This is a genomic window from Labrenzia sp. ATLA3 (genome assembly GCF_057180185.1).
The window spans coordinates 114,000-575,372 of the sequence record NZ_JBXUKV010000001.1; the positions used below are offsets into that span (position 1 = coordinate 114,000).

Below are 461,373 nucleotides of genomic sequence, written 5' to 3' on the forward strand. Positions count from 1 at the left end.
GTCGGCGGCCTGATCTGTTGCATTGATCGCTTGTTCGACCCCGTTGATGTTCTCATCAAGAGACTGCGTACCGGAAGCCACTGTCTGGATACTGTGCGAGATTTCCTGCGTCGCAGCTCCCTGCTCTTCAATGGCGGCTGCAATGGAGGAGGTCATTTCATCGAGCTGTTTCACCACTTCGGAAATTGACTGGATGGACGCAACCGCATTGTCGGTCGAGCTCTGAATCTCGTTAACTTGCAGGCTGATTTCTTCCGTTGCCTTCGCGGTCTGCTCCGCCAGGGTTTTCACCTCGCTGGCGACCACCGCGAAGCCCTTACCGGCATCACCGGCACGCGCAGCCTCAATCGTGGCGTTGAGAGCCAGAAGGTTGGTCTGCTCGGCAATTGCCTGGATAAGCCCGATCACATCGCCAATCTTCTGCGCAGCGCCAGCCAGGCTTGCCACCTGAAGGCTCGACTGCTCGGTTCCTCCAGCTGCCTGGCTTGCAATACGAGATGCCCCTGCAATCTGTTTGGAAATTTCCTGGATAGAACTGGAGAGCTCTTCCGTCGCCGACGCAACGGTCTGCACGCTCACGCTGGAGTCTTTCGAGACATGGCCGGCATTTTCAACCTGGCTTCTCGCGGTCTGCGATACGCTCGTCAGGTTTTCCGCTTCCCCTGCGACACTTCGCGCGCCGTCTTCAACATCTGCAAGCGGCTTCTGGACATTGAGCTGAAATTTCTCAATGGCTTTGTTCAACCGTTCCGTTTGTGCGGCGCGTTCAAGAAGGAGCTGTTCTTCATAAGTCGAAATCGCGAGGTCCATGTCCAGGAAAACAGCGGCCGTGACATCGTTCAACAGAACAGCGAGGTTTTGAAATGTCCGCCTGTACTTGCGTGTCAAATGCGCTTGTAGGTGACGCAGGACATACAGGTAACCGGCGATGTACCAGCGCGGCTCCAGACCAATGCGACAATGAACATGTCCGATCTGATTGATGCTTTGCTGATAGCCCTCATCGAAGCCGGATGTGAACAGCTTCTTCCAATGCCCCTTTTGCGCTGAAACCAACCGAGGCTGATGTGTCCCGACAAGAGCTGCAAGGTTCGGCTGGGTCTTGATGTGCTCATAGAACCCTGCCAACACATCGTCCAACACCGGATCGATCACCGGCCAGAGCTTTTTGAGGCTCTCGATCGTCGCTTCATCGATCTGGGCGAATTTTAAACGGGTCTGAAAATCGTATTCCTGGTCGCTCATTGCAATTTACCTTGATAAGAACTGACCCAACGTCTCCTACAATTATAAAAAAACCATAAATTGTATTTTTACGTACGACATAGTGACAATGCCTCACCGAACCACGAACATTGATGCCTCAGAAATACTGACAATACCGCAGGATTTTGCGGTTTATTCCCGAAACGATAGCCGTCGGTGAATCTTCCAAAGGCGAATAACAAATACAACCCCAAAAAGAGAATTACCCGGTATTGACCGAATCGCGGTTCCAAAAATGGCAGTTCGGTTACCTGGTCCAGGTCAAACTTTCATCCCGTCAGCCCTTTTTCGCGATGTCTCAAGATTAGTCAGGAAGTCCGCTCGCGTTCCGGGAAGGTGATGACCGGGCCAAATTTCCAGGGCATCGGCAAGATTGCCTTTTGGATGTCGTGAGGAGATGTCTTCGCGAACCTCCCGAGTAAACCTGCGCTGCCCCAATCCAAATACGTCGCACATTGCCCCACGAGAAAGAAGGTGCGCTTCTGCACCGTAGGTTCTTTCAGAAACGTAGCCGTTGAGATGTAGGCCGATGGCATCGGCAATCCGACGGACCCTGGCTCGGTCGTGTCCCTTGCCAGTCAGGTGATGATGGCAGCGTTCGACCCCATGAACGACGAAACAACAATCCCCGGGCTCGCTGGTGCGGCGGAAGGCCAAGCCAACGTCATGCAGTATTGCGGCACAAAAGAGAATTTCCTTGTCCACGGTGAGCTTCCGATAGCCACCCAGCAAAAGGCCGAAATAATACGTCCGCCAGCTATGTCTCATGAGGACCAGGTTTTGCACCTCGTCAGCTAAGTCAAACGCGTCTCTGGTTAGGGCCGTGTCAGGTGGCTGCAGCCCTTCCAGGTCTGCGCCGTAGGTGTTGATAAGCCCAAGCTTTGCTTTCAAGGCGTCCAAGGCTTCCAGCATGCCCATCCGGCCCAGGTTCGTGAGGACTTTCAGTTTTTCAGCTCTGGTCAACCGCCCCTTGCTGAATTCACCCTGTCGTCTTCCCCAGGCGATCGTACCCATGTCTGCAACGTTTTCAGTCATTTCTCGAAGCTTCTCCTTCTTATTTTTGTACCATATCGCACAAAAATAGACATGTCGATGATTATATGCGAACTGGTATAAAATGAAGACGGAAACCAAACGCGGGCGTCCGCGCAAATTTGACGAAGACGTAACGCTCGACCGCATCATGCTGGTTTTCTGGCGCCAAGGTTACGCAGCCACCAGTCTCGATCAGATTGCGGAAGCCACCGGCCTTAACCGACCAAGCCTTTACGCCGCATTTGGAAGCAAAAAGGAAATGTATCTCAAGGTGATTGGGCGCTTCGCCGACCAGATGCAGGCCCACTTGCATGACGCAGGGCTGACGGCAAGCGGACTACACCCAAGGCTGAAGGCTATAATGACAGCTGCAATCGATCTTTATTGCGGCACGTCTTCACTCTGCAACGCGGCCTACGGGTGTCTGGCTATTTCCACCCTGACCACAGAAGTGGCTGACGATCCGGACTTCAAGTCCATGATGGCCCACGTCGTTGAGCGAATGGATCAGGGTTTCGCCGATCTGATACGCGAAGAGACGAAAGGCCTCGTTCCCGAGGCGAACCTGCGCTTTACCGCCCAGCATCTGTCCCTGATCCTGCATGGTCTTTCAGTTCGGGCCCGCACCGGTGAATCGAGAACCGCACTTCAGGAGTTGGCGGAAGCTGCCATCGACCGGCTTGTACCGAAAACGGCATCACGAACGGTTGTGTAAATCCAGCGACCAGTCAAGCGTTACAGGAAGCGGTGTCCAAACGCCTGTCTTAACCCCTGCCCGCCTCAATATGTCGGCTGTCCAGGTGTTGCATCCCATCAGCGCATTGAAACCACCTACCGCTGGAAAGAAGATATCGTGCGCGTCATAAGCACCGCCAGGAATAGCTTGCGGCGTTTCTGTGTCGTTTGCTTGGAAACTGGCCTTGATATCGGCGACCAGCTCATCAAATTGCTGCTGACTGAGGTAAAGTTCCCTGACGCTGTCGAGATCACTCGGAATATCCCCGGTACGGCGAACATGCATGACTGACGTGTCCCAGGTCAAGGCGTCAATCACCGGTCCCGGCTTCAAGTCTGCCCAGGTTGGCGTTTCGATATAAAAGGACCGGCCTCCCCAGCCGAATGCGACCCAAAAGACCCCAGGATAATCGAGGTCCAGGCCGGCATCGGAAATGAAATCGAATGCCTCCAGAACATCTGGATCAGCAGGAAGAGCAATATCTGTATGAATGGGGTTGCTCAGGACAAGAATGCGCCGGCCATCTGACGGCTGCAAAGCGGCACCTGTGTCTGGCGCACTATCAAACAAGGGCCTCGGAACGAGTGTTCCGAGGCCCAGAGCCAGGATGATGGTGCAAACGACAAGAAATAATCCAGTGAGTGTCCTGCGCACCAGTTTCATCATCTTTTGGAGATTGCAGATCAGTGGTGCAGGATCTGACTCAGGAACAGCTTCGTGCGTTCATGCTGCGGGTTGGTAAAGAACTCTTCCGGCTCGTTCTGTTCCACGATCTGGCCCGCATCCATGAAGATGACGCGATTGGCAACCTTGCGCGCAAAACCCATTTCGTGGGTCACGCACAACATGGTCATGCCTTCTTCGGCAAGGCCGACCATCACGTCCAGAACTTCCTTGATCATTTCCGGATCGAGTGCCGACGTCGGCTCATCAAACAACATGATCTTCGGGCTCATGCAGAGCGACCGTGCAATGGCAACGCGCTGCTGCTGACCACCGGACAACTGACCCGGATATTTATTTGCCTGCTCGGGGATCTTGACGCGCTCCAGATAGTGCATCGCGATTTCTTCGGCTTCTCTCTTGGGCATCTTTCGAACCCAGATTGGTGCCAGCGTGCAATTTTCCAGGATCGTCAGATGCGGAAACAGGTTGAAGTGCTGGAAGCACATGCCGACTTCCCGGCGAATTTCGTCGATCTTTTTGAGATCGTTCGTCAGTTCGATGCCATCGACAAGGATCTGCCCGGCCTGATGTTCTTCCAGACGGTTGATGCAACGGATCATGGTGGACTTGCCGGAACCGGACGGTCCGCAGATAACGATGCGTTCGCCGCGCATGACTTTCAGGTTGATGTCGCGCAATACGTGGAAATCCCCGTACCACTTGTTCATTTTCTTGATTTCGACAGCCACATCCGTGTCGGAAATGACCATTCTGGTACGGTCGGCTGCGAGTTCCTCATCGCGTACAGCGTGTTCAGACATAGTTCTTAGCTCCAAAAGTGTCCTCTGGCCGGGGCGCCGCGGTCCATCGCGCGCCCCGGATGTGATTTGCTAACGTTTGTGCCCTGTATGCAGCTTCCTCTCCATGAAGATGGAGTAGCGCGACATGCCGAAGCAGAAGGTCCAAAACACCAATGCGGCGAACAGGTAACCCGTGTGACCGGTGCTGGGGGTCGACCAGGTCGGGTCCGTAAAGGACGACTGGATCATGCCCAGAAGGTCGTACATGCCGACGATCAGAACCAGGGTCGTATCCTTGAACAGCCCAATGAAGGTGTTGACGATGCCGGGGATCACGAGCTTCAAAGCCTGAGGCAGAATGATGAGATACATCATCGGCCAGAACCGGAGCCCGAGCGCCATGGCGCCTTCGTATTGACCCTTCGGAATTGCCTGCAGGCCACCCCGAACCACCTCGGCCATATAGGCCGCCGAGAAAAGGGTCACCCCGATCAGCACGCGCAACAACTTGTCGAACGTCACGCCTTCCGGCAGGAACAACGGCAGCATCACCGAAGACATGAACAGAACGGTGATCAGCGGAACACCGCGCCAGAACTCGATAAAGATGATCGAGACCAGCTTGATGATCGGCATTTTCGACCGCCGTCCAAGCGCCAGAGCGATGCCGAGCGGTAGCGAGGCAACGATGCCGGTTACCGCAATGACAAGCGTAACGAGCAAGCCTCCCCAGACTGCTGTTTCCACAATCGGGAGAATAACCCAATCCCCGAAGACCAGACCGGTCAGAAGGTAGTAGGAAACTATCGGGAAGACGACCAGGAACAGGATCGCGTTCAATTTCTTGAATGGCGCGCTAGGCATCGCCAACGGCACAAGCAACGCCGCGAACAGGAAGTAGACGATGTTCACACGCCAGATTTCCTCGCTCGGATACCGGCCATAGATAAACTGCGGAAAGAAGGCTTCCACATAGGCCCAGCAAGCACCGCCATGGCCGCCATCCTGAGGCAGGCAGGCCTCGCGGTTACTACCGCTCCAGACAGCATCGATCAAAGCAAACTTGATCAAGGGTTCGATGAGCGAATAGGCAATCAAGATGCCGATTACCGTCAGAACCGTGTTTCCAACTGACGAAAACAGGTTCTGGCGCATCCAGCCGATGACACCGGTGGTCGAGATCGGCGCCGGCAGACGCGGCGCTTCCTCGGTTCTGATATGAAACAGATCAGTATTAGCCATTGTATGTGCCCCTTACCGTTCCACGAGTGCCATGCGCTGGTTGTACCAGTTCATGAAGGCCGATGTGATAAGGCTGAGCGACAGATAGACAGCCATCCATATACCGATGATTTCAATCGCCTGACCAGTCTGGTTGAGCACCGTACCGCCCATCGAAACAAGGTCCGGATAGGCAATGGCCACAGCCAGCGACGAGTTCTTGGTCAGGTTCAGATACTGGCTTGTCAGCGGTGGAATGATCACGCGCATCGCCTGCGGAATGACGACAAGTCTCAGGGTCGGTCCATTCCGCAGTCCAAGAGCATGTGCCGCTTCGGTCTGACCGTGACTGACTGCCTGAATCCCTGCGCGTACAATTTCTGCAATGAACGACGCCGTGTAGATCGACAAGGCAGCGGTAAGAGCCAGGAACTCAGGAATGATGTTCAATCCGACATTCAACTCGAAGCCCTGACGCAGGATCGGTCCGGTTTCAACGAAGTTCGGAAATTCCAGACCGATCGGCATGCCCATAACGAAATAGGTCAGGATGGGCAGCCCGATGATCAGTCCGACACCAGTCAGGAAAGCCGGAAACGGCTGACCGGTGGCTTCCTGGCGTTTGCGCGCCCAACGAGCCACGAAGATTGCAATCGCGATCCCGATGAGGAATGCGTAACCGACCCATTCAGACCCGGTTCCCATGATAGGTTTGGGTAGCCGGAGCCCGCCGATGTTCAGGTGAAACGTATCGAACAATGACCACTTTTCACGCTTTCCCGGGATCGACCGAAGCACCGCGAAGTACCAGAAGAAGATCTGCAGCAGAAGCGGAATGTTGCGGACCAGCTCGACGTAGCAATACGCCAGGCGATTAATGACCCAGTTGTTCGACAAGCGGGCGATACCGATGATAAAGCCGATCACCGTGGCGAAGAAGATGCCAACAGCCGCTACAAGCAGAGTGTTCAGGAAGCCGACAAAGATCGCTCTTCCGTAAGTCGATGTCTCCGAGTAGGAAACCAGAGACTGGTTGGTTCCAAACCCGGCTGTATTTTCAAGAAAGCTCCAACCGGAGGCGATATTCTGCCTCTCCAGGTTGGCTATCGTGTTCGTAACGATGACGTATCCCAAAGCCGTAATCGCGACGACCAGAACAATCTGGTAAAAGATGCCGCGGACTTTAGGATCGTTCAACAGCGAAGCACGCGCCGGCGCCCCCGCCGAGTCCTGCTCCATTACTGACATAAAACCTCGCCCAAGTTTTCACGAGAGAGCCCGGCACGAAGCCTCTCCTCAATCGTGTCTGATCCGCTTCCTGGCTGCGCATTGGCAGCACTCCCCTATCGACGGAAGCGGTCTGTTCCCCCACGCGGTTGCCGGCTTTGACGTCCGGTTTTTGTTGCGTGGAATTTATTGAGGGTTCCGGCAGAAATCCGCCGGAACCCCTTCAATCCTCAAACAAGGAGAGGATTAGCGGACCGGCGGAGCGTACATGAAGCCGCCGTCGTTCCACAGAGCGTTCACGCCACGGGAGATGCCGAGCGGAGTGTCCGGGCCAACGTTTGCGTTGAAGGACTCTTCGTAGTTGCCGACGTTCTTGATGATGGCGTAGGCCCAATCGTTAGGCAGGCCGATAGCTTCACCAAATGCGCCCTCGACGCCCAGAAGGCGTTTGACGGCCGGGTTGTCGGAAGACTTCATCTCGTCAACGTTTTCAGAGGACACGCCCAGCTCTTCTGCGTTGAGCATCGCGTTCAGCGTCCACTTTGCAATGTTGAACCACTCATCGTCGCCCTGACGGACAACCGGGCCAAGCGGCTCCTTGGAGATGATTTCCGGAAGAACCATGTGGTCGCCCGGGTTGGTCAACTTCAGGCGCTGTGCGTAGAGGCCGGAGGCGTCAGTGGTGTAAACGTCGCAACGGCCAGCGTCATATGCACCCACAACTTCGTCAGCCTTTTCGAAGGCAACGATTTCGTACGGCATGTTGTTGGCGCGGAAGTAGTCGGCAACGTTCAGCTCAGTGGTGGTACCGGTGTTGGTGCAGACCGAAGCCCCGGAAAGTTCCAGTGCGGAGGTCACGCCCAGGTCCTTGCGAACCATGAAGCCCTGACCATCGTAGTAGTTCACACCAGCAAAATTCAGGCCCAGCTGGGTGTCACGTGACATGGTCCAGGTGGTGTTGCGGGACAGAACGTCAACTTCGCCGGACTGAAGTGCGGTGAAGCGCTCTTTTGCAGACAGCGGAGTGAATTTCACGGCGGAAGCATCGCCAAACACTGCTGCAGCCATAGCGCGGCAGTAGTCAACGTCGATACCGGTCCAGTTCCCCTGAGCATCCAGATTCGAGAAGCCCGGCAGGCCCTGGCTCACACCACACTGGATGAAGCCTTTTGCCTTGACGTCTTCCAGCGTCGTTGCACCAGCAGCCGTCGTTACGGCGACTCCCATAGCAGCGCCGATTACGAGCGGAAGGAATTTGTTGGACATGGATATGCAGCCTTTATTTGTTACCCATAGTTTTATTATGTCGGGTTTGTTCGAAAGACATCTTCTCCGTCTCTTAATTGCGGACGGATGCCAGCCTTAACGGCTGCTTCCTCCAGACATCTTCCGTTCCACCCAACACTTCCATACGATGGCATTTAGCTGTTCGGGTCAAGTACTTGCTTCGGATATCTCGTCAAATTTCTCTAGGTATCCGCCATTTGCCATCGGCACGGATGCACAAACAGCGAACATGTCTAATTCGAAATCATTGAATGCCTAAAAAGGGTTCAATCCATTTGGGTGAGTTCTTAAGCGAGGTGCTGTTGACTGGAATTTCTTTGCTGAAAAATGCCTGCACCTGCGTCTGAAATGCCGGTTGCAGCCATGAGGCGAATGACTAAAGTGTGCCCGGGCGCACGGCTGCTCATGGCCGCGCCTTCCCACCACGCACTCACACTCAAGAGCTTTCATGTCTTCCACCAGCTCCAAGCAGCCATTGAAGCAAGATACCAAGCTTGCACATGCCGGGCGCGACCCGCTTGCATTTCACGGTTTCGTCAATCCGCCTGTCGTGCACGCTTCGACTGTCCTCTTCCCCGATACCAAAACCATGGTCACGGGCGCCCAGACCTACTCCTATGCCCGCAGAGGCACACCGACCTCCGATTCCCTTGAAGGCGCCCTGAAGGAGATCGAGGGAGCGGCTGGGGTCAAAATCGCAAATTCCGGGTTAAACGCTATCGCGCTGGCCATTTTGTCCTGCGTGAAGACCGGCGACCACATCCTGATCGCCGATACCGCTTACGGACCTACCCGCCATTTCGCCGACACGGTTCTCCCGGGTCTCGGCGTTGCCGTGACCTATTACGACCCGCGGATCGGTGCGGAAATCAAGACGCTGTTTCAGGACAATACGACCGCTGTTTTCACCGAAGCACCGGGCTCGCTCACCTTTGAGATGCAAGATGTTCCGGCGATTGCAACGCAGGCGCGCGCCATTGGGGCGACCGTTCTGATGGACAACACCTGGGCCAGCCCGCTCTACTGCCAGCCCCTGTCCTTTGGGGTAGACCTGTCGATCCAGGCTGGCACCAAGTATCTTGTTGGTCATTCCGACGCCATGCTCGGCACGATTGCTGCCAGCGAACGCGCCTGGGAGAAGCTGGACACGCTCTGTGGCGCCATGGGCTGTCATGTAGCACCGGACGATATCTACCTCGGCCTGCGCGGCCTCCGGACGCTTTCGGTGCGCCTTGAAAGGCACCAGCGCAACACACTGGCCGTGCTTGGCTGGTTGAAGGATCAGCCACAGATCGGCCGTATCCGGTATCCGGGCCTGGAGAGTGACCCCGGACACGAGCTTTGGAAACGGGATTTCTACGGCGCCTCGGGACTGTGCGCCTTTGATTTCAGCGAAGGGACGACACAGGAACAGGCTTATGCCTTCCTGGATGCGCTGACACTCTTCGGTCTCGGTTACTCGTGGGGAGGCTTTGAAAGCCTTGCAATTCCCGTTCGCCTGAAAGGCTCGCGCACGGTCACTCCGGTGAACCCGGATCTGCAATCCGTCCGCCTGCATATCGGCCTTGAAGACCCGCAAGACCTGATTGGCGATCTCAAGCAGGCTCTGACGAAAGCACTCGGTTAAACGAATGCGACCCAAAAAGCGGAGCGGCTCAGATCGTCGGGTCGTTCCGCTTTTCCTTGAAGATCAACCACAGATTTCGGAAATAGATCAAAAGCCCCAGTCCCTGCCCGGCAATGAACACAGGGTCCTTACGCTGAATGGCGTAGATCAACAGCAATGCCCCGCCTGCAATGGAAAAGAACCAGAATGCGACGGGCACAATTGAGCGACCGACCCGCTCGGACGCGATCCATTGAATCACGAAGCGCATCATGAACATCCCCTGGGCAAAGAAACCGAGGATGATCCAGAAATCGAATTGCGCGATGAAAACCGTGTGGATCCATTCGTAAAGAGCACTCATGTCTCACGTCCAGTCAGTGTTTTGGAAGGTCGGCGGGCTTCTCCACCCGGATTGGGGCAGTAATCAGGTCAGCGGCCGGACATCGGGAATTTTTTTCCGGCGTCGGCGCAGCCACCAAACACCGAAGAGATCGAGCACGCCAACAAGCGCCCTGTCGAAAATCCCGTATTTTGACGTCCCATGACGTCGTTGCCGGTCCTGCACGTCGATGTGTGTTACGCCGTAGCCTTCGCGGATCACCAGCGCGGGCAGGAAGCGATGCCAGCTATCGAAGTACGGCAGTTGCAGGAACACGTCCCGCCGCAGGGCCTTAAGGCCGCAGCCGCTGTCTCGGGTGTTGTCCCGCAGGATGGCGCCGCGCAGCTTGTTGGCGAATTTGGACGCGTACCGCTTGGCAACGCTGGCCTTGCGGCCAAGTCTCTGTCCGGCAGCAAGTGCGACAGCAGGCCCCGCTGCCTCGAGCGCGTCCAGCAGTGCCGGGATATAGGCAGGATCATTTTCACCATCGCCATCGATGGTCGCGACGACATCGCCCCTTGCATTCAAAAGACCGGTGCGCACAGCGCAGCTCTGGCCACAGGATTTCTCGTGCCTGACCGGTCGAAGCCAGTCATGGGTGGCCGCGTAGTCCTGCAACACGATATCCGTGCCGTCGGATGACCCGTCATCGACGACGATAACTTCGAAACGCCTGTTCTTGAGCGCTGCTTCGATTTCATCCAGCAGGATTGGCAGGTTCTCCGCCTCGTCCTTCGCGGGAACCACGACCGTGACAGCGAGCGTGCCTTTGCTGGCAGCCAGTGCCTCCAGATAGCTTTGTGTCATGCGCTTGTCCGTTCTGTCGTGTCTGCAACGGGGAGGTTGGCCTCCACACGGGCGGCGCCGCGCTGACCGCGCAGCACCTGCCACACCGCCCGCACACAAGCTTTGGCAGACAGGGCATTCATGTTGGGTTCAATCTTTCCGGAGGAAGACAGGTGAAAACCGATCCGGCGCCGGGCCATGGCGCGAACCGTGAAAAAGGTGAAGGTCATGCCCAGAAGCGTGCCTGCGATGACGTCACTTGGATAATGCGCACCGACCATGACACGACTGAATGCAAGCCAGAAGCCCGCCACAATGATGAGCCAGCGATAGGCAGGGAAAATAAACGCCAGCGCGGTTGCGAGTGCTGCAACTGTGGTTGAGTGGCCGGATGGGAAGCTGGTGAACGTGCCGTCGAAGGCCAGAAAGTCAAACCGGATGGGGCCAACCTCTTCGTAAAGCTTCGGACGGGCCCGACCTAGCGACCATTTGAAAGCGATTGCCAAAAGGCCTGTTGCGGCGACCGAATAGAAAATGAACGCTGCATAGGTGAACACGGCGCCAATCGCCATGCGCAGGCGAAATGCGTAACGCCCTGCATCCAGCGCCAGCAGATAGAGGCAGGCAATTCCGGTGGATGCCAGGATCCAGTCTGCCTTGCCGATGTCGGTAAAAGTCCGAAATGCTGCCCTGTATTCTCCCGGCAGGGAGCGCAGCCATGGATAGGTTGGCACGTCGAACGCGACGACCGCTATACCGACCGTCAGCAACAGGATTGCAAGGATATCCTGCGGCCTTTGCCCGGGAGGCAACGGATCCCTGTTGTGGCGCACACGTTCCTTGCGCCCGGAAAACAGTATGGCAGCGCGCCGGGAATTCCCGCGCATGCGCGCCAGAATATGCCAGACAAATTTACTGCTGTTGCTCATTGTCGTCTTCTGAAACCGCCGTCGGCACGGACTTGCGATACAGCCCGATGTCGACATCGTCCCCACCATTGATATTGAGGCCGTCTACCCTTTTTACCGCCTTCGGTACAAGACCAATCTCTTTTGCAGCAGCCAAAAACGCCGGTTCTTCCCGGCTTTCGATAGCGGCAATGCGGCAGGTGTCGGAATTATCGGCTTGAGTGGCCGCCAGGAAGGCTGCCGCGTCCTGCGCTGAAACAATCTTCGTCGTCGTCCCCTCCAGGAAAATGAAACTGGGTTCGTGAAAGCCTGTGGTCACGACCAGCCGCTTCGACTTGTCCGCGCAGCCGGGGATCTCGTCCATGGCAGCGACAAGCCGCGGGCTGACCCAGATAGGCGTGAGAGCCGGGCCGACGAAGCCCCAGAAACCGATGCTGACGCACACAGCAGTCAAACAGATGGCTGGATATGCATAGAGAGCCGGGCCGCGCAAAAGGCGTGATGCTGCAGCAACTGCGAAAACAGCCCCAAGAGAAAGCAGTACGGCGCCGGGAGGCGATGGCCAGGCTCCCAGCGCCACGGGACCGGCAAACGCGGCAACAGCCAAACCCACCGCGGGGACCACCAGCAGTACTGCAGCCACCCAACGCAGCCAGGTTTTTGCGGTGGCTCCGGCGCCTTCCATCAGGGCAGCGGCAACAGGCAACGCCAGGGCGGGCAGGAGTGGCATCGTGTAATGCGGCAACTTCGTTGCGACCAGTTCAAAGACAACCCAACTGGGAATGAACCAGGCCACGGCAAACGTTACCAGCGGGCTTTTCCGTTCTTGCCAGATGCGTGGCAGGGCGAGCAGAAAGAACGCCGGCAACGGCCAGAAAATGCCGAACATCGCTCCAAGATGGGTCAGAGGCGGCGCTCCATGGCCTTCCTGCCCCTGCCCGACCTTGCCAAGAAGATCCTTGCCAATCGCTTCGGTGAAGAACGTGCCGTCGGTCGCAAGCCAGATGGCAACGAACCAGGGGGAAACGAGCAGGACAAACCACAACACCCCGAGAAGAGGAGCGGTTCCCTTGAACCAGGCAACCTTCCGCTTCAACACCATGAGCCCCACCACCGTGAGGCCAATTACCATGGGTCCGACGGGGCCTTTGATGAGCACACTGGCCGCAAGAGCGGTCCAGAACAAAAACCCGAGCCCCCATAACCGTCTACCCGGGTCCTTCAGCCAGATTCTTGCAAGCGCACCCTGTGCGATGATGATCGTTGCAAATAGCGCCGCATCGGTTTTCGCCAGCCGAGCCTCAACCCCGACGATAATGGCCATCGCCACGAAACCGGCGGCCAGGAGCGCGCCGGCAGGCCCCATGAACGCCCGGGCAAGCCAGAAGGTCGCCAGAACACTTATCGTGGCGGCTATGATCGAGGGCAATCGATAGGTCCAAAGCGGTGCGTCCGCCCCCTGCCCGGTCAGTTTCACGGCAGCCGCCTGAAGCCAATAAATGCCGACAGGCTTTTTGTAGCGGGCCTGATCCTGAAAACGGATATCGATGTAATCGTTCGTTTCCAGCATCTGCTTGGTTGCCTGGGTGAAACGAGGCTCATCCCTGTCAAGCGGGGGCACGGTCCATTGGCCGGGAGCGAACAAAACAAGCGACAGCAACAACAACAGGAAGGGAGCCGTTATGTCATGCCCGAAAATGTGCAGCCAGACCGGCTTTCGAACCGGCACAGCCGGAGGACCGTCTGCCTTGTCTTTGCGTTCGGTATTCGCGGCAGAACCGTTTGCTGCCTCAGGCTTGTGATCGTCGCGCGTGTCCGGCATCAACTTTCTTGTCCAGTTCCTGCGTCCGGTTTCCTGCATTGGGCGGTCCGCACCAGTCCGCCCGTTTCTTAACGCTTCTCCTACATGAGCTTTTCAAAAAGGGAAACTAGTGCTTGCCCTCTTCAACCGCCCGGTTATCGTCCGAGCAGAACATCCACCTGACGAGTCACAAGGTTTTCCATGACATTGATCGCTCATATGACGGACCTGCATCTGCGTCCACGGGGACTGGCCTGCTATCGCGTCTCCGACACCAACATGCTTGCAGAGCGTGCAATCCGGTCGTTGAAGAGCCTCACCCCGAAACCCGACGCTCTCGTCATTACTGGCGACATTACCGATGGAAACGACCCGCGGGAATATGCGCTGGCGCGCTCCATTCTATCTCGCGTCGACATGCCGGTTTTTCTTGTTCCGGGGAATCATGACGGAACACAAGTCATGCGCCGAGAACTGGCAGGCTTTCCCGGTCTTGCTGACGGCCTGGAAGACAAGATCTGCTACACCGCTGATATTGGCGACATTCGTCTGATCGCTCTGGACACACATATTCCTAGAGATCCGAGAGGGCGGCTCGGGCAAGCTCAGCTTGACTGGCTCGACGGACAACTGAAAGAAAGCAACAAACCGACACTGATCGCCCTCCACCATCCCCCTGCGCTTTCCGGAATTCGTCACATGGACGATATCGGACTGGTGGATGCCGATGCACTTGCGGAAGTCATCTCACCACACAGACATGTTGCCCGCCTGCTGTGCGGTCACCTCCACCGCCCCATCATCGCAAGCTTCGCCGGAAAGATCATGACGCTTGCACCGAGCACGGGACATCAGGTCGTTCTCGACCTGACAGAGGACGGCCCGGCCATGTTCAACTTCGAACCGGCAGCTTACTTTCTGCATTATCACGCGCCTAAGACCGGTGTTGTATCTCACATGGCCTATGTGGAAGCCTTTCCAGGACCTCATCATTTTTACGCCGATGAAGGCGTCGTCTGGCCGGGAGATGAAGCCTGATGTCAGCAAGTGCCCTGCAAAAACACATTTTTTCAGCGTTCCTGTTGATCGTCTTTTCAGCGGCGCTCAGCGCCTGTGGCGCGCTGCCCGGGTCAAGCGAGCTGGAAGACAAGACCGTGCTGACAGACCAACCGGTCGACAAGGCTCAAATGCTGTCGATGATCAACACCTATCGCCAGCAAAAGGGGCTGCCCGCTTTGCGCCACGACCCGGAACTGGATGCGGTTTCCCAGAAAATGGCACGGCATATTGCCGAACGTGACAGCATGGACACCTGGGCACACAGTGCGTTCGGTCTGTCTCAGAGGCTCGATAAGGCGGGATACGCCAATTATGCGGGTGCTGAGAACCTCGGTGCAGGTTATGCGGATCTTTCAGCAGCGTTTCGCGGGTGGCAGGGATCCGAAGGACACAACAAGAACCTTCTCAACCCCTACGTGACGCGCGTAGGCATTGCCAGAACCAACCGAAACAATGGTAAGTGGCGCAATTTCTGGGTGATGACGCTGGCCCGTCCCTATGCGGATGGCCGGCCAACGGTCCGGTAAAGATTTTTCACGAAACGGGCGGACCGACACCCTTTAAGATAGGTTTCATCCAGATCACGGAGACCTCAGCCGTCCTCCGGATATCCTCGTTCCATACAAGGATGTGCGCTACTCGTGATTCATTAGAAACGCCTATGCGCCCTGCCAATCGCTCAAAACGGAAACGGCCGTGCAGCAAACTCTGTTTCCGTGGCGGGCGCGTTACGCAAACCACGTTCGATGACCCCATGGAATAGTCTTTTCTTTCCGAACCGTGGCTCCCAGGAGCAAAGTTCGTCAGACAACAGTTTTATGCAGGGTATCCCAAGGTCTTGGCGGGTTGCATCAAATTCCCAAAGACCGATCCCGCGTTCAAAGCAGCTTTGCAGCAAGGCTTCGAAAGAGAATGTCCTCTTCGCGGTCTCTTTGCCCAAGGACATCAGTTTCTTGAGCGGGAGGTCATCAAAAATCACGCGCTCTCTGGCATATGCCAGTTGCTTCGGCAGGGGGTCGGCAGATCCTGACGGACTGCCGGTGGCGGGATAAGCCTTAGTCATCAAAGACAGAGCGTTTTCTGATTGCAGCATCTCCTGAAGAGCGCTGACACATGCTTGCCCGATATCCCAGCCGGCGGAGGATCCAAACGCACAGCCTCGGCCATATCCGTCATGAGAAACGGCCATCACCACCTGAACCGGAAGGTCTGTCTCGACGTGATAGAGCCCCCAAGCCCGCGGTTGATCGTTCAGATATTGCGTAAGTTCAGGCGGAAGAACTTCCACCAAGAGACCTTCCGGCAGAAAGGTTATCCCCAGCCGGTTGTACCAAGCCTGCGCCACCGCATCGCGTTCAACGAGCTCAAGAAGTGCACGCTTTCGCGCGCCCTCAAGATCATGCCAGACAGCACATCCGACACTTGACGCAAAGGGCAAACGCCTGCCCGTCGCTTCATCGACCTCATGGAACAAAACACCCAAGCTCAAGCATTGCGCCTCCTCACCTGTTTGCAGGTTGCGAAGCTGAATTCTCCTGTCAGACAGACCACCCCAACCAGAGGGCAATTCACCCACATGCATCATGTTTTCGAAGGCTGTGCTCGCCTGACTTTCACTCAAGCCCATCAATGAAGCAAAATCTACCTGTGGTTGATTATGATCAAGCGCAACTACCCGATTGTCGCAAGCACCAAAACTACAAAGACTCAATCTTTCCGATAGCTCGCCAAGACAACTCAAAGCTGCAACTTGCTCTGTAGCCCCTTGTCCGCCGGCCGGAATTGCAGGAAACGGAGGCCCGCCCCTCGTCTCCCCAACACCCTGTGATTTGAGTAAACCGGTACAAAAACGCACCGGGCACCCTGAGCGTGAAAGGGGAACGAGCCTCGGGGCATATGTCGATAGGAGCTTGGAAAACAGATTCAGGTCAGGTTCAAGCACCCGGGTCCTGCCCGTCCCGCTCACGGCTTGTGTCGAAACGAGACCGAGCCGTGACAAATCTGAGAGAACGGTGCTGGAAAATTCAGTTTCAATACTCATTTTAACGACACTTCGAGCACTGGCGGGCCCAGACGCCAACGACCAATGTCTTCATAGCTTCTTTTACTACTACTCACCCTGAAATTGCACCCACCATATAATAACAATACCACCATTGAGTGAGTTCACTTCCACGTTCTACATTCTTCTGGAAAGCAGTCAATCAGTAGTAAATATACCCAATACATAACCATTTACTAAAGTTTGACCGAATTTCAAAAACGCCGGGCGGCCATCCCACCACCAGGCAGGATTCATTGCAACCTAAACTACCGGAGGCTCATTATGCACGCTGATACAACTTCCCGGAATGAACTGGAAATTGGCGCAAAACTTGGTGCAATTATCCAGAATGCAACGGCCCGTGAGCGTCTGGTTGCCAATCCGACTGAAGTGCTGGCCGAAGTCGGCATCGAGTCCGATGCCGAAATCTTTGCGGATACTGCCGACCTGGTTCACCTGGTCATTCCGGCACAAATCGATGCTGTTCGCCTCTCCGACGGCGATGAAAGCTATTATGAGGAACTCGGCAAGGCAGCTCTTGGCAACTGCTTCTACGAAGACATGCCGGAGTAACCGGCACGATCGTCACGACATTTCTCCGGCCTCCTTGCCTGGTGCAGGGAGGCCGCCGTTCTTCCGAGTGGATGCCACGATGGCCAGATTTCCCTACTATCAGAGCAACGTAAAAGAACTAGGCAGACTTATTGCCAAAGCGGCGACCGACGAGCTTTTTCGACGCGAACTCGAAAGAGACCCGGAGGGAGCACTGTCCCAAATCGGCTTACCCAAAGAAACTGTTGCACTGATGCGATTCAAGATCGTCGATCAGAAAAGCAATCCAAATGCAGTGGCATTGCCGTTTCGTCTGAACGACAAAAAACTGGAAAGCTCCAATGAGGAATACTTGAAGGGCCTGAGCGGAACATTCTCTCTAAATTGAGCCCGTCCCGTTAAAAAGGAACCGTTGCACCAAGGCAGCGCCTTTGTCGAAATCGTTCCGGACCTTTTCGTTTTGAAAGAAGTTGATCTTCTTTCTCCAGCTCTGCGGGTCTTGAGCAAGCACAGGCGAATTTTTCAACAAGGCGGTCCGGTTTTCTCCAAAGCGCTGCAGTGTTTGTATCGCCTCTTCTTCCCGACCCGAGCAAACAAGCGCTGCCACGCGTGTCGTCAATCCACTGATACCAACACCTGATCCACGCTCAATCTGCTTGATAGCGCTGTCGTAGTCTTCTGCTGCGAAAAAGATGTTGGCCAGGTACTCGTAAAACACGCGCGGGACGAAAGCGAAGAGCGAGAACGCTCTGTCTGCGGTTGCGCGCGCTTCGTTGATATCACCGGAAAAAGCCAACCCCTCAGCCACGGACATCAGGTTGGCCGGATCTGCGGAACTCAACCGGCCTGCGTTGTGGAACGCCCGCCGGGCTTCTTCAGGCATATTGGACAGGATAAGCGCCCAACCATAGACACGCTGATTGACGGCCTGCCAAGGATCAAGCCTGATCGATTTCTCGGCCAGATTCAGGAGATTGTTTTCTTCGCCGGCAAATGGCTTGTTCAGGAGCGGGAAATGAAGTTCCTGCTTCATGATGATCGAAGCCTTGCCCGCATAGGTCATCGAAAATGAGCGGTTTGTGCGTTCCAGCTCGTCCAGCAACCGCATTGCCTTTTCATCAGACTGTGGTGTGAAATCCCAAAGCAGGGCCTCTGCCTGACACCAGCGGGCAAAAACGGAAGTCTTGGCAGGATTTCGCAGCCTGTTGGTCGCGTGGTTGTGGATCCGGCTTACAATCTGGCTCGCTGCAGGGACCAGCCCATCCCAGAACTGCATATCGATGATTTCATTAAAGACAATTTGACCGTTGCCCCTGTCTTCAAACTGAACGACGACTTTGCCAGATCGCTGATCATGACGGAAACGCAGCATGTAGCTGCCGAGTTCATGACCTTCCATCAATGTCGGCTTAGGAATGTTTTCCTCGCCGAAATATTCAGATTCAAACAGCTCAAAGGAACGGAACGAAGACAGACCGGAGACGATTTCCTCTCTCAGGTGAATAGCGTCATTCAAGCCCTTTTTCATCAACGACGATGAGACAATGGATATCTCGGGCAACGGCACCTGGTCGTCATAGTTGGGCAGGAAACCTCTGTTGGTGGTGTTGCTCCCATCATTTGGCACGGAAGTAGATGCCGAAGCGCCGACGTCGTGCTCACTCAGCAAGTTCCGCGTCTCTTCATCGGGCTCTGCATCCAGTTGCAGCCGCATCTCCCGTTCGCACGACACCAACTGCTGTTCCGCACGTTCAATCTGACCCAGCATCACATAAAGACGGATGAGCACACGGTGGGCTGCTTCAAACGCGGGATCGAGTTTCAGAACGAAACGCGCCCCTGCCTCAGCCAGAACGCCGCCGTCATCAGTGGATATCCTGTTCAGATGCTTGAACGCGGCACTTATGAGTTCTGAGCGCACCCGCTCACGCTCAACCGTCAGCCACTCAGAAAACTCAGGATCAATGTCGTCGTAACCGGTCAGGAATTCACCGCGCCACAGTGCCTCCGCTTCTCGAAAATGAGCGGCCTTCCCATGCTCAAGAAGCGAATGGATGCGCATGAGATCGGAAGTGAAAGCGGAGGGGTCGAGCTGAATATGGCCAGCTGCAGACCTGACAACATCAATGCCCGCAGCCTCCTCGGCGGTCTTCAACTGGCGCAATGCCTGACGCAATGATTGCATTGCCTTGTGGCGGTCCGCAGCGCTCCACAGCAGGTCCGCCAAGGTTTCCCTTGGTGACGCCATGCCGCTCATGCGGCTCAGATACCCCATAATCGCCAGGGCCTTCCGCGTCTTTACCGCAACAGGTTCCTGGTCACTATTAAGGAGCAGAGGCCGCCCAAGGCACGCAAAGCAGAACGCGTTTGCCATTAATTCCCCGTAATTGAAATGCAGACTTTTATATGTTGCCGTTACGCAACCGCGAATATAATGCAACCTGAAACACAACAGCACCTTATCACGCTCATTTCACGCTGCAACAGCATGCTTTTATCGGATGGTCACAGCAGCGTTGCTGCAATCGGCAAATCTAATACTGGTGGGTAGTAAAAATGTCTAAGACCGTTAGCAAACCGGACCGTGCAGGGCTCGAGCAGGAACCTGCAATCGAAGCTATCAAGCGCATGATCCGGTACACGAAAAAAGAATCGGACAAGGACGGACGGACGTTCTGTTCCTATTTCCTGGATATGGCGCTTCAGTCCCTTGAGGATGGGTCTGAAGACGTGGACATGATCCTTAAAACCAAGATCACGCCGCTGATGGTTGGACAGAAGGTGGAAACGGCCAAGTCCGAGACACTCTGAACCTTCAATATGCTTGTGTTCTGACATGCCGCCATGCCCCTATATTGCAGGGGCTGGCGGTTTTTTTTGTTTTTCAGTGGATTTTCCGGCGCCTCCCACGACGAGCCTATCCGGCGAACTCGCGCACCCTTAAACAACCAGAACGGCAGCATTTCTGGCAAGTCGGCGGTAGTTTTCAAAGTATTTTCAGGGAGATGGCGACTCCGGCAGGATTCGAACCTGCGACCATTCGCTTAGAAGGCGAGTGCTCTATCCAGCTGAGCTACGGAGCCATTTTCAGCAATGGCAATCGTTCCACATCGGACCGCTTGCAATTGCAACCAGGGCCGGAAAGAAATCCGGCAAATTTGGATCGACCTGCTTGTCCGGAGGCAAAATCGATCCCGCAATTGCCTCGGTTGCCCTAATGCGACAAAACTCCGGTCTCTGTCGATCCGAAATTGCCGCTTTCAACAGACAATCAGGCCTCTACGGAGTTATCTCGCGACCGGATAGACAGGTTCAGTGTGTCCAGGGCGCTGAGCGGTTGAACTTGAAATTATCCGCATAGGCGGAACCACGCACCTTGCGTTCCTGCGGCTTTTCAATCCTGTGCGGAATGCCGTGGCGCTTCGCATAAGCGACAGCGTCTTCCGAAGTTTCGAAGTAAAGCCGGATTTGCTGCTTCATATCGGACGAAGACGTGTAGCCCATCAGCGGTTCGACGGATTTGGCGACCTCCGGTTCGTAATCCAGAACCCATCTCTGGGTCTTCGCCTTGCCTGACTGCATGGCGGTTTTAGCCGGACGGTAGATGCGCGCAACCATGTGACAGTGCCCTCAAGTCTGAAAGTGTGAGATGCAATTCCTTGCATCAGCTTTTTCCTGCCTTTGCCGCCGGTGTCAACACCGATATTGGCCATACCCCGCAATCTTTCTCCGGGAAGCATGTCAACCTCTCGAACAATCAAGCGTTAACGGTGTTGGCGGAGAGGCAGTTTATAACAATCTCGTAACATGACAGGGAAGCGCATTTCGTGCTATTAGCTACCCTTGCGTGAACTTGTCTTTACGTCGCCGACGTTCCGGAAACAGAACATGTTCCGTAATAAAAGTATCTAAGGGCCGGACAAAGCACTACGTCCTTTTCCCGGAAGAATACGATAAGGCTTTGACATGCATTACGAATTTCTAAAAAGACTGGAAAACTATGTTCCAGAACACGTGCAGCCGGTCCCGGCAGCGCCAGCCAATCTGAAAGATGCAATCGACGCAGCCAATCTCACCGAAATGTGGGATATGATCCTAGCGCTGGATTATTCTGTTTCAGACGCAGATGAACTCTCGCCGGAGAAACGCGATGAATTTATCAACGTCATGTCGCTGTTGCTAAAGGCCTTCGACCGGTAGGCTGACCCAAACAACCGTTGGCGAGCCGACAAATCAATGTGCTGAGCGATGTGAACTCATCCCGGTTCCAGCATACCAGAATCCGAGAGAGGAACGTGCTGACACGCCCCGACACTTATTTTTCGGAACTCGGTATCAAGTCCATTGAAAAGGGACTTGCCGATCCTGCTGTGTCTGCGTTCTACGACAGCATCATGTCGACAGACGCGAATCAGATCCAGCAATGTCTCAAACCGTTTCTACCGCAGTTGAGCCTCTGCTCGGACAAGATGCCCGACAACGCTCCGCCTCCAATTTTCTATGTGGGCAAGGAAAGCGGTCAACGGCATCTGTTTGGTGAAGATTGGGCAAGCCCTGCAAAATCCGCCTCGGGGCTGCGTACCCCCGACCCGGATCTGGAAGAGGCTTCGGCGGACGGATATCGCAAGGCTCTGGAGGGCACTCCCTACTACGGCTATGCCCGTACGAAGATTCAGGTCAACGGCGAACTGTACGAGATCGCATTCGAACGGCTGATCGTGGCAGTGCGGCCATCGGCGCACTCTGATCTTCGCTTTTGTGCCTATCTTGGCGTTATTCAGGATCTTCAGCGCACGTTCTGAGGATGAGTTTGACCAGGCCGTGAAGATCGCTTCGGGTCGCGTAGACCAGCCAGTCATCCGGCCTGATATGCCCGGGTGCAATTTCCCAATGAGTGCCGCGCGGCACGAACCGCCGGTAGCCGACTCGAATGCCGAAGCCCTTCTCGGCGCTTTTCGCAGCCATCAGTCCATACAGATAGTCCGGTGACCATTTCAGAAGGGACAGCAAGAAGCCCAGCTGGGTCAAGGGCTCTGCAAGGCCCTGCCCCCGTATGTCGCGCCGCAGCCAGAGATTGCCGTGATAGACGATCCGCCCGCGCATGAAATAAGCGTCATGCGCGTGGTCAGTTCCGAACCGGACCTGAGGATCGGGATCGACAAAGATCCGGCGCTGCTGCTGCTGCCAGTGTTCGGCCAGGCTCCGGTCTTTCAGGTCTTCGACCTTGGCAGCCTGGACTGACACCACGTTGCCGTGACTGTTAACGGCAGCCACCCAGAATGCAGTCGCCCCGTGCAGATCGAAAAACCGCGGAGAGAAATCTTCCATCAGGTACTTGTCTTCTGTCCCCCTGATGGTTTTTTCGAAAAGCGAAAAATCCGCGCTTTCCTTAAGGGAAAGCCCGGCCTTTTCAATTCTGGACTGCAGCGCGGCGATCGCCGCCGATACATCCAGCGTCGCCTGGTCGTCAGGATCCGGTATCATACACCCCATCCGGCGCAGCCTGCATGCCCTCGCAGACTGTGTCAGCTCCCAAGGCGTGAAAACGCCCATAGGAACAGTCTGTTGTTCTGCGAGAAGTTGCACAAGACGCGAGCGCAGCTTGGCCGTAGTTATCCCGGCCTTTAGACACAGCGCAGCCGGAGTCGCAGGGCTGTTCGTTTCCGAATGCCTGTTCACATGCGCGTGGAAGAATAGATTTTGGGAAGAGTGAGTGGTCGGGGCAGCAAGATTCGAACTTGCGACCCTCTGGTCCCAAACCAGATGCGCTACCAGGCTGCGCTATACCCCGATCCGTTGATTTGCTTGGGTTTATAGCTCTGACAGATGCCAGTCAAGCTAGAACAAACCATGAAAATTACGCCTTTGTGGACAAGAAGTGACAAGGGAGTACCGAAATATGTTCACTGCGTGTTCTGGAGAAGTGGAGCGTATCGCAACGCTGTGTTCCATTAAGACGTGCCAACCAAGTCTCAACACCGAACCTGGACGGTATCACGAGTCAAAAATGTGTTCGTCGGACACCAGTCCGATATACAAACTAGAAAACCTTGGTGAAAAACGCTACGGCTCCACAAAGTAAAACCTTTCAACTAAGCCTCTGAATCCAACAAAAAGGGCTCCACCTACTTTCTAAGTTACGAATATTAATACCTAACATATCTATTCCAAGATAACGAATCCAAGTCTCCCGATAGAGCCGACGAATTCTCTAGCGACAGAAAAAATATCTGTTGGGACCTTATGCAAATCAAAAATAAAGTAATTATTCAATTCCGTAAAAAATTCTTGATAGTCTGAAATGCCATCAAGCTGAATAACTAACGATTGACTCCAGTCAAAGTTGCTTAAATAAAATTTATTTTGATCAAATTGAGCTGATTCCGGAACTAATACAAGTGAATATTTTGGGATCTTGATATTTTTTTGCTTCCTTATTTCTTTTAGAGCGTAAGATGCGTAATTATAATTGTATCTCCTCACCAAATCTTGCGGAATATTTTCTATTCCTTCGTCAACTCCATCACCAAACCCAAAATGCAAAGCACTATCTAGATATACGTCTTCCACGTCTGTGGGGTATATGAACACGCCAACATTGGAAATATCTAGGCCGAACGTTTCCGGACTAAATATATTGGTCAGATCATCAGGAAAGGTGCTGATAAATGCATCGGTGATTAAAACTTTCGACTCAAAGTCTATGTTCCCCCGGTCCCTGAATAGTAAAAATGCATACATACCATAACCAACGTAAAACCTCTTAAATATTTCATGATTTGACGGGAGAAAAGCCCTAGTTACAATGTTTATTTCTATTGATTTTGTTGAAAAGCAATCTTCTAAGGCAGCACTTGGAAGAATTGGTGTATGCCCATAACCGCCGCCTCCACCTACTTCAAAATCTACTACATTCAGGCCTGAAACAATATGCCCATTAAAAGATAGAATAACATCTCTTCCGCCTCGACTGAAATCTGCATACCCACAAAAATTCACCTCCAATAACCCTGCAGCACCAACTCTTTCATACTTAATACAATCCAGTTCGCTCAGATTGGTCGGAATATCGGTTTTTAGTCTCATCTCACTTATATCAAAATTGAAAATGTACATTCCACCATCAGGAAGATTAATCGTAACATCTCCTAACTCGGGAACTTCCGTGGCCCAAAAATCCGACGCGATCGATTTATCCTGCAATAGTACTGCAGAGAAGATTATCGAGAAAACAATAGAAATAAGAAATCGGCCAATTCGTTCTACGATTATTCCCAAAAATAGTATAATAACAAAAAGTCCTATTACTTCATACTTATTCAATGGTGAGTTTAGAACTATATCAGCATAGAGCCAAGCAAGAACTGTTAGTGATATTGCCAAGCCAAGTGAAAACTTCTCTCTTTTCGCAATTTCCACAAGACTAGATATAATTGGCTTTGCTAGATCACTCACTTTATTACTCTCCCATTATTTAGAATATAAAAACTATTTCAAAATATTCGAGAGGTTTGATTTTTTTCTATAAGCAGACTGTAACCGCAGTCAAAAAAAGAAATGTAATTAGGTACTTTCCAGCTGAGTTCGGGCTCTTGTCAAGAAATTTGATCCTAGGCTTCAGACCCATAAACCAGCTATGCAAATCAGTTGAAGCTTGATTCAAGCTCCTGAACAGGAGTTAGATGATGTCTGATGGGTTCTTCTGGCTCAGCAATGAGCAGTTTTCGAAGTTGGAGCCGCTTTTGCCGACCGATACGCGAGGCAAGGCCCGTGTCGATGACCGCCGGGTGATCAGCGGCATCATTCATGTTCTGAAGTCGGGTGGCCGTTGGATCAATGCGCCGGAGGTCTACGGGCCGAGGAAAACCCTCTACAATCGCTTTGTCCGCTGGTCGGAGAAAGGTGTCTGGACAGGGATCTTCGATACACTGTCCCAAACCTGCGGTCCTGTTCTGGAAGTGATGATCGACAGCACGGCCGTTCGGGCGCATCGGGTCGCCCATGGCGGCAAAGGGGAGCTCAAGCCCATGCCCTGGGCCGAGCTCGTGGTGGTCCGGGAACCAAAATCCACGCCCTGAGCGACAACAAGGGACGCCCAATCGCCTTCCATCTGACGGGAGCCAACGTCTCCGACTTCACAGGAGCAGAAGCACTCATACCACTTGTTCCGGCAAACGGCGTTCTGCATGGCGATAAAGGCTAAGACAGTAACCGGATCCGCCGAACTGTCGAGGCGCGTGGTTCATTGCCGAACATCCCGCCCCGCAAAACACGCAAATGGAAAAACTGTTTCTCGCCATACCTTTACAAGGGCAGAAACGTCATCGAGAGGATGTTCGGCAGGCTTAAGGAGTTCCGCAGGATCTCAACACGCTATGACCGCAACGCCAGAAACTTTCTGTCGTCCCTCTGCCTCGCGGCAACCGTATGCTACTGGTTATGAGTCCGAAGCCTAGTTTAGGCAAATGCAGAACCGTTAGGCTTAAAAGATGCCGTACTCACGCAAGACCAATGATGAGGATGCTCGTGAAGAACCAGTCTACCTAAAGGATCGCGTACAGAAGAGCTGGATCACTCGCTTCATGGAGATCTTGGAATGGTTCGCGTTTTGGATGCGGTAGTCCGATAAAAAGGCGTTCACGGACGCCTCATACATAGCTTAGGTCAAGAAACATCAGACCAATCGCTCTCAAACGTTTCGAAAGCCCATCGCATGAAAAAACGGCACAAACACTATCTAATGGGGTTTTTGCTCGGCTTTCTTGCTGCAACCTGCCTAATGGTTCACGCCATTTACACCCGCGATCTCGAACCGAATTTCACCCGGCTTTTCGTCTTCCCGGTTTTGATGGGGGTGCTAATTGCCCTCGCCGCCTGGCATTCGAAAGCATGGGATCTCAGAAGCCGGCGCCTGCGCGAGGAATTCAGAAGGCGCGGCTGGAACTTGACCGCTTATCGGATCACAGCTCTTGCTCTTGCTGTGCTCCTCGCATGCGCCCTGACAATCGGTGATTTTTGAAATCGCTAACGGTCACCAAGTCCCGAAATAGTCCCGAACTTGATCTATTGAATGTCTCTGTGAGGAAATTTTCATGAAGTTTGTCAGGGATTTATGGATTTGGGCAGAAAAACTCCCAAACCAGATGCGCTACCAGGCTGCGCTATACCCCGATCCGTTGATTTTTGCGGGTGTATCTCCAAGGGCCGCATTCGTCAAGGGAGAAGCATCAGCTTATACGGATGATTGTGGACAGGCTAAACTTGCAGGCAAGGGCTAGCCCGACATTTTGGCCTGAATTCCGCTTGGTTCAATCCAGCCCCAGTGACGGGCTAATGACGGCGTCTCCGGCAGAAATCTCAAGTTTTTCTGCCAGACCAGCGTTGATCTCGAACACGAATTTCGCCGGGCCAAGCGAGGGGATGACATCTTCGGAGAACGGTGTCGTATTGTCCGCAATGCTGACAATAGCCCCTGAAGCGTCGATGAAAATGATGTCGAGCGGAAGCGGTGTGTTTTTCATCCAGAAATAGCGGTCCCCCTCCCCTTCGAACAGAAACAGCATGCCTCGTTGTTCCGGCATTTCTTTCCGGAACATCAAGCCTTTTGAGCGCTGTTTGTCCGTCGACGCGACTTCGGCCTCGAATCTGTGTTCCTTGTCACCGGACTGGATGACAAGATCTTCTACCGGCAAGTCCAGTTGCGGTTCCTGTGCCATCGCGGGGCCTGCCGAGCCCGGCAGGGCAATCCAAAGCGTTGCAGCAAAAATCGAGAGGAACAGAAAGAGAGGACGCATTCTGGAAACTTCCTGAAAGACCCGGCCGGACCGGATTGAATGTCTGGCAGTCAATGGTCGGCATTCAATACCATTTCCCGCCGGTCGAAACTGATCGTCTCAAGGTCGACAAACAAAAAGGCCGGATCATGTCCGGCCGAGTCGATGTGCAGAATGACGGAAACAAGCAATCAGTGGGAGGCGGGAATATGCGTGCCAGTACCCATCGGCCGGATTTCGGCGGCCATACGCCCTTTAGGGCCTTCACCGAAGCGCACCAGAACATCCTGACCGGGGCGCAATTCGGTGATGCCGAACCGGCGCAGGGTTTCCATGTGAATGAAAATGTCTTCCGATCCCTCACCCTGCGTCAGAAACCCGAATCCTTTTACACGGTTGAACCACTTCACGGTCGCCTTCTCGAAGCCGCCTTCCGGAACAACCTGAACATGGGTGCGCGATGGGGGGAGCTGCGAGGGGTGAGTCGCCGTGCTTTCGTCCATCGACAGAATGCGAAAGGCCTGAAGCCCACGAGGCCGGTCGAGCACTTCACACACAACGCGCGCGCCTTCATAAGCAGTTTGGTACCCGTCCCGTCGGAGGCAGGTGACGTGCAGAAGGATATCGCCATCGCCGCCGTCCGGCACGATGAAGCCATAACCTTTTCCGACGTCGAACCACTTAATCGTTCCGGCAATCTCAAGTACATCGACGGCAACATCGTCCGTCAATGTTTCGAGTGCGCGGGCTTCCCGTGCGGTTTTGACCCCCATAGCCTTTTGTCCCGTCTCTGGTCCGCATTATAAAGCTGAAGGCAAATTCGACTCACCAGCCAGCTGATTCCTAACAAAAGGATAACATTGCGCTTTCTTGCGAGAAGGAAAATTGTCGGACTAACCACAGACCATTTACGGAAATCAGTCCCTTTATTCGCCGAAATCAGCAAATGTTTGCGCCAAGGGCGTTCGAACGACTGTTGATGCATAGGAATCCAGGGGCGTCTCCTGACCATTGAGAATCACCAGTTCGGCGCCAGCACGCACCGCGATGGCTGGCAATTGCGCGGCCGGGTGTACCACCAGTGAAGACCCAAGGACCAGAAACAGGTCGCAGTCTGCCGCGGCTTCAGCAGCACGCTGAAGCTCAAGTTCCGGCATCTGCTGGCCGAAACTGATAACCGCTGCCTTCAACAATCCGTCACATCGAGAACATCTCGGACTTCTCCCGGTCTCGACAGCCGGCTTCTGCGCTTCCAGGTCGGCCCGGGCGCCGCAGGACAGACAGGTCGCATAGGTGGAGTTGCCATGTATCTCGACAAGTAAATCTTCCGGAAACCCGGCACGCTGGTGCAGTCCATCGACATTCTGCGTAATGAGGCAGGTGAGCTTTCCTGCGCGCGCCAGATTTGTGAGCGCCAGGTGTGCCGCATTCGGCTCTGCCCTCTCAAAATAATCCATCATTTCGAAGCGTCTGTCCCAGTCTTCCAGACGGCTGTTCTCGTCATCGACGAAGTCCTGGTATTGAACAGGCTGGCGTTGGGACCATATCCCGCCGGGTGAACGGAAATCCGGAATTCCGGATTCCGTCGATATTCCCGCCCCGGTCAGGGCAACGATCCGCCGGTAGGAACCGACTTTGAACTGTGCCACAAAGCGTTGAGCTTCGGGCAAGGTGTCAATGCAATTCATCGGCTGGTCCGGTGCCCGTTGGGAAAAAACCTCGGATGAGGAAAAGGATAGGACATGCGTTATTTGCACACGATGGTCCGCGTGACCAACATTGAAGACTCTCTCGATTTTTATTGCAACAAGATGGGCATGACGGAGATCCGCCGTCATGAAAGCGAAAAAGGAAGATTCACCCTGATCTTTCTCGCTGGGGCCGACGACGTCGAAGCCGGCAAGGCCAATTCAGCGCCGCTGCTTGAGCTGACTTACAACTGGGATCCTGAAACCTATTCGGGCGGACGCAACTTCGGCCACCTCGCTTATGAAGTCGATAACATCTACGATTTCTGCGAGAACCTTCAGAAACAGGGCGTCACCATCAACCGGCCTCCGCGCGATGGCCGCATGGCCTTCGTCCGTTCGCCGGACAACATTTCCTTCGAGCTGCTCCAAAAGGGTGAAGCGCTTGAAATCAAAGAACCCTGGGCCTCCATGCCCAACACCGGCGAATGGTAAATTCGATCAGTTTTCAACAGGTGCAGGCCCGGGTTTCCGGGCTTGCAAAAAATTGTCGTAAAGGCTCTTGCGGGCTGATCCAATCCCGCCTATAAGCCTCCCCACGACGCAGCCGCGTCGACCGCGCGCCCATCGTCTAGCGGTCTAGGACGCCGCCCTTTCACGGCGGAAACACGGGTTCGAGTCCCGTTGGGCGTGCCAATTTCTTCCCTTTCGGCTTAGAAGCAGGCACATGACATTCAGCACATGCTGGATGTCAAACGGCACCTGGCGAAATGTAGCTGCCCTCGATTTCCTGCGCAGGCTCGTTCTTTCGAAACAAGGTCCGGCCTGGAAATTCCTTCTTGTAGAATGCTTCAATGTCCATCGCCGACGGGCCGGCATATTCAACGCGCCCGCTCGGGAAGAAAATATCCAGATCGTCGTCCTTGTGCTCCGTTGCGTAGGTTTCCTGCGATCCATGCAGGACCATCGCGGTTCCCAGACGACTGTTGACGAAATTCTGCACGTCAAAAAACTTCGGCGAGCGCGTATGTTTGGCGCCCAGGCGGTCTTCCCTCACACGCACGATCAGGTGCGGGGCATCCATATCGACGATACCGTAGAGATCAAAGTCTCCATGCACACATTTCGCCGCGGTGATCAGTGAACTGGATGTGAATTTCACACAGGCGAAATACGGGTCTTCCGGGTTCCGCTCGACGAAATAAAGTCCGCCACGGGGAACGTATGTCATCGCTTTTTGTTGTTCAAACGTGGCCATTTCCGGTCGCAACTGTTTTTTGAAGTCGTTGCAGGCCTCGATCACATTCGCGTATTTGCCTGGTTTGAAGGCCTTTTCGCCGGCAAGTTTTGGGTCGACCACCAGTCCGGCAAAACTTTTGCGCCGAGCCTCCGCACACGTGCTTTCTCTCGGCCGGATGTCATAGTCCGCTGTTTTGGCCTTGCAATCCAGACGCTTTGGCGTGGCGTGGGATTCCCCGATATGCTGCAGGGATGCAGTGTTGGTCCGCCGCACGAGGATGGCAACGTTGTAGAGCCGGGCCGCAGACTGGAAGACGCCTATATGTTTGGTTTCAAGATGTTTGAGGATATCTGCTCTTCCGGCCATCAGTCGTTCCTCCGCCGCTTGCAAACTCCATGAGTATGCCGAACTGCAATTTGCAGGGAATGCAGATTACCAGTTCGGCGTGCCACCGGAGTGACTGACGTCACAAACCTGATTTTGATGATCGAAAGGAGTTGCTTTTCACATCACGCGGAGTCTAAAGACCGGCGTTGACCACTTTCCCTAAGGTATTTTTGATGCGATGCAAGTATGGTGACAACCCACCGTTGAAAAGTGGCTTTTTTAGGAATTATATGGCTATTATACGAGCCTGATTTTAATGAAGCCATGACCGGGGCATTCCGGACTTGCTTCAACTGTTGCAGGACAGCTTTCTCGTTTTGACGTTCCTGTGACGCTTATTACAGAACTATGGGGCCATCCGGGGTACCTGTTCCTCTCAAGAGGACAAAAAACCTCGTGTAAAGATCGGTGCAACCGACAGGCAACCTTGATCTACGAGAGGACAGGACATGTTCAAACGATTGATCGCCGTGCTGACGATAATTCTCGCAGGGACGGCTCCGGCATTGGCCAAGCGCGTTGCCCTCGTACTCGGCAACGGCGCTTACGAGCACACAGTACAACTTCCAAATCCGGCGAACGATGCCGAACAGATGGCCGCAAAACTCAGGTCTCTCGGCTTCGATGTCGTTGCCGGTCAGGACCAGACTTACGGTGAAATGCGCAGATCCGTCATGGATTTTGCGAAAAAGGCCTATGGCGCTGATATCGCCATTCTGTTCTACGCCGGGCACGGCCTGCAAGTCGCCGGTCAGAACCATCTGGTACCAATCGACGCAACGATTGAGGATGAAACCTCACTCGACTTTGAAACGATCACAGTCGATTTCATCATGCGTCAGATGTCCAAGGACGTGAAGGTTCAGATGGTGTTCCTGGATGCCTGCCGGGACAACCCGCTGGCACGCACACTCGCACGCCGCATGGGCCCGAGCCGCTCCGGCAGCGTGGGGGCAGGACTTGCTGAAATCAAAATTCAGGAAACCGGTGGCGAAGGTTCCGTGATCGCATTCGCGACGAGCCCGGGCGATGTCGCTCTGGACGGCGATGGTGCGAATTCGCCCTTCACTTCCGCCCTGATCAGGCACATCGACACACCAAACGCGTCTATCCAGACCGTCATGACCCGCGTCACCGGCGAAGTCTATGAAGAGACGGAAAAAAAGCAGCGCCCGTGGGTGAATGCCTCGTTGATCGGAGAAGTGTTCCTGAACAAGCAGGAAGCTCCTGCTGCGACGACGACCGTCGCATCGCTCGGCAACACTGCAACTGCCACTCCCCAGCAGCCGGCCGTCAACAATGCCGTCAGCACCTCCCCCAGCCAGTCCGCGATAGCCTGGGAACGTGAAAAGCTGATCTGGGAAACAGCCAAATCGAGCAACACTGTTGCCGATTACAAGGCTTACCTGGACGCCTATCCTTCTGGTCTGTTCGCGGATTTCGCGCGCAATTCCATCAAACGGCTTGAAGCCGGCAATCAGGTCGCTTCGGTCAACCCGACCGTCGTCCCGGGTGCAACAACTGCTCCTGCAGCAAGCACTGCCGGCGTCACAGCAACCCTGCCTGATCCGCAAAAGGCTGTTGCGGGCACTCAGGCAACTGAAGCGTCTCTCGGCTGGAACCGGACAGCGCGCCGCGAAGTTCAGACCCGCCTGAACCTGGCTGGTCAGAATGTTGGCCGCCCGGATGGTGCCTTCGGTCCAAAGACCCGCGCCGGTGTAATTGCCTGGCAGACTGCAAACGGTATCGTTGCCACCGGTTACTTCACAGCCGCTCAATATGCCTTGCTGACCACCCAGACAGCAACGCAATATTCGGCGTACCTGGCTGAAGTGAACCGGAAGAAGCAGGCTGCCGCAAGCGCTTCACGCAGTGCGACCTCCACCCGCCGCACGAACAACACCACGACCCGCCGTGCGAACACCAACAATAACAACGGTGGTAGCTTCAACCCGGCTGGTGCTGCCTTCATTGGTGGTGTTGTGGGTGGCATCATCGGCGGCGCTATTGGCCGCTGATCGTACACCACATCACCATCTGCAAAATCAGAACGGCCCGGTCTCAAAGACCGGGCCGTTTTGTTTGTTGGTGCGAGACATCGCATATTCTGCGTTTTTCGGATGTGAGCGGAAACACGCACCTTTTCAGTTCAGATGCAGACGAACACTTGTCAGTTTTGAGCTTCGGGCCTCGTCCAGGATCCGAACAACCTGCTGGAAATCCATCCCCCTGTCCGGCAAGAGCACCGCATCCCTTGCACCAGCGTCTGCCAGCCGGTTCAATTCCTTCGCCAGATCCGTTAGAGCCAGATCACGGCCGTTGACCGTGAGTGCAATTGCCTCGGCGCCGGGTCTTGTCTTCATCACGATCAAAACGGCAGCCACGCTTGCGGGCCTTTGTTCCTCAGTCCCTCCGGCCGGAGCGCCGCCCCCAAGAACCACATCCAGTGGACGCCAGACGCCGAAGGTGGATGACAGCAGAAAGAACATGATCAGGATAAAAATGACATCAATCAGAGGGGTCAGTGGAATGCGTTTCCGTCTCACGAGCGGTGTTTCAATGGAAATCATGGATCACGCAATTCCGGAGCTGCTGGTCTTTCAACACATCGAGTTTCACCCGAATACTTCGTCAACTCAATCGTCTTTCCTAAATTGACCAGGGACGTGCAATTCCTTAGCGTATTTTGCAGGTTGGCAAACTGGAAACACGCCCATGACAATTGACCGCGACAGCGGCAAACTCCTCGCAAGACGCCTGACAGGCACCCGCAGATTGTTTTTGTGGGGCGCGGCGGCACTGGCTGGCATTTTGTCGACCTCTAGCGCGCACGCGGGTCTGCGCGTGTGTAACGGCTCTGTCGATCTTGTGAATGTTGCACTCGGCTATGAGACCGATGAAGGCATGCGCACGGAAGGCTGGTGGACCATTACCGCCAATGCCTGCAGCCAGGTGCTGCAGGAGCCGCTCAAGAAAGCTCGCTACTATCTGCATGTGGCGGATGGTTTCGGTGAAAGCCGGCTTGGGGGCGATATTACGCTGTGCATTCGCGAGGAAAAATTCGTTCTTTATGATGGCGACCAGTGCTGGCAACGCGGCCTGATCGAGGCAGACTTCTTTCAGGTTGAAACCGAAGGAAAACAGGATTGGACGGTTCTTTTGTCCTATGACTAAGGTCGGCGACCACGATCCCATTCCATCATTCATTGACGCATAATCGGGGGAACAAGATGCGGACATTTGTTCAGCGAGCCATTTTAGGGATTGCGATTGCGGTCTTCGCCGCGCCAGTGCAGGCGCAGCAAGTCACGGGCAAGATCAGCCTGGAGCTCAATCAGTTGCAGCCAACAGCAGACGGCGGCTGCCGCCTGTCAATCATCGCAACCAATGGACTTGAACGCCCCATGGACAAGCTCGGTCTGGAAATGGTCGCGTTCAACAAAGAAGGTCTCGTTGATCAGTTTCTGCGGCTTCAGTTCTCCCGCATTTCCGCTGGAAAAACCAAGGTCCTCCAATTCGACCTGGCCGGAAAGGCATGTGACAGTCTTTCCAGGCTTCATATCAACGATGTCAAGAATTGTGTGCCGCCCAGCATCACCGATGTCTATTGCCCGGATCTGCTTGACCTGAGCAATCGCACCCCCATCGAATTCGGCGACTGACCCTTCCCTTCAACACCTGATGGAGCGTCTTGCGCATGGTCGAGACATCTTCCTCCCTTCTGGAACTTGGCGGGCCGGTCGTGCTCATCCTGCTTGCAATCTCCATTGCCGCAGTCGCTGTCATCCTTGCGAAAGCCGTCCAGTTTTCGACAGCCCGTGTGGGCCGACACGGACTTGTCCGGCAAGCGGTTTCGCAATGGCGAAGCGGCGAACGCGCCAAAGCCTCGCAGAACCTTCTGAAGGACCGGTCTCTGTCTGGTGCCCTGGTACGCAGTGCAATGGACGCCATCCAGATGCTGGATCAGCAAGCTCTGGCTTCCCAGGTGCGGGACATCAGGGAGGAACGTCTGCGCGAGGAAATCTCGGCACGGGCAGCGGATCGGTTGTTCGGGCTCGCCAGTTGGCTGAAAGCGCTTGATCTGGTGACGCAAATTTCGCCCTTGCTCGGCCTGTTCGGTACCGTCCTCGGGATGATCGAGACGTTTCAGACCCTTCAGGAATCGGGAGCCTCCGCCAACCCTGCAACACTTGCCGGCGGTATCTGGGTAGCGCTTCTGACAACAGCCTGCGGCCTTGCGGTTGCCATGCCCGTTTCCATTGCAGTCACCTGGTTTGAAACAAGACTGGAAAAGGAACGCGCTGCTCTGGAGGTTCTCCTGACCGGTGTTTTCACAGCCGGGGCGTCAACTTCCCAAACTTCAGCGTGACACCTTGAACGCGGTCAGCGAGTAGACGCCCGGCTCTGCCAGTATCTTAGCGACCCGTTCTGCCGGAAGCCGTCCGAAACGGGCTGGTTGACGGTTAGCGGGTCTGTTCCAAATGGCCAGTACAAGCGCAGTCTCATCAGTTTCGTCACTGGCTGTCATAGTGACCGGCACTCTGAAACGCCAGCCGCCTGCCGTTTGGCTGTTCGATGCGGGAAGCAGAAACTCCCGGCCATCGTGTATCTGTCCGGTATTGTCGATCAGATAAAGCTCGGGTGGTCCCTTCCCGCTGAGATCCAGTCCGGACTGCTCCGCACTTGCGATCCGCTCCAGCGGAAGATCACGCTGGATCACGCCCGATACCTGCGTTCCGCTGCGAACCACTGTGCGATCGAGATCGACAAGCCCTGCAGTCTCGATCCCTTCGGACATGCCGAGGGCATTCAGCAAGGCACATTGCTTACGCGTCACCAGCCTGACCTCGATCTTCGCTTCAAAGCCCTGTTCGTCCTTGAACCGCTGATCGAAGATCGCGAAAGGTGCGATGCCCGCACCAAAGGCCGTGACTTCCGCGCTGTCTGGCCCCGCCGAAAGAACGGACATGTGCGTACAGTCGCCGAATGCGTAGCTGGTGACATAGTCCGTCACCTTTGCCAGCGGATCGATGGAGGCAACGGCGACAGGCGCGACGTTTTCCGTTGGCTCACCTTGAGGCTGAGTTGCCGGAACTGTTGAGGAAACAGGTGCGCTGGGGGCTATCTCCGGCGTTTCCGTTTCGGTCGGCTGGAGAGCAGCAATCTGCTGTTCGGCCGGCAACACCGCCTCGACCTCTGCCGTAACCACCGGATCCACAGGAACGACGGTGTGCGGTGTGACATTGATGCCACCGCCTTCCGGCGCTTGAGTTTGCGGTACAAAAACCTCTGGCAAGGCTGCGCTGCTTGCTGTTTCGCCAGGTAGCTGATCGAGTGCGAGGGGGGCCAGAATCGGGCTGTCCTTATCGGCCGAAGTGACGGTAGCTGGCGTTCCTGCTGGAACAACCTCACCAATTTCCGTAACGACGGACGCTGATGGAACCACTTGGACAGAAGAAGGAACTCGAACACTGGTTACTGGAACGTCCGGTTGCACCATGAAGTTTGATTCGTTTGGCGTTACCGAAACCACAGCTTCAGGAACAGGTGGGACCGCGACGACAGCAGGAGCTACTTCCGGAACGGTTGATGGCTGCAGGATTTCACCTTGCTCCAGCAATGCTGCCGAGACCGTTTCAGGGTTGGCCGGTGCAACGTCTTCAGCTTCAATAATGGGTGAATTGCTGGTAACCGCTTGTTCTACAACGTTGACTGGAGATGGTTCAATCAGGGAAGTCTCCTGACTTTCCATCAAGACCGGCTCTGCCGTCACCGGCCCCACGACAGCTGTGTTGCCGGAACCAGGAACTGTTTCCACCAGGGTGTCCGTCGGAACCATCAGGGGAGTTTCCGGCTCAAGCGGGCGCGCTATTTCCCCTTCAATACTTGAAAGTTCTTCAAACGGCAGACCGCCACTTTCCAGAATCACTTCGGTCTCGACCGGCGGCAAAGGGTCTTCCTCTACCCAAGGCACAGCCGGCAAACCATAGACCAGAGCTGAAAGGTGCAAAGCTGCTGAAACACCCAGAACAGCCGGCCAGACATATCCCGGAATATCCCATTGCCGGTCCTCCTGGTTGTAGGCCGCCACCGTCAAGGTGCACCTGCCTCAACGGTCATCAGTGTCAGTCGCTTTACGCCGCCAGCCTTCAACCGGTCGGCAAGATCCGAAACAGCCTCCATGCGGGTCCGCCTGTCGACCTGAACCACCATGCGGCTTTTGTCAGATTGCCGGTCTTCCAGATATGAGCCGAGGCCGTCTTCGGAGAGAATGTCACCATCGAGCCAGACAGTCCCTTCCCTGTCCAGAACAAGACTTCCCTCCAACTTGCCGCTGCCGTCGTCTTGCTGCGTTTCAGCCCAGTCGAACCCCTCCGGCAATGGTGGCCGAAGCGTTCCGGAGACCAGCAGAAAAAGCAGCAGCAAGAACACCACGTTGATCAGCGCGAGCGAGCTGTCCGCCCTGCGATGCGGTTTCAACTCCTGCAAGTGGATCGGTTTGGTGTAGCGTTTCATGCTTGGCCAGAAGGTCCGCTGCGCCAGGGTCTTTCCCGGTCAGGGTACCACTTTGACCGTGGTTGCTGTCGCCCGCAAGACCGGAACATCCTGCATCAGCTTTTCGAAATAGTCCTGTGGGTCTTTTTCTCGTCGTTCGGCAAGCATTTTGGAAATGTCCGTCCCGACCATCGCAATGATCAAACCGGTTTCTTCCGTAGACGTTTTCAACGTCAGAGGTACAACGAAGCCCGCTCCACGGTCTTCCATCTGGAGATATGGCGACAGGTTGACCGCTTCACCCTTGCTGTTGACGAAAATCAACCCCAGCCCGCCTGTCGATGGGTCATAGCCGGAAATACGTCCTGCCATGTTGCTGCCATTTGGGACAACCGTCCGCTGCATATCGAGATGCAATTCGGTGTTCACGCTCCCCTGAGGTGTTCCCCTCAGAAACGCAATCGCCGGACATTGGGCATCGCTGACCAGATTGACCTGGATCTTCGCTTCAAACCCTTGGGACTGCGTAAAGTCGCTATCGAAACTGATGAAAGGCGGCGTTCTCGAGGCGAACCCCTCGATCCTTGCAGTTCGGTTGGCGATCTCAATCGGCTGCAAGTACATGCAGTCGCCAGCCTGATAGCTGCCAATGAAGTTCCGGATGCGCGTTTCGGGACTTACGTCTTCGGTAGCCTGCTGCGTGTTGGTAGCCACCGGTGGCCTAACGGTTTCAGTCGGTTTGGGTTTGGTCTCGACTGGCGCCTGTGCAGGCTTGGTCGGAATTTCCGGCACGGTTGTGCTTGGCGACGTCGATGGCTTTTGAGTTTCCGGCGTTTGCCCTGAAGATGGCTGCACCGAAGGTGTTTGCGTTTTAGGCGGTTGCTGTGTCGTCTGTTGTTGAGACGCCTGTTGCTGGGGTGCTGGCGTCTGAGCTGGAGGTTTCAGATTTGTCTGCTGCGTGGGCGCGTCAGGCGCATTCGGTCGCGGCGAGGCAACGAGGACGGGTTTCTGGTCCTGCTCAGGCACCGATTGCCCGACAAGGAAATAGACGCCGCCAGCACCGACACCCGCGAACCCAAGAAGGGACAAAGCGACCAGAATGCGTTTGCCCCAGTTTGCCTGAGGCGGTGGCTGATCAAGTGACGATTGCTCCGGTGGCGGAGCGGAGGACGGCCGAATTATCGTGCGGTCCTGATCCTGCCGCCCCATGGGGGCACCCAGGGTCCAGTCCGCAATTTCCTTCATGCTGGCCGGGCGGTTCGCGGGATCGGGCTGCAGCATCGCTTCCAGCAAAGGGCGAAAACGATTGTCGATTCCCTCCAACGGCGGTGTCTGGCGTCGCTTGTCGACGATCTGCACCTGCGTGCCACCCATGTCGATCTGCTTGCCGGTGAGCGCTTCCGCTATGACGAGCCCCAGCGAATAGATATCGCTGCGCGGGGTGACCTTGGCGTCAAAGATACCGACCTGTTCAGGCGAGACGTAGTTCACCTTTCCAGCAAATCCGTCACCGATGATCGTTGGGCCGCCCGTATTGGCTCGGGAGATACCAAAATCGATGATCTTGGCCTGGGCGACATCTCCGTTTTGCAGGATCACGTTGTCCGGCGAAAGGTCCCGATGGATCACCTCCCGATCGTGAACAGCCTGCAAGGCTTCGGCAAGCCGCTTGATCAGCCGGAAGACGGCTTCCGGCTCCAGCGGGCCGGCTTCAAGACGAGTGCTCAGTGACGGGCCGCTGACAAATTCCATTGCAAGGTAGTAGATGCCGAGCGTCGGCTCCTTTGCAAAGACGTAGTATTGCGTCAGTGCATCATGCTTGAGTTTGCGAAGGATCTTGGCTTCCCGTTTGAACAGATCAAGGATCATCGGGTCGCGTGAGAAACTTGCCAGAAGGACCTTGATGGCGACCGGGTCGCCGCTTTCCACGTCCTTCGCCTTATAAACCGTCCCGATACCGCCATCGGCAAGATGTTCTTCAATCTCATAGAGATTGTTGAGCCGGGTTCCGGCGGGCAACAGGTGGTCACCAACGGTCATCAGTTGCGAACTCCTTCGCGCGCAGACATTGCATCGATATCGACAATCACAACGGTCACGTTGTCCGACCCACCCTCTTCAAGAGCACCGTTGATAAGGCTTTGTGCCGTAGCCTTGGGTGCACCGTTCATCAAAAAAGTACCGATTACATTATCGTCCAGGTGACCCGTCAGGCCATCGGAACACAAAAGAAATCGATCGCCTTGGCGCAAATTTCCCGACACGAGTTCAAGCTCAAGCTCTATCCCGGATCCGATTGCACGCGTAATGACATGCCTGCGTGCGAAGGTCCTGGCCTCTTCAGGTGTCAGAACGTTCTGATCCACAAGTTCCTGAGCCTCTGTATGGTCTGTCGTCAACTGTTCAAGACGACCGTTGCGCAATCGGTAGACGCGGCTATCACCTGCCCACAGGCAGGCAAAGTTCGACCCGGAAATCAAAAGCGCCGCGATCGTCGTGCCCATGGCAGCCCCGTTCGCTTTGGCGGCCGCGTGTTCAATCCGCTCCTTCGCAGTAATCAACCTGCTTTCGAATTGTTCCAATAGCTCTTCCGCGCTGCGGGGTTGCGCTATGCTGGTAAGGGCCTCCCTGACGAGACCGGACGCCATTGCACCGTTGTGCATACCGCCTGCCCCATCCATCACCGCGAAAATACCTTTGCCTTCGTCCACGTAAAACGTGTCCTCATTTTGCTGCCGAACCCGCCCAACGTGAGTCAGTCCAATCGCAAAACCACGCATGGAAGCGTCCATTTGCTCGATCATGTTCGATGATCCTCCGGAAGAAGTCGCCCATGACTATTCCCCACCACTTTTTCTGCAGTTTCCGTGTCGGCAAAAGCCTCCGGCAGCAGCAGCCATCTAAAGGCGCCTGCATCCGGCAGGCCGGCACACGAAAACTCAAATCCCGCGTCGCCTGCCTGGCACCAGAATTCGGACCGTACAGCCTCCGATCCAGGCATCGGTCGCAGTTCGGCCTCGCGGCCTTTCACGCTGCGGACCTCTCCTACGTGCGGCAATTCCAGGTGAGCGACTGCCTGCTGAAAATCTTCCAGACTCGCCTCTTCCCGCAGCGTGGCACGCAAGATCTCTTCGGCACGGTCGTACCAGTCCTCCGCGGGCCGACTGTTTTGCTTGGTCGGTTCAATGCTGCTGACCAGTGTCAACGGAAATGTCCGGCCAACCTTGTCGACACTCGGCATCAGAGCACCTGCGACAGGCTGAGCAAACGCTTCACCTTCTTCGCGGGGCTTCAGCCAGAAGCGCCACACCGGCATGGTCATGAAAGCCTCCTCCCACCCCTCACCCAGATCCTGACGAGACCGTGCAAGTCCTGCCATCAGAAAAGCCTCCCAGCTTTTCAGAAACCCGGCGGGGCACTGCCCCGTTACGAAATCCGCACGTGCCGGCAACTTGCCGAAATAGCCGGCCCCCATTCTAGAAACTCGTGGGGCAGCTAAAGTCCCCCACTGCCGACAGGAAGAACGGGTTCGGTTTCGTTCTCAACGTCACCGTGAAGGCAACCTGTCTGCCGCCAAGCGTCTCACGAACAACAAACTTATTCTGACCGGAACTGACCCTGTTATCGCGGACGAAGCGGTAAAAGGCCCAGTCGCCATGGATTTCTCGGCGTGACCGGTAGCCCGGAACTTCCGGCTGGATCACCAGGACCACACGTGGTGTTGCGGTGTTGCTGGGCCAGTCGAAGTTGGCCGGCAGCGGTTCGATTTCCGCATTGAAACCGGGGCCACGCGTCACCAGCACAAGATTGCCATTTACCTCCAGGCTGGCAGCGTCAGCCTGCTGCGACAGAGCCCGGGGAACCACCTGAAGTCCAACGGAGGGGAACGCATTGCCTGTCGGGAAGAAGGCCTGTTTGATCAGGTCCGCCCGTTCGAACTGCCTGAGCGTTGCATTCGACAGGCGGTCCGCCTGCGAGACTTCCGGTTTCCAGTTCCACGGTCGCGTCGAGGTATCGACAAGGGGCTTCAGGTTCTCGTCGAAAAACCGCTGCATGATGCCGGTGGGAGCAAACAGCTTCGCGAACTCCGTCATCGGCACTTCGGAACGACCGTTTTCAAACGGATAGTTCCGGGCGACGATCCTGCGGCATTCACCAACAACCTGGGTACTCAGCTTTTCGTTCAACTGCGTGATCGAGGTTTCCTTGTATTCCTCGTCAAATTCCTTCGCGGCCTGAATGATCAGCTTGTCAAAAGGCGGCGGGAAACGCGTGGCGTTGCTTCTCAGAAGAGACGCCTGGATCTGTACGTTGGAATTTGCGGTTTCACTTTGCAGCGGGTTGTTGGCCACGATCAGAAGGTTGTCGAGGATGTTCTTGAAGTTCAGCAGCAAGGCATCGATCTTGCGGCTGTTCTCCCCCTCCACCAGCACATGATAGGGCCGGAAATGATCTTCGATTGCCTTGCCTGGAATGATGGCCGGACCACCGCTGCCTGTGGCCGCACCAAGCGCACCGGACAAACCTCCCGGAGCGATTGCCTGAAGTCCGGCTTCAAGGCCGATACGCTTCAACCCGCCCGACGAATCCAACACGTAGCGCTGGAATATTTTTTGCGCAGCGTCAGTGCCAGCATTCTGCGCACTGCTACCTGACAGGTTTGCGGCAAGGCCTTCGCTGGAGATGTCTTGTGTCAGAAGGGTCTCGCGCCGAATGCTTTCCAGAAGCTGCACGACGGGTGACGTGGGCGCCGACACGGCCTGAAGCGTCGTATAAAGCGGCTTGTCGTTGCGCATCGACTTGAACTTCAGGTTACTGAGCGCCTCTTCCCAGGCTTCGATGAAATCCTGGGTGTAGAGAGCCAGAATCTCACCGGGGAGCGACTGGTATTGATCGGAAAAGGCATCGGCTTCACCCACGTCGCCAAACACCCATTTGTCACGCTCCAGTTCCTCACGGATACCGGCAAGGTTGGGCAGCACCGAAAGATGGAAACCCGGGTAGGTGAAGAACTTGTCGACCGAGACCGTATCCAGCGTGTCGCCATTTACGGTTTCGAAAACGGTCTCCATGTCGGACCCGCCACGCTGTTCCGAGATCCAGTCCTCACTGGCCAACCCCTTGGCGCGTGACTTGAGTAGCGCGTAGCCCCGTTCTGCAAGGCTGACGCGACCAAGTTCCCGCTGCACTTCGGCAACAAGAATGCCGTCAAGCTGATCGGTGAGGACGTTGCCGCCAAAGTCGAGATCCAACATCGCCGCGACATGGGTGTTAAGTTCATTCCGCAGGAGCTCGCCCTGCGGGCCTGGAAAGCTCTGCAGGAAGTCGGCGCGGAACGAATTCTTGATCTGTTCCTTGTCGATCTCCGGCGCGTCGCCCGCGACCATGCGATAGAGCTTCGCAAGACTGTAGAGCGTGTCGACATCCTGCCCACCCGGCCCAGTGCGGTTGTCGAGCACCTCGGTCATCTGCTTTTCGATTCTCAAAAGCAATCGTGGCCGCAAAAGCCGTTCCAGACCACTGCGGTAGGAGGTCACTCCGGCCGCTTCCAGACGATCACGCTGGCTCAGACCAAACTGCTCCATGATGGGCGTGGGTGTGTCACGGGTGTCGTAGCCGGCAGGCAAGTCACGCAACATGGACAGGATGTAGGCTGTATCCGCCAGATTGTCGTCACGCACCACTCGCTCCGCGAGAACGGTTTCACCGTTCACGCGCACCGTGTCCACGGCCTTGGCGGTTTCGTCGATCAACGCCTTGTTGTTGAGATAACTGATACCCCACAAGCTGCCGAGGCCCAGGGTTACAAGGGCAATGGCCGCATAAGCCGCAATGCGGGATGCTGTCGCCATTCGCACGGCCTGACGGTTGTGCGTCACCCAGCCCGCTTCCCCGATAATCACTTTCGAAAGCAGATCACGCAGGAAGTAGCTCTTGCCCTGACCGGACAGGGCGGCTGCCTGATAGGCTGTGCCAAAGGCCTGGCTCATGGAGCCAATCACGCGGTCGATGGCGGTGCCCTTCTGGGTGCCGGAGGTAAAATAGAAACCACGCAGGACGGCATTCGGATAATACCGGCTCGGTTCGAAAATGGCATTGAGGAACCCGGTCAAACGGTCCTTGAGCGCCGCGACCTGTGTCGGGAAACCGTAAAGCATCAAGCGGGCGCGCGGATCCGGTTCTTCCTGAAGACGGTCCGCCATTTCCTCGTTGAGGCGTTCCACCAGAAGGTCGAACTCCGCTGGGGCTTCCGATACCATGTTCTTGGTTTTTTCGCGCGTCTGGAAGGTCGCACCCCAGACCAGATTGCGGCGGGTTTCCGGATAGGAACCGAAAAACTCCATGAAGCCTGCAACCGTGTCGGCCTTGGTGAAGATCACGTAGACCGGAAAATCGACTTTCAAGGTCTTGTAGAGTTCGATCAACCGGGTCCGGATGGCATCGGAATGCTGCTTCAGTTCATCGTCCGACAGCGTCATCAGGTCTTCAAGGCTGATCGACACCATGACGCCATTGATCGGCTGCCGCGGCCGGGCCTTACGCAGGATATTGAGGAAGCCGAGCCAGGCCTCGCGGTCATGTTCTTCGTCGGAATCCTGTGTCGTGTAACGCCCTGCCGTGTCGATCAGTACAGCGGTTTCAGCGAACCACCAATCGCAATACCGGGTGCCTCCAAGGCCCTCCAGTTTCTGGGCCTCCCCCTTGGCGCGCGAGCCTGCGAATTTCAAACCTGAATGCATGAGGGCCGTGGTCTTGCCGGCGCCCGGAGGGCCGATCATCAGGTACCAGGGCAGGTCATAGAGATAGGTGCGGCCGTTTCCACTCGAACTCTTGAGTGTCTTCAGAGCATCCTTCATCCGCTCCGACATGATCTGCAGGTCGGCGTCGCTTGCCTTGGGCTGCAGGATCTCGCGTTCAAGCTCCCGATTTGCCTTGATGCGTTTGTAGATCCGGTAGCCAGTCCAACCGCCGATTGTCAGCAGAACAAGAGCGATCAGCGACAACCTTACCCAGAGAGGTTCAAAGGGCCTCACACCGGCAATCGACAGGAACGGCCCGCCAAACCAGATCAGACCGATCAGAGCGAGTATGCCGATAACGATTGCCGTTATTCCGAGCCAGAATTTCATAAATACAGCCTTGTTCTGCGGTTGCCCCGGATATCAGTTGTCAATCACCAGCCCTTTGGCCGGTGGTTTCAGGAAGACTTCCACGCGTCTGTTAAGTGCCTTGCCTTCCCTGCTCGTGTTGGGAGCAATCGGCTCGTCGGCGCCGCGCCCTTCCACTTCGACCCGCCCCGGTTCCTGCAAGACGGCTTCCATGACGGCTGCGACGGCTTTCGCTCTTTCGACAGACAGGTGCCAATTGGTCGGGAACCTTGGATTGTTGCGGATCGGGTCGCTATCGGTGTGACCGACGACCAGAATTTCCCCATCCACCTTATCGAGTGTCTGGCTGACCTGCTCGACCAGTAGCTGAAATTCCGGACGCAATGTGGCCGCTGCGACATCGAATTGCGCGCGCATGCGCAGCATGATCGCCGGACCGGCCTGGGAAATTTCGAGCCCCTCGAGACCAGCCAATTGTGCGGAAACCTCATCGATGGTTGCGTCTTCGGGCGGCGGTGGCGCTGGCGGCGGTTTGGGTTGATAGCCCTCGCGCGCCAACTCTATCGGACCTGACGGATAAAGCGCGGTCGCCCGTCCGGCGACAACTTCGCTACCACTGGACAGAAGAAGCATCAGGGTCACATAGCCGCCGAGGAGCAAGGCGCCCGCGACTGCCGCAACAGACCAGATCGGCACAGTAAACCCTGTCCGCTTCTGTAATAGGTCGAGGCCGCGCCAATGAGGAGAAAGATCGTCGCCAGGCCGCGGCCGGACGCGCCGCAGAATTTCGTGAAGGTCGCGACGCTCGCGTTCAAGGCCCTGCTGCCCTCCCTGGATCGCGCGGTATTTTCCGTAAAAACCGAGAGACAGACAGGAATGCATGACCTCCAGCACACCATAATTGCGGCCTGGGTCCTGCTTCGCCTTTTCCAGCAACTGAAAAAACTCGACGCCGCCGGTTGCCTGACCGAAGAACTGCGTCAGCATGGAATATTGTGTCCACTGATGCCGTCCCGCCGAGGGGAGATTCTGCACGATATCATCGGAAGTCGCGCACAGCGCATAGGCAGCAGAACGGATCTGATCGTCCGTAATTCCGGCGCTGCGCAGTTCTTTTTCGAACGTCTTGATGGAGCTGTAAACATCCCGCATCAACTGGTCGAACTGGGCGTCCGTCATTGTCAGGTGAAGCCGGCCCAGAAGAAGAAGAAGCGGTGCTGCCGCGCGGGAAATCGGGTTTCTGTTGGCAACGCGGATCTGGTTGATGTCCGGCATATGGGCCAGTTTCCCGGCCCCTTGCGCTGGAGCTGCACCCGGCTGCGGAGGCGCGGCCTGCGGTGCCTGATATCCTCCCGGCGGCGTTCTGAGATCCGGTGCTTGTTGCTCGCCATATTCGTAACCGGCCGGCGTCGGCGCATAAGGGTCCCGGCCACCTCCTCCACCACTTTGCCAGGGGTCACGCCCCCCGGCTGGCGGATTGGGCGGCGGAGGCGCCGCGTGTCCGGGCGGCGCATGAGGTGGTGCCGGCTGCGGCGGAGCTGGTTGCTGCGGTGGCTGTTGCCCCTGCTGCCCTTCGCTCCATCGCCCGCCCGGATTGGGCATAACAATTGTCTTTCCCTTGCGTTTGGAGACGCCAAAGGGATCGTCATTGTCCGACATCAGCGGCCCTCCCGGACGGCGTAGAACTCAAGCTGCAGGTCCGGCCAGTTGCCGGAAAATTGCAGCCCGATTGCCGAATCCTGGCTGAATTCGCGCCAAAGAGGCGTTGTCTTGTCCAACCGGAAATACACCCGGTCGGTCAGCGCCCTGATCTGCGCCGGCGGCACCGGCATGTGGATCAGGGGAATGCCCGGCAGGTTGGAATAGACGATCTGGCGCATCTGGCCGAAAGGGCCAACCTTGAAGAGCCGGGGAAACTCGTTCTGAATTTCCGTCAATGGCCTGCGGGCAGCCACTTCGATGACAAAGCCCGCCTGCGAGAACAGATTGCGATCGACAATGGTCGACTTGAACGCATTCGGTGCGAGCTGTTCCAGAGGCAGACGGATGGCCCGCCTGTCGTAGCCAGCAGACAGAAACGCTTGAATATCGGCAAGGACTGGCTTGAAAACATCATGCAGCTTGTCGTGATCGTAAACCGGGTAATTACGGGCACGGCGTTCTTCCGTCGCGAAGGTCGCAAGTTCTCCTGCAAGCTGCAAGAACTGGGAATAGAGCCTTTCGGGATGCACATACGCCGACTTGCGCAGATGCATCAGCAAAGGGTACGTGCGGTTGAGCAACTGAAGGGTCAGATAATCGAAATTCTGCAGCCCGCCACCAGCCGACGTGTCGGCCGCGTAACGCGCCAGTTCACTCAGTTTTCGCTCCACCCAGCCGATAACGGAATCAATCCAGCCGGTAATGACCGGATGAACGTGGCAGGCCAGGACCGGCGGAGCAAAGGTACCGTCAGTAATGACGATACGGTCCTTGATTTCCGTAATACGGGCAACCGGCAAGCAGACCTGCCCGGGGTGCGGTGTCGAGCGGATTGAATACTGCAGGCGCGGGTGCGCGACGTCGATCTCTTCCTCCTGCCGAATGGTGGAGGTCGAGTCTATTATGGTCTCTCTGCCCTGAATGTAGCGCGTGGCGGCATCGTCGCCGCCGTTGGCGACTTCGACCGCATTGACGGTCGTCTCTGGAATGCCCAACCAGACAATCTGTCCAGCAGCATCCTCTGGAACGTCGATGGCAGGCGGCGGCGTACCATCTGCCGGGAAATTGAACACTGTCCCATCGGAGAAGATGCCGCGCCCGTAGCGCAGCGCAAATCGGCATTGCTGGCCGACGTCCTGGTCTATTTCCAGTTCCGAGAAACCCCAGGGATAGGGAGAGGCAAAACGGACCCGTTCGTCCACCAGATGCTCCGCGTAGCGGTCGCTCTGCTGGAGATGATGAGGCCGCAGAAACAAGCCTTCGGTCCATGCAACCTTGCTATACCACGACATAAAGGTACTGCTCCCTTAACGCTTTCGCGCCTTCGCGTTCTTGAAAACTCACGAAGGTCTTAATTCATCAATCCGGAGTTCTGTTCCGGATCGTCACTGCTCAATTCTTCATAGCTTTCGGTAAAGTATTGCGTGAAAAGCCCGACCACGCCATCGTCATACGAACCGGACAGGGAACTCCAGCGTTCCTCAATACGCTCCCAAAGCTTGGCCTTCTGGTTGCCGAATGTGCTTTTGGCAATCTGGCCTTCCGCTTCGATTGCCTTTGGGGACAGCTTTTCCTCAAACCTTCCGGCAGCTTTTTGCATGGCTGCATACGTCCAGACATGATGTTTCTGGATGTCCTTGAACGCCGCCTGCATCGCCTTTGAAATTGGCAAATAGCCGTTTTCCTCTGCGCCCGGTGCCAGCATCGTCTGCAACGCCATCTGCGGGGTTGGCGAAAACTTCAGGGCGTTGTTGCCGCTGCGCATGATCAGCGTGCGGTTCGTATTGCGCGTCATCGCCTTGACCTGGCTGCGGGCTTGCAACAGCCCCATGAGATCACCGGTGATGCCTTGCAGAATGGCCCCGATTTCCCGAGCGAATGCCTCCGGGTCGCGCCCTTCAAGCGCGGCTACCGGAATACCGGCTCCTTCCGCAAAGGCCTTTATGAAGTCGATATTGGCCGCCAGGTTCCCGGCCTCGGGAGTGACCGCCATTTCTCGCGGTGCAACGGATGCCTGTCCAGTTTCTTGTGTGGCACCAATGACAGGTGCCTCCTCAACAGCCTGCTTTACGGGCGCTGGTTGTTCAGGCAGTTGCGCAGGCACAGGCTCGCTTTGCGTTGCTTCTGAAACCGGAGCAGTCCAGACCGGGGCCTCTGGAAAAGGTGATGCGCTTGGTTCGCTTGCTTGTGCCGGTACCGTTTCCGAAGCTTTCTCCTGCGGAGGCGTGTCCTGCTGAAGTTCCGGCATCTGGAAGAGCGGTTCGCCAGATTCCCCGCCTGGATTGTCGGAAAGAGCCGGGAAAGGAGACTGGGCGTCCGGCGAAGGGGCGCTGAAAACCGGATCAACCGGAGACGACCCGGCAGGCTGCAGGTGGGGTTGCTGGGCCAGATGATCGAGCGGATCTGCCTGAGCAGGCCGCGCGGCTTCCCGTTCACCCACATGCGCATTTGGATCGTAGAGCGACGGGTCAGCCGTTCCCCAGCCATGGCCCTGCTGGCTCCAGACATCATCGACAGGCGTGCCGACGCCCGGGTTAGAAGACGGCGGTGCGTGCCGCCCTTCCATGCCGGTTACCGGAGATGCCCAGGGGCCACCCTGGTTGTCCATCGGATAGTGAGCCGGCGCAGCACCGGCCGGACCGGGACCAGTAGGCCACGCCGAGCCTGCGGGCGGGGACGAATGTTGCGGGGCGTCCCACGGATGAGATTGTGCAGTGGCAACTGGTGTCGCCGACCCCGCCTGATAGGCGGAAGGGGCTTCCAGCGAAACCGCAATTATGTAATCGCCAATCATCAGACGGTCACCTGAACGCAGCACATGTGCCTTGTCCATACGCGTCTGGCTGCCATTCAGGAAGGTGCCGTTCGTGGAGCAGTCGTACAAAATGAACTGCCCGTCTTCAAAACGCACTTCGCAATGCTTGCCGGAAATCACACGTTGCGGATCCGGCAGGCTCCAGTCCAGATGTTCGTGCCGGCCAATATCAAAGCCACGGTCGGCACAGCTGTAAGACAGCTGACCGCCGGTCTCCAACCGGTCAACATTTTCAATCTGGAGCGTTATGCGCATTCCCGCGTCTTTCCCTTGTTTTTTTAAACGGCAGACGCCGAAGATTTCACTCTCACCACCGGCATGGTATCACCACCAGCGAAGGACAGACCCGCCGAAAGACAAGATCTCAGAGCTTGTTCGCGTTCGTCCGGCAGGAGTTTTCCAAGAGCAATCAGGACGGCTGCATTCACGGCTTTTGCCGTCAGATGGTCTGGCATCTCGACGCGGTATTCCGGGTTCGGAGACAATGACCCACCGGACCAGCCAGCGGCAAATCCAACCCAAACGGAAGCGCTGTCGCTCTTTGCAGCTTCCGCCGCCGCGTGCACGGCAGCCCGGGCCTCTTCATCGCCTTCGCGGACCCAGTTTTCGCTCAGCTTCAGGATTTCACGGTCATGTTCGCTTGTGACGTTCTCAAGTCCCTTGACGCAATTCATGGCCCACCAGACCGCCTCGCGCTTCGGCAAAATATGGGCGAAGTATTCAATTGCCGTGTTCGGCTCCTCGCTGTCCTGAAGTTCTATCGTATAGTCTTCAGGAGCTACATCACCACCTGGTTCGCTGACCGTCTCCGACAACTCCGGATATGTTTCGAAAACCTGCTTTGCCTTTGTAAAGCGGATTCGTGATCCCATCAGCTCCACTCCGTTTCTTGTCTTGTCGTTTCCGCGGCTAAGGACCAATGCATCAGTTGATCTTCACAAGAGCGCCATTGACCGTGACCAAGGCGTCGGCTTTCACGTTGTTGAAAAGGCCCTTCGTCGTCACCGCCGTCGTTGCCACCACATCGATCTTCAATGCCTCGATCTTGATCGACGCCGGGGTCATGGTGATCTTGCTTGTGCCGCAGATGAACTGAATCTGGGTACCAGCGGTCACCTTCCAATTCATGCCGATCTTTTCTGTCGTGTTCTTGCCGACCTTTTCTGTCCGGTCGACATCGATCTTCGTTTCCCGGCAATTCTTGACATGCAGCAATTCGTTATTCTCGATAACGGTCTCCATGTCTTTCTGGGCATGCATCCCAATGAGTTCCTGACCCTTGGTGTCGTCAAGCACAAACTCGTTGTATCCACCACCGCCAACGGTGGAATCAGACTTGATACCGGCCTTGTTTTTCTCTCCAGGCAAATCGTATGGCGGCATGTTTTCGGCATTATAGACCGTCCCGACGATGATCGGCTGATCCGGGTCACCTTCCAGGAACTGCACAATGACTTCCTGACCCACACGCGGGATGTAGATGCCACCCCAGTTCTTGCCTGACCACACCTGAGCCACACGCACGCGCCGAGACTGAGTCTTCTCGCGATCCCAGTGAAATTCGACCATGATCTGGCCGTACTCGTCCACGTCGATCTCGCCTTGTCCCACGACTTTCGCCGTTTGAGGACCGGGGATCCGCGGTTTGCGAGTCACTGCCGGCGAGCGGAACGGTATGTCTGAAGACAGAACATCATATGTCCCGGTGTAGGCCTCTCCCTGGGCCCCGCCACCACCGGTACGATATTGCTCGGTGATGATCTGATGGCTCGCCCGCACGATCAGGTATTCCTTGTTCTGCGGAGAGTGGGGATGGTCTTTCAGCGTGAACAGACCGCCTGCGAAGAAACGCGGTACTTCACCCGCAGTTTCAATTCGCTTGTCGGCAGCCTGTTCGGCTTCCAGGCGAATTTTGCTGAATTTGGTACCTTGGTTCGTTTCGGTGTAGCGGCCCGGATAGTCGTAATTTTCAAGTGACCCAGCCCGATAGCGAGCCCCGGCGTCGCGTTCAGCTTCCAGCAACGCGCTCGGCTTTTCGAAATCATAGTCATTGACCGCAAACTTTCCAGTCCGGAACTTGCGGGTCGGAATCCAGTGGTAAAGGTGCTCCTCCTTCCTCTGGCTGTCACCGCCAAGAGCAATATAGGGGATGGAGCTGCTTCCCACGATTGAGCTGAAGGACGATTTCGCGTCCGCCAGGATCATGGTGTGCTTGCCGTCGCGCTGTTCGAAGAAATAGGAAATGCCGAATTCTTCCATCAACCGGCAGCAGAAATCGTAGTCCGATTCCCTGTACTGGACGCAATAGTGGATCTGGTCATAGGCTTCCGTGAGTTTGTTCTGGAAATCGGCAAAATCGTGTTCCCCAAGAACAGAAGAAATGATCTCAGGCGCGGACATGTCCTTGAAGATTCGGCAATTGGAATTCTTGGTGAGCAGCCAAAACCAGGGACGCAGTGTCAATTTGTAAATGTAATAGGAATCTCGATAGCCCATCCATTTCGCGTCGGTCAACAGACCATCGAAATGTCGCGTGTCACCGTTGTTGGTGACGACCTTCACCGTCATGTGAGTCGCGATGGCATTGTCGAAATTCAGGTCTTCTTTCTGACTCAGAACCTCAAGCCTGATCTCAAAATCTTCGCTGAGTCCTTCGTCGCACTCGATGGTGACAACGGAAAGCTCGTCTTGGCCAAAGACTGATGTCAGCTCGGCCATTCGCTTGGCTTGTTTGAGTTGTCCTACGGCCACGAAAAGTCTCCTCGGAAATAACGCGCTTTGAGCATCTGGCAGCCTGGCGGCTACCACGTTTCAGACACTAGGGCGTTTCCGGCAAAAATAGTGTGCTCAACAACACAGTTGATGCAATTATTTTGAACTTTAAACCCTTTTGTGACGAAGAGGGTAAACCCCTCCCCGACTGCGGTCGGAAGGGCTCCTGCCGCCTTAATATATTAAGATCAGCTCACCCACGTCTCCCCCAAAGCTCTCCTCTTGCTTCTTGCCTGCAAAACGACATACTGACATCAAATCGCACTTTAGTGACTTACGCCACACTATTATTCTTATTCATATGGCACGATCCATTTCAAAGCCCAATGCGCTATCGCATCTGAACACTCCACAAGGGAGGATTGAAATCGTGACCCTTTTTGAAACTTCGCTCGCTCAAGCCCCTGCCGTTCGCTCCGGCCTTCGCCGCTCTTTGCTTGCCGCCTCGATTTCGCTTGCCACAGCGTTGCCGATCGTGGGCTCGGCGCCTGCGTTCGCCCAGGATGCCACCTACTCGGCCGATGAAGTCAGCAAGCATTTCAAGCAACTCAAAACGCGTTCGCTGAAGCCGGCCGGCGGAACCCGGGCACTGTGCATCGGGACGCGAGATGAATGTAATCCGAATGCCAAACCGAACGAAGGCGGCCAGGTTGCAGTCTCCAAGGATGGCGGTGAAACCGAGCAGACACTTGTTGTCGACCCGGACACCAACGCCATCGACGCGGCTTTCAATCTGCTGGTTTCATTCGAATATGCATCGGCGCGGCTAAGTCCATCCGCGCAGGCGAATCTGCGCGAGTTTGCCAAGGGCATCAACGACCCGGATCTCGCCAAAGCCACCTTCGTCATCGAAGGCCACACGGATGGAATTGGCTCTGCCTCTTACAACCAGCGACTCTCCGAAGACCGGGCACAAGCTGTTACGCAGTTTCTGGTGAACCTCGGGGTTAGCCGGGCACGTCTGAAGACCGTTGCCTATGGCGAAACACGGCCGAAGGTTGCCGACGTCAACGACCCGGCCAACCGCCGCGTCGAGAGCAAGCTCGTGCTTGAACAGTAACTTTCCACACATCGAAAACGCCGGACCGGTGAGCTTTCCGGTCCGGCTTGCCTGAACAATAAGCGGGACCGGTCCCGAAAATAGATCCGGCATGCACACCGGGCTGGGGAGCACGAATGAATTTCGATCCGGAAACCTACGGCACTGAGATTGCGCCGGGTGCAGGCTGCGGGCCGGACCTATACGATACGGAGCCTGCCTTCGCGGCTTTGCTGGATTCGTGCGAGGAGCTGCTGCCTGAACGGTTCAGCGAATTCGACCGGACAGAGATCGACTTCACCGATCTCTTCAAGCAGATGGACGGTTTTCTGAAGCAGTCCAGAGACCTGAGATTGCTGGTGATTCTCGCTCAGTTCGGCCTGTTGGGCGGGCAGGTCCATACCTTTGCAAACGCCATTCGAATCATTCGTAAGCTGCTGGAAAACCATTGGGACGACGTTCATCCGAGCGACGCCGATTTCGGCCATATGGAGCGAATCGGAGCTCTAGAGTCACTCAATGATCGGCCCTCAGTCATACTTCCGCTGGAAGCTGCGCCGCTCCTCAAGACCCGCCGAACAGGGCCTATCAGCTATCGCGCCATTCAGATTGCCAACGGCGACACGACCCCGCGACCGGATGAGCATACGATTTCGCTCGGCGCCATCGAGGCCGCACTGACCTCTGGCGAGCTTGAACAAGATGCCATCGAAGAAGTTCTCAAGGATCTCAGCGAGCTTCCTGATGAACTACAGCAGATTGCCGAGCTGTGTACCGAGAAGCTGAAGGCGAGCGGCGCAAAGGCCGCGCCTCCAAATTACGAGGCCTTGTCGACTCTCCTGAAGGAGATGAATGTCGAGCTGAACACTCGCCTCGGACGTCTCTCTCCCGAGGAGACGGAAGCGTCTTCAGCCGAAGACGACGATTCGAACACGGCAGAAGCAACCACCCCGCAGGCGGCTCAGTCTGAAATAAAGAACGCTGCCCAGGCGAAACTCATTCTTGATGCGGTCGAGGAATACTTTGCCACACGGGAACCTTCCCACCCTGCTCTTTTTCTCGTTCGCGAAGCGCGCGGCCTGGTCGGCAAGTCCTATCTGGATGCCCTGAAAATCCTGATGCCTCGCCGGTTCGACGATGTTTCCTTGATACTGGGCGCAAGTGGCCTTCAGCTTTCCAACGACCGTCTTGTCGATCTGAACGACGGCGGTGATCGGGACCTGGGTGAAATTGACGATTTTACCGTGATGGTGATCGAAAGCAGGAACGACGCAATGAAGGGAATTGCAGCGGTCAAGGGTTACTATACGTCCAACGAACCCACCAGCCCTATTCCCCTGTTGCTGGATGAGGCTCAAAACATGAGTTCCGGGTCATTTGCCGGTCTTCTCAACCTGTTTCTGCGGCCCGAAGAGGACTGAGCCGACAGGAGATACAACCCGCCCATTACCTTGGGTTTCCAGCTTCTTACTTGACTCAAAACGCCAACGGGTCCTCAATATTTTCAGAAAAATACAAACCATAGATAGTGTGACAGTCATCACTTCCAAACCCTCAAAAACGAAGTACATAGATATCAACGAAACACAGCGCCAACCCAATAAGAAAATTAGACAAAAAGAGTTGCGCGATAGTTTTTGATTAAAATTGACCTTTTTTCTTCTGGGTCAAAAAACTGAAAGGCAAGTAAAATGGCATCGAACAGTGGGCAAGGTTTTATCAAACGAAACAGACCTCCGCGGGTCCACATTTTCTACGAAGATCCTTTTGACGCGGAACAAAAGGTAGAGCTGCCTTTCGTGATGGGCGTTATGGCCGACCTTTCCGGCGACAACCCAGGCGCTGAAAAAGCCGACATCGATGATCGCAAATTTCTCGACATCGACATGGATAATTTTTCCAAGCGCATGGAAGCGATCGAACCCGGCACCTCCTTCACCGTCAAGGACAAACTGTCCGGCGACGAAGGCTCCAAGATGAGCGTTCAGCTGCGCTTCAAAAGCATGGACGACTTCACCCCGGGCCATGTTGCCGAACAGGTTCCTGCCCTGAAAAAACTGCTCGATGCACGTCGCAGCCTTGCCGCGTTGCGCACAATGATGGACGGGCGTGTTCAGGCGATCTCCCAGCTGGAAGAGCTGACGCGAGACCCGGCCCTGATGCAGGCACTTGCTCAGAAAATGGAAGCTGACAAGGGAACGTCCGCCGACAAGCCGGCAGACGGCGAAGGCACGGAGGAGGCATAAATGAGCAACACCGATACCAGCGCCCAAGCAGGTGGCGCAGCAGCCGGCGAAGTCGCGGTTGAAAAAAGCCCCGAGGAATTCGCCTCGATCCTGAAGCAGAATTTCCGGATCAAGAACGAAAACGATACGGCCAATCAGCTGGTTGACAACGCCATGTCGACCTTCCTTGCCGAAGCCCTTTCCGATCAGGCGCTCATCAAGGAAGACGTCTACGACACGATCGACGAGATGATTGCCAAGCTGGACGAAAAGCTCACGGCACAGGTGAACGAGATCATTCATGCGCCCGAATTCCAGACCCTGGAAAGCGCCTGGCGCGGTATTGATTACCTCGTGCATCAGTCCGAGACCGACGCGTCGCTCAAGCTTCAGTTCCTGAACATCTCCAAGAAAGAACTTGCAGGCGTGTTCAAGAGCTACCGTGGCGCAAAGTGGGACCAGAGCCCGCTGTTCAAGCAGATCTATGAAGCCGAATTCGGACAGCTCGGTGGTCAGCCCTATGGCTGCCTCGTGGGGGACTACGAATTCTCCTACGATCCGCAGGACATCACCGTCCTTCGCGGCATGGCCAAGATTGCCTCGGCTGCACACGCACCGTTCCTGGCTGCGGCCGATCCGCAGCTAATGCAGATGGAAAGCTGGACGGAACTGCCCGCCAAGCGCGACCTGTCCAAGATCTTCGATACAGAGATCCATGCTCAGTGGCGGACATTGCGGGAATCCGAAGACGCCCGTTACCTGGGCCTGACAATGCCGCGCGTTCTGGCCCGCCAGCCATATGGAGCAAAGTCCGACCCGGTGGAAGAATTCGCCTTCGAAGAAGAGTTTGGCGAAGACAGCCACGAAAATTACGCCTGGATGAGTTCGGCTTACGCCATGGCGACCAACGTCAACCGCGCCTACAAGGAATTCGGTTGGACCGTGCGTATCCGCGGTGTCGAAAGTGGCGGTCTGGTGGAAAATCTGCCGACCCACGTTTTTGAAACCGACGATGGCGGTGTGGATCAGAAGTGCCCTGCGGAGATTGCGATTTCCGACCGGCGCGAACACGAGATCTCCCGTCTGGGTCTGATCCCGCTGATCCACCGGAAGAACACGGACCAGGCAGCATTTCTTGGCGCACAGTCTGTCTTCAAGCCTCGCCAGTTCTCCGGACCGGACGGCAAGGACGCAACGGCATCGGACAACCTGTCCGCCCGTCTGCCTTACATGTTCGCAACCACTCGTTTCGCCCACTACCTGAAAGTGATGGTGCGCAACAAGATCGGTTCGACCAAGGAAACGGCGCAGCTTCAACGTTGGCTGAACGACTGGATCATGGACTACGTCGATGGTGATCCGGACAATTCGACCGAGGAAACCAAGGCGCGCAAGCCGCTGCGGGAAGCCAAGGTCACGATCGTGCCCGACGAGGAAAACCCCGGATATTACCGGGCTCAGTTCTTCCTTCGTCCGCACTATCAGCTGGAAGGCATGGACATCGGCATGAGCCTGGCGTCCCGCATTCCGCAAGACGGCAACTGATTTCACGAATTGCCGGCGGGGCGGAAGCCCGCCCCACGGCAAGCATCCTCACCGGATGCAACCCGGTTTTCCCGGGCGGAGGTTAGAACATGGCGCGCATGCGCTTAGGGGTTTGGACCATGAGGTCCGAGGTAGTTGTTAGAAATAGCAGAGTTTGAGCCAGGACTATTTACCTGGCCCTCAACAACCAAAAGGATTTATTAAAATGGCTGTAGATTTTTTTCTGAAACTTGACGGCATCAACGGCGAATCTCAGGATAAGAGCCACAAGGATGAGATTGACGTTTTGTCCTGGTCGTGGGGCGCCTCCCAGTCCGGTACCACCCACATGGGTTCGGGTTCAGGCTCCGGCAAGGCACATTTCCAGGACCTGAGCGTCACCAAGTTCGTCGACAAATCAACCCCGGTACTGCTGCAGCATGTGTCGACCGGCAAGCATATCGCCAAAGGCACCCTGTTCGTTCGCAAGGCTGCCGGTGAAACCCCGCTGGAATACATCAAACTCGAAATGAAGGACATTATCGTGACCAACGTTTCGAGCGGCGGCAGCGGCTCTGATGACCGCATCACGGAAAGCGTTACGCTGAACTTCGGTGAGTACAAATATATGTACACCGAGCAGAAGCCGGACGGTTCCAAGGGTGCAACTCCCGAGTTTGCCTGGGACATTGCAGCAAACGAAAAGAAATAAGGCTTCGGCCGGTCAGGCTGCCGCGCTTCGGTGCGGCAGCCTTTTTTGGTTTGGACCTGCGATGTGGAATTTCGCCCCTCTAAGCAGTTCCGCGAAGGTCATACTTTAGAATTTCTGAGGCAGCAGTCAGCGTGGGCTTGGCCGATGGCTAAATCAAATGTGAAAATGCACTCCCCGCTGATGTGGGCCTTCCGTGCAATGGACGACCCGGACTACAAGGCCGCTCAAGCCAAACAAAAAGAGACACAGGGCCACGAAAAACTCAGGTCCGGCCGTCGACTTTCCAGATCCTACGGTGTTTCGGAGCACGCTTTACTTGCCGAAGTCCGCCGCGACCTTCAAGCGCTGCTCAACACGGTCAACCTCAATTCCGCGCAGGACCTATCAGACTTTCCGGAGGTCGAGAGTTCAATCATCAATTACGGCCTGCCAGACTTGTCTGTCCATATCGTCGATACCATCCGTATCAATCGGCTCGCCGAAGACATCCGCCAGGCACTTGTTCATTTCGAACCTCGTATGGATCCTCGCACATTGAAGGTTGAGCGCGACGACAGTCTCGAAAGCGATACGTTCAAGGTCAGATTTATCATCAAGGCTGAGATTCGATGCGATCCGATCCGGGTCGCAAGTGAATTCGTTGCAGACGTCGATCCTGCCTTTGGCCGCATCAAGATCATCGGGGCGACTGCATGAACCGCGAATTTCTCGACCTTTACAATCAGGAACTGACGTATCTGCGGGAACAAGGGGCCTCGTTTGCGGAGGCTTATCCGGCTGTCGCTGAACGTCTGGGCGGTCTGTTGGAAGACCGGTCCGACCCCATGCTGTCCGGTTTGCTTGAAGGCACAGCTTTCCTTTCGGCGCGCGTTCAACTGAAAATGAAGCACGAATTTGCCGAATTCACCTCAAACCTGTTCGAGCAACTCTATCCGACCGCGCTTGCACCGATTCCCTCTCTCGTTCTTGCGCGGATCACTCCGAAGTATGGCGATGCAAATCTACGAAATGGCATAAAGATCGAACGTCACGCTCCCATGGAAGCTGTGTTCCGTGAACGGCAGGGAGAGGTTCGCTGCCGGTTCACCCTCACCTCACCGATCACACTCACTCCGCTTGAACTCACCGGGGCGAAGTATCTGAGTTCGGCGGCTCAGGTGTCTGGTCTCGGTGCCGAGATGGCCGAGGACCGGCGGACCCGTGCGGGCCTTTCGATCTCGATGACCCACAGGATGTCCGATGATGCGGAAAACGAAGTATCCGCCGAGGAAGCTCTGAAAAAACCTGAGTACCAGTTATCGGGTTGCAGGATCGACACGCTTCCTGTCCGCTTGATCGGGCCACTGGATCTGGCGGCAAAGGTCTACGAGCAGATCTTTGGACACACGATTGCGCTCTACATCCGCACCGAGGACGCCTTCGGTCAGTCCAGTTTGCAGCGTCTGCCTGTCGATGCCATCGAACAACTTGGTTTCGACGAAGAAGATGCCCTGCTGCACAATGATCTGCGCCTGTTCACCGGCTTCGACCATCTTCGCGATTATTTCAATTTTCCACGCAGTTTCCTGGGCTTCCGCCTGACAGGCTTGCGCCGGTACCTGGACAGGGTCAAAGCCAAGTCCTTCGACTTGATCTTCGTCTTTGACGAAGTAGAAAACCGCTTGCCGGCGCACGTTGAGCGTAAGATTTTCGCGCTCCATTCAGCACCCGCCGTCAATCTTTTCGAGCGGCAGACTGACAGGGTACCGATCAAGAAAGGACAGCACGAATTTGCGGTCATAACGGACCGGACGAGGCCGCTGGATTACGAGGTACATGCGGTTACAGAGGTGTCAGCTCATTTCTCGGGCGGCGAAAAGCGCCCGGTCGAACCGCTCTACAGTGTTGCTCCAGATACTGAAAAAGCCGGCCACGAATGGTTTTATACCATCCGCCGTCTGCCGAGGCGTCAGTCATCTTCCGAAGTCCGGCGTATGCAGCCGAGCTCCTACATTGGTACGGAAACCTTCATCTCCATTTCCAGCGGCGCCCAGGCCGCCGCTCTCATGCAAACAGGCAAGAAACGCCTTTCGGAGTTGTCGCTGAAGGTGCTGGCGTCCAACCGGTCACTCGCAGCAGATCTTCCCGTGGGAACAAATCCGGATAAGTCCACTATGGGGGATTTCCGGATCCTGGAAGATACGGGTCTCAAGGTGGACTGCGTGGCCGGACCGACATCCCCAAGACCGCCGCTGCTATCCTACAACGAAAGGCTCGGGGAACAGGGCCATGCCGGTGCGATTGCCTGGAGACTGATCAATATTCTGGCTTTAAACCATACTGGTCTCGTTCACGATGCTGCCGGCCGCGACGGCCAGTCCTTTCGCGATGTGCTGAGCGTGTTCGCGCCGCTTTCAGACAGTGCTGCTGACCGTCAGGCCCAATCCGTCCAGTCGGTATCGACCAGGCCGGTGGTGCGTCGTTTGCAACAAAAGTCCGGAACAGGCGTTGCAAGAGGTCTGGAAGTCACGATCACGCTCGATGACAAGGCCTTCGAAGGTGCGAGTGCTTTCCTGTTGGGGGCTGTTCTTGACCGGTTCCTGGCGGAATACGCTTCAATCAACCATTTCACCCAATGCGTAATCGCAACGACTGAGCGCGGGATAATCATGAAGTGGCCGCCGCGTATAGGGGCGAAAGGAATTCTATGACTGGGCCGGCGGACAAGGATCTGACCAAAACCGGCGTTGCACGAGACAAGACCGTCGTACCATCGTCTGCACGGAAGGCTCCGCTGTGGCCTGAAAAAGAAGACGAGACGACGACGGCAGACGGCTCTGAAACCGCCAGTTCGGACACCCTCTGGACCGAAGTCGCTCAAGAAGACGACCCGCCCGAACACTCGATTGAATCGCATGAAGGAAAATCGCACGCGACTGAACAGGCAAAGCCTGCTTCGACAGTAGTCGACGCCGCCCCTCTCTTGTCCGAACCACATCAGCCAGAAACGAGAGATAGAGAAGTTTCTTCTGAGAACGATGCAGCCCCGGAGAAAGCTGGCGAGGACCTGCACACGCAAGCCTTGCCTCCCACGACAGAACCAGCAGATGAAGAAACTCTGCCGGAAGCGCCTCGTATCGAAGTCCCTGTCCAACAGCAATACGCTTCACTGCTCGCAGCGCTGGCTGAGCGCATCCAGAAACACCCCGGCGGACACGACCTTCTGGCCGTGCTGAGAATGCTTGAAGGGCAGACAGCACCCGGACATTCCGAGCCTGGCGTGAAACCCAAGAACGCCGAAGAACCTGCCCCTCCCAGGATCGGCAAGAGTCGGCGCATGATGGAAGACATCGTTCGCTTCGGCCAGGATCCGTCGAGCGAGTTCGCGACGTCCACAATAGAACGCGCTACGCGTGACGGTGACGGCGGGCTCGTATTGCTGGAGCGTTTCCTCGGCATGCTCGGCCCGCAAGGCGCCCTTCCCTCCGCCTATACCGACGAAGCGATTATGAGCGGGCTGAAGGGCGAAGACAGCTTTCCGCGGTTCCTGGACATGTTCAACAATCGCTTCGTGCAATTGTTTTACCGCGCATGGGCGGATGCGCGACCAATCGTACAGCATGACCGGCCAGACGATGACCGGTTCCTTGCCTACCTCGGCTCGACAATTGGTATCGGCTCTCCCATCTACCGCGATCTCGACAGGATAGATGACCGGCTCAAGCTGCTCTATGGCGGGCTTATGTCGCCAAAGACAAAAAGCGCTGCCCGTTTAAAAGCCCTCATCACGGGTGTTTTCGACGTGAAGGTGGAAATCGATCAGTGCGTGGGAACGTGGCTTCATCTGGATAAGGATGATCAGCTCAAGCTGGGTGGTTTCGGCCCGGGAGGTGCCGGGCAACTTGGCGCCGACACCATTGTGGGATCAAAAGTCTACAGTGTTAGCGACAAGATCCGGATCAGAATTTTTACCAGCACATTGGAGGAATACCGGAAGTTTCTTCCGCCAACACGGGTTAAACCCAATCCATGGACAGAAAAACTATTTGACCTCATCGATTTTTATCTTGGCCTCGAGATCGAATACGAAATCGAGTTGGCCCTGCCCAAGAGATGCGCGTCTTCCGTTCGGATGGATGCGACCAATTCTGCAACACTGGGACATATCGGTTGGCTGAAGCCTGCTGTTTCCGGATCCGGCGATGATGCCACCCCGGAGGCAGAGGAAGAAGACATGCTTACCGACACCCGTTTCCGGCCAGTGCGCCGCCACACTACCGTCTATCAATAGGTCTCAAGTCCGAAGGACCGGAAATTATGAGTGACATTACGGTTGAAAAAGTTACCAGCAAAATTAACTCGGTTGCCTACGAAAGCCTGGACAAGGCCATGCGGCTTACCAAGGATGCCGGCCACAGGCATCTCGAATTGCTCCACTGGCTTTATTATCTGATCCGGAACGAAAATTCCGACCTGTTTCATATTCTTCGCCATTTCGATGTCGATTTGAGTGCCGTTGACAAGGATCTGCAGGCTGCCCTCGCGGAACTGAAGATCAATCAAACCGAACTCCCCACAATGTCGAAGCCCTTTCGCGAAGCCTTGCAGGGAGCCTGGTTCGTTGGAACGCTTACCCACGGCGACTACAAGATACGGACAGCCTACGTGCTTCTTGCAATCCTTGGGGACGAGAGCACGCGGACGCAGCTTTTCCGGCTGTCTAAAGCTCTCAACAAGCTCAAGCACGATGAAATAGAGAGCCAACTGGATGCCATTGCCGGATCTTCCGGCGAAGTACGGGCCCGGCCAATCGATGGCTCCGGCCCTGTTCCCGGTTCAGCCTCCGGCGAGCCGGGATCGGAGCCCCTGTCCGCGGGCGGTCCTGGAGAAGATGCGCTCAGCCAGTTCACAGTGGATTTCACTGCCCGCGCACGCGCCGAGGAATTCGACCCAATCGTGGGACGGGACGAGGAAATTCGTCAGGTCATCGACGTCTTGATGCGTCGCCGCCAGAACAACCCAATCCTGACTGGGGAAGCCGGCGTTGGCAAAACGGCTATCGTTGAGGGCTTCGCGCAGAAAATTGTCGCCGGGGACGTTCCCCCTGCACTCTTGGGCACACGTCTTTGTGCCCTGGACCTTGGACTGCTTCAGGCTGGCGCCTCCATGAAAGGCGAGTTCGAGAAGCGGTTGCGTGCGGTGATTGATGCGGTTCACGGGTCCATCGTCCCGACGATTCTGTTCATTGATGAAGCGCACACGCTGATCGGCGCCGGCGGCGCAGCGGGAACAGGTGATGCCGCCAACCTTCTGAAGCCCGCGCTTGCGCGCGGCACACTCAGAACCGTCGCTGCCACGACCTGGTCGGAGTACCGACAGCATTTTGAAAAAGACCCGGCCCTGACCCGCCGTTTTCAGCCGGTTCAGGTTGATGAACCTGACGAAGAGAAATGCTTTGCCATGGTGCGTGGCCTTCTCGGCCCGATGGAAGATCATCACCAGGTTCGCATTCTGGACAGTGCTGTTCGCTCTGCCGTGTCGTTGTCCCACCGTTACATTCCAGCGCGCCAGTTGCCGGACAAGGCAGTGAGTGTTCTGGACACTGCCTCGGCACGGGTCAATATCTCGCAAGCCGCACAGCCCGCCCGATTGCTGGACCTGGTTGCAAGGAAAGGCTTTCTGGAGACCGAGAAAAAGGCCCTTACGAACGACGCCGAACTGGGCATGGAAAATCAGGAACAGCTCGACGCTCTTTCCGATGCGATTGCGGAAACCGAACGCGATATCGAGACTGTCCGCACGCAATGGGAAAACGAACGCAAACTTGTTGCCGGCATCCGGCGCCTGAATGCTGCACTCGCAAAGCTGCGCGGCGGTGATCCTGCGCCTCACCCGGAAAGCGAGGAAATCGAAGATCCGCAGGACGACAAGCCTGCTCTCGTTTCTATCGATGAGATCGAGCTTGATCTCGATGTCGACCTGACCAGCGAAGACGCCATTCGGGAAGCCCTCGTGGCCATGCGCACGGAGCTTTCAGAAATCCCGGAAGACGAGCGCATGGTTTATGCCTATGTCGACGATGAAGCTGTGGCCAGCATCATTTCCGACTGGACCGGCGTTCCTGTCGGCAGGATGGTGCAAGATGAAATGCAAACGATCCTTTCGCTCACGGACAGTCTCAACAAACGGGTGATCGGTCAGGCTCACGGGCTGGCGATGATCTCGAAGCGCATCGAAACCAGCCGTGCCCAGTTGGGCAATCCGGACAAACCCATCGGGGTGTTCATGCTGTGCGGTCCTTCCGGTGTCGGCAAGACCGAAACCGCGCTTGCGCTTGCAGAAACACTTTACGGTGGTGAAGAAAGCCTGATCACCATTAACATGTCGGAGTTCCAGGAAGCGCATTCAGTTTCCGGTCTTAAAGGCGCTCCTCCAGGATATGTAGGCTATGGCGAAGGCGGGCGGTTGACCGAGGCGGTGCGCCGCAAGCCTTATTCGGTAGTCCTCCTGGACGAGGTCGAAAAAGCTCACCCGGATGTTCATGAAATTTTCTTCCAGGTTTTCGACAAGGGCTGGATGGAAGACGGCATGGGCCGGAAGATCGACTTCCGCAACACCTTGATATTGCTGACCTCGAATGTCGGCACCGACATCATCATGAATGCGGCAAGCCATATGCTGGATGCGCCGGTTTCCAGTGATCCGGAACTCGCGGCGACTGACCCCAATGCACCCGATCCGGAAAAGCTTGCGGAGACCCTGAGACCAGCTTTGCTCGACGTGTTCCCCCCGGCCCTGCTCGGCCGTATCGTGACCATACCCTATTATCCGCTATCGCCTTCGATGCTCGGGTTTATTGTCCGGCTGCAGCTCAACCGCATTGTCAAACGGGTCAAGCAGAACCGGGGCGCCATGCTGAACTATGGTGAAGATGTTGTGAGTTACATCGTATCGCTGTGCCGCGATCCGGATAGTGGCGGGCGCATGATCGATAACATTCTGACCAACGATCTTCTGCCCAAACTCTCGCGCGCGTTCCTGACTGCGCAGATGAACGGTGAGGAGTTGAAAAGCGTTACCTTGAAGGCCACAGAGACCGGTATCGAAATCGAACCGGAAAGCTGATGGATCGAACAGAAAACGCCGGACAGGAATTTATACCTGTCCGGCGCTTCGAATCTGTGCGGTAGAAATTTCTCAGATTATTGAAAACCTGAAGTCAGCCACCGATCAGGACGGTGAAGTCACCCGTGGTAATCATCCCGCCCTTGAGTGTTGGGTCACCCATGCGTGCAGCCGGAAGTATTCCGAGGAAAACCGTCATAGACCCCATTACGATGGGATCAACATTTGCCGGTGGTGGACCGACACAGACACATAGATCCGTCATTCTCGCGGCAGGACGCATGCCGATCAGAACATTGATCTTGCAAGGTGGTGCGATCGGCAGTCCGGGAGGGACAGGCGTCATCGAACACATATGTAAGTCGCCCAGTCGGGCAGCTGGTTTTGTCATGGCGGCCTCGTGTGCTGTTACGCTCTTGCCAGAATGAACTTTCCTGCAAAAATTACTGGGACATGGATCACAGTCTGGTGCATTTCAGCGCTTGCGCAAGTCCTGTTTCATTGCGCACTCAGAATGTCGGCGATCACCGTCCGATAATCTTTAAGATCTTTGCTTCCGACAGACTGCGGTGAATCTGCTCCGGTTTCCATTTCGAAGGCCAGCGGATCTGTCGGTTCGCCGTTGTGCCTGATTTCAAAATGCAGGTGCGGGCCGGTGGAAAGTCCCGTGGTTCCCACATATCCGATCAGATCGCCAGCCTGGACAACCGATCCAAGCTGAATACCGTCGGCAAACTCATGCATATGCGCATAGCGGCTTGTGATGCCGCCCTTATGGGTGAGTTCAATGAAATTGCCGTAGCCTCCGCGGACATCACGGTAAGTGACCTTTCCGGAAAATGCCGCGTGAATCGCAGTTCCGGTGGGAGCTGCCCAATCGACCCCGGCGTGAAGGCGTTCGGTCTTCTTGATCGGATGAAACCTCAACCCGAATTTTGAGGTCAGGACACCTTTCACCGGCACAAGCATCGCACCCGACAGGCTGACCTTGCCGCCTTCGTTCACACAGGCAAAACCGCGATTGCCAGGTGCCTTGAGCACGTAGCAGCGAACTGACCAATCGTCTCCCCGCCGAACACCAGCAAAGAGCACCCTGCCACCACCACGCTTCTCGTCCCGGGCGGTGTCCGTGAAAACAAGCGTGACCCTTTCGTCCGGTTTGATCGCCCTCTTGAGGTCGGTCATCGGAGCGAGATACGCGATTGCCTCGCCCACGATAGAAGCGGGCACAGCATTGCGGACCGCAGTTGCATAAAGCCCGTCGATCAGGCGATGAGTGTTGGCAGGTTGCTTGGCCTCCTCACCCGAAGGTCTCTCCGCAACGATGGTCTTGCCGAACCAGGGATCGGCGCCAGCGACATAACCGTCCCCATCTCGGCCGACTGAATATGCAGCTGTCCCAAGGTATCCTTCGCGCGTGTAAATCGATAGCTGCACAGGCCGGTAGTAGTCGCCGATCCGGCCCAGCTTGTTCGGCATACGAACGCCACGTACGGCGATTTTATCGCCCACGATCAAATCAGCTTTATCAAAACGGTCCCGGACAAATTTCACCAGCGGCTCGAGGACCTCCTCGTCAAAGCCTTTGCCTTTTAGAAAGTCCTTGAGTGAGCCAGGCTTTTCCACCTCCTCGCGAACTTCGATCCGACTCCGTCCCTGGCCGATCGGACGCTCGGTCAGATAAAGGTTCAGCGTGTCGGTCGACGGTTTCAAGAACACCGGCAAGTCGGGTGAACTATCATCCGCAGGACGGGCGTCTTCTTCAACGACAATGCCCTCAGCCTCGTCGCCACCGCCGAAATTACCGAATTGAAAGTCCGCTTCGCTGCCAGGGGCCCGAATAACCAGATTGCCATCATCGTCCAGCATCTGACTGTCGAGAATGTACGCCGCGGCAGATGGCACTGATGCTGAACCGTCGCCGATTGCAGCAGCAGGTACCGGCCGTTCCGACAGATCGATGCGCCGGTTGGCAGCACCGTCTTTCAAGAGTACCGGGTCTCCTGCCAACGGAATGACGGCTGACAAAGCCATATCAAAAAACGGGTCAGCCGGGACGTCGAGATCCTCCTCGTTGGTCAGTGCCGCATTCTCACCCTCCTGTTCAAGGGGCTGGTCAGCGCCACCAGTGTCCTCAGGATCTTGTGGCGGAGCATTTTCCGTTTCCGAACTCCTCGCCAGCGTGTCGGCGGTTTGCTGCGGTCCTGCTTCCTCAGGCGGTGAGAGGGAAATCGCGCCGGTGGAAATCAGGTGCGCAATCCCTCCTGCAGCGCCGCCCAGCACGAGAAAGCCTATTGCCAGTGCGGCATAGAGAATCACGGGAGACCGTTTTGGAGCCGCTGCTTTTTCAGTTGAAGTGGCTGGCTTCTCCGACCCGTTGCCGGCAGAACTGGCTGCTGGAGGGCCCTTGTGCGACGGACGGATAACGGTCCTGTCAAACTCAGGGCGATTTGCACCCGGATTTTGGTTATCAGACCATTGGACCATAGTGAGACCTTAAGCGCAGCGCCTTAGCTGCTCAGGCTGCCGAAAACAGTTATCCGATCATGCCGGATGATTGGAAAAGATGCAAAAAATGCTGTGATTGAAGGAACTTCCTCAGGAACGTGGAAAGGTCACCAGCTTGCTCCTGCTCTGCTCTTCCCCGGCTTTCACCCGCGCATCTTCCGGCTCCATGTACATTTCAGGAAGGTCCAGGGTGTAAACACAAATGTCGGAACTGAGACCACGCAACTGCCCCCGCCAGATCTCCGAAACCGGATAGGACCCGGGCAGTTTCTCAGCGACCGTCTGGCTGACCGCCAGACGAACCTTCTGGTCCTTTGCAACGGATTCAACCCGGCTGGCCGTGTTGACGGTCGTTCCCATAACCGTGAAGGAACGGCGATGTTCGCCGCCAATATCACCGACCAGGACCGGTCCTGCATTCAGCGCAATACGCAAGTCCAGGGGCGGTTGACCGGTGATTTCCCGTAACCGGTCGAGCAGATTTATGATTTCTGTCGCGGCGTCGACGGCCGATTGTTCAGGGTGATCGACCGTATTGGGTGCGTTCCAGACCGCCATGATGGCATCGCCGATGTATTTGTCGATGTACCCCTGATGGGCGGTAATCACCTGCCCGATCCTGTCGAAACAGGAGTTTACCACGCGCACCACGTCCTGATCCGCGAGCTTCTCCGACATCTTGGTAAAGCCGACGATGTCGATGAAAGCCACGACAACATGCCTGGTCTCCCCTCCAAGCGCCGGCAATTGTTCTGAACTCGCCATCAGCTTGATGACATCGGGTGCAAGGTAGTGACCGAAGAGCCTGACCAGAGATCTTTGACGGCGTTGCAGGATGCCAACTTTTCCGACAGCGGCGACAACGGTTGCGGAGACAAAGGCAACCGGCGCGACACCCGGTGAAAGAAACATCCCAAATTCGATGCCGCCAAGGCTGACCCCGAGGCCGCAGAGTACACCGCCCACGACAACAAAGGGCAAAACGAACAATGGCAGGGAGAGGCCAGCAAGGGTGCCGATCACTGCGAACAGCACCGCAATAGCCGGAACAAACCCGGCAGGCGGCTCGGTCACGATCTCGCCAGCCAGCGGAGCACCGATGAAATCGGCCAGTACGAACACACCAGCCGTTTGAGGCTGCACCCGAGGCCGTCCGCTTGGTCCTGTTTCCGCCTGCTCGCCTGCGTTATGCGGCAGAAAACGGTCGGAAAACAGGTGCTCGTCTTCATAAGGCAGCAGCCCGCCAAACAGCACGATACGACCTTCGGCAAACCGGGCCAATTCCTGTCTGCCTTCCTCACTTTCCAAAAGCTGCAAGACATCGATCAGGGAAAGATATGGAATGGAGGTTGCCAAGCGGGCTGAGGGAACCGGAATGTAGGTTTCAGTGACCTCTGCCTCCGCAATGCCGAGCAGCGCATCGATCAAATGGGGTGAGGCGCCGAGAGGCAACTGCGGCTCGTGCCGTCTCACCACACCGTCGCTATCCGTCGATACGATGACCGACCTCACCCCTCCCTCACCGGCCGCAGCGGAAAACATGCGTTGGGGCACGCCTATTTCGGTATGCGCAATAAAGACCTTGCCCCGGTTCTGATAGAGAAACCGCTGAAATGGCTGGTCAAACCCTTTCAACCTTGCTTCGCCGGTGCTGGGATCCACAAAACCATCTGCGCTGTAGGCGAACACGAAATCATAGCCCAGCGCCACTGCCCCGGCGTTCAACATCGCTTGCCCGGCTTCCGCCAGAACCGGGGTCATCAGAACCCGCGGTATAGGCGCCAGCCGGTCGGAGTTGAGGGCTTTTTGGTCAAGACCGACCACCACCACAGGCGCAGGTTCTGCCTGCTCCTTATTGTGCAAGAGGGCCTTGATCTGGAACAGGCGGTCTGTCACCCACCCTTCCCAGATGGCCTTTTGGGCGGATAAACCGATGGCGATGCCAGCCCCCACCGCAACGAATGCGATGAGAAAGATGAGCTGCTTTCGTCCCATGGCTGCGTCCGCAAATCGGCCGCCAAATATCATTTCACGATGACGACAGCGGTTTTCCGTCCGACCTGGACCGGGTCTATGGTGATCGTACGCATGACGACACCATAGTCTGGTGCCTTGCCCTGCAGGAACAGCTCAACTTCAACGGCCTCGTCTTCCGGCTCGCGGTCAGGCATGTCGGTGAGGATGTTGTCGAGCATGTCGAAGCGTTTGGGTTCGCCTCCACCGAAGGAAACGAAGACAGTGTCGTATTGATCGCGCAACTTGTTGTCGAAACGCAGCATCAGTGACGCGGCTTTCTTGTTTTCCAACGTCAGGCCACGGAGCGTAACAGTCAGGCCTTTGTCTGCCTTCTCGCTTTCGGTTCCGCTGTCGGCCTGCAGGCAGTTGCCTGCCCTTAGAACCTGTTGCTCAGATCCTTCGGTCGTATAGCCCTCGGAAGATACCTTCAGGACACCTGCCTGAATCCTTACTTCCTGACACGCCGAATAATCGAGCAGATCGACATGTCCATCGGTACCGAGCTCCACGACATCGCCGGGCTTAAGTTCTGTGAATGCGGACACATCAACATCTTCCGACTTGTCGAGCACAAGCGCGATCGGGTCGGCAAGTGCAGAACCCGCAGACACTGCGAACATCATACCGGCGAAAGCACAAGTGCTCCGCAGACTTCGCCTTGAACAGGCATGCTTCAAAATCTTTTTCATGAAAGGCTCCTGATTCCCTGGTCTTTCCAATGCGCCCGGCCATTATGTTGCTGCCTGGCGCTGACTATTTTTCGATATTACCAGAGCATGGCGAAATGAGTGTGGCCATGGTCACAAAAATTCATTTCAGCCGCAACGGGATAGTAGTCGATCCCAAACCTTAGCCGGCAGGCTGCGTATAGACACCTGCGATACCAACGGCATCGGCATTTTGCTTGATCAACTCCAGCAATTTAGGGGTCAGTTCGGCGCTCAGAGGTGTACCGTCCAGCGCAGACAACACACCGACCAATTGAGGCATCGGTTTAGATGACCGCACCATGATGATGTGATCGGCACCGAACGGCAAGGCCGCTCGCAGATTCAGCACGTAGGGCCTTTCCGCCTCGACCATGGTGTCTTTACCCAGCGGGTCCGCCTTCTTGTTGGGCGCAAGCAGACGCAGCGTGCCATCTGCCTCCAGTGCGAACACGGCCATATTCCCTGCCTGGTCCGAGGTAAGTCCAACCTTGAAGGGATCGCCTTCGGGTATATGACCGACAGAGGGCTGGAGCGTTCCTTCGATAGGCTGCCGCTCTCGGGACAAGGCATAAAGATCGGCAAGAAAGCCCCATTTGGTCACGACGTCCGCAAACCGGTCGATATTTGCCGCCTTGCCACGCAGCACCACGTCGCCGAATTTTGTCAGGACGTCACCTTCCTCCACATCCCAGAACAGATCCGCCGTTCCATCCTCAACCACTTTCAAGCGGCCTTCCTGTTTGTGGGCAAGTTGCTGCAACGCCGGCGTGGCCTTGTCCGTGCTTGCGGACAGGGTCAACACACCTGCTTCCTGTACAAAAAGCTGCTGGTTGACGCGTGGCAGGACAGCGGCGCGGCTTTGACTGCTGATGCTCAGGCTGGGCGACTGGCGGCCTTCCGTGGCAACCCGCACGGTTTCCTTCAGAAACAGGCTAAGCTCCTCCATGGATATTCCGCCATCGCGATCGAGATCTGCCCTTCCCTCAACACCCCGCGCAAATGCCCAGCTCAGCGCACCACGCGGTTCTCCGCCGATCAGCAATTCAGGGATCACCTGTCCGTCGACCGTAGCTCCGACATAGATGACATTGGGAAGGTCCTGAACGTCCCCGGACTGGGGCGCGTTTTCGGCCAGCATGGGGGGAAGAGCTTGAGAGCGCAGGGCATCGTTCTCGAATGGAGGCAGACCGACCAGCCGTGTTCCCAACTTCGTGATACGAGGGTCCACAGACCGGGTCATTGTTCCCGAATGGCAGCTGTCGGCAAGGACCAGCACATTGCGCCCTCCTGCGGCCCGAAGCATTGCAGCGATATCGTCGTCTCTCAGTCTTTCGCCATTTCCCGGAGCAGAAGTGTCAAAGCCAGCAAGAAGAAACACTTCATCCATGCCGTCTTCTTCCGAACCCTTTACCCATTCGGGCTCCTGGGCTCCATGCCCCGCGTAGGACAAAACAAGAACATCGTCAGAATCGGATCGGGAAATCATGTCTTCCCAGGAAGACAGGATGGCCTGCCTGGACGCATCTTCATCGAATAACGCGGTCAGATCGGTAACACCGGCGGCGGTCAATGTTTCGGCAATGTCTCTGGCGTCATTCACGGCCCCTTTCAAAGGCGATACATGCTGATAGGCATCCACGCCAATGACAAGCGCACGCCACTGCCCGGCATCGGCAGAAGTGCTGAAGCTCACTGCAAGGAAAAACAGGCCGCACAGTCTGGCCCAGACATCTCGTCTGGTTGCCAGGCCAATTGAAACATACATCGGTGTTACCTTTTCTGCGCTAGGTCAGCCCCAGCTACCACCGCCACCTCCGCTCGGGCCGCCACCGCCGCCACCGCCGCTGCCTCCGCCGCTATTGCCACCCCCGCTGTTGCCACCGCCGCCACTATTACCACCGCCGCTGTTGCCGCCGCCGCTGTTGCCACCGCCATTGTCGTTATCGCGTGCGGTTGGGTCGTTGATCGGGTCGTACGTGGGTCTGGATGCCCGAGTGCTCGTTGAAGGAGCTGATACTGGCTGCGTTACTGTCTGCGGAGCCGGGTTTTGCTGTGTCTGGCATCCTGCGAGCATCAGTCCGAGCACTCCGGTGACCGGCAATAAGTACAAAAAGGCTTTCACCTGACTATCTCCCTCAGTGATTAAAACAGATCATATCTGGGACGATCCTGTTCCCACTGATGCTTGATCAGTGCAATCAGGGCTTCGTCGCCTTCGGTAGGCGAGCGTCCCGATTCTTTGAAAAACTCCGCAAGGGCCTCACGGGTTTTCCGGCCAGGCTGACCATCGACCGGACCCGGATCGAAACCAAGGTCAGTCAGGGTTTGCTGCAGCACCTTCGCCTTGAGGTTTTTCCCCGCTTCGCCGAGAGCTTTCCTTGCCTGGTCCGCAGCCTGCGAGGAAGGTTCGACAGCCACTGCCATGGCCAGCATGCGAACACGGTCCTTCCCGGCAGCTTCTCCATTCTTCTGGCCGAGCATCCACGCAGTGTTGAACGCGCCCCAGGGGTCTCCACGCTGGGCGCTCTCGCGGAACCAGCGCGTCGCCTCTTCGTCGTTTTTCTCTACACCCTGACCGTTGTAATAAAGCAGTCCGATGGCGGTCCCTGCGGCGGGATGGCCACCTTCGTGCGCTTTCATGAACCAGCCAAGTGCCGCTTCATAATCCTGCGGCACGCCTTTGCCATCGCGATAGAGAGTTCCCACGTTCAGGAAGCCGTAAATGTCATCCCGCGATGCCGAGCGATTGTAGTAATAAACGGCACGGTCGATGTTTTCTTCCACGTGCTGGCCATTGAGATAGAACCCACCGATGGCATTGAACGAGAACGTGTGCCCTGCTTCCACCGATTGAAGCAGTTTCTGCAGCCCGTCCTTTTCGTTTTGTGCGGTACCCTCGCCCTTGATTTCAGCCATTCCAAGGGAATGAAGCGCATAGGCGTCGCCGCGCTCCGCAGCCTTGCGATAAAGTTCGACGGCCTTCTTGCGGTCACGGTCAATGCCGGCGCCCAGAAAATACATCCGGCCCAGCACCTGGCCTGCCCGGACGTGCCCCATCTGGTAGGCCTGTTCAAAGTAGCCGATTGCCTTCTGCAGGTTACCGTCGGCAAATGCACCACGGCCACGCTGGAAAACGAAACGGCCAATCTCCGGATAAGATGCCATCGCGTCCGCACAGGCTGCATCCACTGCAGCCGCATCCAGATCATTTGCCAGACGTCCTTCCGTCACGGCCTGCAGATCGAACGGCTGAGTTGCCAGGCGGTCGCATTGCGTGACGCGGGGCTGCACTATCTGCGTAATGGTTTGAGCTGCCTCGCCTTCGACAGCTGGCAATTCCAGAGCAAATTTCTGCGCTTCGCGTTCGCTGCCGATCTGCGGGCGAACAGTCAACGACGCAAGTGCAGAGACAGGGAACCTGTCGCCAGCCTGCAGAAGACGGCTGTCGGAAGAAAGCTGCAGATCGGTATCGACCGAAACGACCTTCAGCCACTCGCTGGTGGCCGGCAGATCTTGAACCGGAGCTTCCGGATAGACAGGTACAGCGCCAACACCGATGTCAGCTTCAACCGCGCCCTTGGACGCCGCGTTTTCAAGCCATGCTAAAAGGGCCTCAAGCCGCTTGGTGCGGTTTTCATCCGGCTTGTTGTTCTGAACCGGCGCTTCAGCCTGCGCCACGGTAATTGAGGCGATCGCCGACGCTGCCCCGCCCCATTGGTCTTCCACCTCGTAGGAAATCAGTTCCACGTCGCCTGGCTGGGAACCTTCCGGGACGAACTGGAGACTGGCAAGCTGTGCCGCGTCGATTACGTCACCTTCGGCAACGGCCCTTCCGCTGGGAAGCTTCAGGGACCCCTTTTCAGGAACCAGGGTGAGCTTCGCCTTGAGCCATCCGCCTTCGGGCTGGACCGGTTCGGGTATTCCAATCGGCACGGGATCCGCGGATGCCGGGACACTCACTCTATGATGGGCCGTCACGATCGGCGCCGGCTTGGGCGGCACGAAGTAGAAACTGGTGACGAGTGTAGAATCCTCATACGGGATCTGCTGCCCGCCGGTCTTGCGCACCACATCGTCCCGAACCTTGGTCATCAGGTCCTTGATTTCGAGCGCCGGATCGAGCGCATTCTCGACCACCGAGGATGTGAACGGACTCAACGGACCTTTGCCGTCATAGGCAACCTGACCCGGACGCGTTGCGTAGGAAATGAAAGTGCCGAGCTTGTTCGGAATCCGGCGTAGCCCTCTGGTCTTGCCGAGCGAGTATTCTTCCTCACCCCAAAAAAGACTGGCGATTTCGAACGGATTGTCACGACACGCATCCAGCATGACGATTTGCAGGCTCGACGCCGCCTTCATGTAGTCGAGGAGATTGGAAACGTTAAGGCTTTCGAACTCCAGATCATATTGAGACGATAGCTTCGCATCGACGGGAAGAATGAAATTGGCGTCGCCAACCTGCAGCGCGTGACCTGAGTAATAGAACAGAGCGGTATCGCCATCATTCAGCTCACGAAGGAAGCGGCGGACGACCTGCTCCAGATCCTTTTTGTCCAAGTTGGTGCCGACGGTAACGTCGAAGTCCGCTTCCCGGAGGATCCTGGCGATTTCCGTTGTGTCCTTGACGGGATTGTCCAGTGGCGTGACATACTGGTAATCCTGATTACCAATGACCAGCGCTACTCTCCTGCCGTCGTCGGTTTGAGCGTTCACATCAGTGGATGGAAACGCAAGAGCAATGCCGACCGGAAGGCTCAAAAGCCCAATCCTGACAGCTTTCTTCAATTTAACGGCCGGTTTATTGGGGCTCACTAATTTGCCAAACTGAGTGGCTAGAGCTCGATAATCCCTGCGTTGCATAACATCCTCAGCGTTAATATTCGCGCACAACTGTAGCGCGAGAGGAACTGCATGTCTGTGACAAGACTCACATAGAGGCGCTTCCAACTTCAAAGCATGCGACGTGCCCAACAGCCAGATAACCTAGGGGAAAGTGACGCACACTTGCAATGCCGAAACAAGGGAGACGGCGTTCGCAATGGACGCCAGCTTATGTAAGTACGGCTAAAATCCGTTTCTGGTGCAAGTGTTTCTTTTCATTCCGAGTCATCCTACCCTGAGACAACTGCCTGCAAATTCTTCGGAGGCCAGATGACTGACGCATTCAGGATTCGCCAACTGACTGACAACGAGATCCATATCCCGCTGGAGCTGGCTATGGAGGAAGGATGGAATCCTGGACTGGAAGACGGGGCAGCCTTTTTCAAGGCAGACCCGAACGGGTTCTTCGCCGGCGAAATTGACGGCAAGCTGATCAACGTCATATCCGCTGTGCGCTACGGCGAGACATTCGGTTTTATCGGACTTTACATCTGCAAGCAGGAATTCCGGACCATGGGCTATGGCCACCGGATATGGGCCCATGCGATGGAATACCTGAGACCGAGGGTTATCGGGCTGGATGCGGTCAACGAGCAAACCGCAAGTTATGCCCAGCATGGCTTCAAGTCCGTGTACCGGAACATTCGTCATGCGGGTATTTCGATGTGCGATACCCCCATGGACCCACGCCTTGCGCCGCTCGGCCATGGCCTCTTTCCCGGCATCAGGGATTACGACCGGCGCTTTTTCCCCGAAGAACGGACTGAGTTTTTGAAAACATGGGTTGCGCCCATGCTGGAAACACGCCGCGGCTTTGCATTTGTTGAAGATGGCCATGTGAGGGGCTACGGCGTGATCCGCCAGTGCCATGAAGGCTTCAAGATCGGGCCGCTGTTTGCCGATGAACCGGAAATCGCCGACACCCTCTTCCGCACGCTCGCCGGCCAGGTCAAAGGACAAACCGTTATCCTGGATACGCCCGAGCCCAACGCCGCAGCGCTGCTGATGGCAGAGAAATACGAGCTGTCACCGGAATTCGAAACCTTCCGGATGTACCGCGGCCCGGTTCCCGATCTGCCGCTTGACCAGCTCTATGGCATCACGACATTCGAACTGGGTTGAGGCCGCGGACGGCCCCACCCTTCTGCTCGTTCAATCAATGTTCGACGGACTGATAGGCGAGAATGGCGCCGGCAAGATCTTCCAGGGCAGCGCCGACGGATTTGAACATGGTGATCTCGTCGTCGCTCTGCCGGCCAGGGTGTTCGCTGCGGCAAAGCTCGTAAAGATCAGCCTTGATTTCGCCTGGCGTCAACAAACCGGACTTGATCGGCTGCACGATATCGCCGCCTTCAGACAGGCATCCGTCTCGCGTATCGACAAAGATCTCGGCTCGTTTGATCAGATCATCGTCACTCTCACGCATGCTCGGCTTGAAGGCCCCAACCAGATCGACATGCGTGCCCGGCTTTAATACAGCCCCCTTTATCAGCGGCTCTGAGGAAAGTGTCGCAGCGCTCACGATATCCGCTTCCTCGAGCGCTTCTTTCAAACTTGCTGCAGTCCTGAGCTTCACCGGAAACTGTTCGGCCAGCGAACGCACGAGTTCGTCGGTCTTGTCTCTGGACCGCCCCCAGATGGTGACTTCGTCGATGGAACGAACGGCCATGTGCGCGGCGATGAGGTTGGGCGCGAGCCGTCCCGTCCCCAGAACCAGCAGGTGCCGCGCGTCAGAGCGCGCCAGATAACTGGCAGCCAGTGCCGAAGCGGCCGCGGTGCGGCGGGCAGTCAGTTCACCGCCGTCGATCAATCCAAGCATTTCCCCGGTCCGGGCATCGGACAACAGATATTGCGCGGAAATAGCAGGAAGATTTCGTTCTGAATTGCCCGGAACCACGTTGACCACTTTCACCCCAGCGTAGCCTCCCGGTACCCAGGCCGGCATCAACAGCACTGTTGCATCCGGTTCTCCGGGCACTTCCATGTCATGATGATGACGTGTCGGCATCACGCAGCCCGACCGGAACATGTTTGCCAATGCGTCTATCAAATCAGGAAATGGCAACGCATCGCGGGTCTGGTTTTCGGTCAAAAGCAGCATGTTGGGCCAATCTGTTGAGAGTTAACTTTTAAGGATACAAATCACATTCGCGAGAGCAGTCCAAGTAAAAGACTGATTGAAATCTATGTGGCGCCGAAATTTCAGGACAAATCAAAGATCATCATCACGTAAGCGGCGAAAAGTGCCAGATGGACAGCGCCCTGGAGATAATTCGTTGCCTTGCTGCCGAACGTCAGCAAGCTGATGAACAGGGTTAGAACAAGCAAGATGATTTCAGCAGGTTCCAGTCCAAGTTCTATTTTCAAACCGGTGACCCATCCAACGAGAAGAACGGCAGGTACTGTCAGACCGATAGTTGCCACGGCAGAGCCGAGACAAATATTCACAGCGCGCTGCAACTTGTTTTCGCGGGCGGCCTGAAGAGCACTGAGACCTTCGGGCATCAAGACGAGAGCTGCGACGATAAAGCCGCTCAGCGCCAGCGGCGCTCCAAGGCCTTCGATGCCGAATTCGACATAGAGCGCGAGCTTCTTTGACAGGAGAATGATCGGCAGCAGAGAAGCAAGCAAACCAACGATGTGAAACGGCATTGACCGGACGACTACAGGATGATGCCCCTCCTCTTCGCCGTCGAGATCAGGCTGCCGGAAAATATCACTGTGCGTGACCGTCTGGATCGCCAGGAAGACGCCGTAAAGCAGCAAGGACATGCTGACATCGAACACCGATTGCAACGGAGATAATTCTCCACCGGGCGCCGAGTGGGTAATGCGCGGCAGCACCAGCGCAAAAATGGCAAGCGGGACCAGAACCGACAGGAATGCATTTGCACCCTGCAGGTTGTAGGTCTGGTTCTTGTGACGCAGACCTCCCGCCAGAAGACACACCCCAACCAGTCCGTTGAGGACGATCATCACCACCGAGAACATTGTGTTGCGCGCCATTGTCGGCACGGCGTCTCCCGACAGCATAACCGCAACGATCAGCGCAACCTCGATGCCGATGACAGCCAGTGTCAGAATCAATGTCCCGAAGGGTTCTCCGAGGAGTGTTGCCAGGCATTCCGCATGCCGGACAACCGAAAATGCGCACCACATCACCGTCACGAAAATGACTGCAAGCAGCAACAGCGATGGGACGATCCCGATTGTTTCCGGTTTTAACACATCGCCCGAGAAGATGAAGGCAGCGAAGACCGCGAAACCTGCGAAGCTAGGCAATTCCGATTTTAGGCTGGTCACAAAGAAACCCGATTAAGAAATGAAAGCATTGAGAACACACTATAGGCCGCTGCGACTACCTTCAATCAATCCCCGCAAACAAAAAAGACCGGCGCATTGCGCCGGTCGATTATCCCTAAATACTTCGGCGGGTCAGATCGCCAGGTATTCCTGACGCAAGTCGGCATTGTCGAGGACATCCTGTGCCGATCCATCGAACACAACTTCGCCCATGTCAAGGATGACAGCCCTGTCCGCCAGATGAAGCGCGGCAATCGCGTTCTGCTCGACGATTATGGTCGTGATTCCGAGATCCTTCACGCCTTCAAGAATGCGCTCGATCTCCTGAACGATCACCGGTGCAAGACCTTCGTAGGGCTCGTCCAGCAACAGCAGCTTGATGTCGCGTGCAAGAATACGCGCAACGGCCAGCATCTGCTGTTCGCCGCCGGACATGGTGATTGCTTCTTGCGACCGGCGTTCTGCCAGGCGGGGAAAATGCTCGTAGATTCGCTCGATAGACCAGCCAACAGGCTCGGCGATCTGCGACAGTTCCAGATTTTCCTGAACTGTGAGCCCCGGAATGATGCGTCTGTCTTCCGGCACAAGGCCAACACCCTGACGGGCTGCCTGATAGCTCTTCATGGAGTGGAGCGGCTTGTGATCAAGCCAGATCTCGCCATGCTTTAGTTGCGGATCGTCCATGCGGGCGATCGCACGCAATGTCGAGGTCTTGCCAGCACCATTACGGCCAAGAAGAGCGAGAATCTCGCCTTCGCGAATGTCAAAGCTGACACCCTGAACAATATAGCTTTCGCCATAGTAGGCATGCAGATCCCACGCCGAGAAAAACGCCGGGGCCCCGCCTTTTGATTTGCGCGGCGGCACGCCGGGAGCGGATCTGCCGCTGAACTGATCGTCTATTAGGGTCACAGATGCGCTCCTCCGAGATAAGCTTCCTGCACGCGCGGATCCCCTTTGATTTCTTCGGGTTTGCCTTCCGCAATGATCGTTCCCTGTGCGAGCACGGTCACCTTGTCGGCCAGCGAGAACACGACATGCATGTCATGTTCGATGACCACCTTGGTGATACCGCGACCGGCAATACGTTTCAGAAGATCGATCGTGTTGTTCGTGTCGGCACGGGACATGCCCGCAGTCGGTTCGTCGAGAAGCAGAAGCTTCGGATCCTGCGAGAGGCACATGGCCAGTTCAAGCCGGCGCTTGTCACCTCGTGACAGGGAACCTGAGATGACGTCCTTCTTCTCCGCCAGACCAACGTCCTCCAGCATGTGGAGCGCCTTGTCCTGGATCTCCGCATCCCCATCGAGCCGCTTGAACGGTCGCAGCGAAAACTGGCCGTCACGCTTGGCCATCGTTGGAATGATGACATTTTCCAGGAGAGTGAGTTCCGCGAAGATTTCCGGTGTCTGGAACACCCGCGATACCCCGACCTGGTTGATCTCGTAGGGCTTCATGCCTGTCAGCGAGACATTACCGAACTTGACGGTGCCCGTATCCGGCACCAACCGGCCAATCATGCAGTTCAGGAAGGTCGACTTGCCTGCACCGTTCGGTCCGATGATCGCGTGAACTGTGCCCTGCTCAACTGAAAAGTTGACATTGTTGAGAGCTCTCAAACCGCCGAACGACTTGTTGACGCCCTCTACACGTAGGATTTCCATTTTCTTGTTCCTTACTCTGCAGGGGCCGTTGCGCGGTTCGGCTCGGACTTGCCGGACGACCGCTTGAACAGCTTGCCGATCCTGGACACGCCTTCCATGATGCCACCAGGCAAGAAGATAACGATCAGCATGAAGAGAACACCGAGCGTGAGATGCCAGCCTTCACCGACGAACAGGCCTGCAACGGAAATGACCGGCCCTTCGATAAAATCCGGAAGGAAACTGAAAATCTCGTGCAGGGTCTGCTCGTTGAAGGCTGAGAAGATATTCTCGAAATACTTGATCAGGGCTGCACCGAAGATTGGACCGAGCAATGTGCCCGCACCGCCGAGAATGGTCATGAGAACAACCTCCCCGGACGCGGTCCACTGCATGCGCTCAGCACCTGCGAGCGGATCCGTGATGCACATCAAAGCTCCGGCGAGGCCTGCATACATGCCAGAGATCACAAACGCCGCCAGTGTGTAGGGACGCGGATTGAGGCCGGTGTAGGTCATGCGGTTCTGGTTGGTCTTCACGGCGCGCAGCATGATGCCGAAAGGCGAACGGAAGATCCGCTGGGCGATGAAGAAGCCAATCAACAGGATGACTGCGCAGAAGTAAAACCCGCCCCACCCGGTCATATCAATTCCGAACAGGTTTGCGATCAACGGCCCTTGTTCAGCGCCCTTGCCATCAAACAGGCGTGGGTCGCTACGCAGAACACGCAGGCCGGTTTCGCCGTTGGTGATCGGTGTCAGAACCGAATAGGCCAGATTGTAAGACATCTGGGCAAACGCCAGCGTCAGGATCGAGAAGTAGATGCCCGACCGGCGCAGCGAAACGTAGCCAATGCCAAGCGCGAAGATACCGGACGCGATGATCGCCATGATTGCGGCAGGGACCGGGTTCATTCCAAGCAGCTTGAACGTCCAGACCGCGGTATATGACCCGACACCCAGAAAGGCTGCGTGACCGAAGGACAGGTATCCCGTCAGACCGAACAGAATGTTGAACCCGGTTGCAAAGAGACCGAAGATTGCAAACTTCTGGAGAAGATCGGGATAACCGGCGCCGATAGGCGCGAGCCAGATCGGCATGGTCAGCACCGCGACAGCGAAGACCGCAAAGAGGATGTAGTCGCGTGCAGGAGATGTTTTTGCTGACATTTCTTAGTTCTCCATGACGCCCTTGCGGCCCATCAGCCCGCGCGGACGCACGAGAAGAATGACCACGGCAACGAGATAGATGATGATCTGATCGATGCCAGGCAGGATGGCCTTGATTTCGTTCATCGACGCGAAGGACTGCAGGATGCCAAGCAGGAAACCTGCAGCAACCGCACCCGGCAGCGAGCCCATGCCACCAACCACCACCACGACGAAGCTGAGGACAAGGAAGTCCATCCCCATGTGATAGTCCGGAGGCAGGATCGGCGTATACATGACCCCGGCCAGACCGGCGACCACGGCAGCAATCGCGAAAACAATGGTGAAACGGCGTTCGATGTTGATGCCGAGCAGCCCGACCGTATGGCGGTCAGCCATGCCGGCACGCACGACCATGCCGAATGTGGTGAATTGCAGAAAGGCAAACACGGCCGCGACGACTGCGCCTGCAAAGGCAAGATAGACCATGCGCCAGTAAGGATAGACGATCACACCTGGATCCATACCGAGGGCAGCGCCAATGTCTGCGGCACCCCGCACAGCGTCGGGCGCTGCTTGCGGGATCGGGTTGGCCCCGAAAATCGACTTGATGATTTCCTGAAGGACAATGGCCAGACCGAACGTAACGAGGATCTGATCGGCATGCGCCCGGTTATAAAAGTGCTTGATCAGGCCACGTTCCATGATGAAGCCGAAAAGCAGCATGACGGGAATGGCAAGCAGGATGGAAAACGGCACCGAGTAATTGAGAACCCAGTGACCGAAATCGCCGAGATAAGCTTCAATGTACGGGGTCCGAATCTCGAGAGGAGTGCCCCAGGCCGTTGTCTTGGTCGGGTCCGTGGTCACGATCTCCAGGCTGAGCAGCTTGTTGAACGTTACCGCGCAGAACGCACCCAGCATGAACAAGGCACCGTGCGCGAAGTTGACGACCCCGAGGGTTCCGAAAATCAGGGTCAGCCCGAGAGCGATCAGCGCATAGGCTCCGCCCTTGTCCAACCCGTTCAGCAGTTGAAGAATAATCACATCCATGGTTTTGCCGCTATCTGCTGCGTCACTTGCCTCTTGATAAGCAGCAGCCGCCGGCGGAGACCCTCCGGCGGCTGCAAACGTTCAAGGGCTTATGCGCCGTTGTTGCACGCGCCGAGTTCGCCACCGAGCATCTCTGCCGGGTATTCAACCTGCGAACGCGGAGTGATTTCCACCACTTCCAGAAGGTCGAACTGGGAGGTCGGGTTTTCCTTACCCTTCACAACCAGAACGTCCTTGAAGCACTGGTGGTCTGCGGCGCGATAAAGTGTCGGGCCGTTGCCCATGCCGTCGAATTCGAAACCTTCGAGGGCTGCGGCAATCGCGCAGGGATCGAACGTGCCTGCCCGCTGCGCAGCATCGGCATAAAGCAGTGTCTGCACGTAGCAGGTGTGGGCAGCCTGGCTCGGCGGGAAGCCGTATTCCTGGCCGAAGGATTTCACAAAAGCCTTGGAACCTTCATCCTGCAGCGACCAGTGCCAGTTGGTGGAACCGAAGATGCCCTTCACGTTATCACCGGCACCCTGTGCCATCAGGCGGGAATACAGCGGAACGACAATCACGAACTCCTTGCCGTTGACCTGCTTGTCACGCAGACCGAACTGAACGGCCTGGGTCAGGGAGTTCACCATGTCCTTGCCGTAGTGGTTCAGGACCAGAACGTCGGCACCGGAGTTCAGAACCGGCGTGATGTACTGCGAGAAGTCACCTGCGCCAAGCGGCGTACGTACGGCAGCTGCCGTCTCCCAGCCCATGCCTTCGGTGTACTTCTTGATGGATTCTTCCTGAGACCAGCCCCAGGTGTAGTCGGCGGTCAGATGATAGGCCTTGCGGTCGGTGCCATAGGCGTTCTTCAGCACCGGAGCCAGCGCAGCGCCGGACATTTCAGTATTGAAGAAGTGCCGGAAACCGTTCTTGCGCTTGTCCTTGCCGGTGGTGTCGTTGGAGTGGGTCAGGCCGGCCATGAAGATGACGCCAGCTTCCTGGCAGAGCGACTGCACGGCAATCGCCACGCCGGAGGACGAACCACCGGTAATCATGACAGCGCCGTCTTTTTCGATCATGCGCTTTGCGGATGCACGGGCCGCATCGGATTTGGTCTGCGTGTCACCGGTTACGAAGGCAACCTTCTTGCCATTGACGCCGTTGCCCTGAAGCTCCTTGGACGAGAAGGTGTTCAACAGGCCGCCGTCGCCTTCACCGTTCAGGTGTTTCACAGCCAACTGATAGGCCCGCAGTTCGTCTGCCCCTTCGTCGGCGTAAGCGCCGGTCTGCGGAACGTTGAAGCCAAGAACGACTTCAGCGCCGGTCGGCTCGTTGAGATAACCGGCAGACCATGCGCGGCTTGTGAAAATGGTCGGTGTTGCCAAAGCGGCACCGCCCAGAGCACCAGCGCGCAAAATGGAGCGACGATTGAGGGGTTTACGAATAAAGCTCATACTTTCCTCCCAGAAAGGCGTTGCGTGCCCACCTCGGGCACGCCTGCAATAGCTGTACAGCTGCAAGCAATTCCGGCTTTTTCCCGTGTGGGAACCCGATTCCTCCGAACCAAAACTGCAAGCTGCAATGACTGTAAAAAATTCATCTACAAAACAGCAATACGACTATCGGATCGACTAGCCCCAAACAGTCATTATACTTTTGAAGTATTTTCAGCGAATACACGATTTTTCTATCGATCAATTTTGCATTGCATCATTTTTAATATTGTTCAAATTCAGCTACTTGCGCCTCTCTTTTACCGCAATGCAAAATTACCTTAACGGAAGAAGTCAAAATTCCAAGAATTCAAGGCGTTAGACCAAAGTGCAATGCCATATGAAGGTCCGAGTGCCTCCGGTGCAAAATTGACGGTGACCAATCCGGACGGATAAGCTGCGGCCCTCGCCTTCTTTTGCGCAAACCGCCCGGATTCACTTACATGAGCATCCTCACCTCCCTTGAGGACCTTCACGCACATTACGGCACGGCCGGTGAAGCGTCCCTAGTCAAGGAAATCGACCACCTGAGCCCAGCTTACCGAACCATTATTGAAGCGTCGAGCTTCTGCACGCTCGCAACCAGCGGGCCAGAAGGGCTGGATTGTTCTCCGCGCGGAGACGACGGAATGGTTGTCAGGATAAGAGATGACCGGACCCTGCTGATGCCCGACAGGCGCGGAAACAACCGGATCGACTCACTGCGCAATATCGTTCGCGATCCGCGCGTCTCGCTCATGTTCATGGTGCCCGGCTGGAACAACGTTCTGAGGATCAACGGCAAGGCGGTCGTCTCTGTCGACGAAGACCTTATCGCCAGCTTCGAAAAGGAAGGCCATTTGCCGCGTTCCGTCATCGTCGTCACGGTCGGCTCTGTCTACTTTCAATGTGCCCGGGCGATCATGCGCGCCGGTCTTTGGGCCCCCGAGAACAGAATTGCCAAGGGAGATCTACCGACACCCGGTGCAATCATGCAGGAAATCAAATCAAGTTTCGATGGCGAAACCTATGATCAGGAATGGCCTGAGCGTGCGAAAACCTCCATGTGGTAGAAATCTCCAGGCCTTTGCAGCCGCATCAACCAACCGGCAACACACATAGCAGAGGTCTTCACCTTTCCAGGCTTTCCATACTGAACGCTGCCGGCGTGGGCTCGATCGAAAATTTGGCAGCCAAGTGCTTGGAACCGGCATTAAACTACGCCATATGTCGCTCACATCTCTCTTGCTACCTTCCGAGGCTCAAATGACCGCGAATCCGCTTCTTGCCGACTGGACCACACCGTTCGACCTGCCGCCCTTTGAAGCCATCGCTCCAGAGCACTTCGAGGAAGCGTTCGACGTTGCCATGGCAGAAGCCCAGGCAGACACCGACAGGATTGCCAACCAGGATGCGCCGCCGACATTCGAGAACACCATTGTCGCTCTCGAAACCTCGGGAAAGACGCTTACGAAGGTTGCAAGAACGTTCTTCAACCTGAGCGGCGCCCATACCAACGAGGCTTTGCAAAAGATCGAACGCGACGTCGCACCCAAACTTGCCAAGCACTCATCGGAAATGCTGCTGAACTCCAAGCTGTACAGCCGTATCGAGGCGCTGTGGGAACAGAGGGATACGCTCGGCCTCAATGCCGAGGATGCACGCGTTCTGGAGCGGTATCAGAAAATGTTTCAGCGCGCCGGAGCTGGTCTCGACGAGGCGGGCAAGGCACGGATGGCGGAAATTTCGCAAAGGCTCGCCACCCTCGGCACCAACTTTTCCCAAAACGTTCTCAAGGATGAGGCAGACTATCAGCTTGTTCTGGAAACCGAGGAAGACCTTGCCGGACTGCCGGACTTTCTGCTGACGTCGGCTGCCGAAGCTGCAAACGAACGCGGCTTGGATGGAAAACACCTCATCACGCTTTCCCGATCTTCTATCGAGCCCTTCCTGCAGTTTTCCACGAACCGGCGCCTGCGCGAAGAAGCCTTCAAAGCCTGGTCTGCCCGCGGCGAAAACGGAGGCCAGACAGACAACCAGGCCATTATCATCGAAACGCTCAAGCTACGGGACGAGAAAGCCCGGATGTTGGGTTTCAAGAATTTTGCGGAATTCAAGCTCGACGACACGATGGCCAAAACGCCTGACAATGTCAGAGGTTTGCTCGAAAAAGTTTGGGAACCGGCTGTCGCCCAGGCCAGGGAAGAAGAAGCCAAGCTGGCGGAAATGGCACGCAGTGCCGGCGAAAACCATTCGATAGAAGCCTGGGACTGGCGCTTTTATTCAGAAAAAGTCCGCAAGGCGGAGCACGATCTGGATGAAACGGAACTGAAGCCATATCTGCAGCTTGAAAACATAATCCAAGCCGCCTTTGACACCGCAACGCGTCTCTTCGGGCTTTCTTTCAAAGAACTGAAAGACGTGCCGGTCTACCATCCCGATGTTCGGGTGTTTGAAGTTTTCGACAAGGATGGCGAACATGTGGGTCTCTTCCTTGGAGACTATTTCGCACGTTCATCGAAACGGTCCGGTGCCTGGATGAGTGCTTTCCGCTCACAGCACAGGCTGGAGGGCGACGTCACGCCGATTATCGTCAATGTGATGAACTTCTCCAAAGGCGCCAAGGGGCAGGCCACACTCCTGACCTTCGATGACGCCCGCACGCTGTTTCACGAGTTTGGTCACGGCCTTCACGGGCTTCTGTCGAACGTCACCTACCCGATCATCTCGGGCACCAGCGTTTCGCGCGATTTCGTCGAGTTGCCGTCGCAGCTTTACGAACACTGGCTGTCCCAGCCCGAAGTGCTTTCGAAATATGCAGTTCATTACAAAACTGGCGAGCCGATGCCTGAGGCGCTTCTCGACAAGCTGCTCGCTGCCGCCAATTTCAACCAAGGTTTTGCAACTGTCGAATACACCGCTTCCGCACTGATGGATCTCGAACTGCATCAGTTGGACGCGACATCTGAACTCGATATTGCAGCCTTTGAAAAGGAAGAGCTCGGCAAGATTGGCATGCCGCGTGCCATCACGATGCGGCATCGCATTCCGCACTTTCAGCATGTCTTTTCGGGCGATGGTTATTCTGCCGGGTATTACAGCTACATGTGGTCGGAAGTCATGGATGCGGATGCTTTCGAAGCCTTCGAGGAGAAGGACAATGTGTTCGATCCGGAAACGGCAGAAAAACTGCTGACTCACATCTACTCTGCCGGTGGCCGACAGGACCCGGAAGCTGCTTACCTGGCATTCCGGGGCAGAGCTCCCCGAATTGATGCTCTTCTGGAAAAGCGCGGGTTCGCCGCCTGATCAACTCATAATCATTGCTCGCCGGGTCAACTCGGCGGGCAAATTTTTCCCAAGCACCGGACATCACCATTATGCAGCCACAGGCCATCGCAACTGCCCCAATGCTCAGAGTGGGCCTGATCCTGGCCGGCATCCTGGGTGCTGGCGGTGTCGTGAGCCTGGCGCTTTCCGCCCATGCCAACGCATCGAGCCTAATCGAAACCGTCGCACATATGCTTCTGTTTCACGCGCCGGTCATTCTGGGTCTCGGCCTACTCGCTCAAGTTCGGCGGGTGCCGCTTCTTCCCGTCGTTCTGGCGTTGCTTGCTGCCGGCCTCACCCTTTTCTGTGGTGATCTGCTGATGCGCGCCTTTCTGGAAAGGCGCCTCTTTCCGATGTCCGCTCCGATCGGCGGCATGATGGTGATCCTTGGATGGCTGGTGCTCGCGCTCTGTGCTTTACGTGTTCGACCCAAGTGACTAAAAGCCATCTGGTAAGTTATTCCAGGTAAAACCAGACCGAATTCGGATTTTTTTAGTGACTGTTTCCGCGCAAAATTCAGGTGACACCCGCAAGGGCGGAGCAACAACCGCCAAAGCCAAAGACTTCGTGCCGCCCTACCCGTTCCGCTATGAAAAAATGCCGCCGGTCTGGAGTCTGATCGGGATGGCCAAGCGCAATTTCCTTTCCATCTGGGGTGTTGACGATTTTCAAGGCCGCCTCAGAAGCAAAAAGATCTTCACGCGGGAACTGGTAATCTGCAACCGGCCGGACGTGGTGCGCGAGGCGTTTCAGACCAATCATGAAGTGCTGCAACGCAAAAGCCCACAAATGCGCCATGCGCTCCAGCCTTTGCTCGGCGACGGACTGTTCATCAGTGATACGGAGACCTGGGCCAGACGCCGCAAGGTGGTAGCGCCGATCATCCACGGCTCGCGGGTCAGAGGCTTCGCTCCGATCATGATCGAAACCATTGAGGAAAAACGCGCCGACTGGGCTACCCAGGGCGAAGGTGTTGAAGTTGACGCACTGGCCGACATGGCACACCTGACCGCAGAAATCATTTGCCGAACCATTTTCGGACGGCAACTCGGAAAGGACTATGCTGCGGAAGTCGTTCAGGGTTTTTCAGATTACCAGCGCCATATCGACCAGATCGATATTCTGTCCCTGCTCGGTCTGCCCGAGTGGCTGCCGCGCTTTCGTGGCCGCGCGATCAAAAAGCCTGTCGAGCGTATCATGACGGTGCTCGACAAGATTATCGCCAGCTACGAAGCGCAAAAGGGAAATGGTGAGGCATCCGTCATTGGAGGCCTGCTGGACGCGAGAGATGAAAACGGTGAGCCGCTCAGCCGCGACGCGATCATCAGCGAAGCGGCGGTCATCTTCATGGCCGGACATGAGACAACCGCCAACACACTCGCCTGGGCCTGGTTCCTGCTGTCCCAATGCGATAAGAGCCGCGCCAAACTACAGGCCGAACTCGATACGGTCCTTGCCGGCCGGTCACCGACATTCCAGGACGTTCCGAATCTGCCTTACACCAAGGCTGTGATTGAAGAGACCTTGCGGCTTTACCCGCCGGTACCGATCCTTGCACGCGAAGCAATGGCGGACACCAGCATTGGCGGCAAATCCGTTCCCAAGGGGTCCCTGGTCATGGTGGTGCCATGGCTGATGCACCGCAATCCGGTGCTGTGGTCAAAACCGGATGTCTTTTATCCGGGACGGTTCCTTGATCCGAAGTCGAAGAAGCCCAACAAATATGGCTATGTGCCCTTCAGCATCGGGCCACGCATTTGTGCCGGACTTCAGTTCGGCATGACGGAAGCCATTCTCAGTCTGGCTATTCTCGCTCAGGATTTTGAGCTGAAGTTGAAAGAGGGAACGGACGTGCAACCGGTCGCCCGGCTGACACTACGCCCGGGCGAAAACCTGCCGATGACGCTGCACCCGCGCCATAGATGACGAAACAGACACGGCTGGAAGATATAGCCTTCGCCGAAACCCTGGCGGATGAGCCGGCTGCCCCTCGCCTGCGTGATGTCTTATCTCAGGATGAGGCAAAGCGGGAGGCCGCTCGCCTTCACTGGCTCCGTCATGTGAAAGACGGTGTACTCAACAGCGTTTTTCATCATGTGCTGAAAGTGTGTCCCCCGACCTTCGTCTCGGGCTTCGGCAATCTGCTCGTACCGATGATGCGCTGGTCCTATCGCGACAAGCTGTTTCCACAGCGTATCAGCTGGAACTTTGAAACCCTGACCCCGGGCCGCTGGAGCGATGAAGCAGACCAGGCAGCGGGACTGGACAGGTGGTGGCGTAACATCGGGCGGACAATATCAGAGTTCTGTATTGTCAATAGGTTATGGAAAATCGCTCAGATTGAAGTAGAAGGACTAGAACATCTGAAAGATGCGCAGTCCAATTGCGCGCCGGTGATCTTCACTTCCATGCATCTTGCCACGTGGGAAGCGCTTTTCGTTGCAATCCACGAGGGTCTTGCCGGACCGAGTATTGGACCGTTTCAACCGGAACCAAACCGCTTCAAGAACCGCATCGTTCATGCCATCCGCAAGGAACGGAACCAGTATCTCTTCCCACCAGGCCAGCGAAGCGCCTATCGGCTGCACCGGTTGATGACCAGTGGCAGGTATTCCATGACCATATTCGTAGATGAAGTTCGCGACAAACAGGTTCATCTACCGTGTTTCGGCCGTCCGCTGCCGACCAAGGGAAATGCGGTTGTTGCGGTAAAACTCGCCAACTCCTGCGGCGGTACCATCATCCCGACCTATCTGACCCGGCTTGGACCGGCCCGTTTCAGGATGGTCCTTCTGCCGCCCCTGGAAAGGCAAGAAGGCCGCGACAGCTACGATGTTCGGGAAACTGTTCAGTCCATGAACGATGTGTTCGAGCCAGTCGTCCTCAAACACATCGAAGAATGGTACATGTTGAGCGAACTGAGGTTACCCGCAGAATACGCCCAAAGTGCCTATATCAAAGCTTTGAGCAATAAGAACCAGGCCAGCAGGCGCTAGATTATCCCTTCAATCGCTCGGCGTGCCAGGCAACATGGTCGCGCGCGAATGTCGCGATGAAATAGTAGGAATGGTCATAGCCTGCCTGCAGCCGGTAGGTATGAGGCGTCTTCGTTTCGGTCAAAGCGTCGATGAGCGCAGCGGGTTTGAGCAGATCGTAGAACTGATCGCCTGCACCCTGATCGATCAGGACGTCGCCGGACCAGCCCGTTTCCCCGACCAGAAGCGTTGCGTCATGCGCTTTCCAAAGCGCTTCGTCGTCTCCGAGATAAGCACCAAGCTGTTTGCGGCCCCAGTCGGAAGCTGTCGGGTTTGCAATTGGCGCAAAGGCGGACAGCGACTGGTAGTGCCCAGGATATTTCATCGCCAGTGTCAGTGCGCCGTGTCCGCCCATGGAATGCCCCGTGATTCCGTGATGGACCGAGACCGGGAAGTTTTCGGTCACCAGGTCGCGCAGTTCACTGGCGATGTAGGTTTCCATCTGGAAGTGTGGTGCCCAAGGTGCTTCGGTGGCATTGACATAAAATCCGGCGCCCTGACCCAGATCGTAAGCCTCGTCGTTGGCAATACCCTCGCCGCGCGGGCTCGTATCCGGGAACACGACAGCAACACCAAACTCCGCGGCATGGGCTTGCAGCCCGGCCTTGGTCATGGCGTTTTCATGGGTGCAGGTCAGGCCTGACAGATACCAAAGGCACGGCACTGGCCCGTCCTGGGCCTGTGGGGGAATGTAGACCGCAAAGGTCATCTCACAGCCGCAGGCTTCCGACATGTGGCTGTAGACACCCTGCGTGCCACCAAAGGACTTGTTTTCGGAAAGGGTTTTCATCGTCAGTCAATTCCAATCTCTGAATAGCCGCGAACCCGAACGGTGTCTCTCCGGCATCGTGTCGCCAGACCAGAGAGAAGTCTGCGCTCACAGCAAACGCGTCCCTGCTACCGCAGGGACGACGCTTCGGTAAAGTGTCGGCGCTTCACGCCTGGCGTCCGATCAGTAGACCACCACAGAACGGATAGACTCACCGGAGTGCATCAGGTCGAAACCCTTGTTGATGTCTTCGAGCGGCATCGTGTGGGTGATCATCGGATCGATCTCGATCTTGCCGTCCATGTACCAGTCGACGATCTTCGGAACATCCGTACGACCGCGAGCGCCGCCGAATGCGGTGCCTTTCCAGACGCGTCCTGTCACAAGCTGGAACGGACGGGTCGAGATTTCGGCGCCTGCCGGAGCAACACCGATGATGATGCTTTCGCCCCAGCCCTTGTGGGCAGATTCCAGCGCCGTACGCATGACGTTCACGTTACCGGTTGCATCGAAGGTGTAGTCGGCGCCGCCCTTTGTGAGGTTCACCAGATGGGCGACCAGATCTCCGTCGACCTCGCTTGGATTGACAAAATCGGTCATGCCGAAGCGCTCGGCCATCTCTTTCTTTTCCGGGTTCAGGTCAACGCCGACAATCTGATCGGCACCGGCAAGACGCAGGCCCTGAAGCACATTGAGACCAATGCCACCGAGACCGAAGACGATCGCACGAGAACCGATTTCGACCTTTGCAGTGTTGATCACTGCGCCGATGCCTGTGGTGACGCCGCAGCCGATGTAGCAGACCTTGTCGAAAGGCGCGTCCGGACGGATCTTTGCAAGAGCGATTTCGGGAACGACCGTGTAGTTGGAGAACGTCGATGTGCCCATGTAGTGCAGAATCGGATCGCCATCGAGGGTCGAGAATCGGGATGAGCCGTCCGGCATCAGCCCCTGCCCCTGTGTCGTACGGATCGACTGGCAGAGGTTCGTTTTCGGGTTGAGGCAGTATTCGCAGGTCCGGCATTCCGGCGTATAAAGCGGAATGACATGATCACCCGGTTTCAAGGTGGTCACGCCCGGGCCGACCTCGACAACGACGCCTGCCCCTTCGTGCCCGAGAATGGCTGGAAACAAGCCTTCCGGATCCGCTCCCGACAACGTGAACTCGTCAGTGTGACAGATGCCGGTGGCCTTGATTTCCACCAGCACTTCAAAAGCGCGCGGACCTTCCAGCCTTACAGTGGTAACTTCAAGCGGTTTTCCGGCCCCAACGGCCACAGCGGCGCGAACTTCCATGAAGGATCTCCTGATGTGTGTTTCTCCGGCAGAGTTAACCTCCATATCAGCAAATGCAAGAACCGATGCGGCTTACCTTGTCGAGAATACGCATCTCAACGAAATTTGCTCTGTCCAACACCTTGCGTGAAGCGCTGAATTTCCTTGTTTCCCGGCGGATATCGCTCGCCTGGAGCAATTCGCCGCAAGCCCTGCGACACCCATGTCGCATTCAGACAAGCATGCGACTGAAACCTTATACGCAACCTCGACCCTAATCGCGAATATGCTCGCAATGGATGAAGCTCTATCGGCAACGGTAAAGTCATCTTCCTATTGCGTATTGACCCTGACGGCCTGCCGAACGGATTCACCCGATTTGCTTGCCGGCAACGTGCGGAGCCGCTGCTTCATGAAGCGATATTCCTTTCTGGAACTGGCGAAAAACGCCTTTTCCGCGCACCAGAACTGGGGCCGTCAATGGCGCGCTCCGGAACCCAAGGCCGAGTATGACGTCGTCATCGTCGGTGCTGGCGGGCACGGCCTGGCAACGGCCTATTATCTTGCCAAGGAACACGGCATCCGCAATGTCGCCGTGATCGAAAAAGGCTGGCTCGGCGGTGGCAATACGGGTCGCAATACGACAATCGTGCGCTCCAACTACCTCTGGGAGGAAAGCGCCGCGCTTTACAATCACGCCATTGGTCTGTGGCAAAACCTGTCGCAGGAACTGAACTACAACGTCATGTATTCCGCACGTGGTGTGCTGATGCTGGCGCACACGGTCCACGACGTTCAGAGCGCGCAGCGACACATCCACGCCAACCGTCTGGCTGGCGTTCAGAACGAATGGCTGTCGCCCGAAGAGGCGAAGGAATACTGCCCGCCGCTGAACATTTCCAAAAACATCCGCTATCCGGTCATGGGTGCGGCCCTGCAACGTGTTGGGGGAACCGCACGCCACGACGCCGTTGCCTGGGGCTATGCACGCGGTGCGGATTCCCTTGGTGTCGACATCATCCAGAACTGCGCCGTTACCGGCATCCGCCGTGGCCAGAACGGGGCTGTCGAAGGTGTCGAAACGGTCAAGGGGTTCATAAAGGCCAAGAAGGTCGGGGTCGTCGCGGCCGGTCACACGTCCGTCGTCATGGACATGGCCGGTGTCCGTTTGCCGCTGGAATCCTTCCCACTGCAGGCCCTGGTATCCGAACCGGTGAAACCCGCCTTCCCTTGCGTGGTCATGTCAAACACGATCCATGCCTACATTTCGCAGTCCGACAAGGGCGAGCTTGTGATTGGTGCCGGTACGGACCAGTTCGTCTCCTATTCCCAGGCAGGTGGCATCCACATTACCAACCACACCATCGACGCGATCTGCGAACTGTTTCCGCATTTCCGGCGGATGCGCATGCTGCGCAACTGGGGTGGCATCGTCGATACGACCCCTGACCGTTCGCCCATCCTGTCCAAAACGCCTGTTCAGGGTCTCTACGTCAACTGTGGCTGGGGCACTGGCGGTTTCAAGGCGACACCCGGGTCCGGCAATGTCTTTGCGCATACGATTGCCAAGGATGAGCCACACCCGATCAACGCACCTTTCAGCGTCGACCGGTTCCGCACCGGCCGCCTCATCGACGAAGCCGCTGCCGCGGCCGTAGCCCACTAGGGGAGATCACAAGAATGCTGCTGATTTATTGCCCCTATTGCCAGGTTGAGCGCGCGGAAACGGAATTTGCCTGCCGCGGTGAAGCCCATATCGCGCGTCCGGCCGATCCGAGCCAGACCACCGACGAAGAGTGGGTGGAATTTTTGTACATGCGCGACAATACCAAGGGCATCGCCGCTGAACGCTGGCGACATATCCACGGGTGCGGCCGTTTTTTCAACGCTGTCCGCGATACCGTCAGCGACAATTTCCTGAAATTCTACAAGGCCGGCGAACCGAAGCCGGATCTTGAAGCGCTTGCCAAGGAGGCCGGCAAATGAGCCAGCCATTCCGTACTGAAAAAGGCGGCCGGATCGACCGCGCCGAGCAGCTGACCTTCACCTTTGATGGCGAAGAGATGCAGGGTCACAAGGGCGACACCCTTGCCTCGGCGCTTCTTGCCAACGGAGTTCATCTGGTTGGCCGGTCGTTCAAGTATCACCGTCCGCGCGGGATTCTGACCGCTGGTTCGGAAGAGCCGAACGCTCTGGTCGGGGTCTACCGCAACGGCGACCAGACGCCCAACCTGCGCGCGACCCAGGTCGAACTCTATCGAGGCCTCGAAGCCGTTTCGCAGAACCGGTTTCCGTCGCTTGGGTTTGATATCGGCGCCGTGAACGACCTGCTGTCGCCGCTGTTTCCGGCCGGCTTCTACTACAAGACCTTCATGTGGCCGCACGCTTTCTGGGACAAGGTCTATGAGCCGATTATTCGTTCGGCTGCCGGGCTCGGCAAACCGCCCAAGAATCCGGATCACGACTTCTACGGCAACATCTATGCCCACTGCGACGTCCTCGTCGTTGGATCGGGTCCCACCGGCCTTGCCGCTGCACTGGCTGCTGCGGAAACCGGTGCCAAGGTAATGCTGGTTGACGAGCAGGCTGAATTCGGCGGCTCGCTGCTGTCTGAAGCCGGTGCGAGCATCGACGGAAAGGACCCTGCGGAATTCGTGGCGGAAACCATCGCCAAACTCGCAGCTATGGACAATGTCACACTGCTTCCGCGAACAACGGCTTTCGGCTACTTTGCGCATAACTACATTTCGCTTGCTGAGCGCGTTACCGAGCACCTGCCGACCCCGGATCCCAAGCTGCCGCGCGAACGGCTATGGCAGGTTAGAGCCAAGGAAGTGGTGATCGCAGCCGGTGCCATCGAACGTCCGATGGTGTTTCCGGAAAACGACCGGCCTGGCATTCTGCTTGCGGACGCTGGACGGACCTATCTCAACCGCTACGGCGTCAAGGTTGGACACAAGGTTCTTGTGGCAACGGCTTGCGACAGCGCATGGCAGGCAGCATTCGACCTTGCCGATCATGGTGTAGACGTTGCCGCAATCGTCGATATGCGTGAAACGCCGCCGGAAAGCCTGATGTCCATCGCCGAAGCCCGTGGCATTCGCGTAGAGGCCGGATGCGTTGTCACCGGCACGCTCGGGCGCAAACGGGTCAAGGGAGCCTTGCTCGGCCGCATGATGACCTCCGGCCAGGTTGCCTCCGGCGGTCAGATCGACTGCGATGCACTCCTAATGTCCGGCGGCTGGACACCGACTGTCAGCCTTTATTCCCAGTCTCGCGGCAAGGTCGTTTGGGATGCGGACAAGGGCGCCTATGTTCCAGGTCGCTCCGTTCAGAAAGAACGTTCCGCGGGTGGCGCCAAAGGTCTTTACGGCCTGCAGGCTACTCTTGAAGACGGCTATGCGGCTGGTGAAGAAGCCGCAAAGGCTGCAACCGGCAAGTCCGCCAAAGTCACCTATGTTTCCGCAAGCGGTGGAGAAGCCGGGTCCGGTGGAATCCTTGGTGCCCTGCCCCACGACCGCAACGCGTCACGGGTCAAGGCCTTCGTCGATTATCAGAACGACGTGACCGCCAAGGACGTCAAGCTGGCCGTGCGTGAAGGCATGCAGTCCATCGAGCATATCAAGCGCTACACCACAACCGGCATGGCCACAGACCAGGGCCGCCTATCGAACATGAACGCTCTGGAAATCGCTTCAGGCGCTTTGCAGAAGCCGATGACGGATGTTGGTCTCACAACGTTCCGTCAGCCCTATACGCCAACGACCTTCGGTCTTTTTGCCGGTATCTCCCGTGGTGACTTTTTCGACCCGGTTCGCAAGACGCCGTCTCATGACTGGGTGGTCGAGAACGGCGGTGTCTTTGAAGACGTCAGCCAATGGAAACGCGCCTGGTATTTCCCGAAGTCCGGTGAAGACATGCATGCGGCCGTTGCGCGCGAATGCAAAACGGCTCGAGAAAGCGTCGGCCTGTTCGATGCCTCCACCCTCGGCAAGATCGAGATTGTCGGTCCGGATGCGGCTGAATTCCTGGAACGGATGTACACCAACCCGTGGAAGAAATTGGCACCAGGGCGCTGCCGCTATGGCCTGCTGCTCAATGATGCCGGTTTCATCACCGACGACGGTGTTATCGGCCGTCTCGCGGAAGACCGGTTCCACGTGACCACCACGACCGGCGGTGCGCCGAGCGTGTTCGCGACCATGGAAGACTACCTGCAAACCGAATGGCCGAATCTCGATGTCTGGATCACCTCGACCACGGAACAGTTTGCGGTCGCTGCCGTTCAGGGGCCGAAAGCGCGCGAAGTTATCGCGCCGTTTATCGAAGGCCTCGACCTCTCGGCGGATGCGTTCCCACACATGAGCGTCAAGGAAGCCACCTTCTGCGGCGTTCCCTGTCGGCTGTTCCGGATTTCATTCACCGGTGAACTCGGTTTCGAAATCAACGTGCCTCGCCGTCACGGCAAGATGATGTGGGAAACGCTCGCCAAGGAAATCGAAAAACATAACGGCACCGTTTATGGCACGGAAACCATGCACGTGTTGCGCGCTGAGAAGGGCTACATCATCGTCGGTCAGGACACGGACGGTACTGTAACCCCGCAGGATGCGGGCATGACCTGGGCCATCGGCAAGAAAAAGTTCGACTTCGTCGGCAAGCGTGGTCTTGCCCGTCCGGACCTTGTTGCTGACGGTCGCAAGCAGCTTGTCGGCCTTCTGACGAAGGATCCGAAAGTGAAGCTGGAAGAAGGCGCGCAGATCACGACCGCCGAGCAGCCCGCGACAGGGACGCCTGCGGAAGGTCACGTAACATCGTCCTACTACAGCCCGGCGCTTGACCGAACGATTGCTCTTGCGATCGTCAAAAACGGCCACGCATTGGAAGGCAAGACGCTCTATGTGCCGATGCCGACCGGCAGCATTCCGGTCGAAGTGACCGGCACGGTGTTCTATGACAAGGAAGGAGCACGGATCAATGTCTGAACTTCTGGCAAGCGACCTGATCACGCCGGATGCAGGTGAAACGCCGCTCCTCAGCCTGCCGTCGATCTCGATACTGAAAGCCGCCCCATTGACGCGCCTTTCGCTGCGTTGCCGTGAAGCCGCGCAAAAGGGCGCCGGTGCTGCATTTGGTGCAGAGCTACCGCTGTCGCCCCTGTCGAACTCGACGGCGGCAAAGCGGGCCGCACTTTGGATGGGGCCGGACGAGTGGACGTTGCTGGCTCCGGAAGACGACCTCCGGACTGTTTTTGACGGGATTGAGGAAAAGCTCTCTGCACAGCCTCATGCCCTGGTCGATATTTCCGACAGGTCAGAAGCCGTCATCGTCAGCGGCGATAAAGCCGTCTGGTTGCTCAACACCGGGATCTTCATCGATTTCTCGCTGGAGCTCTTTCCCGTCGGCACGGTGACGCGGACACTGTTTCACAAGGCACCGGTCATGATCTGGCGCACCGGCCCGGACACCTTCGTGGTCGAGGCCTGGGTCTCCTTTATGGAGTATGTGGCCGGTCTGTTGGTGCAATCCTCGGGAGAGCTTGAAGCAGCCTGACAGGACTTGGTGCAAACACCCGATCTTAACAAAGCTCTGCGAGCCTCGCGCAACTGATTGCTGCGCGAGGCTCGCTTTATGTCCGAACAGGTTTCCAGAAAACTCAGGCTGGCCGAGCTGCTAGGTGCGCTCAGTCACGCACTGGACCTGACAGAAGGGCAGCCCCGAGGCCACTGCGTGCGCTGTTGCTGGATCGGCATTCATGTCGGTCGGCAAATCGGCCTCGACAATACCCAACTCAGCGACCTCTATTACACCCTGCTTCTGAAAGATCTCGGCTGCTCAAGCAATGCCGCCAGAATCTGCGAGCTGTATCTCACCGACGATCTGACTTTCAAACACGACTTCAAGACGATCAGCGACAGTCTGCCTGCAGCTTTGCGTTTCGTTCTTTCCCATACCGGATTGAAACACGGGTTTGCAGAACGGGTACGTGCCATCGTCAACATACTTCAAAATGGCGGTGACATTGCCAACGAGATGATCGAAACGCGCTGTACGCGCGGGGGCGACATTGCCCGGCAGATGCATTTTTCCGAAACGGTCGTTTCCGGAATTTACAGCCTGGATGAGCATTGGGACGGCAAGGGCCGGCCCCACGGCATTGCGGGCTCAGACATTTCGCCATTTTCCCAGATTGCCTTGCTGGCGCAGGTGATTGATGTCTTTCAGATCAATGCCGGCAAACAGGCCGCCCTGCAGGAAATTAGGGAAAGGGCTGGCAGCTGGTTTGACCCGGCTCTCGTCGCCGCAGCTGAACGTGTTGCGAGTGATCCGGTGTTCTGGAACACACTGAAATCAGATAACCTCGACCAGATCGTCTATGGTCTCGAGCCGGCGCAAAACACCCGTTTTGTAGATGAAGAACAGCTCGACGACATTGCCCATGGCTTCGCGCTGGTAATCGATTCCAAAAGTCCCTACACCGCAGGTCACAGTGAGCGGGTCACGCTTTACACGGACATGATCGCCGAGGAGTTGGGGTATGGGACACGCGACCGGCAACTGTTGAAGCGAGCCGCGCTGCTGCACGACATCGGAAAACTTGGTGTCAGCAATTCCGTTCTCGACAAACCCGGCAAGCTAGATGATCTGGAGTGGGAACAAATCCGGATGCATCCCGTTTATTCCGATGAGATCCTGTCGAGGATCGACACCTTCAAGGACCTTTCGCCTATTGCGCGGGGTCATCACGAAAAATTGGATGGCCGCGGGTATCCGGACGGGCTGACAGCGAGCAGGATTTCCATGGAAACGCGGATCGTTACCACTGCAGATATCTTTGATGCCTTGACTGCATCGCGGCCGTATCGCGGTCCCATGCCAATGGCAAAGGCTCTCGGCATCATGGAAGGAGACACGGGCACAGCGCTGGATCCAAAATGCTTTGCGGCGCTGAAACGGGCAACGGAACGCATGGAACACTCCAACGCTGCCTAAATTGAACGCACGGAAGCCCAAAACAATCTGTTACTCTCCTTTCCTTTCCCGCAAGGTTCTCATTCTGCGCTCATGCTGAAAATCGGTTCTTACAACATTCAAAAATCAATAGGTGTCGATGCGCGCAGGCGGCCCGACCGGACACTCAAGGTGATTCAGGAACTGGACTGCGACATCCTGGCCCTGCAGGAAGCCGATAAACGGTTCGGACCGCGCGAAAGCACGCTCGACCGAGAGACTATTCTGCATGAGACCGACTATCGTCCCGTGCCCTTCGCGACCGGGGACAAAAGCCTCGGCTGGCATGGGAACGCCATTCTCGTGCGAAATTCCATCGACATTCTGGAACACCGTCGGCTGGATCTGCCGACGCTGGAACCACGTGGAGCCGTTGCTGTAGACCTGATGGTTGCCGGAGAAAAAATCCGTGTAGCGGCCATGCACCTCAGCCTGCTCAGCCACTTCCGCAAGAAGCAGATAACGTCTCTGATGCACCAGTTGCATGAGCATCTCGCCTATCTGCCCACAGTGCTCATCGGCGATCTGAACGAGTGGCGCGATTCGGCAGGCAGCATCAAACTGTTCGAAGAACGCTATGAAGTGACAACTCCGGGACGAAGCTTTCCCAGTCCCCTTCCCGTCGGCAGTCTGGACCGGATCATCACCAGCCCGGAATTCATCGTCAGACAGGCAGGCGTTCATAAATCCAAGACAGCACGCGTTGCATCGGATCACCTGCCGGTCTGGGCCAACCTGACCCTTGAACCGGCCGGACATCTTCCCGGATAAAACACTGAAATCAGGCGATCAGCTTGACCATGACGAAGTAGAGCCCTGCTGACAGCACCGCAGCTGCCGGAACGGTGATTACCCAGGCGGCGACGATGGTCATGAAATGCGCACGGCGCACAAGGTGGCGGCGGGCCTGCTCCTCGCGATTGCGGACAGGCCGCACCACTTTGCCGTCGCCCTGCATCTTGTTCACATAGTCCAGCCGCCGCTGCGAGCGCTCCGTATACCATTCCCGGAAAAACCCAACGCCAAAGACCGCACCCACAGCGATATGGGTGGAACTCACGGGCAACCCGAGACCCGAGGCAACGATCACCGTGATGGCGGCGGACAGCGAGACGCAGTAGGCCCGCATGGGATTGAGCTTGGTGATCTGTTGGCCGACCATCTCGATCAAACGAGGCCCGAAGAGCAGCAGGCCGAAAGATATACCGCAAGCGCCGACGGCCATCACCCACAGCGGAATGCTCACCTTCGAGGCCACATCACCGAGTGCCGCCGTATGCACGATGGCGGCCAGCGGCCCGACGGCATTCGCAACGTCGTTGGCCCCATGGGCAAAGGACAGCAATGCCGCCGAGCACACAAGCGGCACGGAAAACAGGATGCGGAGCGACTGGTTGCGGTTTTCCAACCCTTCCGACTGACGCCGGATAAGCGGGCGAACAATCGCCCACACGGCAAGCCCGACGACAACCCCGAGCATCAGCGACATCGGCATGTCGATTTTCACGATCTTTTTCAGGCCCTTGAGCGCCAGGTAACTGGCAAAGGTTCCTGACATCACCCCGATCAGGACCGGAACCCATTTGCGGGCCGCGGCGATCTTGTCGTCCTGATAGATGATGAAGGTCTTGATGAAGGCCAGGAACGCGGCGGCGATCAGACCGCCAAGGAACGGCGAAATGACCCAACTTGCTGCAATGCCGCCCATTGTTGTCCAATTGACCGCACTGAAACCTGCCGCTGCAATGCCGGCGCCCATGACGCCGCCCACAATCGAATGCGTGGTCGAAACGGGAGCGCCGATCCAGGTGGCCAGATTGATCCAGAGCGCGGAGGACACCAGCGCCGCCATCATCGCTGCCATGAAGACGTTGGCATCGGCAACCGAAGCGGGGTCGATGATGCCCTTCGAGATTGTGCTGACGACATCCCCGCCGGCGATAAGGGCACCGGCACTTTCAAAGACGGCTGCGATGATCAACGCTGTCAGCAGCGTCATGGCCCGTGAACCAACGGCGGGGCCAACGTTGTTGGCAACATCGTTCGCGCCGATGTTAAGCGCCATATAGGCGCCAATGGCGGCAGCGGCCACGATGATAACCGTTCCCGGCGCTCCCGACATGGAAGCCCCGGCGCCTAGGGCACACAAGACGATAAAGACCAGAGATATACCGGGCGCAATCAACCCACGGCCAAGAGACCCTGCGGCCTCTTCCATGTAGCTCAGTTTGTCGAGATCTTTGTCGAGGGTTGGCTTTTTCAAATTTGGCATGGGCGTTCCTGTCGGGAAGTCCTTTGAAGGCAAGTGTTGCAAGCCAAGCGTCTTCTGGCGCTTGCCTTAAACAATCGTCCGAAAAGGTCAACCAAAACGGCCCTTATTCGCCAATATTTCTTAGTTGGGTAAATTTTCCAGCTTTCGAAGCACTTTCGCCAGCCCCGGATCGCTGGCAAGCCGGACAGCTTCCTGTATCGGAAGCCAACGGACGTCCCGCGCCTCCTTATCCGGAAAACTGCTGGTCGTGCTTTCGACATCCACCAGAAAAACAAGCACTTCCGTTTTCAAACGCAAACCGCCCTCGCCGCCCTTGTGAGACTGGAAGCTGGCAAAAGGTTTCTTCTGCGCGGTTCCGATAACGCCCGCTTCCTCGAAAGCTTCCACAGCTGCGGTGTGGTGCGCATTATGAGAGAGGATTGGCCAACCCTTGGGAAGAATCCAGCGATTCGTCGACTTGGTGGTCACAAGCAGCACTTCCCGCTGCCCGTCGCGCAAACGATGACACAGCGCCGCGATCTGCAATCTCGACGGTCTCCTGAACATCAGAAGAAGGTTCTGGAACCAGTAAGTCCGCTCATCGATTGCTGAATAAAGCTGCGCCATAGTGCCCTTTCCCGGAAGTTGACAGGATCGACAGGATACGGCGCAAAGAGGCACCTGTCCAGAAAATGCGCACTGTGTGCCGTTATTTATCCTGGCAACTTGTTTGGCCGGGGTCGGCATCTCAAGACAAGACCAGCTTGAGCACCGTAAAAAGAACCGCAGCCAGGAAGGCCGATGCCGGAACAGTAACCACCCAGGCAGCAACGATGGTAATCAGGCTTGACCGGCGGACAAGAAGACGTCTGCGGCGCTCTTCCCTGTTTTTCATCATCTTGCGCGGCTTCATGACGCCGCCCTCGGCAACATACTTGTTGCGATACCATTCCCGGTAAAAGCCGACACCGAACAAGGCACCAATCGCAATATGGGTGGACGAAACCGGCAGCCCTACTCCAGACGCTGTCAGCACCGTGGCGGCTGTTGCCAATGTGATGCAGAAGGCCCGTACCGGGCTAAGTTTGGTGATCTTCTTGCCAACAACGGTCACAAGACGCCTTCCGAACAGCAGCAGGCCAGCGGAAATGCCGCATGCCCCGACTGCACTCACCCAGATCGGCACCTCGGGGTTCAGAGCTCCAAGATACCAGAACACGAGGTCCGGAAAATCATTGGATTGGCTCAGCACAATGGCCGCCAGCGGTCCGATGGCATTTGCAACATCATTGGCGCCGTGCGCAAAGGACAGCAAACCGGCTGCGATCATGAGCGGAACCGCGAACAGGTTGCGAAAGGCGCGTCCACTGTTCTCGAGCGTCAGCGTTTGGGCAACGATCACACGGCAATAGATTCGCCAGACAATGAAGCCGACGGAAAGCGACAGGACGACGGCAAGCCATTCGGGAACGGACACCAGCCGAGCGGAGATCTTCAGCAGAACATAACCGGTAAATGTTGCGCCCATCAGACCCAGAAGTATCGGCAACCAGTATCGGGCCGCTTGCAAACGGTCGGGCGTATAGATGACCCTTGAGTTGATAAAGGCCATGATCCCGGCCCCGACGAGACCACCCAGCACCGGCGAGAGAACCCAGGAAACCGCAATTGTCGAAATGGTCGTCCAGTTGATGGCCGCAAAACCGCTTGCCGCAATCCCGGCACCGACAACACCACCGACAATCGAATGCGTTGTTGAAACAGGCGCGCCGACCACGGTTGCAAAGTTGATCCACAAAGCAGAGGCCGCCATTGCGGTCAGCATTGCCAGCGTGAATTCCGAACTGTTGCGGACATCGCCAGGGCTCAGGATGTCGCCGGAAACAGTCAACACAACATCCGTCCCGGCCAGAAGGGCTCCCGCACTTTCGCAAACAGCAGCGATCAGCAGGGCACCGGTGAGGCTGACAACGCGCGCGCCGACGGCCGGACCGACATTGTTGGCAACATCGTTTGCGCCGATGTTCAGCGCCATGTAGCCACCGATGGCGCTGGCGGCAACAAGGATGACAATGTGGGAAAAACCGCTGGCTGACACCTGAAACGCAGCCACGCAGGAACAGATCACCAGAAAGACCAACGCAAGCCCTGGTCCGACGAGGCGCCGGCCCATGGCCTCTCCCGCCTCACTGACAAAGCTGATCTTGTCGAGATCCTTGTCCAGTGCCTTCTTGTTCAAATCCTTGCTGGTGAGCACTCAAACACGCCTTGCTATCCCAGGAAACGTCTAGCAGATTTGCGGTTTGTGCCGCCGTAAAAACCGCTTCAGCGCCGGCTCTTCCACTGTTTCGATTGCCTTTGAGAAGGGCAGCCATACTGTTTTGCGTTGTCCGCGTTCGGGATATTCCTTCAACTGCTTTTCAAAACGGATCTTGAAGACAACCACTTTGGTGCGGATCTTCAATCCGTCTGCGAGACCCTTGTAAGACCGGAAGCTGCCGATGGCACGCGGTTCGGCTTTGCCGACAATGCCCGCTTCCTCATATGCCTCGATCAACGCCGTTTCAAACGCAGGTTTATCCTTTTCCGGCCAGCCCTTGGGCAAGATCAACCGGCCCGTGTCCCGTGTCGAAACAAGCAGGATTTCTGGTTCTGTCTCGCCTGGACGCACGCAGACAGCCGCGATCTGCAGACGGAGCGGTTTGACAAACAAACCGGTAATCCCGTGCAGCCATGATGTATCCCGCGCTGTAAGTGCCTTAGCGAATCCCATCTCCACACCTGTTGTTCAGGAACTGCAGGTGTATAGGGATTTCCTTTAGGAAGGTCTACAGAAAAGTGCACTCGGTGCGCGCAAATTTTTATTACAAATATTACAATTTGCCTTCAGGCGACCGTGACGGAAACATGATCAGCGGTCCATGCCCCCGGCCAAACCTCAGCCTTTCCGGACTTCAGCGTTCGCAACTCATCGAGTGGAACAGAAGTAACCAGAAACGGTTCTTCACCATTGCTTCCAGAAGTCGCGGCTACCTCTGCGGCAACACCTGAAAAACCGAATTCCTCCTCGCAAGGAAGATAGAGTGCGGCACCCGAAACATTTGTTTCGTTCTGGGTCGTCCCCTTCGACGTGCCGACAACACCACATACGGCAACCGCGCACATGAGTTCGACCGCACGTGCCTTGGCGCACCCGAACACACGGTGGTAACCGGAGAGTTTTTCCGTCATCGACGGCACAAGAAGAAGATCCAGATCCTGTTTGGCCAGCAGGCTGCTAAGCGCCGGCATTTCCACATCCAGACAGATCAGGATCGCCATTCTCAGGCCGTCGAGTTCGAACGTTTTCAACTCCGTACCGGGTACGAGGTGCCAGATTTCCGGATCTTGCTCAAATGGCGTGAGACACAACTTGTCCTGGCGAATCTCCCGTCCATCGGCGGTCAGCAGAACAGCTGTGTTGGTGAAGCCTGCTGAGGTGTGAACAGGCATCGATCCGGCGATCAGCGACACGCCATATCTGGCTGGCAAGGGCGCAAGCAGCTTGAGAAGATCAGTTCCAACCTCTGCCAGATACGCCATCTCCCGATCAGGCGGCAGTCCTTCCGGTTTGAACGCCAGACAGCACTCCACCAGGTATTCCGGAAGCATCAGAAGCTTGGCACCGTCTGCGGCCGCGCGTTTCAGTCCCTCTTCTATCTGCGAAGCGAATGCAGACACAGAAGACGGAGCGCGCCCGAGGTTAAAGGACCAAAGTGCAATGGGATAATCAGTCATGGTGTCCGGTGTCTCGTTCAAATCAGACGCCAGACTTAAGAGCAGCCCACAGAGCGTTGCAAGCCCCGTTTGTCCCACGAACCTCCGAATACGGAAGCTTTGCGGATTTTCCGCTGCTTTAAAACATGTCACGTTTTATCGGAATCGCATTTCGCTGTCTGAAATCAAAGATTTCAACGCAAGAAGCGATGCATGATGCTCCCGGTGAAGCGCGACGCGTTCTAGTCGATAAACAATCCGAGGAAGGCCATCAGGACAATCAGAAATCCGGTGCCGACAACAGCTGCCTTCGGCTCCTGCGGCAGAGCTGTCAGCTTTGCTGAACGTCTCACTTCCCGAATCCCCTTCAGGGCCCGGTCGGTGCGCCTGTCGATTTCCGCGAAATATGGCGAAAGCTCATTCTGAGCGCGCATGCCTGATCCTCACGATTTCTTCGTAGGATCAAAGTGTAGGCGTGCTGACTTAGCGTTTGGTTAATTCGAACCTACAGTTACTTTGTCAAAGCTTGGTTTTCCGCGGGTCCGCGACATCCAGAATACGCAATTGCACCTTGGGTGTGCCTTGCCAGGTGTCGATCGAGAGTGTGCCAGCCACATGCAACGATTGCCCCCTGCCCTGAAGGAGCATCTGACCATGCGGTTTGTCATCCGCCTTGAAGCAGATCGCTTTCAACGCCGTTCCGTCACCTGACGTGATCGATGCCCTGACATGCCCCTTGCCAACCACATCGGCAAAGGAAATCCGGTGGGCGGGAAAGGCGAACACGGGCTCAGCATGGCCGGCACCATACGGACCCGCCTTTTCCAGAAGTTCAAGAAGGTCGAGATTCGCACCCGTTGCCGTCAGTGCGGCATCGATCTTCAGTTCCCGGTTCGCGCTTGCCGCTTCGACGTCGTCCTTCAGAACATCGTTGAAGAACGCCTCCAGATCTTCCCTCTTTTCCCGCAGAACGGTCAGCCCCGCCGCCATGGCGTGGCCACCGCCCTTTTCCAGCAGACCATTATCGACCGCGCTGCGAACAGCCTTGCCGAGGTCAACACCGGGGATCGAGCGCCCCGAACCGGTGCCTTTGCCGGTCTCGTCGAAGGCTATTGCGAAGGAAGGCCTGCGATGGGCTTCCTTGAGACGGGAGGCAATCAGGCCAACGATACCCGGGTGCCAATCGTCGGAACCGGTCAGGAGCACCGCCGGATCACGCGCCTGGATTGCCATTTCGGCTTCGGCGCCGGCCTGCTCCAGCATCACCGCTTCCATGGCCTGGCGTTCCGTGTTGAGCTGGTCCAGCCGCTCGGCAATTGCTCTGGCTTCGTGCGGATCTTCCGTCGTCAAAAGTCTAGCTCCAAGGGCAGCATCACCGATGCGGCCGCCCGCATTGATCCGCGGACCTATCAGGAACCCGAGGTGATAGGGAGCGGGCTTTCCGCTGACGCGGGCTGTGTCGGCAAGTGCTGTCAGACCGTAGTTCCGGCGCTGGTGCATCACCGCAAGGCCGCGTGTGACATAGGCGCGGTTCAGCCCCTGCAAGGGAACAACGTCGCATACGGTGCCAAGCGCCACCAGATCGAGCAGAGCCATCAGGTCGGGCTCCTGCGCGCCCTGAAACACCCCACGCCGCCGCAATTCTCGATTCAGTCCGACAAGAAAAAGGAACGTGACGCCAACAGCCGCCAGATGCCCCTGCCCGGACAGATCGTCCTGCCGGTTTGGATTGACGAGTGCTGCGACAGCCGGCAGCGTTTCGCCGACCTGGTGGTGGTCGATCACGACAACATCGAGATCGAGTTGCCGGGCGGTTTCAAAAGCTTCGAAAGAGGTGCTGCCGCAGTCGAGGGTCACCAGCAGATCTGCACCACCCTGTCGAAGGTGCTCAATGGCCGGTCCATTGGGTCCGTAACCTTCGATGATCCTGTCCGGGATATGGATTACCGGATCAAGGCCGAGCCACTGAAGATACTTGGCAAAAATCGCCGAAGAGGTTGCTCCATCGACGTCATAGTCGCCGAAAATCGCGATCTTGCGACCGGCCTGAACCGCATCCGCAACCCTCGCCACGGCGGCATCCATGTCAACCAGGCCAGAGGGATCGGGCATCAGCTGCTTGAGCGACGGCTCCAGGAAAGCGGTCGCCTCGTCCGCCTGAACACCGCGCGCCGCCATGACACGTGCCAGAACGTCCGGAAGGCCGTGGACCTGCGAAATCGCCATCGCGGTTCGCAGGTCAGCCGCGCTCAGACGCTCGCGCCAGGCGTTGTCATTTGCGGAACGGGCGACCCCAAGTACGAGCCGCCTGTCATCTTCTCCGGATTGTCCCAGCATTCAGCCGCGCTTAATCCAAATGAAATTTCTCAAGATCCGTATGCTGGGCCTTGATGTAGCGCACCGTGCCCGTGGAGGACCGCATGACAACGGTGTGCGTGGTGATGTGATGACGGCCGAAGCGCACGCCCTGCAGGAAATTGCCGTCGGTCACGCCCGTTGCTGCAAAAAGCACATCGGGGCCGGCCATTTCTTCTAGCGTGTATTTCTTCTTGATGTCCTCGATGCCCATGCGATGCGCCCGCTCGACTTGCTCGTCACGTGTGATGACGAGGCGAGACTGCATCTGACCACCAATACAACGCAGCGCGGCAGCGGCAAGCACACCTTCCGGAGCACCGCCGATACCGGCGTAGATATCGATTCCGGTTTCATCCGGATCAGTGGTGTGAATGACGCCGGCAACGTCGCCATCGCCGATCAGCCGGATCGAGGCCCCTGTTGCGCGGATTTCTTCAATCAGGCGGGCGTGGCGCGGACGGTCGAGAACGCAGGCGGTCACTTCGTTGACCTTGACACCCTTTTCCTTGGCGACAGCAGCAATGTTTTCGGCAATCGGCGCATCCAGATCGATCAAACCGGCTTTATAGCCCGGGCCGATGGCGATCTTGTCCATGTAGCTGTCGGGAGCGTTCAGAAGATCGCCTGCCGGAGCCAGTGCGATCACCGCCAGAGAATTCGGCAGGTTCTTCGCGCAGATGGTAGTGCCTTCCAGAGGATCGAGTGCAATATCGACCTTCGGCCCCTGCTTGGTGCCCACATTTTCGCCGATGTAGAGCATCGGAGCTTCGTCGCGCTCGCCCTCACCGATAACCACAGTGCCGTCGATGGGAAGCCGGTTCAGCTCGCGCCGCATTGCGTCCACGGCCGCCTGGTCAGCTGCCATTTCGTCGCCGTGACCGCGCAACCGAGCCGCTGATACAGCAGCTCTTTCGCTCACACGGGCCAACTCGAGCGTCAGAATACGGTCCAGGCCACTCGACGGTTGTTTATCAGTATTGGACATCAACATCTCCAGTCTATCCCCCCACAAGAAACAACGGCGGGCACTCTCTCATCAATTCAGTTTTTCAATGCGGATCATCTGGGGTTGTTCGGAAACGACCCCCTTGGACATGATCACGTCCAACGCCTCTTTGATCGCCACTTCCGTCGTTTCATATGTAATCAGGATGACAGGTTGAGGCATGTCCGCATCAAATTTCACACGAACGTCCTTATTAGCGTGACGTTTCTGGACAATCGATTCCAGCGAAATGCCGGCTTCGCCCATGCATCTGGCGATTTCGGCAAAAGCGCCGGGCCTGTCGTAAACGGACAGGCGGATGTAATAGCCGCCTTCGTGCAGACGCATGCGGGCGCGCTGATAACTGTCCAGCTCGGCAGCAGGCATGCCAAGAACCGGCGTTTCATCCCCGCGGGCAATATCCGTCAGGTCGGCAACGACAGATGACGCGGTGGCATTGCCACCGGCACCGGGACCGACAAGAATGATCTCCCCGACGAAGTCACCGTCCACCGCCACAGCGTTCAGGACGCCGTCGATCCGCGCAATTGCCGATGACTTCGGCACCATGGTCGGATGGACCCGCTGCTCGATACCAGTATCGGTGCGCTGCGCAACGCCCAGGAGCTTGATACGGAAGCCGAGTTCGTCGGCGGCCTGAATATCGGCAGTCGTGATGGAGGTGATGCCTTCGACGTAAATGTCGTCGCTCGAAATTTCCGTTCCGAAGGCCAGGCTGGTGAGAATGGCAAGCTTGTGCGCGGTGTCGTTGCCCTCGATATCGAAGGTTGGATCCGCTTCGGCGTAACCGAGCCGCTGCGCATCCGACAGACAGTCCTGAAAGCTGATGCCTTCGGCTTCCATGCGGGTCAGGATGTAATTGCAGGTGCCGTTCAGAATACCGTAGATGCGGCTGATGTCGTTGCTGGCCATGGATTCGCGCAGCGTCTTGACGATCGGAATGCCCCCGGCAACCGCAGCCTCGTAGTTCAGGCAAGCGTTGTTGGCTTCCGCCAGCGCCGCCAGCTCCACACCATGGCGCGCAAGCAGAGCCTTGTTGGCCGTGACGACGTGAATGCCACGCGACAGCGCAGCGCGCACGCTTTCCTCAGCCGGACCGTTGTCGCCGCCGATCAGTTCGACAAAAATGTCGACATCCGCCGACCGCGCCATTTCCACGGGATCGGTGAACCATTCAAATGCTGAAACATCAATGCCGCGGTCACGGGTTCGGTCACGGGCACTGACCGCTGTCACGGTGACCGCGCGCCCGGTTTTCGTTGCTATCCGTCCGCCGTGTTTTGAAAGGAGCTGCACCACGGCCGCCCCCACGGTGCCAAGGCCAGCGATGCCTACCTTCAATGCGTCTGCCATACAAAAATGAGTCCAGTTCTTATCAATTTTTGGTCCCAAGCGGGATGACGTTGTGCAGCTTTTGGTCGGCTGTTTCAAGGAAGCGACGGATATTTCTGGCTGCCTGCCGCAGTCTTTGTTCGTTTTCCACCAGTCCGATGCGGACGTAATCGTCGCCATGCTCACCGAAACCAATTCCCGGTGCGACGGCCACTTCGGCCTGCTCCAACAGGAGTTTCGAGTATTCCAGACTGCCAAGTGACCGGAATTTTTCGGGAATTGGCGCCCAGCAGAACATGCTGGCTTCCGGCACAGGAATGTCCCAGCCGGCCCTGCCGAACGTGTCCACGACAACATCGCGGCGCTTCTTGTAGATTTCGCGCGTTTCCCGAATGCAGTCGTCGGGTCCGTTCAAGGCCGCGGTCGCAGCCACCTGAATGGGCGTGAAGGCTCCGTAGTCGAGATAGGATTTCACCCGGGACAGCGCAGCAATCAAACGCTCATTGCCAACAGCAAAGCCCATGCGCCAGCCTGGCATGGAAAATGTCTTGGAAAGCGACGTAAATTCCACCGTCACATCCATCGCACCGGGCACTTCCAGAACCGAGGGCGGAGGTGTCTCGCCGAAATAGATCTCGGAATACGCCAGGTCGGACAGAATGAAGATGTCGTGTTTGCGGGCAAATGCGACCACGTCCTTGTAGAACTCGAGATCCGCGCAATAGGACGTCGGGTTCGCCGGGTAACAAAGGATGATGGCAATCGGCTTCGGTACGGAATGGATCACCGCACGTTCCAGCGCGTCGAAGAACGCCTGTCCGGGTTCTGCCGGAATGTTACGGATCGAGGCACCGGCCATCAGGAAGCCGAATGTATGAATCGGATAGCTGGGATTCGGGCTCAGGATAACATCGCCGGGCGCGGAGATCGCCTGTGCCATGTTGGCAAAGCCCTCCTTGGAGCCGAGCGTCGCTATGATCTGCGTCTCCGGATCGAGTTTGACGCCGAAGCGACGACCGTAATAAGACGCCTGCGCCTTGCGCAGACCACCAATCCCCTTGGACGCGGAGTAGCGGTGCGTGCGCGGGTCCTGCACGACTTCCGTCAGTTTATCGACGATGTGCTTGGGTGTCGGCAGGTCCGGATTGCCCATGCCGAGATCGATAATGTCCGCTCCCGCCGCGCGCGCCTTCGCCTTCAAACGGTTCACCTGTTCGAAGACATACGGCGGCAGCCGCTTGATCTTATGGAATTCCTCCATGGCGCATATCCTTGCGAGTTGACAGTATCAGCTGCGCGCCAATGCCAGGCGCGATGGCAGCGCAGCGGGGCTCTTTTAGCAGTCCGGAAAAAAATGCGCACCCGTCTTTGCGTCGCTGGCAGACTAAATTTGTATCGTTTTTTAGAACAGGATTGCTCTAACACCGGGCAGCCCACTCCCAAGCCGATAAGCGGGCGAAAATGTCCTACAAATACAAGTGGTACGCCTGGCATCGAAGCCTACGGGAACGAGGCAATTGGTCTCCTGAAAGCCCCGGCGGTTTCAGAACGACCTTCGCCACCCAGCTTCGGGTGAGAGCATTAGCGGTTCAAGGATGCGGAAAGATCAGGCTGCCTTTTTGCGAAGAACCGAGAAACCGGTTGTTTTCGCATCCTTTACAAGCTTTCCGTTGGGCGCCAGATCCATGGTGACAATCTGGGCGCGCCCCTGCTTTTTGGCGCGGTGCAGGCCACCTTCAGCCGCTTCCATGGCACGTTCCAGCGGCGTCGAGACACCCGCGCTGACAAGGCCAACACTCGTCGTCACGATCAACCGGCCGCCGGACGCTTCCTGGCATTCCAGTCCGAAGCGTCGACAGATTCTCTGTGCGGTCAAATTAGCCAGTTCCTTGTCGCCCGCCGGAAGGAACACAGCAAACTCCGCTCCACCAACGCGGCCTGGAACAGCATTTTCGGCCAAGGTGTCTTTCAGAATGCGCGCGAAAAGCTGAAGCAATGCATCGCCCATTGCCTGGTTAAAACGCTCGTTGACCAACTTGAACTGGTCCATATCGAACAGGATGAGGCTGTAGACGCCCGATGGCGATGCGTTTACGGAAATCCAGTCCTCGGCATCGTTGAGAAAAGCACGCCGGTTCGGCAATCCTGTGAGCTCATCCTGAAGTGCCTGCTCCCTGAAACCATGCTGGGATCGTTCGATCACCATGGAGGCCGGCAACACGATGGTCATGATGATCGAGAACATGACGATGAGCAGATAGACACTCATGAAGCCTTCCGCGTAGCCCGACTGGAAGGACGGCAAAGCCAAGATGTTCTGGTTCACCGTGTACCACATGAAGGCTGCCGCTTCGACGAGGGTCGTCATGCCGAGCATTCGGGCGGAATACAGTTTTTCCCGGTTTTCGAAAAACGCCATCCAGACCATCCAGAGCGCACTCAGGATCATGACCGATTGAACATAGTTCACGCGGACAATGAAATTGTCGCGAAATTCCGGAAACTGGTACAGAACGATCCAGGCGAAGGCGATCGTGGCAAACAGCCAGACATGGCTGCGAAGCCCCAGAAAGACGGCGAACCCGCTTCGCCTTATCCCCGTTCCGAGAATGAGCAGGAAATTGGCGGCGACGATGCTCAAGATGTCCGGAGCCGTCCCGCGCAGCGCGAAGAGAACGGTGCCGCACCCGGCCAGGAACATACCGACGGACCACAGGGCCAGGCTTCTTGAACAAGCCATGCTTCGGCTTGGCCAGAACAAGTAAAAAACCAACAGGATGACGCTACCGGCAAACTCGGCGATCATAATGCAGGTAAACAATGTCGGTATGTCGAGCGTCATGAAAAAGAGGGCCTTGCGATCAAGGTTTGCAGCCTAGATCGTCAGTCGTAAAGGAATGATTTAATCAGTATATTCGCCAATACTACTTCATCTATATTGGACACGCCTCTTTTACGGCTGCATCGCAGAATCCCCTGCGTCACTGCGACGCAAGCGTCTCCAGATAGGCCTGCGTTTCTTTCCTCTCCTCAGGATTGATAAGACCGGCGGACTCACCAGGATTGGCGATTGCTCCATACCCTTCCGGCCGCGGCACGTTGCCGTTGCCTTTTCCAGGCCCGGTCTTCATTGCATCAATCAAGGGTGTTCCGGGCCCAACCGCACAAGCCGATAGAGCCAGAAGCAAAAAAAGGCATCCTCCGAGAGCCGGCATGTTCCGCTTGCAGATCAATCGTTCCTCCACAACTTTGGCTCCTTGTCCTTTCCATCGTCACAAAGTTACTCTAGCCAGAGCGCATGACTGTAGATTGAAATCCAATCGACGGAGCTGTTACCTTGTGTCATAAATAGCCGATAGTTCAAAATATCGGCGAAAAAATAACAAGATAACGCGATTTAATAACAAGGGCTCGCTGGCCTTCCCTGGGCCAAACGGGGCAAAAAACCGGAGGAAGATCCTGCCTATGGCTGATGACCGCGACCATCCCATGTTGCAGTATATCATCAACAACCCGGAGGCCTTTGCACAGAATCTGGCAAAGACACTCGAGCAGGCAGGCAAGGCATTGGCGGCCTATATCGAGCCCCGGGAACAAGGCAAGATCACTCACGAGTCAACCGACGAGTTGACGGGTGTCGTCAAAACCCTCGCGCAGGTTGGCGAGTATTGGGTGTCAGATCCCCAGCGCGCCATCGAAGCACAGTCGCGCTTGTGGAGCGGCTATATCGACCTCTGGAATTCCTCACTGAAGCGGATGATGGGCGAACCATCGGCACCGGCAATCGAAACGCCGGTCCGGGACAAGCGCTTTGCCGATCCGGAATGGGAGAAGAACCAGTTCTTCGATTTCATCAAGCAGCTCTACCTGATCACAAGCAAATGGGCGGAGGACATGGTCCATGACGCCCAGGGGCTGGATGAACACACGCGTCATAAGGCCGAGTTCTACGTCACACAGATTGCAAACGCCGTCTCTCCCTCGAACTTCGTTCTGACGAACCCGGAACTGCTGCGCCTGACGCTGGAAAGCAATGGCGAAAACCTGGTCAAAGGCATGCGGCATCTGGTCGAGGACCTGAAAACCGGCAAGGGCGACCTCAAGATCCGGCAGACAGATCCGACCAAGTTCAAGCTCGGAGAGAACCTTGGCACTACCCCCGGCAAGGTGATCTCGCAGAACGACGTCTGTCAGGTGATCCAATATTCGCCGTCTACCGATGAGGTCCTCAAACGCCCTCTGCTGATCGTTCCACCCTGGATCAACAAGTTCTACATTCTCGACCTCAATCCGGAAAAATCCTTCATCAAGTGGGCGGTGGACCAGGGACACACCGTATTTGTTATCTCCTGGGTCAATCCGGACGAGCGGCAGGCTCAAAAGAGCTTTGAGCACTACATGAAGGAAGGCATCCTCAATACGCTCGACCTGATCAAACGGGCAACCCGACAGGAAGAGGTCAATGCCATCGGCTATTGCGTCGGCGGTACTCTGCTTGCAGTCACGCTCGCCTATATGGCGAAGATCGGTGACGAACGGATCAAGACAGCAACTTTCTTCACCACGCAGGTGGACTTTACCTTCGCTGGTGACCTGAAGGTATTCGTCGATGAAGAACAGATCTCGGTACTTGAAAAGAGGATGGCCGAGCACGGCTACCTGGACGGCTCGAAGATGTCGTCTGCCTTCAATATGCTGCGCTCAAACGACCTTATCTGGTCATACGTGGTCAACAACTATCTGAAAGGCAAGGACCCCTTCCCGTTCGACCTGCTTTACTGGAATTCCGATTCCACGCGCATGCCAGCCGCCAACCACTCTTTCTACCTGCGCAACTGCTACCTGGACAACAAGCTGTCCAAGGGTGAGATGGAAATCGCCGGAGAACAACTTGATCTTGCCAAGGTCGAGATCCCGATCTTCAACCTGGCAACGCGTGAAGACCATATTGCCCCACCGAAATCGGTCTTTCTTGGCTCAGGCTGCTTTGGCGGTCCGGTCGATTATGTGCTGGCCGGCTCAGGTCATATCGCTGGTGTGGTCAACCCGCCTGCCAAGAATAAGTATCAGTTCTGGACGGGTCCTGCTGCCAAGGGCGCGCTGGAAAACTGGCTCAAGAATGCCGAGGAACATCCCGGCTCCTGGTGGCCATACTGGGATCAGTGGATCCGTTCGCACGACGACACCAAGGTCAAGGCCCGCAAACCGGGTGCAAACCGGATCAAGATCCTGGAAGATGCACCGGGATCGTATGTGATGATGAAGGTGTGACGCGCGCAGGCTAGTCAGCAAGCATCTACGTGCAATGAGTTTTCAGCCGAAATGTGCGTCCAGAGGTGTCAGCGTCATCGCTAGCAGCTTGCCGAACTTGCTCGCTTCCATTGGACGTCCGAAATGGAAGCCCTGCACGACTTCACATTGGCAACTGGCGAGAAACGCCTGCTGCTTTGCCGTCTCCACGCCTTCAGCCACAACACAAAGACCGAGTTCCCTGCCAAGAGAGATGATCGCCTTTGCGATACAGCGGTCACTCTCGTCAAAGTCCAGATCGCTGATGAAGCTGCGGTCAATCTTGAGCCTGGTCAGCGGAAAGATCTTCAATGCGGTAAGACTTGAATACCCCGTTCCGAAGTCGTCTATCGCAAGTTTCACGCCCAGCCGGCGGAATTCGTCCATCAGTTCAACGGCCTGCTCCGCATTCTGAATCAACAGGCTTTCCGTCAGTTCCAGCTCCAGATACGTTGATCCGAGCCCCGTTTCCAGCAACGCCTCACGTACGTCCGAAATCAGGCTGTCGTCCCGGAATTGGCGGGCGGACACGTTGACGCCGACCGTAATCGGCAACAGGCCATTGTCCTGCCATTCCTTGTTCTGCCGGCAGGCTTCTCGCGTCACCCATCTGCCGAGCGGCACGATGAGACCGCTTTCTTCAGCCAGAGCAATGAACTCGCCAGGCATCATGCGCCCGAGGACAGGATGCTGCCAGCGGACCAGCGCTTCTGCACCCACGATACGTCCACTGACGAGATTGTACTGTGGCTGATATTCGAGGAAAAACTCGCCGTTATCGATGCCCTTCCGCATTTCTTCCAAAAGCGTCAGTTTGTTGACTGAACGTTCCGGACGGGTCTTCTCGTAAACCTTGTAGCTGTCACGCCCGGCGGACTTGGCTTCGAACATGGCCTTGTCGGCATTGCTCAGCAGCTTCGCCGCACAGTCCGCATCCTGCGGGTAACAGGCGGCCCCTATGCTGCAGGTAACGTGGAAAGACAAATCATCAATGTGGATCGTCTTGGTAACCTCGTCGCGCAACCTCGTCATGAATTCATTCAGAGCGGGTTTCAGCGCCGACTCGCCATCGACGATCAGGACAAACTCATCCCCGCCGAACCGGATGGCTTGATGTGTGCCGGTGTGAACGGACATGATGCGCTCGGCGATAATCATCAGGACCTGATCGCCGATCGCATGTCCAAAGCTATCGTTGACGAACTTGAAATTGTCGAGATCGACAAAAACGACGGCAACGGGATCTCCGGTTCTGTCGCTTTCGGAAACCTTTTCTTCCAGCTTGGTCTTGAACTCCTGCCGGTTGGGCAGGCCGGTCAGAACATCATGGTTCGCCAGATAGCGAATCTTGCGTTCGGCACGGTCACGCTCAACGGCCACTGATGCCAGCCGGGCCGCCTCGAACGCCAGTTTCAACTCGTGATCGGTCGGGCTGCGAGCCGACCTTGTGTAGAGTCCGAAGGTGCCCAGAACCTTGCTATCCTTGCCGAAAAACGGCACTGACCAGCAGGATCGCAGATCAAAGGGCGCAATGAGATGGCGGACATCCTCCCAGAGGCTGTCTTTCTGAACATCCTCAACAATAACGCTTTCACGACGGAAAACAGCTGTACCGCATGACCCCATTTTGGGGCTCACCGGTACACCGTGCGTCAGGTCCAGGTATTCCTGTGGCAGGTTGGGCCCCGCGGTCGACAAGAGCTTTTCGCCGGCGTCGTCCAGCAGCATGACCGACCCCATGACACCGTCCAACTGGTCTTCAATGGTCAGCACCAGGGTTGTCAGCACCTGTTCCAGCGGCTTGCCCGCAGCAATTTCCTGAAGAACCTTGTTTTGCCCCTGCTGCAGCAGCAAGGCTCTCTTGCGATCAGTGATATCCCTGGACAAACCGATGATGCCGACAACCTCACCTTTGCTGTTTGTCACCGGATACTTGGAAGAGGAAAACCATTTCCGTTTGCCGTTTTCCAGAACCAAGGGTTCTTCGAAATCGATGCGCGGAATATTCGATGCCATGATTTCCTGTTCGATGGCATAGAATTTCAAGCCTGCCTCTTTCGGCTGAAGGTCCAGATCCGACTTGCCGATCAATTGAGAAACGTCTTGCAGTCCAACATCAAGTGCAACTTGGAGGTTGGCCATAACGAAGCGAGAGCTCCGATCCTTCACGAAAAGGTAATCGGAAACCTCGTTCAGCAGCGTATGAAGTGAGACACTGCTTAGCCGCAGTTCATCGCTTGCGGACAACGTCGCAATGCGGTTCAGTCGGTCCAGCTCGGAGCCCAGAGACGCAATAATCTCGCTGTTTTCAACGCCCCTTTCATCCTGGCTCGTATGTAAGACCATGCCCCAACCCAATTGATAGAAATTAACGCACTCAACAATTAGTATGTTTTTACTGATTTCAGACTAAAAAACAATGAATCGAATAGAAGGCGGCTCGGTTAGCTTCTTGACTATTTATTATTCATCCCTGAAGCCGGTCATTACGGCCGAGCTCTTTGAGGATACACCGAATCCTCCGCGTGACGTCGCACTCAATACTTGCTCGCACCACGTGTCCACATTGGTAAATTTACGGAAATTGATGTTGCTTGAGACAGATTGTCATTTGCCAAGCACCCATGTCGCCGAGTAAGATTGACGCCTATCTGAAAGGCTGGCTGCGGCATATGCAAACCTCACGACGTCACTTGAGTCCCCTTGCCCGTCCGGCATTGAAAAATGCCAATGGCCCGAAGGCTCCCGTTCTTTTGCCGAAAGCTGCATCGGGCAAACCTGCGCCAGCTCTTTCTACTACGATGAAGATCGTTGCCCCAGGCTTGCTGACCGCCGCCTTGTGGTCGCAGGTCTGGCTTGGAATTTGGGGCGCGCTTCTGGTTGCTGTCGGCGTTCTGGCATGCGTCATCATCCTTCCGGGGCTCATCGGAGAAACCGGCAAGACAACATCCTGGGCCAAACAGGTGAGCTTCGGCGAAAAGGTCTGGCTGAACAGGTTGTTCCTCCCGGTCCCGGCCACTGACAGCACCAGGTTGACGACGCTTTACCTCGTCTTCTGGATGGGGGGGATGATCGCCCTGCTTGGTGGCTTCCTGATGTCGCCGATCCTCTCGCTGACTGGCCTGACCGTCGCACACGCGGCCCAGTTCGTCAGCTTCGTCAAGCTGGTCCAGCTTTACCGGACCATGAAGGACAAAACCGCGCTTTATCGCTTCTGGACGGCCGTTCCGCAAAACGACAATCTCCCGAAAACCGTCGCGCGCAGCAACCGTCGCTAAACCTGCTTCGCTTTAAGCACCTGTCATCGGGAAATAAGCAAGTTCAGTCGGCAGTGCTCAGGTCAAGGCTCACAACAGCGACCAACCCGAGGCAAGCCAGAGCGACCAGGTGGTCCGTGCGCGCGAGTTCCAGCTGATCATTTTGTTGCTGAACGTCGAGCACCCAGTCCCTGCCAGTGACAAACCTTTTCAGCCCCGCCAGCAACCCGGCCCTCTTGCCGTTTGATTGATCCCGGTGTTTGCGGGTCAATGTTCCCGCGAGATTACCGTTTTCGACCAACACAAATGCTTCCGCATCACCGCCAAGCATGGTTCGAACGGTCTGTTTGGCAATGCTTTCAGGATCGGTAATTTCATAATGCGCACAGCTCCTCGGCAGCTCAAGTTTCCAACCCTGCTTCAATGATCCGCGTCCGGCGATGTGCCCCGTCCTGACACCGGCATCGGAAATCAGATCCCAGCTTCCGGTTCCGGCCTTGGCCGTGCATTCGAGCAACCAATCAGGCCTTTCACGCAAGTGAATGCATGTGACGCCTCTCATATGCGCCTTGTCCAGTTCAAACACGATCGCAGGAGTGCCTTCAAGGCTGTGATCCCCCGAGAACACCTTGAACTGTCGGGCGACACCGGGCGGCAAGGAAATGCTGCCCGGCGTTTTCACAAACCGCAAACTGAGGACCTTCGCCATGTTGCAGCCCTGCTCTGGTCTAGCCAGCCTATTTGCACTTCTCGGCAAGCAGGCCAATGTAGGTCAATGCGACGCTTGCACCGGCAATGGACGTGATATCCGCATGGTCATAGGCCGGAGCGACTTCGACGACATCACCGCCCACGAAGTTCAAAGATCCCAGTTCCCGCAGCACCGAGAGCGCTTCGCGAGATGACAAGCCACCTGCAACCGGTGTTCCCGTACCGGGAGCAAAAGCCGGGTCCAGACAGTCGATATCGAAGGTCATGTAGGCCGGTCCGGTCCCCACACGTTCCTTGATCCTTTCGATCACGCCACTGATGCCCAGGTTGTCCATCTCGTAGCCGTAAATGATATCCAGCCCGCAAGTTTCGGGCGCGTGGGTCCGGATGCCGATCTGGATTGACCTGTCCGGATCGATCAGACCTTCGCGAACGGCTCGTCCGGTAAAGGTGCCATGGTCGATCCTGTCGCCTTCATCGTTCCAGGTGTCCTGGTGGGCATCGAACTGCACCAGGGCAAGCGGTCCATGCTTGGCCACATGGGCCTTAAGCAACGGATAGGTGACGAAATGGTCCCCGCCAATGGAAAACAAATGGGCGCCTGAGGCGAGAATGTCGGCCGCCTGGGCCTGAATGTGCCCCGGGACGTCGGCGTTGCGACCATAATCGAAAACACAATCGCCATAGTCCACGCAGGCGAGAACCTCGAAAGGATCCATGTCGAACGGATATTGCGGATCGCCATCGAAAATGGCGGATGCACGGCGAACACCCTGAGGCCCGAACCGGGCGCCGGGGCGGTTGGAAACGGAAGCATCGAACGGGATGCCCCAAACGGCCAGGTCAATCCCCGTCAGATCGCGGCTGTAGCGGCGGCGCATGAAAGACAGTGCCCCAGCATACGTCGGTTCATGCGAACCGCCCTTGATCGATTTACCCAGAAATGCGTTGTCGGTTTCCCGAGGCAATTCTGCTGACATGACAATTTCCTTGAAGTCTGGTGTGGCAGGATCTTGGTGTGCCGATCCGGATCAATCGGCACGGACTGCCGGGTGTGTCATTTACCGGACACCCGAGGACGGTGCTTCAGGTTTTACCAGCGAAGTCCCCTCCCGCCAATCCCGGCCGGCGATGCCCGTTGGTAGCACCTGCGATTGTGTTCATCCCCTTTGAAGGGGGCTGATCCGGATGCGGTTCTTGTCAACCGGTGGTACATGTCGAAAGATTGCATGATCTTTTCAGCCTCCGACCAAAGGAAATTGTCATGAGCGACAACGGCCAACACGACCATGCCGACGGCGCTTCCCACGGTCATTCTCACGGTCACAGCCACAACCACGAACATGGTCACGATCACACGCCGGAAGTGACCGACAGGAACGCGCGCGCCGTCGCGTGGGCCGGTTTGCTGATCGCGGCCTTCATGTTTGCCGAACTGGTTGGAGGCTGGCTTGCAGGATCGCTGGCACTGATGGCGGACGCCGTCCACATGGTAACGGATGCCGCTTCGCTGGGACTGGCCTGGTGGGCGTTCCAGCAATCCAAGAAACCGGCAGATGCCCGGCTCACTTATGGCCGTGACCGTTTGCCGGTGTTGATTGCCTTCGCCAATTCCATTTTCCTGCTGGTGGTAACAGGCTGGATCTGCATCGAAGCCGCCGGGCGATTTATGACGCCTGAAACCGTGCTTGCAGGACCGATGTTCGTGATCGCCGTCATCGGTCTTTTGGTGAACATAGGTGCGTTTTTCATCCTTCAGCGCGGTGGTGACGGATCGCTCAATATGCGATCCGCTATCCTGCACGTGCTTGGCGATCTTCTCGGCTCGGTTGCAGCGATTGCCGCCGCCGTCGTGATCTACTTCACGGGCTGGTATCCCATTGATCCGATCCTGTCAGTTTTCGTGGCTCTGCTGATTGTTCGCTCCGCTGTCACGGTCATGCGCCAGTCCGCCCATATTCTGCTTGAAGGAGCACCGACTGACATCGACAGGGAAACCTTGAAAACCGATTTGCTGAACGCAGTTCCCGGCCTGGAAGATGTCTATCATATCCATCTCTGGTCGCTCGCAGAGGGCAAGGTCAACGCAACCATGCATGCCACGTTGAAGCGGGAAGACAATGCGGAAATCGTGCTCAGGCAAATTCGCGAGCGGTTGAAAGCCCGGCACGGAATCGGCCACGTAACCATCGAGACAAGCGAACGCTCTTGAGGGTCCAGGCCTGGACTTAGGCCCCGAAAACAGCGGCGGCCAAATATTCGGCCCGTTTACGCAGGATTATATCTTGGCAGGTAAGGTGCGGGTCTGATGGCTGGCTATGACAGAAATTCGGCGCAGGATCCGGCTCCTCCGGCTTGGAACGCCAGAAGCGAAAACACCGCTCCTTCGGACGGTGCTCCAGCCATATTTACGGTCTACGTGTGCCTTGCCATTCTGGGAACGCTTGTTGCCCTGGGCGGTGCCCTGTCTGCCGCGACCGGCTTCGGTTCGTAATCCTCGCTCGCCACGCACCCCAGTATCCTCGGGCATATTCCTCGGCCGTCTCGAAAAAGTGTCTGATTCCCTCTGGCAAATACGGTTGAGCCGTTGTCGCCTTCGGCCCCCGGGACTAAAACGGGAAACCAAACCGGCAAACGCCGTTCCATTTCCATGAGGATTTCCTGCCGTGGCAGACAAGACCCAGAAGATCCTGCGCGGCAGGCTGCTCTCCTTTTCCGCGGCCCCCAAGGGACCAGACGATACGCAGGCCTACAGGTATATCGAGGACGGCGCCCTGCTGGTTCGGGACGGCAAGATCGCGGCCAGAGGAAGCTTTCAGGACGTAGTTTCCGTTTCAGGTGAAGGAACGGCCGTGATCGATCACCGGCCGCATCTGATCCTTCCCGGCTTCATCGACACGCATATTCATTTTCCGCAAGCACAGGTGATCGCGTCCTGGGCCGATCAACTTCTGGACTGGCTGAACGACTACACCTTCCCAGCGGAAATGAAGTTTGCCGACAAGGCGCACGCGAACCGGATCGCAGCCGCCTTTTTCGACGCGCTTGCCGCCCACGGCACCACCACGGCGTCCGCCTATTGCTCCAGTCATCCTGCCTCGGTCGATGCTTATTTCGAGGAAGCGGAGCGGCGCGGCATGCTGATGCTGGGCGGCAAGACAATGATGGACCGGAACGCGCCTGCCGACCTGTGTGACACCGCTCAAAGCGGCTATGACGACAGCAAGGCTTTGCTGGAGAAGTGGCACGGGCGCGGACGGGCGCATTATGTCATCACTCCGCGCTTCGCTATCACGTCGACGCCCGGGCAACTTGAAGCCGCCGGAACGCTTTTGAAGGAACATCCTGACTGCCATTTGCAGACGCATATCAACGAGAACCAAAACGAAATCGCCTACACGCTGGAGCTCTATCCGGAAGCGGTAGACTATCTCGGCGTTTACGAAGGGTATGCTCTGCTTGGCAGCAAGACCTTGCTCGGTCACTGCATCCACATGAACGAGCGGGAACTGGGTGTCATGCGGGAGACCGGCTCCGTTTCCGTATTCTGCCCGACATCCAACCTTTTCCTGGGCAGTGGTCTATTCAACAAGGCCGGGCTGGAGCAAGCCGGCGTTCGCACGGCCATTGCCACCGATGTCGGCGGCGGCACCAACTATTCGATGCTGCGAACCCTCGATGAAGGCTACAAGGTGCTGCAGCTCCAGCGCCAACGCCTCCACCCGCTCGCGTGTTTCTTCTGGGTTACGCTCGGCAATGCCGAAGCGCTGTCCCTGCAAGACAGGATCGGCACCCTTGAGCCCGGCACAGACGCCGACCTGGTGGTGCTGAATGCGCGGGCGACCCAGCCGATGGCCTTGCGGATGGAAACTGCCGAAACACTGTCGGAAGAGCTTTTCGTGCTGCAAACCCTTGGTGATGATCGTGCTGTCGTTGAAACCTATGCTGCCGGAACAGCCCTGAAGTCGTGACACTTTGGCCGGGGCAAACAACATGCCCCGGCTTTCGGCCGCATCAGCCAGCGTGCCCTGCCCGGAAAGAGCGGAACAGGAGCAGACTGAACCCGGCAGCCGCAAACAGGGACAACGCCAGAGCTGTACCACGATAGACAGAAGCAAAACCGAATTCCTGGATGGGCATGGTCAAGAGTAGCGGCGAGACGACCTGCCCCAGAAACATCGCTGTCGTCACGATTCCCGAAACACTGCCACGCCGTTCCTCAGGCGCGACTTGCAAGGCAAGCAGCAGAAACGACGGCTGGACCAGAGAATAGCCAGCCCCAACCAGTGCGGCCCCACCAAGGATGAGCGGCCAGATGGCCTCAACCGAAAGAACAGCGAAGCCCAGCCCCATCAACGCAAATCCGGCACCAAAAGACGCTGACAGACCCAGAAGCGTGCTGATCCGCCGGTAGGCCATCGCAACGATGCCTCCGGTGAGCGTTAGTGCACCGAGCCCCATCGCTGTGCCCGACGCGCTCTCAAGGCCGTTTTCCTCCAGATAAAACGGCAACTGGCTGGGCATCAGGAAAAAGAACATCACGGTGACCATTGTCAGAAAGCCCACGGCCAGAGCGGGAACGAACCAGCCTTTTCGTGGCACAGCGACCTGGCTTGCCGATCTGTCGACAGAGTTTTCGCGCCGGGTGTTCCGTTCCCGCTTCAGGATCGGCAGCAGAAATGGCACAAGCAGAACCGGCAACACGTAGACCAGGAACGGCAATCGGGGGGACAGTCCCGCGAGCCAACCGGCAAAGCCGATGAACAGGAACCCACTGAAATTGACCGCCGCGGTCTGACAACCCATGAAGGCACTTCGGCTCTGACCGGAAAACAGGTCTCCTACCAGTGCAACCTGGGCTGTCATCGTCATGGCGACAGCAACACCCAGCAACAGTCGGCTGATCAGGATCGACTGCAGATCCGGCAGATATGCGCCTGCGCTGCCGGCCAGGGCAAACAGCAGAACGCCGAACAGCAGCAGCGGCCCTCTGCCAAACCTGTCAGCCGCAAAACCTGCAAACGGTGCGATCAGAACAACCGAGAGAGACGGGGCTGCGACCAGGAAGCGAGTCAGATAGGCCGCGCCGGGTTCATCCGGGAAACTTGCCTCAAGCGCCGGCAAGGCCGGGCTTATAGTGGCATTGGCCATGATTTTCAAAGTAGCCGTCATCAGCAGCGCGATTGCCGCCGTTTCCAGCCAGAGCGGTCGCCCCGATGATGAAGCTTTATCCGACATGATTGTTTTTTCCTTGCGTTTTGAAAGCCAGGAGCACAGCCTACAAATTCAAGTCGACTTGAGGTCAATAGATGAAATTCATGGATATTTCCGAAGTGTCGAAGCAGACCGGCATCGCAGCGTCCGCCATTCGCCACTATGAGGAAAAAGGCCTGATCACGTCGGTGGGGCGCCGGGGGCTGAAACGTCTGTTCGGGCCCGACGTTCTGGACCAGCTCGCGCTGATCACCCTTGGCAAGACCGGCGGGTTTTCACTGGAAGAGATCAAGGCGATGTTCGGTCCTGACGGTCGACCCGCCCTCTCCCGGCCAGGCCTTCACCAGAGAGCGGATGAACTCGACAGGCAGATCCAGACCCTGGAAGCTCTGCGCGACATGATCCGTCACGTCGCCGACTGTCCGGCCTCCTCACACATGGAATGTCCGAAATTTCAGCAGTTGATCCGGATCAGCGGACGTAGAAACCGTGGCGAACGGGTTCCTTGGCCACCAAAACCAGCCGGATCGATTTCCGGACGCCGCAGGTCATCACCGTCTTGAAAAGAACAAGATGAGCTGACGTGCCTGCCGCTGGAAGAGCCCGCGTTTTGGTGGCTTTTCGTGATGTTCTTCGACCGACCGAATGACACCACGCACGATCAGGATGGCGGCAACCCCGAACAAGATACCACCGGCCGCCTGTCCGATCAGAACCCCGGGCGCTCCGTATAGCATTCCACCGAACCAGACAAAGGGAATGGTGCCGACGGTGTGCCGCCCCCAGTTGAGCATGGTGGAATAGAACGGACGGCCCAGGTTGTTGAAACAGGCATTCGCAACGAAAATCGCGCCGTTGAAAAAGAAGGCCAGAGCCAAGGGGCCGCAGAACAGATAAATCAGGGTCAGGGCGACGCCATCCGCTTCAAACAGATGTGCAATCGGACCGCGGAGCAAGAACAGAACAAGTGCGGCAAAGCCGACCACAAGTGCCGTAAACAAAAGCGCTTTGCGCAACGTGTCACGAACCCGGTCGAACCTGCCGGCCCCGTAGTTCTGGCCCACAATCGGTCCGACAGCCCCTGACAGGGCAAAGATTGTTGCAAATGCCAGCGGTGTCATACGGGCGACCACCGCCATACCGGCCACGGCCTCCTCTCCGAATTCGGCCATGGACCGGGTAACCCAGGCTTGCCCGACAGGTGTCGCAAGCTGGGTCAGAATGGCAGGACAGGCAATTGCCGCAATCGACGGCATATCCCTGAAAAGAGCCATAGGACGCGGCAGAGCCAAACCTCCGTGGAAACGAAAGATCGGCGCGAGCGCGAAAACGGCAATGGCAACCCGAGAAGCTGCACTTGCTATCGCAGCACCCGTCAGCTCCAGGTCGAACCCGAAGATCAGGATCGGATCGAGCACCGCATTCACAATGCCTCCGATGATGGTCGACATCATTGCCCAACGGGCATCGCCATGCGCCCTCAGAACGGCGCCGCCCGCCATACCAAGCAACAGCAAGGGCAAGGTCGGTACGATGATCGCCAGATAATGAACCGCAAGATCGTGCGTTCGTCCTGTTGCACCGATCAACGTGGCGAGCGACCCCAGGGAAAACCAGACGGCCACGGCAAAGATGGCGCTGAAGAGAACGCCCACTGTCAGGGCATTGGAGGCCTGCTGCCTTGCACCTTCTCTGTCCCCTGCCCCCAGAGCCCTGGACACAAGCGCCCCCGCAGCAATGGCAACCCCGATGTTGAACGAGGTCGTGAAGAAGAGGATCGCGCCGGCATATCCGACGGCCGCCGCCAGTTCCGCCTTGCCCAGCATGGAGATGAAGATCATGTCGACAAAGTCGACCGCAAAGATCGCCATCAGGCCAACAGAAGCGGTCAGGGACATCACGGTCACATGGCGAAACAGACTGCCGGACAGGAATTTTGCCTCTGTCGCGGGCTCCTGATCTTTCACACTCGAATTCAGCGGTTTGTCCTCGTCATGCATGACACCAAACGATCTAAAGCCCTAGCAGGTATCTATGCCAACAAAAAACCCGCCGGAGCGATCCGGCGGGTTTTTCGAACTGGTAACTTCCAGATCCAGCGATTAACGCTTGGAGAACTGGAACGACCGGCGTGCCTTGCGCTTACCGAACTTCTTACGTTCAACAACGCGGCTGTCGCGGGTCAGGAAGCCGTTCTTCTTCAGAACGCCACGCAGTTCCGGCTCGTAATGGGTCAGAGCCTTAGACAGGCCGTGGCGCACGGCGCCAGCCTGACCGGACAGACCACCACCGGTAACCGTTGCGATAACGTCGTACTGGCCTGCACGGTCGGTCAGCATGATCGGCTGCTGAAGGATCATCTGAAGAACCGGACGAGCGAAATACTCGGTGTAGTCCTTCTTGTTGACCACGATCTTGCCGGTGCCCGGCTTGATCCAGACGCGGGCAATAGCGTCTTTACGCTTGCCAGTTGCATAGGCCCGGCCATTGGAGTCCAGCTTCTGGACATGGACCGGAGCTTCGGGGGCAGCGGTTTCGACCGCGCCGCCCAGTTCTTCCAGGGATTGCAGCTCAGCCATCGTTAAGCCCTCTTGCCATCATTCTTTGCGTTGAGGCCCTTGACGTCGACGAGTTCCGGCGACTGAGCTTCATGCGGGTGGGTCGGACCAGCGTAGACCTTGAGGTTCTTAAGCTGCTTGTTGGACAGAGGACCGCCCGGCATCATGCGCTGTACGGCTTTTTCCAGAACGCGTTCCGGGAAACGGCCTTCCAGGATGGCACGAGCAGTGCGCTCCTTGATGCCGCCCGGATGGCCGGTGTGCCAGTAGTACTTCTTGTTGTCGTACTTGCGGCCGGTGAACACAACCTTGTCGGCATTGATGACGATGACGTTGTCACCAGTGTCAATGTGAGGCGTGAAGGTCGGCAGATGCTTGCCGCGCAGGTGATTGGCGATGAATGCGGCAAGACGGCCGACAACCATTCCTTCTGCGTCGATCAAGATCCACTTTTTCTCGACCTCAGCCGGCTTGGCAGAGAAGGTCTTCATGAGATTGATCCGTACTGGTCGGTTAAAGAAAAGGCCCGCGCGGCCTGTATCAAGCCAGCGAACGGACCAAAATTTCGTTCGGTGGCGCTTATACGCTTACCCGGAATGGGCGTCAAGAACCTTATTTCTCACAACGTTCTATTTTTCTGTTATTTTTCAATTACTTAAAAAAACGGTATCATAGTACCGTATATTTTCGCCTGTTTGAGCGCGCCAGTCTCCTGCAATTCGAGGCGTCCCGAGAATTTCTCAGCACGCTTTACCCCAAATGGAAGCTGGATTGCGCTGTTTGTTGGCCTCGAAACACATTCTAAATTTGCAGCTTACCTGGCAGATCCCGGCGACGATCAGGCGAACATCCGGGATCAACACCAGCTGATCGGGGCGCCGTCAGCGCGGCGGTACGGAATATGTAGCCGTCGCGTGGGCGACGAGTTCTTCCTGCCCCTCACCTGCAATTGAGCAATCAACCACCGCAAGACGCTTGCCAAGCTTCAGGAGCCGGCACGTGGCAAGAAGATCGCCCGCGTCCGGTTTGCGCAGGAAGTTGATGTTCAGGTTGGTGGTGACCGCAAGCGCCACCGGGCCGATGTGAGCCAGAATCACGACATAGGCGGCAAGGTCAGCCAGCGCCATCATAGAAGGACCGGACACAGTGCCACCTGGACGCAGATGCAACTCGTTGGCAGACAGGCGTACCACCGCTTCTCCGGGTGAAACACTGTCGATCGCGTAAACGCGCCCACCGGCATGGATTTGCGGGAACTCTCTGTCCAGCATCTCCATGATTTCCGTACCTGTCATTACCGGCGTCATTCAGCCTCCCCCCTATCCTTCTCATTTTCCGACCGTAATCTGATTTCATCTTACGTTTGCGTCAATTTGTTTCTTGAGCAAAACCATATCCGGTCACACAAGTGCCTCACTTCAAACCTTTGTCGGGTTGCCTTCCTTTTTCAGACAAAGGGGTCGTCCGTTGACCAAACTGATTTCAGCTTTAAGCAAAGTGTTTTCCGTTCGAAGTTTTCGCTCTTTGCCCCCGCTTGTAGCGGTGGTCTCTGCCGTGATCTCACCTCAGGCCGCCCTGGCCGAGGTCAGAAACTATCTCTACACAAGCGCGGGTGCGTTCTCGCAGACGCAGTCTCTGCTGACCAATCCAGATCTTTCCGGAGTACAGATCCTCTACAACTGGAGAATGCTTGAACCTGAAAAAGGGCATTACGACTTCTCGGCAATCGAACGCGATCTGGCCATTGCTGAAAAGTATGACAAGGCATTCTTCCTTCAGCTTCAGGACCGTTTCTTCTCCGAAGATGCCCGCTACCTGCCGGACTACATTCTGGAAGACCCTGTTTATGCAGGTGGCCTGGCCCGTCAGGTCGATGACAGCGAAGCTGAAAACCCAAAGCCGGAGGGCTGGGTCACCGTTCAGTGGAGCGACGCCGTTCGCGGCCGTTTTCAGGCCCTTTTGACCGCCCTCGCGGAGAAGTTCGACGGCCGCATCGAAGGCCTCAACTTGCCGGAAAGCTCCATGGATATCGATAGAGCAAAGGATAAGACAGGCTTCACCTGCGATGCCTATTTCGATGCGACCCTGGAGAACATGGCCTTTGCCCGAAGCGCCTTCCAGAAGTCGCAGGTGGTGCAATACATAAACTTCTGGCCCTGCGAATGGGCAAACAGCGAAGGCTATATGCAGCGCAGTTTTGAGAAGGCAGCAGAACTGGGCATTGGTCTGGGTGGGCCGGACATCGTTCCAAACCGAAAGGCGCAGATGAAAAACTCCTACCCTTTCTTCCACCAGTATCAGGACAAATTGCCGGTGATCGCGATGGCGATTCAGGAGCCCACCCTGCAATACGTCAATCCGGACACGGGCAAGGCGTTTACCCGGTCGGAATTTGTCGAGTATGCCACCGGATATCTCGGGGTCGACATCATCTTCTGGAGCGCATCGGCTCCCTGGCTGCAGTGAAGCCTGCAGCACGATTGCAGCTCCCCCGCAGTTCGTGAACCGGTCGAAAAAAGCCCTCGCTTCTGGCTGTCTTCAGAAGCGAGGGCTTTGTTGTTCAGCTGACAGGCGGCCTCTAGCCGCGCCGGCGGCCTCTGCGCCGTCCGGAACCAGAGGCATCGTTTTCCGCGCGGGCAGCGTCGGCTTCCTTGTTCGGCGGGGATACAAGCGGGCCGATTTCGGTGATGACCTCTTCGAGCGTAGGCCGGTCACCTGCCTGATGCGCATCCACCGCGGCACGCATTGCCGCGAGATGAACCGGTGACGTGCCGCAGCAACCACCGACAATCCGTGCGCCCGCATCGAGCGCCATATGTGCGTATTTGGCCATCAGTTCCGGGGTTCCAGTGTAGACAACCTCATCGCCCTTGATCTGCGGGATGCCGCAGTTGGCTTTCGCAACAACGATGGCATCCGGGTAGGCTTCGGTTATGTCCATGATGGCTGCCAGAAGATCTGAAGCACCGACACCACAATTGGAACCGATTGCAACCGGCGTGCAGGCAAATTGCGCCTGAAGATCGCCCAGCCCCTTGGGAGACAGGCCCATCATCGTCTTGCCGGCAGTGTCGAAACTGGCGGTAATGACAAGCGGCACGTCGAAATTCTGCGCAGCTTCTGCGGCCGCCTTCATCTCTTCGACGGCAGACATGGTTTCCACCCACAGAATGTCGGCGCCACCTTCGACCAGTGCTTCCATCTGCTCCTTGAAGGCTGCGACGCCCTCTTCATAGCTGAGCGCACCCAGAGGCTGAAAAAGCTCACCGGTTGGCCCGACAGAACCGCCGATCAGAACCGTTCGTCCCGAGGCTTCCGCCACATCGCGCGCCAGTTTCACGGCGGCAATATTGAGTTCCCCGACGCGACCTTCCGCCTTGTGCAGCTTCAGCCGATGACGATTGCAGCCGAAGGTGTTCGTCAGAATGATATCGGATCCGGCATCGACAAAGGACTTGTGAAGCGCGGTAATCTTTTCCGGTTCGTCTGTGTTCCACAGTTCCGGCGCATCGCCGGAAACGAGACCCATTTCAAACAAATTGGTTCCGGTAGCGCCGTCGGCAAGCAACGCTCCCTTTCGGGCAAGCAGCTCTTCCAGCTTGGACATTCAGCAGTCTTTCGTCTTGTTGGTGTCGTTTGTACCCGTTCGGGGGCTTTCGCCTGCAATAGCAGACCGCGAAAGAAAATCCATAGACGGCTCTTTTCTTCCAAAATAATCGAACCTGCGGTTGTTGCCGAGCGAGTGTTGCCCTCGGTGGGTCACTCCCCTGAAACGATTGCCGGGCCGTCCTGGAAACGAAACGTCTTCCCTCGCCTGAATGCCATTTCCGAAATCACTTTTCAGGGTGCAAAGTCAATGGACTTTCCTGCCAAAATGAAGCAACAAAGCGCTATGACGCTTTTACGGTATTGTGCGACGGTTATGGAGCCGGGTTGTCAAGGCTCCTGAGAAAGACTAAGCGCAACCAAACTCATCTTGGGAGCATAAGATGTCAGACGCCGCCCCATCTGGCCGTCGAGGAAGAAGCGCACGCCGCGAACGCCGGCAAGCCGGCCCCGCCAGCCTGGCCATTCCGTATATCTCGCGCAACATTCCGAACTTCGACATTCTGAGCGACGAAGGCGCGGAACGAATTGAAGCCAACACCGACCGAATTCTCGCCGAAATCGGCCTCGAATTCCGGGACGATCCGGAGGTTATCGGCATCTGGAAGGAAGCCGGTGCTGATGTCGACGGCGAACGCGTCCGCTTTCCCAAAGGCATGCTGCAGGAGCTGGTGAAAACGGCTCCCTCGCAATTTACCCAACACGCACGCAATCCTGCCCGCAACGTGGAGATCGGCGGCAACAATCTCGTTTTTGCTCCGGTCTACGGTCCTCCCTTCGTCACCGATCTCGACAAGGGTCGTCGGTATGGCACGATCGAGGATTTCCGCAACTTCGTGAAACTGGCCTATATGTCGCCATGGATGCACCATTCCGGGGGCACCGTTTGTGAGCCTGTCGACCTACCGGTCAACAAGCGGCATTTCGATATGGTCTATTCCCATATCAAGTACTCCGACAAACCGTTCATGGGATCGGTCACCGCGCCGGAGCGCGCCGAAGATTCCGTCAAGATGGCGCAGATCACCTTCGGGGAAGAGTTCGTCGACCAGAACTGCGTCATGATCCAGTTGATCAATGCCAATTCACCTCTGGTTTTCGATGCGACCATGCTTGGCGCCCTGAAGGTCTACGCCCGGCATAATCAGGCCTGTATCGTTTCGCCGTTCATTCTGGCAGGTGCCATGAGCCCGGTGACGGTTGCCGGTACACTGTCGCAGGTATTGGCAGAAGCCCTGGCAGGTTGCGCCCTCACACAGTTGATTCGTCCCGGTGCGCCGGTCGTTTTCGGTGCCTTCGTGAGCTCGATTTCCATGCAGTCCGGCGCACCGACCTTCGGCAGCCCGGAAGGGTCCCTGCTTCTCAATGGTGCAGCGAAGCTCGCCCGCAGGCATAATCTGCCATTCCGCTCGGGCGGTTCGTTCACCGCCTCCAAGACCCCGGATGCGCAATCCGCACAGGAGTCCGCCCAGACCATTCTGGCGACAGTGCAATCCGGTGTGAACTTCTGTCTGCATGCGGCAGGTTGGCTGGAAGGTGGCCTGTGCTCGTCTTACGAAAAATTCGTGATGGACGCGGACCAGCTCGGCATGATGCATGTTCTGGCCAAGGGGATCGAGATTTCCGAAGAGACCCTGGCGATGGATGCGCTTCAGGAAGTGGGCCCAGGCGGCCATTTCCTTGGCGCCGCGCACACGCAGCGCAATTTCGAGAGCGCCTTCTTCAGGTCCTCCATCGCGGACAACAACTCATACGAGCAATGGCTTGCCGACGGGCAACTGAATGCCGCACAGCGGGCCAACGCACGCTGGAAGGAACAGCTGGCGGGCTATACCGGCCCTGAGCTGGACCCTGGCATTGACGAGGCCCTGATAGCGTTCATGACCGAGCGCAAGAGCTCCTTCCCGGACAGCAACGTCTGATCCTGTTCATAAATTCAGCTACGCGCCCCGCAATTTTGCGGGGCGTTTGTTTTAAAGTGATTTTCAAATCCTGCTCTTGCAAACCCGCCACGTTTTTTAACAACAATCAGAAGAACTACGTTTTTTTATGTATGTAGCCTTTTCCAGCATTTCTGCATGGGATAAAGGTTGCCAAACCCTGCGTTTGCGAGGTAGCTGGAAACGCTGTTTGGCATGGGATAAGCTTACGCAGGACAGCAGTGGGACTGGGTCGCGCCGGTCTTCGATTTTTCTTGAGGGAGCTTGCACGAATGACTGTTTACAAATTGTAAGTTTCCATATGTAACTCAATAACTTGACTGTTCCCAACTAATAAAAACAGGTTGTTCTGTGGCGTCGCTTACATCAAACATCGATATTCTTGGTTATTCTACCCGACTTCCCGGCGCCAATGATTCTGCCGAATTCTGGACATTGTTGAAAAACGGCAAATGTGCCGTGACGTCCGTATCCAATGACCGCTGGCCTCTCGCCCGGTTTGGCCATCCTGTTCAAAGCACCTCGGGCAAAAGCTACACCTGGGCCGCCGGACAGCTTGATGACGTCTGGGGATTTGACCCGTCTTTTTTTGGCGTCTCCCCGCGTGAAGCCGTGCAGATGGATCCGCAGCAGCGCCTGCTGCTGCAGCTGGTCTGGGAAGCGCTGGAACACGCGAACATCCGCCCGAGCGACCTGGCGGGATCAAATACCGGCGTCTATGTAGGTGCGTCCTCGCTGGATTACCACCATCGTTTCCTGGTCGATCCGGCCATGGCCGACATGCAGTTCATGACCGGCAACACGCTGTCGATCGTTTCCAACCGGATTTCCTACATCTACGACCTTCGCGGCCCGAGCTTTACAGTCGATACCGCGTGCTCCTCGTCCATTGTTGCCCTTCATGAAGCTGTTTCAGCCATCGAGTCCGGCCAGATAGACACTGCCATCGTCTGCGGCGTCAGTCTTCTGCTCAGCCCATTTGCCTTTGTCGGCTTCTCTCGCGCCACGATGCTGTCTCCGACCGGCCTCTGCCAGGCATTCGATGCCAATGGTGACGGTTACGTTCGCTCGGAAGGCGGCGCAGTGATCGTTCTGCGTTCGGCCCGGGCGGGAGTTCCGGAAGGTGCCAAGAGCCACGGCAAGCTGCTGGCTACCGGCATCAACGCCGATGGCCGCACCGTCGGCCTGTCGCTGCCATCGCCGTACGCACAGGCAGATCTTCTGCGCGAAATTTACGACGGCCTGGAGATCGATCCGAACGAGCTTGCCTTCATCGAGGCTCATGGCACGGGTACGCGTGTCGGCGATCCCGCAGAAGCCGATGCGCTTGGCAAGGTTATCGGTCAGAAACGCGACAAGGTACTGCCCATCGGGTCGGTCAAGACAAATGTCGGTCACCTGGAACCTGTGTCGGGCCTTGTCGGTCTTCTGAAGGCCATCATGGCTCTGCGGGAAGATCTGTTGCCGCAGTCGCTCCATTTCAGGAACCCCAACCCGGATATTCCCTTTGACGAGTTGAACCTCAAGGTAGCCGGCGAAGCCATGGCCCTTGAGCGCGACGGCAGTCGCAGGCTTGCAGGTGTCAATTCCTTCGGTTTCGGCGGTACGAATGCGCACGCGGTCATCGGCGATCCGGATCCCGTCACCAACGCAGCTTCGTCCGCGCCGGTCGAAGCGCCGCTCGTGATCAGCGCCCGATCCAAGGATGCCTTGCAGCAACTCGCCGGAAAATTCGCCGACTGCCTCGACAGCGAAGCGGATGAAACCGCCGGAAACGTCATTGCCTCGAGCGCCCATGGCCGCGACCTCCTGTCGGAGCGTTTGGTCGTGCTCGGCAAGACAAGAGCGGAAAAACTCGACGCGCTGCGGTTGTTTGCCGAAAGCGGCGATGAAAGCACCGACATTGTGTCCGGCAGCGTCATCAAGGCAAACGCGAAAGTCGGGTTTGTCTTTTCCGGTAACGGGTCTCAATGGGCCGGCATGGGGCAGGAAGCCTATCAGGCTGATACCGCCTTCCGGACTGCTTTTGACAAGGTCGACAAGATCTTCATGGGTCTGAGCGGATGGTCTCTCGTCACGACGCTTTTTGCGGAAGACCTTGAAGCCGATCTGGAGCGCTCCGAGATCGCTCAGCCACTTCTGTTTGCCATTCAGGTCGGTATCGTGGAGTCCCTGCGACAGCGGGGCATTACCGCGGCCGGTACGGCAGGCCATTCGGTCGGTGAAGTGGCCGCAGCGTGGTGTGCAGGTGCTCTTGACCTCGAACAGGCGGTTCGGGTTATCCGTGCGCGTTCCAGTGAACAGGAAGTCGTTCGCGACCTGGGTTCGATGGCCGCCCTGCTTCAGCCGGCGGATCAGGCAATTGCCGCGATCAAGGAAAGCGGTCTACCCAAGCTGGAGCTTGCCGCGGACAACAGCCCGCGCAGCGTCACCATCTCCGGCGACAGCGAAAGCCTTGATGCCTTCGCGAAATTTGCCCGCAAGAAAAAGTGGGCCATGCGCCGCCTTAACCTGGCGTACCCTTTCCACAGCGCCCTGGTCGACCCGATCGAGAAGCCGCTTCTTGCAGCTCTTGATGGCCTTTCGCCCACCGCCGCGTCACTGCCCTTTTATTCCACCGTTACCCCGGATGAGCGCGATGTGAGCGTTGATGCCGAATATTGGTGGCACAACGTTCGCCAGCCGGTCCGGTTTGCGGCCGCGATGGAAAACATGGCTGCCGATGACTTCTCCGTCCTCATCGAGATCGGCCCGAAGCCTGTCCTCGGCACCTATGTGAACGATGTTCTCCGGGCGAAGGGCAAGAAGGCCAAGGTTCTGGAAACACTGAAGGAACCGTCCAAGAAGGCAGTTGCGAGCAAAGGCAACCCACTTGATCGGATCGCGGCGACCGTTCTTGCCCACGGCGGTCAGACGGATCTGCTCAGTTTCGTTGGCGAACGCCCAGACCATTTGGTTCCGCTGCCATCCTATCCCTGGCAGAATTCCGAGTATCGCCCGGAAAACAGCTCTGAACGCGTCGATTTCATGTTCGGTCAAACCTGGCCTCTGCTCGGCTACCGGCTGCGCCAGGATACCGCCGAGTGGTTCAACCACATAGACAGCGCATCCCTTCCCTTCCTGCAGGATCACAAGGTTGAGGAAAGCGTCGTCTATCCGGCTGCTGGCTACATCGAGATGAGCCTGCGCGCAGCGCTCCGCTGGAGCCGGAGCGACCAGATCGAACTGCGCGATTTCGACATTCTGCGCCCGTTGGTGATCGAAGGCGACGAAGTGTGGGAGACTCAGGTCCGTATTTCGCCCGACGACCATGTGCTTGAGATCCTGTCGCGCCCGCGCCTGTCCGACAACGACTGGTCGCTGAACGCCCGCGGAACTTTCCTGACGCCTTCGACCACATCCCGAACGCCTTGGTTGAAGCCAGCTGACGGCGTCGTTTCCGAACTTGATCACGAGACCCTTTATACGGTCACCAAGGGCTTCGGCCTTAACTACGGCCCGGCCTTCCGCCGGGCAGATAAAGTCGTCAAACACTCGAACACCAGCGCAACCGTCACGCTGTTGCCGCAGGACGAAATCCTGGCTGACTACTCGTTCTCGCTCTGCCCGACGTTGGTGGATGCCGGTTTCCACGGCCTGTTTGCGTTGCTCGACGGCGTCAAGGACGTTCCGCAAAACACGTCGTTCCTTCCGATCCGTCTCGGCACCTTGCGTCTTCTGGCGCCGGAAACTCTCCCAGCTTCCGTGCGCATTGAAGTCACCAAGGCCTCGCCGCGTTCAATCGAAGCAAGCTTCGAGTTCCTGGATGCCGAAGGGCTGACAATCGCCCGCCTCACCAAGACCCGCTTCAAAGCGGTGACCCTTGGGCAGGATACACGCCCCGATGATCTGGTCTATCGGCAGATTGCTACGCTTCTCCCCGCACAGGACCGTGTCTCCCCGCTGAAGGAAAGCTTCGAAGGTTTACCTGCGTTGGCTGGCAACCTCGATCTTCTGGGCTCGGACGATCAGGAACTCGACGACAGCAGGGTTCTGATAGAAGCTCTTGGCCGAACGATTGCACACAAGACTCTCTTCGATCTCTTTTCAGGTCGAAAGGTCGAGGTGGGTGCGCTGGTCACAGCTGGAGAGCTGCATGAAAGCGCGATCCCTCTGGCAGCGAGCCTCTTCAGCTGGCTGGTGGAAAGTGGTCTGTGCACGGAAAGCGACGATGGTTTCGAGCTTTCGGACCCAGCCGGCAATCCGGATGCTTCACAGCTTCTGCAAGCCCTGACCGATGGTGGCGGCGAACACATTGCCGAGGCGGCCTTGCTGGCGCGTCTTTGGACCGGTTTGCCGGATGTTCTCAAATTCGGCCTGCAGGAAGCTTCCGGAAAGGAATATTCCTCAAGCCTGTTCGATGCCTACCGTACGTCGTCTCCGGCAAAGCACGCGCTTTCCTCCGCCTTGCAGGCGGGTGTACAGAGCCTGATTGCCGGCTGGCCGAATGATCAGGCTCTCAGAGTGCTTCTGGTTGGAGCCAACAGCGGACTTGCGGCGGCAATCGACAACGCGCTCGATCCTACCTACATGGCACTGACTGTGACAGATGCTACATCGTCTGCAGTCGGTCGCGGCGAGCGGCTTTGGCAGGGTAGCTCGGCGACTGAATTTGTCGAACCGGGCGAAACTTCCTTCACGTATGACCGGCATTTCGACATCGTGTTGTTCGACACGTCTCTTGCCGAGATCGATGCCGACAGCTTGAAGCGTTTCACGAAGTCCATTGTCCCCGGCGGTCTTGTGCTGGGCGCGGAACCGCTGCCGCATCCTCTCACCGACCTTATCATGGGTGTCGGTTCTTCCTGGTGGGACGAAGGCGCCACTGCCGAATTCCCGATTTCCAGACAGCAAGCCGACTGGACCAAGGCGCTGGAAGCTGCTGGCCTGACGGACGTCCAGACCGTGCCGCTCAAGAGTGCATTGATCGAAGCCGATCTGATCTGCGCACGTGCTGGCGAGCACGTCGCCGAAGTGGCAGACACGACAGGCGAGGAAGCATCGGACGTTGAGGCCGAACAGAAAAAGTATCTGCTCCTGACCAGTTCCGAAGGCGCGTCTCACCGTCTTGCGGAAGGCCTGAAGGCCTGCCTGAACCGTAAAGGTCACGCGGCCACCCTTCTGGTACCGGGCGAAGTTACCGAACAGCTTGGCGACGACATCTGGAGCGTCGCGCTTGGCGACAAAGGTGACGCCCAAGCACAAGACGAAGCACTCAACGCACTTGTCGCGGCCCACAATGGCCGGGTCATTCATCTGCTTGGTGCCTATGCAGCTCCGGCAGATGCTCTTGCCTCCGTCGATGGCCGGGCCTACAGCCTGATGACGCTCCTCAAGGCGCTCGGGCCGAATGGTGGTGAATTCACACTTCTGGCTCCAGCCGGTGCTCAGGATATTGCCGGCGGCAAACCCGCCGCCCCCGAGCAGGCCGGTATCTGGGCGTTCGGCCGCGTGGTCATGAACGAATACCCGGATGCGAACCTGAAGCTGATCGACGTTTCACCAGATCTGGAACCGGGCATTGCCGCCGCCCGAGTGGCAGATGAAATTCTGATTGCCAATTGCGAACGGGAAATCGTACTCGACAGCAAGACTCGCTCCGGCATCCGCCTGGTGAGAGGCGGTGTACTTTCAAGCTTCACTTTGCCAGAGGGCGCAAAACCGGCCATGCGGCTTGATATCCTGAGGCAAGGATCTCTGGACCAGCTCGCCTGGCATGCCGTGGAGCGCAAGCCGCTTGAAGGCAAGGATATCGAAATTGCCGTTGAAGCCAGCGGCCTCAATTTCCGTGATGTGATGTGGGCGCTTGGCCTGCTGCCGGAAGAAGCTCTCGAAGACGGGTTTGCTGGTCCGACACTCGGAATGGAATGCTGTGGTCATGTCGTCGGCTGCGGTCCGGATGTGACCCGCTTCCAACCGGGCGACAAGGTCATCACCTTCGCCCCAGCCTGCTTTGCCTCTCATGTGACGGTCGATGAAAGCGGCTGTGCACCGATGCCGAGTACGGTTAGCGCGGAAGAAGCAGCCACGATCCCGGTTACCTTCCTCACCGCCTATTATGCCCTCGTGCATCTGGCTGCCCTTAGCGAAGGTGAAACCGTCCTGATCCACGGCGGCGCAGGTGGTGTCGGTCTGGCTGCTTTGCAGATTGCCAAGTGGCGCGGTGCGAAAATTATCGCGACAGCCGGATCGGAAGACAAGCGCAACACGCTGAAACTGCTCGGAGCCGACGTTGTTCTGGATTCCCGAAGCCTTGCGTTCGTTGATGCTGTCATGGAAGAAACTTCCGGCGAAGGCGTCGATGTGGTTCTGAACTCGCTGTTTGGCGAGGCCATGGAACGCAGCATCGAGGTTCTGAAACCGTTCGGCCGCTTCCTGGAACTGGGCAAGCGCGATTACTACGGCAACACCCGGATCGGCCTGCGTCCATTCCGTCAGAACCTGACCTACTTCGGTATCGACGCCGACCAGTTGCTGACCCGCCAACCCCAACTGGCTGTCGATCTGTTCGTCAAGCTTGTCGAGCTCTTCGAAGCCGGAACCTTGCGTCCCTTGCCGCATCGGTTGTTCGAGGCGGCGGATGTGGTCGATGCTTTCCGCCTGATGCAGCAGGCCGGACATATCGGCAAGATCGTGATCCGCCCACCGGCAGTTCCCGAAAGCGTGCCGACCAAGCGTGAAATCTCGTTCGACGGCGACGCCGTCTACCTCATTGCTGGTGGGTTCGGCGGTTTCGGTGCGGCATTGCTTCACCGCCTTGCCGATCACGGAGCCAAGTCACTGGCGGTTCTCAGCCGGCGGGGCGATTCCAGTGAAGACGCTCAGGAAGTCATCCGCCAACTGACCAAGCGTGGCGTCTCCATCAAAGGTTACGCGTGCGACATCACCGATGAAGCTGCTGTCAAGAAAGCGCTTGCGGAGATCCGAGGCGAAGGGCGCCCGATCAAAGGCGTGTTCCATACCGCGATGGTGCTGAATGACGTGTTGATCGCCAACATGGATCACGATGGCCTGACCAGAGTGCTGGCACCCAAAATTCGCGGTGCGGAGCTCCTGGACAGGCTGACGGCCGACGATCCGCTCGATCACTTCGTGCTGTATTCGTCCGCCACGACGCTTGTCGGCAATCCGGGGCAGGCAAACTATGTTGCCGCCAACGGCTACCTGGAAGGGCTTGCGCGCAAACGCCGCGCAGAAGGCCGTCCCGGACTGGCTGTTGCGTGGGGTGCGATCTCCGATGCGGGCTACCTTGCCCGCAACGAAGAGGTCAACGAGATGCTGTCCCGCAAGCTCGGGCGCCATGCCTTGACCGCCAAGGAAGCTCTCGATGGTCTGATGTCGCTTATGGTGCAGCCGTCACAGGAAGATAGCGGCCTGGCCGCTATGGGCTACGCGCGTATCGATTGGCAGGCAGCACGGAAAGATCTGGCTCTCGTTGGAACGCCGCTTGTCAGCCTGCTCGGCCTTGGCGACGAGGACGAGACCGGCGCAGATGGAGCAATCAATCTGGCTGCCATGCTGGAAGGCATGGATCAGGTAACCGCCGCTCAGACGGTTGCCAAGCTTCTGGCTGCTGAAATCGGCAAGATCCTGCGAATTGCTCCCGAGGAGATTGATCCGCACAAGCCGCTGTCTGATATCGGTATGGATTCGCTGATGGCTCTGGAACTGCGCATGAGTGCGGAACGGCAGCTGGGGATCGACATTCCATTGATGTCTCTGGCGAATGGCGCAACACTGATCGACTTGTCTGGCCGAGTTGCGAACCGGGTTCTGGGCGAAGAAAATGCCTCCGGTATTTCGGATGAAACACAGCAACTTGCCAGCATTCATGTGGATGACCAGCGTCAGGAATCGGAAGATCTTTCCGATATCGCTACTCAAGTTGAGAACAAGAGCCGCGAACTTGGTTCCTTCCTGTAAGCGGCCTCATAAAAGGATTTACTGGTATGGGCGCTGATGATCGCGCCAAGCTGATGGACAGCTTGAAAGCCAACCGCCGTTCTGCGCGCGGACGTACGGCGTCTTCGTCGGCTCGCCCGCAAGCTGCGCCGAAGCGAAAGGTCTATGACTTCAAGGAGCTTCCGCAGGTCAAGCAGTTGCAAATGCATCGGGCTGCGGCGGACATGATGGGAATTGAAAACCCGTTTTTCCGCCCGCATGATGGACTTGCTGCGGGAACGAGCTTCATCAACGGCAACAACTACGACAATTTCGCCTCCTACAACTATCTTGGTCTCAACGGGCATCCCAAGGTCAATGAAGCTGCGAAAGCGCATGTCGACAAGTTCGGCACAAGCGTTTCAGCAAGCCGGATCGTTGCGGGTGAGCGGCCGTTTCACGCGGAGCTGGAAGCAGCCCTGGCCAGAATTCACGGTGTGGAATCAGCAATCGTGATGGTGTCCGGGCATGCCACCAACGTCACAACGATTGGCCATCTTGTTCACAAAGGCGATCTGGTTCTGACCGATTCCTTTGTCCACAACTCCATTGCCGAAGGCGTTCGTCTGTCCGGCGCTACCCGAATGAATTTCCCGCATGATGATCTGGATGCATTGGAAAAGATGCTCGCAGATCATAGGCACAAGTTCGACAAGGTGCTGGTTGTCGTCGAAGGTCTCTATTCGATGGATGGAGATTTCCCGGATCTGAAACGTGTCGTGAAGCTCAAACAGGCTTACGACGCCTGGCTGATGGTCGATGAAGCACATTCCATCGGGGTCCTCGGCAAGACCGGCAAGGGCATTGCAGAACATTTCGGAATAGACCCTACGGAAGTCGAAATCTGGATGGGTACACTGTCCAAGACCTTCTCGTCCTGTGGCGGCTATATCGCCGGTTCCAAAGTGCTTTGCGACTATCTCAAGGTATCGGCTCCGGGCTTCGTTTTTTCCGTCGGACTTTCTGCCGCGCTTGCAGGGGCAGCCATTGCCTCTGCCGAACTGCTAGAGCAGGAACCGGAGCGGGTGGGAAAACTTCAGAAAAACGGAGCTCTTTTTCTGAAACTTGCCAAGGAAGCCGGACTGAACACCGGCCCCAGTGCCGGCTATGCGGTTGTTCCAGTGATTGTCGGCGATTCTGCAAGTGCTGCAACGCTTTCCAATCGTTTGCTCGCAAAGGGAATCAACGCCCTTCCGATCATTTTCCCGGCAGTTCCGGAGAAGTCCGCACGTATCCGGTTCTTCATCACGAGCGAACATACGGAAGAGCAGATCCGTCGCGCCGTCGAGACAACGGCTTCGGAACTGGACGCAATGCGCGCCGATGGAACTGCCGTCGACAGGCTGATCAAGGCAGCGCGCTAAACTTCCAGCGGCTCAGCCTCGTTGCAGAACGACCCGGACACGGCGTTTGTGTCGTGTCCGGAAGGGATCAAAATCTACTTGTCGGAACCATCCCGGTAGCGTGGGTCCTGATCAATTGTTACGTCAAAACCGCCCATGAACAGATCGCCGATTTTCGTCGGCAGAAGGTTCTGAAGCCGGATCCCCCACGCAAGCAAAAACGGAAATGCGTAAAACGGCTTGCGGCGATCGATGGCGCGCCGCATCAACATTGCGGCTTTAGAGGCCGGCATTTCAAAAGGTTTTGCCCCCTGGTGGCGGGCGGACATCGGTGAAGTCACGAAGCCCGGGCAGATGATCGTCACGGACACACCGAAGGGTTTCAGCCAGCCACGCAGAGAATGGCCGTAGCTTATCAGCGCCGCCTTGGTGGCACTGTAACTTGGCATGTCAGGCAGGGCGCGCATTCCAGCCAGAGATGAAATAAGCACCAACTGTCCCTTCCGTCGTTTTTGCATCCCATCGACAACACCGGAGATGGTGTTGACCACGCCGCGGTAATTCACGTCGATCTGCCGATCACTGTCAGCGTTCGATTCCCGCGTCCGGTTCGGACCAAGTCCTGCCGTAACGCCTGCATTCGCGATGACCAGATCCAGTGGATGCCGCTTGTCCAGATCGCTCAGGTAGGCGTGCAGTGCATCTCGGTCACGAATGTCGACAGCGCTGGTTTCGCCGTCGGCGCCAAGCGCCTGTATTTCCGTCAACAGAGCTTCAAGCCGGGTTTGGTCGCGGGCGATCAGGGCGAAATAGATGCCGGGGCCGGCGAATTCACGCGCGAGCGCCTGTCCTATGCCGCCACTGGCACCGGTCAATACGATGACCTTCTGCGTTTCGCCTGCCATTATCGCCTCTCCCATGAGGGTTAAATTCCAAGTTTTCTGCCCAGCCACGACGAATGACGCTTGATGGAGGTCACCAGAAGGTGCCGCTTGTCAGTCCGCTGCTCTGCAAGCCTTGCAACCAGAAATTCTGGAGAACAAGGCAGCAAGGACACCGGGTCGATTGTACGGGCGTATTTAACGAGTGCCAGATAGACCAGTTCCGGCAAGGTGCGGCTTTTGCCCCTGCCCTCAATTTCCGTCAGGTCCTCGCAAAGCCCCCAACCTGCATAAAAGGGCGCTCCGTGAACGCAAACCTTCTTGCCTCGCAACAGCGCCTCGAAGCCGGATAAAGACGAAAAGGTCTCGATGACGTCAACGGCCTCGATGAGATCGATGATATTTGCATCTTCGGCAATATCATCAGCGTATTGCAAAGCAGTCTCACGCGGCACCCGACCCTTGCGCAAACCTGTTTCAACGTCAGGGTGCGGTTTGAATATCAGGAATGCTTCCGGATGACGCTCACGAGCAAGCTGCAACAGGTCAAGATTGACATTCGGCGTGTTGGCGCAATCGATTGTCGCGGACCTGGACTTTCTGATTGCCGCATCGTCAGCGACCTGGCCCGGCACAAGGATCTTTTCCCTGTCGGCCGGATAGTCAAACTGCTGCGACTTGCCGAAATTGTATTTCGAAACCCGGGCTCGAATGATGAGGTCGATCAGCGCTTCACCGCGCTGCCGTTCAGCAGGCGTCAGCTCGTATTCCTTCAGCAGAACTTCCAGCCGGCTAGGTCGTGAAGGATCGTAATAGATCCCGAGATCGTCTACCGCCAGCATCGCCCCCCTCGCAAGGCCTGCTCCAAGACCGACAGATCGCAGGAAACCATCCTCAATGCGCAACAACGGAACTGAATTCCGAGCGCAAAGCGCTTCAAACGCAGGATCGGTTCGGCCGGCCCAGGAGTATATGCGTCCGCTGTCGGCTCGGGCGGCTGCGACCGCGTCTTCCTGTGTATCGTGAAACCTGACTGCCCCACCTTTTCCGGAAAAGGTGGCATTGATGGACGGGTGGTTCCAGTACTGTGCGCCGTAACAATGGCCTGGCACGGAATTGGCCTGCCACTGCTCCTGCATCAGCGTATAGATTTCTATCGCTTCTTCAGGGCGCAGAAGAGAATTTCCATAAGGCGAGAACCAGGCGGTCCGGCAAGAAAGAACCCAATTAAGAAGGCTGTCGATAGCTGTCCGCTCGCGTGCAGCCTTCTTCAGTAGCTCGGTCCAGAACGTTTCGCCGTCTGTTTGGCCTTCTTCGCCGGCCAGAATTCTCTCCAGGCTTAGACCATCTGTTCCGAGCTTGGCATCCTCGCCCGCCGCGGCGCAGGAAAACAAACGCTTACGCCATATCCCTGTGAAATCGCAGACCGACGCGTTGCTCCCATTCGATTTGTCGAACTGCCTGAGCAACGCTTCACAGGCGGCACTCCTCAAGGATTGGTCGTTCTGCTCAGCACCCGACACCGGTAAAAGAATGAGGCTGGATGGCAGGCGACGGGCTTGATGAGGCGTCGGTCCTTCCAGGATCAGAAGGGCTCCACCGGCATTAGTAAGAGCCTTGCCAGGCAGATTGGCATTCCTCAGCCACCCCGCGTGCAACGGTTTGGTACCGGCCCCCTCTGCAAGTCCGGCTTCTACAGCCGCACGCAGTCGGTCTGCCACTGGGCGAAGGTCCGGGTCGATGATTTTTACCGCCGACTTTTGTCTTTTCATCCAACCGATCATAAAGGCACCCCGAGCGCACGCGCCCTTGCAAGCCTTGGTGGAGGATCGACGTAGGCCCCGAAGGCATTCAAGTCCCTTTCGGCAACCTTGCGGGCGATGTTGTCCGCGGCAACCGACACACCTTCGGCATTGTGGATCGATCCGCGAACCTGCGTCGAAGCGGCGAGAGCCTGGATGTATGCAGAAAGCAGGTCTTTATCCGGATAGCCCGGGGCATGCCAGAAGGTTGCTAGATCTCCCTGGTGGGTCAGGCCAGCGATGTCATAGTGGGCTGGCACCAGTGTTTTTACCGGCAGGCCAGCTTGCAAAGCCTCAAGTCCGGCGGTTGAATTCAGCGTCACAACACCCAGCGCTTCTTCAAATGGCTTTGCGAGACCTCCGCCATCGAGAAAATGAACCCTGTCTCGCACACCAAAGCGATCCGACAGCGTTTTTGAAACACCCGGCCAATCTTCAAAGCCGACATCAAGCGGGTGACTCTTCAGAACCAGATGGACGTCTTCAGGGGCATCGTTGGCCAATGACCGGAACACGATCTCAAGGACCTGCTCAAAGCTCTCGAATGGAGAGTGCCTGCGAAGCTGGAAATCACCTTCAAGCTGCAATGGCAACACATAGTAGCGAACCGCCTTATCCCTGAGGCTTGCCAGCAAGCTTTCCGCTGTCCGATCTCTCTGTTTTTCTTTCAACAGCCTCGCCGCGCCTCTCAGATATTCCTGGATAGGCGGATAGATCGTATGGCGCTGATACGCAGGATACAAATGCTTCAGAAACACATTAGTCAGATTGTAGACAACATCAGGGGCCGTCTGCAGCCAAAAGCTCGAAGGGTAACGAGGGCTGAGGTCCACCGGACCTGCAGCTTCCGCTAAGCGCCGGATCGAAGCAGGATCGGAAGGAAAATGACTGAGAGTGGAGAGGCCATTGCGCTCCAGTGTCATCCAACCGGGCCGCAAAGCCCCCAGTTCTGTCACTGCGACATAAACACCCTGCTTAATCGCTTTTTCGATTGCCACGCGATGATAAAGGCGCTGGTCCCCGTGAAGGACGAGATCGGTTATTCCGTGATTGCGCAGGTAGTCGTCTATGAAGACCGGCCATTCTGACGGGCTCTTCTTGTAGCTGACGCAGCCCTCTCCGTGCCAATGCAGCCAGTCGCCCGCGCAGAAGTTTATCCGGTGAACGCCGAAGCCTTGGGCTTTGAGACGATCTCCCGTCTGCTTGTAGAGTGGAGATAAAGGTCCTTGCAGAAAAAGGACCTGTCTTTCAGCGTTTGAGCGAGTTTCCGTTGGCGCAGAATGCTCAGCCACGCCAGACATGCGTCCACCTTTCGGTTTTGCCGCGGCGGTCCAACTGTTCGGCAAAGGTGGTCACAATCCCTCTTGCCTGTGCCTTTTGTAAACGCGGCGGCGTTTCGCAGAAGGCTTGCGGCAGATTTACCGTGTCGGAAATCATCCGCTCCGCCATGAGATCTGCAGCCGCTTCCCGGCCTTCCCTGGTGTAGAAACAACCCTTGACCTGAATGGACGCTGCAAGAAGCCGCTCAAGCGCATCCAGCAGGCTCTGATCCGGCATCGTCGGGTTGCGCCAGAAATCATCGAGAGGATTCTGACAGGTCAGGCCCGCTATGTCGTAAAGCGCGATGCCAAGCACTTTCGTGGGGCAATTCGCTCTGAGAGCATGCAGCCCGGTGGTGCTGTTGATCGTCAGGGATCCTGCCGCATGCTCCAGAAGACGGTTCAGGTTGCCCCCATCCACGAGCAAGACGCGCTTTTTCACCCGGTACTTTTTGGCAAGGGTCCGCAGGATACGGCCCCAGGGCTCCATGCCATTATCGAGAGGGTGTACCTTGAAGACAAGACGTGCAGAGGACGGAGCATTTCCGGCAAAGGACTTGATCACCTCCTCCGCAGCATCGGCGATATGATCGTACTGGGAATTGTAGCGAAGCTGATAGTCGCTCTGGAGCTGAAGAGGAAAGACGTAATAGGGCAAGCCGGTTGCGATGATATCGTCAATCACGTGGTGCGCATGCCTGTTCCGGCTTTTCGCACGCGCGAACCGCGGAATGTTGCTCAGGTAATCGATCAGCGGGTGATAGAGCTTGTCCCGGACATATCGTGGATAGGACAACGCAAAGATCACGTTGGCCATATTGTAGGTCACCTCGTTCACCGCTTCGTTTATGAACGGGTATTTGTAGAGTGGCTGACGGTCAATATCAGGAAGGCTGCGGCCCGCCTGCATGATGTGGTCCGGATTGTCCGGGAACCTGGAATGCGCGGACATTCCGCAATGTTCCAGCGTTATCCAGTCCGGGCGCAGATAGCCGTTTTCAAAGGTCAGGCAGGTTATGCCAAGTTCAGCCCCTACTTCCGCGGCAGCCACGTGATAGGGCACGCGGTCTGCGTAATAAACGATGTGGGTGATCTTCTCTTCCTGGCAGTAGGTTCTTAGCCAGTCGGGCCATTTTCGCAAAGACCCTCTATAGGACGTGCACCTGCGATCATGCCAAGCGATCCAGTCTCCGGCACACAGATTTATCCTGCGTGTCGACGCTCCGGCCTTTTCAAGACTGTCGGCAATGGTTCTCGCAAAAACACCAGGCGGCCCTTGCAGAAACAGCACCACCATTGAACTGACTGAAACCATGCAATTTGCCAACCTACCGGCTTTAACGGCCCACCCTGTTTATCTGAGCCGTTAAATCTTCTTACGGCAACTGTTAATCCGTGAGGTTACTTACCACAGAGTAGTTGCTGATGAGCGGTGCGATAATTTGCAGGAACTTGCCAAGCTCAGCAGTCGGATGGTTCGAAACGAACAGGATGTCCTTGTCCCTCATCTCGAATTTCTGCGACAGGAAGAAGCCCTTGGGGTCACGAAGGCTCAACTTGTAGACAAGCGGCACGCTTTGCGTACCTGTCAGTTTGTCGGCAATTTGAGGCTTAAGCTTCCGCACGAGCGCCGCATCTTCGAAGCGGAACAGGAAGACGCCGTTCGCATCTGCACGGTCATCCCGCAGACCACCCACTGTCGCCAGCGCTTCGGCCATCGTTACCGTCTTTGTTCTGAACGGAACCAGCTGATTGGCCTTAAGAGCTCCGAAAGCGGAGAACGTGCGCGGGCGATGCGACAGCAGAATATTGTCGTTCGGCGCGACCAGAACGTTGTTTTCCGGATAATCGATGAGATCTTCCAGACGTGTGGTTCCTGCGCGGTTGCCGCGCTTCAGGGTCACCACGGTTTCGTAGGTTGCATCACGTGCGCCGCCTGCTTGCGCGACGAGGTCGAGAAGCCGTGTATTCCGAAGCGGTAGCGGATAAACGCCGGGCTTGGCGACATCGCCGACGACAACAGCGGTCGAACTCAGCTTGTCCCTCAGGGAAATGAGAACCTGCGGTTCAACGGCCTTTCCGACGAGCTTCTGCTGCACGGACTGGCGCAGACCTTCGATGCTCAGACCGGCAGCCCGGATGCGGCCAGCATAGGGCACGAAGATATAGCCGCTTTCGTCAACGACGGAGGGAATGTTGCTCGATCCACCACCGGCACTGCTGAACAGGCCGTCGGGCGACGCCTCCCAGATTGTAACGTTCAACGTATCACCAACGCCAAGGAGGGTCGAAGAACCGCCACTTCCCACACCGTGGAACTGGTTAGCGAACGCGAGCGGACGATAGCTCTTGATGGTATCAATGTTGGACGGGGAGACAACGACGACGGTATAATCGCCAGTCTGCGCACTGTTCTCGACGTCTTGTGACGAAATATTTATTGCAGCCGGACCTTCGCCCGGCAGGGCGGAGCATCCAAACAAAACCCCGGCAGCCGCCAATACTGACAAAAAACGCATTAGTACCCAATCCACCCATTTGCTGCCCAGTCTGGTAACACCCTCTTGGTAGGATGTCCAAGACGCATCGTGGCTTTCCCCGGGAGAAACCTACCGGCTGTGACTTTGCTGTAACACTACACCCGCTTTTCCTAGTGAATTGATAAAATTCCAATTTATCGTCTTCTGTTCGGCATGTGAGCGTCGATAATCGAATTCACCGCCTGAGCGCCCAACATCTCTTTTCGGGGTATCTTATGACCGCAAGCAACCGGCATGATGACATCAAAAACATTAAAAACCTCTCGTCAGAATTAACAAACTGGCTACGAGCTTCTGCCTTGCCGCTCTGGTCGACTGCAGGCATCGACCAGCAAACCAACACCACACTCGACGCCATCGATCTCAAGACCCAGGCCGGGCTACCAGTTCCGCGGCGCGCAAGGGTTGTGAACAGGCAGATCTATTCGTTGCTTGAAGGCAAGAAACTTGGGTGGACGGGCCCGGCCGAGGAAAGAGCGTCGGCGCTTTTCGACTGGTACACGGACACGTTCCTGATGCCGGAAGGACATTACGCTTCCAGTGTCGACATCGACAACAAGGTCACCGACTCGAGCTTCGACCTCTACAATCAGTCGTTCTCTCTTTTCGGTTTCGCACAGATTGCTGCGGCTCTACCGGACCGTAAAGCCAGCGCCATCCAAAATGCGGACAATTTGCTGAAACACCTGATGACGACCTATCGCCATCCGGAAGCCGGCTTTCAGGAAGCCTCTCCCGCACGAGTACCGCTTTGCTCCAATCCTCACATGCACATGTTCGAGGCCTGTCTGGCGTGGGAAGCCGTTGCCGAAAACGCCGGTTGGGCGGATTTGGCCGATGAAATTGCCGAACTCGCTCTCACACGCTTCATCGATCCGGTTTCCGGTGGGCTGCGGGAATTCTTCAACAGCGACTGGTCTTCGTTTGATGGTGACAAGGGCCGCGTCATGGAACCAGGCCATCAGTTTGAATGGGCCTGGCTGCTGACGAGATGGGGACAATCGCGAAAGGACGCAGGTGCCTTGATCGCAGCACGGCGCCTCTACGATATCGCCTGGACCTACGGCATAGATGAAAGCCGCGGCGTTGCCTTCATGGCCCTGAACGACGATTTTTCCGTTCGCGATCCGATGGCCCGCCTTTGGGGACAGACGGAATGGATCAAGGCAGCGATTGCACTGGCAGATGTCTCTACCGGAGCGGAACGCGATGCCTATCTTGCTGATATCCCCGAAGCCGTCCGGGCATTGCAGATTTACTTTGCCGACGTTCCAGCCGGTCTGTGGCGGGACAAGCTGGCTCCTGACGGAACCTTTACCGACGAGCCGGCACCGGCGAGTTCGCTCTATCATATCGTCTGTGCGATTTCCGAACTCCAGGACTTCGCAAGGACACTGTGACCTGACTGGTTGCCGTAAACCACAGACATGGCGAAACCAGAGCAGGAAAAGACGCATTCGGTCTTTTTCATTTCGAGACAGACCTCTATAGCTTGTCGCCGGTTTTAGTTATGCGCGCGACCAATGAGGAGGCCGAATGCCCAAGGCTCAGATCATCGATGGCAAGGCTATCGCGGAAAGTGTCAGGCAAGAAATCACCAACCGGGCAGCCAGGCTGCTGGAAACCAGCGGCAAACGCCCCGGTTTGGCGGTTGTCCTCGTGGGGGAAGACCCTGCGAGCCAGGTCTATGTCCGTAACAAGGACAGGGCGGCGGAGGCCTGCGGCTTTCACTCGGTCAAACACACCCTGGCGGCCGATACCAGCGAAGCCGATGTACTGGCGCTTGTCGACCAGTTGAACAACGATGCCGACATTCATGGCATTCTGGTGCAACTGCCGCTGCCCAAGCATATCGATGAAAGCAAGGTGCTGCGACTGATCCGGCCGGAGAAGGATGTCGATGGCTTCCACCCGGTCAATGTCGGTTTGCTGACGGCTGGTGAACTGGAGAGTGCTTTGGTGCCCTGCACCCCTGCCGGCAGCCTCATCCTGCTGAAGCGCGCACTGGGCGACACGCTTTCGGGCCTCAACGCAGTGGTGATCGGCCGGTCCAACATCGTTGGAAAACCCATGGCCAGCCTTCTGCTTCAGGAAAGCTGCACAGTCACGATTGCCCATAGCCGTACGAAAGACCTACCAAATGTCGTTCGCTCAGCGGACATCGTCGTTGCCGCGGTGGGCCGCCCGGAAATGATCAAGGGCGACTGGATCAAGCCAGGCGCGACCGTTGTCGATGTCGGCATCAACAGAATTCCAGCCCCGGAACGCGGGGAAGGCAAGACGCGGCTTGTTGGCGACGTCGCTTTTTCTGAAGCTGTCGACGTTGCCGGAGCAATTACACCGGTTCCTGGTGGCGTCGGCCCCATGACAATCGCCATGCTGATGGTCAACACCTTGACGGCTGCCCGCCGTCTACTTGGCCTTCCAGAAGAAGAAGCGCTTTTTTGAGTATTTACTCACTGACAAAAATACGCATGAAAGAAATAGCTGCTCGACCTATGAGCTCATCCTCTAAAGTGTTGTGCCACCTTCTCTCTTGAACTCGCTCCGGTGCCATGTTCTATCGTGTTTGTATTCGCTTAACCATGGCCCTTTAAGGTGTGTAACGTAGGGGCTGCAAAAGCAGATTGTTGAATTGCATAGTGACCAGATGCAATTCAACAGGCCAAATCAACAGGCGGCAGTGAGTGAAGGGTCTACCGTCTTGCAAGTCCGGCAAAGTCGCCGGCACGCGTTTCAACGCATTGTCTTCATTGGCAGCCCGGTTGGCTGGCGGTGCTTCTTTTGCTGCCTTGCGGCCAGCTGGCGCCGGTTTAGCCTGCGCCCTGCTTATGGCCGGATTGGTGCCGGCACATTCGTTTGAGATTTTCGGCTGGAAATTCTTCGAATCGGCGGAAGACGAGGAGAACGCGGTTCCCGATCCCCTGCCCTATGAAGCTGACCTCACGATTTCCGATGGCGCTGAAGACCTCTCCAACGAGCTGAAAGACGCCTCATTGCTGGTCCAGCAACAGGAAAAGCCGCCCTCCGGTGAAGCCGGTCTGCTTGCACGCTCTCTTTCCGATCGGGAACGGCTGGTAGCCCAACTCTATGCCGACGGCAGATACGGTGGCACAGTCGACATCACCCTTGCAGGCATTCCGTTGGAAACCGCCCTCGAGCAGAGCGACCTACCGGACGCCCGCCCTGTAAAGGTTGATATTCTGGTCAATCCTGGCCCGGTGTTCCGCTTCGGCAACATTGATGTGTCTTCCCAGCACGGCGATCTCTCGACAGACCCGTCTTTCTGGGGGCTGACCAAGGGCGACGTCGCTGACTCCGGCAAGATCCTCACGGCGGAAAAGCGCATGATCGTGCTGCTGCGTGAACGTGGATACCCGAAAGCGCGAATTGCCGAACGCAGGATTACCGCGGATCACAGCACGAAGACACTTGCCGTAACTCTCGTAGCCGACGCCGGCTATCAGGCACGCTTCGGCACCGTTTCCGTGAAGGGTACGGAAATTACCGACCCTGATTTCGTGGTCCAGCAAGCGATGCTGCCCGTTGGTAAAGTCTACTCTCCGGAAGATCTTGCGCGGGCACGCAAGCGCCTGAACGAACTCGGTATCTTCTCGTCCATCCGTCTGGTGGAAGGAGAAATCGAAGGCCCAGACGGCACCATGCCGGTCACAATCGAGGTGAGCGAACGCAAGCGCCACGTAATTGGTGCAGGTGCCTCCTGGTCCAGCACCGAAGGGTTCGGCGTCGAGTCCTATTGGCGCAGACGCAATCTTTTCGGAAGAGGCGAGCTGCTTTCTCTCGAAGGCTCTGTCGGCAGAATCGGCAATGAGAGCTTGCTCGACATGGAGTACTCCGCCCGAATTGCCTTTGAAAAGCCGGGCGTTTTCGGACCACTTACGAGTTTTTCCACCAGCCTGCAGGCACGCCAGGAACATCCAGACGCCTACAAGAGCCGGTCGATCACCTATGACGCCTTCCTCAATCGGGAATTTTCCGAGCAGCTGAAAGGCCGTGCAGGCGCGGAAGTCTTCTTCGCCAACGAAGATGATGCCTTCGGCGACAATGACTATTTTCTGATCGGTCTGCCTGCCGAACTGACGTTCGACAATCGCGATGACAAGCTCAATCCGTCCAAGGGCATCTTCGCAGCACTGTTTGCAGAGCCCGCATACGATGCCCTGAACAGCAATCCGATGGGTTTCATCAAGGGCACCGTTTCAAGTTACTATGCGCTTGATGAGGCCAAACGCTTCATTCTTGCGGGCCGCGTCTCTACTGGCACCATTCTGGCGCCATCCGTGGAATCGGTCCCCGCCAGCCGGCGCTTCATTGCAGGCGGTGGAGGCTCCATCAGGGGCTACGCCTATCGCAACGTTGGCCCTCGCAAGGACGGGCAGGTTATTGGCGGGCGCTCGATAATCGAGCTTTCCGGTGAAGTTCGGGTGATGGTAACTGAAACCATTGGAATTGTTGGATTTGTCGACGCAGGCAACGCCTATGAAGACAGTATTCCCGATTTTTCCGAGAGCCTGAAGGTGGGCGTCGGCGCTGGTGTGCGCTACTTTACTCCAATAGGCCCGCTTCGAGTCGATGCAGCGGTGCCTCTGGATCCGGGACAGGATGACCCGGATTTTGCCCTTTATGTCGGTTTGAGCCAGGCGTTCTAACGCACATGCGTTTTCTAAAACTTTCCTTACGGATCTTCGGATTCCTGATCGCGCTTGCGATCGCTGTTCCCGTTCTTGCCCTCGGTGCCCTGCAGGTACCGGCGGGACGCACCTTCGTGTCGAATGTCGTCAGTTCGCTTGCGTCTTCCGACAATCAGGCCATCACGATTGAAGGTCTCTACATCAGCTTCGGGTTGAATGCCGAAGTCGGCAAGGTCTCGCTGGCGGACCAGGAAGGAACCTGGCTGAATGTGGAGGATATCGCAGCCGACTGGCATCCTATTCGGCTGCTTTCCGGCGACCTTGACATCTCTTCTTTGACGGCACACCGGATTGACCTGGAGAGAACACCTGTCTCGCCGCCGGCAGAAGAAACCGGAGCGGTGGAGGAAAGCAGCGCTTCTGGTGGTTTCTCACTGCCCTTCAACGTCACTCTCGACCGCCTGAGCCTTGACGAAATCAATCTTGGCGCACCGCTTCTCGGTGCGCCGATTTCCCTGACGGCTGCCGGGTCTGGCTCGTTCGCACTCGATCCGGCTCTTGTGACGGCCGATCTTGACGTGCACCGGATTGACGGCATCGAAGCCGGCCTCATGGCCAAGGCGCAGTTTGAACCTGCGGCCGAAACGCTGGCCTTCGATATTGAAGCCTCAGAGCCGCGCGGTGGCCTGGCGGCACGTCTGCTTGAAGTGCCCGACCTGCCTGCGCTGGATCTATCCCTCAAGGGCGATGGACCACTGACCGACTGGGCGGCAAAACTGAGTCTGGCCCTGGACGGCAGAACCACCGTCACCGGGTCTGCCCGCATCGAGGAAAAAGCGTCCGAACGGCATCTGGCTTTCGACCTGGACGGCGACCTGGCCCCCCTTGCGCCTCCTGCAGCGCAAGCCTTTCTGCTCGGTACGACGAATGCAAAAGGGTCTGCCAAGTTCTCAACGGAGTTTGCGCCTCTGGCAGCAAACCTGACATTGAAAACGCAGACGGTTTCCCTTGACGCAAAAGCGGATCTGGAAAACGACGCTGTGAATGCAACCGCAGATCTTTCTGTTGGTGCCGGAAACGGTGCGCTGATCGCGGTCGATCTGGGCGAGCGGCGCATTGCGTTTGGCCCATTAAACGGATCGATCCGTGTTTCGGGGCAACAGTCCGCAGTCGACTGGAAAACCGACATCGATCTGAAGTCCCTCCAGACCACGGAAGCAAGAACCGGAGCCCTGACGCTGACAGCTTTCGGAAACGGCGCAGACCTTTCCGAAGGCGTGATGACCTCTCCCTTTTCGCTGACGCTCGTCGTTGACCAACTGGAAGGCATTACGCCACAGACAGCCCCCCTGACGGGCTCCCTCGAATTGAAATCGAAGGGAACCTTGAATGGTGCCGATCAGTCGGCGGACATCAAGGACCTGACCCTGTCGACCGCAGTCGGCAGGCTTGCTCTGTCGGATACAAGTCTTTCGGCTGACAATATTGACGGATCCGGCAGACTTTCCCTTGCCGACCTTTCCGCTCTTTCCGGTCTGGCAGGCCGCGACCTCACGGGCTCATTGGACGGCACATTCTCGCTGGACCTCGATCCCTCTCAATTGTCGGGCACGATCACCAGCGCCCTTGTCGCCAAGGACATCACCACGGCAATGCCACAGGCCGACGCCCTTCTGGAAGGCGAGACACGCGTTGACGTTTCTGTCGATCTTGAGGGATCGGACGACATTGCTGTCACCAGCCTCGCCGTTTCGAACAAGGCACTGGAAGCCAAAGGAGACGCGCGCTACCAGCAGAACGAACTCAGCTCCAGCCTGACTGCCAGCCTTGCCGATCTTTCAAAGGTCGATCCGCAACTTGCGGGCTCTCTGGATCTTGAAGCCAGCACGAAGGGGCCACTCAATGCACTCGAAGTGCAGGCCCTTGCCTCTTCGAAACAGATCATGCTCGCCGGAACGCCTCTGGACGACCTAGACCTTTCTGCGGAGGCAACTGCCAACCCTGCCGCTCCAACGGCCAAGATTACCAGCAGCGCCAGTCTGAACGGCCAACCCATTGCCGTCGATGTCGAACTTACCAGCAAGGATGGCGGCGCAAGTGTCAGCCCCCTTTCCGTAAAGCTGGCTGGCAATACCGTAACCGGCTCACTTTCCCTCGCGGACCTCAACAAACCGGTCGAGACGCTTAAAGGCACCTTGAACATAGATGCCCCGGATCTTGCCTCGCTTTCCCCGCTGCTCCTGACGGAAATAGCCGGACAAGTTCAGGGAACCGTGACCGCAACCCCGGAAACGCAGCAACTTGCTTTCGATGTGTCCGGCAAAGATATCAGTGTTCCGTCGGTCAGCATTGGCAGCGTAAAGCTGAAAGCCAACCTGAAGGCCCCCTATGCACCACAAACCGTTAAAGCGGATATCGAACTTTCCGACATCCTGACGGATGCCACCCCGGTCCATGCCGTGAAGCTTCAAGCTCAGCCGCAAGATGGGGGAACCTCGATCACGGCGGATGTCAAGCTGGACAAGAACGGCAAGGACGGTGTGACGTTGGCCGCGCAGGTAAACGAACCGGAAGCCGGGTCTTACGTCGTCGCCCTATCGGACCTTGCGATGCGCTATCAGGGCATTGCCAGCCAGTTGAAAAACCCGACGACGATATCCTACGCCGACGGCGAAGCGACGATCGAACCTATGGAGCTTCAGCTTGGCAACGGGTCGCTTGCGGTTTCCGGAAAGGCGGGTGAAAGGCTTGACCTGAGCGCGGACCTGAAATCCATCCCGCTCAACCTGGCCAACGCCTTTGTGCCATCGCTGGGGCTTGGCGGCTCGCTTTCAGGTAACGTTTCCGCGACCGGCAGTTCGTCTGCTCCCGAAGCGAAATGGTCGATTTCCGGTTCAGGTTTGACAGCAAGCGAGTTGCGCAAAAACGGTCTTGCGGCGCTCGACCTGACAACCTCAGGCACCTTGAAGGACAACAGGATCAAACAGACGACCAAGGTCACGGATCCAAATGGCCTGAACCTGACCGCTGCCGGAACCGTCGGCTTGCAGAAACCAAATCCGATCTCGCTCACCCTGAACGGGACCGTTCCGACCGCGGCCCTCAGGCGTCCGATGCTCAATTCCGGTCTGCGCGGCGAAGGCACAATTGCATTGAGCGGAAATGTCGGTGGCACCGCAGCAGCGCCCACATATCAAATCACCGCAACACCAAACAGTTTGAAGATCACCAGCCTGTCGACCGGTATTACCGTACAGAACATCCGCGGCACGGCATCTGTCAGCCAGAGCCAGGCCTCGCTCAATGGCATTGCGGGCGATCTGGCGACTGGCGGTTCGATGTCGGCTTCCGGAACCGTGGGCATGAAGGATGGTTTCCCGGCAGACCTCAGCCTCAAACTGGCAAATGGGCGCTATGTCGATCCTGGCCTGGTAACGGCGGAAGTCGATGCGGATCTCAAGGTTTCAGGGCCGCTTGCCTCCACAAGCTCCTCGGCCCTGATCAGCGGAAAGGTATCGATCAAAAAAGCGGACGTCTCCATTCCCGAATATCTTCCTGGTGCCATTCCCCCAGTCGATGTCCGGCACATCAATGCCCCTAAGGCCGTCCAGCAGCAGGTTGCCGATCTGGGTGGAGAGGCTCCGCAAACACAGACACAGCAAAAGACTTTCCCCCCGCGCCTGGACATTGTCCTGTCCGCGCCCGGACGGATTTTCATTCGCGGCCGAGGCCTTGATGCGGAACTTCAGGGCGATCTGAAGATCGTCGGCACGACCGCGTCTCCGCAGGCCATTGGTGGTTTCGGGTTGAAACGCGGCCAACTCGATATTCTCACCCGCCGTCTGATCTTCTCACGCGGCAATGCCACGTTCGAGGGCTCGTTGACACCCGTCCTTGATTTCGCGGCGGCGACCGTGGTGAGCGATACAACCATCACCGTCACCGTAAGCGGTCAGGCAGACGATCCTCAGATCGCGTTCTCCTCGTCCCCCGAACTGCCCCAGGACGAGGTGCTTGCCCTGCTTCTGTTTGGCAAAAGCGTCGGCAACCTGTCGCCCACACAGGTGGCACGCCTTGCGGCAGCCATCGCCACACTCACGGGTGGCAGCGATAACGGACCGCTTGCAACGATCCGGAAATCTCTCGGTCTGGATGCCATCGACATCAACACGGACGGAGAAAACGGCCCCTCGGTCGCCGTCGGAAAATACATAAATGACAATATTTATGTTGGCGTCGAACAGGGAACGGGAACCGGCTCTAGCCGTGTGAAGGTCGATATTGATCTGGATCGCGGATTGAAGGTGCGCGGCGAAGTTGGTGCGGACGGTTCTTCAAAGGCCGGCATCTTTTTTGAACGGGAATACTGAAGCGGCCCCCTTGTCCTCGCAAATCTTACAGGGTCAGAGCGTGTAGCCGCCGCGGGAAACCGCTATTGCGACAAATTTCCCGACAGCTGTTGCGGTGGCCTCGTGTCTCGTGCGAGTGTGCCCGCATGATCAAACAAAATGGAAGTAATGCTCCGTCCTATCCGGAGGAAACCGTTTTTTCGGTGACGGAGTCAGCTGGGAATGACGGGAGTGACATCATGTCGGTGAACAGCAGTGACTACACTCTGGGAGAGCGAATCTGCAAGGCACGAGATGCCTCCAGTCTTTCGACCGCCCAGCTTGCGCGTCGCCTGGGCATCAAGACCTCCACTCTGCAAAGCTGGGAAAGCGACCGCTCTGAGCCGCGCTCCAACAAGCTTGTATTGCTTGCTGGCATCCTGAATGTCAGCCCGACCTGGCTGCTCGTTGGCCGGGGTACACCTCCGTTCTCGGAAAACACCCCAACATCTGATCTCGACAGCATGCGCGTCGCCCTCGACCGGGTGCAACGCCAGGCTCAGACGCTTGCCGATGAGATTGCAGCACTTCAGGACCGGCTCGACGCCTGATCCTTCTTTCTTGTCGCCCGTTCATTGGACCTCCGCTCGCTACCTCTGAAGAGAGCGGGTGACGTATGCCGTTTGCGAGAACGGCAGGTCTGGAGTATCAAGGTCATTGAGACCAAGGTCTTTGCTGCATCCGTCAGCGCGAAGACCTCGAGCGGTGCGTGATGGGAGAACTGCTGCCAAGTCGGATGTCAGTCACTTGTCTCGTGTCTCATTTTGCGTGGCCCCATACGCTTGGCCGGGGAAATCCCTTGCCAGACCTCGCGCCTCCCCCCTATCTCTATGGACAACGCTCTCATGGCCGGGCTCGAGTGACTGTCCGAAAGCTGGCCCCACCAGACTTTCTGGCTTCGCTTTCTGTGTTCAACCGGACACAGTCCTTGCCGTGAGATCTTCAGACCGAAAGCGTCTGCCCCTATCACGGTTCAGGAAACTTCCCATGTCATTGAATGCTGCACTCTTGAAGGAAAAGGTGTTTATCGACGGCGCATGGAGCGACGCGGACAGCGGCCAGACCGTTGCCGTTACCAATCCGGCGACCGAAGAGACAATCGGTACAGTGCCCTTCTGCGGCCGGCCTGAAACCGCCAGAGCGATTGCAGCGGCCGAAGCTGCCCTCCCCGGCTGGAAGGCGCTTACCGCAGAAGCACGAGCCACACACATGCACGCGCTGTGCGATGCCATCATGGCCGACCTTGATGATCTTGCCGTCCTTCTGACCACTGAAATGGGCAAGCCGCTGGCCGAGGCCAAGGGCGAAATCTCGCTTGGTGTGAAATACATCCGTTTCTTTGCCGAGGAAGGGAAACGGATCTACGGCGACACCATTCCCTCACCCTGGGCAGACCGGCGTATTCTGGTCACCAAGGAACCGGTTGGTGTTGTCGGCTCGATCACACCCTGGAATTTTCCGAATTCGATGATCGCTCGCAAGCTCGGGGCAGCTCTTGCGGCAGGCTGCACCATGGTGATGAAGCCTGCCGAATTTACGCCGTTCTCCGCACTGGTCTACGGCGTGATGGCGGAAAAAGTCGGCCTTCCAAAAGGAGTGATCAACATCGTCACCGGCGATGCGCCGGCAATTGGCGAAGAGATGTGCGAGAACCCGGCGCTGCGCAAGCTGACCTTCACCGGCTCGACCCGTGTCGGCAAGTTGCTGGCAGGCAATGCCGGCCGGAACATGAAGAAGATCTCGATGGAACTGGGCGGCAACGCGCCCTTTATCGTTTTCGATGACGCAGATCTCGACCGGGCTGTAGACGGAGCAATTGCCAGCAAGTTTCGCAACTCCGGACAGACCTGTGTCTGTGCCAACAGGCTGTATGTGCAGGCAGGTGTCTATGATGCTTTTGCGCAAAAGCTCAAGGCAGCGATGGATGCGCAACTGCAGGTGGGCAATGGTCTCGATGCAGGGGTCACACAGGGGCCCTTGATCAACGAAGCCGCAGTCGACAAGGTTTCCAGCCACGTAGAGGATGCCCTGTCCAAGGGCGGTGAGCTGGTAACGGGCGGGCGTCGCCCCAATGGTCCGGGAACATTCTTCGAGCCGACACTGATCACCAACGCAAGCTCCGAGATGAAAGTGGCCCGAGAAGAAACCTTCGGCCCGCTTGCCGTCCTCTTCAAGTTCGACACTGAAGAAGAAGCCATCCGTCTTGCCAACGACACCGAATTTGGCCTCGCCTGCTACTTCTATTCCAAGGACCTTGGCCGCACCTTCCGTGTCATGGAGCAGCTTCAGTATGGTCTCGTCGGCGTCAACGAAGGTGTCATCACTACAGAAGTCGCACCGTTCGGCGGCGTCAAGGACAGCGGCATGGGCAACGAAGGCTCAAAGTACGGTCTGGATGACTATCTGAACGTCAAATACAGTTGTATCGGCGGCCTCGGCATGTAGGCCTTTAACGTCTGGCGTCCCGGCCTCGTGCCAGGACATCTTTAAGCGGCCTTGAGGAGCAACGACTGAAGTTGCGCGGAACTCATGGGACGCCCGAAGAAATACCCCTGGCCGTATACGCAGCCCAGGTCGCGCAGCTTCTCCGCCTGTTCGGCGGTTTCGATCCCTTCGACGAGGACAGACATTCCATGGCCTTTGGCCATATGGAGCACCGCCTCAATCACAGAGACATCCTGCTTGTTGGCGATTGACTCACGAACGAATGTCTTGTCGAGCTTGATTTTTGAAAACGGATACTTCGGCAGATAGCCGAGCGAGGAATAGCCGGTTCCGAAATCGTCGAGCGAGAAATTGCAGCCGAATGCGCGCATTTCCTCCATCGCGAATTTCAGGTCGATTGTTTCATCGATGAACAGGGACTCCGTAATCTCAAGATCCAGACGTTCAGACGGAAATCCCGTTCTCTGCAAGGCTTCCTCAACGGTGGCAACGAGATTGCCGCGCGTGAACTGAACAGCCGATACATTGATGGACAGCCTGAGACCGTTCGACCAGGTCAGTGCCTCTTTCATTCCCCTGTTGAGCGCCCAGGCCCCCAGCTCCACGATGTATCCGTTTTCCTCGGCTATCGGGATGAATTCGACGGGTGAGATCGGTCCGAGTTCCCGGTGGTCCCATCTCAGCAAGGCCTCGACACCGAAGATCGACTGGTCGGCTAGATTGGTCAGGGGCTGATAGACCATATGGAGTTCGTCCCGGACAATCGCCTTGAAGAGTTCGGTTTCCAGTTGGCGGCGGCGTTGCAGCGCCGCATCCATTTCCGGCAAAAAGCGCAAGACTGGCGAACGGCTGTCGCGCCGTACCTTGGCCAGGGCGTTGCCCGACTTCTTCATCAGATGTTCGGGCGTGATATCACCTCTGGAGACGATGTACCCGAACTTGAGTTGCACCGAGACCCTGGCACCTTCGATCTTGTAGTCCTCGCCAATGACCTCCTGTAGCGCCTCGATCAAGTCCAGATCCTGATCCGTCTCACATCGAAAGACACCGGCGAATACGTCTGCGGTCATGGCGCCCCATGTCACCCGTGACGAAAGGTGGTTTTTCAGGCGCATCGCAACGGTTTCACGAAGCTGGTCACCGTAGGAAAACCCGAGCGATGCAACGATCTGATCAAAATTTGCAATCGTGAACTGCACCAGACAAACCTCCTCGTCTGTCCCGCGAGCAAGTTTGAGTGTTGCAGCAATCTTTTCTTCAAAACCGTTCCGGTTGAACAGTCCGGTGCCAGGGTCGAACCGCGCAAGATAGGCCAGCCGTTCAGCGGATTCCTTTTCTTCCGTCACGTCTCTGCACGTGAGACAGGCCACCGCTTCCGTTTCAACATCTCTCAGCTTCTTCGATTTCGCTATCGTGTGCACAGAGCGCGTGACGACGTATTCGATGAACCGGCGGCGCCCGTCGTCCAGGCGCATATCCAGGACCTTGGTCACCGGCTGCCGGTTTTCCGGGTTGGCAAGCACAGACTGGGCTTCCTCAACCAGTTCCAGCGGTAGGACGGACCTTGCCGCCTTGCCGACCAGGCTTTCGCTTTGAAACAGTTTTCGAGCCATCTGACTGGCAGCAGAAACCTGTCCATCGCTCTGAACAACGACGATTGCATCGAAGCTGTCGTCAAACACCAGGCCAAGTATGCGCTCGCTGTTGCGGCGTCTGACATTTGCAATGTGAGAGAGAAATTTGTGAAAGCCGAGTTCCCGCAAAACGATGCTGGCGGCAGCAAGCATAAGGATCAGATGAGCGCTTGCAGTCGGCACAAGAATGGGAGACGACTTCTGAATGGCAATGGCCGTAACTTCGAACGTGATCGCGCACAGCGAAAGAATGCCGATCTTCAGGGCCCAGCCTTCGATCTTGGTCAGCAGCAGAACGAAAAACACAAACACCGCGAGGAGGATCGTGATCCACTCGCCCCGAATTTCGATGGCCCTGTTCTGCAAGAGCGTTTCGGCACCAAGGGCCTGAATAACGCTGCCTGGCAGCACATCGTAGACGGGAACGGGAAAAAGATCGCGAAGCTCCTGCGCGCTTGCGCCAACGATTACCTTCTTGTCGAGAAAGAGCCCCGGGGCCGGCGTACCTTTAAGGACATCCACAAGGGACACCCTCTCCAGGCCATCCAGAGAAATACTGTAATCGAGGCCAAAACTCCCGAATGTGTTCCCGGTGTGCTCCCCCAGCAGAGCGGCCGCAGATACTTCTGAATTTCCGTTGATTTCAAAGCCGTAGAGATTCCGCCAGATGCGGCTGTCGGATTCCATCGGCACCATGACGACAACCGGCCAGGCCCCCTTCATCAGTTCGCCGATGGGCTGGTTGACGATCTCACCGGAATTTTGGTCGGATGAAGCAGCCTGTTGAAAGACAGCAAGGCTGACGTTGCCAGCACGCTCTATGGCGTCTGCAAACAGCGCGTCGTCTTCCGGATTGGAGGCAGAACTGAAGTCGACATCGAATACGATGTCGCGTGCGCCGGCTTCGGCCAAATGGTCCGTGAGCTCTGCATAAAGTCGGCGGGGCAATGGCCATACGCCAAGTTCATTCAAGCTTCTGGCATCAATATCAACGACCACAAGGTCGCCGGTAACCGGCCTATGGATGCTTTGAAAGCGGAATTCCCAAAGAAACCGGTCAAAGGCGGTTGTCAGAGCAACTGATCGCAGAACGGCGACGGTAGCGATGACGCCGATCACGATAAGAATCGCACTCGCAATTCTTTTCAGCCGCTCCGAGCTAACGATCAGCACACCCACCGCCCCACTTTCTCATTCAGCACGCAATCAGCTGACAACAGCACTGCGCTGTCTTGAGGCGTACTGAATATCTTCAATTCCTGTTTTTTCCGTTTCCGTTACCGGAATTTCCCTTGCCGTTTCCACCGGCATTGTTGTTGCCGCTTCCCGAGTTGCCGTTCCCATTGCCACCCGAGTTGCCGTTTCCGTTACCGCCGGCGTTGTTGTTACCGCCACCGGAATTGCCGTTACCGTTGCCACCGGAATTGCCGTTGCCATTCCCGCCGGAATTGCCGTTGCCGTTGCCACCGGAGTTCCCGTTGCCATTCCCGCCGGAGTTCCCGTTGCCATTCCCGCCGGAGTTGCCGTTGCCATTCCCGCCGGAATTGCCGTTGCCGTTACCACCGGAGTTCCCGTTGCCATTCCCCCCGGAATTGCCGTTCCCGTTGCCACCGGAATTACCTTTACCATTGCCACCGGAGTTGCCGTTACCGCCGGCGTTTCCATTGCCATTAGCGCCGAAGTTTCTTCTGCCAATCCCGTTGGCAGAATTGTTTGCTTTCCTGTTGGCATTGGCGGATTTTGCGGCCGCTGCATTTGAGGGCACATTCTTGACCGCAGGCGTTTCGAAGGCTGGAGCACGCTTTGCGCCCGGTTTCACAGATGGCTTGGTACGACCGCCGACAGAAAGGCCAACCCGGCTGGAGGGGGCGCTGGCTGCTGTTTGTCCTGCTGTCAGATCCACCTGGTCGCCGGAGGCGAAATCTTCCACCGCGACCACGCCGCGATCGACGGAAACGCGGGCCTGTTTTGCCTGTACCCGCACTTCAAATCGCGTGCCTTTTACAACCGCGGCGAAGAACGGGGTTTCCACTGTGAAATGTGGCCGTTGCCGCTTTTGAACGTCGACTTCGATTGTTCCCTTTCTCTGCAGCAAAGTGGTTTTTACCCCGTTGCTGCGAAAGTTTGACATGGCGAAGGTGGTGTTTGGTCCGACTGCGATGGTCTCAGCGCCTCGCGCTATCAGGGCACGGGCACCTGCGCGCGTTCCGATGGTGTAGCCTTTTTTGAACACCATACCCCGTTTAACGCGGAAGGCCTCCACCCCAGGTGCGACAAAATAAACGATGCCTGACACACGTTTCACGACCCAGTCTGACGCATTCGCGGAAGCAGGATGCAGGACCAGAGCCGCAAGCAAGAGCGTGCACACAAATGAAACTGCTTTTCGTTTTAGCGAATACATAGCGACTTTTCTCATCGTACTCTTCAACACACTGCGAGTGACTTTTAAAACCAAGCGGCAAAACCGCGATCAATTTTCAAACACCACATAAATTGTGTAGCATTTGAGCACTTAACCCGACGTAAATTTGAGCCCGCAATATTACCTATGCTCGTTATTAATCAGGACAAAACAACACATTAGTGAAGAAAATTACTAAGTATTATTTAGGAATTCATGGAGCTACACAGTCCGCTCCACATCTTGAACAACTCCTGCCGGGCTACTTGCTTTCTCGGCCCAAAGCCGTATCGAACAAGTGCTCCAAACGCTTGCATGGAGCTGGACAAGTTCAGGGGCGAGGTCTGTTACCGTCCCTTGCCGTTTCCGCCTGCGTTGCCGTTGCCATTGCCGCCGGCGTTGTTGTTTCCGTTTCCGGAGTTTCCGCCGGAGTTGCCATTGTTGCCGGAATGACCGTTGCCGTTTCCGTTCCCGCCAGAATTGCCGTTACCGGAGTTTCCGTTACCGGAGTTTCCGTTACCGCCCGAGTTTCCGTTACCGCCCGAGTTTCCGTTACCGCCGGAGTTGCCGTTACCGCCGGAGTTGCCATTACCTCCGGAGTTACTGTTATCTCCAGAGTTACCGTTCCCGCCCGAGTTACCATTGTTGCCTGAGCGGTTACTTACGGCGTTGCCGCGGTTGAAACCGTTGGCGGCTCTCGCCTGCGCCTTCGATGCCGGCACGTTCTTCACAACACGCGTTTCAAATGCCGGTGCCCGCTTGGGCCCGGACTGCACCTCAGGTCTGGTTTTGCCGCTGACGGACAATCCGACGCGGCGCGAAGGGTTGGTGGCAGCTGCTTGTCCCGCCCCAACGTTGGCGCGGTCCCCTGACGCAAAGTCGTGAACGCCAACGACACCCCGGCCAACCTTGACCGATGCCGTCCTGTTTCCCACCTGGACTGTGAAGCGTGTTCCCTTGACAACAGCTGCCAGAAACGGCGTTTCCACTTTGAAATGCCTGTACCACCGGCGCTGTACGTCAACATCAACCCGACCGCGGTCCTGATAGACGACCATGCGTTTGATCAACACGCCCTTGGGCTCGAGCGTTACGACAGAATGCGGTGAAACGACGAATGTTTCCTTGCCGCGGCTGACCACAACACGTCCGCCCCCGGTCTTTAACTTCCACCCTTTTCGGACTGTCATTCCGCGCTTGATGGCAAAGGTTTCGCCAGATCGTGTTTCAACCATCACACGCCCGCTGACTCGTTCCACGGACCAGTGCCACGGGGCGCCACTTGTTTCCGCATCTTGGGAAAATGCCTGTTGCGAGAACCAGAAGATTGCGAGGGCTGCGAGCAGAAACGAGGCCGCCAAGCGGACTTTCATCTCCCAGAAACGTCCAGCGCGATCAGAAATTGCCGTAGAGCGACCTGATCTACTTGATCCGCTGACAATCTTCCCGCTAAACATAAGTGGCCCCTTTTTGGTCCGGCTTTCTAACTCCGGAACGCTATTCTGGGCCCGTTAACAAGACTTGAATTATGCTGAGGAACTTTTTTATTTCTTACTCTTAGTAAAGTTTTCTCTATCTTCTAACGTTTTCAACATTTTCACACATTCGATAAAATTTTAGCTTTAAAACTATTTAAGATTGTGTTTTTGGGATTCTGGCTAGGTTTCGCAATCGCAGATACCTGCGCACCACCGTCAAAACTGTGTTCTGTAATCAGATTTTTTTTGCAATCAGATCCCCGTACCGGTGGCCTAATTCCCGAAAAATTCGGGCCACAGCACTCTGAGACGGCCATATTCGCACAAATCACATTGTGTTTCGGTGTCAGACGGGCGTCAGCAAGTCTCTTTCAACCGTTCTGAAGATTTCCACCTGATCGATGTTCATCTGCTCGATGCCGCAACGAACGGCTTTTTCGAATACACCCCGGTCAGAACCGGCATAGAACATCTGCGTAATCAAACCGGCCTGCCTTGCCTCGTTGATCAAGTCTTCTTCTAGATCGTCTTCATGAAATTCCAGAATGTGCGCACCAAGCGCAACGGCGCGTTCGACAGATCCGACATGTGCATATAGAACCATCCGCCTCAGGTCAGGTACCTTCGCACGCGCTTCGGCGCGGATTGCCTGGTCGAATGAGAATGTCCATGCATCGGCCAGCATACCGCGGGCGGCCAGCATATCGCGGATTTCCGCGGGATCGCCTTCCTTGATTTCGACATAGGTGTTGATGCGGCCCTTGCAGGCATCGAGAAACACATCCAGTCTCGGAACACGCTCTCCCACGAACGCCTCGTCGAACCAGGAACCGGCGTCAAGACGGTCGACCTCATCCGAGGTCATATCCGAAATGCGTCCTGTGCCATCCGTGGTCCGGTCTACGGTTGCATCGTGCATCACATAAAGCACGCCATCCTTGGACGGTCGCACGTCGAACTCGACAACCTCGGCGCCAAGGGCGATGGCTCCTTCCAGAGAGGCGATGGTGTTTTCCGGCGCCTGAAGGCTGGCTCCGCGGTGACACACAACGACGGCTTGTTTCACGTTTGATCTCCTGTGTCTCAAGACCGGGGTCGAGAGCTTGAGTGGGACTGGCCGGCCCCGATATTAAGAGGGAAGTTGATGTGATAGGTGCCTGAAATTCTTGATGAAATGATGACAGTTCAACTTCCATCACGATTTCATGCGCTTATCGGCAAAAACAACCCTTACTTGCACGAAAATTTCCTTTCACCTGACGCTTTGCATCTTATCCCGATTCTGTCGAGATACGGCAGGGCGGCCGAAGCCAAGCCTCTTCAATTGAAGTTTTCCGAGGTGCTGGAAAGTTAACAGCGAAGAAATCAACTGAATTTTTGTTCAGTATTTTCGAACAGTCAGTCAAGTTGCACCGCACAATTTTAAACCTATGTTCCAATTTCAGCGTTCATGAGCGAACGCCCCTGAAAACACTATGAGGTTTGATCATGATCCGTCTCGCAGCTTCTGCGCTTGCCCTTTCCCTCGTCGCGGGCACGGCCCTCGCCGAGCCTGTTGCCTACGACTTCGACAAGTCCCATACCAACCTGTCGTTCTCTTATAACCACCTCGGCTACTCCACGACCGAAGGCCGGTTCGGCGAGTGGGAAGGCACGCTGCTGATCGACAAGGACAAGCCTGAGAACTCTTCCATCGAATTCACGATCGATGTCGGCAGCCTCGATACCTTCTGGGCAGAGCGCGACCAACACTTCCTGAGTGCGGATTTCTTTGACGCGGAAAATTTTCCAAAAGCGACCTTCAAAAGCACCAAAGTCGAACGGACCGGTGAAAACCAGCTGGAAGTCACGGGCGACCTGACCATCAAGGACATCACCAAGCCGGTGACCCTGACCGTTGACGTGACCGCATTTGGCGAACACCCGATGGCCAAGAAAGAAGCTGCTGGTTTTGCCGTATCCACAGTGGTGAAGCGCTCTGACTATGGAATGGACATGTATGTTCCCTATGTAGGGGACGAGGTCACCGTTACCTTCTATTCCGAAGCGCTCAAGGCTGACGCGACCAACTGATAAAACACCGACGGGGGCCGGCCCGACCGGCCTCCGCTTTCCAGGAGCTGCCATGCTGCGCAACACCTCAACCGGTTATGGAAGGATCGCGATTGCTTTCCACTGGACGATGGCCCTTTTGATCATCGGCATGCTGGGCCTCGGCCTTTATATGCAGCAGTTGCCCCAGACCGAGCAGGCGACGTTTGAACTTTACCAGTTGCACAAGTCCATTGGCTTTGTCGTACTGGCCCTTGCCGTGTTCCGTCTTGTCTGGCGCCTTCTCAACCCGTCACCGAAGTTGCCCGAAAACATGCACCCGCTGGAAAAGGCTGGGGCGCATCTGGGTCATGTCGGGCTCTACGCGCTTCTGTTTGCGATGCCCCTGACCGGCTGGTTCATGGTGTCTGCGTCGCCCTGGGGCATCCCAACCGTCCTGTTCAATGTCTTGCCTGTGCCGCATCTTCCTGTGCCGGGTGCACTCGGCTCGCAAGAGCAAGCTGAAAGCTTCTTCAAACTGCTGCATGAATACGGCGCCTACCTTTTGATCGCGCTGATCGTGGTTCACGTGGCTGCAGCGCTGAAACACCACTTCATTGCACGCGACGCCACGCTGAAACGCATGATTTCGACGGCTCCGGCCAAAGCCGAGAGCTGACAAAACGAACTGGAAATCCGAAGATGACATTGAAGCATTTTTCCTACGCCGTTGCTGTTCTGTCGGCGACGACCTTTACCGTACCGGCCTTCGCAGACACCTGGAAAGTCGATCCGGACCAGAGCAAGCTCGGTTTCGAAGTCAAACAGGGTGGCGGCACGCTGACGGGTGTGTTCGCTTCCTGGGAAGCTGACATTGATTTTGATCCGGCAGCTCCGGAAACCGCTAAAATCAGTGCCGAAATCAAACCGACGAGCGCAACGACCGGCAACGCCCAGTTCGACGGCACCCTGCCTGGCAAGGACTGGTTCGACACGGAAGACTTCCCGACTGCCGAATTCAAGTCAGACACTGTCAAGCTGGTCGAAGGCAACAGCTACCGGGCTGAAGGTACGCTTTCCATAAAGGGGATATCCCAGCCTGTCGAAATGGACTTCACGCTGGACATTGAAGGCGACACCGCAACAGCCAAGGGCACGGCGATTGTCAACAGGCTTGACTATCAGCTTGGCAGCGGCGTCGGCAAGGACACTGTCGGAGACATCGTGACCGTGACCCTGGACCTCACCGCGATCCGCTGAGATCCAGCCGGACAATCAAGACTTTCAGTTCCGACCATTTGATCAGGCTGCGGCACTTGGCGTCCGCAGCCTTTTTGCCGTATGAGAACAGCACTCAACGTTCCAGCGCTTCCGGACGCAAGTGGAAGCAGCCAGATCAGGAAAGCCTCCTATGAACGCTCCGCTCACACCTCCCACCTACCAGCACAGTGCTCTTTTTCCGCAGGGAGAAGATAAAACGCCTTACCGCAAACTAACGTCAGACCACGTCAAGACGGCCGAGTTCAACGGCGAAGAGGTGCTGGTGGTAGAGGCTGAAGGCCTCCGTTTGCTTGCCGAAGAAGCGTTCAAGGACATCAACCATTACCTGCGCCCCGGTCACCTGGAGCAACTGAAAAAGATCCTGGAGGACCCGGAAGCGACGGAAAACGACAAGTTCGTCGCCTTCGATCTCCTGAAGAACGCGAATATCGCCTCTCATGGCGTTCTGCCGATGTGCCAGGACACGGGCACCGCGATCATCATGGGCAAGAAAGGCCGCAGGGTGTGGACCGACGGTTCTGACGAAGCTGCCCTCGGCGAAGGCTCTCGCGATGCCTACTTCAAGAAGAACCTGCGGTATTCCCAGCTTGCTCCGCTTTCCATGTTTGAGGAAAAGAACACCAGCAACAACATGCCGGCGCAGATAGAGCTCTATGCCGAAGGCGAAGATGCCTACAAGTTCCTGTTCATGGCCAAGGGCGGCGGCTCGGCCAACAAGACGTTCCTGTTCCAGGGCACGCCCTCGCTGCTGACCCATGATCGGCTGGTGGAATTCCTGAAGGAAAAGATCCTCACACTCGGCACCGCGGCCTGTCCGCCCTATCACCTTGCCATCGTCATCGGCGGCACATCTGCGGAAATGAATCTGAAGACGGCAAAGCTGGCTTCCGCACGCTATCTCGACGGACTGCCGACACAAGGCTCGGAACTGGGACATGCCTTCCGCGATCTTGAACTGGAAGAGGAAATCCACAAGCTGACCCAGGCGACGGGAGTCGGCGCACAGTTCGGCGGCAAATATTTCTGCCACGATGTACGCGTCATCCGTCTGCCACGTCACGGTGCCTCGCTGCCCATCGGCCTTGCGGTTTCCTGCTCCGCAGACCGGCAGGCAGTCGGCAAGATCACCAAAGACGGGATCTTCCTGGAACAACTCGAGATGCACCCGGAAAAATATCTGCCCGAGGTGACAGACGAGCATCTGTCCGACAGTGTGGTCAAGATCGACCTCACCCGACCGATGTCCGAGATCCTGGGTGAACTTTCCAAGCACCCGATCAAGACCCGCCTGTCCCTCACCGGTCCGTTGATCGTTGCGCGCGACCTTGCCCACTCCAAGCTGCGTGACCGGTTGGAAAGCGGCGAGCCGCTGCCGGACTATTTCAAGAACCACCCGATCTATTACGCGGGGCCTGCCAAGACGCCTGAGGGTATGCCGTCGGGATCTTTCGGCCCGACGACAGCCGGACGCATGGATGCCTATGTCGATCAGTTTCAGGCGGCCGGCGGTTCCATGGTCATGCTGGCCAAAGGCAACCGGTCCGCACAGGTCCGCCGTGCCTGTCAGGCCCATGGCGGCTTCTATCTCGGCTCCATCGGCGGCCCGGCTGCCCGCCTGGCGCAGGATTGCATCAAGAAGGTGGAAGTCGTCGAATTCGAGGAACTCGGCATGGAGGCCGTTTGGCGGATCGAAGTCGAGGATTTCCCGGCCTTCATCGTCATCGATGACAAGGGCAACGACTTCTTCAAGGAATTGAACCTCAGCTGAGCACCTGCTTTTGTCGATAAAACACGACCCGCGGCCCTGCCGCGGGTTCTTTTTTGTCTATTCTTCGGCCTTCAGTTGCAGACAGCGCTCAGTCCCCGGGAACCGCACGTTGATTCACTGCAATCCGCATAAATTCGATTCGAACCTGAACGCGGTATATTCAAAATTCCATCAAAAATGGCCGGCGACTTTTGCCAGGGATCGGGAAATCCTGCAATCTCGGCGAGCACCCCCGCAACCGACGCGTTTTTCACGAAAAATTCGTTGCAATTTCGGCACACAGGCGGGACATGAGACCCGGTCACATCAACGTGAGATTTTCCCAATCTTCGTTTTGCGACATACTTATTAAGAGTGAGGCAACGACATTTTCGTAACGTCAATTTGATTGAGAATCGCATCTTTGAGGCATGGGCCCGATGCTGATGGGGGATCGGAATGAAGAAACTACTTTTTGTAATGGTTGCAGTTCTGGCGGGCGCATTCGCGCTGACAGCCCAGGCAGCGCCGCGATATGGCTATTTTGATCATAGCACGAACACCTGGGTCACACCGAAATACCACCCGGGCGGACCGTCTCCGGTCAAGCGCAAGCGTGTGAGATACGATGGCCCCTACCCTGCGGGCACGATCATCATCGATACGTCCGAGCGTCGCCTGTATCATGTCCTGCCTGGCGGCAAGGCAATGAAATACGGTGTTGGCGTCGGCAAGGAAGGCTTCCAGTGGGCCGGTACGCACCGTATCACCCGCAAGGCAGAATGGCCGAGCTGGACTCCGCCCTCGCAGATGCGTGCTCGCGAACGTGCAAAGGGCCGCATCCTGCCGGCTTACATGCCGGGCGGTCCGAACAACCCGATGGGTGCACGCGCCATGTATATCGGCTCTACCCTGTACCGTATTCACGGCACGACCGAGCCGTGGACCATTGGTTCTGCCGTTTCATCCGGCTGCATCCGTCTTGCAAACGAAGACGTGATCCACCTTTACAACCACGTCAAGGTTGGGTCGAAAGTTATCGTCAAGCGCTAATCCCGCTGCAACGGTTGCGACAACGAAAAGCCGGGTCACTCCCGGCTTTTTCATTTTAAGTGCCGGGTACCTTACTTATCGGACCATCGCCAGCGCTTCGCCGTCTGCTCGGCTCGCCAGTACTTGGCCGCCGTTCAGGTGTCCGGAATATGAGCCTCGATCAAAGCCGATGCTGCCTCCCTGGCCGCGCCTGCAGGGTCTGGATCGAAACCCATTTGTGCTGCGACGATCGCCCCTTCCTTGAGCAAAAGAAGTTGCCGCGCCAGCAGCTCCGGCCGGGCAGCCCCCGCTTTTTCCGCAAGGCTCTTGAACGCCGACAAAAGCAATCGTTTGTGCTCAGTCGACTGGGTATGAGCCGGATGGGCGGGGTCCTGAAATTCCGAAGATGCCTTGATGAACATGCATCCCCTGAAACCGGATTCCTCAAACCACTCCCTGAGAACATCGAATATCGCCAACAGTTTTTGCCTTGGGGGAAGATCGCGTTCGTCAAGACTGCGCAAAAACCAGTTCCGGAAGGTTTCGTCCCGGTATCTCAACACCGCAAGGATCAGATCTTCCTTGGTTCTGAAATGCTTGAACATCGTGGTCTTGGATATGCCCGTTTCGACAACAAGCGTGTCCATTCCGGTCGCGTGGAAACCGTCCCTGTAAAAGACAGCCAGCGACTTTCGCACCAGTTCATCGCGTTTGCTAGGTCGCATGAATTCCCTTTCTGTACTGATCAGTAAATAGGCATTCATCGTCCTCCAGTCAAGGTATGCACGGAAACACGCGCCTTACTGCTACCCACGCGCAGTTCTCACAAATATATGATCTCAAATTCTCGCTTCCAGCCTTGCGAATATGAACAGATCGGTACATATATCGAATTGTAACTGAACAGATCGGTACACCTAATTCTGTTTAAAATTGTGAGGCAGACCCATGTTCACACCAAGACCTGCATATCCACGTGGTTTTTATCTCTTTGGTGCATTCGTCGCCGGGGCGCTGCTGATCGTTTCCGCCCTGCGTCCTGCTCCACAGCCGTTGGATGCACGCCTTCACGCGGGACTGTCCTCATCTCCTCAAATCTATGCCCTGGAGCTTACCCGATGACAGAACAGCGCCCGCCCCTGCCTCCATTTACGCTTGAAACGGCCCGCCAGAAGGTGCGCGCCGCCGAAGACGGCTGGAACAGCAGAAACCCGGAAAAGGTCTCGCTTGCCTACACGCCGGATACAATCTGGCGGAACCGGTCAGATTTTCCGGTCGGTCGCCAGCAAGTGGTGGAATTTCTGACTAACAAGTGGCAGCGGGAACACGAGTACCGTTTGATCAAGGAACTCTGGACCTTTGCGGGCAACCGAATTGCTGTCCGATTTGCCTATGAGTGGCACGATGCGACAGGACAATGGTACCGTTCCTATGGCAACGAGAATTGGGAATTTGTACCGAATGGCCTGATGCATCGCCGCTTTGCAAGCATCAACGATCTCGCCATATCAGAAAATGAGCGGAAGATGCATTGGCCTCTGGGACCGCGCCCGGCAGATCATCCAGGGCTCAGCGAACTCGGGCTTTGATCAGCCAAAGGTCTTGCAACGACTGCCACCTCTGAGGCTGTCTGGAAACCGGTGACCGGCCCTCTGCCGGACACCGGTCAACAACCTTCCTGTCAGGTTTTCTTGCTCAATGCGCAGACAGGATTATCTTGCCGTCATGCAGGAAACACCCCTTGTCGAAATGTGCAAGATCGATTGGGTTTGTGGTCCTGATGTCGGCGAACCCCGGCAGCGCTTTGCTCTGGGGATCAAAGCTTCGATGAACCTGCGAGAGGAAGACAAGCGTCGCACGCCGCTTTTTTGCAAATTGTCTCATGTCTTCGATCTGATCACCGAGCGGCGGTTGCGAGCGGTGCTGATCCATGACCTGAAGATAGTCGATTACGGCTATCGTGCCCGGCACCGGATCTGCCAGCGTTTCTTGAATTGTTCCGGCACAAATGCTGTCGGAGAGCACAATGCTCAACTTTTCCAACTTTCCAGGATCGGCGTATCCGCAGTCGGAAAGCTTCGCGCGGACATCCCGATGAGAACATTCGGATGAAAAGAAGACGGAAGACCGTCCGCCCTTTGCCGCTTCAGCAAGCAGTTCGAGCCCCAGAACCGTCTTGCCGTGACCGGGCCGTGCTCCGAGGATCACCATATCGCCTGGCTCAAACGCTGACAGAAGTCTGATCGAAGGGCCCTGGTTACGAGTTGCTGATACGAGATGGCTCCAGCTTCTGTAGCCTTCGCGAACAGCAATTGCGTCCAGTGCCCGGTTCAACGCGATGGTCTTGCTACGGGCGAGAGCCCGGGCTTCACGCTTCAGACGGAAAACGGGTGCGGAGAGTTTCATATTGCGACCTCCAGATCGCGTGCAACAGCCGCAGTCCCTCCATATGCGAACGCACGATTACCTGGTTGCCAACATGAATTGACCCTGCAGTTCGGCTGCTGCTCCAGTTGGAGGGGGATGGCGTGGGTCGAGCCGCCTTCTTTCTAGCAGATTCGCTCAGACACCAGCCAGCGCGCGATACCTCCCATCAACGATCGCGGCTCAGGCCCTTGTCTGCCAGTTCCTTCAGATAGACACCCCAATGGGCTTCAGGGTCCCTGCCCAGGTCGATGAAATACGTCCAGGTGAAAATCCCGGAGTTATGCATGTCATCGAAATGAATACGGACAGCGTAATTGCCGACAGGCTCAATCTTCATGATCTCGACATTGCGCTTGCCGGGAACCGTTTGTTTCTGGGATGGATTGTGCCCTTTCACTTCCGCCGAAGGCGAGCACACCCGCAGATATTCGGCAGACAGTTCGTGCTGTTCACCCGTGTTGAAGGCAACGGTCAGGCTTTTTCTGTCTTTCGATACGCGCAGCTCCGTCGGCCATGGCGCGGTCGGGTCGGTCATATCCGGATCCTCTGATTCCACCCGGCCAACAGCACCGGGAATTGCGCGCGGACGATACCGGCAGAACCGATATCGTCAAGCGTCGTCTTGTCCCGCCTTCTTCACGGCTTCGTAGCCCTCCAGCGCGGCCTCGCGGGCCTTCGCATGGTCAACCAGGGGCTTCGGATAGGTTTCGCCAAGATCGATCCCGGCTTTTTCCAAGGCTTCGGCAGGCGCATCGAACGGCGCAAAGAGATATTGCGTTTCCAAGTCACGCAATTCGGGCACCCACTTGCGGATATAGTCACCGCCTGGATCAAACTTTTCGCCTTGTGTGATCGGATTGAACACGCGGAAATAGGGAGCCGCATCCGCACCGGACCCCGCGACCCATTGCCAGCCAGCGGAATTGTTCGCCAGGTCCGCGTCCACCAGGGTGTCCCGGAACCAGGCCTCACCATGACGCCAGTGCAAACGCAGATGCTTGATCAGAAAGCTTGCTGCGATCATGCGCACGCGGTTGTGCATGTAACCCGTTTGCCAAAGTTCGCGCATGCCTGCGTCAACAATCGGATAGCCTGTTTGACCTTGCTGCCATTTCTCCAGCTCTCCATCCGGCTCCTTCCAGGGATATTCATCAAAGGTGGAGCGCCAGTTTTCGGATGGCAGCTTCGGGAAGTGGTACAGCAGGTTATGAGAAAATTCCCGCCAGGCGATCTCGGACAGGAATTTCATTCCGTCGTCACCGAGCGACGACTTCTTGTCCATGACCTCCTGGGTTTCATGCCAGATCTGGCGTGGCGAGATTTCTCCGAAATGGAGATGTGGAGACAGGCGAGAGACATTGGGCAGGTCCGGGCGGTTACGGAGTTTGCCGTAGCTCTTCAAGCCTTCCTGTAAAAAACTGGCGAGCCGTTCCAAAGCACCTCTTTCGCCCGGAGTCCAAAGGTCTTCCCAGCCCTTTGCCCAATTCGGCTTCTTCGGTAGAAGGCCAAAGCTCTCCAGGCCCTCACCGCCGTCATAATCGGCAATTTCCAGTTTCTCCGGAGCCGGCAAGTCATCATCAATCTCGATCTGCCGCGCAGCTTTCCAGAAGGGCGAATAGACCTTGTAGGGGCCACCGGACTGCGTCTCGATTTCCCAAGGTTCGTACAAGAGTGAGGCCTTGAAACTCTTGACCTCGTATCCGTCGTCTTTCAGCGACGATTTCAGATCGGTGTCTCGCTCGATCGCGTGCGGCTCGTAGCATCTGTTCCAGAAGACGGCCTCAACGCCAGCTTCCTTCGCAACCTCGGGAATCAGATGTCTTGCACTGCCCTTGAGCAAGACCAGTCCTGGCAGATCCTCTTTCAAGGCTTTCAGACTGTGATGCAGCCACCAGCGGCTGGCACCGCCTAACGGGTGTGTTTCGCCGGTCTGCTCCGCAGGCTCCAGAATAAAAACCGGAATAACCTGCCCGTTGCGCGCCGCTTCATACAAAGCTGGATTGTCCTTGATGCGCAAATCCTGCCGAAACCAAACGAGTGTTGTCATGCTGCTCCTACCGCTTTCCACTGGTCAGATACGCCGCAAAGCGCCAACGGATCAACGATGTAAGGGTTTTGTTGGTTCCTATGTTTTCAAGACACAGTCTCGGCAGCGTTCGTCAGACGGTGCGCATCCATTCATCCGCCCAAGCAGCTCCGGCGCTTCGCGTTTTGAGGCAGAGTCGTAATGCGGCGTTTCTGCTCGTGAATTGACAACTGTACACCGACAAGTTTACCTGACACCGTAAACTGGATATCTGCAGTCCGGTTTCGATTGATCTTGTCCGCATCGACGCCATATGATCTGGATAAGAAAAATCTAGGGAGAGCGAAACGTGACAGACGGCAAGATTGTGGTCCCGGCACAAGCGGCAATCGGACAGGTGGACGCGCAAGCTCCGATGATCGATCCCTTCGGTCGTGCCGTCACCTATCTTCGTGTCTCCGTAACCGATCGTTGCGACTTTCGCTGTGTCTATTGCATGGCGGAAGACATGACCTTTCTGCCGAAACGAGAAGTGCTGAGCCTGGAAGAGCTCGACCGCCTGTGCACGGCCTTCATTGAAAAAGGTGTCCGGAAGCTACGCCTTACCGGCGGAGAGCCTCTGGTGCGCAAGAATATCATGGGCTTGATCCGCAGCCTTGGTCGGCATCTGGACAGCGGCGCTCTTGAAGAACTGACCCTGACCACAAACGGCTCACAGCTCTCCCGCTATGCGCAGGAGCTCTACGATTGCGGTGTACGCCGGATAAATGTGTCGATCGATACGCTCGATCCGCAGAAATTCAAGGCCGTTACACGTTGGGGCGATCTTGGCAAAGTGATGGACGGGATCCGCGCGGCGACTGCCGCAGGTCTGCAGATCAAGATCAACATGGTCGCGCTCAAGGATGTCAACGAGCACGAGATCGTGACCATGTTGAAGTGGTGTCACGAGCACGGCCATGACCTCACCCTGATTGAGACGATGCCTCTTGGCGAGATCGACGGTGATCGCACCGACCAATATCTGCCGCTGTCAACGGTGCGGGCACGGCTCGCTGACGAATTCACGCTGACAGACATTCCGTACAAGACCGGGGGTCCTGCGCGGTATGTGACGATTGAGGAAACCGGTGGGCGTCTTGGTTTCATCACGCCGATGACACATAACTTCTGCGAGAGCTGCAATCGAGTGCGCGTCACCTGTACAGGCCAGCTTTACATGTGTCTTGGTCAGGAGGACATGTCGGACCTGCGCGCGCCGCTGCGTGCCTCGGAAGGCAACGACCTCTTGAATGCGGCAATAGACGAAGCCATTGGCCGCAAGCCCAAGGGGCATGATTTCGTGATCGACCGGAACCGCAATCAGCCCGCCGTTTCCCGGCATATGAGCGTCACCGGCGGGTAAAGCCGCCGGAGCTTTTTCAAAGCAAACAGCCGACGTAGCTGCTGATCGTTGGATCAGCGGCGCTACTCTGCTGCGACCAGATTGGAGCGCGTGGTGTAGTAGCGAATGCTCAGGGCAGCAATCAGGCTGCAGGCGATCCCCACACCCATAACCAGGATCATTCCCCAGGGCGATCCGGCCAGTATGCCGTTGGCATACAGCCAGGCAACGACTGATCCTGCCAGGGCTCCCATGGAAACCTGAAAAGACGCCGTCATGCCAGAGGCCGCTCCGGTCAGTTCCGGCCGAACGCTTGCCGCGCCAGACAAGGCGCTTGGCAGGCAAACGCCATTGCCAAGCCCGAGCAGGAACATGGGCAGGAACAGACTGGGGGCGCTTAGAGCGCCAAAATAGGTAAACCCTGCAATGACGGCCACACAGACAATCGCGATGAGCGTTCCCGACAGGATCATTGGAAACAGGCCGACCCGTTCGGAATACCTGCCGGATATGAAGTTGCCGGCGATATAGCCGAGTGCAACGAACATGAAATAGAAGCCCATTTCGCCGGCGCTCAGGGACAGAAGATCGGCAGCAATGAAAGGTGCGCCCCCAAGGTATGCGAAATAGGCGAGCGCACTGAAAGCAGCGGTGAGCGTGTAGCACCAGTAGAGCGGTTCACGGCACAACGTTGCATAGGCTTTAAAGATCTGGCGCCCTCCAACCGGATTGCGGTTCGTGTGGGTTTCCGGCAGGAGGAAAACGCTCGCACAAAGAGTGGCAACCCCGAACACCAGGAGCAGCATGAAGCCTCCCTGCCATCCGTAATAATGATCCAGCAAGCCGCCGATTGCCGGTCCCACGGTCGGCATCACCGCCATGCCCATGGTGACATAGCCGATCATGCTGGCCGCTTGCTTGGGACTATATAGGTCGCGGAGGATTGCCCGGCCGAGCACCAGTCCCGTGCAGCCGCCCGCAGCCTGAATCACGCGAGCGGCGATCAGCGCTTCGATACTTTGTGCGAACAGACAAAAAACGGTGCCAATAACGAAAAGCACCGAGCCGAGTATGATGACCGGCCGTCGGCCGAACTGGTCCGACAGGGGCCCCCAGAAGAGCTGGAATACGGCAACCGCAATGAAGAAAGCGGACATGGATAACTGAATCTCGCCCGCGGTCGCGGAAAAGACCAGCATCATTCCTGCCAGGGATGGCAGGTAGATCTGCATGGCAAGCGGGCTGACAGATGAAATCGCCATAAGCACCGCAAGCGAAGGTTTCGCACCGGCGCTGGAAGTGTGGGATTTGCTTGTAACCATGCCCGGGAAGGAACCTTTTTATCGTCATGCCTTGCGGGCTAAATATTCAACTTTGAATATGTATATTGGTTCCGTGATCCGGGCGTGAAAACTTCAATTGATACAGTCGATAGCCTCGAGGAGACGCAAAAAGTCAGCAATTTCAAGCAATTGCTTCATGCATTGTATCCCCCGCGAATCCGTATCGGGTGCGAAAGTTCGTGTCCGCAAGTGGCAACTTTTCATGCGTTGGCGCACCATCTTCAGCAGTGGTTGCCGACGTTGACACGGGTATAAAAAAACAGGCTCGGCGTAAGCCGTGCCTGTTTTCGTTTTATCGGCCTGCTGCGGGTCTTCCTGGGCAGGCGAATGGGAAGTTCCCGGTTCAGTCGAAGACGATTTTCGGGGCGGCGCGGGCAGGCTCGGCACTTTCGCGATCGATGCTGGCGAGCACCTTGCCAGCAATGTCCTTGTAGATACCGGCAACCTCACCTTCCGGATCGGAAACAACAACAGGTGTACCGGCATCCGAGGTTTCGCGGATCTTCATGGTCAAGGGGACTTCGCCCAGGAATGGCACGTCCAGCCGATCGGCTTCCGCCCGAGCGCCGCCATGGCCGAATATATCGTGGCGGCCGCCGCAGTCGGGACACAGGAAAAAGCTCATGTTCTCGATGATCCCCAGCACGGGAACGTCGACACGTTTGAACATGTTGAGCCCCTTGCGGGCATCGATCAGGGCGAGATCCTGCGGTGTCGACACAATCACCGCGCCGGCCAAAGGCACCTGTTGAGCCATGGTCAGTTGAGCGTCGCCGGTGCCCGGTGGCATGTCGACCACCAGAACGTCCAGTTCCCCCCAGGCGACTTCGCGAAGCATCTGGGTGAGCGCGGAAATGACCATTGGCCCGCGCCAGATCATGGGGGTATCCTCTTCCACCATGAAGCCCATGGACATCACCTTGATGCCATAACCTTCCATTGGCTTGAGCATCCTGCCCGACAAGGCTTCGGGACGGCCGGAGACGTTGAAAAGCCGCGGTACGGACGGGCCGTAGATATCAGCGTCCAGAACCCCTACCCTTTTGCCAAGAGCAGCCATTGCAAGAGCAAGGTTCGCCGTTGTCGTGGACTTGCCAACGCCGCCTTTACCGGAGGCGACAGCAACAATGTGCTTGATGCCGGGAACGCCGGGTTTTGCTGGAGCCTGTTCCTCAGCCGCGCGCCGAGGCTGCTGCGGAGCGGGTTTCGCAGCTGGTGGAGGCGCTGTGTTGCGGGTGCTGCCTGCTGCCCGTTCGGCTGTCAGCGCGACCATCACCGTTTCCACCCCTTCAACTTCCTTGACCACCTTTTCGGCAGCCTGACGCAGAGGCTCTAATTCTTGCGCGCGCTCTGCGGGAACGGTGATGGAGAAGACAACACGGCCATCGGACACGAACACGTCCGAAACAAGGCCCAATGAAACAATATCGCCCTCAAGGTCCGGTCCCTTGATTTGCCTTAATCGTTCCATGACTGCGCTTTTTATGGTGTCGGTCATTCTTCGGTCCTGTTTCGTTCACCGGCCACTGCCCGTAGCCGATTTTTCCGGTGCAAAATCTAGGCCGCCGCCTCACTCAGGCAAGCTGCCAAAATGAAGCACGGCGCGTTCCGCTCTCTGATGGGGAGTCATAGAAGGGGTCATTTTCCGACACAAGCCCAACCATTCAACAGTTGATGGCCGCGCAGTACTGAATGGTTTGTCGCCCTGGGTGTTTGCCAAACCGGAGGTGAAGCCGAGTGCCATTGGACGCCGAGATTGTTACCCAGCCGCGATGGGGACAATGTTTTCATTGAACCGGGTCACTGCCTGGGTAATTTGGAACCGCCTTGCGCAAACTCTCTTCCTAGTATTTCAAGCCTCAGGACCCCGTCATGCCAACCTGCCTCATCACCGCGGCCAATCGCGGGATCGGTTTCGAGCTTGCCCGCGCAGCCCTTGAGAACGGCTGGACCGTTTATGGTTCAGTCCGGACGCAGCAAGCTGCGAACGCGACGGCCGAACGGCTGGGCAAAAGTTTTCATCCGCTTGTTTTCGATGTGACCGATCATGCCGGTGTTCGTTCTGTTGCCAGCAGCCTCGACAGCCCGCTCGACCTGCTGATCAACAATGCAGGCATCATCGCTCCGGAACGTCAAAGCGCTCTGGACATGGATTTCGAGGGCTTTGCCGAAACGCTGGCCGTCAACACCCTTGCGCCTTTGGCAGTCTCACAAGCCTTCCTGCCGCATTTGCGCAAGTCAGGGGCTGGCCGGATCCTGACCATTTCCAGCCAGATGGCCTGGATGGGATACCGGAAATCGGACACCCTCGCCTACCGTGCCTCCAAAGCAGCGGTGAACAAGGTGATGCAGGGACTTGCGACCGATCTGGAACCAGAAGGCATTCCCGTCGCGCTGATCGATCCGGGCTGGGTGCGTACAGATATGGGTGGTCAGCAGGCCGACAATGACCCGGCGGATGTTGCGCGGGGAGTTCTGAAGATCGCAAGTTCCCTCACCGTCGCCGATACCGGCAAATTCTTCAAATGGAGTGGTGAAGAGCGCCCGTTCTGATGAGCCGCCGAGGGGGAGCTGTGGAAGATTTGGCACACCCGCGTGCCGAAGCCGGAGGCTGTTCCAGCTGAAACTTACCGACGGTTGTCGCTTCAGGAAGCTGGATCAATGCCTCCTTTTGCCGTGCTGACCTCTACCGGCAAGGCCGTCCAGCGCCCCCCGCCTCAACACGGAATGCAAGCGCATGCTGTTGGCACACGCGTTTGAGGAGCTGGACTGCATCGCGGTTGAATTTCGAATCCACTTCACGCACCGGCAAAGCCGCGCTGCCATCGCACGGCTGGGCGCCAAACTGGACGGCGTACTGCGGTCTCACCAGCGCTCACCCAAAGGGGCGCTTCGCGATACGGTGGTCTATTCGATTCTTCCCCAGGAGTGGCCCGCGGTAAAAGCCAGCCTCGAATTCAAGCTTGAAGAACGGGGCTAACCTCCTTTTCCACACAAAGAAGTGCTCACGTTGTTTTGCACAGTTTTCTTGTTCTGTGCACCAGGCGGCAAGCACACATTTGCGGAGGACTTTGCAACCCACCGGTAACAAGGTGTGATCTTCTTCCTATTTGATTCAAATTTTAAGCAAATGTGAGGAATTGAGGCGCAGGCTGGATTCATCGGCAAAAGGATGGATACGCCATGGAACTTTACCGCGCCTGCTACCGAAGCAAGATCAACTGGGGCAAGATGCACCTGGCCCTGCCGGACGAAATCGACAAAACGTTGCTGCGCATTCGCCGGATCAACCGAAAGGCCGGTGTAACCGGAGCGCTTCTGTTGGTCGATCAGCACATTATTCAGGTTCTGGAAGGCCGGACAGGTCCGGTGCTTGATACCGTCTATTGTGTGATGAACGATCCGCGTCTGGAAGCCATCGAGGGCATCATTCACGAACCGGCTGATTTCCGGTTGTTCCCGAATTCGCTGATGTTTTTCCGGGATCTGACCGATGGCCTTGCCGCTTCCGAGCACGATGTGCTGCGCCCCTTGCTTGACCATCCGGCTGATGTAACGCGGGAAGAAGCCTACAGGGCGTTCGGCCACTTCGCGCAGGAGCTTCAGGAAGGCCGCCTGACCAACGAGATGCTGATGATCTGAGGCGCTCCGGCCCAGCAAAGTGCTTCGGCTCATCACCGGTTCCGTAAAATACTGCCCGTGGCCGCAGAGCCATGGTCCTTTTGCCTACAGTCTTGATACGTCGCGCCCCTGCTCCGTTGGAGGCGCCACTTGTCAGGCTGGCGCTCCAGCCTTCAGCCGGCTTGCTTGCCGCCATTGACGGCTTTGCCTTCTTCATCAGCGAAGCCTCCAAAGTTCCAGCTGACAGGAACGACACGATCATTGCCCTCATGGCCCAACCTCAGGCGTCTGATAATCCGGTGCCTCTAGGGCACTTCGGGCGCTGCGTGCAGGTGGCGCCTTTCATGACACTTTCGCGAACCAAAACGGCAAAGTAACACCTTGCCCCCCGGCAATCGCGTCCCATAGTGTTGGGACAATCGAAGCAAGTGGAGTCGTTCGCCTGTGTCAGGCTCATATGTGTTGCAACCCGACCCGGAAGATCCGCGCCTTTCAACATCCGTTACCGGTATCGATCAGGACGGACAGCCGGTTGAAACGCGAGTTGTCACGGAAAAACCGCTGACGCTTTATCTGAATTCTCAGGAAGTGGTCACGATGATGACCATTGGCGATCATCCGGATCTTCTGGCCGTCGGTTATCTCAAGAACCAGAACATGCTTGCCGATGACGACGTCATCACCGGCATCGACCATGACGATGATCTGGACGTCGTCGTGGTTCGCACCGAGCGTGAGACCAACTTCGAGGAAAAGCTGAAAAAGAAGGTGCGCACATCCGGCTGCGCCCAGGGCACGGTCTTCGGCGATGTCATGGACGGGTTCGAGACCGTTCAACTGGCCAAGGACGCCCGCCTCAACACCTCCTGGCTCTATGCGCTTACGAAATCCATCAACACAACGCCTTCCCTCTATCTTGAGGCCGGGGCGATCCACGGCTGTGTTCTGTGTCAGAAAGACCGACCGCTGGTCTACATGGAAGACGTCGGCCGCCACAATGCAGTCGACAAGATCGCGGGCTGGATGGTCCTGAACGATATCCCCGCGCACGATAAAATCTTTTACACCACTGGCCGACTGACCTCCGAGATGGTCATCAAGACCGTCATGATGGGCATTCCGATCCTCGTCTCACGTTCGGGCTTTACCGCCTGGGGTGTAGAGCTTGCGCGCCAGGCCGGCCTGACCCTGATCGGGCGCGCGCGCGGAAAGCGGTTCGTGGCTCTGTCCGGTCACGATAGGATCGTGTTCGACATGTCGGCAGGCGATGTTGAAGACGAGCCTGAGACCGCCCGCAGAAAAGGGAGCATGCCGGCAGCATGACGAGACACGCAAAGCCGCTGGAAAGCAACAAAGTGCTCGGCTGTATCCTCGCCGGTGGACAGTCCCGCAGGATGGGTGGCGGCGACAAGAGCCTGATGGATCTGGGCGGCAAGTCCATGCTGGATCTGATCCTTGCCCGGCTGAAACCTCAACTGAACGACATCATCCTGAACGCCAATGGCGATCCGGACCGGTTTGCGCGCTTCAATCTGCCCGTTGCCGCCGACCCCGTCGGCGACTTTGCCGGACCTCTTGCCGGCGTTCTGGCCGGAATGACTTACGCACAAACCAAAAGGCCAGACGTCACTCACGTTATTTCCGTCGCCGGGGACACCCCCTTTTTTCCGACCAGCCTTGTCGCCCGCTTCTGCGCTGCCGTTCCAGGCGACAGACCGGTGATCGCGCTGGCCTCTTCTGCGGACAAGCTGCATCCGGTGTTCGGACTTTGGCCTGTCAGCCTGAAGGCGGATCTTGAAGACTGGCTGCGCTCCGGCAAGACCGGCAAGGTGCTTGCCTTTGTCGACTGTTACGACAGCGTCGAAGTCGCCTTCGACGCGGACCCTGTCAGCGGATTGGACCCCTTCTTCAATGCAAACAAACCTGACGATCTGGCGACCGTCAGGGACGCGCTGAGTTCCCCCCCCAGATGACCACCACACCCGTATTCGGCATTACCGGCTGGAAGAACTCCGGCAAGACCCAACTTGTAGCCAGTCTTGTGGCCGAGTTCACAGCTCGTGGGCTCAAGGTCTCCACCGTCAAGCACGCCCATCATGGTTTCGACGTCGACAAGCCCGGCACGGACAGTTTCCGGCACCGTGAGGCCGGCGCGGTGGAGGTTGCGCTTGTCTCCGGGCGCCGTTGGGCGTTGATGCATGAACTGAAACAGGAAGACGAACCGCCGCTGGAAGATGTTCTGGAGCGCCTTGCGCCTTGCGACCTGATCCTGATCGAAGGATACAAGAAGGAACCCCATCCGAAAATCGAGGCGCGCAGAACCGAAGCGAGTGAGCGGGGGCCGCTGACTGTCTCCGACCCAAACATTCTGGCCATCGCGACGGATCACGCTTTGCCGGATGAGGTCTTGCCGGTGTTTCATCTGGACGACATAGGCGCCATGGCGGATTTCATCGAAACCCATCTCGGTCTGAAGAGGTCGTCATCATGACCGGCAAACCACTCCTGGACGACTGTTTCCTGCACGACAAGGACCGTTTGCGCCACGACGAGGCACTGTCCATCCTGAAAGAACGGCTGCAGAGCATCGCCGAGACCGAAACCGTACGCCTGGAAGATGCTGGCGAGCGCATCCTGGCCGCTGCGGTGACAGCACCCCGCAACATACCGCTGGCAGACAATTCGGCCGTCGACGGCTATGCCTTCCGCAATTCCGATTTCGAGGAAGCCGGCGGTTTTTTCCGCCTGGAGCAGAGGATCGCAGCCGGCCATGCCAGCAATGCCGACCTCGGCCCATGGGCGGCGGCCCGGATCTTCACTGGTGCGGTGATGCCACCAGGGGCTGACACCGTCGCCATGCAGGAAGATTGCGAACCCCACCAGCAGGACGGCCAGGACTTCGTGATCGTACCGCAGGGGCTGAAGACGGGCGCGAACTGCCGCAAGGCGGGTGAGGATGTGGCAGAGGGAACAACGCTACTGAGCCCGGGCCAACGGCTGCGCCCGCAAGATGTCGCGGCCATTGCTTCCACCGGACTGGCTGACGTCTCCGTTTACCGGAAATTGAGGGTTGCCCTTGTGTCAACAGGCGACGAGCTGCGCCGGCCTGGCGATCTCATCACCCTTGGCGATGTTTATGATTCCAATCACTTTCTCCTGCGTGGCCTGTGCGCGACGCTGCCCGTGGAGATCGATGACCTAGGCATTTTGAAAGACGATGCAGACACGCTTGAAGAAACTCTGGCGAAAGCTGCAGCCATCCATGACGTGATCCTGACCACAGGCGGAGCAAGCCGCGGTGAGGAAGATCACATGCTCGCGGTTCTGGACAAGATCGGCACCCGCCACATGTGGCAGCTTGCGATCAAACCGGGCCGCCCGATGATGTTTGGGAATATCGGATCGTGCGTCGTCCTCGGATTGCCCGGCAACCCGGTCGCTGCAATGGTCTGTTTTCTGCTATACGCGCGGCCGGTCTTCAGCCTCCTTGGCGGAGGTGCGTTTCTGGAACCTCAGGCCTTTGAGGTTCCGGCGGCGTTTGACGTTCCCAAGAAAAAGCCGGACCGACGCGAATTCTACCGCGCTTTCCTGCAGCCGCGCCCCGACGGGTCAATGGCCGCGCATAAATTCCAGCGCGACGGATCCGGTCTGATCACGGGCCTGCGCGAAGCGGACGGTCTTGTCGAGATTCCCGAAGACGTCACCTCGATCCGGAAGGGAGACATAGTCTCATTCCTGCCCTTTTCCGGTTTCGGATTGCGCTGACCCGGCGCTTTCTCCGGGTCTGCAAGCCCAATTTCCTCAGTAGGCGTAAGGCCAGTTGGCAGCGACAAAGCGATACCCCTCACCGTCCTTGGCAACGCGGCCCATGCCCGGAAAGGGAATGTGAGCGCCTGCAAAGAACAGCTTGTCGGCCGAGGCTTGATCCAGGAACTTCTTGCGCGTCGAGACGGCCTGCGCCGGATCGATGTCAAACCCGATACCCCAGTCCGGCCGGCTGAACTGATAGGCGGCCATATGAACAATGTCAGCCGCGATCACGAGGGTTTCACCGTTGCTGTCAAACAGGTAGCCGGTGTGCCCCGGGGTATGACCCGGCAGAGGCATCGGGCGGATACTGGGCAGGACTTCCTTGTCACCGGAAATCAGTGTTTGACTGCCCTTGTAGGCGTCGGCAGCCCTGCGCGCACCCACGAAGAACGGTTTGAATTGTTCGGGAGCGCTGTTCATGGCGGCATCATCGAACCAGAAGGCGTTATCGACTTCCGGCAAGATCAATTCCGCATTCTTGAACACCTTGTTGCCGTCACCATCGACAACACCAAAAAGGTGATCCGGATGCATATGGGTAATCAGGATTGCGTCGACCTGATCAGGCGTTACACCTGCTGCAGCCAGGGCATCAGGCAAGCGTCCCATTGTCGGACCGAGAGCATCAGAAGTACCGGAATCTACAAGAATCAACCGGTCACCGGTATTGACGAGGTAGGCGTTGACGGGAATGCGAAGCGCCTCGCCTTCGATCATTGCTGTGTCCCTGAGGCGCTGGCCTTCTTCGGCTTCATAGCCGATAACCAGTTCCGGCGTCACATCAAGGTACCCATCGAGCAAGGCGGTGATTTCGAGGTCGCCAACCTTGTAGCGAAGCGCACCGGCCATGGGTTTGCCCGCCTTGGCAGCGGCGGCTTGTGCGGGTGAAGAAACGAATGAAACTCCGCCCACAGCAGCAACCGCCCCTGCCCCGGCTGCCGCACCGAGTAGCGTTCGTCTGGAAACTGAAATCTGAGAACTGGTCATATGGGGCCTCCCGGCTCGACCTGATGGAAAACGATCACGCTCGAACCTTTGGGATCGGTTCGGCAGCCTTAAAGGTGTTTCATTCGCTTCAATTTTGAAGCACCTAATATCTTATATTACTCATAATCCGTGCTTATGTATGAGAGCGCTCAGGTTTTCTCTCAAAAGACACGAGGCCGATTTGGACAAGCTTTCCTCTCTTTCCGGCTTCGTGCAGGCCGTCAATCTCGGCAGTTTTTCAGCGGCCGCGAAATACCTTGGCATTTCCCAACCCGCTGTCAGCCAGCAAGTCCGCGCACTTGAAGACGACCTCGGCATCAGACTGCTCAACCGCACAACGCGACAACTCAGCCTGACCGAGGCTGGCGAACGCTACTACGCCTATGCGCGTGATATTCTGGAACGTCTCGCCGAGGCCGACCGGTCGGTGCAGAGCGAGGAAGCGCAAATGTCCGGCCCGCTGGCCGTGGGGCTACCGCTCGGGTTTACCGAAACGGTGCTTTCGGACTTCCTGATCCGCTTCAAGCTCGATCACCCTGGCATCTTGCTGGATGTGTCGCTGTCAGACCAGTTTGTGGATGTGATTCAACAACGCCTCGATGTGGCGATCCGCATGGGTGACATCGAAGACGACCGCCTAATCGTTCGACGGCTCGGGCTGGCGCAGCGGTGCCTGGTCGCATCGCCGGACTATCTCGACAAGCATGGACGTCCCACGCATCCCAAGGAGCTGCCGGACCACGACTATCTTCTCTACAAGAACATCATGACCGGCAACCGTGTTCCTTTCATCAGTCCGGTCGGCGAACAGCTCTCGATCACGATCACACCGACGATGCAGATCAACAACTCCTCCACCCTGCGCCGGGCAGCGCTTGCTGGTCTCGGCATCGCGATTGCCAACCGGTGGCTTATCGAGCCTCTCCTGCGCACAGGTGAGTTGGAGGTCGTGCTGCCACAATGGCAATATCCACCCCACCCTGTGCATGCGGTCTATCCTTCCAACCGGTTCATTCCGCTGAAGGTCCGCCGTTTTGTCGACAGCCTGTTCAGCTTCTTCGAAGAGGAAGGTGCTTTCCTGCACACTGATCTCCGCGCGCCGAAAGGCCTCGGAGGACAGCGGCCTGAAGACACTGCCGAGACCGGAAGCGCGGTGGTGCGATAGCAAACGGCCCGGCTGTGATTGCCGGGCCGTCATGTCTCACTCGGTATCGACTACCCAGGTTTCCTTGAGCGCGTCCTCTTCCCAAGCCTTCCAGGCCGGTGTTGCCGTCATAGCCTCACTGTATTTGCGGACCACAGGATCGCTGGAAAGCTGGTAAGTTTCGAACCTGCTGACGACAGGCGCATACATGGCGTCGGCAATCGTGAAGTCGCCGAACAGGAACGGGCCGCCGGACGCTTCCAGACATTCTTTCCAGATGGTCACGATCCGCGCGACATCGTTTTTCACAGCTTCACTGACAGTCTTCGGCGCCGCAGGGCGCTGCATGTTCATCGAGCATTCGCCGCGAAGACCCGAAAAACCGGAATGCATCTCCGCAGAGATAGAGCGGGCCCAGGCGCGCTCTGCCTTGTTCTGCGGCCACAGGCCCTTGTCCGGAAAGCTGTCGGCCAGATACTCCAGGATCGCAAGACTGTCCCAGACCGTCAGATTGCCATCCTTGAGCACGGGAACTTTTCCTGTCGGCGAGAATGATGCGAATTCCGGATTGCCATTTTCAAAATCAAAAGGAACCAGTGTTTCCCGAAACGGAATGTCCTTGTGCTTGAGAGCAATCCACGGCCTTAACGACCAGGAAGAATAGTTCTTGTTTCCAATGAAGAGTTCATAATCCGACATATCAACGCCCTTTTCCGATACCCGGCAGAAATCTCCATGCGCCGCCGGGTAAACTTTTCCTAAGAGCATCGGCTTCAGGCTTCAAATTCAATAAGTTCATGAAATTCATAAGGGTTTGGAATGTCCCTTTCCGGCACACTTATTGCTTGTATTTATGGAGATAGCCGCTACCAGAATGAGGACCCGATGTCGTCTGCCCTTCCGCCCGTCCCCGCCGCGTTACCGCAAACCACCCGAACGCAACAAACGCAACCGAGCGAGACAGAAAACCGCTTCCTGCAGTTCCGGACTTTTCTGGCCGAACAATATCAGGACTGGAGGGAACTTCCCGAAGAGCAAAGAATTCGGCACGAGTACCTGGAAGAACACGGATTGACCGAACTCAGCCTGGACAATCTGTCCCCCAGGAATCGGGCTATCCACGAAGAGAAGATTGCCGAATTGACCAAGCAGCCGATTGTATCGCCAACACCTTACCGAGGTGCAAAAGCGGGTGACGTGCTGTCCCGTCCAGTCATCACCTTGCAGTCCATTCTCGAGGTCCATGACGCCTCTCAGGAAGCTGAAGCCGCCAACGCGACAGCCGACTCGAAAGCCTGATGCCCATCCTGTGCCAGGCATTCGAACCCGTTGCGCGCCTTCTGAAGCCGCGACGACGGCCTGGCGCACCCGCCAAGTTTCCACAACGGCCTGCCTCTTCCCCAACGACACGCCGAAAAAACTGAGAATTCGGCCAAATCGCGCTCTGTTTTTTTCGCCTGTCTGCTTGAAATTTGGCCCGAAGTGTATGGAATAGTGCGTTCGGGCAAGAAGGTGGGAAGAACCCGCTTGCGCCGCGAAGATAATTTTAGGGGAACAAAATATGCGTGTTTTGCGTATGGCTGCTGCAGCAGTAGCAGTATTGGCGGCCGTGAGTGGCGCCGAGGCGAAAGACTGGACGAAGGTGCGTATCGGCACCGAGGGCGCTTATCCTCCATTCAACTCCCTGACTGCAGATGGCCAGCTGGTTGGCTTCGACGTCGATATTGCCAAGGCACTCTGCGAAGAAATGAAAGTCGAATGCGAATTCGTCACTCAGGATTGGGACGGCATGATCCCGGCTCTGCAGGCAGGCAAATTCGACGCCGTCATCGCCTCCATGTCGATCACCGACGAGCGTAAGCAAAAGGTCGACTTCACCAACAAATATTACAACACTCCGCCGGCAATTGCCGTGCCGAAGGATTCCACTCTGACCGGTACGTCGGACGAAGACCTCAAGGGTGTAACGCTTGGTGCACAGTCCTCCACCACCCATTCTAACTATGCGGAAGAAAAACTGCCGTCCGCGGACCTGAAACTTTATCCGACGCCGGATGAGTACAAGCTCGATGTTGCCAGCGGCCGCATTGACGCAGTGATCGACGACGTTGTGGTCCTGTCCGATTGGCTGGCCACTGAAGACGGCGCTTGCTGCAAGCTGCTTGGCACCCTGACGCCGGACCCTGTGATCAACGGCGAAGGCGCCGGCATCGCAATCCGCAAGGATGATGGCGAGTTGAAGGAAATGTTCAACAAGGCCATCGAAGGCATCCTGGCGAACGGCAAGTACAAGGAAATCAACGACAAGTACTTCACGTTCGACGTTTACGGCGGCTGATTAGCCTTCTGTTGACGGAAAATCGGTGCGGCGCTGAGCGTGCCGCACCGCCTGCAGGGAAAAATCCCGCAGTAAGGCCGTAGGGGCGGCCGGAATAACAACAACAAACAGAAAGAAGCGCCGGCTTATGGACAAAGCTTTGACGCTACTCTCCTTCGGACCCGAGGGCTGGGGAGACGAGATTGCCTGGGGCGTGGTCGTGACCGTTTGCCTGGCGATCGTAACCTTGCCGTTCGGATTGTTTCTGGGATTTCTGATTGCACTTGCAAAAAAGTCATCGGAACCCAGCCTGCGATTGGCGGCCAACCTCTACACGACCCTTTTCCGCGGCTTGCCGGAACTGCTGACATTGTTCCTGGTCTATTTCGGCCTTCAGATCGCGGTGCAGGCCTTGCTGAAGATGGCCGGCTTCGACTTTTATTTCGAAGTCAATTCCTTCGTGGCCGGTGTCATCGCCCTCTCCTTTGTCTTTTCGTCCTACGCCTCCGAGGCCTTTCTCTCCGCCTTTCGCGGCATCCCGGAAGGACAATACGAAGGTGGATATGCGCTAGGTCTTTCCAGGGGCAAAACGCTTCGCCTGGTGGTTCTACCGCAGTTGATCCGCCTTGCTCTGCCAGCACTGGGAAATAGCTGGCTCGTTCTGCTCAAGGACACGTCCCTTGTTTCCGTGGTTGGTTTGTCGGACGTGATGCGACAGTCCGGGATCGCGGCGCGCATAACCAAGGAACCCTTCATGTTCTTTGGTGTCGCCTGCCTGATCTACCTTGTGCTGGCGATGATTTCGTCTACCGGGCTGGTGCGCATCGAGCGCTGGAGCAAACGGGGAGAAGCGACGCGATGATCTCCGCAAACCCGACCACCGGCATGAGCCGCCCGCCAGCGCCCGCTCGCCGCTGGACCAAGACAAGAATACTCGGCCATGTCCTGATGGCCCTCTGGATCGTTTCGGGCGCCTGGCTGCTCTACTATCTGGCGATAAACATCGCCAGCCCGTTCGTACTGAAATATTGGCCAGAGTATCTCAGCGGTTTTTTTGTCACCCTTCAAATCGTCGGCCTGTCCCTGCTGATTGGCGCCCTGTTGAGCATCCCTATCGCGGCCGCCAGAGCTTCGAAATGGTGGTTCATATCCAAGCCCGCGTATTGCTTCGTCTACTTCTTCCGCGGCACACCGCTTCTGGCGCAGACCTTCCTTGTCTACTATGGCGCGGGAACCTTCCAGCCGCAGCTGGAAGCAATTGGCCTATGGGGCATGTTCAGGGAAGCCTGGTTCTGCGTGATCTTCGCGTTTTCATTGAACACCTCTGCATACCAGGCCGAGATCCTGCGCGGCGCCATTCAAAATGTGTCGAAAGGTCAATGGGAGGGGGCCGCTGCCCTGGGCCTCAGCAAGAAGATTACCTTCTACAAGATCATCCTGCCTCAGGCCCTGATTGTTGCCCTGCGTCCTTATGGCAATGAGATCATCCTCATGCTGAAGGGCTCTGCCATTGCGGCTATCGTGACGGTGTTTGACCTCTTTGGAGAAACGAGACGGGCTTACTCGAGATCATATGATTTCCAGGCCTATATCTGGGCAGCGGTTATCTACCTCTTTCTGGTGGAGATGCTGCGCCGACTTTGGGACAAGATCGAAACGCGTCTGACGCGGCACCTGATCCGCTGAGCTTGAACGACATACTCATCGCACACGGACCGAGCGTTTTGAGCTCGGCCCGTTTGCGAGGCGGCAACCTCCCGGCTTAACGCGGCGTTTCAGACCTGCATCTGCAGTTTCAAACCACTTGTTTTCATTTGATTATTCTACCAGAGCGCGATAACCCGGAAAGGCACCCAATCACGGAGCCCTCCCATGCCGAAAACACCCTCTATCGCCCATGGCCTTCACTTTGACAGCCTGCTTGCCCATGGCGGCGGCGGTTTTGATGCGGCAACGGGTGCCGTCGTGCCGCCGCTCCAGACGGCGACAACTTTCGTGCGGGACGAAACCTATGAGCTGGTCAATCCGGGTCATATCTACAGCCGTGACGACAATGCCCTTTACAAGAAGACCGAAAAACTGATTGCCGCGCTTGAAGGCGGCGAGGATAGCCGCCTGTTCGCCTCCGGCATGGCTGCTGTTGCCGCCGTCGCCCGCATCGTCAAGCCGGGCGGTACGCTCCTTGTACAGTCCGGCATCTATTGGGGCACCACCCTGTTCCTGCGCAAACTGTGCGCACGGAACAAGATCGCGCTGGTGGAATCCGATGCCAGTGATCTTCAGGCCTTTCAAGACGAAATGGCCGTGACACGCCCGGACCTGGTCTGGCTGGAAGTGCCCAGCAACCCGTTCCTGAAAGTCGCCGACATCAAGAGCATTGCCAGCCAGTGTAAAGAGGTTGACGCCCTGCTTGCGGTCGATGCAACAGCGGCGACCCCGCTTATTCTCAAGCCCTTGTCGCTTGGCGCCGATCTCGTGATGCATTCGGCAACCAAGGCCCTTAACGGCCATTCCGATCTGCTGGGTGGTGTAGTGACAACCAATGATGCCGGCAGCGAGGCCTGGGCCTTTCTCACCGAGGAACGCAAACTGGCAGGCGCCGTCCTCGGGTCCTTCGAAACGTGGCTCTTGCTGCGGGGCATGAGAACGCTTGGATTGCGCGTTGAGCGGATGAACCAGACTGCGCAGGCCTTTGCGGAGCATTTCGAAAAGCACCCGAAGGTGGAAGCCGTGCTTTATCCCGGCGTCGAAAGCCACCCTCACCACGAGCTTGCAAAGAGCCAGATGACAGGCGGCTTCGGCTCACTGATGTCCATTTTGGTCAAGGGGGACAAGACGGAAGCATTGAAGGTCACAGGGACGCTCGCCCTATTCCAGCGCGCGACGTCCCTTGGCGGCACCGAAAGCCTTGTCGAACATCGCTACACCATCGAAGGCGAAGGCTCCGGTATTCCGGAAAACCTGCTGCGCCTGTCCATCGGGATCGAGCATTGCCACGATCTGATTGCAGACATGGAACAGGCTCTCGCTGCGACCTGACCGGCTTTAATCGGTAAGCTGCTCGGCCCGCATGCTGCGCAGCCAGCTCATGAAGGCCTTGAGCGGCGGACGTTTGACGCCCGGGCGGGTCACCAAATGGTACCCGGTTCCGGGATAAACGCCGTCTTCGAACAGGACCCTGAGGTTGCCGGCCTCGATCTCCGGTTCGACAAAGGTCTTGGCGGTGGCCGAAATGCCGTCGCCGCGCCGCAACCCTTCCAGCACCATGTAGCCCGGCAAGTGCGTGATGTTCAGCTTGCCCTTGGGAACGACACCCTGGCGCTCCAGCCAGATGGTCAGTTCATTGGTGCCATATTCCTGAAGCCACGGAAATTCCAGAAGATCTTCGGGGCTTTCGATCTTCTTGTCGCCGATCAGGCAATTCGCCCCGATAATCGCAAAATTCGTCGGGATGAACAGTTCCGACTCAAAGCCCGTCCAGTTGCCCCTGCCGAAGCGAATGGCAAGATCAACACCACCGGGTTTGAGTTCCACCACTTCAGCCGTCGGATTGAGCATCAGTTCAACGTCCGGATTCTTGTGCCTGAAGTCGCTAATTCTCGGCATGAGCCAGCTTACGGCGAAGGATGGCGTCATGGTGATATTGAGCGGTCGAACCAGATCTTCCCGTGTCAATTCATCGACGGTCGCGTGGATGATTTCGAAGCCTTCGCTCACGCCTTCGAACAGTTGCCTGCCTTCGGGCGTCAGCGCAATTCCCCTGCCCTCGCGGACGATCAGTTTCAATCCCAGAAACTGCTCCAGAGCCTTGACCTGCTGACTGACGGCAGCGTGCGTGACGTTCAACTCTCGCCCCGCAGCTGACAGGCTGCAGGTCTCGGCAACGGCAGTAAAGGTTCTCAGACTGTTGAGGGATGGAAGCGAGCGCCAGTCCATATGTAACTTTTCCTTACATTTCAAAAATCTTCCTGACTGGCATGAATCGCCAGTACCGGCCACATTACTCTCACACAACGCAGCGAGAGGATGTAAGAACATGTTAGGTATTTACGCACATAGCTTCCTGGAAGCAACCCGCTTCACCAGCAACACCCGTCCCGATCCGCGCACCCAGCAGCACCTGGATGCAAAGTCGAACAAGCGGGAACGCCATTTCCGGCTCTGGCAGCGCGGTCCTTACTGGATCTAAGCTGACAGCAGGCGGCAAATAGCCTAAAACCATGATGAACCAATTCAGTCAAAAGGCCCGGCTCGTACCGGGCCTTCGCATGCGAAGGGAGCGTCGTCATGGCAAAGGTTGCATTCATCGGTCTGGGCGTCATGGGATATCCGATGGCGGGACACCTGAAAACCAAGGGCGGCCACGACGTCACGGTCTACAACCGGACCACCGCAAAGGCCGAGAAATGGGCCTCGGAATTTGGCGGAAACTTTGCCGAAACGCCAAAGGAAGCGGCCGAAGGCTGCGATTTCGTATTTGCCTGCGTCGGTAATGACGATGATCTACGCTCCGTCACGACCGGTGCAGACGGTGCCTTTCATGGATTGAAGAAAGGCGCAATCTTCATCGACAACACCACCGCTTCCGCTGAAGTTGCCCGCGAGCTCTATGCTGCAGCAGGGGAAAAGGGCTGCGGGTTCATCGACGCTCCGGTTTCCGGCGGACAGGCGGGCGCTGAAAACGGTGCTCTGACCGTGATGTGCGGTGGTGACCAGGACGCTTTCGACAAGGCCAAGCCGATCATCGAATGTTTCGCCAAGTTCGCCGGTCTGATGGGCGAAAGCGGCGCAGGGCAACTGACCAAGATGGTCAACCAGATCTGCATCGCCGGATTGGTACAGGGCCTTTCCGAAGCCATTCACTTCGCCAAGAAAGCTGATCTCGACGTTGCCAAGGTTATCTCCGCGATCAAGGGCGGCGCTGCCCAGTCCTGGCAGATGGAAAACCGTTGGGAGACCATGAATGAGGGCAAGTTCGACTATGGCTTTGCGGTCGACTGGATGCGCAAGGATCTGGGTATCTGCCTGAAGACTGCCAATGAAACCGGTGCCCGTCTGCCTGTCACGGCGCTCGTCGACCAGTTCTATGCCGAGATTCAGGCCATGGGCGGCAAGCGCTGGGATACCTCCAGCCTGATTGCCCGTCTGGAAAACGCCGAAAAGTCATAAACGGGCGCGACCCATGCCCCGTTCCCCGGACAACAGCTTCACGCTCGAAAGCGTCTTGAACGATCTGCGCGAAGCGGGAACAGAAACGAACCGTGCCGGAATGGCGCGGTTCGGCATCGCAACCGACAAGGCCTTTGGCGTCCCGCTCTCGGTGCTTCGCCCGCTGGCCCGGTCGATTGGCCCCTGCCCGGACCTAGCGCGAGAGCTTTGGGCCAGCGGCTTTCACGAGGCCCGCCTGCTTGCCATCCTCCTGACACCGCCCAAACACCTGGCAACAGAGCTTGCCCTTGAGTGGCTGAACGACATCGGCTCCTGGGATCTTTGCGATCAGCTCACGAACGTCCTCGCCCGCCGGGCCGGGTCAAACGAACTCGTTCCCGCACTGGCCGCCGACGAACTGGAATTTGTCCGCCGTGCTGCCTTTGCGTTGATTGCCTGGCGCGCCGTTCACGCAAAGACTTCACCCGACAGCGAATTTCTGGGCTACCTGCCACTGATCCGCGCCGCAGCCACCGACGAGAGAAATTTTGTCTGGAAAGCCGTGCACTGGTCCCTTCGCCAGATCGGCAAGCGCTCGTTGCCCTTGCACGGCGCAGCTCTCGAACTTGCGAAGGATTTGGCATCTTCCGAAAACCGGACGGCACGCAAGGTCGGCAACGCAGCCGAGCGCGAGCTTTCATCCGAAAAGGTTCTGATCCGACTGAACAAGGTTCAGGACGTCTAGCCAGTTGCCGCCGGCGACGTCCTTCACCGCACTCTCTACTGACCAGTCGCTTCCTTTGCGATGGCATCCAGCAAGGCATTCACTTCCTTGATGGCAGCCTTCGAGGCTTCCGAGCCTGTCTCGCCCAGGTGACGGTATCCGACCGTTACCGTACCGGGTTGATCCGGGGTCTCGAAAACGAACACCGAATAGGGACAATAGGCGATGTTGGCAGCATTGGCTTCCATCACCTTGCGGGACAGATTGGCAGAGCAGAACAGCATGGACTCGGCTTTGACGAAGATCTGCTTTTTGCCGCCGACATCTTCCGAAGTTCGATCCAGCATGTCGCCGATGTGTGAGACATAATCGATGACCAGGCCGTGGTTGACGATGGCATTTTCAACATCGAAACGCACGTCGTCAAAGGCTGCCGAAACCTGATAGGCGGTAACACCCTCTGGCATGGACTGGGCACTGGCGGCCATCGTGCCGAAAGCTGCGATACCGGCAAAGGCGATTGCCACCTGAAGTGGCTTCCTGAAATGATCAAACATGCGACGTCCTCCCGAATATGAAGAGCAGAATACTCTGCTCTTCATGCCCGCGCCATTGATACATCGCAATTTTTGAATATTTCCTCGGCTACCACTGCGTCAGATGTCGACCTCGACGGTTCCGATCGGATTTGAGCAGCACGCCAGAATGTAACCGGCCTCGATATCCTCTTCGCTGATGCCACCGGAGTGGACCATATGAACATCCCCGGAAAGCTTCTTCACCTTGCAGGTGCCGCAGACACCGAACGTGCAACCTGAGGGGATATTGAGCCCAGCATCCTTGGCAACCGCCAGCACCGTATCGGTTTCCGAACACCAGGTAGACACCTTGGAGTTGGCGAAAACGATCTGGGCCTTAACGTCGTCCTGAGGCACGACGTCATCAAACTCGGTGAGTTCCTCCTTGGTTTCTGCCGGTGCCTGGAAACTCTCCTGGAAATAGTTTTCCATGTTGAAGCCGAGCGAATTCAGGATTTCGCGCACGGATTCCATGAAGCTTTCCGGGCCGCAGCAATAGACCTCGCGTTCCAGATAGTCGTTGCACATCAGGCCCAGCATCAACTGGTTGAAGTGTCCGCGGTATCCGGTCCAGACATCATAGGGATCGCTGTCGGAGACGACGAAATGCAGTTGAAGGCCGTTGACGCGGCTTGCCATATATTCAAGCCGCTTGCGGAAAATCAGATCGACGGGCCGATTTGCACACTGGATAAAACAGACATCCGGGTCCTCGCCGCGCTCGAACAACGTCGTCGCCATGGACATCATGGGCGTGACACCGGTACCGGCGGAGATGAACAGATACTTGCTGTCCGGATTGCGCGGCAGATGGAACAGACCGGCTGGACCATAAGCCTTGATGCGCATACCGGGCTTGAGGTTTTCCAGCATCCACTTCGTGCCGATGCTGTCCTTCTGAGCCTTTACCGTCACCGATATGTAGGCGTTGCTCACAGGCGAAGAGGAAATCGTATAGGTCCGCTGGATGTTTCCGCCAGGCACCGGCAGGTCAAGCGTGATGAACTGACCAGCCCGATAGAGGAAGGTTGCACCCGAGGGCGGACGGAAGGTGAAAGTCTTCACCCCTGGCGTTTCCGGCAGAACGTTGACGCATTCCAGAACTTCAGTGTCGGACCAGACTGGCGTATCGCGTCCGGGCATCGGGATCATGGGTCTACTCCGCTGCGATACGGAAACGACCCATCAGGCCGTTTTCCAGAGTTCGGGCATACCAGTCGACGAACTGGATGACGCCGCTTTCCTGTACCGGGGAATACGGCCCCGGTTCATAGGCCGGCGATTTGATGCCAATCTGGTTTTCTTCAACGATCTGACGGTCCTCGTCGTTTGTGTGCATCCACACTTCACTCAGACGCTTGAGGTCGTAGTCGACGCCTTCCTGAGCATCCTTGTGCACCAGCCAGGTGGTTGTCACTTCGGATTCCATGGGGCTTATCGGCAGAACACGGAACGTCAGCACCTGATCGGACAGGAAGTGGTTCCAGGTGTTCGGGTAGTGGAAGAACAGGCAGGTGCCGGCATTGTCGAACGGTACAGATCCGACCCTCCTGGAAACAGCAGCCTTGCCGTCCATGGTATAGCTGACCGCATCGCCAAGGAACGGAATGCGCACGAAACGCCACTGTTCGGACGGCGAGATCATGTATCTGGACGGGAGCCCCGCACTTTCGCAGCGTTCAACATGGGCCTTGCCAACGCTCGACGTGGTGGAATCGTCACTCCCGACGAGGTTGGGATCTTCCGGGAACGTCCGGCAAAGCGAAGGGTGCGATCCGGAGCAATGATAGCACTCGCGGTTGTTTTCCAGCACGAGCTTCCAGTTGCCTTGCTCGACGATGGTCGACTGATGGGCAATCTTGAGGTTGGAAAGGTCGTGCGGGCCGAGATAGCGTTCCGCCTGCTTTTCAAATTCCGCGATATCCGGAGCAACCGCCGCGAGGCAGATAAACACCATTCCGGAGACATTGATGCAATGCAAGGTTTTCAGGCCGTGGTCTTCCGGCTTGAAGTCCGGCCCCATCTCGCGCGCCCAAAGCAATTTGCCGTCGAGTTCATAGGTCCACTGGTGGTAGGGGCAGACCAGCTTGGGGGCCGACCCCTTGGCGGCCGCACAGATGCGGCTGCCCCGGTGACGGCAGGAATTGTGGAAGGCGCGAATGACACCATCGGCACCACGCACGATGATGACGGAATAATCGCCGATCTGAAGCGTGACGTAGTTGCCGGATTTCGGCAATTCGGCTGACGGAATGGCGAAAATCCACTCCTTCTGCCAGATATTCTTCAGGTCCGCCTGGTAGACATCGGCATCGGTGTAAAAGGCCTGGGGCAAAGAATACCCGGAACGGCGGCTCATCAATAGTGACAGAATTTCTGCATCGCTGAACATTGTGAACATCCCTTACGGCCGAGTCTCCCGGCCCTTCTTTGCCCGGCAGGTTAGGCTCACACCCCCATGCCGCCATAGCGCAAAAGCGTCATTTGCTTATCCGTGTAAGACGCTGCCCAAAATTTACGCGTGCAGTGCAGCATCCCATCAAATGTCCTTGACCAAACGTAACGCATCGTAGATCGCCGCGTGAGTGTTTCGTGCGGCGACCGCATCCCCAATGCGATAGAGCGCGAAAGAGCCTTCCGGGTTGGCATCAAGCGGTTGTGGGCGGCCGAAAATCAAGGCGTCCTGCTGGACGGCACCAAGGTTTTTCGACAGCGGCTTCAGCTCGAAATAGAGTTCGTCCATCGGTATCGTTCCGTGATTGACAACGATCTGGTCGAATTCCCGTTCTTCGGTGTGGCTTGAATAGTCCGTGCCGACAACAGCATTGATCATGTTTCCGGAGCGTTTTGCCGCTTTCAGACGGTAGGTCACGGTGAAGCGGACGTCCTTGTCCTGCAGAGACCGCATATATGGCACCAGGTTCATGGCCATCACATCGGGCGCGAAGGATCTGTCCGGCGTCATGATCTCCACATGTGCACCCGACTTTGCAATGACCTCGGCTGCCTGAAGTGCGGGGTGATCGCCGGCATCGTCGTAGACGAGAACGCGTTTGCCAGGCTTGACGTCGCCGGCGATGATATCCCACGAGGAGACAACAAGATCATTGCCTTCGCTCAGGACGTCCGTGTGCGGCAAGCCACCTGTTGCGATGATAACAACATCCGGGTTTTCTTCCTTGATATCATCTGCTTCAGCAAAAGTGTTGAAGCGGAACTTCACATCCTTTGCCAGGCACTGGTCCATGCGCCAGTCAATAATCGAGATCATTTCACGCCGGCGCTCGGACTGCGCGGTCAACCGGATCTGACCACCGGCGTGGGGAGCTGCCTCCAGCACGGTTACATCGTGCCCCCGCTCACTCGCGACGCGCGCAGCTTCCATGCCAGCTGGACCAGCCCCAACGACAACCACCTTCTTTTTTGTCTCCGCAGGCGGGATCTCATGAGGCATGGTCAGTTCCCGGCCAGTTGCCGGGTTATGAATGCAAAGCGCATCACCTGCCTGATAGATCCGGTCGAGGCAGTAGGTAGCGCCCACACAGGGGCGAATGTCCCCTTCCCGCTTCTCGGCAATTTTCCTGACGACCATCGGGTCGGCCATATGAGCCCGTGTCATGCCAACCATATCCAACAGGCCTTCAGCGATGGCATGTCGGGCCGTTGCAACATCGGGGATCTTGGACGCATGGAAGGTCGGCATGCCGATTTCCTTCTTGATGCGGCCGGCGAAATCCAGATGCGGAGCATTGCGCATCCCCTGAACCGGAATCACGTCGGTCAATCCCGCATCGGTCTCGATATGTCCGCGAATGACATTCAGGAAATCGATATGTCCGGTTGCCTTCAGCCGCCGGGCAATTTCCAGCCCTTCGTCCTCTGTGATCCCGCCTTCCAGAGTTTCGTCCGCCGTAAAACGGATGCCCAGGATAAAGTCGTCACCAACCCTTTTCCGAATGGCCTCGATCACCTCAAGTGAAAGACGCATACGGTTCTCGAGAGACCCTCCATAGGGGCCATCCAGCGTGTTCGTGATCGGCGACCAGAACTGGTCCAGCAGGTGGCCGTAAGCCTCCAGTTCGATGCCGTCCATCCCACCTGCCTTCATACGCTCCGCGGCATCGGCGAAGTCGGAGATGATGCGGGTGATGTCCCAGTCTTCCACCTGCTTGGGAAAGGCCCGGTGCGCCGGTTCGCGTTGATGGCTGGCGGAAACAGCAGGCAACCAGTCACCCTTGTTCCAGTGCGTACGCCGGCCAAGATGGGTCAGCTGGATCATCACGGCACAGTCGTGCTCGTGACAGGCGTCCGTCATCTTCTTGATCCACGGCACCACCTCGTCCTTGTAGGCGAGGATGTTATTGAAGACGGGAGGAGAGTTACGCGCCACCGCCGCGGAACCTGCCGTCATGGTGAGCGCGACACCGGCCTTTGCCCGGACCTCGTGATAGGCCCTATACCGATCCTTGGGCATGCCATCTTCGGGATAGGCAGGCTCGTGCGATGTGATCATGATCCGGTTTTTCAGCGTCAAATGCTTCAGCTGATAGGGCTGTAACAACGGATCTTTCGACATCTCTTCCCTCTCCAGGCGCGCCATCGCATCGCGAATTCACTCAGGTTTGCCAAGACTAAATCCCGCTGAACGCTTTTGAAAAGTCTCGAAAGCGACATACGTGTCGGTTTTGTCGACATTGGTGTCAATTTTGATTGTTGAACGTCTTGAGCTTTGTTATCGCAAGCCGATGAGCGACCTATTGATCGAAAAAACATCCGGCTGGCGAGGCACACGCGAGGTCTGGATCGAAGCTGCCTACCAGGCGCTGATCGAACATGGCATTGATGCCGTCAAGGTGATGCCGCTTGCGGACAGGCTCGGCCTGTCTCGCACCAGTTTCTATGGTCATTTTTCAGACCGGAACGACCTGCTCGACGCCTTGATCACCCTGTGGCAAACGAAAAACACCGGCAATCTGGTCAAGCGAACCGAGGACTATGCGGAGACCATTACCGAAGCAATCCTGAACCTGTTTGATTTGTGGCTGTTGCCGGAGCTGTTCGATTCTCGACTGGAATTTGCCATGCGCAACTGGGCACATGCGGACACCAGCCTTACACCCATGCTGGAAGAGGCTGACCGGGTACGCATCGAGGCGTTTACGGCAATGTTCGAACGTTTCGGCTATGAACACGCGTCTGCCGATGTCAGAGCCAACACCATGTATCTGACGCAGATTGGTTACATCTCCATCGTCAAGGACCGGCCGAGCGAACCGCTGGGCCCCAGGCTGCAGCGCATGCCCTATTATATCGAGATCTTTACCGGCAAGCCCGCATCCGACGCCGAATTTGCGAGGTTTCAGTCACGCCATCAGCTGCCATCCACCCAATCTGATTGATTATGGGTGACCGCGGTAGAAGTTGATCCTATCCTGACCTTACCAGGAAGGATCATGACAACCTCGCAATCGCCGGCACCAGCACCGCCTTCGTCATCGGCTCCATCCGGCATTGATGCCGGGTTCTGGCGCCGTGTCGCACCGCCGGACCTGCGTAGCCTTTTCACCGACATCATCGGTTATGAGGAACGGCAGCTGAAGACGAACAGGCAGGTTGAAGCCGCATCGCTGACCATTCCGCTTATCCTGAGTTTCGGCGATCCCTTCGAAATCGCTCTTGGCCAGGTTCCAACCGCAGAAAATGCGCTTCCCAGTTTCCTCGCCGGGCTCAGCTGTGCGCCGGTCTATATTCAGTCCAACGGCCGTGCCAGATGCCTGCAGATCAATTTTACACCTATCGGTGCGCGCCATTTTTTCCGGTTTCCCATGGACCTGCTGACGGACCAGATGCTGCCGTTTGCCGATGTTGCCGAAGCTGATCTTGCCGTGTTTGTCCGGCAGATCGAAGACATGACAAGCTGGGCGGAGCGGCTCGACCACGCCCTTGCCTTCGTTGCCAGACGTTTGCGTCAGAAGCCTGTCCAGACAACACCCGCCGACCACGTTCTGCGCCGGCTTGTCGAGACCGGTGGGCAAGTTTCGGTTCGCACATTGGCGGTTGAAATAGGCTGGAGCCGCAAACACCTGGCCCAAAAATTCCTAAAAGACATTGGCCTTCGGCCCAAGACTGTCGCGCGGGTCATTCGGTTCGGTCAGGTACTGAAACATCTGAAAAGCGGCGGTGACATCCATTGGGCCGGTGTGGCTGTCGACTGCGGCTACGCGGATCAGGCGCATCTCATTCGGGATTTTTCCGAATTCTCCGGCAGGTCACCCGCAGCCTGGCACGCGTGGGTCCTGAATGGCTCTGCCAGAGCCTGGTAGGTAACAAACCTTCAATCCAGCCAGATTGCGACGCTCTATCACCTCCTTCCATCAAAGGAGGTACGGCATGTCTCACGAAGCAAGCAGAGTTTACCCCGTTTTCCGATTTGGAAATGCGAATGCGATGATCACGTGGCTTGGCGAAGCATTCGGGTTCGTCGAACACGAAGTGTTCAGAGACGACCAAGGCGCGGTCGTTCATGCAGAACTGGCGTTCGGGTCGGCCATGATCATGATCGGTCAGGCCCGGGACGATGCCTTTGCAAAGGTCATCGGCCATCCGAGCGGCCCGTGCGGCAAGGCTATCTATCTGGCCGTAGAGGATGCCGACGCGCTCTTCAGCCGTGCCAGTGCTGCGGGAGCAACGATCCTGGAAGGCCTGACGGAGCGGGACTACGGCAGCCGGGAGTTCATCTGCCAGGATCCCGAAGGAAATATCTGGAGCATCGGCACCTATTGGCCAAAGACAGATACCTGAACCGGCAGAGTTCACTGGTCGGAATGGATACCGTTGCCCGCCAGATCACTTGTCCCGGTCGGGCTTCGGTTTTTCCGGTGCCACATAGCTGAGTGGCAGGGCCGTGGTGTTCTTGATCTGCTCCATTGCGAAGGTCGTCGACACATCGGAAATGTCGATCCTGGCGATCAGTTTCTTGTAAAACGCGTCATAGGCCTCAATGTCCGGGACGGCGACACGCAACAGATAGTCCACCTGCCCGGCCATCCGGTAGAATTCGACCACTTCCGGAAACTCGCGAATGACATCGGCAAATTTCTTCAGCCAGTCTTCGGAATGCTGGCTGGTGGTAATGGCGACAAAGGCTGTCACCTTCGCGTTGACCTTTGCCGGATCCAGCAATGCAACGCGGCCGGTGATGACCCCGTCTTCTTCCATCTTCTGGATGCGCCGCCAGCAAGGTGTGGTCGACAGGCCCACCCTGCGGCCGATTTCAGCCACGGGCACGGTGCAGTCTTCCTGAAGAATGGACAGGATGCGACGGTCGATACGATCAATCATGATTTCAAGATCCGGCCTGGAACGACAGACATTCCCGACCGCGCTGACCGCACTATGTTGGGAAATCATTTTCGTTAAAGATAAAAACTCGTAACTGAGTTTCAATGAAAATGTCAATTCTCACTGAAATGAGAATTATTTTCGAATTTTGGCATTTATGCCGTCTCTGTGAGGCGCTGCACCTCTTCCCTTAGAACCGGCAACAGATCTGTTTCAAACCAGGGATTTTTCCGAAGCCACGCATTGTTGCGCCACGATGGGTGCGGAAGCGGCAAAACGGCTGGTTTACCGGCTTCCCGTTTGTCGAAATGCTGGCGCCAGTTCGACACTGTCTCCGTCAGGGATTTCTGCCGGTTGGGGCCCAAATGATAGGCCTGGGCGTATTGACCGATGACCAGTACCAGTTCGATTTGCGGCATGGCGGCGAACAAACGGTCATGCCAGGCCTTGCGGCATTCCGGGCGCGGCGGAAGATCTCCGCCTTTGGAGTCCAGTCCCGGGAAGCAGAACCCCATCGGCACGATCGCCAATTTACCGGCGTCGTAGAAAATTTCCTCATCAATGCCCATCCAGTTCCGCAACCGGTCACCCGATGGATCGGTAAACGGCCTGCCGCTCTGGTGAACCCGTGTTCCAGGGGCTTGTCCGCACACGCAAAGCCTTGCCGTTCCAGACACTTGCAGCACGGGTCTGGGCTCATGCGGCAAGGTGGACTTTTCCGGTTTCTCAACACAGATCCGACACGCGCGCACGTCAGCAGCAAGTGTCTCGAGCGTTTCTGAATTCGTCTTTTCTGACAATGAGTTGCACCTTGGCACAGCCGGTTAACACTTCTCTTACCACGATCTTGAGGACGATCTTAAGGAATGGTGAGTCAGGTTGAATAAACACGCGGTAGCGCGATAACCAAATCAAAACTTGGGCGGCAAATGGGCTCCGTTGCATCAGATACCGGCGACGAAAAAGTCACCATCAACGAACAGCGCGCCAAGCGCCGTCGGGAGATGGCGCGGTCGGTCAATGATGTGCGCGCACGCCTCGGTGCGCCCGACAACAGGTACACGACTTTCGATCTCGAACGCCAACATCTGTTTGCCGACACGCGCATCAACGCAGCCTATGCGGTGCCGCTGCTGGCGTTGATCGTTGCGGCCATATCCGTGCTGTGGATCAATCCCCTCTTCATCGGCGCCTGGTTCGCGGTCACGCTTTGCACCCACTTCATGATGGTGATCACAAGCCATTCCTATGAGAAGGCGCAGCCCGACCAGAAGGCCCGGATCTACTGGCGGCGCAGGTTCGCCTTTGGCGATTTCATTTATGGCTGCAGTTGGGCCAGCTTTTTTCTGCTGCCGCAGACAAGCGAATCCGCAGACGGGTTTGTCATCTTTCATTTCGCGACACTGCTGATCGTCGTTGCCATGAATACGATGCAGTCGGCAACGTTGCCGAAGTGCCTGCTGGCCAGCACCTTGCCCATGACCCTGGTCGTCACTGTCAGCTTTCTGCAGCAGGTAAACCCGATCCATTACACGCTCGCCGCCATGGCGATCGGGGCGCAAGGCTTTTTCCTGATCCTGGGAAACCAGCTTCTGAAAAATGCAAATACGATGCTGGAATACCGGGCCGACAAGGACCACCTGATCGTCGAACTGGAAGCGGCGAACGCGATGTCGGACGAAGCCCGCCGCCGCGCGGAAGCTGCAAACCTTGCCAAGTCCCGTTTTCTGGCCACGATGAGCCATGAACTGCGGACGCCGCTTAACGCCATCCTCGGGTTTTCCGAAATCATGAAGGATGAAGTGCTCGGCAAGATGCACAACAAGAACTACCAGTCCTACGCCGAGGACATTCACGGCTCCGGACAGCATCTGCTTAACCTGATCAACGAAATTCTGGACCTGTCTCGCATCGAGGCCGGGCGGCATGAATTGCACGAGGAACCGATCTTTCTGGACGACATTGTCGAAGAATGCGGGACCATGATGAAAGTTCGGGCAAACGTGAAGAGCATCTCGCTGCACCACACGCACGAGCCGGACCTGCCGCGCGTGTGGGCCGACGAACGTGCCCTGCGTCAGGTCGTGCTCAATCTGATGTCCAACGCCGTGAAATTCACACCGGTGAATGGCGACGTCTGGATCAAGGTCGGTCCGACCTCAGACGGTGGGCAATATGTTTCGGTCAAGGATACAGGCCCCGGCATTCCGGAAGATGAAATTCCGACCGTTCTGGAAGCCTTTGGCCAGGGGTCCCATGCCATCAAGTCGGCGGAACCGGGAACGGGTCTCGGCCTGTCCATCGTGCAGGCTCTTGTCAACATGCATGACGGCAAGTTTTCGTTGACGTCCAAACCGGGCGAAGGCACAGAAGTGATCGTGACCCTGCCAAGGGCGCGGATCATGAACTATTCGCCGGATGTCATCTGGGTAGATCCGAACGACAAGGACAGCGGTTATCCCTCGGGCAAGGCACGGTCTGCCTGAAGCAGGCCGCGTCTGCAGTGTCGGGCCGTTTCAGCCGGTTCGAAGCCTTTCAGAGCCTCAGTCGTCCTTTTCAGAAACACCGGCATCGGCAAAGGTCGCCATGCCGGAGTGCATTTCGGCCGCCGCCTTGGCAATGCCGGCAGCAAGCACGGCGCCGGAGCCCTCACCCAGCCGCATGCCAAAATCAAGCAGCGCTTCCTTGCCCATATGGTCCAGCACCTTTCCATGCGCCTGTTCCGCGGAAACATGGGCGAACAGGCAGTGATCGAGACCCGCCGGATCCATTGCATAGACGACAGCGGCGGCCGCCGTCGTGACGAAACCATCGACAATCACCGGAACGCGCTGCAAGCGCGCGGCAATGATGAGTCCGGTCATGGCTGCAATTTCGCGACCGCCGATGCGGCGCAGGATTTCAAGCGGATCCCGCTCACCGTTCAACCGTGCAACCGCCTTGTCGACGGCGTCCCGTTTGCGGGCAAGGCCCTCGTCATCAACGCCTGTACCGCGGCCGATCCAGTCCTCGGCCTTGCCGCCGAAGAGCGCATTGATAACCGCGGCGGCGACGGTGGTGTTGCCGATGCCCATTTCGCCGAGACAGATGAGGTCGATGCCTCCAGCGAGCGCTTCCATGCCGTAAGCCATGGTCGCAGCGCAGTTGGCCTCGTCCATGGCGTCTTCCCGGGTGATGCTGGGGGTCGGCATGTCAACCGCCAGGTCGAATACCTTCAGGCCAACATCATAGGAACGGCAAAGCTGGTTGATTGCAGCCCCACCGGCCGCAAAGTTCTCAACCATCTGTCGGTTTACCGCACTTGGAAAGGCGGACACACCTTCATCTGCAACGCCGTGGGCTGTCGCGAAAATACCGACCATCGGGCGTGTGATCTTCGGCGGCGCCTTGCCGGACCATGCCGCCAGCCATTCGGCGATTTCCTCAAGCCGTCCGAGCGAACCGGCAGGTTTGGTCAGTTCCGCATCGCGTGCTTTCACCTTCGCAAGCGCATCCTCGTCCGGCCCCGGCATGGACTTCACCAGATTGCGGATATCGTCAAAAGGCAACGCGGTCTCGGAAAGGGACATGTTTTTTAGGTTCCGGTTGTTCGCGGCCGTTCAACGGCCACTTGGTCTGGCTTTGCCGCTGTTCTATAACTTCGCCCGGCAAAAACTCAAGCATGGGACCGGCCTGATGAGCTCTGAAACCGACCAAGAGCCTGATTCACAGGTGAAATCGCGGTCCAAGAAAACAAGGGATCGAAGCCAGTCCGCCCTACACGGGCTGACGGAGTTCGTCGCGGACACCGCTGCCTGCGTGCGATTCTTCTCCCGCCTCTCACTGCCATCCGTGAACGCACTCGACAATCCGATGGCTCCGCCTGACTTTGTGCGCATTGCACGCGCAGCCCCTCTGGCGGGCGCCGTTATCGCGCTGCCTGCAGCCGGCGTCGGCGTTGCGCTCGGATTTTCGCAACTGCCGTTTCTGGTCATCGCCATTGTTTTGACCGGCATCCTTGCCGCGACCACCGGCGCTCTTCATGAGGACGGCCTAAGCGATGTTGCCGACGGCTTTTTTGGCGGAGCAACACGGGATAGACGGCTCGACATCATGAAGGACAGCCGCATCGGTGCCTTCGGTGCCCTTGCCATGATGATCTCGGTGCTGCTGCGCGTCGCGTTGCTTGCAGCGCTGTGGCAAAAGTTCGATCCGGCAGATGCGGCACTGCTGTTTCTTGCTGGCGAAGCTCTCAGTCGGACACTGCTTGTCTGGCAGTGGCAGTGTCTGCCCTCTGCCAGACCGGGCGGGCTCGGAGCGCGCTTCGGCAAGCCATCCCGCCAAACGGTGCTCCAGGCTGTTTTGGTCACGCTTCCCCTGCTGCTGCCGGCCGTCCTGTTGCTCTCCTTACCCGCCCTGCTGCTAGCCCTTTTTATTGCCTTAGCGGCAGCCTATACCACCGGCCAGCTTGCCCAGTCGAAAATTGGCGGAACCACGGGCGATGTTTTAGGCGCAGTTCAGCAGCTCAGCGGCCTTGGCTTTCTGACCGGGATGCTTATGGTGCCTTGAGAAACAGATTTACCGGCACAAGGCCGGGGCGACACGGGAATGGCTGACATGTTGGTATCGGGCAGTTCAATGGAACGCCAGGGGTGGGGTTTGCGGTCGACAGTTCTGCTGATCGTTCTTGCCGTCTTGTCCGCCTGTTCCGGCCGGCCGGATGTTGGCGTCCTTGCTCTGAACGAAGATCCCGCCGCCGGTGCCAAGGTGAGCGATATTCTGATCGTCACCACCCGCAAACGAGATGAGCGGCCGGACACCTATTTCAACGGTGAACGCGCATCGGAGGTCAATTACGCCGAGGCTTCGATTTCCGTACCGCCTGATCACAAACCCGGCGAGATTGAATGGCCGGACAGACTGCCCGGCAACCCCGAGACTGATTTTGTCGCGCGAAAAGCCAGCTATATCGCCGACAAGGCTGCCTTCCGGAAATCGGTCAATGCCAGGCTGGCCGCCTTGCCACCCGGCAAACGCAACATCATCCTGTTCATTCATGGCTACAATACGCGTTTTGCGGAAGGGCTCTATCGTTTCGTCCAGTTCGTCAATGACAGTCAGTTCGAGGGTGTGCCGGTTCTGTTCACCTGGGCCTCACGCGGCAACCTGAGGGACTATGTCTATGACCTCAACAGTGCCGCGATCGCGCGCGGCGCGCTTGAAGAAACGCTGGTCGAACTGTCCAAGACCCGGGCCGACAACATAACCGTCCTGGCCCACTCCATGGGCAACTGGCTGTTGATGGAAACCGCGGTTCAGGCACGAACAGAGAACCGCCGGCTGGTCGCGGAGCACGTCGACGACATCGTGATGGCTGCACCGGACATCGACATCGACCTCTTCAAGGCTCAACTCAAGCGGCTTGGTCCACAGCCCCGGCCTTTTACGGTTATCGTTTCCCAGGACGACAAGGCTCTGCGCATCTCGCGCGCCATTGCCGGTGGCAAGGAACGTGTTGGCGCTTATTCGAATGACCAGGAGCTTGCAGAGCTCGGCGCGGTCGTTATCGACGTGACCGAACTGCAATCGCTGGACAGCACCAACCACTCGAAGTTCGCGCAGCTGGCACAACTCAGGCCGGAGTTGCGCAAGGCGCTCGGAAGTTCGGCGCTTGGCTCCAGTGCTGACCGACAGCGCGGCGCCAATCTCGGCGACGATCTGGGATCCTTTGTGGGCACGACGGCACAGGCAGCCGTCACCTTGCCGATCAAGGTCATCACCGCACCGTTTACCTATTCGTCTGGCGGGTATTGATGCTGTCACATTTCGCAGCTTTCCGCCCAAACTAGTCTTGGCAACGCCATAATCTGCGGCCATATGCGCTTCATGAAGTCACCCTGCATCAACATTTGCCAGATCGACGCCAAATCAGGCCTGTGCACAGGTTGCCTGCGCACGCTGGACGAAATCGCGTCCTGGGCGGGCTACTCCGACGCCAAACGCAGCCAGATCCTTGCGGAATTGCCAAACCGGACCAGGCAGTATCCAGAGGCCGGAGAGCGCGGATGAACAACTCGAAACGCTTCCGCGGATTGATGGTCGTCATTCTGGTTCTGGTGATGGCCGCTGCCGCATTCTATGCCTTTTTTGGCGACCCGACCGACCCGGCAAATGTCAATTTCGATGACAGCGGCCCCCGGATTGTGGCCCTGTCCGCTCTTGCCTTCGTGTTTCTGGCCAGTTTCCTGTTCGGCCAGCCGAAGGCACGCGAGATCCTGCACGGTACTGTCTTCTGGGGCGGTTTCTGCGCTCTGCTTGTTGTCGGCTATGTCTACAAGGCGGAACTGGTTCAGGCCGGTTACCGGGTTCTCGGTGCGCTGGCCCCCGGTCTCGCCGTCACCCAACCGGATGGAACCATCCTGATCGTCCGGGATGCGGGCGGGCATTTTGTGCTGGATGGTCGTATCAATGGAGCCCGCGCAGAGTTTCTGCTCGATACGGGAGCCAGTGCGGTGGTCCTGACCTATGAAGACGCAATACGGGCAGGATACCGTCCGCAAGATCTGACCTTCTCCGTGCCCGTTTCAACCGCCAACGGTCGCGCACTCGTCGCCCCCGTCAAAATCGACACAATCACCATCGGCGATCACACGCTGCGCAACATCCGGGGTTTCGTCGGCCGGCAAGGCACGCTCGATTCCAGCCTTTTCGGCATGACGGCGCTCGACCATCTTCGCAGTTGGCGGATTGAGGGCGACAAGCTGATCATGACGCCTTGAGCGGATTAAAACCTTCGGAGCAGACCTATTCAGCAGCCGCAAGATCGGCACCGGTCGGGCTGACCGCTGCTAGCGCCTTTTCGACAACTTCCAATCCAGCTCCGGGCTTGATCGCTTCCACTGTCAGAATGCGCCGCCAGGACCGGGCACCCGGACGCCCATGGAACAGGCCCAGCATGTGCCGCGTCATATGCGCCAGCTTCACGCCCCTGCTCAGTTGCCCTTCCAGATAAGGCATATGTGCCTTGACCGCGTCCCAGGGCGAGATATCCGCCCCAGAAGCACCGTAAAGCCGCCGGTCCACCTCACCCATGATCTGAGGAGTGTGATAGGCCGCGCGGCCGAACATCAGCCCGTCCAGCGTTTCCAGAAACGGTTCCGCCTGATCCAGCGTCTGCAGTCCGCCATTGAGACCAATGAACCTGTCCGGCAACCGCTGTTTCAGCCGCAGAACCCGCTCATAGTCGAGCGGCGGAATGTCCCGGTTTTCCTTCGGGCTAAGGCCTTTGAGCCAGGCCTTGCGCGCATGCACCCACAGGGCATCGGCTCCGGCGGCAAAAACGGCATCCGCCATGGCATCAAGTGCCACTTCAGTGTCCTGTTCGTCCACGCCGATCCGGCATTTCACGGTCACGGGAATATCGACGGCCGCCTTCATCGCCGCGACACATGCGGCCACCAAAGGCGGTTCTTCCATCAGGCAGGCACCAAAGCGGCCGGACTGAACCCGGTCGGACGGGCAGCCAACGTTGATATTGACCTCGTCATAACCAAAGTCGGCAACGATCTGCGCCGCTTCCGCCATATCCTTCGGATCCGATCCGCCAAGCTGGCAGGCGATCGGATGCTCGATATCGGAAAAACCCAGAAGATGCTGCCGGTCGCCATGGATCACCGCGCCTGTCGTTACCATCTCCGTGTAGAGCAGCGCATGCCGCGTCAGCTGCCGGTGAAACGCACGGCAGTGACGATCTGTCCACTCCATCATCGGCGCGACGGAAAACTTATGCTCTTGATACTTCTGCATTTTTCTTCATTTGCACGGAACTGACCCCGGATATCCATCATCCGGTTGGGACGACTGTCGTACGGTTTTGTCCGAGTTAGATCTCATGTCGAACATGATAAGTTGACGCGAGATAGCAAATTTGCGCGCTTTTCAAAAGCTCCGGATTGCGGAAAGGGTCATTTCAACGTCGTGATCGTCGACCTCAGTTAAGACTGCCAGCGTGGCGCCAAGAGCGTCGGCGCCGCAGGTACCCGTCTCCAAACGACGCCAGAGTTCTGGCAAGGAGATGACGGCATCGCCGGAATTTGCTGGAAAGAAAGCCTGTCTTGGCTCTCGCTGTCGTTGGAAAATCGGATGGGCGTGCGCAAAGCCAGGTTCGCAGGCGATGCTGACCAATTCCTTGAACCGCAGCTTTTCCAGATCAGGCCCGCAACAACCGTATGTTTCGCCGCATCTGCTCGACTTGCTCGAAACTCAGCACAAAGGGTGTGGTACGGGGCAGCGTCGCCAGGATGTTCTGCTTGTTCCCGACATGCTCGCTTATTCCCCGAGGGCTGTCGATGAGGTTATGAGCGACTTCATGGGCCAGAGTACTGGCATCCGCGTTTTTCTTGATCCGCGTGACAGCGCCCGTATGGTTTGCCTTGGAAAGGGCCAGGTCATTGTCCGGATTGAAGCGGCGGATATAGAACACCATGATTTCGTTCGGCAGCACCCTGATAGACGTATGTGCCTCTGCCAGTTCCTTCATGCGGGCAAACAAAAGACCGTGCTGGGAAAACTCCGTCTCTTCGGCGGCCGTCAAAGCCAGTGACTGGATGGAGGTCACCTCGAAGTTGATGCCGTAGTGGCCGTAGAGTTCCCTGGCGGTGCTTTCCGCTGTCGAGACCGGGGCGTCCGGCGTCACCACGACGAAGATATGCACACGAACCTTGTGCTTGAAGACCGGAAGTGCCCGGTCGAGCTTGGTCATGGTATTTCGACCCACGGCGCCATCGTCCTTGACAGGCGGCCCACCATGTGTGGAACGCTGGAACTCCTTGACCTTTTGCACGGTTTCATTGCCGTAGATGCCATCTGGACTGAGCCCTGTTCCACCGATGGATTTTGGCATGGGAAATCCCAGGTCTATCAAGCCGAACTGGACCAGATGCACACCGTGCCCACTCGATCCGCTGCTGAGCCAGGGGGTGTTGGTTGCGGCTGCCTCCAACTGAGGAACATTGCGGAAATAGGGAGACGTCAATGCCATGGGACGAGAACTCCGGGAAATTGCACGGGATAACGATCAACAATCGAAGATTGATTTTTACTGCAAAACACCCATACACCGAAACAAATTACGTAGCGGAAATGCATTTTTATAGGGACATCTCTGTCCGCATCCCAACAGGCCGGATTCCTCTCAATCACACCTTGCTGCCCTGCCCTGCCCGGTGTTTCACTGCGCCGAAAAGGGAGGCAGTGGAATGGAAATGGCCATGACCGGCAGCCGCAATCGGGTAACGGCAGGAATAGGAATGATGTGCGCAGGCGTTGTGTGCCTGTGCCTCAACGACGCCATAGCCAAGACACTGACCGCTGACTACAACCCGATCCAGATCCTGTTTCTGCGCAACATCATCGCTCTGCCGATAGCCATTCTGATTGCACTGAAAATGGGTGGTAGAACCGCCCTGATTTCTCACCGTCCGGCGGCCCACCTTCTGCGCGGCGCGCTGTGGATTTGCGCCGCCACACTGTTTTTCACCGGCCTCAGCCTCATGGGCCTCGCCGAGGCGACAGCGCTGGTCTTCATCATGCCCGTTTTCGTGACAGCGATTTCCGCACTGGTGTTGCGCGAACAAGTTGGCTGGCGGCGATGGACAGCAGTGCTCGTGGGATTTGTTGGCGTTCTGGTGGTCGTCCGCCCGGGTTCGGGCGCATTTCAGGCAGCTTCGCTTTTGCCCATCGCAACGGCTTTCGTCTATGCGATGTTGATGCTCAGCGCACGGTTTGTAGACCCGCGAGAGAGTGTGTGGACCTTGATGCTTTACCTGACCGGAGCCGGTGCCCTCATCAGCGCACTTGCGATGCCATTCGTCTGGGTGCAGCCACACGCTGAAGACATCTGGCTGTTCCTGGGCGTTGCCTTGTTCGGTACGATTGGCATCACGTTGATTACGCAGGCCTTCCGTCTTGCACCAGCAGCGGTTGTCGCACCCTTCGACTACACCGCGCTCTTGTGGGCGACCTTGCTGGGCTGGCTACTGTGGGACGAGATTCCCGACATGGCGACCTACGTCGGAGCGGCGATCATCATTGCCAGCGGTATCGCCATCGTGCTGCGCGAACGGCAACTTGAAACCTGAAGCCCCGCCGGCGCGGTTTGCCGGCCGGCGGGGCAAGGCCTGCTTACATGCGCTGGGTGAAGGTTGTCGCCTTGACCAATGCGGCGTAGTCCTTGGCAAGATCCAGGAACGCGTCGTAGCTCTTCTGCACTTCGGCAAACTTCGGATTGGCGGCAGCGTTTTCCGCCATCACTTCCGCAACTGCCTTCTTCAACGCAGCCAGAACATCATCCGGGAAGTTGGCAAAGGTCACGCCGTCTTCCTTCAGCTTCTTCATCGCAACTGCATTGTAATAGTCGAACTGAGCTGTGGTCTCGACCGAGGCAGCTTCCGCCGCAGAAGCGATGATTGCCTGAAGGTTTGCCGGCAGGCTGTCATAGGCTTCCTTATTGACGACGATTTCAAGTGCTGCCGAGGGTTCGTGGAAGGCCGGAACGTAGCAATAGCTGGCGACTTTCTGCAGACCGAACGCCTGGTCCAGCATGGGACCGACCCACTCGGCAGCATCAATGGCACCGGACTGGAAGGCTGGGAAGATTTCCGGAGGCGGCAGCAAAACCGCGTTGACGCCAAGCTTGCGCATGGCTTCGCCGCCAAGGCCGGCGATGCGCATGTTGAGGCCTGCCAGGTCATTCAGGCTTTCAACTGGCTTCTTGAACCAGCCGGCAGCCTGAACCCCAGAACTGCCGGAGTAGAACGGCTTGAGGCCGCGTTCTTCGTAAAGGCTGTCCCACAGGTCCTGACCGCCGCCATACCGCAGCCAGGCGGTTGTTTCCACGGCGGTCATGCCGAAGGGAACGGCGGAAAAGAAATGCAGGGCCGAGTTCTTCGAAGCGGCATAGTACGGCGTCGAGTGCCCGATTTCGGCGGTGCCCTGCTCCACGGCGTCCTCGACACCGAAGGGCGGCACAAGTTCGCCGCTGGAATAAACCTTGAAGGTCAGCTGACCGTCGGACATCGCCTCGACGCGTTTGGCAAAGGCAGTCACGTTGGTGCCAACACCCGGCGCCTTGGCCGGGAAGGACGTCGGCAGTTTCCAATGGATCTTGCCCTGCGCAATTGCGGGGGCCGCCAGCAGGCTGGCCGGAGCGGCAACGGCGCCTGCCTTCAGAAAATCACGTCTTTTCATTGTTGAATCTCCCATGGTGTTCAAAACAGGACGTCCGGCAACAGGGTCGCCAGGGCCGGAAAGGCAGCGACCAGACCGAGCGCCACAAGCTGAATGGCGACAAACGGGATCACCGAAACATAGATGTCAGAGGTGCGGATATCCGCCGGTGCGACCGACCGGAAATAGAAAAGTGCAAACCCAAATGGCGGCGTCAAGAACGAAGTTTGCAGATTGAGCGCAATCAGAACCGCGAACCAGACCGGGCTGATGTCGGACTGCAGGATGATCGGCCCGACAATCGGAACGACGATGAAAATGATTTCGACGAATTCGAGAATGAACCCAAGCAGAAAGATGACCAGCATGGTCAGCAGCAACATGCCGTAGGCGCCACCCGGCAAGGCATGCAGCAGTTCGGCGACATGCTCGTCGCCATTGAAGCCGCGGAAGACCAGCGACAGAATGCTGGCGGCAATCACGATGCCGAAGATCATCCCGGTGATTGTGACGGTTTCCCGCAGCGCGGGCACAAGCACGCCTTCCCGCATCAGAGACGCTGCCGCGATGGCCAGCATGACGAACGCCGCTGCCGTCATCGCAACGGAGACAATCGTCAGCGCAGTCCAGCTGATCCGCCCGCCTTCGAATTCCAGACCGAACAGTCCGAGCCGGCGCAGGACAAGCAGCACGATGGCAAAGCCCGCACACGCCATTGCGATGCGGGCGGCCTTGCCGTCGCCTGCGGCCGCAGCAATCAGGATGGCACCGGCGACGCCGACGCTGGCGGCTTCCGTGGGTGTTGCGATGCCTATCAGGATGCTGCCGAGCACGGCCACGATCAGCCCGAGTGTGGGGGCAATGTTCCGGACCAAATCACGGCCCGGCACGCGCGGCTGCCTTGACCGGGTTTGCCCCTCCTGCCCTTTCGGCGTGTTTCGGCGCAGGCGCAGCAGAACGTAGGCTGCATAGAGAGCAACCAGAAGCAGACCCGGGATCAACGCCCCGGCGAACAGATCGCCCACCGTGACAGGGTCCGGCGCGAAGTTGCCCGCTTCCTGCTGCGCCTCGAAGTAGGCATTGGACACCTGGTCGCCCAGAAGGATCAGAACGATGGATGGCGGAATGATCTGACCGAGCGTGCCGCTGGCGCAGATGAGACCGCTGCTCATGTGCTTGTTGACCCCGGCCGCCAGCAGCGCGGGCAGAGTGATCGTTCCAAGCATGACGATGGTTGCCCCGATGATGCCGGTGGAGGCGGCAATGAGCGCGCTCACCAGAACGACGGAAAGCGCCAGGGCAGACTGCTGCCCGCCCATTGCTGCCGTCAGGCTCTGCAGCATCCGCTCTGCCTGGCGTGATTTTTCCAGCAGGAGCCCCATGAGCACGAACAACGGCACCGCCAGCAGCAGCGGATTGGTCATCACACCATAGACGCGCTGGGGAACGGCCTGGAAGAACACAAGGTCGAAGTGCCCGGTCGCGGCTGCGACAAGCGCCACAAGCGTCGGGGCGCCGGCAATTGCCAGCAGCACAGGCACACCGGAAAGAATGCAGGCGAATACGGACAGGGCCAGGATGATGAGCCAGATGATATCGGCTGTCATGAATCGTTCCGCCGGGTCGCGCCAAACAGCTTTTGAAGAATGAAGATGACGACAAGGGCCGGAAGGATGACGAGACAGGTCTTTACCAGAAACAGGCCAGGCAGGCCGCCGGTTTCAGGAGAACCTTCCAGAATCGCCCAGGAGCTTCGGACCAGCGGAAATGCCGTCCAGAGCATGAGCCCGAAAACCGGCAGTGCCAGCAGGAGGTACCCAAGCCAGTCGATACGGCCATTCGTGCGATCGCTCCAGTTCTGGCGAAAGACGTCTACACGCACGTGCTTGTCCGCATCAAAGGAAACGGCGACAGAAAGAGCGACAAGAGCTGCGAAGGCATAATTGACCGCGTCCTGAATTTCCAGAAACCCGAAGCCGAGCAGATAGCGCATCAGCACCATGGCCAATTGGCCCAGAAAGACAATCGCGGCCAATCCCATGCAAAGCATGTGCACCGCTCGAAAGACCCTATGCATTCATCACTCGTGACGCTGGAAGTCATGTTCGCCCCCGGGGCACGGATGCTCGACCCGGCCCTGTGGAGCCCCCGGCTCTGCCCCGCACCAAGCCCAGAGCGAACCGGGGGGACGCCCGAACTTAAACACCGAAATTGGGCGTGTATACAATGATTTGGGTGCTTATTACGGAAAATACCGCCTGCTCGCCAAGGTCCTCAACGGACAGTTGTTCGCATGTGCGAAGCGGCATATCGCCCCGGCGGGCTGTTTCGCGCGAGCTTCTTGGATTTTGCAGAGCAAAATGGATTGCGGCATCGCAGCAAATGCGTTAGGCCAAAACCTTATCCGCTTTCAGGGCGTCCGTGCCCTGCCCGGCTCTCCTCCCTCGGGCAAGGTCTGTTTTTAGCGCTCTGGACAGTTTGCAACCGTTCAATTTCTGGAGTTTGCGATGCTCGGCAAAAAAGTTCCGTTCGTTACCTTCCGCACCCGTGTCCGCGACGAATCCATCGAAGGTCCGAACCCGTTCCGTTGGGAAGACAAGACCAGCGACGACTATTTCAAAGGCAAGAAGGTCGTTCTGTTTTCGCTTCCCGGTGCCTTCACTCCGACCTGCTCCACCTATCAGCTGCCGGACTTCGAAAAGCTGTTCGAAGAGTTCAAGGCTGAAGGCGTCGACGACATCTATTGCATCTCCGTCAACGATGCTTTCGTGATGAATGCCTGGGCGAAAGCGCAAGGCGTCGAGAATGTCAAAGTGATCCCGGATGGTTCCGGCGAGTTCACCCGCAAGATGGGCATGCTGGTTGCCAAGGACAATCTCGGCTTCGGCATGCGCTCCTGGCGCTATGGCGCTGTCGTCAACGACGGCGTTGTCGAGCAGTGGTTCGAAGAAGAAGGGTTCTCCGACAACTGCGAGAGCGACCCTTATGGTGTTTCTGCACCGCAGAACATCCTGGAAAAGCTGCGCGCTGCAAAAGTGCAGGCCGCCTGATCCAACAGGCACAAGCTCAGCAAAAAGCCCCGGAGCGATCCGGGGCTTTTTTCGTTTCGTGACAATGCTTTGGAAAAAAGCCTCGCCTAGTCGCGGCCTTCGAGGCGGCGACGTTCGTCTTCCGACCGCAGCTCCAGCCACATCGCATTCAGAATCGCCATAGCACAGGCCAGAGGCATTCCGAGGACCCAGGCAAAATACCACATGAAGCAGTCTCCTCAGTAAGCGGTGTGGTTGTCGCGTTCGATGGTTTCTTCATCCACCTTGCCCCACAAGACCTTGTAGACCCAAGCGGTGTAGACAAGGATGATCGGCAGGAAGATGAGTGTCACCACCAGCATGTTGAACAGTGTTCGATGGCTGGAAGATGCATCCCAGACAGTCAGGCTGGCACCGGGCTGTATCGAGGACGGCAGGATGAATGGGAACATCGAGACACCGACCGTCGATATGATTCCGAAAACCGCCAGCTTCGAAAAGAGGAAGATCGGCATTTCCAGACGGGTCTGCAACAGCACCAGTGTTCCGAACAGCCCCAGGAACCCGAGACCGGGCGCGAGCCAGAGAATGGGGTGGACAGCATAATTGGCCATCCATGCCCCACCTTCGGTAATCGCCTGTTTCGCGAGCGGATTGGCTGCCATGTTCGGATCGATTTCGGACGTGATGCGGAAGCCTTCCACATAGCCGCTGGCAATCAGATAACCGCCGAGGGCGAACAGCGCGATGCTGAGACCGGCCGCGACGGTTCCAAACCGCCGTGCGCGCTTGGCGATATCGCCGTTGGTCCGCATTACCAGCCAGACCGAGCCGTGCGTTACCAGCATGGCTACGGACAAGACCCCGCACAGTAACGAGAACGGCGAGAACAGCCCGAAGAACGAGCCTTCATAGGTCATGCGCAGGTCGTTATCGAGCGAGAACGGCACGCCGAGCAGCACATTGCCGACGGCAACACCGAAGACAAGCGCCGGCACGAACGATCCTGTAAACAGCGCCCAGTCCCAGGAATTCCGCCAGGACGGGTCTGGCCGCTTGGACCGGTACTTGAAGGAGACCGGCCGCAGGATCATCGCCGCCAGCACAACGAACATTGCAAGATAGAAGCCCGAAAAGCTGATGGCATAGAGCGGTGGCCAGGCAGCGAAGATCGCCCCGCCCCCCAGGATGAACCAGACCTGGTTTCCTTCCCAGGTCGGGCCAATCGTATTGATGACGACGCGGCGCTCGATATCCGTCTCGGCAACAAAGGGCAGCATCGCGCCGACGCCCATGTCAAATCCGTCCATCACCGCAAAGGCGATCAGAAGGACACCCAGCAGAAGCCACCAGATCATCTTCAGGACAGAGTAGTCGATCATTTCATAGAGGATCATTTTCGATTACTCCGCTGGAACTGAGGCTGCGGTCGGAGCCGGCTGCCGGAATGCGGGGCGAGCTGCATCCGGGTTCTCGCCGTCTTCAGGACCGATCTTGATGTATTTGAACATCAGCATGATCTCGATCACCAGAAGCGTGCTGTAGAGCGCAACGAAACCGGCAAGCGTCATCAGAACTTCTGTTACGCTCAGGTTCGAGACGCCGACGGATGTCGGCAGCATGCTTTCGATGATCCAGGGCTGACGGCCATATTCTGCCACGAACCAGCCCATTTCACAGGCGATCCACGGCAACGGGATTGACCAGACCGCGACGTGCAACAGCCAACGGCGCTTTTCACTCAGGATGTCCAGCTTTCCGGACGAGGAATAATAGAAGAAAATCGCGGTTATCAGGATGAAGAAGAAGCCGCACGCCACCATGATCCGGAAGGCATAGAACATCGGCATGACTTCTGGAACGGTCGACCAGGCAGCCGCATCCACCTGTTCGGTGGTCGCCTCCATCGGATTGTCCGTGAACGGCAGCAGCAGATAGGCATAACCGAGCGAGTTTTCGTTCTGCAGGAAGGTCTCGCGGACATCGGCACTGACATTGGCCGGATCCTTGCGAATCTTCTGCAGAGCGTCCCAGGCGATGGCACCCTGCCGAATGCGATCTTCGGTTCGGGACACCAGATCCTTGATGCCCGGAATGACCGTGTCGAGAGAGCGCGTTGCAATCAGGCCCATCACATAAGGCACTTCGATGGCAAAAACGTTTTCACGCTTTTCCATGTCCGCCCAGGCAACCACGTTGAACGAGGCCGGCGCGGGCTCCGTATCCCACATGGCTTCGATTGTCGCCAGTTTCATCTTCTGGTTCAGGTTGGCTTCGTAACCGCTTTCATCGCCCAGAACCACAACGGAAAGAGCCGATGCAAAACCGAAGGCGGAGGCAATAGCCATGGACCGTTTGGCAATCGGGATATGGCGGCCTTTGAGCATGTACCAGGCGGAAATACCGAGAACGAACATCGACGCAGTGACATAACCCGCGGACACCGTGTGAACGAATTTGGCCTGTGCCACCGGATTGAACAACACGTCGTAGAAACTGTTGACTTCCATACGCATGGTTTCGGGGTTGAACGCCGCCCCGATGGGGTGCTGCATCCAGCCATTGGCGATCAGGATCCAAAGCGCGGACAAGTTCGTTCCAATTGCAACGGCCCAGGTGGCCGCCAGATGCTGGCGTCTGGAGAGTCGGTCCCAGCCGAAGAAGAACAGCCCGACAAAGGTAGCTTCCAGAAAAAAGGCCATAAGGCCTTCAATCGCCAGCGGTGCGCCGAAGACGTCGCCGACATACTGGCTGAAATAAGCCCAGTTCATGCCGAACTGGAACTCCATGGTCAGACCTGTGGCAACACCCAGGACAAAGTTGATTCCAAAAAGAGTGCCCCAGAATTTGACCATGCGTTTCCAAACCTCGCGGCCGGTCATCACATAGACTGTTTCCATGGTTGCCAGCAGAATCGACAAGCCGATGGTCAAAGGCACAAACAGGAAGTGGTAGAGCGCTGTCATGGCAAATTGCAGCCGAGACAGGTCAACGACGTTCAGTTCCATCGTATACCCCTTACGGACCAGACACGGTCCGAGCATTTTCGCCAAAGCACCCAATGTTCTAACGAACAGAAAAAGGTACTTCGGCACATCAGGACGATCGACGTGTTGAGGCCCGGTCGGGAGGGGACAGAGCCTGGTCGATCTTGATCGAAAACCCGGATTTCGTCCCGATCCAGCGGCGGCACGCAACTACGCAGTGAAAGCGGATTGCAACCGCCAATCCTGTCAATGAACCGGCTTAGAAAACGAGTCTTCCTATGGGGTGATCGTGGCCCAGAGCCCCCGCAAGGTCAATGCGACAGATAGGACCCGGCAACCATAAGCTGCTGAAAACCGTGCGGGAACTCATTGAAATTCGGACAGAATTATTTCCGGCGACGGATTACTGCCCTCAGTTGGCGCTGTCAGATCCAGCACGCGGTCGGCCCGTTCCATTTCCTGACGACGATGCGCAATCATCAAGACTGCGGAATTTCCACGATAGGACAGAAACCGGTCCAGAACATCGCCAGCAGTTGCAGCGTCCAGTCCCTCGGTCATCTCGTCCAGAACAAACAGAACCGGCTGTGTCAGGAATGCTCTGGCCAGGGCCAGACGCCTCTGCTCTCCGCCGGAGAGGCCAAGCCCACCTTCACCCAGAATGGTTTGCAGCCCTTCCGGATTTTCCGAAATACGGTCGGCAAGCGCTGCCTGCTCGAGCGCACGCCACAGGTCTGCATCGCTGGCATTCGGATTTGCGATACGCAAATTCTCCGCGACCGTCTCGTTGAAGAGATAGGCCTTCTGGCCAATGACCGTGATCTTGCGGCGGAGCTCAGCTTCCGGGATCCGGCTGACATCTTCCGCGCCCAGAACAATCCGCCCCTGCCCCGGATTTCGTAACCGTGCGGCCAATGCCGCAACCGTTGACTTTCCGCAACCGCTGCGCCCGGCCAGTGCGAGAATTTCTCCCGGCCCAACGTTGAAACTCAGTCCCTCCAGCACGCTTCTCTCAGCCCCAGGATAGCCAAAGCTGACGTCCTTGAAGGAAAGTACAGGCGTAGGTGTAGGTGTAGTGACGTCCGATACTGTCGCTGCCCGGTTACCCGCAGGTTCGGACTCCCGGCGATCGTCCATCAAGCGCATGATCCGACCTGCAGCCAGCGAAACGCGTGGCAATTTGGCAAGACCTGGCAGGCTCATCGAAAAGATTTCCGGAAGCCCCATGACCACCAGTATGAGGCCAACGCCGAAAGCAGCCGTCAGCGTGCCACGACCAACCTCTTGCAGGCAGACCAGAAGTGTGGCCGCAAGAAACAACTGGCCAAGAAGTGCTGATCCAGCTGTCAGTTTGCTGGTTCGGCGATCCTCAGTCTCCTGGGCTTCCGCGAGGCGGTTTTCCGCGGCCAGCACCGTCTCGGCCGCAGTCTCCAGCCCACCGTAGATCGCAAGATCCCGCCGCCCTGCAGCCAGATCAGCCGCCCGAAGCCGCATAGCATCCAGCGCCGCATCCGTACGGCGGGCGTTTTTGGTATCGGACTTTACAAAGGTCCAGACCGCCAAAAAGACCCAGGCGGATATGAAAACCGCACCGGTGACAAGCAAAAGCGGAGAGATGGTGCTCCATACGAGAAGCAGCGTGACCGCAACAACGAGCGCCAGCACAAGGGGAACCACCAGGCGCAGATAAACAGTGTCGAGGACGGCGATGTCGAGCGTCAACCTGTTCAGCAGCAGGCCGGATCTTCGCCCATCGCTCGTCCTATGCGCCATGGACGCAAACAGGCGATTTCTGAACCCGGTCAGAAAGCGGAACGTCGCATCATGGGTCAAAACGCGTTCACCGTAACGGCCCGCAGTGCGGACAATCGCAAAGGCACGAATGAGCGCGCTTGGTGCAAAGATATTCAGGAATGCACCGCTTAGTCCCGCGATGGCCGCCGCCGTGATGAACCAGCCGGAGACCCCGAGCAGCAAAAGCCCGGCAGTTGCAGGCAGCAGGGCCACCAATATCCCGAGCCAGAAATGAAAGCTGTCGTTCCCGTGCTGGGTGCGGATGATTTGCCAGACAGACTTCACGCGAGGGCCCTCCCCTCGGCAACAGCGCCTACAGATTTCAGATCGATCCGCCGCGAGGCAATTTGCCGAAGCCCCTTGTCATGTGTGGCGATGACGGCAGTGCGCCCTTCACAAAGGCTCCGCAGACCGTCAATGACGTCAGCCGCAGTTTCCTCGTCAAGCGAAGCAGTCGGCTCGTCCGCCAGCAAAAGAACGGCATCTTTTCTCATGGCCGCCCGTGCCAGCGCGACCCGGCGGATCTCACCCACGGAAAGGCCGAAACCATCTTCGCCCAAGGGCGTTTCAAGACCCCGAGGCAGACGTTGCACAAGCGTTTCAGCCCCGGCAAGCCGCAACGCCTGCCACAAATCGTCTTCCGTAACCGCTTCGGGTGTTTCCACCGCCTTCAAGAGGTTTGCCCGGAGACTTCCGTGAAACAGACGTGGAGACTGGCCGAGCCAGATGACTTTTCGGCGCAGCACTGCAGCCAGCGCTGCTGCGGGCAGATCATCCACCAGGATTTCACCGTCATCCGGTTCCTGAAATCCGAGTATTCCGTCAATCAAGGTGGTCTTGCCGCTGCCGCTCGGTCCTTCCAGCAGAAGCGTTTCGGCAGATCCAATCGCCAGACTGAAATCCTTGAAGACATCTCGCTGTTTATGGGAAATGCAGACAGACCTGAACTCTATCGCCGGCGGGCTGGAAAGCTGAAAAGCGCCGGCCTTCTCGGCGGCAACTGCAACAATCGGACGCGACTTTGGATTGTCTTCCGGCGGGAAAAGCGTCGCCAGTCTCTCCCGGGCGGCAAGCCCCCCCGCCCGGTCGTGATAGGCAGCGGCGTAGGCTCGCAAGGGTGCGAAGAATTCCGGCGCGAGCAGGAGAATGAAAAGGCCCTGCGCGAAGGTCAAAGGCCCTCCCCAGGTGCCGACCTGGATTTCCCCCAACAGAGAGAAGCCGACATAGACCGCGCAAAAGGCGATACCGAGTGCGGAAAAAAGCTCCAGCACTGTAGACGACAGGAACGCGATCTTCAGGACTCGCATGGTTCCGGTCCGGAAGCGTTCGCCAGCGTCCCCAATTTGCTGCTGCGTTCGCCCGATTGCGCCGAACAGCGTCAGCGTTTCCAGCCCCTTGATCCTGTCGAGCAAGCTGCCGCTCAACCGCACAAGTTCTTCCTGTTGTCGCTCGCTTGCCGCCTTGGCGCGCAGGCCGATCAGCGCCATGAAAACCGGAATGAGCGGCCCGCAGACAACAAGGATAAGAGCGCCTAGCCAGCTGAAAAAACCAGTGGCGGCAACGATCCCAAGAGGCACATGGCGCAAACGCAGTTTCTGCGGTTCAAAGTTCCGATAGTAGGGTCCAAGCAGATCGACCTGTTCGGTGATATGCGCTGCAAAGGCACCGGAAGAGGGAAACTCTGCCGACGGTGATCGCGTGGCCGCAATGGAGAGAAGGTCTCCGCGGGCCCTGCTCTGGATCGCACGGGCGGTCTGTCGGGCAACCGTTTCTGCGCGGTTTTGCAGAAACACTCTCAACAGGGCGACAAGCGCTATGCCGGCAGCAGCCAGCAACGCTGACTGGGTGAAATCGCTGTCAGCGATCCGACCGGTGTCTGTAGCGGAAAAAATGTCGGGAAGCGATCCAAGCGCCCAGGAAATCAATCCGGCCTGAACGATCCACAGCAGATCGGATACGGCAAGAAGCCTGCCGGCGCTTTTGAGGCTTCGGCTTTCCCTATCGTTCGGCCAGCCGAAAGCAGCTGCGGTTTCGCAGCCCTGCCCCACATCCTCAGCCACATTCCCGATCTTTTGCCTTTTCGTTTTCATCGGGCGTTTAGTGTCGCTCTCCCATTTCAAATGCAAGGGACACATTGCCACGGCGCATTCCGGTTTGCCATGTCGGAGCCATGCCTTTTTCGGCCAATTTATATTGCTGCACAAAAAGAGCTGCAGCCACCCACGCCAGTTCAGCGATCCAGGCACCAGGTGTTTGCCTGCCCCTGACGCAGAGAGCCGCTGTTTTGAAACAAAAACGCTCCCGGCGGTGACCGGGAGCGTTCTGTCGAACATTCGTTCGTTGTGTTTACTTCATCGTCGGAATGGCGAATTCAGCTCCATCCTTCAGACCGGACGGCCAGCGGGACGTCACTGTCTTGGTGCGGGTGTAGAACTTGAACCCGTCCGGACCATGCTGGTTGAGATCGCCAAAGCCGGACTTCTTCCAGCCGCCGAAGGTGTGGTAGGCGAGCGGCACCGGGATCGGCACGTTGATGCCGACCATGCCGATGTTGATGCGGGACGCGAAGTCACGCGCAGTGTCGCCGTCACGGGTGAAGATCGCGGTGCCGTTGCCATATTCATGGCTGAGCGGCAGATCGAGAGCTTCTTCGTAGTTTTCCGCGCGAACCACAGACAGAACCGGACCGAAGATTTCGGTCTTGTAGATTTCCATGTCCTTGGTGACATTGTCGAACAGACAGCCACCCATGAAGAAGCCATTTTCATAGCCCTGCATGGAGAAGTCGCGGCCGTCGACAACCAGCTTTGCACCTTCCTTGACGCCCTGCTCGACAAGACCCTTGACGCGGCCAAGGGCTTCCTTGGTTACCAGCGGGCCGAAGTCGACATCGTTACCTGCCGTGTACGGCCCGATTTTCAGGGCTTCGATTTTCGGAGTAAGCTTTTCGATCAAGGCGTTTGCAGTACTCTCACCGACCGGCACAGCGACGGAAACAGCCATGCAGCGCTCGCCGGCCGCGCCGTAACCGGCACCGATCAGAGCGTCGGCTGCCTGATCAAGGTCGGCATCCGGCATGATGATCATGTGGTTCTTGGCGCCACCGAAGCACTGGGCACGTTTGCCGGACGCGGTTGCGCGGGCATAAACATACTGAGCAATCGGCGTGGAGCCGACAAAACCGACAGCCTGGATGGTTTCATCGTCCAGGATGGCATCGACCGCGCTCTTGTCGCCGTTGACGACGTTCAGGATACCTTCCGGCAGTCCAGCCTCTATCATCAGTTCGGCCAGCATGATCGGCACGGACGGATCACGCTCGGACGGCTTCAGGATGAAGGAGTTACCGCAAGCGATGGCCGGGCAGAATTTCCACATCGGGATCATGGCCGGGAAGTTGAACGGCGTGATGCCGGCAACAACGCCGAGCGGCTGACGCATGGAATACATGTCGATGCCCGGGCCGGCGCCTTCCGTGAATTCGCCCTTCAGGAGATGCGGTGCGCCGATGCAGAATTCTGCAACTTCAAGACCACGAATAACGTCGCCCTTGGCGTCCGGCAGCGTCTTGCCGTGTTCGCGGGAAAGAGCTTCAGCCAGCTTGTCCATGTCGCGGTTCAGAAGATCGACGAACTTCATCATCACGCGGGCGCGGCGCTGCGGGTTGGTGGCAGCCCAGGCCGGCTGTGCAGCAGCGGCGTTGGCAATCGCAGCATCCATTTCTTCCTGGCTGGCCAGGGCGACCTGCGCCTCGACTTCACCGGTTGCCGGATTAAAGACGTCTGCGTAGCGGCCAGAGGTGCCCTCCACCTGTTTGCCGCCAATAAAATGACCGATCTTCCGCATGTCGCGTTTCTCCCAATATGTTCTGACACCAGCCAAAAGGATTTTGGGCGAGCGTCCGAGGTGATGTCTTTTTGACTTTTATTTTTGCTGCAAACAAGAACCAGAATTCCGGAGCCGTTGTGCGTTTTTTAAAGTTATGCCAATAAAGCTCCATTAGCGTTTCAAACGAACGATAGGACCAATAGCCATCAGTTGTCATCCCGGCATGAGCGCGGCGAAGAGCCCGCACCAAGCACCCCGTGAGCACATCTTCCGATTTTGGCGCTCACCCATCTGACAACAACAAGTGCAAGGCGATCATCGCGGAAAGCAATCGACATGAACTGGGATGACATCCGCATCTTTCTCGCCATTGCACGTACGGGCCAGATCCTGGCGGCGGCGCGCCGCCTCGGCCTCAATCACGCGACAGTCGCCCGCAGACTGACAAGCCTTGAGGACAGCGTCGGCACCCGTCTGTTCGACAGATCGACCTCCGGCTGCGTTCTGACCGAAGCGGGCAGCCGTTTTTTCGACAGGGCAGAACGGATCGAAGCGGAGGCGGTCGCGGCGGAAGCGGACCTGACAAACAACACGCCTGAAATTTCGGGAACAGTGCGCATCGGCGCGCCCGATGGTTTCGGTGTCGCCTATCTTGCGCCTCGGCTGGGCAAACTGACAGAAAAACATCCAGGCTTGACGGTGCAGCTCGTACCCGTTCCGCGATCCTTTTCCCTGTCCCGCCGCGAGGCCGATATTGCGGTAACCATCGACAGGCCGGAAACAGGCCGGCTTGTTGCCGGCAAACTCGTTGACTACTCGCTCGGGCTTTATGCCTCGAAAACCTATCTTAAACGCCGCGGCACGCCAGCCATCGCAAACGATCTTACCGCTCACGATCTGATTGGTTACGTGGAAGACCTGCTCTACTCGCCATCTCTGAATTACGGCACAGAAATTCTGAAAAACTGGACTGCGCGTTTCGAGATAGCCTCGGCTCTTGGCCAGACCGAAGCCGTCCGATCGGGAGCCGGCATCGGCATTCTTCACGATTTTATCGCGCGCGATGACAGCGACCTTGTCGCCGTCCTGCCGGACATAAAGCTTCACCGCGCCTACTGGATGGTGACACACGAAAGCTCACGTCCGCTCCGTCATGTCGCGGTGGTGCAGGACTTTCTACGCGATCAAGTCGTGCGCGATCGAGCTATCTTCGGATAGCAAATATCAGAGCGGAAAGCAGGACCGCTAGCGCCAGCGCTGCGTCGCCTCAATCCATTCCCTCGTGCGCGCTTCCGGATCGGCGTTGCGCGTGATGTCAGTGGCGACGGCTGCGATATCCGCACCATTTTCGAACACGCCAGGAAGACGCTCCGGGTTGAGGCCACCAATGGCCACCAGAGGAAGGCTGCCGATCTGCTGCTTCCACCGGCCGATCTTTTCAAGGCCTTGCGGTGCCCATTTGAGCTCTTTCAAGATCGTCGGATAGACGGGCCCGAGCGCGACATAATCGGGCTCGGTAGCAAGAGCTGTTTGCAGCTCTTCGCCGTCATGGGTCGACACGCCAAGTTTCAAACCGGCTTTGCAAATGGCTGCAACGTCGGCGTCGGCAAGGTCTTCCTGACCAAGATGGACAAAATCGCAGCCCTCTTCGATCGCGAGTTGCCAATAGTCGTTGACGACAAGTTGGCAACCGTGGTTCACGCAAACGCTTCTGGAAGCTGCGATTTCCTTGCGCAGGATGTCTTCGCTTGCGTCCTTGATCCGCAGTTGAACCAGTTTGATGCCAAGCGGCACCAGCCGCGCGATCCAGTCGGAACTGTCAACGATGGGATAAAAAGGATCGAGTTTCATTCAAACACCGCCATTCCAAGAACCGGGGTAGAAGGAACCGCCATGTCGCGAGGTTCCAGGGGTTGGGCTTCACAGGCCAGTCGTCCGGCCTCGATTGCCATCGCAAAGGCCTTTGCCATGGCGACTGGATGTCCGGCCTTTGCGACAGCCGTATTCAACAGCACTGCATCGAAACCGAGTTCTAGAACAGCGGCCGCGTGAGACGGCCGGCCGAGACCGGCATCCACGACAAGAGGAACGCCGCTGAAATGGCTGCGGTAAGCACGAAGGGCATCCAGATTGACCGGCCCTTTCGCCGAACCGATCGGCGCGCACCAGGGCATCAACACCTGACAGCCCGCCTCAACCAGCCGTTCGCCGACGACAATATCGTCTGTCGTATAGGGAAACACCTTGAAGCCGTCATCGCTCAGGATGCTTGCCGCCTCCACAAGGCCAAAGACATCCGGCTGCAGGCTGTCGTGATGGCCGATTACTTCCAGCTTGATCCAGTCGGTGCGAAAAAGGTCCCGCGCCATCCTTGCGGTCGTAACAGCTTCCTTCACCGAATGACATCCGGCTGTGTTGGGCAGTACCTTGACGTTCAATTCCCGGATCAGATCCCAGAACCTGCCACCTGTGCCACTTCCCGCCGTTTCACGCCGCAGAGACACGGTCAGAATTTCTGCACCCGATGCCCTCACCGCATCCGCCAGGATTTGCGGTGAAGGATATTGCGCCGTTCCGAGCAGAAAACGCGATGCGAACGGTTCCCCATAAACTTCAAACATGATCGTCAGCCTCCCTGCATCGGTGACAGGATCTCGATCCGGTCTCCCGCCTCAAGGACGCAATCGCCCCGTTTTTCTGCGCACACCAGATCGCCGTTGCGCGCCGTGGCCAGAAACTCATGGTCATAGGCCAGCTCATCCAGAAGCGCTGCCAGCGTCGCGCTGGCAACTTCCTGAGGTACGCCGTTAATGGTTAGCTTCAAGGGACTTCTCCTGAAGATGTTGCACGATCCTGTCTGCTGCCTCCATGGCAAAATGCGGGGCAAGCAGAAAGCCGTGCCTGTAAAATCCGTTCAGTGACAACGTGTTGCCGGAAAGCGTGACGCGAGGAAGATTGTCGGGATAGGCCGGGCGCAGGCCCGCCCCGGTCTCGATGATCTTTGCCTCCGCAAAGCCCGGATGCAGGCCGTAGGCGGCATTGAGGAGTTCCATGGTCGACCGAACACTGACCGCCTCCCGGTCGCCGCTTTCAATCATGGTCGCCCCGACCATGAAGACCCCGTTGTCACGCGGCACGACATAGACCGGGATGCGCGGGTGCAGAAAACGCACAGGCCGCGAAAGTGAGACATCCGGCGCGTGGAGCAGCAGCATTTCACCGCGAACGGGCCGCAGGTGCGGATCGGGCGCAGCCATGCCGGTACAATCGGCGACAAGATCGGTTGCCGAAGCAAAGTGCTCGGTCTTAAAACTGGCCTCTGCACCGCTTGCAGACACTTTTGCCAGCAACGCCGTGAGAGCTTGCCGAGGATCGAGATGGGCTTCCGCGGCAAAATGAAGTCCCTTTGCAAATCGGCCTGCAAGGTCCGGCTCGAGTGTGCCCAGCGCGTCACTGTCGAGCCATGTAAAGCCACTGGTACGAGATGCAAACCGGTTGAGTTCACCAGCATCGCGCGGCGCGGCAACAACCAGTGTCCCGTTGTGCCTGACCTGCCCTGGCAGAGCCTTGCTCCACCAGCCGATAGATGTTTGCCCGAGCCGCAGAACAACTTCCTCGGCACTCTCCCGCTCGCACCAGGGCGCCAGCATACCGCCAGCAAGCCAGGAGGCACTGGCGGACAGATCCCCGTTCTTTTCCAGCAGCTCAACTTGCACACCGCGCGAGACAAGCTCATGCGCCAGAGCCAGACCGGCAACTCCGGCGCCTTTGATACCGACCTTCATCCCGCCTCTCTTGCCAGGGAGAACGTCAATCGTTCGCCATCGCGGAATGTCTGGTAGACCGCCTGCATTCAACGCTTCTCCGCAAGGACCGGAACAGCCCCGCACTTCGGACAGTCAGCTTGGAAAGGTGGCCGGGGTGGTCGCATTGCGGTGGCAATTGCACTTGGCCGAGAGCACCTTCCCTTCGCCAGCATGACCTGGATCAGGTTCGTCGGGTCCCTGCACTGCGCAATCGCGCCAGCAGTATCTCAGCCTCTTGTCGAGGCCCCCCGGGTGAGCGTCTGTTGTGCCGCTCGTCGGGTGTAACTGTCAAGAGACCGAATAGATCTTCAGCTTCGTTCCTGACATCCGTCCAGAAAGTCGTTGATCTCTGCAAGGGTGCGTAGACGGTAGACTGTCAGATGATGCGGAGGTTCGCGGTAGATGCGCTCCAGCTTGGCTCTGGCCGAGTGTCTGGTTCGCCATATGAACCTCAGGAATTCGACGGTTTGCCAGTTGAACTGCTCCGGGCAGCCTTCCGCCAGATCTGGCCGGCTCTGTCCGTGGTATTGCACGGACCGCTTCACCACCCGAAAAATGCGGCGCGAGACCGGAAAGTCCAACCAGATGAACGTATCGGCGCGCTCGACACGTTCCGCGTAGGTGCTTGAATGGCCGCCTTCGAAGATCCACGCCTCCTTCAGATGAACCTCATGAGTCATCTGGTCCTTTTCCTGCCGCGTCCGTTCATTCCAACCGGACCGGTAGTGGATCTTGTCCATATGGTAGACCGGCAGTCCGGTTTTCTGGCAAAGGGCAACGGCGAGCGTGCTTTTGCCCGAACCCGGGCCTCCAACAATCATCACACGTTTCATGACGCACCAAAGAGAAGCAAGGAAGGGCTGGCCGTTATACAGATCGTGCCGGAGATGAAAACCCGAAACAGACTGTTCAATGGACACTTCAGCTTGTCAGTGCCTATCTACTCCGCAAGACGCCCTGTTGTTTGATGGAGAGGCAGATGAGCTGGTTGAATAGCCCTGATCCCGTGCCGGGAAATGCTGCAAGCTGTGACCCGATCGAAACGATCATCGTACCGCGGACCTCCGATCTCGGCGGATTTTCGGTCAGGCGCGCTCTGCCTTCTGCCAGACGTCGGATGGTTGGCCCGTTCATCTTCTTCGACCAGATGGGACCGGCAGAACTGCTGGTTGGCGGCGGCATTGACGTGCGACCGCATCCCCATATCGGACTGGCGACCGTGACCTATCTCTTTGAAGGCGAGATGTACCACCGTGACAGCCTCGGGACGCAGATCGCAATAGCCCCCGGCGCTCTGAACTGGATGAGCGCGGGCAAGGGCATCGTTCATTCCGAACGCGAACGCCCGGAACGGCTTCAGGAAAAACGCCCCCTGTTCGGCCTGCAGAGCTGGGTTGCCCTCCCCAAACATCTGGAAGAGACAGACCCGACCTTCCAGCATCACGGCACTGACGAACAGCCGGAGTTTTCCGACAAGGGCGCGTCGGTCAGGCTTATTGCTGGTGAGCTCTATGGTCACAAGGCGCCGGTGAAGACAGCCTCCGACATGTTCTATGCGGATATAACGCTGGAACCGGGAGCCAGGATCCCGCTCGATGCGGGGTGGGAAGAACGCGGCCTCTATACCGTTTCGGGCCAGATTACCATCGCAGGCCAGAGTTTCGATCCGGCGCAGCTTCTGGTGTTCAAACCTGGCGATCATCTGGTGATCGAAAACGCATCCCCCCTGCCCGCCCGTTTTGTCGTGCTTGGCGGCGAACCGATGGATGGCCGGCGTTATATCTGGTGGAACTTCGTGTCTTCATCAAAAGAACGCATCGAGCAGGCCAAGGAAGATTGGCGGCTGGGACGGTTCGATACGGTTCCGGGCGACGCGGAAGAATTCATTCCGCTGCCTGAGCGTTAGGGGCCTTGACGCTCCAGCCGCTTTCAAGAGGCGGTGCTTTTTCAAACCGATCGGCGGGACGGATCAGATCCGGCTCGCCAAAGTCCAGAATGATGTTCAGCCGCTGGCGTGCCAACGGGTCACCCGTCAGATCAGGATCTTCCGGCGATACCGACAACCTTACGCCCCTGTGGGTTGTTTCCAGTTGCCTGAACCCGGAAACGGCCTCGCGAAAAACTTCCGGCACCGTCCAGCCGTAACGTAGCGCCAGAGCGTCGATCACCAGCCAGACAGCATCCAGTCCGATCTGTATCTGGCGCGGATCCTCCACCACCAGTTTCAGCCGCAAATAGTCGATGCTGTTTTCCGAAGGACCGCGAAGCAGGAAGAAGAGTGTTGTCGAGCCATAGTCGACGCTCGGCGTGGTCAAGGGCACCAGGTCCGACGCACATTGCCAACGGTCCTTGCTGAAGGGCGCCCGGCGCCAACCCGGATTTCCCAGCCCCAGCGACCTTAACTCGTCACAGAGCTGATCAGGCTTCCCCAGAAAGCTGCGCTTCAGCTCCGCAGACAGTTCCGGTTCCGGCGCCAGCAAGACTTCCCGGGCCGGCGTCTGCAAGGACGACAATGGATCCGGCATCAGAGGAGCTGTGACAACGCTGTCTTCCCCCTTCAGCTGAGCAAGGTGCAGAAACAGACCGCCACCGGCAAACCCTGCCGCCAGAAGCGCCAGTGTTCCCCAAATGTAATAGGGTGTCACGTGAGAGCGGCTCTGAGATCTGGCAGCGCGCGGCGGCAGGCCACCATGCTTGTCGGGCTTGCCCTCTTCAGGCAGCATTTCCATGTCCGGCTCTGCCCAGCGCGGCCCCTTGGAACGAGGTCCGGGCCTCGGTCTGGATTGCCCACCCCGCCCTGTCCGGCCTGCTGGCGCTGCAGCCGATCCAAACAAATGCCTGAGCTTGTGTGCGAATCCAGCCATTCAGTCCCTTAACACCGCGTTCTTCAACCCTCTGGTCGAAGGCTCGGGATTTATCAAACCAATACCTTGAAAAGGCAACCGGATACCTGTCATCTAAGCCCCGCTTCCACGGCGGCGCTGCAAAACGATATGCTTGCGGCCGAAACAGAACCAATGAGGCCCTGAATGCCCACCTTTCCAGGCGATACGTCTGACCTGCGCCGCGCGATCATCGAGACCGCCCGCGCCTTGCCGCGTCTTGGACTGACGAAAGGCACCTCTGGAAATGTTAGTGCACGCACCGAATCCGGTTTTTTGGTGACGCCGTCGGGCACACCTTACGAAAATCTGACCGAAGACATGATCGTTCCGCTGGATTGGGACGGCTGCTACCGTGGTGAGACGCTGCCGTCTTCCGAGTGGCGTATGCATCTCGATTTCTATCTGGCGAAGCCGGACTGCGGGGCGGTGGTCCATTGCCACAGTCCGCGCGCCACTGCCCTGTCGTGTCATCGGCGCGGCATTCCCGCGTTCCATTACATGGTCGCGCTTGCCGGCGGTGACCGCATCGACTGTGCGCAGTATGCCACCTTCGGCACGAAAGCCCTGTCAGAGGCGATGATTGCCGCCCTTGGAGACAGGAGCGCCTGTCTGCTTGCGAACCACGGACAGATCGCCGGAGGGGCGACGTTGCAAAAGGCTCTTGCGACGGCGGAAGGCGTGGAAGATCTGGCGGATCAGTATCTGTCGGCTCTGACACTCGGTGACCCCGTGATACTGGACGCCGAGGAAATGAGCGCAATCTTGAAAAAGTTCAAGACCTACGGGAAACAAACAAGCGAACTTGAAGACGGCCATACGGCTGCCTTCGAATTGCCAAGACGGGTGGACTGAAAATGCGGCTGGGAATTGACTGGGGTGGCACCAAGATCGAAATCATCGCTCTCTCCAACGAGGGCGAGGAATTGTTCCGGCAAAGGGTCGACACCCCCCGAGACGACTACGAGGGGTGTCTGGAAGCCGTCCGCAAGCTGGTTGAGGCAGCGGAGCAGGCAACCGGCCAGACAGGAACGCTCGGCCTCGGCATTCCTGGTTCGCTGTCCCCCAGGACTGGCCTCGTCAAGAACGCCAATTCCACCTGGATGAACGGCAAGCCCCTGGACAAGGACTTGCAAAGGGTCCTCGGACGTCCGGTCCGCATCCAGAACGATGCCAACTGCCTCGCTGTCTCTGAAGCGACCGATGGTGCGGGCGCTGGAGCTCATATCGTACACGCCATCATTATCGGCACAGGTAGTGGATCAGGCATTGCCATCGACGCAAAAGCCCATCTCGGGGCCAATGGCATTGGCGGTGAATGGGGCGCCATAACCGTTCCCTGGATGAAGCCGGAGGAGTATCCCGGTCCGGATAGCTGGATCGGCCACAAGGGCGCCATCGACCGCTGGTGCTCGGGAACCGGCTTTCAGCTCGATTACAAGGACAGAACCGGCACGCTGCTGAAGGGCCACGAAATCATGGCGCTGAAACGCTCCGGAGATGAAGTGGCAACTGCCGTCTACGAGGCCTACGTCAGCCGCCTCGCCCGTGCCCTTGCCATGTCTGCAAATCTTCTCGACCCGGATGTGTTTGTTCTGGGCGGAGGCATGTCGAACATCGATGAGCTTTATGCGGACCTTCCGGCGGCCATGGAGCCTTACATCTTCTCCGACACCTACGAAACACCAATCCGCAAAGCTGCCCATGGCGATAGCTCAGGCGTGCGGGGAGCCGCCTGGCTCTGGGAGTGATCCTGACCGGAACCTGAGATCCGGGACGTTTCCATGAGCGTTCCCGCTCTCGCCATGTTCCGCACGTCACGCTTGGGTCTCAGTCCAGGGCCAAGCCATGTTGCCGCGAAGATTAAAAACCGGTCCGGCGTTCGGTTGCTGGACCGGTCTCCAAGCAGCTGAAAACTCAGCTCGTCTTTTTGGCTCCACTGGCGCGCCCTCTGCTGACGAGCACAATCCCTATCCCGACAGCAGCAACAGCTGCCAATTTCGGAACGTTCGGCACTTCACCAAAGGCCAAATATCCAAGACCGAGGCCGATCACGGCAGCAACAGAGCCGATCTGGCTGAGATAAACAGGCCCGGCAGTGTGCTGAAGGCGGAAATAAAGACCGTACTGGAATGCGAAGATGGCGATTTGCGCAACCAGCAGCCCGGTCGCTTCTGCCGTCCAGGCGACCGGTGAGACCGGAATATCGGCAATAGCAGTGAAAGCCCCCAGCGCCAGAAACCCGACCAGCATCATGCCAAGGGCAAGATCCACGGGACGCGCGCCTACGGGCCATTTCAGCGTGCGATAGATATTGCCGAAAGCCAGGAACACCGGGATCGACAAGGCCACCATCGCCCACCAGGAAGCTTCAACGGAAAGCTGGCGCCCTGACGCTGCCAGAAGCACACCACCGGCAAGACCGAACAGAACACCGGCTCCGCGCAGAACGCGAAACCTTTCAATGCGCAGCAGCACAGCGAAGCCGTAGGTCAGAACCAGTGGAAAGGCGTAGCTCAAGGAAACGAAACCTGCACCGACTTCTGGGGCAGAAGCGACCGCAATCATGTTCGGAGCTATGAACAGCAGGCCACTGACCAAAAGGTACATGGCATACGTTCCTCGGCTGACACTCGCGCGCCCAACCCCGGCCATACTTCCCTTGGCCGTGATCCTGGTAATGGCGAACAAGCCCGCGGCACCGCCCAGAATGGACCATTGCAACAACGCCAAAGGGTGCCAGCCCGTCATCGGAGCAGCTTTTGCAATCACGGTGGAGACGGCAAGGAATCCGCCGACAATCAATAACAACACCAGCGGTTGATCCAGCGGACTACCGCGCCGGTCGCCTGAAAACGGTGCTTGTTGCTGAAGGGAGGCCGCACTGGCTGAGGCTCCCGTTCTGGGCGTGTCCACCATGGGACTGTCCTTCCTGACAAGTCGGCGCCTGCACGATGCCGCACCATCTGAGGAAGATATAACTCATTTTATCTCGGCTTCAAGATACTTGACTTAAAGATTCTTGATGTCAGTTGACATCACCCTGCAAAGCCGACACTATTCTGATTATAAAAACGGGCGAGATGTCAGCTATTTACGTAACTTCGCACGGTCTCACGAAGCAGCGCTTCGTATGGCTTCAAATCATCTGGAGAATTCTGCGATGACCACACCGTCGCGCCCCCCATCGAAGCCATCGGGTCACCTCTTCGGCGATCCGGAAGACTTGCTCATAGACCGCGCCGAGCGCGCGCGCAGACAATGGCAAAGGGAAATACCAGAGATCGCGGATGAGCTTTCGCCAATGGTTCTGCTGGGGCGACTGAACGAAGCCTCACAGGTACTGGCTCGCGACTATCTTGTGCCTGCCTATGCGGAAATCGGACTGAAGTCGGGTGAATTCGACGTTCTGGCTACGCTCGTACGCTCGGGCCCGCCCTACAAGCTCACGCCAACGGAACTCTACCGCTCAACGATGATGAGTTCGGGTGGCATGACTGCGCGTCTGGACAAGCTGGAAAAGGCGGACCTTGTGGAACGCTGCCCGCACCCGGACGACAGGCGGGCGCTTACCGTGTGCCTGACTGAAAAAGGACTGAAGCTGATCAAGGATCAGATGCCCGACTACATTGCGACACAGCAACGCGCTGTCAGCGGGTTAAGTCCCAAAGAACAAGGGCAACTGTCAGATCTTCTTGAAAAGCTCATTCGCTCTGTCAACGATCCCCTAGCCAAACCCTGACAGGTTGGTCGCTTCGTTCAGAAGCGGTGTCGGTCTGGCAGCCTCCGGCAAGCTGCAGGTCTTGTGACTTACCGTCACTGTGAACACGATCCGGATTGTTTTTCAGCCCCAGATGACCAATTCTTTGACCGAACAAAACACCGGGACGACACATCATGCTCAAATGGGTTACGCGCATTCTCGCCTTCCTGCTCTTCACTCTGCCGGCCCTGGCCCAGGAAGAGCTGCAGATTCGCGATATTGAAAAAGGAACTGGTGAAGAAGCGAATGTCGGTGAAACGGTGGTGGTGCATTACACTGGCTGGCTGATGGATGGAACCAAGTTCGATTCCAGTGTCGACCGCGGCACACCGTTCTCGTTCACCCTTGGGGAACGCCGCGTTATCCCCGGCTGGGAAAAAGGCGTGGAGGGCATGCAGGTCGGCGGCAAGCGCGAGCTCATCATCCCGCCGGACATGGCATACGGTTCACAAGGGGCCGGTGGCGTCATTCCGCCGGATGCCACATTGAAGTTCGAAATAGAACTGCTCGAGGTCAAGGCGAAGAAATTCTCGGATATCGACAATGGCACGCTCAAGGCCAAGCTCGCCTCCGGAGCGACGGTCATTGATATCCGGCGACCAGACGAATGGAAACAAACCGGCGTCATTCCCGGAAGCCACCTGGTAACGTTCTTCAACGACAGCGGCCAGGTGAACCCGGCTTTCGGCAGCGAGCTGAAGAAGCTGATTTCAAGCCCATCCGATGAAGTTGTGCTTCTCTGCCAGACCGGTCAGCGCAGCCAGGTCTTGTCAGAGTATCTGGCGGGTCAGGCCGGGTTTACCAACGTGGTCAACGTCGAAAAGGGAATCGCCCGCTGGATCGAAGACGGCGGCGACGTTACTCAGGCGACCTTGCCGGAGAATTGCTGGCTCTGCTGAACGCCACTCCCCTTGGCACCCACTCATTTTTCCCCACTTGGCAGGCCATCGACGCCGCTCTTGTGAGGCAAGGTCCATGCCGAGAGATCAATCGTTAAGCGGCGGCATGCGGTTCCAGGCGTCGAGTGCGGCGATCTTGTAAGCCTCGGCCAGTGTCGGGTAGTTGAAGGTATTTTCCACGAAATACTCCAGCGTACCGCGCAGATTGAGAACGGCCTGTCCGATATGGACGAGTTCCGTCGCCCCCTCTCCGACGATGTGACATCCAAGAAGACGGCGGGTCTTGAGGGAGAAGATCATCTTCAGCATGCCGGTATCGAGCCCCATGATGTGGCCACGCGACGTTTCCCGGAACCGTGCAACACCGCATTCGTAGGGAATGCCGCGGGTCTTGATCTCTTCCTCGGTCATGCCGACTGTGGAAATTTCCGGTACGGCATAGATGCCATAGGGAAAATACTCGGGCGGATCGTAAGCTTTCTCCCCTAACGCATGGCAGGCCGCGATGCGTCCCTGCTCCATCGATGTCGAGGCAAGACTGGGAAAGCCGATGACATCACCGGCCGCGAAGATATGCGGCACGTCGGTCTGGAAGGTCATGGGATCAACCTTCAGTCGACCGCGATGATCCACTTCCAGTCCGCAACTTTGCAGGTTCAGGTTCGGCGTCGCCCCCATGCGCCCAGCCGCGAACAGAATGACGTTCGACCGGACACAGCGGCCGCCTTCCAGCGTGATTTCACAATCAGCGGGCCCGTTTTTCTCGATCTTTTCGACCTTCGCCCCAAACCGCAGCGCAATTCCACGGTCACGTAGCTGGTGCGTGAAATCAGCAACGAGTTCCTTGTCCAGAAAGTCGAGCATGGTGTCGCGCGGTTCGATCAGCGTGACATGCACATCGAGCGCGGAGAAGATCGAAGCGTATTCGACACCGATAACACCCGCGCCGATGACCGCGATCGACCGTGGCAGTTCGGTCAGTTCCAGGATCTCGTCGCTGTCGAGAACAAATTCTCCATCGAAGGGCACATAGCCGGGACGGAACGGCTTCGTGCCGACGGCGATGATGAATTTGTCCGAGGTAATGTGGTGAATTTCCCCCGTGTCGCCTTCCACCTCGATCTTGTGCGGTTCGACGAATTTGGCCTCACCCCGGATCGTATCGACCTTGTTGCGGGCAAACTGATGCTCGAGAACCTCGACTTCGTGGTTGAGGGTAATGTGCAGCCGCGCACGAAGATCCGCTGCCGTCAGGTCGTCCTTCACCCGGTAGGAACGGCCGTAAAAGCCGCGCTCGCGCCATCCCGTCAAGTTCAAAACGGTTTCGCGCAGCGTCTTGGAAGGAATGGTGCCGGTATGGACGGATACGCCGCCAACCCGCCGGCCGCGCTCCACCACCAGAACGTCATAGCCAAATTTTGCTGCCTGAATTGCCGCCCTGCGTCCGGCTGGTCCGCTGCCGATCACAACAAGATCGTAGTGTTCCATATGCCCCTCACTGCCAGTTTTCTGTCAGCCTGCCGGCCCCCGTTCGTCGGAGACATCTTGCAAAATCGCTGCACTGCAAAAACAGCATCTCGGCGTGAGGGTCAAGAAGGCAAGCGGAAAATGCAGGCTTACTGCAAGCTTTGGTGCATACCCGGCGACAATTGCTACTTCTTACAATGGCGCAAGACAAACGTGGCGGCTCGTCTGTATACTGATCGTTGATAAGATTCTTGGTCGTTGCAACGCCAAGTGTCTTGCTATTGCGGGATCTATTAAAGAACCATTGTACGAGACCGCTACGGCGAATTGAACTAACTGCCCGCGAGCCAGAAGTGAACTGGCTTCCCGCCACAGAAAGGATTGACCACCAAGATGGGTTCATCGCATTCGCGGACAGCCTGCCAGGCAAAGGGGTTGCTTGAGAGGCTTTCCTTGAGGTTGTCCCTTGCTCCTGTGATTTGCGGCTCAATGCTGTTTTGGGCGACCGCGCCCGCAATTGCCGGCCATTCAAGCGAGTGTCCGGTCAGCGAAGATATCGTCATTGCGGCAGAAGATTCCTTTTTTCCTTACTCAGGCTTTTACCAGGGAGAGCTTCGCGGATTTGCCGTCGACCTCATCAACGCGGCTTTCAATGCGGAACAGTGCTCCGTCATACTCAATGTCATGCCCTATAACAGGTGCGTCCGGAAGGTCGCCCAGGGTCGGCAGCTTGCGTGTTTCACCACCACCGGGTCGGATGAAAACCGGCGGAACTACATTTTTCATCAGACGCCCCTCTTTTTCGAAAGGGTCCTGGTTTACAGCCATCCGGAAAATACAGCGGAATTTGATCCCGACTTCTTCAAGAACAAGACCTTTTCAGTGGTCAGAGGCTACACTTATACCGACGCTTTCGATGCAGATGAGACGATTGCAAAGGTGGAAGTGGACTCAGATCTGCAAACGCTCGCGCTGACCGCAAAGGGACGCACCGACTACGCCATCGTTTACGAAAAGGTCGCGGCGTTCCACATCAGCAACAGCCAGTACCTGGTCTCTCCGGCTCCGATAGCCAGACATGAACTCGCCAGATTGGGTCTGTTCGTGTCTTTCTCAAAAAAAATGCCCGAGCGGTCGAAGGCGGTGGCCGCCGTCCTCGACCGGGGACTGAACGCCATCCACAAAGATGGAACCTATGGTGAAATTGAAGCCAACTGGGATGAGTGGCTGCAGCACGGACTGAAAGAAGGACGACCGGCCCCGCACTGGGAAAGTGGACAGAACGCAAAGTAAGCTTTTTTCGTTGCCTTACAGATCCGTATAATCTATCCCTCTTGCCATGAACATGAACCTGAAAGCAGCTTGGTGGTGGCGCGGCGCGAAATAGGCGGCCAGCAATCAGTCATGCTCTGAAGGGATCGAGTATCCAACCAAAGGCCGCCGCGGGACACCGCTGGCGGCCTTGGTTCTTTATAAGGCCGTCGCAAAGGCAGCCACCAGAACGGGACAAGAAATATGCCGGTGCTGGCAGACCAGACCTATGAAACCGACTGCGGAATTACCATTCTGCGCACATCGCGCCCTTCCGACTACGAAACCGGAACGTCTGAGTGGATCGATCGGCTGGATGCCGAATTGGGGGCCGTGCTTTCCTCCTCCTATGAATATCCCGGCCGGTATACGCGCTGGGACATGGCGCTGGTGAACCCGCCTCTGGTGCTGGAAGCCAAGGACAGACAGGTCGAGATCCGTGCGTTGAACGATCGTGGCAGTTTGCTGCTTCCGGCAATCGCAGCGGTCTTGAAAAAATGCGACGATGTGGAAACGTTCGAAGCCGACGCCGCCAGGATCGAGCTTACGGTCAGGCGGCCCGGGCGGTTGTTCAACGAAGAAGAACGCTCCCGCCAGCCGTCAACCTTCACCATCATACGCGCTCTGAAGGACATGTTTGCCTGCGGCGATGACCAGCTCGGCCTGTATGGCGCTTTCGGCTATGATGTTGCCTTTCAGTTTGAACCCATTGAGCAGAAGCTCGACCGGCCGGACGACCAGCGAGATGTCGTGCTGTTTCTGCCCGACGAAATTCTGATCGTCGATCACCACGGCAAGCGCGCCTACGTTCTGGAATATGACTTTGTTGTTGGCGGCCGAACCACAAAGGGCATGGAACGGACAGGGTCCAGCCACCAATATACGCCGGCAAACCGGGATCCCGGCCGCGGTGACCATGAGCCCGGGGAGTATGCAAAGCTCGTCGAGAAGGCCAAGGATTATTTCCGCAGAGGCGATCTGTTCGAGACCGTACCAGGCCAGACCTTCTACGAGCCTTGCGCGAATCCTCCGTCCGCCGTTTCGCGGCGCCTTGCTCAAATCAATCCCTCCCCCTATTCGTTCTTCTTCAATCTCGGCAATCAGGAATATCTCGTCGGCGCTTCGCCGGAAATGTATGTGCGGGTCACCGGTGGTCGCCGGGTTGAAACCTGCCCGATTTCCGGCACGATCCGACGTGGCAAGAACGCTATTGAAGACGAAGCGCAAATCCGCAAGCTATTGAATTCCGCCAAGGACGAAGCGGAACTGACCATGTGTTCCGACGTCGACCGGAACGACAAGAGCCGTGTGTGTGTGCCAGGCTCGGTCCGCGTCATCGGGCGGCGGCAAATCGAGATGTACTCGCGATTGATCCACACGGTGGACCACATCGAGGGCATTCTGCGTGAGGATATGGATGCACTGGACGCGTTCCTGTCGCACACGTGGGCGGTGACCGTGACCGGTGCGCCCAAACGCTGGGCAATGCAGTTCATCGAGGACCATGAAAAGTCCCCCCGCGCCTGGTATGGCGGCGCCATTGGCGCGATCCTCTTCAATGGCGACATGAACACCGGGCTGACGTTGCGCACCGTTCGCATCAAGGATGGCATGGCCCAGATTCGTGCCGGCGCAACCTTGCTTTACGACAGTGTTCCGGAAGACGAGGAAGCCGAAACCGAACTGAAGGCGGAAGCCATGCGGGCCGCTGTCCGCGAGGCCGGTCTTGCGGTAAACGCGCAGGAAAAACACGAGAAGCATAAACCTGGTCAAGGTCTCAAGATCCTGCTGGTCGACCACGAAGACAGTTTCGTGCACACGCTCGCCAACTACTTCCGCCAGACCGGCGCGGAGGTCGTCACCTACCGGACCCCGGTGGCGGACCATGTTTTCCACGACGTCAATCCGGATCTGGTGGTGCTGTCACCTGGCCCGGGCAACCCGAAGGACTTTGACTGCGCTGCCACTATCGGACGGGCACGGGCACGGGCTCTGCCTATCTTCGGTGTCTGCCTTGGACTGCAGGCGCTTTCCGAATACTTCGGTGCGGAACTGGGACAACTCGACATCCCGATGCACGGCAAACCCTCGCCGATTTCGGTTTCAGGTAATTCCATCCTGTTTGAAGGCCTCAACGCGCCTGTGGTCGTGGGGCGTTACCATTCGCTTCATGCCAAACGGGACACCGTTCCGGCCGACATACGCGTTACGGCGGAGACCGAGGACGGTGTCGTGATGGCGATCGAACACCAAAAAGAAGCGATCGCCGCGGTTCAGTTCCATCCGGAATCGATCATGTCGCTGGATCAGGATGCTGGTCACAAGATAATCGAGAACGTGGTCAGCCGTCTCGTCTCGGCAAAAGTCCAGCAGGCCTCAGCGGCCTCCTGAACAGCCAATGGCGGGCCAAAACCTGCCATTTCTGTCTGTTGCACTTACCAACGGCGCCATTGATGGCGCCGTTTCATTTTTTCCCAATCAACGTCTTGTTTTTCAATTCGGTTTCTCTACGCGTGCACGATGTTCAATTCGCCATTTTGTTCCTGGAATTTTGCGATTTCGCACTGAAATTTTCGTGACTTAAAAATCGGAACCAATCCGGATGCCATCGCATTTTCTCCTCGACCGCCACAACGGTACGGACAACAGATCAACGTCCCGCCGCTGTATTTGTCAAAGTTTGAAGGAGAAAACTGATGCTTACCCTTAAGAAGACGATCGTTCCCCTCATGAGTGCTTTCATCGCCTCCACCGCTATGGTCGGCTTTGCACAGGCAGACGACCCTTGCGGCAGCGACGGCAGCGGCGACAAGCCGATTACCGAGTGTCCTGCGGCTAACGCAGAAGCTGCTGCACAGGCACCTGTCGATAGCACCAAAAACATGGTTGGTGACCTTGATGGCGACAAGCCGTTGACGGCCGAGCAGCAGGTTACAGGCGATGCCGTAAACCACGCTTCGACCTCAATGGACCTGAATGGTGACGAACCGACCAACCAGCCGATCATCGACACCACCAACGGTAACGACTCCTAATAAGAGCCGTGAAAAATAGTCGCGCCTTCAAGGCGCGGCTTTTTTTTGCCTTTCTCACGCTTCGGGCGCTCGCTTCCCTTCCCTATCTTTTCCAGAAATACTCCCACCGCCGGACCAAATATCTCAAAGATATATCAGAGAAATCTCTCTCACATATTCTCCTTGCCGCTCCAGGCATATTGATCGCCGGTGATTTGGGATATCGATTTCGCGAATCTCTCGTCCGCACGCCGATTTGATTTCACGTCCTGGACCCATCAGCTCACGAAAGAGCGTATCGATGCTTCCCGTAGGTTCGGTCGCAACGCTCCCTGCTTTCGTTGCCAAACGGACGTGGGATTTCAAGAGCAAAGCAGGACTTCACTCTCGCTCAGCTTTTCCCGATGTTCGCAACGCCAGCGCATGCGGACGTTTATTTTGTTCTTTTCACGAAATGGCGCACCAACCGAAGCAGCAATCTGGCTGACATGATCGGGTGACCAACCAGGCTGACCGAAAGTCCGGAAGGCAGTGACTCTCTCCTGGGCACGATCTGCATTTTAAGCGGTATCGGCGAGGTCGAGGCCTGTAAGCGGACAGCCGGCCCACTTCAAATAAACTCGTGCCTCAAACAACTGAGCAACTGAATCTAAATATTACGTAACGTCATTTTCGTATCGAAAAATGATTGTCTACCCCAATGGCTCATAAGCTTTGGCATATGCTGAAGACTGCGTGACCAGAAGAAAGTTGATTAACGGACTACAACAGAGTTCTATGGATTTACGTCGGCAGATTTATTCCGCCCTTCATTGTTGGAAAGTAAAAACATAATTCCTGTCAAAACAGGCTTTAGGGAGACATGATGGCCGGAAGTGCACCAGAGGCCAGGACACGACGCGCCCCGTCGTGGAGGACCGCACGCCGCTTTTTCACAGCGGCCGCGCTTCTGACGTTGCCGTACTGCGGGCCTTTGTCCGCCGACGATGGCGTCGTGCTGAAAAATCATATTCTCGGTCTTGGAACATGCCCGCCCTGGAACCCGCAATCGGTCGAAATCTGCCGTCATAGCGTCGACAAGGTGATGACGGCGCTGGCCCCTAGGCTGGACGTTGGACCAGAGCGGCAACACATGCTTGTTAACGAGGGAGCCAGTGCAGCAGCGCTCAAACTCAAGGCAACCGAGCTCGCCAACACACTCGGCAGCGAAGACCGGCTGATCATTTATGCCAACTTGCCGCTTGGTCTTGTCAACCTGGCAGACGGCGATGGCGCAAGCATCTACGCACTCGAACTATGGGCCAATGCGGAACCGGAAACGTCGCTCCAGGCAATCGGCGATGGCACCTGGATGTCCGCATCTGCTTTTGCGGCCCTCATCCATGCCATTCCCGCCGGCGAGGTCATTGTCATTCTGGATGCCAACAATCCCCAGGCGCTTGACCTTGGCCTTCTGGAACATCATTCGGTCGACGACAAGAACAGGCCGGAAGCTCTTGTGATTTCTTCCGGTCCGGGCCAGGCGGCCAACTATTCCGCAGACCGAACGATTTCTCTGTTCGCAAAGCATCTCGCATTGGCACTGCACTCCGACGAAGGAACGTTGCAGGACGTCATGACCACCGCCGTAAACGGAACGCGTCAGGCAGCCATTCCCATTTGTGCCGAGTTGAACGAAAAGCGCGGCGAGACCAGCGAACCGCATCCTGACTGTACGCAGGTGCCGGAAATACATGATCCCGATACATTGCTGAACCGGACCGCGCTGCTGCCGCTGACTGAAACTGGTGTGAACTGAATTATCCGGGTCAGCTCGCCAAAGTGGTCTGATGGATAGCTTCGAAGGTTTGCTGCCCATCGAAACTCAAACGGTCCAGCGCCTCACTCACGTCTTGAGAAATCGCTTGCACACGTTTTGCTGCCGGTGCGGGCATGCCGATCAGAAAGCCCTGGGCCTCGTGGCATCCACGCTGGGCCACAAGGCAAAGCTTCTCGACATCTTCCACACCTTCGGCCACGACCCGCATCTTGAACGCCTTGCCAAGCCTGACAACCGTTTCGATGATTGCGAGCGAGCCGTAATTGTGTTGCGCCTCTGAAACGAAGGACCGGTCGATCTTGACGCAATCGAACGGAAAGCGACTCAGATAGCTCAGGGACGAATAACCGACGCCAAAGTCGTCCAGGGCAATCCTCACCCCGATTTCCTTAAGACGTTTCAGCACGGCCAGTGCCCGAGCATCATCCTCGATAAGCGTGTTTTCCGTGATCTCCAGTTCAATCCGCTCTGCCGGAACACCGGACGTCTCGATGGCCTTTCGCACAACGTCGACGAAATCCCTGTCGCGGAACTGAACGGGGCTGACATTGATACTGATGCTGGCGCTGGTGATCGTCGTCGCGGCAATCCGCAAAGCTTCGGCCAAGACGTACTTCCCGATTGGCACGATCTGGCCGGAGGCCTCTGCAACCGAAATGAACTCATCCGGACTGACAAGCCCGCGGTCCGGATGGTTCCAGCGGATGAGCGCTTCGTAGCTAACGATCTCCGAAGTGGCCAGACACATGCGCGGCTGGAAAAACAGTTCAAATTCGCCCGCCGAAAGCGCGGCATTCATGTCCTTTTCCAACGTCCGGCGCTGGCGGACTTCGTCCCCCATGCCCGGCAGGAACACACAATAGGTGTGCCGTCCCGCGTTCTTGGCATTGTAAAGCGCTATGTCAGCGTTGGAAATGATCTGATCTTCGGCGTCAAAGCCGGTCATCAGGGCAACACCGATACTGGCGCCCGGCTTGAGGATAAGCCCGTGACCGCAATCTATCGGTTCGGACAGAACCTTGACCAGACGCATGGCCATGTCCTCTGCCTGATTGGCGAACTGAAGGCCGTTCTGAATGATCGCAAACTCATCGCCACCAAGGCGCGACACGGTATCGCCATGCCTGCACCACTGGCGCAAGAGATCAGCAGTGACCCTGATGACGGTGTCACCGACGGGATGACCGTGGAGATCGTTGATGTCCTTGAAGCGGTCCAGATCAATGATCAACAGCGCGGCGGAAAGACCATGCCGTTTGCACTTGCCTATGGCCTTGTTCAGTTCCGCGTTGAAGACGGCGCGATTGGGCAGATCCGTCAGGGGGTCGTGTTGTGCCAGATGCAGGATCTGGGCTTCGGCCTTCTTCCGTTCCCTCAGATCGACCAACGCTGATACGCGCGTGGGTACGCCGCGATAGGAAATCACCCGGGTGCGGATTTCGACCGGCACCCGTTCGCCGGAACGGCTGATCAGCGTAACCTCGCGCGGCTCCTTCTCTGCCTTGACCAGATGATCCTCGAGCTTGCCTGCGAGTTCGTTGTCGACAAACTCGTAAAGGCCTCGCATCTTCAGCTCTTCAATCCGGTAGCCAATAAGATCTTCGAAAGTCTTGTTGCCGTCCAGTACGCGGCCGTCGACCGAGATCACGATGGCGTCGAATGTTGCATTGGCAAGGGCTGAAAGACGCTCGGCCTCTTCGCGCGTGCGCTTGGCGTCTGCCGCGCGGTGGTGTGCCTGCTCCTCGTTCTGAACAGTGTCCATGAGCGCATTGAAGAGGCGTGTCAAACGTTCTGAATCTTCGCCCTTGGCAACAGACAATCTCATGGAAAGATCGGCCTTGCCTGCGATCAGCCGGTCAAGAGCCTCTTCCACATGGCCGATGCCGAGCCTTGTGCCATGTTCTGCTTCGTTAAGACCAAGATCTTCGCTGGCCGCGTCGAGCCGCATCGGCTGGAGCCTGTTGAGGACGGACAGGACAAACCAGCCAGCCCCGAAACTCCAGACAAAGCAAGCGAGCGCGCCGGTGAACTGGACCAGAAATTGCGGCAGATGAGCGCCCATGGGCAACCGCTCAGCAGGGGCAAGCAACGCGAGTCCCAGTGTTCCGGCAACGCCTGCAAATCCGTGAACGCCGATGGCCCCGACAGGATCGTCTATCTTCAGTGTGCGTTCCAGAAAGACCGCACCGAAGATGGCAAAGGCACCACCGGCCGCGCCAATAACAAGCGCGCCAGCAGGGGTCAGCACATGGCAGCCTGCCGTCACTGCGACGAGACCACCCAAAAGGCCAGAGATCGAGTTTTCCGGCAGAATGACCTTGTCCCTCATACGGCCCAGAAAATACCCGGCTCCCGTTCCCGCAGCGGCGGCAATCACGGTGTTGGCGAGTATCATGGGCACATGCCAGGACGCCGCGAGCGTGGACCCGCCATTGAAACCCAGCCAGCCGACAAACAGGATCAGCGCTCCGGAGGTTGCCAGAACCGAACTGTGGCCCTGGATGCGATGGGCGCGTCCGTCCTCACCGAACCGACCGGATCTCGGCCCCAGGATCACGCAAGCGGCAAGAGCGATCCATGCGCCTGTGCCATGCACCACCGTCGAGCCAGCAAAGTCGACGAACCCAATATCGGCGAGCATCGCCTTTGCATCGGAAAACAAGGCTTCGCCCCAGGCCCAGTGAGCAAAGATCGGGTAAATCAGACCGGCGGTCAGAACCGAGCACCAGACATAGGCCGACAGACGCATGCGTTCTGCCACCGCGCCTGAGATGATTGTCGCCGCCGTACCGCAGAACATGACCTGGAATGCAAAAATGGTCAGGCCCCACGGATCAAGGTCCGAAAGACCCAAAAGCCGAGGATCGAACCCTGTAAACCAGCTTCCGCCTGCACCAAAGGCCAGTGAAAAGCCGAACAATGCGAAAATCAGAACGGAAACGGCAATGTCGAGAAGGTTTTTCTGGGCAACGTTGATGGAATTCTTGGACCGGACAAGACCAGCCTCAAGCAACATGAAGCCCACCTGCATCAGCAACACCAGTCCGGCTGCCAGCAGCACCCAGACCATGTCCAGGCTCTTCTGAAACGACGCTATGTCAATTGCCTGCGCCGCAATTGCCGGCTCTGTCGCCAGAACACCGGCACCGCAGAGAACAGATCTGATGTATGCCGCCCGGTTCATTATGTAATTGCCCCACCAGCTCGGAAACAAGGGCATGATTTCGGCTAGAGGTTAATTCTGTATTGCTAATTTCAACAAGTGTTTTACCCAAAAATGAATGCACACTTCTTCAGCAATCTCCGCAAAACTGTCAAAAATCCATTTTTTAAATCAAGCAATTGTAATAATTAACTTAATTCCGCTGACGCCAGTTCCAGCAGCAAAATCTTCCGTTAGGAGACCATGCTCAAAATTGAAGCAGCTAACAATTTGTAAAATCGACAAAAATTCGGTCAAAACCGGCAGATTTCGACGCAAATGAACCGTCACTCGACACCGCGAGGACGCATCAATCTTCGCGTGTTAGCTGGTAGATGCGTCTGCCAGCGTGCAGGACTGTCCGCGATATGTCTCACCGACGCCCGAAATTGCAGCTTCAGCTTTTCTGATCGCCAATTCCCCCATGACACGGGATGTCAGCCATGCCCAGTCCTCCGGGTTCACCCTCACCTCACTCGTAACCTTGACAGGAGATATCTCCCGGACACCCTGGTCCAGAACATCGGCAATCGCGAAGCGGAAAACATAATTCGGGGTCATGCCCATGCGCAGGTCAGAGACTACGATCTTGTCATTTTCCAGTTCAGCGCGGTAATAGCCGCGGCTGAACCACTGCAACTTTTGGAACGCCTCCGTCTCCTCAACACAGGCAACGAGTTCCGGATGCCTCGGATGGGGATAGATTTCGGGGGTCTTTTCGCCATCCAGAAGAGAGAGGTACAAATTGTCGTAGCGCTCTTCCTGCAGGCCGATAACCTTCCAGAGAAGAATGTTGAACGGTGCGGCGATCGCAAACACCTTGTCCGGAACGATGCCTTCCCGCCTGAAGATGTCCCGCGCCTGCTGCTCGACATGACGTTGAAGGACCGCACTGAGGCCAAGATAGCCTGTCGAAACGACCAGAGCCGCCACGGTGAAGGTCTGAAGACGCCTTGTCCATGTTCCCTTGAACAACGCCCATATCACGACACCCAGTAGCGGCAATGTGTAGAGTGGATCGATGATGAACACCGACCCGACGCCGACAGGGTCGGGATAAAAGGGCCAGAACAGACGTGTGCCATAGACAGTCATCGCATCGATGCCGGCGTGGGTGGCGAGACACAAGAAGACGGTGAGCCAGGTTAGCCAACGGCAATCCCTCAACCCCTTGAAGAGCCTTACCACCCCCTCGCCCAGCAGCGGCGCTGCCAATGCATGGACAAAGACAGAATGCGTCCAGCCACGATGGAAGACGAAGCTGTCAACCGGGTCGTCATAGGGGATCAGGACATCAAGGTCCGGCAATGTCCCGAGCACCCCGCCGACAAGGGCAGCTTTTCTGGGGCCGAGCTTCTTGCCGAGGAGCGCTGTTGAGACCGCGGCGCCGAGAACGAACTGGGTAAGGGAATCCATTTGCAGCCTTGGTCCTGAACCGGAAGGTAAGCCGTGTATTTGCGGTGGACGCAGTCGATTGGCAAGGGCTCGGGACGAATTGATTGCCCGAACTGCCTACCAGCCTCCAAATGAGACCGATACTCTGCCGTCCGGCCAGCGCGACAAAAGGAACGCCCCGCGTCCTTACGGGCGCGGGGCGTTGCAAATCCGTTTTATCGAAACGTCAGGCTGCCTGGGTGTCAGTCGACCACCCGGAAAGCCCCCTTGGAGGCACTGGTCGTCAGCTTTGCGTAGGCGCGCAGGGCTGTCGAAACCTTGCGTTTGCGGACTTCGACCGGTTTCCAGGCCTGATCGCCTTTTGCTTCCATCGCAGCGCGACGTTCGGCAAAGACTGAATCCGGCAGGTCCACTTTCAGAACGCGGTTCGGAATATCGATCACGATAGGATCGCCTTCCTCAACCAGCCCGATCGCGCCGCCTTCGGCAGCTTCCGGCGAAATGTGGCCGATGGACAGCCCGGATGAACCGCCCGAGAAACGGCCATCTGTGATCAACGCGCAGGCTTTGCCGAGCCCCTTGGATTTCAGATAGCTTGTCGGATAGAGCATTTCCTGCATGCCCGGTCCACCACGAGGGCCTTCGTAGCGGATCAGCACCACATCGCCTTCCTTGACCTTGTTGGTCAGGATCGCCGAGACGGCACTGTCCTGGCTTTCAAAGATACGCGCCGGACCGGAGAATTTCAGGATGCTTTCATCAACACCGGCCGTCTTCACCACGCAGCCATCTTCGGCAATGTTGCCGTAAAGCACAGCGAGGCCGCCGTCCTTGCTGTAGGCGTGTTCAGCTTCGCGGATGACGCCAGCCTTGCGGTCCATGTCGAGATCATCCCAACGACGCTCCTGGCTGAAGGCGACCTGTGTGGGCACGCCGCCGGGTGCCGCCCGGAAGAACGTATGCACGCTCTCCGAATTCGTCTGGCGGATATCCCAGCGCGCCAGTGCCTCTTTCATCGTGGCTGAATGGACTGTCGGATTGTCCGTATGCAGAAGCCCTGCCCGGTCCAGTTCGCCAAGGATGCCCATGATACCGCCTGCGCGGTGGACGTCTTCCATATGGATATTTTCAACCGCAGGCGCGACCTTGCACAGCACCGGAACCTGTTTCGACAGACGGTCGATATCATCGATCGTGAAGCCGATTTCGCCTTCATGGGACGCTGCCAGAAGGTGCAGGATCGTGTTGGTCGATCCGCCCATGGAGATGTCGAGGCTCATTGCGTTCTCGAACGCATTGAAGTTCGCAATGTTGCGCGGCAGAACGCTTTCATCGTCCTGCTCGTAATAGCGTTTCGCCAGGTCGACGATCAGGTGTCCTGCTTCAACGAACAGCCGTTCGCGATCCCCATGGGTTGCCAGCGTCGAGCCGTTGCCCGGCAGGGCCAGACCAAGGGCTTCCGTCAGGCAGTTCATGGAGTTGGCGGTAAACATGCCCGAGCAGGATCCGCATGTCGGACAGGCGTTCTGTTCCATTGTCAGGACGTCGGCATCGGACATCCGGTCGTCGGCAGCGGCAATCATCGCGTCGATCAGATCGACCGACTTGGCAACGCCGTTTTCCAAGACCACCTTGCCTGCTTCCATCGGACCGCCGGACACGAACACGACAGGAATGTTGAGCCGCATGGCGGCGTTCAACATGCCCGGGGTGATCTTGTCGCAGTTGGAAATGCAGACAAGCGCATCCGCGCAATGGCCGTTGACCATATATTCGACCGCGTCGGAAATCACCTCGCGCGAGGGCAGCGAATACAGCATGCCGTCATGGCCCATGGCGATACCGTCATCGACCGCAATGGTGTTGAATTCCTTCGCAACACCACCCGCTTTTTCAACTTCGCGGGCAACCAGTTGGCCGAGATCCTTCAGATGGACGTGCCCCGGCACGAACTGGGTGAAGGAGTTGGCAATGGCGATGATCGGTTTGCCGAAATCATCGTCCTTCATGCCGGTCGCGCGCCAAAGGCCGCGTGCACCGGCCATGTTGCGGCCGTGTGTTGATGTTCTGGAACGATACGGGGGCATTTTCAATTCTCCCTACATGTGCAGGCCTTTGTCTCTCCGGCACGATGTGCTGCCGAAGTCGATCAGGTTTCTGCGCCCGATTTGGCTCTGATATGGGTTTGACAGTTTTTTTTGCCAAGCGAAAGGCCTGAAAGGGAAAAAAGAGTACGCTCCGGTACGGTTGGCGTTCGCTGTCGTTCCGGAAGCTGAATTCGCCCTGGTATATCGCCTGCGATATTCCCCGGCGACGTGCCGACACAGCGCAATGGTCCAGCCATTTCGTGGTGACCGGTGGGATGCCTTTAGTGCCCGCCCGATTCTGGGCATCGTTTCGGACTGTTTTTCTCTGCCGCTCTGCTGCCTGGTTCGAGCGCGGGCCTGCTTATCAGCTTGCTAGTGGACGGTGTGCCGCTCACGTGCTCGCTGGAAAGGCAGCGCCCCCCACCGCAGGCATGATAAAAGAAAGCCGGTGCGGGCCGAAACCCTGCACCGGCTAACTTTCAGACCGCCCCCCCGAAGGGGGTGGATGTCGGGCGGCCTGAAATACCTCGGATTACTCGGCCGCGACCGACGCTTCGGCCAAAGTCGGATAATCCGTGTAACCTTTCTCACCACCGCCATAGAGCGTATCGGTGTCGAGATCGTTCAGCGGAACGTTCTTCTCCAGCCGATCGACAAGGTCCGGATTGGCAATGAACGGACGGCCGAACGCGACAAGATCGACTGCGCCGGATTCCACCGCCTCGATTGCCATGGAGCGGTCGTAACCGTTGTTGCCCATGCGCGCTCCATCGAACAGCGCATAGAGAGCGGACAAATCACCGCCGTCCGGAATGTCACGCGAACCACCGGTCTGGCCTTCAACCAGATGCAGGTAGGCAAGGCCATAGCCGTTCAGCAACTTGATCACGTGCGAGAAAGTCGCCTGCGTGTTGCTGTCTGCGACGTCGTTGGCATTGGAGAACGGGCTCAGCCGGACGCCGACCCGGTCGCCGCCCCAGACATCAACAACCACATCCATGACTTCCTTCAGGAAACGGGACCGGTTTTCGACGGATCCGCCGTAAGCATCGTCACGCTTGTTGGACCCATCACGCAGGAACTGGTCGATCAGATAGCCATTGGCAGCATGAACCTCGACACCATCGAAGCCCGCTTTTTTCGCGTTTTCGGCAGCCTTCCGGAAGTCATCGACAATGCCCGGAATCTCGCTGGCGTCCAGTGCACGCGGTGTCGGCGTATCGACGAACTGCTCGCCATCGAAAGTCTTGGACTTTGCTGCAATCGCGGACGGAGCCACTGGATCGGCCCCCTCAGGCTGGAGGACCGGATGCGAAATACGGCCGACATGCCAGAGCTGAATTACAATCTTGCCGCCCTTGGCGTGCACGGCATCGGTGACCTTCTTCCAACCTTCAATCTGTGCATCGGAATAGATGCCCGGCGTCCAGGCATAGCCCTTGCCCTGCGGCGATATCTGCGAGGCTTCTGTAATGATCAGGCCTGCTCCGGCACGCTGATCATAGTATTTCACCGTCAGGTCGTGCGGCGCATCGTCTTCATGGCGCGCCCGGTTCCGGGTCAAAGGAGCCATCACGATGCGGTTCTTCAATTCGATTGCCCCAGCCTTGGCGGGCGAAAACAGTTTGGCTTGCGACATGTTCAACTTTCCTTCTGGCGTTTGTCTGTTTCACTATTTCTGGACTGTTCAGTCCAATAATGTGCACAATGGTTGTTGATCTTCATTTCCAGGATGGCCCTGTTGGTCAGGACGTCAGGACTGTCCTTGCCTGCTTAAGGGTTCTTGCGATGCGATCTGCGGGAAGACCTGCCTTGCGCAATGCCAAGGTACCAATGGCAAGCGATGAATAGGCGCTGGCTCTGTCCCGGACACCATCCGGGTTGGCAGGGTCGATCGCCGCAGCGAAAAGATCTTCGATGTCTTCCAGATGCCGACGTCCGATCTCCGCGACCTTGTCATCGTGCGGTGCAAGTTCGGTGATGCAGTTGACCAGAAGACAGCCTCTCGGGCCGCCTTTCGGGTCGGACAATGCCTGCATCATGGCATCCACCGGATCATCTGCAGCGGTTTCGGCAACTTCCTTCAGCCCGCGAATTCCGTTCTCGGAATAATGCTCGAGTGCCCGCAGAAACAGTGTCTGCTTGCATCCGAACGTGGCATAAAAACTGGAGCGGCTGAGCCCCATGGCTTTGGTGAGGTCATCAAGAGAGGTGGCTTCGAAGCCCTTCTGCCAGAACACATGCATGGCAGACTGCAGCGCCGCAGCTTCGTCGAAGTTGCGCGGACGCCCCGGACCTGCCGTGCGTTTTTCCGGGCTGGACATATGGGTTTCGTTGTCTCTCATGACACATGATATGGACTATGCAGTCCAGAATGCAAGAGGCGTACGATTGATTTCTGGACTGATCGTTTCATATCACCCGGACAGGTGACAAGCCCTTGCTTGAACTACATCCGGCACGACCCGGCATAAGCATCGCCAACATCGTCGAAAACCCGGGCAACAGCTTCCATTTCATAAAGCTTGCTGGTGCGCCGGACACCTTCCACCAGATAAAAGTCCTGGATGGGAAACTGGTTGGAATTGAAGCGAAAATCACCCCGAACGCTTTCAAACGGCGCTGCACTGATGGCCGAGACCAACGCTTCCTGGTCCTTGATGCCGCCTGTCAGTTCCAAAGCGAAATGGATGAGTTTGGCGGCGTCATAGCCCTGAGCGGCATAAACGGACGGCTCGTAATTGTACGCCCGGCTGAACTCCCGCACGAACCTCTTGTTGGATGGATTGTCGAGGTTCGGCGCCCAATGGGAAGCGCTAAAGAGCCCTTCGGCCATCTCGGCCGTATAAGGAAGCGTGATGGCATTGACCGTTTCGGAAGACAGGAAGGGAACGATGCCCTTCAGTCCGGAGGTGTGAAACTGCTTCACCAGTTCCACGCCCATTCCGCCCGGCATGAACGCATAAATCGCGTCCGGCTCGATCTCCTCGATCTGTTTGAACTCTTCCGAAAAATCGGTCTGCCCGAGTTTCGGAAACAGTTCCCGGGCGATCTGCCCCTTGAAATGGCGGCGGAAAGCGGACACGGCATCGCGGGCTGCTTCATAGTCGGGAGCGATCGTGACGACGTCATGATACCCCTTCAGGCTTGCATAACGTCCCATTGTCTCGTGAACCTGATCGTCCTGCGAAGCCGTGGAAAAAAAGTAGCGACTGCAACTGCGCCCTGCAATCGGCGCTGGCCCTGAATGAGTGCCGATGAATAGCGTCTTTGAGCGCACGATAGGATCGTGCACGGCCAACATCACCTTGGAAAAATTCACACCGACGATAAGATCGACGCCGTTTTCCTCGATCAGTTTTGTCGCCTGCTCGACCGCGTAATCCGGGTCCAGTTTGTCGTCGACCACAATCACGTTGGTCGGCAATCCACCAAGGGCACCATTTGATTGCTCGACCGCGAGCATGAAACCGTCGCGCATTTGTTCGCCGTAGATCGCGGCCGGACCTGACAGGGTCGCCAACATGCCGATCTTCAGTTCCTCGACCTCCTGTGCCGTCACCGCCTGGCAGGTGATTGCCAATCCCGTGGCCATTCCGACCACGGCTCCGGCCGTGCGGCAGATGAGTTGAGAGATCCAGCACGTCATGTTGATTGCCCGTTGTTTCTGGCTTCGCCATCGTCCTGACCAAGGGACAGGTCTTTCGCCTGTGCCCGTTGGCAGACTGTTTGCAGAAAGTCTGCCAGAGACAGGTTAGGCTTTTGCAAACGACGCGGCCAAACAGCTGCTCAAGACCACAGCCCCGTCACAATTCGCACAAATTTCCCCAGTACCGCCGCAATCCGGCCTGCGTGACGACGCAATAACGAAGATTAATGTTTCGGTACCCAACTCTGGCAACCGCTCCGAGCGTGCCCGAACCGCAAAACCAGGAGGGCCACATGTATTCTGTAACCGCGCCTGCCACCGCTTGCGACTTCCCAGAAGGCCACGATCCGGACAATGCACCTCAAAAGAACGGGCTGAAGCTCGTCGTTCCGACTGCCACGCTTAACGGCGATGACGCACCAGACAACGTCCCAGACAACCATGCAAAGACGGAAGACACCGATCCTGACGCGACAACACTTGCTGCCAAGGTCCTGCAGATGCACGCAACATCCGCTGACCTGAAGCCGACGACGTCCCGCCGCCCCACCCTGTCAGGCGAAACAGATGAAGCCGGATTCGACATGCCGGGCGTCTTGCGCACTCCACTGCGGGGAACGCACACAGCCGGTCTTCAGCCGGAACATGTTCCCGCGCCCGCCAAGGTGGCGAAGGCAGCGGACAGTTTCCGACAGGGACCGAGCTTCAGAACACTTCTTGTCAGCACCTTGCTGATTGTCGGCATCGGCTCCGGTGCCGTGGCTTTCAGCCTGAGCGGTTTGCTCGGCGGAAAAACGTCTGACAGCCGCACGGTTGAAACCCAGCAGATCAATGCAGCAACGACGATCGAAAGCCTCATCGCAGGGGTCGAGTCTGAATTTGAAGGCCGGACAGACCTGACCGCCGAACCGAAGGCAAGTGCAGAGCAGATCAAGTTGGCGAAGGAGCGTATCCGCCAGGTGTTTGCGTCGAGGCCGACCGCGTCATTGGCGCCGGAGGATCCCTCCAACCCGGTGGGTCATGACGCGGGCAAAGCCGCCGACGGCAAGATACAGGCAAGACTTGCCCCCCGCCAACCTGCCCCCGTCAAGATCACACCGCAGGCAGCGCAAACCAACAGCGCTGTTGTCGCCAGTGCGGCTGTGCCGTCTCCGGCAGCAGACGTAAATCCGGTTACGAACGCACTGTCGCCAAAGGCTGACGCGCGCACCGCAACGGCGTCAGTTTCAGCGCCCGTCCCTGCCCCAGCACCAGTGGCCGTTGATGCCAATACGTCTGGTGATGCCTTTTCGCATGCGGGCAAGATAAAGTCGTCCGTCAATCTGCGAGAAGCACAGAACAAGGATGCAACAGTCCTGGCCGTCATCCCGGCTGGTACCGAAGTGCGTTACAGCTCGTGCGGCGACTGGTGGTGCGGGGTCCAATACGACGGAAAGACCGGCTATGTGGGCGAAAACTTCCTGGAAACCGCGCCGCAGCCATGACTAAAACCTGCACTTGCAAGGTAGAGGCTTGTTAAGCGTCGAAGAGTAAAATCCCGTCGATTTGGAATTCGGACCTGCCGAGAGCAGGTGCGGTGAAGTCGACGGACACACTTGGCAGCGTCCCTGTCGACCGTTCATTACAGGCTGGAGCTTTCTGACGCCTGAAACCGGCACTCGGAATGCTCCGCTTTTTTGGTGCCTGCCAGGCACGACCGACAGGAGACGGACCATGGCCAACCATGCAGCCCTGAGCCTCAGCACTTCGCTTCTCATCACCTTTGGAGCAGCGATTTCGGCCGCTCAAGCCGATGGAACCGACTGCACGGTGTATGCGACCGACTACGCCAACGCCCGCATGGGCAGCGGCGATGTTGTTGGCGATGCGGTTTCCGGCGGCATGGCGGGAGCGGTAGCAGGTGGCGAATGGCGCGGCCCATCAGGTGCATACCGCGGCGCGCGCGCCGGCGCTGCGCTCGGCGTCCTGAGCAACATGGGCTCCTTGCCGGGCGGCTGGCAGGCGCTTTACGACATGGCCTATCAGATGTGCCAGCAGCAAACCTCGGGTGTGAACGCTCCTTATTATCAAGCGCCGTCTGTTGGAACCTCTTCATCCGACTGCCGCTCATCGGCCAGCGTCAACGCGCCGCTGAAAAGAAACCCGAATGGCGGCATCATGGTCGGTTCCGATTTCGGAAACTGCCGCTGAGCCAAAAGGTATCCAGAAAAGACATCGTGGAAGAGCTTTCCCCGCGCCGTGACAACGGGTTGACCTAGCGGGCGAAGCACAGTCAACTATGCCCGATTTTTCAGGCTTCGGCCTGGTATTGCGCCCAACAACAGGATTTTTCATGACAAGCCGCCTTCGCTTCACCCCGAAAATCGCCGCGACCGCTCTTGCCGGTTTCTGGCTCGCCACCGTGCCTGCTCAGGCGCAGCAGTGCGGCGGCGACTTCCAGCAGTTTCTGGCCGGCGTAAAGCAGGAAGCAATTGCCAAGGGTCTGTCGGCAAAGGCGGCGGACCAGACCCTGGCCGGCGCACAGATTGACCGCAAGGTGCTCTCACGGGACCGCGCGCAGGGCGTATTCAAGATGACCTTCCTGGATTTTTCCAAGCGGGTGATTTCCGGCTACCGGATGAAGAACGGTGCCGCGAACATGAAGAAATACGCCAGCGTTTTCCAGCGAACGGAAGCCGACTTTGGTGTCCCGGCCCCTGTGATTACCGCCTTCTGGGCGCTGGAAACGGATTTTGGCGCTGTGCAGGGCGATTTCAACACGGTCAATGCGCTGGCGACCCTTGCCCACGACTGCCGCCGCCCGGAGTTGTTCCGTCCGCAACTGATTGCAGCCATCGAGATGGTTCAGCATGGCGATCTTAACCCCAGAAGCACTACGGGCGCCTGGGCGGGCGAGATCGGCATGGTGCAGATGCTGCCGGAAGACATCATCAAGTTCGGCCGCGATGGTGATGGCGATGGCCATGTGAAGCTGAAGGAAAGCGCCGCTGATGCGATCCTGACAGCCGGGGCCTTCATCAAGCATCTGGGCTGGCGCCGCGGCGAGCCGTGGCTGCAGGAGGTCAAGGTTCCGCAAAACCTCAACTGGGCCGATAGCGGCCTCGACCATACCAAGACAGGTGCCCAGTGGGCAGCCCTTGGCGTACAGCCCCGCTGGGGCCAGATTGCCGGCAACCTGCCAGCGTCCTTGTTGCTGCCTCAGGGCCGAAAGGGACCGGCATTCCTGGCCTATCCGAATTACAGCATCTATCTGGAATGGAACCAGTCGTTCGTTTACACGACAACCGCCGCCTATTTCGCGACCAGGCTTGCCGGAGCACCCGTCTACACCCCGGGCAACCCGGACCCTGGCCTGAATGATGCCCAGATGAAACAGCTCCAGACCAAGCTTTCCAGCATGGGATATGACGTCGGCAAGATCGACGGCATCCTCGGCTCGGGGACCCGCAACGCTGTGCAGCAGGTGCAGCAGAAACTTGGCATGCCGGCCGACGCCTGGCCGACGCCAGCACTGCTGAACCGTCTTTAAGCTCTAAAACCTGGAGACCACACTCGTAGCGGCCTCCTGACGCCAGGCTTGCAGATGCACAAAAAGAAGCCCGAGACCTTCTGAGGTCTCGGGCCTTTTTCTTGATGCTCAGCACAAGCCTCAGTTACTGCCGCTCATGCCTGACTTCAGCTTTTCCTCAATCGCGGAGAGATTGAAGGAACCCGGGCTCTGGCTCGGTGGATACTCCTGCATCGTCTGCAGGAATTGAGCCGCCAGCCCCTGGATCGGTACGATCACAAAAGCCCGGTCGAGCAACCAGTCGAAATAGATGTTGGCATTGTGCTGCGCCTTCTCGAACGGATCCCGGCGCAGGTTGAAGATCGCCGGCACACGGAGTTCGGTGAACGGTTCCTGCCAGACACCAAACGCCTGCCCGCGGTTTTCCAGGAACACAACCTTCCAGTCGTCATATCGGGCTGCAACCACCTGGCCGTCGTCGTTGACGTACCAGAACTCATGACGCGGCGATGCCTCGGCCTCGCCCTTGAGGTAGGCGTTCAGGTCATACCCATCGATGTAGTTGCGGTATGTCCGGCCACCGATTTCAACCCCTTCAAGAAGCTGTTCCTTGATGTCCGGCGCCCCCGCAATGGCCGCAAAGGTCGGCAACCAGTCTTCGTGGGCGACAATACCATTCAAGGTCACGTTTTCCTGGAAGACTCCAGGCCAGCGAACGAAGGTCGGCACACGGTAGGCCCCTTCCCAGTTGGAATTCTTTTCGCTGCGGAACGGCGTCGTGCCAGCATCCGGCCAGGTGTTGAAATGCGGGCCGTTGTCCGTCGAATACATCACCACCGTGTTGTCGGCGATGCCGAGTTCATCCAGCAGGTCGAGAAGCTCACCGACGTGCATGTCATGTTCAACCATGCCGTCGTGGTAGGGATTTCCGCTTGGACCGGCAATCCCCGTGTGCTCTGCCTTCACATGGGTTCTGAAATGCATGCGGGTCCCGTTCCACCAGACGAAGAAGGGAACGCCCTCCTCCACCGCTTCGCGGATGAAACGCTTGGCTTCCGCCAGCGTCTCGTCATCGACGGTTTCCATGCGTTTCTTTGTCAGGGGACCGGTGTCCTCAATCTTCTGCGTTCCATCTTCGTTGGCCCAGGTATGGAGCACACCGCGCGGACCGAACTGCTCGCGGAAGGTCTTGCCGTTTGCCAGCACCATGTCACCCGGGTAATCCCGGTTTTCCGGCTCTTCTTCCGCATTCAGATGGTAGAGGTTGCCAAAGAACTCATCGAAGCCGTGGTTCGTCGGCAAATGCTCGTCCAGGTCTCCCTGGTGGTTCTTGCCGAACTGGCCGGTCTTGTAGCCCTGCGCCTTCAGGATGGTTGCCATGGTGACGTCGGTTTCCTGCCAGCCCTGCTCGGCACCCGGCAGCCCCACCTTCGTCATGCCGGTTCGCACCGGCACATTGCCGCCTATGAAGGCGGCCCGGCCGGCTGTACAGCTTTGCTGGGCGTAATAGTCAGTAAAGGCGATGCCTTCCTGCGCAATCCGGTCGATGTTGGGCGTTCGGTAGCCCATCATGCCACGGTTGTTGTGACTGATGTTCCAGGTGCCGATGTCATCTCCCCAGATGGCGAGAATACTCGGCTTCTGTGCTTCCTGTGCCTGACTTGTCTGGAGTGTTACGGCAAAAGCGGCCGCAAGACCGAGAACCACCGCGCTCCAACGCGGCAAAATGCGAAATTGGCTCATGAAAACTCCCACCCGAATGGTTGTTTTGACTGCGCCTTATGATTGCAGACATGGTCCTGCAGCTCCCAGCACGCAGCCTAACATTACCTTAGGTCAGTTTTCAGGCGTGACAAGGTTTTTCGATAATTTACAGAAAGTTCGCCGTCCCCAGTTGCTATGACAACCGCAACTGAGCATCTCAATCAATGGATGTACAGAAAAAGAATGGCGCGGTTTCCCGCGCTCATTCGACCTTGTTCTTGTTAGCTCCGGGATTGTCTTCGGCAACCGTGGCCAAACCGTCATCCCCCAACAGAAAGACGGCCAGAATCCTGGCTGGTGCTTCTCCGGTGTTTTGCCCTCGGTGGGTGACGTCCATTGCTTCCAGCAAACCCTCGCCTGCACGGTAGACCTTTTTGCCGAGTTCCTCGTAAGTGACTGTAATTTCACCCTCAAGAACATAGGCAAACAGCGGCGCGTGATGCTGATGCCACTTTGTAACTTCACCCGGCTCCATCGTGATCTCGATGGCCTTTACCGAAGGGTTCGACTGCGGAAAGGTGATCTTTTCGCCCGCAATCGTCTCATCCCCGGAAAAAACATCTCGGACCGTAGCGTAGGGTGTTTTCGACGCCGCTTCTTCTTCCTGCGCTGCCTTGGACCCAGGCTTGGCGTGCGGCTTGGAGGGGGCCGGTTTTCCATCAGGCGTGATCGACTTGTCTGCTGACAACACGGGAGCACTTGCAAGAAGCGCCAGCGTGAATATGCCGACGGAAATTTTGGAAAGGGAAATGCGTGTCATTTTCAGCTTCTGGTTCGAATTGTTGCGATCAGAGTTCAAGCACGGCGCCCGGCTTTATCTGCTGCACTTTGTGCGCACTGGTCCCCATTGCCTCGATAAACGTGTCCGCCGTCTGATCGATGATCGGGAACGAGCCGAAGTGGCAGGGGACAATTGTATCGAAGTTGAAGAAGCGGGTACAGGCAAGCGCAGCCGATTTGCCACCCATCGTGAAGCGATCGCCGATTGGAACGAGCCCAATCTTCGGCTTATAGATCTCGTCGATCAGGGCCATGTCGGAGAAAATGTCGGTGTCTCCGACGTGATAGAGCACCTTTTCGCCGGGCGCCTCTACGATAACGCCATGAGGATTGCCGAGATAGATGGCCTCTTCGCCGCCCTGGAAGGATGACGAGTGATCGGCCCGTGTCAGTGCGACGCTGAACGGACCGACGTTCACCTTGCCACCCGTGTTCATGGGACTGATGTTTTCAATACCCTGCCGGTTTGCCCACATGCAGATCTCGAAATTTGCGGTCAGCTGCGCGCCGGTCTTTTTCAGGATGTCGACAGCATCGCCAATGTGATCGTTGTGACCGTGTGTCAGGATGAGATGAGTTACGCCTTCTGCAACCTGATCGACTGACAGATCCTCCGGAAAGGCCGGATTTCCGGTGAAAAAAGGATCAAAGAGGATGGATGCGCCGTCAATTTCGATCTTGAAGGCGGAATGGCCATACCAGGTCAGTTTCATTGAGGTCTCCTAGTTTCAGGACAAGCTGAAGCGGACCCTATCAGTCCGGGACGGCTCTCAACAAGCCGATTGCACTCACGATGCCTTGCAAGAGTGTGAACAGATATCGTGACTATTCACGAGGCGACTGTGCAATTCAGGCAACGCCCCATCTATTTCAACAACCTGTGCTAGATTCCACTCCTTCTTCACTCCAAATTGACGCAGCGGGTTCTTGCGAATGAGGAGGATCGCCGATGCGGGAGCGTTGGAGAAGTGTGTGGCAGGAACTTACCTTCCCGGCCGTGCTGCTGTTGAGCAGTCTCTCGACACCGGCCCTTGCCGCCAATTGCAAGAACGATGGCGGGCTGCTTTTCCTGGGGACGAACAAGTCCGACAGCCGTTCGATCTGGGTTTCCGGAACCGGTGCAGGGGATTACAGGCTTGATGCCGCCCAGGGCAATCAGACCGTCGACACCTGGTCGCGCTCCAGCACCGGGCTGCACCTTTCCACGTCTCCGGTTGTTTCGACCGGAAACGGCGGCACCCACAAGCTTTACGGCATCGACGGCGGATCTGACTGCCTTATCGATACGCAGAATCAGAAACGCGATTTTCAGCTCCCCGAAAACATCAAGCCACCCAGCCTTATAAAGCCTCCCATCGGCAGGCTGTTTCCGGATTTCGGAAGGCCGGTTCCTCCAATTGCAATCCTGCCTCCAAGCGGCGTAATGCCCGGCCGGCCGGGCCCTGTTTCGCCGCCCGCAAGCGGGATCACCCCGCCCATAGGCACCTTGCCGCCGTCAGGTATTACCCCGCCAATCGGGACGCTGCCACCCGGTGGGTTTTCTCCCGGACGCCCAGGGGCAGTCACGCCGCCGATAGGGGTGGTGCCACCGTCCGGCGTGTTGCCGGGAGCTCCGGGAGGCATAACACCCCCCATCGGAACACTTCCCCCATCCGGTGGCCTGCCTGGCGCACCCGGAGGACCGGGCACGGTCACACCACCAATCGGTACTCTGCCACCGGGAGGTCGCAATCCAAGTCAACCTGGCCTTCCGGCCGGTTTCGTGCCTGTGAGACGAGCCGATGGTCAGGTGATCAGTTACTGCGTCGACCCACGCTCAGCCGACGAGACACAGGCTGCCAGCGAACAGGCGTTCTGCACCAGAGAACAGCTGCTGGCCGCCGGGCGTCTTCAAGAACAGGAGGAAGTTCCGATCACTCCGGGCCGGGATCTTCTCGAACCGACACTCTGGAACGGCTGGAGCACGGTGACCGGTGTCTACAGCGACGACCGGCGTTTCGGCAGGGACTTTCAAACCCTCAGCGGGACCGCAGCAATTGGCGCCGACCGCAAACTGACAGACGATATTGTTGCAGGTTTGTCGGTGACCTTTGAAACCGTCGACACCGACGGTTTCAATTCCGCCTTGAAAATCGATACTCAAGGATTCGAGATCGGCCCCTATGTCGCTGCGCGCCTGTCTCAGCATTGGGCGGTCGATGGCTCGCTCAGCTACGGCTTTTCAAACAGCCAATCGGATATTTCAGTTCTGAGCGGTGACTACAACACGCATGAATTTGGCGCGGTTTTCAGCGTTCACGGTCAATATGCCCTGAGCGACATTCAGGTGCGCCCCAAGGCAACCGTGACCTTCAATCGCCTGTTTTCAGATGGTTACGATCTGAACGGGACAATTCGCAACCGGGCCGTCAGCGTTCCCATTTCAGGCAATGCCACTTCTCTCGGCACCATCGAGCTTTCGACCGAGTTCAGCCGGCAGTTCACCTTGCAGGACAGGCTTCTGATCCAGCCCTATGTGGAAGCAGGCGCTGTCTATGAATATCTGCGGCCGAACGACGGCAAGATCCTTGATGACGAGCTGAATTTTGTCACCGCCTCGGCCTGGAGCTTTACACTGCGCGGCGGGGCGACCGCCCTTCTCTCAGAAAACGTGACACTGGATGCCAAGGGTGGCTACCTCAGCCTTGGCCAGAACGGGCTGGACGTCTGGGAAGGGCAACTTCGTATTGCCATCGGGTTCTGAAGCCGGGCTTTGCGGGTATAGTGGCAGCAACTTGTCGTGTCCGACGCCAACGAGCCCGGGGGCCCCATGTACCGAGATCTCAATTGCCGAATTTCCAACAGCCTTTGGCTTGAACTGCAGGCCGAAAGGCAGCGGACCGGACACAGTCTCTCGCATATCGTCCAGGAAAAACTCGCAAGCGCTTTCGACATCGACCACCATACGGTGTTTCAGGTGTCTACGAGCACCGCAATCACCAAGGGCCTTTTCAAGGGATGTGCGACCATTGCGGAGATGAAGCGGCACGGAGATTTCGGACTCGGCACCTTTGAGGATCTCGACGGTGAGATGATCCTGTTCGAAGGCCATGCTTATCAGGCGCGTGCCGGCGGCGTGGTCGTGGAAGCGCCCGACACGGCGCTGACGCCATTTGCGACAGTCACCAAGTTTACGCCGGAACACCAGGTCGACCTGGACACAGTCCGCAGCCAGGCCGACCTGGAAGAGCGGCTTGACAGGTTGCGCCCGTCCGAGAATTTCTTCGTCGGCATCCGCATTGACGGTCGTTTCGACAGGATCGAATTGCGCGCAGCCTGCAAGGCCGCACCCGGCGAAAATCTTGTCGCCGCGACAGGCCACCAGAGCGAATTCGCCTTTGACGATATCGATGGAACCCTCGTCGGCTTCTGGTCGCCCGGACATGCAAGGACAATGGCAATTTCCGGGTATCATCTGCATTTCATCTCGAAAGACCGGACGAAGGGCGGCCACCTGATCGGTATGGCTGCGCAGCGTCTCACCGCGCAACTGCATCTGGAGACCGATTTCCACGTCGCCGTGCCGGAAACGGCGCAGTTCCTGTCGGCGGATCTACGCGACGACCCGACCAGCGCGTTGGAGATTGCCGAACACGGTCATGCAGGCGAGCGGAATTAAGGCTGCTTACGGTTTTTCTGGCGAATTTTTGAAAGCCCTGCTAAAGCCGCCGAATGGCAAATGACTCCGCACTTTCTCTGGAAGACTTCATGGCCGCGGTACCCGACCGCACACGCCTGATCGGTCTTGATCTCGGCACCAAGACCATCGGTCTGGCGCTCTCCGATCTCGGTCGTGGCATCGCCTCGCCCATGGAGACGATCCGCCGCAAGAAGTTCACCCTGGATGCGGAGCAACTGCTTGCCATCTGCGCCAAGCAGGGCGTCGGCGGCATCGTGCTCGGTCTGCCACTCAACATGGATGGCAGCGAGGGGCCGCGCGTCCAGGCAACCCGCGCCTTTGTCCGCAATCTTTCGCAGAAAACAGACCTTCCGATCACCTACTGGGACGAGCGTCTGTCGACGGCGGCAGTGACACGAACCCTGCTGGAAGCCGATACGAGCCGGGCGAAACGGGCGGATGTGGTCGACAAGATGGCTGCTGCCTACATCCTGCAGGGCTTTCTGGACCGACTCGGCTTTATGGGCTTAGATAACACCTGATCCCACCACTGCCGGGCACAGGCCGTTGTTTCAAGGCCTGTCGAACGCGAAAGCCGAATACATGCTGACCACACTTGCCGCCCTGATGCCGGTCATCCTCGTGATTGCCTCCGGCTACCTGATCGCCCGTACCGGTCTGATCACCGGTGAGCAATGGCGCGGTGTCGAACGGCTTGCCTATTTCGTCCTGTTCCCCGCCGTGCTGTTTCGCACGATCTCGCAAGCGGATTTCAACAGCTTTCCGACACTCAACATGGGCGGAGCTCTGCTTGGCTCCATCCTGGTCATGGCGCTGCTTCTGTTGCTGGCGCGCACCACCCTGGAACGGGTCTGGGGAATTGCCGCACCGCGTTTTACCTCCATCTTTCAGGGGACCTTGCGCTGGAATGCCATGATCGCACTTGCAATCGCCGATAATGTCGCCGGCGAAACCGGGCTGGCCATGCTGGCGGTCGCGATGGTGTTCATGATCCCCGTGCTCAATGTGGCCAGCATTCTGGTGCTGTCCCATTACGCCAGCGGGACAACTCCAAACGCTACGAAGATCCTGAAAGACCTTTTCACCAATCCCTTCATCCTGTCGATCGGCGCAGGCGGCATCATGAATGTAAGCGGGCTTGGCCTGCCGTTCGTGATCAACGACACGCTGGAAATTTTTTCCAGAGCGGCGCTCCCCATCGGCATTATTTGCGTTGGCGCCGGGCTCGACCTCGGCTCGCTGCGCAGACCTGGACCGGCCCTCACCCTTGGCACGTTCTTGAGGCCAGTGTTCATGCCGCTGATTGCGCTTGGCTTTGCAAGTGTCCTGGGTGTCTCCGGCCCTGCGCTGGTCATCGTCATCATTGCAAGCTCGGTGCCTTGTGCTAGCAATTCGTATCTGCTGGCTCGCCAGATGGGCGGTGATGCCAAGTTGATGGCCGAAATCATCACGCTTCAGACCCTGGCCGCAACCCTGACTCTCCCGCTCACGCTGCTGCTTGTCACCTGATTGAGGCATTTTGAGCCCCCGGCGACATCGCCTGGCGGCATCTTTTTCGAGCCCTTCAGTCTGCGACAAGGCGCAGGCTAAAACTTTGTCCAATCGATCAAATATTTAGCATGCGTGTGGACAGCGGGTATCATGTGTATTCCTGGCTTGTCGAAGGACGCATTCACCCTTATAGGGATGATCTCGATGACCGCGAGCAACACCCATCGAGACAGCCCTTTCCCCCATCGTCATTTGCTGGGCATAGAGGGCCTTCACCCCCACGAAATTCTGGGCCTTCTGGACCGGGCGGAAGAAGCCGTCGAGGTTTCCCGCCAGATCAGCAAACGACGGCTGGTCCTGCAGGGCAGAACCCAGATCAACCTCTTTTTCGAAAATTCCACGCGCACCCAAAGTTCTTTCGAACTGGCCGGAAAACGGCTCGGGGCGGATGTGATGAACATGGCAGTGTCCCAGTCCTCGGTGAAAAAGGGCGAAACGCTGATCGACACGGCTGCAACGCTGAACGCGATGCATCCCGACCTTCTGGTGGTCCGCCACCATGCGGCCGGGGCAGTGCATCTGCTGGCGCGCAAGGTTGGCTGTTCCGTGGTGAATGCCGGCGATGGTCCGCATGAGCACCCGACCCAGGCCCTGCTCGACGCGCTGACGATCCGGCGCCACAAGGGCAAGATTGCGCGGTTGACCGTCGCGATATGCGGCGACATCGCCCACTCTCGCGTTGCCCGGTCCAATATCATTCTTCTGAATGCACTGGGAGCACGCGTCCGTGCCGTCGCGCCCACCACGCTTCTGCCGTCCGGCATTGCCAAGATGGGCGTCGAGGTCTTCACCAGCATGAAGGAAGGCCTGGCGGGGGCGGACATCGTCATGATGCTGCGTCTGCAGCGCGAGCGCATGAACGGTGCCTTCATCCCCTCCGTTCGGGAGTATTACCGCTACTTCGGGCTGGATGCGGAAAAGCTGGCCTATGCCAAGGACGATGCCCTTGTCATGCACCCCGGGCCGATGAACCGCGGTGTCGAGATCGATGCCTCGATAGCCGATGGCCCGCAAAGCCTTATTCGCGAACAGGTGGAAATGGGGGTCGCCGTACGCATGGCCGTGCTGGAAGCCCTTGCCGCCAATCTGCCGAACAACTGATCCAGGGGACAAGTAACGTGGCATACGACACACCCAAGCCTCTGGTTCTTTCCAACGCCAGAGTGATCGACCCGGCACGTGATCTGGACGCGCCCGGATCGGTCATCATTGCAGACGGCACCATTCTTGCCGCCGGGCCGGAAGCCGCCAACCAGGGCTCGCCCTACGGCGCTGAAATCATCGACTGCAAGGGAGCGATTGCCTGTCCCGGCCTGATCGACTTCTGCGTGTCTGTCGGGGAACCGGGCGCTGAACACCGTGAAACGCTGGCCAGCGCTTCCCAGGCTGCCGCCAGCGGCGGCGTGACGACGATCTGCACCATGCCGGACACGGACCCGATCATCGATGATCCCGCGCTGGTTGATTTCATCCTGCGCCGGGCACGCGACACCGCCATCGTCAACGTTTTGCCCCTGGCAGCCCTGACCAAGGGTCTGAAGGGTGAGGAAATGGCCGAGATCGGCCTGTTGCAGGAAGCCGGTGCCGTCGCCTTCACCAACGGTCACAAGTCGGTCAAGAACGCTCAGGTCATGCGCCGGATGATGACCTATGCCCGCGATTTCAACGCGCTGGTGATCCATCACACGGAAGATCCGGATCTTGCCGGCGGGGTCATGAATGCTGGCCTCAATGCTAGCTGGAAAGGTCTTTCCGGTGTGCCGCGCGAAGCGGAAATCATCATGCTGGAGCGGGACCTGCGCCTGGTCGCCATGTCCAAGGGCAAGTACCACGCAAACCTTATTTCCACCTCCGACAGCGCCGACGTCATCCGGGCCGGCAAGGCGAAGGGGCTGGATATCACGGCCGGGGTCTCAATCAACCATCTGACCCACAACGAAAACGACATCGGCGCCTACCGGACGTTCTTCAAGATGGCGCCGCCGCTGCGCGACGAGGACGATCGGCAGGCGATGATTGCTGCGGTTGCCGACGGCACCATCGACATCATCTGTTCCAACCATGACCCGCAGGACGTGGAAACAAAACGTCATCCGTGGGCGGAAGCAGAAGACGGCGCCATTGGCCTGGAAACCCTGCTGGCGGCCGCCTTGCGGCTCTATCATTCCGAACAGGTCGACCTGGTCACCCTGCTTGGCACCATGACCTGCCGCCCGGCAGACCGCCTCGGACTGGAGACCGGACGTCTTTCCAAAGGGGCTCCGGCAGATGTGACCGTGTTCGATCCCGAGCGTCCGTGGGTTCTGGAAAAGAGCGCCATCAAGTCGCGCTCGAAGAATTCACCCTTTGAAGACGCCCGCTTTTCCGGACGGGTGCTTCGAACCGTTGTCGGCGGCAAAACGGTTTTCAACTACGCATAAGCAAGTCTTTGCCCTTGTTTCCGTTCGCAACTTGATCCTGTTCACGCCACAATTCTCCCTGAATTTGGCGCGAACGGAAATTCGAACGGAACATGCAGATGCGTCTGATTGCCCTCGCGTTTCTGATACCCGCGCTGTTCACCGGCAGCGCTTCGGCGTCAGATCTCTACATGAAATACAAGCTTTATGCCCTGGGACTGCCCATCGGTTCCGGCGTCCTGTCGCTGGATGTCGACAGCAAATCCTATTCTGTCAGCGCCAATGGCCAGACCGCGGCCTTTGGGCGGCTGGTGTCCGATGGCAAAGGCACCGTTGAAGCAGCTGGAACCGCCCGTGAGTTCGCTCTGGAGCCGGCCCGCTACGATCTAGACCTGAAAAGCGAAGACGAGACCGGAACCATAGCCATGCGGATGCGCAAAGGTTCTGTCGACGATGTTTCGGTTCAGCCACCGCAGGACCGGATGAAAGAACGGGTCAAGGTAACAGCGGCGCATCTGAAGGGCGTTCTTGATCCCCTGACAGCCGCCGTTCTGCCCGCTCCTAAAGGGCTTTCGAAAGAAAGCTGCAACAGAACCTTGCGCATATTCGACGGCAAGGAACGCTATGACGTTCACCTTCGCTACAAAGCCCGCAAAACCGCCAGAACGTCGGACGGCCGGTTCAAGGGCGATGTCCTTGTCTGCAGCGTCCGGTACGAACCCATTTCGGGGCACAGGCCGAAGCGCAAGTCGATCCAGCAACTCGCGGCCAACAAGTCCATGGAAGTCTGGCTCGCTCCCGTCGGTGACAAGCCGTATCTGGTGCCGCTCAGGGCCAGTATCTCTCTTCCATTCGGGTCGCTTCTGGTGGAAGCGGAAAAATACAAGCTGTCCCAGTAGGTCCGGGTCTATTTCCCTGCAAAGACACTCTTTTCACGGCTGGCGGGCTTGATCCGGGCCGCCATGCCGTTACATTGCGGTGGCTTTTAATTATGCACGTCATTGGAGTATCGCGTGCCTGAACCGATCAGCTGGGCGCTTGCCTGGCCCTATTATCTCGGCGTCCTTGCCTTCGGCTATCTGCTCGGTGCGATTCCCTTCGGCCTGCTGTTCACACGCATGGCCGGACTTGGCGATATCCGCAATATCGGCTCCGGTAATATCGGCACCACCAACGTGCTGCGCACCGGGCGCAAGTCACTGGCCGCCGCAACGTTGCTTGGCGATGGACTGAAGGGCACGGTTGCCGTTCTGATCGTCAATCACTTCTATGGCCAGGAAATGGCCCTGATTGCAGGACTTGGAGCGTTTCTCGGGCACCTCTTCCCTGTCTGGCTGAAGTTCAGGGGCGGCAAGGGGGTTGCTACCTATCTCGGCATTCTGCTTGGCCTGTTCTGGCCGATGTTCCTGCTGGCTGCAGGCATCTGGATCGGCATGGCTTTTGTGTTCCGCTACTCCTCGCTGTCTGCGCTCACGGCGACCTTGTTGACTCCTCTCCTTCTGTATTTCGTCTTCCATGAGGTTCAGATCGCACAGATGTTCGCGCTGCTGTCGGTTCTGCTATGGGCCAAGCATCATGAGAACATCAGCAGGCTGCTGCGTGGCGACGAAAGCAAAATCGGCGCAAAATCGAAACCGGCGACTGGTGACGAAAGCGCGTGACCTCCATTGCTGACAACAGACCGGCCGACCTCTGCGAGGCGGAGCGCCTTGCGTGGTTGCGGCTGATCCGCTCGGAAAACGTGGGCCCTGTCACATTCGCCGAACTTCTCAAACATGCAGGCACCGCCCAAAGAGCGCTTGAGCTGCTTCCCGATCTTGCCAGGCGTGGTGGCAAGGCTGGCCGGATTTGTTCCGTTGAAGATGCAGAAGCCGAGTTGGAGGCCCACAGGCGGATAGGAGCCCGGCTCGTTGGTCTCAGTGAGCCCGACTATCCACAGCACCTTCGGCACATCGATGGCCCGCCGCCGCTCCTGTCAGTCAAGGGCGGCGCAGCCGCGCTGACCCGCGAGCGCATGATGGCCATCGTCGGCGCGCGAAACGCTTCGCTTTCCGGCAGAAAACTCGCCGCACGGTTTGCCCAGGGCCTTGGCGCCGAGGGCTTCTCGATTGTCTCCGGCCTTGCCCGCGGGATCGACGCCGCCGCCCATGAAGCCTCTCTGCAAACCGGCACCATCGCCGTTTTCGCCGGAGGCATCAATGTGCTCTATCCACCAGAACACGACCGGCTGCTCGCGGCAGTGCTCGAAACAGGCGGTGCCGTCATCAGCGAAATGCCTTTGGGCTGGAAACCGCGCAGCCGGGATTTTCCACGGCGCAACCGGCTGATTTCCGGTCTCTCCCTTGGGGTTATCGTCATTGAAGCTGCGAAGGCCTCCGGTTCGCTCCATACCGCTCGTTATGCCTTGGAACAAAACAGAGACATTTTCGCGGTGCCCGGGTCTCCACTCGACCCGCGTTCCGAAGGCGCCAACGGGCTGATCCGGCAAGGCGCTACGCTCGTCTCCACCGCCGACGATGTTCTGGAAGGCCTCGGTGGCCGCCTGGCGCCCACCCTTCCCTTCGGCAGACAGTTCCGTGAAGACGGCGAACCCCATCCGCTGACCCGATCCGACCCGGACGAAAAATTGCGTGAGCGTGTGTTGGCTGCACTGGGTCCGACGCCAGTGGATATGGACGAATTGATCCGCTTTGCCGATGGCGACGCACGATCCGTTCACGTCGTTCTTCTGGAACTCGAACTCGCCGGACGGCTTGAAAGACATCGCGGCAACAAAATCTCCGCTTTGATGTAAGAGTCCGATTTTCCTTGAATCTCAGTGGATAACCCATATCTGGACCGAACCGCTTGACCCGGAAGGATCAAAGGTCCATTTGACAGGCGGCGCTTGATCCTTGATCGTCTGCGCCACCGAAATAGCACTTAGATCACCTTCTCTACCGGACGGGGGCACCGTATCCGGCAAAAAAATTTGGGTAAGAATGTACGTCGTCATTGTGGAATCGCCGGCGAAAGCCAAGACGATCAACAAATATCTCGGTTCCGATTATACGGTTCTGGCTTCCTATGGCCATGTGCGAGATCTGCCGGCCAAGGATGGCTCGGTGCTGCCGGACGACAATTTCGCCATGAGCTGGCAAGTGGATGCGAAATCGCAGAAGCGGCTCACGGAAATCGCCAACGCGGTCAAGGATGCCGACCGCCTCATTCTCGCGACTGACCCCGACCGCGAAGGGGAAGCGATTTCATGGCACGTTCTGGAAGTGCTGCAGAAGAAGAAGGTGCTGAAGGACAAGCAGGTCGAGCGCGTGGTTTTCAACGCGATCACCAAAAAAGCGATCCTTGAGGCGATGGACAATCCGCGCCAGCTGGATACGCCGCTGGTCGACGCCTATCTCGCCCGGCGCGCCCTTGACTATCTCGTGGGCTTTACCCTGTCTCCCGTCCTGTGGCGCAAGCTGCCCGGCGCCCGTTCCGCGGGCCGCGTACAGTCGGTCGCCCTGCGGCTGATCTGCGACCGGGAAATGGAGATTGAAACCTTCAAGCCGCAGGAATACTGGTCGATCTTCGCCAACATGAAGACGCCGACCGGGGATATGTTCCAGGCTGGTTTGACCGGTTTCGACGGCAAGAAGATCGGCCGTCTCGATATCAACAATGAAGCGGAAGCAACCGCGATCAAGACCATGCTGGAAAGCGCCAGCTTCAAGGTCGACAGCGTTGCGTCAAAACCGGCCAAGCGCAATCCGGCAGCCCCCTTCACCACCTCCACCCTGCAACAGGAAGCCTCGCGCAAGCTCGGGTTTTCAGCCTCACGCACCATGCAGGTGGCGCAAAAGCTTTATGAGGGTATTGCAATCGGCGGCGAGACCTCCGGTCTCATCACCTATATGCGTACCGATGGCGTCCAGATCGCCGGCGAAGCAATTGACGCGGCCCGCTCCGTGATCGCCAAGGATTTCGGCGACAAATACGTTCCCGAAAAGCCGCGAGTCTACACGTCCAAGGCAAAGAATGCCCAGGAGGCGCACGAAGCGATCCGGCCAACGGACCTTTCGCGCCATCCCAAGGATGTCGCCCGCTTCCTGGATCCGGATCAAGCCAAGCTGTATGAGCTGATCTGGAAACGGACCATGGCGTCGCAGATGGAATCGGCGGTGCTGGAACGGACCACCATCGAAATCCTTGCCGACGGATCCGGAAAGCGCGCCAACTTGCGTGCCACGGGCTCGGTTGTCCGCTTCGACGGTTTCCTTGCACTTTACCAGGAAGGCCGCGACGACGAGGAAGACGAAAACTCCAAGCGTCTGCCGGCTGTCGACGAAGGCGCTGCCCTGACAGCCGCCTCAGTCGATGGAGCCGCGCAGGCAATCGAAGCCTCTCAGCATTTCACGACCCCGCCGCCGCGCTACACCGAAGCGAGCCTCGTCAAGAAGATGGAAGAGCTCGGCATCGGCCGGCCGTCCACCTATGCTTCGACGCTTCAGACGCTTCGTGACCGCGACTATGTCGAACTCGACAAGAAGCAGCTTGTTCCGATGGACAAGGGACGCATCGTTATTGCGTTCCTGGAAAGCTTCTTCCAGCGCTATGTCGAATTCGATTTCACCGCGAGCCTTGAAGAACAGCTCGACAAGATTTCCGCTGGCGAGCTGTCCTGGCTCGACGTGCTGCGCGATTTCTGGACCGGCTTTTCCGGCGCCGTCAACGAGATCAAGGATCTGCGCGTTGCTCATGTGATCGACGCCCTGAACGAGCTGCTCGGGCCGCATATCTTCCCGGCGAAGGAAGACGGCTCCGACCCGCGCAAGTGTCCGTCTTGCGACAACGGCCAGCTTTCCCTGAAGGTTAGCCGATGGGGCGCCTTCATCGGCTGCTCCAATTATCCGGAATGCGGCTTCACGCGGCAGCTCGGCAAACCGAGCGGTGAAGATGGAGAAGGCGACGACGGTCCGAAGGTTCTCGGCACCGATCCGGAAACCGGTCTTGATGTTTCCCTGCGCAACGGCCGCTTCGGCCCTTACGTTCAGTTGGGTGAGGAAGCCAAGCCGAAGCGGTCGTCCCTGCCTCGTGGCTGGTCCGCGGCGGACATGGACCTTGAAAAGGCGCTTCAGCTTCTGTCGCTGCCGCGCGAGGTCGGTCCGCACCCGGAAGACGGCAAGATGATCACGGCCGGGATCGGACGCTACGGACCGTTCGTGTTGCACGAAGGCACTTATGCGAACCTCTCCGCGCCGGAAGAGGTATTCTCCGTCGGCATCAACCGTGCGGTGGATGCGCTGGCGCAAAAACGTGCCAAGGGCGGTGGTCGTGGCGGTGCGGCGGCAACGCCGCTGAAGGAACTCGGCGAGCATCCCTCCGAAGGCGGCCCGATCAATGTGTATGACGGCCGCTACGGGCCCTACGTCAAACACGGCAAGATCAACGCCACACTGCCAAAGGACACCGATCCCAAAGCCGTCACGATGGAACAGGCGGTCGAGCTGATCGCGGCGAAAGCCTCCAAGGGTGGCACCAAGAAGAAAGCGGCCGCCAAGAAACCGGCTGCGAAGAAAACGGCAACCAAAAAGACGGCCACCAAGAAGACGGCGTCCAAGTCTTCTGCGAAGGCAAAGGTCGATGCGTCGTCCGATGAGGTGCCCTGGGATGATGCGAGTTGAGCGCAAAACGGATTAACACGCGCAAGCACACCAATCGAAAACACACCAAAACTCCGGGTGAAATGCCCTCTCGCGAGGATATTCTCGCGTTTGTTGCCGACAACCCAGGCCGCGCGGGCAAGCGCGAGATTGCCCGGCACTTCGGCATTATCGGCGGCGCCCGCATCCATCTGAAAAAGATGCTGAAGGACCTGGCCGACGACGGTCTCATGGAAAAGCGCAACAAGCGCATGATCCGTCCGGGCGACCTGCCGCCTGTTTTTGTGGCCAACCTGATCGCACGCGACAAGGACGGCGAGCTGATCGCAACGCCCGTCGACTGGGATGATGAGATCGGCGCACCGCCGAAAATTCTTGTCCTGACAGGCAAAACCAAGGCGACCCAACCCGGCCTCGGTGACCGAGCTCTCATTCGCCTGACAGAGGCCGAGGGCAGCCCTGAAACAGATCACGTAGCACGCGTCATCCGGGTTCTCGAAAAGCGTCAGGGTGCAATCCTGGGCATTCTCCGGAAACGGGAGGGCAGCCGCCCGCCCTACCTCGAACCGATTGACCGCAAGCAACGGGAACTTGATGTCGATGCCCGCGAACTGAAGGACGCGGACGACGGCGATCTTGTCAGCGTTCAGGTGACGCGCTCCGGCCGCTATGGCCATCCGCTTGCCGCCGTTGTCGAGCGCTTCGGATCGATGAATTCGGAAAAGGCGGTTTCGGAAATCGCCCTGCAATCGCACGGCATTCCGCACGTCTTCCCGGCAGCCGTCGAGGCGCAGGCAGAGAGCGCACAGCCGGTCGAAAAACTCGGCAAGCGTGAGGATTGGCGGCAAGTGCCGTTGATTACCATCGACCCGCCTGACGCAAAAGACCACGATGATGCCGTCTACGCCGAGGCCGACGACGACCCTTCCAACGAAGGTGGCTACATTTGCTATGTGGCCATCGCGGACGTCGCTCATTACGTCACGCCCGGCTCTCCCATGGACCGGGAAGCGAATCTGCGCGGCAACTCGGTCTATTTTCCAGACCGGGTTATTCCGATGCTGCCCGAGCGGATTTCCAACCAGCTCTGCTCGCTGAGAGAAAAGGAAGACAAGCCAGCGCTTGGCGTGCGGATGATCTTCGATAAGACCGGCCGAAAGACCGGGCACACTTTCCACCGGGTGCTGATGCGCTCGGCAGCGAAACTCTCCTATCTGCAGGCCCAGAAGGCGATTGACGGCACCACGGACGAGAAGACCGAGACACTGCTCGACGGCGTCCTGAAGCCCCTGTGGGCAGCTTATGACCTGTTGAAGAAGGGGCGCGAGGCGCGCGAACCGCTGGAACTGGATCTGCCGGAACGCAAGATCAAGCTGAAACCGGACGGGACAGTCGACCATGTCTATGTTCCGGAGCGTCTCGACGCGCACAAGCTGATCGAAGAATTCATGATCCAGGCGAACGTGGCTGCCGCCGAAACGCTGGAGCGGAAGAAAACACCCCTGCTCTACCGTATCCACGATGCCTCGACGCCGGAGAAGCTGGAAAGCCTGAAAGACTTCCTGTCGACGCTGAACATGAAGCTGCCTTCTTCCGGGGGCCTTCGCCCATCCGCCTTCAACGGCATTCTGGCCAAGGTGAAGGACACGCCCCAGGCGCACCTCGTCAACGAGGTGGTGTTGCGCAGCCAGGCCCAGGCAGAATACGCACCACAGAACATCGGCCATTTCGGGTTGAACCTGAGGCGCTACGCGCACTTTACGTCACCGATCCGCCGTTATGCCGACCTTATCGTTCACCGCGGGCTGATATCCGCGCTCGGGCTTGGCAAGGACGGTCTGCCGGAAGGCTTCGAGACAAAGCTGGAAGCCATCGGCGCCGAGATCTCGGCCGCAGAACGGCGGGCCATGCTTGCCGAACGCGACACCATCGACCGTCTGATCGCCCTTTGGATGAGCGACCAGATCGGCGCGACTTTCCAGGGCAGGATTGCCGGCGTGGTCAAGTCCGGCATGTTCGTTCGTCTGTCGGACACTGGCGCAGACGGCTTCGTACCGGCCTCGACCATCGGCCTTGATTATTACCGCTATGACGAAGGGTCGCATGCCCTGATAGGTGACAAAACCGGCGAGACCTACCAACTTGGCGATCAAGTGGAGGTCCGGCTGGTGGAAGCAGCCCCCTTTGCCGGTGCTCTGACATTCGAGATGCAGAGCCACGGCAGTATTGCCGGCAAACGCATCCGGAAAGCCGCGCCCAAGGTGCGGCGCGGACCGCCCAAGGGCGGACGCGGCAAGACCTCACCGAAGAAACAGGGTCGAAGGAGGTCTTCGTGACGGTCCGCTATGAACTGCACGACAAACTGGAAACGCCGGACACGGCTTCCGAAAAGCCGAAACGCAACGTTCTGCAGGCCGTGCTGCGTGGAGCAGGCAACCGATGCATGAACTGCGGCGAAGGCAAGTTGTTCGAAGGCTTTCTTCAGCCGCACTATGCCTGCACTCAATGCGGTGAGGAATTCCATCACCACCGTGCTGACGACGCACCGCCCTATTTCACAATCACCATTGTGGGCCACATCATCGTCCCTGCGCTTCTGGCCGTGGAAGTGTTGTGGCATCCCGCGCTGTGGATCCATATGTCTCTCTGGGTGCCGCTGACGCTGATCCTGTCGCTGTCGCTGCTGCGGCCGATCAAGGGCGCGCTGATCGGACTGCAATGGGCGCTTTACATGCATGGTTTCGACCCGGATGCGGAAGACGACACGCCCCCCATTCCGGTTCCTTCCGAAAGGATCACATGAGCGGTTCGTTCGAAAAGCAGCTGGCGAAAGACGAAAAAGCCGGAAATTACCCCTATATCCGTCCCAAAGATGCCGCAACGTTGCTCATTCTGGACCGTGACGGCCAGGGCCCGGTCAAGCTTCTGATGGGCCGCCGCCATATGCGCCATGCCTTCATGCCGGGCAAATTCGTGTTCCCGGGGGGCCGGGTGGATGTCTCCGATTCCCGCATTACCGATGTGCTTCCCTATCATCCGGACGTCGAGGCCAAGCTGAGACGCGACCTGAAAAACGCCAAATCGGCCGCGCGTGTTCGCGCGCTGGCGCTGGCGGCCATTCGGGAAACCTATGAAGAGGCCGGGCTGTTCATTGGCCGTCCGACGCAAGGGAACAATCTTCGCCTTGGTACCGGCTTTGAGGCTTTTGCCGAGCGCGGCATACAGCCGGACCTGGGTGGCCTGCGCATGATCGCGAGGGCCATCACCCCACCGCAACGCCCGCGGCGCTTCGACACCCGTTTTCTGGCCGTCTGGGCGGATGCTATTGCCGACAGGTTGCCCGATGGTACGGGGCCGTCCGGTGAACTGGAAGATTGTGCCTGGCTGACCATCGAAGAAGCACGGCAAAAAGAACTGCCGATGATCACAAACAAGATCCTGACGGACCTGGAAGGCAGACTGGCCAAAGACCCGGACCTTTTGCCCACAACTCCGGTACCGTATTATTTCTTCCGCAAGGGCGGCTTCGTGAAGCAGGAACTTTAGGGTCACCTCCGATCAACGCATCGCGGGCTTACGGCGCACGAAGGTGTATTTCGAGATATGCCCTTCCTGATTTCCCTTTCCGGCTTGCCCGGCGTCGGCAAGTCGACCATTGCCAAGAACTGTGTCGAAGCCTGCCCGCAGTTCTCTTGCGGGTGGTTGCGGTTGAAGCTGCGCTCAGGCGCAGCGCCTTGAAGGTCCATGCCCCCGAAGATTCCGGCTATCTTGCCCTTGCCAAAATCGCCGCCGGAAATCTGGAACTTGGCCACAACGTCGTTACCGATAGGGTCAACACGGTTGCCGCCTCCAGACAAATGCGGGCGGACACCGCGCAGTCTGCCGGGGCAACACTATTGAATGTCGAAATCGTCTGTTCGGATGAGCGCGAACACCGCAATCGCGTCGAGAGCAGGATCCCGGAGATCGATGGGCTGACTCCTCCCCGCTGGTCTGAGGTTCAAAATCATGCCTACGAACCATGGATGGAACACTGTCTTCAACTGGACAGCTTCGCTCTGACAGTGGACCAGTCGGTCGATACGACACTGGAGGCTCTCACAGCCCTGCGGCAGAATGGCTGAGATGGCTCGAAAAGGCAGCCAGACCTTAGCAAGTGCTTGACTTTCGCGCTGCGATGAGTAGGTTGCGCGCTGATTTCAGACATTGGGGCAGATTCATCGCCAGCCATCTGGCCGCAAGAACTCTTTGCCCGACAACAGAGAACAGGATCCAAGGCCATGGCCAAGGCGACAACAATCAAGATCAAGCTCCTCTCCACGGCTGACACCGGCTTCTTCTATGTCACCAAGAAGAACTCCCGTACGATGACCGAGAAGATGGTCAAAAAGAAATACGACCCGGTTGCGAAAAAGCACGTCGAGTTCAAGGAAGCCAAGATCAAGTAAGATCCGGTTTCAGACGATCTTTCAAGAACCCGCTGGAAACGGCGGGTTTTTTGATGTCTGACAGAAAGAATTGCTGGAGTTTTGCCGCTTCAGTTCACTGTCGTGACACGCGCCTGCCAAGGCGACGCCTGCTTATGAAAAGCCACGACGAAGCAGTTTCAGCATGACTGCTGACACTGCTTCAATGTTTTCACCAGAAAAATTAGTGGTCGGCGGGAACACGGCATTCGAGGAGGCCACTCTTCGGCCGGTTCCCTGCCGACCTGCCCCACGGACCCAGGAGATGCGGCGGACCTGAGCACTCCGAGGGGAAACTTTCTTGCCTGTTATGACGCCTAAGTGTTTTTGGCCGCGCCATAGAGGCGATCAGGGAAAACCCTGACCTGCGGGTCACCCTACCTGAATGTTGCCTGATTGCAATATATTCCGCAAAATATGCACAGGAACAATGCGGTCTTAGTAAATCCGTAACCTTAATATGAACGGCGCGTGAGCGTGAGGATTTGCGATTCGCGCTGTATTTCGGCAGATGGCAGCGCCATTCAACCGTGAAACCTTTGCGGAAAACTTTGCCGGTTGCACCCCGGCACCGGGTCGCCCGTTATGCTTCGCCAAGATAGGCGCGGACTGTTTCCAAGAACTTTGCGACCGAGATCGGTTTGGAAATGTAGGCTTCACAGCCACCCTGACGGATGCGCTCCTCGTCACCCTTCATGGCGAAAGCCGTCACCGCTATCACCGGAATGGACGCGATGTCCTCGTCTTCCTTGATCCACTTGGTGACCTCAAGTCCCGAAACTTCCGGAAGCTGAATATCCATCAGGATGAGATCAGGATGATGCTCACGGGCCAGCTGCAACGCTTCGATGCCGGTCCGGGTCTGCAATGTATTATAGCCGTGCGCTTCGAGCAGATCATGAAACAGTTTCATGTTCAGCTCGTTGTCTTCGACGATCAACACGGATTTTGCCATATGTCCGGCCCTTTACCCGGCAACTTGCCGGTCCCATTTTATCTTCGCAGCACGATTTAGTCCGCGGTAGAACCCTTCCCCGGTCCACTTTAAATTTCTTCTAACCCGGAATCGTTTCAGAAAGGCAAAAAAACACAATGAAAAATATGCAGAGTAAGTCATTGTCCGTTGAAGAAGCACAAGGAATTGCCACTGAAGCCCTTCTGCAACTCAGCCGGGATCCGGAACAGATCGGCAGGTTTCTCGCATTTTCCGGAATTGGGCCGGAAATGATTCGAGAAGCCGCGGGTGAACCTGGCTTTCTGGCCGGGGTGCTGGAGTTCTACATGATGGACGAGGCGCTCCTGCTTGCCTTTTGTGAAAATGCCGGCATACGACCGACAATGATGGCGGCGGCGCGCTACGCAATCGCCGGTGGAGACGAAGACTATGCCTGAGCCGACGCAGGTTCTTCCCGAGGTTCTGAGCCAGATCCAGAAGCTGCCAGCTTCAAGCCGTCCCTTGATCATCTGCGATGTCGATGAAGTCGTTCTGCATCTGATCGCGCATCTGGAAGACTATCTTCATGCGCGAGATCTGGCTTTCCTGAAATACGAATACAGACTGACCGGCAACATCGGCCACCAGGACAATCGGCAGCCATTGTCATCCGATGAGGTTCGCAGGCTTCTTCTCGAGTTCTTCGATGAGGTCAGCCATCATCAGGACATGGTGCCCGGTGCGGGCGACGCTCTCAATGCACTGGCAGAGGACTGGGACGTGATCCTGCTGACAAACCTGCCCGGTGGCCACAACAAGCCCGTGCGGGAAAAGCTTCTGTCCGGATTTGGCATTTCGTTTCCCTTGCTGACGAATTCTGGTCCCAAGGGCGGTGCCGTCGCGGCCCTGTCCCGCGGCCGCCCGGAACCGGTGGTCTTCATCGACGACAGCCCGACGAACCACGCGTCCGTCCACGCGACGCTGCCGTCCGCTGTCCAGATCCAGTTCATTGCCGATACCAGGTTTCTGAACGCCACCGAAATGGCCGGCCATATCGACCTTTTAAGCGGCGATTGGCAGGAGACGGCCGCCTTTATCAGCGCTATTCTGCAAGGCTCAAACCGAAACCAGCAGAGCGGCTGATTGCCCGTCCGCACCGCAGCCGATTGCCAGCATCGTGTCCCAAACCGTTCCGACCTTAAGCACCCTTTGCCGAGACTGCGGCGCCCGCCCCGCCCCCTCGGCGACGCGGTGCCCCCGTTGCGGCAGCCCGAGGCTGGTCAGGCATCCGGAACTCGACACGCTGTCCATTGCCCATATTGATTGCGACGCCTTTTACGCTTCGATTGAAAAGCGCGATAATCCGGAGCTGCAGGACCAACCGGTCATCGTGGGAGGCGGCCAGCGTGGCGTGGTGTCCACATGCTGCTACATTGCCCGCATCTACGGTGTGCGGTCCGCAATGCCCATGTTCAAGGCGCTCGAGGCTTGCCCCCAGGCGATTGTGATCAAGCCCGACATGGCGAAATACGCTAGCGTTGGCAAGGAGATCCGCGAACGCATGCGGGCGCTCACACCTTTGGTGGAGCCATTGTCGATTGATGAAGCCTTTCTAGACATGACGGGGACCGAACGCCTGCACAAGAAGACTCCCGCCGAAACCCTCGCTGGCTTCATACGCGACCTGGAAACCGACATCGGCATATCGGCATCCGTCGGTCTTGCCCCCAACAAGTTTCTGGCAAAACTCGCTTCCGATCTGGAAAAGCCGCGCGGGTTTTCCGTAATTGGTGCAGCGGAAGCTGAAGAGGTTCTGGCCGCCATGCCGGTGGGCCGCATATGGGGTGTCGGCAAGGTATTCCAGAAGAAGCTGGAGAAAGACGGCATCCGCACCATCGGTCAGCTTCAGGAAATGGAGGCGACGGATCTCGCCCGTCGGTATGGCTCCATCGGATTGCGTCTTGCCCGCTTGTCGCACGGCGACGACAGCCGGGAGGTCACGCCCGAGCGTGGCGCGAAAAGCGTTTCCGCGGAAACCACGTTCTTCACGGACATCTCAAACGTCGACACCCTGCGTCCAATCCTCAGAAACCTTGCGGAAAAGGTGTCGGCTCGACTGAAGAAAGCCGAGCTTTCAGGACGCGGCGTTACGCTGAAACTCAAAACAGCAGACTTCAAGACAATCACCCGGGCGCGGCATTTTCCCGACCCAACCCAGTTGGCCGACAAGATATACGCAGCGGGCGAAAGTCTTCTTCAGATCGAGGCTGACGGTCGTCGTTTTCGGCTTATCGGCATCGGTGTCAGCGATCTGGAAAACGCGGATCGGGCAGACCCCAGGGACCTGCTCGACCAGGCGGCCGAACGGCGGAAGAATGCGGAACTTGCCGTGGATCGCCTGCGAGACAAGTTCGGCAATTCAGCGGTGGAGCTTGGCCTCACACATGCGGCGCGAGCGGCCAGGGAAGCCAAGAAAAATGGCGAGACCTGATCGGCTCGCCACTGATTTTTTCTAAGCGAATAACCAGACCCGGTTATTGCTGCGGGCACTCGGTTTCGTCGAAAAGCTCCAGAGACGCCATTTTGCCTTGAATGGTGAAATCACCATAGTCGAGCTTCAGGTGGCCGCTGACGCCGTTCTCATACAGCCAGAACGAAAGCTGGTAGACCGGCAACAACTCTCCGGTCGCGTCCTCAGAAGTGGGATCGAAATAGGCCACGGTGACCGGCCAGTAGCTTTTGCCTGACAGCGGAGCGTCCACATGGTCGGCGTCGGTCTTTGCGTCGTTGACAGCCTTGGCGCCAATCACCGTCGTCGTGGCGTAAACCTTTTCTCCGGTTTCAGCTCCGTCATAGATATCGGCAGCAACGAAATGGACCCCCGCTTCGGCTGCTTTGAGGATCGTCAGCAGATGTTCCGTCGGAAACAGCACTTCCCGGCCGATCTCCAGCGACTTTTCCTTGGGCTCTTTCAGTTCGACGGTCCGCACCTTCTTTCCGTTGCGCGCAGTCCCCCGGGTTGCCTCCACCAGCTTCTGGTCGACAAAAGTCTTGGACAGGAACTGGTAGCTTTCGGCACTCGGCTCTTCGAACGAAGTGGTTTGCAGATCGGTGATCTGGGATCCGCCGTCGGTGTCCTGGAACTCGGTGACAAAACGGAAATTGACGCTGTAACCTTCGCAGGCGCTTCCGGAGAAATCGTAGACCATGCGTCCGTTCAGGCCTGCAATCCCGGCTTGCTCCTCACTGTCCCCCAGGTTCATGTCGTAAACGGCACGATGAGGCACGAGTTTGAAACCGGCAGTGCCGCTCGGATTTGCGCTGGCCGTGCCAGGCACCGCATAAGCCGCGACGGCAAGAACGATCGCACCAACGGTCGAGGACACTGACTTCGAAACGCATTGCATCAAAAAAACCTCATTTTTTTCCGGGTGGAAACGCCACCTGGACCGGTTCCACACATTATGCGGCAAACTGCACATTCCGCCACCGCGAATATACGGCCCTGCCTCAAGCCCCGTTGGTCTGTTATTTCACAAATCGTCGCCCTAAAGTGGGGCTCACGGCATACGAAACCAAGCTCCTCCACAGTTTCCTTTTACTGGAACTGGCCCTTTTTGACCTTGTCACCTCAGACGAATTACGCCAAGACACGCAAACAGTTCTCAAACTTGGAGCCCCCCATGAGCAGCGCGATCGAAGCCCGGCTGAGCGAGCTTGGCATCACCCTTCCGGAAGCAGCGGCCCCGGCGGCCAATTACGTGCCTTTCGTAAAAACGGGCAATCAGCTGTTCGTTTCCGGCCAACTTCCGATGGCGGACGGCAAGCTTCAGGTTTCCGGCAAGCTGGGTGACGGTCTTGGGATCGACGAAGGCAAGGCCGCGGCAAAGCTTTGCGCCATCAATCTGCTTGCACAGGCAAAAGCTGCGACCGGAAATCTCGACAAGGTTTCTCGGCTTTTGAAAATCGTGGGCTTCGTGAACTCGACAAGCGAATTTACCGACCAGCCACAGGTGATCAACGGCGCGTCCGACTTCATGGTCGAGGCTATGGGCGATAAAGGCCGCCATGCACGCTCTGCCGTCAGTGCCGCGTCCCTGCCTTTTGGTGCGGCTGTCGAGATCGAAGCAATTTTCGAAATCGAAGACTGACCGATAGCGGGGGGTGTTTGCCCCCCTGCCCCTCCCGATGCCATTCCGGCCGGTGAGGCATTTCTTATCAACCGAGCCCGCCGACATGACACCGGAACTCGAAGCCATCTTCGCCCGCCCGATTGCCCACCGCGGCTATCACGATGCCGATAACGGCGTCATCGAAAACACGCCGACCGCGATCCAGCGTGCGGTCGACAAGAATTTCGCGATTGAGGTGGATGTTCAGGAAACGGCAGACGGCGAAGCGCTGGTGTTCCATGACTACACCCTGGAACGGCTGGCAGAGGGAAGCGGCAAGGTCATCGATCTAACCGCCTCCGAGCTCACCAAAATCCACATGAAGACCGGGACGGACAAGCTCTGGCTTCTGAAGGACCTTTTTGACCTTGTGGACGGCCGCGTGCCGTTGGTGATCGAGATCAAATCCCTCATGCGGCGTGACGCACAAATGGACTTTGTACGTCATGTCACCGATCAGGTGGCGGACTACAAAGGCCCTGCCTGCATCAAGTCGTTCGATCCGGACATGTTGTCGATTGCAAAGGCGCGCAATGCCTCGGTGCTGCGCGGCGTCGTCGCGGACGGTGCCGAGCCTGGTCGCGACTACGTACGCTACAGCCGCGTCGACCGTTTCATCCTGCGCCATATCCTGCACGCACCGCGCACGCGGCCGCACTTCGTTTCCTATGGCATCAAGGACCTGCCGAAGGCTGGCCCCAGCCTGCTGCGGTCGGTGTTCAAAGTCCCGCTGATGTCCTGGACCGTACGCACCACGGAACAACGGGAAAAAGCCAGGCGTTACGCCGATCAGATCGTTTTCGAGGGCTTTGACCCGGACAAGAGTGCGGCCCGTTCCGTTTAGAATTAGCCATCACATGGCCTCAGCCTCTTGCACTGCAAAATGCCAGCTCTACATCAAGAGGATGGTTTCAAACTTTGGTTTCTTCTGACGCATGACCTCCTCCCGGTCCACGGACAGCGACGCCCCGGCGAAAAATGACGGCGGACAGACAGCCACCTTGCGCATTCTGTCTTCCTTGAAGGATGTCTCTGCTTCCAACTGGGACCAGGTGGCCAACCCGGGCTGGCAACTTTCCGGGCGGGGGCTCTTGCAGAAGGACCCGAGAGACGAGGCATTGGCCGAGCTTTCCGGAGCACTCGGTGGCGGTTCCGAACCAGCCAGCGAGGAAGTCGATTTCAACCCCTTCCTGTCTCATGCCTTTCTGGAGGCCCTGGAGGCATCCGGATGCGCCACCGAAGCGACCGGCTGGCTGCCCAGGCATATGCTGCTGGAAGACGGCAGCGGGCAGATCCTCGGCGCCGTTCCGGCCTATCTCAAAAGCCATTCGCAGGGCGAGTATGTGTTCGACCACGGCTGGGCGGATGCATTTTATCGCGCGGGTGGTGAGTATTATCCCAAGCTGCAGATCAGCGTTCCCTTTACCCCGGCAACCGGACGCCGGTTTCTGACGAGTGCCGGCGTCAACCGCGAGGCGGGCCTCCAGGCTTTGGCGGCCGGTCTGGTGCAGGTGTGTCAGCGCTCGGGCGCGTCCTCGGTTCATGCAACATTTCTGACCAAGCCCGAGTGGGACACTCTGGGAGATCTTGGCTATCTGCAACGGACCGACCAGCAGTTTCACTGGGAAAACCACGACTACGACAGTTTCGACGGCTTTCTGGCAGATCTCGCGTCCCGCAAGCGCAAGGCCGTGAAGAAGGAGCGGCGCGAAGCCCTGAGCGCCGAGGGCATCGAGGTGGAGTGGGTCACCGGATCCGATCTGACGGAAGCTCACTGGGACGCGTTTTACACGTTCTACATGGATACAGGTTCACGGAAGTGGGGCCGTCCCTATCTGAATCGCAAGTTCTATTCACTGATCAACGAGAGGCTGGCGGACCGCACTCTGCTGGTGCTTGCCAAACGGCACGGCCAATATATTGCCGGCGCGCTCAACTTCATCGGCTCACAGACGTTGTTCGGGCGCCACTGGGGCTGCACCGAGCATCATCCATTTCTCCATTTCGAGCTGTGCTACTATCAGGCAATCGACTTTGCCATCGCCAACAAACTGAAGCGTGTAGAGGCGGGAGCACAGGGGGCGCACAAACTGGCGCGCGGCTACCTGCCGACAACCACCTATTCAGCCCACTGGATAGCCCATGAAGGGCTGCATCAGGCTGTCGCCGACTATCTGGAACAGGAGCGCCTTGCCGTTGAGCGCGAGAACGAGGCTCTTGCCGAACACGCGCCGTTCCGCAAGATTGATCAAGAGATCTGATCTCTCGTCTCCGCTCAGAAACCTAGCTGCATTTCGTATTGCTGAAGCAGTTCTTCCGCGCCTGCCTGCCGCAGGAATGCATTGGCGCTCTGCGTCGCGGCGTCGACGTTGACAAAACGCAGTTCAGATTTCCCCGCGGCTTCCATTATCGCCTTGAGCAAGGCGTCGCCGATGCCCTTTCGGCGGTGGTCCTTGTGAACGGCAATCTGCGCAACCGCCCCATCTGCAAAACTTGCCCCCCAGCCCAGAAGACCGTCGCCGCAGTGAACGGCCACGAGATGAATATCCGGACTGAGACCACGGAGCGCGGCTAAACTGTTCTGGGGTGTTGGCAACGTGTCGAAAAATGCGCTTGTGTCATGTGGCAGCGCGTCGAGGCCAATCTTGGCGGCAGTCCAGTCTCCCCCCTTCGCCGCAAGCGCTCCGGTACCTCCGAGACGAAACACACCAAGCGTCCGCTCACGGTGAAAACCGAAGGCCTCATAGGCGGAAACCGCTCTTTCGTTGGTGGTGATGACCTCAAGCTGAAGGCCTTTCGAACCTACCTTCCGCTGTTTTTCGATCACCGCCTCCAGGAGCTGCCGAGACAAGCCGTTTCGGCGATGTGACGGGCTCGTCCCGACGGACAAGGTATAGGCTCTGTTGCCATATTCCGGGTGTGGCTGACCGGAAAACCAGAAGGCGGCAATCTCGTCCTGCGCAAGAGCCATGAAGGAGTGTTCTGCAGAAAAGCCGCGTTGGCGCTGGAACTCCCTAAAGTCCTCCACGCTCAAATGCATCGGCGTAACGTAATCCGAAAATGCCAGGTTCAAGGCATCGCAGAGCTGCGCAGCATCGAACGAGCGGCAATCGACAATCTGATAGGTCATGGAAAATTTCCGGAGGAATTCAAAGACTTGCGAAAGCTAGCACTGAATCCCGCCCCGGAAAAGCCGGGCAAGTGAGAGCGCTGGCCAGCAAAGACCGCAACCGTCATTTCCCGGCAAGCAAGTCAGGTCAATCGAATGCCTCCGCGACATCGTACATCACGGGTTCAAAACTCTTGCACAACGAACTGATGCGCCGATTGCGCTCACGCATTTCCGGGGTTCGCAACATTGCCAGGAAATCCTCCCGCCGGCGCCACTGCGAATAATTGGCGATCCGGGTCTGCGCATCGTTCACATGCAGTCCTGACCCGATGAAGCCCGGCTGATGGCGAATGAAGCTCTCGTACGCATCCTTCAACTCGTCCAGAAGGTCGTAGCAGGTGCCTGGCGTCATCTCGAAGGTGGTAATGACGGTCTGGCAGTCTCGGTCGCTTGATATTTCGGGCATGGCTCTCCTCCTCCGCCGTTTGTTTCGAGGCTGGCACGTTTTTAAGTGACCGGCAATATGGGGAGGATTACGTGGACCAATAGAGAGCTTATTTGACGTCCCTGCCCGGCAGTTCCGGATGTTTTCAGGTCTACACTCAGGCAGGCTCGATCCCGTCGACGTTCATGTCTCCCACTGCCTGCAGGGCAAGCGACAACAGCTTTTCAAAATGAGTTGTGCGGGATGACCCGCATCGCCAGACGAGATACATCATCCGGCGCATCGGCAGGCCTTCGACCTTCTTCAACAGAAGATCAGGCTCCTTTCCAAACTCTGAGGCAATATAGGCGGCAGGAAAGAGTGCCAGCCCCATGCCGATCGAAGCCATTTGACGCAAAGCGTCGAGGCTGGTGCCTTCATAGTCCTGCCGGAAATCAGCTCCGGCAGCATGCGCCAGCGCCTGAACGTCGTTGTGGAGACGGAACCCCTGCCCCAGCGCGAGCAGCTTCTCACCGCGCAACATATCGACGGGAATCACATCAACACCGGCCAATGGGTGCGACTTCGGCACGGCAAGAGAAACGCTTTCCCGGCAAAGCTCCCGCGCTGTCCACTGGTCCGACGCGGCGAAATCCGGCGTCAATATGCAGTCAAGCGCCCCCGACATCAGGCCTTCTTCCAGAAGATTAGGCCTGTCTTCGCGGATATAGAGTTCTAGGAGTGGAAACTCACGCTTCAGAATCGGCAACAGGTAGGGCATGAAATACGGCCCGAATGTGGGCGAGACGCCAAGCCGGATCAAACCGCCCAGATTTGATTGCCCCGACTGAGCAAGCGTCACGATTTCGTCGAGATTTTCCAACGCGCGCCGCGCAAGCGGCAGCAGACGCTCGCCGGACGCCGTCAGGTTGATGCCACCGCTGCCACGCTCCAGCAATATACAGCCGAGCTGGTCTTCAAGCAGCTTGAACTGGGCTGAAAGTGTCGGTTGCGACACGTGGCACCGTGCAGCCGCCTTGCCGAAGTGCAAGGTTTCTGCAAGCGCAACGAAATAGTCCAGTTGTCGTGACGATGGCCGAAAACGCATTGCACCTCCATGAGCGATAGACAATACCTATCAAAACAATCGAAACAATGTATTTCATCTATTCGCGTTCAGCCTCCATATCAAGGGTGTCACAGACACTGCCCACGAGAGAGGAGGAGAGCGATGTACCAAAGACTGAAATCGCTGCGCAGCCAGCACAACACCCTGGATGCCCTTATCCGCAGGGAGGAATTGCCCCCCTATCCGGATACGCAGCACATACGGTCCCTGAAGAAATTCAAACTCCGTTTGCGCGACGAAATCTCGCGGATTGAAACCAGGCTCAGAGCTCCGCAGCTGGCCTACTGAACAAATTCACCACGCTAATCGGGAGGTTCTAATGAACCCGTTTCTGCCCATGTTTGCCCCCCTTGCTGCCTTGCACCGCGCGCCCTCCCGAGAATCACGTCTGAGGGATATTGACGCCCGAATGGCCTCGTTCTTGCGCGAAAAACAGACGTCGGACACCACCTGCCCCAAGGTGCTCGATAACGTCAAAACCGCAAGGAGCAAAGTCCAGCGCGAGATGGTCACGGCGCGTTAAAACGCCGGGCCACGATAACGACGGGTTCCTGCCCACCGGATTCCCGCCATCCGGCGCGTTGAAAGCCGTCAAGCTGGACACCCCGCCCGCAACCCTCGCGGGCGGGTTTCTTTTTCGTTGCCTTGCTGGAAGCCGCGTTTTCTAATTCACCCCAAATCACGTGTATCGGCAACGACCCCGGGGAAATCCGCATGAATTCATCGCCTTATTTCGCGCTATCCGGCGGCCACCCGCCCCAGACCCAACTTCTGACAGACCGGGCCGTGTTTACAGATGCCTATGCCGTCATTCCGAAGGGAACGATGTGTGACATCGTCACAAGCTATCTTCCGTATTGGGAGAAGACCCGGCTCTGGGTCTTGTCGCGACCTCTCTCCGGTTTTGCAGAAACATTCTCGCAGTACATCATGGAGGTCCAGCCAGGTGGCGGCAGCCGGAAGCCGGAGCCGGATGAAGCGGCAGAAGCCGTGCTTTTCGTTGTCGATGGCAGGCTGACACTGACCATAGAAGGCAAGGTGCATGTGCTGGAAGACGGCGGCTATGCCTATCTTCCAGCAGGCTGTGCCTGGACGGTCGAAAACGCCGGTGGCAACGCGGTGCGATTTCACTGGATACGCAAGGCCTATGAAGCGGTCGAAGGGCTGTCCAAGCCGGACGCCTTTGTCACCAACGACAAACTGGTCAAACCGACCGACATGCCCGGGACTGACGGAAAATGGGCCACCACCCTCTTCGTCGATCCGCAAGACATGCGCCACGACATGCATGTGACCATCGTGACTTTTGAACCGGGAGCCGTGATCCCGTTCGCCGAAACCCATGTCATGGAACACGGGCTCTATGTGCTGGAGGGCAAGGCCGTCTATCGGCTCAATCAGGACTGGGTGGAGGTTGAGGCAGGCGACTACATGTGGCTGCGCGCCTTCTGCCCGCAAGCCTGTTACGCCGGAGGGCCAGGCAAGTTCCGTTACCTGCTCTACAAGGACGTTAACCGGCACATGAAGCTCAGACGCGACTAGGCGGCCGACTCAGAAAATGAGTCTGGAACCTTCGGCAAGGCATTGAGATTTCTGAACTAAACAAGATCACAAATCTTGACGACCTAGCTCCCTCCTCGCCCGGACAAACGAGACGCAGTCCGGTATCCGGGAAGTGAAAACTCCGCTCTCTCTGCAGCCTCAGCTCAACATCCTGACGACTTGCAGCGTGCCCGAGGTCATCTGATGCGCGATGGTTCATAGTCAAAAGGCGGCCCAGAGGCCGCCTTTTCATGTTTATGACCGCGTTGGCTCCTACGCAGCCGGAACGGCATCGCCCGGGATTGACGGCTCGGCCTCTGGCTTGCCTTTCTTCGGAGGGCGCACCCGGAAGAACAGAGAATAGAGAACCGGTGCGGCGATCAGTGTGAGCACTGTGGCAAACGCCAGACCGCCCATGATCGTCACCGCCATGCCACGGAAGAAGGCGTCCGACAGAAGCGGTGCCATGCCGAGGATGGTGGTGATTGCCGCCAGCATCACCGGACGCATACGCGAGACGCTGGCTTCGACGATGGCTTCGTATTTTTCCCTGCCCTCGCCAATCAGAAGATCGATCTCCTCCAACAGGACGATAGCGTTTTTGATCAGCATGCCGGACAGCGACAGGATGCCCAACAGAGACATGAAGCCGAAGGCCGTATCCGTGGTCAGAAGGGCGATGGCAACACCATTGATCGACATTGGCACCATGAGCCAGATGATCAGCGGCTGACGCACGGAACCGAACAGAAGGATGGAGATGATCAGCATGACCAGGAAACCAAGCGGCAGCTGCGCGCCCAGGGATGCCTGTGCATCGTTGGTGCTTTCATATTCTCCGCCCCACTCCAGCGCGTATCCAGGCGGAAGTTCTATCGCCTCGATTTGCGGTCGGACCCTTGCAAGGGCTGCGGATGCGGTTTCGCCCCCGGTGGTTTCAGCCTTCACTGTAAGCGTGCGAACACGGTCGCGGCGATGGATGAGCGTGTCCTGAGGCTCCATGACGAATTCCCGCACGACCTGCTCAATCGGCACATAGCGGCCTTCGGTGCTGCTCAGGACCAAAGCGTCCGATACGCTTTCGTTCACGGAGATACCGTTCTGATCAGCCTTGCGGGCGACGATCGGAACGCTTTCGTCGATATCGCGGAAGGAACCGACGCGGACGCCTTCGGTCGCAAACTGCAGGGCAACAGACAATTCCTCCCGGGTCACACCCGAAATCCGGGCACGGTCCTCATCGAATATCGGCCGCACGACGAGTTCCCGCTGCCGCCAGTCCGTGTTGACGTCGGCAAGCTTGTTCTCCGCTTTGTCGAAAATCGCCTTCGCCTCATTGCCAAGCCGCTTGAGCACGTTCGCATCCGGGCCCGAAAAGCGTGCCTCGATCTTGGCGCCGCCACCGGGACCGAATACCAGGCGCTTGGTAATGATCTGCGCTGAGGGAAAACGCTCTGCGAAGCGCTCTTTCAGATCCAGCGCCAGCATATCGATCTCATCGCGCCCATGGGTTCTGATGATCATGTGGCCATAGGCCGGGTTCGCGTCTTCCGGTGCATAGGTCAGCATGAAACGCGTTGCACCACCACCGGCAAAGCTGGTGACTTTCTCCACACGCTCATCGGCAAGGACGATCTTCTCCATTTCCTTCAGGTCTGCTTCGGTCGACCGGATGTCAGTGCCCTGGGGAGCCCAGTAATGGAGATAGAAGATCGGGGTGTTGCTGTCCGGGAAGAACGCCTGCTTCACATTGCCGAAGGCCATGACGCACATAACCGTGATCCCGACCAGAGAGACGACCGTCAGCAACCGCACGCGCAAGGTGCCGACCAGGATCGCCCGATAGGCTCTGTAGAGAATGCCTTTGTAGGGATCGTGATCGTCCAGATCGCCGGTGGCCGTTCTGAAGAAATACTTGCCGAAAAGCGGCGTGACCGTGATCGCAAACACCCAGGACAGAAGCAACGAAATGCCGATAACGGCAAAGAGTGAAAACAGGAACTCACCGGTCGCGTCGGGTGACAGACCAATGCCGGAAAACGCCATGATGCCGATGATGGTTGCTCCCAGCAGCGGCCACATGGTTTGAGCGACGACACGGCTGGCGGCCTCAATTGCCTTTTGTCCGCGCTGCATGTTGATCATCATGCCTTCCGCGACCACGATGGCGTTGTCCACCAGCATACCCATGGCGATGATCAGCGCTCCGAGCGAAATGCGTTCCATCTCGATGGCGAAGATCCGCATGAACAGGACCGTTGCCATCACCGTGAGAAGCAGCACCGTGCCCACCACGATGGCCGCACGCCACCCCATGAACAGCGCAAGCACCGCGATCACGATGACAACGGAGGCGGCCAGGTTCGTGATGAAGCCATTCACGGATTCATCGACCACAATATTCTGTTCGTAAATGGGATGGATCTGCATGCCGACGGGCAGTTGCGCTTCGACCTGGGATAGTTTTTCGATCACGCGTTCGCCGACTTCGACGATGTTGGTGCCATCGACCTGGGACACCCCGATCGTGACGGCCGCGTGGCCATTGTGCCTGATCAGCCTGTTCGGCCGTTCCGGTTCACCCAGTTCCAGTGTTGCGATATCGGACAGGCGGATCATTGCGGTCGATCCCGCACGACCGATGACAAGATCCTGAATGCCTCGGAAATCATCGAAGGCGGAGGCTGTCATCAGGCGAATGCGTTTGTCGCCTGAAACGCCCGACCCGTTGGTCTGGATGCGGTTTTCGGCGTCCAGAACACTGATCACATCGTTGAAAGTGATGCCGAGCCCGGCCATCTTGTCCTGATTGACGTTCAGGTAGATGACGTCCTGGGGTTCCCCGGCGACTTCAACCTTGCCGACCCCCGGTACGGTCAGAATTTCGCGGCGAATGCGCTTGACCGTTTCGCGAATGTCCCGGTTGGTATAGCCGTCGGCAGTGAAGGCGTAGAACAGGCCGTAAACGTCGCCGAAGTCGTCATAAACCAGAGGCGTCCCCGCCCCTGCCGGCAGGTCCCGGACCTCGTCGTTGACCTTTCGCCGCAACTCGTCCCAGACCTGCGGCAGTTCTTCGCCGTCGTAGGTCGGCTTGATCTCCACGCTGATGCGCGACAAGCCCGGCTCCGACACGGACTTGATCAGATCCAGTTGCGGCATCTGCTGGATGGCTGTTTCAAGGTTTTCGGTAATTTCGTTTTCGACTTCAGCCGCGGTCGCGCCCGGATAGCTGGTGATCACCTGGGCCTGCTTGATGGTGAATGCAGGATCTTCCAGCCGCCCCACGGTGGATAGGCCCCAAAGCCCCCCCAGAAGCGACATGATCACGATCATCCACGTGTTGACCGGCTTTTGAATTGAGTAGCGTGCAATATCCAAGGTATCTGATCCTCTAGCCTGTCCGGAACCGGATCAGTTCAAACGCCGCACGACCTGGCCGTCGCTGAGATAAGCAACGCCGGCGGAGATGATTTCGTCGCCTTTTTCCAGCCCGGAACGGACAGGAATGAAATCCCCCATGACCGTGCCGATTTCGACCGGGTGCTTGGACACGGCCCCAGAGCCGGAATCGTATTTCCAGACGTAGGAATTTCCCTCGCTATCGACGGCAATGGCACTCGACGGCACCAGGAATTGTTCTCCCAGTTGCAGCCCTTCAGGCAGAAACTTCACGGTCACCGATGCCGTCATGCCGGGCGAGAGCTGCTCTGCCCCCTCGCGCGGCATCGCCAGGGTAACGCGATAGGTCTGCGCTACCTCATCGACCTGGCTGGAATGCTCGCGATACGTCAGCGGAAATTGCTTATCCCCGTAGGCGGGAAATCTGGCCTCAATGGACGTCACTTCGGATGCTGAAACCCGTCCGAACAGAGCCTCGGCAACGTTGATGTCCACCTGGACTTCCGACACGTCATGAAGTTGTACAACCGGCGTTCCGACACTGACCGTGGTGAAATTGTCGACCAGACGCACGGAGACGATCCCGTCAAAAGGCGCCTTCAAAGTTGTGTACTCAAGGTTCTGTGTGGCTTCCTTTTGTGTCTCCAGCGCAAGGTCGTACTTGTTCTTCTGCTCGTCATAGGCTGACTGTGAGATGACCGACCGTTCGCGCAGGGTTTCCAGCCGATCGAGCTCCCTTTTTGCCTGTTCGGCATTGATGGTCGCTTCTCGTAATGCCCTGTCGTAGTCCGTCGTATCCAGTTTGGCGATCAGGTCGCCTTCCTTCACGCGCTGGCTTTCCAGCACCGGCAGTTCGACAAGCTTACCCGGCACCTGGAAAGACAGGGCGACGGTTTTCACCGCCTCCACCCGGCCGGCGAACCGCCGTTCCAAGAGCCCGATCTGGTCTGTCACCGTGAAGACTTTCGCTGGTCTGGGCGCAGCATTGAGTTTTGCCTCCGCCTCGGAAACCGGATCAAAAGCATCGTCCTGACAGGATGCAAGCATCCCGGCAGCCAAAAGAAGGGCGACCCAACGGCGAATTGGGGCTTTGTGAAGTGCCAGCATTTGGTCTTCCGTTCTAGTCTTTGAGTTGGGTCAGACGCATGCGGAGGTCCTGAAACACCAGCGCGCGCTCATCGTCAGAAAAAATCGTGACGCAATGCGCCTCAGAGAAATGAAGGCCTTCCAGGCAGGCCCAGATAGACCAGGCTTTGCCTCGGTCGGGAAGTTCGGCCTCGATGGCCTCCTTGAGACGTAATTTCACACCCCGGAAGGGTTCACTCAGGTCGGGACGGTCCGCTTTCGTGGCCAGCATGGCTTGCGCCAGGTCACGCCGCTCGCCCAACCAACCTTCGGAGACCTCGATCATTGCGCTCAAGGTCGGGCACTCGGAAGAAAGGTTGCGCTCCCTCTCGGCAGCCACTTCAGCTTCGAACTGGCTTGCCAGAAACTCCACCATGCCGGTAATCAGCGCATCCTTGGTGGGGAAATTATAGAGAACCCCGCCTTTGGAAAAACCGCTTTCCTCGGCAACGGCATCCATGGTCAGGCATTGTGCGCCCGAGCGCCGGACGACCTCGATTGCAGCTTTCAGTATTTCCGATTTCGATTCATGCGAAGTGCGTGTCGAACGCGCTGCCATTGTATACCGTCCAGTCAGTACAGTTTCGCTCTCTTTATACCGTCCAGCCGGTACAGACAAGAACATCTGGCATGGAAAAATCAACCTGCATTTTCATCACGCCCGTTAATTGTGCGAGATGGCGCAAGACAGAGCTTTGGCGGCACAAGAAGTGTGCATTTCCGCCAGTTAGCTGACTGGATTTAGTGAGGGTAACTCATGCGGGAGGCTAGGCGAAGCGCACCAGCAGGGGTCAGGCTGCTGCGTTCTTCCGCATTGCAGCTTCGTTGGCCGCCTTCTCTGCCGCGGCCGCTTCGGCTGCAAGCCGCGAACGTTCGTTGGCTTCTTCTTCGGTGCGTTCCGCAAAGGCGATAAACTCGTCAGCCGGCATGGGCGCTGCAAAGAAATAGCCCTGAGCGGCGGTCACCCCCAGTTCGAGCAACCGGTCGATCTGCTCTTCCATCTCGACACCTTCGGCAATGATGCCCATGCCCAGGTTGTCGGCCAGCTCGACCATGGAATCGACAATCGTCGTGGAGTTGTCGTCCGATCCGATGGTATCGATGAACATCTTGTCGATCTTGATGATGTCGACGCCCAGCTTTTGCAGATAGGCCATGCCGCCATGGCCCGTGCCGACATCATCCAGAGCAACACGCACACCCAGTGCCTGCAGTTCCGCGATGATCTTGCGCGCCAGTTCCATGTCCTCCAACGGTTGGCGCTCGGTTACTTCCACAACGATCTGCTGGAAGGAAATCCGCGTTTTTTCAAAGATTGAACGAATATCGGAAATGACTTCCCGATCCAGGAAGTGACCCGCGAAAAGGTTGATCGACAGCTTCAGGTCCGGATTGTCCCCGTAAAGCTCGCCGATTTCCTCGGCAGAGACGCGCATGATGTGACGGGTCATGTCGAAGATATGGCCGTTGTTTTCGGCATAGGCCATGAACTGCCCCGGTGACACGATCATGCCGTTCGGACGGCGCCAGCGCATCAGGATTTCACACCCGCGCAACCGCCCGCTCTCGATATCCATGACGGGCTGATAATAGGGAATGAACTCGCCATTGCGGATCGCGGCGATGAATTCGTCGTCGGCTTCCCTCTCGGGCCGCCAGGACAACCAAACACCGATGGCAACGAACAGGAGCGCAATCCCCGCGCAGGCGGCGGCAGCAACGACCTTCAGGTCCTGCACGACCTTGTCGGCGGCAGACAGCGGTGCGGTGACCGTCGCCACGAGAGGATAAAGCTGCGATGAAACTTCGACAGACAGAATTTCGGAAGGATCCGTTGCCTCTGAATTATAGCCACCGATAGTGTACCAGAGCAGGTTGTTGCCAAGGCGTAATTCGGTCCGGCGGTAAGAGCGCAGATATTCCGGGCCGGGATCGATTGCAATCACGGCAGGTGTCACTTCCGCGAAAAGGCGTGTCTGGTCCTTGAGATCCCAGCTGATCACTGCCGCACGGGCTCCCAGATAGCTCCGGTCCAGCATGCCGATGCCGACAAGCGGGCCGTCCTCACGCATCGGCGGCAGCACAATCTTGCCGGCCAGATCCGCGTCCGGAATGATGCACATGCGCTGACCGGCGGCATCGGCGAGCCCGATGGCGTCGATCATCCCGTGTTCGACAATCTGCTTCTCGTAGATGACCCGGTCTTCGGCATTGCAGGTTTGCACATCGTCCCGGTCCAACCTCTGAAGCACGGAAACGGTAGTGGAAATTGCCTCTTCGGCACGGTGGATGGCCACATTTCCCATGGCCTCCATCTCAACCACGGCACGGCGTTCCGCATACTGGTTGAGAATGATGTTGATCGCAAACAGCGGAGCAGTCGCCAGCGCAAGGGCGATCAGCACCGTTTTAACGAAACCAACATAGCGGAAAGACAAGTCGACAGCCTGTTCATGATAAACTCTTTCTGAACATGGCTGATCTGGGTAAACAAGGACTGAAGATTCAGTCATTTCATTCAGATCAAAGCCACCTGCCTCTTTGCCGTGTTAGCTGCAAAACAGACGAGAAAAGCCGGACTTCGGGAGGGTTACATGCAGGCATTGTTTATTGGGCAAGCCTATATCGACGTTACTTTTTTGACGGACCAATTGCCGACGGGCGACGAAAAGACGATTGCCCGGGATTACGCAATCAGTTTTGGCGGAAATGCGGTCACGGCGGCGTTTTGCTGCGCCAAACTGGGAGGCAAACCGGAGTTGTTGTGCTCGCAGGCGGACGACTGGCTGGCACGCATGTTCCTGGACATGGCAGCGACCTACGGCGTTTCCATTCACGGGCGCAAGGTGCGGGAAAGCTCCCTCTCCTTCATCATGCCAAAGGGCGGCAAGCGCGCCATTGTGCGTTGCCGCGACAACGAGTTCCTGCATCCTTTCCCTCCCCTCACCCTTACCGGCATGAAGGCCCTGCACCTCGATGGGCATATGCCGGACGCGGCGCTGCACTATGCGACCACTTGCAAGAACCTTGGCATCCTGACATCACTCGACGGCGGCGCCGTGCGCGAAAACACCGATGAACTGCTCAATCAAATCGATATTGCGGTCGTGTCCGAGCGTTTCTGCCAGCAGTTGGGCATGTCAACCGGTGAAACGCTTTCGTATCTGCGCACCAAGAACTGTCCTGTCGGCGCTGTAACGCTCGGCAGCGAAGGCATGGTCTGGTACGAAGCCGGTGGTCCGGACAAGGTGATGCCCTCGCTCAACGTGCCCTTGTCGAAGGTGGTCGATTCCAACGGTGCCGGCGATGTCTTCCATGGCGCTTACATTGCCTCCTACCTGCGCTGGCCGGAGAGAAGCTGGGATCAGCATTTCCGCTTTGCCCGCGGAGCTTCGACCCATGCCATCCAGCACCTGGGCAACGAGGCCAGCCTGCCGACCCTGGAAGACATCGAGCGCGCCAACATCACCTTCGCCGAAAAAGCCGTGGCCTGACAAAGGCAATTTTTGCCGAAGAACGGGATGGTAAAGCCGGTGTATATCCGACCCTCGCATTTCAACCGGGTAAAATGTGACGCAGGACATATTTTGACCGAATAAGCCCGGCTATTGCTTGCTCCGGCTTTCGCCTTGCTACACCGTGGAACTTCCCTCAGAGTGAAGTCCGCCTCTATTTCGTGGAGATTTTCAATGATGTTTTCCCGTTCGCCCCGGATCGCAGCCGGTCTGACGGCCGCCGTCAGTCTGCTCGCCCTTCAAGCCACTCCGGCGCTTGCCTTCGATCCGTCCGGGAACGAGATCGCCGATGCTTTTCTGAGCCTGCTGGATGCCGAGAAAGGCACTGTCGAGAGCTATGGTTCGGTTGACGAAGCAGGCGATGCCGTAACGCTCAGCGACATCGTCATCAGCAAGGAAGACGAAGAAAACGCCAGCGTTACCATTGCGTCGACCGTTTTGACGGGCGGAGAAATTCAGTCCGACGGGCGGCTCAAGCTCTCAAGCCTCGATATGAGCAATCTTGAGCTCACGGCTGAGGACGGCGGCATGTCGCTGGCGGACCTCAAGGTCACGGACCTTCTCCTGCCGACGCCGGAAGAAGCTTCTGCCGACACGCCACCGGTCGGCCCCGGCTACAAGACATTTGAAGCCAACAGCATTCAGATCCGCGATGAAGACAACCAGATTGCCGACATCGTCAAAATCTCCTCCTCGATCGACGCCATGGACGGCGACCTTCCGACCGCAGCCCAGTTTGCTGTGACCGGCGCCACCATCGACGTCAAGGAACTGGAAACAAAGGAAACGAAGTCCCTTACGGATCTCGGTTATGAAACTCTGACGCTCGACATTTCCGGATCTGGCAAATGGGACCCGGAAACGGCCACACTCGTGGTTCCCGAACTGAAGATCGACGCCAAGGATGCGGCCAGCCTGTCTGTCTCGCTCTCCATGGGCGGCGTTACCCGCGAAGTGATTACCCAGCTCAACGAAAAGTCGGAGAAGCCTGAAGAAGCGATGGCGCTCCTGCAGAATGTGACCATCGAAAACGCCAAGATCCGGCTGGACGATGACACGTTGACAGGCCGGGTACTGGATCTGGAATCGGAAAAGGCCGGTGTCGATACGCCGACCTATGTTGCCGGCCTTACCGGCACGCTGCCGATGATGCTCGGCATGCTGCAGAACAAGGAGCTGGAAGGCCAGGTGACCAAGGCCGTGACCCAGTTCCTGAACACGCCCGGCTCGCTGGAACTGACAGCCGCTCCGGGTGCACCTGTTCCGCTGTCCCAGATCATGGGCACGGCAATGTTTGCACCTCAGATGATCCCGCAGATCCTGTCAGTCGGCATTACCGCCAACCAGTAAATCTGCTTCAGACAGTAAAAAGCCCGGGCAGTGTCCCGGGCTTTTTTTGTTTTCGTGCAAAAGGTGCTGTCTTACTCGGCAGCCTCGGTGCGGTTCTGGAACTGCAGCTCGCACAGGCGCCGGTATATGCCGTCATGCTCGAACAATTCATCATGCGTGCCGCTCTCCAGGACACGCCCCCTGTCCATGACGAGGATCCGATGTGCGTGACGAACCGTGCTGAGACGGTGAGCGATCACCAGCGTGGTGCGCCCTTCCATCAGTTTTTCGAGTGCGGCCTGGATCTTGGCTTCGGACTCAGCATCAAGAGCGGAAGTTGCCTCATCCAGCAGGAGGATCGGCGCATCCAGCAGCATCGAGCGCGCAATGGCAATGCGCTGACGCTGACCGCCCGACAAGCGGCCGCCGCCATCGCCGGCCAGGGTGTTGTAGCCATCCGGCATTTCCAGGATGAAGTCATGGGCGTTCGCGGCCTGTGCCGCTGCCTCGATCTCTTCCTGTGAAGCTCCCGGTCTGCCGATTGCGATATTATCGCGGATACTGATGTTGAAGAGGTAGGAGTCCTGGCTGACGTAGGCAATGTTCCGTCTCAGAGAACTCATCGTAACCGACCTGATCGACTGTCCGTCGACAGTGATCGTTCCTTCCTGCGGATCGTAGAAGCGCTCGATCAGGGCAAAGACGGTGGACTTGCCGGCCCCGGACGCACCGACCAGCGCCGTTGCCTTGCCGCCTTCAGCCGTCAGGTTCAATCCGTTGAGCGCGGCCCCTTCCCCGTAGGAGAACTTGACGTCCCTGAATTCGACCTGCCCGTTGTCGACCTTGAGATCCGATGCATCTTCAACCTGCTCCAGATCCGGTTGCTCGTCGATCAGCTCGTACATCAGGCGGACACCGACCAGCGACTTGCTGAGATTGACATTCAGCCGGGCCAGACGGCGCGCGGGATCATAGGCAAGCAGCAACGCCGTAATGAATGCGAAGAAGGCACCCGGGTCCTTGCCCAGCTCCACCACCGAATATCCGCCGTAGAAAATGACCAGCGAAATTGCAAAGCCGCCGAGAGATTCCATCAAAGGTGAGGTCCGGGCCGTCAGGGAGGCGATCTTGTTGGACTGGCGTTCCACTTCGGCAACGGATGTGGCCATTCTCTGCTGCATCGTCGGCTCCATCCTGAAAGCCTTGACGATGCGAATACCCAGAACGGTTTCCTGCAGGGTTGAGCCGATCTTGGCGTTTGAGACCACCTGCCGCTTGGCATAGGTCTTGACCCGCTTCACCAGGAAACTCACGCCGACAACGATTGGTGGCATGATGACCAGGGCCAGCAGGCTCATCAAAGGATCCTGGACAATCATCACCCCGACAAGTCCGATCAAGGTCAGAACATCCCTGCCGAGGCTGAGCACGATCATGTCGATGACCGAACGCGCGCTGCCGGCGCCCGTGTTCACGCGGATGCCGAGTTCCGGCAGGGACATCCGGTCGAAATAAGCCTGGTCCTGTTTGGTCAGTCGATGGAAAAGGCGGTTCTGCAGATCCGCAACAATCGCGTTGCCGACCCTGGAAAGAACAACCATCTGACCGTAGGTCGAAGCGCCCTTCAGGGTGAATATGCAGATGACTGCTCCGGCGATGACATAGATCATCATCTTGTCGCGGTTGATGAAGACCTCGTTGATGACATCCTTCATGATCCAGGCACTTGCCGCAGTCGTTGCCGCAACCATGCCCATGAAGACAAAGGCCACCAAGTAGCGCGGGATATAGGCCCGGAGATTTTCGCTCAACAGGCGCTTGATGACTTGAACCGTGCCATCCGGGTCTTGCCAGATCTCCCATTTTGCAGGGTTGAGCACTGTAAGCCGCCTTTCCAATAACTTGCAAAGCATAACACGACTGAGGCCGGCAAGGCCGGCCTCTCGCCTCTTTCGCAGAGGGGTATCCCTATTTTGCGGTCACCCGCAAGTGGGATGTTCTCACGCGTCCGGCAAGTTCAGACGCAAATGCAGTTCGCGAAGCTGAGCCGATGCCGGTTCGCTCGGGGCCCCCATCATCAGGTCTTCCGCCTTCTGGTTCATGGGGAACAGCATGACTTCGCGGATGTTGGCCTCGTCAGCCATCAGCATGACCATACGGTCGATACCAGCGGCACAACCACCGTGCGGAGGGGCGCCATACTGGAATGCATTGACCATGCCGCCAAAGCGCCTGTCGACTTCGTCTGCCGGATAGCCAGCGATCTCGAACGCCTTGTACATGATCTCCGGCTTGTGGTTCCGGATCGCACCCGAGATCAGCTCGTGACCGTTACAGGCCAGATCGTACTGATACCCCAGAACGTCCAGAGGATCGCCTTCCAGCGCGTCCATTCCGCCCTGAGGCATGGAGAACGGGTTATGCGAGAAATCGATCTCGCCGGTTTCCTCGTCGCGCTCGTAAATCGGGAAATCCACGATCCAGGCGAATTCGAACCGGTCCTTGTCGCTATGGCCGAGCTCTTCGCCGATGATGACACGGGCCTTGGCCGCAACCGGCTCGAACTGCTTCGGCTTGCCACCCAGGAAGAACGCGGCATCGCCGACGTCGAGACCGAGTTGCGTACGGATCGCTTCGGTGCGTTCCGGACCGATGTTCTTGGCCAGCGGGCCGGCAGCTTCCGTGGAACCGTCTTCGGCCTTGCGCCAGAAGATGTAGCCCATGCCAGGCAGGCCCTGCTCCTGGGCGAACTTGTTCATGCGGTCACAGAACTTGCGGCTGCCGCCCTTCGGTGCCGGAATGGCGCGGATTTCCGTGCCCGGCTGTTCCAGCAGCCTGGCGAAGATGGCAAAACCGGAGCCGGCAAAATGCTCGGAAACGATTTCCATCTTGATCGGGTTTCTGAGATCCGGCTTGTCCGTGCCGTACCAGAGCGCGGAATCCTTGTAGGAGATCTGCGGCCAGTTGCGGTTGACCGGACGGCCGTTGCCGAAACGCTCGAAACAGCCGGCAATCACCGGCTCGATGGTGTCGAACACATCCTGCTGGGTGACGAAGGACATTTCCACGTCGAGCTGGTAGAAATCCGTCGGCGACCGGTCGGCACGCGGATCTTCATCGCGAAAGCACGGCGCGATCTGGAAATACTTGTCGAAGCCGGAGACCATCAACAGCTGCTTGAACTGCTGCGGTGCCTGCGGCAGCGCATAGAACTTGCCAGGATGCAGGCGCGACGGCACCAGGAAGTCGCGCGCGCCTTCGGGAGACGATGCCGTGATGATCGGCGTCTGGAATTCATTGAAACCGATGTTCCACATGCGGTCGCGCAGATCGCGCACCACATTGGAACGCAGAATCATGTTCTGGTGCAGTTTCTCGCGGCGCAGATCCAGGAACCGGTATTTGAGACGAACCTCTTCCGGATACTCCAGATCGCCGAAGACCGGCAGCGGCAGTTCCTTGGCCGCACCCAGGATTTCCATCTCACGGATGAAGACTTCAATGTCACCAGTCGGCAGCTCGGAGTTGATGGTTTCGTCCGTGCGCTTCTTCACGCTGCCGTCGATACGGATACACCATTCGGAGCGAACGGTTTCGGCCAGCTGGAAGGCGGCCGAGTCCGGGTCGACCACGCATTGGGTGACGCCGTAATGATCGCGCAGATCGATGAACAGCACCCCGCCATGATCGCGGACCCTGTGGACCCAGCCGGAAAGACGGATAGTCTGGCCTTCGTCGGACAGACGGAGGTCACCGCATGTGTGACTACGGTAGGGGTGCATTCTCATTCCTCGACATTTTTTCTTGGCATAGAAAATCGTAACGGCCCGCCGCAGGCAGGCCGAGTCCGGCTGCACAATCCATGTTGCGGAAGGAAAGTCAAGGAAAAGGCTTGCGCTCCGCCTGCCTCTCCCCTTCTGATCATGGAACGGTTCGGGAATTTCTCTCAGGCGTCGACGGCTTGCAACAGGGGATGCCACTGTCCGCGGATCTCGTGAGAACCGGCATCGGAATAATCGAACACTCCTGAGCCCGCTGCGGCGTGGCGGGCATAAACCACCCGTTCGGAAATCCGCGCAAGCAGCGGATAGCCTTTCTTGGCAAGCAATTGCTCCAGATCGCCGACCTGGTTGGACCGGCGGTCAATGCGATTGGCGACCACGTGAATGTCGGCCTTGCCCTTGCGAACACGCTTGATATCGGAAATGCGGTCGAGAAACTTCAAGGTGGCGTCCCAGTCGAACGCTGAGGCAAGAACAGGCACAACGATATCGGACGCCTCTGCGATCAGGTTCTTGGCCAACTCCGAGCGAAGCCCGCCAGGTCCGTCGATGACAACAGCGTCCAGATCCTTGTCCTTGTCGCCGATAGCCTCTTCCTTGGTCCAGTTGAGACCTTCGATCCGCGACAAGCTCTTGGGCCGGCGTTTGATCCAGGACAGGCTGGACTTTTGCCGGTCCGCATCGGCAAGCGCAACATCTTCACCCCGGGCGGCGAGTGCGACAGCAAGATTCGTGGCGAGGGTCGTCTTGCCGCAACCGCCCTTGGAATTCACCACCAGTATCTTGCGCATTTCCATTCCTCTGTGTGTTCTCTCGCAGACGCTCGCCTAAGCTTCACCATAGGCGCACAAAATGCGCCTTTTCAAGAGCTTCGGGCACGAAAATTACCATTTCGTGGCGACAAAGCGGCAGAACTCGGGTATAGCTTTTTGTCACCATGCACGTGATTACAAAAACAAAAGATCTCGCCGCTGCGTGTCAGCGTCTTGCCGCTCATGACTATGTGACCGTCGACACGGAATTTCTCCGTGAAACGACCTTTTGGCCCAAGCTCTGCGTCATCCAGATGGCAGGGCCTGACATGGCCTTCATAGTCGACGCCCTGTCCGAAGGGCTGGACCTTGAGCCCTTTTTCGAGCTTATGCGCGACCGCAGTGTGACAAAGGTTTTTCATGCTGCTCGCCAGGACATCGAAATCATCTATCACCTGGGTGAACTGATCCCGGCGCCACTGTTCGACACACAGGTGGCGGCCATGGTCTGCGGCTTCGGTGATTCCATTTCCTATGATCAGCTCGTCTACAAGGTCACTGGCGCCCGAATCGACAAGTCCTCCCGCTTTACAGACTGGGCCCGCAGGCCGCTGACTGCGAAGCAACTGGACTACGCCCTAGCGGACGTCACGCATCTGCGCGACGCCTACCAGTTCCTGAAAGCGAATCTCGCCGAGCAAGACCGCATCCACTGGGTTCAGGACGAGATGCAGGTTCTGACATCCGTCAACACGTACCGCACCGATCCGGAACAGGCCTGGAAACGTCTGAAGCTGCGCGTGCGCAAGCCGGTTGAACTGGCTGTCATGATGGAAGTCGCCGCATGGCGTGAGCGGGAAGCCCAGTCGCGCGACGTTCCTCGCAGCCGGGTTGTCAAGGACGACGCCATTTACGAACTGGCAGCTCAGCAGCCTCAGGATGCTGAAGCGCTTGGGCGCCTGAGAACCATTCCGCGTGGGTTTGAACGCTCAAAGTCCGCGGATGAAATCCTGAAAGCCGTCAGACGCGCGGTTTCGCTTCCAAAAAGCGAAATGCCGAAACTGCCCAAGGGCCGCCAGGCTCCGGACGGGTCAGCAGCAGCAGTCGATCTCCTGAAGGTTCTTCTGAAACTGGTCAGCGAAGCGCATGGCGTTGCGGCCAAGGTCATTGCCACCGTGGATGATCTTGAAAAGATTGCCGCCGACGACGCTGCCGATGTGGCCGCCATGAAAGGCTGGCGGCGCGAACTTTTCGGCGAAACCGCGCTCAAGCTGAAGCGCGGTGAAGTCGCCCTCGCCTTTCGGAATCGGCAGATCGTGGCGATTGAGCAAGCGCAACAGCCGGAAGATGTCGAAAAGGAAGCGGCGGAATAACCTCTGCCGCTTTGTTTCCTCCTCAAGTCCCCTGACTGACGATCCCCACCATTCGCCGGCGCATTGACCTCAGCCGGCGTTGACCGCGACATCGGCCTTGATGACCTTGCTGAGCTGGTTCGCCCGTTTACGCAGGCGCTCGCCGTCAAGGTTGGCCAGTTCCTTGCCAAGGTCGAGCGACAATCCCTTGTCCGTTTTGGTGATGCCCACTTTTGGCAGCATACCGGCAATCGACGCGCTCAGGAGCGATGCGACCCGCATGGTTGCGCCGAGAACCTTGGCGCGAATGCGCAAACGGTCGGTGAACAGTTCCCGGATGACGGGCGAGAGATCGCCTTCGCGCAGGCCCTGGTGGCGATAGAAAACCGCCGCTGCCAGATAGGCGCGGCTGGCATGATCCAGACCGACGAAGGACGCGTTTGAAATGATATTGAGGCTCTGTTCGCCGCGATAATCAGGATGAGCGCGCCAGCCGATATCGGAGAGCAGACACGCCGCGTGACGCAGCCGAGTCTCATTGGCGGTTTCTTCGATGCCGAGTTCCCTGAACAGCGTGTCCGTCCAGACAATCAACTCCTCGGCGTGGGCGGGAGAGCGCGCCCGCAGGATGCACAGTTCGCGCGCGGCTTCGATCACCGGATCATGGGCCTGCATTTCCAACGGCAGCTTTTCGTGCAGAAGCCCCTCGCGAACGCCGGTTGCGGAAAAGACCAGGCGCTCCGCCTTCATCGACAGCAGCACCTGCTCCAGCACGACCGCCCCGATCGGCACCAGCGGGCGGCGCTGTTTGGAGACAATCTCGGCAAGTTCCACACCTTCGAGATTGGGAACGGCGATCCGCTTGCAGAAGGCAATCGCCTCTTCCGCGCTGATTTCGTAATTGTGCATGACGTGCAGCGGATAATTGTTTTGCTTCAGATGCAGACGGCCCAGCGACCGCCACGTGCCGCCGACGGCATAGAAGGTTCGTTCGCCGGGTGCCAGATCAGGCCATTGAAAGTCCTTGAGCGCAGCTTCGGTTATTTTCTGCGCCTTTGCGATCTTGCCGTCGGCTTCCTCTGACAGGCGCAAGCCGCCAAGGGGGAACGTTGCTCCAGTGCCAGGCTTGTTGTCAGCGATTTCCACCAGTTCCAGGCTGCCGCCGCCCATATCGCCCACAATGCCACGCGGCACCCAGAAGCCCGCAATCACGCCAAGGGCGGAATAATAGGCCTCCTCGTTGCCGTCGAGAATGCGAACAGGCGCCTCCAGAGACCGCTCGACCTCGCGCACGAATTCAGGGCCATTTTTCGCATCGCGCGCCGCTGCAGTCGCAACGATGTAAATGTCCTGACAGCCGGTGTGTTTGATCAATGTCTTGAAACGGGTCAGCTCACCAAGCGCCAGACTGACAGAATCGTCGGCGAGACGCCCCGTGGCGGCAATGCCCTTGCCAAGACCGGCCAGCAGCTTCTCGTTGAACAGCATCGTCGGTGTGCGGGCCTTGCGCTCATAGATCACGAGGCGCACGGAGTTTGAACCGATGTCCACGACTGCGATGGGGCCGGACCCGTTGAGACGGCCACGTGCCGGGTGAAACTCAGCAGCCATGCTAACCTCGTTTTTGCCGTTCCAGGAACGGCCTCGGGCGGTCACTCTTCAACGACTTGCCACGCCCTGACAGTGACGGGTTGGTCATGAAATATTGATGCGCATTGAAGGGTTCTTCATTGGCATTCGGAACGATGCGCTCATGGCTGCCGTCGGAAAGGATGCGCCAGCTTTGCTGGTTGTCCTTCAGGTTGGCCACCATGATCTGGTCGAGCACCTGCTCGTGCACGGTCGGTGTCTTGAGCGGCACAAGAACCTCGACCCGCCGGTCAATGTTGCGCGGCATAAGATCCGCAGACCCGATGTAGACATGGGCCTCCGGCGACGGCAGTCCTTGTCCGTTGCCGAAGCAATAGATGCGCGAATGCTCCAGAAAACGTCCAATGATGGATTTCACCCGGATGTTGTCGGACAGGCCCGGAATGCCGGGACGCAGACAGCTGATGCCACGAATGATCAGATCGATCTGCACCCCCGCCTGGCTCGCACGGTAGAGCGCGTCAATGATCGCCGGATCCACAAGCGAGTTCATCTTCCACCAGATCTGCGCGGGACGTCCGGACCGAGCGTGCTCGATTTCGTTTTCGGTCATTTCCAACATGCGCTGACGCAGATTGACAGGAGAGACCATCAGATTGTTCAGCTCCGCCGGCTGAGCGTAGCCGGTGATGAAGTTGAACACGCGGGCGGCGTCCTCGGCAATGCCGGGATCATCCGTGAAGAAGGAAAGATCCTCATATATCCGCGCGGTGATCGGATGGTAGTTCCCCGTCCCGATGTGGCAATAGGTCTTGAGCTGGCCGTGTTCGCGCTTGATCACCATGGACAGCTTGGAGTGGGTCTTCAGTTCGATGAAACCGAAAACGACCTGCACCCCTGCCCGCTCCAGGTCGCGCGCCCATTTGATGTTCGCTTCCTCGTCGAAACGGGCTTTCAGTTCCACCAGCGCCGTAACGGATTTACCGGCTTCGGCAGCCTCTGCAAGCGCCTTCACGATAGGGCTGTCGTTGGACGTGCGATAAAGCGTCTGCTTGATCGCCACCACATCGGGATCACGCGCGGCCTGCCGCAGATACTGAACCACCACATCGAACGATTCATATGGATGGTGAACGATGATGTCCTTCTGGTGGATCGCCGCGAGGCAGTCGCCGCCGTGTTCGCGAATGCGTTCGGGGAAGCGCGCGGTATAGGGCTGAAACTTCAGATCCGGCCGCTCAAGATCGACAATCTGGGACAGGTTGTTGAGCGCAAGCAACCCGTTTGCCAGAAAGATCTCGCTTTGCCCGACACGCAGGGCCTCGGCCACGAATTCGCGCAGGGCCGGCGGTGTGGTCTCCTGAATCTCCAGGCGGATCACAGAGCCACGGCGGCGGCGGCGCAGGGCGCTCTCGAACAGGCGGACGAGGTCTTCCGCTTCTTCTTCGATTTCCAGATCACTGTCGCGAATGACACGGAAGGCGCCCTTGCCGCGGATCTCGTAGCCGGGAAACAGGCGCCCGATGAAAAGGCTGACAACCTTCTCGATCGCGATGAACCGGGCTGCGCCATCTTCACCGTTGGGCAGTTGCACGAAGCGGTCGACCTGGCTCGGAATTCTGAGCAGCGCGATCATGCCGCGCCCGCCGGACGTCGGCACCAGTTCGAAGACTATGGAAAAGCCGAGGTTCGGAATGAACGGGAACGGATGGGCCGGATCGATGGCCAGCGGCGTCAGGACCGGAAAGACATAGGCAAGAAAATAGTCTTGCAGCCAGACCTTGTCCGCCTGGTCCAGCGTCTCGCCTTGCGGAATCTCGATGCCCTTGTCGGCAATCTCACGGCGCAGTTCCACCCAGATCTTCTGTTGCGAGGCCTGCAGGTCGCGCACGGCGTCGCTGATTTTCTGAAGCTGTTCGGTCGGTGTCAGGCCGTCGTCGGACAGATTGGTGACATCCGCCCGTTGCTGGCCGCGCAGACCGGCAACGCGCACCATGAAGAATTCGTCGAGGTTGTTGGCAGAGATTGACAGGAACCGAACACGCTCAAGCAGCGGGTGGTTCGGGTTCATGGCTTCTTCCAGAACCCGGAGATTGAACTGCAACCAAGACAGTTCGCGGTTCATGAAACGGGCCGGAGATGTAGCCAGCTCACCTTCCGGCACCAGATCGGGCGTGGCTCCCTTGGCATCGGCAGGAACTGTGGAAGCCGGTAGAATGTCAGAAAGATCAGAGACTTCGTTCATGGCATCTTCCCTTTTCCCTGCAGCGCCCGCTTCTATCAGCCAAAACCAGACATGCCCATTCTGCGCTTATGCCGCCGTGACTAACATGAAGTTCCAAGCGGGCAAATGACAGTCCTGTGGCAGTATCGGCGATTATTGGCCTTTATGCACATTTTCCAGAACCCGCCCGGCCAGTGGTTTTGTGATCTTCACCCGTCCGGCCAAAGCCTCCTGATCAATCGCTTCGACAGCCCGCATGGCAACCTCAAGCGACCGCTCCATTCGCACCACAAGATAGTCGACAACGCCTTGATCGACCGCAATCTGACGGTCGGCGAACAGTTTCACCAGCACCCGCCGCAGGAGGTCGTCATCCGGCTCCAGAATTTCCACAGGAGTTGCCGCCCGCAGGCGGGACTGAAGATCCGGCAGGGAAATCTTCCAGCTTGCAGGCCAGGTGCGGCTGGTGATGAGCACAGTTTTGCCGGCCTGGCGCGCTGCATTGAGAAGGTGAAACAGCGCCGTGTTGTCAAACCCCAGATGCGCGTCCTCGATCACCGTGGACGGCGCTGCGACGAGCGTTTGCACAGAGTTGGCAGTAAGCTCAGCCGCGGGCAGAACGACCGCACCGGTTTCTTCCTGAAACGCCCGCACAAGATGGGTCTTTCCCGCCCCGACCGGCCCCGCAAGCACAACGACCGGTGACGGCCAGTCCGGCCAGCGTTCCAGCAATTCGAACGCAGCCCGATTGGAGCCTCCAACCAGATAGTCATCACGGCTCAGGGCCGCTTCATGCGGCAATTCCAACGGCAACTGGCGCGGTGTTTCCGCCATTTCTACTCTGAAACCTGTTCTTCTTGTTTCGACGCGGGATGGTCTGCTCCCTGATAGACAGGGCTTGCCAGATACTGGTTCAGGGCGAAGCGCGCAAGCACGCCGATCATCGCGGCTGCCGGAACAGCGATCAGCATCCCCACAAATCCAAAGAGATATCCAAAGGCAAACAGGGCAAACATCAGCGCCACGGGATGAAGTCCCGTGCTGTCACCAACAAGTTTGGGCTGCAGGATATTGCCTTCCAGAAACTGGCCGACAGCAAAAACTATTGCGACGGCGACAATCCAGGGCCAGTCCGGCCAGAACTGAACAACGGCCACACCGAGGGACACAACAAGGCCCAATCCGGCCCCCACGAAGGGAATGAAGCTGACGAGGCCGGCAGCCATGCCTATCAGGAGGCCGAAGTTCAGTCCGACCAGCGCCAGCGAGACGGCGTAAAACGAACCAAGGATCAGGCAAACCGACACCTGCCCGCGCACAAAACCGGCGACCGCCTGGTCCATTTCCCGCGCAAGTTCGCGAATTTTCGACAAATGAGGGCGCGGCAGCCAACTGTCTATGCGCGCAACCATGCGGTCCCAGTCCAGCAACAGATAGAAGGCAACCACCGGCGTAATGACGAACAGCGACAGGATCGACAGCAACGCCTGGCCGCCACTCCACAGCGACTGCGCCAGCTTGCCGATAAAGGAAGCCCCCTGCCCGATGAGATTGGACATGGAGGACTGGAGATCTTCCGCACTTATGCCGGCGACAGACGCAAGATTGGCCGGAAAGTTCTTCGACAGAAGGCCCTGTAGCTTGCGGATCAGCTCCGGAAACTTCTCAAGGAAAAGCGAGAGCTGATTTCCCAGAAGCGGCAGGATCAGAATGAAGAACATCACCAGGATGAGAACGAAGGCAAACAGGATGCAAAGCGTCGCCCACATGCGCCCCATGCCCAGCTTTTCCAGCCGGTCGCACACCGGGTCCAGCAGATAGGCGACGGCCATGCCCGCAACGAAGGGCAGAAGCACGCTGGAAAAGACATATAGAAAAAGACAGAAGACGAAGAGGGAGATCAGCCAGAACTGTACCTGACGGCGAAGGGTCATGAATGGCGCTCCTCGGTTGTTCCGGCGCGTGAAAATGGCTTTCCTCCGGACATGGGATTAAACCCTGCCTCGGGTCAAGTCCAGAAAAGTCAGCTTTGCGCGGTCCTGGTCCAGCTCAGAGCCGCATCAGCCGGTCTTAAAAACCGCCGGATCCGCACCGGACTGTTCGACAGACGTCTTCATCGTCTCGCGAAGGCCCAACCGGTTCATACGGCATACCGGCCCTGGCTTTGCCGAAAATGCACTTTCAGGCCCGTGAATGGACCTCGTAACAAAGAAAGATGCGGAAGTTTCCTCGCCATCTGTTCTTAAGCCCTGCACAGAGCGGCTCGCCTCTTGTGTTCCTTGGCGGCAGACTGTAATCCGCACTGGCACAGCCAACCGCACGCAGTCTCGGAGTGCCCCATGAGCGAATCCTCTGGTCCCAACGGCCTGACCTATGCCGATGCAGGTGTCGACATCGACGCCGGAAACGAACTGGTGAACCGCATCAAGCCGCTGGTCAAGGCAACATCCCGGCCCGGGGCCGACAGCGACATCGGTGGCTTCGGCGGCCTGTTCGATCTGAAGGGCGCAGGATTTCAGGATCCGATCCTTGTGGCGGCCAATGACGGCGTTGGCACCAAGTTGAAGATTGCCATTGAAACCGGCCAGCACCGCACAGTCGGCATCGATCTTGTCGCCATGTGTGTCAACGATCTCGTGGTTCAGGGCGCAGAACCGCTGTTCTTCCTCGACTACTTCGCGACCGGCGCGCTGGACGTGGCAACCGCGACGGATGTGGTGGCTGGTATTGCAGACGGCTGCAAGATGGCAGGCGCTGCATTGATCGGCGGTGAAACGGCCGAAATGCCGGGCATGTATGTGGAAGGCGACTACGATCTGGCCGGGTTTTCCGTTGGTGCGGTTGAGCGTGGCGCAATCCTGCCGCGTCCAGATGTTGCCGCAGGAGATGTACTCCTTGGCCTGGCCTCTTCCGGTGTCCATTCCAACGGCTATTCCATGGTCCGCAAGATCATCGAACTGTCCGGCATGACCTGGTCGGATGCAGCCCCATTCGCTGCCGGCAAGACACTTGGCGAAGCTCTGATGGAGCCGACGCGCATCTACGTCAAACCTCTGTTGGCCGCGCTGAAAGAAACATCCGGCATCAAGGCGCTTGCCCATATCACAGGCGGTGGTCTTCCGGAAAACCTGCCGCGCGTTCTGCCGAAGAATTGTTCCGCGCACATCGATCTTTCTCAGATCAAGGTTCCGGCCGTATTTGGCTGGCTTGCGAAAAACGGCGGCGTTGCCGAAAAGGAAATGCTGCGCACCTTCAACTGCGGCACCGGAATGGTGATTGTCGTTTCCGCAGAAGAAGCAGATACGGTTGCCGATGTCCTCACCAAGGCAGGCGAAACGGTTAGCAAGATCGGCACCATCGAGGCTGAGGGCAAAGCACCGGTGCTCTTTGAGGGCAGTCTGGACCTCGGCGCATGAGCCGGAAAAAGACAGCCATCCTGATTTCCGGGCGCGGTTCCAACATGGGCGCGCTGATTTCCGCCGCCATGTCTCCCGACTATCCGGCCGAAATCGCCTTGGTTCTTTCCAACCGTCCAGATGCAAAGGGACTGGAGCGGGCTGCGGAATTCGGCATCCCGACGGCCGTTGTCGACCACAAGGACTACGCAGGCGATCGCGAAGCGTTCGAACGATCCGTTGATGCCGTGTTGAAGGATCACAAGATTGAGCTGGTGGCTCTTGCCGGTTTCATGCGTATCCTCACGCCTTATCTCGTCAATGCCTGGGCAGGCAGGATGATCAACATCCATCCGGCCCTGCTGCCTTCGTTCAAGGGCCTTGCCACACACGAGCGGGCCTTGCAGGAAGGCGTCAAATTGCACGGTGCGACCGTGCATTATGTATCGGCTGAAATGGATGATGGGCCGATCATCGTACAGGGCGCCGTTCCCGTTCTTGACGCCGACACGCCCGACACGCTGGCCGCCCGCGTTCTGGACGTAGAACACCAGATCTATCCCAAGGCGCTCTCGATGGTTGCCAGTGGCAAGGCCAGGGTGTCCGGAACACGTGTGACCGGCAGCAGCGACAGCGTAGACACAGAGACGCTTATCTGGCCGTAGACGGCATGGCGCTTTTTCACTGACAGTGAACTGATCGCGGGTTCCTCAGGCAAATTTTCCTGACCTTCGGATCAATCTTGCTTTGTCTGGACCTGCAAGCGGAACGGCAGCACCAGAAATTCAGCTGGCCGAAGAAGGGAAACCTGCACGACAATGTTCATGGTGCCGGTCTCGACATCTATAGCGGTCATGGTCGTACCAAGTCCGACGTCTACGCGGTAAGCCTCATCAGGAGTAGCACCGACGAACGCTCCGGCTTTCCAATAAGAATTCAGAAAATACTCAATCGAATGCTTGATCGTTACCCAGGTTGGTTCGGTGTTGGGTGAAAACACGAATGCATCGAGCGCTGCCTTGATTGATTGTTCCAGCATGATCGCCGTTCGGCGGACATTCACATAGCGCCATTCAGAGCTGTTACTGGCCAGCGTGCGCGCGCCCCAGACAAGTGTACCGCGTGCCGGAAACGACCGGATCGCATTCACGGCCTTGCCGTCCAATGGGGCGTTCAGATCTTCCTGCTCCGCATCGGAGATAACTATGCAGGGTGATACGACGGAAGATAGCCCAATGTTTGCAGGCGCCTGCCAGACGCCGGTATGGTTGTCGGTCCTCGCGTAGGCACCCGCCAGCGCACTTGACGGAGGCATGACATTCAGCGCTGCGACCGCATGCTCAATGAGGTCCTTGTAACGTTTCGAAAGAACTCTCAAGCCTTGCTCACAACCTGCCTTATCAGCGTCGGATGTTTTGTCATGCACCACCAGATCAAGCGTTCTTTCCAGCGCGGCTTTTTGGGCGTCGCTCCCCTGTGCGCTCGGATCCTGCCGGACATAATCGAAAAAAGCCTTTCGGGTGTCGGCAGAGATGTTGTCGAAGGTCAAATCAGAGGCGACATGCAGGGTGGTGTTCACCCAGGGATAATATGCGACCGCGAAGCTCAAGTCTTCTGCCGTGAGCATATTACGTAGGCCGGTCTTCCCCGAGATCACGTCAGCCTCGTCGTATGTTCTCTTCCTGTCACCGTTGAACACATCCACAATGGCGACACGTTTTTGGGTCTCGACACAATGGGCAAGGCCCTTGTCCCAGACAGTCTTGTAGTCCTCCGGTGACGGCAGGAGCACCGCCTCCGGAATGACGACCATCGACGGCTCCTCCTGCAGGGCGACTTCCTGCCAGACAGCCTCACTGAAATGCTCCGCGGACTTTGCAATCGCGGGCTCTCCCTCGCCATAACAAGCGACTGACAAAATCCAGCATTTGCTGCCGCCATTTTCGAAGAACAGGCGTATGGCCGAGTGCAATATGAAGTTGCTTGCGTCCTCCAGTTCCAGAACCGGTTCCCCTGCCCGCAGGCTGAAGTCAAACCGTGCTGCCGGTGCTTTGCCGAAACATAGTTCAAACTCCTTCAATGAAGTGACCCGGACCGGTACGCCGGTCACATCCGCGCCCTGCTGCGCGGCCCTTTCCGTGTAGCCGATGAAGATCGGGACATCTGTCGCGACTTGCACAACCTGTGCAGGAAAGGCATTTTTCTCGACGATGTAGACTCCCGGAGCCTCATACTTCTTCATCTGCTCTTCCTCGTGACGCGGCCTCCGGCAGAAGCTTGACGCGCTTGCCCGGTACAGGCTCCCACAGTCGCCCCGGTGACCAAAGGACTTTCCGCCAGACGTTGCAACCGCTCTCAGAAGCACGTCAGGTTTGGCTTTACGTTCACAGTTCACGCGACAGCGCTACGGATAGTATCTTGCCTGATTGTGGACGCTCATCCGGTCGGATAACGTCACTGCATGTTTTCAAGTTTCCTGTCGGCGCTTGGCGGCGTTGGGCTGTTTCTGATCGGGATGCTGCTTCTGACCGACGGGCTGAAGGCCCTCGCTGCGCAGCGCATGCGGGATGTCTTGTCCAGGTTCACGTCAACGCCCTTGTCCGGTGCCGCGACAGGCGCCCTCACCACGGCGGTCATCCAGTCTTCCAGCGCAACCACGGTTGCGGCCGTTGGATTTGTGGCGTCGGGCCTCCTCACCTTTCCCCAGGCGCTTGGTGTCATATTCGGCGCAAATGTCGGCACCACCCTGACAGGCTGGCTGGTTGCGGTCCTCGGCTTCAAGCTGGACCTCGGTCAGATCGCCCTGCCTTTCGTGTTTTTCGGTGCGATCGCCAGGCTGGTCTTCCACGGCCGTATCGCGCTGATCGGCCAGGCACTCGCCGGCTTCTGCCTTATCTTTATCGGCATCGAGCACATGAAAGACGGTCTGGACGCCTTTAGTGGAGTCGTCACGCCCACCGACTTTCCCCCGGACACACTCTTCGGTCGTCTGCAGCTTTTGTTTATCGGCATGCTGATAACCGTCGTGACCCAGTCCTCCAGCGCAGGTGTCGCAACAGCGCTGGCGGCTCTCGGTGCCGGTGCCATCAACTTTCCGCAGGCAGCCGCCCTGGTGATCGGTATGGATGTCGGGACCACATTTACCGCAGCCCTGGCGACCATCGGTGGCGGCACCATGGCCCGGCGCACGGGCTATGCACACGTGATCTACAACGTCCTGACCGGTGTCATGGCGTTTTTTCTTCTGGGCCCGTTTCAGCTTGTGGCAGGAACGGTGACCGGAAACGGTGACGCGCAGATTGCCCTCGTCGCATTTCACAGTTCTTTCAATGCGCTCGGCGTGCTTCTGGTCCTGCCTTTTGCGCGGCCTTTTGCCCGTCTGGTGGAAAGACTGGTTCCCGAAAAAGGCTCCGACCTGACCAGCCGTCTTGATCCGCTCGTGCTGCGGGACCCGCATGCCGCCGCTGCACTGGCCGGGCAGACGATAGCCGAGCTGGACGCCGCCATCATCGACAGGTTGCGTGGCAGGCTGGGTGCAAAGCCTGCTTCGCATGAGGGGCTAGATAGGGAGGACCTGGTCAAAGCCATTGCAGAAACACGGACCTATCTGGACAGGATCATCGTCCCGCCCAATGACATGGTGTTCCAGGAAGCGCTAAAGGGGCAGTTTCATATCCTCGATCACCTGGCCCGCCTGCTATACCGCTGCGAGCAGAGACAGAGGATCGATGAGCTGGCGCTGGATCACAGGCTGAAGCGTCAGGCGGGTCTGATCCTTGGTGTTACCGGCATGTCCGCAAGACAGAAGGACGTCAAGACACAGGAAAAGACACTCGACCGGCTTCGGCTGCTGATGCGGCGGCAGCGCCGGCTCAATCGGGACCGGCTGATCGCGATGGCGGCCGCGGATAAGGTGCCGGCGGAAACCGTCTGGCTGAAACTGGATGCCCTGCGCTGGCTGCACAGGGTCGCCTATCACCTTTGGCGGATCCGGTTGCACCAGAATGTGCTTCTGGACGCGAACCGGGATCTGGCCTCAACCGTCGAGGAAGCCCGCATTGACGTCGACCAGGATTGATCAATGCGGGCTGCCTTTTGCCGTCAGGCGGCCGACCGGTCGATGATGACGTGATTTTCACCGCGCGAACAGGCTTCGACACGCGCTTCCACACGGTAGATATCCCGCAGCATCGAGGCGGTAATGACATCCTGTGACGGGCCGGCTGCCATCAGGCGTCCGCCGGAGATCACCATGGTGTTCCGACAGAAGCGCAGTGCATGATTGAGGTCGTGCAAGGCGATCAGCACCAGAGTGCCTTGGCGGCGTGCGAGGTCACGCATGAAGTTCAGAACTTCGACCTGCCGGTACAGATCCAGCGCGGATGTCGGTTCATCCATCATCAGCACTTCCGGGCGGCGCACCAGAGCCTGTGCAATTGAAACGAGCTGCCGTTGACCGCCGGACAGTTCACCGAGGTTGCGGAAGGCCAGTCCATCGATTTGCAGGGCTTTCAGGATCTGATCGATTTCGATCAGCTCGGCATCTTTCACACGCCAGCCTTCGCCCTGCTTGGCTGCCAGCAGCACAGATTCATAAACCGTCAGCACGGCATTGGCGTGCGTGTCCTGGGGCATGTAGCGGATCGCGTCGCGCGGTGATGCCTTGTTGCCTTCGAGGACCACCTCGCCCGGCCCTTTCAACAGCCCTGCGATGCGCTTGAACAACGTCGACTTACCCGCAGCGTTTGGCCCGATCACTGCAGTCAGTTCACCGCCCGAAAAAACCGGGGTCGAAACCCCTTCCACCGTAAGTGTGGAGCCGTAGCGAGCCCCCAAGTCTTTTAATTGCAGGGTTACCATGACTGCCTCCGATCCGCGAAGATGAGCACGAAGAAGAACGGCACACCCACAAGCGCTGTGATGACGCCGATCGGCAGGATCGCCCCCGGCAGAAGGATCTTGGAAACGACGGATGTCGCCGAGAGCATCAGCGCACCGCACAAGATGGCGGCAGGCAGGAAAAATCGCTGGTCTTCACCCACCAGCATGCGGGCGATATGCGGTCCGACCAGTCCGACAAAGCCGATGGTGCCGACAAAGGAAACCGGTATGGCGGCCAGGAGACTGACGCCAAGCAGCGTCTTAAGACGGAGGGACTTGATGTTCACGCCGAAACTGGCTGCCTTTACGTCGCCGAGCCTCAGCGCCGTCAAGGCCCAGGAATGGCGCGCGAAAAACGGAATGCAGACGATAAGGATGGCGAATGTCGCCATGACCTTGCCCCATGTTGCCTTGGTGAGCGATCCCATGGTCCAGAACACGACGGCAGCGAGCGCCTGTTCGGATGCAAGGTATTCCAAAAGTGACAGCAGCGCATTGAAGGTGAACACCAGCGCAATGCCGAGAAGCACGATGGTTTGAACGGTCACGCCCCGGACAGTCGACATCAAATAGATGAACAGCGAAGCGGCCATGGCCATCAGGAAGGCGTTGAGCGGAACCATGTAGTGTACCGCAGCCGGAAAGATCGCAACGCCGGCGACAAGGCCAAGGGCCGCGCCGAAACTGGCCGCAGCTGAAATGCCGAGCGTAAACGGACTGGCCAGCGGATTGGCGAGGATCGTCTGCATCTGCGCGCCCGCCAATGACAGACAGGCGCCGACGCTGATCGCCATCAGTGCGACCGGCATACGGATGTCCCACAGGACCACACGGGTCTGCAGGTTCGCGCCGGAGGGATCGATCAGGGCGGCGAGCACTTCCGACAAGGGATAGCGGGCTGGCCCAAGAGCAAGATCCAGTGAAAAGCTGAACGCCAATGCGACGATCAGACCGCAAATGACAAGAATTCGCCTGAACGCAAGGGCGCGGTAAAGACCGCGCCCCTCCTCAGCCGGAATAAAGTCCGAAACCGCCATGTTACTTACTCGAATTCAACGACACGAAGTAGCCGGGCCGGTAATCGATCGGCAGGAAACGGTCGTGCAGTTCCTTGAAGGTGGCATCGGGATCAAGATCGGCAAAGAGATCTGGATGCAGCCACTTGGCAATCTGCTGGATCGCCACAAACTGGTAAGGGTTGTTGTAGAACTGGTGCCAGATGGCGTGCACGTTGTTCTCGCGGACGGCCTTTACACCGGTAAAACCAGGGCGCTTCATCAGCTTTGCGAGCTTGTCCCCGGTGACTTCCGGATCGGCACCAGGTCCGACGCCAACCCAGTTGCCGCCAGGAATATAGAGTTCCCAGTTTGCACCGGTCACGATGATCTGGTCCGGATCGGACGCGATAATCTGCTCCGGATTAACAGTGCCGAAAGTGCCCGGGATGATGTCGGCCGCCAAGTTTACGCCACCGGCCATTTCCACCATCTTGCCGAAGTTCCCATCGCCGAAAGACATGCAGCAATCGTCGGAATATCCACCGGCGCGCTCCATGAACACGACGGGTTTCACGAGATCCTTTTGCGCTGCCAGCTTGTCGGTCACCTTGGCAATTTCCGCCGCCCGGAATTCGATGAATTCCTCGGCCTTTTTCTCCTTGCCGAAGAGCTTGCCGATCAGGCGCATGGAAGGCTCGGTGTTTTCCATCGGCTTTTCACGGAAGTCGACGTAAACGACCGGAATACCAACCTTGTTGAGCTTCTCGATATAGCCGCCTTCTTCGGTGGCCACCTTGGCATCCAGGTTCAGGATGATCACGTCCGGCTCAAGCGCAACAGCCTGCTCCACATCGAACGTGCCGGTTTTCGTGCCACCGAAAGTCGGCAGATCGGTCATTTCCGGATACTTTTCGAGATACTGGTGGTAGCCGTCGTTATCCGCCTTCTCGAAATCGTCCCGCCATCCGACGACACGCTTGAAGGGATCTTCGCTATCCAGTGCCGCCGTGAAATAGATCTGGCGTCCTTCGCCCAGAATGACCTTTTCCACCGGCACTTCGACCTCGACCTTGCGGCCGGTAATATCCGTCACCGTTACCATGTCACCGGCGAGAGCCGCCACGGGAACAAGAGTTGCCGTTACCAGCAAAGAGACTGCCAAGCCTTTGATTTTGCTCACATCCGCCTCGAATTTTCCAGAGGTTATAAGTTGAGTTTTAAATTCTTGTTTTTGGTATTTTTCCTGAGTATATGAGTCAAGAAATATCTTTTGGAATGGTTCCAACCAACCGGAGCGGCAGCCCATATGAGCGACGCGGACACTCTTTCGAATTTCGATTTGCGTGAGGAAATCAAGGAATATTGGGGCATGCGGGCGGAGACGTTCGACAGCCAACCCGGCCATGAAATTTTTTCCACCGAAGAGCACACCGCCTGGAAAAACCTGTTCAAAAAGCATCTTGGTCCCGGCAATTCCCGACGTGTTCTCGATCTTGCCTCTGGAACCGGAGTGATCTCGCACCTGCTTGATGATCTGAACTTCAATGTCACCGGCATGGACTGGGCAGAGCCCATGCTTGCGAAGGCGCGTGAGAAGGCAAAGACACGCGGACGGGCAATCCGCTTTCTGCTAGGAGATGCCGAACGCACGATGGAACCATCCGGCAGCTATGACGCGATCACCTGCAGGCATCTCGTCTGGACGCTGGTCGACCCGGCGTCGGCTTTTGCCGAATGGCACCGGGTGCTGAAAGCGGAAGGGCGATTGCTCATTGTTGACGGAGACTTTGTCAATCCAGGTTGGTTCGCAAGACTTCTCGCCACCGTGTCGAAAACAAGAGCGCTTTTCGGCAACCAACCTGAAGCGGAAGCAAAGCCGGCCGGCATGATGGAAACCCATCGCAGCATCTTGTCGCGCGTTCATTTTTCTAACGGAGCAAAAGCGGAAGCAGTGGTGGACCTGCTGCGGGACGCAGGCTTCAGACAGATTGTCGTCGACACAGATCTCAAGGCCGTTCACAGGGCCCAACGGCGTCACCTCCCCTTCTTCAAGGGATTGGAGAGAGCCACCCAGCACCGCTACGCGATCTGCGCGCTGAAATGAAACGCCTTAAGCGTGGAGATTGCTCAGTGCGCCAAATAAAACAAGCAATAATTTCAACCTGTGATGTATAAATAAGCTTCTGAATAACCCGCACCTGCAAATGTAAAAAAGGATATCTATTCTTCACCCTGCGTTAATCGGACATCAATTAGGATTTATTACGTCACAATAACCGAGTATTCGTCATGCATGCTGGCTGCGCTGTTTTCAAGTTCTCCTTCAACAGCCGGTTGGCCGGACGCAAGTCCTTGAACATTTTCGTTTCAGCGTTACTCCTGACGCTGCTGCTTGTTCCCCTGTCCGGCGGACTGTCTAAAGCGGCTGCTGCCGAATGGCTGATCACACGTCTTTCCGGAACAGTCTACCTCGTCGCACCTGGCATTCAGGCGCATCGGGCCCGCAAGGGCATGGCCCTGAACAAGGGATATACGATTGCGACCCGAAAGGGTGCACGCGTCGTCCTGCAACGAGGCCACGATTCCATCACCGTTGGCCCCAACACGGAATTTGCACTGTCTCAATATCGTAGCAACGACACTCAGACCACGCTCCTGCAGCGAAAAGGCACGATCGAAGTCGATGTCGAGAAGCGCGGCATGCCGTTTTTCAAGGTTGAAACGCCCTATCTTGCGGCCGTCGTAAAAGGAACGCGGTTCACTGTAAGGGTTCGGAACAAGGAAAGTCAGGTGACGGTCAGTCGCGGGGTTGTGGGTGTCCAGGACCTTGAAACGGGACAGCGAAGCGACCTGCGATCCGGACAAAGCGTTCGCAGCGCCCCTGATAAGTACACCGGCCTGAAATCCGTCGGCAAGACACGCGCCGCTATCCAGCCAGGCAAACCGGGCAAACCTTCTTTCGGCAAAATCCAGACAAGCCCTTCCCCGGCCGGGCAGCCCCCCCGGCGCAGCATCTTCGGCGGGCTTAACAATCTGTCGAATGACAATGGCAACGGCGGTTCTTCCGGCCACTCCGACAATCATGAATCACATGGAAATTCCGCCGGAAATTCAGGTGGCAACCACGGTTCGAGTTCTGGCAACTCTTCTGGCAATTCTTCTGGTAATTCTTCTGGCAATTCCGGTTCTGGCGGCTCTTCCCACGGAGGTAGCGCAAGCGCTGGTGCCTCGTCTGGCGGAGCGAGCGCCGGCGCTTCGGCCGGAGGAGCCAACGCCGGAGCTTCCGCAGGAAGTGGCGGTGCAAGTGCCAATGCCTCGGCAGGCGGAGTAAACGCAGGGGCTTCTGTCGGTGGTGGCGGTGTCAGCGCAAACGTTGGCGGCGTCTCTGTCGGACGCTAATTTGATTTCCGGTTTCTGATTTTAGCCTTATCAGGATGGAAGAGACGACGCAGGCGGTGACCCCGTCGATGCCTCGGTGATGATTTACGGCTCCGTCTGCTTGATCGTCAAAGTCGACCATTTCGCCGGCATCTACCTAAAGACCGCCACATCACCGCAACCTGCGTCCCCGGGGCCGGTATCGTCTGCGCCATTCCGGGTTTCATGAAATTCCTGAAGACCGCAGGCCCGGCGCCAATCCCGGTGACTGGAAAATCACCCTAACTGTGGTGCGGCTGCGCGGCAGGCACTCAAAAAACTGATGCATCCCGCGATTATTTGACCGCGGGATGCCAATGATCACAGCGACCATACCTCTAGCCGCCTCAAGTACAGACGCTTCAGTTGGCACGTCTCACTCAGGCTCAACTGACGTGGATGCTGGTCACTTTCGGCCAACGTCAATCATCGTCCCGGCCGTTGTCATCATCATTGCCGTTATCGTCTCCACGGCCATGGTCATTGTCGTGGTCACTGTTATGGCCATTATCGTCCCCACGACCATTGTCATGGTCGCCGCCGTGGTCATCATTTCCGCTACGTCCGTTGTCGTCATCGCCCCGCCGGCCGTGGTCGTCATCCCTATGCCCCCGGTCATCATTGTAGGACGCAGACCTGGTTTCCCCATTCCCGCCTCTCCTGTCGTCATCCCGGGTATTCCCCGCACTGGAACCAGAAAAGTCGCCAGAGATCAGCTTATGCAAAAAGCCATTGTCCTCCGACATGGCAGCTGAGGAGCCGCAGAACAGCAACAAACTTGCCAACACCACATGCACTCGTTTCATTTCCATTCTCCTTGTTTTTTTCCACCCCAATGTCCATGCGACCCCGTCAGTCCTTTGGACGGGGTCCCAACATCACGCTTGAGAGCCGACCACGCTGCATTCTGGAGCGACGCTTTTCCGCCAAACTGACCAGCGCCCAAAGAACAAAAGCAAAAATCAACCCTTATCTATATTTTTACTTACGTATTTTCACATATTTGCAAAATTTCATTATCCTCTCTTTTTAATTTCAGCAATCAGTCGAACCTTGATCTGCAAATACGTTCTCCCAACAGCCTTTTTCTGCTAAATTTGTCTATAAGCAGATGCTTATCGAGCGTAAAACACTACGTTTTTCATTTTTGGAGACAGACAATTCTTCAGATGCGGACTTTACCAGGTCACCCGTTTTCATCGCTGAGGTTGACGACGCTGTTGGCAGTCGTCCTGCTGCAAGCTGCGAGCGCGATCTTTTTTATCGGCGACTTCTTCTGGGAAATTCACCTGTCCGGCTTGGTAAGCCATACCTCGTTCGAAGGTCTTGCAACGTTTGGGCTTGTTTCCGGTGTCTTGTTTGGTGTCGCTGAAATGGCGCGCATTCAACGCTCGGCGAGGATGGCCGAGAATTCGCTCAAGATCGCGGCAAATGCATTTGGCGAAATGATCACGGAGCGCTTCGAGACCTGGTCCCTGTCAGCGTCCGAAAGAGATGTCGCGCTGCTGACCATCAAGGGCTTCGACGTGGAGGAAATTGCGCGACTCCGAAAAACGGCCATAAGCACGGTGAGAGCACAGCAGGCAAGCATCTATGCAAAATCACAGACGCACAACAGGGGACATTTCGTGTCGTCCTTCATTGACGCCCTCGTCGAGACGCCGGTAATCGCGTCCGGCACAAGCGACCAGGGCAAGCAGGAAACCTGAGCCGAAGGGGCAAAGGTGTCAGCCCCGCAGCGCCTCGTTCAACGACGTGCCGCCCGCCGGCCTCTCTTTCAGGTCCAGGCCTGAATGCAGATCGACGATATGACTTTTCTGGATCTTTTCCGCTGCTGCGCCATCGTGCTTTTCGAAGGCGTTCATCAGGGCATGATGCGAATGACTTTCGCAGGCTGTATCCGACCGTTTCCAGTAGAGCGCGATGATCAGCGAGGACCGGGAGATCAAGGAACGGATCATGCCGGCAAAAACCCGGTGATCGGCGATGTCGGCTATTTCCGTATGGAAGTTTCCGGACAGAAACAGCGCCTTGCCCATGTCGCCCGAATGAAGCGCGGCATGCTCAGCGTCCAGATGTGCGTGTAGCTGCGCCAACTGCCGGTCGGTGATTACGTCTGCCGCCAGGCGCGCCACGGCTGGTTCTATCAATGCGCGCGCCTGAAACACCTCATGTGCCTCGCGGATCGACGGTTTTGCAACGAAGGCACCACGGTTCTTTTCCATGGCAACCAGTCCGGAGTGGGCAAGCGCCTGAAGCGAGGCGCGCACAACGGTGCGGCTGGCGCCGTAGATTTCGCCAACCTCGTCTTCCGACAGTTTCAACCCTGGCGTCAGCTTGTGTTCCAGAATGGCGGTTTGAAGCTTGAAGCAGATATCAAGTGCCCGGCCCTGTGGCAGGGCAAAGACTTCATGCAGCTTGCTGCGTTGATCGAGTTCGGCAGAGGTCACAGGTTTGGTCATTTTTTTCTTGAAGTGCCCAATTGGGGGTTGAGCGATGTTCCGATCTTACTCCTGGCCGCAGAAACCGGCAATCTTGGATCGTATACAATTTTTACTCACATCGTATTTAATTTGCCGAAATATTGTGCACTTTCGTCGAAAAGATTCCATCCACTTTCGCATCGACTGCTCAAAACCCAAGATATTCTGCCGATTTTTCGCGTTGGCATAGCACTTGCTTTTTCTGGACCCGAAAGCAGTTTTCTGAAGGAGACGTCCAGCCATGGCGAAGTCCCTGGACCTTGAACTGGCAGCCACCACCAAGATCTACGGCGAGACCATCGCGGTCGACGCGATCAATCACAAATTCGCCGCCGGCACCTATTCCTGCCTGCTCGGCCCATCCGGCTGCGGCAAGTCATCAACCCTGCGAATGATCGCGGGCCACGAAAGCGTCTCGACCGGCGATATCGTGCTGGGAGGCACCAACATCACCGATCTTCCACCCGCGCGGCGCGGCACGGCAATGATGTTCCAGAACTACGCGCTGTTTCCGCATCTTTCGGTCATCGATAACGTCGCCTTTTCCCAGAAGATGAAGGGTGTCGAAAAGCCGGTCCGGCTGAAGAAGGCCCGTCAGTTGCTGGAGCTGGTCGACATGGCCACCTACGCTGATCGGCTGCCCTCGCAACTCTCGGGCGGTCAGCAGCAGCGTGTCGCCCTGGCCCGCGCCCTGATCACCGAACCTTCCGTGCTTCTGCTTGATGAGCCGTTGTCGGCGCTTGATCCGTTCCTGCGCATCAAGATGCGTCTTGAACTGAAGAAACTACAGCGCGAGCTCGGTATTTCCTTCATTCACGTCACGCACAGCCAGGACGAAGCCCTGGCACTTGCCGACGACATCATCGTCATGAACGGCGGCAAGATCGAGCAGGCCGGCAGCCCCCGCGATGTCTTCAACACGCCAGCGACGGAGTTCGTCGCCCGCTTCATTGGTGGCCACAACGTGCTGCAGCAGAAAGGATCGTCGGTCGCGCTGAGGGCGGACCGGCTGAAAGTCAGGAAAGCTGCCGGTGAAGACGGCGCCGTGCTGACGGCCTTCGTCAAGGATGTCGAATACCTCGGCTCAACCGTCAACCTGGCCCTCGATGCGGGCGGTGCAGGCGACCTGACGGCCGCCCTTACCGACGACGCCTTCTTTCAGGACCCGATCGAAATTGGTGCAACCGTCTTCCTGACATGGAAGCCGGAGGACGCACATCAACTGGCAGCCTGACGGTTGCCGATGCAAGGCCTTCTCCCGAGGCCAAACAAACTCCAGAGGGGAACAGGAGTAAGAAGATGACAGATAAAGTGGCAACAACTGACCAGATGACCAAGAAGGGCGTCAGCCGCCGTAGCATCCTGAAGGGCGGCGCTGCCGTTGCCGGTGCTGCCCTCGGCTCCGGGGCCATCACCGGCTTCCCGACCGTATGGGCGCAGAACATCAAGGACGTGACCCTGCGCCAGTTTGGCACCGGCGTTTCCAACCTCAATGAAGTGGCACAGAAGGTGAAGGAAGATCTGGGCTTCAACCTGGAAATGACCGCCCTCGACAGTGACGCCGTCACCCAGCGTGCCGCCACTCAGCCGGACAGCTTCGACATTGCCGACATCGAATACTGGATCTGCAAGAAGGTCTGGCCGACCGGCAACCTGCAGGCAATGGATACCTCCAAGATCAAGAATTACGACAAGATCGTGGACATCTTCAAAAGCGGCAAGCTGACACCGGATTCCGTGGTTGCCCAGGGCACCGCCCCAAACACGGTCGGTTTCGTCGACGGCCCGGACGGCAAGGCGTTTGCCAAGGAAGAAACCGGCTGGATGACGCTCATCCCGACCATCTACAACGCCGATACCCTCGGCATCCGCCCGGACCTGATCGGCCGCCCGATCGAGAGCTGGACCGAGCTTCTGAATCCGGAATTCAAAGGCAAGGCGTCGATCCTCGACATTTCATCCATCGGCATCATGGATGCGGCGATGGTCTGCGAAGCCATGGGCGAGATCCAGTATGGCGACAAGGGCAACATGACCCGCGAAGAGATCGACAAGACCATGGCGATCTTCACCGAAGCCAAGAAGAACGGCCAGTTCCGTGCCTTCTGGAAAACCTTTGATGAAAGCGTCAACCTGATGGCGTCCGGTGAAGTGGTGATCCAGTCCATGTGGTCGCCGGCAATCACCGCCGTGAAGTCCCGCGGCATCGAGTGCGTCTACCAGCCGCTGAAGGAAGGCTACCGGTCCTGGGGCGGTGGCATCGGCCTATCCAAGAGCCTGACAGGCCTGGAGCTGGAAGCAGCCTACGAATACATCAACTGGTATCTCGACGGCTGGGTCGGCGGGTTCCTGATGCGCCAGGGCTATTACTCGGCCGTTCCGGAAACCTCCAAGAACTACATGGACGAGAACGAGTGGGGCTACTGGTTCGAGGGCAAAGAAGCCACCGGCGACATCACCAGCCCGTTCGGCGATGTTCTGGCGAAAGCCGGCGATACCCGCGATGGCGGCTCCTTCTACGACCGCATGGGTGCGGTGGCCTGCTGGAACTCGGTCATGGACGAAAACCAGTACATGGTCCGCAAGTGGAACGAGTTCATCGCCGCCTGAGGCTGAACCGACAAACGGGTGCCCGGGGAACCTTCCCAGGGCACCCCACCATTCCGGCGACCATGACATGCGCCTTTTCTTTTAACCGGACCCGACTCTCATGACGGATCAGACACAGCCTGTCTCCAGCACTGCCCCGGCTGCGAAAGCCCGCGCAAAAGCGCCCTTCAGTCTCAGCCGCCTGCCCGATGCAGTCACCGGCTGGCTGTTGTCGCTCCCCCTCGTGCTGGTGCTGTTTTTCTTTCTGCTTCTGCCGATTGCCATGATCGTCGTGGTCAGTTTCTGGGGGGCGACGGAATTCTCGATCTACCCGGCCTTCCAGTTCGACAATTACGAATTCCTGCTCACGTCTCCGGTGACCTATCAGGTGTTCCTCAACACTGTGAAATACGCCCTGATCACCTGGGCGATCACGCTGGTTATCGGGTTTACCGTCGCCTATTTTCTTGCCTTTCACGTGCGCACGCTGACCTGGCAGATCGTCCTGTTTCTGCTGTGCACAATCCCGTTCTGGACGTCCAACATCATCCGCATGATTTCGTGGATCCCGTTCCTGGGCCGTAATGGCATTGCCAATTCCACCCTGATCTCGATGGGGGTCATCGACGAGCCGCTGGAATGGCTGCTCTTTTCCGACTTTTCTGTGATCCTGGCGTTCGTCCACCTCTACACGCTGTTCATGGTGGTTCCGATCTTCAACACCATGATGCGGATCGACCGCTCGCTGATCGAGGCCGCTTATGACAATGGCGCCAGCGGACTGCAGACACTCACCAACGTCATCATCCCGCTGACGAAACCCGGCATCATGATCGGCTCGATCTTTGTCGTCACGCTGGTGATGGGCGACTTCATCACCGTGCGCTTCATGTCCGGCAGCCAGAAAGCCAATGTCGGCAGGTTGATCTCCAACGACATCGCGCTTCTGCAATATCCCTCAGCTGCGGCAACGGCGGTCATCCTGCTCATCACGGTGCTTCTGGTGATCTCGATCCTGCTGCGCTTTGTCGACATCCGGAAGGAGCTTTGATCATGGAAAAACGGTCCCGCTCGTTCTATGTGCTCGCCGCGTTCTTCGCTGTCTTCCTGGTGTTCCTCTACGGCCCGACGATCACCATCGCGATCCTCAGTTTTCAAGGCCCGCAAGGCGGGTTGACCTTTCCCATGCGCGGCGTCTCGCTGCACTGGTTCCATGACCTTTTCGAACAACAGGCCGTCGGCGATATCTGGGGCAGTTTCTCCCGCTCGCTCACACTTGGCCTGATGGTGATGGTGACGACGGTCGTCGTTTCCGTGATGGGCGGCCTTGCCTTCCGCAAGCGGTTTCCGGGGTCCGGGGCGATCTTCTATCTGATCATCACCTCGCTGGTGATCCCGTCGATCCTGGTTTCTCTCGGCGTCGGGCTGATCTTCTCGCAATCCGGTCTTGCCGTGCATTGGTCGACCTCTGGCTTCGGCGCGCAACTCACCTGGACGTTGCCTTTCGGCCTGCTGATCATGTTTGCGGTGTTCAACCGTTTCGACAAGTCCTACGAGGAAGCCGCGCGCGATCAGGGCGCAAGCGCCTGGCAGACCGTCAGATATGTCGTGCTGCCGATTATCGCGCCGATGTTGATCGGGGTCGCTCTGTTCGGCTTCACCCTGTCTTACGACGAGTTTGCCCGCACGCTTTTGACGGCCGGCAGCTACAACACATTGCCGCTGGAAATCTACGGCATGACCACAAACGTCACGACGCCGGTGATCTTTGCCCTCGGCACTCTGACCACAGCCTTTTCCTTCGGCATCATCGGTCTGTTCCTGGCCATTGTGGTGATCCTCAACAAACGCAGGTCCAGGCACGGCTCGGACGCCGGCAAGGGCATGGTCTAGGGCCAGACATGGACGACATGCATATCCTCGTCATCAACCCGAATTCCACGGCTTCGATGACGCAGAAGATCGCGGCGGCTGCTCGCGCCGCAGCCGGTCCCTTCACCCGGATTACGGCCATCAATCCGCTGGAGGGACCGGCAGCCATTCAGGGACCTGCCGACGGCGAGGCTGCCCTGCCCGGTCTTTTCGATCTCTTCGAGAGGTCCCTCAAGACCGATCCGAGCATCCGTGCCGTGATCATCGCCTGTTTCGACGATACCGGCGTCTGGGAATTGAAAGCGTCGTCAGGCGTTCCGGTGATCGGCATCGGCGAGGCCGCCTACCACGTCGCAGCCGTTGCGGCCCAAAGGTTTTCCGTTGTCACCACCCTGCCCGTTTCCGTGCCGGTTCTGGAAGAAAACCTGCAACGCACCGGCCTTGCGTCCCGCTGTGCCAGAGTTCGGGCGTCGGACGTGCCGGTTCTCGAACTGGAAAACCCTGAAAGCGATGCCCGTCACAAGGTCGAGACGGAAATCGAAACGGCCCTCCGGCTGGACGGCGTCGGCGCGATTGCGCTCGGTTGCGCAGGCATGGCCGATCTGGCCGCGGACCTGACAGCGCAGTTCAAGGTGCCTGTCATTGATGGTGTGGCGTCCGCGGTGCGGCTCACCGAGGCAATCACAGGTTAGCCACCTCGCCTTCTAGTGATCCAGAAGTGCGTCCGCTTCCGTCCGAAAGCTCTCGACAGCAGAAAAGAAAACGTCGAACAGCATGCTGCGTTCGTCACCGAGCGCGAACACCACTTCCTCATACTGACGCTGCATGTCCGAGACGGAAACCCGGTGCACAACGTCCGTGCGCCCTGTGCCGAACCGCCACATGAAGCCGACCCCGAGACCGTTGACCACCGCTTCGTAGACCGCATCGCGGGTGTCCAGCGTCAGAAGGGGCGACGGCTCGAACCCGGCGGAACGAAAGGCCCTGTCGACCACCCGCTGGGTGGAGGATCCCTTTGTGCGGAAGATCAACGGTTCCGCCATTAGCCGTTCGCAGGTTACGGCAGTCTCGCGGGAAAGCGGACTGTCCGGATGAACAATGGCAACGACGTTCTGCCTTGCCAGCAATGCCCGGCGGAACCGGCCATCGGCTGGCACATCCGGCAGAACACCTATATCGACGTCGCGCGTCAGCACCGCCCGCGTGATCCGTTCGTGCGAACCGGTCTCGACCGCGATCTCGATGCCCGGATGCCGCTTGAGGAACTGCGCAATCAGCGCCATGCCCGGCATGGAATTTCCCAACCCGATTTTCAATCTGCCATTTAGCAACGTGTTGTGACGTGACAGGAGCCGGGTCGCAGCGCGTTCGGCTTCGGCCATGCGTTCGGCGACATCGCAAAGTTCGTTGCACAGCGGTGTGGGCGCCAGGACGCCGTTTTTCCGGTCGAACAGGCGCACGCCGAATTCCGCTTCCAGGTCTTTCACATGACGCGCGACGGCGGGCTGCGAAATCTTCAGGGCCCTTGCCGCAGCAGCGTAGGAGCCACCGGACGCGACCGCATTGATGGCCCGAATACGCGACAGGGAAAGGGACATTCCTCGTTTTCTCCAAACAGCGAAGCCAAAGGTTTGATCGCCTCAAACCATAGGTTCGCTCTGTTACGGCAGCGTCACAGAGTGAAGACAATTTGATGGCGGTTTCAGCGGGCCGAGGCAACGGAGCACGGCCTTCCCTGATCAAGGAAACAACCGCCCGATGTTTCGGCGGCCATTCAATGGCTGACGGCAGGACCGGCAGGCAATCGGACAGATATGGAATTGGCAATGCGGGCTCGCAAATCAACAACGATCCAATGGCTTGGCGCCGCAGACATTGACGACTACGCCGCAATCCTGTGCGACCTGGACGGCTGTCTCGTTTCCGCCGGGAGCCCCCTGCCGGGTGCGGAAGAATTTGTCCGGGCCGCTGGCAAAAGACTATCGATCGTCTCCAACAACTCTGCCGATACGAGCGTCACCCTTTCCCGAAAGCTGACGGCAATTGGCCTGCCCCTGCCGCCGGAAAGCATCTTTCTCGCCGGCGAATTGACCGTGCGCATGATCGCCGCGGAGCGTCCGGGTGCACGCGTTCACGTCATCGCCGAGCAACCGCTTCACCAACTCGCTGCCGACCTTGGTCTTGAGTGCATAGACGAGCAGGCTGACACCGTCCTGCTGGCCCGTGACACCCGCTTCACCCTCAACGGACTGGAAAAGGCGCTGCGGCTTCTGGAGCGAGGCGCCGAACTGGTGGTGACCAATCCGGACCTTTCCCACCCGAGCCCGGATGGTCTGCCCGTGCCGGAGACAGGAACCCTGCTGGCAGCCTTTAAGGCGTGCTGCCCCGGGATAACGGCACGGGTCATCGGCAAACCTCAACCGTTCCTCATCGATGCGGCCCTCTCGGCGGCGGGGGTTCGGGCAACCGATGCTGCCTTTGTGGGTGACAATGCCACCACAGACGGGGCTGCGGCCGCCCTCGCCGGCCTCGATTTCATTCACCTCGTCGCACGACCGATGCCGATGGCAAACGTGAACGCCCTCAGAGACACGGCAGAACCTGTGCAACCAGCCGCTGCGGAGGCGAACGCATGCTGACCTATGTCCTTCGAACCCTTTTGCGGATGGCGATCACCCTGTTTCTGATCGTGTCGCTGGTCTTCTTCGCCACCAGGCTCTCGGGAAATCCGGTCGACTTCGTTCTCGGCGAAGGCATCACCAAGGAAGACCGGGACCTTCTGATTGCCTATTACGGTCTGGATTCCTCCATCGGCACCCAATACTGGCGCTATCTCAGCTCCGTATTTTCAGGTGAATTCGGGCTTTCCTTCCTGGAGCGGCGACCGGTTTCGGAAATCGTCCTCGAACGAGCATGGCCGTCGCTGAAACTGCTGCTTAGTGCGGTGTGCTTCACGCTGATTGTTTCCATACCGCTTGGCATTCTGGCTGCGATCTACCGCACCAGCATCATCGGCAGCGTCGTGATGGTGGTCGCCTTCCTCGGCTATGCCGTTCCGTCTTTCATTATCGGCATCCTGCTGGTGCTGATCTTCGCCTACACGCTCAACTGGCTGCCTGTCATCGGGGATGGCACGGCGCTGCATTTCATCATGCCGACGCTGGCCATTTCCGGAATGCTGGTCGCGGCAATCACCCGCTTCACCCGCAACGCCATGCTGGACGTGCTCAGCCAGGACTATATGCGCACCGCACGGGCCAAAGGCCTGCCGGAGTGGATCGTCATTCTGAAACACGGCCTGCGCAATGCTTCGATCACGCTGCTTTCGGTGGTCGGGCTGCAGATCGCCGCCCTTGCGGCGTCGGGAAGCGTTGTCGTGGAAGCGATCTTCGCATGGCCTGGCATCGGCGACCTTCTCGTCCGCTCCGCCATCCTGCGCGATTACCCCGTCCTCCAGTTCGGTGTCCTGTCCGTCGCTGTTGCGGTCATTGTCATCAACGCAGCGGTCGACATTGCCTACGCCTTCGCGGATCCGCGCATCCGCCTTGCCAAGGGATAAGCGTATGACCGACGCAACGCATAACCTGTCTTCGCCGCGTAATACCGGATTGAGAAGCTTCCGTATCCCGATCTGGTCGGATGCGAACTGGATCGTCCGGATCGCAATGCTGATCGGCCTGATCCTGATCGTGACCGCGCTCACCGCCCCGTGGCTTGCCCCCTTCGACCCGAATGCCCAGAGCCTTATTTCCCGGCTGCGGCCACCGATTGGCTTCGACCGCTACAAGGACGGCTTCTACTTCGGAACGGACGAGCTCGGCAGAGACATCTTCTCCCGCTGCATCTACGGCCTGCGGCTGACCTTTGCTCTTGCACTGGCAGGCGCCATCATCGGCCTTCTGATTGGCGGCACGCTTGGGCTTATGGCCGGCATCATCGGAGGTCTTTTCGAAGAGATCGTCATGGGTCTGGTCGATGCACAGATCGCCATCCCCTTCACCCTGATTGCGCTGCTCATCCTGTCCATCATGGGATCTTCCATCGACGTGATGATCTTCGTGCTCGGTGTCTACGGCTGGGAGCAATACACCCGGATCGTGCGCGGCGAAGTGAAGAAACTGATCCAGATGCCCTTCGTCGAAGCGGCACGGGCAGCCGGCGCGACACCGGTCCGGATCGCGATGCGGCACATCCTGCCCAATGTCGTCTCGCCCATCGTGGTGCAGTTCACATTGAACTTTTCCAACATCGTCATTCTGGAATCGACCCTGTCTTTCCTCGGCCTCGGCGTTCAACCGCCAACCGCAACGCTCGGATCCATGGTCGGCATCGGCCGGGACTACCTGCCGACCGCCCCGTGGATCGTTCTCGCCCCAGCGATGGTGATCCTGCTCCTCACATTCGCAGTCCAGATCCTTGGCGACTGGCTGCGCGACAAGGCGGATGTCCGTCTCAGGTCCCGCTGACCGACCCCACCCACAGAAGCCGGAACGGCCAACGTTCACCCTAGCAGCCTTGGAGGCTCGATATGACCAAACTACTGGCAACCACCGCTCTTGCATCGCTTATGGCAACAAGCGCCTTTGCAACCGAACTCACTGTTGGCGCCGCCAACGTGTCCAGCTATCTCGATCCGGGCCGCGACCATTCGAATGTCGGTTCGCAGTTCTACTACAACGCCTTCGATACGCTGATCGCCAAGAACCACGACACCACCGAAACCGAATGGCAGCCAGGCCTTGCGACCGAATGGAAGCTGATCGAACCGACGATCATGGAACTGAAGCTGCGGGAAGGCGTGAAGTTCCACAATGGCGCTGACATGACCGCCGACGACGTTGTTTTCTCGCTGAACCGGATGTACCAGGCCGATTTCCCGCCCTATCAGGTGCGTGCACGCGACCGTCTGGAAAACTTCGAAAAGGCGGAAAAGGTCGATGACCATACCGTCCGCATCCATGCAAAACGTCCGGAGCCGCTTTGGGAAACGCTGCTGAACCTGCAGCAGGTCATGATCATTCCGGAAGACTATACCAAGAGCCTTGCGGGCGACCCGGACAAGCTTGAGCATGACGACTTTGAAGCGTTTTCGCTGAAGCCTGTCGGCACAGGCCCCTACAAGGTTGCCGAATTCGTTCCGGGCCAGACCGTTGTCTGGGAACGTTTCGACGATTTCTGGGGCGAAAAGGCGCCGCTCGACAAGGTTACCGTCAAGCATATGCCGGAAACCGCTTCACGCATCACGGCGTTGAAGACCGGTGAAGCCGACATCGTCACCAACATCGCACCGGACCAGCTCCAGCTCATTGAGAACGATCCGGACATGAAAGCTGTCGGCAGCGCCACGGCTCTCTTTCACGTCATGATCATGAATGTGAACCATCCGAAACTGAAGGATGCCCGCATCCGCCAGGCCCTGTCGCTTGCCATCGATCGCGACACGCTCAATGAAGCCCTGTGGGGCGGCAAGGCCGTGGTTCCTTCCACGCATACGCTGAAGGAATTCGGCGAATTGTATCAGCCGGAGCTGACCACCTTCGAATACAACCCGGAGAAAGCCAAGGAACTGCTCAAGGAAGCAGGCTACGACGGTTTCGAGATCACCTACGACACGGCACCAGGTTACTACACGAACGGTCTTCTGGCTGCCCAGGCGATCATGGAGATGTGGGCGGAAGTCGGCATCAACGGCAAGGTCAACGTCCAGGACAAATGGAGCGGCAACTCGCCGGACATGATGACCCGTAACTGGTCCAACCCGATGTATTTTGCCGATCCTTTCGGCTGCTTCGGCGTCATGTGGGCTCCGAACGGACCGTCTGAATCCGAAGGCCGGTTCAACACCGATGAAGACTACGCCAAGAGCTGGGAGCAGTTCCGCTATTCCGGCGATATCGAGTTGCGCCGCGCAGCCTATGCCGAGCTGATGGAACGCATCAAGCAGGACCCGCCGGTGCTGCCGCTGTATCGTCCCTATGAAAGCTGGGCGATGAAGACCAACGTCAACTGGGCACCCAAGCCGGGTCACATTCCCTACGTGCTCGACTTCCGCGCCGGTTCGATCTCCTTCAACTAAGCAACAAAGCGCCGCCGGTTCCCCGGCGGCGCTCTCCCGAACCTAAGATCAATTCAGGAAAATCAACGTGTCCGTACGTATCGCAGTCGTCGCCGACATCCACCACGGCAAACCTTCCGCAACCAAGCGCGGTGACACCGCCCTCGACCTGATGGCCGAGTTTGCCCGTTTCGCCAATGATGCTGCGCCAGATTTCGTCATCGATCTGGGCGACCGTATTTCGGATATCGACCGAGACACGGACCTTCGGCTGGAGCGCGAGGTCGCCGACGCCTTCAAGGCAATCAACGCTCCGATCCACCACATCAACGGCAATCACGACCGCGATCATCTGGAGGTTTCGGACAACGAGGAAATTCTCGGTCAGTCCCTTGCCAATACGACCATCGACGCGGGGCACTGGAGAATTGCCCTGTGGCGTGCGGACAGCAAGATCCATCGTACGCCAGACCATTCCGGTTTCATTCTGCATGAAGCCGATCTTTTGTGGCTGTCGCGCGTTGCCCAAAACACGGACAGGCCGCTGCTGGTTGTCAGCCACGTGCCTGTGTCCGGTCATGGCCAGATCGGCAACTACTACTTCGAACGCAATCCGTCGGCATCGACCTACCCAATGGCCGAGCGCGCCCGCGCCGCACTGGCTCAATCCCGCCATCCGGTGGTCTGCCTGTCTGGCCACGTTCACTGGAACACCATCACCACGGTTGACGGCATTACCCACCTGACCCAGCAGTCCCTCACCGAAAGCTTCACCACCAAGGGCGAACCTGCCGGTGCCTTCGGACTGATTGAACTGGGCGAAACCGTTTCCTGGCAAGTGCAGGGTCTCGACCCGATTGCCCATTCTTTCAAGCCACATGCCGACCGCTGGACACCGCCACTTCCGGATTTCACCCAGCACCCGGAATTTGCCGCAAGACGCCGTGGAGACCTCAAATGACCCTGCCGGTACTGGACGTTCAGGACCTCAAGATTTCTTTCGGCGCCCATGAAGCGGTCAAAGGGATTTCCTTTGCCATTCATGCGCGGGAAACGCTTGCACTGGTTGGAGAGTCCGGTTCCGGCAAATCGGCTACGGCGCTCTCGATCCTGCGCTTGATCGAACGTGAAGGCGGGACAATTGGCGGTGGCCGGATCGTGTTGACCGACGGCGGCAGGTCCCTCGACCTGCGAAACCTGTCGGATGCGCAACTGACTGCTTTGCGCGGCAATGCCATTTCCATGGTGTTCCAGGAACCGATGACCTCTCTCAATCCGGTGCTGAAAATTGGAGACCAGGTTGGTGAGGTTTTCATCCGTCACAGTAAATATGACAGACGCAAGGCCATGAAGGCTGCGGAAGAAGCGCTTGACCAGGTTCGCATTCCGGACCCGGCAAGGCGGCTGCACCAGTATCCGCACGAACTTTCCGGCGGCCTGCGTCAGCGGGTGATGATCGCGATGGCCCTCGCCTGCCGGCCAAAACTTTTGATCTGCGATGAACCGACAACGGCTCTTGATGTCACCACCCAGGCGGAGATCCTGACACTGATCCGGAACCTGCAGGCCGAGATCGGCATGGGCGTTCTGTTCATCACGCACGACATGGGCGTTGTTGCCGAAATCGCAGATCGGGTGGTCGTCCTTCGCAACGGCGAAATGATGGAAGAAGCGAGCGTACACGATCTGTTCGAACGGCCGAAGGCCGCCTATACCAAGGCGCTGATGGCAGCAACGCCGAAACCAGGCTCAGGCAGCAGTACGCGACGGGCCGGGACTGAAACAGTGTTGGAGGTTGAGCATCTGTCGACGCGCTTTGCCGGAAAATCCGGCCTCTTTTCAAGGAACTCCAGTGGCGTTCTGGCCGTGAACCGTGTGTCGCTCAAGGTTGCCCGCGGCGAAACACTTGGCCTTGTGGGCGAATCCGGTTGCGGCAAGTCGACCCTGGCGCGCTCCATCCTGCATCTGATCGAGCCTGAAAGCGGATCTGTCCGTCTTGACGGCAAGGTCCTGAACAGCTCCTCCAAACAGGCGCTCCGCGAAACGCGGAAAGACATGCAGATGGTGTTTCAGGACCCCTATGCAAGCCTCAATCCGCGGCTTCCGGTTCATGAGCTGATCACGGAACCGGCCCGGATCCACGGGCTCGTTTCACACAAGGACCAGAAGGAACTCGCAGCGGATCTGGTCGAACGCGTTGGGCTGGAGCGCGACGCCATCAATCGCTTTGCGCACCAGTTCTCCGGCGGTCAACGCCAGCGCCTGTGCATTGCCCGTGCGCTGTCTGTGGAGCCGAAACTCATCATCGCGGACGAAGCGGTTTCCGCGCTGGATGTTTCCATCGCCCGGCAGATCACCGATCTCATGCTGGAATTGCAACGCACGGAAGGCCTGTCGTTCCTGTTCATCTCACATGATATCGGCGTGGTCGAACGGGTCAGTCACCGCATCGCGGTGATGTATAAGGGCGAGATTGTCGAAACCGGGCCGACGGACCGAATTCTGAAGAGCCCGGAGCATCCCTATACGCGCCGCCTCCTGTCCGCCGTGCCGAGCCCGGTGCCGAAGAGGAGAAGCGCGCCTTCGCCGCTTTCCGCCTCGCTTCAAGTAGAAGTGCCTTCGCTGGCCGCCCTCGCCTGAGGCGGCCTGGCCGTAAAGAACAATTCCTCTATTTCGCAAAGACTAATGGGAGGCAGCCAACCGGGCTGTCTTCAGGACGTGACGCGTTGATTGCGCCCATAGACCAACAGCATGCCGATGATCACCGCGCCATATATGATCTGCCGGCCGGCTTCCGGCATCTGCATGATCGACAGAACGGAATTGAGAAGCACGATCAGGATCACGCCGACAAGCGTACCGACATATCTGCCCTTGCCCCCGAGAATATGCGTGCCGCCGAGAACGACCGCGGCAATCGCCGGCAGCAGGAACGCGTTGCCCATGCCCTGGTAGGCCTTGGCGGAATATCCGGTCAGAAGCACCCCGGCGATGGCGGCGCACACACCGGATGTGACAAAGGCTCCAACGATGACCCAACGCGTGCGGATGCCCGACAAATACGCCGCCCCCTCACGTGACCCGGTGGCATAGAGAGACCTGCCGAAGCCTGTCCGGGTCAACAGGGTAGCGATCACGATAGAGACCGCTGCCCAGACCAGAATGGCGGCCGGAACGCCGAAGATCCTGTCCTTGGCAAGGAACAGCATGACCGGCGTTGCCCTGTCTTGCGGTGCGAAGCCACCCGTCTGGGCGACCATCAATCCGCGTAGCACGGTGTCGACACCAAGGGTGAAGATCATCGAGGGAATGCGGAGCCAGGCGACACCGATACCGTTGAGAAGGCCGACGCAAACGCCGACGCCAAGGGCCGTCGGAATGGCGAGGTCCCCACCAACTGCCGTCGCCGTCATGGCCGCTGCCGTCAAGGTCCAGGGAATGGACAGATCGATATGGCCCAGCAATATGACCATCATCATTCCCGCCGCGCAAATCCCCAGAAACGAGCCCGTCTGCAGCTGTTGCAGCAGATAGTTGACGGACAGCAGGGGCGCCGTCCCTGTCGTCGACAGTGTGTAGGCAGTGCCGGCAATCAGGATGACGCCCACGAACAGGGACGCAATGACAATCGGCCGGTTTTCTTTGGAAAGGGAAATCTGCATGCCTGGCTACCTGAACAAGTCGAGCTGGTTTTTGACCCGCAAGGTGCGAAACGCCCCGAAGGAAACGGCCGTCAGCAACACGAGCCCCTCGATCAACGGCTGGAGCAGCGGGTCGATATCGAGAATGCGGAAGTAGAAGGAAATGACCCTGAGGATCATTGCGCCGACCAGGCTGGCAATGGCCCCGCCCGTTCCGCCAAGCAGCGATGTGCCGCCAAGCACCACCGCCGCGATGGAGTTCAGCGTATAGGCCCCCGCCTGCTGCACGTCCGCATTGCCCGATGAGGTCTGGATGGCAAGGTAAAGGCCGCCGCAGGCCGCCAGAAACCCTGCAAGGGTGAAGGCGGTAATCTTCGCCCGCTGAATGGGCAGTCCGGACATATAGGCAGCACCTTCCGCCGAGCCGATGGCGTACACGGTCCGCCCCGTGACAGAGCGGCGGAATGGCACCCACACGATGACCGCAATGAATACGACCAGAAGGAAAGGCACCGGGATATCGGCAAAGGGCCGCAGCCACCAGGCTTCTCCCCCACCCGCAAAGCCATAGGTATCGGCAAGATCCCAGACGGAGTTGGTCAGCGCCCAGCTGAGATCATCATCGACATTGCCGCCCGGTTTCGGCCGGATGAGCAGAGCCAGTCCGATTGCGACTGCCCCGGTCGCCAGGGTCGCGATGATCGGCTGAATGCGGCCGTAGACAACAATGCAGCCATTCATGAAACCGAACAGGGCCCCGGTGAGCAGCGTCAGAACCGCCCCCAGCACAATTTGCAGCGGCGAGCCTGTCAACAGCTCCGAGGCCACACAATTGGCGAGTGTCATCACAGCGCCGACAGACAGATCGAGACCACCAATGAGCACCGGCAGGGTCTGGGCCATGGCAACAAAAGCGATCGCGACAGTCTCGTTGGCGTTCTGAATGGCCACCGCCGAAGAGAAACCTCGCGGATGCATTACGTTGTAGGTCAGGAAAAGGGCCGCGAACAATAATAGGGCGGCCGCAAATCCGGTGTTCTGAGACAACCAGCGTGTCAGGGAAGAGGACCGTGTCGAACTCCTTTTCATGCTGCCTCGACATCGATGTTGAGAGAGGCCGCAACAAGGCTTTCCTCGGTTATCCCATCACCTGACTGCTCGCTGACGACCCGGCCGCCATAAAGGACGGAGACCCGATCGCAACAGCCGATCAACTCCGCATAGTCGGAAGAATAAAACAGAATGGCCTTGCCCTCATTCGCAAGCTCACGCATGAGCCGGTAGATCTCCTGCTTGGTGCCGACATCGATGCCCCGGGTCGGGTCATTCAGCAGAATGATGTCGGGGTCGATCATCAGCCACTTGGCAAGCACCACTTTCTGCTGATTGCCGCCTGACAGGGTCATGACCGGGTCATCGGCAGAGCCGATCTTGATCTGCAGTTTCGCGATGCCTTTGCCGATCTCGGCCGCTGCCCTGCCTGGATCGATGAACGGCCCTCTGGAAATTCTCCTGAAGCTGGAGGCAAGCAGATTGTCGGCTATCGACATGTCGAGCATAAGCCCCTCTGTCTTGCGGTCTTCGGGAACCAGAGCCATGCGCGTCGCAGCGTTTTTCGCCGTGGCTGGAGATGTCGGCAGTCCCTTTCGATCACCGACACGCACGTCGCCCGCGACATCCTTCAGCACACCGAAAAGAGCTAACAGCAGTTCCTTCTGACCTTGCCCGTCCAGTCCGCCAAGCCCGACGATTTCGCCGCGCCTCAGGGAAAGGTCTATGCCGTTGAGCCGGTTCCCCCATTTCAGATCCTTTACCTCCAGGATCGGTTCCGCCATCGCCGCATCCCCCGCCCGGTCCGGTTTCGGCGGAAACTGGGCATCAACATCGCGGCCGATCATCAGGCGCACGATCTCCCGTTCGGACTTCGCGCCTTTCTGGAAGGTCTCGATGTGCTGGCCGTTTCGAAACACTGATAGCGTGTCGCACAGGGCCTCGACTTCATGCATCCGGTGGGAAATGAACAGGCTCGCAACCCCGGCGTCCTTCAATTCGGCCAGAAGATCATAAACGGTGCGCACATCGCGTGCCGTCAGCGCTGATGTCGCTTCATCGAGAATAAGCACCTTGGGGTTCCGCCCGAGCGCCTTGGCAATCTCGACCATCTGCCGTCGGGACAGAGACAATTCGCGCACCAGCGCATTCGGATCGACATCCTCGCATCTAACGCGGGCAAGCAACTCTTCGGCGCGCCTGACCTGCGCCCGCCGGTCAATCAAGCCGAAGCGGCGCGGCGGGCTGGAAATGGAAATATTGTCCGCGACCGAAAGATCCGGAATAAGCGACAGTTCCTGGAACATGCAGACGATCCCTGCATCGACCGCGGCCTGCGGCCCTGCAAAGCAAACTTCTTTGCCCTCCATCAGAACCGAACCTGCATCGGGCTGCAGCACGCCGGCCATGATCTTGATGAGTGTGGATTTGCCGGCGCCGTTTTCGCCCAGGATCGCGTGGACGGAACCGGAGCGGCATTTGAAATCGACGCCTTCCAGCGCCCGGATGCCGGCGAAGTATTTGGAAATGCCCTGATATTCAACAATGGCTTCAGTCATGCGCGTGCGTTCGCCGGGCTTCAAGGCCCGGTCCATGGTTTGCGAAACGGTCCCGGGGCGTACCCGGGACCGTTTCTGTTGGCTGCTCAGGGTTACTTCACGTCTTCTTCGGTTTGCGACATGATTTCCGGACCGGAAATGTTGACGCCGCAGGGCGGGAACTCGTTGACCGTGAAGAAATTGTCCGGAAGGTCAGACCAGTAGTTCTTGCCGTCTTCCAGCTGGTCGTATGTCGCGACCGGCAGCGGCACGGAAATGAGCTGCGGCATGACATTGCCTTCCAGCGCGGAAACCGCCGCCTTCATTGCTATGGCGACGAGACCCGGTGACTGACCGATGGAAATGCCCTTCAGGCCGTCCTCGGAATATTCGGCAATCGCCTTGCGGAAGCCGTTTTCCGATTCCCCGGCCACCGGAACCCATGGGTGATTTGCATCCTTGAGCGCCTGAACGACGCCATTGGAGCCCCCCTGTCCGACAACGGCGACAAACTCACCGTGAACCGCAATCGCATCGGCAACCACTTTCTGGGTGGTGCCATCATCCCAGTTGCCGACGACCTGCACGACTTCCCAGTCGCCGCCCGACGCATCCAGAACCTCGTTGATGCCAATGGAACGGTCACGATCCACAGAGTTGCCCGGCAGCCCGCGCACCTCAAGGATCTTGCCGGAAGTGACACCCTTTTTCTTCAGTTCGTTGACAGCGAACTCCGCCCACATGCGGCCCATCTTCAGCTGGTCCTCGTTGACCTGCATCACCTTGTCGGTGTCGAGCACGTTGTCGAACGGAACGATGACGACGTTGCTCTTGTCGGCCAGACGGATGACCCGGTCAAATCCATCGGGCGATACGGCAATGGTGACGATGGCATCGTAACCCTGGTTGATGAAATCCTCGATGGCGCCCAGTTGGGCCGGCGCATCCGTGCCTGTCGAGACGACCTTGAAGTCCGAGATCTTTTCCTTCAGCGAGGGATCTTCTGCAAAGGCCTTTGCGGTCTTGATCATCTGAATGCGCCAGGTGTTGCCGACAAAGCCGTTGACGACGGCAACCCTGTACGGCCCGGGTTTTGCGTCCCATTGCAGGAATTTGGTGTCTGCCGACCAAGGTGCGAAACACTCAGGGTTCACACCGGGTCCGGACACTTCAGCCGGCCCGGCAAGGGCCATGGCCGAGGACAGAACAAACGCCGGCAGTGCCATTGCCAGCGCAGTCGTCACTTTCAGTTTCTTAATCATCGCACTTCCTCCCGTACTTGCGTCAAGCTGCGGCTCCTCTTGGCTGGTCGACGCGTCCAGCCACCGCTTTTTGTTCCCTGCTTCCTTGCCAGCCTGTCAGACCGTTGCTTCCGTCTCCTGACTGAAGTGGCGGGCGCCGAACATCAGATGCGTGCGCAACCGGTACTGAAAGGCCAGCCTGTCGCGCGCCGCGAGAGCGTCGATAACGCCCTGATGCTCGCTGAAGGTTTCGGTCATGAAGGTTCTGCGCGTCTTGCCCTTTTGCATGATCCGCAGGATCACCGGCTTCATGACCGCGTAGACATCCAGAATGGCAGCGTTGTCGAGGATCGAGACCAGACGAACGTGAAAGGCGTAGTCGATCTCTGAAGCCTCGTTCAGGTCGTGGTTGGCGGCCAGCTCTGCGTTGATGTCGTTAAGCTCGTTAAGATCGTTCCGGTTGACCTTGTCGACCAGTATTTCGGCTGAGCCGACCTCCAACAGACCGCGCAGTGCCTGCACATCGCTGAAGGACTTTCGGGACAGCTCCATGGTGTTGAAGGAAAACAGCTCGAAGGCGCGCGACATGCGGTTGTCGATGATGGTGGCGCCGATTTTCGGCCGCACATCCACGAGCCCGTAGGCCTTCAGGATACGCATCGCCTCGCGCACAGTGTTCCGGCTGGCGTTGAACTGGGCGCATAGTTCGCGCTCGGTCGGCAGGCTGTCCCCCACCGTCAACCCGGAACGCGCGATCAGGCCCCGGATCTGCTGCACGACGGCGTCCACTGCGGAGCCACCCGCTTGCCCAGTCCGCATCAAGGCCTCACCCGTTTCCGCGTCCATCACCTGTTCCTGAAAATGCATCCCGCCCAATCGGTCCAGCTTATTTGTTGGACCAAGAAATACCTACTGAGAGAATTAACCAATGTCAACGCCGCTGCGTCATTTTCATTAATTTTCTAAATTTTCACTATATTTTTCTGATATTTACATATCAAAATTATTAGTAATATATTTTTCTACCAACCCCTTCCGACTGCAAGGCAAGGGTTTTTCACGCCATTTGTCATACCAGAATAGCAAGCTCCAATAGGAACTCGGCACCAACTGCTCCACGAAGGCGTCGACGTAAGACGCAGCGCCTTCCACCGCGTGCGGAGACTGAGCTGGTTTGGCTTCCTCTCATAAGCCCCCCTGGCGCTGTCCGCGCCCGGTGAAGCCGCCTCACCACCCCCTCCACCGACACCTGACCTCAACCCCGGTACCGGGGCGATGACGTCCGCGTGCCCGCACCCATGCCGCACCTGCCACATCAGCATTGTGGATAAATTGAAACCTGGCAGCGCCGACTACAAAACCATGTAAGGTTCCCCTCCGGAGAGACACAGATTTGGAGCTGCCATGAGCGGATTGCTTGCCCTTCTCGATGACGTTGCCGCAATTGCGAAGATCGCAGCAGCGTCCGCAGATGACGTGATCGGCCAGGCGGCCAAGGCAGGCGCGAAGGCGGCAGGGGCCGTGATTGACGACGCAGCCGTCACCCCGAAATATGTCGCCGGTTTTTCGCCAGCGCGCGAAATTCCGATTGTCTGGCGCATCGCAAAGGGCTCGATCAAGAACAAGCTGCTTTTTCTGCTGCCTGCCGGTCTTGCCCTCAACGAGTTTCTGCCCGGTGCCATCACGCCCCTGTTGATGCTGGGGGGCGCCTATCTGTGTTTCGAGGGCGCCGAAAAGATCTACCACCTCTTCAAGCCGCACCATCACGACGCCGACCAACCCGAAGACTTTGTCGCCGACCCCCTGCATCTGGAAGAACAAAGGGTGTCAGGGGCTATCAAGACCGATTTCATTCTGTCAGCCGAAATCATGACGATCGCCCTTTCGGAAATTCCGGAGAGCACCCTCTGGCTGGAAGCGGCAGCCCTGGCCATTGTCGCCATCGGCATCACCGCCGTCGTCTACGGCTCGGTCGCGTTGCTGGTGAAGGCGGACGATTTCGGCCTGATGCTGACGCGCTATGGCCGCCTGTCGGTAACCCGCGCCATTGGGCACGGCATCGTGAAAGCCATGCCCGGCTTCATGAAACTGCTGATGATCGTCGGCACCGCTGCCATGCTTTGGGTCGGCGGGTCCATCGTGCTTCATGGCACGGAAGTTCTGGGCTTCGGCCTGATCTACGATTCCATCCATGATATCGCGCACAACGTTGCGCACGCGGCCCACGTCGCTCAAGGCTTCGTCACCTGGGCGGTCACCGCGACCCTGGACGGTATCTTCGGCCTGGCATTCGGCATGGTGCTGATCCCGATCACCACCAAGGTGATCGTGCCGCTCTGGCGGCTCGTCAGAGGCAAATCCGCCACAAAGAGCCACTGAGACAGCACCAGCACTTCCATTTCAGTCGAAACAAGCAAGGCAATCGGACGGGTCCGTCCGATTGCCTTTTTCATTCGCGGACAAAACCTTTGCGCGTCCGACCGGTGGACAGGACCGGCTCACGTCAGGCCGACAGCCTGCTCCCAGTCGTTCAAGGTCAGGTCGTAAAGCGTGTTGAAGCCCGGGGCTGGAACTGCCCGCTGGGCCAACGTGACATAGGGCGCGACAGTGAGCGCCGTACCGACAAAGCCGGGCTGCATGATGACGTAGGCATAGGCCATGAAAGTGCGGTCATAGAGCACGGACTGGTCCTTGCCGCAGGCAACGATGCTCCACGCCACGGATTTCTGGTGCTCCTCCAGAAACGCCTTCAACTCGGTCTCGTTGTCGTTCTTGGTCCAGGTTCCGGCATCCTCGATAAACAGATCCGCAGAGTTATAGCGGTCGCGGGTGATTGACAGCGCGATGTAGCACCACACCCCATAGGCCTCCCCCTTGTCGGGATCAGGCTCCCGGTCCCGCGGGCGAAAGTTTGTGGTGCTCTTGTTGGCGCAGATGACATGCGCACCGGGGGCCGGCGGAAAGCGCCGGTGCGGCTCCGTTCCGAACAGGGCGATACCGGCATCGATGAGCGGCCCGGCGTCATAGACCGGCAACTCCGACCCGTCATATTGCTTGGCGCTAAACATGGGTTTCAGCGTGTCGAGCGCGCTGTTGTAGGCAAGGTCATAACCCCAGACGTTCCCGGCGATACCACAGAAGGAAGACGCCGTTTCCATGTTGATCTGGCCGATATAGGCGTCATTTGCCTCGGCCCTGTCGTACGCGACAATACCGTCCAGCAGAAAATCGTCCGTTTTCTCGACAGTTCCCGTGGCCACCTTGACCACCGAAACATAGCCGTTGCCGAGGTTTCCTGGCCGAGCATAACCGTCACAATAGGTCGGATATCCGCTGATGGCGGTCCGGTCGACAGTGGAAATGGTCTTGCGCATGATGCCCCTCAAAATGCCCGTGTTTGCAATGATGTGCGAATGCTGATCCGCAACTTCATTTAACACCGGCAAGCCAGGGGATTTCAATTTATTGTTTTAATTTGAATTATATTCTACCTATGCGATTTCCCGCATCACAACCGGTTCCAGCGCTCCGTAGCGGCGTTCACGCTTCAATGGCAGTCGGCATCAGCGCGCCGAGATCCTCCCCCTTCAGAAACCGTGCGAAAAGATCGGCCGCCTTATCCGTATCAAGTGGCATGGTCTCGATCCGTTTCGGCAGATCGACGCGCTGTGCCTCGTTCAGCACGTGTCCGCGCAGTTCGGCGATCTTCCCAAGATACTGCGGAGTGATTTCGGGATGCGGCTGGCAGGTCAGAATTCGGCCGGGCAGATGAAGTCCGGCTATCGGACAGCCTGCACTTCTTGCAACAACCTCCAACCCGTTCGGGACCTCGGTCACCTGGTCCTGATGCCATGCGTTGAGCACCAGCTTCTCGTGGCCTAACCCGTGATAGGTTTGCGGACCAGCGGTGAAGCCTCTCTCTGACCGCTCCACCCGGCCACCAAGAGCCTGTGCGATGATCTGATGTCCGAAACACACGCCGATCAGCGGGCGCTCACTCTGCTGGATGGCACGGATGAAATCTTCCAGCGGCGCAATCCAGCCATGGTCTTCATAGGCCCCATGACGGGACCCGGTAATGAGCCATGCGTCCGCATCGTTCGGTCCCTCCGGAAATTGACCCGCCTCGACATCATAAGTCGTGAAGGAAAATCCGCGATCTGCCAACAACTGCCGGAAGCAGGCGTCATAGTCGCCCAGCTTCTCTGCCAGTTCGTCTGGAGCGTGTCCGGGCTGCAGGATGCCGATATGTCTGGAAATCATTGATAGGTCTCGTGAAGCGAATCCGGCGAACGCCGTTCACTCATGATTGACGGCTTGCCGCCGCTTGCGCAAGACACTCGCCGAGCTTGCGTTTCTGCTCTCCGGACGGCCCGAAATTTTCCGGTGCCAGCCAGGCCTCGTAGCCCTGTTTCAGCGCAGGCCATTCCTTGTCGATGATGGAGAACCACGCAGTGTCGCGATTTAGCCCCTTGACCACGAGGTGTTGACGGAAGACACCCTCCTCAGTGAAGCCGAACCGCAGGGCGGCTTGTTTGGACGGCAGATTCTCGTTGTTGCACTTCCATTCGAAGCGGCGATAGCCGAGATCGTCGAAGACATATTTCATGAAGAGGTAAAGCGCTTCCGTCGCTCCACGCCTGCGCGAGATCAGTGGACCCCAATAGATATTGCCGATTTCAATGACGCCATTGGCCGCATCGATCCGCATGAGCGTCTGCCGCCCCGCCACTGTGCCGGTTTCCCTGTCAATGACGGCAAAGAATAGCGGGTCCTTGCTGGCCGCAACCTTTTCCACCCAGGGACGGAATCCGGCTTCGGTTTCGGGCGGATATTCGGGCAGCCAACGGAATTTCTGATCGCCGTCCGGCAAGTTGGAGGCCTTGAAAAGACCCGACGTATGACGCTCTGGATCAAGCGGCTCAAGGGAAACGTAACGGCCTTCTATCGGCTTGTGCTCCGGCCGGGGACGCGCGGTCCAGCGGCTCAGGTCTTCAGGCATGGTCAACTCCGGAAAGGGCATGGCTTGCAGGTGCCGACAGTGTGCTACCGACAGGCTCCGTCTGTCTAGCGCGTCACAAACGCCGCAGGGAGATCCAGTTTTGCAAGTACAAGAGGACCAGTTCCCCACCCCCGAAAACACCCGCAAAAGGTGCAAAGCACCCCATCCACTCCCCAACAAACTCGTGGTAATCTCAATTTCTCTCTCGAGGAGGTGAACCATGACTTCGGGTGTAACAGTACTTGTCGGGACCACAAAGGGGGCGTTTCTGCTGGAGGGCGGAAACAACCGGGATGGCTGGAAGGTCAATGGTCCGTTCTGTGACGGCTGGCCGATCAATCATATGGTCGGCGATGCGGACACAGGCACGATCTGGGCCGGCGGCGGCGGTGAATGGTCCGGTGCGGGCGTCTGGCGCTCGGTCGACGGCGGCAAGACCTGGGAAGTCACGCGGCTGACCAAGGGCACGATTGACGAGTGGGCCGCCAATGATCCCGAAACGGCCAGGTTTCTCAACTGGACACCGCAGGAGCTGCCTTTCGGCGACGACTTCTCGCAGGTCTGGTCGCTTGTCTATGCTCATGGAACGCTCTACGCCGGCACGAAGCCGGCGCGGTTTCTCGCCAGCCGGGATGGTGGAAAAAGCTTCACGCATCTGGACGGTCTCGCCAATCACCCGTCGGCAGACAGCTGGAACCCGGGCGCGGCAGGCCTGGTTCTGCACACAATCGTTTCCGACCCCGACAATCCGAACAAGCTCTGGATTGGCATTTCCGCTGCCGGCGTTTTCGCGAGCGAGGATGGCGGCGTCACGTGGGAGCGGCGCAATCGGCTGTCAAACGCCGCTGCCTGTGAAGGACACGACCACCCTGCCGCCCCGCGTGACGGCGAAACGGGCCATTGCGTCCACAACATGATGCGTGGCCCAGGCAGCGGCGATCTGCTTTATCAGCAGAACCACCACGGGGTCTGGCGTTCCTCGGACGGTGGCCTCAACTGGGATAATATCACCGACGGCCTGCCTTCCACCTTCGGTTTTCCGATCCGTGTGCACCCACGGGATCCGGACACTCTCTGGACATTGCCGCTGAATGGCGACACCGAGGGTCGGTTTCCGCCGGGCGCATCTGCCGCTGTCTGGAAATCCGAAGACGGCGGCCGAACCTGGCGCGACAAACGCAACGGCCTGCCCCAAGAGGCCTGTTTCTTCACAGTTCTGCGTCAGGCGATGGGCGGCGACGTGCGGGATCCCGCCGGGCTTTATTTCGGCACAAACTCGGGCTCAGTTTTCGCGAGCCTCGACGAAGGCGAAAGCTGGCAGGAAATCGCCCGCCACCTGCCAACCGTTCTGGCCGTGGAAGTGCTGGACCAGGGCTGACATATCAGACTTTGGTGGTCCATTGCCCGCAGAACACACATCCGCAAGGGGACCTCTTGCGTCCCCGCTGAACCGTCCGAAGTTTTCCGGCGGCGTGTGCTTCGATGGTCGTCGTTGCTATGTGTGCTCCCACAGGGGCCACAGCTGGTGCGAATGACTGATGACAATTTGATGCCTGCTCTGTATACAGTCATTATCCAGTCAATTTGAAAGACAATCCTTCATGACCGAATGGTGCCCGGATCTTTCTGCCAGCAATGCCCCGCGCTACGCCGCAATCGCTGACGCCATAGAAGCGGATATCCGCGCCGGACGCCTTTCGCCGGGAGACAGGTTGCCCGCGCAACGCCAGCTGGCGGCCCGGCTGGGGCTGGATTTCACGACCGTTGCCCGCGGCTATACCGAGGCGCGGCGTCGCGGTGTGATTTCCTCCATGGTCGGCAGCGGCACTTTCGTGACCAATCCCGACGGTCTGCTGAGCCGTGGACTGCCGGGCAGCGGCCTTGCGGCACGCGATATCAGACGTCAGTCGCCACCCGATTTTTCAATGAACCTGGCGCCGGAAGTCAGCGATCCGAACCTGATCACGCGCATGCGAGAAGGCGTCGCTGCGCTGTCAGCTGACCTCATCCCGCTATTGCGGTATCAGACCTTTACCGAAAAAGACCCGGACCGGCAGGCGGCTGCACGCTGGCTTGCCGGCGTCGGCCTGAAGCCTTCGCCGGAAGATATTCTGTATGCCCCGGGCGCTCAGGCGGCCCTTGCCAATATCCTTGCAGCGCTCTGCGAGCCGGGCGACAGGGTCGCCTGTGAAGCTGTGACCTACCCAGGGATCCGCTCCATCTGCGGTCAACTCCGCCTGGAATTGCAAGGGCTGCCAACCGATGAAGAAGGTATTGACCCCGCCGCCTTTGAGGACGCCTGTCGGGATGGACGTTTGAAAGCGCTTTATGTCAATCCGACGCTTCACAACCCGACCACCCGAACCCTTTCAGAGCAGCGGCGCCGCGACCTTGCGGCCGTCGCACAGCGCCACGGCGTGCCTATTCTGGAGGACGACCCCTACGGTCAGCTCAGCCGAAAGGAAATGCCACCAATTGCCGCCCTCGCGCCGGACATAACCTGGTACATCGGTTCTCTTTCGAAAAGCGTCGGCGCTGGCCTCCGGCTGGCCCACGTCCTTGCTCCCGACCGCAGTGCGGCCTGGCAATTTGCCCGCTCGCAGCGCACCTCCTGCGTCATGGTCTCGCCGCTCACGACAGCCCTCGCCACTCAGTGGTTCGAGGACGGCACCGCTAAGGCGTTACTTCGGCACATCCGCAACGAAAGCACAGCCCGGCAGGACATGGCCGCACGACACTTGAAAGGCCTGCAGACCGAAGCCGACCCGGACGGCTTTCATCTGTGGCTCACCTTGCCGAATGGCTGGTCTCGCGCGGCCTTTGTCAGCCAGATGCGCAACCAGCCGGTCGGTGTTGTCGAAAGCGATGCGTTCACGATCAACGGCACTGCAGACGAAGCCGTCCGGCTCTGCCTGGGTGGGCCGCATGACCGGAAGCAGATCGACAGCGCGCTCAGGGTCATCTCCCAGGCACTGGCCTCAACACCGGATAGGACCTCCACATACTTCTGAGCGAAAACAGAAAGACTGCGTATCCCCCCGGCCAATCTGCCGCAGGTGAGCGACTTGCTATAGCGGCAATTTGCGCTATCTTTGACTGCAAATAATTCCAATCATTTAAAAATTGACTGGATCAACGTCTCCGGCGCTTCCCGGAAGACCTCTCGCAGGAAAAGGTGTTCCATGACAACTGAACAAAGCTGGCCGAAAATTCCGCCGATCCAGACCGGCATCAAAGGCCGCTGCCCGCGTTGCGGCGAAGGTTCCATCTTCGACGGGTTCCTGAAGCTGAAGCCGAAATGCGAACACTGCGGACTTGATTACAGCTTTGCCGACCCTGCGGACGGACCGGCGTTTTTCGTCATCTGCTTTGGCTGCATTCCGGCAGTCGCCTTTGCGATCTGGCTCGAAATCGCCTTCACCGCGCCCTACTGGGTGCATCTGGTAACGACCTTGCCACTGATCCTCGTGACCTGCATCCCAATGCTAAGACCACTCAAGGGATGGCTGGTCTCCAGTCAGTTTTTCTACAAGGCGCAAGAAGGCCGGCTGGTCACACCCGATTCTCAATCCCCGGAAAACCAGGTCTGACGTCTGGACGCCCCAAGCCGGGCAAGGATCTGAATTTTTCGAGGCAGGCGGTGACATCGGATAGCGATGCACCGCCTTTTCCTTTCTGAATTCGAGAGGCTATGGAGCAAGTGCCCCATCCTTCGAGACGGTGCTTCGCACCTCCTCAGGATGAGGATGAATGTATTGCTCTGCTTACGTCTGAACGCACTTCCGCCTCATCCTGAGGAGCGAGCTTGCTCGCGTCTCGAGGGATGGGCCGCGATCTGCGAACAAACCGGCTGCCACGTCAAACCGCCCTCACCCACACAGCAGTGTCATGGAAGGCGGCGCCGCCATAAGGGGCCACCGGGTCGGCGCCGGTGAGCGTGTTGATGCCGCGCCCATCCTCGAAGGCGTCGTTCGGCCAGATGCCTTCGGAAATTACGGTGCCCGGTGCGACGGTCGCGACATGCCGCGCATGCAGTGTTACGACACCCCGCCGGTTGCCCATCTTCACCTTGGCGCCATCTTCAATGCCGAAGCGCTCTGCCTCTTCCGGACGCAGCCAGATTTCCGGACGGCCCTCTTTCTTTTTCGAGCTGTCGGTCTCGTTGAACGTGGAATTCAGGAACGAGCGCGCCGGTGATGTCACAAGACGGAACGGATGTTGCTCGTCGGCAAGTTCGATGCTGTCCCACTGGTCCGGCAGCTCCGGCATCGTCTGCCATGGGCCGAAAGCAGTGCCGTCTTCCGGCTTGTTGGGCGAGTAAGAACGCCCCCAGTCGGCCTTGAAGTGGAACTTGCCGTCGGCATGGCCGAACCCCTTGAGGTAGTGCGCCGTTTCGAAATCGGGCTGCAGGTCGACCCACTTTCCAGCCTCAAGGTCCGCAAGCGTTCCATAGTTCGAATTGCGCAACAGCCAGTCGATATGATCGCGCGCGCTCATATCGAAACCGGGGTGAGATTTTGAGTCAACGCGCCTGGCAATCTCATTGATAACAAATATGTTTTCTCTTGGACCCGCAGGCGGCTCCACCGCTTTGGGACCCAGCATCAGATACTGGTGACCGCCGCCTTTATAAAGGTCGTCATGCTCCAGGAACTGGGTTGCCGGCAGCACAATGTCGGCCATCTGCGCCGTTTCTGTCAGGAAGTGCTCGTGGACGACGGTGAAGAGGTCCTCGCGGGCGAAGCCCTGCTTTACCAGTTCCTGTTCCGGTGCCACGGAACCAGGGTTGGTGTTCTGGATGAGCATCGCCTTTACAGGCGGACCGCCGAGCAGCGCCGCCTCGTCGCCGGTCAGAATGCGTCCGACGAGGCTCTGATCAAGGGTACGAACCGTCGGGTCCTTCAGTGAGCCGGCTTCAATCATTTCCTTGTTGAGCTGATAAATGGCACCGTTGTTGTGAAAGGCGCCACCGCCTTCTTCCTTCCAGCAACCGGTGACAGCGGCAATGGAACTGGCGGCATGCATGCCGACGGCCCCGTTGCGAGACCGGGTGAAGCCATAGCCGAGCCGGAAATACGTCTTCCTGACTGTCCCGATCAGGCGCGCCAGCTCCTCGATACGGGAGGCTTCCAGCCCTGTAATCTTCGCCGCCCATTCCGGTGTCTTCGCCTTCAGATGCGCTTCCAGCTCGGCCGGGCAGTCGGTGTAGGTTTCCAGATAGTCCCGATCAGCGTAGCCATCGCGGAAGAGTACATGCATGACGGCACAGGCAAGTGCAGCGTCCGTGCCGGGTTTCAGGATGATGCCCACGTCCGCCTGCTTCATCGTCTCGGTCTCATAGACGTCTACGACAATGATGCGTGCCCCCTGCTTCTTACGGGCGGCTATGGCGTGGGTCATGACATTGACCTGGGTCGCAACCGGATTTGTGCCCCAGATGACGATCTGGCCGGAAACCGCCATCTCACGTGGATCGGGACCCGCCAGCTTGCCGGTTCCGGCGACGTATCCCGTCCAGGCCATGTTGGTGCAGAAACTGTCGAACTGGCGTGAATAGCCCTTGGAATGGCGCAGACGATGAATACTGTCCCGCTGCACCATGCCCATCGTTCCGGCATAGTGATATGGCCAGACGCTTTCGGCGCCGAATTCAGCTTCAGCTGCCAGAAACTTTTCGGCGATCAGGTCAAGCGCCGCATCCCAGGAGATTTCCTCAAACCGGCCCTCTCCTTTTTTGCCGGTGCGCCGCAGCGGCTTCAGCAGGCGGTCCGGATGATAGAGCCGTTCGGGATAGCGGGCGACCTTCGCGCAGATCACGCCTGCTGTGTAGGCATTGTCCTTGGCACCATTCAGCCGGCGCACGTCGCCATGCGGATAGAAATGCACTTCGAGCGCACAGGTCGACGGGCAATCGTGCGGACAGGCGGAAAAAGTGCTCTTGGGCGGCTGCTGGTTCATGATGCCTTACTGAATTTTCTCGGACGTGAGCCCGGCAAGGTTCCCCCAGCGCGGCCACCTGTCAAGTCAGATGGCCGCTTTTACCCGCTATCGGAGCGGGAATTATCACCTGCGCTGACCGAAATCCGCCGTGGTCACGACACCATCGCCGTTGCGGTCGATCAATTCGATCCATGCCTGTGCGTTATTCAGGAATTCGGCTTCGGAGACCTTGCCGTCACCATCGGTATCATTGACGTCCAGCGCCATGCCGTTTGCAGGGTTGCCAGCGCCCCTCCCCATTCCCTGGGGTTCATTCGCGGCCTGGTCCTGCGCTCTTGCCTCATCGAACAGGACGTATTCTTCTGCATCCAGAAAACCATCTTCATTGGCGTCAAAGCTGGCAAAGACATCGCTGCGCCGTTCACGCGCTTCCTCAGCCGTCACGGCCCCGTCGCCATCCAGGTCCCAGTTTTCCACGAAGTGAGAGCCCGGGCCTTCTGCGGCCCATCCAGCGCTGGAGATTGCCAGAAAAAGAGCGGCTCCGAGAGTGATCGTTTTCATGTTCTTCCCTTTCTTCATTATGTTCGAATTTTTGAATGTTATTCTTTCAAAAAAAGTGCGTGATGGCCACGCACTTTCTGTTTCCGATCAACTGCCGCTACAGGGAGACCGTCCTCCTCGTCCTGCATTCGGCCGCCCGCCGGGTGGCGGGCCGCCGTTGCGCGGACCCAATCCTGGTCGTTGCCCCGGTGGCGGCGGACGACCTCCCGGCAGAAACCTCGGCGGTTTCCCGCCCTGGGCCTGGACAAGCGTTACGGCAGCATCGCGATTGTCCGACAGCGCGGCAAAGTCGATCGTTGGACGATCGCTTTCGTCTTGAAGCTCTCCCCGCATACCACCACGCTTCAGGCGCAGAAAACTGCTGTCGGGAGTACCCATCCAGCAGCGCGGAATGAACGGAAACATATCTGTGAGCACATAGTGATAGGTGCCCCTGGGGTATTGCGGCGTAACCGCGAAGCGGCCGTTGCACTGGTCGAGGTCACCTGCACCGGCAACATAGGCCCAGTCCTGCGTGAACTTGCCATTGTAGCGCCCGCCCGGCCCACCTGGCCGGTTGCCTGACTTCAGCTTGTAGCTGCTCTTCAACTTTTTCAGACCCGATTTCCGCTGAGGATCGGAATAGCCATATGGGCCGTAAATCGGAAAGCCGTCGGCGGCAAAGCCAAGCAACGCTGGAACCGACTTGCCTTCTTCCGAAGCCATGACCCCGGTCGGAATGCCGTGATAGTGGTAGGTTCCATCCGGTTGGACATGGGCGTTGTATTGGTCGAGCCCCAGCTTGCAACCACCGCCCAGCGCCTCGTAGTTCCACCCGGACCGCCGGTCGTTCTGCCAGAACTCAGCCGTACCTGGGTCCATGACAACACCGTTCACGGCGATGCCGAAGACCGCACCTTGTGCCTTGGTCGCGCTGGCGTTCCTGTGTGGAACCAAAGGGACTTTCAGATTGTAGTTCTTCTTTGAAATTGTGTGCGGGTTGCCACGGTTGGGAAATTGCCCAGGCGGTTTCGACGGATAGCCGTTGCCGTGGATATGGCGGTAGTTCCCCTCAACGGAAATGTCGGCCGAGGCTTCTGCCTTCGGCACCAGCAAGTTCCAGACTTCCTCCAGGGCATGGGCATGCTCGACGGTTTCTTCACCCGCCAGCCGTGCCGTGCTGTCATGCGCGGCAGCCGGTGCTGCAATCAACACTCCGGCAAGCGCTATGGATATGCGCATCGCTTTCTCCCGATCTCTTCGCCCACGAGCAGAGTATGGCGGTTAAGAGAGCGAGAAGCTGTCGAGCAATCGCATCAAAGTGTAACGCGATGTAACGGGAGGCAGGCCGAAAAACAGAAAAAGCCGGCCCCTGAGGACCGGCTTTGAAGTCAATTGATTGTCCGAAGTTTAGCCGACGAGCTCAACACCGGAGAACCAGAAGGCGATTTCTTCGGCAGCGGTTTCAGCCGCATCGGAGCCGTGAACGGAGTTTTCGCCGATGGACAGCGCGTATTCCTTGCGGATCGTGCCTTCTGCAGCGTCAGCCGGGTTGGTTGCACCCATGACTTCACGGTTCTTGGCAATGGCGTCTTCACCTTCCAGAACCTGAACGACGGTCGGGCCGGAAGACATGAACTCGGTCAGTTCGCCGAAGAACGGACGTTCCTTGTGAACCGCATAGAATGCTTCTGCTTCGCGCAGGGACATCCAAACACGCTTGGACGCAACAACGCGCAGGCCGGCTTCTTCGAGCTTGGCGGTGATGGCACCGGTCAGGTTACGCTTGGTGGCGTCCGGCTTGATCATGGAAAACGTGCGTTCAATCGCCATGGTTTCATCTTTCTCGTTTCAGCAGCGGACCGGCGGAGTGCCGGTTCCGGATTTCTAGAATTTCGCGGCCTTAATACCGGGGCACTGCCACGCCCGCAAGGGGGCCTGGTCATGACATTTTGATGTCAGTAACCGGTATGTGTCTGAATACGGTGCTGGCAAACATTTCAACGGCTGCCTAAGTTGGCTCGCAAAGGCAAAGCTGCGCGATCGGTTCGCGGCGCTCTTTTCAGGAAATGACACCATGGTCGAACGCTTCGCGCTCTTGCCGACGCTCCTTTTCGCCGCAGTCGCATCGCTGTGGCTCAGCTTTGCTGCCGGGCCGGCAGAGGCCAATACAACGGAAAGCGACACCCCGCAAACCGCTCGCACTCTATCAGAAAAGCTTGCGGCTCTTTCCCCCGAACAGCTCGAAGAGCTCTTCGTCTTCGTTTCCGGCAACACGCTGTTCACGCTCTACCACGAGAGCGGACACATGCTGATTTCGGAGCTTGAACTTCCCGTGCTGGCGCAGGAAGAGGATGCGGTCGATAATCTGGCCACCATTTCCATGCTCGGTGCGGACACCGGCGACATGGACCTTTATCTCACGCAGGCGATGATCGGCTGGTTCCTGATCGCAGACGAGAATTACGACGATCTCGTTTTCTACGACGAACACGATCTGGACCTGCAACGCGGCTACAAGATGCTGTGCCTGATGGTGGGGGTCGACGAAGATGCCTTTCTGGATCTCGCCAGGGACCTGGAGCTGCCTGAGGAGCGGATCGAAAGCTGTGCCTTCGATTACGACCAGGCGTCTGGCTCCTGGGAGGCCGTAACGGATCCCCACCTCAGGGACAGCGATACACCCGGCGGCAAGATCAAGGTTGTCCATGATCCGGCGTCCCGCGATATGGAGACCATGGCCCTGTTTCTGAAGGAAAGCGGCCTGATGGAACTGGTCGCCCGGGAATTCGACACGTTTTACGATTTACCCAGGCCCGTCACCTTCCGCTCGGCTGCCTGCGGCGAGGAAAATGCCTTTTGGGATCCAGATACACGTGAAGTGATCCTCTGCCACGAGTTGCTCGCCGGCCTGGCAGAGCTCTATCTAAGCGTACCTGAGGTGGACGAAAACGCTCAGAACGCGGACTGAGCCTTCTTGCGGTAAGCGCCAGGCGCTTCGCCATATGCCTTCTGGAATTCCCGGTAAAAGTTCGATCGGGTGAGAAACCCGGCCCGTTCCTGGACCCGGCCGACAGGGTCATCGGTCGAGGCTAACAGCCGGGCGGCTTCCTCAAGGCGCACCAGATTGACGAACTGGCTGACGTTGACACCTTCCACCGCGTTGACAGCCCTGGAAAGATCTCGGTCCGGAACACCGACCCGGCGGGCCAACCGAGTGAGTGTCAGCGAAGGATCTCTGAAAAACTCCTGAGCGATCAGAACCCTTCTGGCAGATTCAACCAGTTCTGCCTGCTGCGCATCGCTTGCAGCAAACTCTTTCCCGGTATCCCTGGACTGCCTAAACCGGGTGCCCAGAAATCCGATACCGGCCCCAACTGCAAGCACCAGGAAAAACAGGCTTGCCCCTGAAATTGCCAGAGCTGCTGCCCCCTGTCTTTCTTGCGCGAACAGATAGGCAACGAGAGCATCGATCAGAATCGTGGCCACAATGACCAAAATGGAGAAGAGAAGCAGCTTGTGCAGCAGGCCACCCATGTTGGTCGGCGCTTCAACAAAGACGTCCTGCCCGTTGATCCAGATCCGTGCGAGAGCCAGCGCATAGACCGCATAGCTCATCCCGATCACTCCATCGACATATCCCGTCACCGGCACCGGCACATACAAGGCAGTCGTTACAATGATCGCCGCCCCAAGGTTCCATACAATCAGTCGCCGGGCCTTTTCGATGGGGACCGTGAGGGAAACGAAGGCCAGATAAATGAGCGGCGCTATCCACACGGGCAGAACCCGTTGAACCGCAAGAAACTCGAAATGCCCATAGGCGAAGCGCAGTCCGACCAAGGACGCCTCGATCGCCATCAGGCAAAACACGCCGGCAAACATTCCGCGTGCCCGTCCAGGCAGAGACCGCCAGGCCAGGGTCGCCAAGGCGAGCCCTCCGAACAATGCGGCAAGCAGGAAAGACACCGGAATGCTGATCATCTTTGGTTCAACGCGCTCGGCTGTGGTGACAAAACACCTTGTAGCTCCTGTCCTTTATCACGTTTGAGGACAGGACATCGCCTCCGAGGCAATTGTCAACAGATCTGGCGAAGCGCATCTCAAGGACTTCCTGCTAACACCCCTGGAGGTTCCATGTATCCGTCATCCAACCGTCTCGTTCGGCCCATCCGGCTGCTCAGGCTTGCCGTGTCACTTGCCGGTGCTCTCGGTCTCGCGACAGGCGCACTTGCCGAGGACACACTTCGCTACGGGCCGGGTGTCACCAAGATCACCGTCGAGGACGCGCGCAATGACCGGCCCCTTGAAGGTGACCTCTGGTATCCAACCGCAACGCCAGACATCCTGCCCCGGGCAGACACGAGCAAGGTCTGGCAAATGGCACTGGCCGATCCTGACGGTAAAGCCGCCGAAGGCGTTTTTCCGCTCGTCGTCGTATCGCACGGCATGTACGGCAACACGTTAAACCAGGCCTGGCTTGGTTCTGAACTTGCCCGTCACGGCTATTTCGTTGCCATGGTCAACCATCCGGGGACCAGCTCGTTCCTGCGCGATCCTGACCAGGCCCGCAAACTCTGGGACAGGCCCGTCGACCTGTCTCGCCTTATCAGCTTCCTGATCGAGGACAGCCCCTACAAGGACAGTATCGACCCGGAACGGATCTATGCGGCCGGCCATTCCCTTGGCGGCTTCACAGTCCTGCTTTTGGCTGGCGCTGAATTCGAGCCTGACCGGTATGAGCGCGAGTGTTCGGGTGAGGCACTGCCGACGGCCTGCCAGGTGCTGACGGATTGGTCCGTCGCGAAAACGGAGGCCGACCGGAACGAGATGGCAAAATCCCGAAAGGACCTGCGGCTGACCAAGGTCATCAGCCTGGATCTTGGTGGAACGCCGGTCCTTTCACGCGACAGCCTGAGCGCCATAGACATTCCGGTTCTCGTACTGGGTTCGCAGCGTGCCGACATGCTGAACCAGGAAGTCGAGTCGCGTGCGCTGGCCGCTGCCCTGCCCGCCGACAAGGTCCGTCATGTGGAAATGGCTGATGCCGGGCATTTCGACTTCATGGGTGTGTGCAAGCCGGAAGGATTTGCCATCCTGGAAGAATATGAGCCGGGCGACGAAATCGTCTGCATCAAAGGCAGCAAGGAACGCGAAGAGCAGCATCAACGTATCCTGATGGAAATTCTTGGCTTCCTGGAGCCTTGAGACAGGGCGCGGCGGGCTCAAAAGTGCAGCAATGCCACAGCCCGCCGCCCGAACGATTTTTCGTTCCGGTTTCCACTTGCATCCTTAAGGGCGCTCCGCCAAACATCCGCCTTATGTTGCAGATTACGGACCTTACATATCGGATCGGAGATCGCCTCCTGATCGACACAGCCAGCGTTACACTTCCCGGCAAGGCCAAGACCGGTCTTGTCGGCCGAAATGGCGCCGGCAAATCAACGCTGTTCAAGATCATCACCGGAGATCTTTCCACCGAGACCGGCTTTGTGCAGATCCCGAAGCGTGCGCGCATCGGTCAGGTCGCGCAGGAAGCACCCGGCACGGAAGAAACCCTGATGGAAGTCGTGCTGGCCGCGGACAAGGAACGCAGCCAATTGCTCGCGGAAGCAGAAACGCAGACTGATCCGGAACGGATCGCCGAGATCCACACCCGGCTTGCCGACATTGGTGCGCACACGGCCGAGGCCAGGGCCGGCGCGATTTTGTCCGGTCTCGGATTTGACGCTGCCGCACAGCAGCGGCCCTGTTCATCCTTTTCCGGCGGATGGCGCATGCGTGTCGCCCTGGCAGCTGTCCTGTTTTCCGAACCTGACCTTCTGTTACTCGACGAGCCGACCAACTATCTCGATCTGGAAGGCACGATGTGGCTGGAGAACTATGTTGCCCGCTACCCGCATCAGGTGCTTCTGATCTCCCATGACAGAGACCTTCTGAACAAGGCCGTCGACAGCATCGTCCATCTGGACCGGGGCAAGATGACCTACTATTCCGGCGGGTATGACAGTTTCGACCGGCAACGGCGCGAAGCGATGATCCTGGCCGAAAAGGCCAAGGAAAAGCAGGACGCCCAGCGCAAGCACATGCAGGCCTTTGTCGACCGGTTCCGCTACAAGGCCAGCAAGGCCCGGCAGGCTCAGTCCCGGCTGAAAATGCTGGAAAAGATGCAGCCCATAGCCGCCCTCACCGACGAGAGCAGCAAACCGATCCATTTCCCCGATCCGGAAAATCAGCTTGCCCCGCCCATCCTGAAACTGGAAGACGTGTCGACAGGCTATGGCGATACCAAGATCCTGTCTCGGTTGACGCTGAACATCGACACCGATGACCGGATTGCTCTGCTGGGGGCCAACGGCAACGGCAAATCGACATTCGCCAAGCTGATTTCCGGTCGCCTGGGCGCCATGGATGGCGAGATCACCAAGGCGTCAAAACTGAAGATCGCCTTTTTCGCCCAGCATCAGCTCGATGAGCTGAAACCGGCGGAAAATGCCGTCGCCCATGTACGCACCTTGATGCAGGACGCGCCGGAGGCAAAGGTGCGCGCCCGCGTTGCACGCATGGGCCTTCCGACCGACCGGATGGACACGCCTGCGAAAGACCTGTCCGGCGGAGAAAAGGCGCGTCTGCTTTTAGGACTGGCAACCTTTGACGGTCCGCACCTGCTGATCCTCGACGAACCGACAAACCACCTCGATATCGACAGCCGTGAGGCGCTGGTGATGGCCCTGAACGACTTTCAGGGAGCCGTTGTCCTGATCAGCCACGACAGGCATCTCGTCGAAGCCTGCGCAGACCGGCTTTGGCTGGTGGCCGACGGCAAGGTGGAGCCTTATGACGGCGACATGGAAGACTATCGTCGGCTGATCCTGCAGGGGCCCGAAGCGGTTCAGAAAGCCCGTGACAAGGCCGCTGCGGAAGCCGACAAGGCAAATGCGCAGGAAAAACGCCGCGATGCTGCCGTCAAACGCGGACTTCTGAAACCGTTGAAACAGAAGATCGATGCCGCCGAAAAGGAAATGAAGCGCCTGCAGGACAAGATCGGCAAGCTGGACGATGCGCTTGCTGATCCGGAGTTCTTTACCAAAGACCCAGAGCGGGCCGCCAAGTTCGCCAAGGAACGGGCCTTCTGCGAGAAAAAACTGATCAAGACCGAAGAGGACTGGCTCGAACTTTCCGCCGAATTCGAGGAGGCTTCCTGATGGCCACGATCACGACACTCGGTTTCGATGCCGACGACACGCTCTGGCACAACGAACGGGTGTTCAGGCTGACGGAAGAACGCTTCGCGGCCCTGCTTGGCGACTATACCGACAAGGCTCATCTGGCAGACCGCTTGCTGGCCGCAGAACGGCGTAATGTTCTGCATTACGGTTACGGTGTGAAGGGCTACACCCTTTCGATGATCGAAACGGCGATCGAAGTGACAGATCGGCAGGTGCCTGCGGATGTCATCGCCGAGATCCTGGAAGCCGGGCGCGAAATGATGACACACCCGGTGGAACCGCTTCCTTTCGTTGAAGAGACGCTAAAGACGGTGAAGTCGGCGTTCAAGCTGGTGCTGATCACCAAGGGCGATCTGTTCGACCAGGAGCGCAAGGTGACAGCCTCCGGCCTCGACGTCTATTTCGATGCAATCGAGATCGTCTCGGAAAAAACCGACGAGACATACCGCTCCCTGTTTTCCCGCCACGGCAGCGGCCCTGGCGAGGCACTGATGGTTGGCAACTCGCTGAAGTCGGACATTCTGCCGGCTCTGGAGGCAGGTGCTTTTGGTGCCCATGTCCCCTATGAGCTTACCTGGGCGCTGGAAGAAGCGGATGAGCCCCGTGGTCACGACAGATTGTACCGGCTGGACCATATCGGCAAGCTGCCGCAATTGCTTGCTCGCCTGAGCTAATGCGGTGCGCCATGACGGAAAATTTCGGCTGAAGGCGAAGCCAATTAAATTCTGACGGGTTGTCGTAAGTGAACATTCAGAACCTGGCGGCACCTTGACGGTATAGCCGCCATTGTTTCCGCAAGGTTCGATTATTCGCACGCTTCAAATCAGGATATGCAATGCCTCTCTCCAGAACCGTCACGCTTTTCCTTGGTGCAACTGCACTCGTGGTTGCCCCTTCCCTTTCCCCGGATGTACCTCAGCTTTCTTTCCACGTGGACAAGGCCTTTGCCAAGAATGGCAATGGTGGCGGGAATGGAAACGGCGGTGGTGGCAATGGAAACTCCGGCGGAAATGGCAACGGCGGCGGTAACAAGGGCAATTCCGGCAACAAGGGCAACAGCGGCAACGCCAACCGGGGTGGCAACTCCGCTTCCAACGGCAACAAGGGACTTGGGATATTCAACCGCGGCAACGGTTCAAAGCAGGCCAAATCGAACAATGGCAACGGGAATGGAAAAGGCCTCGGGGGCTTTCTGAATTCCGTTTTCGGCACCCAGAATTCAAAAAATTCCGGCAAGCGTCACACCGTCTCAAGGGGCAAGAGCGCTACGACGAGCCACCGGCTTCCCAAGGCCGAGCGGGCGACGCTGGCGAGTATTGCGGTAACCCCGCAGGCAAGCCCCGCCGGTAAACCGAAGAACTTCAATGCCAAGCTCGGCCGGCTTAATTCCCTGAACCGGAATTACCACGCCTATCTCAATTCCAACGACCCGCATCTGTCCGCCATCCAGGCCTATATTAACGACAGCCTCGCCTACGAGCAGCTCTCCGCAGATTTGCAGGGTCTCGAACAGAACTTTCTGACGGCTCGCACCTTTTTCGAAGGACAGTTGCAGGATGTGGAAAGCTTTGATGGCTTTGCCTACGAAGATCTCACGTCTCAACAGCTTGAAGACCGGCTTGCGGAACTTGAAAGCCTCGATCCGACCGGTTTGACGGAAAGCGAGCTGACCGCTCTCGAAACCGAAAAACGGACGCTTGAAAACGCACTGCAAAGCGACGCCTATTCGGATTTCAAAACGGCTGAAAGCCAATATCAAACGGGAAAGACCACCCAGGACACACTTTCCGAAGATATCTCTGACACAGCGCTTGAAGACGCTCTGCTTGCGATGGCAAACGAGAACCGTGTCCGCGAATATGGCGACGACTACGTCGACGAGGAAATGCTCGATTGGGCCAAGCAAGTTCTCGGTGTTGGCGACTATGTCGGAAAGATTGATGAAATCCGCGAGGCGACCGAAGCCCCGGACGAGGGCGAAGACCCTCTTGATCCCGATGAAACCGCCAACGCCGGCGACGACCAGAACGGACCAGACGGGTCAGACACCGATCCGGATGAGTTGCGCCTGATCTCGACTTCCAACTAGTTCAATGAAGTGGGGCGACATTTTCAGTCTTTCTGTTCGACAGGACCGCCCTGCTCTACCCAATCTGCAAAACCGTCTTTCAGGTGTGCGGCCTCAAACCCCATATCCTGAAGCATCGCGACCGTGAGCGCAGAGCGCCAGCCTGCGGCGCAATGGAAGATGAAGCGTTTGTTCTGTGAGAAGACCTCCTTGTGATAGGGGCTCTCCGGATCTACCCAAAATTCGATCATGCCGCGTGGGCAATGAACACTTCCGGGAATGAAACCAAGTTTCTGACGCTCGCGCACATCTCGCAGGTCGATGAAGACGACATCGGGGTCTTCCACCAGCGCAATGGCAGCATCGGTGTCGACTTCCTCAATCCGGGCTCTGGCGTTGGCAACCATATCCGCCGAGGACATTTTCAGTTTCTTCATGAGACTTTCCTCCACTGCCGGCAACGCGCAGCAACACGGCCGATCTTATCCTAAAATGCTCATTCACCGCCGGCGCCGTTTCAGCCTAGGCCTTGCGTTCCCAGCCGCCGGCTTCGGTCTGTTGCCAGTAAGCGATTTCGAAGCCTTCCGCCTTGGCGTCTTTCCAGCGGCTACGCGCTTCCTGCACGGCGTCGGTGTCGTTGCCGTCAAACATGTAGATTGCGCGTTTGTAGCCGCTCAGCGCGGGTGGCGTGGCCCTGTCGACCAGAAACCTCACATCGGCTTCGTTCGGATTATCCTGATCTGACGTGAGATAAATCGGCTGGTGTTCGGCAAACCCGTCTGCCTTGGTACCGTGCGGTAGAAACCCGTCGTCCGCAAAGGTCCACAAATGGGCATCCAGAGCACTGCATCGCTCTGCGGTTCCTGTCTGGACAACGACCTTCCAGTCCCGTTCCAGGCACTTTTGCAAAAGCTGCGGCAGCGCCATTTCCAGCGGCTTGTGCAAAAGGTGATAAAATACAACTTCAACGCTCATGCTTGACCCTGTTTCGACGCTTCATTTGCACTTTCGCTTCCCGTTATCCACTGGCCTACCGGAATGTGGTGCAGGCCTGCAACACCCGTGTGTCCAAATTCCCCCAGGGAACAACATGACATGGACAGGCCACAAGACTCGTATCATTAACCCTTCGAAAATGTCGATTGGCTAGGTTTGTCTCCGGGGACGATCCAATGATCAGCTGATTTGGCCATGGATCAGTAATTTGGCTGGTGACCGGTTCTGGGAGCCAGCGCAAAAGGGGATTTGGTGAATGCTTGCGCGTGTCGTTGTGTTTTTTGCGTTGGTTGCTGTCGTTGCAGGCGCGACGCTGGGTATCGGTCTTCTGGTGGAACCGGCAACGGCTTGCCAGACCTACAAGACCTGCTGATCCAGGGTCGACAGTCTATTTCGAAAAACCCGCCTTTTACGGCGGGTTTTTCTTTGCCTTCGTCGGGGATGAAACTCGATGCGGCCCTTCCTGCAAAGACAACAGGAAGGGCGCAAGGTTGGCCTCAGCCTTCGTAGTGGTCTGCGACAAGCTGGTTCAGCAGACGAACGCCGTAGCCTGACGCCCAACTCTGGCAGATATCGTCTTTCGGCGCCCCAAATGCGGTTCCTGCAATGTCCAGATGCGCCCAGGGCACGTCGTTTGTGAAACGCTGCAGGAACTGGGCAGCGGTGATGGATCCGGCCCAGCGGCCACCGGTGTTCTTGACGTCCGCGTTGGGCGTGTCGATGATCTTGTCATATTCCTTGGACAGCGGCAGGCGCCAAAGCGGTTCACCGCTTGCTTTGGCAGATGCCAGCAACTTTTCAGCAAGTCCATCATCGTTGGAGAAAAGCCCGGCATTGAGATTGCCGAGTGCAACGAGAACCGCACCGGTAAGCGTCGCCAGATCGATCATGATCGCAGGCTTGTATTTCTGCTGAGTGTACCAGAGCGCATCTGCCAGGACCAAACGGCCTTCAGCATCCGTATTCAGGATCTCGATGGTGGTTCCGGACATGGCGGTGACAATGTCGCCGGGGCGTTGCGCATTGCCGTCCGGCATGTTTTCGACGAGACCTATGATGCCGATCACGTTTGCCTTGGCCTTGCGGCCTGCAATCGCGTGCATGGCGCCGACGACGGCTGCAGCGCCACCCATATCGCCCTTCATCTCCTCCATGCCCGCGGCCGGCTTGATGGAAATACCACCGGTGTCGAACACCACGCCCTTCCCAACGAAAGCGACTGGAGCCTCTCCCTTCTTGCCGCCATTCCAGCGCATCACGGCCAGTTGGGGTGGGCGAGTCGAGCCCTGGGCAACCCCAAGCAAGGCCGCCATCTTCAACTTCTTCATTTCCTTTTCGCCGAGCACCTCGACTTCGACGCCTAGCGCCTCCAGCTCCTTGGCTTTGGCGGCAAACTCTACAGGCCCCAGCACGTTTGCAGGCTCATTCACGAGTTCACGGGCCAGAATCACGCCGTCCGCAATGGCCTCGGCAGAGAACCAGGCTTTTTTCGACACCTTCGGATCGGCAACGGACAGTGTCACCTTCATGTTCCTGGGCTTGTCATCGTCTTTCTTGACAGTCTTGTAGGTGTCGAAGGCGTAGGCGCGGAGCTTTGTGCCCATGGCAAATTCGGCTGCCGCTGCGCCGGACGGGTCCACAGAATCCGGCAAGTCCAGAAGCACTGTTGCTGCATCGACTTTTGTTTTCTGCAGCTCGGCAAAGACCGCGCCGCCGAAAGCCCGCCAGTCATCGCCGGTCAACTCCGCAGCATCGCCGACACCAAAAACAATCAGGCGGTCGAGACCCGACCCGGCGGGCGCGACCAGATCGAGACTTGTCTTTTTCTTTCCTGAAAAACCTGCGATCCCGGCAGGACGCTGCAAGCCGCCCTCGATGCCCGCAACAACCTCCCCTGCAACCGTGCCCAGGCTGAGGTCGGTCCCGGCCAGGATTACGGCCACTCCGCCTTGCGGCGCCTCAGCCTTGGAGAAATTCAGTTTTGCAAGCTTGGTCATGCTTCGGTCCTGTTGGTTTTCTGGTTGGAGCAGTTGGGCGGTGGAAAGAAAAAGCGCCCTATCCCCTGAATTGTGATTTTCCTGTCAAAGCATGGGGTTTCAACAGCTTTTCGGCAAGAGCAGCAAAAATTAATGTATATTAACCATTCTTATTCATGGGCCATTCACCACATTCCGTGTTATTCGGTCCCAGGCCGATTATCGTCATTTTTGCAGGGACATGTACCGGCACTGTTATGAAAACGCTTGAACGTTACATCATTCGCCGGACCGCTTATGCTTTCACCCTCACGATTGCAGCGATGACGGGTGTGGTCTGGGCAACCCAGGCCCTGCGACAACTGGACCTTGTGACCTCCAAGGGTCAGACCATCGTCCAGTTCATCGGCATTACGATGCTTGCCCTGCCCTTCCTGATCGTCATTGTTGCCCCGTTCGCCCTGATGATCGCCCTGATCCTCGTTCTCAACTCCCTGTCCGGAGACAGCGAGCTCATCGTCATCGACGCCAGCGGCGGCTCCAGGTTTCTTGTTCTGAAGCCGGTCATGCTCTTCGCCTTCGTGGTCATGCTGCTGACCGCCAGTATGTCGCTCTATGTGGCTCCGGCAGGCTTGGCCCAGCTGCGCACCGAAATCACGCGCGTGCGCGCGGATCTTGTCGCCAATATTGTCAAGCCTGGCCGCTTCATCACAGTCGAGGACGGGCTGACTTTCCATATCCGCAACCGCTCCGGCCAAGGCACCCTTGACGGTCTCTTGATGCACGACACGCGTGATCCGGAGACGGCCTTTACCTATCAGGCCGACACCGGCCAAATCGTGGAGGCCTCGGACCGCACGCTGCTCGTGATGCAGAACGGTACGATCCAAAGACGTCCGAAACAGCAGGGCGATATTTCTATCGTTCGTTTCCAGTCCTATGCGTTCGATCTTTCAAATCTCATCCCGGAAGCCGGTGAGCCTGTCTTCAAGGCAAGCGAGCGAAGCACCCTGAATTTGATGTCGCCGGGCAGGCACGATGAATACGCGCTGAAGAATCCGGACAAACTGGTGCAGGAACTGCACGAACGCTTCAGCCAGCCGCTTTATTGCCTGGCCTTTGGCCTGATCGTATTCGCGTTTCTAGGCAAGGCCAGGACTACGCGCCAAGGCCGCGGGTTTGCCGTGCTTGGTGCGATTTGCTCCTGTGTACTGTTGCGAACGACCGGCTTCGGCGTTACCGCAATTTCAGGCGGCTCCACTGCGCTTCTCAGCCTGCTGTATATCGTTCCGGTTTCCGGTGCCGTGCTTGCGCTTATCTCGATTTTCCGGGAGCAAGGTGGCGCGCAGCCGCGTTGGCTCACCAATCTGCAGCATTCCGTTCAGGATAAACTCGACGCTCTGAGCGACCGTTTCCACGGACGCAAACCAGGGGGTGTCGCATGATCCTGGGACGGACACTATCGCTCTATTTTTCCGGGCGATTTCTGAAAGCCATTCTCGGTCTTTTCCTGTTTGCGGCGGTTCTGATCTATCTGTTCGACGTTCTGGAACTGGTGCGGCGCGGCGGCGACCGAGAAGGATTTTCGGTCTTGCGCGTTGCCATGATTTCCGCGCTCAGGGTGCCGCTGCTTCTGGAGCAGGTCATTCCCTTCACCGTCCTCTTCGGGGCCATCGCTGCCTTCGTAACGCTGAGCCGAGCGCTTGAGCTCGTGGTTGCACGTGCTTCTGGCATTTCGGTCTGGCAGTTTTCTCTTCCAGCGATCCTGGTCGGGATCATCCTCGGCATCCTGTCCATCACGGTCTACAACCCCGCCGCTGTCTGGTTTCAGCAGAAATCAGACGAAGCAGCCGCCGGGCTGTTTGGTTCGGAACAGAGTTTCCTGCTGCAATCCTCAAACGACGTCTGGGTACGCCAGGATGGCCTTGACGGGGAATCGGTGCTGCTTGCGAAGCGATTGCTGGAAGGTGGCACGCTCCTGAAGGGCGTCACCATTTTCACTTTCGACAAGGATGGCACTTTCCGCGAGCGGATCGAGGCTGATGAAGCACGGCTCGGAGACCAGATCTGGTATCTGGACAATGCCATCGTCTATACGACCGAACAGGATCCACAGCCTTACGGGCAGTATCAGATCAGCACATTCCTGACAGCAACTGAAGTTCGCGAGAGCATCGGCTCACCCGAATCGATCTCGTTCTGGAATTTGCCGCGTTTCATCGAATTGGCCAGAAACGCAGGGTTACCTGCTTACAGGTACAATTTGCAGTATCAGACTCTGCTCGCACGCCCGCTTCTTTTAGTCGCTATGATTTTGATAGCAGCCGCGGTTTCCCTTAAAGTTTCGAGGTTTGGCGGATTGGGAAGTATGATTCTGGGTGGAATCCTGTCCGGGTTCGTGCTTTACGTTCTAACCGAACTTGCCAAGGACTTCGGGGGCGCCGGTATTGTCCCTCCCTTGGTGGCGGCATGGGCGCCGGGAATATTTGGAGTACTCATGGGTTTGACAATTCTCTTGAATCAGGAAGACGGATAAAGCGATGACTTTTCCTGTTTTTCTGAGAACAGAGACTTGGGCCAAAAAGGGCAGACTGTTGGCTGCGGCAAGCGTATGTGCCATTGCAGCAACCCTTTGCCATGGGTACTTAACACCTGCAGCCGCGCAGGACCTGACAAGCAGTCTGGCCGGGAACGTTGATCCCGATGCAGAATTGCTGCTCGAATCCAGCGAGATCACTTACGATTTCGACCGGGACCTTATTGTCGCGACCGGCGATGTTCAGGTCTATTACGACGGCAGCACAGTCCAGGCGCATCAGATCGTTTTCGATCGAAAGAGCCAGCAGCTCAAAGCGTCGGGCAACGTGATCTTCATTGAAGCGGACGGCAATGTCCTGCGTACGGAAGAGATGGTCCTTTCAGAGGACTTCTCGGAAGGCTTTGCGCGCGCCTTGCAGATCGATACAACGCGGCGCACGCGCTTCCTGGCCGAGCAGGCCCGGCGCGAAGGCAACAATATTACGACCATCGAAAACGGCGTTTACACGGTTTACACGAAACCGACCAATCCGCCGGACAAACCGCCTCTCTGGCGCGTACGAGCCGAAAAGATCATCCACAATCAGCAGGAAAAGATCATCCGGTTCGAAAACGCAGCCTTCGAGGTTTATGGTAAGCCGATTGCGTATCTGCCGTTTCTTTCGATGCCGGACCCATCCGTGACTCGAAAGTCCGGCTTCCTGATGCCGAGCGGTATTATTTCCGACAAACTCGGTTACGGCGTCAGCGTTCCCTATTATTGGGCTCTCAGCCCTTATTACGACGTCACCACGATCCTGACGCCGCTGACGAAACAGGGCTTGTTCGGTGATGTCGAATACCGGCACCGGTTCGCGGCAGGCGAAGTCAGCTTGTCGGCAGCGGGCCTTTTCCAGGCACAACCGGACCTTTTCACGACTGATCGCGCGGATGACCGCTGGCGCGGTGCAGTCAACTCTACGGCCAGCTTCAGTATCGCACGCGACTGGACCCTGGGCTGGAACCTGACATACAAGAGCGACCGTCAGTTCTTCGAGGACTACTCGTTCACCAGTTTCGGCGACAATGGCGAGACCTCCACGATCTATCTGGACGGCAAGACAGACCGTAATGCGCTGTCGGTGAAAGCCTATGCCTATCAGATCTCTCAGGAGGACTACACGGACAGCCAGTTCAATGCCAACGGCTTCTCTCCAGTCGGCAGTTCCTTGCAGGACAAGCAGCCCCTCGTTCTGCCAGTCGTCGATTATGACTATGTGTTCGCGGACCCGATCCTTGCCGGGGAACTCTCGCTGACGGCCAACTTCACTTCGTTGACACGAGATGAAACGGACGCGTTTTCCATCGATGGTGGATCAACAGCAAAATTCCGTGGCGTTGACGGCACCTTCTCGCGCGTATCCCTGAAGGGCAACTGGCGCCGCACGTTTATCGATCCGCTCGGCCAGTCCTTCACGCCATTTGCCTATATGCGCGGCGATCTGTTCTTTTTGGCCTCCCCCGATTCCGACGTGACCGCCTTGTCCGGCGAAAGCTTTGTCGGTCGTGCGATGCCGGCGATCGGTCTGGAATACCGCTATCCTTTCATTGCGACATTTGACGGCGGCAATCAGATTCTCGAACCTGTGGCACAGATTGTCGCGCGCCCGAACGAACAGCGCATCGGCGAACTGCCGAACGACGACGCACAGAGCATCGTCTTCGACACGACGACCCTGTTCGATTATGACAAATTCTCCGGCTTCGACCGCGCCGAAGGCGGCACGCGTCTGAACGTCGGCCTGAACTACAAGCTGCAGCTGGATAGCGGCTACTATGTGAGCGGCCTGTTCGGTCGGTCCTATCAGCTTGCCGGTGACAACTCCTATGCCATTCCCGACATTCTCGGTGCGACAGAGGACTCCGGTCTGGAAACCACTTTGTCCGATTACGTCGGCAGCCTTTATCTGGACACGCAATACGGCATCAAGGTCGGTGCCCAGGCTCGGCTCGACAAGGAAGATTTCTCCGTAAACCGGCTACAGGCGCAGGCCAGCGGCATCTACGGTCCGGTGGTGTCTTCGCTCGCCTATGCGTTCTTGAACGCACAGCCGGATGTCGGTATCGATGATCCGCGCGAGGAACTGCTTGGGTCCGCGAGTCTTCGTCTGGAAGAAAACTGGCGCATTTTCGGGTCCATGCGGTACGATCTGCAAAACAGCAACATCGTGCAGGACGGTCTTGGTGTCGGGTATGACGACGAAGGCTTTTCCCTGTCAGTTACTTATGCAGAGGACCGGAGCCGCAACGATGGCGATGAAGTCAACCGGACGCTCTATTTCCGCATCGGTTTGAGGACCATCGGCACGACCCAGGTTTCCAGCGGCGCACTCAACTAATCTTGATCGCCGGCTACAGGCCATCATGCCGCCACGAAATAACGCATGATGCGCGGAACCTTTGAAATTTCGGGCATGATATGCGAAACATCATGCCTCAAAACAACAAACTTCGGTTTGGCCTCAAGCCAGCACGGATGGTTATTAAATGCGACTTCGTATCGTTCCGGTTATCTTTGGACTAGCTTTGATGCTGGCAGCACCGCTGGCCACCCCTTCCTATGCTGCGATCAAAATCATCGTCAACGATGTGCCGATTACGGACTACGATATTAGCCAGCGCGCCCGGCTGATAACGCTGACCCAGCGCAAGTCAGCTTCGATAGCAAAGAAGCAGGCCGAAGAGGAACTGGTCGATGATCAGGTCAAGCTTGCCGAAGCCGAACGTGTCGGCGTAGACATCAGCAAGTCGCAAGTTGACAACGCCTTCAACAACATTGCCCGAAATGTGAAAATGTCGCCGGCACAGTTGTCCAAGGCGCTCCGCAGCGGCGGCGTCAAGCCGGACACCTTGAAGGATCGCCTGAAGGCGCAGCTTGCCTGGAACCAGGTTCTGCGGTCACGCTTCAGCGGCCAGATTGAAGTCAATGAGTCCGATGTAATCGCGGCCTTGAAGAAGACCGATGAAGAAGACCGTCAAAAATCCGTCGAATATGACCTGAAGAGGGTCATCGTCGTCGTGCCGAAGAACTCCTCCGGCGGTTTCAAGTCGAAGCGCAAGAACGAAAGCAACAAGATCCGGGCTGCCTTCAATGGATGCGATGATTCCGGTGCCATTCTCGGAAAGTACAGTGAAGTGGTCGTCCAACCCATTGGACGCAGGCTGGAAACGGAGCTGCCGGAAAACATGCGGGCTGAAATCGAAAAGATGACGCCCGGCAAATTGACCAAACCGACCGCCACGCCGGTCGGCTACGAGATGATTGCCGTTTGCGGAAAGCGCGAAATCGCTTCGGACATTGCCGTGCGCACGGAACTTGAAAACGAGTTGCGGCAAAAGGAAGGTGAAAGCCAGTCCCGGCGCTATCTCATGGAAGTTCGTCGCCGCGCCACCATCATCTATCGCTGATCCGGCATGCGCTCCAACCAAAAGCCGATTGCTGTCAGCATGGGAGAACCTGCCGGGATCGGTCCCGATCTGGCTCTGATCGCCTGGGCCAATCGCAAGGCACTTGGATTGCCGCCGTTCTACATTCGCGGCGATGCATCTCTACTGCAGGACCGTGCCAAAAGAATAGGTCTGAATGCACGGCTCAAGATTGTTGCACAGGACGAAGCTGCCGCAGCTTTCGCAAAAGCGCTTCCCGTCGTGCAGACAGGGCCGGCTCTCTCTGACCAGCCAGGTGTGGAAGCGCCGGAAACGGCAGCTTCTGTCGTAGCCGCGATTGAAGGATGTGTCGAAGACATCAAGTCAGGCCTTGCCTGTGCGGTTGTCACCAATCCGATCAACAAGGCGGCGCTCTACCGCACCGGCTTCGCTTTTCCAGGCCATACGGAGTATCTGGGTGCTCTGGCCGAAAAGCACTGGCCCGGCGAACCGGCAAAACCCGTGATGATGATTGCCGGACCGGAGCTGATGGTCGTTCCTGTCACCATCCATATCCCGCTTCGCGATGTTCCCACCGCGATCACGACAGACCTGATCGTTGAAACCGCGGCAATCACCGCGAATGATCTCAGAACTCGATTTGGTTACGCCTCTCCCCGGCTTGCGATCTGCGGTCTGAACCCTCACGCTGGTGAGAACGGCTCGATTGGAACCGAAGACCGCGACGTCATCGAGCCTGCCATTGCACGCCTGCAGGAACTCGGCATCGAAGCCAGCGGCCCGCATTCCGCCGACACCTTGTTTCACCCGCCTGCCCGGCAGCAGTATGATTGTGTGCTTGGAATGTATCATGACCAGGTGCTGATACCGGCGAAGACCATCGGCTTCGACGATAGCGTCAATGTGACCCTTGGCCTGCCTTTCGTCCGTACCTCCCCTGATCACGGCACGGCCTATGATCTTGCGGGAAGCGGAACAGCCCGGATTGACAGTTTCGCGGCCTCGTTGCGAATGGCAGATGTGCTTGCCAATCCCGAGCGTTTCTAGGGCGGCGCCGGATAAAATGGCACAGATAGACGATCTGCCTCCGTTGCGCGATGTCATCGCCGAGCATGGCCTCAATGCCAAGAAATCGCTCGGACAGAACTTCCTGCTTGATCTCAATCTCACTTCGCGCATTGCACGGTCCGCCGGCAGCCTGGAAGATTGCACCGTGCTGGAAGTCGGACCCGGCCCAGGCGGCCTGACCCGCGCCTTGCTGGCGGCCGGAGCAAAACGCGTGATTGCGATCGAAAAGGACAGCCGCTGCCTGCCGGCACTCGCGGAGATCTCTGCGCATTACCCGGGCCGATTGGACGTCATTGAGGGTGACGCACTTGAAATCGACCCCGTCGCGCTGACAGGTGGTGACAAAGTCCGTATAGCGGCCAACTTGCCTTACAACGTCGGCACCCAGTTACTTGTCAACTGGATCACGACACCCGACTGGCCACCGTTCTGGTCGTCTCTGACACTGATGTTCCAGAAGGAAGTTGGCGAACGGATCAGCGCACCGTCAGGGTCCAAGGCTTATGGCAGGCTTGCCGTGCTGGCAGGATGGCGTTGCAAGGGAGGTATCCTTTTCGACATCAGCCCCAAGGCCTTCACACCGCCCCCCAAGGTGACGTCGACAGTCGTGCATCTGGAACCAAAGGCCTCGCCGCTGCCCTGTGACCTGAAAGCCCTCGAAAAGATCACCGCTGCCGCATTCGGACAAAGGCGCAAGATGCTGCGGGCAAGCCTGAAATCACTTTCTGTAGACGCTGAAGAGCTTGTTACAAAAGCCGGCTTGAAACCGACAGCACGCGCAGAAGAGATCGACATTGCAGGCTTTGTGGACCTAGCAAACACGTTCCGTGCTGCTCAGGCAGTTTGACAAAGGGCTGATTGAAGGTTCTTGCGGTTTGCTTTGCGTTTCCCCTTCGAGCATTCAAGCCACAGGGATCACACTCGAAGAGATCGGTAAATCCAGGCGGGTTTGGTCCGAACAAGCCCTACGACCAAACATGGCAAGCCTAAACGACCACTCACGAAAGTCTGTCCAAACGACCGGTGTTTCTGAAAGTCGTGAACTGGACGAAAAGAGATGACCGGCGGAGGCTTTGGGCAACTCGGTCGCTTTCGAAATCGAGACGCACCCGGGCTAATGGCCCCGGCTCTGTATCCGTCCCGCACCTAATTCTCGAACTTGCCCTTCACGAAGGTATCAAGCGGTCAGGACTTTTCAGCCAGTTCCGTTTCGAGATCGTCGACCATTCCCTGGATGAGCGGCCCGATCTTGGGCGAGCGAAACTGTTTCAGTCTCTCCGCCCTCAGGATTGCGCGCACATTCTCATAGGCGCGCTCCAAATCGTCGTTGACGACAACATAGTCGTATTTCGACCAGTGCCGCATTTCTCCGACGGCGGTCTTCATGCGCTTGAGGATAACACTGTCCTCATCTTCGGCACGCCGCTTCAAACGCGACTTCATTTCCGCAATGGACGGCGGCAGGATGAAAATGGAGACAACGTCGTCACGCATCTTCTCATAGAGCTGGAAGGTGCCCTGGATATCGATATCGAACAGAATGTCCTTGCCGTTCTCGATGGCGTTTTCAACCGGTCCACGCGGCGTGGCGTAATAGTTGCCATGGACCTCGGCCCACTCCAAGAGCTCGTCATGCTCACGCATCTGTTCGAACCGACCGGCATCGATAAAGCGATAATGAACGCCATCGACTTCGCTGGATCGGCGCTGACGCGTGGTCACGGAAATGGAAAGGGCAAGATTGTCTTCATTCTGCAGCAAGAGACGCGCGATGGTCGATTTTCCAGCCCCGGACGGCGACGACAGCACCAGCATCAGGCCTCGGCGCTGTTGCGCGGCCTGTTCCGCACTGACAATGGTTCCCGATGAGGTCCCGGCAGGTGCGTCGGTCATGTGGCTCACTCCAGATTTTGTATCTGCTCACGCATTTGATCGATAACGGACTTCAAGTCCAGTCCAATGGCGGTCAGATCCACATCGTTGGACTTTGAACACAAAGTATTGGCTTCACGGTTAAATTCCTGAGCCAGAAAGTCCAGGCGCCGGCCAATTGCCCCGCCGGTGTCCATCAGCTCACGCACGGCCGCCACATGAGCATGCAGCCGGTCCAGCTCTTCACGGATGTCCGCCTTGGTTGCGAGAAAAACCGCTTCCTGATGCAGGCGCTGCGCATCCAGTTGTCCGTCCGAGGCATCCATCAGTTCGGAAAGCTGTCGTTTCAGCCGCGCCTTGATGGCCTCCGGTTTGCGGGCCGGGAGCTCTTCGGCGGCCTGGGTCAATTCCGCGATCCTGTCGATCTGATCTCGCACCACCTTGCCGATGGCCTGCCCTTCGCTGTGGCGCATGTCGACGAGGTCGATCAGCGCCGCATCCAGTGTCGTCAGCAAGGTGTTATGAAGCGCTGCCTGAACGTCTTCGTCGTCTTCGGGTTCCTGAAGCTCGAAGACGCCTTTCTGCGCGAGAATGGCGTCAAGCGTTGGCGGAGCAAGATCCGGCACGCGATTTTTGAGAAGATCGATAGTCGCCAGAACGGCTTCCAGCGCTTTTTCATTGACCTGAAGCTGCTGCTCGGACTGGTCCCGCTGCATGGAGAGACCGATGGAGACATTGCCGCGCCGCAACAGCTTGCCACAGCGCTCGCGTATCTTCGGCTCAAGCGCCTCCAGCCCTGTCGGGATCCGGATGCGAAGGTCAAGCGACTTGCCGTTGACAGACCTCAGTTCCCAGGTCCAGCGCACGGCTCCGGATTCACCCAAAGCCCGTGCAAAGCCCGTCATGCTGGCAAGTGCCATGTATGCCCCTTTGCGAAAGTGCCGCCTTCCCGCCCACCGCATTGGCGGGCCTCCGGTCAATTGGATGTGGCCGGCTGCGTTTCCTGATTCTGCTCCGCCTCACGGCGTTCTCGTTCCACCTTACGCCACTTGCGGACGTTTGCCTGATGCTGTTCGTATGTCTCGGAAAAGACGTGTCCGCCAGTTCCGTCCGCCACGAAGTAGAGATCCTTGGTGCGCGACGGATTGGCAACCGCTTCCATGGCCGCCCGACCAGGGTTACCGATTGGTCCCGGTGGCAGACCGTCGATCTGATAGGTGTTGTACTTGTTTTCCGACTTCAACTCGGATTGCTTGATCGCCGAGCGATCCTTGAGCCATGCCTCCCCGCCATAAAGACCGTAGAGGATCGTCGGGTCCGATTGCAGGCGCATGTTCTTGTTGAGGCGATTGACGAAGACACCGGCCACACGTGGGCGCTCATCTGCAAGGGCCGTTTCCTTTTCCACAATGGAGGCCAGGATGACCAGCTCTTCCGGCGTTTTCACCGGTAGTCCTTCGGTGCGGCGATCCCAGACTTCGGCCAGCAGCTTGGACTGTGCTGCCTTCATCTGGTTCAGAACATCCTGGCGGGAGGCGCCACGCGCGAACGTATAGGTTTCGGGAAGCAAGGCCCCTTCAGCCGGCACTTCGGTGATCTCGCCAACAAGCACGGGATGCTCGCGCACACGATCGATGATCTGGGCAGTTGTCCAGCCTTCCGGGATCGTTACCGAATGGGTGACCGCATTGCCTTCCACCAGATCGGTCATGACCTCTTGCATGGAAACACCTGGCTTAAAGGCGTATTCCCCGGCTTTCAGTTTGGTGGCGTTCTTGTAGAAGCGGATGCCCAGATTGAAGATCCACTCGTCCAGGAGGCTGTCATTGATGACCCCCTGCCCTGAAAGCCTGTCGGTGATGCCGGAAAGTCCTGCGCCCGAGGAAATCACGACAGTGGCCTCCTTCTGCAGCGGGCCCTTTGCCTCGAACGTCTGTTGACCGAAATAAAGCGCGCCCCCGAATGCGGCAAGGCCGAACACGGTCAAGGTGATGACCATGTTGATCAGAATGACAAAGGGGTTGCGTACGTGCCGGGAGCGTTGCGGAGGCGCAGGCGCCGGTTCGGGCTGCAAGGCTTCACGCGGGCTTTTGGGCTTAATGCGCATATTGGGTCGCACCTCCAAGATTGAGCCCCCGAATCCCTGACCTAGGCTCAAACGGACCAGTTGTCACAATCAAAGTTTCAGGGCGGTCCGCGAGAATCGGACCGGCCTGAATAATTTGAATGGGTTATGCGGCAACTTTGCGGAAGACAAGCGAGGCATTTGTGCCACCGAAGCCGAACGAGTTCGAAAGGGCGACATTGATTTCCAGCTTCTTCGGCTTGTGCGGCACCAAGTCGATGACCGTCTCGACCGACGGGTTATCGAGATTGATCGTAGGTGGAGCCATGCTGTCACGAATGGCCAGGACGGAGAAAATGGCCTCAACCGCGCCCGCAGCCCCCAGAAGGTGACCGATGGAAGACTTGGTCGACGACATCGTCAGGCCCGCGGCATGCTCCCCGGCAAGACGGGTTACGGCGCCGAGCTCGATTTCGTCACCAAGGGGCGTCGACGTTCCGTGCGCGTTCACATAATCGATGTCGGCCGGCGTAACTTCAGCACGCTTCAACGCAGCTGCCATGCAACGGTAGGCGCCATCGCCGTCGGAGGACGGAGCGGTAATGTGATAGGCGTCGCCGGACAGACCGTATCCGATGATCTCACCGTAGATTTTCGCCCCACGGCGGACCGCATGTTCGTATTCTTCGAGCACGACAACACCAGCGCCCTCACCCATCACAAAACCGTCGCGCGCGACGTCGTATGGACGAGATCCTTTTTCCGGGCTGTCGTTGAAACCAGTGGACAAAGCGCGGCAGGCTGCAAAGCCCGCAAGCGCAAGACGGCAAAGCGGGGATTCCGTTCCGCCGGCAACCATGACATCCGCATCACCAAAGGCAATCAGCCGGGAAGCGTCGCCAATGGCGTGCGCACCGGTGGAACACGCAGTCACAACAGCGTGGTTCGGGCCCTTCAGGCTGTGGCGGATAGAGACATACCCGCCAGCAAGATTGATCAGGCGGCCAGGAATGAAAAACGGAGAAATGCGACGCGGGCCTTTTTCAGCCAGCAGATGAGCCCCCTGCTCAATGCCCTGAAGACCACCAATACCGGAGCCAATCAGGACGCCCGAGCGGGCCTGTTGTTCGTAAGTCTCGGCCTTGTAGCCGGAATCTGCCATTGCCTGATCGGCAGCGGCCATCGCGTAGACGATGAAATCGTCGACCTTGCGCTGTTCCTTGACGTCCATCCAGTCATCCGGATTGAACGCGCCTTCTTCGGAGGAGTCACGCGGGATCTGACATGCGATCTGGCAGGCCAGATCGTCAACTTTGAAATTCGTGACCTTGTTGGCCCCGCTCTTTCCTTCGAGGATCTTTTTCCAAGTGACATCGACACCACAGCCAAGCGGCGTCACCATGCCCAACCCAGTTACGACAACTCGCCTCATACACCCGCACTTACGTTGGAAGGGCCTGGCGGGGCTAGTCCCCGCCGGCCCGATCTTCAAACATTCACAAGAAGGGCCTTGCCCTTACTTGTTGGCTTCCAGGAATTTGACAGCGTCGCCAACGGTCAGGATGGTTTCTGCTGCGGTGTCCGGAATTTCAACGCCGAATTCTTCTTCGAAGGCCATGACCAGCTCGACGGTGTCAAGGCTGTCTGCGCCCAGGTCGTCGATGAAGCTTGCGCCTTCAACAACTTTGTCCGCATCAACGCCGAGGTGCTCAACGACGATTTTCTTTACCCGATCCGCGATATCGCTCATCTTTCACTTCCTTAGTTTTCATCTATTCGTCACTCGCGAAACTGCCCCCATCCGGTTTGCAAACAAGCGGTGGCGCGAACTCGCGGTATATAAGACGTCACCGCATATTCAGGACGGTTCATTTGACCCAAATATGCAATTCGAAACAATCGGCGGGTTGGTAACACACTTTGTTGACCTTTACCAGCCGATCCAGACCGCTTCACAGCGACCCGGATTCTTTTTGCCTGCTCGGCAAAAATTCCTTTTAAATCATAGCCATGCCGCCATTGACGTGCAGGGTTTGCCCGGTCACGTAAGCGGCTTCTTCACTGGCCAGATAGACGGCGGCAGCAGCAATCTCGGCGGAAGTGCCCAAACGCCCTGCAGGCACGCTCGTCAAAATCGATTCTTTTTGCTTGTCGTTCAGCGCATCGGTCATTGCCGTTTCGATGAAACCGGGGGCAATCGTATTGACCGTGATGTTCCGGCTGGCGACTTCCCGCGCCAGCGACTTGTACATGCCGATCATGCCGGCCTTGGCTGCCGCGTAGTTCACCTGCCCCGGATTTCCCGTCACGCCGACCACGGACGTGATACCGACGATGCGGCCGGAACGGCGCTTCATCATGCCCTTGATCGCGGCACGGCACAGACGGAAGCCGGACGACAGGTTCACTTCCAGAACCTGATCCCACTCTTCGTCTTTCATGCGCATGAAAATGTTGTCGCGCGTGATCCCGGCGTTGTTCACGAGAATGTCGACGGAGCCCATTTTCTCTTCGGCTGCCGGCAACAGGGCATCGACCGCCGCGCGGTCAGACAGATTTGCCGGGGTTACAAAGGCGCGTTCCCCCAGATCGGCAGCAAGCGCTTCCAGCTTTTCAGCCCGTGTGCCGGACAAGGAGACGGTCGCGCCCTGTGCGTGGAGTGATCGGGCGATTGCTTCGCCGATCCCGCCGGTTGCACCGGTGACAAGCGCGTTTTTCCCTTCCAAGCTGAACATTTGGAATCCTTCCATTGTTTCTGTTAGGCCCACGAGGACCAGATCGACGTCGCCGCCGATATACCTCTTATCCGGAGATCTTTTCCATAAGAGCGTCGATATCTTCCGGAGAGTTGACCGCCATGCCGGTTGCTTCCCTGGCAATACGCTTGACCATGCCGGTCAGAACCTTGCCGGTCCCGATCTCGACAAAGGTATCGACGCCGTTTTCGGCAAGCCAGGTGATGCTTTCACGCCAGCGCACAGTCCCTGTCACCTGCTGGACAAGGCGGTCGCGAATTTCGTTCGCGTCGGTGATCGGACGTGCCAGCACGTTCGCGACCAGCGGAACCGCCGGAGACCGGATTTCCGCATTCGCCAGTGCCTCGGCCATTTTCTCGGCAGCCGGGCCCATCAAGGCGCAATGGAACGGTGCGCTGACCGGCAGCATCACCGCACGGCGCGCGCCCTTGGCCTTGGCGATCTCGACAGCGCGCTCGACGGCGGCCAGATGACCGGAAACAACGACTTGTCCCGGTGCGTTGTCGTTTGCAGCCTGGCAGACTTCTCCCTGCGCGGCAGCTTCCGCCACTTCGACCGCAACATCGAAATCCAAACCAAGGAGCGCTGCCATTGCCCCCTGCCCGACCGGCACTGCATTCTGCATGGCCTCGCCGCGCACCCGCAGCAGCTTCGCTGCAGTGGCAATGTCCAGACTACCGGCGGCGGCCAGCGCCGAATATTCACCCAGCGAATGCCCCGCAACAAAGGAAACACTACCGACGAGATCGAGACCACGGGCCTCCAGAACGCGCATGGCCGCAAGACTGACGGCCATCAAAGCCGGCTGTGCGTTTGCAGTCAGCGTCAGCGTTTCTTCCGGTCCGGTCCACATGACATCGGAAAGCTTCTGACCAAGCGCCTCATCGACTTCATCGAACACAGCCTTCGCTTCGGGAAAAGCGTCCGCAAGGGCTTTGCCCATTCCAACGCCCTGACTGCCCTGGCCGGGAAATGTGAATGCAATGGTCATCTGGAAACGCCTCCGTGACTCGTGAGCGGACCTTGTTCTTTTTATAGCGACAGGTCGACGGCTTAATAGAAAGCGGGGAAGACAGCCCATGCAGGCTGAAATCAAACTTGGCGCGAGGCTATGATACGGTCTTGCCCGAGCTGTCAAGGCCCGAAGGCCTATCATTTCCCGTTTTCAGGCGGTTTTGCCGGTTTTCCTTTGTCCTCATTATCCTGGAAATGCCCGGCAACCCGTTGGGCCTTGGTGCGCTTGCGAAGCTGATCCTCCCATTACCCGCTTCACAAACATGCTAATATAGACAGCCGAGCGATCTTCCAAACTGAAAGCCCTCGTGCTGCCGTTCGCTTTTCGGTACGTTCTGCCGGATGCTGCTTGCATTTTCCATAAAACACGTTATAGAGCGCGCTTCATCCGGGGTTTGGCCGGGGGCTGAACGGAAGGGCATGATGCCAGGATCTTTGATCGGATCCGACTTCCCGTGTTCCCGCTCTCGTTAGAATTCTCGTGCCTTTCCGGGGCTACGAGGAGGCTCTGCGCCGACCCCGCGTTGTCAACACGAAGAAAGGCTATTTCCATGCCTCTTTACGAGCACGTATTCCTGGCTCGCCAGGACGTTTCGGCCCAGCAGGTCGAACAACTCGTCGAACAGTACAAGGGCCTGATCGAAGGCGCTGGTGGTACTATCGGCAAGGTGGAAAACTGGGGTCTGCGTTCCCTCGCATACCGTATCAAGAAGAACCGCAAGGCTCACTACACCCTCATGAACATCAACGCTCCGCACGCCGCGGTTGCCGAGATGGAGCGTCAGATGGGCCTTAGCGAAGACGTTCTGCGTTTCATGACCTTCAAGGTCGATGAACTGGACGAAGAGCCGTCTGCAATGATGCAGAAGCGTGACCGTGACGACCGCCGTGGTGGCGATCGTGGTGGCCGCTTTGGTGGTGGCGACCGCGGTGGACGCGGTGGTGACCGTGGCGAGCGCGCTCCGCGCCGCGCAGAAGGGGAGTAAGATTGATGGTTGATATTGCACAGCTCCCGAGCCGCCGTCCGTTCTTCCGCCGTCGGAAGACCTGCCCGTTCTCCGGTTCCAACGCACCGAAGATCGATTACAAGGACATCCGTCTGCTGCAGCGCTACATTTCCGAGCGTGGCAAGATTGTCCCGAGCCGCATCACCGCGGTTTCCGCGAAAAAGCAGCGTGAACTGGCCCGTGCGATCAAGCGCGCCCGCCTGCTCGGCCTGCTGCCGTTCGTGATCAGCTAAGCGTTTCTCAAGTAGCTTGAGACGTCTCTTCCGGGTCAGCCCGGAAGACCCGAATTGGGGCCGCGGGCAAACGGCCTCTAACCACCCTCACCGGGTGGGACAGTAGGAGAAATGACATGCAAATTATCCTTCTTGAGCGCATTGCCAAGCTCGGCCAGATGGGCGACACCGTTCGCGTTCGCGACGGTTATGCTCGTAACTTCCTTCTGCCGCAGGGCAAGGCGCTGCGCGCCAACAAGTCCAACCTCGAGCGTTTCGAACGCGAGCGCGTTCAGCTCGAAGCTCGTAACCTTGAGCGCAAGAACGAAGCTGAAGGCGTTGCCTCCAAGCTCGACGGCGAATCCCTGGTGATGATCCGTTCCGCTGGCGAAACCGGTCAGCTTTACGGTTCCGTTTCCACACGCGATATCGCTGAAGGCCTCACCAAGGCAGGCTTCTCCGTTTCCCGCAGCCAGGTTGAACTGCGCAACCCGATCAAGACGATCGGCCTGCACAGCGTTCTGATTCAGCTGCACCCGGAAGTCGAAGTCACCGTCAGCGTGAACGTCGCCCGTTCTGAAGACGAAGCCACCCGTCAGGCAGCTGGTGAGGATCTCTCCACGCCGGAACTGGACGTCTTCGAATTCGAAGAAGATGAAGAAGCAGAAGACGCCGAAGAAGGTGCAGAAGCTTCTGAAGAAGAGGTGGAAGAAGAAGCCTAAGCGCTTTCCTTCCCCAGTTGACCTTGAAAAACGGCGCCGATTTCGGCGCCGTTTTTTTGTTTGCCGGCAACTTTATTTGAAGACCGCGAACAGCGCCTCATGCTGGCTTTTCAGATTCTGGCCCAAGGCCTTGAAACTTCTCGAAAATTCATTAACCGCTTATTAACCCCTGTAAAAATATCATAAAATTCAATAACTAAGACCTAGTGCCTTGAGTCTGCAATCGAGTTCAGAGTCAAGCTGGATTCGATTCTTTCCCCGCTGATTTGCCCAAGCCGGTGAGAATCGAAAACACCTTTTTTTGTTCCTTGAGCCCTCCCCCGTCAAAGAGTATTCCCAATGCAACTGGGTCAACGGGGGACGATATGAAGGGCACGCTGCAGAAGGTCGAAACGGAAGAAGACATCCAGCGCTTGGCACCACACAATGCCGAGGCGGAGCGTCAGCTTCTGGGTGCGATTCTCGTCAACAACGAGACGTTCTACCGAGTCTCCGATTTTCTGGAACCGCATCATTTTTTCGTTCCGGCCCACCAGGACATCTACGAGAAGATCAGCCATCTGATCCGCGCCGGCAAAACCGCGTCGCCCATCACACTCAAGACCTTCTATCCGGCCAACGCGAAGATTGCGGACCTGTCCGCGACCCAGTTTCTTCTGCGCCTGGCAGGCGATGCCGCATCGATCATCAACGCCGAAGATTATGGACGGACAATTTATGACCTGGCCATCCGGCGCAACCTGATCCGCATCGGCGAGGACATGGTCAACATCGCGTTCGATGCCCCGATCGACGTGCCGCCGACCCAGCAGATCGACGATGCCGAACGGCGCCTGTTTGAGCTGGCTGAGACCGGTCGCAGCGAAGGTGGGTTTGTCGCTTTCGGCGACGCGCTGACCGAAACCATCGAAATGGCGCATGCCGCTTACAACCGTGAAGGCGCGCTGTCCGGCATTTCCACAGGACTTCGCGAGCTCGACCGGCTGATGGGTGGTCTGCAGCATTCGGATCTGATCGTGCTTGCAGGTCGTCCCGCCATGGGCAAGACCTCGCTGGCGACCAACATTGCCTACAACATCGCCCAGTCCTACAAGGCCGAGGAACAGCCCGACGGCTCGATCAAGACGGTCAACGGCGGCGTCGTCGGCTTTTTCTCGCTGGAAATGTCCGCCGAGCAGCTAGCCACCCGTATCATTTCCGAACAGGCGGAAATCTCGTCGTCCAAAATCCGGCGCGGCGATATTACAGAGGCCGAATTCGAGAAACTGGCCGCCTGCGCGCAGACCATGCAGGCCGTCCCGCTGCATGTGGACCAGACCGGTGGTATTTCCATCGCCTCGCTGGTGGCCAAGGCGCGCCGCCTCAAACGTCAGCGTGGTCTCGACCTGCTCGTGGTCGACTATATCCAGCTCCTGTCCGGCTCTAACAAGAACTCCGGCAACCGTGTTCAGGAAATCACCGAAATCACCACGGGCCTGAAAGCACTCGCCAAGGAACTGCATGTTCCGATCATCGCCCTGTCACAGCTTTCCCGTCAGGTGGAATCGCGCGACGACAAACGGCCGATGATGTCGGATCTGCGTGAATCGGGCTCCATCGAGCAGGACGCCGACGTGATCCTGTTCGTGTTCCGCGAAGAATATTATCTGTCCAAAACCGAACCGGAGTTCGGATCGGTAGAGCATGAAAACTGGCAACGGGACATGGAGCGGCTTAAAGGCAAGGCGGAAGTCATCATCGCCAAGCAGCGTCACGGCCCGACCGGCACTGCCAACCTTCACTTCGAAGGCCAGTACACCCGCTTTTCCGATCTCGCGGAAGAAGACCACCTGCCCGAGCGCTACGAATAGTTTGGCGGCAAGCGTCCGCTACAGGGCCGTCTGCGCAAGGAGGCCCACGCCTTAGCAGGTGGCCAGAGCACCAGCGACATCTTCCGCTTGCGGACGTTCGCAACCCGGCGCGTTTGCTTTTTATTAAGCCACTGTTAAAACTCCTCACTTACTTTAGGTAGAAAGAATTTTGCTCAAAATGCCTTTCAGGTGACCGCATCTTGATTTCGTTGGCACAAAAGCTCCTAGAGGAAGCTCGCATTTTTCCTCGGAAAAGATGCAAGTGGCCTGGTCTCCTGAAGCAGGATGCGTTTCATCGCCCCTGTGTGGTGGAAGACATCAGCGTTGGCGGTTGCCGCATTGCCACCAACACCAAGGGGCTGGAGCCGCATCAACGCATCACCATAGAAATCGAAAGCCGCAAGCTGCGCTTCTATGGCGAAGTACGCTGGGTCCGGTCCGGCGAAGCGGGCATCGAATTTCTGTATATGGATTGAACCCGGCGTCCGGCTGGCACACCGGCACAATTGCGAAAAACACTGAACAGCGCTTCATTTCGTCACGCATTCAACGGTTTGCCCGTTGGTGCAATTATCTCGCAATGCGGTAAGCTCCCGCTCGAATTTCAGACATTGATTCTGACTGGAGAGATATCCGGACCGTGCCTGCGACTTGTGACCAAACCTTCCCGTCCGCCCTTTATGGCGGCCGCCTGACGATCGACCTTGATGCAATCGTTTCGAACTGGTCTTTGCTGAAAGACAAGGTGGGCGACAGCACTGACTGCGCCGCCGTTCTGAAAGCTGATGCCTATGGAACAGGCCAGGGGAAAACCGGTGCCGCGCTTTATGAGGCGGGATGCAGAACATTCTTCGTCGCGGTGCCGACCGAAGCGCTCACGCTGCGCGCGAGCCTTCCCGGCGCTGTCATCTATGTGCTGGATGGGCTGTTACCAGGCACGGCTGAGCATTTCCTGAAGCACGATATCCGCCCCGTCCTCGGCAGCCTTGAGGAACTTGTGGAATGGTCGGAGATCTGCAAGGCAGCGGGCAAGAGTTTTCCCGCCGCAGTGCATGTCAACACAGGCATCCACCGGCTTGGCCTGTCGCCGGATGAGTTTATCCAGGCTCTGGGAGACAAGGCCGTGCTGGGACCGTTCCAGCCGTCGCTGGTGATGAGCCATCTTGCCTGTGGCTCGAACCTTGAGCACGAGATGAACCGGCGCCAGCTCAAGCTGTTCACGGAAACAACCGCCCCCTTCCCCCAGATTCCACGTTCGCTGGCAAATTCCGCCGGGGTGCTGCTCGGACCGGAGTACCACTTCGATGTTGTTCGTCCAGGGATTGCGCTTTACGGCGGGCTGGCCATTGAAACAGAGCCCAACCCCATGAAGCCGGTGGCCAAGGTGGAGGCCCGGATCATGATGGTACGCGACGTACCGCAGGGCGACACCATTGGCTATGGAGCCAAGCAAACCGCGACACGTCCCTTGCGCAACGCCGTCGTCGCGGCCGGATACGCAGATGGCATGATCCGGCGGGCGGGCTCCACGGATGACCGGCCAGGTGGCTTCGGGTTGATCGGCGGGCACAAGGCACCGATTCTTGGCCGGATCTCCATGGACATGATCACCCTTGACGTCACGGACGTGCCGGACCATCTGCTTCAGCGCGGAGCGTTTGTGGAAATGCTGGGGCCGGGTGTTGCAGCTTCCGATCTTGCCGCTTATGCCGAAACCATCGATTACGAATATCTGACAAGCCTCGGCCGACGGTTTGAGCGCATCTACGCGCCCCTGAGCTGAGCCGAGAGCGAAAGGCAAATTTTCCATGGCACGGCGCTCCACTTCCTTCGTCTGCCAGTCCTGCGGCGCTGTGACCGCCAAATGGGTTGGCCGCTGCGAAAGCTGTGGTGAATGGAACACCATCGTTGAGGAGCAGACCGGTGGCGGCGTCGGGGGCGGCCCCGGCCGGGCTTCGCGCTCCAAGGGCCGCGTCATTCCGCTCGTTGGCCTGTCCGGCGAAGCGAAGGAAGCCCCGCGCATTGAGACCAAGGTGCCGGAACTCGACCGGGTGACCGGTGGCGGTTTTGTTCGCGGGTCCGCATTGCTCGTCGGTGGTGACCCGGGTATCGGCAAATCCACGCTGCTTATTCAGGCGGCGGCCCAACTGGCCAACCTCGGGCACAAGACCGTTTATATTTCCGGCGAAGAGGCCATTGGCCAGGTGCGGCTTCGCGCCGAACGGCTGGGACTTGCCCAGGCCCCGGTCTCGCTGGCGGCGGAAACCAGCGTCGAGGACATTCTGGCAACGCTGGAATCCGACACGGCACCCGCCCTCCTGATCCTCGATTCTGTCCAGACCCTGTGGACAGATCAGGTGGAATCCCCTCCCGGCACCGTTACGCAGGTGCGGGCATCGGCCCAGGCCATGGTGCGTTATGCCAAGAAAAACGGCACCACCCTTGTTCTTGTCGGACACGTGACCAAGGACGGTCAGATTGCCGGTCCTCGTGTGGTCGAACATATGGTCGACGCGGTACTCTATTTCGAGGGCGATGGCGCTCACCAGTACCGTATCCTGCGCTCGGTCAAGAACCGCTTCGGCGCAACCGATGAAATCGGCGTCTTCGAGATGACCGGCAAGGGCCTCCAGGAAGTGCCAAATCCTTCCGCCCTGTTCCTGGGAGACAGAAATACGACTGCCCCCGGCGCGGCGGTCTTTGCCGGGCTGGAAGGCTCACGCCCGCTCCTGATCGAGATCCAGGCGCTGGTGGCGCAGTCTTCGCTCGGAACACCGCGCAGGGCCGTAATCGGCTGGGACAGTGCCCGCCTTTCCATGATCCTGGCGGTGCTTGAAGCACGCTGCGGCGTCCGTTTTTCGCAACACGATGTCTATCTGAATGTCGCCGGCGGGCTCAAGATCAACGAGCCCGGAGCCGATCTTGCCGTTGCTGCAGCCTTAATCTCCTCACTTAGCGGACTTGCCCTTCCGGCCAATTGCGTCTATTTCGGCGAAGTCAGCCTGTCAGGGGCCATCCGGCCGGTCGCCCAGGCCCCTTCCAGGCTGAAAGAAGCTGAGAAACTCGGCTTCGACCAGGCCTATTGCCCGGAAGGCAATCTCAAGGATGGCACCGTGTCTTCGTTCAGGACGACAGGAGTGCCGGAACTTGGGGACTTTGTTGCCAAACTTTCGGCGGAGGCTAGTGCTAAGGGGCAGACCTGACACAAGATGGTGACGGGTTTGGGCGAAAGGTTTAAGCTCTCGAAAGAGCGCCATACAGAGGATTTTTCAGGAACATGCCGATAACGCTGCTGGACGGACTGCTCTTGGTCATCATGTTCATTTCGGCGGTCCTTGCGATGATCCGCGGATTTGTCAGAGAAGTTCTTTCCATCGTTTCCTGGGTGGCAGCGGCAGCTGCGGCATTCCTGCTCTATGAGCGGGTTCTTCCTTACACCAAGCAGTATATTGACCACGATCTGGTTGCCATGGGCGTATCTGCCGCGGCGGTCTTTCTGGTCACGCTGCTTGTTGTCAGCTATATCACCATGCGGATTTCCGATTTCGTGCTCGACAGCCGGATCGGCGCGCTCGACCGAACCCTCGGGTTCGTTTTCGGCGCGGTGCGTGGTTTGCTGCTGGTCGTCGTGGCAATGATGTTCTTCAACTGGTTCGTCCAGCCGGATCAGCAGCCGAATTGGGTCAAGACCGCCAAGTCGCGTCCGATCCTGCTGTCCATCGGTGAACGGCTGGTGGCCGTGCTGCCGGAAGACCCGGAAAAGGCGATCCTGGACAAGATCCGGCAGAACAATCAGGCCGGAGGGGGAGCAACCCCGGCAGAGGAGCCGGCGTACAGCGATTCAGAACGTCAGGGACTTGAACAACTGACGACGGACAGCAACTAACAGAACTTGGTTACAATCCCGGGATAATAACCGAGACTGGGCAGTATCGTGCACCGACTGACGGTGTGACGTTGAATGAGGCATCCCGCGCCCTGATATGTGCGGGACGATGTACCATTTGCAAAGCGGTCGATAATTCGTCCATCGTCGTGACGGTGACAGACCGTTGACCGCAAGACCAGGCCGGTCCTCCCACCGGCCAGAACGAAGGAGTGTTCGCCATGGCTGGCGGAACCGACGTGCAGGAACCATTCGACATCAACGCAGATACCTTGCGCGAAGAATGTGGAGTTTTTGGCATTCTGGGTCATGAGGATGCCAGCACGCTAACCGCGCTCGGGCTTCATGCGCTCCAGCATCGCGGACAGGAAGCAGCGGGGATCGTGACCGTCGACAACGAGCAGTTCCGCGCGGAACGTCATCTCGGCCTCGTGGGCGATCATTTCTCCGATGCGGATACGATCGAACGACTGAGCGGCATGGCCGCCGTTGGCCACGTTCGGTACTCAACGACCGGCGAGACCATCCTGAGAAACGTGCAGCCGCTGTTCGCCGAGCTGGACGGTGGCGGTATCGCCGTGTGCCACAACGGCAACTTCACCAATGCTCTCACGCTCCGCCGCCAGTTGATCCGTGATGGCGCGATCTGTCAGTCGACCTCCGATTCCGAAGTGGTCCTGCAGCTCGTTGCCCGCTCGCGCAAGGGCAAGATCGTCGATCGTTTCATCGATGCGATCACCCAAATGGAAGGCGCCTATTCGCTGGTTGCGCTGACCTCGAAGAAACTGATCGGTGCACGCGACCCGCTCGGCATTCGCCCGCTGGTTCTGGGCGACCTGAACGGCGCGCCGATCCTGGCGTCCGAGACCTGCGCGCTCGACATCATCGGTGCGAAGTTCATCCGCGAAGTGGAAAACGGCGAAGTCATCGTCTGCACCACGACCGGCATTGAATCCTTCTTCCCGTTCGGCAAGCGCCCTGCACGGCCCTGCATCTTCGAATATATCTACTTCTCCCGTCCCGACAGCGTCGTCGGCGGTCGCAGCGTCTATGATGTTCGCCGTGAAATGGGCCGCCAGCTTGCGCGGGAATCCAATGTCGAAGCGGACGTGATCGTTCCGGTTCCGGACAGCGGCGTCCCGGCCGCTATCGGCTTCAGCCAGGAAAGCGGTGTGCCATTCGAACTCGGCATCATCCGCAACCATTATGTCGGCCGCACGTTCATCGAACCGACCCAGCAGATCCGGGCGCTCGGCGTGAAGATGAAACACTCCGCCAACCGGGCCCAGATCGAGGGCAAGCGTGTGGTGCTGGTGGATGACAGCCTGGTGCGCGGCACCACGTCAGTCAAAATCGTGCAGATGATCCGCGATGCAGGTGCCAAGGAAGTTCACTTCCGCCTCGCCAGCCCGCCGATCAAGTATTCCGACTATTACGGTATCGACACGCCGGTGCGCGAGAAGCTTCTGGCCGCGAAATACGGCCTTGAGGAAATGCGCGCCTATATCGGAGCCGATAGCTTGGCGTTCCTGTCCGTGGACGGCATCTACAAGGCCATGGGATACGAAGGCCGTGACGCTGCCAATCCGCAGTTCACGGATCATTGCTTCACGGGCGATTATCCGACGCCGCTGACCGATCTTTCCGAAGATCAGGACTTCGTCAGCGCACCGCGTCTGGTCGAGGTCGGCTAAAGCACTCAAAACCCTTTGGACCTCATGAATTAATGCCTTCCGGCGGTACCGCCGGAAGGCAAATTGATCTAAGAGATCACGCATGATCAAAGACTTTGAAGGCCGGCTCGCACTCGTGACCGGCGCCTCCCGCGGAATTGGCTATCAGATTGCAAAGCAGCTCGGCGAACGTGGTGCGCATGTCATTGCGCTTGCCCGGACCGTCGGCGGTCTGGAAGAGCTTGATGACGAGATTCGCTCCGCCGGTGGGGAAACCACACTCGTTCCGCTGGACCTGACCGATTTCGACGCGCTCGACCGGCTCGGAGCCGCGATCTACGAGCGTTGGAAGAAGCTCGATATCTTTGTCGCCAATGCGGGGATGCTGGGGGTGCTGTCGCCCATCGGCCATATCAGCCCCAAGGACTTCGAGAAAGTGACGGCGGTGAATGTCGTCGCCAACTGGCGGCTGATCCGGTCTCTGGACCCGCTTCTGCGCCAGTCTGACGCCGGCCGAGCCCTGTTCCTGTCTTCCGTCCACGCAAGCACCTGCACACCTTTCTGGGGTCTTCAGTCCATCAGCAAGGCTTCCGTTGAAGCAATGGCGCGGACCTGGGCGAAGGAAAGCCTGCAGACAAAGATGAAGATCAACATTGCCGACCCCGGCCCGACCCGGACAGGCCTGCGGGCAAAGGCAATGCCGGGAGAGCTCGCCACCAACCTCGCCACGCCCGAGGAAGTCGCGGCGGATCTTCTGCCTCTCTTGATGCCCGACGTGCTGGAAACCGGCAGCCTTTACGACCGCGTCAGCGGAGAATGGGCTCCCGCCGACTGAGGCCTGCCACCCCGCAGGCTTCCGGTACCGGTTGCAATCCCGCTGGTTTGTCTCTACGCCCTTCCGGATCGATGATCGGAAGGGAAACTCGCCATGCGCTCCGAAATCAGCGTTATCGCCTGGGATTTCGACGGTGTTCTCAACCGCAACATTGTCGGCGGGCGCTTTGTCTGGGCAGATAAGCTGGAAGACGATCTCGGTATAGCACTTGATGCATTCGAGCGCGGCGTCTTCGATGCCTCCTTCGCTGACGTCATCTCCGGCAAACAGGACATAAAATGCCATCTGCAGGACTGGCTTGACCGGTCCGGTTATCATGCCTTGGATGCAGGTGCCCTTCTCGACTACTGGTTCGCCAAGGATGACCTGAAAGACCCGTTCACATGCGGCTTGCTTCAACGCCTGACGGCGCAAGGCGTGGTTCAGGTCATTGCGACCAACAATGAAGAACGGCGAGCGAACTACATTGAACACCAGGCCGGCTTCGGCTCGCTCGTCAGCCAGGTTTTCTCCTCCGGTCGCATCAAGTCAGCCAAGCCGGACCCTTCTTTCTTTGCCCATGTCAGCAACGCTCTCATGGTTGCCCCGTCGGAGATCCTGTTGATTGACGACAGCGCGACAAACGTGCGCACGGCGAAAGCGCTCGGCTGGAAAGGATTTCATTTCACCGACGACACCCGGGCGGAGCTTGTCTATTTTCTTGGCCTCTGACAGCATGCAGGGCGCGCAGCAGCTGTCAGCGCACAGGAGCCAGGAAAATGAAACTCGGAGCGTTCTCGGTCAGTCTGGCCGTCAAGGATCTTGAAAAATCAAAGGCATTTTACGAAGGCCTCGGCTTCGTGGATGTCGGCGTTTCAGACGCGGACAACTGGACCGTCCTGAAGAACGGAGACACCATTATCGGGCTGTTTCAGGGCATGTTCGACAAGAACATCCTCACCTTCAATCCCGGCTGGGACCAGGATGCCAGGACGCTTGAAGATTTTCAGGATGTGCGGGACATACAAAAAGCGCTGAAAGCGAAGGGATACACATTCGTATCCGAGGCTGACGAGGCAGGCAGTGGCCGGGCCAGCTTCATGCTGGTCGACCCGGACGGAAACCCGGTTCTTGTCGACCAGCATGTCTGAGGCTGTTCAGGCAGATTCGAAGGGGGCAAAGGAACTTTCGGCGATTTCCTTCAGATCGGCAAAGACGCCCGGAGCCCCAACAACGACGCGCGCGCCGTGATAGAGGGACTGGTGTACGTCCTGTTCCAGAACTTCACCGCCGGCTTCCTTGGTGATCAGCATGCCTGCAAGGCAATCCCAGGCGTTCATGTGGGACTCCACATAGCCGATGAGACGTCCGGAGGCCGCATAGGCGAGCATCAGACCACCCGAGGCATTGCGGAAGAACACCCCACCCTTGGAGACCAGGGCACCGACAACGTTGACCGCGTCGGTGACAGCGGTTCGGCCGTTGAAGCCAACGCCGACCGAACCATGCGAGAGGCTTTCGCTGTCGGACGCCCGGATCGGTTTGCCATTGAGGAACGCACCGTGACCGGCGGCTGCCTTGAAGGTTTCCCTGGACACCGGATCGTGGATCACACCGACAATCACCTGGCCCTGATGGACGCAGGAGATGATGACGCACCACTGCGGAATACCGGCAACGAAGTTTGCCGTGCCATCGATCGGGTCGGTGACCCAGGTATAGCCTGAGGAGCCCTCTTCCATGCCATGCTCTTCGCCCAGAATGCCGTCGTCCGGATAGCTTTTTGCAAGCTCCTGCCGGATGAGCGTTTCCACGTTGCGGTCGGCTTCCGACACAAGGTCTTGATGGCCCTTCTGCGTAACCGTGAGCGTGTCCAGCTTGCGGAAATAATCGAGACCGAGCTCACCAGCCTTTTCGGCAAGCGCGACGGCGAATTCCAGCCGGTCGATGGACATGGTTCAAACTCCCTTTAAGTGTCGATAGCGGCGGCAAGCAGCGTTTCCGCCAGGAAAGAGATATTCTGGCTGGCAGCCGGCAAAAGCCGGCCGCACCTTCCCCACTCAGCCCCGTTTTCGCTTCGGAGCGTAAGGGTTCTCGCCTTTGCGGTAGGACAGGCGAATGGGGGTCCCGTTGATATTGAAGGTCTGGCGCAGTGCATTGACCAGATAACGGGTGTAGCTTTCCGGCAATTGCTCCGGACGCGAACAAAACACGACAAAATGCGGTGGCCGCGTCTTGGGCTGGGTCATGTAGCGCAGGCGCACCCGGCGCCCGGCAACGGCGGGAGGCGGATGGTTCGCCGTGACCTTGTCCAGCCACCGGTTCAGCTTCGAGGTCGAGACACGCGAATTCCAGGCTTCGTAGGCGGTAAAGACGCTTTCAATGAGGCGATCGATCCCCTGCCCCTGCTGGCCGGACAACGTGGCGATCTGAACACCGCGGATCTGGTTGAAATACCGCTCGTTGGCGTCCTTGATCTTTTTCCAGGCTTCTTCCCGGTCTTCGATCAGGTCCCATTTGTTGATCGCGATCACCAGCGCGCGGCCTTCGCGTGCAACAAGATCGATGATCTGCAGGTCCTGCTTCTCGAAGGACATGGTGGCGTCCAGCGTGACGACGACCACTTCGGCAAACTTGATCGCGCGCAGCGCATCAGCAACGGAGAGCTTCTCAAGCTTTTCCTGCACACGCGCCTTCCTGCGGATCCCGGCCGTATCGAAAAGCTTGATATGCCGATCGCGCCAGACCCAGTCTACGGAAATGGAATCGCGCGTGATGCCCGCTTCCGGTCCCGTGAGCATACGGTCTTCGCCCAGCATGCGGTTGATCAGCGTGGACTTGCCCGCATTGGGACGGCCAACGATGGCAACGCGCAGGGGCCGTTCAATGGTCCCGACCGGATCTTCTTCCTCGACGAACTCACCGTCTTCGTCGACATCGACATTGGTGATCGCCTCTTCGCGCTTGGCGTCTTCTTCTTCCGTTACCCGGTCGACATGAGGTTTCAGCGCGTCATAGAGATCGGCAAGTCCTTCGCCATGTTCGGCGGAGATTGCAATCGGATCGCCCAGGCCAAGCGAATAGGATTCGTAAAGCCCGCTCTGCCCGGCCCGGCCTTCGGCCTTGTTGGCCAGCAGGATCACCGGACGGGTGGTCTTGCGCGCAACTTCGGCGAAATGGGCATCGAGCGGCGTGACGCCGGCACGCGCATCGATCACGAACAGAACGGCATCGGCGGTTTCCACCGCTTCCTCTGTCTGCCGGCGCATGCGGCCTTCAAGGGACTCCTTGTCCGCATCTTCGAGACCGGCGGTGTCGATGATCGTGAAGCGCAAGTCGCCCAAACGGGCATCGCCCGGCCGCCGGTCACGCGTCACACCAGGTGTGTCGTCAACCAGCGCCAGGCGCTTGCCCACAAGGCGATTGAACAGGGTGGACTTGCCGACATTCGGCCGTCCGATAATGGCGACAGTAGCGCCCACAGCAATTTCTCCTGATAGGCGGGCCTCTTCTGGCCCAGCCTCAAATGCTAGTTGAAGGCAGCGACGCCGTCATTGCCAGTCAGCACGATAATCCTGCCCCCGGCGACGATCGGTGTCACATAGACATCCGTATTGGTCCGCTGCGTCAACATGGTTTTACCGGAAGCGGCATCAACGATTGCGATCTGGCCGTCGCTGGAAAAGGCAACCAGTGCCCCGTTCGCCAGGATCGGGCCAGCCCAGTTGCGGCGCTTCTTCTTCTTTTCCGGGCGCGGCAAGGCCGTTGCCCAGAGGGTTTCCCCGTTTTTCAGATTGAGGGCGACCATGCGGTCGTCAAGATCAACCATGAACAACGTGCTGCCGGAGACAACCGGCGTATGCACGCTGCCGAGATTCTGTTCCCAGCGGCGCTGGCCCGTGCGGGCATCCACCGCAACCGTACGACCGGCAACGCCGGTGGCGTAAACCGTGTTGCCGGCGACAACCGGGCTCGCCGACACATCCGCAAGACCGGACAATGCAAGCGTCCTGAAGCCGCGCGACACGCCGTCGATCCAGGCCGGTTCGCCCGACTTGATGTCGATGGCCATGATCTCACCGGAGGAGAACGGCACAATGACACGGTTGCCGGAAATGGCCGGATTGGCTGCAGACAGCAGGCCAGCGGTTTCCTCGATGCCTGCATAGGACCAGGCAACGCTACCGTCAGACTGTTTCAGCGCATAGACTTCGTTGGACTGGGTCACGACGATGACATGCCCGGCGCCGGCAACAGGTGCGCCACGCGCCGGTGTGTCGATGTCGACCTTCCAGATTTCCCGGCCGGAGCCTGCTTCAAGCGCCGCGACCTGGCGATAGCTGGTGGCCGCGTAGACAACGCCGCCTTCAACCGCGACACCGCCGCCGGGCCCGACATCCCTCTCGCCTTCCGGACGCAGGTTCTGGGTCCACTGGCGCGCGCCCCCCGTCGACAGGGCAACAACTTCACCATTGGGCTTGTAGATGTAGATGCGGCTGCCATCGCTGACCGGGCGGGAAGACACCCGAAGCGCGGATGTTGTCAGTCCACCGCCGGACGAGCCGACCTGGGCACGCCAGGCGCGGTTACCGGAAACGGATATGGCAACGTTGCCCGGATCGTTGGTCAGGCCGCCACCGGCCGTTGTCCAAGACTGACCGCCTGTTGCCGCGCCAATCTTGGCAGTCTGACCAAGTGCCTCGGCTGCCGGATCGGCGCCGTCGAACACAGGCTGGCGCTCACCCTTGAGGATCTTCTCGCGGGAGAACGGGTTGATATTCTCGGTAAACTCGCTGACCGAACCACACCCTGTCAGGACGAGAGACAGCGCAATTGCGCCAAAAACACCGCGTCTGCGGAAAGAAACGGTTACAAAACTCACTGGTTGTTTCCTTCACTGTCCGCTTTGGCTTCGCCGTTGCTGGACCGGATGACATCACCAAGGATCGACACGCGCCGACTTACGTCCGCAGGCGTTTCAGGATCCTCTTCAATTGCTGAAATCCAATTTTTGGCAGTCTCGATATCGCCTGACTTCCAGGCACTTAGAGCGAGAAGTTCACGTGCCGCTGCACGGAACGGACCGGCATCACCGGTCAGTTTCTCGATCCGGTCGGCGATATCGCCGTAGGATTGGCTATCGACGGCAAGGTAAGCGGCGCGCAAGGCCGCGACATCCCGCAGGGCTTCCATGATGCTGCTGTCGCGTGACATGGCATCGAACTCTGCGAGTGCTTCTTCAGTCTTGCCGGAATTGGACAGATCGGTGGCCTGGCGCAGTCTCGAAAGAGCGGGGTATCCGCCCAGAGCATCGTCCAGTTCTCCGTAGAGAGCGGCTGCTTCTTCGTAGTTCTGGGCTTCGGACAGCTTCACGGCTTCGAAGAACTTATCGCCCGCGGTCTGTGACTGCTGTTCCTGCCAGTAGAGCCAGCCGCGATAGCCGCCGGTGCCAACAACGATCAAGACCGCAACGCCAAGCACCCACGGACCGAACCGGTCCCAAAGCCGACGGTATTTCTCCTGGCGGATATCTTCATCGACTTCACGAAAAATGTCAGACATGCGTGTCTATTTCCTGCATTCACTTCTGCGGCCCGGCACGTCTGGCCGAGCGTGCCCCTTCATGAGTGGCGCACATTATCCATTTGATCCGGCTCGGGCAATTCCCTGAAGGGGCTTTAAACGGCCCTTCGTGGCGCAAGTGGGGCAATCCGGCAGTAAATGCCGGATTTCTCACGTAATTTCAAGCACTGCGGCGGCTATCACATCACCGGTACGCCGATCAACAGCGCGTGCAGTTTCCAGACGAACAGTCCGTAGAGAACGAGACCCAGCAGAATCACGACAACGTCCGCGTATTTTCCAGGCTTTGCCGACGCCAATGCACCGATCTGCCCTGCCCCCGGCCCACGGCGCTTTACCGAAATCCGGTCGGCCACTGCCCAGGCAAGAAAACTGCCGAAAAGAAGCACCGACGCCAGATCCCCGTTGGCGAGCAAGTGAGCAAACGCCCACAGCTTAACCGCCACCAGCATCGGATGTTTCATGACCGTCTTGATCCGGGAAGGCACATAGGCCGCCACCAGGAAAATGAACACGGGCACCATCAAAAGCATGGTGACGTGACGCAGCCAGAACGGCGGGTCATAGAGCAGCGGAGGCCCCTGGAAGCGGGCCGCACCATAGCCAAAGACGATCAGGCCCAGACCAACGAACGACAAGAGCGTGTAAAGCCCCTTGTAGGGGACCTCGCCAAGCCCGGAGACCAGCCGGTTGCGCGTTGCCGGAAACATCGGCAGCGTGTGAATTCCCAAAAACAGCACCAGGCCGGCGATCAACAAGGCCATACCCGCTCTCCCTCTTTTGCCCACAGACGGGCGTTCGCCCTCGATATCCAGGCGTCCCTCGCCGCGAAGATAGGAGGCTGACGAAGCCGCCGCAACCGGCTTCAGGCAAGCAACTTGCCTGCCTCTGCGGCCCCAAGGGCTTGCGGGCGGCTGGCCTGATACTCAATGTCCACGAAAGTTCCTGTTTCGGCCGATTTCAGAATGGACACCATGACATCAACCGCGTGCTGGGCCCGTTCGAGAGAACAGCGGAACTCGCCCTCGTCATCCTTGAGGATCGACTGGACCATATCGGCCAGACCTGCCGAGCGGTAGTTGGCGCGCGGCGTGCCGTTGTCATTGACATTCGCCGATCCGAAGGGATGCATCGCGCCATCGAGTGGCCTTGATGTTCCGTCTTCGGCAGCCAGACTTACCTCCCCGCCGAAAAAATTCGGATCCGCAAGAAAGAGAGTGCCCCTGGTTCCATAAAGCTCCATCGGCTGGTGCTTGTGTGCCAGAACATCCCAACTGGCCGTCAGCGTCACCTTGGCACCTGTCTGGAATTCCAGGATGGCATGGATCGTGGTTGGGGTGGTAACGTCGATCTTTTCGCCTTTTCGAGCACCACTCCCAATCGTTCTGGTCTTGAACGGCGTGCCCGCCATGGCACACACGCGCTTGACCGGACCGATCAGATTGAGAAGCGCGGCAATATAATATGGTCCGAGATCGAGGATGGGGCCGCCACCGGGTTTGTAGAAAAAATCGGGATTGGGGTGCCAGTGCTCCATGCCGCGGCTCATGACATGACATGTTCCACCGACGATCTCGCCAACCAGCCCCTCGTCCACCGCCTTGCGGGCAATCTGATGCGCCCCGCCCAGAAACGTATCCGGCGCGCATCCGACCTTCAGGTGTTTTTTGCGGGCGATATCAGCAAGCGCCTGTCCGTCCTTGATCGACAAGGCCAGTGGTTTTTCGGAATAGACGTGTTTGCCGTGCGCCAGAATTTCGTGGGACACAAGATAATGGGCATCAGGAACGGTGAGATTGACGATCAGATCAATGTCATCAGCAAGAAGCAGATCGTGCACGGTAAGTGCACGCACGCCATATTGAGACCCACGTGCTTCCGCTGCGTCGCGGTTCAAATCCGCACAGGCCCTGATTTCAAGGCCGTTGAACCTCGGCGCCAGCTCAAAGTAGGTCTTTGAGATAGTGCCGCATCCGATAATTCCGATGCCCAAACTGTCTGCCATGAACATCTCCCAAGAATCGATGCAGACATCCTAGGGCAAAGACCGTGTCCAGGAAATCGACTGGATGCCGGGACGTGCGGCGCGGATCAATTCGGTACGGCGCACTGCCTGCAAGTGCCGCGCAGTTCGATAGTCGTCCGGGACAGCTGAAAGCCTTCGCTCTTTGTCCAGTCCCTTAGCAAGGACATGGCCTTGTCCGGCGTAAACTCACTGACGACACCACATTTTTCGCAGATGGCGAAAGCTGCCGTGCCATGGCTTGAGCAGCCCTTGTGCGAACAGGCGACGAAAGCATTCAGGCTTTCCAGGCGGTGGACCATTCCGTATTCTACCAGTTTGTCGAGTGCCCGGTAGACCTGGAGCGGCGCACGGAACCCGCTGTCGCGCAACAGATCCAGAATCGCATAAGCCGTCAGAGGTCCGCCCGCGTCCGACAATGAGCCGAACACCAGGGCCTGGTTCTTGGTCAGGTCGGGATGTGTCTCAACGCTCACGGACGATCTCCTTTCGTACTTGATGTCACCCTTCTCACGATTTGCACACCCGGGACAAGGCTGACGACAAAAAGCGCCATTGCCGCAACGACAATGGAGGGCCCCGACGGCGTATCGTAGTTCAGTGAACTGTAGAGCCCGCCGACGACGGCGGCAGCTCCGATCAAGGCGGCGATGACGGCCATCTGCTCCGGTGATGCTGAAAAGCGGCGCGCGGTAGCAGCCGGAATAATCAAAAGCGCGGTGATCAGCAGCGCCCCTATGATCTTGAGCGAGATGGCGATGACGATGGCCGTTAGCAGCGTGAAGATGAACTCTGCGCGTTCGGGCTCAAGGCCCTCCCCCGCGGCAAGGTCGGGGCTGACGGTTGCGGCGAACAGGCGGCGCCAGATGATCACCAGAACGGCAAGCACCAGCGCGCCGCCGCCGTAGATCATGGCAATGTCCAAAGGTGTTACAGCCAGAATGTCGCCAAACAGCAAGCCCAGCAGATCGACCCGCACCCAGGTCATGAAGGCAAGACACACCAGGCCCAGAGCCAGCGCGGAATGGGACAACAGGCCAAGCAACGCATCGGAAGAAAGCGTATCGCTGCGCCGCAGGGCCATCAGCACGATTGCAAGAAGGATTGAAACGGCTCCAACCGCCAGGGTGGTGTTGACGTTGAGGAGCAGCGACAGGGCCACTCCCAGCAGAGCCGCATGGGACAGTGTATCGCCGAAGTAGGCCATTCGCCGCCAGATGATGAAACAGCCAAGAGGCCCTGCAACAAGGGCTACACCAATGCCGGCGATCAGCGCACGGGTGAAAAAATCATCCAGCATTTCGAATGCCGCCCTCTTTTTCCGCCGACGCATCGCCGTGCGAAGGGTGATGGTGCTCGCCAGAACAGGAGGAACACTCGGAACCATCGGCGTGGCGCACTTTTCCGTCGGGCAGATGCACATGGTCGTGATGGTGTTCGTATACCGCAATCGCTGCATTGCGCCGGTTGCCGAACAGCGCATGATACCGGTCGTCGCGGCTGACATCCGAGGGTGTCCCACGGCAGCAGACATGGCCGTTGAGGCAAATGACCTGATCCGCCGCCGCCATCACCACATGAAGATCGTGCGAGATCATCAGAATGCCGCAGCCGAGCGTTTTGCGGATTTCGGAAATGAGATCGTAAATCGCGATCTCGCCGGCATAATCCACACCTTGCACCGGTTCGTCCAACACCAGAAGGCCGGGATTGCGGGCAATCGCACGTGCCAGCATGACGCGCTGCATTTCTCCGCCGGAGAGCGTGCGCATCTGCGATGTCATCAGCCTTTCGGCACCCGTGCGGGCCAGCGCCGCGCGGCACTCGGCGTCGGACAAGGAATTGGTGAGACGCATGAACCGGGCAACTGTCAGCGGCAAAGTCCAGTCTATGGCGAGTTTCTGGGGCACATAGCCGACTGTCAGACCGGGTTTGCGGTCGGCGCGTCCTTCGCTCGGGTTCAGGATACCGAGGGCCATCTTGGCCGTGGTCGACTTGCCGGAGCCGTTGGGGCCGATCAGCGTCACGATTTCACCGGGCGAGACTGAAAGATCAACACCGCGCACGAGCCAATCACCGCCCTTGCGAATGCCGGCACGGTCCAGCTGAACAAGCCTGGTGTCTGAATTTGTCATAGTCCTGAAAGCCTGCTGCGCTCAATGGGAACCAACGCCCCGGCGTTACGTTATTACGTATGTAGCGTTCAAGCCACTTGCTTGCAACTTGTCCCTCGGCTGAATATCACTCAGCGCAAGCGTGATTTGCCCGCGAGAGCCTCATTTACAGAAGCAGCACAGGAACCAAAACATGATTTTCCCTTGTATTTTGTCCGGCGGTGTCGGTTCGCGGCTGTGGCCGCTGTCACGCACTGACCGGCCAAAACAGTTTTTGCCACTTTTTGGCGGGGAAAGTCTCTTTCAGAAGACCTGCAAGCGGGTCAACCATCCTGATTTTGCCGCTCCCATCGTTATCGGCAGCAACGCGCACCGTTTTCTTATCGGGGAACAGCTCAACGAACTTGGCTTGGAAGCCCTGTCAATCCTGCTGGAACCGGTCGGACGCAACACCGCCCCGCCTGCCCTGATCGCCGCTCTGATCGCCGCTGAAACGGACCCCGACGCCCTTATCCTGCTTCTGCCGTCCGACCATCTGATCCGCAAAGAAGACGTCTTCCTGCAGGCCGTCCAGCAGGCCCAGGAAGCAGCCCGGGCGGGCAAGATCGTTACCTTCGGAATTCAGCCCAGTGAAGCCAACACCGGCTACGGCTATATCAAAGTGGCGGGCGGATCGGAGCCCGTGAGGCCAGTGGAGGCCTTCGTCGAAAAGCCAGATCAGGAGCGGGCCGATGCCTTCCTGGAGGATGGCAGTTACGTCTGGAACGCCGGCATCTTTCTTTATGCGGCCACGACCATGGTCGACGCTTTCAAGCAGCACCAGCCGGACCTCTACGAGCAAATCGTCGACGTCATGAAGACACGGCACGGAGATCTCGATTTCACCCGGCTTGACCAGGAAGCCTTCGAAGCGATGGATAATATTTCCATTGACTACGCGATCATGGAAAAGGCCGACAACGTTGTTTGCGCCCCGGTTTCACCGCAATGGGACGACCTGGGGTCCTGGTCTGCCATCTGGACGGTGCTGGACAAGGATGCCCAGGGCAATGCCGGACTGGGTGATGCACGCTTTCTCGACAGCGACAATTGCCTGGCCTACGCCGAACGCGGCCTTGTGTCCGTCATCGGGCTTGAAGACGTGATGGTGATCGCAACCACCGACGCCGTCCTTGTTGCCCACAAGGACAACGCTCAGGACGTCAAGACCGTGGTGGAACAGCTTAAGGCGGAAGGCAGGCACGAGGTTGACCGGCATCCACGGTCCTACCGCCCGTGGGGCTACACGGAACGGATCAACGCCGGAGACCGTTTTGCCGTGCAGTCCATGATGATCAAGCCAGGCAAGAGGCTGAGCCTGCAAAGTCACCTTCACCGGACAGAGCACTGGGTGGTGGTGTCTGGTACACTCGAAATCACGATCAACGGAGAAACCAGGCTGCTGAGTGAAAACCAGTCCGCCTATGTGCCCCTCGGGGCGCGACACACGCTGCATAATCCAGGCAAGATCCCGGTACGGATGATCGAGGTGCAGTCCGGAACCTATTTGCAGGAAGACGATATCCGGCGCCATTCGGAAACATCACAAACTTAGTTATTCCTTACGTATTTGCGTGATGTGTCTTTGCCTTGATAAATGCTTTACGGCAAGATCTAAATCGGGCTTTCTCCAAACGCCGTTCTCACTGCCACGGACAGGAATTCACTCATGCACCATGTCTTCATCTGCGATTATGTCCGCACTCCCATCGGACGCTATGGAGGCATGCTGTCCTCAGTCCGCGCCGACGATCTTGGTGCAATTCCGATCAATGCGCTGATGGAGCGCAATCCGGATACGGACTGGGCGGAGGTAGACGACGTTTTTTATGGCTGCGCCAACCAGGCCGGTGAAGACAATCGCAACGTCGCGCGCATGTCGGCACTGCTGGCTGGTCTGCCAGACACCGTTCCGGGCCTGACACTCAACCGGCTTTGCGGCTCGGGAATGGATGCGGTGATCACCGCGGCACGGGCAATCAAGGCAGGCGAAATCGATCTGGCCATTGCTGGCGGTGTCGAAAGCATGTCCCGTGCGCCCTTCGTGATGCCCAAGGCCGAGGCAGCCTATTCCCGGTCGGCAGACATTTTCGACACGACCATCGGCTGGCGGTTCGTCAATCCGCTTCTCAAACGCCAGTATGGGATCGATTCCATGCCCGAAACGGCAGAGAACGTCGCCGAACAGTTTCAGATTTCACGCGAGGACCAGGACGCCTTCGCCCTGCGCAGCCAGCAGCGGGCTGCCGAGGCTCAGAAATCCGGCCGTTTCGCAGAAGAAATCGTGCCGGTCATGATCCCGCAGCGCAAGGGCGATCCGATCCTGGTGGACAAGGATGAACACCCCAGAATTACAACGCTGGAGGCCCTTACCGCGTTGAGGACACCGTTCCGGGAAAACGGCTCGGTGACCGCAGGCAACGCCTCGGGCGTGAATGATGGCGCAGCCGCGTTGCTTATTGCCTCTGAAGCTGCGGTGGAAAAACACAATCTTACGCCGATTGCCCGCGTTGTTGGCGGGGCAACTGCCGGTGTACCACCGCGAATCATGGGCATCGGCCCGGCACCGGCGACGCGCAAGCTCTGCGCACGCCTGGGCATTGCGCTACCGGAATTCGACGTGATCGAACTCAACGAGGCCTTCGCCGCACAAGGTATTGCCGTGATGCGGGACCTTGGCCTGCCCGAAGAAAGCGATATCCTCAATCCGAACGGCGGGGCGATCGCCCTCGGCCATCCGCTGGGGATGTCTGGTGCCAGAATTACCGGAACAGCGGCACTGGAACTGAAAAAGCGTGGCGGAAACCTGGCGCTTGCGACCATGTGCATCGGTGTCGGTCAGGGCATTGCGCTGGCCCTGGCGGCTGCCTGAAGCCTTTCGTTTCGAAATCAGATCGATATTGAAACGAGATGGCCCTCTCCCGGGCGCGGGTGCGGGCCAGACCTGACCGAGACTGGACGATCTTGGTCGGTCGGGAGCCCCGTGCGCGAGGAACGTCCCGCCTGCGTCCGCTGCTCCAGCCTGTCGTTGACGTCGTCGAGTTGATCGGCCAGCCGCTCGAATAGCAGACTGGGCATACGCAGCGTCGCAACATAGTAGGAAACAGCCTCATCCGCGGCTTCCCGCAGATCCACTTCACGGATTTCGCGATAGGCATTTTTCGCCATCACCTGAAGCTCGACAGCATCTTCAACCAGAGGGCGCGCCAACTCTGCTGCCCTTTGCGGGTTGCTTGCGACCCATAAGGCAGCAGACGCTGAAAGACTTGTGAAAACAAATATGTGCAAGTTCCGAACCAGAAATCGCATTACAACCCCAACAATTGATTAACAAAGCGTTAAACTACCATTGGTCGTATAAGAAACCTCAGAGAGCTGCAACCTGGCCTTGCAGAAATGACATGTTTTTCGCTGTCGATGGTTAATGGCCGCGTCTGTCGCGGGGACTTGCGCTGGCCTCCTCGATTTCGTGTCGTTTAATGGCTCAGGAGGCGCCGCAGGTTCGTTGATTGCAACTTCAGACGGATGCATCGGGAGCAGAGGAATGAGACCCTGCCCGTTTTTCATGTAGGTAATTGAATGTATGTAAAATTTTACAAGACGTATTACCGGGGCTTTATACCCTGCGGCTGTATAGCCTCTGCATCAAAACGGAGGATGTCATGATCGAAAGGACCGGTGAGATGAGGCTCTCATCCCTCGGAATGCTGCTACTTCTAGCAGCTGCGGCCATGACCTTGTTTGCTGATCTTGGATCAAAGCCAACGGCGTCTGCCAAGACGACGTCAGTCTACCAGCAACTTGCTCATTGACCGTTTACGCAAGGTGTCGAACTGCCTGAAACGGTTCACCGACGCAGATCGTGCCTGTATCCAGCTTTTGCGGGAACCGGCACGGGCTTCAATTGTCCGGTGAATAACACAGGCGGTCTGCGCCTTGCGCCCCCACCCTTGCCATTTCCATTTTGGCCGCCTTGGCCCAGCAGCATGATAGCTGAGCCCATGACAACGGATCCAAGGGTTATGAACAGGCCGAAGGCCAGCATGATTACCGGCAGCACGGGATCTTCAGCGGACATTACCAGAACCCTCAGATTACCGATATTGCCAAGAAAGATGCCCCCGAGAACGAGTCCGGCTATTGCCGTTCCTGCGAGGCCATTGACCGCAAGCAGACGGAACAGCGGGTCACGCGGAAGCTTCGGGCGAACCAGGGCCTTTATTGACGTCTTCATGCCGAACACTCCCTGTGGTTCCAATTCAGTTGCGTTGTCGTGCCAGCCTAGCGTCGATCGTCACCTGGCAACAAGCTGTCAAATAGACCGAATTGGATAAATTTGAAGGTCAGCTCATGGTTTGTTCATCTTCAAGCCGGGAATTGTGCGGCGCACTCTTGATTACCAATAGGGAAGCATATATTTGTTCGATATATCGGACCAACATATGACTTCTCACGAAACTGCTTGTCTCATCCAGATCGCAACCAGGCTCGTAGGAAGGCTGTCATGCCGGGAGGACGCCCTCCAGGCGCGGAGTGGTGAATGAGTGTACGCAGCCTCTGTCTTGCGATCCTGTCTTTTGGAGATGCCACCGGATACGAGATCCGGAAGGAATCAACCGAAGGCCGGTTCAGCTATTTCGACGATGCGAGCTTCGGTTCCATCTATCCGGCATTGGCGCGCCTGGAGTCTGAAGGGTTCGTGACCGTGCGTGAGGAACCGCAGGCAGGCAAGCCCGCCCGGAAGGTCTATTCCATAACCGATGCCGGCCGTGAGGACTTCATCCACTCCCTGTGCGATCCCCAGGCACCGGACACCTTCAAGTCTCCCTTTCTGCTCATAGCTCTCAATGCCGCGCAGCTACCTCCCGAGGTGATCCGCCGGGCGGTCGAGCGGCGAAAGGCGCAGGTAGAAGCCGAGTTGCGCCTGCTGACAGACAATGAAAAAGACCAGGTAATCGCCCACCCCGGATCCAAATGGACGCGTGACTACGGGATTGCCTGCATGAAATTCAATCTCGCCTATCTGGAAGACCATGGCGAGACCTTGATCAAGATTGCCGAAGAAGCGGTACAGCCGGTTGCGGCGGCCGCTGAGTAAGCGAGACCTTTCGGAGCTTTAGATAAATGCGAGTAAAGTTTTCCTACCTCCTGGCGACCGGCATTGCTGCGGGTATCGGTTTCTGGATGTATAGCGGCACGGTTGTTGTCGGCGGTGTCGGCGACAGCGAGCACTCAACCCCGCCGCCTGCCCTCCGGGTCAGCCAGGCCACCGATGAAACGTTTCGGGTTCAGGTTCAGCGTCTGGTAGCGCAGGACCGGCGGGCCGTTCTGGAGGTGCGCGGTCGCACCGAGGCGGAAGCCAAGGTCGCCGTCAGGTCCAAGACAACGGACGATGTCGTGGAACGCCCGGCACAGGAAGGCGCTCACGTTGCTGCCGGGGATGTGCTGTGCGTCCTCGACAAGGGCTCGCGGGAGTCGCGCATTCTGGAGGCCAAGGCCGCGCTGGCTCAGGCGGAACTGGATCATGAGGCGGCAACGCAGCTGAACAGCAAGGGCTTTACCGCCCAAACCCGTGTAGCGGCCCTGCAGGCTCAGCTCGATGCCGCCAAGGCACGCCTCATAGAAGCCGAACAGGAGCTGGAGCACACGGTCATTCGCTCGCCGATTGGCGGTGTCATCCAGAGCCCGATGGCTGAAATCGGTGGCCAGCTAGAACAAGGCGGCATCTGCGCGACCGTTGTCGATTCTGATCCGATGATTGCCATCGGCGAAGTCTCGGAACTCAATATCTCCGAAATTACGCTGAACATGCCGGCAACGGTTACCCTCGTGACGGGAGAAACGCTCAGCGGCAAGGTTCGTTACATCTCGCCGACCGCAAATCCGGATACGAAAACCTTCCGCATCGAGGTCGAGCTGCCCAATCCGGACGGCAAGGCCCGGGATGGCGTTACGGCGGTCACAAAACTGGAGTTGGCGGCAGAAAAGGCGCACAAGATTTCGCCCGCCATCCTGACCCTCAATGATGCGGGCCAGGTGGGCATTCGCGCAGTCGACGAAAACAACAAGACCGTCTTCTACCCGGTCAAGGTGCTGGGCGGAGATCAGGACGGAATGTGGGTTGGCGGACTTCCCCATGAGGTCGTCGCCATCACTGTTGGGCAGGAATACGTCTCGGATGGAGAGCTCGTTCAACCGGTCTTTGAGACGGCAGAGGTGAGCCAATGATAGACATGCTCGAAGGCGTCCTCCGGCGCCCCAAGACGGTATTCGTGTTGATGCTGGCGCTGATTGTCGCCGGTGTGGCCACCTATATCTCGATCCCGAAGGAAGCCAGTCCGGACATCGATCTGCCGATCTTCTATATTTCGATCACCCAGCAGGGCATTTCTCCGGAAGATTCCGAACGCCTGCTCGTGCGGCCGATGGAAACGGAATTGCGCGGCCTTGACGGGTTGAAGGAAATCACAGCGATTGCCGCCGAAAGTCATGCCGGCATCGTGCTGGAGTTCGACATCTCGTTCAACAAGGACGAGGCGCTGGCGGACGTGCGAGACAAGGTAGACCAGGCCAAGAGCAAGCTGCCGGAAGAGGCCGAAGAGCCGACGATCACGGAAATGAACTTCGCGCTTGCGCCGACCATGATCATCGCGCTGTCCGGCAACGTGCCGGAGCGCACGCTCTACAAGCATGCCCGGCGGCTCAAGGACGAGATCGAGGCAATCGACACCGTTCGGTCTGCGGATCTGACCGGACACCGCGAAGAGTTGCTGGAAGTCCTGATCGACACCCAGAAACTGGAATCGTACTCGATCACCCAGCAGGAGCTGCTGAACTCCCTGCAGCTGAACAACCAGCTCGTTCCCGCCGGATTTATCGACGGTGGCAAGGGCCGGTTCAACGTGAAGGTTCCCGGCCTCGTCGAGACGGCGGAAGATGTCTACACGCTGCCGCTGAAACAAAGCGGTGAAGGTGTTGTGACGCTTGCGGATGTCGCCGAGATCCGGCGTACCTTCAAGGACCCCAACGCCTATACGCGCGTCAACGGCAACCCGGCCATCGCGCTGCAGGTGGTCAAGCGCATCGGAACCAACATTATCGAGAACAACGCGGCAGTCCGTGAAGTTGTCGAACATGCTTCCAAGGACTGGCCGGAAACCATTCGCGTCGACATGATGCTGGACCAGTCCAACAACATCTACGAAGTGCTCGGCTCGCTGCAGTCGTCGATCCTGACCGCGATCTTCCTGGTGATGATCCTGGTTCTGGCGGCGCTCGGAATGCGGTCGGCCCTGCTTGTCGGGCTGGCGATCCCAACCTCCTTCATGGTCGGCTTCCTGATCCTCGGCGGGGTCGGCTATACGGTCAACAACATGGTCATGTTCGGTCTCGTGCTGACCGTGGGGCTTCTGGTCGACGGCGCGATCGTGATGACCGAATATGCGGACCGCAAGATCCAGGAAGGCATGGAAGACCGCGAGGCTTACATCCGCGCCGCAAAGCTGATGTTCTGGCCTATCGTCTCCTCGACAGCGACCACGCTGGTGGCATTCCTGCCCATGCTGCTCTGGCCGGGTGTACCTGGCGAGTTCATGAGTTACCTGCCGATCATGGTGATCATCGTCCTGACGGCCTCGCTGTTCACCGCAATGGTGTTCCTGCCGGTAACAGGTGGCATCCTGGCGCAGCTATCGCACTTCCTCAACCGGTATGCCGCAGTGCTTTTGGCGCTGACGTTTGGCGTCCTGACGGGCATCATCGTCGCATTTGGTCCGTTCGTTCCGATGGCGCTGGAAGGCGCCGTGCCCGCTGGCGTTGCTTTCGGCATTGCCATAGTGTGCGGGCTGGTGTTCCTCGTTCTCGTCGCCTTCGTCTCCTACAAGTTGCTGCGCCCCTATGTGCGCTGGTCGCAGGCGCGTGCTGCCAAACGGACTGCACTCGACCGGGCTGAGGCAGCCACGCTATCCGGCTCCGAAGCGTTCGACGTCAGGAAGGTGCGCGGATTTACGGGTGTCTATGTGCGCATCCTGAAGATGTTTGCAGACAACCCGCTCGGAAATATCGCCGCTATTGTCCTACTGATCGGCAGCTGTGTGGCGGTTGTCGGTGTGTTTATGATGTACCCGACCGGCTACCAGTTCTTCATTGATGAAGAACCGGAGCAGGCGGTGGTTCTGGTTTCCGGTCGCGGCAACATGTCGGCTTCGGAAGCCCGTGATCTCGTCGTGCAGGTAGAAGACAGGGTCCTGTCCATTCCGGGTGTCGACAACGTCATCACCAACGCGTTTACACCCGGAGGCTCTTCCGGTGGCCCGTCCGTCGGCGATGTTCAGGACAAGCCCGCGGACGTGATGGGCGAGATCAACATCGAACTTGCAGACTTCTGCTGCCGCCGGGAGGCAAAGGATATCTTCGCAGACATCCGTGCCGAAACCAAGGATATCCCCGGCATCAAGGTTGAGACCCGCAAGATCGAAGGCGGTCCCCCAACGGGCAAGGACATCCAGCTGGAGATCAAGTCGACGGACTACAACGACATGGTTGCCTCAGTCGCCCGCATTCGCGAGCATGTCGACGGCATGGACACACTGATGAACCAGGAGGACGACCGTCCCCTGCCCGGCATCGAATGGCAGATCTCCATCGACCGGGAGCAGGCCGGCCGCTACCAGGCGAGCATTGCTTCCGTCGGCAACATGGTTCAGCTTGTCACCAACGGCGTCCTGATCGGTACCTATCGTCCTGGTGACAGCGAGGACGAGGTGGACATTCGTGTGCGCCTGCCGGAAAACGAACGGAGCATTGACCGGTTCGACCAGCTTCGCCTGCAGACGCCGCTCGGGCTTGTGCCGCTGGCGAACTTCATCAGCCGCCAACCGGCCCAGAAGGTGTCGGAGATAGTGCGCCGCGACGGGCTCTATTCCATGTTCGTGAAGGCGGCAGTCAACCCGGAAAGCGGTTCCAACCCGACAGAACAGGTTGCCGCGCTCCAGAAATGGCTGGATACGCAGGAATGGCCTGCAAACGTCTTCCTGAAGTTCCGCGGTGCGGATGAGGACCAGCAGGAATCTGGTGTGTTCCTCATCAAGGCAATGGTTGCTTCGCTATTCCTGATGTTCCTGATCCTGCTCACGCAGTTCAACTCGTTCTACCAGACCATCCTGACGCTCTCGACGGTGGTTCTTTCGGGGATAGGCGTGTTGCTCGGTATGCTCATAACCAATCAGCCATTCTCGATCATCATGACCGGGACCGGGGTTGTTGCGCTTGCCGGCATCGTGGTCAACAACGCCATCGTCCTGATCGACACCTACAACAGGTTTCTTGAAGATGGCCTTGAACCCGTGGACGCGATCCTGAAAACATCCGCCCAGCGTATCCGTCCGATCCTGTTGACAACGATCACCACCATTGCCGGCCTGGTGCCCATGGCCACCATGATCAACTTCGATTTCTTCAATCAGGTGACCTCATTCGGCGGCATCACGGCGGTCTGGTGGGTGCAGCTCGCAACAGCGGTGATCTCCGGTCTCGCCTTCTCTACGCTGCTGACGCTGCTGATGATCCCGGTCATGATCGCAGTGCCGAGTGTGTGGGCTGGCGTCTTCCGCAAAACCGTCGCCTACTTCCGGTCCAAGTCTGGAAAAGGCACAGCGGAAGAAACTCCGGAACCGGTGGCTCTCGGCGATCAGGCCGAACAGCGCCCGGCAGCAAAGGTGGTGTCCATGCCATCGCCTTCGCAGCCGAAAGCTCCTCCGCAGGAGGATCTTCCGCACGCAGCGGAATAATCCAAGAACCTTCGTCAAAAGGCCGCCGGTTTCCGGCGGCCTTTTTCGTTGATGAAAAATCCGGGTTTCAAAGTTCGAACACACCGTGTCCCCTTGAACTTCTGCTTCCTCAGTCATATAGTTGCAATATACAACTATATAGGTTTACGCATGTCCCAGCATTCCCCCACCCTTGTCAGCGATATCCGTGCAGCGTCCCGCCAGTTGGTCCGCGAATTCGGTTTTCTGGACAAGACCATTGCCGGTACCGACCTGTCAGGCTCAGGCGTCCATGCGATGATGGAGATCGGGCTGAACCCCGGCATTACCGCTAAGGAAATCTCGACAAGACTCAAACTCGAGAAATCGACAATCAGCCGCTTGCTGAAGTCACTGGAAGCACGCGGCGAAATCACGCAAACGCGGTCTGACAGTGATGGCCGGTCGTTTGGCCTGAACCTGACGGAAGCCGGAAAGGCGACTTTTTCAAAAATTGACCGCTATGGCGACGCTCAAGCCCGAAGGGCTCTCGGCCGGATCAATGGCGACAAGGCGCAGGAAATTTGCGACGCCATGTCTGCCTATGCTGAGGCTCTTGCCATCCCGCAGGAAGCGCAAGCCGAACATCAGCCGCAATTCACCATCGCCGAGGGCTATCAAACCGGGATGATCGGGGACATCGCCAGCATGCATGCCCGCACCCACGGCCACATCATCGGCATGGGCCCGACCTTTGAAAGCGTGGTTTCAAAAGCCATGGCCGAATTCATGCCGCGGGTCGGCAACCCCATGAACAACAGCTGGAGCGTACTGGAAAACGGGGCTGTCATCGGATCGATCACCATTGACGGCGAAGATCTCGGCAACAACATCGCCCATCTGCGCTGGTTCATCCTGTCAGAACGCCTGCGTGGCAAAGGACTGGGAAGAGCCCTTCTCCAGAAAGCCCTCGATCATTCGGACGGCCTCGGGTTCGACGAAATCCACCTGTGGACGCTGAAGGGTCTCGACGCGGCGCGTGTGCTTTACGAGAAAAACGGTTTCACCCTTGCGGAGGAATACGTCGGCGACCAGTGGGGCAAGGCCGTCACGGAACAGAAATTCATAAGGGTGCGACCGAAGTGAATGTGCCGCTCGTGCATGTTCCCTGCGACTGAGCGCATTTTAGCCTGTCAGCGACAACGAACGGTCCGGGTCATCGCCCGAACCGTTTCATTCGTCCATTCAGCCTTTGAAGATAGAATTTCCGCCATCACACAACATGGCTGAGCCGGTAACGAAGGAACTTTCGTCCGACAACAGGAACTCAGCCGCCTTGGCGATCTCTTCAGGCTCTGCCATCCGCTTCAGGGCGTGGAGGCCGGCTATGTACTCGTGGAAAGCCGGGTCGTTGCCAGCCATGTCCGTCATTGTGCCGCCAGGAAGCAACGCATTGACGCGGATGTTTTCCGGTCCGTGTTCTGCGGCCAGAACCTGCGTCAGGCCGACAAGTCCCGCCTTCGCTGCTGCATAGGCGGCCATGCCCGGGAAACCGATGCCATGGCCGACGAAAGACGAGGTGAACACAATCGAACCGCCTCCCCGCTCTCGCATGGCCGGGATCTGATATTTGGCAGCCAGAAAGGCGCTGTTGAGATTGGTTGCAACGACATGGTTCCAGGTCTCAAGGCTCATGTCCGGCACTGGCCCCATTTCTCCAAGTGTGCCTGCATTGTTGAATGCAGCATCGAGACCGCCAAAAGCATCGAGCGTCGCTTTCACGGAAGCTTCGGAAAATGTGGTATCGCAGACATCGCCAACGAACAGTGCGATCCGGTTTGAGGCATGAGGCAATGACGACCGCACCTCTTCAAGACGGTCTCCCCGCCGTGCGGCCAGCATCAGGTTCGCACCTGCGTCGGCAAGAAGACGCGCGGCAGCCGCTCCGATGCCACTGCTGGCGCCGGTTATCAGAATTGTTTTTCCATCAAGCATGAGAAGGCTCCTCATTTGGTGAGGAGGCCTAATTGAACCAGAAAACCGTTCGCTGAAACCCGATTTGCGATCAGGAGCGCGTCAGCCGCCGTGGTCCTTGTCCCTGTCGGCGATGTTGTCGAGATCGGTATCGCATTCGTCGCCATCGTCATCGAGACCCAGAGAGGCATCGGCGAGAATGAGTTTTCTGTGCGCCCGCCAAGAGAACGGGATGGTCAGCAGATAAAGCACAGCGCCTCCGGCAAGCATGCGGAAGGGATAGGAGACAGTCATGGCAACGATCAGCACGGCGACCAGGAACAATGGCAGCACAAAGTCGCGGCGTACCCTCGTTCCGAGCGTCTTGCCGGAATAGGTCGGCAAACGGCTGATCAGCAGGAAAGCAACGCAGATGGTGTAGGCCGCAACGAAAGCATCATCTGCAAACCAGTGGGGAAACAGGCCAAGGAAGTCGAGATAAAGCGGCAGGAGCACTGTCAGCGCCCCGGCAGGTGCCGGAACCCCCGTGAAAAAGCGCGACGCCCAGGCCGGCTTGTTCGGGTCATCCAGCGCGACATTGAAACGTGCCAGGCGAAGGGCCGCTGAAATAGCGAAGATCAGTGCCGCGATCCACCCCATGTTGCCGGCATCCTTTAGGATCCAAAGGTAGAGCATCAAGGCCGGCGTTACGCCGAAATTGACGAAATCGGACAGGGAATCGAGTTCCGCTCCAAAACGCGACGTGCCCTTCATCATTCGGGCTACACGGCCGTCCAGCCCGTCCAGCACGGCAGCCACCAGAATGGCACCCACCGCAAATTCCCAGCGCTCCTCGAAGGCCATGCGGACCGCTGTGAGACCGGAGCACAGCGCCAACAGGGTCACCATGTTCGGAATGATCAGACGCAGCGGCACACGCCGGAAACGCGGTGTCCTGCGGGCGTCGGATTGGCCATGCTCGGGCGTTTCGTTCACGATAGCCTCAGCTTACTCGGGTCAGGGACTGCGCCGGGCCTTGCGGCGCGGACAAATCGGCCAGCACGGTCTCCCCGGCAATCATCGTCTGGCCCAGGGCGACCTTCGGCTGGGTGTCAGCCGGAAAATAGACATCGAGACGTGATCCGAAGCGGATCAGACCAAACCGCTCGCCCGCAGAGAGATCTTCACCTTCGCGCACGAAACAGACGATGCGGCGGGCCACCAGACCGGCAATCTGAACAACGCCGATGCGGCCATGTCCCGTGTCGATAACCAGGCCATTTCGCTCGTTGTCTTCGCTGGCCTTGTCCAGTTCGGCGTTCAGGAACTTGCCGGCGCGATAAGCCACCCGTTCGATCCGTCCACCCACGGGCGCGCGGTTCACATGGCAGTTGAACACATTCATGAAAACAGAGACCCGCATCAGCGGTTCGGAGCCCAGTTCCAGCTCCGCAGGCGGACGTGCGAGGCCGACAAGGCTTACGACACCGTCGGCCGGGGAAATCACCAGTCCTTCGCCCACCGGTGTCACCCGCTTGGGATCGCGGAAGAAATAGCAGACCCACCCAGTGAGCAAGAGCCCGATCCAGAACAGGGGATCGATGAACCAGCCGATAACGAGTGTCGCCACCAGAGCAATCGCAATGAAGGGCCAGCCTTCACGATGGATCGGCACCATGGCCTTGGAGACGGAATCGACTATCGACATACTGTTATCTTCACTTTCGGTTGCTGCCTGCCGGCAGGCGCGGTCGCGGCGAAGGGCAGAACGCACCCTTTGCGCGTTAGCTTCTGCCCCGCTTCTAGTGGCTTTTCAAGGCAAAGAGAACCGGCTTTTCTTGAAAACCACACGGTTTACGACCCGTTTTTGGTGGCTGAAGCCGTTCGGTAGTCACTCTCCCAATAGGGTGGCCGTCCGTATTTGGAAATCAGAAAATCGACAAAGGCCGTCACCTTGGGCGGGACAAACTGACTTGGCGGATAGACAGCCCAGATCGCCCCTGTGCGGGCAATCGTATAATCCTGCAGGACGGCGACCAGCCGCCCGTCGCGCAGATCCTCCCAGACATGCGCCAGCGATTTCAGACTGAGGCCGAGGCCGTGAAGCGCGGCATCATAGGTCAGGTCCCCGCTGTCCCCCTTCATGATCGGCCTGTGGACCTCAAAGGCAATCTCTCCGTCCGGTCCGTTGAAATACCAGTACGGCATGGATGCCATGGCGATACAATCGTGATTGGCAAGATCTTCCGGTGTGCGCGGCACGCCTTTGCGGGCCAGATAGTCCGGAGAGGCGCACAAGGCCCGGGGATTACCGCCAAGCTTGCGGGCGAGCAGCGAGGAATCGGTAAGCGGCGCGCCCCGCACGGCCATGTCGTAGCCTTCCTCGATGACATCCACGATCCGGTCGGAAAAATCCATTTCCAGACGAATGTCCGGATAAAGGTCATGGAATTCGACCAGATAAGGCAGAATGTGTTTGCGACCGAAAAATGTGTTGCAGGAGAAGCGGAGCGTACCGCGCGGAGCTTCCGTTGACGCTTCCAGTATGGAGCGGGCCTGCTCGATTTCGCCAACCGCAGTACGCGCGTGCTGCAACAACACACGCCCGGCCTCGGTCAGTGTCGTGCGCCGGGTGGTGCGGGCAAAAAGCTGGGATCCGAAAGCCTTTTCGAGACCGGTCAAGCGTGTGCTGGCCGCCGATGCAGACAGGCCGATTTCCCGCCCGGCCGCAGCCATGCTGCCAAGTTCCGCGATACGGACAAAAAACTGCAGGTCTTCCAGCCTCATTATTCCAACCTTTCGAAGAATTACTTCTATGTAAGCCTCATTCTTCGAAAGTTGGCAATATGAGACAAAGGCTCACACCCTTAGCGATGGAGAGCGCCATGACACATACAGGAGATATTTTTGAAGCCCGCGCCCGCGCGGCTCGCCACGCCGAGCTGCGTCACCTGGCAGGTGCAGTCTCAAGCCTGTTGTTTAGAAGGGCAGCAACTGCCCCTGCTTTTCAAATGCCTTCAACAGACCAGGTAGCTTGTGACAATGACCTGAGACAGGCAACGGTTCGAGTTGCCTGAGCAGAGACCGCCATTTCCCGGCCTGTCATTCAGCACAAACCGAAGCACAGACCAGAGGGCTCGCTGAGCCCTGACATCTCGTAAACAGATCGGCATCATTGCGGGCGCGTATGTTTTCTCAAACTCGGCCTGCGCTTTGCCTGGCCGCGATGACGACGCATCGGTATTACCACCTTATTTTGCCGGAACGTAGTCTGCCCTCTGGCCACGCGTGACGATGCCAAGTTCGTCGTTTTCACGCGCTGCCCGGAGTCGTTCTTCGGCTTCGTCGGCCTCGCGCTGGCGGGCCCACATGGACGCATAAAGACCGTTTTTGGCCAGCAGTTCCTGATGGGTGCCGCGCTCGGCAATCTCGCCGGCTTCCAGAACGATGATCTGATCTGCGTTCACCACGGTCGACAGGCGGTGAGCAATAACCAGCGTCGTCCGATCCTGCGAAACCTCGTCCAGGGCCGACTGAATTTCACGTTCCGTGTGGGTGTCGAGCGCCGAGGTTGCCTCGTCAAGAATAAGGATCGGTGGCGATTTCAGGATCGTCCGGGCGATGGCGACACGCTGCTTTTCGCCACCCGACAACTTCAGTCCGCGTTCGCCGACCTCTGCGTCATAGCCCTGCGGCAGCCGCTTGATGAAGTCGTGGATCTGCGCCATGCGCGCGGCCTCCCGAACTTCCTCTTCGCTGGCATCCGGGCGGCCATAGCGAATGTTGTAGGCAATCGTGTCGTTAAAGAGCACGGTGTCCTGGGGAACCATCCCGATGGCGTGTCGCACGCTTTCCTGGGTCACGTCGCGCACATCCTGACCATCTATCTCCACGGCGCCATCGGTGACGTCGTAAAACCGGAACAGAAGACGGGAAATCGTCGATTTGCCTGCCCCGGAAGGCCCAACAATGGCGACCGTTTTGCCGGCTGGAACCTCAAGATCGATCCCCTTGAGAATTGGTCGGTCGGCATCGTAATGAAAGTGTACGTTCTTGAAGGCAATTTTGCCTTCAACAGCCTGCAGCGGGCTGGCATCCGGCTTGTCCTCGATTTCGGCCGGCACCATCAACAGGTCGAACATCGATTCAATGTCCGCAAGGCCCTGACGGATTTCCCGGTAGAGAAAGCCGATGAAATTGAGCGGAATGGAAATCTGCATCAGCAGGGCATTTATCAGGACAAAGTCGCCAATTTTCTGCTCGCCCGCCAACACGGCCTGTGCAGACAGCCCCATGCAGGCCGCCATACCAATCCCGAGAATGACCGCCTGGCCGAAATTGAGCCAGGAAAGGGACGTCCAGGTTTTCGTTGCGGCACTTTCGTATCTTGCCATGGACACGTCGAAGCGCTCGGCTTCCATGTTCTCATTGCCAAAATACTTGACCGTTTCGAAGTTGAGCAGACTGTCGATGGCCTTGGAATTGGCATCCGTATCGCTGTCATTCATTTCCCGGCGAATGCTGATGCGCCAGTTCGAGGTTTTGATGGTGAACCAGACATAGGCAACAATCATCACCGCAACGATGACAACATAGAAAAAGCCGAACTGGTACCAGATCACCGCCGCCATGATGGCAAATTCCAGAACCGTCGGGATGCCGTTCAAGATGGTGAAGCGGACAATCGACTCAATGCCCTTGACGCCGCGTTCGATAACCCGGCTGAGCCCGCCTGTCCGCCGGGCAAGGTGAAAGCGCAGGGAAAGCTGGTGCAAGTGGCGAAACGTCAGAATCGCCAGCTGGCGCACGGCATGCTGTCCGACCCGGGCAAACAGGGCATCGCGCAACTGGTTGAAAGCCACCGCCATGACGCGGGCCGCGTTATAGGCAAGCACCAGCATGACCGGAGCCACAAGAAAAGCAGGCAGGTTTGAGTCTTCCCCCGTCAACGCATCCGTTGCCCAGGCGAAGAAATATGGCGACAGGACCGTCACGATCTTGGCAATGATCAATGCGAAGATGGCGAACAGGACACGCTGCTTGAGATCCGGCCGGTTTGACGGCCAGATGTAGGGCCAAAGATTGGCCAGCGTCGCGAAGATACTGCCATCGTCTGCATTGACGGGCTTGCGGATGTGCGGTTGAGCGGATTGGCTGCCGGAAGCCGCAGCCGTAGGCTTTTGCGGCGTGGTCGCTGACTGATCGTTCACACAAAATCTCCAGGCCACAGAAGGCGGCCGTTCGGGTTAGTCTGTCGTGGAAACCGAATGTGAGCCGGCTGGCTGCTCTGTCTCTTCAGGCTGCACCGCATTCAGGCGCTCCCAGAAATGACTCGTCCGGCATTCGGCCTGCCTGAGCATTTGCCAATTGAGCGCGTAGTGGCAGTTTCTGCCCCGCGTGTCACACAACAGGAGCCCTGCATCCTTCAGGACCTGCAGGTGCTGGGACACGGTCGACTGGGCCAATGGCAGATGACTGACGATCTCACCGCAGCAAGCGCCCTTCCGGCTTGCAAGCTGCTGGATGATTGCCAGCCGGGCCGGATGTCCAAGCGCGCGGAAAATAGCCGCAAGTTTCTCGCAGCTTGCAAGATCTTCCGTTTCGTCCCTGCTGTTTCCACCCGCCGGCAGATCCGTCCCGCTCATGGGGCGGTTTCCTCATTACAATTATTTGTTTCATCGTTGATATGCGATGAAAGGCAAGAAAGACAAGGGGCCGCGGCAAAAAGGCCAAGGCTCGTTCAAACCCCGCCCCTTGTTGCTCACGTTTCGCGAAGGCGTCCTGTCGAGCCCTGTCTGAAGAGCACCGATGCCGGTCCTTCCCAGGTTTTCCATTGGAAGATTAGAAATAATCCAAGGACTTAGGCAATTTGCCCGGCCTTCGGTCAGGCCAGGCAAATGTCGTCCCGTTGTGTGACGCGATGTCTTCAGCGGGAACCGCCGGCTTTCAACCGTTGTTTCCTTTCGGCTTCGGCCAGTTCAGATCGCCCTCAGGTGTCAGGAACACCTGTCCCGGATAGATCAGGTCCGGATTGCGGATCTGCTCCTGGTTGGCCTTGTAGATCGTGGTGTAGCGGAAGCCCTCGCCATAAAGACGACGGGAGATGCGCCAAAGATTGTCGCCCTTGCGGATGATCACCACCGGCAGGGACTTCTTGACTTCCGCTCCCTGGCCTTCAGCCCCCGCTCCCTCGCCGCTTGCGATGACCTTTGTCAGTACAATCTGCTTGTCTTCTTCCTTCTCGAAGGTAACAGCTGCACGAGCGTCGACCGAATTGCCATCCTCGCCAATCAGATCGGCGCGGATCTCGACATTGCCTTCGTCAACATTCTTGCCACCCTGAACGAGCCACTTGCCGCTCGAGCCGACCTTGGCCTCACCCTGAAAATCGTCGTCGACATATACGCGGACGGATGAGCCCGGTTCTCCGGTTCCAGCGATGAAGACCTTGTCCTTTTCGGATTCCACAGCTTCGACGGTCACGGTCGGGGCGTCAGCAGCCGCCTCGGGAACGGCAGCCGCTTCATCCTTGCTGGCAGAGGCAACGACGGTGCTGCTCCCCTGCTGCCCGCCAGCATCAGCCGTGTCAGACGCTGCCTGCTGGCGGGCGTCGGTAGATGGAGCTGCACCCGCCGCTGGCGCTGACGCAACTTCCGTCGCTCCAGCTGGCGTATCTGTGGCTGGTTGGCCTTGGGCTTCAGCCGAGGAAGCGGAAGCAGTGATGCCGTTTGTTTTCGTTTCGGCGGACGCAACTGCGGTCTGGTCCTGGACGTCCGCAGCTTTTTCGTTCAGTGCCGTGGACAGCGCCTTGGAAGCTGATTGCTGGTTTTTAGCCACACTCGCGGCTGTTTCTGCCGGTGTTTTGCCGGCAGCAGATTCAGTCTCCAAGGCTTGTCCTTCTGCCTGCGCGGCAGTGCCTTCTTCAGCAGATGTTGCGGTCGTTGCCGAGGCAACCTGTTGTTCGGTCGCAGGTTTCTGCAGGATGTCGGACGGGCCATTAGGCGTGTTCAGCACCACGAGGGGCTGTTCCTTGCCGCCTTTGGGCAGCGAAACGGCAAGCCGTTCTTCGGAGGTGGCAATCGCCTTTCCGGTGTCATCATGTACTTCCAGGCCAACGTCATAGTCGCCCGGCTTCAACGGCTCATCCAGAATGATGGTCCATTCGCCCACTTCGTTGGCGATGCTCTTGCCGACTACCTTGCCGTTTGCGGTCAGGGCAACTATTGCACCTGCAACAGAGCGGCCGGCCACGACCGTTTCCCCGGTCGGCTCCACCCCGACAACGTCAAAATGCGGACCGGCTTTTGCAGCGTCCACAGCCGGCTCGTCTTTCGCGGTGTGCGCCTGAGCGGTTTTCTCTACCGTGTCATCTGCGTTTGTTTGCGACCCAGCGGATTGCTGCGCAGTCGATTTGTCGCCGGAAACGGTCGGTGTTGCGGCGATGTCGGCGTCGTTTTGAAATGGCAGATGCCCTGTGTCGCGGTAAATATACCCTGTTACCAGGGCAGCCAGGCCTACGGGCACGGCTACGATCAAAGTCCAGATGAGTGTCTTGTTGTTCATTTTGCGTCCCGCCGGGAAAGCTGCCAGCTGATGCGGCGCTCTCCAAATCCGTTCCCCTGTTTACACCCTTCCGGGTGCTGCCTGTCTCAGCAGATCCCCTGGCTTTGCCAGCCCTGTTTTGCTTTGTTACCGGCCATCTTCAGATCCCGTTTCATGCATAACCGTCTTTTCCGGGCGCGGCAAGAAAACCTGGTTCAGAACCAGGGCCGCTCAAACAGAATGCTTGACCTTTTGCCGGTCTGAATGCCACATCTTTGCGTCATGAATACGGTTTCTCAAAATCAGCTTACAAGCGTCTGTGTTTATTGCGGGTCCAGCTTTGGGTCCGACCCGGCACACGAAGCCTCCGCCACGCGTCTGGGACAGCTCATCGCCGAGGCTGGTCTTCGACTTGTCTACGGCGGCGGATCTGTCGGCCTCATGGGAACGGTGGCGAACGCCGCGCTCGAAGCCGGCGGAAAGGTGACGGGAATCATTCCGCGTTTCCTTGAAAAACGCGAGGTGATGCTCGACACGCTGGAAGACCTGATCGTCACGCGCGACATGCATGAACGCAAGCATCTGATGTTCGAAAAAGCCGACGCCTTCATCGCCTTGCCCGGCGGCGTCGGGACGCTGGAAGAAGCTGTCGAAATGATGACCTGGGCTCAGTTGGGCCAGCACCGCAAGCCGGTCGCACTGGCCAACATCAACGGTTTCTGGTCGCCCCTGCTGGAACTTCTGGATCACATGCGGGCGCAGGGATACATCCGTCCGGACACGGAAGTTCCCTATCTTGTTGCCCGGTCCGTAGACGATATCCTGCCCATGTTGCGCCGGGCCATCAACGGCGAACCCCTGCCTGCAGAAGACGCCTGCGCGACGGTAACCGATCTGTAAAACCCTACAATGTATAATGTATTGTAATACTTTCGCGCGACTGTGATTGTCGGAACCACTTCGAGTTACAGCTCTCGAAGTAGAATGGAACCTTGTGTAAGACGCTGGCAGAACAGGCTACTCGATGCAAACTACCCTTGTTGTTGAGGACGCAGCATTTTTCGAGAAGGCAATCGTCAAGAAACTGCATGAAGTTGGCCGCAATCAAATCATGGTAGCGAGAAGCTACGAAGAAGCCGAAAACTGCCTCAATCTGCCGATTGGCGAACCCGATCTCGCTCTTGTCGACCTGACCCTGCCGGACGCGCCGGATGGCGAAATCGTCGACCTGTGCGAAAAGTGGAACATTCCCACCATCGTTTTCACCAGCCGGTTCGACCCGAAAACCCGAAGCAAGTTTCTGGAAAAGGGCGTCATCGACTATGTTCTGAAAGATTCCCCCGGCAGCCTGAACTATGTCGCCGACCTGATCAGAAAGCTGGCTCAGAACCCGAAGATCGGCATTCTGATTCTGGACGATTCAGCAGTCGAGCGGGAGCTGATTTCGAACATCGTCGGCAAACATCTTTACAAGATCTATCAGGCGGCCTCCGCCGACGAAGCTCTTCAGACCCTGAAGGAGCACAAGGACATCAAGCTGGTTCTGGCGGACTATTTCATGCCGGACAAAGACGGGTTTACCTTTCTGAAGGCGGCTCGCCGGGTACATGCCCCGGAACAAGTCGGCGTCATCGGCATGTCGTCCTATGCCAATCCGGACAACCGGGTGAGGTTCCTGAAATACGGCGCGGCGGATTTCGTCGACAAGAACTGCCCGCCGGAAGAACTGCTGCTGCGGGTGTCGCAGAACCTCGATTACATCTACCGGATCGAAGAACTCAACAACATGGCGATGCGGGATGCTCTCACAGGGCTCCACAACCGCCGCTATCTGCTGGAGAAAACAACCAGGGCGATTGAGTCCTGGCCGGCTTCCGAAGGGCGCGCGCACTGGCTGGCCCTGCTGGACCTCGACTCCTTCAAGGCCATCAACGATTCACTCGGGCATGATTTCGGCGATGCGGTTCTGGTCAGCTTTGCCCGACATCTGATGAAGCTCGCCGGCGACGGCGACATTGTCTCGCGGCTCGGCGGCGACGAATTCTGCATCGTTTTCCGGGACAAGAAAGAGGCTGAGGTCGTCGAAGGGCTGCAAAACCTTCTGGACGCTATTCAGACGTCACCCGTCCGGCAGGACGGCGACGAACACTTGATGAAGACCAGCATCGGAGCAGCGCAGCTGGAAGGCGGAAAGTTCGGCGATGCGCTGAAAACCGCCGACCACAGACTGTATGCCGCCAAACGCAGTGGCCGCGGACGCTTGGTCTACACTGACTAGAGACAAGTCTTGCTTCAACTGAGGGATAGGCCACACACCCTGCCCCCGCAAACGCTGGTTCAGTGCCGGTAGCGGCGCCAGCTGTCGTAGGAAAACACGGCAAGAGCAGCCCAGATCATTCCGAAGGTCATCAGCTTCGTCGAGTCCAGCGGCTCACCCCAGAGATAGACGGCCATCAGAAAGTGCATGGACGGAGCCATATATTGCATCAACCCGAGCATGAAGAGCGGCAGGCGTCTGGCGGCGGCTGAAAAACAGATCAGGGGCAAGGCCGTGACGATCCCCGTGCCCACGAGGGCAAGCAGAACCGGAGGATCATTCAACACCAGTGCATCCTCGCCCCAGCTCAGGCTCAACAGCATGTAACCGGCCGCGAGCGGAAACAAAACGATGGTTTCCACAAACAACCCTGTCGTTGCCTTAACGGGGGTGACCTTGCGCACGTAGCCATAGCCGGCAAAGGAAAACGCCAGCACAAGCGACACCCAGGGCAAGCCACCGGCCAGGATCGCCTGCAACACCACGGCAACGGCAGCAACCCCAACGGCAATGCCCTGCCAGGTTGTCAGTTTTTCCCTCAGCACGAACAGGCCAACCAGAATACTGACCAGCGGATTGATGAAGTATCCGAGCGAAATATCCAGCACATGATTTTGAGCGATGGCCCAGACGAAGGTCAGCCAGTTGACGGCAATCAAGGTGGCCGACACCGTCAGCCCCATCAGCACCCTCGGCTGGCGGAAAACATCGTACACTTCCTGCCAGCGGCCGCGCGCATAGAGAAACAGGCCGACAAACAGCACCGACCAGAGAATGCGATGCGACACCACCAGGTCTGCCGGCACGGTCTCCGTCAGTTTGTAGTAGGCCGGAAGAAAGCCCCACATGCCATAAGCCGCCAGGCCGAACAGGAGCCCGTGACGGAGTTCGGTGCTCGCTTCGGTGCTTGTCACCGTCTGCGACATGGCATTGCCTTTCTGGTGCCTGAACAACCCGTGGCCGGGGGTCAGGTCACGTTGGATTTCATCAGCGCGAATGTGATGGAGTCGACCAGGGCCTGGAACGAGGCGTCGACGATGTTGGAGGATACCCCGATCGTGAACCAGCGCCGGTGCGTGACGGTATCCTGGCTTTCGATCAGAACGCGTGTAACCGCGCCCGTGCCACCATTGAGGATGCGCACCTTATAGTCAATCAGTTCCAGACCATCGATAGCCGACTGATATTTCCCCAGATCCTTCCGCAGCGCCATGTCGAGGGCGTTGACGGGGCCGTTGCCCTCGGAGACCGACATCCGGGTCTCGCCATCCACATCCACCTTGACCACGGCTTCTGAAACGGTGACCAGATCACCGATTGCATTGAACCGGCGCTCCACCATCACACGGAAGGATTCGACCACGAAGTAACGCGGCACCTCGCCCAGCTCCCGGCGGGCGAGCAGCTCAAAAGAGGCGTCGGCAGCTTCATAGGCATAGCCTTCGGCTTCGCGCTCCTTGACCTTTGCCAGCAGCAGGTCGAGACGCGGGTCGGCCTTGTCGACGTCGATGCCGACCCGGGCCAGTTCGCCCAGAAGATTGCTCTTGCCAGCCTGGTCCGACACCAGCACCCGGCGGTGGTTGCCAACGCTTTCCGGCGTGACATGTTCATAGGTCTGCGGATCTTTCAGGATCGCCGAGGCATGAATGCCCGCCTTTGTGGCAAAGGCGGTCTCGCCCACATAGGGCGCCTGCCGGTCCGGAGACCGGTTGAGGATTTCGTCGAACGCGTGGGAGATCGCAGTGATCTCCTTCAGCTGCTCATCGCTGACGCCGATCTCGAATCTGTCGGAAAATGCCGGTTTCAGTTTGAGCGTCGGGATCAGGGTAATCAGGTTGGCGTTGCCGCAGCGCTCACCAAGGCCATTCAAAGTCCCCTGGATCTGGCGCACGCCTGCATCCACCGCCGCCAGCGAATTGGCGACCGCATGGCCGGTGTCGTCATGGGTGTGGATGCCAAGGTGCGTTCCGGGAACGACCTCCTGGACCTTGGTGACGATGTCGAAAATCTCGTCAGGCAACGTGCCGCCGTTGGTGTCGCACAGAACGATCCAGCGAGCTCCGGCCTGGTAGGCGGTGCGGGCGCAGTCGAGCGCATAGTCCGGATTGGCCTTGAAACCATCGAAGAAGTGTTCGCAATCGATCATCGCTTCCTTGCCGGCAGCGACCGCCGCGGTGACGGTCTCATGGATCGAATCCAGATTTTCCTCGTTGCTGCAGCCAAGCGCGACCCGCACATGATAGTCCCACGCCTTGGCCACAAAGCAGCAGGCATCTGAACTGGCGGACAGTATTTCCTGAAGACCCGGATCATTGGCGGCCGACCGGCCTGCGCGTTTGGTCATGCCAAAGGCGGTGAAGATGGCCCTGCGCGTTCTCTTTTCACTGAAGAACTCGCTGTCGGTCGGGTTGGCGCCCGGATAACCGCCTTCAACGTAGTCGACGCCAAGACGCTCCAGCAGTTCAGCGACCACAACCTTCTCGTTGACGGAGAAATCGACCCCGCTGGTCTGGGCGCCGTCCCGCAGTGTCGTATCGAAAAGAAAAAGCCGTTCCTTGGTCATATCCGTTTCCTGAGCAGCGTTGAGCTGTCTTTTATTCGTTGTCGTTAGCCCCGGTGCGAACCGGAGGCCAGGTGTCCGTATCGTGGTCGGGGTGCTGGAAAGAGACCAGCGACGCCAGAAAAGGTGCTGCCTCCAAATCGTCTTCCGTCACCCGTTCGGGAATTTGCCCCATGCGGTCGGTGTAAGGCAGTTTCGCTTCTACCCCGAACTGAATGCTCGGCGGGATCTGCGAGGGATCATCAAAACTTCCGATAGCCAGTGCGATGCCGTCCGGCGCCTCGTAGGTCAGCGGAGTGCCACACTCGGCGCAAAAGCCCCGGGACGCGTGATTGGAGCTTTGGAAATGCTTCAGTGCCCCGCGTGTCCAAACAAGCCTGGAGGCCTCCGGCACGCTGACCAGCGGCGCGTAAAAGCTGCCGAAGGCTTTCTGGCACATGCGGCAATGACAAATGGAAGCCTCGCCCAGAGGCCCTTCGACCTTGAACCGCAGGGCCCCGCACTGACAGCCGCCGCTCAGTTTGTGAACACCACCAGCCATCAGAAGTGCTCCTTGCCACAAGCGTTCAGGATCTTAGCGCAGACACCGTCAAGGTCCTGCATGACCTCCGCATTCCAGAAGCGCAGGGCCGTCCAGCCAAGAGCCTGAAGTTTGCGAACACGGGCGGCATCGCATGCCTGGCCCGGCGTTTCCCCGTGCTGGGAACCATCGAGTTCAACGATCAATCGATGGGCAGGCGCCGCAAACTCGACAACAATTCCTTCGATCGACATCTGCCTGCGAAAGGAAATTTGCTCCAGCCGGTGCGCCCGGATCACCTGCCAGAGCCTCTCTTCGGCGTCCGTCATTTGCGAGCGCAGGCATTTGGCGTTTGATCTTAGCTGCTTGGAAGCAGACTGGTGCGGCATGTAGCGCGCCCCTTGCCGAGACCGATACCCGGCATATGTCGCGAAGGTTGCATCCCCCCCTCTGTCCTTTGCTGGGACATCTCCCCCACAAGGGGGGAGACAGGTATTTGAGGCACCTCGGCGCCAAACAGTGAGATCCTGAGTCGGCCCGACTTTCAGAGGTTTCCCCGTCTGCCCCTTGGAGCGTCGAGTGCCAGAGTGAAGCTGGGCGGCATACGCCCCTCTTCCCCCTTGCGGGGGAGATGTCCGCGCCAGCGGACAGAGGGGGGTATCCCGTCTTTCCGCCCGGCACAATCTCACCGCTTTACCTCCCAGGTGGTCACGCGAGCACCGGTTTCTGAGTCTTTTGAATCCTTTAGAAGAATTCCCTGAGACGTCAGATCATCCCGGATCGCATCGGCTTCCGCCCAGTTCTTGGCAGTGAGGGCCTCCAGGCGTTTTTCGATGGCCGCCTGAATACCGGCTTCATCAACCCCCGAGAGATCCGCCTTGACCGGATGAACGCCGAGGAGCGCAGCGGATGCCGAGAAAACCTCCAGCTTGGCGGGATCCTTGGAAGCCTCGCCGGCGAGCGCATGTAGTGCCTGGATCGCGCCTGCCGTGTTCAGGTCATCCAGAAGGGCGTCCAGCACTTCGGCGGCGGGAGCTGCGTCCGTTTCGACCGGATCGGGCCAGCGCGCCAGCAGATTTTCCGCTTCTTCCAGCTTGCGCTTGGAGAAGTCGATCGGCTCACGGTAGTTGGTCATCAGCATCGCAAGGCGCAGCACCTCGCCCGGCCACTTGCGACCGCCGAAGCTGTCGGTCTCCAGAAGCTCCTGAATGGTGAAGAAGTTGCCCTCGGACTTGGACATCTTCCGGCCTTCCACCTGCAGGAAGCCGTTGTGCATCCAGTAGTTGGCCATCACCTTGGTGCCATGCGCGCAGCGGGACTGGGCGATTTCGTTTTCGTGGTGCGGGAAGATCAGATCGAGCCCGCCGCCGTGAATATCGAAGACCTCTCCCAGATGGTGCGCACTCATGACCGAGCACTCGATGTGCCAGCCAGGACGGCCCCTGCCCCACGGACTGTCCCAGCCGGGCTCTTCTTCGGAAGAAAGTTTCCAGAGCACGAAGTCGCCAGGGTTCTTCTTGTGCGCTTCCACCGCGATGCGGGCGCCGGCAAGCTGCTCGTCCAGTTTGCGCTTTGACAACCCGCCGTAGTCGGGCATGGACTGGGTGTCGAACAGCACCTCACCGCCTGCCCGATAGGCGTGGCCTTTCTCGATCAGTGCCTCGATCATCTCAACCATGCCGCCAATATGCTGGGTCGCGCGCGGTTCGATGCTCGGCTCCAGTACGCCAAGAGACTTGATGTCCTTGTGGAACTGGTCGGCCGTCGTTTGCGTCACCCGGGCAATGGCTTCGTTGAGCGGCAAATCGGGAAAATCGCGCAGGGCCCGTGCGTTGATCTTGTCATCAACGTCGGTGATGTTGCGCACGTAGGTAACGTGCTCCGCACCATAAAGATGGCGTAGAAGCCGGAAGAGCACGTCGAAGACAATGACCGGTCGCGCGTTGCCGATATGTGCAAAGTCATAGACGGTCGGTCCGCAGACATAGAGCCGCACATTCCCGTCATCGATCGCCCGGAAGTCTTCCTTCTGGCGCGTCAATGTGTTGGTGAGCTTCAAGCCCTTGAAAGTGCCGGATATCTCTGTCTCAGCGGCGCTCATGTCAAACGGTCTCCTGGCCGGCTGGCCGGGCGGTCCGTCTCAAAGGAAATTTTGCCAAGAGGGAACGGCCACAGCCAGCGGTGTCGCTAGCTGCAAATAATGGTGATCGAAATGATGTTCCGTGTGGCCGTCATCATGGTGCGCTTTATGGACCGGAAAACAGAACCCGGTCAAGGCTGCTGTTGCCGCCAGAACACCAATTTCCCTGTGTTGTGGCGCAGGTACGTCACCGCGGCAGACAATTTTCGAAACCGGCACACCATCTCCTGCAACGGAAACAATTGTGAACCGTTATAGAAGGACAAAGTAGCTGAACTGAGTTCAATTGCTCGCAAGATGCACTAGACTTTACCGGCTGGGAATCAAAGGGGGCATTTCCGATGGGAATGATTTACACGTGCCGTAACAGATATGTCGGTCTTCTTTTCACACTGACAGCGTTTTTGTCAGGACCACTTTCGGCATCCGCCGCCGAGGCCCCAGCCCAGACCGAGGCTCCTGTGGCGAGCGAGACCCAAGTCGTCCCGTCCCCTGCTGTCAACGAGCCGCAAACCCCGATTGCCAAGGCAATTCAGGCGCAGATGTCGCCGGACGTGCCCGAGGGCCTGGCGCTTTACTATGGCGAACGCGCATTTGCCCCCATCTGGTTCACTGAAAACGGACTGACGGAGGATGCTCACCTGGCGATCGCCGCAATGGCAGCGGCGAACGACCACGCACTCAACCCCAACAATTACGATCCCCTCGGTTTCATCAAGCGCTCGGAAACCTCTCAAAGTGAGGAAGAATGGGCCCAGTTCGATCTGGACCTGTCCGTTCAGTTCCTCCGCTATGCGACCCATCTTTCCTCAGGCCGCGTCCAGCCCAACAAGGTCAACAAGGCCCTGAACCTGTTTCCCGACCGGCCAGATCCCAAAGTCCTGTTTGAAAATGCAGAACAGGCCGTGGATTTCGGAGCGTTTCTGGAGAGCCTTGCCCCACAGACCGACAATTACGCCCGCCTGAAGCGGCGGCTTGCGCAATACCGGGAAAAGGCGGCAGCCGGCGGGTTTACGCAGGTGCCTGATGGTGAAGTTCTGAAACCAGGCATGAGCGATCCGCGCCTTGCCGTTCTGCGAACCCGGCTGATGGAAGAGGACATTCCAGGCGCGGCCGACCATACCGGCGACATCTACGACGGTGCGCTGGTGGAAGCCGTGAAACTGTTTCAGGAATATCACGGCCTTGCGACCGACGGCGTCATCGGCAAGGACACGATTGCCCAGCTCAACATCCCCATTCAGGACAGGCTCATCCAGATGGAACTCAACATGGAGCGGCGGCGCTGGATGCCGGACGATCCGGGGGAGTTCTATGTCTTCGTCAATCTGGCAGACCAGAACCTGAAAGTGGTACGCGACGGCAAGACCATTCACACAGCGCGGGTCGTCGTGGGCAAGCCCTACCATGCGACGCCGGTGTTCTCCGATCGGCTGGAATATGTGGAGATCAACCCTTACTGGAATGTGCCCTACTCCATTGCCACCAAGGAATACCTTCCGAAACTGAAACAGAACCCGACAGCGCTTAACAGCAAGAGCATTCGGATCTTTCAGGAAGGCAATGAAATCGCGCCGACACAGGTTGCCTGGAACAGCTATTCAGGTGGCAACTTTCCGTTCCGCCTGCGCCAGGATCCGGGGGCGGACAATGCGCTCGGCCGCGTCAAGTTCATGTTCCCCAACCGGTTCAACATCTACATTCACGACACCCCTTCCAAATCCCTGTTCTCCAGGGCCGAGCGCGCCTTCAGCCACGGCTGTATTCGCGTCTCGGATCCTTTTGCCCTGGCCGATATTCTCCTGGTCGATTCAGATGCAAAACCCGGGCACTGGGAAGCCATCCGCGACAGCGGAGAGCGCACAGTCGTCAAGCCGAAGGTCGAGATAGACATTCATCTGACCTATCTGACCGCATGGATGAACAAGGACGGATCGACCCATTTCAGAAAAGACATCTACAACCGCGACAAAGTGCTTCTAAAGGCACTGCGTGAAGCGATGACACAGAACCTCTGACAGGACAAACCCTTGTTATATAACAATTTTATCCCTGTTTACGTATCTGAACGTTAGCTGAATACGGCACTCAGCATGGGTTCAAGGCGGCCCCACTAATCTCCAGTCAATCGATACGGATTGCCATCTGGAGTTACCCCATGCTGAACCGCCTTTTCGTCCTCATGTTCCTCGCCATCATCCTGGGCGGCCCGTTTGCGGCCATCATCGCGATCACCGACGGCACCAAGGCGTTTGGCCAGGAAGCTCAGCAGAAAGGCATGTGCCTGACCACCGGCACCGGCTGCGGCAACGGAAATATCATTGTCACAGTGGCCGGTCGGATATAAAAGCACGTTCGCGAGCGTTGATGAGACCGGTACAAGTTGCCCTGGCAAAGGGTGTATCTTTAAAGTTGAGACACCTTGAAATCAGTGGGAATCTTACTCGCAACCAATCACGCAGAGGAAGTTCCAGCCTCTTTGCTTGCAGTTTACTCCGATGTTTGGCAAGGTCTTCCCATGGACTACAAAGCACTAGAAGATAAAGCACAAGCTGCAGCTGATTTCTTAAAGATGATGGCATCCGCGCCGAGATTGCTGTTGATGTGTCTTGTCCTCGACAACGAACGTAGTGTTGGCGAACTGGCGGAAAAGACCGGCATGCGCATGCCAACCGTTTCGCAACAGCTTGCGCTTCTCAGGGCACAGGGCCTCGTCACCACCCGCCGCGAAGGCACAACTATTTATTACCAGCTCGCCAGCGAACCGGTTCGGGACATCATGTCCGTGCTTTACAAGAATTTTTGCGCGGATACAGAACTGCCCGGCCCCCAGCAAATGGAAACGCTGGACGCGGATTGATCCGCGCCCCTCAAAGACATCAGTCTGCAGCCTCAGTCCTTCAAAAAGTCACCGCATTTTGGCGGTGGCTGATCGCCCCAGGGCATCAACGGAACGGTCGAAGTCGAGTTCTTCGGGCTACCCTCGATCAGCTTGTCGGAATAAACCAGATAGACAAGAACGTTCCGCTTGGCGTCGCAGCCACGCACGATGCGCATTTTCTTGAAGATGAACGAACGGCGCTGGCGGAACATTTCCTCGCCCTGTTCGAAGTTCTCCTTGATCGTGATCGGCCCCACCTGACGGCAGGCCAGAGACACGTCTGAAACTTCTTCCGCGACACCCAGCCAACCGGAAACGCCCCCCTTCTCCGGAACGGTGAAGTGGCAGGCGACACCGTCAACGATAGGGTCGTCTATCGCGTAGGTCGCCAGCTTGTGGTCGGGCGTGAGAAACTTCCAAACGGTCGACTTCTTGAAGATCAGGTCAGGCTCGTCCGCCGCAAGGGCAGCGCCCATGCCTTGCAGCAGCAAAGAGGCGCCAAGGGCGGCAGCAACCAGAAAACGCATTAGAAATCCTCCAGATTTTCGACCGCCAGAACATGTGGGGTTCACGAACGCGCGATCAAGCGTTGAGCACAAAACAAAACGCGCGCCCAGATGGCGCGCGTCTTACGAGTTTTCTTTACCGGATTTTCAAAGCGCTGTTAGCGGGCGTCTTCAAGAACCTTGTCGGCAGAGGTTTTGTCAGATGACGCGGTTTCAGCTTTGTCTGACGGCTTATCATCTTCAACGATGTCGCCTGCCGAAAGTTCCATGTCTTCGTCATCTGCCGCAACGTCTTCTTCAGAACCAAGCGCAAGCGAGGCGGCAAACTCGCTGTCCGACACGAGATCGGACGCCTTTGCCTCGCTGCCGGCAAGGGGTGCCTCGGCATCTGCTTCCTGCGACGGAGCATCGCTCGAAGCAGTGTCTTCTACAGTCTGATTAGACGCGGCATCCGCAGTGGCAACCGCTCCGTCCAGCGCGTCGTACAGATCGACGATCCGTTCCCGCGTCCAAACCTGCGGCTGGTCAAGGCCAAGCGCCTCGTCATAAGCCCGTGCGACGCTGATCGGCAGATGGAACTCAAAGTCGGTCCTCGACCCGAAGCGACCGGCCAATGCGTCGTGAACCGCCTGAAAGGTCTCTTTCAGCCCAAGGCCCCGCTCAACACAGGCAGCGGCGGCATCCCGGAGTGTAATAACAAAATCGCGGGTTGTTTCCACTGCGGTCGCAACGGCCTGCACGCCGATAGCAGATTTCCCCCGGCCCGGCATCAGCGCGGTTGGCCGGAAGGCCGTGATACGGTCGAGCGCACGGGGCCAGTCGGCCAGATGGGCGTCTCCGCAATAGGGAACGGCGGCTTTCTGCACCAGATCACCAGCAAAGATCACGCCGCTCTGCGGCACCCAGACCACCAGATCACCCATCGTATGGGCCCGGCCCAGATGCATCAGCCGAACCTCCACCCCGCCAAGATCGATAGTCATCGACGAGGCTATGGTCATGGACGGCTTGCTCACGCCTGCCCGTACAGGGAGACCGTTGAACAACGCGGTGTCCCGCTCCCGCGCCACGCGAATCTCTTCAACGCCGCGCGTTTCCATCATCCGCTTGGTAAGATCGGACGCAATGATTTCTTCGGGCTCAAACGCCAGAGCCCCAAGCGTATTGTCGGCATGGAAGTGAGTCAGAACGACTTGCTTGACCGGCTTGTCCGTAAGCTCGCGAACCTTCTTCAGAACCTTCTCGGCAAGTGCCGGAGTTGCCTGCGCATCGACAATCAGCACACCCTTGCTGCCGATGACAACTCCGGTGTTTGAACAGCCATCCGCACTATAGGCATAACAGCCGCGTCCAAGTTCCTCGAACCGTTCGTTTTCGCCCGGAACAACTTCGGATCTGTTTGTCATCTCTACCATTGCGGTCTCGCTTTCCTGCCAGATGCCTGACTGCATATATCGGCCTGCGCCAATGTTGCCGCGCATTTTCCTGTTGACTGCAGCGTCTCAGTTTCGATGTCTGATTCGCAATTTTTCAATTACCAATTCCTTAAATATTCCTTCTTTATCAACAGATAGATCAGCTCATTCGCCCTATTTTGACTGCGCCTGACAAAGCTCTCCGTCACGCTTGCTTTCTATCCTGTTACTTTTTCGGAACTGGCCCGGGTGTCTTTCCAGCATTATTCATTAGGATATACTTGCTAGTCAAAGAAAATGGCCGGATAACGGCATTGTTCATCTGCCTGCTCAATCGGGCATAACAAAGCTCCAAGGCGTCGACTTATTCATGTGCGATCAGCAACGGCCCAAATCCGCTGCCCCCTCCGGCAAGGAACCTGCCAAACCAGTCCTGAAGCTGGGCGCTTTTCTGCCTTACAGGCTAAACCATCTGGCGGAGACCGTCAGCAGGTCCCTTTCCAGAATCTATGCAGACACATACGGCATCGGCATTCCCGAATGGCGGGTGCTTGCAACACTTGGCGAACACAAGGCCATGACAGCCCGGGACATCAGCCAGGCAACGTCCATGCACAAGACCAAGGTCAGCCGGGCCGTCGCAGCGCTGGAAAAACGCGATCTTCTCGTGCGTGACAAGAACAGGAACGATCAGAGGGAGCAGAGCTTGAGCCTGTCGGAAAAAGGCAACGCCATGTACGAAGACATTGTTCCGCAAGCGCTCGCCTACTCCAAAAACCTGGAAGACGCATTGACCGAGGAACAGAAATCCGTGCTGAACGAGATTTTCGAGCGTCTTCACGAAGCTGCCCGATCCGGCCAAAGCGACTGAAACTTTTCATGGTTCTGCCGTTTCGCCATTAACCTAACGTGAGAGCTTTCGTTGCTATTGATATGATCGGCAGCGATAGTACAGGTGATCGGCCAGGAGCCGATACGGCGTGAAAAACACGCTGCAGGGGTTGGGTGATGAGACGTTGTTGGTCTGGCAGGTCAAAGGTTTTGGCACGCGCTGTTGCGCTCACTGCCGGACTGATGCTGGGCGCACAAGCGGCAAGCGCCGCCAGCTGCTCGAGCCTGAAAGCGGAGCTTCAGCGGCTCGAACAGCGTTCCAGCGCACAGTCCCCCGCGGCCCGCAAATGGAGCACCGCGAAGTCCCAGCAGCAAAAAGCGATCAATGCGGCGGAACGGGACGCGACCTATTTCGGCTGTGCCTCTACCGCTTCGTCCAAATGCAAAGGTCTCAACGGCAAGATCAAACGCATGAAGGCCAACCTCGCTGCAATTGAACGGCAGCTTGCCAAATCAGGCGGAGGATCGTCGAAAAACACCAGACGCGTTCGGCAGATCAAGGCATCGCTCGCCAAAAAGAATTGCAACGCCCCGGCCCGCGAAGCCCAGCAACGCAATACGGGCGCCGAAGCCAGGCCGCAGTCGTTTCTAGCCCGCATTTTCAACCCGCAGCAACACGCCGAACAGCCTCGTGTCGAACGTACCTCCGCGAAGACGGGCGACCGAGAAATCGCGGCCGTGCGACGCCAGACCCGCAGCGAAACCAAACGCTATTCCCTTCCGTCGGGCGGAGCCTTCCGGACCGTTTGCGTCAGAACCTGTGACGGCTATTTCTTCCCGGTCAGCTTTTCGACAGGCAAAAACCATTTTGCCTACGATGAGGCGCGGTGTTCGGAAATCTGTCCGGCAGCGGAAACCGAGCTATATGTCTATCGCAACCCCGGCGGGGATCAGTCCCAGATGATGTCCCTTGCCGGCAATCTCTACTCCGAACAGCCTTTCGCCTACCGTTACAAGAGTGAATTCGTGGAAGGCTGCAGCTGCCGCAAGACCCGGCAGTCAAAGGCGCAATCTGCCTGGACGGATCTCAGCACCAGCTCCGGAAACAGGGTGTTTTTCACCGATATCAGCGCCGGCCTGCCGCGCAGAACGCTTCAGCCAAGCCGTGGCGGCACCTTCGAGCACGAAGAGGACCTCCCCTCTCCGCTTGCAAGAACTCCGCTCGACAGAACGCAATTACCGCGTTTTGAGGATCCCGATACCCTCATGAATATGGAAAAGGGTTTCGACGTCTCTGCACGGCTGGACCTCGCCGCAACACGAGTTGAGAGCGGCGAGAACAAAATTGCCTCAAGCTCCGGTTTCAAGGACGGTTTCCCGGTCCTCTCGATCCGTTCCCGCGAGGAACCGGACGGGGAGGAACTGACGGCCTTTTCCCCTGTGTTCAAGGACGATGACGACGGCTACCACGAGGCGCCGGACCGAAAGGCCTCTGTCAGGGTAGTCGGTCCAGAATATTTTGTCGCCCAATAAGCGGCAGCAAGGCCTTCATGTCCGGACCGTGATCCATGCCGGTGAGCACCCGGCGCAGCGGCATGAACAGGCCACGCCCCTTGCGGCCGGTTTCCGCCTTCAAAGCTGAAGTCCACTCGCCCCAGGTTTCCCCGGTTACTTCGCCCTCCGGCAACAAGGCCTTCGCTCCTGAGACAAAATCCCGGTCCTCGTCCTCGATGCGGCTTTCGACCGGGCCGGTGACAACTTGCCAATAGGAACGGGCGTCGCCAACGGTCTCGCAATTGCCGCGCACGGTGTCCCAGAACTCGGCACCAGCATCAATGCCCATGTCAGCAAGGCGTTTCCGGACCGCTTCGAAAGGCAAGTCGTGCACCAGGCGGGCATTGAGAGATTTCAATTCGTCCGGATCGAATTTGGCGGAGGACCGCGAGACGCTGGTCAGATCGAATTTCTCGATCAGCGCATCCATGGTCGCTACCGGCTCGACCGCCTGGCTTGTCCCGGTCAGAACGGCCAGGGAAGCGACAGCCATCGGCTCCAGCCCGTCCTCGCGCAGAGAGCCAATGGACAACGCGCCCTTGCGTTTCGAAAGGCCTTCGCCATCGATCGTCGTCAGCAGGTTGTGGTGACCGAACACCGGTGGTTTGGCGCCCATCGCTTCGAAGATGGCAATCTGCACACCAGTGTTGGAGACATGATCCTCGCCGCGGATGATGTGGGTCACGTCCATGTCGATATCATCGACAATGGAGGTGAAAGTGTAGAGATACGACCCATCCGCCCGAACCAGAACCGGATCGGACATGGACGCCAGATCGACGGTCTGGTCGCCCCGGCACAGATCCGCCCAGGCAACATCAGTCCGTCTGGTTTCAAACGGGTTGCCGTCGTGGTTCGGCAGAACAAACCGCCAATGCGGCTTGCGGCCTTCCGCCTCAAGGGCGGCGCGTTCTTCCGCCGTCTGTTTCAGGCCTGCACGGTCATAGACCGGGGGTCTGCCAAGCGCTCGCTGACGTGACCGGCGGCGCTCCAGTTCATCCGGCGTTTCGTAGCACGGATAAAGCAGCCCGGCGTCTTTCAGCTTCTGGGCTGCCACATCGTAATTTGCGATCCGGTCCGACTGCCGTTCTTTCAAGTCCGGCTCGATGCCGAGCCATTGCAGGTCGGTCTCGATGGAATCGGCGTATTCCTGCTTCGAGCGGACAAGGTCCGTATCATCGAAACGCAGGATGAACCTGCCGCCCATCTTCCTGGCAAAAAGCCAGTTGTAGAGTGCGGGACGGATGTTGCCGATGTGGATGTGGCCGGTCGGCGACGGCGCGAAGCGTACGGTGACAGTCATGGCGATGAGTTAGCCGGGGATGAACCGGACGGCAACCCCAAACTATCTGACCTTAGGAAGAATGTTCTCCAGACCGGTAGGTTCGCGACACAAAGCCGAGGACACCGCAGAAAACGAGGCAGTAGAGTCCCATCATCGTGACCTGAAGATCGAACGAGGCGCCCCTGTCTATCAGCCAGCCGACCAGACCGGGGCCTGCAGCAGAAGCAAACACCATGACGGAGAAGGCCACGGATCGAATGGCCCCCATGTGCCTGGTTCCGTAGACCTCCGGCCACAACGCCCCGACCAGCGTGCTGTTGAACCCGTTCGAGATGCCGACAAGCAGCATGAAGACAAAGGCGGCCGCCGTTGCGTGGAAATTGGCGAGCACGAAACAGGCCAGCGTCAGGGGCACCAATGCGAAGGGCAGCAACTGACGGGCGGAAAACCGGTCGATCAAGGGGCCGATCACCAGAGAGGCACAAACCACCCCGGAAGCCATCAGCAGAAAGGCGCTTGCAAACAGTTCCAGCGTCCAGCCTCTGAGTTCCACCAGGTAAACCTGGTGGAAGAAGATCGCCGTGCCGATGAAGGCAGGTGCGTTGACGCCGCTATTGACCAGCCAGAAGCGAACGTCGTGAAGTGCTTCCCCCCTCGTCCACTGACGGCCTTCCGCTTTGGCCGACGCGGTTTCCAATGCGGAGGGTATGCGATCCTTTGCCAGTAGCGTCAGCAACACCGGCATGGCGACGACTGCAAGCACCACGGCCGATACCGTCCAGGCGCCCCGCCAGCCAAAGGCATTGGCCAGAACAACGAAGCAGAGCGGAAACAGGGCTTCGGCGGTGGGAAAGCCCAGAACCGCGATCGAAACCGCCCGGCCGCGTTGCGCGGTGAACCAGCGGCCGGCCGCGGTTATCGACGTGTTGGTCATCATGCCCTGCCCGCACAGGCGAAGACCGTAGAAGGTTAGCCCGACCATCCAGACGGAAGACGTATTGGCCATCGCCAGGCAGAACAAGGCCAAGCCAATCATGACCACGGCTGCGATCTTCTGCACCGGGAAGTGGTCAAGGCTGCGGCCGACATAGGCCAGGGTCAGCGCACTGCCGAGCGTCGCAACCATATAGAGCAAGCCGATATCGCCGTGACTGAGGTCGAACTCCGCCCTTATGTCGCCCGCCGACAGCGAGATGAAAAACGTCTGCCCAAAGCCGGAAAACACCGCCAGCAGGTAGCAGGCAGCAAGCCAGCGGAGGTTTTCACGCACGAACGAAAAATAGGGCATTGAGGCAAAAGCCTTTCAAGGGCAGGCAGATAAAAAAGCGATGTGCGGTATCGGATTGCATCCTCAACCAGAGGAAAACCATCACGCCCGTCTCGAAGAACATGCGGCTGTTGCCTGGGCAAGCAGCCTATTCTTCGAGACAGCGTTGGCGCGCCTGATCAAGGATAAGGGCGACTTTCCTTGCTACGCCCATTCAAATTCAATCGGTCAATTGCCGCGAAACGCCCGTCAGGGAAGCGCCTTTTCAAGGCCCCTTAGGAGCGATCCCGGAACCTGTTGGTGATGGGATATCGCCGGTCCTTGCCGAAATTGCGCTCGGTGATCTTCACCCCCGGAGGCGCCTGCCGGCGTTTGTATTCGGCGATATAAAGAAGATGTTCTATGCGATGGATCAGCGCCCGGTCATGGCCGCGCTTTTCAATGTCGCCCACCGACATCTCGTCTTCCACCAGACATTCCAGAATGTCATCCAGAACATCGTAAGGCGGCAGGGAGTCCTGATCGGTTTGGTTTTCGCGCAGTTCGGCGGTTGGCACCTTGGTGATGATATTGGTCGGGATCACCTCGCCGCCCGGCCCCAGCAGGCCTTCCGGCTGGTTGTCATTCCGCCATGCTGCCAGATGGTAAACCTGGGTCTTGTAGAGGTCCTTGATCGGATTGTAGCCGCCGTTCATGTCTCCATAAAGCGTGGCGTATCCGACCGACATTTCCGACTTGTTGCCGGTTGTCATGACCATATGGCCAAACTTGTTGGACACCGCCATGAGGATCACGCCGCGTGCGCGCGACTGAAGGTTTTCTTCCGTCGTGTCTTCCTTGGTGCCGGCAAAAAGCTCGCCGAGCGCCGCCCGGAACCCTTCGACCGGTTCGGAAATCGGCACGGTGTCATAACGGATGCCAAGGGCTTTGGCGCAAGCAGCTGCATCTGCGATGCTTTCTTCCGACGTATAGCGGTACGGAAGCATGATCGCATGAACCTTTTCGTCCCCCAGCGCATCAACGGCCATGGCCGCGCAAATGGCGGAGTCGATGCCGCCGGACAGCCCAAGCACAACCCCCGGAAAGCCGTTCTTGGTGACATAGTCGCCAAGCCCCATGACACAGGCGCGCCAGTTGGCCTCATCCAGGTCCGGCAGCTTTGCCACAGAACCGTTTTCGCAGACCCAGGTCTCGCCGTCCCGTTTCCAGTCGCTGATGCCGAGAGCAGTTTCAAACTGAGGCATCTGGAACGCCAGTGACCTGTCCGCGTGAAGCGCGAAGGAGCCGCCGTCGAAAACCAGTTCGTCCTGCCCGCCAAGCTGGTTGCAGTAGATCAGCGGCAAACCGGTCTGGACCACCCGCGAGACGACCACTTGCAGGCGATGCTCTGCCCTGTGCTCCCAATAAGGAGAGCCGTTGGGAACCAGAAGCAGCTCAGCCCCTGTTTCTTCCAGGCACTCACAGACCTCGTCGTTCCAGATGTCCTCGCAGATGGGAAGGCCGATGCGCACGCCGCGAAAGTCGACAGGCCCTGGCAAGGGACCAGCGGCAAACACACGCTTTTCGTCAAAGACGCTATAGTTGGGCAGGTCGTATTTGTAGCGAACGGCCTTGATCTCGCCCTGGTCCAGAAGCAAAGCGGCGTTATAGACCTTGCCCTCTTCGCTTCGCCACGGAGACCCCAGGATCAGGCCCGGGCCGCCGTCGGCGGTTTCTCTGGCCAGCGTTTCGGCCGCTTCCATGCAGCGCGCAACGAAGGCCGGTTTCAGGACAAGGTCTTCGGGCAGATACCCGGCAAGCACCAACTCGGAGGTCAGCACAAGGTCCGCCCCTTGCGCGGCAGCTTCCTGCCGGGCCTTGCGAACCAGGTCTGCGTTCCCGGCCACATCGCCAACGGTCGGGTTTAGCTGCGCGACAGCCAGTCTGAAACGGTCTGAAATCATCGGAAAATTACCAGGAAGTGACATTGCTTTCTGGTGTAGCCGCTAGATCGGTGAACGTCCAATCGGAATTTGCACCCGTCCAGAAGTTGCTTGCCAACGCTCTGCCAGATGTTTGGCCACAACCGGTTTATCGCTGGGCTGCTTCACAGCAAGGCCAGGCCGTCCACTTCGGCCGCGGGGGCCGGCGGCGCGACAGGATGGGAGCCGGTCGCGTCCAGCTTGCGCAGCGGCGGCTGCTGACCGGGGCCGAGAATCCCCTTAGACCGTCCATACATGTCCTGCCGTTCCAGGATTTCGCCGATGTGGCGATACAGAATAGCGGGTGCAATTGGTTTGGCGACAAACCCGTGGATGCCGATCTCGATGCCTTCCAGGATCGTGGCCCGCTTGGCGTGAGCCGTCACGATCAGCACCGGTGTGGTACTGATCACGAGATCCCTGTCGGCACGCAGGATGCGAAGAAATTCATTGCCGCCAAAAGGATTCATCATCCAGTCGCACAAGACGATGTCCGGCTTGCGGTCGACAACCATTTCCAGCGCTTCCGCACCATCTGTGGCTTCATAGGCTGAGCGGATGCCGAAACCGGCCAGAACCGAGCGGAGAATGGAGCGCATGTGGGGATTGTCTTCCGCAATCAGACAGGAAATCCTGGTTAGATCCCACCTATCACGCAAAACTCATTCTCCCCGCTTCACCTGCTTTCCTCATCAGAATGTATGCGCTGTGAGCGTTAAGCTAGGCTTACCTGCGGGCAAATTTGCTCGGAAAATACGTAAAAATACGAAAGGGCGGCAACTGCCGCCCTTTCAATCAATGCTCTCAAGAGGCAGCGCCTTTTAGGCGCTTGCCGCAAGCGGCTCGACCTGGCGGTCATCGCGTTCCTTCTTCAGGTTCTCCGCGATGAGGAAGGCCAGTTCCAGTGCCTGATCCGCATTCAGACGCGGGTCGCAATGGGTGTGGTAGCGGTCGCCGAGCTGGTCTTCGGTCAGGGCGCGTGCCCCGCCCGTGCACTCAGTCACATTCCGGCCGGTCATTTCGATGTGAACACCACCGGCATGAGTGCCTTCCGCCCGATGAACCTCAAAGAAGGATTCCACTTCTTTCAGGATACGGTCGAACGGACGGGTCTTGTAGCCACCGGCGGAAATCGTGTTGCCATGCATCGGGTCGCAGGACCAGACAACCGACTTGCCTTCGCGCTCGACAGCACGAACGAGTTGCGGCAGATGGTCGAATACCTTGTCGGCGCCAAAACGGGCGATCAGCGTCAACCGGCCCGGTTCGTTTTCCGGGTTCAGGATGTCGATCAGTTCCAGCAGGCCGTCCGGAGAAAGCGACGGACCACACTTGAGGCCGATCGGGTTCTTGATGCCGCGGAAGAACTCCACATGCGCGTGGTCCGGCTGACGCGTCCGGTCGCCAATCCAGATCATGTGCCCGGAGGTCGCGTACCAGTCGCCCGACGTGGAATCGATACGCGTCAGGGCTTCCTCGTAACCGAGCAGCAAAGCTTCGTGGCTGGTGAAGAAATCGGTCGACCGAAGCTGCGGCACGCTATCAGCGTTGATGCCGCAGGCTTTCATGAAGTTCAGCGATTCTGAAATCCGGTTGGCCAGTTCCTTGTAACGATGGCCTTGCGGGCTATCGGAAATGAAGCCGAGCATCCAGCGATGGACCTGGTCAAGGTTCGCAAATCCGCCTTGCGCGAAAGCGCGCAGAAGGTTCAGCGTTGCAGCGGACTGACGGTACGCCATGGCCATGCGGCCCGGATCCGGGATGCGGCTTTCCGGGGTGAAATTGATGTCGTTGATGATGTCGCCACGGTAGCTCGGCAGCTCGACATCGCCCTTCTTCTCGAAATTGGAAGACCGTGGCTTGGCGAACTGTCCCGCAATCCGGCCGACTTTCACGACCGGCTGGCTGGCAGCATAGGTCAGCACGACCGCCATCTGCAGGAAGACCCGGAAGAAGTCACGGATGTGGTCGGGATGATGCTCGGCAAAGCTTTCGGCACAGTCGCCACCCTGCAGCAGAAAACCATTGCCCTGCGCAACATTTGCAAGCTGGCTCTTCAGCGCACGCGCTTCACCTGCAAAAACCAGCGGCGGATAAGTCGACAGGCGTTGTTCAACATCCGCCAAAGCCTCTTGATCCGGGTATTCCGGCACCTGCAAGATCGGCTTTGATCTCCAGCTTTCCGGGCTCCACTTCTCCGCCATACTTCCTACTCCTCACTGGACCCGCAGGTGTATATCACCCATGATCGCGCGGTCCGCGACATTTTCGTTCGTTTGAGCCTGCCATTTCAAGGCAAACGTGCGGCCTTATACACTTCATGCGCCGTCAAGGCCACAGGGCATTCCTCCAAATTTAGTCTAGTTTTCAGGATCATTTTCGCTCTGTTTCGCTGGACACGAGAACCGCGCCTTTGAGACGGATCATTGCTCGCATGGATCAGGGGCTGCATCGTGGAGGAAACAACAGAGGAAGACCTCATGCCGACACCTCGTCTGGAGCACAGCCACAGGCCCGACGACATCGCGAACCGGCTCGCGTCAGGACCGGACGCAAGTTACCTCAGAGACTGGGTCTATGGCGGTATTGACGGCACCGTCACAACCTTTGCCATCGTGGCAGGTTCAATCGGTGCGGATCTTTCCGCGACGGTTATCCTGATCCTGGGCGCTGCCAACCTGTTTGCCGACGGCTTTTCCATGGCGGCAGCCAACTACACCGGCTCCAAATCCGAAATCGAGGATTATGCGCGTCTGAAGGCCGTGGAGGAAAAACACATCGCCGTGGCGCCCGAAGGCGAACGCGAGGAAATCCGGCAGATATTCCGTGCCAAGGGTTATGACGGCTCTGATCTGGACACGCTGGTCGATCTGGTTTCGTCCAAAAAATCCATCTGGATCGAAACCATGATGCAGGCAGAGTACGGCCTCACGGATTCCGCGCGCTTACCACTCAAGGCAGCTCTCTACACTTTTGCGGCCTTTGTTCTCTTCGGCTCGATCCCGCTGCTGCCGTTCGTCTTTCCTGTGCCTGCCAGTGCTGTAACCGCCACCGCTCTCACGATCCTTGCCTTCTTCGCCATTGGATCCCTGCGGGCGCGCTGGTCGCAACGCCACTGGATCTCCTGCGGGCTGGAAACGACCGCAATCGGCACTGTTGCCGCGGGCATCGCTTTCGGTGTCGGGTACGGACTGCAGGCGCTGCTTGGCTGACACCTTCCAGACAGCTAGCAGAGAGGCGTAAGAAAGCGTACGCCGAGCGCTTTGACCTTGCTGTCGATCAGATCCGCAAGCTCCGGCTCCAGCACGATCTTGCGCGGGTATTGCGGCTGCGCCCGGTCCGGCAACACAGGCACGTGCCAGCCATCGGTTGTTTCCAGAAAATGATCGATCCCGGCCTCGCCCCAGAACCGGAAGAACCCGGCCAGAACGCAATCCAGATAACTCTGCAGGATTGGATGGGTGTCGGTGCCCCAACGGCAGTTTTCGGGAGCCGCCCGGAAAAGAAACAGCTCGTCCGGTCCGGGCTGCATTGCCGCATCGCATCGAAACGCGCTGCCGACCGCCTCGACTTTCAGATACCGTTTTTCGCGAAGCTCCAACTCCGCCAGGCGCGTCTTCGGTTCACGCGCCATCACACCCATGATGCGCGAGCCTTCCTGCTCGCGAACCGTCAGCGCGCAACGTCCCTGGCCGTTCTCCGCCTCTCCACACACCTTCCACTCACGCACCCAGCCATGAAGGGTGCCGGGCGTCACCTCGACGCCGGCAGGGATGGTGTCAACATTGACTAGAGAGCCATATCCAAAATATGTGATCGTCATCAGGTGCTTGTTCTAGTGCCTGGCTGTCTTTCTTAAACTGTTCCCGAGGGTGTCATGATTTTTCCGCCTCTTTCCCAGCAGGATGTCGACCTCTTGAGGGACGACACTCCGGGTGTACGTCAGCTCATTCACTTTAACAATGCCGGAACCGGCCTGGCCCCTGCCCCGGTTCTGGCCGCCGTCAAGCAGCACCTGGACCTTGAAGCCAGCCTCGGCGGATACGAGGCCGCAGCGGCCGCCAACACCGCCATGGATACGTTTTACACCTCCCTTGCGGCCCTGATCGGCAGCAAACCACACGAAATTGCCTATGTCGAAAACGCCACCCGCGCCTGGGACATGGCCTTTTACGGCATCGACTTCCGTGAGGGAGACCGTGTTGTGACGGGCCGTGCGGAATATGTCTCCAACTATGTTGCCCTCCTGCAGATGAAACGGCGCAAGGGGATCGAGATTGATGTGGTGGAGGACGATGCGTTCGGGCAAATCGACCTCAAGGCCCTGAAGGCAGCCATTGGCCCCAGAACAAGGCTCATCGCGCTCACCCACGTTCCAACGTTTTCCGGGCTGATCAATCCTGCTGAAGATGTTGGAGAGATCGCGCGGAAGACCGGTGTGCTCTACCTGCTGGACGCCTGCCAATCCGCCGGACAGATCCAGCTGAACGTGAAAGAGATCGGTTGCCACATGTTGTCCGGAACGGGGCGCAAATATCTGCGCGGCCCGCGCGGAACCGGATTTCTCTACGTCAGCGATGCCGTGCTGGACCAGGTGGAACCACCGTTTGTAGATCTCCAGGCAGCTGAATGGATTGATGAGGATCGCTATGAACTCGTTCCCCACGCCCGCCGCTTCGAAACCTGGGAGCGCTATGTCGCCGGCCAGATCGGCCTCGGTGTTGCGGTGAGCTATGCCATCGGCTTCGGAATGGAGCGACTGGGGGAACGCATCTGCGGGCTCGGCGCGCTGTTGAGGTCGGAGCTATCCGCGCGCCCCGAGGCAACCCTGCACGACAAGGGACAGCGCAAGGGAGGCATCGTGACGTTTACGTGGGAAGGTGAGAGCCCGATACAGACCAAGCAAAGGCTCAGTCAGTCCGGCATCAACGTTTCGGTCAGCCAGGCCAGTTCAGCCCGCATCGACCTGCCGCTTCGCGGCCTTGAGGCAGTGGTACGTGCCTCGGTTCACGCTTTCAACTGCGAAGAGGAAATTGAACGCTTTGTTAAGTGTCTCGGCAGTTTTCGCTAGGTGAAGGCCGGAAGGAACGCTTCCCCCACCCGGTGTTAAATTTCTTGCACTAGACAGTCGTCCCATCCGGGAAAGAGGGGATGACTGTTTTTGTTCCATCGGAAGAAAAAGACACCGGCTGCGGTGCCTCCAGAGCTGGACTCGCCAAAGGCTGGCCGACGGATTACCGTTTGGATCTACAGCTTTGCGGCTCTCCTGATTTTCCTGTCGACAGCTTCGCTCACCTTCATCGCCCAAATGGCCTGGGGCGAAGCCGACAGGCGCGCCCTTGAAGCCGAACAACTGCAGCTCACGCGCACCCTGAACGACATCCACCGGCAGATTGCACGGGATCAGATAACGGTGGCTCAGTGGGATGAGACTTTCAAGGCCCTTCAGGCCCCTCTCGACCGCGCGTTCATCGCAAAACACCTGGTCGGTGACCTCTGGGACGATTTCAATCTTGACAGAACTTTTGTGGTGACACCGGACGGGACATTGATCGCACAGGCGATCAAGGATGATGTTCTGTTTGAAAAGAGGCACTTGAAGTCCGGCAATCCGATCCGGAAACTTGCTGAACGAACCACGGCCGCGTTCCGCAGACACCAGAACGGTTCGAACTCGGTTTTGGCGGATTGGTATGTGCCTCAGTCCGCTCTGCTGGAAACGTCTCAATCCGCCTTTGCCGTCATTGATGGAACCCGGGCGTTCGTCAGTACCATGCCGATCCTTCCCGACGAAGGCGTCGTCCAGCTGGAGGGGCCGTACCCGGCAATCTTGATCAATGCCACTTACATCGATGAAGACTGGCTCAGCGGTCTGAGAGAACAGCTCGGCTACAAGGATCTCCGGTTTTATCCGGGTGAGCCTGAACGCAGGCAACCGACGAACTATCTGTTACAGGCGGCGGACGGCTCCACATTCGGCTATTTCAGATGGGACCATTCCAAACCCGGGCGCGAAATCTGGATGATGGCCTTGCCGTTGATCGTCCTGCTGGCATCCTTTATCGCCATCGTTGCCTTTGCTCTTGCCACGAAGATCAGCCGCCTGTCCGCCTCACTGGAGGAAAGCGAGCGAAAGAACCGCTACTTCGCACGGCACGATGCCCTGACGGGGCTGCCGAACCGGCATCATTTTTCCGATACTCTGGCCTTCGCCCTGGACGGTCTGCCGGATCGCGGGTTTGCGATTTTTGCCTGCGATCTCGACCGCTTCAAACCCGTGAACGACACCTACGGGCATGAAGCCGGAGACAAGGTCATCTGCACGGTTGCCGACCGGTTGAAGCTTCTGGTCAGCAAGATTGGCGTTGTCAGCCGGATCGGAGGCGACGAGTTCATCGTCCTCCTGACCCAGCAAACGGACAGAGACAGGCTCGCCGCGCTGGCCGCCGACATCTGCCGATCGATTGCCGAGCCCATCGACATTGGCTCTGGTCAGAAAGTCGGTGTCGGCGTCAGCATTGGTATCGCCAGCGCGCCGGAATCAGGCATGAACGAGCAGGACCTTATACGTGGGGCCGATATGGCGCTCTACCGGGCCAAGGAAAAAGGTCGAAATACGTTTGAGTTCTCCGGCCCCTACGGTTTTGAAGCAGCCAAGCTTCGCGAACGGGTGGAGCCGAAAGTCGCTGACGTCTCACGCTGACACCGCGCTCCCATCAGCCTTAAATGACATTGTAAATTATACGATTTCTGCAAAAACGACAGAAATCTAACCTTACAAAAAACTTCAAGTTTAATATTCTTTCGTCTCTCCTATGTATTCGTCATTACGATCACTTTACTCTTGGGTGTTAAAAATACAAAATAACCTATAGAGACCCAATCGGGATCGCAACTTGACCGAGTTCCGGCGTAGATATAGCGACCAAAACGCGAAAATTCCCCGACAGCGTATTTCCCGGCTGGCATTTCTGCTTGCCAGCTTGCTGATTGCCGTGACTTCCGTTTCGCTGCTTTTCGTCGGATATGTTGCTTCCCAGGCGTCCAGACAACAAGCGATTGCCAACGAGCAACGCCTGTTCCGCAGCGCCCTCGCCGATCATCTGCGCACCATTGTTCGCGAACAGATCGCCATCGCCTCATCGGACGAGTCGGTGCACAAGCTCGTGCGCAATTTCGATCCCGACTACGTCCGCAGCAGCTTCGACACCCTGTGGTCGACCTATCTCCACAGCAAAGTGGTGCTCATATCTGGAGACGGTCATGTCCTTGCAGAGTCCTTTGCCAGCTACACCCATGTCATCCGGCGTCCGATCTCCGAAACGCCGGAGCTTGAGGTCATCCATGAAAAACAGAAGGCGCTCTACCTGCAAAACCGGGTGCGCGTGCCGGGCGGCTTCGGCCACAAGTCCCTTCAAGGTGTAGATCCTGGCGAGTACGCGGTGATGGGGTTTGTCCACATTGACGGCAAGCCGGCCATTTTCGGAGCGATGCCGATCATTCCGGACAATTATCAGGAGACATTGCCGGATGGCCCGCCGACAATGCTCTTGTCGGCGCATTACATCGACGATTTTTTGCTCAGTCAGCTTAATGCCCAACTCAATTTCGCAAATTTCGGGTTCGACACCGAGACAGACACCGTTGAAAGTGCGCCGCATCATCTCGTCACAGACCCAAACGGAAACCCGTTGGGGGTATTTCACTGGGACAGTCAGACCGTGGGGGAATCCGTCTGGCCGACCGTCGTCCCTGTCATAGTGATCTTGAGCGCCGCTCTCGGCATCCTTGCCTTCGGCATTGCCTGGCGAATCGGCCATTTGACGACCTCGCTGCAAGCAAGTGAACGCCACAATAGATACCTGGCCCTGCACGACACATTGACGGGCCTCGCCAACCGCCTGCAATTCAACCGCGTCCTGGAAACATCGGTCAAAAACCTTCCCGGCAAACCCTTCGCGGTCATTCACTGTGACCTGGACAAATTCAAGGCGGTAAACGACACCCATGGCCATGCTGCTGGCGACATCGTCATCAAAACGATGGCCGAACGCATGACACAGGCGGTCGGTAAACCCGGCCTGGTCTGCCGTATCGGCGGCGACGAGTTCATGGTGATCTATCGGGGCAGCGTTGTCCGGGAAAGTCTGAGCGATCTATGCCGGGCACTGGTTGCCGCGGGTGAGCTGCCCGTGCCGATCTCAAGCGAAGAAACTGTGCAAATCGGATTGAGCATCGGCATCGCGATTGCGCCCACGGACGGGAGCACAGCCGAGCTGCTCGTCACCCGCTCGGACGCAGCCCTCTACCAGTCCAAGAAACTGGGTCGGGGCCGGTATTCGTTCTATTCGGATTCTCTGGAAATGGAGGTCGGGACGGACGGCATGTTGGCTTCTTCCGGCAACGTTCGGGAACCACGCGCCGCATCCGGGCCTGCAGAATGAAACCGCCACGGAACACTGTGCCCCGCGGCGACTTCGGATTATAGGACGGATTAACCGCGCAGGCGCTCGGTTGGTTCGCGCATGGTGACGAGTTCTTCCGCGGCAGTCGGATGAACGGCAATCGTCCTGTCGAAATCGGCCTTGGTCGCGCCCATCTGCAACGTAACGCCGAGGATCTGCGCCAGTTCGCCGGCGTCCGGCCCCATGATGTGAACGCCGAGAACCTTCTGGGTATCAGCGTCGACAATCATTTTCATGAGCATCTTCTCGTCACGTCCGGACAAGGTGTGTTTCATCGGGCGAAAGCTGGACTTGTAGATGTCGAGATTGGGCGTGCGCTGCAGCGCCTCGTCCTGTGTCAGACCGACAGTGCCCATTTCCGGCTGCGAGAACACCGCTGTTGCGATCAGGCTGTGATCGACGGTCCAGGGATTGTTCCCGAAGACGGTGTCGGCAAAGGCATGGCCTTCACGGATGGCAACCGGCGTCAGATTGGCGCGATTGGTCACATCGCCGACGGCATAGATGGACTCAACGCTCGTGCGGGAGTCTGCCTCAACCTTGATGGCGCCCGCGCTGTCCATTTCGACACCGGCCTTTTCCAGGCCGAGGTCTGTTGTATGCGGATTGCGGCCGATGGCAAACATGATCTGCCCCGCTTCCAGCTGAAGCCCGCCACTGGTGTGACCTATCAAGTTGCCGTCATCCGTTTTTTCAATTTTGGAGAACGTGTCGTTGAGCACCACCTTGATGCCCTTCTTTTCCATTTCCTGCCGGACCGCTGTGCGAAGTTCGCGGTCGAAACCACGCAGGATCTCCTCGCCGCGATAAATCAGCGTCGTGTCGACCCCGAGGCCGTTGAAGATGCCCGCAAACTCGACCGCGATATATCCGCCGCCGGCAACCACGATCTTGCTTGGCAGCTCGGCAAGGTGAAAGGCCTCGTTGGAGCTGATGACATGCTCTGCCCCCGGCAGGCTTTTGTCGACGTTCGGAGATGCGCCGACCGCCACCAGAATGTATTTCGCGGTCAAGGTCTGTCCGGTAGACAGCAGGCGCACGGTGTGGGCGTCTTCAATCACCGCTCGGCTGTCGTGAACCTTAACATCGGTCCGCTCTAGATTGCGCCGGTAGATGCCTTCGAGGCGAGTGATTTCCTGATCCTTTGCCGCGAGGAGCTTTTCCCACGAGAAGGCGCGTTCGCCGACCGTCCAGCCAAAACCTTCCGCATCTTCGAATTCTTCGGAAAACTTGGAGGCATAGACGAACAGCTTTTTGGGAACGCACCCGCGGATGACACAGGTACCGCCATAGCGGTATTCCTCGGCAATACCGACCCGGGCACCGTGCGTCGCGGCAATTCTGGCAGCACGGACACCGCCGGAGCCGCCGCCAATAACAAAAAGATCGTAATCGTAGTCGGTCATCAATGCCTCATCGTGATCAAAAGTCCGCCTGCCGCCGTCCGGCACAGTTTCGCCAGCCCCGCAGATAGGCAACGTCGGCCGCGGTACAAGTGTGCAAGCCTGCCTGGAGTGAACGCCAGAGCCCGGGAAGTCCGGGTTCATTCCAAAAGAATTGGGCCGCTTGCGCGGCCCAATAGCCGGTCATGACACCGGTCTCACTTGTTCGTGTGAAAAGCGTGTTCCCAGCCATTGGCATGGCCAATGCGGAAACCCCGCCTTTACTGAGCAGCGTTAATCTTGGCCAGCTCTTCCTGAACCAGGGTCACCATTTCGGTGGAGATCTTGTCCTGCCACTCACGGGCAGCACTCACGGAATACTGCGTGATGGTCGGGATCTTTTCGGTCAGCTTCTGGCCAAGGTCGGTGCTGTAGAACTCGGCAAGCTGGTTCAACTCTTCCTCGGTGAAGTTGTCGGCCCAGGCCTTATAAACCAGGTTGTTGAGCTCAGTCCGCTTCGGAGCCAGCGTCAGCGCAACATTCTGCACGACTTCCACGATCTCTTCGGCGCGTGTCGGTTCGGATTGGATGAAAGCGGTCCGGGTCTGCTCAGCAAGGATCGGCAGGATGTCGTCAAACGGTTCCAGAACCTTGGTCACGACGGCAACCTTTTTGGCTGCGGCAAGGTGGCTTTCCGAAACGGCATCCTGTGCAGCCGCGCCGGAGGCGACAAAACCCGCGGCCATCATTGCTGCGCCCAATACAGCTCCCCGCGTGATAGATTTGATAAGCTTCATTTTTCTACTCCTAGGCGGCTTTCATCTTAGTCTGGAAAGCCAACTCCACACCACTTAGATGGGCAAGACGGTCTTTACCCCATCTGTGCCAGCCACGTAAGCTTTTGTTGCAATTTCAACGAAGAGGCCGTGTTCGACAACCCCCGGAATGGCAACCAACCGGTCGCCCAGAGTCTGGACCTCAGGTATGCCTTCAAGCTGCGCGTCCAGGATAAAGTGCCCGCCGTCCGTGACGAAAGGCTGCTCCGATCCGCCGCGCAATGCCAGGTTCTGCGGCAGGCCAAGGCCTTCAAACACTTTCAGGATGGCACGCCGCGTTGCTTCCAGGCCGAAAGGAACAACCTCGATCGGCAGGGGAAAGCGGCCAAGCGTCGCGACTTCCTTGCTGCCGTCCGCGATGACGATCATGCTGGCTGAAGCCGACGCGACGATCTTCTCGCGAAGCAGTGCCCCCCCGCCGCCCTTGATAAGCGACAGATGAGGGTCCAGTTCGTCCGCTCCGTCGACGGTCAGATCCAGTTCCGGCATCTCGTCGAGCGTGGTCAGGCGAATCCCGAGGCTCGACGCCAGCTCCCGTGTGCGCTCGGATGTCGGCACGCCAATAACGTCCAGACCATCTTGCACCCGGCGCGCAAGAGCGTGGACGAAAAACTCGGCAGTCGAACCGGTCCCAATTCCAAGACGCATTCCGGATGTAACATCGTCGGCAGCGCGTTCCGCCGCCAGTTTCTTGTACTGGTCGCTCATATACCGTTCCTAGGGCCAACCTGATGGGGGAGAAGACTGTCCAATCATCTCCATCCGGCCGCCGGGTGCTTAACATGGCCGGTATCCGCCGGTCCAGTGACATTCCCCCTCTTCAACGGGTAAACACTCTGCCTCCACCCCTATTCGGATTTTGTTAACCATCATTTCAGACGAGCTATAGATAATACAATCAAATGTCTAGGGTGTGGAAAGCACGGAATCTCATGAACATTTTTCGACTGAAAACACGGCAGAATTACGAATACAATAATTCAAACAAAGAGATACCTACCCTTGAGGAAACTGCTAATGTTTCCGAAATCCGAACGGATGTAGCGCCGGAGGCCAACCAGACGAGCTTCGTTCTCGATAGTCTGGAAGACGATCTGCAAGTCGCGGCCAAGACAATCAACTCTGCGGCGGAAAAGGTTCAGGACCGGCTGATCGGTCAGATGGACAAACTGGAAACCATCCGCAGCGACAGCCAGTCACTCGTGGACCAGTCGGCCGTCGCCAATGAAAACGCTTCCGGCCTGGCGGCTTCCATTCAGGACCTGACCAACACCAGCAGCGAAATTGGAGTGCAGGTCAGCGTTTCCAACCAGTTGGCCCAGGAAGCGCGCGACGTTGCTGACGAGGTCAATCAGGGTGTCCTGGAGCTCAAAAACGCTATCGACGCCATAGCCAATGTCGTCAGTTTGATCTCCGATATCGCCAAACAAACCAATCTGCTGGCCCTCAACGCCACCATCGAAGCAGCCCGTGCGGGAGAGGCCGGACGCGGATTTTCCGTTGTTGCCAGCGAGGTGAAGGCGCTTTCGGTGGAGACCCAATCGGCGACAGAGCAGATCGTCGCAAATATCGATCGCCTCAACCAGTCTGCGGAACACAGCCTCGGATCGGTCAACCAGATCATCGAGGTTATCGGAAAGATCCGTCCAAGCTTCGCCGCTGTCGAGAACGCCGTTCAAACCCAGGTGGAAACCACAGGTAGAATTGGGGATCAGGCACAGCAGACGGCAGACTTCGTTCAGGAGGTGCTACGCACCGCGCGCACGATTACTGATTCTGCAGCCGAGGCAGAAGAAGGCGGCATGCTTGCGCGCGAAACCGGAGCGGAAATGAGCACGGCCTCCAAGGCGCTGCAATCCCGCTTCACGATGATGATCCGGCAGACCGAAATCGGCGACCGCCGTCAGCATGACCGACTTCCGATCAAACTGTCCGGAACGGTGACGGCGGGTGGCAGGTCTGCGCAAATCGAAACGCACGACATTTCGGAAGGCGGAACGCTGTTCAGGCCGGAAGGCGACGCCGACCTGAAGCCCGGTATGAATGCCCGTCTCGATCTTGCCGACATCGGTCAGGTAGACGTGCGCATCGTTGCGGTTTCCGAACACGGCTGCCACGGTTGCTTTGTCAACAAGGACGCAGAGTTTCAGGCCGCGCTGGAGCGCAAGATTGCCGACATTCATGCAAGCCACGCCGCTGAAGTGGAACGCGTCCAGACGGGGGCCTCACGAATTGCCGCTGCGATGGAAGAGCTTATCAGCCAACGTCAGCTCAGCATGGACGACCTCTTCGACACTGATTACCAGCACATTGCCGGAACCAATCCGCAGCAGGTCTCCACGCGCGCGCTCCCGCATCTTGAAAAAATCCTTCCCGCGATCCAGGAAGAGATTCATGGTCAAGGTCAAGGCATGGCTTTTTGCGCTTCGGTCGATCGCAACGGCTATCTGCCCGTGCACAATCTGCTCTACTCCAAACCGCAGAAGCCGGACGATGTGGCCTGGAACACCGCCAACTGCCGCAACAAACGGATCTTCGACGATCGCGCCGGCCTTAGCGCCGCACGCAACACACGCCCCTTCCTGATCCAGTCCTACGCCCGGGACATGGGCGGCGGCAACATCGTCTGGATGAAGGAGATCGACGCACCGATTATCGTTCAAGGCCGTCACTGGGGTGGTTTCCGCACCGCCTACAAACTTTAGAACAAGAAGGCATTGCCGATGCCTTGCGGCGCTACGGCGATGCAGCTAGGCATTGAGGGTGGCCTGCGTTGGTTCGGATGCAGGCCGATCTCATATTCCGGAACCGGCTTTCCCGCCCGCCGTCATGCTGGCTAGCATGAATGCATCTGCGCCGTTCCGCTCCTGTTTTTGGAAGGGTCACATGTCCGTTCTGGTTTTCGATCTGGATGGCACGCTGGTGTCGTCCATGGAAGATCTCGTCGCCACCTTGAACGTTGTCATGACGTCCGCCGGGCATTCCGCCATTCCACAGGAAAACGTGGCCAACATGGTTGGCCTGGGCGCGAAAGTGCTGATCCAGCGCGGCCTCGAGTTCAACGGTATCTCCTGGACGGATGAAACCGTCGCTCCGCTCTATGTCCATTTTCTGAAGCATTATGCCGACAACATCGCGGTTCATACGCGACCGTTCGATGGTGTCGTGGCCGCGCTCGAAGCTTTTCGAAAAGACGGATGGAAGCTGGCGGTCTGTACCAACAAGGCAGAACGCCTGACGCATCCGCTCCTGGCAACACTGGACCTTGCAAGGCATTTCGACGCTGTTGTCGGTGGTGACACGTTCCAGGTCGCCAAGCCGCATGCAGAGCCGGTGCATGGTGCCATTCACCGGGCAGGCGGAGAGATAGGCGGCTCCATCATGATTGGAGACAGCGGTACCGATATCGATGCCGCACGCAATGCCGGCATTCCGGTGATCGCGGTCGATTTCGGCTATACGACTGTGCCGGTCCGGGATCTTTCTCCGGACCGGGTGATTTCGCATTTCGACGAGTTGGCGGATGCGGTCGCGTCGCTAAAGTCCTGATACGCCCCTCCCCTGAGGCAGATGTCTCGAAGGTTCAAAACGTCCTGATGGCGTTGCCCAGGGTTTCGCGGATTTCTTCCCGGCGCACGGAGAGGTCCGCAATTTGCGTATCGACCTCCTCGATCCGGGTTTCGCTTTCCTCCAGTTTGCGCGCGGCGCGCTTGTAGAGATCCGCACCTGGCTGAAGCGCCGCCAGATTGGCTCTGTGCCGTTCCTGGTCTCGGGTCTCCTCGTCCTTTTCCAGACGCAACCGCTGGATCTGACGTTCGATCTGGGCAATCTCGTTCTGAAGGTCCGACAGTTCCTTCAATTTTTCAGCGGTCTCGGTGTCCGGCGACCGCTTGGAAAGGTAAAGCAACTGGCGCGCATCCGTGGACATCAGCGAATAGGTCTCCGACAAGGTCCGCTCCTGCAGCGCCGAAACCGTCTCGGTCTTTCCGGCGGGCACTTCGACCTTCAATCGATGATGCGTGGCCGTGCTGTCCAGTTCCTGATCGGAAGAAAACGTCCAGCCGGGACGTTTGGTCTGTTCGATGACAATCGTCCGGTCACCGTCCGGTGCGCCCTTGATGGCATATTGCGTTGACGATTGCTCACGCACCGTGGCGTTCAATACGCCATCGGTGACCTTGATCGAAACGATCTGGCTGTCGCCGGACGTCGACTGTGCGATCCTGACCTTCTTGTCGGTCGCAAAGCTTGCCATGCGGCTTTCGCCCGATGGCATGCCGCTGATCTGCGCATCGCCGACATAGCCCTCCTTTTCGTCATAGACCGTCAGAATGCCCTGAGGCAGGCTGGTTTTCGTCTCGTTCCTGATCAGGATGGCCGCAATCGGATGCTGCAGACCGCTTTCCGACTGAAACACAGACACCGTTTCAGCGGACACAACCTGATCGACAATCGGCGCCGACAGGGTTTCACCGCTTTCAAGGTCGACGGGCCAGGGAAGCGTGAAGGATGCCGTCACCGCCCCCTCACTCACTTCGCCGACGTTGGCGGCCGCCATGTCGACGGCCATTGCCGGAGCCGCAGCCGAGGCGAAGACACTGGACCTTGGAGCGCCAGGCCTACGGGCCTCGCTCTCGGCCATATCGAATTGCGGCTGTGCACCCATGTCGACAGGCGGAACATAACCGCTGGAAACATCCACCGGCACTTCCTGTCGCTGTCTCCAATAAAGGTCATGGAGCCGCTGTTTCAGCGTCACCGGAGCGCCGGAAGACAAGGTGATCCTGACATCGTCCCAGTCTTCGCCGCTGGCGTTTTCAAGCACCGCCCAGGCCTGTAGTCGGGCCTTGCCACCTGCCATGGTCACCACCCGGTAAGCCGTCTTCCAGATGGGGGCTGGTACCACATACGAAACGGCGACTTCGCGCTCCCCCTCGCCCGCCACTTTCAGCGCAACTGTGCGCGCACCGTCGGACTTTCCGTTGCCCACCGCCGACAAGGCCTTTGCGACCTTCTGCTGAATGTCTACATCAAGAAACGTGACTTCGGTGTCCGCGGACAAGCCGACACCGGTGATGCGGCCATCGCTGAGAACCGAAACGACGTGAGACTGCCCCTTGTCGCCATCGTCCTGTACCGACACGCCGAGAACTAGCCCTTCGACCGTGGAGCCTGCCTTTTCCAGACGCACCCGCGCACCTTGCAATTTTGCCAGAAGGCGCGCAGGCGATTGCAGGTCTTCCACGGTGAACGGCAGGTTCTTGAAAGTTTCCGCCAGCGGATTAGGGCCTGGCAGCGTGATGCCCTCGACAACGCCCACCTTGTCGAACACGACAATGCTCTTCAGCACATCATTCACCTGATCAAGCGGGACGGTCATGTTGATGAGGCCACTGCTGTCAATATCCGCCTTGCGCACCACTTCGGCGAGACCACCAGAGGAAAGCGTAATGCTGGTAATGGGGCCGTTGTCTGCAGCAAAGGCCTGTGCGGGTAGAAACAGGCACACAACTGCGAGGGAAGAAACGCGCGTAATCATTTAAAAACACTCCAAAAAACAGTCAGTAAAATGATCGTCCGCTTTAAATACGGCCTTTTCGGGAAGTTTGAGCTCCGCCCCTCACATTATATGTCAGGCCAGTCATCAGCCCCTTTCAACCGGCGCCTTGCTACGTCTCCCACAGGTTTCTGGAGCGTCAATATCCGGCACGAGGCTCCTCCTCTTGATGCCGCGCCAGATATCCAAATCGGCATGCACTCAGGCCCGGCGGCGCAGCCTCAAACCACCGAGAACAGCATCCAGCCGCGCAAGCGGAGCCAGCAATCATCTGACAACCGCCCTCAAAGACAGGAAAGCGCCGCGATCAGAATTCGGTTCCGCAAAAAGGGTGTTGCGCAAGCTGTCGATTTGCCCTAGACACGCGCCACCAGCCACCAAGGCATGGGCGATTAGCTCAGCGGGAGAGCACTCCCTTCACACGGGAGGGGTCACTGGTTCAATCCCAGTATCGCCCACCATTTCTCATTTAATCAAAGTTCCAGTCCACCACGCCCGGCGGCGGGATGGATGCACGAGCATTTTGTGCTTGCCCGATGAAGCGCTGCCACAAAGTTCTTGATCCGGTCGGTTGTGTTCCCGCCGCAATCAGCAACATCGATCGACTTGGCATTCTGTTTTGATCAAGCTGAAGCGGGACACCCGCTGCTAACTTCGAGAAGCGGTCTATGCCTGCCCGAGTCGATCAATCGCGGAGGCCAGCTTCACCAGGTCTGCAGCGTAAAATCCCGCCGCATTGATGCAGTTGGTTTCTAGAAGTTTCAGCCCATCCTCGGTGCGGCACACGTCGATTACGTAAGCTTGAGCATAGCATGGGTTCACGTCGACCATGCGTTGGCCGAATTCCAGTGCATCTTCATCGATCTCATGCCGGTAGACGACACGCCCGCCCTCCTTGTAAAGCGACCACGTGACAACACGACCGTCCACGACCCACAGACGCCATTCCTTCATTATGTGAGCGGGTTCTGTGAGCATCAGTAGTGTGTCGTGCCGTAAAGATCCGTTCGGAATTTCAGCTTTGTCCAGCGAGAGCACTTGTTCGGCCAGCCGAATAATCTCGCCACTTGTCTTGACGTTTCCTGGCTCTTCCTTGCTGTCCTCCACAGGGCGTACGAACCACAGCCGTCCTTCATCTGAAAGCCTTTCAGGCACCTCCTGAAGCGTCAGGAACAACGCGTCAGCTCCGTTGAGAAGAAAGGGATGCCACGCCTGCTCGTGAACGAAAGGTCGTAGCTTGAACACGCCAGGCCGATACCCCCTGGAACCGGCGTACCTCCACAGAGAATAAGACCCGAAAAATACCACTTGTTCGGGATTGGCAACGACAGGTTGAGGTACAAGATCGCCAACAAATGGAACCACCTTATGCCACGTGTATGAGATGCCGAGTTGATCCAGCGCCTCTGCCAGCTTGCCGGTATCCTCGAACTTCTGGAGTATCCATTGCATGGCGCTGAAGAACCGCCTTGACCCAAAATAGTAATCAGTTGGCTGGACAGTCCTGTTCCAGCCTCACCCATGAAAGTCCTCTACCAACTTTCAAGTCCAGCAGTAACATTTTTAAAACTTTGGAGTGACCTCGTTCACAACGATTGCAAGTCTTGCCAGAAAGCTGGGCAAATTTGGTTGAAGATCAGCCCCGTAAAAGGTGAGTGTGTATACTGCCAGTGTCCGTTCCGCTAAGCGGATTCTGAAGATCGGATGCACCGGATATGGTCCGGTGTTGCGCTGACCGACAACAAAGCCCCCGCTTCGGCAAAGGGCATGGATGACATGTTACGCTCCGCCACCAACATAGCATTGGCATTCTTGGTACTTTCTGCGGCCTTTGCGTGCGCACCGGCTGCATACGCACAGACGACGCAAGACCCGCAGCTTCCAGCAGCGCCCCTGTTGAAAGAGGAGGAGCAGCAACTCAACCAATCTCTGCTACGGCAGCAGATGTTGATCCTGGAACTCGAGCGGCAGCGACTGGCACAGGAAAGGCGGAAGCTGGAGGAAGCGCAGCGTGTTCAGCAACTGCGTGAGGAAAGAGTTCGCCTGCTGCAAATCGAAAGACAACGTCGCCTCGGCCTGCCGCAAAACCGGTCTTACTATCGGCGCCAGCAATTTCAGCGCGAAGACTACCGGCCTCAGCGGGGACAGCCTCAACAATATCGGCGCCAGCAATATCAATCGCAGCAGTTCCGCCGGCAGTAGACGTACTCAGGCAGGTTTTGGCTCAGGCAAGTTTTGGGTCAGGCAAGTTTTGGGTCAGGCAAGTTTTGGCCTCAATCCCCAAGGTAATACTGGCTGCCAGGCTAGCGTGCCTGCCTTTCCGCCCCCTTCCTGCTATTCTGGCTCAAGTGATTCCCAAAGAGCAGATAGAATATGGCCACGCAAACCGCTCAAAATCCTTTACGTGAAAAGCTCGTCAAAGGACTGGCCTATCATCAGTCCGGAGAGATCGAAAAGGCGCAGCGGTGCTACAAGCTGGTTCTGAAAAAGGCACCGACCAATCCTGATGCACTCAATCTGCTTGGCGTGACCTACCGGCAACTGGGATCGCCCAAAAAGGCTGTCGAATGTATCCAGAAGGCAATTGCCCAGAACCCGAAGCAGGCTTCGTTCTATGCCAACCTCGCCCGGGCGATGATGGACGTCGGAACGGATCCGGAAAGCATGCTCGCCGTTTCGGAAAAGGCCCTGTCGCTCAATCCGGCAGAGCGCGAGGCGCTCAACATCAAGGCAATCGCGCTGACCGGTCTGAAGCAGTTTGAAGAGGCCGAAGCGATCTTCAAAAGCCTGATTGTGGCCAACCCGAACTACGGTGAACTCTTCACAAACTATGGCCTGCTACTGCGCAAGAGCAACCGGTACGAAGATGCACTCAAATTCTTCCAGCGAGCAGAATTACTGGCGCCTGACAATGTCGAGAACTGCATCGAACAGGCGCGGTGCCGGCTGGAATTGAAACAGTTTGACGTTTCGCTCGAGGCGCTCGACAAGGCTCTGGAACGCTTCAAGGATAATCCACTTCTGATCCATGAGAAGGCCCGCGTTCTGTTCTCGCTTTCAAGAACGCACGAAGGATTGAAGTATGCCGAAGAAGCGGTGAAAGGCACACCGGGCAACTACCATTGCAAGGTCACGCTCGGGGTTCACTATCTCATGCTCGGCCGCAGCCAGGACAGCATCGACATCCTGAAAAAGGCCAAGGAGGAAGCGCCCGACGGTGCGATTTCCGGTCTCGACTGGAACCTATCGCTTGCCTATCTGGCCAAGGGGGATCTGGAAACAGGCTGGGACATTCACGCCGCGCGCTTTGAAGACAAGAAAGCCAAGTCCCAACGACGGAAGTTCCCCAAGCCCGAATGGCAGGGCGAGGACATCTCTGACAACACCGTCCTTTTGTGGGGCGACCAGGGGCTGGGCGACGCACTCAAATGCGGCACGATGTTTCACGACATCCAGGCGCGGGCGAAAAAACTTATTCTTGAGGTCTCCGCAAAGTCCGTTCCCTTTTTCCAGAATTCGTTTCCAGACATCCATGTCAGGCCGGGTACGCCGAAGGAAGACCAGAGTCCAGAAGATGCTGACTACGATCTCACAGCCAACATGGTCGACCTTGCGCGTTATTTCCGTCGGGACTTCGAAAGCTTCGAAAAAGCCCCGTACCCGGTTTACAAATTCAACCAGGAAAGAGCCCGGCAATATCTCAGCCTGTTGCCGGGTGCCGACGAGAAACCGGTTATCGGCGTCTCCTGGCGCTCGCGCAATCTGGAGAAATACCGGGCACGCTATTACCTGTCCGCACCGGATTTCGCGCCGATCCTTGATGCTGAAGACGCGATTTACATCAATCTTCAGTATTTGGCGCTGCAAAAGGAGGTTGATTTTCTGGTCACCCGTTCCGAGGGTCGGTTCACCTTTTTCCGGGACATCGATTTGTTCAACGACCTGCTTGCGGCAGCCGATTTGACTGCCATTTGTGATGTCGTTGTCTCTTCCAATACCAGCGTCGCGGACATGGCAGGTGTTCTGGGCGTTCCGTGTGTGCGGTTCGGTCCTGTCGAACCTGCCCTGCTGCTCGGCCAGGCCAATCCGCCCTGGTATCCGAGCATGAAGTACCTTCACATCGACGAAACGAAGCCAACCGCTGACATGGTGCCGCAAATCATCGAAGCCATGCGCGAGGAACTGGCGGCCGGCTATCCAGACAGGCGCAAGGAACGCCTGGGGCTGTAACAGGTCCAGCACCCAAACGCCTGCCAGTTCTCCAAAAGCCGATCTACTCCGTGTCCAGGTGGTACCTTCGGACGTTTTTGACGTGGCCTGTTACCGGGCTTTCCTGGCGATTGCGACGAGCGTATCTGTCGCGTCGATCTTGCGAAGCGCAGCCTCGTAAGCCGACCGGAGTTCCGGCGTATCCAGAGCGGACAGGCTGGACTTGTGGCCACCGGGCTTGCCGTTGGCAAGCCAGCCGAGGTGGTTGGATAGCGGATACCGTTGTACCCCTTCAATCAAGATATCCTCAAAGCCGACCGCCGCAAGCAGGCGTTTCAGGCTTTCGCGCGTGTGAAGAACAAGATGCTGGCTCCAGAGGGTGAAATTCCGGAAGGCTTCGTTCTGAAGATTGGAGAGCAGAAAATCGGAAGCATGGGGAACCTCGACAACCAGTGTTCCAGTGTCGGTCAGAAGCGCCCGTAGGTCCCGCACGGTGGAAAGCGGATCGGGAAGATGTTCCAGAACATGGAAGGCAAAGACCGCATCCTGTGTGTCCGGCGCGATCTGGTTCGCATTGTCGACACAACGATAGCCATCTGCGACCAGGGCCTCGATATAGCCCCTGTGCAGCTCAATCCCGGTAACATCAGCGCCCCGGTTCGCCGCCTCACGCAGGAAAAGCCCCTTCCAGCAGCCGAACTCGGTGATGGTCTTGCCCGTATAGAACTGTGCGTAGGCGTCCAGACGCCGGAACTGGTCCTGCCGGTATTCATAGTCCCAGTCGATGCGCTTGTAGAAATCGTCCTTGCGGTGTTCAGCGCCTTCGTAGGTCTCGTCCCCGACATAGTAGTCATTGATGTAAACGACACCGGAAACCGTGTCGCGATAGACGGTCAGCCCTTCCTTGTCGCGGGTCCGCGGCGCGAGAACACTTTGCGTTTCCAGGGAAGCAAGGCCGAGCCGGTGCAACGTGTCGAACACCGAGACGCTTGCCTGTCGGATTGCAAGATCCATCCACAACCACCAAAATAACGTTAAGTCATGATTGATCTTACTATGGTTTCGACAGCCGATACACCACACCAATAAATAGAAAACCAAATTGAAAATTGACCACTTAAAATTCTCGGAATTTTTTTCTACTTTAAATTGAACCCGAACTCATTTGGTCACCTCAATCCTTCAAAAAATACCATTTTTTCTTTTTAGTAGAGAGAATTACCTATTCCGGGGTCACCGAGAGAGAGAATAGCGATCGATTATAATTTTTCATGACATTATTATCGATAGTTAACCTCTCACCGGAAGTGGCTTTCAATTGTGAATAATCCGTCTTTTGCCAGGGCAACCGATAGAGAAATCACCTTTTCACCAACAGGCCGCACGCA

The 461,373-nt window shown here is 57.8% G+C and carries 396 protein-coding genes, 4 tRNA genes, 2 pseudogenes and 1 riboswitch (1 of these 403 cut by a window edge); of the genes and pseudogenes, 195 read left to right on the top strand and 207 right to left on the bottom strand.

Features of this window, described 5'->3' with window-relative positions:
* Both AC2A6O_RS00530 and AC2A6O_RS00535 read right to left on the bottom strand, forming a co-directional pair.
* Positions 1–1,245: the 5' portion of a methyl-accepting chemotaxis protein gene (locus tag AC2A6O_RS00530; RefSeq protein ID WP_498925330.1), read on the bottom strand. Its footprint begins 96 nt before the window's first position; the window shows 1,245 of its 1,341 coding nt (coding positions 1–1,245); the start codon lies at positions 1,243–1,245; its stop codon lies beyond the left edge, outside the window.
* Positions 1,246–1,527: 282 nt separating this feature from the next.
* The gene (locus AC2A6O_RS00535; protein ID WP_498925331.1) at positions 1,528–2,301 is read right to left on the bottom strand and encodes an HD domain-containing protein; all 774 of its coding nucleotides are present in this window, start codon (positions 2,299–2,301) and stop codon (positions 1,528–1,530) included.
* Positions 2,302–2,383: 82 nt separating this feature from the next.
* On the opposite strand from AC2A6O_RS00535, the gene AC2A6O_RS00540 reads away from it, so the two are divergent.
* Positions 2,384–3,016 (top strand): TetR/AcrR family transcriptional regulator, encoded by a 633-nt coding sequence (locus AC2A6O_RS00540; RefSeq protein WP_498925332.1) that lies wholly within the window; start codon positions 2,384–2,386, stop codon positions 3,014–3,016.
* Here AC2A6O_RS00540 and AC2A6O_RS00545 read toward each other — a convergent pair.
* The 5 genes from AC2A6O_RS00545 to AC2A6O_RS00565 all read right to left on the bottom strand — a co-directional run bounded on the left by AC2A6O_RS00545 (position 2,999) and on the right by AC2A6O_RS00565 (position 8,217).
* Positions 2,999–3,703 carry a TIGR02117 family protein gene (locus tag AC2A6O_RS00545; protein WP_498925333.1) on the bottom strand — a complete coding sequence of 235 codons (705 nt, stop codon included), beginning with the start codon at positions 3,701–3,703 and terminating at the stop codon, positions 2,999–3,001. The genes AC2A6O_RS00540 and AC2A6O_RS00545 overlap by 18 nt on opposite strands.
* A gap of 17 nt (positions 3,704–3,720) precedes the next feature.
* Entirely contained in the window at positions 3,721–4,524 is an 804-nt protein-coding gene (locus AC2A6O_RS00550) for an amino acid ABC transporter ATP-binding protein (RefSeq protein ID WP_148587044.1), read from the bottom strand.
* Between the two features lie 69 nt (positions 4,525–4,593).
* Positions 4,594–5,745, bottom strand: a complete 1,152-nt coding sequence (locus AC2A6O_RS00555; RefSeq protein ID WP_148587045.1) for an amino acid ABC transporter permease — start codon at positions 5,743–5,745, stop codon at positions 4,594–4,596.
* A gap of 12 nt (positions 5,746–5,757) precedes the next feature.
* The gene (locus AC2A6O_RS00560; RefSeq protein WP_205514333.1) at positions 5,758–6,963 is read right to left on the bottom strand and encodes an ABC transporter permease subunit; all 1,206 of its coding nucleotides are present in this window, start codon (positions 6,961–6,963) and stop codon (positions 5,758–5,760) included.
* A gap of 234 nt (positions 6,964–7,197) precedes the next feature.
* Positions 7,198–8,217, bottom strand: coding sequence for an amino acid ABC transporter substrate-binding protein (locus AC2A6O_RS00565; RefSeq protein WP_209001323.1), 1,020 nt, complete (start codon positions 8,215–8,217; stop codon positions 7,198–7,200).
* Positions 8,218–8,686: 469 nt separating this feature from the next.
* Between AC2A6O_RS00565 and metC the strand changes: the two genes are divergently transcribed.
* The gene (metC, locus tag AC2A6O_RS00570) at positions 8,687–9,865 is read left to right on the top strand and encodes a cystathionine beta-lyase (RefSeq protein ID WP_498925334.1); all 1,179 of its coding nucleotides are present in this window, start codon (positions 8,687–8,689) and stop codon (positions 9,863–9,865) included.
* A 28-nt stretch (positions 9,866–9,893) separates the two neighbouring features.
* Here the strand turns inward: metC and AC2A6O_RS00575 are convergent, their stop codons facing one another.
* The 4 genes from AC2A6O_RS00575 to AC2A6O_RS00590 form a co-directional block, all read right to left on the bottom strand.
* A complete protein-coding gene (locus AC2A6O_RS00575; protein WP_148587048.1) occupies positions 9,894–10,208 on the bottom strand; it encodes a lipid-A-disaccharide synthase N-terminal domain-containing protein in 315 nt (104 codons plus the stop codon).
* A 63-nt stretch (positions 10,209–10,271) separates the two neighbouring features.
* Positions 10,272–11,033 carry a glycosyltransferase family 2 protein gene (locus AC2A6O_RS00580; RefSeq protein WP_148587049.1) on the bottom strand — a complete coding sequence of 254 codons (762 nt, stop codon included), beginning with the start codon at positions 11,031–11,033 and terminating at the stop codon, positions 10,272–10,274.
* Positions 11,030–11,941, bottom strand: a complete 912-nt coding sequence (locus AC2A6O_RS00585; protein ID WP_498925335.1) for a phosphatase PAP2 family protein — start codon at positions 11,939–11,941, stop codon at positions 11,030–11,032. The genes AC2A6O_RS00580 and AC2A6O_RS00585 overlap by 4 nt, the downstream gene beginning before the upstream one ends.
* Positions 11,925–13,742, bottom strand: a complete 1,818-nt coding sequence (locus AC2A6O_RS00590) for an ArnT family glycosyltransferase (RefSeq protein WP_498925336.1) — start codon at positions 13,740–13,742, stop codon at positions 11,925–11,927. Before AC2A6O_RS00590 ends, AC2A6O_RS00585 begins: the two co-directional genes overlap by 17 nt.
* Before the next feature lie 180 nt (positions 13,743–13,922).
* Between AC2A6O_RS00590 and AC2A6O_RS00595 the strand changes: the two genes are divergently transcribed.
* The gene (locus AC2A6O_RS00595) at positions 13,923–14,759 is read left to right on the top strand and encodes a phosphodiesterase (protein ID WP_209001324.1); all 837 of its coding nucleotides are present in this window, start codon (positions 13,923–13,925) and stop codon (positions 14,757–14,759) included.
* Complete coding sequence (locus AC2A6O_RS00600) at positions 14,759–15,307, top strand: CAP domain-containing protein (protein ID WP_498925337.1); 549 nt, start codon at positions 14,759–14,761, stop codon at positions 15,305–15,307. The genes AC2A6O_RS00595 and AC2A6O_RS00600 overlap by 1 nt, the downstream gene beginning before the upstream one ends.
* Before the next feature lie 152 nt (positions 15,308–15,459).
* Here AC2A6O_RS00600 and AC2A6O_RS00605 read toward each other — a convergent pair whose 3' ends face one another.
* Positions 15,460–16,821 carry a YcaO-like family protein gene (locus AC2A6O_RS00605; RefSeq protein WP_498925338.1) on the bottom strand — a complete coding sequence of 454 codons (1,362 nt, stop codon included), beginning with the start codon at positions 16,819–16,821 and terminating at the stop codon, positions 15,460–15,462.
* Positions 16,822–17,106: 285 nt separating this feature from the next.
* Here AC2A6O_RS00605 and AC2A6O_RS00610 point away from each other — a divergent pair, with 285 nt between their 5' ends.
* Both AC2A6O_RS00610 and AC2A6O_RS00615 read left to right on the top strand, forming a co-directional pair.
* Positions 17,107–17,397, top strand: coding sequence for a hypothetical protein (locus tag AC2A6O_RS00610; protein WP_148587054.1), 291 nt, complete (start codon positions 17,107–17,109; stop codon positions 17,395–17,397).
* Between the two features lie 79 nt (positions 17,398–17,476).
* Positions 17,477–17,764: a hypothetical protein gene (locus AC2A6O_RS00615; protein ID WP_498925339.1), complete on the top strand. Its 288-nt coding sequence runs from the start codon at positions 17,477–17,479 to the stop codon at positions 17,762–17,764.
* Here the strand turns inward: AC2A6O_RS00615 and AC2A6O_RS00620 are convergent.
* The gene (locus tag AC2A6O_RS00620; protein ID WP_498925340.1) at positions 17,756–19,633 is read right to left on the bottom strand and encodes a BTAD domain-containing putative transcriptional regulator; all 1,878 of its coding nucleotides are present in this window, start codon (positions 19,631–19,633) and stop codon (positions 17,756–17,758) included. The two genes, AC2A6O_RS00615 and AC2A6O_RS00620, sit on opposite strands and share 9 nt — an antisense overlap.
* A gap of 299 nt (positions 19,634–19,932) precedes the next feature.
* Between AC2A6O_RS00620 and AC2A6O_RS00625 the strand changes: the two genes are divergently transcribed.
* Positions 19,933–20,187, top strand: a complete 255-nt coding sequence (locus tag AC2A6O_RS00625) for a hypothetical protein (protein ID WP_148587057.1) — start codon at positions 19,933–19,935, stop codon at positions 20,185–20,187.
* A 195-nt stretch (positions 20,188–20,382) separates the two neighbouring features.
* Here AC2A6O_RS00625 and AC2A6O_RS00630 read toward each other — a convergent pair.
* Both AC2A6O_RS00630 and AC2A6O_RS00635 read right to left on the bottom strand, forming a co-directional pair.
* A tRNA-Arg gene (locus tag AC2A6O_RS00630) sits at positions 20,383–20,459 on the bottom strand.
* A 229-nt stretch (positions 20,460–20,688) separates the two neighbouring features.
* Positions 20,689–20,994, bottom strand: a complete 306-nt coding sequence (locus tag AC2A6O_RS00635; protein ID WP_148587058.1) for an ETC complex I subunit — start codon at positions 20,992–20,994, stop codon at positions 20,689–20,691.
* Positions 20,995–21,342: 348 nt separating this feature from the next.
* Between AC2A6O_RS00635 and AC2A6O_RS00640 the strand changes: the two genes are divergently transcribed.
* Together AC2A6O_RS00640 and AC2A6O_RS00645 are read left to right on the top strand one after the other, a co-directional pair.
* Positions 21,343–21,576, top strand: coding sequence for a hypothetical protein (locus tag AC2A6O_RS00640; RefSeq protein WP_148587059.1), 234 nt, complete (start codon positions 21,343–21,345; stop codon positions 21,574–21,576).
* 95 nt (positions 21,577–21,671) lie between these two features.
* Positions 21,672–22,178: a hypothetical protein gene (locus AC2A6O_RS00645; protein ID WP_498925341.1), complete on the top strand. Its 507-nt coding sequence runs from the start codon at positions 21,672–21,674 to the stop codon at positions 22,176–22,178.
* On the opposite strand, the gene AC2A6O_RS00650 is transcribed toward AC2A6O_RS00645, so the two are convergent.
* The 3 genes from AC2A6O_RS00650 to AC2A6O_RS00660 all read right to left on the bottom strand — a co-directional run bounded on the left by AC2A6O_RS00650 (position 22,150) and on the right by AC2A6O_RS00660 (position 24,831).
* Entirely contained in the window at positions 22,150–22,860 is a 711-nt protein-coding gene (locus AC2A6O_RS00650) for a hypothetical protein (RefSeq protein WP_498925342.1), read from the bottom strand. The two genes, AC2A6O_RS00645 and AC2A6O_RS00650, sit on opposite strands and share 29 nt — an antisense overlap.
* Positions 22,861–23,090: 230 nt before the next feature.
* Positions 23,091–23,167 (bottom strand) — tRNA-Pro (locus AC2A6O_RS00655).
* Positions 23,168–23,538: 371 nt separating this feature from the next.
* Positions 23,539–24,831, bottom strand: coding sequence for a hypothetical protein (locus tag AC2A6O_RS00660; protein WP_498925343.1), 1,293 nt, complete (start codon positions 24,829–24,831; stop codon positions 23,539–23,541).
* A gap of 230 nt (positions 24,832–25,061) precedes the next feature.
* On the opposite strand from AC2A6O_RS00660, the pseudogene AC2A6O_RS00665 reads away from it, so the two are divergent.
* The 3 genes and pseudogenes from AC2A6O_RS00665 to AC2A6O_RS00675 all read left to right on the top strand — a co-directional run bounded on the left by AC2A6O_RS00665 (position 25,062) and on the right by AC2A6O_RS00675 (position 26,654).
* A pseudogene (locus tag AC2A6O_RS00665) lies at positions 25,062–25,819 on the top strand (IS5 family transposase).
* Positions 25,820–26,089: 270 nt separating this feature from the next.
* The gene (locus tag AC2A6O_RS00670; protein WP_498925344.1) at positions 26,090–26,395 is read left to right on the top strand and encodes a hypothetical protein; all 306 of its coding nucleotides are present in this window, start codon (positions 26,090–26,092) and stop codon (positions 26,393–26,395) included.
* Positions 26,396–26,468: 73 nt separating this feature from the next.
* Positions 26,469–26,654, top strand: coding sequence for a hypothetical protein (locus AC2A6O_RS00675; protein ID WP_498925345.1), 186 nt, complete (start codon positions 26,469–26,471; stop codon positions 26,652–26,654).
* Positions 26,655–26,684: 30 nt separating this feature from the next.
* On the opposite strand, the gene AC2A6O_RS00680 is transcribed toward AC2A6O_RS00675, so the two are convergent.
* From AC2A6O_RS00680 to AC2A6O_RS00690, 3 genes are all read right to left on the bottom strand, one after another.
* Positions 26,685–27,170 carry a DUF192 domain-containing protein gene (locus tag AC2A6O_RS00680; RefSeq protein WP_498925346.1) on the bottom strand — a complete coding sequence of 162 codons (486 nt, stop codon included), beginning with the start codon at positions 27,168–27,170 and terminating at the stop codon, positions 26,685–26,687.
* A gap of 170 nt (positions 27,171–27,340) precedes the next feature.
* Positions 27,341–27,922: a cold-shock protein gene (locus AC2A6O_RS00685; RefSeq protein ID WP_498925347.1), complete on the bottom strand. Its 582-nt coding sequence runs from the start codon at positions 27,920–27,922 to the stop codon at positions 27,341–27,343.
* Positions 27,923–28,075: 153 nt separating this feature from the next.
* Positions 28,076–28,837: an SIR2 family NAD-dependent protein deacylase gene (locus AC2A6O_RS00690; RefSeq protein ID WP_498925348.1), complete on the bottom strand. Its 762-nt coding sequence runs from the start codon at positions 28,835–28,837 to the stop codon at positions 28,076–28,078.
* A 54-nt stretch (positions 28,838–28,891) separates the two neighbouring features.
* Between AC2A6O_RS00690 and AC2A6O_RS00695 the strand changes: the two genes are divergently transcribed.
* Positions 28,892–29,332 (top strand): VOC family protein, encoded by a 441-nt coding sequence (locus AC2A6O_RS00695; RefSeq protein WP_148587064.1) that lies wholly within the window; start codon positions 28,892–28,894, stop codon positions 29,330–29,332.
* Between the two features lie 125 nt (positions 29,333–29,457).
* Positions 29,458–29,533: transfer RNA gene (locus AC2A6O_RS00700), tRNA-Glu, on the top strand.
* Between the two features lie 55 nt (positions 29,534–29,588).
* Here the strand turns inward: AC2A6O_RS00700 and AC2A6O_RS00705 are convergent.
* Positions 29,589–30,443, bottom strand: coding sequence for a hypothetical protein (locus AC2A6O_RS00705; protein WP_498925349.1), 855 nt, complete (start codon positions 30,441–30,443; stop codon positions 29,589–29,591).
* A 470-nt stretch (positions 30,444–30,913) separates the two neighbouring features.
* Between AC2A6O_RS00705 and AC2A6O_RS00710 the strand changes: the two genes are divergently transcribed.
* Positions 30,914–32,482 carry a caspase family protein gene (locus AC2A6O_RS00710; protein ID WP_148587066.1) on the top strand — a complete coding sequence of 523 codons (1,569 nt, stop codon included), beginning with the start codon at positions 30,914–30,916 and terminating at the stop codon, positions 32,480–32,482.
* A gap of 126 nt (positions 32,483–32,608) precedes the next feature.
* Here the strand turns inward: AC2A6O_RS00710 and AC2A6O_RS00715 are convergent, their stop codons facing one another.
* Positions 32,609–33,034, bottom strand: a complete 426-nt coding sequence (locus tag AC2A6O_RS00715; protein ID WP_498925350.1) for an ExbD/TolR family protein — start codon at positions 33,032–33,034, stop codon at positions 32,609–32,611.
* Positions 33,035–33,179: 145 nt separating this feature from the next.
* On the opposite strand from AC2A6O_RS00715, the gene AC2A6O_RS00720 reads away from it, so the two are divergent.
* From AC2A6O_RS00720 to AC2A6O_RS00730, 3 genes are read left to right on the top strand one after another with little or no spacing between them, the layout of a single operon-like run.
* Positions 33,180–33,638, top strand: coding sequence for a DUF1036 domain-containing protein (locus AC2A6O_RS00720; protein WP_498925351.1), 459 nt, complete (start codon positions 33,180–33,182; stop codon positions 33,636–33,638).
* A gap of 56 nt (positions 33,639–33,694) precedes the next feature.
* Entirely contained in the window at positions 33,695–34,126 is a 432-nt protein-coding gene (locus AC2A6O_RS00725; RefSeq protein WP_498925352.1) for a hypothetical protein, read from the top strand.
* Between the two features lie 35 nt (positions 34,127–34,161).
* The gene (locus AC2A6O_RS00730; protein ID WP_498925353.1) at positions 34,162–34,833 is read left to right on the top strand and encodes a MotA/TolQ/ExbB proton channel family protein; all 672 of its coding nucleotides are present in this window, start codon (positions 34,162–34,164) and stop codon (positions 34,831–34,833) included.
* On the opposite strand, the gene AC2A6O_RS00735 is transcribed toward AC2A6O_RS00730, so the two are convergent.
* The 11 genes from AC2A6O_RS00735 to AC2A6O_RS00785 are packed head-to-tail and all read right to left on the bottom strand — an operon-like array spanning position 34,825 to position 51,335.
* Positions 34,825–36,555, bottom strand: coding sequence for a hypothetical protein (locus AC2A6O_RS00735; protein ID WP_498925354.1), 1,731 nt, complete (start codon positions 36,553–36,555; stop codon positions 34,825–34,827). The genes AC2A6O_RS00730 and AC2A6O_RS00735 overlap by 9 nt on opposite strands.
* Positions 36,556–36,557: 2 nt before the next feature.
* Positions 36,558–36,980: an ExbD/TolR family protein gene (locus tag AC2A6O_RS00740; protein ID WP_498925355.1), complete on the bottom strand. Its 423-nt coding sequence runs from the start codon at positions 36,978–36,980 to the stop codon at positions 36,558–36,560.
* Positions 36,981–37,019: 39 nt separating this feature from the next.
* Positions 37,020–38,999 carry a serine/threonine protein kinase gene (locus AC2A6O_RS00745; RefSeq protein WP_498925356.1) on the bottom strand — a complete coding sequence of 660 codons (1,980 nt, stop codon included), beginning with the start codon at positions 38,997–38,999 and terminating at the stop codon, positions 37,020–37,022.
* Entirely contained in the window at positions 38,999–39,763 is a 765-nt protein-coding gene (locus tag AC2A6O_RS00750) for a PP2C family protein-serine/threonine phosphatase (protein ID WP_498925357.1), read from the bottom strand. Before AC2A6O_RS00750 ends, AC2A6O_RS00745 begins: the two co-directional genes overlap by 1 nt.
* The gene (tagF, locus tag AC2A6O_RS00755; RefSeq protein WP_498925358.1) at positions 39,760–40,434 is read right to left on the bottom strand and encodes a type VI secretion system-associated protein TagF; all 675 of its coding nucleotides are present in this window, start codon (positions 40,432–40,434) and stop codon (positions 39,760–39,762) included. The genes AC2A6O_RS00750 and tagF overlap by 4 nt, the downstream gene beginning before the upstream one ends.
* Before the next feature lies 1 nt (position 40,435).
* The gene (tssM, locus tag AC2A6O_RS00760) at positions 40,436–44,089 is read right to left on the bottom strand and encodes a type VI secretion system membrane subunit TssM (protein ID WP_498925360.1); all 3,654 of its coding nucleotides are present in this window, start codon (positions 44,087–44,089) and stop codon (positions 40,436–40,438) included.
* A 33-nt stretch (positions 44,090–44,122) separates the two neighbouring features.
* Positions 44,123–45,727 (bottom strand): type IVB secretion system protein IcmH/DotU, encoded by a 1,605-nt coding sequence (gene icmH / locus AC2A6O_RS00765; protein WP_498925361.1) that lies wholly within the window; start codon positions 45,725–45,727, stop codon positions 44,123–44,125.
* Entirely contained in the window at positions 45,727–47,061 is a 1,335-nt protein-coding gene (tssK, locus tag AC2A6O_RS00770; protein ID WP_148587078.1) for a type VI secretion system baseplate subunit TssK, read from the bottom strand. Before tssK ends, icmH begins: the two co-directional genes overlap by 1 nt.
* Positions 47,062–47,120: 59 nt before the next feature.
* Positions 47,121–48,839 (bottom strand): type VI secretion system-associated FHA domain protein TagH, encoded by a 1,719-nt coding sequence (gene tagH / locus AC2A6O_RS00775; RefSeq protein ID WP_498925362.1) that lies wholly within the window; start codon positions 48,837–48,839, stop codon positions 47,121–47,123.
* 23 nt (positions 48,840–48,862) lie between these two features.
* Positions 48,863–49,456 carry a DUF6931 family protein gene (locus tag AC2A6O_RS00780; protein WP_498925363.1) on the bottom strand — a complete coding sequence of 198 codons (594 nt, stop codon included), beginning with the start codon at positions 49,454–49,456 and terminating at the stop codon, positions 48,863–48,865.
* A 52-nt stretch (positions 49,457–49,508) separates the two neighbouring features.
* Entirely contained in the window at positions 49,509–51,335 is a 1,827-nt protein-coding gene (locus tag AC2A6O_RS00785; protein ID WP_498925364.1) for a type VI secretion system Vgr family protein, read from the bottom strand.
* 391 nt (positions 51,336–51,726) lie between these two features.
* On the opposite strand from AC2A6O_RS00785, the gene AC2A6O_RS00790 reads away from it, so the two are divergent.
* The 9 genes from AC2A6O_RS00790 to tssH all read left to right on the top strand — a co-directional run bounded on the left by AC2A6O_RS00790 (position 51,727) and on the right by tssH (position 63,960).
* Positions 51,727–52,416 carry an OmpA family protein gene (locus AC2A6O_RS00790; protein ID WP_498925365.1) on the top strand — a complete coding sequence of 230 codons (690 nt, stop codon included), beginning with the start codon at positions 51,727–51,729 and terminating at the stop codon, positions 52,414–52,416.
* A gap of 116 nt (positions 52,417–52,532) precedes the next feature.
* Positions 52,533–53,816, top strand: coding sequence for a type VI secretion system protein TssA (locus tag AC2A6O_RS00795; protein ID WP_498925366.1), 1,284 nt, complete (start codon positions 52,533–52,535; stop codon positions 53,814–53,816).
* A gap of 270 nt (positions 53,817–54,086) precedes the next feature.
* Positions 54,087–54,641, top strand: a complete 555-nt coding sequence (gene tssB / locus AC2A6O_RS00800) for a type VI secretion system contractile sheath small subunit (RefSeq protein ID WP_148587084.1) — start codon at positions 54,087–54,089, stop codon at positions 54,639–54,641.
* The gene (gene tssC / locus AC2A6O_RS00805; RefSeq protein ID WP_148587085.1) at positions 54,642–56,165 is read left to right on the top strand and encodes a type VI secretion system contractile sheath large subunit; all 1,524 of its coding nucleotides are present in this window, start codon (positions 54,642–54,644) and stop codon (positions 56,163–56,165) included. It abuts the gene before it with no gap.
* 154 nt (positions 56,166–56,319) lie between these two features.
* A complete protein-coding gene (locus AC2A6O_RS00810; protein WP_498925367.1) occupies positions 56,320–56,856 on the top strand; it encodes an Hcp family type VI secretion system effector in 537 nt (178 codons plus the stop codon).
* Positions 56,857–56,919: 63 nt separating this feature from the next.
* The gene (tssE, locus tag AC2A6O_RS00815) at positions 56,920–57,552 is read left to right on the top strand and encodes a type VI secretion system baseplate subunit TssE (protein ID WP_498925368.1); all 633 of its coding nucleotides are present in this window, start codon (positions 56,920–56,922) and stop codon (positions 57,550–57,552) included.
* Positions 57,549–59,546: a type VI secretion system baseplate subunit TssF gene (gene tssF, locus AC2A6O_RS00820; protein WP_498925369.1), complete on the top strand. Its 1,998-nt coding sequence runs from the start codon at positions 57,549–57,551 to the stop codon at positions 59,544–59,546. Before tssE ends, tssF begins: the two co-directional genes overlap by 4 nt.
* Positions 59,510–61,126 carry a type VI secretion system baseplate subunit TssG gene (gene tssG / locus AC2A6O_RS00825; RefSeq protein WP_498925370.1) on the top strand — a complete coding sequence of 539 codons (1,617 nt, stop codon included), beginning with the start codon at positions 59,510–59,512 and terminating at the stop codon, positions 61,124–61,126. The genes tssF and tssG overlap by 37 nt, the downstream gene beginning before the upstream one ends.
* Before the next feature lie 26 nt (positions 61,127–61,152).
* A complete protein-coding gene (tssH, locus tag AC2A6O_RS00830; RefSeq protein ID WP_148587090.1) occupies positions 61,153–63,960 on the top strand; it encodes a type VI secretion system ATPase TssH in 2,808 nt (935 codons plus the stop codon).
* A gap of 94 nt (positions 63,961–64,054) precedes the next feature.
* Here the strand turns inward: tssH and AC2A6O_RS00835 are convergent, their stop codons facing one another.
* From AC2A6O_RS00835 to AC2A6O_RS00865, 7 genes are all read right to left on the bottom strand, one after another.
* Complete coding sequence (locus tag AC2A6O_RS00835; protein WP_148587091.1) at positions 64,055–64,351, bottom strand: PAAR domain-containing protein; 297 nt, start codon at positions 64,349–64,351, stop codon at positions 64,055–64,057.
* 107 nt (positions 64,352–64,458) lie between these two features.
* On the bottom strand, positions 64,459–66,279 hold the full coding sequence (locus tag AC2A6O_RS00840; protein ID WP_498925371.1) for a M23 family metallopeptidase: 1,821 nt from the start codon (positions 66,277–66,279) through the stop codon (positions 64,459–64,461).
* Positions 66,280–66,558: 279 nt separating this feature from the next.
* Positions 66,559–68,463, bottom strand: coding sequence for an adenylate/guanylate cyclase domain-containing protein (locus AC2A6O_RS00845; protein ID WP_498925372.1), 1,905 nt, complete (start codon positions 68,461–68,463; stop codon positions 66,559–66,561).
* Between the two features lie 29 nt (positions 68,464–68,492).
* On the bottom strand, positions 68,493–69,104 hold the full coding sequence (locus AC2A6O_RS00850) for a hypothetical protein (RefSeq protein ID WP_498925906.1): 612 nt from the start codon (positions 69,102–69,104) through the stop codon (positions 68,493–68,495).
* 229 nt (positions 69,105–69,333) lie between these two features.
* On the bottom strand, positions 69,334–70,959 hold the full coding sequence (locus AC2A6O_RS00855) for a caspase family protein (protein ID WP_498925373.1): 1,626 nt from the start codon (positions 70,957–70,959) through the stop codon (positions 69,334–69,336).
* Positions 70,960–70,983: 24 nt separating this feature from the next.
* Positions 70,984–71,316, bottom strand: coding sequence for a hypothetical protein (locus tag AC2A6O_RS00860; RefSeq protein WP_498925374.1), 333 nt, complete (start codon positions 71,314–71,316; stop codon positions 70,984–70,986).
* A 20-nt stretch (positions 71,317–71,336) separates the two neighbouring features.
* On the bottom strand, positions 71,337–73,952 hold the full coding sequence (locus AC2A6O_RS00865; protein WP_498925375.1) for a caspase family protein: 2,616 nt from the start codon (positions 73,950–73,952) through the stop codon (positions 71,337–71,339).
* 393 nt (positions 73,953–74,345) lie between these two features.
* On the opposite strand from AC2A6O_RS00865, the gene AC2A6O_RS00870 reads away from it, so the two are divergent.
* The gene (locus AC2A6O_RS00870) at positions 74,346–75,197 is read left to right on the top strand and encodes a GNAT family N-acetyltransferase (protein WP_498925376.1); all 852 of its coding nucleotides are present in this window, start codon (positions 74,346–74,348) and stop codon (positions 75,195–75,197) included.
* Positions 75,198–75,231: 34 nt separating this feature from the next.
* Here the strand turns inward: AC2A6O_RS00870 and lhpI are convergent, their stop codons facing one another.
* From lhpI to AC2A6O_RS00905, 7 genes are all read right to left on the bottom strand, one after another.
* Positions 75,232–76,176 (bottom strand): bifunctional Delta(1)-pyrroline-2-carboxylate/Delta(1)-piperideine-2-carboxylate reductase, encoded by a 945-nt coding sequence (lhpI, locus tag AC2A6O_RS00875; RefSeq protein WP_498925377.1) that lies wholly within the window; start codon positions 76,174–76,176, stop codon positions 75,232–75,234.
* 101 nt (positions 76,177–76,277) lie between these two features.
* Positions 76,278–77,378, bottom strand: a complete 1,101-nt coding sequence (locus AC2A6O_RS00880) for a calcium:cation antiporter (RefSeq protein ID WP_498925379.1) — start codon at positions 77,376–77,378, stop codon at positions 76,278–76,280.
* A gap of 132 nt (positions 77,379–77,510) precedes the next feature.
* Positions 77,511–78,290 (bottom strand): ABC transporter ATP-binding protein, encoded by a 780-nt coding sequence (locus AC2A6O_RS00885; protein ID WP_148587099.1) that lies wholly within the window; start codon positions 78,288–78,290, stop codon positions 77,511–77,513.
* The gene (locus AC2A6O_RS00890) at positions 78,287–79,042 is read right to left on the bottom strand and encodes an ABC transporter ATP-binding protein (protein ID WP_148587100.1); all 756 of its coding nucleotides are present in this window, start codon (positions 79,040–79,042) and stop codon (positions 78,287–78,289) included. Before AC2A6O_RS00890 ends, AC2A6O_RS00885 begins: the two co-directional genes overlap by 4 nt.
* 11 nt (positions 79,043–79,053) lie before the next feature.
* Positions 79,054–80,190 carry a branched-chain amino acid ABC transporter permease gene (locus AC2A6O_RS00895; protein ID WP_148587101.1) on the bottom strand — a complete coding sequence of 379 codons (1,137 nt, stop codon included), beginning with the start codon at positions 80,188–80,190 and terminating at the stop codon, positions 79,054–79,056.
* A gap of 3 nt (positions 80,191–80,193) precedes the next feature.
* On the bottom strand, positions 80,194–81,222 hold the full coding sequence (locus tag AC2A6O_RS00900; protein ID WP_148587102.1) for a branched-chain amino acid ABC transporter permease: 1,029 nt from the start codon (positions 81,220–81,222) through the stop codon (positions 80,194–80,196).
* 89 nt (positions 81,223–81,311) lie between these two features.
* Complete coding sequence (locus AC2A6O_RS00905; RefSeq protein ID WP_498925380.1) at positions 81,312–82,658, bottom strand: substrate-binding protein; 1,347 nt, start codon at positions 82,656–82,658, stop codon at positions 81,312–81,314.
* A 482-nt stretch (positions 82,659–83,140) separates the two neighbouring features.
* On the opposite strand from AC2A6O_RS00905, the gene AC2A6O_RS00910 reads away from it, so the two are divergent.
* The 5 genes from AC2A6O_RS00910 to AC2A6O_RS00930 all read left to right on the top strand — a co-directional run bounded on the left by AC2A6O_RS00910 (position 83,141) and on the right by AC2A6O_RS00930 (position 89,002).
* Positions 83,141–83,749 (top strand): pyridoxamine 5'-phosphate oxidase family protein, encoded by a 609-nt coding sequence (locus AC2A6O_RS00910; protein WP_498925381.1) that lies wholly within the window; start codon positions 83,141–83,143, stop codon positions 83,747–83,749.
* A 193-nt stretch (positions 83,750–83,942) separates the two neighbouring features.
* The gene (locus AC2A6O_RS00915; RefSeq protein ID WP_498925382.1) at positions 83,943–85,985 is read left to right on the top strand and encodes a M3 family metallopeptidase; all 2,043 of its coding nucleotides are present in this window, start codon (positions 83,943–83,945) and stop codon (positions 85,983–85,985) included.
* A gap of 71 nt (positions 85,986–86,056) precedes the next feature.
* A complete protein-coding gene (locus tag AC2A6O_RS00920) occupies positions 86,057–86,443 on the top strand; it encodes a DUF423 domain-containing protein (protein ID WP_498925383.1) in 387 nt (128 codons plus the stop codon).
* A gap of 58 nt (positions 86,444–86,501) precedes the next feature.
* Positions 86,502–87,932 carry a cytochrome P450 gene (locus AC2A6O_RS00925; protein ID WP_498925384.1) on the top strand — a complete coding sequence of 477 codons (1,431 nt, stop codon included), beginning with the start codon at positions 86,502–86,504 and terminating at the stop codon, positions 87,930–87,932.
* Complete coding sequence (locus AC2A6O_RS00930) at positions 87,929–89,002, top strand: lysophospholipid acyltransferase family protein (protein ID WP_498925385.1); 1,074 nt, start codon at positions 87,929–87,931, stop codon at positions 89,000–89,002. The genes AC2A6O_RS00925 and AC2A6O_RS00930 overlap by 4 nt, the downstream gene beginning before the upstream one ends.
* A 1-nt stretch (position 89,003) precedes the next feature.
* On the opposite strand, the gene fghA is transcribed toward AC2A6O_RS00930, so the two are convergent.
* Together fghA and AC2A6O_RS00940 are read right to left on the bottom strand one after the other, a co-directional pair.
* Positions 89,004–89,831 (bottom strand): S-formylglutathione hydrolase, encoded by an 828-nt coding sequence (gene fghA / locus AC2A6O_RS00935; protein ID WP_498925386.1) that lies wholly within the window; start codon positions 89,829–89,831, stop codon positions 89,004–89,006.
* 162 nt (positions 89,832–89,993) lie between these two features.
* Complete coding sequence (locus AC2A6O_RS00940; RefSeq protein WP_148587110.1) at positions 89,994–91,106, bottom strand: S-(hydroxymethyl)glutathione dehydrogenase/class III alcohol dehydrogenase; 1,113 nt, start codon at positions 91,104–91,106, stop codon at positions 89,994–89,996.
* A 391-nt stretch (positions 91,107–91,497) separates the two neighbouring features.
* Between AC2A6O_RS00940 and AC2A6O_RS00945 the strand changes: the two genes are divergently transcribed.
* From AC2A6O_RS00945 to AC2A6O_RS00970, 6 genes are all read left to right on the top strand, one after another.
* The gene (locus AC2A6O_RS00945; protein WP_498925387.1) at positions 91,498–92,751 is read left to right on the top strand and encodes a sarcosine oxidase subunit beta family protein; all 1,254 of its coding nucleotides are present in this window, start codon (positions 91,498–91,500) and stop codon (positions 92,749–92,751) included.
* A 14-nt stretch (positions 92,752–92,765) separates the two neighbouring features.
* Entirely contained in the window at positions 92,766–93,071 is a 306-nt protein-coding gene (locus tag AC2A6O_RS00950; protein ID WP_148587112.1) for a sarcosine oxidase subunit delta, read from the top strand.
* Positions 93,068–96,070, top strand: coding sequence for a sarcosine oxidase subunit alpha family protein (locus AC2A6O_RS00955; protein ID WP_498925388.1), 3,003 nt, complete (start codon positions 93,068–93,070; stop codon positions 96,068–96,070). The genes AC2A6O_RS00950 and AC2A6O_RS00955 overlap by 4 nt, the downstream gene beginning before the upstream one ends.
* Complete coding sequence (locus tag AC2A6O_RS00960) at positions 96,063–96,638, top strand: sarcosine oxidase subunit gamma (RefSeq protein WP_498925389.1); 576 nt, start codon at positions 96,063–96,065, stop codon at positions 96,636–96,638. The genes AC2A6O_RS00955 and AC2A6O_RS00960 overlap by 8 nt, the downstream gene beginning before the upstream one ends.
* A 78-nt stretch (positions 96,639–96,716) precedes the next feature.
* Entirely contained in the window at positions 96,717–98,078 is a 1,362-nt protein-coding gene (locus tag AC2A6O_RS00965) for an HD-GYP domain-containing protein (RefSeq protein ID WP_148587115.1), read from the top strand.
* Positions 98,079–98,150: 72 nt separating this feature from the next.
* On the top strand, positions 98,151–98,867 hold the full coding sequence (locus AC2A6O_RS00970; protein ID WP_148587116.1) for an endonuclease/exonuclease/phosphatase family protein: 717 nt from the start codon (positions 98,151–98,153) through the stop codon (positions 98,865–98,867).
* 10 nt (positions 98,868–98,877) lie between these two features.
* Here AC2A6O_RS00970 and AC2A6O_RS00975 read toward each other — a convergent pair whose 3' ends face one another.
* The 12 genes from AC2A6O_RS00975 to AC2A6O_RS01030 all read right to left on the bottom strand — a co-directional run bounded on the left by AC2A6O_RS00975 (position 98,878) and on the right by AC2A6O_RS01030 (position 111,942).
* Positions 98,878–100,368: an inorganic phosphate transporter gene (locus AC2A6O_RS00975; RefSeq protein WP_498925390.1), complete on the bottom strand. Its 1,491-nt coding sequence runs from the start codon at positions 100,366–100,368 to the stop codon at positions 98,878–98,880.
* Positions 100,369–100,488: 120 nt separating this feature from the next.
* Positions 100,489–100,974 (bottom strand): NUDIX hydrolase, encoded by a 486-nt coding sequence (locus AC2A6O_RS00980; RefSeq protein WP_148587118.1) that lies wholly within the window; start codon positions 100,972–100,974, stop codon positions 100,489–100,491.
* 121 nt (positions 100,975–101,095) lie between these two features.
* Positions 101,096–102,604 (bottom strand): inorganic phosphate transporter, encoded by a 1,509-nt coding sequence (locus tag AC2A6O_RS00985; RefSeq protein ID WP_498925391.1) that lies wholly within the window; start codon positions 102,602–102,604, stop codon positions 101,096–101,098.
* 30 nt (positions 102,605–102,634) lie between these two features.
* A complete protein-coding gene (locus AC2A6O_RS00990; RefSeq protein ID WP_209001328.1) occupies positions 102,635–103,120 on the bottom strand; it encodes an NUDIX hydrolase in 486 nt (161 codons plus the stop codon).
* A gap of 113 nt (positions 103,121–103,233) precedes the next feature.
* Positions 103,234–104,124, bottom strand: coding sequence for a nitrilase-related carbon-nitrogen hydrolase (locus tag AC2A6O_RS00995; RefSeq protein WP_498925392.1), 891 nt, complete (start codon positions 104,122–104,124; stop codon positions 103,234–103,236).
* A 221-nt stretch (positions 104,125–104,345) separates the two neighbouring features.
* Positions 104,346–104,537 (bottom strand): hypothetical protein, encoded by a 192-nt coding sequence (locus tag AC2A6O_RS01000; RefSeq protein ID WP_148587120.1) that lies wholly within the window; start codon positions 104,535–104,537, stop codon positions 104,346–104,348.
* A gap of 85 nt (positions 104,538–104,622) precedes the next feature.
* Complete coding sequence (gene recJ / locus AC2A6O_RS01005) at positions 104,623–106,440, bottom strand: single-stranded-DNA-specific exonuclease RecJ (protein WP_498925393.1); 1,818 nt, start codon at positions 106,438–106,440, stop codon at positions 104,623–104,625.
* Between the two features lie 10 nt (positions 106,441–106,450).
* Positions 106,451–107,446, bottom strand: coding sequence for a class II fructose-bisphosphatase (glpX, locus tag AC2A6O_RS01010; RefSeq protein ID WP_209001329.1), 996 nt, complete (start codon positions 107,444–107,446; stop codon positions 106,451–106,453).
* Between the two features lie 51 nt (positions 107,447–107,497).
* Complete coding sequence (locus tag AC2A6O_RS01015; RefSeq protein WP_148587123.1) at positions 107,498–108,820, bottom strand: homoserine dehydrogenase; 1,323 nt, start codon at positions 108,818–108,820, stop codon at positions 107,498–107,500.
* Positions 108,821–108,842: 22 nt separating this feature from the next.
* Positions 108,843–110,060, bottom strand: coding sequence for an LL-diaminopimelate aminotransferase (locus AC2A6O_RS01020; RefSeq protein ID WP_498925394.1), 1,218 nt, complete (start codon positions 110,058–110,060; stop codon positions 108,843–108,845).
* 345 nt (positions 110,061–110,405) lie between these two features.
* Positions 110,406–111,539, bottom strand: a complete 1,134-nt coding sequence (locus AC2A6O_RS01025; RefSeq protein WP_162530119.1) for a GGDEF domain-containing protein — start codon at positions 111,537–111,539, stop codon at positions 110,406–110,408.
* Positions 111,540–111,780: 241 nt separating this feature from the next.
* Complete coding sequence (locus AC2A6O_RS01030; protein ID WP_498925395.1) at positions 111,781–111,942, bottom strand: hypothetical protein; 162 nt, start codon at positions 111,940–111,942, stop codon at positions 111,781–111,783.
* Between the two features lie 322 nt (positions 111,943–112,264).
* On the opposite strand from AC2A6O_RS01030, the gene AC2A6O_RS01035 reads away from it, so the two are divergent.
* Entirely contained in the window at positions 112,265–114,070 is a 1,806-nt protein-coding gene (locus AC2A6O_RS01035; protein ID WP_148587126.1) for a PHA/PHB synthase family protein, read from the top strand.
* A gap of 42 nt (positions 114,071–114,112) precedes the next feature.
* On the opposite strand, the gene AC2A6O_RS01040 is transcribed toward AC2A6O_RS01035, so the two are convergent.
* Positions 114,113–116,434, bottom strand: coding sequence for a sensor domain-containing protein (locus tag AC2A6O_RS01040; RefSeq protein WP_498925396.1), 2,322 nt, complete (start codon positions 116,432–116,434; stop codon positions 114,113–114,115).
* 278 nt (positions 116,435–116,712) lie between these two features.
* On the opposite strand from AC2A6O_RS01040, the gene AC2A6O_RS01045 reads away from it, so the two are divergent.
* A complete protein-coding gene (locus AC2A6O_RS01045; RefSeq protein ID WP_498925397.1) occupies positions 116,713–117,366 on the top strand; it encodes a DUF6653 family protein in 654 nt (217 codons plus the stop codon).
* A 43-nt stretch (positions 117,367–117,409) separates the two neighbouring features.
* Here AC2A6O_RS01045 and AC2A6O_RS01050 read toward each other — a convergent pair whose 3' ends face one another.
* Positions 117,410–118,054, bottom strand: coding sequence for a hypothetical protein (locus tag AC2A6O_RS01050; RefSeq protein ID WP_498925398.1), 645 nt, complete (start codon positions 118,052–118,054; stop codon positions 117,410–117,412).
* Between the two features lie 28 nt (positions 118,055–118,082).
* Positions 118,083–119,036: an agmatinase gene (gene speB / locus AC2A6O_RS01055; protein ID WP_498925399.1), complete on the bottom strand. Its 954-nt coding sequence runs from the start codon at positions 119,034–119,036 to the stop codon at positions 118,083–118,085.
* A gap of 284 nt (positions 119,037–119,320) precedes the next feature.
* Between speB and AC2A6O_RS01060 the strand changes: the two genes are divergently transcribed.
* From AC2A6O_RS01060 to guaD, 3 genes are all read left to right on the top strand, one after another.
* On the top strand, positions 119,321–120,268 hold the full coding sequence (locus AC2A6O_RS01060) for a cation diffusion facilitator family transporter (protein ID WP_498925400.1): 948 nt from the start codon (positions 119,321–119,323) through the stop codon (positions 120,266–120,268).
* A gap of 96 nt (positions 120,269–120,364) precedes the next feature.
* Positions 120,365–120,550 (top strand): hypothetical protein, encoded by a 186-nt coding sequence (locus tag AC2A6O_RS01065; protein WP_498925401.1) that lies wholly within the window; start codon positions 120,365–120,367, stop codon positions 120,548–120,550.
* A 172-nt stretch (positions 120,551–120,722) separates the two neighbouring features.
* Entirely contained in the window at positions 120,723–122,027 is a 1,305-nt protein-coding gene (gene guaD / locus AC2A6O_RS01070; protein ID WP_498925402.1) for a guanine deaminase, read from the top strand.
* A gap of 43 nt (positions 122,028–122,070) precedes the next feature.
* Here guaD and AC2A6O_RS01075 read toward each other — a convergent pair whose 3' ends face one another.
* Positions 122,071–123,294, bottom strand: coding sequence for an MFS transporter (locus AC2A6O_RS01075; RefSeq protein ID WP_498925403.1), 1,224 nt, complete (start codon positions 123,292–123,294; stop codon positions 122,071–122,073).
* Between the two features lie 71 nt (positions 123,295–123,365).
* Here AC2A6O_RS01075 and AC2A6O_RS01080 point away from each other — a divergent pair, with 71 nt between their 5' ends.
* Positions 123,366–123,833, top strand: a complete 468-nt coding sequence (locus tag AC2A6O_RS01080) for a helix-turn-helix domain-containing protein (RefSeq protein ID WP_498925404.1) — start codon at positions 123,366–123,368, stop codon at positions 123,831–123,833.
* On the opposite strand, the gene AC2A6O_RS01085 is transcribed toward AC2A6O_RS01080, so the two are convergent.
* The 4 genes from AC2A6O_RS01085 to AC2A6O_RS01100 form a co-directional block, all read right to left on the bottom strand.
* A complete protein-coding gene (locus tag AC2A6O_RS01085) occupies positions 123,822–125,270 on the bottom strand; it encodes an MATE family efflux transporter (protein WP_498925405.1) in 1,449 nt (482 codons plus the stop codon). The two genes, AC2A6O_RS01080 and AC2A6O_RS01085, sit on opposite strands and share 12 nt — an antisense overlap.
* Before the next feature lie 102 nt (positions 125,271–125,372).
* Entirely contained in the window at positions 125,373–125,849 is a 477-nt protein-coding gene (gene rpsI, locus AC2A6O_RS01090; RefSeq protein ID WP_148587136.1) for a 30S ribosomal protein S9, read from the bottom strand.
* Between the two features lie 2 nt (positions 125,850–125,851).
* Positions 125,852–126,319 carry a 50S ribosomal protein L13 gene (gene rplM / locus AC2A6O_RS01095; protein ID WP_006935155.1) on the bottom strand — a complete coding sequence of 156 codons (468 nt, stop codon included), beginning with the start codon at positions 126,317–126,319 and terminating at the stop codon, positions 125,852–125,854.
* Positions 126,320–126,709: 390 nt separating this feature from the next.
* Complete coding sequence (locus AC2A6O_RS01100; RefSeq protein WP_148587137.1) at positions 126,710–127,135, bottom strand: PaaI family thioesterase; 426 nt, start codon at positions 127,133–127,135, stop codon at positions 126,710–126,712.
* Positions 127,136–127,382: 247 nt separating this feature from the next.
* On the opposite strand from AC2A6O_RS01100, the gene AC2A6O_RS01105 reads away from it, so the two are divergent.
* Positions 127,383–128,294, top strand: a complete 912-nt coding sequence (locus AC2A6O_RS01105; protein ID WP_498925406.1) for a hypothetical protein — start codon at positions 127,383–127,385, stop codon at positions 128,292–128,294.
* Positions 128,295–128,406: 112 nt separating this feature from the next.
* Here AC2A6O_RS01105 and bmt read toward each other — a convergent pair whose 3' ends face one another.
* On the bottom strand, positions 128,407–129,435 hold the full coding sequence (gene bmt, locus AC2A6O_RS01110) for a betaine--homocysteine S-methyltransferase (protein WP_498925407.1): 1,029 nt from the start codon (positions 129,433–129,435) through the stop codon (positions 128,407–128,409).
* Between the two features lie 382 nt (positions 129,436–129,817).
* Between bmt and AC2A6O_RS01115 the strand changes: the two genes are divergently transcribed.
* From AC2A6O_RS01115 to AC2A6O_RS01125, 3 genes are all read left to right on the top strand, one after another.
* Positions 129,818–131,356 carry a trimethylamine methyltransferase family protein gene (locus tag AC2A6O_RS01115; protein WP_148587140.1) on the top strand — a complete coding sequence of 513 codons (1,539 nt, stop codon included), beginning with the start codon at positions 129,818–129,820 and terminating at the stop codon, positions 131,354–131,356.
* Positions 131,357–131,725: 369 nt separating this feature from the next.
* On the top strand, positions 131,726–139,336 hold the full coding sequence (locus AC2A6O_RS01120; protein WP_498925408.1) for a type I polyketide synthase: 7,611 nt from the start codon (positions 131,726–131,728) through the stop codon (positions 139,334–139,336).
* 26 nt (positions 139,337–139,362) lie between these two features.
* Complete coding sequence (locus AC2A6O_RS01125; protein ID WP_498925409.1) at positions 139,363–140,718, top strand: aminotransferase class I/II-fold pyridoxal phosphate-dependent enzyme; 1,356 nt, start codon at positions 139,363–139,365, stop codon at positions 140,716–140,718.
* A gap of 74 nt (positions 140,719–140,792) precedes the next feature.
* On the opposite strand, the gene AC2A6O_RS01130 is transcribed toward AC2A6O_RS01125, so the two are convergent.
* From AC2A6O_RS01130 to AC2A6O_RS01150, 5 genes are all read right to left on the bottom strand, one after another.
* Complete coding sequence (locus AC2A6O_RS01130) at positions 140,793–141,602, bottom strand: SDR family NAD(P)-dependent oxidoreductase (RefSeq protein WP_498925410.1); 810 nt, start codon at positions 141,600–141,602, stop codon at positions 140,793–140,795.
* Between the two features lie 20 nt (positions 141,603–141,622).
* Complete coding sequence (locus AC2A6O_RS01135) at positions 141,623–143,350, bottom strand: capsular polysaccharide export protein, LipB/KpsS family (protein ID WP_498925411.1); 1,728 nt, start codon at positions 143,348–143,350, stop codon at positions 141,623–141,625.
* 8 nt (positions 143,351–143,358) lie between these two features.
* Positions 143,359–144,681: a capsule polysaccharide biogenesis protein gene (locus tag AC2A6O_RS01140; RefSeq protein WP_498925412.1), complete on the bottom strand. Its 1,323-nt coding sequence runs from the start codon at positions 144,679–144,681 to the stop codon at positions 143,359–143,361.
* The gene (locus AC2A6O_RS01145; RefSeq protein ID WP_498925413.1) at positions 144,665–146,014 is read right to left on the bottom strand and encodes a capsule polysaccharide biogenesis protein; all 1,350 of its coding nucleotides are present in this window, start codon (positions 146,012–146,014) and stop codon (positions 144,665–144,667) included. Before AC2A6O_RS01145 ends, AC2A6O_RS01140 begins: the two co-directional genes overlap by 17 nt.
* 73 nt (positions 146,015–146,087) lie before the next feature.
* Positions 146,088–147,218, bottom strand: coding sequence for an SLBB domain-containing protein (locus AC2A6O_RS01150; RefSeq protein ID WP_498925414.1), 1,131 nt, complete (start codon positions 147,216–147,218; stop codon positions 146,088–146,090).
* 236 nt (positions 147,219–147,454) lie between these two features.
* Here AC2A6O_RS01150 and AC2A6O_RS01155 point away from each other — a divergent pair, with 236 nt between their 5' ends.
* The 6 genes from AC2A6O_RS01155 (at position 147,455) to AC2A6O_RS01180 (ending at position 158,724) form a co-directional block, all read left to right on the top strand.
* Entirely contained in the window at positions 147,455–148,639 is a 1,185-nt protein-coding gene (locus tag AC2A6O_RS01155) for an AGE family epimerase/isomerase (protein ID WP_498925415.1), read from the top strand.
* A 136-nt stretch (positions 148,640–148,775) separates the two neighbouring features.
* Entirely contained in the window at positions 148,776–149,687 is a 912-nt protein-coding gene (folD, locus tag AC2A6O_RS01160) for a bifunctional methylenetetrahydrofolate dehydrogenase/methenyltetrahydrofolate cyclohydrolase FolD (protein WP_498925416.1), read from the top strand.
* A 395-nt stretch (positions 149,688–150,082) separates the two neighbouring features.
* Positions 150,083–151,909, top strand: a complete 1,827-nt coding sequence (locus AC2A6O_RS01165; protein WP_498925417.1) for an autotransporter assembly complex protein TamA — start codon at positions 150,083–150,085, stop codon at positions 151,907–151,909.
* A gap of 5 nt (positions 151,910–151,914) precedes the next feature.
* Positions 151,915–156,261 (top strand): translocation/assembly module TamB domain-containing protein, encoded by a 4,347-nt coding sequence (locus tag AC2A6O_RS01170; RefSeq protein WP_498925418.1) that lies wholly within the window; start codon positions 151,915–151,917, stop codon positions 156,259–156,261.
* Between the two features lie 218 nt (positions 156,262–156,479).
* Positions 156,480–156,830 (top strand): helix-turn-helix domain-containing protein, encoded by a 351-nt coding sequence (locus AC2A6O_RS01175; RefSeq protein ID WP_209001334.1) that lies wholly within the window; start codon positions 156,480–156,482, stop codon positions 156,828–156,830.
* A gap of 436 nt (positions 156,831–157,266) precedes the next feature.
* On the top strand, positions 157,267–158,724 hold the full coding sequence (locus AC2A6O_RS01180) for an NAD-dependent succinate-semialdehyde dehydrogenase (protein ID WP_498925419.1): 1,458 nt from the start codon (positions 157,267–157,269) through the stop codon (positions 158,722–158,724).
* A gap of 41 nt (positions 158,725–158,765) precedes the next feature.
* On the opposite strand, the gene AC2A6O_RS01185 is transcribed toward AC2A6O_RS01180, so the two are convergent.
* From AC2A6O_RS01185 to AC2A6O_RS01200, 4 genes are all read right to left on the bottom strand, one after another.
* Entirely contained in the window at positions 158,766–161,531 is a 2,766-nt protein-coding gene (locus AC2A6O_RS01185) for an EAL domain-containing protein (protein WP_498925420.1), read from the bottom strand.
* A gap of 79 nt (positions 161,532–161,610) precedes the next feature.
* Positions 161,611–162,717 carry a FecR domain-containing protein gene (locus tag AC2A6O_RS01190; RefSeq protein WP_498925907.1) on the bottom strand — a complete coding sequence of 369 codons (1,107 nt, stop codon included), beginning with the start codon at positions 162,715–162,717 and terminating at the stop codon, positions 161,611–161,613.
* 392 nt (positions 162,718–163,109) lie between these two features.
* Positions 163,110–164,135, bottom strand: coding sequence for a FecR domain-containing protein (locus AC2A6O_RS01195; protein ID WP_498925421.1), 1,026 nt, complete (start codon positions 164,133–164,135; stop codon positions 163,110–163,112).
* A 451-nt stretch (positions 164,136–164,586) separates the two neighbouring features.
* The gene (locus tag AC2A6O_RS01200) at positions 164,587–165,306 is read right to left on the bottom strand and encodes a glycerophosphodiester phosphodiesterase family protein (protein WP_148587151.1); all 720 of its coding nucleotides are present in this window, start codon (positions 165,304–165,306) and stop codon (positions 164,587–164,589) included.
* Positions 165,307–165,393: 87 nt separating this feature from the next.
* Between AC2A6O_RS01200 and AC2A6O_RS01205 the strand changes: the two genes are divergently transcribed.
* The 6 genes from AC2A6O_RS01205 (at position 165,394) to AC2A6O_RS01230 (ending at position 170,352) form a co-directional block, all read left to right on the top strand.
* The gene (locus AC2A6O_RS01205; RefSeq protein WP_498925422.1) at positions 165,394–165,594 is read left to right on the top strand and encodes a hypothetical protein; all 201 of its coding nucleotides are present in this window, start codon (positions 165,394–165,396) and stop codon (positions 165,592–165,594) included.
* A gap of 134 nt (positions 165,595–165,728) precedes the next feature.
* Positions 165,729–166,313 carry a YceI family protein gene (locus AC2A6O_RS01210; protein ID WP_498925423.1) on the top strand — a complete coding sequence of 195 codons (585 nt, stop codon included), beginning with the start codon at positions 165,729–165,731 and terminating at the stop codon, positions 166,311–166,313.
* A gap of 52 nt (positions 166,314–166,365) precedes the next feature.
* Positions 166,366–166,950: a cytochrome b gene (locus tag AC2A6O_RS01215; RefSeq protein WP_498925424.1), complete on the top strand. Its 585-nt coding sequence runs from the start codon at positions 166,366–166,368 to the stop codon at positions 166,948–166,950.
* Between the two features lie 23 nt (positions 166,951–166,973).
* The gene (locus AC2A6O_RS01220) at positions 166,974–167,531 is read left to right on the top strand and encodes a YceI family protein (protein ID WP_148587154.1); all 558 of its coding nucleotides are present in this window, start codon (positions 166,974–166,976) and stop codon (positions 167,529–167,531) included.
* A 151-nt stretch (positions 167,532–167,682) separates the two neighbouring features.
* Positions 167,683–169,320, top strand: a complete 1,638-nt coding sequence (locus AC2A6O_RS01225) for a fumarate hydratase (RefSeq protein ID WP_498925425.1) — start codon at positions 167,683–167,685, stop codon at positions 169,318–169,320.
* Positions 169,321–169,758: 438 nt separating this feature from the next.
* On the top strand, positions 169,759–170,352 hold the full coding sequence (locus AC2A6O_RS01230) for a L,D-transpeptidase (protein WP_148587156.1): 594 nt from the start codon (positions 169,759–169,761) through the stop codon (positions 170,350–170,352).
* Positions 170,353–170,486: 134 nt separating this feature from the next.
* On the opposite strand, the gene AC2A6O_RS01235 is transcribed toward AC2A6O_RS01230, so the two are convergent.
* Positions 170,487–171,056, bottom strand: coding sequence for a TetR/AcrR family transcriptional regulator (locus tag AC2A6O_RS01235; protein WP_148587157.1), 570 nt, complete (start codon positions 171,054–171,056; stop codon positions 170,487–170,489).
* A gap of 393 nt (positions 171,057–171,449) precedes the next feature.
* On the opposite strand from AC2A6O_RS01235, the gene AC2A6O_RS01240 reads away from it, so the two are divergent.
* The gene (locus AC2A6O_RS01240) at positions 171,450–171,920 is read left to right on the top strand and encodes a nuclear transport factor 2 family protein (protein ID WP_498925426.1); all 471 of its coding nucleotides are present in this window, start codon (positions 171,450–171,452) and stop codon (positions 171,918–171,920) included.
* Positions 171,921–172,026: 106 nt separating this feature from the next.
* Here AC2A6O_RS01240 and AC2A6O_RS01245 read toward each other — a convergent pair whose 3' ends face one another.
* From AC2A6O_RS01245 to AC2A6O_RS01255, 3 genes are all read right to left on the bottom strand, one after another.
* Positions 172,027–172,737 (bottom strand): DNA helicase, encoded by a 711-nt coding sequence (locus tag AC2A6O_RS01245; protein WP_498925427.1) that lies wholly within the window; start codon positions 172,735–172,737, stop codon positions 172,027–172,029.
* A 187-nt stretch (positions 172,738–172,924) separates the two neighbouring features.
* The gene (locus tag AC2A6O_RS01250; RefSeq protein WP_498925429.1) at positions 172,925–173,293 is read right to left on the bottom strand and encodes a gamma-butyrobetaine hydroxylase family protein; all 369 of its coding nucleotides are present in this window, start codon (positions 173,291–173,293) and stop codon (positions 172,925–172,927) included.
* A gap of 75 nt (positions 173,294–173,368) precedes the next feature.
* Positions 173,369–174,805, bottom strand: coding sequence for a cryptochrome/photolyase family protein (locus AC2A6O_RS01255; protein ID WP_498925430.1), 1,437 nt, complete (start codon positions 174,803–174,805; stop codon positions 173,369–173,371).
* A 394-nt stretch (positions 174,806–175,199) separates the two neighbouring features.
* Here AC2A6O_RS01255 and moaA point away from each other — a divergent pair, with 394 nt between their 5' ends.
* Complete coding sequence (gene moaA / locus AC2A6O_RS01260) at positions 175,200–176,189, top strand: GTP 3',8-cyclase MoaA (RefSeq protein ID WP_209001411.1); 990 nt, start codon at positions 175,200–175,202, stop codon at positions 176,187–176,189.
* A gap of 62 nt (positions 176,190–176,251) precedes the next feature.
* Here the strand turns inward: moaA and AC2A6O_RS01265 are convergent, their stop codons facing one another.
* The gene (locus AC2A6O_RS01265) at positions 176,252–177,490 is read right to left on the bottom strand and encodes a multidrug effflux MFS transporter (RefSeq protein WP_498925431.1); all 1,239 of its coding nucleotides are present in this window, start codon (positions 177,488–177,490) and stop codon (positions 176,252–176,254) included.
* 364 nt (positions 177,491–177,854) lie between these two features.
* Positions 177,855–179,009, bottom strand: coding sequence for an Mrp/NBP35 family ATP-binding protein (locus AC2A6O_RS01270; RefSeq protein ID WP_498925432.1), 1,155 nt, complete (start codon positions 179,007–179,009; stop codon positions 177,855–177,857).
* A gap of 374 nt (positions 179,010–179,383) precedes the next feature.
* Here AC2A6O_RS01270 and AC2A6O_RS01275 point away from each other — a divergent pair, with 374 nt between their 5' ends.
* The 7 genes and pseudogenes from AC2A6O_RS01275 (at position 179,384) to AC2A6O_RS01305 (ending at position 184,897) form a co-directional block, all read left to right on the top strand.
* A complete protein-coding gene (locus tag AC2A6O_RS01275) occupies positions 179,384–180,064 on the top strand; it encodes an SDR family oxidoreductase (protein WP_498925433.1) in 681 nt (226 codons plus the stop codon).
* A gap of 6 nt (positions 180,065–180,070) precedes the next feature.
* Positions 180,071–180,491 (top strand): annotated as a pseudogene (locus AC2A6O_RS01280) (GNAT family N-acetyltransferase); the annotation flags it as partial.
* A gap of 203 nt (positions 180,492–180,694) precedes the next feature.
* A complete protein-coding gene (locus AC2A6O_RS01285) occupies positions 180,695–181,153 on the top strand; it encodes a BLUF domain-containing protein (RefSeq protein ID WP_148587165.1) in 459 nt (152 codons plus the stop codon).
* Between the two features lie 423 nt (positions 181,154–181,576).
* A complete protein-coding gene (gene fdhD / locus AC2A6O_RS01290; RefSeq protein ID WP_148587166.1) occupies positions 181,577–182,455 on the top strand; it encodes a formate dehydrogenase accessory sulfurtransferase FdhD in 879 nt (292 codons plus the stop codon).
* On the top strand, positions 182,452–183,105 hold the full coding sequence (gene mobA / locus AC2A6O_RS01295; RefSeq protein WP_148587167.1) for a molybdenum cofactor guanylyltransferase MobA: 654 nt from the start codon (positions 182,452–182,454) through the stop codon (positions 183,103–183,105). The genes fdhD and mobA overlap by 4 nt, the downstream gene beginning before the upstream one ends.
* Complete coding sequence (gene mobB, locus AC2A6O_RS01300) at positions 183,102–183,623, top strand: molybdopterin-guanine dinucleotide biosynthesis protein B (RefSeq protein ID WP_498925434.1); 522 nt, start codon at positions 183,102–183,104, stop codon at positions 183,621–183,623. Before mobA ends, mobB begins: the two co-directional genes overlap by 4 nt.
* Positions 183,620–184,897 (top strand): molybdopterin molybdotransferase MoeA, encoded by a 1,278-nt coding sequence (locus tag AC2A6O_RS01305; protein WP_498925435.1) that lies wholly within the window; start codon positions 183,620–183,622, stop codon positions 184,895–184,897. The genes mobB and AC2A6O_RS01305 overlap by 4 nt, the downstream gene beginning before the upstream one ends.
* A 36-nt stretch (positions 184,898–184,933) precedes the next feature.
* Here AC2A6O_RS01305 and AC2A6O_RS01310 read toward each other — a convergent pair whose 3' ends face one another.
* Positions 184,934–185,929 carry an MBL fold metallo-hydrolase gene (locus AC2A6O_RS01310; protein WP_498925436.1) on the bottom strand — a complete coding sequence of 332 codons (996 nt, stop codon included), beginning with the start codon at positions 185,927–185,929 and terminating at the stop codon, positions 184,934–184,936.
* 181 nt (positions 185,930–186,110) lie between these two features.
* On the opposite strand from AC2A6O_RS01310, the gene AC2A6O_RS01315 reads away from it, so the two are divergent.
* On the top strand, positions 186,111–187,094 hold the full coding sequence (locus tag AC2A6O_RS01315) for a LysR family transcriptional regulator (RefSeq protein ID WP_498925437.1): 984 nt from the start codon (positions 186,111–186,113) through the stop codon (positions 187,092–187,094).
* A 36-nt stretch (positions 187,095–187,130) separates the two neighbouring features.
* Here AC2A6O_RS01315 and AC2A6O_RS01320 read toward each other — a convergent pair whose 3' ends face one another.
* Positions 187,131–187,772, bottom strand: coding sequence for a glutathione S-transferase family protein (locus tag AC2A6O_RS01320; RefSeq protein WP_148587172.1), 642 nt, complete (start codon positions 187,770–187,772; stop codon positions 187,131–187,133).
* 120 nt (positions 187,773–187,892) lie between these two features.
* Between AC2A6O_RS01320 and AC2A6O_RS01325 the strand changes: the two genes are divergently transcribed.
* From AC2A6O_RS01325 to AC2A6O_RS01345, 5 genes are all read left to right on the top strand, one after another.
* Positions 187,893–188,372 carry a hypothetical protein gene (locus AC2A6O_RS01325; protein WP_498925438.1) on the top strand — a complete coding sequence of 160 codons (480 nt, stop codon included), beginning with the start codon at positions 187,893–187,895 and terminating at the stop codon, positions 188,370–188,372.
* Between the two features lie 262 nt (positions 188,373–188,634).
* Positions 188,635–189,411, top strand: coding sequence for an ABC transporter substrate-binding protein (locus AC2A6O_RS01330; RefSeq protein WP_148587174.1), 777 nt, complete (start codon positions 188,635–188,637; stop codon positions 189,409–189,411).
* A gap of 127 nt (positions 189,412–189,538) precedes the next feature.
* Positions 189,539–190,252: an ABC transporter permease gene (locus AC2A6O_RS01335; RefSeq protein ID WP_148587175.1), complete on the top strand. Its 714-nt coding sequence runs from the start codon at positions 189,539–189,541 to the stop codon at positions 190,250–190,252.
* Positions 190,249–191,076: an ABC transporter permease gene (locus tag AC2A6O_RS01340; RefSeq protein WP_498925439.1), complete on the top strand. Its 828-nt coding sequence runs from the start codon at positions 190,249–190,251 to the stop codon at positions 191,074–191,076. The genes AC2A6O_RS01335 and AC2A6O_RS01340 overlap by 4 nt, the downstream gene beginning before the upstream one ends.
* A gap of 186 nt (positions 191,077–191,262) precedes the next feature.
* Positions 191,263–192,429, top strand: a complete 1,167-nt coding sequence (locus AC2A6O_RS01345; RefSeq protein WP_498925440.1) for a trans-sulfuration enzyme family protein — start codon at positions 191,263–191,265, stop codon at positions 192,427–192,429.
* Positions 192,430–192,435: 6 nt separating this feature from the next.
* Here the strand turns inward: AC2A6O_RS01345 and AC2A6O_RS01350 are convergent, their stop codons facing one another.
* Positions 192,436–193,326, bottom strand: a complete 891-nt coding sequence (locus AC2A6O_RS01350; protein WP_148587178.1) for a LysR substrate-binding domain-containing protein — start codon at positions 193,324–193,326, stop codon at positions 192,436–192,438.
* 100 nt (positions 193,327–193,426) lie between these two features.
* On the opposite strand from AC2A6O_RS01350, the gene AC2A6O_RS01355 reads away from it, so the two are divergent.
* The 3 genes from AC2A6O_RS01355 (at position 193,427) to AC2A6O_RS01365 (ending at position 195,283) form a co-directional block, all read left to right on the top strand.
* Positions 193,427–193,579, top strand: a complete 153-nt coding sequence (locus tag AC2A6O_RS01355) for a hypothetical protein (RefSeq protein ID WP_153297112.1) — start codon at positions 193,427–193,429, stop codon at positions 193,577–193,579.
* Between the two features lie 98 nt (positions 193,580–193,677).
* A complete protein-coding gene (locus tag AC2A6O_RS01360; RefSeq protein WP_498925441.1) occupies positions 193,678–194,559 on the top strand; it encodes an NAD(P)-dependent oxidoreductase in 882 nt (293 codons plus the stop codon).
* Positions 194,560–194,572: 13 nt separating this feature from the next.
* Positions 194,573–195,283, top strand: coding sequence for a DNA alkylation repair protein (locus AC2A6O_RS01365; RefSeq protein ID WP_498925442.1), 711 nt, complete (start codon positions 194,573–194,575; stop codon positions 195,281–195,283).
* A gap of 35 nt (positions 195,284–195,318) precedes the next feature.
* Here the strand turns inward: AC2A6O_RS01365 and AC2A6O_RS01370 are convergent, their stop codons facing one another.
* From AC2A6O_RS01370 to AC2A6O_RS01385, 4 genes are all read right to left on the bottom strand, one after another.
* Entirely contained in the window at positions 195,319–195,819 is a 501-nt protein-coding gene (locus AC2A6O_RS01370) for a DUF302 domain-containing protein (protein ID WP_498925443.1), read from the bottom strand.
* Between the two features lie 99 nt (positions 195,820–195,918).
* The gene (locus tag AC2A6O_RS01375; protein ID WP_498925444.1) at positions 195,919–196,992 is read right to left on the bottom strand and encodes an FAD-binding oxidoreductase; all 1,074 of its coding nucleotides are present in this window, start codon (positions 196,990–196,992) and stop codon (positions 195,919–195,921) included.
* A gap of 4 nt (positions 196,993–196,996) precedes the next feature.
* Positions 196,997–198,232, bottom strand: a complete 1,236-nt coding sequence (locus AC2A6O_RS01380; RefSeq protein ID WP_498925445.1) for an aromatic ring-hydroxylating oxygenase subunit alpha — start codon at positions 198,230–198,232, stop codon at positions 196,997–196,999.
* Between the two features lie 147 nt (positions 198,233–198,379).
* Entirely contained in the window at positions 198,380–200,416 is a 2,037-nt protein-coding gene (locus AC2A6O_RS01385) for an oxidoreductase (protein WP_498925446.1), read from the bottom strand.
* A 169-nt stretch (positions 200,417–200,585) separates the two neighbouring features.
* Between AC2A6O_RS01385 and AC2A6O_RS01390 the strand changes: the two genes are divergently transcribed.
* From AC2A6O_RS01390 to AC2A6O_RS01400, 3 genes are all read left to right on the top strand, one after another.
* The gene (locus AC2A6O_RS01390; protein ID WP_148587185.1) at positions 200,586–201,239 is read left to right on the top strand and encodes a TetR/AcrR family transcriptional regulator; all 654 of its coding nucleotides are present in this window, start codon (positions 200,586–200,588) and stop codon (positions 201,237–201,239) included.
* Between the two features lie 54 nt (positions 201,240–201,293).
* A complete protein-coding gene (locus tag AC2A6O_RS01395; RefSeq protein ID WP_498925447.1) occupies positions 201,294–202,163 on the top strand; it encodes a helix-turn-helix domain-containing protein in 870 nt (289 codons plus the stop codon).
* A 67-nt stretch (positions 202,164–202,230) separates the two neighbouring features.
* Complete coding sequence (locus AC2A6O_RS01400) at positions 202,231–202,641, top strand: VOC family protein (RefSeq protein ID WP_498925448.1); 411 nt, start codon at positions 202,231–202,233, stop codon at positions 202,639–202,641.
* A 45-nt stretch (positions 202,642–202,686) separates the two neighbouring features.
* Here the strand turns inward: AC2A6O_RS01400 and AC2A6O_RS01405 are convergent, their stop codons facing one another.
* On the bottom strand, positions 202,687–203,178 hold the full coding sequence (locus AC2A6O_RS01405) for an Lrp/AsnC family transcriptional regulator (protein WP_209001415.1): 492 nt from the start codon (positions 203,176–203,178) through the stop codon (positions 202,687–202,689).
* A 158-nt stretch (positions 203,179–203,336) separates the two neighbouring features.
* Positions 203,337–203,981: a uracil-DNA glycosylase family protein gene (locus tag AC2A6O_RS01410; RefSeq protein ID WP_148587189.1), complete on the bottom strand. Its 645-nt coding sequence runs from the start codon at positions 203,979–203,981 to the stop codon at positions 203,337–203,339.
* Between the two features lie 129 nt (positions 203,982–204,110).
* On the opposite strand from AC2A6O_RS01410, the gene AC2A6O_RS01415 reads away from it, so the two are divergent.
* Positions 204,111–205,667 (top strand): sensor histidine kinase, encoded by a 1,557-nt coding sequence (locus AC2A6O_RS01415; protein ID WP_498925449.1) that lies wholly within the window; start codon positions 204,111–204,113, stop codon positions 205,665–205,667.
* A gap of 57 nt (positions 205,668–205,724) precedes the next feature.
* Here AC2A6O_RS01415 and cobT read toward each other — a convergent pair whose 3' ends face one another.
* Complete coding sequence (cobT, locus tag AC2A6O_RS01420; RefSeq protein WP_148587191.1) at positions 205,725–206,750, bottom strand: nicotinate-nucleotide--dimethylbenzimidazole phosphoribosyltransferase; 1,026 nt, start codon at positions 206,748–206,750, stop codon at positions 205,725–205,727.
* A 106-nt stretch (positions 206,751–206,856) separates the two neighbouring features.
* Between cobT and AC2A6O_RS01425 the strand changes: the two genes are divergently transcribed.
* From AC2A6O_RS01425 to AC2A6O_RS01440, 4 genes are all read left to right on the top strand, one after another.
* Positions 206,857–207,729 (top strand): adenosylcobinamide-GDP ribazoletransferase, encoded by an 873-nt coding sequence (locus AC2A6O_RS01425; protein WP_498925450.1) that lies wholly within the window; start codon positions 206,857–206,859, stop codon positions 207,727–207,729.
* A gap of 39 nt (positions 207,730–207,768) precedes the next feature.
* Positions 207,769–208,974 carry an alpha/beta hydrolase gene (locus AC2A6O_RS01430; RefSeq protein WP_209001339.1) on the top strand — a complete coding sequence of 402 codons (1,206 nt, stop codon included), beginning with the start codon at positions 207,769–207,771 and terminating at the stop codon, positions 208,972–208,974.
* Positions 208,975–209,046: 72 nt separating this feature from the next.
* The gene (locus AC2A6O_RS01435; protein ID WP_162530123.1) at positions 209,047–209,229 is read left to right on the top strand and encodes a DUF1289 domain-containing protein; all 183 of its coding nucleotides are present in this window, start codon (positions 209,047–209,049) and stop codon (positions 209,227–209,229) included.
* Positions 209,226–209,939 carry a retropepsin-like aspartic protease family protein gene (locus tag AC2A6O_RS01440; protein ID WP_148587193.1) on the top strand — a complete coding sequence of 238 codons (714 nt, stop codon included), beginning with the start codon at positions 209,226–209,228 and terminating at the stop codon, positions 209,937–209,939. The genes AC2A6O_RS01435 and AC2A6O_RS01440 overlap by 4 nt, the downstream gene beginning before the upstream one ends.
* Before the next feature lie 25 nt (positions 209,940–209,964).
* Here the strand turns inward: AC2A6O_RS01440 and dusA are convergent, their stop codons facing one another.
* Positions 209,965–210,966: a tRNA dihydrouridine(20/20a) synthase DusA gene (dusA, locus tag AC2A6O_RS01445; RefSeq protein WP_498925451.1), complete on the bottom strand. Its 1,002-nt coding sequence runs from the start codon at positions 210,964–210,966 to the stop codon at positions 209,965–209,967.
* A gap of 403 nt (positions 210,967–211,369) precedes the next feature.
* Positions 211,370–212,200: a peptidoglycan-binding domain-containing protein gene (locus AC2A6O_RS01450; protein ID WP_148587195.1), complete on the bottom strand. Its 831-nt coding sequence runs from the start codon at positions 212,198–212,200 to the stop codon at positions 211,370–211,372.
* A 217-nt stretch (positions 212,201–212,417) separates the two neighbouring features.
* Between AC2A6O_RS01450 and AC2A6O_RS01455 the strand changes: the two genes are divergently transcribed.
* Positions 212,418–213,299: a DMT family transporter gene (locus AC2A6O_RS01455; RefSeq protein WP_148587196.1), complete on the top strand. Its 882-nt coding sequence runs from the start codon at positions 212,418–212,420 to the stop codon at positions 213,297–213,299.
* Positions 213,300–213,342: 43 nt separating this feature from the next.
* On the opposite strand, the gene AC2A6O_RS01460 is transcribed toward AC2A6O_RS01455, so the two are convergent.
* Genes AC2A6O_RS01460 through AC2A6O_RS01470 form a run of 3 tightly spaced genes read right to left on the bottom strand, consistent with a single transcriptional unit; the run spans position 213,343 to position 216,463 of the window.
* A complete protein-coding gene (locus tag AC2A6O_RS01460) occupies positions 213,343–214,407 on the bottom strand; it encodes a TRAP transporter substrate-binding protein (protein WP_148587197.1) in 1,065 nt (354 codons plus the stop codon).
* Positions 214,408–214,427: 20 nt separating this feature from the next.
* Positions 214,428–215,993, bottom strand: coding sequence for a TRAP transporter large permease (locus AC2A6O_RS01465; protein WP_498925452.1), 1,566 nt, complete (start codon positions 215,991–215,993; stop codon positions 214,428–214,430).
* Positions 215,990–216,463, bottom strand: a complete 474-nt coding sequence (locus tag AC2A6O_RS01470) for a TRAP transporter small permease subunit (RefSeq protein ID WP_209001340.1) — start codon at positions 216,461–216,463, stop codon at positions 215,990–215,992. Before AC2A6O_RS01470 ends, AC2A6O_RS01465 begins: the two co-directional genes overlap by 4 nt.
* Positions 216,464–216,893: 430 nt before the next feature.
* Here AC2A6O_RS01470 and AC2A6O_RS01475 point away from each other — a divergent pair, with 430 nt between their 5' ends.
* Positions 216,894–217,436: a peroxiredoxin gene (locus tag AC2A6O_RS01475; protein WP_148587199.1), complete on the top strand. Its 543-nt coding sequence runs from the start codon at positions 216,894–216,896 to the stop codon at positions 217,434–217,436.
* 86 nt (positions 217,437–217,522) lie between these two features.
* On the opposite strand, the gene cydX is transcribed toward AC2A6O_RS01475, so the two are convergent.
* The 6 genes from cydX to AC2A6O_RS01505 form a co-directional block, all read right to left on the bottom strand.
* Entirely contained in the window at positions 217,523–217,642 is a 120-nt protein-coding gene (gene cydX, locus AC2A6O_RS01480; protein ID WP_148587200.1) for a cytochrome bd-I oxidase subunit CydX, read from the bottom strand.
* 12 nt (positions 217,643–217,654) lie between these two features.
* Positions 217,655–218,812 carry a cytochrome d ubiquinol oxidase subunit II gene (cydB, locus tag AC2A6O_RS01485; protein ID WP_498925453.1) on the bottom strand — a complete coding sequence of 386 codons (1,158 nt, stop codon included), beginning with the start codon at positions 218,810–218,812 and terminating at the stop codon, positions 217,655–217,657.
* Positions 218,813–218,818: 6 nt separating this feature from the next.
* A complete protein-coding gene (locus AC2A6O_RS01490) occupies positions 218,819–220,423 on the bottom strand; it encodes a cytochrome ubiquinol oxidase subunit I (protein ID WP_498925454.1) in 1,605 nt (534 codons plus the stop codon).
* A 345-nt stretch (positions 220,424–220,768) separates the two neighbouring features.
* A complete protein-coding gene (cydC, locus tag AC2A6O_RS01495; protein WP_498925455.1) occupies positions 220,769–222,481 on the bottom strand; it encodes a thiol reductant ABC exporter subunit CydC in 1,713 nt (570 codons plus the stop codon).
* Complete coding sequence (gene cydD / locus AC2A6O_RS01500; protein ID WP_498925456.1) at positions 222,478–224,256, bottom strand: thiol reductant ABC exporter subunit CydD; 1,779 nt, start codon at positions 224,254–224,256, stop codon at positions 222,478–222,480. The genes cydC and cydD overlap by 4 nt, the downstream gene beginning before the upstream one ends.
* Positions 224,257–224,542: 286 nt before the next feature.
* Positions 224,543–226,042 (bottom strand): CoA-acylating methylmalonate-semialdehyde dehydrogenase, encoded by a 1,500-nt coding sequence (locus tag AC2A6O_RS01505; RefSeq protein WP_498925457.1) that lies wholly within the window; start codon positions 226,040–226,042, stop codon positions 224,543–224,545.
* Between the two features lie 318 nt (positions 226,043–226,360).
* On the opposite strand from AC2A6O_RS01505, the gene AC2A6O_RS01510 reads away from it, so the two are divergent.
* The gene (locus AC2A6O_RS01510; protein WP_498925458.1) at positions 226,361–227,242 is read left to right on the top strand and encodes a LysR family transcriptional regulator; all 882 of its coding nucleotides are present in this window, start codon (positions 226,361–226,363) and stop codon (positions 227,240–227,242) included.
* 27 nt (positions 227,243–227,269) lie between these two features.
* Here AC2A6O_RS01510 and AC2A6O_RS01515 read toward each other — a convergent pair whose 3' ends face one another.
* The 5 genes from AC2A6O_RS01515 to AC2A6O_RS01535 all read right to left on the bottom strand — a co-directional run bounded on the left by AC2A6O_RS01515 (position 227,270) and on the right by AC2A6O_RS01535 (position 230,651).
* A complete protein-coding gene (locus tag AC2A6O_RS01515; RefSeq protein WP_498925459.1) occupies positions 227,270–227,875 on the bottom strand; it encodes a thiamine phosphate synthase in 606 nt (201 codons plus the stop codon).
* On the bottom strand, positions 227,872–228,645 hold the full coding sequence (locus AC2A6O_RS01520) for a thiazole synthase (RefSeq protein ID WP_498925460.1): 774 nt from the start codon (positions 228,643–228,645) through the stop codon (positions 227,872–227,874). The genes AC2A6O_RS01515 and AC2A6O_RS01520 overlap by 4 nt, the downstream gene beginning before the upstream one ends.
* A gap of 5 nt (positions 228,646–228,650) precedes the next feature.
* Positions 228,651–228,848 (bottom strand): sulfur carrier protein ThiS, encoded by a 198-nt coding sequence (gene thiS, locus AC2A6O_RS01525; protein WP_498925461.1) that lies wholly within the window; start codon positions 228,846–228,848, stop codon positions 228,651–228,653.
* Positions 228,832–229,809: a glycine oxidase ThiO gene (gene thiO, locus AC2A6O_RS01530; RefSeq protein ID WP_498925462.1), complete on the bottom strand. Its 978-nt coding sequence runs from the start codon at positions 229,807–229,809 to the stop codon at positions 228,832–228,834. Before thiO ends, thiS begins: the two co-directional genes overlap by 17 nt.
* A gap of 161 nt (positions 229,810–229,970) precedes the next feature.
* Positions 229,971–230,091, bottom strand: a riboswitch (TPP riboswitch).
* Between the two features lie 47 nt (positions 230,092–230,138).
* Positions 230,139–230,651 carry a P-loop NTPase family protein gene (locus AC2A6O_RS01535; protein WP_498925463.1) on the bottom strand — a complete coding sequence of 171 codons (513 nt, stop codon included), beginning with the start codon at positions 230,649–230,651 and terminating at the stop codon, positions 230,139–230,141.
* A gap of 158 nt (positions 230,652–230,809) precedes the next feature.
* On the opposite strand from AC2A6O_RS01535, the gene AC2A6O_RS01540 reads away from it, so the two are divergent.
* On the top strand, positions 230,810–231,736 hold the full coding sequence (locus AC2A6O_RS01540) for a pirin family protein (protein WP_498925464.1): 927 nt from the start codon (positions 230,810–230,812) through the stop codon (positions 231,734–231,736).
* Here AC2A6O_RS01540 and AC2A6O_RS01545 read toward each other — a convergent pair.
* Positions 231,714–232,559, bottom strand: a complete 846-nt coding sequence (locus AC2A6O_RS01545; RefSeq protein WP_148587213.1) for a DUF6030 family protein — start codon at positions 232,557–232,559, stop codon at positions 231,714–231,716. The genes AC2A6O_RS01540 and AC2A6O_RS01545 overlap by 23 nt on opposite strands.
* A 300-nt stretch (positions 232,560–232,859) precedes the next feature.
* On the opposite strand from AC2A6O_RS01545, the gene AC2A6O_RS01550 reads away from it, so the two are divergent.
* Positions 232,860–233,567 carry a class II aldolase/adducin family protein gene (locus tag AC2A6O_RS01550; protein WP_498925465.1) on the top strand — a complete coding sequence of 236 codons (708 nt, stop codon included), beginning with the start codon at positions 232,860–232,862 and terminating at the stop codon, positions 233,565–233,567.
* Between the two features lie 2 nt (positions 233,568–233,569).
* Positions 233,570–234,463 (top strand): ROK family protein, encoded by an 894-nt coding sequence (locus tag AC2A6O_RS01555; protein WP_148587215.1) that lies wholly within the window; start codon positions 233,570–233,572, stop codon positions 234,461–234,463.
* Between the two features lie 166 nt (positions 234,464–234,629).
* On the opposite strand, the gene AC2A6O_RS01560 is transcribed toward AC2A6O_RS01555, so the two are convergent.
* Entirely contained in the window at positions 234,630–235,631 is a 1,002-nt protein-coding gene (locus AC2A6O_RS01560) for a DMT family transporter (RefSeq protein ID WP_498925466.1), read from the bottom strand.
* Positions 235,632–235,875: 244 nt separating this feature from the next.
* Here AC2A6O_RS01560 and AC2A6O_RS01565 point away from each other — a divergent pair, with 244 nt between their 5' ends.
* Both AC2A6O_RS01565 and AC2A6O_RS01570 read left to right on the top strand, forming a co-directional pair.
* Positions 235,876–236,454, top strand: a complete 579-nt coding sequence (locus tag AC2A6O_RS01565) for a MarR family winged helix-turn-helix transcriptional regulator (protein ID WP_148587217.1) — start codon at positions 235,876–235,878, stop codon at positions 236,452–236,454.
* A gap of 155 nt (positions 236,455–236,609) precedes the next feature.
* The gene (locus AC2A6O_RS01570; protein WP_498925467.1) at positions 236,610–237,374 is read left to right on the top strand and encodes an FKBP-type peptidyl-prolyl cis-trans isomerase; all 765 of its coding nucleotides are present in this window, start codon (positions 236,610–236,612) and stop codon (positions 237,372–237,374) included.
* 87 nt (positions 237,375–237,461) lie between these two features.
* Here the strand turns inward: AC2A6O_RS01570 and sthA are convergent, their stop codons facing one another.
* Complete coding sequence (sthA, locus tag AC2A6O_RS01575; protein WP_498925468.1) at positions 237,462–238,862, bottom strand: Si-specific NAD(P)(+) transhydrogenase; 1,401 nt, start codon at positions 238,860–238,862, stop codon at positions 237,462–237,464.
* A 468-nt stretch (positions 238,863–239,330) separates the two neighbouring features.
* Between sthA and AC2A6O_RS01580 the strand changes: the two genes are divergently transcribed.
* The 4 genes from AC2A6O_RS01580 (at position 239,331) to AC2A6O_RS01595 (ending at position 244,964) form a co-directional block, all read left to right on the top strand.
* Entirely contained in the window at positions 239,331–240,134 is an 804-nt protein-coding gene (locus AC2A6O_RS01580) for a substrate-binding periplasmic protein (RefSeq protein ID WP_162530124.1), read from the top strand.
* Positions 240,135–240,356: 222 nt separating this feature from the next.
* Positions 240,357–242,543: an anthranilate synthase component I gene (locus AC2A6O_RS01585; protein ID WP_498925469.1), complete on the top strand. Its 2,187-nt coding sequence runs from the start codon at positions 240,357–240,359 to the stop codon at positions 242,541–242,543.
* Between the two features lie 305 nt (positions 242,544–242,848).
* Positions 242,849–243,187: a hypothetical protein gene (locus AC2A6O_RS01590; protein WP_148587222.1), complete on the top strand. Its 339-nt coding sequence runs from the start codon at positions 242,849–242,851 to the stop codon at positions 243,185–243,187.
* Positions 243,188–244,160: 973 nt separating this feature from the next.
* A complete protein-coding gene (locus AC2A6O_RS01595) occupies positions 244,161–244,964 on the top strand; it encodes a hypothetical protein (protein WP_498925470.1) in 804 nt (267 codons plus the stop codon).
* A gap of 10 nt (positions 244,965–244,974) precedes the next feature.
* Here the strand turns inward: AC2A6O_RS01595 and amt are convergent, their stop codons facing one another.
* The 6 genes from amt to AC2A6O_RS01625 form a co-directional block, all read right to left on the bottom strand.
* A complete protein-coding gene (gene amt, locus AC2A6O_RS01600; RefSeq protein WP_498925471.1) occupies positions 244,975–248,169 on the bottom strand; it encodes an ammonium transporter in 3,195 nt (1,064 codons plus the stop codon).
* A gap of 342 nt (positions 248,170–248,511) precedes the next feature.
* Positions 248,512–249,603: a metal-dependent hydrolase gene (locus tag AC2A6O_RS01605; protein WP_498925472.1), complete on the bottom strand. Its 1,092-nt coding sequence runs from the start codon at positions 249,601–249,603 to the stop codon at positions 248,512–248,514.
* 221 nt (positions 249,604–249,824) lie between these two features.
* Complete coding sequence (gene ilvD, locus AC2A6O_RS01610) at positions 249,825–251,669, bottom strand: dihydroxy-acid dehydratase (protein ID WP_148587224.1); 1,845 nt, start codon at positions 251,667–251,669, stop codon at positions 249,825–249,827.
* 532 nt (positions 251,670–252,201) lie between these two features.
* Positions 252,202–253,308: an alkene reductase gene (locus AC2A6O_RS01615; RefSeq protein ID WP_498925473.1), complete on the bottom strand. Its 1,107-nt coding sequence runs from the start codon at positions 253,306–253,308 to the stop codon at positions 252,202–252,204.
* Between the two features lie 106 nt (positions 253,309–253,414).
* Positions 253,415–254,014, bottom strand: a complete 600-nt coding sequence (locus tag AC2A6O_RS01620) for a TetR/AcrR family transcriptional regulator (protein WP_498925474.1) — start codon at positions 254,012–254,014, stop codon at positions 253,415–253,417.
* Positions 254,015–254,118: 104 nt separating this feature from the next.
* Positions 254,119–255,264, bottom strand: coding sequence for an ABC transporter substrate-binding protein (locus tag AC2A6O_RS01625; RefSeq protein ID WP_498925475.1), 1,146 nt, complete (start codon positions 255,262–255,264; stop codon positions 254,119–254,121).
* 347 nt (positions 255,265–255,611) lie between these two features.
* On the opposite strand from AC2A6O_RS01625, the gene AC2A6O_RS01630 reads away from it, so the two are divergent.
* From AC2A6O_RS01630 to AC2A6O_RS01640, 3 genes are all read left to right on the top strand, one after another.
* Positions 255,612–256,802 carry an SH3 domain-containing protein gene (locus AC2A6O_RS01630; RefSeq protein ID WP_498925476.1) on the top strand — a complete coding sequence of 397 codons (1,191 nt, stop codon included), beginning with the start codon at positions 255,612–255,614 and terminating at the stop codon, positions 256,800–256,802.
* 229 nt (positions 256,803–257,031) lie between these two features.
* Entirely contained in the window at positions 257,032–257,508 is a 477-nt protein-coding gene (locus AC2A6O_RS01635; RefSeq protein WP_498925477.1) for a hypothetical protein, read from the top strand.
* Positions 257,509–257,650: 142 nt separating this feature from the next.
* The gene (locus tag AC2A6O_RS01640) at positions 257,651–258,847 is read left to right on the top strand and encodes a lytic murein transglycosylase (RefSeq protein ID WP_498925478.1); all 1,197 of its coding nucleotides are present in this window, start codon (positions 257,651–257,653) and stop codon (positions 258,845–258,847) included.
* 120 nt (positions 258,848–258,967) lie between these two features.
* On the opposite strand, the gene AC2A6O_RS01645 is transcribed toward AC2A6O_RS01640, so the two are convergent.
* From AC2A6O_RS01645 to AC2A6O_RS01655, 3 genes are all read right to left on the bottom strand, one after another.
* The gene (locus AC2A6O_RS01645) at positions 258,968–260,569 is read right to left on the bottom strand and encodes an arylsulfatase (protein WP_498925479.1); all 1,602 of its coding nucleotides are present in this window, start codon (positions 260,567–260,569) and stop codon (positions 258,968–258,970) included.
* Between the two features lie 223 nt (positions 260,570–260,792).
* Positions 260,793–261,350, bottom strand: coding sequence for a cupin domain-containing protein (locus tag AC2A6O_RS01650; RefSeq protein ID WP_498925480.1), 558 nt, complete (start codon positions 261,348–261,350; stop codon positions 260,793–260,795).
* Positions 261,351–261,378: 28 nt separating this feature from the next.
* Positions 261,379–262,083 (bottom strand): metal-dependent hydrolase, encoded by a 705-nt coding sequence (locus AC2A6O_RS01655; RefSeq protein WP_148587233.1) that lies wholly within the window; start codon positions 262,081–262,083, stop codon positions 261,379–261,381.
* 236 nt (positions 262,084–262,319) lie between these two features.
* Between AC2A6O_RS01655 and AC2A6O_RS01660 the strand changes: the two genes are divergently transcribed.
* The 15 genes from AC2A6O_RS01660 to rpmG all read left to right on the top strand — a co-directional run bounded on the left by AC2A6O_RS01660 (position 262,320) and on the right by rpmG (position 279,086).
* Positions 262,320–264,113 carry an autotransporter outer membrane beta-barrel domain-containing protein gene (locus AC2A6O_RS01660; RefSeq protein WP_498925481.1) on the top strand — a complete coding sequence of 598 codons (1,794 nt, stop codon included), beginning with the start codon at positions 262,320–262,322 and terminating at the stop codon, positions 264,111–264,113.
* 36 nt (positions 264,114–264,149) lie between these two features.
* Positions 264,150–265,028: an acetolactate decarboxylase gene (gene budA, locus AC2A6O_RS01665; protein WP_498925482.1), complete on the top strand. Its 879-nt coding sequence runs from the start codon at positions 264,150–264,152 to the stop codon at positions 265,026–265,028.
* A gap of 53 nt (positions 265,029–265,081) precedes the next feature.
* Positions 265,082–265,570: a Holliday junction resolvase RuvX gene (ruvX, locus tag AC2A6O_RS01670; protein ID WP_498925483.1), complete on the top strand. Its 489-nt coding sequence runs from the start codon at positions 265,082–265,084 to the stop codon at positions 265,568–265,570.
* Positions 265,571–265,631: 61 nt separating this feature from the next.
* Positions 265,632–266,558 (top strand): AEC family transporter, encoded by a 927-nt coding sequence (locus AC2A6O_RS01675; protein WP_148587237.1) that lies wholly within the window; start codon positions 265,632–265,634, stop codon positions 266,556–266,558.
* 186 nt (positions 266,559–266,744) lie between these two features.
* Positions 266,745–267,701, top strand: a complete 957-nt coding sequence (locus tag AC2A6O_RS01680) for an aspartate carbamoyltransferase catalytic subunit (protein WP_148587238.1) — start codon at positions 266,745–266,747, stop codon at positions 267,699–267,701.
* 17 nt (positions 267,702–267,718) lie between these two features.
* Positions 267,719–269,020 (top strand): dihydroorotase, encoded by a 1,302-nt coding sequence (locus AC2A6O_RS01685; protein WP_148587239.1) that lies wholly within the window; start codon positions 267,719–267,721, stop codon positions 269,018–269,020.
* A gap of 98 nt (positions 269,021–269,118) precedes the next feature.
* Positions 269,119–269,898 carry a DUF3108 domain-containing protein gene (locus AC2A6O_RS01690; RefSeq protein ID WP_498925484.1) on the top strand — a complete coding sequence of 260 codons (780 nt, stop codon included), beginning with the start codon at positions 269,119–269,121 and terminating at the stop codon, positions 269,896–269,898.
* Positions 269,899–270,012: 114 nt separating this feature from the next.
* Positions 270,013–270,660: a glycerol-3-phosphate 1-O-acyltransferase PlsY gene (plsY, locus tag AC2A6O_RS01695; RefSeq protein ID WP_498925485.1), complete on the top strand. Its 648-nt coding sequence runs from the start codon at positions 270,013–270,015 to the stop codon at positions 270,658–270,660.
* Complete coding sequence (gene dprA / locus AC2A6O_RS01700) at positions 270,657–271,793, top strand: DNA-processing protein DprA (RefSeq protein ID WP_498925486.1); 1,137 nt, start codon at positions 270,657–270,659, stop codon at positions 271,791–271,793. Before plsY ends, dprA begins: the two co-directional genes overlap by 4 nt.
* 187 nt (positions 271,794–271,980) lie before the next feature.
* Entirely contained in the window at positions 271,981–274,659 is a 2,679-nt protein-coding gene (topA, locus tag AC2A6O_RS01705) for a type I DNA topoisomerase (protein WP_498925487.1), read from the top strand.
* Positions 274,660–274,721: 62 nt separating this feature from the next.
* Positions 274,722–276,974, top strand: a complete 2,253-nt coding sequence (rnr, locus tag AC2A6O_RS01710; RefSeq protein ID WP_498925488.1) for a ribonuclease R — start codon at positions 274,722–274,724, stop codon at positions 276,972–276,974.
* The gene (locus AC2A6O_RS01715; RefSeq protein ID WP_498925489.1) at positions 276,971–277,441 is read left to right on the top strand and encodes a DUF983 domain-containing protein; all 471 of its coding nucleotides are present in this window, start codon (positions 276,971–276,973) and stop codon (positions 277,439–277,441) included. Before rnr ends, AC2A6O_RS01715 begins: the two co-directional genes overlap by 4 nt.
* Positions 277,438–278,184, top strand: coding sequence for an NUDIX hydrolase (locus AC2A6O_RS01720; RefSeq protein ID WP_148587245.1), 747 nt, complete (start codon positions 277,438–277,440; stop codon positions 278,182–278,184). The genes AC2A6O_RS01715 and AC2A6O_RS01720 overlap by 4 nt, the downstream gene beginning before the upstream one ends.
* Positions 278,185–278,330: 146 nt before the next feature.
* Positions 278,331–278,762 carry an AAA family ATPase gene (locus tag AC2A6O_RS01725; protein ID WP_498925490.1) on the top strand — a complete coding sequence of 144 codons (432 nt, stop codon included), beginning with the start codon at positions 278,331–278,333 and terminating at the stop codon, positions 278,760–278,762.
* 156 nt (positions 278,763–278,918) lie between these two features.
* Positions 278,919–279,086 (top strand): 50S ribosomal protein L33, encoded by a 168-nt coding sequence (rpmG, locus tag AC2A6O_RS01730; protein WP_055676652.1) that lies wholly within the window; start codon positions 278,919–278,921, stop codon positions 279,084–279,086.
* Between the two features lie 601 nt (positions 279,087–279,687).
* Here the strand turns inward: rpmG and AC2A6O_RS01735 are convergent.
* Positions 279,688–280,059: a response regulator gene (locus AC2A6O_RS01735; protein WP_006934912.1), complete on the bottom strand. Its 372-nt coding sequence runs from the start codon at positions 280,057–280,059 to the stop codon at positions 279,688–279,690.
* A gap of 161 nt (positions 280,060–280,220) precedes the next feature.
* On the opposite strand from AC2A6O_RS01735, the gene AC2A6O_RS01740 reads away from it, so the two are divergent.
* Genes AC2A6O_RS01740 through AC2A6O_RS01750 form a run of 3 tightly spaced genes read left to right on the top strand, consistent with a single transcriptional unit; the run spans position 280,221 to position 282,529 of the window.
* Positions 280,221–280,496 carry a DUF3572 domain-containing protein gene (locus AC2A6O_RS01740; RefSeq protein ID WP_006934911.1) on the top strand — a complete coding sequence of 92 codons (276 nt, stop codon included), beginning with the start codon at positions 280,221–280,223 and terminating at the stop codon, positions 280,494–280,496.
* Positions 280,489–281,181: an HAD family hydrolase gene (locus AC2A6O_RS01745; protein ID WP_498925491.1), complete on the top strand. Its 693-nt coding sequence runs from the start codon at positions 280,489–280,491 to the stop codon at positions 281,179–281,181. The genes AC2A6O_RS01740 and AC2A6O_RS01745 overlap by 8 nt, the downstream gene beginning before the upstream one ends.
* 31 nt (positions 281,182–281,212) lie before the next feature.
* Entirely contained in the window at positions 281,213–282,529 is a 1,317-nt protein-coding gene (locus tag AC2A6O_RS01750; RefSeq protein ID WP_498925908.1) for a DNA polymerase IV, read from the top strand.
* Between the two features lie 43 nt (positions 282,530–282,572).
* On the opposite strand, the gene AC2A6O_RS01755 is transcribed toward AC2A6O_RS01750, so the two are convergent.
* Positions 282,573–283,445 carry a cell envelope integrity EipB family protein gene (locus AC2A6O_RS01755; protein WP_209001084.1) on the bottom strand — a complete coding sequence of 291 codons (873 nt, stop codon included), beginning with the start codon at positions 283,443–283,445 and terminating at the stop codon, positions 282,573–282,575.
* A 276-nt stretch (positions 283,446–283,721) separates the two neighbouring features.
* On the opposite strand from AC2A6O_RS01755, the gene AC2A6O_RS01760 reads away from it, so the two are divergent.
* The 3 genes from AC2A6O_RS01760 to AC2A6O_RS01770 all read left to right on the top strand — a co-directional run bounded on the left by AC2A6O_RS01760 (position 283,722) and on the right by AC2A6O_RS01770 (position 286,471).
* Positions 283,722–284,189 (top strand): RidA family protein, encoded by a 468-nt coding sequence (locus AC2A6O_RS01760; protein WP_498925492.1) that lies wholly within the window; start codon positions 283,722–283,724, stop codon positions 284,187–284,189.
* An 85-nt stretch (positions 284,190–284,274) separates the two neighbouring features.
* Positions 284,275–285,054: a glycerophosphodiester phosphodiesterase family protein gene (locus tag AC2A6O_RS01765; RefSeq protein WP_148584130.1), complete on the top strand. Its 780-nt coding sequence runs from the start codon at positions 284,275–284,277 to the stop codon at positions 285,052–285,054.
* Positions 285,055–285,145: 91 nt separating this feature from the next.
* Positions 285,146–286,471 carry a GNAT family N-acetyltransferase gene (locus AC2A6O_RS01770; protein WP_498925493.1) on the top strand — a complete coding sequence of 442 codons (1,326 nt, stop codon included), beginning with the start codon at positions 285,146–285,148 and terminating at the stop codon, positions 286,469–286,471.
* Between the two features lie 14 nt (positions 286,472–286,485).
* Here the strand turns inward: AC2A6O_RS01770 and AC2A6O_RS01775 are convergent, their stop codons facing one another.
* The 3 genes from AC2A6O_RS01775 to AC2A6O_RS01785 all read right to left on the bottom strand — a co-directional run bounded on the left by AC2A6O_RS01775 (position 286,486) and on the right by AC2A6O_RS01785 (position 288,854).
* Complete coding sequence (locus AC2A6O_RS01775; protein ID WP_498925494.1) at positions 286,486–287,340, bottom strand: GNAT family N-acetyltransferase; 855 nt, start codon at positions 287,338–287,340, stop codon at positions 286,486–286,488.
* Between the two features lie 127 nt (positions 287,341–287,467).
* On the bottom strand, positions 287,468–287,788 hold the full coding sequence (locus tag AC2A6O_RS01780; protein WP_148584132.1) for an antibiotic biosynthesis monooxygenase family protein: 321 nt from the start codon (positions 287,786–287,788) through the stop codon (positions 287,468–287,470).
* Between the two features lie 136 nt (positions 287,789–287,924).
* On the bottom strand, positions 287,925–288,854 hold the full coding sequence (locus tag AC2A6O_RS01785; protein ID WP_498925495.1) for a LysR substrate-binding domain-containing protein: 930 nt from the start codon (positions 288,852–288,854) through the stop codon (positions 287,925–287,927).
* Between the two features lie 123 nt (positions 288,855–288,977).
* Here AC2A6O_RS01785 and AC2A6O_RS01790 point away from each other — a divergent pair, with 123 nt between their 5' ends.
* The 3 genes from AC2A6O_RS01790 to AC2A6O_RS01800 all read left to right on the top strand — a co-directional run bounded on the left by AC2A6O_RS01790 (position 288,978) and on the right by AC2A6O_RS01800 (position 290,417).
* Positions 288,978–289,163 carry a YdcH family protein gene (locus AC2A6O_RS01790; protein WP_498925496.1) on the top strand — a complete coding sequence of 62 codons (186 nt, stop codon included), beginning with the start codon at positions 288,978–288,980 and terminating at the stop codon, positions 289,161–289,163.
* Between the two features lie 31 nt (positions 289,164–289,194).
* Positions 289,195–289,398 (top strand): hypothetical protein, encoded by a 204-nt coding sequence (locus tag AC2A6O_RS01795; protein ID WP_148584135.1) that lies wholly within the window; start codon positions 289,195–289,197, stop codon positions 289,396–289,398.
* Between the two features lie 191 nt (positions 289,399–289,589).
* Positions 289,590–290,417 carry a bifunctional allantoicase/(S)-ureidoglycine aminohydrolase gene (locus tag AC2A6O_RS01800; protein WP_148584136.1) on the top strand — a complete coding sequence of 276 codons (828 nt, stop codon included), beginning with the start codon at positions 289,590–289,592 and terminating at the stop codon, positions 290,415–290,417.
* A gap of 273 nt (positions 290,418–290,690) precedes the next feature.
* Here the strand turns inward: AC2A6O_RS01800 and AC2A6O_RS01805 are convergent, their stop codons facing one another.
* The 4 genes from AC2A6O_RS01805 to AC2A6O_RS01820 all read right to left on the bottom strand — a co-directional run bounded on the left by AC2A6O_RS01805 (position 290,691) and on the right by AC2A6O_RS01820 (position 297,379).
* Positions 290,691–293,795, bottom strand: coding sequence for an efflux RND transporter permease subunit (locus AC2A6O_RS01805; protein WP_498925497.1), 3,105 nt, complete (start codon positions 293,793–293,795; stop codon positions 290,691–290,693).
* A gap of 33 nt (positions 293,796–293,828) precedes the next feature.
* On the bottom strand, positions 293,829–294,923 hold the full coding sequence (locus AC2A6O_RS01810) for an efflux RND transporter periplasmic adaptor subunit (protein ID WP_498925498.1): 1,095 nt from the start codon (positions 294,921–294,923) through the stop codon (positions 293,829–293,831).
* Positions 294,924–294,936: 13 nt separating this feature from the next.
* Positions 294,937–295,500, bottom strand: coding sequence for a TetR/AcrR family transcriptional regulator (locus AC2A6O_RS01815; protein ID WP_148584139.1), 564 nt, complete (start codon positions 295,498–295,500; stop codon positions 294,937–294,939).
* Between the two features lie 232 nt (positions 295,501–295,732).
* Positions 295,733–297,379 carry an EAL domain-containing protein gene (locus AC2A6O_RS01820; RefSeq protein WP_498925499.1) on the bottom strand — a complete coding sequence of 549 codons (1,647 nt, stop codon included), beginning with the start codon at positions 297,377–297,379 and terminating at the stop codon, positions 295,733–295,735.
* A 156-nt stretch (positions 297,380–297,535) separates the two neighbouring features.
* Here AC2A6O_RS01820 and AC2A6O_RS01825 point away from each other — a divergent pair, with 156 nt between their 5' ends.
* Complete coding sequence (locus tag AC2A6O_RS01825; protein ID WP_148584141.1) at positions 297,536–298,435, top strand: sugar kinase; 900 nt, start codon at positions 297,536–297,538, stop codon at positions 298,433–298,435.
* Positions 298,436–298,630: 195 nt separating this feature from the next.
* Complete coding sequence (locus tag AC2A6O_RS01830) at positions 298,631–299,806, top strand: aq_1923 C-terminal domain (RefSeq protein ID WP_498925500.1); 1,176 nt, start codon at positions 298,631–298,633, stop codon at positions 299,804–299,806.
* 71 nt (positions 299,807–299,877) lie between these two features.
* Here the strand turns inward: AC2A6O_RS01830 and AC2A6O_RS01835 are convergent, their stop codons facing one another.
* The 3 genes from AC2A6O_RS01835 to AC2A6O_RS01845 form a co-directional block, all read right to left on the bottom strand.
* Positions 299,878–301,665, bottom strand: coding sequence for an ABC transporter ATP-binding protein (locus AC2A6O_RS01835; RefSeq protein ID WP_498925501.1), 1,788 nt, complete (start codon positions 301,663–301,665; stop codon positions 299,878–299,880).
* A 120-nt stretch (positions 301,666–301,785) separates the two neighbouring features.
* Entirely contained in the window at positions 301,786–303,567 is a 1,782-nt protein-coding gene (gene aspS, locus AC2A6O_RS01840; RefSeq protein ID WP_148584143.1) for an aspartate--tRNA ligase, read from the bottom strand.
* A gap of 164 nt (positions 303,568–303,731) precedes the next feature.
* The gene (locus tag AC2A6O_RS01845; protein WP_498925502.1) at positions 303,732–304,358 is read right to left on the bottom strand and encodes a nucleotide-binding protein; all 627 of its coding nucleotides are present in this window, start codon (positions 304,356–304,358) and stop codon (positions 303,732–303,734) included.
* 146 nt (positions 304,359–304,504) lie between these two features.
* Between AC2A6O_RS01845 and rnd the strand changes: the two genes are divergently transcribed.
* Entirely contained in the window at positions 304,505–305,692 is a 1,188-nt protein-coding gene (gene rnd / locus AC2A6O_RS01850) for a ribonuclease D (protein WP_148584145.1), read from the top strand.
* Between the two features lie 69 nt (positions 305,693–305,761).
* Here the strand turns inward: rnd and AC2A6O_RS01855 are convergent, their stop codons facing one another.
* The 4 genes from AC2A6O_RS01855 to AC2A6O_RS01870 all read right to left on the bottom strand — a co-directional run bounded on the left by AC2A6O_RS01855 (position 305,762) and on the right by AC2A6O_RS01870 (position 311,419).
* A complete protein-coding gene (locus AC2A6O_RS01855) occupies positions 305,762–307,282 on the bottom strand; it encodes a Ppx/GppA phosphatase family protein (protein WP_148584146.1) in 1,521 nt (506 codons plus the stop codon).
* Between the two features lies 1 nt (position 307,283).
* Positions 307,284–309,506, bottom strand: a complete 2,223-nt coding sequence (locus AC2A6O_RS01860) for an RNA degradosome polyphosphate kinase (RefSeq protein WP_148584147.1) — start codon at positions 309,504–309,506, stop codon at positions 307,284–307,286.
* A 132-nt stretch (positions 309,507–309,638) separates the two neighbouring features.
* Positions 309,639–310,319: a P-loop NTPase family protein gene (locus AC2A6O_RS01865; RefSeq protein ID WP_498925503.1), complete on the bottom strand. Its 681-nt coding sequence runs from the start codon at positions 310,317–310,319 to the stop codon at positions 309,639–309,641.
* A 2-nt stretch (positions 310,320–310,321) separates the two neighbouring features.
* The gene (locus AC2A6O_RS01870) at positions 310,322–311,419 is read right to left on the bottom strand and encodes an AI-2E family transporter (RefSeq protein ID WP_148584149.1); all 1,098 of its coding nucleotides are present in this window, start codon (positions 311,417–311,419) and stop codon (positions 310,322–310,324) included.
* Positions 311,420–311,824: 405 nt separating this feature from the next.
* Between AC2A6O_RS01870 and purM the strand changes: the two genes are divergently transcribed.
* A complete protein-coding gene (purM, locus tag AC2A6O_RS01875) occupies positions 311,825–312,901 on the top strand; it encodes a phosphoribosylformylglycinamidine cyclo-ligase (RefSeq protein ID WP_498925504.1) in 1,077 nt (358 codons plus the stop codon).
* Positions 312,898–313,545: a phosphoribosylglycinamide formyltransferase gene (gene purN, locus AC2A6O_RS01880; protein WP_498925505.1), complete on the top strand. Its 648-nt coding sequence runs from the start codon at positions 312,898–312,900 to the stop codon at positions 313,543–313,545. The genes purM and purN overlap by 4 nt, the downstream gene beginning before the upstream one ends.
* A 71-nt stretch (positions 313,546–313,616) precedes the next feature.
* Here purN and AC2A6O_RS01885 read toward each other — a convergent pair whose 3' ends face one another.
* Positions 313,617–315,122 carry a phage tail sheath family protein gene (locus tag AC2A6O_RS01885; RefSeq protein WP_498925506.1) on the bottom strand — a complete coding sequence of 502 codons (1,506 nt, stop codon included), beginning with the start codon at positions 315,120–315,122 and terminating at the stop codon, positions 313,617–313,619.
* Positions 315,123–315,341: 219 nt separating this feature from the next.
* Here AC2A6O_RS01885 and AC2A6O_RS01890 point away from each other — a divergent pair, with 219 nt between their 5' ends.
* The gene (locus AC2A6O_RS01890; protein ID WP_498925507.1) at positions 315,342–316,958 is read left to right on the top strand and encodes a Na/Pi cotransporter family protein; all 1,617 of its coding nucleotides are present in this window, start codon (positions 315,342–315,344) and stop codon (positions 316,956–316,958) included.
* A 23-nt stretch (positions 316,959–316,981) separates the two neighbouring features.
* Here AC2A6O_RS01890 and AC2A6O_RS01895 read toward each other — a convergent pair whose 3' ends face one another.
* From AC2A6O_RS01895 to AC2A6O_RS01905, 3 genes are read right to left on the bottom strand one after another with little or no spacing between them, the layout of a single operon-like run.
* Complete coding sequence (locus AC2A6O_RS01895) at positions 316,982–317,740, bottom strand: ABC transporter ATP-binding protein (protein ID WP_498925508.1); 759 nt, start codon at positions 317,738–317,740, stop codon at positions 316,982–316,984.
* Positions 317,734–318,798 carry a FecCD family ABC transporter permease gene (locus tag AC2A6O_RS01900; RefSeq protein WP_498925509.1) on the bottom strand — a complete coding sequence of 355 codons (1,065 nt, stop codon included), beginning with the start codon at positions 318,796–318,798 and terminating at the stop codon, positions 317,734–317,736. Before AC2A6O_RS01900 ends, AC2A6O_RS01895 begins: the two co-directional genes overlap by 7 nt.
* Position 318,799: 1 nt before the next feature.
* A complete protein-coding gene (locus tag AC2A6O_RS01905) occupies positions 318,800–319,921 on the bottom strand; it encodes an ABC transporter substrate-binding protein (protein WP_498925909.1) in 1,122 nt (373 codons plus the stop codon).
* Positions 319,922–320,065: 144 nt separating this feature from the next.
* On the opposite strand from AC2A6O_RS01905, the gene AC2A6O_RS01910 reads away from it, so the two are divergent.
* Positions 320,066–320,863 (top strand): class I SAM-dependent methyltransferase, encoded by a 798-nt coding sequence (locus AC2A6O_RS01910; RefSeq protein WP_498925510.1) that lies wholly within the window; start codon positions 320,066–320,068, stop codon positions 320,861–320,863.
* Between the two features lie 248 nt (positions 320,864–321,111).
* Positions 321,112–322,158 carry a FecR family protein gene (locus AC2A6O_RS01915; protein WP_498925511.1) on the top strand — a complete coding sequence of 349 codons (1,047 nt, stop codon included), beginning with the start codon at positions 321,112–321,114 and terminating at the stop codon, positions 322,156–322,158.
* Positions 322,159–322,598: 440 nt separating this feature from the next.
* Here the strand turns inward: AC2A6O_RS01915 and AC2A6O_RS01920 are convergent, their stop codons facing one another.
* A complete protein-coding gene (locus tag AC2A6O_RS01920) occupies positions 322,599–322,982 on the bottom strand; it encodes a hypothetical protein (RefSeq protein WP_498925512.1) in 384 nt (127 codons plus the stop codon).
* Between the two features lie 363 nt (positions 322,983–323,345).
* On the opposite strand from AC2A6O_RS01920, the gene AC2A6O_RS01925 reads away from it, so the two are divergent.
* Positions 323,346–323,885: a helix-turn-helix transcriptional regulator gene (locus AC2A6O_RS01925; RefSeq protein WP_498925513.1), complete on the top strand. Its 540-nt coding sequence runs from the start codon at positions 323,346–323,348 to the stop codon at positions 323,883–323,885.
* Between the two features lie 18 nt (positions 323,886–323,903).
* Here the strand turns inward: AC2A6O_RS01925 and AC2A6O_RS01930 are convergent, their stop codons facing one another.
* Positions 323,904–324,638 (bottom strand): GntR family transcriptional regulator, encoded by a 735-nt coding sequence (locus tag AC2A6O_RS01930; protein WP_498925514.1) that lies wholly within the window; start codon positions 324,636–324,638, stop codon positions 323,904–323,906.
* Positions 324,639–324,900: 262 nt separating this feature from the next.
* Here AC2A6O_RS01930 and AC2A6O_RS01935 point away from each other — a divergent pair, with 262 nt between their 5' ends.
* From AC2A6O_RS01935 to AC2A6O_RS01955, 5 genes are all read left to right on the top strand, one after another.
* Positions 324,901–325,893: an ABC transporter ATP-binding protein gene (locus AC2A6O_RS01935; protein WP_148584162.1), complete on the top strand. Its 993-nt coding sequence runs from the start codon at positions 324,901–324,903 to the stop codon at positions 325,891–325,893.
* A 65-nt stretch (positions 325,894–325,958) separates the two neighbouring features.
* On the top strand, positions 325,959–327,269 hold the full coding sequence (locus AC2A6O_RS01940; RefSeq protein WP_498925515.1) for an ABC transporter substrate-binding protein: 1,311 nt from the start codon (positions 325,959–325,961) through the stop codon (positions 327,267–327,269).
* 100 nt (positions 327,270–327,369) lie between these two features.
* Positions 327,370–328,299: an ABC transporter permease gene (locus tag AC2A6O_RS01945; protein WP_209001088.1), complete on the top strand. Its 930-nt coding sequence runs from the start codon at positions 327,370–327,372 to the stop codon at positions 328,297–328,299.
* A 2-nt stretch (positions 328,300–328,301) separates the two neighbouring features.
* Positions 328,302–329,141, top strand: a complete 840-nt coding sequence (locus AC2A6O_RS01950) for an ABC transporter permease (RefSeq protein ID WP_148584163.1) — start codon at positions 328,302–328,304, stop codon at positions 329,139–329,141.
* Positions 329,142–329,149: 8 nt separating this feature from the next.
* Positions 329,150–329,812, top strand: coding sequence for an aspartate/glutamate racemase family protein (locus AC2A6O_RS01955; RefSeq protein ID WP_498925516.1), 663 nt, complete (start codon positions 329,150–329,152; stop codon positions 329,810–329,812).
* Between the two features lie 12 nt (positions 329,813–329,824).
* Here AC2A6O_RS01955 and AC2A6O_RS01960 read toward each other — a convergent pair whose 3' ends face one another.
* Complete coding sequence (locus AC2A6O_RS01960; protein WP_148584165.1) at positions 329,825–330,718, bottom strand: LysR family transcriptional regulator; 894 nt, start codon at positions 330,716–330,718, stop codon at positions 329,825–329,827.
* A gap of 228 nt (positions 330,719–330,946) precedes the next feature.
* On the opposite strand from AC2A6O_RS01960, the gene AC2A6O_RS01965 reads away from it, so the two are divergent.
* The 6 genes from AC2A6O_RS01965 to AC2A6O_RS01990 all read left to right on the top strand — a co-directional run bounded on the left by AC2A6O_RS01965 (position 330,947) and on the right by AC2A6O_RS01990 (position 337,815).
* Positions 330,947–331,759, top strand: a complete 813-nt coding sequence (locus tag AC2A6O_RS01965) for an HAD-IIA family hydrolase (protein ID WP_498925517.1) — start codon at positions 330,947–330,949, stop codon at positions 331,757–331,759.
* Entirely contained in the window at positions 331,753–332,679 is a 927-nt protein-coding gene (locus tag AC2A6O_RS01970; protein ID WP_498925518.1) for an ABC transporter permease, read from the top strand. The genes AC2A6O_RS01965 and AC2A6O_RS01970 overlap by 7 nt, the downstream gene beginning before the upstream one ends.
* A gap of 4 nt (positions 332,680–332,683) precedes the next feature.
* Entirely contained in the window at positions 332,684–333,586 is a 903-nt protein-coding gene (locus tag AC2A6O_RS01975) for an ABC transporter permease (protein WP_498925519.1), read from the top strand.
* 62 nt (positions 333,587–333,648) lie between these two features.
* Positions 333,649–335,196, top strand: coding sequence for an ABC transporter substrate-binding protein (locus tag AC2A6O_RS01980; RefSeq protein ID WP_498925520.1), 1,548 nt, complete (start codon positions 333,649–333,651; stop codon positions 335,194–335,196).
* A gap of 67 nt (positions 335,197–335,263) precedes the next feature.
* Complete coding sequence (locus tag AC2A6O_RS01985; protein ID WP_498925521.1) at positions 335,264–336,136, top strand: metallophosphoesterase family protein; 873 nt, start codon at positions 335,264–335,266, stop codon at positions 336,134–336,136.
* Entirely contained in the window at positions 336,133–337,815 is a 1,683-nt protein-coding gene (locus AC2A6O_RS01990) for an ABC transporter ATP-binding protein (RefSeq protein WP_498925522.1), read from the top strand. Before AC2A6O_RS01985 ends, AC2A6O_RS01990 begins: the two co-directional genes overlap by 4 nt.
* A 71-nt stretch (positions 337,816–337,886) precedes the next feature.
* On the opposite strand, the gene AC2A6O_RS01995 is transcribed toward AC2A6O_RS01990, so the two are convergent.
* The 5 genes from AC2A6O_RS01995 to AC2A6O_RS02015 form a co-directional block, all read right to left on the bottom strand.
* Entirely contained in the window at positions 337,887–338,837 is a 951-nt protein-coding gene (locus AC2A6O_RS01995) for an ABC transporter permease (protein ID WP_498925523.1), read from the bottom strand.
* Between the two features lie 6 nt (positions 338,838–338,843).
* Entirely contained in the window at positions 338,844–339,905 is a 1,062-nt protein-coding gene (locus AC2A6O_RS02000) for an ABC transporter permease (RefSeq protein WP_498925524.1), read from the bottom strand.
* Complete coding sequence (locus AC2A6O_RS02005; protein ID WP_498925525.1) at positions 339,902–341,425, bottom strand: sugar ABC transporter ATP-binding protein; 1,524 nt, start codon at positions 341,423–341,425, stop codon at positions 339,902–339,904. Before AC2A6O_RS02005 ends, AC2A6O_RS02000 begins: the two co-directional genes overlap by 4 nt.
* A gap of 92 nt (positions 341,426–341,517) precedes the next feature.
* Positions 341,518–342,666: a sugar ABC transporter substrate-binding protein gene (locus AC2A6O_RS02010; protein ID WP_498925526.1), complete on the bottom strand. Its 1,149-nt coding sequence runs from the start codon at positions 342,664–342,666 to the stop codon at positions 341,518–341,520.
* A gap of 96 nt (positions 342,667–342,762) precedes the next feature.
* On the bottom strand, positions 342,763–343,491 hold the full coding sequence (locus AC2A6O_RS02015; protein ID WP_498925527.1) for a FadR/GntR family transcriptional regulator: 729 nt from the start codon (positions 343,489–343,491) through the stop codon (positions 342,763–342,765).
* A gap of 558 nt (positions 343,492–344,049) precedes the next feature.
* Between AC2A6O_RS02015 and AC2A6O_RS02020 the strand changes: the two genes are divergently transcribed.
* On the top strand, positions 344,050–345,024 hold the full coding sequence (locus tag AC2A6O_RS02020; protein WP_498925528.1) for a DUF808 domain-containing protein: 975 nt from the start codon (positions 344,050–344,052) through the stop codon (positions 345,022–345,024).
* A gap of 119 nt (positions 345,025–345,143) precedes the next feature.
* Here the strand turns inward: AC2A6O_RS02020 and hdcA are convergent, their stop codons facing one another.
* The 3 genes from hdcA to AC2A6O_RS02035 form a co-directional block, all read right to left on the bottom strand.
* Positions 345,144–346,019: a histidine decarboxylase, pyruvoyl type gene (gene hdcA / locus AC2A6O_RS02025; RefSeq protein ID WP_498925529.1), complete on the bottom strand. Its 876-nt coding sequence runs from the start codon at positions 346,017–346,019 to the stop codon at positions 345,144–345,146.
* Positions 346,020–346,185: 166 nt separating this feature from the next.
* A complete protein-coding gene (locus tag AC2A6O_RS02030; protein ID WP_498925530.1) occupies positions 346,186–346,908 on the bottom strand; it encodes a type 1 glutamine amidotransferase in 723 nt (240 codons plus the stop codon).
* 40 nt (positions 346,909–346,948) lie between these two features.
* Complete coding sequence (locus AC2A6O_RS02035) at positions 346,949–347,647, bottom strand: GNAT family N-acetyltransferase (protein WP_498925531.1); 699 nt, start codon at positions 347,645–347,647, stop codon at positions 346,949–346,951.
* Positions 347,648–347,867: 220 nt separating this feature from the next.
* Between AC2A6O_RS02035 and AC2A6O_RS02040 the strand changes: the two genes are divergently transcribed.
* From AC2A6O_RS02040 to AC2A6O_RS02050, 3 genes are all read left to right on the top strand, one after another.
* A complete protein-coding gene (locus AC2A6O_RS02040) occupies positions 347,868–349,025 on the top strand; it encodes a WD40/YVTN/BNR-like repeat-containing protein (RefSeq protein ID WP_498925532.1) in 1,158 nt (385 codons plus the stop codon).
* A 223-nt stretch (positions 349,026–349,248) separates the two neighbouring features.
* Positions 349,249–350,658, top strand: coding sequence for an aminotransferase-like domain-containing protein (locus tag AC2A6O_RS02045; RefSeq protein ID WP_498925533.1), 1,410 nt, complete (start codon positions 349,249–349,251; stop codon positions 350,656–350,658).
* 171 nt (positions 350,659–350,829) lie between these two features.
* Positions 350,830–351,237 (top strand): DUF983 domain-containing protein, encoded by a 408-nt coding sequence (locus tag AC2A6O_RS02050; RefSeq protein WP_148584181.1) that lies wholly within the window; start codon positions 350,830–350,832, stop codon positions 351,235–351,237.
* A gap of 268 nt (positions 351,238–351,505) precedes the next feature.
* Here the strand turns inward: AC2A6O_RS02050 and AC2A6O_RS02055 are convergent, their stop codons facing one another.
* The 4 genes from AC2A6O_RS02055 to ndk form a co-directional block, all read right to left on the bottom strand.
* Positions 351,506–353,605, bottom strand: a complete 2,100-nt coding sequence (locus AC2A6O_RS02055; RefSeq protein WP_498925534.1) for a molybdopterin-containing oxidoreductase family protein — start codon at positions 353,603–353,605, stop codon at positions 351,506–351,508.
* Positions 353,606–353,710: 105 nt separating this feature from the next.
* On the bottom strand, positions 353,711–354,148 hold the full coding sequence (locus AC2A6O_RS02060; protein WP_498925535.1) for an EF-hand domain-containing protein: 438 nt from the start codon (positions 354,146–354,148) through the stop codon (positions 353,711–353,713).
* Positions 354,149–354,235: 87 nt separating this feature from the next.
* Positions 354,236–355,369 (bottom strand): YHYH protein, encoded by a 1,134-nt coding sequence (locus AC2A6O_RS02065; RefSeq protein WP_498925537.1) that lies wholly within the window; start codon positions 355,367–355,369, stop codon positions 354,236–354,238.
* Between the two features lie 168 nt (positions 355,370–355,537).
* Complete coding sequence (gene ndk, locus AC2A6O_RS02070; RefSeq protein ID WP_498925538.1) at positions 355,538–355,960, bottom strand: nucleoside-diphosphate kinase; 423 nt, start codon at positions 355,958–355,960, stop codon at positions 355,538–355,540.
* A 244-nt stretch (positions 355,961–356,204) separates the two neighbouring features.
* Between ndk and AC2A6O_RS02075 the strand changes: the two genes are divergently transcribed.
* Complete coding sequence (locus AC2A6O_RS02075; RefSeq protein ID WP_498925539.1) at positions 356,205–357,098, top strand: DUF4344 domain-containing metallopeptidase; 894 nt, start codon at positions 356,205–356,207, stop codon at positions 357,096–357,098.
* Here AC2A6O_RS02075 and AC2A6O_RS02080 read toward each other — a convergent pair.
* Positions 357,083–358,111, bottom strand: a complete 1,029-nt coding sequence (locus AC2A6O_RS02080; protein WP_498925540.1) for a helix-turn-helix transcriptional regulator — start codon at positions 358,109–358,111, stop codon at positions 357,083–357,085. The genes AC2A6O_RS02075 and AC2A6O_RS02080 overlap by 16 nt on opposite strands.
* Before the next feature lie 153 nt (positions 358,112–358,264).
* Between AC2A6O_RS02080 and AC2A6O_RS02085 the strand changes: the two genes are divergently transcribed.
* The 4 genes from AC2A6O_RS02085 to AC2A6O_RS02100 all read left to right on the top strand — a co-directional run bounded on the left by AC2A6O_RS02085 (position 358,265) and on the right by AC2A6O_RS02100 (position 363,445).
* The gene (locus AC2A6O_RS02085; RefSeq protein WP_498925541.1) at positions 358,265–359,335 is read left to right on the top strand and encodes an alpha/beta hydrolase family protein; all 1,071 of its coding nucleotides are present in this window, start codon (positions 358,265–358,267) and stop codon (positions 359,333–359,335) included.
* A gap of 113 nt (positions 359,336–359,448) precedes the next feature.
* On the top strand, positions 359,449–361,332 hold the full coding sequence (locus tag AC2A6O_RS02090; RefSeq protein WP_498925542.1) for an ABC-F family ATP-binding cassette domain-containing protein: 1,884 nt from the start codon (positions 359,449–359,451) through the stop codon (positions 361,330–361,332).
* Positions 361,332–362,030 (top strand): HAD family hydrolase, encoded by a 699-nt coding sequence (locus AC2A6O_RS02095; RefSeq protein ID WP_498925543.1) that lies wholly within the window; start codon positions 361,332–361,334, stop codon positions 362,028–362,030. The genes AC2A6O_RS02090 and AC2A6O_RS02095 overlap by 1 nt, the downstream gene beginning before the upstream one ends.
* A 161-nt stretch (positions 362,031–362,191) precedes the next feature.
* A complete protein-coding gene (locus tag AC2A6O_RS02100; RefSeq protein WP_148584191.1) occupies positions 362,192–363,445 on the top strand; it encodes a hypothetical protein in 1,254 nt (417 codons plus the stop codon).
* Between the two features lie 23 nt (positions 363,446–363,468).
* Here AC2A6O_RS02100 and AC2A6O_RS02105 read toward each other — a convergent pair whose 3' ends face one another.
* From AC2A6O_RS02105 to AC2A6O_RS02115, 3 genes are all read right to left on the bottom strand, one after another.
* On the bottom strand, positions 363,469–363,861 hold the full coding sequence (locus AC2A6O_RS02105; RefSeq protein WP_148584192.1) for a rhodanese-like domain-containing protein: 393 nt from the start codon (positions 363,859–363,861) through the stop codon (positions 363,469–363,471).
* Between the two features lie 85 nt (positions 363,862–363,946).
* The gene (locus tag AC2A6O_RS02110; protein ID WP_148584193.1) at positions 363,947–364,399 is read right to left on the bottom strand and encodes a DNA polymerase III subunit chi; all 453 of its coding nucleotides are present in this window, start codon (positions 364,397–364,399) and stop codon (positions 363,947–363,949) included.
* Between the two features lie 518 nt (positions 364,400–364,917).
* Positions 364,918–366,417, bottom strand: a complete 1,500-nt coding sequence (locus tag AC2A6O_RS02115; RefSeq protein WP_498925544.1) for a leucyl aminopeptidase — start codon at positions 366,415–366,417, stop codon at positions 364,918–364,920.
* A gap of 236 nt (positions 366,418–366,653) precedes the next feature.
* Here AC2A6O_RS02115 and lptF point away from each other — a divergent pair, with 236 nt between their 5' ends.
* The 6 genes from lptF to rsmA all read left to right on the top strand — a co-directional run bounded on the left by lptF (position 366,654) and on the right by rsmA (position 374,275).
* Positions 366,654–367,841, top strand: coding sequence for an LPS export ABC transporter permease LptF (gene lptF, locus AC2A6O_RS02120; RefSeq protein WP_498925545.1), 1,188 nt, complete (start codon positions 366,654–366,656; stop codon positions 367,839–367,841).
* Positions 367,838–368,932, top strand: coding sequence for an LPS export ABC transporter permease LptG (lptG, locus tag AC2A6O_RS02125; protein ID WP_148584196.1), 1,095 nt, complete (start codon positions 367,838–367,840; stop codon positions 368,930–368,932). The genes lptF and lptG overlap by 4 nt, the downstream gene beginning before the upstream one ends.
* 58 nt (positions 368,933–368,990) lie before the next feature.
* Positions 368,991–371,312, top strand: a complete 2,322-nt coding sequence (locus tag AC2A6O_RS02130; protein ID WP_498925546.1) for an LPS-assembly protein LptD — start codon at positions 368,991–368,993, stop codon at positions 371,310–371,312.
* Positions 371,313–371,460: 148 nt separating this feature from the next.
* Entirely contained in the window at positions 371,461–372,381 is a 921-nt protein-coding gene (locus tag AC2A6O_RS02135; RefSeq protein WP_148584197.1) for a peptidylprolyl isomerase, read from the top strand.
* A 6-nt stretch (positions 372,382–372,387) separates the two neighbouring features.
* Positions 372,388–373,407 (top strand): 4-hydroxythreonine-4-phosphate dehydrogenase PdxA, encoded by a 1,020-nt coding sequence (gene pdxA, locus AC2A6O_RS02140; RefSeq protein ID WP_498925547.1) that lies wholly within the window; start codon positions 372,388–372,390, stop codon positions 373,405–373,407.
* 16 nt (positions 373,408–373,423) lie between these two features.
* Positions 373,424–374,275, top strand: a complete 852-nt coding sequence (gene rsmA, locus AC2A6O_RS02145; protein WP_498925548.1) for a 16S rRNA (adenine(1518)-N(6)/adenine(1519)-N(6))-dimethyltransferase RsmA — start codon at positions 373,424–373,426, stop codon at positions 374,273–374,275.
* Positions 374,276–374,613: 338 nt separating this feature from the next.
* Here rsmA and gmk read toward each other — a convergent pair whose 3' ends face one another.
* From gmk to fabD, 7 genes are all read right to left on the bottom strand, one after another.
* Positions 374,614–375,321 (bottom strand): guanylate kinase, encoded by a 708-nt coding sequence (gene gmk, locus AC2A6O_RS02150; RefSeq protein WP_498925550.1) that lies wholly within the window; start codon positions 375,319–375,321, stop codon positions 374,614–374,616.
* Positions 375,322–375,326: 5 nt separating this feature from the next.
* Positions 375,327–376,220 (bottom strand): YicC/YloC family endoribonuclease, encoded by an 894-nt coding sequence (locus AC2A6O_RS02155; protein WP_498925551.1) that lies wholly within the window; start codon positions 376,218–376,220, stop codon positions 375,327–375,329.
* A 56-nt stretch (positions 376,221–376,276) separates the two neighbouring features.
* Positions 376,277–377,407 carry an endolytic transglycosylase MltG gene (gene mltG / locus AC2A6O_RS02160; protein WP_148584202.1) on the bottom strand — a complete coding sequence of 377 codons (1,131 nt, stop codon included), beginning with the start codon at positions 377,405–377,407 and terminating at the stop codon, positions 376,277–376,279.
* A 124-nt stretch (positions 377,408–377,531) separates the two neighbouring features.
* Complete coding sequence (gene fabF, locus AC2A6O_RS02165) at positions 377,532–378,797, bottom strand: beta-ketoacyl-ACP synthase II (protein ID WP_498925553.1); 1,266 nt, start codon at positions 378,795–378,797, stop codon at positions 377,532–377,534.
* An 84-nt stretch (positions 378,798–378,881) separates the two neighbouring features.
* Positions 378,882–379,115, bottom strand: a complete 234-nt coding sequence (locus AC2A6O_RS02170; protein WP_006931822.1) for an acyl carrier protein — start codon at positions 379,113–379,115, stop codon at positions 378,882–378,884.
* A 247-nt stretch (positions 379,116–379,362) separates the two neighbouring features.
* Positions 379,363–380,100 (bottom strand): 3-oxoacyl-[acyl-carrier-protein] reductase, encoded by a 738-nt coding sequence (fabG, locus tag AC2A6O_RS02175; protein ID WP_148584204.1) that lies wholly within the window; start codon positions 380,098–380,100, stop codon positions 379,363–379,365.
* Between the two features lie 67 nt (positions 380,101–380,167).
* Positions 380,168–381,112, bottom strand: coding sequence for an ACP S-malonyltransferase (gene fabD, locus AC2A6O_RS02180; protein ID WP_498925554.1), 945 nt, complete (start codon positions 381,110–381,112; stop codon positions 380,168–380,170).
* A 574-nt stretch (positions 381,113–381,686) separates the two neighbouring features.
* On the opposite strand from fabD, the gene rpsF reads away from it, so the two are divergent.
* The 12 genes from rpsF to AC2A6O_RS02240 all read left to right on the top strand — a co-directional run bounded on the left by rpsF (position 381,687) and on the right by AC2A6O_RS02240 (position 392,450).
* On the top strand, positions 381,687–382,121 hold the full coding sequence (rpsF, locus tag AC2A6O_RS02185) for a 30S ribosomal protein S6 (RefSeq protein WP_148584206.1): 435 nt from the start codon (positions 381,687–381,689) through the stop codon (positions 382,119–382,121).
* Positions 382,122–382,126: 5 nt separating this feature from the next.
* Positions 382,127–382,375, top strand: a complete 249-nt coding sequence (rpsR, locus tag AC2A6O_RS02190; protein WP_029066450.1) for a 30S ribosomal protein S18 — start codon at positions 382,127–382,129, stop codon at positions 382,373–382,375.
* Between the two features lie 116 nt (positions 382,376–382,491).
* Complete coding sequence (rplI, locus tag AC2A6O_RS02195) at positions 382,492–383,076, top strand: 50S ribosomal protein L9 (protein WP_498925555.1); 585 nt, start codon at positions 382,492–382,494, stop codon at positions 383,074–383,076.
* Between the two features lie 365 nt (positions 383,077–383,441).
* Positions 383,442–384,926, top strand: coding sequence for a replicative DNA helicase (locus tag AC2A6O_RS02200; RefSeq protein ID WP_148584208.1), 1,485 nt, complete (start codon positions 383,442–383,444; stop codon positions 384,924–384,926).
* A 209-nt stretch (positions 384,927–385,135) separates the two neighbouring features.
* The gene (locus AC2A6O_RS02205) at positions 385,136–385,402 is read left to right on the top strand and encodes a PilZ domain-containing protein (protein WP_286192682.1); all 267 of its coding nucleotides are present in this window, start codon (positions 385,136–385,138) and stop codon (positions 385,400–385,402) included.
* A 164-nt stretch (positions 385,403–385,566) separates the two neighbouring features.
* Complete coding sequence (alr, locus tag AC2A6O_RS02210; RefSeq protein ID WP_498925556.1) at positions 385,567–386,709, top strand: alanine racemase; 1,143 nt, start codon at positions 385,567–385,569, stop codon at positions 386,707–386,709.
* Positions 386,710–386,734: 25 nt separating this feature from the next.
* Positions 386,735–388,129 (top strand): DNA repair protein RadA, encoded by a 1,395-nt coding sequence (radA, locus tag AC2A6O_RS02215; RefSeq protein WP_148584211.1) that lies wholly within the window; start codon positions 386,735–386,737, stop codon positions 388,127–388,129.
* 74 nt (positions 388,130–388,203) lie between these two features.
* The gene (locus AC2A6O_RS02220) at positions 388,204–388,812 is read left to right on the top strand and encodes a CvpA family protein (protein ID WP_498925557.1); all 609 of its coding nucleotides are present in this window, start codon (positions 388,204–388,206) and stop codon (positions 388,810–388,812) included.
* A 221-nt stretch (positions 388,813–389,033) separates the two neighbouring features.
* A complete protein-coding gene (purF, locus tag AC2A6O_RS02225; protein ID WP_148584213.1) occupies positions 389,034–390,506 on the top strand; it encodes an amidophosphoribosyltransferase in 1,473 nt (490 codons plus the stop codon).
* Between the two features lie 82 nt (positions 390,507–390,588).
* A complete protein-coding gene (locus AC2A6O_RS02230; RefSeq protein ID WP_498925558.1) occupies positions 390,589–391,320 on the top strand; it encodes an SDR family NAD(P)-dependent oxidoreductase in 732 nt (243 codons plus the stop codon).
* A 93-nt stretch (positions 391,321–391,413) separates the two neighbouring features.
* Positions 391,414–392,031 (top strand): HAD family hydrolase, encoded by a 618-nt coding sequence (locus AC2A6O_RS02235; RefSeq protein WP_498925559.1) that lies wholly within the window; start codon positions 391,414–391,416, stop codon positions 392,029–392,031.
* Positions 392,032–392,078: 47 nt separating this feature from the next.
* Positions 392,079–392,450 carry a VOC family protein gene (locus AC2A6O_RS02240; RefSeq protein ID WP_498925560.1) on the top strand — a complete coding sequence of 124 codons (372 nt, stop codon included), beginning with the start codon at positions 392,079–392,081 and terminating at the stop codon, positions 392,448–392,450.
* Between the two features lie 6 nt (positions 392,451–392,456).
* Here AC2A6O_RS02240 and AC2A6O_RS02245 read toward each other — a convergent pair whose 3' ends face one another.
* From AC2A6O_RS02245 to AC2A6O_RS02285, 9 genes are all read right to left on the bottom strand, one after another.
* Positions 392,457–393,254: an inositol monophosphatase family protein gene (locus AC2A6O_RS02245; RefSeq protein ID WP_498925561.1), complete on the bottom strand. Its 798-nt coding sequence runs from the start codon at positions 393,252–393,254 to the stop codon at positions 392,457–392,459.
* Positions 393,255–393,359: 105 nt separating this feature from the next.
* Positions 393,360–394,781, bottom strand: a complete 1,422-nt coding sequence (gene der / locus AC2A6O_RS02250; protein ID WP_498925562.1) for a ribosome biogenesis GTPase Der — start codon at positions 394,779–394,781, stop codon at positions 393,360–393,362.
* Between the two features lie 47 nt (positions 394,782–394,828).
* Positions 394,829–396,181 (bottom strand): outer membrane protein assembly factor BamB family protein, encoded by a 1,353-nt coding sequence (locus AC2A6O_RS02255; RefSeq protein ID WP_498925563.1) that lies wholly within the window; start codon positions 396,179–396,181, stop codon positions 394,829–394,831.
* On the bottom strand, positions 396,178–396,861 hold the full coding sequence (locus AC2A6O_RS02260; protein WP_498925564.1) for a tetratricopeptide repeat protein: 684 nt from the start codon (positions 396,859–396,861) through the stop codon (positions 396,178–396,180). Before AC2A6O_RS02260 ends, AC2A6O_RS02255 begins: the two co-directional genes overlap by 4 nt.
* Positions 396,862–397,061: 200 nt before the next feature.
* The gene (locus AC2A6O_RS02265) at positions 397,062–397,646 is read right to left on the bottom strand and encodes an NnrU family protein (RefSeq protein WP_148584221.1); all 585 of its coding nucleotides are present in this window, start codon (positions 397,644–397,646) and stop codon (positions 397,062–397,064) included.
* A 101-nt stretch (positions 397,647–397,747) separates the two neighbouring features.
* Positions 397,748–398,887 carry a Gfo/Idh/MocA family protein gene (locus AC2A6O_RS02270; RefSeq protein WP_498925565.1) on the bottom strand — a complete coding sequence of 380 codons (1,140 nt, stop codon included), beginning with the start codon at positions 398,885–398,887 and terminating at the stop codon, positions 397,748–397,750.
* 86 nt (positions 398,888–398,973) lie between these two features.
* Positions 398,974–399,381: a Fur family transcriptional regulator gene (locus tag AC2A6O_RS02275; protein ID WP_148584223.1), complete on the bottom strand. Its 408-nt coding sequence runs from the start codon at positions 399,379–399,381 to the stop codon at positions 398,974–398,976.
* Positions 399,378–400,205 carry a zinc ABC transporter permease subunit ZnuB gene (znuB, locus tag AC2A6O_RS02280; RefSeq protein WP_498925566.1) on the bottom strand — a complete coding sequence of 276 codons (828 nt, stop codon included), beginning with the start codon at positions 400,203–400,205 and terminating at the stop codon, positions 399,378–399,380. Before znuB ends, AC2A6O_RS02275 begins: the two co-directional genes overlap by 4 nt.
* Complete coding sequence (locus AC2A6O_RS02285) at positions 400,195–401,040, bottom strand: ATP-binding cassette domain-containing protein (protein ID WP_498925567.1); 846 nt, start codon at positions 401,038–401,040, stop codon at positions 400,195–400,197. The genes znuB and AC2A6O_RS02285 overlap by 11 nt, the downstream gene beginning before the upstream one ends.
* A gap of 172 nt (positions 401,041–401,212) precedes the next feature.
* On the opposite strand from AC2A6O_RS02285, the gene AC2A6O_RS02290 reads away from it, so the two are divergent.
* Positions 401,213–402,613 carry a mannose-1-phosphate guanylyltransferase/mannose-6-phosphate isomerase gene (locus AC2A6O_RS02290; protein WP_498925568.1) on the top strand — a complete coding sequence of 467 codons (1,401 nt, stop codon included), beginning with the start codon at positions 401,213–401,215 and terminating at the stop codon, positions 402,611–402,613.
* A 114-nt stretch (positions 402,614–402,727) separates the two neighbouring features.
* Positions 402,728–403,930 carry a 3-oxoadipyl-CoA thiolase gene (gene pcaF, locus AC2A6O_RS02295; protein ID WP_498925569.1) on the top strand — a complete coding sequence of 401 codons (1,203 nt, stop codon included), beginning with the start codon at positions 402,728–402,730 and terminating at the stop codon, positions 403,928–403,930.
* Between the two features lie 17 nt (positions 403,931–403,947).
* Here pcaF and AC2A6O_RS02300 read toward each other — a convergent pair whose 3' ends face one another.
* Complete coding sequence (locus AC2A6O_RS02300; protein WP_498925570.1) at positions 403,948–404,268, bottom strand: hypothetical protein; 321 nt, start codon at positions 404,266–404,268, stop codon at positions 403,948–403,950.
* A 637-nt stretch (positions 404,269–404,905) separates the two neighbouring features.
* Positions 404,906–405,292 (bottom strand): hypothetical protein, encoded by a 387-nt coding sequence (locus AC2A6O_RS02305; protein ID WP_148584229.1) that lies wholly within the window; start codon positions 405,290–405,292, stop codon positions 404,906–404,908.
* 306 nt (positions 405,293–405,598) lie between these two features.
* On the opposite strand from AC2A6O_RS02305, the gene AC2A6O_RS02310 reads away from it, so the two are divergent.
* The 4 genes from AC2A6O_RS02310 to AC2A6O_RS02325 all read left to right on the top strand — a co-directional run bounded on the left by AC2A6O_RS02310 (position 405,599) and on the right by AC2A6O_RS02325 (position 411,950).
* Complete coding sequence (locus AC2A6O_RS02310; RefSeq protein ID WP_148584230.1) at positions 405,599–406,156, top strand: helix-turn-helix transcriptional regulator; 558 nt, start codon at positions 405,599–405,601, stop codon at positions 406,154–406,156.
* Positions 406,157–406,182: 26 nt separating this feature from the next.
* Positions 406,183–407,286: an efflux RND transporter periplasmic adaptor subunit gene (locus AC2A6O_RS02315; RefSeq protein WP_148584231.1), complete on the top strand. Its 1,104-nt coding sequence runs from the start codon at positions 406,183–406,185 to the stop codon at positions 407,284–407,286.
* The gene (locus tag AC2A6O_RS02320) at positions 407,283–410,846 is read left to right on the top strand and encodes an efflux RND transporter permease subunit (RefSeq protein ID WP_498925571.1); all 3,564 of its coding nucleotides are present in this window, start codon (positions 407,283–407,285) and stop codon (positions 410,844–410,846) included. Before AC2A6O_RS02315 ends, AC2A6O_RS02320 begins: the two co-directional genes overlap by 4 nt.
* 150 nt (positions 410,847–410,996) lie before the next feature.
* Complete coding sequence (locus AC2A6O_RS02325; protein WP_498925572.1) at positions 410,997–411,950, top strand: helix-turn-helix domain-containing GNAT family N-acetyltransferase; 954 nt, start codon at positions 410,997–410,999, stop codon at positions 411,948–411,950.
* Between the two features lie 99 nt (positions 411,951–412,049).
* Here AC2A6O_RS02325 and AC2A6O_RS02330 read toward each other — a convergent pair whose 3' ends face one another.
* From AC2A6O_RS02330 to AC2A6O_RS02360, 7 genes are all read right to left on the bottom strand, one after another.
* Positions 412,050–412,799 (bottom strand): SDR family oxidoreductase, encoded by a 750-nt coding sequence (locus tag AC2A6O_RS02330; RefSeq protein WP_498925574.1) that lies wholly within the window; start codon positions 412,797–412,799, stop codon positions 412,050–412,052.
* Between the two features lie 81 nt (positions 412,800–412,880).
* A complete protein-coding gene (locus tag AC2A6O_RS02335; RefSeq protein WP_498925910.1) occupies positions 412,881–413,693 on the bottom strand; it encodes a CDP-alcohol phosphatidyltransferase family protein in 813 nt (270 codons plus the stop codon).
* Positions 413,694–413,760: 67 nt separating this feature from the next.
* Entirely contained in the window at positions 413,761–414,531 is a 771-nt protein-coding gene (locus AC2A6O_RS02340; protein ID WP_498925575.1) for a phosphatidylserine decarboxylase, read from the bottom strand.
* A gap of 80 nt (positions 414,532–414,611) precedes the next feature.
* Positions 414,612–415,544 (bottom strand): LysR family transcriptional regulator, encoded by a 933-nt coding sequence (locus AC2A6O_RS02345; RefSeq protein ID WP_148584236.1) that lies wholly within the window; start codon positions 415,542–415,544, stop codon positions 414,612–414,614.
* 464 nt (positions 415,545–416,008) lie between these two features.
* Positions 416,009–417,892 (bottom strand): ABCB family ABC transporter ATP-binding protein/permease, encoded by a 1,884-nt coding sequence (locus AC2A6O_RS02350; RefSeq protein ID WP_498925911.1) that lies wholly within the window; start codon positions 417,890–417,892, stop codon positions 416,009–416,011.
* Positions 417,893–418,003: 111 nt separating this feature from the next.
* On the bottom strand, positions 418,004–418,402 hold the full coding sequence (locus AC2A6O_RS02355) for an ArsR/SmtB family transcription factor (protein ID WP_498925576.1): 399 nt from the start codon (positions 418,400–418,402) through the stop codon (positions 418,004–418,006).
* Between the two features lie 301 nt (positions 418,403–418,703).
* A complete protein-coding gene (locus AC2A6O_RS02360) occupies positions 418,704–420,320 on the bottom strand; it encodes a LysM peptidoglycan-binding domain-containing protein (RefSeq protein WP_498925577.1) in 1,617 nt (538 codons plus the stop codon).
* Between the two features lie 243 nt (positions 420,321–420,563).
* Here AC2A6O_RS02360 and AC2A6O_RS02365 point away from each other — a divergent pair, with 243 nt between their 5' ends.
* Both AC2A6O_RS02365 and AC2A6O_RS02370 read left to right on the top strand, forming a co-directional pair.
* Positions 420,564–421,199, top strand: coding sequence for an LOG family protein (locus AC2A6O_RS02365; RefSeq protein ID WP_498925578.1), 636 nt, complete (start codon positions 420,564–420,566; stop codon positions 421,197–421,199).
* A 124-nt stretch (positions 421,200–421,323) separates the two neighbouring features.
* Positions 421,324–422,577 carry a GGDEF domain-containing response regulator gene (locus tag AC2A6O_RS02370; RefSeq protein WP_498925579.1) on the top strand — a complete coding sequence of 418 codons (1,254 nt, stop codon included), beginning with the start codon at positions 421,324–421,326 and terminating at the stop codon, positions 422,575–422,577.
* A 59-nt stretch (positions 422,578–422,636) separates the two neighbouring features.
* Here AC2A6O_RS02370 and rarD read toward each other — a convergent pair whose 3' ends face one another.
* The 5 genes from rarD to cysS form a co-directional block, all read right to left on the bottom strand.
* Positions 422,637–423,542, bottom strand: coding sequence for an EamA family transporter RarD (gene rarD, locus AC2A6O_RS02375; RefSeq protein ID WP_498925580.1), 906 nt, complete (start codon positions 423,540–423,542; stop codon positions 422,637–422,639).
* 41 nt (positions 423,543–423,583) lie between these two features.
* Positions 423,584–425,179, bottom strand: a complete 1,596-nt coding sequence (cimA, locus tag AC2A6O_RS02380) for a citramalate synthase (RefSeq protein WP_498925581.1) — start codon at positions 425,177–425,179, stop codon at positions 423,584–423,586.
* A 31-nt stretch (positions 425,180–425,210) separates the two neighbouring features.
* Positions 425,211–425,717: a GFA family protein gene (locus tag AC2A6O_RS02385; protein WP_498925582.1), complete on the bottom strand. Its 507-nt coding sequence runs from the start codon at positions 425,715–425,717 to the stop codon at positions 425,211–425,213.
* Positions 425,717–426,085 (bottom strand): endonuclease domain-containing protein, encoded by a 369-nt coding sequence (locus AC2A6O_RS02390; protein WP_498925583.1) that lies wholly within the window; start codon positions 426,083–426,085, stop codon positions 425,717–425,719. The genes AC2A6O_RS02385 and AC2A6O_RS02390 overlap by 1 nt, the downstream gene beginning before the upstream one ends.
* Positions 426,086–426,381: 296 nt before the next feature.
* Positions 426,382–427,797, bottom strand: coding sequence for a cysteine--tRNA ligase (gene cysS, locus AC2A6O_RS02395; protein WP_498925584.1), 1,416 nt, complete (start codon positions 427,795–427,797; stop codon positions 426,382–426,384).
* A 500-nt stretch (positions 427,798–428,297) separates the two neighbouring features.
* Here cysS and AC2A6O_RS02400 point away from each other — a divergent pair, with 500 nt between their 5' ends.
* From AC2A6O_RS02400 to AC2A6O_RS02410, 3 genes are all read left to right on the top strand, one after another.
* Entirely contained in the window at positions 428,298–429,854 is a 1,557-nt protein-coding gene (locus tag AC2A6O_RS02400; RefSeq protein ID WP_498925585.1) for a L,D-transpeptidase family protein, read from the top strand.
* Positions 429,855–429,994: 140 nt separating this feature from the next.
* Positions 429,995–430,183, top strand: a complete 189-nt coding sequence (locus tag AC2A6O_RS02405) for a sugar transporter (protein ID WP_148584244.1) — start codon at positions 429,995–429,997, stop codon at positions 430,181–430,183.
* 171 nt (positions 430,184–430,354) lie between these two features.
* Positions 430,355–430,696 (top strand): ArsR/SmtB family transcription factor, encoded by a 342-nt coding sequence (locus AC2A6O_RS02410; protein WP_148584245.1) that lies wholly within the window; start codon positions 430,355–430,357, stop codon positions 430,694–430,696.
* 32 nt (positions 430,697–430,728) lie between these two features.
* Here AC2A6O_RS02410 and AC2A6O_RS02415 read toward each other — a convergent pair whose 3' ends face one another.
* A complete protein-coding gene (locus AC2A6O_RS02415; protein WP_148584246.1) occupies positions 430,729–431,244 on the bottom strand; it encodes a CreA family protein in 516 nt (171 codons plus the stop codon).
* Between the two features lie 137 nt (positions 431,245–431,381).
* Positions 431,382–432,638 (bottom strand): MBL fold metallo-hydrolase, encoded by a 1,257-nt coding sequence (locus AC2A6O_RS02420; RefSeq protein WP_498925586.1) that lies wholly within the window; start codon positions 432,636–432,638, stop codon positions 431,382–431,384.
* A gap of 370 nt (positions 432,639–433,008) precedes the next feature.
* On the opposite strand from AC2A6O_RS02420, the gene AC2A6O_RS02425 reads away from it, so the two are divergent.
* On the top strand, positions 433,009–433,509 hold the full coding sequence (locus tag AC2A6O_RS02425; RefSeq protein ID WP_498925587.1) for a MarR family winged helix-turn-helix transcriptional regulator: 501 nt from the start codon (positions 433,009–433,011) through the stop codon (positions 433,507–433,509).
* A 170-nt stretch (positions 433,510–433,679) separates the two neighbouring features.
* Complete coding sequence (locus tag AC2A6O_RS02430; RefSeq protein WP_498925588.1) at positions 433,680–435,002, top strand: DUF2865 domain-containing protein; 1,323 nt, start codon at positions 433,680–433,682, stop codon at positions 435,000–435,002.
* Here AC2A6O_RS02430 and gltX read toward each other — a convergent pair.
* From gltX to AC2A6O_RS02455, 5 genes are all read right to left on the bottom strand, one after another.
* Positions 434,965–436,326: a glutamate--tRNA ligase gene (gltX, locus tag AC2A6O_RS02435; protein WP_498925589.1), complete on the bottom strand. Its 1,362-nt coding sequence runs from the start codon at positions 436,324–436,326 to the stop codon at positions 434,965–434,967. The two genes, AC2A6O_RS02430 and gltX, sit on opposite strands and share 38 nt — an antisense overlap.
* Before the next feature lie 52 nt (positions 436,327–436,378).
* Positions 436,379–437,596: an MFS transporter gene (locus AC2A6O_RS02440; RefSeq protein WP_498925590.1), complete on the bottom strand. Its 1,218-nt coding sequence runs from the start codon at positions 437,594–437,596 to the stop codon at positions 436,379–436,381.
* Between the two features lie 254 nt (positions 437,597–437,850).
* Positions 437,851–439,518 (bottom strand): NAD+ synthase, encoded by a 1,668-nt coding sequence (locus AC2A6O_RS02445; RefSeq protein ID WP_498925591.1) that lies wholly within the window; start codon positions 439,516–439,518, stop codon positions 437,851–437,853.
* 143 nt (positions 439,519–439,661) lie between these two features.
* Positions 439,662–440,195 carry a response regulator gene (locus AC2A6O_RS02450; RefSeq protein WP_498925592.1) on the bottom strand — a complete coding sequence of 178 codons (534 nt, stop codon included), beginning with the start codon at positions 440,193–440,195 and terminating at the stop codon, positions 439,662–439,664.
* 162 nt (positions 440,196–440,357) lie between these two features.
* A complete protein-coding gene (locus tag AC2A6O_RS02455; protein WP_148584253.1) occupies positions 440,358–441,740 on the bottom strand; it encodes a class II 3-deoxy-7-phosphoheptulonate synthase in 1,383 nt (460 codons plus the stop codon).
* A gap of 276 nt (positions 441,741–442,016) precedes the next feature.
* Here AC2A6O_RS02455 and AC2A6O_RS02460 point away from each other — a divergent pair, with 276 nt between their 5' ends.
* On the top strand, positions 442,017–442,748 hold the full coding sequence (locus AC2A6O_RS02460) for a VIT1/CCC1 transporter family protein (RefSeq protein ID WP_498925593.1): 732 nt from the start codon (positions 442,017–442,019) through the stop codon (positions 442,746–442,748).
* A 14-nt stretch (positions 442,749–442,762) separates the two neighbouring features.
* Here the strand turns inward: AC2A6O_RS02460 and AC2A6O_RS02465 are convergent, their stop codons facing one another.
* Positions 442,763–443,359 (bottom strand): gamma-glutamylcyclotransferase family protein, encoded by a 597-nt coding sequence (locus AC2A6O_RS02465; protein WP_498925594.1) that lies wholly within the window; start codon positions 443,357–443,359, stop codon positions 442,763–442,765.
* 54 nt (positions 443,360–443,413) lie between these two features.
* On the opposite strand from AC2A6O_RS02465, the gene AC2A6O_RS02470 reads away from it, so the two are divergent.
* The 3 genes from AC2A6O_RS02470 to AC2A6O_RS02480 all read left to right on the top strand — a co-directional run bounded on the left by AC2A6O_RS02470 (position 443,414) and on the right by AC2A6O_RS02480 (position 447,980).
* A complete protein-coding gene (locus tag AC2A6O_RS02470) occupies positions 443,414–444,607 on the top strand; it encodes an aminotransferase class V-fold PLP-dependent enzyme (protein WP_498925596.1) in 1,194 nt (397 codons plus the stop codon).
* A 90-nt stretch (positions 444,608–444,697) separates the two neighbouring features.
* Positions 444,698–446,239: a diguanylate cyclase domain-containing protein gene (locus tag AC2A6O_RS02475; protein ID WP_498925597.1), complete on the top strand. Its 1,542-nt coding sequence runs from the start codon at positions 444,698–444,700 to the stop codon at positions 446,237–446,239.
* 193 nt (positions 446,240–446,432) lie between these two features.
* Positions 446,433–447,980, top strand: coding sequence for a sensor domain-containing diguanylate cyclase (locus tag AC2A6O_RS02480; RefSeq protein WP_209001097.1), 1,548 nt, complete (start codon positions 446,433–446,435; stop codon positions 447,978–447,980).
* A 50-nt stretch (positions 447,981–448,030) separates the two neighbouring features.
* Here AC2A6O_RS02480 and gor read toward each other — a convergent pair whose 3' ends face one another.
* From gor to rpiA, 3 genes are all read right to left on the bottom strand, one after another.
* The gene (gor, locus tag AC2A6O_RS02485) at positions 448,031–449,407 is read right to left on the bottom strand and encodes a glutathione-disulfide reductase (RefSeq protein WP_498925598.1); all 1,377 of its coding nucleotides are present in this window, start codon (positions 449,405–449,407) and stop codon (positions 448,031–448,033) included.
* Positions 449,408–449,664: 257 nt separating this feature from the next.
* Entirely contained in the window at positions 449,665–450,180 is a 516-nt protein-coding gene (locus AC2A6O_RS02490; RefSeq protein ID WP_209001098.1) for a DUF2059 domain-containing protein, read from the bottom strand.
* Between the two features lie 54 nt (positions 450,181–450,234).
* Entirely contained in the window at positions 450,235–450,927 is a 693-nt protein-coding gene (gene rpiA, locus AC2A6O_RS02495) for a ribose-5-phosphate isomerase RpiA (RefSeq protein ID WP_498925599.1), read from the bottom strand.
* 224 nt (positions 450,928–451,151) lie between these two features.
* On the opposite strand from rpiA, the gene AC2A6O_RS02500 reads away from it, so the two are divergent.
* Entirely contained in the window at positions 451,152–452,924 is a 1,773-nt protein-coding gene (locus AC2A6O_RS02500) for a methyl-accepting chemotaxis protein (protein WP_498925600.1), read from the top strand.
* Between the two features lie 181 nt (positions 452,925–453,105).
* The gene (gene gph, locus AC2A6O_RS02505) at positions 453,106–453,768 is read left to right on the top strand and encodes a phosphoglycolate phosphatase (RefSeq protein ID WP_498925601.1); all 663 of its coding nucleotides are present in this window, start codon (positions 453,106–453,108) and stop codon (positions 453,766–453,768) included.
* 34 nt (positions 453,769–453,802) lie between these two features.
* On the opposite strand, the gene AC2A6O_RS02510 is transcribed toward gph, so the two are convergent.
* Entirely contained in the window at positions 453,803–455,758 is a 1,956-nt protein-coding gene (locus AC2A6O_RS02510) for a DUF4139 domain-containing protein (RefSeq protein WP_498925602.1), read from the bottom strand.
* 404 nt (positions 455,759–456,162) lie between these two features.
* Here AC2A6O_RS02510 and AC2A6O_RS02515 point away from each other — a divergent pair.
* Positions 456,163–456,237: transfer RNA gene (locus AC2A6O_RS02515), tRNA-Val, on the top strand.
* A gap of 205 nt (positions 456,238–456,442) precedes the next feature.
* On the opposite strand, the gene AC2A6O_RS02520 is transcribed toward AC2A6O_RS02515, so the two are convergent.
* Positions 456,443–457,228, bottom strand: coding sequence for an ATP-grasp domain-containing protein (locus tag AC2A6O_RS02520; RefSeq protein ID WP_498925603.1), 786 nt, complete (start codon positions 457,226–457,228; stop codon positions 456,443–456,445).
* Positions 457,229–457,543: 315 nt separating this feature from the next.
* Between AC2A6O_RS02520 and AC2A6O_RS02525 the strand changes: the two genes are divergently transcribed.
* Together AC2A6O_RS02525 and AC2A6O_RS02530 are read left to right on the top strand one after the other, a co-directional pair.
* Positions 457,544–457,978, top strand: a complete 435-nt coding sequence (locus AC2A6O_RS02525) for a hypothetical protein (RefSeq protein ID WP_498925604.1) — start codon at positions 457,544–457,546, stop codon at positions 457,976–457,978.
* Positions 457,979–458,149: 171 nt separating this feature from the next.
* Positions 458,150–460,006 carry a tetratricopeptide repeat protein gene (locus AC2A6O_RS02530; protein ID WP_498925605.1) on the top strand — a complete coding sequence of 619 codons (1,857 nt, stop codon included), beginning with the start codon at positions 458,150–458,152 and terminating at the stop codon, positions 460,004–460,006.
* A gap of 90 nt (positions 460,007–460,096) precedes the next feature.
* Here the strand turns inward: AC2A6O_RS02530 and AC2A6O_RS02535 are convergent, their stop codons facing one another.
* On the bottom strand, positions 460,097–460,999 hold the full coding sequence (locus tag AC2A6O_RS02535) for a class I SAM-dependent methyltransferase (protein WP_498925606.1): 903 nt from the start codon (positions 460,997–460,999) through the stop codon (positions 460,097–460,099).
* Positions 461,000–461,373: the final 374 nt, after the last annotated feature.

Coding starts and splice junctions, on each gene's coding strand:
- AC2A6O_RS00535 (WP_498925331.1), bottom strand. CDS start 2,301: ATGACTGAAAACGTTGCAGACATGGGTACGATCGCCTGGGGAAGACGA.
- AC2A6O_RS00540 (WP_498925332.1), top strand. CDS start 2,384: ATGAAGACGGAAACCAAACGCGGGCGTCCGCGCAAATTTGACGAAGAC.
- AC2A6O_RS00545 (WP_498925333.1), bottom strand. CDS start 3,703: ATGATGAAACTGGTGCGCAGGACACTCACTGGATTATTTCTTGTCGTT.
- AC2A6O_RS00550 (WP_148587044.1), bottom strand. CDS start 4,524: ATGTCTGAACACGCTGTACGCGATGAGGAACTCGCAGCCGACCGTACC.
- AC2A6O_RS00555 (WP_148587045.1), bottom strand. CDS start 5,745: ATGGCTAATACTGATCTGTTTCATATCAGAACCGAGGAAGCGCCGCGT.
- AC2A6O_RS00560 (WP_205514333.1), bottom strand. CDS start 6,963: ATGGAGCAGGACTCGGCGGGGGCGCCGGCGCGTGCTTCGCTGTTGAAC.
- AC2A6O_RS00565 (WP_209001323.1), bottom strand. CDS start 8,217: ATGTCCAACAAATTCCTTCCGCTCGTAATCGGCGCTGCTATGGGAGTC.
- metC (WP_498925334.1), top strand. CDS start 8,687: ATGTCTTCCACCAGCTCCAAGCAGCCATTGAAGCAAGATACCAAGCTT.
- AC2A6O_RS00575 (WP_148587048.1), bottom strand. CDS start 10,208: ATGAGTGCTCTTTACGAATGGATCCACACGGTTTTCATCGCGCAATTC.
- AC2A6O_RS00580 (WP_148587049.1), bottom strand. CDS start 11,033: ATGACACAAAGCTATCTGGAGGCACTGGCTGCCAGCAAAGGCACGCTC.
- AC2A6O_RS00585 (WP_498925335.1), bottom strand. CDS start 11,941: ATGAGCAACAGCAGTAAATTTGTCTGGCATATTCTGGCGCGCATGCGC.
- AC2A6O_RS00590 (WP_498925336.1), bottom strand. CDS start 13,742: ATGCCGGACACGCGCGACGATCACAAGCCTGAGGCAGCAAACGGTTCT.
- AC2A6O_RS00595 (WP_209001324.1), top strand. CDS start 13,923: ATGACATTGATCGCTCATATGACGGACCTGCATCTGCGTCCACGGGGA.
- AC2A6O_RS00600 (WP_498925337.1), top strand. CDS start 14,759: ATGTCAGCAAGTGCCCTGCAAAAACACATTTTTTCAGCGTTCCTGTTG.
- AC2A6O_RS00605 (WP_498925338.1), bottom strand. CDS start 16,821: ATGAGTATTGAAACTGAATTTTCCAGCACCGTTCTCTCAGATTTGTCA.
- AC2A6O_RS00610 (WP_148587054.1), top strand. CDS start 17,107: ATGCACGCTGATACAACTTCCCGGAATGAACTGGAAATTGGCGCAAAA.
- AC2A6O_RS00615 (WP_498925339.1), top strand. CDS start 17,477: ATGGCCAGATTTCCCTACTATCAGAGCAACGTAAAAGAACTAGGCAGA.
- AC2A6O_RS00620 (WP_498925340.1), bottom strand. CDS start 19,633: ATGAGCGGCATGGCGTCACCAAGGGAAACCTTGGCGGACCTGCTGTGG.
- AC2A6O_RS00625 (WP_148587057.1), top strand. CDS start 19,933: ATGTCTAAGACCGTTAGCAAACCGGACCGTGCAGGGCTCGAGCAGGAA.
- AC2A6O_RS00635 (WP_148587058.1), bottom strand. CDS start 20,994: ATGGTTGCGCGCATCTACCGTCCGGCTAAAACCGCCATGCAGTCAGGC.
- AC2A6O_RS00640 (WP_148587059.1), top strand. CDS start 21,343: ATGCATTACGAATTTCTAAAAAGACTGGAAAACTATGTTCCAGAACAC.
- AC2A6O_RS00650 (WP_498925342.1), bottom strand. CDS start 22,860: ATGATACCGGATCCTGACGACCAGGCGACGCTGGATGTATCGGCGGCG.
- AC2A6O_RS00670 (WP_498925344.1), top strand. CDS start 26,090: ATGAAAAAACGGCACAAACACTATCTAATGGGGTTTTTGCTCGGCTTT.
- AC2A6O_RS00675 (WP_498925345.1), top strand. CDS start 26,469: ATGAAGTTTGTCAGGGATTTATGGATTTGGGCAGAAAAACTCCCAAAC.
- AC2A6O_RS00680 (WP_498925346.1), bottom strand. CDS start 27,170: ATGCGTCCTCTCTTTCTGTTCCTCTCGATTTTTGCTGCAACGCTTTGG.
- AC2A6O_RS00685 (WP_498925347.1), bottom strand. CDS start 27,922: ATGGGGGTCAAAACCGCACGGGAAGCCCGCGCACTCGAAACATTGACG.
- AC2A6O_RS00690 (WP_498925348.1), bottom strand. CDS start 28,837: ATGAATTGCATTGACACCTTGCCCGAAGCTCAACGCTTTGTGGCACAG.
- AC2A6O_RS00695 (WP_148587064.1), top strand. CDS start 28,892: ATGCGTTATTTGCACACGATGGTCCGCGTGACCAACATTGAAGACTCT.
- AC2A6O_RS00705 (WP_498925349.1), bottom strand. CDS start 30,443: ATGGCCGGAAGAGCAGATATCCTCAAACATCTTGAAACCAAACATATA.
- AC2A6O_RS00710 (WP_148587066.1), top strand. CDS start 30,914: ATGTTCAAACGATTGATCGCCGTGCTGACGATAATTCTCGCAGGGACG.
- AC2A6O_RS00715 (WP_498925350.1), bottom strand. CDS start 33,034: ATGATTTCCATTGAAACACCGCTCGTGAGACGGAAACGCATTCCACTG.
- AC2A6O_RS00720 (WP_498925351.1), top strand. CDS start 33,180: ATGACAATTGACCGCGACAGCGGCAAACTCCTCGCAAGACGCCTGACA.
- AC2A6O_RS00725 (WP_498925352.1), top strand. CDS start 33,695: ATGCGGACATTTGTTCAGCGAGCCATTTTAGGGATTGCGATTGCGGTC.
- AC2A6O_RS00730 (WP_498925353.1), top strand. CDS start 34,162: ATGGTCGAGACATCTTCCTCCCTTCTGGAACTTGGCGGGCCGGTCGTG.
- AC2A6O_RS00740 (WP_498925355.1), bottom strand. CDS start 36,980: ATGAAACGCTACACCAAACCGATCCACTTGCAGGAGTTGAAACCGCAT.
- AC2A6O_RS00745 (WP_498925356.1), bottom strand. CDS start 38,999: ATGACCGTTGGTGACCACCTGTTGCCCGCCGGAACCCGGCTCAACAAT.
- AC2A6O_RS00750 (WP_498925357.1), bottom strand. CDS start 39,763: ATGATCGAGCAAATGGACGCTTCCATGCGTGGTTTTGCGATTGGACTG.
- tagF (WP_498925358.1), bottom strand. CDS start 40,434: ATGGGGGCCGGCTATTTCGGCAAGTTGCCGGCACGTGCGGATTTCGTA.
- tssM (WP_498925360.1), bottom strand. CDS start 44,089: ATGAAATTCTGGCTCGGAATAACGGCAATCGTTATCGGCATACTCGCT.
- icmH (WP_498925361.1), bottom strand. CDS start 45,727: ATGTCGGACAATGACGATCCCTTTGGCGTCTCCAAACGCAAGGGAAAG.
- tssK (WP_148587078.1), bottom strand. CDS start 47,061: ATGTCGTGGTATAGCAAGGTTGCATGGACCGAAGGCTTGTTTCTGCGG.
- tagH (WP_498925362.1), bottom strand. CDS start 48,839: ATGCGCATAACGCTCCAGATTGAAAATGTTGACCGGTTGGAGACCGGC.
- AC2A6O_RS00780 (WP_498925363.1), bottom strand. CDS start 49,456: ATGGGATCACGAATCCGCTTTACAAAGGCAAAGCAGGTTTTCGAAACA.
- AC2A6O_RS00795 (WP_498925366.1), top strand. CDS start 52,533: ATGAATTTCGATCCGGAAACCTACGGCACTGAGATTGCGCCGGGTGCA.
- tssB (WP_148587084.1), top strand. CDS start 54,087: ATGGCATCGAACAGTGGGCAAGGTTTTATCAAACGAAACAGACCTCCG.
- tssC (WP_148587085.1), top strand. CDS start 54,642: ATGAGCAACACCGATACCAGCGCCCAAGCAGGTGGCGCAGCAGCCGGC.
- tssF (WP_498925369.1), top strand. CDS start 57,549: ATGAACCGCGAATTTCTCGACCTTTACAATCAGGAACTGACGTATCTG.
- tssH (WP_148587090.1), top strand. CDS start 61,153: ATGAGTGACATTACGGTTGAAAAAGTTACCAGCAAAATTAACTCGGTT.
- AC2A6O_RS00835 (WP_148587091.1), bottom strand. CDS start 64,351: ATGACAAAACCAGCTGCCCGACTGGGCGACTTACATATGTGTTCGATG.
- AC2A6O_RS00845 (WP_498925372.1), bottom strand. CDS start 68,463: ATGGGACGAAAGCAGCTCATCTTTCTCATCGCATTCGTTGCGGTGGGG.
- AC2A6O_RS00850 (WP_498925906.1), bottom strand. CDS start 69,104: ATGTTCGCAGTGTCTGCGGGTTCTGCACTTGCCGACCCGATCGCGCTT.
- AC2A6O_RS00855 (WP_498925373.1), bottom strand. CDS start 70,959: ATGTATGTTTCAATTGGCCTGGCAACCAGACGAGATGTCTGGGCCAGA.
- AC2A6O_RS00870 (WP_498925376.1), top strand. CDS start 74,346: ATGACTGACGCATTCAGGATTCGCCAACTGACTGACAACGAGATCCAT.
- lhpI (WP_498925377.1), bottom strand. CDS start 76,176: ATGCTGCTTTTGACCGAAAACCAGACCCGCGATGCGTTGCCATTTCCT.
- AC2A6O_RS00890 (WP_148587100.1), bottom strand. CDS start 79,042: ATGGAAATCCTACGTGTAGAGGGCGTCAACAAGTCGTTCGGCGGTTTG.
- AC2A6O_RS00895 (WP_148587101.1), bottom strand. CDS start 80,190: ATGTCAGCAAAAACATCTCCTGCACGCGACTACATCCTCTTTGCGGTC.
- AC2A6O_RS00900 (WP_148587102.1), bottom strand. CDS start 81,222: ATGGATGTGATTATTCTTCAACTGCTGAACGGGTTGGACAAGGGCGGA.
- AC2A6O_RS00905 (WP_498925380.1), bottom strand. CDS start 82,658: ATGAGCTTTATTCGTAAACCCCTCAATCGTCGCTCCATTTTGCGCGCT.
- AC2A6O_RS00910 (WP_498925381.1), top strand. CDS start 83,141: ATGAGCATCCTCACCTCCCTTGAGGACCTTCACGCACATTACGGCACG.
- AC2A6O_RS00915 (WP_498925382.1), top strand. CDS start 83,943: ATGACCGCGAATCCGCTTCTTGCCGACTGGACCACACCGTTCGACCTG.
- AC2A6O_RS00920 (WP_498925383.1), top strand. CDS start 86,057: ATGCAGCCACAGGCCATCGCAACTGCCCCAATGCTCAGAGTGGGCCTG.
- AC2A6O_RS00930 (WP_498925385.1), top strand. CDS start 87,929: ATGACGAAACAGACACGGCTGGAAGATATAGCCTTCGCCGAAACCCTG.
- fghA (WP_498925386.1), bottom strand. CDS start 89,831: ATGAAAACCCTTTCCGAAAACAAGTCCTTTGGTGGCACGCAGGGTGTC.
- AC2A6O_RS00940 (WP_148587110.1), bottom strand. CDS start 91,106: ATGGAAGTTCGCGCCGCTGTGGCCGTTGGGGCCGGAAAACCGCTTGAA.
- AC2A6O_RS00945 (WP_498925387.1), top strand. CDS start 91,498: ATGAAGCGATATTCCTTTCTGGAACTGGCGAAAAACGCCTTTTCCGCG.
- AC2A6O_RS00950 (WP_148587112.1), top strand. CDS start 92,766: ATGCTGCTGATTTATTGCCCCTATTGCCAGGTTGAGCGCGCGGAAACG.
- AC2A6O_RS00955 (WP_498925388.1), top strand. CDS start 93,068: ATGAGCCAGCCATTCCGTACTGAAAAAGGCGGCCGGATCGACCGCGCC.
- AC2A6O_RS00960 (WP_498925389.1), top strand. CDS start 96,063: ATGTCTGAACTTCTGGCAAGCGACCTGATCACGCCGGATGCAGGTGAA.
- AC2A6O_RS00965 (WP_148587115.1), top strand. CDS start 96,717: ATGTCCGAACAGGTTTCCAGAAAACTCAGGCTGGCCGAGCTGCTAGGT.
- AC2A6O_RS00970 (WP_148587116.1), top strand. CDS start 98,151: ATGCTGAAAATCGGTTCTTACAACATTCAAAAATCAATAGGTGTCGAT.
- AC2A6O_RS00975 (WP_498925390.1), bottom strand. CDS start 100,368: ATGCCAAATTTGAAAAAGCCAACCCTCGACAAAGATCTCGACAAACTG.
- AC2A6O_RS00980 (WP_148587118.1), bottom strand. CDS start 100,974: ATGGCGCAGCTTTATTCAGCAATCGATGAGCGGACTTACTGGTTCCAG.
- AC2A6O_RS00990 (WP_209001328.1), bottom strand. CDS start 103,120: ATGGGATTCGCTAAGGCACTTACAGCGCGGGATACATCATGGCTGCAC.
- AC2A6O_RS00995 (WP_498925392.1), bottom strand. CDS start 104,124: ATGACTGATTATCCCATTGCACTTTGGTCCTTTAACCTCGGGCGCGCT.
- AC2A6O_RS01000 (WP_148587120.1), bottom strand. CDS start 104,537: ATGCGCGCTCAGAATGAGCTTTCGCCATATTTCGCGGAAATCGACAGG.
- recJ (WP_498925393.1), bottom strand. CDS start 106,440: ATGCTGGGACAATCCGGAGAAGATGACAGGCGGCTCGTACTTGGGGTC.
- glpX (WP_209001329.1), bottom strand. CDS start 107,446: ATGTCCAATACTGATAAACAACCGTCGAGTGGCCTGGACCGTATTCTG.
- AC2A6O_RS01015 (WP_148587123.1), bottom strand. CDS start 108,820: ATGGCAGACGCATTGAAGGTAGGCATCGCTGGCCTTGGCACCGTGGGG.
- AC2A6O_RS01020 (WP_498925394.1), bottom strand. CDS start 110,060: ATGGAGGAATTCCATAAGATCAAGCGGCTGCCGCCGTATGTCTTCGAA.
- AC2A6O_RS01025 (WP_162530119.1), bottom strand. CDS start 111,539: ATGGCTTGTTCAAGAAGCCTGGCCCTGTGGTCCGTCGGTATGTTCCTG.
- AC2A6O_RS01035 (WP_148587126.1), top strand. CDS start 112,265: ATGGCTGATGACCGCGACCATCCCATGTTGCAGTATATCATCAACAAC.
- AC2A6O_RS01040 (WP_498925396.1), bottom strand. CDS start 116,434: ATGGTCTTACATACGAGCCAGGATGAAAGGGGCGTTGAAAACAGCGAG.
- AC2A6O_RS01045 (WP_498925397.1), top strand. CDS start 116,713: ATGTCGCCGAGTAAGATTGACGCCTATCTGAAAGGCTGGCTGCGGCAT.
- AC2A6O_RS01050 (WP_498925398.1), bottom strand. CDS start 118,054: ATGGCGAAGGTCCTCAGTTTGCGGTTTGTGAAAACGCCGGGCAGCATT.
- speB (WP_498925399.1), bottom strand. CDS start 119,036: ATGTCAGCAGAATTGCCTCGGGAAACCGACAACGCATTTCTGGGTAAA.
- AC2A6O_RS01060 (WP_498925400.1), top strand. CDS start 119,321: ATGAGCGACAACGGCCAACACGACCATGCCGACGGCGCTTCCCACGGT.
- AC2A6O_RS01065 (WP_498925401.1), top strand. CDS start 120,365: ATGGCTGGCTATGACAGAAATTCGGCGCAGGATCCGGCTCCTCCGGCT.
- AC2A6O_RS01075 (WP_498925403.1), bottom strand. CDS start 123,294: ATGTCGGATAAAGCTTCATCATCGGGGCGACCGCTCTGGCTGGAAACG.
- AC2A6O_RS01080 (WP_498925404.1), top strand. CDS start 123,366: ATGAAATTCATGGATATTTCCGAAGTGTCGAAGCAGACCGGCATCGCA.
- AC2A6O_RS01085 (WP_498925405.1), bottom strand. CDS start 125,270: ATGCATGACGAGGACAAACCGCTGAATTCGAGTGTGAAAGATCAGGAG.
- rpsI (WP_148587136.1), bottom strand. CDS start 125,849: ATGGCTGAGCTGCAATCCCTGGAAGAACTGGGCGGCGCGGTCGAAACC.
- rplM (WP_006935155.1), bottom strand. CDS start 126,319: ATGAAGACCTTCTCTGCCAAGCCGGCTGAGGTCGAGAAAAAGTGGATC.
- AC2A6O_RS01100 (WP_148587137.1), bottom strand. CDS start 127,135: ATGACGCCGGTAATGACAGGTACGGAAATCATGGAGATGCTGGACAGA.
- bmt (WP_498925407.1), bottom strand. CDS start 129,435: ATGTCCAAGCTGGAAGAGCTGCTTGCCCGAAAGGGAGCGTTGCTTGCC.
- AC2A6O_RS01115 (WP_148587140.1), top strand. CDS start 129,818: ATGTCAGACGCCGCCCCATCTGGCCGTCGAGGAAGAAGCGCACGCCGC.
- AC2A6O_RS01125 (WP_498925409.1), top strand. CDS start 139,363: ATGGGCGCTGATGATCGCGCCAAGCTGATGGACAGCTTGAAAGCCAAC.
- AC2A6O_RS01130 (WP_498925410.1), bottom strand. CDS start 141,602: ATGGCAGGCGAAACGCAGAAGGTCATCGTATTGACCGGTGCCAGTGGC.
- AC2A6O_RS01135 (WP_498925411.1), bottom strand. CDS start 143,350: ATGAAAAGACAAAAGTCGGCGGTAAAAATCATCGACCCGGACCTTCGC.
- AC2A6O_RS01140 (WP_498925412.1), bottom strand. CDS start 144,681: ATGTCTGGCGTGGCTGAGCATTCTGCGCCAACGGAAACTCGCTCAAAC.
- AC2A6O_RS01145 (WP_498925413.1), bottom strand. CDS start 146,014: ATGGTTTCAGTCAGTTCAATGGTGGTGCTGTTTCTGCAAGGGCCGCCT.
- AC2A6O_RS01150 (WP_498925414.1), bottom strand. CDS start 147,218: ATGCGTTTTTTGTCAGTATTGGCGGCTGCCGGGGTTTTGTTTGGATGC.
- AC2A6O_RS01155 (WP_498925415.1), top strand. CDS start 147,455: ATGACCGCAAGCAACCGGCATGATGACATCAAAAACATTAAAAACCTC.
- folD (WP_498925416.1), top strand. CDS start 148,776: ATGCCCAAGGCTCAGATCATCGATGGCAAGGCTATCGCGGAAAGTGTC.
- AC2A6O_RS01170 (WP_498925418.1), top strand. CDS start 151,915: ATGCGTTTTCTAAAACTTTCCTTACGGATCTTCGGATTCCTGATCGCG.
- AC2A6O_RS01175 (WP_209001334.1), top strand. CDS start 156,480: ATGTCGGTGAACAGCAGTGACTACACTCTGGGAGAGCGAATCTGCAAG.
- AC2A6O_RS01180 (WP_498925419.1), top strand. CDS start 157,267: ATGTCATTGAATGCTGCACTCTTGAAGGAAAAGGTGTTTATCGACGGC.
- AC2A6O_RS01195 (WP_498925421.1), bottom strand. CDS start 164,135: ATGAAAGTCCGCTTGGCGGCCTCGTTTCTGCTCGCAGCCCTCGCAATC.
- AC2A6O_RS01210 (WP_498925423.1), top strand. CDS start 165,729: ATGATCCGTCTCGCAGCTTCTGCGCTTGCCCTTTCCCTCGTCGCGGGC.
- AC2A6O_RS01215 (WP_498925424.1), top strand. CDS start 166,366: ATGCTGCGCAACACCTCAACCGGTTATGGAAGGATCGCGATTGCTTTC.
- AC2A6O_RS01220 (WP_148587154.1), top strand. CDS start 166,974: ATGACATTGAAGCATTTTTCCTACGCCGTTGCTGTTCTGTCGGCGACG.
- AC2A6O_RS01225 (WP_498925425.1), top strand. CDS start 167,683: ATGAACGCTCCGCTCACACCTCCCACCTACCAGCACAGTGCTCTTTTT.
- AC2A6O_RS01230 (WP_148587156.1), top strand. CDS start 169,759: ATGAAGAAACTACTTTTTGTAATGGTTGCAGTTCTGGCGGGCGCATTC.
- AC2A6O_RS01235 (WP_148587157.1), bottom strand. CDS start 171,056: ATGCGACCTAGCAAACGCGATGAACTGGTGCGAAAGTCGCTGGCTGTC.
- AC2A6O_RS01240 (WP_498925426.1), top strand. CDS start 171,450: ATGACAGAACAGCGCCCGCCCCTGCCTCCATTTACGCTTGAAACGGCC.
- AC2A6O_RS01245 (WP_498925427.1), bottom strand. CDS start 172,737: ATGAAACTCTCCGCACCCGTTTTCCGTCTGAAGCGTGAAGCCCGGGCT.
- AC2A6O_RS01250 (WP_498925429.1), bottom strand. CDS start 173,293: ATGACCGACCCGACCGCGCCATGGCCGACGGAGCTGCGCGTATCGAAA.
- AC2A6O_RS01255 (WP_498925430.1), bottom strand. CDS start 174,805: ATGACAACACTCGTTTGGTTTCGGCAGGATTTGCGCATCAAGGACAAT.
- moaA (WP_209001411.1), top strand. CDS start 175,200: ATGATCGATCCCTTCGGTCGTGCCGTCACCTATCTTCGTGTCTCCGTA.
- AC2A6O_RS01265 (WP_498925431.1), bottom strand. CDS start 177,490: ATGGTTACAAGCAAATCCCACACTTCCAGCGCCGGTGCGAAACCTTCG.
- AC2A6O_RS01270 (WP_498925432.1), bottom strand. CDS start 179,009: ATGACCGACACCATAAAAAGCGCAGTCATGGAACGATTAAGGCAAATC.
- AC2A6O_RS01275 (WP_498925433.1), top strand. CDS start 179,384: ATGCCAACCTGCCTCATCACCGCGGCCAATCGCGGGATCGGTTTCGAG.
- AC2A6O_RS01285 (WP_148587165.1), top strand. CDS start 180,695: ATGGAACTTTACCGCGCCTGCTACCGAAGCAAGATCAACTGGGGCAAG.
- mobA (WP_148587167.1), top strand. CDS start 182,452: ATGACGAGACACGCAAAGCCGCTGGAAAGCAACAAAGTGCTCGGCTGT.
- mobB (WP_498925434.1), top strand. CDS start 183,102: ATGACCACCACACCCGTATTCGGCATTACCGGCTGGAAGAACTCCGGC.
- AC2A6O_RS01305 (WP_498925435.1), top strand. CDS start 183,620: ATGACCGGCAAACCACTCCTGGACGACTGTTTCCTGCACGACAAGGAC.
- AC2A6O_RS01310 (WP_498925436.1), bottom strand. CDS start 185,929: ATGACCAGTTCTCAGATTTCAGTTTCCAGACGAACGCTACTCGGTGCG.
- AC2A6O_RS01320 (WP_148587172.1), bottom strand. CDS start 187,772: ATGTCGGATTATGAACTCTTCATTGGAAACAAGAACTATTCTTCCTGG.
- AC2A6O_RS01325 (WP_498925438.1), top strand. CDS start 187,893: ATGTCCCTTTCCGGCACACTTATTGCTTGTATTTATGGAGATAGCCGC.
- AC2A6O_RS01330 (WP_148587174.1), top strand. CDS start 188,635: ATGCGTGTTTTGCGTATGGCTGCTGCAGCAGTAGCAGTATTGGCGGCC.
- AC2A6O_RS01335 (WP_148587175.1), top strand. CDS start 189,539: ATGGACAAAGCTTTGACGCTACTCTCCTTCGGACCCGAGGGCTGGGGA.
- AC2A6O_RS01340 (WP_498925439.1), top strand. CDS start 190,249: ATGATCTCCGCAAACCCGACCACCGGCATGAGCCGCCCGCCAGCGCCC.
- AC2A6O_RS01345 (WP_498925440.1), top strand. CDS start 191,263: ATGCCGAAAACACCCTCTATCGCCCATGGCCTTCACTTTGACAGCCTG.
- AC2A6O_RS01350 (WP_148587178.1), bottom strand. CDS start 193,326: ATGGACTGGCGCTCGCTTCCATCCCTCAACAGTCTGAGAACCTTTACT.
- AC2A6O_RS01355 (WP_153297112.1), top strand. CDS start 193,427: ATGTTAGGTATTTACGCACATAGCTTCCTGGAAGCAACCCGCTTCACC.
- AC2A6O_RS01360 (WP_498925441.1), top strand. CDS start 193,678: ATGGCAAAGGTTGCATTCATCGGTCTGGGCGTCATGGGATATCCGATG.
- AC2A6O_RS01365 (WP_498925442.1), top strand. CDS start 194,573: ATGCCCCGTTCCCCGGACAACAGCTTCACGCTCGAAAGCGTCTTGAAC.
- AC2A6O_RS01370 (WP_498925443.1), bottom strand. CDS start 195,819: ATGTTTGATCATTTCAGGAAGCCACTTCAGGTGGCAATCGCCTTTGCC.
- AC2A6O_RS01375 (WP_498925444.1), bottom strand. CDS start 196,992: ATGATCCCGATGCCCGGACGCGATACGCCAGTCTGGTCCGACACTGAA.
- AC2A6O_RS01380 (WP_498925445.1), bottom strand. CDS start 198,232: ATGTTCAGCGATGCAGAAATTCTGTCACTATTGATGAGCCGCCGTTCC.
- AC2A6O_RS01385 (WP_498925446.1), bottom strand. CDS start 200,416: ATGTCGAAAGATCCGTTGTTACAGCCCTATCAGCTGAAGCATTTGACG.
- AC2A6O_RS01390 (WP_148587185.1), top strand. CDS start 200,586: ATGAGCGACCTATTGATCGAAAAAACATCCGGCTGGCGAGGCACACGC.
- AC2A6O_RS01395 (WP_498925447.1), top strand. CDS start 201,294: ATGACAACCTCGCAATCGCCGGCACCAGCACCGCCTTCGTCATCGGCT.
- AC2A6O_RS01400 (WP_498925448.1), top strand. CDS start 202,231: ATGTCTCACGAAGCAAGCAGAGTTTACCCCGTTTTCCGATTTGGAAAT.
- AC2A6O_RS01415 (WP_498925449.1), top strand. CDS start 204,111: ATGGGCTCCGTTGCATCAGATACCGGCGACGAAAAAGTCACCATCAAC.
- cobT (WP_148587191.1), bottom strand. CDS start 206,750: ATGTCCCTTTCCGAGACCGCGTTGCCTTTTGACGATATCCGCAATCTG.
- AC2A6O_RS01425 (WP_498925450.1), top strand. CDS start 206,857: ATGAGCTCTGAAACCGACCAAGAGCCTGATTCACAGGTGAAATCGCGG.
- AC2A6O_RS01430 (WP_209001339.1), top strand. CDS start 207,769: ATGGCTGACATGTTGGTATCGGGCAGTTCAATGGAACGCCAGGGGTGG.
- AC2A6O_RS01435 (WP_162530123.1), top strand. CDS start 209,047: ATGAAGTCACCCTGCATCAACATTTGCCAGATCGACGCCAAATCAGGC.
- AC2A6O_RS01440 (WP_148587193.1), top strand. CDS start 209,226: ATGAACAACTCGAAACGCTTCCGCGGATTGATGGTCGTCATTCTGGTT.
- dusA (WP_498925451.1), bottom strand. CDS start 210,966: ATGCAGAAGTATCAAGAGCATAAGTTTTCCGTCGCGCCGATGATGGAG.
- AC2A6O_RS01450 (WP_148587195.1), bottom strand. CDS start 212,200: ATGGCATTGACGTCTCCCTATTTCCGCAATGTTCCTCAGTTGGAGGCA.
- AC2A6O_RS01455 (WP_148587196.1), top strand. CDS start 212,418: ATGGAAATGGCCATGACCGGCAGCCGCAATCGGGTAACGGCAGGAATA.
- AC2A6O_RS01460 (WP_148587197.1), bottom strand. CDS start 214,407: ATGAAAAGACGTGATTTTCTGAAGGCAGGCGCCGTTGCCGCTCCGGCC.
- AC2A6O_RS01465 (WP_498925452.1), bottom strand. CDS start 215,993: ATGACAGCCGATATCATCTGGCTCATCATCCTGGCCCTGTCCGTATTC.
- AC2A6O_RS01470 (WP_209001340.1), bottom strand. CDS start 216,463: ATGCATAGGGTCTTTCGAGCGGTGCACATGCTTTGCATGGGATTGGCC.
- AC2A6O_RS01475 (WP_148587199.1), top strand. CDS start 216,894: ATGCTCGGCAAAAAAGTTCCGTTCGTTACCTTCCGCACCCGTGTCCGC.
- cydX (WP_148587200.1), bottom strand. CDS start 217,642: ATGTGGTATTTTGCCTGGGTCCTCGGAATGCCTCTGGCCTGTGCTATG.
- cydB (WP_498925453.1), bottom strand. CDS start 218,812: ATGATCCTCTATGAAATGATCGACTACTCTGTCCTGAAGATGATCTGG.
- AC2A6O_RS01490 (WP_498925454.1), bottom strand. CDS start 220,423: ATGGAACTGAACGTCGTTGACCTGTCTCGGCTGCAATTTGCCATGACA.
- AC2A6O_RS01505 (WP_498925457.1), bottom strand. CDS start 226,042: ATGCGGAAGATCGGTCATTTTATTGGCGGCAAACAGGTGGAGGGCACC.
- AC2A6O_RS01510 (WP_498925458.1), top strand. CDS start 226,361: ATGAACTGGGATGACATCCGCATCTTTCTCGCCATTGCACGTACGGGC.
- AC2A6O_RS01515 (WP_498925459.1), bottom strand. CDS start 227,875: ATGAAACTCGATCCTTTTTATCCCATCGTTGACAGTTCCGACTGGATC.
- AC2A6O_RS01520 (WP_498925460.1), bottom strand. CDS start 228,645: ATGTTTGAAGTTTATGGGGAACCGTTCGCATCGCGTTTTCTGCTCGGA.
- thiO (WP_498925462.1), bottom strand. CDS start 229,809: ATGAAGGTCGGTATCAAAGGCGCCGGAGTTGCCGGTCTGGCTCTGGCG.
- AC2A6O_RS01535 (WP_498925463.1), bottom strand. CDS start 230,651: ATGATTGTTGGAGGCCCGGGTTCGGGCAAAAGCACGCTCGCCGTTGCC.
- AC2A6O_RS01540 (WP_498925464.1), top strand. CDS start 230,810: ATGAGCTGGTTGAATAGCCCTGATCCCGTGCCGGGAAATGCTGCAAGC.
- AC2A6O_RS01545 (WP_148587213.1), bottom strand. CDS start 232,559: ATGGAAATGCTGCCTGAAGAGGGCAAGCCCGACAAGCATGGTGGCCTG.
- AC2A6O_RS01550 (WP_498925465.1), top strand. CDS start 232,860: ATGCCCACCTTTCCAGGCGATACGTCTGACCTGCGCCGCGCGATCATC.
- AC2A6O_RS01555 (WP_148587215.1), top strand. CDS start 233,570: ATGCGGCTGGGAATTGACTGGGGTGGCACCAAGATCGAAATCATCGCT.
- AC2A6O_RS01560 (WP_498925466.1), bottom strand. CDS start 235,631: ATGGTGGACACGCCCAGAACGGGAGCCTCAGCCAGTGCGGCCTCCCTT.
- AC2A6O_RS01565 (WP_148587217.1), top strand. CDS start 235,876: ATGACCACACCGTCGCGCCCCCCATCGAAGCCATCGGGTCACCTCTTC.
- AC2A6O_RS01570 (WP_498925467.1), top strand. CDS start 236,610: ATGCTCAAATGGGTTACGCGCATTCTCGCCTTCCTGCTCTTCACTCTG.
- sthA (WP_498925468.1), bottom strand. CDS start 238,862: ATGGAACACTACGATCTTGTTGTGATCGGCAGCGGACCAGCCGGACGC.
- AC2A6O_RS01580 (WP_162530124.1), top strand. CDS start 239,331: ATGCTGTTTTGGGCGACCGCGCCCGCAATTGCCGGCCATTCAAGCGAG.
- AC2A6O_RS01585 (WP_498925469.1), top strand. CDS start 240,357: ATGCCGGTGCTGGCAGACCAGACCTATGAAACCGACTGCGGAATTACC.
- AC2A6O_RS01590 (WP_148587222.1), top strand. CDS start 242,849: ATGCTTACCCTTAAGAAGACGATCGTTCCCCTCATGAGTGCTTTCATC.
- amt (WP_498925471.1), bottom strand. CDS start 248,169: ATGAACCGGGCGGCATACATCAGATCTGTTCTCTGCGGTGCCGGTGTT.
- AC2A6O_RS01605 (WP_498925472.1), bottom strand. CDS start 249,603: ATGGATTCCCTTACCCAGTTCGTTCTCGGCGCCGCGGTCTCAACAGCG.
- ilvD (WP_148587224.1), bottom strand. CDS start 251,669: ATGCCCCCGTATCGTTCCAGAACATCAACACACGGCCGCAACATGGCC.
- AC2A6O_RS01615 (WP_498925473.1), bottom strand. CDS start 253,308: ATGTCGCAAGCCAAACTGTTTTCGCCCGCCAAGGCTGGGGCAATCGAA.
- AC2A6O_RS01620 (WP_498925474.1), bottom strand. CDS start 254,014: ATGAGAGACAACGAAACCCATATGTCCAGCCCGGAAAAACGCACGGCA.
- AC2A6O_RS01625 (WP_498925475.1), bottom strand. CDS start 255,264: ATGGCCACGGGATTGGCAATCACCTGCCAGGCGGTGACGGCACAGGAG.
- AC2A6O_RS01630 (WP_498925476.1), top strand. CDS start 255,612: ATGTATTCTGTAACCGCGCCTGCCACCGCTTGCGACTTCCCAGAAGGC.
- AC2A6O_RS01635 (WP_498925477.1), top strand. CDS start 257,032: ATGGCCAACCATGCAGCCCTGAGCCTCAGCACTTCGCTTCTCATCACC.
- AC2A6O_RS01640 (WP_498925478.1), top strand. CDS start 257,651: ATGACAAGCCGCCTTCGCTTCACCCCGAAAATCGCCGCGACCGCTCTT.
- AC2A6O_RS01645 (WP_498925479.1), bottom strand. CDS start 260,569: ATGAGCCAATTTCGCATTTTGCCGCGTTGGAGCGCGGTGGTTCTCGGT.
- AC2A6O_RS01650 (WP_498925480.1), bottom strand. CDS start 261,350: ATGACACGCATTTCCCTTTCCAAAATTTCCGTCGGCATATTCACGCTG.
- AC2A6O_RS01655 (WP_148587233.1), bottom strand. CDS start 262,083: ATGAAACTGACCTGGTATGGCCATTCCGCCTTCAAGATCGAAATTGAC.
- AC2A6O_RS01660 (WP_498925481.1), top strand. CDS start 262,320: ATGCGGGAGCGTTGGAGAAGTGTGTGGCAGGAACTTACCTTCCCGGCC.
- ruvX (WP_498925483.1), top strand. CDS start 265,082: ATGGCAAATGACTCCGCACTTTCTCTGGAAGACTTCATGGCCGCGGTA.
- AC2A6O_RS01675 (WP_148587237.1), top strand. CDS start 265,632: ATGCTGACCACACTTGCCGCCCTGATGCCGGTCATCCTCGTGATTGCC.
- AC2A6O_RS01680 (WP_148587238.1), top strand. CDS start 266,745: ATGACCGCGAGCAACACCCATCGAGACAGCCCTTTCCCCCATCGTCAT.
- AC2A6O_RS01690 (WP_498925484.1), top strand. CDS start 269,119: ATGCGTCTGATTGCCCTCGCGTTTCTGATACCCGCGCTGTTCACCGGC.
- topA (WP_498925487.1), top strand. CDS start 271,981: ATGTACGTCGTCATTGTGGAATCGCCGGCGAAAGCCAAGACGATCAAC.
- rnr (WP_498925488.1), top strand. CDS start 274,722: ATGCCCTCTCGCGAGGATATTCTCGCGTTTGTTGCCGACAACCCAGGC.
- AC2A6O_RS01720 (WP_148587245.1), top strand. CDS start 277,438: ATGAGCGGTTCGTTCGAAAAGCAGCTGGCGAAAGACGAAAAAGCCGGA.
- rpmG (WP_055676652.1), top strand. CDS start 278,919: ATGGCCAAGGCGACAACAATCAAGATCAAGCTCCTCTCCACGGCTGAC.
- AC2A6O_RS01735 (WP_006934912.1), bottom strand. CDS start 280,059: ATGGCAAAATCCGTGTTGATCGTCGAAGACAACGAGCTGAACATGAAA.
- AC2A6O_RS01745 (WP_498925491.1), top strand. CDS start 280,489: ATGCCTGAGCCGACGCAGGTTCTTCCCGAGGTTCTGAGCCAGATCCAG.
- AC2A6O_RS01755 (WP_209001084.1), bottom strand. CDS start 283,445: ATGCAATGCGTTTCGAAGTCAGTGTCCTCGACCGTTGGTGCGATCGTT.
- AC2A6O_RS01760 (WP_498925492.1), top strand. CDS start 283,722: ATGAGCAGCGCGATCGAAGCCCGGCTGAGCGAGCTTGGCATCACCCTT.
- AC2A6O_RS01765 (WP_148584130.1), top strand. CDS start 284,275: ATGACACCGGAACTCGAAGCCATCTTCGCCCGCCCGATTGCCCACCGC.
- AC2A6O_RS01770 (WP_498925493.1), top strand. CDS start 285,146: ATGACCTCCTCCCGGTCCACGGACAGCGACGCCCCGGCGAAAAATGAC.
- AC2A6O_RS01775 (WP_498925494.1), bottom strand. CDS start 287,340: ATGACCTATCAGATTGTCGATTGCCGCTCGTTCGATGCTGCGCAGCTC.
- AC2A6O_RS01780 (WP_148584132.1), bottom strand. CDS start 287,788: ATGCCCGAAATATCAAGCGACCGAGACTGCCAGACCGTCATTACCACC.
- AC2A6O_RS01785 (WP_498925495.1), bottom strand. CDS start 288,854: ATGCGTTTTCGGCCATCGTCACGACAACTGGACTATTTCGTTGCGCTT.
- AC2A6O_RS01790 (WP_498925496.1), top strand. CDS start 288,978: ATGTACCAAAGACTGAAATCGCTGCGCAGCCAGCACAACACCCTGGAT.
- AC2A6O_RS01795 (WP_148584135.1), top strand. CDS start 289,195: ATGAACCCGTTTCTGCCCATGTTTGCCCCCCTTGCTGCCTTGCACCGC.
- AC2A6O_RS01800 (WP_148584136.1), top strand. CDS start 289,590: ATGAATTCATCGCCTTATTTCGCGCTATCCGGCGGCCACCCGCCCCAG.
- AC2A6O_RS01810 (WP_498925498.1), bottom strand. CDS start 294,923: ATGCTGGCACTTCACAAAGCCCCAATTCGCCGTTGGGTCGCCCTTCTT.
- AC2A6O_RS01815 (WP_148584139.1), bottom strand. CDS start 295,500: ATGGCAGCGCGTTCGACACGCACTTCGCATGAATCGAAATCGGAAATA.
- AC2A6O_RS01825 (WP_148584141.1), top strand. CDS start 297,536: ATGCAGGCATTGTTTATTGGGCAAGCCTATATCGACGTTACTTTTTTG.
- AC2A6O_RS01830 (WP_498925500.1), top strand. CDS start 298,631: ATGATGTTTTCCCGTTCGCCCCGGATCGCAGCCGGTCTGACGGCCGCC.
- aspS (WP_148584143.1), bottom strand. CDS start 303,567: ATGCACCCCTACCGTAGTCACACATGCGGTGACCTCCGTCTGTCCGAC.
- AC2A6O_RS01845 (WP_498925502.1), bottom strand. CDS start 304,358: ATGCGCAAGATACTGGTGGTGAATTCCAAGGGCGGTTGCGGCAAGACG.
- rnd (WP_148584145.1), top strand. CDS start 304,505: ATGCACGTGATTACAAAAACAAAAGATCTCGCCGCTGCGTGTCAGCGT.
- AC2A6O_RS01855 (WP_148584146.1), bottom strand. CDS start 307,282: ATGGCTGCTGAGTTTCACCCGGCACGTGGCCGTCTCAACGGGTCCGGC.
- AC2A6O_RS01860 (WP_148584147.1), bottom strand. CDS start 309,506: ATGAACGAAGTCTCTGATCTTTCTGACATTCTACCGGCTTCCACAGTT.
- AC2A6O_RS01865 (WP_498925503.1), bottom strand. CDS start 310,319: ATGGCGGAAACACCGCGCCAGTTGCCGTTGGAATTGCCGCATGAAGCG.
- AC2A6O_RS01870 (WP_148584149.1), bottom strand. CDS start 311,419: ATGACCCTTCGCCGTCAGGTACAGTTCTGGCTGATCTCCCTCTTCGTC.
- purM (WP_498925504.1), top strand. CDS start 311,825: ATGAGCGAATCCTCTGGTCCCAACGGCCTGACCTATGCCGATGCAGGT.
- purN (WP_498925505.1), top strand. CDS start 312,898: ATGAGCCGGAAAAAGACAGCCATCCTGATTTCCGGGCGCGGTTCCAAC.
- AC2A6O_RS01885 (WP_498925506.1), bottom strand. CDS start 315,122: ATGAAGAAGTATGAGGCTCCGGGAGTCTACATCGTCGAGAAAAATGCC.
- AC2A6O_RS01890 (WP_498925507.1), top strand. CDS start 315,342: ATGTTTTCAAGTTTCCTGTCGGCGCTTGGCGGCGTTGGGCTGTTTCTG.
- AC2A6O_RS01895 (WP_498925508.1), bottom strand. CDS start 317,740: ATGGTAACCCTGCAATTAAAAGACTTGGGGGCTCGCTACGGCTCCACA.
- AC2A6O_RS01900 (WP_498925509.1), bottom strand. CDS start 318,798: ATGGCGGTTTCGGACTTTATTCCGGCTGAGGAGGGGCGCGGTCTTTAC.
- AC2A6O_RS01910 (WP_498925510.1), top strand. CDS start 320,066: ATGAGCGACGCGGACACTCTTTCGAATTTCGATTTGCGTGAGGAAATC.
- AC2A6O_RS01920 (WP_498925512.1), bottom strand. CDS start 322,982: ATGAAACGAGTGCATGTGGTGTTGGCAAGTTTGTTGCTGTTCTGCGGC.
- AC2A6O_RS01925 (WP_498925513.1), top strand. CDS start 323,346: ATGCGGACTTTACCAGGTCACCCGTTTTCATCGCTGAGGTTGACGACG.
- AC2A6O_RS01930 (WP_498925514.1), bottom strand. CDS start 324,638: ATGACCAAACCTGTGACCTCTGCCGAACTCGATCAACGCAGCAAGCTG.
- AC2A6O_RS01935 (WP_148584162.1), top strand. CDS start 324,901: ATGGCGAAGTCCCTGGACCTTGAACTGGCAGCCACCACCAAGATCTAC.
- AC2A6O_RS01940 (WP_498925515.1), top strand. CDS start 325,959: ATGACAGATAAAGTGGCAACAACTGACCAGATGACCAAGAAGGGCGTC.
- AC2A6O_RS01945 (WP_209001088.1), top strand. CDS start 327,370: ATGACGGATCAGACACAGCCTGTCTCCAGCACTGCCCCGGCTGCGAAA.
- AC2A6O_RS01950 (WP_148584163.1), top strand. CDS start 328,302: ATGGAAAAACGGTCCCGCTCGTTCTATGTGCTCGCCGCGTTCTTCGCT.
- AC2A6O_RS01955 (WP_498925516.1), top strand. CDS start 329,150: ATGGACGACATGCATATCCTCGTCATCAACCCGAATTCCACGGCTTCG.
- AC2A6O_RS01960 (WP_148584165.1), bottom strand. CDS start 330,718: ATGTCCCTTTCCCTGTCGCGTATTCGGGCCATCAATGCGGTCGCGTCC.
- AC2A6O_RS01965 (WP_498925517.1), top strand. CDS start 330,947: ATGCGGGCTCGCAAATCAACAACGATCCAATGGCTTGGCGCCGCAGAC.
- AC2A6O_RS01970 (WP_498925518.1), top strand. CDS start 331,753: ATGCTGACCTATGTCCTTCGAACCCTTTTGCGGATGGCGATCACCCTG.
- AC2A6O_RS01975 (WP_498925519.1), top strand. CDS start 332,684: ATGACCGACGCAACGCATAACCTGTCTTCGCCGCGTAATACCGGATTG.
- AC2A6O_RS01980 (WP_498925520.1), top strand. CDS start 333,649: ATGACCAAACTACTGGCAACCACCGCTCTTGCATCGCTTATGGCAACA.
- AC2A6O_RS01990 (WP_498925522.1), top strand. CDS start 336,133: ATGACCCTGCCGGTACTGGACGTTCAGGACCTCAAGATTTCTTTCGGC.
- AC2A6O_RS01995 (WP_498925523.1), bottom strand. CDS start 338,837: ATGCAGATTTCCCTTTCCAAAGAAAACCGGCCGATTGTCATTGCGTCC.
- AC2A6O_RS02000 (WP_498925524.1), bottom strand. CDS start 339,905: ATGAAAAGGAGTTCGACACGGTCCTCTTCCCTGACACGCTGGTTGTCT.
- AC2A6O_RS02005 (WP_498925525.1), bottom strand. CDS start 341,425: ATGACTGAAGCCATTGTTGAATATCAGGGCATTTCCAAATACTTCGCC.
- AC2A6O_RS02010 (WP_498925526.1), bottom strand. CDS start 342,666: ATGATTAAGAAACTGAAAGTGACGACTGCGCTGGCAATGGCACTGCCG.
- AC2A6O_RS02015 (WP_498925527.1), bottom strand. CDS start 343,491: ATGGACGCGGAAACGGGTGAGGCCTTGATGCGGACTGGGCAAGCGGGT.
- AC2A6O_RS02020 (WP_498925528.1), top strand. CDS start 344,050: ATGAGCGGATTGCTTGCCCTTCTCGATGACGTTGCCGCAATTGCGAAG.
- hdcA (WP_498925529.1), bottom strand. CDS start 346,019: ATGCGCAAGACCATTTCCACTGTCGACCGGACCGCCATCAGCGGATAT.
- AC2A6O_RS02030 (WP_498925530.1), bottom strand. CDS start 346,908: ATGATTTCCAGACATATCGGCATCCTGCAGCCCGGACACGCTCCAGAC.
- AC2A6O_RS02035 (WP_498925531.1), bottom strand. CDS start 347,647: ATGCCTGAAGACCTGAGCCGCTGGACCGCGCGTCCCCGGCCGGAGCAC.
- AC2A6O_RS02040 (WP_498925532.1), top strand. CDS start 347,868: ATGACTTCGGGTGTAACAGTACTTGTCGGGACCACAAAGGGGGCGTTT.
- AC2A6O_RS02045 (WP_498925533.1), top strand. CDS start 349,249: ATGACCGAATGGTGCCCGGATCTTTCTGCCAGCAATGCCCCGCGCTAC.
- AC2A6O_RS02050 (WP_148584181.1), top strand. CDS start 350,830: ATGACAACTGAACAAAGCTGGCCGAAAATTCCGCCGATCCAGACCGGC.
- AC2A6O_RS02055 (WP_498925534.1), bottom strand. CDS start 353,605: ATGAACCAGCAGCCGCCCAAGAGCACTTTTTCCGCCTGTCCGCACGAT.
- AC2A6O_RS02060 (WP_498925535.1), bottom strand. CDS start 354,148: ATGAAAACGATCACTCTCGGAGCCGCTCTTTTTCTGGCAATCTCCAGC.
- AC2A6O_RS02065 (WP_498925537.1), bottom strand. CDS start 355,369: ATGCGCATATCCATAGCGCTTGCCGGAGTGTTGATTGCAGCACCGGCT.
- ndk (WP_498925538.1), bottom strand. CDS start 355,960: ATGGCGATTGAACGCACGTTTTCCATGATCAAGCCGGACGCCACCAAG.
- AC2A6O_RS02075 (WP_498925539.1), top strand. CDS start 356,205: ATGGTCGAACGCTTCGCGCTCTTGCCGACGCTCCTTTTCGCCGCAGTC.
- AC2A6O_RS02080 (WP_498925540.1), bottom strand. CDS start 358,111: ATGATCAGCATTCCGGTGTCTTTCCTGCTTGCCGCATTGTTCGGAGGG.
- AC2A6O_RS02085 (WP_498925541.1), top strand. CDS start 358,265: ATGTATCCGTCATCCAACCGTCTCGTTCGGCCCATCCGGCTGCTCAGG.
- AC2A6O_RS02090 (WP_498925542.1), top strand. CDS start 359,449: ATGTTGCAGATTACGGACCTTACATATCGGATCGGAGATCGCCTCCTG.
- AC2A6O_RS02095 (WP_498925543.1), top strand. CDS start 361,332: ATGGCCACGATCACGACACTCGGTTTCGATGCCGACGACACGCTCTGG.
- AC2A6O_RS02100 (WP_148584191.1), top strand. CDS start 362,192: ATGCCTCTCTCCAGAACCGTCACGCTTTTCCTTGGTGCAACTGCACTC.
- AC2A6O_RS02105 (WP_148584192.1), bottom strand. CDS start 363,861: ATGAAGAAACTGAAAATGTCCTCGGCGGATATGGTTGCCAACGCCAGA.
- AC2A6O_RS02110 (WP_148584193.1), bottom strand. CDS start 364,399: ATGAGCGTTGAAGTTGTATTTTATCACCTTTTGCACAAGCCGCTGGAA.
- AC2A6O_RS02115 (WP_498925544.1), bottom strand. CDS start 366,417: ATGACCAAGCTTGCAAAACTGAATTTCTCCAAGGCTGAGGCGCCGCAA.
- lptF (WP_498925545.1), top strand. CDS start 366,654: ATGAAAACGCTTGAACGTTACATCATTCGCCGGACCGCTTATGCTTTC.
- lptG (WP_148584196.1), top strand. CDS start 367,838: ATGATCCTGGGACGGACACTATCGCTCTATTTTTCCGGGCGATTTCTG.
- AC2A6O_RS02135 (WP_148584197.1), top strand. CDS start 371,461: ATGCGACTTCGTATCGTTCCGGTTATCTTTGGACTAGCTTTGATGCTG.
- pdxA (WP_498925547.1), top strand. CDS start 372,388: ATGCGCTCCAACCAAAAGCCGATTGCTGTCAGCATGGGAGAACCTGCC.
- rsmA (WP_498925548.1), top strand. CDS start 373,424: ATGGCACAGATAGACGATCTGCCTCCGTTGCGCGATGTCATCGCCGAG.
- gmk (WP_498925550.1), bottom strand. CDS start 375,321: ATGACCGACGCACCTGCCGGGACCTCATCGGGAACCATTGTCAGTGCG.
- AC2A6O_RS02155 (WP_498925551.1), bottom strand. CDS start 376,220: ATGGCACTTGCCAGCATGACGGGCTTTGCACGGGCTTTGGGTGAATCC.
- mltG (WP_148584202.1), bottom strand. CDS start 377,407: ATGCGCATTAAGCCCAAAAGCCCGCGTGAAGCCTTGCAGCCCGAACCG.
- fabF (WP_498925553.1), bottom strand. CDS start 378,797: ATGAGGCGAGTTGTCGTAACTGGGTTGGGCATGGTGACGCCGCTTGGC.
- AC2A6O_RS02170 (WP_006931822.1), bottom strand. CDS start 379,115: ATGAGCGATATCGCGGATCGGGTAAAGAAAATCGTCGTTGAGCACCTC.
- fabG (WP_148584204.1), bottom strand. CDS start 380,100: ATGTTCAGCTTGGAAGGGAAAAACGCGCTTGTCACCGGTGCAACCGGC.
- fabD (WP_498925554.1), bottom strand. CDS start 381,112: ATGACCATTGCATTCACATTTCCCGGCCAGGGCAGTCAGGGCGTTGGA.
- rpsF (WP_148584206.1), top strand. CDS start 381,687: ATGCCTCTTTACGAGCACGTATTCCTGGCTCGCCAGGACGTTTCGGCC.
- rpsR (WP_029066450.1), top strand. CDS start 382,127: ATGGTTGATATTGCACAGCTCCCGAGCCGCCGTCCGTTCTTCCGCCGT.
- rplI (WP_498925555.1), top strand. CDS start 382,492: ATGCAAATTATCCTTCTTGAGCGCATTGCCAAGCTCGGCCAGATGGGC.
- AC2A6O_RS02200 (WP_148584208.1), top strand. CDS start 383,442: ATGAAGGGCACGCTGCAGAAGGTCGAAACGGAAGAAGACATCCAGCGC.
- radA (WP_148584211.1), top strand. CDS start 386,735: ATGGCACGGCGCTCCACTTCCTTCGTCTGCCAGTCCTGCGGCGCTGTG.
- AC2A6O_RS02220 (WP_498925557.1), top strand. CDS start 388,204: ATGCCGATAACGCTGCTGGACGGACTGCTCTTGGTCATCATGTTCATT.
- purF (WP_148584213.1), top strand. CDS start 389,034: ATGGCTGGCGGAACCGACGTGCAGGAACCATTCGACATCAACGCAGAT.
- AC2A6O_RS02230 (WP_498925558.1), top strand. CDS start 390,589: ATGATCAAAGACTTTGAAGGCCGGCTCGCACTCGTGACCGGCGCCTCC.
- AC2A6O_RS02235 (WP_498925559.1), top strand. CDS start 391,414: ATGCGCTCCGAAATCAGCGTTATCGCCTGGGATTTCGACGGTGTTCTC.
- AC2A6O_RS02240 (WP_498925560.1), top strand. CDS start 392,079: ATGAAACTCGGAGCGTTCTCGGTCAGTCTGGCCGTCAAGGATCTTGAA.
- AC2A6O_RS02245 (WP_498925561.1), bottom strand. CDS start 393,254: ATGTCCATCGACCGGCTGGAATTCGCCGTCGCGCTTGCCGAAAAGGCT.
- AC2A6O_RS02260 (WP_498925564.1), bottom strand. CDS start 396,861: ATGTCTGACATTTTTCGTGAAGTCGATGAAGATATCCGCCAGGAGAAA.
- AC2A6O_RS02265 (WP_148584221.1), bottom strand. CDS start 397,646: ATGGCCTTGTTGATCGCCGGCCTGGTGCTGTTTTTGGGAATTCACACG.
- AC2A6O_RS02270 (WP_498925565.1), bottom strand. CDS start 398,887: ATGGCAGACAGTTTGGGCATCGGAATTATCGGATGCGGCACTATCTCA.
- znuB (WP_498925566.1), bottom strand. CDS start 400,205: ATGCTGGATGATTTTTTCACCCGTGCGCTGATCGCCGGCATTGGTGTA.
- AC2A6O_RS02285 (WP_498925567.1), bottom strand. CDS start 401,040: ATGACAAATTCAGACACCAGGCTTGTTCAGCTGGACCGTGCCGGCATT.
- AC2A6O_RS02290 (WP_498925568.1), top strand. CDS start 401,213: ATGATTTTCCCTTGTATTTTGTCCGGCGGTGTCGGTTCGCGGCTGTGG.
- pcaF (WP_498925569.1), top strand. CDS start 402,728: ATGCACCATGTCTTCATCTGCGATTATGTCCGCACTCCCATCGGACGC.
- AC2A6O_RS02305 (WP_148584229.1), bottom strand. CDS start 405,292: ATGAAGACGTCAATAAAGGCCCTGGTTCGCCCGAAGCTTCCGCGTGAC.
- AC2A6O_RS02310 (WP_148584230.1), top strand. CDS start 405,599: ATGAGTGTACGCAGCCTCTGTCTTGCGATCCTGTCTTTTGGAGATGCC.
- AC2A6O_RS02315 (WP_148584231.1), top strand. CDS start 406,183: ATGCGAGTAAAGTTTTCCTACCTCCTGGCGACCGGCATTGCTGCGGGT.
- AC2A6O_RS02320 (WP_498925571.1), top strand. CDS start 407,283: ATGATAGACATGCTCGAAGGCGTCCTCCGGCGCCCCAAGACGGTATTC.
- AC2A6O_RS02325 (WP_498925572.1), top strand. CDS start 410,997: ATGTCCCAGCATTCCCCCACCCTTGTCAGCGATATCCGTGCAGCGTCC.
- AC2A6O_RS02330 (WP_498925574.1), bottom strand. CDS start 412,799: ATGCTTGATGGAAAAACAATTCTGATAACCGGCGCCAGCAGTGGCATC.
- AC2A6O_RS02345 (WP_148584236.1), bottom strand. CDS start 415,544: ATGAGGCTGGAAGACCTGCAGTTTTTTGTCCGTATCGCGGAACTTGGC.
- AC2A6O_RS02355 (WP_498925576.1), bottom strand. CDS start 418,402: ATGAGCGGGACGGATCTGCCGGCGGGTGGAAACAGCAGGGACGAAACG.
- AC2A6O_RS02360 (WP_498925577.1), bottom strand. CDS start 420,320: ATGAACAACAAGACACTCATCTGGACTTTGATCGTAGCCGTGCCCGTA.
- AC2A6O_RS02365 (WP_498925578.1), top strand. CDS start 420,564: ATGCCACATCTTTGCGTCATGAATACGGTTTCTCAAAATCAGCTTACA.
- AC2A6O_RS02370 (WP_498925579.1), top strand. CDS start 421,324: ATGCAAACTACCCTTGTTGTTGAGGACGCAGCATTTTTCGAGAAGGCA.
- rarD (WP_498925580.1), bottom strand. CDS start 423,542: ATGTCGCAGACGGTGACAAGCACCGAAGCGAGCACCGAACTCCGTCAC.
- cimA (WP_498925581.1), bottom strand. CDS start 425,179: ATGACCAAGGAACGGCTTTTTCTTTTCGATACGACACTGCGGGACGGC.
- AC2A6O_RS02385 (WP_498925582.1), bottom strand. CDS start 425,717: ATGGCTGGTGGTGTTCACAAACTGAGCGGCGGCTGTCAGTGCGGGGCC.
- AC2A6O_RS02390 (WP_498925583.1), bottom strand. CDS start 426,085: ATGCCGCACCAGTCTGCTTCCAAGCAGCTAAGATCAAACGCCAAATGC.
- cysS (WP_498925584.1), bottom strand. CDS start 427,797: ATGAGCGCCGCTGAGACAGAGATATCCGGCACTTTCAAGGGCTTGAAG.
- AC2A6O_RS02405 (WP_148584244.1), top strand. CDS start 429,995: ATGCTGAACCGCCTTTTCGTCCTCATGTTCCTCGCCATCATCCTGGGC.
- AC2A6O_RS02410 (WP_148584245.1), top strand. CDS start 430,355: ATGGACTACAAAGCACTAGAAGATAAAGCACAAGCTGCAGCTGATTTC.
- AC2A6O_RS02415 (WP_148584246.1), bottom strand. CDS start 431,244: ATGCGTTTTCTGGTTGCTGCCGCCCTTGGCGCCTCTTTGCTGCTGCAA.
- AC2A6O_RS02420 (WP_498925586.1), bottom strand. CDS start 432,638: ATGGTAGAGATGACAAACAGATCCGAAGTTGTTCCGGGCGAAAACGAA.
- AC2A6O_RS02425 (WP_498925587.1), top strand. CDS start 433,009: ATGTGCGATCAGCAACGGCCCAAATCCGCTGCCCCCTCCGGCAAGGAA.
- gltX (WP_498925589.1), bottom strand. CDS start 436,326: ATGACTGTCACCGTACGCTTCGCGCCGTCGCCGACCGGCCACATCCAC.
- AC2A6O_RS02440 (WP_498925590.1), bottom strand. CDS start 437,596: ATGCCCTATTTTTCGTTCGTGCGTGAAAACCTCCGCTGGCTTGCTGCC.
- AC2A6O_RS02445 (WP_498925591.1), bottom strand. CDS start 439,518: ATGATTTCAGACCGTTTCAGACTGGCTGTCGCGCAGCTAAACCCGACC.
- AC2A6O_RS02455 (WP_148584253.1), bottom strand. CDS start 441,740: ATGGCGGAGAAGTGGAGCCCGGAAAGCTGGAGATCAAAGCCGATCTTG.
- AC2A6O_RS02460 (WP_498925593.1), top strand. CDS start 442,017: ATGCCGACACCTCGTCTGGAGCACAGCCACAGGCCCGACGACATCGCG.
- AC2A6O_RS02465 (WP_498925594.1), bottom strand. CDS start 443,359: ATGACGATCACATATTTTGGATATGGCTCTCTAGTCAATGTTGACACC.
- AC2A6O_RS02470 (WP_498925596.1), top strand. CDS start 443,414: ATGATTTTTCCGCCTCTTTCCCAGCAGGATGTCGACCTCTTGAGGGAC.
- gor (WP_498925598.1), bottom strand. CDS start 449,407: ATGACCGACTACGATTACGATCTTTTTGTTATTGGCGGCGGCTCCGGC.
- AC2A6O_RS02490 (WP_209001098.1), bottom strand. CDS start 450,180: ATGAAGCTTATCAAATCTATCACGCGGGGAGCTGTATTGGGCGCAGCA.
- rpiA (WP_498925599.1), bottom strand. CDS start 450,927: ATGAGCGACCAGTACAAGAAACTGGCGGCGGAACGCGCTGCCGACGAT.
- AC2A6O_RS02500 (WP_498925600.1), top strand. CDS start 451,152: ATGAACATTTTTCGACTGAAAACACGGCAGAATTACGAATACAATAAT.
- gph (WP_498925601.1), top strand. CDS start 453,106: ATGTCCGTTCTGGTTTTCGATCTGGATGGCACGCTGGTGTCGTCCATG.
- AC2A6O_RS02510 (WP_498925602.1), bottom strand. CDS start 455,758: ATGATTACGCGCGTTTCTTCCCTCGCAGTTGTGTGCCTGTTTCTACCC.
- AC2A6O_RS02520 (WP_498925603.1), bottom strand. CDS start 457,228: ATGCAATGGATACTCCAGAAGTTCGAGGATACCGGCAAGCTGGCAGAG.
- AC2A6O_RS02525 (WP_498925604.1), top strand. CDS start 457,544: ATGGATGACATGTTACGCTCCGCCACCAACATAGCATTGGCATTCTTG.
- AC2A6O_RS02530 (WP_498925605.1), top strand. CDS start 458,150: ATGGCCACGCAAACCGCTCAAAATCCTTTACGTGAAAAGCTCGTCAAA.
- AC2A6O_RS02535 (WP_498925606.1), bottom strand. CDS start 460,999: ATGGATCTTGCAATCCGACAGGCAAGCGTCTCGGTGTTCGACACGTTG.